This is a genomic window from Novosphingobium sp. BF6, assembly GCF_058273105.1.
In genome coordinates, this window is record NZ_CM177775.1 from 725525 (window position 1) to 1168359 (window position 442835).

At 65.3% G+C, this 442835-nt stretch carries 418 protein-coding genes, 7 tRNA genes, 2 pseudogenes and 1 riboswitch (2 of these 428 running past the window's edge); of the genes and pseudogenes, 241 read left to right on the plus strand and 186 right to left on the minus strand.

The window, feature by feature from the left end; all coding sequences use genetic code 11:
- The 5 genes from AC4D6D_RS03620 to tatC all read left to right on the plus strand — a co-directional run.
- Positions 1-279, plus strand: partial view of a segregation and condensation protein A gene (locus AC4D6D_RS03620; RefSeq protein ID WP_491326536.1) — the 3' portion only. It extends 534 nt beyond the left edge of the window; the window shows 279 of its 813 coding nt (coding positions 535-813); the start codon falls outside the window, past its left edge; its stop codon occupies positions 277-279.
- A 1-nt stretch (position 280) separates the two neighbouring features.
- Entirely contained in the window at positions 281-931 is a 651-nt protein-coding gene (scpB, locus tag AC4D6D_RS03625; RefSeq protein WP_491326537.1) for an SMC-Scp complex subunit ScpB, read from the plus strand.
- A gap of 107 nt (positions 932-1038) precedes the next feature.
- The gene (locus tag AC4D6D_RS03630; protein ID WP_491326538.1) at positions 1039-1278 is read left to right on the plus strand and encodes a twin-arginine translocase TatA/TatE family subunit; all 240 of its coding nucleotides are present in this window, start codon (positions 1039-1041) and stop codon (positions 1276-1278) included.
- 24 nt (positions 1279-1302) lie between these two features.
- Positions 1303-1713, plus strand: a complete 411-nt coding sequence (gene tatB, locus AC4D6D_RS03635) for a Sec-independent protein translocase protein TatB (RefSeq protein WP_491326539.1) — start codon at positions 1303-1305, stop codon at positions 1711-1713.
- 36 nt (positions 1714-1749) lie between these two features.
- Positions 1750-2568 carry a twin-arginine translocase subunit TatC gene (gene tatC, locus AC4D6D_RS03640; protein WP_491326540.1) on the plus strand — a complete coding sequence of 273 codons (819 nt, stop codon included), beginning with the start codon at positions 1750-1752 and terminating at the stop codon, positions 2566-2568.
- 182 nt (positions 2569-2750) lie between these two features.
- Here the strand turns inward: tatC and AC4D6D_RS03645 are convergent, their stop codons facing one another.
- From AC4D6D_RS03645 to AC4D6D_RS03655, 3 genes are all read right to left on the minus strand, one after another.
- Positions 2751-3170, minus strand: a complete 420-nt coding sequence (locus tag AC4D6D_RS03645; RefSeq protein ID WP_491326541.1) for a hypothetical protein — start codon at positions 3168-3170, stop codon at positions 2751-2753.
- Positions 3170-5566, minus strand: coding sequence for a DNA translocase FtsK (locus tag AC4D6D_RS03650; protein ID WP_491326542.1), 2397 nt, complete (start codon positions 5564-5566; stop codon positions 3170-3172). Before AC4D6D_RS03650 ends, AC4D6D_RS03645 begins: the two co-directional genes overlap by 1 nt.
- Positions 5567-5690: 124 nt before the next feature.
- Positions 5691-6251 (minus strand): thiamine phosphate synthase, encoded by a 561-nt coding sequence (locus AC4D6D_RS03655; protein ID WP_491326543.1) that lies wholly within the window; start codon positions 6249-6251, stop codon positions 5691-5693.
- Here AC4D6D_RS03655 and AC4D6D_RS03660 point away from each other — a divergent pair.
- Entirely contained in the window at positions 6250-6912 is a 663-nt protein-coding gene (locus tag AC4D6D_RS03660) for a YggS family pyridoxal phosphate-dependent enzyme (RefSeq protein ID WP_491326544.1), read from the plus strand. The two genes, AC4D6D_RS03655 and AC4D6D_RS03660, sit on opposite strands and share 2 nt — an antisense overlap.
- Before the next feature lie 335 nt (positions 6913-7247).
- On the opposite strand, the gene AC4D6D_RS03665 is transcribed toward AC4D6D_RS03660, so the two are convergent.
- Positions 7248-7814, minus strand: a complete 567-nt coding sequence (locus AC4D6D_RS03665; protein WP_491326545.1) for a hypothetical protein — start codon at positions 7812-7814, stop codon at positions 7248-7250.
- A gap of 262 nt (positions 7815-8076) precedes the next feature.
- Here AC4D6D_RS03665 and rplU point away from each other — a divergent pair, with 262 nt between their 5' ends.
- The 4 genes from rplU to AC4D6D_RS03685 all read left to right on the plus strand — a co-directional run bounded on the left by rplU (position 8077) and on the right by AC4D6D_RS03685 (position 10234).
- Positions 8077-8373 carry a 50S ribosomal protein L21 gene (rplU, locus tag AC4D6D_RS03670; RefSeq protein ID WP_021233963.1) on the plus strand — a complete coding sequence of 99 codons (297 nt, stop codon included), beginning with the start codon at positions 8077-8079 and terminating at the stop codon, positions 8371-8373.
- A 24-nt stretch (positions 8374-8397) separates the two neighbouring features.
- Positions 8398-8667, plus strand: a complete 270-nt coding sequence (gene rpmA, locus AC4D6D_RS03675; RefSeq protein WP_021233962.1) for a 50S ribosomal protein L27 — start codon at positions 8398-8400, stop codon at positions 8665-8667.
- 261 nt (positions 8668-8928) lie between these two features.
- Complete coding sequence (locus tag AC4D6D_RS03680) at positions 8929-9516, plus strand: GNAT family N-acetyltransferase (RefSeq protein WP_491326546.1); 588 nt, start codon at positions 8929-8931, stop codon at positions 9514-9516.
- Positions 9517-9682: 166 nt separating this feature from the next.
- The gene (locus tag AC4D6D_RS03685) at positions 9683-10234 is read left to right on the plus strand and encodes a GNAT family N-acetyltransferase (protein WP_491326547.1); all 552 of its coding nucleotides are present in this window, start codon (positions 9683-9685) and stop codon (positions 10232-10234) included.
- A 12-nt stretch (positions 10235-10246) separates the two neighbouring features.
- Here AC4D6D_RS03685 and ygfZ read toward each other — a convergent pair whose 3' ends face one another.
- The gene (gene ygfZ, locus AC4D6D_RS03690) at positions 10247-10993 is read right to left on the minus strand and encodes a CAF17-like 4Fe-4S cluster assembly/insertion protein YgfZ (RefSeq protein WP_491326548.1); all 747 of its coding nucleotides are present in this window, start codon (positions 10991-10993) and stop codon (positions 10247-10249) included.
- Between the two features lie 221 nt (positions 10994-11214).
- On the opposite strand from ygfZ, the gene AC4D6D_RS03695 reads away from it, so the two are divergent.
- Positions 11215-11793 carry a nitroreductase family protein gene (locus AC4D6D_RS03695; protein WP_491326549.1) on the plus strand — a complete coding sequence of 193 codons (579 nt, stop codon included), beginning with the start codon at positions 11215-11217 and terminating at the stop codon, positions 11791-11793.
- Between the two features lie 96 nt (positions 11794-11889).
- Here AC4D6D_RS03695 and AC4D6D_RS03700 read toward each other — a convergent pair whose 3' ends face one another.
- Entirely contained in the window at positions 11890-12222 is a 333-nt protein-coding gene (locus AC4D6D_RS03700; RefSeq protein ID WP_491326550.1) for a hypothetical protein, read from the minus strand.
- Positions 12223-12497: 275 nt separating this feature from the next.
- On the opposite strand from AC4D6D_RS03700, the gene AC4D6D_RS03705 reads away from it, so the two are divergent.
- On the plus strand, positions 12498-13100 hold the full coding sequence (locus tag AC4D6D_RS03705; RefSeq protein WP_491326551.1) for an HPP family protein: 603 nt from the start codon (positions 12498-12500) through the stop codon (positions 13098-13100).
- 7 nt (positions 13101-13107) lie between these two features.
- Here AC4D6D_RS03705 and rarD read toward each other — a convergent pair whose 3' ends face one another.
- Positions 13108-14007: an EamA family transporter RarD gene (gene rarD / locus AC4D6D_RS03710; protein ID WP_491326552.1), complete on the minus strand. Its 900-nt coding sequence runs from the start codon at positions 14005-14007 to the stop codon at positions 13108-13110.
- A gap of 206 nt (positions 14008-14213) precedes the next feature.
- On the opposite strand from rarD, the gene AC4D6D_RS03715 reads away from it, so the two are divergent.
- Complete coding sequence (locus AC4D6D_RS03715; RefSeq protein WP_491326553.1) at positions 14214-14624, plus strand: glycine zipper 2TM domain-containing protein; 411 nt, start codon at positions 14214-14216, stop codon at positions 14622-14624.
- A gap of 293 nt (positions 14625-14917) precedes the next feature.
- On the plus strand, positions 14918-15628 hold the full coding sequence (locus AC4D6D_RS03720; RefSeq protein WP_491326554.1) for a hypothetical protein: 711 nt from the start codon (positions 14918-14920) through the stop codon (positions 15626-15628).
- Between the two features lie 2 nt (positions 15629-15630).
- Here AC4D6D_RS03720 and AC4D6D_RS03725 read toward each other — a convergent pair whose 3' ends face one another.
- The gene (locus AC4D6D_RS03725) at positions 15631-17097 is read right to left on the minus strand and encodes a succinylglutamate-semialdehyde dehydrogenase (protein WP_491326555.1); all 1467 of its coding nucleotides are present in this window, start codon (positions 17095-17097) and stop codon (positions 15631-15633) included.
- Positions 17098-17192: 95 nt separating this feature from the next.
- The gene (locus tag AC4D6D_RS03730; protein WP_491326556.1) at positions 17193-18605 is read right to left on the minus strand and encodes a protein adenylyltransferase SelO family protein; all 1413 of its coding nucleotides are present in this window, start codon (positions 18603-18605) and stop codon (positions 17193-17195) included.
- A 67-nt stretch (positions 18606-18672) separates the two neighbouring features.
- On the opposite strand from AC4D6D_RS03730, the gene AC4D6D_RS03735 reads away from it, so the two are divergent.
- The 5 genes from AC4D6D_RS03735 (at position 18673) to AC4D6D_RS03755 (ending at position 24369) form a co-directional block, all read left to right on the plus strand.
- Entirely contained in the window at positions 18673-19533 is an 861-nt protein-coding gene (locus AC4D6D_RS03735; RefSeq protein WP_491326557.1) for an alpha/beta fold hydrolase, read from the plus strand.
- A gap of 11 nt (positions 19534-19544) precedes the next feature.
- Positions 19545-20672: a glycosyltransferase gene (locus tag AC4D6D_RS03740; protein ID WP_491326558.1), complete on the plus strand. Its 1128-nt coding sequence runs from the start codon at positions 19545-19547 to the stop codon at positions 20670-20672.
- A 126-nt stretch (positions 20673-20798) separates the two neighbouring features.
- Positions 20799-21593, plus strand: coding sequence for a tetratricopeptide repeat protein (locus AC4D6D_RS03745; RefSeq protein WP_491326559.1), 795 nt, complete (start codon positions 20799-20801; stop codon positions 21591-21593).
- Positions 21590-22942: an outer membrane protein assembly factor BamB family protein gene (locus AC4D6D_RS03750; protein ID WP_491326560.1), complete on the plus strand. Its 1353-nt coding sequence runs from the start codon at positions 21590-21592 to the stop codon at positions 22940-22942. The genes AC4D6D_RS03745 and AC4D6D_RS03750 overlap by 4 nt, the downstream gene beginning before the upstream one ends.
- 65 nt (positions 22943-23007) lie before the next feature.
- On the plus strand, positions 23008-24369 hold the full coding sequence (locus tag AC4D6D_RS03755) for a methyltransferase family protein (protein WP_491326561.1): 1362 nt from the start codon (positions 23008-23010) through the stop codon (positions 24367-24369).
- On the opposite strand, the gene AC4D6D_RS03760 is transcribed toward AC4D6D_RS03755, so the two are convergent.
- The 5 genes from AC4D6D_RS03760 to AC4D6D_RS03780 form a co-directional block, all read right to left on the minus strand.
- Positions 24366-25808 carry an ATP-binding protein gene (locus tag AC4D6D_RS03760; protein WP_491326562.1) on the minus strand — a complete coding sequence of 481 codons (1443 nt, stop codon included), beginning with the start codon at positions 25806-25808 and terminating at the stop codon, positions 24366-24368. The genes AC4D6D_RS03755 and AC4D6D_RS03760 overlap by 4 nt on opposite strands.
- Before the next feature lie 13 nt (positions 25809-25821).
- On the minus strand, positions 25822-26556 hold the full coding sequence (locus tag AC4D6D_RS03765; RefSeq protein WP_491326563.1) for a response regulator: 735 nt from the start codon (positions 26554-26556) through the stop codon (positions 25822-25824).
- A 36-nt stretch (positions 26557-26592) separates the two neighbouring features.
- Complete coding sequence (locus AC4D6D_RS03770; RefSeq protein ID WP_491326564.1) at positions 26593-27306, minus strand: EF-hand domain-containing protein; 714 nt, start codon at positions 27304-27306, stop codon at positions 26593-26595.
- 195 nt (positions 27307-27501) lie between these two features.
- The gene (locus AC4D6D_RS03775; RefSeq protein WP_491326565.1) at positions 27502-27903 is read right to left on the minus strand and encodes a cupin domain-containing protein; all 402 of its coding nucleotides are present in this window, start codon (positions 27901-27903) and stop codon (positions 27502-27504) included.
- Positions 27904-27970: 67 nt separating this feature from the next.
- Positions 27971-29791, minus strand: coding sequence for an aminopeptidase P family protein (locus AC4D6D_RS03780; RefSeq protein ID WP_491326566.1), 1821 nt, complete (start codon positions 29789-29791; stop codon positions 27971-27973).
- A 51-nt stretch (positions 29792-29842) separates the two neighbouring features.
- Here AC4D6D_RS03780 and AC4D6D_RS03785 point away from each other — a divergent pair, with 51 nt between their 5' ends.
- Positions 29843-31927: a S9 family peptidase gene (locus AC4D6D_RS03785; protein ID WP_491326567.1), complete on the plus strand. Its 2085-nt coding sequence runs from the start codon at positions 29843-29845 to the stop codon at positions 31925-31927.
- A gap of 50 nt (positions 31928-31977) precedes the next feature.
- Complete coding sequence (locus AC4D6D_RS03790; protein ID WP_491327192.1) at positions 31978-32328, plus strand: acyl-CoA thioesterase; 351 nt, start codon at positions 31978-31980, stop codon at positions 32326-32328.
- 56 nt (positions 32329-32384) lie between these two features.
- Here AC4D6D_RS03790 and ald read toward each other — a convergent pair whose 3' ends face one another.
- The gene (ald, locus tag AC4D6D_RS03795; protein ID WP_491326568.1) at positions 32385-33500 is read right to left on the minus strand and encodes an alanine dehydrogenase; all 1116 of its coding nucleotides are present in this window, start codon (positions 33498-33500) and stop codon (positions 32385-32387) included.
- A 135-nt stretch (positions 33501-33635) separates the two neighbouring features.
- On the opposite strand from ald, the gene AC4D6D_RS03800 reads away from it, so the two are divergent.
- Positions 33636-34091 (plus strand): Lrp/AsnC family transcriptional regulator, encoded by a 456-nt coding sequence (locus AC4D6D_RS03800; RefSeq protein WP_491326569.1) that lies wholly within the window; start codon positions 33636-33638, stop codon positions 34089-34091.
- Positions 34092-34097: 6 nt separating this feature from the next.
- Here the strand turns inward: AC4D6D_RS03800 and AC4D6D_RS03805 are convergent, their stop codons facing one another.
- From AC4D6D_RS03805 to AC4D6D_RS03815, 3 genes are all read right to left on the minus strand, one after another.
- Positions 34098-35852 (minus strand): cation:proton antiporter domain-containing protein, encoded by a 1755-nt coding sequence (locus AC4D6D_RS03805; RefSeq protein ID WP_491326570.1) that lies wholly within the window; start codon positions 35850-35852, stop codon positions 34098-34100.
- 111 nt (positions 35853-35963) lie between these two features.
- A complete protein-coding gene (locus AC4D6D_RS03810; protein WP_491326571.1) occupies positions 35964-37694 on the minus strand; it encodes an amidohydrolase in 1731 nt (576 codons plus the stop codon).
- On the minus strand, positions 37691-38587 hold the full coding sequence (locus AC4D6D_RS03815; protein ID WP_147216698.1) for an NAD(P)-dependent oxidoreductase: 897 nt from the start codon (positions 38585-38587) through the stop codon (positions 37691-37693). Before AC4D6D_RS03815 ends, AC4D6D_RS03810 begins: the two co-directional genes overlap by 4 nt.
- A gap of 209 nt (positions 38588-38796) precedes the next feature.
- Here AC4D6D_RS03815 and AC4D6D_RS03820 point away from each other — a divergent pair, with 209 nt between their 5' ends.
- Together AC4D6D_RS03820 and AC4D6D_RS03825 are read left to right on the plus strand one after the other, a co-directional pair.
- Positions 38797-40050, plus strand: a complete 1254-nt coding sequence (locus AC4D6D_RS03820; RefSeq protein ID WP_491326572.1) for a threonine ammonia-lyase — start codon at positions 38797-38799, stop codon at positions 40048-40050.
- A 342-nt stretch (positions 40051-40392) separates the two neighbouring features.
- Positions 40393-41232, plus strand: a complete 840-nt coding sequence (locus tag AC4D6D_RS03825) for an arginyltransferase (protein WP_491326573.1) — start codon at positions 40393-40395, stop codon at positions 41230-41232.
- A 13-nt stretch (positions 41233-41245) separates the two neighbouring features.
- Here AC4D6D_RS03825 and AC4D6D_RS03830 read toward each other — a convergent pair whose 3' ends face one another.
- From AC4D6D_RS03830 to AC4D6D_RS03840, 3 genes are all read right to left on the minus strand, one after another.
- On the minus strand, positions 41246-41842 hold the full coding sequence (locus AC4D6D_RS03830) for a lysozyme (RefSeq protein ID WP_491326574.1): 597 nt from the start codon (positions 41840-41842) through the stop codon (positions 41246-41248).
- A 100-nt stretch (positions 41843-41942) separates the two neighbouring features.
- Positions 41943-44492, minus strand: a complete 2550-nt coding sequence (gene gyrB, locus AC4D6D_RS03835; protein WP_491326575.1) for a DNA topoisomerase (ATP-hydrolyzing) subunit B — start codon at positions 44490-44492, stop codon at positions 41943-41945.
- 221 nt (positions 44493-44713) lie between these two features.
- Positions 44714-44839, minus strand: a complete 126-nt coding sequence (locus AC4D6D_RS03840; RefSeq protein ID WP_491326576.1) for a hypothetical protein — start codon at positions 44837-44839, stop codon at positions 44714-44716.
- A 175-nt stretch (positions 44840-45014) separates the two neighbouring features.
- Here AC4D6D_RS03840 and guaA point away from each other — a divergent pair, with 175 nt between their 5' ends.
- Complete coding sequence (gene guaA, locus AC4D6D_RS03845; protein WP_491326577.1) at positions 45015-46595, plus strand: glutamine-hydrolyzing GMP synthase; 1581 nt, start codon at positions 45015-45017, stop codon at positions 46593-46595.
- Positions 46596-46902: 307 nt separating this feature from the next.
- On the plus strand, positions 46903-48099 hold the full coding sequence (locus AC4D6D_RS03850; RefSeq protein WP_491326578.1) for a tyrosine-type recombinase/integrase: 1197 nt from the start codon (positions 46903-46905) through the stop codon (positions 48097-48099).
- A 22-nt stretch (positions 48100-48121) separates the two neighbouring features.
- Here AC4D6D_RS03850 and AC4D6D_RS03855 read toward each other — a convergent pair whose 3' ends face one another.
- On the minus strand, positions 48122-48958 hold the full coding sequence (locus tag AC4D6D_RS03855; protein ID WP_491326579.1) for a MarR family transcriptional regulator: 837 nt from the start codon (positions 48956-48958) through the stop codon (positions 48122-48124).
- A gap of 105 nt (positions 48959-49063) precedes the next feature.
- Here AC4D6D_RS03855 and AC4D6D_RS03860 point away from each other — a divergent pair, with 105 nt between their 5' ends.
- Both AC4D6D_RS03860 and AC4D6D_RS03865 read left to right on the plus strand, forming a co-directional pair.
- On the plus strand, positions 49064-49285 hold the full coding sequence (locus AC4D6D_RS03860) for a helix-turn-helix transcriptional regulator (RefSeq protein WP_491326580.1): 222 nt from the start codon (positions 49064-49066) through the stop codon (positions 49283-49285).
- Positions 49286-49330: 45 nt separating this feature from the next.
- Positions 49331-50350: a replication initiator protein A gene (locus AC4D6D_RS03865; RefSeq protein ID WP_491326581.1), complete on the plus strand. Its 1020-nt coding sequence runs from the start codon at positions 49331-49333 to the stop codon at positions 50348-50350.
- Between the two features lie 286 nt (positions 50351-50636).
- Here AC4D6D_RS03865 and AC4D6D_RS03870 read toward each other — a convergent pair whose 3' ends face one another.
- The 4 genes from AC4D6D_RS03870 to AC4D6D_RS03885 all read right to left on the minus strand — a co-directional run bounded on the left by AC4D6D_RS03870 (position 50637) and on the right by AC4D6D_RS03885 (position 53854).
- Complete coding sequence (locus AC4D6D_RS03870) at positions 50637-50846, minus strand: hypothetical protein (RefSeq protein WP_491326582.1); 210 nt, start codon at positions 50844-50846, stop codon at positions 50637-50639.
- Positions 50847-51920: 1074 nt separating this feature from the next.
- Positions 51921-52418 (minus strand): hypothetical protein, encoded by a 498-nt coding sequence (locus AC4D6D_RS03875; RefSeq protein WP_491326583.1) that lies wholly within the window; start codon positions 52416-52418, stop codon positions 51921-51923.
- Positions 52419-52427: 9 nt separating this feature from the next.
- On the minus strand, positions 52428-53558 hold the full coding sequence (locus tag AC4D6D_RS03880) for a HigA family addiction module antitoxin (RefSeq protein WP_491326584.1): 1131 nt from the start codon (positions 53556-53558) through the stop codon (positions 52428-52430).
- The gene (locus tag AC4D6D_RS03885) at positions 53558-53854 is read right to left on the minus strand and encodes a type II toxin-antitoxin system RelE/ParE family toxin (protein WP_491326585.1); all 297 of its coding nucleotides are present in this window, start codon (positions 53852-53854) and stop codon (positions 53558-53560) included. Before AC4D6D_RS03885 ends, AC4D6D_RS03880 begins: the two co-directional genes overlap by 1 nt.
- 109 nt (positions 53855-53963) lie before the next feature.
- Here AC4D6D_RS03885 and AC4D6D_RS03890 point away from each other — a divergent pair, with 109 nt between their 5' ends.
- Positions 53964-54686 carry a helix-turn-helix domain-containing protein gene (locus AC4D6D_RS03890; protein ID WP_491326586.1) on the plus strand — a complete coding sequence of 241 codons (723 nt, stop codon included), beginning with the start codon at positions 53964-53966 and terminating at the stop codon, positions 54684-54686.
- A gap of 173 nt (positions 54687-54859) precedes the next feature.
- Here the strand turns inward: AC4D6D_RS03890 and AC4D6D_RS03895 are convergent, their stop codons facing one another.
- The 3 genes from AC4D6D_RS03895 to AC4D6D_RS03905 form a co-directional block, all read right to left on the minus strand.
- A complete protein-coding gene (locus AC4D6D_RS03895; RefSeq protein WP_491326587.1) occupies positions 54860-55324 on the minus strand; it encodes a hypothetical protein in 465 nt (154 codons plus the stop codon).
- On the minus strand, positions 55321-56256 hold the full coding sequence (locus tag AC4D6D_RS03900) for a ParA family protein (RefSeq protein WP_491326588.1): 936 nt from the start codon (positions 56254-56256) through the stop codon (positions 55321-55323). Before AC4D6D_RS03900 ends, AC4D6D_RS03895 begins: the two co-directional genes overlap by 4 nt.
- A 367-nt stretch (positions 56257-56623) precedes the next feature.
- Positions 56624-57115: a methylated-DNA--[protein]-cysteine S-methyltransferase gene (locus tag AC4D6D_RS03905; protein ID WP_491326589.1), complete on the minus strand. Its 492-nt coding sequence runs from the start codon at positions 57113-57115 to the stop codon at positions 56624-56626.
- 156 nt (positions 57116-57271) lie between these two features.
- Between AC4D6D_RS03905 and AC4D6D_RS03910 the strand changes: the two genes are divergently transcribed.
- A complete protein-coding gene (locus AC4D6D_RS03910; RefSeq protein ID WP_491326590.1) occupies positions 57272-57427 on the plus strand; it encodes a hypothetical protein in 156 nt (51 codons plus the stop codon).
- Between the two features lie 61 nt (positions 57428-57488).
- Here AC4D6D_RS03910 and AC4D6D_RS03915 read toward each other — a convergent pair whose 3' ends face one another.
- From AC4D6D_RS03915 to AC4D6D_RS03930, 4 genes are all read right to left on the minus strand, one after another.
- Positions 57489-57905 carry a hypothetical protein gene (locus AC4D6D_RS03915; protein WP_491326591.1) on the minus strand — a complete coding sequence of 139 codons (417 nt, stop codon included), beginning with the start codon at positions 57903-57905 and terminating at the stop codon, positions 57489-57491.
- 249 nt (positions 57906-58154) lie between these two features.
- Positions 58155-58568: a hypothetical protein gene (locus AC4D6D_RS03920; RefSeq protein WP_491326592.1), complete on the minus strand. Its 414-nt coding sequence runs from the start codon at positions 58566-58568 to the stop codon at positions 58155-58157.
- Between the two features lie 116 nt (positions 58569-58684).
- On the minus strand, positions 58685-60103 hold the full coding sequence (gene tldD / locus AC4D6D_RS03925; RefSeq protein WP_491326593.1) for a metalloprotease TldD: 1419 nt from the start codon (positions 60101-60103) through the stop codon (positions 58685-58687).
- Positions 60104-60325: 222 nt separating this feature from the next.
- Positions 60326-61651, minus strand: coding sequence for a NupC/NupG family nucleoside CNT transporter (locus tag AC4D6D_RS03930; RefSeq protein ID WP_491327193.1), 1326 nt, complete (start codon positions 61649-61651; stop codon positions 60326-60328).
- Positions 61652-61754: 103 nt separating this feature from the next.
- Here AC4D6D_RS03930 and AC4D6D_RS03935 point away from each other — a divergent pair, with 103 nt between their 5' ends.
- From AC4D6D_RS03935 to AC4D6D_RS03970, 8 genes are all read left to right on the plus strand, one after another.
- Complete coding sequence (locus AC4D6D_RS03935) at positions 61755-62432, plus strand: queuosine precursor transporter (protein WP_491326594.1); 678 nt, start codon at positions 61755-61757, stop codon at positions 62430-62432.
- A 66-nt stretch (positions 62433-62498) separates the two neighbouring features.
- Positions 62499-63398, plus strand: coding sequence for an acetylglutamate kinase (gene argB / locus AC4D6D_RS03940; protein ID WP_491326595.1), 900 nt, complete (start codon positions 62499-62501; stop codon positions 63396-63398).
- A 47-nt stretch (positions 63399-63445) separates the two neighbouring features.
- Positions 63446-63997: a hypothetical protein gene (locus tag AC4D6D_RS03945; RefSeq protein WP_491326596.1), complete on the plus strand. Its 552-nt coding sequence runs from the start codon at positions 63446-63448 to the stop codon at positions 63995-63997.
- 148 nt (positions 63998-64145) lie between these two features.
- Positions 64146-64418, plus strand: coding sequence for a YggT family protein (locus AC4D6D_RS03950; protein ID WP_491326597.1), 273 nt, complete (start codon positions 64146-64148; stop codon positions 64416-64418).
- 1 nt (position 64419) lies between these two features.
- Entirely contained in the window at positions 64420-65331 is a 912-nt protein-coding gene (gene folD, locus AC4D6D_RS03955; RefSeq protein ID WP_491326598.1) for a bifunctional methylenetetrahydrofolate dehydrogenase/methenyltetrahydrofolate cyclohydrolase FolD, read from the plus strand.
- Complete coding sequence (locus tag AC4D6D_RS03960) at positions 65328-66062, plus strand: hypothetical protein (RefSeq protein ID WP_491326599.1); 735 nt, start codon at positions 65328-65330, stop codon at positions 66060-66062. The genes folD and AC4D6D_RS03960 overlap by 4 nt, the downstream gene beginning before the upstream one ends.
- Positions 66063-66086: 24 nt before the next feature.
- Positions 66087-66722, plus strand: coding sequence for a MarC family protein (locus tag AC4D6D_RS03965; protein WP_334181751.1), 636 nt, complete (start codon positions 66087-66089; stop codon positions 66720-66722).
- A 71-nt stretch (positions 66723-66793) separates the two neighbouring features.
- The gene (locus tag AC4D6D_RS03970) at positions 66794-67165 is read left to right on the plus strand and encodes a hypothetical protein (RefSeq protein ID WP_491326600.1); all 372 of its coding nucleotides are present in this window, start codon (positions 66794-66796) and stop codon (positions 67163-67165) included.
- 112 nt (positions 67166-67277) lie between these two features.
- Here the strand turns inward: AC4D6D_RS03970 and AC4D6D_RS03975 are convergent, their stop codons facing one another.
- Both AC4D6D_RS03975 and trxA read right to left on the minus strand, forming a co-directional pair.
- The gene (locus AC4D6D_RS03975; RefSeq protein ID WP_491326601.1) at positions 67278-67889 is read right to left on the minus strand and encodes an LON peptidase substrate-binding domain-containing protein; all 612 of its coding nucleotides are present in this window, start codon (positions 67887-67889) and stop codon (positions 67278-67280) included.
- Between the two features lies 1 nt (position 67890).
- Positions 67891-68793 (minus strand): thioredoxin, encoded by a 903-nt coding sequence (gene trxA / locus AC4D6D_RS03980; protein WP_491327194.1) that lies wholly within the window; start codon positions 68791-68793, stop codon positions 67891-67893.
- Between the two features lie 284 nt (positions 68794-69077).
- Here trxA and AC4D6D_RS03985 point away from each other — a divergent pair.
- The 3 genes from AC4D6D_RS03985 (at position 69078) to AC4D6D_RS03995 (ending at position 71629) form a co-directional block, all read left to right on the plus strand.
- Positions 69078-69152 (plus strand) — tRNA-Gly (locus tag AC4D6D_RS03985).
- Positions 69153-69199: 47 nt separating this feature from the next.
- Positions 69200-69274 (plus strand) — tRNA-Gly (locus AC4D6D_RS03990).
- Positions 69275-69403: 129 nt separating this feature from the next.
- On the plus strand, positions 69404-71629 hold the full coding sequence (locus AC4D6D_RS03995; RefSeq protein WP_491326602.1) for an O-linked N-acetylglucosamine transferase, SPINDLY family protein: 2226 nt from the start codon (positions 69404-69406) through the stop codon (positions 71627-71629).
- A 206-nt stretch (positions 71630-71835) separates the two neighbouring features.
- Here the strand turns inward: AC4D6D_RS03995 and AC4D6D_RS04000 are convergent, their stop codons facing one another.
- From AC4D6D_RS04000 to AC4D6D_RS04020, 5 genes are read right to left on the minus strand one after another with little or no spacing between them, the layout of a single operon-like run.
- Positions 71836-73089, minus strand: coding sequence for an adenosylmethionine--8-amino-7-oxononanoate transaminase (locus AC4D6D_RS04000; RefSeq protein WP_491326603.1), 1254 nt, complete (start codon positions 73087-73089; stop codon positions 71836-71838).
- On the minus strand, positions 73086-73727 hold the full coding sequence (bioD, locus tag AC4D6D_RS04005; RefSeq protein WP_491326604.1) for a dethiobiotin synthase: 642 nt from the start codon (positions 73725-73727) through the stop codon (positions 73086-73088). The genes AC4D6D_RS04000 and bioD overlap by 4 nt, the downstream gene beginning before the upstream one ends.
- Positions 73724-74473 carry a methyltransferase domain-containing protein gene (locus AC4D6D_RS04010; protein ID WP_491326605.1) on the minus strand — a complete coding sequence of 250 codons (750 nt, stop codon included), beginning with the start codon at positions 74471-74473 and terminating at the stop codon, positions 73724-73726. Before AC4D6D_RS04010 ends, bioD begins: the two co-directional genes overlap by 4 nt.
- Positions 74470-75090, minus strand: coding sequence for an alpha/beta fold hydrolase (locus AC4D6D_RS04015; RefSeq protein WP_491326606.1), 621 nt, complete (start codon positions 75088-75090; stop codon positions 74470-74472). The genes AC4D6D_RS04010 and AC4D6D_RS04015 overlap by 4 nt, the downstream gene beginning before the upstream one ends.
- Complete coding sequence (locus AC4D6D_RS04020; RefSeq protein WP_491326607.1) at positions 75087-76265, minus strand: aminotransferase class I/II-fold pyridoxal phosphate-dependent enzyme; 1179 nt, start codon at positions 76263-76265, stop codon at positions 75087-75089. Before AC4D6D_RS04020 ends, AC4D6D_RS04015 begins: the two co-directional genes overlap by 4 nt.
- 177 nt (positions 76266-76442) lie before the next feature.
- Between AC4D6D_RS04020 and AC4D6D_RS04025 the strand changes: the two genes are divergently transcribed.
- Together AC4D6D_RS04025 and AC4D6D_RS04030 are read left to right on the plus strand one after the other, a co-directional pair.
- Complete coding sequence (locus AC4D6D_RS04025) at positions 76443-77459, plus strand: L,D-transpeptidase family protein (protein WP_491327195.1); 1017 nt, start codon at positions 76443-76445, stop codon at positions 77457-77459.
- Between the two features lie 149 nt (positions 77460-77608).
- Complete coding sequence (locus AC4D6D_RS04030; protein ID WP_491326608.1) at positions 77609-78103, plus strand: hypothetical protein; 495 nt, start codon at positions 77609-77611, stop codon at positions 78101-78103.
- A gap of 16 nt (positions 78104-78119) precedes the next feature.
- Here the strand turns inward: AC4D6D_RS04030 and AC4D6D_RS04035 are convergent, their stop codons facing one another.
- The 3 genes from AC4D6D_RS04035 to AC4D6D_RS04045 are packed head-to-tail and all read right to left on the minus strand — an operon-like array spanning position 78120 to position 78820.
- Entirely contained in the window at positions 78120-78326 is a 207-nt protein-coding gene (locus tag AC4D6D_RS04035) for a hypothetical protein (protein ID WP_491326609.1), read from the minus strand.
- Positions 78326-78523: a DUF4169 family protein gene (locus tag AC4D6D_RS04040; protein WP_491326610.1), complete on the minus strand. Its 198-nt coding sequence runs from the start codon at positions 78521-78523 to the stop codon at positions 78326-78328. Before AC4D6D_RS04040 ends, AC4D6D_RS04035 begins: the two co-directional genes overlap by 1 nt.
- 51 nt (positions 78524-78574) lie before the next feature.
- Positions 78575-78820, minus strand: a complete 246-nt coding sequence (locus AC4D6D_RS04045) for a GlsB/YeaQ/YmgE family stress response membrane protein (protein WP_491326611.1) — start codon at positions 78818-78820, stop codon at positions 78575-78577.
- 965 nt (positions 78821-79785) lie between these two features.
- Between AC4D6D_RS04045 and AC4D6D_RS04050 the strand changes: the two genes are divergently transcribed.
- The 3 genes from AC4D6D_RS04050 to AC4D6D_RS04060 all read left to right on the plus strand — a co-directional run bounded on the left by AC4D6D_RS04050 (position 79786) and on the right by AC4D6D_RS04060 (position 83468).
- On the plus strand, positions 79786-81696 hold the full coding sequence (locus AC4D6D_RS04050; RefSeq protein ID WP_334181962.1) for a ribonucleoside-diphosphate reductase subunit alpha: 1911 nt from the start codon (positions 79786-79788) through the stop codon (positions 81694-81696).
- 148 nt (positions 81697-81844) lie between these two features.
- Positions 81845-82843: an oxygen-dependent tRNA uridine(34) hydroxylase TrhO gene (gene trhO, locus AC4D6D_RS04055; protein WP_491326612.1), complete on the plus strand. Its 999-nt coding sequence runs from the start codon at positions 81845-81847 to the stop codon at positions 82841-82843.
- Positions 82833-83468 (plus strand): glutathione S-transferase, encoded by a 636-nt coding sequence (locus AC4D6D_RS04060; protein ID WP_491326613.1) that lies wholly within the window; start codon positions 82833-82835, stop codon positions 83466-83468. The genes trhO and AC4D6D_RS04060 overlap by 11 nt, the downstream gene beginning before the upstream one ends.
- Positions 83469-83629: 161 nt before the next feature.
- Here the strand turns inward: AC4D6D_RS04060 and AC4D6D_RS04065 are convergent, their stop codons facing one another.
- The 6 genes from AC4D6D_RS04065 to AC4D6D_RS04090 all read right to left on the minus strand — a co-directional run bounded on the left by AC4D6D_RS04065 (position 83630) and on the right by AC4D6D_RS04090 (position 89425).
- Positions 83630-85651, minus strand: coding sequence for a DUF2075 domain-containing protein (locus AC4D6D_RS04065; RefSeq protein WP_491326614.1), 2022 nt, complete (start codon positions 85649-85651; stop codon positions 83630-83632).
- Between the two features lie 471 nt (positions 85652-86122).
- Positions 86123-86758: a hypothetical protein gene (locus tag AC4D6D_RS04070; RefSeq protein WP_491326615.1), complete on the minus strand. Its 636-nt coding sequence runs from the start codon at positions 86756-86758 to the stop codon at positions 86123-86125.
- Positions 86755-87105, minus strand: a complete 351-nt coding sequence (locus AC4D6D_RS04075; RefSeq protein ID WP_491326616.1) for a hypothetical protein — start codon at positions 87103-87105, stop codon at positions 86755-86757. Before AC4D6D_RS04075 ends, AC4D6D_RS04070 begins: the two co-directional genes overlap by 4 nt.
- Positions 87106-87107: 2 nt before the next feature.
- Positions 87108-87296 (minus strand): helix-turn-helix domain-containing protein, encoded by a 189-nt coding sequence (locus tag AC4D6D_RS04080; RefSeq protein WP_491326617.1) that lies wholly within the window; start codon positions 87294-87296, stop codon positions 87108-87110.
- A gap of 109 nt (positions 87297-87405) precedes the next feature.
- On the minus strand, positions 87406-87984 hold the full coding sequence (locus AC4D6D_RS04085; protein WP_491326618.1) for a hypothetical protein: 579 nt from the start codon (positions 87982-87984) through the stop codon (positions 87406-87408).
- 272 nt (positions 87985-88256) lie between these two features.
- A protein-coding gene (locus tag AC4D6D_RS04090) for an IS3 family transposase (protein WP_491327196.1) occupies positions 88257-89425 on the minus strand; the annotation gives its coding sequence in 2 pieces (ribosomal slippage) (positions 88257-89164 and positions 89164-89425; 1170 coding nt in all).
- A 226-nt stretch (positions 89426-89651) separates the two neighbouring features.
- Here AC4D6D_RS04090 and AC4D6D_RS04095 point away from each other — a divergent pair.
- A complete protein-coding gene (locus AC4D6D_RS04095) occupies positions 89652-90686 on the plus strand; it encodes a restriction endonuclease (RefSeq protein WP_491326619.1) in 1035 nt (344 codons plus the stop codon).
- A gap of 606 nt (positions 90687-91292) precedes the next feature.
- Here the strand turns inward: AC4D6D_RS04095 and AC4D6D_RS04100 are convergent.
- A complete protein-coding gene (locus tag AC4D6D_RS04100; protein WP_491326620.1) occupies positions 91293-92519 on the minus strand; it encodes a tyrosine-type recombinase/integrase in 1227 nt (408 codons plus the stop codon).
- 187 nt (positions 92520-92706) lie between these two features.
- A tRNA-Thr gene (locus AC4D6D_RS04105) sits at positions 92707-92782 on the minus strand.
- A gap of 495 nt (positions 92783-93277) precedes the next feature.
- Here AC4D6D_RS04105 and AC4D6D_RS04110 point away from each other — a divergent pair.
- The 3 genes from AC4D6D_RS04110 (at position 93278) to AC4D6D_RS04120 (ending at position 96484) form a co-directional block, all read left to right on the plus strand.
- Positions 93278-94030, plus strand: coding sequence for an SDR family oxidoreductase (locus AC4D6D_RS04110; RefSeq protein ID WP_491326621.1), 753 nt, complete (start codon positions 93278-93280; stop codon positions 94028-94030).
- Between the two features lie 11 nt (positions 94031-94041).
- A complete protein-coding gene (locus AC4D6D_RS04115) occupies positions 94042-94836 on the plus strand; it encodes an SDR family NAD(P)-dependent oxidoreductase (RefSeq protein WP_491326622.1) in 795 nt (264 codons plus the stop codon).
- A 478-nt stretch (positions 94837-95314) separates the two neighbouring features.
- Positions 95315-96484 carry an aminotransferase class I/II-fold pyridoxal phosphate-dependent enzyme gene (locus AC4D6D_RS04120; protein WP_491326623.1) on the plus strand — a complete coding sequence of 390 codons (1170 nt, stop codon included), beginning with the start codon at positions 95315-95317 and terminating at the stop codon, positions 96482-96484.
- A 3-nt stretch (positions 96485-96487) separates the two neighbouring features.
- Here the strand turns inward: AC4D6D_RS04120 and AC4D6D_RS04125 are convergent, their stop codons facing one another.
- The 3 genes from AC4D6D_RS04125 to AC4D6D_RS04135 all read right to left on the minus strand — a co-directional run bounded on the left by AC4D6D_RS04125 (position 96488) and on the right by AC4D6D_RS04135 (position 97352).
- Positions 96488-96694: a hypothetical protein gene (locus tag AC4D6D_RS04125; RefSeq protein ID WP_491326624.1), complete on the minus strand. Its 207-nt coding sequence runs from the start codon at positions 96692-96694 to the stop codon at positions 96488-96490.
- A gap of 61 nt (positions 96695-96755) precedes the next feature.
- Positions 96756-97160, minus strand: coding sequence for a hypothetical protein (locus tag AC4D6D_RS04130; RefSeq protein WP_491326625.1), 405 nt, complete (start codon positions 97158-97160; stop codon positions 96756-96758).
- 9 nt (positions 97161-97169) lie between these two features.
- Complete coding sequence (locus AC4D6D_RS04135) at positions 97170-97352, minus strand: hypothetical protein (protein ID WP_491326626.1); 183 nt, start codon at positions 97350-97352, stop codon at positions 97170-97172.
- Between the two features lie 264 nt (positions 97353-97616).
- On the opposite strand from AC4D6D_RS04135, the gene AC4D6D_RS04140 reads away from it, so the two are divergent.
- A complete protein-coding gene (locus AC4D6D_RS04140; RefSeq protein ID WP_491326627.1) occupies positions 97617-98060 on the plus strand; it encodes a hypothetical protein in 444 nt (147 codons plus the stop codon).
- Between the two features lie 257 nt (positions 98061-98317).
- On the opposite strand, the pseudogene AC4D6D_RS04145 reads toward AC4D6D_RS04140, so the two are convergent.
- Both AC4D6D_RS04145 and AC4D6D_RS04150 read right to left on the minus strand, forming a co-directional pair.
- Positions 98318-99325 (minus strand): annotated as a pseudogene (locus tag AC4D6D_RS04145) (IS110 family RNA-guided transposase).
- Positions 99326-99411: 86 nt separating this feature from the next.
- A pseudogene (locus AC4D6D_RS04150) lies at positions 99412-100170 on the minus strand (IS5 family transposase).
- A gap of 282 nt (positions 100171-100452) precedes the next feature.
- Here AC4D6D_RS04150 and AC4D6D_RS04155 point away from each other — a divergent pair.
- Entirely contained in the window at positions 100453-101139 is a 687-nt protein-coding gene (locus AC4D6D_RS04155; protein WP_491327197.1) for a DUF2490 domain-containing protein, read from the plus strand.
- A gap of 204 nt (positions 101140-101343) precedes the next feature.
- On the opposite strand, the gene ahpF is transcribed toward AC4D6D_RS04155, so the two are convergent.
- Both ahpF and ahpC read right to left on the minus strand, forming a co-directional pair.
- Positions 101344-102954, minus strand: a complete 1611-nt coding sequence (gene ahpF, locus AC4D6D_RS04160; protein ID WP_491326628.1) for an alkyl hydroperoxide reductase subunit F — start codon at positions 102952-102954, stop codon at positions 101344-101346.
- A gap of 135 nt (positions 102955-103089) precedes the next feature.
- Complete coding sequence (ahpC, locus tag AC4D6D_RS04165; protein ID WP_491326629.1) at positions 103090-103656, minus strand: alkyl hydroperoxide reductase subunit C; 567 nt, start codon at positions 103654-103656, stop codon at positions 103090-103092.
- A 197-nt stretch (positions 103657-103853) separates the two neighbouring features.
- Between ahpC and AC4D6D_RS04170 the strand changes: the two genes are divergently transcribed.
- Entirely contained in the window at positions 103854-104228 is a 375-nt protein-coding gene (locus AC4D6D_RS04170; RefSeq protein ID WP_491326630.1) for a hypothetical protein, read from the plus strand.
- 184 nt (positions 104229-104412) lie between these two features.
- Here AC4D6D_RS04170 and AC4D6D_RS04175 read toward each other — a convergent pair whose 3' ends face one another.
- From AC4D6D_RS04175 to AC4D6D_RS04185, 3 genes are all read right to left on the minus strand, one after another.
- Positions 104413-105267: an SMP-30/gluconolactonase/LRE family protein gene (locus AC4D6D_RS04175; protein WP_491326631.1), complete on the minus strand. Its 855-nt coding sequence runs from the start codon at positions 105265-105267 to the stop codon at positions 104413-104415.
- A gap of 129 nt (positions 105268-105396) precedes the next feature.
- Positions 105397-107196, minus strand: a complete 1800-nt coding sequence (locus AC4D6D_RS04180; protein WP_491326632.1) for an IlvD/Edd family dehydratase — start codon at positions 107194-107196, stop codon at positions 105397-105399.
- Positions 107197-107218: 22 nt separating this feature from the next.
- Positions 107219-108370 carry an aldose epimerase family protein gene (locus tag AC4D6D_RS04185; protein WP_491326633.1) on the minus strand — a complete coding sequence of 384 codons (1152 nt, stop codon included), beginning with the start codon at positions 108368-108370 and terminating at the stop codon, positions 107219-107221.
- Between the two features lie 176 nt (positions 108371-108546).
- On the opposite strand from AC4D6D_RS04185, the gene AC4D6D_RS04190 reads away from it, so the two are divergent.
- Positions 108547-109863, plus strand: coding sequence for a sugar MFS transporter (locus AC4D6D_RS04190; protein WP_147218255.1), 1317 nt, complete (start codon positions 108547-108549; stop codon positions 109861-109863).
- Positions 109864-109959: 96 nt separating this feature from the next.
- Here AC4D6D_RS04190 and AC4D6D_RS04195 read toward each other — a convergent pair whose 3' ends face one another.
- On the minus strand, positions 109960-110700 hold the full coding sequence (locus AC4D6D_RS04195; protein ID WP_147218257.1) for a FadR/GntR family transcriptional regulator: 741 nt from the start codon (positions 110698-110700) through the stop codon (positions 109960-109962).
- 130 nt (positions 110701-110830) lie between these two features.
- Between AC4D6D_RS04195 and AC4D6D_RS04200 the strand changes: the two genes are divergently transcribed.
- From AC4D6D_RS04200 to AC4D6D_RS04250, 11 genes are all read left to right on the plus strand, one after another.
- Positions 110831-112357 carry an aldehyde dehydrogenase (NADP(+)) gene (locus tag AC4D6D_RS04200; protein ID WP_491326634.1) on the plus strand — a complete coding sequence of 509 codons (1527 nt, stop codon included), beginning with the start codon at positions 110831-110833 and terminating at the stop codon, positions 112355-112357.
- 81 nt (positions 112358-112438) lie between these two features.
- Complete coding sequence (gene araD1, locus AC4D6D_RS04205; RefSeq protein ID WP_491326635.1) at positions 112439-113443, plus strand: AraD1 family protein; 1005 nt, start codon at positions 112439-112441, stop codon at positions 113441-113443.
- A gap of 3 nt (positions 113444-113446) precedes the next feature.
- Entirely contained in the window at positions 113447-114373 is a 927-nt protein-coding gene (locus tag AC4D6D_RS04210; protein WP_491326636.1) for a Gfo/Idh/MocA family protein, read from the plus strand.
- Positions 114374-114395: 22 nt separating this feature from the next.
- Positions 114396-115961: an alpha-N-arabinofuranosidase gene (locus AC4D6D_RS04215; RefSeq protein ID WP_491326637.1), complete on the plus strand. Its 1566-nt coding sequence runs from the start codon at positions 114396-114398 to the stop codon at positions 115959-115961.
- Entirely contained in the window at positions 115958-116842 is an 885-nt protein-coding gene (locus AC4D6D_RS04220) for a 2-dehydro-3-deoxygalactonokinase (protein WP_491326638.1), read from the plus strand. Before AC4D6D_RS04215 ends, AC4D6D_RS04220 begins: the two co-directional genes overlap by 4 nt.
- Positions 116839-117471: a 2-dehydro-3-deoxy-6-phosphogalactonate aldolase gene (locus AC4D6D_RS04225; protein ID WP_491326639.1), complete on the plus strand. Its 633-nt coding sequence runs from the start codon at positions 116839-116841 to the stop codon at positions 117469-117471. Before AC4D6D_RS04220 ends, AC4D6D_RS04225 begins: the two co-directional genes overlap by 4 nt.
- Positions 117472-117531: 60 nt before the next feature.
- A complete protein-coding gene (locus AC4D6D_RS04230; protein WP_491327198.1) occupies positions 117532-118518 on the plus strand; it encodes an arabinan endo-1,5-alpha-L-arabinosidase in 987 nt (328 codons plus the stop codon).
- Between the two features lie 101 nt (positions 118519-118619).
- Positions 118620-120044 (plus strand): glycoside hydrolase family 43 protein, encoded by a 1425-nt coding sequence (locus tag AC4D6D_RS04235; RefSeq protein ID WP_491326640.1) that lies wholly within the window; start codon positions 118620-118622, stop codon positions 120042-120044.
- 203 nt (positions 120045-120247) lie between these two features.
- On the plus strand, positions 120248-123148 hold the full coding sequence (locus AC4D6D_RS04240) for a TonB-dependent receptor (RefSeq protein ID WP_491326641.1): 2901 nt from the start codon (positions 120248-120250) through the stop codon (positions 123146-123148).
- Positions 123149-123306: 158 nt separating this feature from the next.
- The gene (locus AC4D6D_RS04245) at positions 123307-125367 is read left to right on the plus strand and encodes an MGH1-like glycoside hydrolase domain-containing protein (RefSeq protein ID WP_491326642.1); all 2061 of its coding nucleotides are present in this window, start codon (positions 123307-123309) and stop codon (positions 125365-125367) included.
- A 117-nt stretch (positions 125368-125484) separates the two neighbouring features.
- Positions 125485-125640, plus strand: a complete 156-nt coding sequence (locus tag AC4D6D_RS04250) for a hypothetical protein (RefSeq protein WP_491326643.1) — start codon at positions 125485-125487, stop codon at positions 125638-125640.
- Here AC4D6D_RS04250 and AC4D6D_RS04255 read toward each other — a convergent pair.
- Positions 125637-127661, minus strand: a complete 2025-nt coding sequence (locus AC4D6D_RS04255; protein WP_491326644.1) for a protein-disulfide reductase DsbD family protein — start codon at positions 127659-127661, stop codon at positions 125637-125639. The genes AC4D6D_RS04250 and AC4D6D_RS04255 overlap by 4 nt on opposite strands.
- A gap of 133 nt (positions 127662-127794) precedes the next feature.
- On the opposite strand from AC4D6D_RS04255, the gene AC4D6D_RS04260 reads away from it, so the two are divergent.
- Positions 127795-129471: an alkaline phosphatase family protein gene (locus AC4D6D_RS04260; RefSeq protein WP_491326645.1), complete on the plus strand. Its 1677-nt coding sequence runs from the start codon at positions 127795-127797 to the stop codon at positions 129469-129471.
- Positions 129468-130712 carry a UbiH/UbiF/VisC/COQ6 family ubiquinone biosynthesis hydroxylase gene (locus AC4D6D_RS04265; RefSeq protein WP_491326646.1) on the plus strand — a complete coding sequence of 415 codons (1245 nt, stop codon included), beginning with the start codon at positions 129468-129470 and terminating at the stop codon, positions 130710-130712. The genes AC4D6D_RS04260 and AC4D6D_RS04265 overlap by 4 nt, the downstream gene beginning before the upstream one ends.
- A 115-nt stretch (positions 130713-130827) precedes the next feature.
- Here the strand turns inward: AC4D6D_RS04265 and AC4D6D_RS04270 are convergent, their stop codons facing one another.
- The 3 genes from AC4D6D_RS04270 to hemC all read right to left on the minus strand — a co-directional run bounded on the left by AC4D6D_RS04270 (position 130828) and on the right by hemC (position 133398).
- Positions 130828-131724, minus strand: a complete 897-nt coding sequence (locus tag AC4D6D_RS04270; protein WP_491326647.1) for a hypothetical protein — start codon at positions 131722-131724, stop codon at positions 130828-130830.
- 91 nt (positions 131725-131815) lie between these two features.
- Entirely contained in the window at positions 131816-132511 is a 696-nt protein-coding gene (locus AC4D6D_RS04275; protein WP_491326648.1) for a uroporphyrinogen-III synthase, read from the minus strand.
- An 8-nt stretch (positions 132512-132519) separates the two neighbouring features.
- The gene (gene hemC / locus AC4D6D_RS04280) at positions 132520-133398 is read right to left on the minus strand and encodes a hydroxymethylbilane synthase (RefSeq protein ID WP_491327199.1); all 879 of its coding nucleotides are present in this window, start codon (positions 133396-133398) and stop codon (positions 132520-132522) included.
- Between the two features lie 126 nt (positions 133399-133524).
- Here hemC and tsaD point away from each other — a divergent pair, with 126 nt between their 5' ends.
- The 5 genes from tsaD to AC4D6D_RS04305 all read left to right on the plus strand — a co-directional run bounded on the left by tsaD (position 133525) and on the right by AC4D6D_RS04305 (position 138604).
- Positions 133525-134559: a tRNA (adenosine(37)-N6)-threonylcarbamoyltransferase complex transferase subunit TsaD gene (gene tsaD, locus AC4D6D_RS04285; RefSeq protein WP_491326649.1), complete on the plus strand. Its 1035-nt coding sequence runs from the start codon at positions 133525-133527 to the stop codon at positions 134557-134559.
- Complete coding sequence (locus AC4D6D_RS04290; RefSeq protein ID WP_491326650.1) at positions 134556-135560, plus strand: NAD(P)H-dependent glycerol-3-phosphate dehydrogenase; 1005 nt, start codon at positions 134556-134558, stop codon at positions 135558-135560. Before tsaD ends, AC4D6D_RS04290 begins: the two co-directional genes overlap by 4 nt.
- Positions 135557-137080: a lipopolysaccharide biosynthesis protein gene (locus tag AC4D6D_RS04295; RefSeq protein ID WP_491326651.1), complete on the plus strand. Its 1524-nt coding sequence runs from the start codon at positions 135557-135559 to the stop codon at positions 137078-137080. Before AC4D6D_RS04290 ends, AC4D6D_RS04295 begins: the two co-directional genes overlap by 4 nt.
- Before the next feature lie 54 nt (positions 137081-137134).
- A complete protein-coding gene (locus tag AC4D6D_RS04300) occupies positions 137135-137857 on the plus strand; it encodes an OmpA family protein (RefSeq protein ID WP_491326652.1) in 723 nt (240 codons plus the stop codon).
- A gap of 159 nt (positions 137858-138016) precedes the next feature.
- Entirely contained in the window at positions 138017-138604 is a 588-nt protein-coding gene (locus AC4D6D_RS04305; RefSeq protein ID WP_491327200.1) for a helix-hairpin-helix domain-containing protein, read from the plus strand.
- 79 nt (positions 138605-138683) lie between these two features.
- Here AC4D6D_RS04305 and AC4D6D_RS04310 read toward each other — a convergent pair whose 3' ends face one another.
- Positions 138684-139631 (minus strand): complex I NDUFA9 subunit family protein, encoded by a 948-nt coding sequence (locus AC4D6D_RS04310; protein ID WP_491326653.1) that lies wholly within the window; start codon positions 139629-139631, stop codon positions 138684-138686.
- 258 nt (positions 139632-139889) lie between these two features.
- Here AC4D6D_RS04310 and AC4D6D_RS04315 point away from each other — a divergent pair.
- From AC4D6D_RS04315 to AC4D6D_RS04325, 3 genes are all read left to right on the plus strand, one after another.
- Positions 139890-139976, plus strand: a tRNA-Leu gene (locus tag AC4D6D_RS04315).
- Positions 139977-140300: 324 nt separating this feature from the next.
- On the plus strand, positions 140301-141152 hold the full coding sequence (locus tag AC4D6D_RS04320) for a hypothetical protein (protein WP_491326654.1): 852 nt from the start codon (positions 140301-140303) through the stop codon (positions 141150-141152).
- 7 nt (positions 141153-141159) lie between these two features.
- On the plus strand, positions 141160-142635 hold the full coding sequence (locus tag AC4D6D_RS04325) for a lipopolysaccharide biosynthesis protein (protein ID WP_491326655.1): 1476 nt from the start codon (positions 141160-141162) through the stop codon (positions 142633-142635).
- Here the strand turns inward: AC4D6D_RS04325 and AC4D6D_RS04330 are convergent.
- Positions 142632-143561, minus strand: a complete 930-nt coding sequence (locus tag AC4D6D_RS04330; protein ID WP_491326656.1) for a glycosyltransferase family 2 protein — start codon at positions 143559-143561, stop codon at positions 142632-142634. The genes AC4D6D_RS04325 and AC4D6D_RS04330 overlap by 4 nt on opposite strands.
- Before the next feature lie 213 nt (positions 143562-143774).
- Here AC4D6D_RS04330 and AC4D6D_RS04335 point away from each other — a divergent pair, with 213 nt between their 5' ends.
- On the plus strand, positions 143775-146021 hold the full coding sequence (locus AC4D6D_RS04335) for an FdhF/YdeP family oxidoreductase (RefSeq protein ID WP_491326657.1): 2247 nt from the start codon (positions 143775-143777) through the stop codon (positions 146019-146021).
- Positions 146022-146045: 24 nt separating this feature from the next.
- Here the strand turns inward: AC4D6D_RS04335 and AC4D6D_RS04340 are convergent, their stop codons facing one another.
- Together AC4D6D_RS04340 and AC4D6D_RS04345 are read right to left on the minus strand one after the other, a co-directional pair.
- Positions 146046-146984: an autotransporter domain-containing protein gene (locus AC4D6D_RS04340; protein ID WP_491326658.1), complete on the minus strand. Its 939-nt coding sequence runs from the start codon at positions 146982-146984 to the stop codon at positions 146046-146048.
- The gene (locus AC4D6D_RS04345; protein ID WP_491326659.1) at positions 146984-149101 is read right to left on the minus strand and encodes an ATP-binding protein; all 2118 of its coding nucleotides are present in this window, start codon (positions 149099-149101) and stop codon (positions 146984-146986) included. The genes AC4D6D_RS04340 and AC4D6D_RS04345 overlap by 1 nt, the downstream gene beginning before the upstream one ends.
- A gap of 662 nt (positions 149102-149763) precedes the next feature.
- On the opposite strand from AC4D6D_RS04345, the gene AC4D6D_RS04350 reads away from it, so the two are divergent.
- The 3 genes from AC4D6D_RS04350 to AC4D6D_RS04360 all read left to right on the plus strand — a co-directional run bounded on the left by AC4D6D_RS04350 (position 149764) and on the right by AC4D6D_RS04360 (position 154923).
- Entirely contained in the window at positions 149764-150558 is a 795-nt protein-coding gene (locus AC4D6D_RS04350; RefSeq protein ID WP_491326660.1) for a response regulator, read from the plus strand.
- A gap of 154 nt (positions 150559-150712) precedes the next feature.
- Complete coding sequence (locus tag AC4D6D_RS04355; RefSeq protein WP_491326661.1) at positions 150713-151660, plus strand: dioxygenase family protein; 948 nt, start codon at positions 150713-150715, stop codon at positions 151658-151660.
- An 86-nt stretch (positions 151661-151746) separates the two neighbouring features.
- Complete coding sequence (locus AC4D6D_RS04360) at positions 151747-154923, plus strand: autotransporter domain-containing protein (RefSeq protein WP_491326662.1); 3177 nt, start codon at positions 151747-151749, stop codon at positions 154921-154923.
- A gap of 251 nt (positions 154924-155174) precedes the next feature.
- Here AC4D6D_RS04360 and galE read toward each other — a convergent pair whose 3' ends face one another.
- Positions 155175-156179, minus strand: coding sequence for a UDP-glucose 4-epimerase GalE (gene galE / locus AC4D6D_RS04365; RefSeq protein ID WP_491326663.1), 1005 nt, complete (start codon positions 156177-156179; stop codon positions 155175-155177).
- 576 nt (positions 156180-156755) lie between these two features.
- Here galE and AC4D6D_RS04370 point away from each other — a divergent pair.
- The 9 genes from AC4D6D_RS04370 (at position 156756) to AC4D6D_RS04410 (ending at position 166103) form a co-directional block, all read left to right on the plus strand.
- Positions 156756-157388, plus strand: coding sequence for a polysaccharide biosynthesis/export family protein (locus tag AC4D6D_RS04370; protein ID WP_491326664.1), 633 nt, complete (start codon positions 156756-156758; stop codon positions 157386-157388).
- An 88-nt stretch (positions 157389-157476) separates the two neighbouring features.
- Positions 157477-158595 (plus strand): glycosyltransferase family 4 protein, encoded by a 1119-nt coding sequence (locus AC4D6D_RS04375; protein ID WP_186829963.1) that lies wholly within the window; start codon positions 157477-157479, stop codon positions 158593-158595.
- Entirely contained in the window at positions 158592-159971 is a 1380-nt protein-coding gene (locus tag AC4D6D_RS04380; RefSeq protein ID WP_491326665.1) for a hypothetical protein, read from the plus strand. Before AC4D6D_RS04375 ends, AC4D6D_RS04380 begins: the two co-directional genes overlap by 4 nt.
- Positions 159972-160012: 41 nt before the next feature.
- Entirely contained in the window at positions 160013-161260 is a 1248-nt protein-coding gene (locus AC4D6D_RS04385; RefSeq protein ID WP_491326666.1) for a glycosyltransferase family 4 protein, read from the plus strand.
- Positions 161250-161783, plus strand: coding sequence for a serine O-acetyltransferase (locus AC4D6D_RS04390; RefSeq protein ID WP_491326667.1), 534 nt, complete (start codon positions 161250-161252; stop codon positions 161781-161783). Before AC4D6D_RS04385 ends, AC4D6D_RS04390 begins: the two co-directional genes overlap by 11 nt.
- A complete protein-coding gene (locus AC4D6D_RS04395; protein ID WP_491326668.1) occupies positions 161780-162250 on the plus strand; it encodes a serine O-acetyltransferase in 471 nt (156 codons plus the stop codon). Before AC4D6D_RS04390 ends, AC4D6D_RS04395 begins: the two co-directional genes overlap by 4 nt.
- Before the next feature lie 26 nt (positions 162251-162276).
- Positions 162277-163716: a lipopolysaccharide biosynthesis protein gene (locus tag AC4D6D_RS04400; protein WP_491326669.1), complete on the plus strand. Its 1440-nt coding sequence runs from the start codon at positions 162277-162279 to the stop codon at positions 163714-163716.
- Positions 163713-165077, plus strand: a complete 1365-nt coding sequence (locus tag AC4D6D_RS04405) for an O-antigen ligase family protein (protein WP_491326670.1) — start codon at positions 163713-163715, stop codon at positions 165075-165077. The genes AC4D6D_RS04400 and AC4D6D_RS04405 overlap by 4 nt, the downstream gene beginning before the upstream one ends.
- A gap of 18 nt (positions 165078-165095) precedes the next feature.
- Positions 165096-166103 carry an acyltransferase family protein gene (locus AC4D6D_RS04410; RefSeq protein ID WP_491326671.1) on the plus strand — a complete coding sequence of 336 codons (1008 nt, stop codon included), beginning with the start codon at positions 165096-165098 and terminating at the stop codon, positions 166101-166103.
- Between the two features lie 105 nt (positions 166104-166208).
- Here AC4D6D_RS04410 and AC4D6D_RS04415 read toward each other — a convergent pair whose 3' ends face one another.
- Positions 166209-167252, minus strand: a complete 1044-nt coding sequence (locus tag AC4D6D_RS04415; RefSeq protein WP_491326672.1) for an NAD-dependent epimerase — start codon at positions 167250-167252, stop codon at positions 166209-166211.
- 296 nt (positions 167253-167548) lie between these two features.
- Here AC4D6D_RS04415 and AC4D6D_RS04420 point away from each other — a divergent pair, with 296 nt between their 5' ends.
- The 7 genes from AC4D6D_RS04420 to AC4D6D_RS04450 all read left to right on the plus strand — a co-directional run bounded on the left by AC4D6D_RS04420 (position 167549) and on the right by AC4D6D_RS04450 (position 177438).
- Positions 167549-167866 carry a hypothetical protein gene (locus AC4D6D_RS04420; RefSeq protein ID WP_491326673.1) on the plus strand — a complete coding sequence of 106 codons (318 nt, stop codon included), beginning with the start codon at positions 167549-167551 and terminating at the stop codon, positions 167864-167866.
- Between the two features lie 109 nt (positions 167867-167975).
- On the plus strand, positions 167976-169142 hold the full coding sequence (locus AC4D6D_RS04425; protein ID WP_491326674.1) for a nucleotide sugar dehydrogenase: 1167 nt from the start codon (positions 167976-167978) through the stop codon (positions 169140-169142).
- Between the two features lie 235 nt (positions 169143-169377).
- Complete coding sequence (locus tag AC4D6D_RS04430) at positions 169378-170565, plus strand: glycosyltransferase (protein ID WP_491326675.1); 1188 nt, start codon at positions 169378-169380, stop codon at positions 170563-170565.
- Between the two features lie 528 nt (positions 170566-171093).
- Positions 171094-172491 (plus strand): O-antigen ligase family protein, encoded by a 1398-nt coding sequence (locus AC4D6D_RS04435; RefSeq protein ID WP_491326676.1) that lies wholly within the window; start codon positions 171094-171096, stop codon positions 172489-172491.
- 75 nt (positions 172492-172566) lie between these two features.
- Positions 172567-174771: a GumC family protein gene (locus AC4D6D_RS04440; protein ID WP_491326677.1), complete on the plus strand. Its 2205-nt coding sequence runs from the start codon at positions 172567-172569 to the stop codon at positions 174769-174771.
- Positions 174772-174776: 5 nt separating this feature from the next.
- The gene (locus tag AC4D6D_RS04445; protein ID WP_491326678.1) at positions 174777-175937 is read left to right on the plus strand and encodes a hypothetical protein; all 1161 of its coding nucleotides are present in this window, start codon (positions 174777-174779) and stop codon (positions 175935-175937) included.
- Positions 175938-176082: 145 nt separating this feature from the next.
- The gene (locus AC4D6D_RS04450) at positions 176083-177438 is read left to right on the plus strand and encodes a UDP-glucose dehydrogenase family protein (protein ID WP_491326679.1); all 1356 of its coding nucleotides are present in this window, start codon (positions 176083-176085) and stop codon (positions 177436-177438) included.
- 57 nt (positions 177439-177495) lie between these two features.
- Here the strand turns inward: AC4D6D_RS04450 and AC4D6D_RS04455 are convergent, their stop codons facing one another.
- The 4 genes from AC4D6D_RS04455 to otsB form a co-directional block, all read right to left on the minus strand.
- The gene (locus AC4D6D_RS04455) at positions 177496-177750 is read right to left on the minus strand and encodes a hypothetical protein (RefSeq protein WP_147218346.1); all 255 of its coding nucleotides are present in this window, start codon (positions 177748-177750) and stop codon (positions 177496-177498) included.
- 270 nt (positions 177751-178020) lie between these two features.
- Positions 178021-179439, minus strand: a complete 1419-nt coding sequence (gene otsA / locus AC4D6D_RS04460; RefSeq protein WP_147218348.1) for an alpha,alpha-trehalose-phosphate synthase (UDP-forming) — start codon at positions 179437-179439, stop codon at positions 178021-178023.
- A gap of 60 nt (positions 179440-179499) precedes the next feature.
- Entirely contained in the window at positions 179500-181314 is a 1815-nt protein-coding gene (locus AC4D6D_RS04465) for a glycoside hydrolase family 15 protein (RefSeq protein WP_491326680.1), read from the minus strand.
- Positions 181311-182132: a trehalose-phosphatase gene (otsB, locus tag AC4D6D_RS04470; protein ID WP_491326681.1), complete on the minus strand. Its 822-nt coding sequence runs from the start codon at positions 182130-182132 to the stop codon at positions 181311-181313. The genes AC4D6D_RS04465 and otsB overlap by 4 nt, the downstream gene beginning before the upstream one ends.
- Before the next feature lie 296 nt (positions 182133-182428).
- Here otsB and AC4D6D_RS04475 point away from each other — a divergent pair, with 296 nt between their 5' ends.
- The 7 genes from AC4D6D_RS04475 to AC4D6D_RS04505 all read left to right on the plus strand — a co-directional run bounded on the left by AC4D6D_RS04475 (position 182429) and on the right by AC4D6D_RS04505 (position 187459).
- The gene (locus AC4D6D_RS04475; protein WP_491326682.1) at positions 182429-183181 is read left to right on the plus strand and encodes an HAD-IIB family hydrolase; all 753 of its coding nucleotides are present in this window, start codon (positions 182429-182431) and stop codon (positions 183179-183181) included.
- 19 nt (positions 183182-183200) lie between these two features.
- Entirely contained in the window at positions 183201-183758 is a 558-nt protein-coding gene (locus AC4D6D_RS04480) for a TMEM165/GDT1 family protein (RefSeq protein WP_491326683.1), read from the plus strand.
- Positions 183759-183857: 99 nt separating this feature from the next.
- Positions 183858-184316, plus strand: coding sequence for a Dps family protein (locus AC4D6D_RS04485; RefSeq protein ID WP_147218359.1), 459 nt, complete (start codon positions 183858-183860; stop codon positions 184314-184316).
- A gap of 168 nt (positions 184317-184484) precedes the next feature.
- Positions 184485-185105 (plus strand): 6-phosphogluconolactonase, encoded by a 621-nt coding sequence (locus AC4D6D_RS04490; RefSeq protein WP_491326684.1) that lies wholly within the window; start codon positions 184485-184487, stop codon positions 185103-185105.
- Positions 185093-185593 carry an NUDIX domain-containing protein gene (locus tag AC4D6D_RS04495; protein ID WP_147218364.1) on the plus strand — a complete coding sequence of 167 codons (501 nt, stop codon included), beginning with the start codon at positions 185093-185095 and terminating at the stop codon, positions 185591-185593. The genes AC4D6D_RS04490 and AC4D6D_RS04495 overlap by 13 nt, the downstream gene beginning before the upstream one ends.
- Positions 185590-186111 (plus strand): GNAT family N-acetyltransferase, encoded by a 522-nt coding sequence (locus AC4D6D_RS04500; protein ID WP_147218366.1) that lies wholly within the window; start codon positions 185590-185592, stop codon positions 186109-186111. Before AC4D6D_RS04495 ends, AC4D6D_RS04500 begins: the two co-directional genes overlap by 4 nt.
- A gap of 88 nt (positions 186112-186199) precedes the next feature.
- Positions 186200-187459, plus strand: coding sequence for a multidrug effflux MFS transporter (locus AC4D6D_RS04505; RefSeq protein ID WP_147218368.1), 1260 nt, complete (start codon positions 186200-186202; stop codon positions 187457-187459).
- Between the two features lie 51 nt (positions 187460-187510).
- Here the strand turns inward: AC4D6D_RS04505 and AC4D6D_RS04510 are convergent, their stop codons facing one another.
- The 6 genes from AC4D6D_RS04510 to crtY form a co-directional block, all read right to left on the minus strand.
- Entirely contained in the window at positions 187511-187660 is a 150-nt protein-coding gene (locus AC4D6D_RS04510) for a lmo0937 family membrane protein (RefSeq protein ID WP_132268417.1), read from the minus strand.
- A gap of 329 nt (positions 187661-187989) precedes the next feature.
- Positions 187990-189000 carry a phytoene/squalene synthase family protein gene (locus AC4D6D_RS04515; RefSeq protein ID WP_147218370.1) on the minus strand — a complete coding sequence of 337 codons (1011 nt, stop codon included), beginning with the start codon at positions 188998-189000 and terminating at the stop codon, positions 187990-187992.
- A 9-nt stretch (positions 189001-189009) separates the two neighbouring features.
- Entirely contained in the window at positions 189010-189606 is a 597-nt protein-coding gene (locus AC4D6D_RS04520; RefSeq protein ID WP_147218372.1) for a TIGR00730 family Rossman fold protein, read from the minus strand.
- Positions 189606-190073, minus strand: coding sequence for a hypothetical protein (locus tag AC4D6D_RS04525; protein WP_491326685.1), 468 nt, complete (start codon positions 190071-190073; stop codon positions 189606-189608). Before AC4D6D_RS04525 ends, AC4D6D_RS04520 begins: the two co-directional genes overlap by 1 nt.
- Positions 190070-191548, minus strand: coding sequence for a phytoene desaturase (locus tag AC4D6D_RS04530; RefSeq protein ID WP_491326686.1), 1479 nt, complete (start codon positions 191546-191548; stop codon positions 190070-190072). Before AC4D6D_RS04530 ends, AC4D6D_RS04525 begins: the two co-directional genes overlap by 4 nt.
- On the minus strand, positions 191545-192744 hold the full coding sequence (gene crtY, locus AC4D6D_RS04535) for a lycopene beta-cyclase CrtY (protein ID WP_491326687.1): 1200 nt from the start codon (positions 192742-192744) through the stop codon (positions 191545-191547). The genes AC4D6D_RS04530 and crtY overlap by 4 nt, the downstream gene beginning before the upstream one ends.
- 74 nt (positions 192745-192818) lie before the next feature.
- Between crtY and AC4D6D_RS04540 the strand changes: the two genes are divergently transcribed.
- Positions 192819-193358: a GNAT family N-acetyltransferase gene (locus tag AC4D6D_RS04540; RefSeq protein ID WP_491326688.1), complete on the plus strand. Its 540-nt coding sequence runs from the start codon at positions 192819-192821 to the stop codon at positions 193356-193358.
- A gap of 3 nt (positions 193359-193361) precedes the next feature.
- Here the strand turns inward: AC4D6D_RS04540 and AC4D6D_RS04545 are convergent, their stop codons facing one another.
- Positions 193362-193961: a uracil-DNA glycosylase family protein gene (locus tag AC4D6D_RS04545; RefSeq protein WP_491326689.1), complete on the minus strand. Its 600-nt coding sequence runs from the start codon at positions 193959-193961 to the stop codon at positions 193362-193364.
- A gap of 170 nt (positions 193962-194131) precedes the next feature.
- On the opposite strand from AC4D6D_RS04545, the gene AC4D6D_RS04550 reads away from it, so the two are divergent.
- Entirely contained in the window at positions 194132-195496 is a 1365-nt protein-coding gene (locus AC4D6D_RS04550; RefSeq protein ID WP_491326690.1) for an FAD/NAD(P)-binding protein, read from the plus strand.
- Between the two features lie 197 nt (positions 195497-195693).
- Here AC4D6D_RS04550 and AC4D6D_RS04555 read toward each other — a convergent pair whose 3' ends face one another.
- The 4 genes from AC4D6D_RS04555 to AC4D6D_RS04570 form a co-directional block, all read right to left on the minus strand.
- Positions 195694-197979, minus strand: a complete 2286-nt coding sequence (locus tag AC4D6D_RS04555) for a TonB-dependent receptor (RefSeq protein WP_491326691.1) — start codon at positions 197977-197979, stop codon at positions 195694-195696.
- Positions 197980-198051: 72 nt separating this feature from the next.
- Positions 198052-199287, minus strand: coding sequence for an MFS transporter (locus tag AC4D6D_RS04560; RefSeq protein ID WP_491326692.1), 1236 nt, complete (start codon positions 199285-199287; stop codon positions 198052-198054).
- A gap of 281 nt (positions 199288-199568) precedes the next feature.
- Positions 199569-200630, minus strand: a complete 1062-nt coding sequence (locus AC4D6D_RS04565) for an LLM class flavin-dependent oxidoreductase (RefSeq protein ID WP_491327201.1) — start codon at positions 200628-200630, stop codon at positions 199569-199571.
- Positions 200631-200632: 2 nt separating this feature from the next.
- Entirely contained in the window at positions 200633-201553 is a 921-nt protein-coding gene (locus tag AC4D6D_RS04570; RefSeq protein ID WP_491326693.1) for an aldo/keto reductase, read from the minus strand.
- A gap of 30 nt (positions 201554-201583) precedes the next feature.
- Here AC4D6D_RS04570 and AC4D6D_RS04575 point away from each other — a divergent pair, with 30 nt between their 5' ends.
- Positions 201584-202672: a Gfo/Idh/MocA family protein gene (locus tag AC4D6D_RS04575; protein WP_491326694.1), complete on the plus strand. Its 1089-nt coding sequence runs from the start codon at positions 201584-201586 to the stop codon at positions 202670-202672.
- A gap of 115 nt (positions 202673-202787) precedes the next feature.
- Here the strand turns inward: AC4D6D_RS04575 and AC4D6D_RS04580 are convergent.
- Positions 202788-202861 (minus strand) — tRNA-Cys (locus tag AC4D6D_RS04580).
- A 73-nt stretch (positions 202862-202934) separates the two neighbouring features.
- Complete coding sequence (locus AC4D6D_RS04585) at positions 202935-204326, minus strand: RNB domain-containing ribonuclease (RefSeq protein WP_491326695.1); 1392 nt, start codon at positions 204324-204326, stop codon at positions 202935-202937.
- A 147-nt stretch (positions 204327-204473) separates the two neighbouring features.
- Between AC4D6D_RS04585 and mobA the strand changes: the two genes are divergently transcribed.
- Positions 204474-205025 (plus strand): molybdenum cofactor guanylyltransferase, encoded by a 552-nt coding sequence (gene mobA / locus AC4D6D_RS04590; protein ID WP_491326696.1) that lies wholly within the window; start codon positions 204474-204476, stop codon positions 205023-205025.
- A gap of 6 nt (positions 205026-205031) precedes the next feature.
- Here the strand turns inward: mobA and AC4D6D_RS04595 are convergent, their stop codons facing one another.
- The gene (locus AC4D6D_RS04595; protein ID WP_491326697.1) at positions 205032-205730 is read right to left on the minus strand and encodes a winged helix-turn-helix domain-containing protein; all 699 of its coding nucleotides are present in this window, start codon (positions 205728-205730) and stop codon (positions 205032-205034) included.
- 197 nt (positions 205731-205927) lie between these two features.
- Positions 205928-207127 carry an LL-diaminopimelate aminotransferase gene (locus AC4D6D_RS04600; protein WP_147218397.1) on the minus strand — a complete coding sequence of 400 codons (1200 nt, stop codon included), beginning with the start codon at positions 207125-207127 and terminating at the stop codon, positions 205928-205930.
- 216 nt (positions 207128-207343) lie between these two features.
- Between AC4D6D_RS04600 and AC4D6D_RS04605 the strand changes: the two genes are divergently transcribed.
- The 5 genes from AC4D6D_RS04605 to lptG all read left to right on the plus strand — a co-directional run bounded on the left by AC4D6D_RS04605 (position 207344) and on the right by lptG (position 214117).
- Positions 207344-209221, plus strand: a complete 1878-nt coding sequence (locus AC4D6D_RS04605) for a PHA/PHB synthase family protein (protein ID WP_491326698.1) — start codon at positions 207344-207346, stop codon at positions 209219-209221.
- A gap of 541 nt (positions 209222-209762) precedes the next feature.
- Positions 209763-210800, plus strand: a complete 1038-nt coding sequence (locus AC4D6D_RS04610) for a phasin family protein (RefSeq protein WP_491326699.1) — start codon at positions 209763-209765, stop codon at positions 210798-210800.
- Between the two features lie 232 nt (positions 210801-211032).
- The gene (clpS, locus tag AC4D6D_RS04615) at positions 211033-211401 is read left to right on the plus strand and encodes an ATP-dependent Clp protease adapter ClpS (protein WP_491327202.1); all 369 of its coding nucleotides are present in this window, start codon (positions 211033-211035) and stop codon (positions 211399-211401) included.
- Positions 211402-211791: 390 nt separating this feature from the next.
- Positions 211792-213018: an LPS export ABC transporter permease LptF gene (gene lptF, locus AC4D6D_RS04620; RefSeq protein WP_147218403.1), complete on the plus strand. Its 1227-nt coding sequence runs from the start codon at positions 211792-211794 to the stop codon at positions 213016-213018.
- Between the two features lies 1 nt (position 213019).
- On the plus strand, positions 213020-214117 hold the full coding sequence (lptG, locus tag AC4D6D_RS04625) for an LPS export ABC transporter permease LptG (RefSeq protein ID WP_147218405.1): 1098 nt from the start codon (positions 213020-213022) through the stop codon (positions 214115-214117).
- A 52-nt stretch (positions 214118-214169) separates the two neighbouring features.
- Here lptG and AC4D6D_RS04630 read toward each other — a convergent pair whose 3' ends face one another.
- Complete coding sequence (locus AC4D6D_RS04630) at positions 214170-215261, minus strand: fatty acid desaturase family protein (protein WP_491326700.1); 1092 nt, start codon at positions 215259-215261, stop codon at positions 214170-214172.
- Positions 215262-215408: 147 nt separating this feature from the next.
- Between AC4D6D_RS04630 and AC4D6D_RS04635 the strand changes: the two genes are divergently transcribed.
- The gene (locus AC4D6D_RS04635) at positions 215409-216575 is read left to right on the plus strand and encodes an N-acetyltransferase (RefSeq protein ID WP_491326701.1); all 1167 of its coding nucleotides are present in this window, start codon (positions 215409-215411) and stop codon (positions 216573-216575) included.
- Positions 216576-216599: 24 nt separating this feature from the next.
- Here AC4D6D_RS04635 and AC4D6D_RS04640 read toward each other — a convergent pair whose 3' ends face one another.
- Entirely contained in the window at positions 216600-216932 is a 333-nt protein-coding gene (locus AC4D6D_RS04640) for a hypothetical protein (protein WP_491326702.1), read from the minus strand.
- Complete coding sequence (gene lipB / locus AC4D6D_RS04645; RefSeq protein ID WP_491326703.1) at positions 216929-217624, minus strand: lipoyl(octanoyl) transferase LipB; 696 nt, start codon at positions 217622-217624, stop codon at positions 216929-216931. Before lipB ends, AC4D6D_RS04640 begins: the two co-directional genes overlap by 4 nt.
- Positions 217625-217706: 82 nt before the next feature.
- On the opposite strand from lipB, the gene AC4D6D_RS04650 reads away from it, so the two are divergent.
- Positions 217707-218519 carry a DUF7847 domain-containing protein gene (locus AC4D6D_RS04650; RefSeq protein WP_491326704.1) on the plus strand — a complete coding sequence of 271 codons (813 nt, stop codon included), beginning with the start codon at positions 217707-217709 and terminating at the stop codon, positions 218517-218519.
- A 70-nt stretch (positions 218520-218589) separates the two neighbouring features.
- Here the strand turns inward: AC4D6D_RS04650 and AC4D6D_RS04655 are convergent, their stop codons facing one another.
- From AC4D6D_RS04655 to AC4D6D_RS04675, 5 genes are all read right to left on the minus strand, one after another.
- On the minus strand, positions 218590-219222 hold the full coding sequence (locus AC4D6D_RS04655) for a methyltransferase domain-containing protein (protein ID WP_147218414.1): 633 nt from the start codon (positions 219220-219222) through the stop codon (positions 218590-218592).
- A gap of 102 nt (positions 219223-219324) precedes the next feature.
- Complete coding sequence (locus AC4D6D_RS04660) at positions 219325-219669, minus strand: arsenate reductase family protein (RefSeq protein ID WP_491326705.1); 345 nt, start codon at positions 219667-219669, stop codon at positions 219325-219327.
- Positions 219666-220238 (minus strand): (2Fe-2S)-binding protein, encoded by a 573-nt coding sequence (locus AC4D6D_RS04665; RefSeq protein ID WP_147218418.1) that lies wholly within the window; start codon positions 220236-220238, stop codon positions 219666-219668. Before AC4D6D_RS04665 ends, AC4D6D_RS04660 begins: the two co-directional genes overlap by 4 nt.
- A gap of 97 nt (positions 220239-220335) precedes the next feature.
- Positions 220336-222336: a TonB-dependent receptor plug domain-containing protein gene (locus tag AC4D6D_RS04670; protein WP_491327203.1), complete on the minus strand. Its 2001-nt coding sequence runs from the start codon at positions 222334-222336 to the stop codon at positions 220336-220338.
- A 7-nt stretch (positions 222337-222343) separates the two neighbouring features.
- Positions 222344-223036, minus strand: a complete 693-nt coding sequence (locus AC4D6D_RS04675) for a fumarylacetoacetate hydrolase family protein (RefSeq protein WP_491326706.1) — start codon at positions 223034-223036, stop codon at positions 222344-222346.
- Between the two features lie 155 nt (positions 223037-223191).
- Here AC4D6D_RS04675 and AC4D6D_RS04680 point away from each other — a divergent pair, with 155 nt between their 5' ends.
- Positions 223192-223701 (plus strand): YqgE/AlgH family protein, encoded by a 510-nt coding sequence (locus AC4D6D_RS04680; protein WP_186829975.1) that lies wholly within the window; start codon positions 223192-223194, stop codon positions 223699-223701.
- A 4-nt stretch (positions 223702-223705) separates the two neighbouring features.
- Here the strand turns inward: AC4D6D_RS04680 and AC4D6D_RS04685 are convergent, their stop codons facing one another.
- The 5 genes from AC4D6D_RS04685 to AC4D6D_RS04705 form a co-directional block, all read right to left on the minus strand.
- Complete coding sequence (locus AC4D6D_RS04685; RefSeq protein ID WP_491326707.1) at positions 223706-224293, minus strand: nucleotidyltransferase family protein; 588 nt, start codon at positions 224291-224293, stop codon at positions 223706-223708.
- The gene (locus AC4D6D_RS04690) at positions 224290-225279 is read right to left on the minus strand and encodes an XdhC family protein (protein WP_491326708.1); all 990 of its coding nucleotides are present in this window, start codon (positions 225277-225279) and stop codon (positions 224290-224292) included. The genes AC4D6D_RS04685 and AC4D6D_RS04690 overlap by 4 nt, the downstream gene beginning before the upstream one ends.
- Positions 225276-225884, minus strand: coding sequence for a TetR/AcrR family transcriptional regulator (locus AC4D6D_RS04695; protein WP_491326709.1), 609 nt, complete (start codon positions 225882-225884; stop codon positions 225276-225278). Before AC4D6D_RS04695 ends, AC4D6D_RS04690 begins: the two co-directional genes overlap by 4 nt.
- Positions 225885-225963: 79 nt before the next feature.
- Positions 225964-226662, minus strand: a complete 699-nt coding sequence (locus AC4D6D_RS04700) for a murein L,D-transpeptidase catalytic domain-containing protein (protein WP_491326710.1) — start codon at positions 226660-226662, stop codon at positions 225964-225966.
- Between the two features lie 185 nt (positions 226663-226847).
- A complete protein-coding gene (locus tag AC4D6D_RS04705) occupies positions 226848-228092 on the minus strand; it encodes a polyhydroxyalkanoate depolymerase (protein ID WP_491326711.1) in 1245 nt (414 codons plus the stop codon).
- 188 nt (positions 228093-228280) lie between these two features.
- Here AC4D6D_RS04705 and AC4D6D_RS04710 point away from each other — a divergent pair, with 188 nt between their 5' ends.
- The 8 genes from AC4D6D_RS04710 (at position 228281) to ribA (ending at position 237631) form a co-directional block, all read left to right on the plus strand.
- A complete protein-coding gene (locus AC4D6D_RS04710) occupies positions 228281-230170 on the plus strand; it encodes an ABC transporter transmembrane domain-containing protein (RefSeq protein ID WP_491326712.1) in 1890 nt (629 codons plus the stop codon).
- A 128-nt stretch (positions 230171-230298) separates the two neighbouring features.
- Positions 230299-232446: a M13 family metallopeptidase gene (locus AC4D6D_RS04715; RefSeq protein ID WP_491326713.1), complete on the plus strand. Its 2148-nt coding sequence runs from the start codon at positions 230299-230301 to the stop codon at positions 232444-232446.
- Positions 232447-232595: 149 nt separating this feature from the next.
- Complete coding sequence (locus AC4D6D_RS04720; protein WP_491326714.1) at positions 232596-233408, plus strand: undecaprenyl-diphosphate phosphatase; 813 nt, start codon at positions 232596-232598, stop codon at positions 233406-233408.
- 15 nt (positions 233409-233423) lie between these two features.
- On the plus strand, positions 233424-234218 hold the full coding sequence (gene ppk2 / locus AC4D6D_RS04725; RefSeq protein WP_491326715.1) for a polyphosphate kinase 2: 795 nt from the start codon (positions 233424-233426) through the stop codon (positions 234216-234218).
- Positions 234219-234362: 144 nt separating this feature from the next.
- The gene (rpmG, locus tag AC4D6D_RS04730; protein ID WP_021232219.1) at positions 234363-234530 is read left to right on the plus strand and encodes a 50S ribosomal protein L33; all 168 of its coding nucleotides are present in this window, start codon (positions 234363-234365) and stop codon (positions 234528-234530) included.
- Between the two features lie 63 nt (positions 234531-234593).
- A complete protein-coding gene (locus AC4D6D_RS04735) occupies positions 234594-235250 on the plus strand; it encodes an outer membrane lipoprotein carrier protein LolA (protein WP_147218438.1) in 657 nt (218 codons plus the stop codon).
- Positions 235251-235775: 525 nt separating this feature from the next.
- A complete protein-coding gene (gene xth / locus AC4D6D_RS04740; RefSeq protein ID WP_147218440.1) occupies positions 235776-236564 on the plus strand; it encodes an exodeoxyribonuclease III in 789 nt (262 codons plus the stop codon).
- On the plus strand, positions 236513-237631 hold the full coding sequence (ribA, locus tag AC4D6D_RS04745) for a GTP cyclohydrolase II (RefSeq protein WP_491327204.1): 1119 nt from the start codon (positions 236513-236515) through the stop codon (positions 237629-237631). Before xth ends, ribA begins: the two co-directional genes overlap by 52 nt.
- Before the next feature lie 104 nt (positions 237632-237735).
- Here the strand turns inward: ribA and AC4D6D_RS04750 are convergent, their stop codons facing one another.
- The 6 genes from AC4D6D_RS04750 to AC4D6D_RS04775 all read right to left on the minus strand — a co-directional run bounded on the left by AC4D6D_RS04750 (position 237736) and on the right by AC4D6D_RS04775 (position 241012).
- The gene (locus AC4D6D_RS04750; RefSeq protein WP_491326716.1) at positions 237736-238035 is read right to left on the minus strand and encodes a hypothetical protein; all 300 of its coding nucleotides are present in this window, start codon (positions 238033-238035) and stop codon (positions 237736-237738) included.
- 64 nt (positions 238036-238099) lie between these two features.
- Positions 238100-238471, minus strand: coding sequence for a hypothetical protein (locus AC4D6D_RS04755; protein ID WP_491326717.1), 372 nt, complete (start codon positions 238469-238471; stop codon positions 238100-238102).
- Between the two features lie 62 nt (positions 238472-238533).
- The gene (locus AC4D6D_RS04760) at positions 238534-239490 is read right to left on the minus strand and encodes a right-handed parallel beta-helix repeat-containing protein (protein WP_491326718.1); all 957 of its coding nucleotides are present in this window, start codon (positions 239488-239490) and stop codon (positions 238534-238536) included.
- A 77-nt stretch (positions 239491-239567) separates the two neighbouring features.
- Complete coding sequence (locus tag AC4D6D_RS04765) at positions 239568-239870, minus strand: hypothetical protein (protein WP_491326719.1); 303 nt, start codon at positions 239868-239870, stop codon at positions 239568-239570.
- The gene (locus AC4D6D_RS04770) at positions 239867-240088 is read right to left on the minus strand and encodes a type II toxin-antitoxin system antitoxin (protein ID WP_491326720.1); all 222 of its coding nucleotides are present in this window, start codon (positions 240086-240088) and stop codon (positions 239867-239869) included. The genes AC4D6D_RS04765 and AC4D6D_RS04770 overlap by 4 nt, the downstream gene beginning before the upstream one ends.
- Before the next feature lie 12 nt (positions 240089-240100).
- On the minus strand, positions 240101-241012 hold the full coding sequence (locus AC4D6D_RS04775) for an SPFH domain-containing protein (RefSeq protein WP_491326721.1): 912 nt from the start codon (positions 241010-241012) through the stop codon (positions 240101-240103).
- Between the two features lie 277 nt (positions 241013-241289).
- On the opposite strand from AC4D6D_RS04775, the gene AC4D6D_RS04780 reads away from it, so the two are divergent.
- The 5 genes from AC4D6D_RS04780 to AC4D6D_RS04800 all read left to right on the plus strand — a co-directional run bounded on the left by AC4D6D_RS04780 (position 241290) and on the right by AC4D6D_RS04800 (position 243761).
- Positions 241290-241475 (plus strand): DUF465 domain-containing protein, encoded by a 186-nt coding sequence (locus AC4D6D_RS04780; RefSeq protein ID WP_147218453.1) that lies wholly within the window; start codon positions 241290-241292, stop codon positions 241473-241475.
- A gap of 72 nt (positions 241476-241547) precedes the next feature.
- Positions 241548-242534, plus strand: coding sequence for a TerC family protein (locus AC4D6D_RS04785; RefSeq protein WP_491326722.1), 987 nt, complete (start codon positions 241548-241550; stop codon positions 242532-242534).
- Between the two features lie 45 nt (positions 242535-242579).
- Positions 242580-243128 (plus strand): pseudouridine synthase, encoded by a 549-nt coding sequence (locus AC4D6D_RS04790; protein ID WP_491326723.1) that lies wholly within the window; start codon positions 242580-242582, stop codon positions 243126-243128.
- A gap of 178 nt (positions 243129-243306) precedes the next feature.
- Entirely contained in the window at positions 243307-243576 is a 270-nt protein-coding gene (gene infA, locus AC4D6D_RS04795) for a translation initiation factor IF-1 (protein WP_334181947.1), read from the plus strand.
- 35 nt (positions 243577-243611) lie between these two features.
- Positions 243612-243761 (plus strand): hypothetical protein, encoded by a 150-nt coding sequence (locus tag AC4D6D_RS04800; protein ID WP_186829970.1) that lies wholly within the window; start codon positions 243612-243614, stop codon positions 243759-243761.
- 91 nt (positions 243762-243852) lie between these two features.
- On the opposite strand, the gene AC4D6D_RS04805 is transcribed toward AC4D6D_RS04800, so the two are convergent.
- From AC4D6D_RS04805 to AC4D6D_RS04830, 6 genes are all read right to left on the minus strand, one after another.
- The gene (locus tag AC4D6D_RS04805) at positions 243853-244023 is read right to left on the minus strand and encodes a hypothetical protein (RefSeq protein WP_186829971.1); all 171 of its coding nucleotides are present in this window, start codon (positions 244021-244023) and stop codon (positions 243853-243855) included.
- A gap of 62 nt (positions 244024-244085) precedes the next feature.
- Entirely contained in the window at positions 244086-244292 is a 207-nt protein-coding gene (locus tag AC4D6D_RS04810) for a cold-shock protein (protein WP_147218460.1), read from the minus strand.
- Between the two features lie 473 nt (positions 244293-244765).
- Complete coding sequence (gene nadA / locus AC4D6D_RS04815; RefSeq protein WP_491326724.1) at positions 244766-245752, minus strand: quinolinate synthase NadA; 987 nt, start codon at positions 245750-245752, stop codon at positions 244766-244768.
- A 108-nt stretch (positions 245753-245860) separates the two neighbouring features.
- Positions 245861-246748 (minus strand): MBL fold metallo-hydrolase, encoded by an 888-nt coding sequence (locus tag AC4D6D_RS04820; RefSeq protein WP_491326725.1) that lies wholly within the window; start codon positions 246746-246748, stop codon positions 245861-245863.
- Positions 246749-246790: 42 nt separating this feature from the next.
- Positions 246791-247243 carry a DUF1465 family protein gene (locus tag AC4D6D_RS04825; RefSeq protein WP_147218466.1) on the minus strand — a complete coding sequence of 151 codons (453 nt, stop codon included), beginning with the start codon at positions 247241-247243 and terminating at the stop codon, positions 246791-246793.
- A 149-nt stretch (positions 247244-247392) separates the two neighbouring features.
- Entirely contained in the window at positions 247393-247590 is a 198-nt protein-coding gene (locus tag AC4D6D_RS04830) for a DUF465 domain-containing protein (RefSeq protein ID WP_147218468.1), read from the minus strand.
- 224 nt (positions 247591-247814) lie between these two features.
- Here AC4D6D_RS04830 and AC4D6D_RS04835 point away from each other — a divergent pair, with 224 nt between their 5' ends.
- The 7 genes from AC4D6D_RS04835 to AC4D6D_RS04865 all read left to right on the plus strand — a co-directional run bounded on the left by AC4D6D_RS04835 (position 247815) and on the right by AC4D6D_RS04865 (position 256736).
- Positions 247815-247970 (plus strand): YdcH family protein, encoded by a 156-nt coding sequence (locus AC4D6D_RS04835; RefSeq protein ID WP_086490165.1) that lies wholly within the window; start codon positions 247815-247817, stop codon positions 247968-247970.
- A 166-nt stretch (positions 247971-248136) separates the two neighbouring features.
- Positions 248137-250413, plus strand: coding sequence for a phosphoenolpyruvate--protein phosphotransferase (gene ptsP / locus AC4D6D_RS04840; RefSeq protein ID WP_491326726.1), 2277 nt, complete (start codon positions 248137-248139; stop codon positions 250411-250413).
- A 377-nt stretch (positions 250414-250790) separates the two neighbouring features.
- Positions 250791-251651, plus strand: a complete 861-nt coding sequence (locus tag AC4D6D_RS04845; RefSeq protein WP_491326727.1) for a helix-turn-helix domain-containing protein — start codon at positions 250791-250793, stop codon at positions 251649-251651.
- Positions 251652-251795: 144 nt separating this feature from the next.
- Positions 251796-252734: a tetratricopeptide repeat protein gene (locus tag AC4D6D_RS04850; RefSeq protein ID WP_491326728.1), complete on the plus strand. Its 939-nt coding sequence runs from the start codon at positions 251796-251798 to the stop codon at positions 252732-252734.
- Positions 252715-253716 carry a tRNA lysidine(34) synthetase TilS gene (gene tilS, locus AC4D6D_RS04855; protein WP_491326729.1) on the plus strand — a complete coding sequence of 334 codons (1002 nt, stop codon included), beginning with the start codon at positions 252715-252717 and terminating at the stop codon, positions 253714-253716. Before AC4D6D_RS04850 ends, tilS begins: the two co-directional genes overlap by 20 nt.
- 82 nt (positions 253717-253798) lie before the next feature.
- A complete protein-coding gene (locus AC4D6D_RS04860) occupies positions 253799-255439 on the plus strand; it encodes an NAD(P)/FAD-dependent oxidoreductase (RefSeq protein ID WP_491326730.1) in 1641 nt (546 codons plus the stop codon).
- 121 nt (positions 255440-255560) lie between these two features.
- A complete protein-coding gene (locus AC4D6D_RS04865) occupies positions 255561-256736 on the plus strand; it encodes a BaiN/RdsA family NAD(P)/FAD-dependent oxidoreductase (protein WP_491326731.1) in 1176 nt (391 codons plus the stop codon).
- 4 nt (positions 256737-256740) lie between these two features.
- Here AC4D6D_RS04865 and AC4D6D_RS04870 read toward each other — a convergent pair whose 3' ends face one another.
- The 3 genes from AC4D6D_RS04870 to AC4D6D_RS04880 all read right to left on the minus strand — a co-directional run bounded on the left by AC4D6D_RS04870 (position 256741) and on the right by AC4D6D_RS04880 (position 261446).
- Positions 256741-258453 (minus strand): hypothetical protein, encoded by a 1713-nt coding sequence (locus tag AC4D6D_RS04870; RefSeq protein WP_491326732.1) that lies wholly within the window; start codon positions 258451-258453, stop codon positions 256741-256743.
- A complete protein-coding gene (locus AC4D6D_RS04875) occupies positions 258450-260171 on the minus strand; it encodes an Hsp70 family protein (protein ID WP_491326733.1) in 1722 nt (573 codons plus the stop codon). Before AC4D6D_RS04875 ends, AC4D6D_RS04870 begins: the two co-directional genes overlap by 4 nt.
- A 147-nt stretch (positions 260172-260318) precedes the next feature.
- Entirely contained in the window at positions 260319-261446 is a 1128-nt protein-coding gene (locus tag AC4D6D_RS04880) for a LacI family DNA-binding transcriptional regulator (RefSeq protein ID WP_491326734.1), read from the minus strand.
- A 521-nt stretch (positions 261447-261967) separates the two neighbouring features.
- Here AC4D6D_RS04880 and AC4D6D_RS04885 point away from each other — a divergent pair.
- A complete protein-coding gene (locus AC4D6D_RS04885) occupies positions 261968-266698 on the plus strand; it encodes an NAD-glutamate dehydrogenase domain-containing protein (protein ID WP_491326735.1) in 4731 nt (1576 codons plus the stop codon).
- A 159-nt stretch (positions 266699-266857) separates the two neighbouring features.
- Here AC4D6D_RS04885 and AC4D6D_RS04890 read toward each other — a convergent pair whose 3' ends face one another.
- Positions 266858-267319: an Lrp/AsnC family transcriptional regulator gene (locus AC4D6D_RS04890; RefSeq protein ID WP_491326736.1), complete on the minus strand. Its 462-nt coding sequence runs from the start codon at positions 267317-267319 to the stop codon at positions 266858-266860.
- A 107-nt stretch (positions 267320-267426) separates the two neighbouring features.
- Here AC4D6D_RS04890 and phhA point away from each other — a divergent pair, with 107 nt between their 5' ends.
- The 4 genes from phhA (at position 267427) to maiA (ending at position 270634) form a co-directional block, all read left to right on the plus strand.
- Positions 267427-268284, plus strand: a complete 858-nt coding sequence (gene phhA / locus AC4D6D_RS04895; RefSeq protein WP_491326737.1) for a phenylalanine 4-monooxygenase — start codon at positions 267427-267429, stop codon at positions 268282-268284.
- Positions 268281-269381, plus strand: a complete 1101-nt coding sequence (gene hppD, locus AC4D6D_RS04900) for a 4-hydroxyphenylpyruvate dioxygenase (RefSeq protein WP_491326738.1) — start codon at positions 268281-268283, stop codon at positions 269379-269381. The genes phhA and hppD overlap by 4 nt, the downstream gene beginning before the upstream one ends.
- Before the next feature lie 61 nt (positions 269382-269442).
- Positions 269443-269997, plus strand: a complete 555-nt coding sequence (locus AC4D6D_RS04905; RefSeq protein ID WP_147218493.1) for a VOC family protein — start codon at positions 269443-269445, stop codon at positions 269995-269997.
- A gap of 4 nt (positions 269998-270001) precedes the next feature.
- Complete coding sequence (gene maiA, locus AC4D6D_RS04910; RefSeq protein WP_147218495.1) at positions 270002-270634, plus strand: maleylacetoacetate isomerase; 633 nt, start codon at positions 270002-270004, stop codon at positions 270632-270634.
- A gap of 9 nt (positions 270635-270643) precedes the next feature.
- On the opposite strand, the gene AC4D6D_RS04915 is transcribed toward maiA, so the two are convergent.
- The 6 genes from AC4D6D_RS04915 to AC4D6D_RS04940 all read right to left on the minus strand — a co-directional run bounded on the left by AC4D6D_RS04915 (position 270644) and on the right by AC4D6D_RS04940 (position 276442).
- Positions 270644-270844: a hypothetical protein gene (locus AC4D6D_RS04915; RefSeq protein WP_147218497.1), complete on the minus strand. Its 201-nt coding sequence runs from the start codon at positions 270842-270844 to the stop codon at positions 270644-270646.
- Between the two features lie 88 nt (positions 270845-270932).
- Positions 270933-271634, minus strand: a complete 702-nt coding sequence (locus tag AC4D6D_RS04920) for an HAD family hydrolase (protein ID WP_491326739.1) — start codon at positions 271632-271634, stop codon at positions 270933-270935.
- Between the two features lie 69 nt (positions 271635-271703).
- Positions 271704-272723, minus strand: coding sequence for an arginine N-succinyltransferase (locus AC4D6D_RS04925; RefSeq protein ID WP_491326740.1), 1020 nt, complete (start codon positions 272721-272723; stop codon positions 271704-271706).
- 67 nt (positions 272724-272790) lie between these two features.
- Positions 272791-273984, minus strand: coding sequence for a hydrolase (locus AC4D6D_RS04930; RefSeq protein WP_491326741.1), 1194 nt, complete (start codon positions 273982-273984; stop codon positions 272791-272793).
- Positions 273981-275414, minus strand: a complete 1434-nt coding sequence (gene astD, locus AC4D6D_RS04935) for a succinylglutamate-semialdehyde dehydrogenase (protein WP_491326742.1) — start codon at positions 275412-275414, stop codon at positions 273981-273983. The genes AC4D6D_RS04930 and astD overlap by 4 nt, the downstream gene beginning before the upstream one ends.
- Entirely contained in the window at positions 275411-276442 is a 1032-nt protein-coding gene (locus AC4D6D_RS04940) for a 2-oxoadipate dioxygenase/decarboxylase family protein (RefSeq protein ID WP_491326743.1), read from the minus strand. The genes astD and AC4D6D_RS04940 overlap by 4 nt, the downstream gene beginning before the upstream one ends.
- Before the next feature lie 297 nt (positions 276443-276739).
- Between AC4D6D_RS04940 and AC4D6D_RS04945 the strand changes: the two genes are divergently transcribed.
- Together AC4D6D_RS04945 and AC4D6D_RS04950 are read left to right on the plus strand one after the other, a co-directional pair.
- Positions 276740-279118, plus strand: a complete 2379-nt coding sequence (locus AC4D6D_RS04945) for a glycosyltransferase family 4 protein (RefSeq protein ID WP_491326744.1) — start codon at positions 276740-276742, stop codon at positions 279116-279118.
- Positions 279090-280400 (plus strand): glycoside hydrolase family 130 protein, encoded by a 1311-nt coding sequence (locus AC4D6D_RS04950; RefSeq protein WP_491326745.1) that lies wholly within the window; start codon positions 279090-279092, stop codon positions 280398-280400. The genes AC4D6D_RS04945 and AC4D6D_RS04950 overlap by 29 nt, the downstream gene beginning before the upstream one ends.
- A gap of 278 nt (positions 280401-280678) precedes the next feature.
- Here the strand turns inward: AC4D6D_RS04950 and AC4D6D_RS04955 are convergent, their stop codons facing one another.
- The 5 genes from AC4D6D_RS04955 to zwf all read right to left on the minus strand — a co-directional run bounded on the left by AC4D6D_RS04955 (position 280679) and on the right by zwf (position 288508).
- Positions 280679-283489: a phosphoenolpyruvate carboxylase gene (locus AC4D6D_RS04955; RefSeq protein WP_491326746.1), complete on the minus strand. Its 2811-nt coding sequence runs from the start codon at positions 283487-283489 to the stop codon at positions 280679-280681.
- Positions 283486-284112 carry a bifunctional 4-hydroxy-2-oxoglutarate aldolase/2-dehydro-3-deoxy-phosphogluconate aldolase gene (gene eda, locus AC4D6D_RS04960; RefSeq protein WP_491326747.1) on the minus strand — a complete coding sequence of 209 codons (627 nt, stop codon included), beginning with the start codon at positions 284110-284112 and terminating at the stop codon, positions 283486-283488. The genes AC4D6D_RS04955 and eda overlap by 4 nt, the downstream gene beginning before the upstream one ends.
- Positions 284109-285098 carry a glucokinase gene (locus tag AC4D6D_RS04965; RefSeq protein ID WP_491326748.1) on the minus strand — a complete coding sequence of 330 codons (990 nt, stop codon included), beginning with the start codon at positions 285096-285098 and terminating at the stop codon, positions 284109-284111. The genes eda and AC4D6D_RS04965 overlap by 4 nt, the downstream gene beginning before the upstream one ends.
- On the minus strand, positions 285095-286909 hold the full coding sequence (edd, locus tag AC4D6D_RS04970) for a phosphogluconate dehydratase (RefSeq protein ID WP_491326749.1): 1815 nt from the start codon (positions 286907-286909) through the stop codon (positions 285095-285097). The genes AC4D6D_RS04965 and edd overlap by 4 nt, the downstream gene beginning before the upstream one ends.
- Positions 286910-287128: 219 nt before the next feature.
- Positions 287129-288508, minus strand: a complete 1380-nt coding sequence (gene zwf / locus AC4D6D_RS04975; RefSeq protein WP_491327205.1) for a glucose-6-phosphate dehydrogenase — start codon at positions 288506-288508, stop codon at positions 287129-287131.
- Positions 288509-289098: 590 nt separating this feature from the next.
- Between zwf and AC4D6D_RS04980 the strand changes: the two genes are divergently transcribed.
- Positions 289099-290097, plus strand: a complete 999-nt coding sequence (locus AC4D6D_RS04980) for a sensor histidine kinase (RefSeq protein WP_491326750.1) — start codon at positions 289099-289101, stop codon at positions 290095-290097.
- 23 nt (positions 290098-290120) lie between these two features.
- On the opposite strand, the gene AC4D6D_RS04985 is transcribed toward AC4D6D_RS04980, so the two are convergent.
- On the minus strand, positions 290121-291548 hold the full coding sequence (locus tag AC4D6D_RS04985; protein ID WP_491326751.1) for an OprO/OprP family phosphate-selective porin: 1428 nt from the start codon (positions 291546-291548) through the stop codon (positions 290121-290123).
- 625 nt (positions 291549-292173) lie between these two features.
- Here AC4D6D_RS04985 and AC4D6D_RS04990 point away from each other — a divergent pair.
- From AC4D6D_RS04990 to phoB, 6 genes are read left to right on the plus strand one after another with little or no spacing between them, the layout of a single operon-like run.
- Complete coding sequence (locus tag AC4D6D_RS04990) at positions 292174-293217, plus strand: substrate-binding domain-containing protein (protein ID WP_491326752.1); 1044 nt, start codon at positions 292174-292176, stop codon at positions 293215-293217.
- 37 nt (positions 293218-293254) lie between these two features.
- Entirely contained in the window at positions 293255-294628 is a 1374-nt protein-coding gene (gene pstC, locus AC4D6D_RS04995; RefSeq protein WP_491326753.1) for a phosphate ABC transporter permease subunit PstC, read from the plus strand.
- Positions 294621-295538, plus strand: a complete 918-nt coding sequence (gene pstA, locus AC4D6D_RS05000; RefSeq protein WP_491326754.1) for a phosphate ABC transporter permease PstA — start codon at positions 294621-294623, stop codon at positions 295536-295538. Before pstC ends, pstA begins: the two co-directional genes overlap by 8 nt.
- Before the next feature lie 4 nt (positions 295539-295542).
- On the plus strand, positions 295543-296304 hold the full coding sequence (gene pstB / locus AC4D6D_RS05005; protein WP_491326755.1) for a phosphate ABC transporter ATP-binding protein PstB: 762 nt from the start codon (positions 295543-295545) through the stop codon (positions 296302-296304).
- 49 nt (positions 296305-296353) lie between these two features.
- Positions 296354-297049 carry a phosphate signaling complex protein PhoU gene (gene phoU, locus AC4D6D_RS05010; RefSeq protein WP_147218534.1) on the plus strand — a complete coding sequence of 232 codons (696 nt, stop codon included), beginning with the start codon at positions 296354-296356 and terminating at the stop codon, positions 297047-297049.
- Entirely contained in the window at positions 297046-297732 is a 687-nt protein-coding gene (gene phoB / locus AC4D6D_RS05015) for a phosphate regulon transcriptional regulator PhoB (protein WP_147218536.1), read from the plus strand. Before phoU ends, phoB begins: the two co-directional genes overlap by 4 nt.
- 55 nt (positions 297733-297787) lie before the next feature.
- Here phoB and AC4D6D_RS05020 read toward each other — a convergent pair whose 3' ends face one another.
- Positions 297788-298267, minus strand: coding sequence for an outer membrane protein (locus AC4D6D_RS05020; RefSeq protein WP_491326756.1), 480 nt, complete (start codon positions 298265-298267; stop codon positions 297788-297790).
- A 161-nt stretch (positions 298268-298428) separates the two neighbouring features.
- Here AC4D6D_RS05020 and AC4D6D_RS05025 point away from each other — a divergent pair, with 161 nt between their 5' ends.
- Entirely contained in the window at positions 298429-299229 is an 801-nt protein-coding gene (locus AC4D6D_RS05025) for an IclR family transcriptional regulator (RefSeq protein ID WP_491326757.1), read from the plus strand.
- 16 nt (positions 299230-299245) lie between these two features.
- Here the strand turns inward: AC4D6D_RS05025 and AC4D6D_RS05030 are convergent, their stop codons facing one another.
- On the minus strand, positions 299246-300316 hold the full coding sequence (locus tag AC4D6D_RS05030; RefSeq protein ID WP_491326758.1) for a glycosyltransferase family 4 protein: 1071 nt from the start codon (positions 300314-300316) through the stop codon (positions 299246-299248).
- Entirely contained in the window at positions 300313-301233 is a 921-nt protein-coding gene (locus AC4D6D_RS05035; protein ID WP_491326759.1) for a UDP-2,3-diacylglucosamine diphosphatase, read from the minus strand. Before AC4D6D_RS05035 ends, AC4D6D_RS05030 begins: the two co-directional genes overlap by 4 nt.
- Before the next feature lie 234 nt (positions 301234-301467).
- Between AC4D6D_RS05035 and AC4D6D_RS05040 the strand changes: the two genes are divergently transcribed.
- Positions 301468-302142, plus strand: a complete 675-nt coding sequence (locus tag AC4D6D_RS05040) for a response regulator transcription factor (protein WP_334184121.1) — start codon at positions 301468-301470, stop codon at positions 302140-302142.
- A gap of 91 nt (positions 302143-302233) precedes the next feature.
- Entirely contained in the window at positions 302234-302485 is a 252-nt protein-coding gene (locus AC4D6D_RS05045; RefSeq protein WP_491326760.1) for a GIY-YIG nuclease family protein, read from the plus strand.
- Positions 302486-302803: 318 nt separating this feature from the next.
- Here the strand turns inward: AC4D6D_RS05045 and AC4D6D_RS05050 are convergent, their stop codons facing one another.
- The 3 genes from AC4D6D_RS05050 to AC4D6D_RS05060 form a co-directional block, all read right to left on the minus strand.
- Positions 302804-303379, minus strand: coding sequence for a TMEM165/GDT1 family protein (locus AC4D6D_RS05050; protein ID WP_491326761.1), 576 nt, complete (start codon positions 303377-303379; stop codon positions 302804-302806).
- A gap of 59 nt (positions 303380-303438) precedes the next feature.
- Positions 303439-303600, minus strand: a riboswitch (yybP-ykoY riboswitch).
- Positions 303601-303709: 109 nt separating this feature from the next.
- Positions 303710-306412: a TonB-dependent receptor domain-containing protein gene (locus tag AC4D6D_RS05055; protein ID WP_491326762.1), complete on the minus strand. Its 2703-nt coding sequence runs from the start codon at positions 306410-306412 to the stop codon at positions 303710-303712.
- Between the two features lie 124 nt (positions 306413-306536).
- Complete coding sequence (locus tag AC4D6D_RS05060) at positions 306537-308156, minus strand: beta-helix domain-containing protein (protein ID WP_491326763.1); 1620 nt, start codon at positions 308154-308156, stop codon at positions 306537-306539.
- 298 nt (positions 308157-308454) lie between these two features.
- Here AC4D6D_RS05060 and AC4D6D_RS05065 point away from each other — a divergent pair, with 298 nt between their 5' ends.
- The 8 genes from AC4D6D_RS05065 to virB11 all read left to right on the plus strand — a co-directional run bounded on the left by AC4D6D_RS05065 (position 308455) and on the right by virB11 (position 316473).
- Complete coding sequence (locus AC4D6D_RS05065; RefSeq protein WP_491326764.1) at positions 308455-308829, plus strand: hypothetical protein; 375 nt, start codon at positions 308455-308457, stop codon at positions 308827-308829.
- 300 nt (positions 308830-309129) lie between these two features.
- Positions 309130-309483: a TrbC/VirB2 family protein gene (locus tag AC4D6D_RS05070; RefSeq protein WP_491326765.1), complete on the plus strand. Its 354-nt coding sequence runs from the start codon at positions 309130-309132 to the stop codon at positions 309481-309483.
- Positions 309484-309486: 3 nt separating this feature from the next.
- The gene (locus AC4D6D_RS05075; protein ID WP_086490123.1) at positions 309487-309768 is read left to right on the plus strand and encodes a VirB3 family type IV secretion system protein; all 282 of its coding nucleotides are present in this window, start codon (positions 309487-309489) and stop codon (positions 309766-309768) included.
- Positions 309769-309793: 25 nt separating this feature from the next.
- Positions 309794-312211: a VirB4 family type IV secretion/conjugal transfer ATPase gene (locus AC4D6D_RS05080; RefSeq protein ID WP_491326766.1), complete on the plus strand. Its 2418-nt coding sequence runs from the start codon at positions 309794-309796 to the stop codon at positions 312209-312211.
- Between the two features lie 6 nt (positions 312212-312217).
- Positions 312218-313498, plus strand: a complete 1281-nt coding sequence (locus tag AC4D6D_RS05085) for a TrbL/VirB6 family protein (RefSeq protein WP_491326767.1) — start codon at positions 312218-312220, stop codon at positions 313496-313498.
- Positions 313495-314346: a TrbG/VirB9 family P-type conjugative transfer protein gene (locus AC4D6D_RS05090; protein ID WP_491326768.1), complete on the plus strand. Its 852-nt coding sequence runs from the start codon at positions 313495-313497 to the stop codon at positions 314344-314346. The genes AC4D6D_RS05085 and AC4D6D_RS05090 overlap by 4 nt, the downstream gene beginning before the upstream one ends.
- Before the next feature lie 3 nt (positions 314347-314349).
- A complete protein-coding gene (locus AC4D6D_RS05095; protein ID WP_491326769.1) occupies positions 314350-315435 on the plus strand; it encodes a TrbI/VirB10 family protein in 1086 nt (361 codons plus the stop codon).
- A gap of 6 nt (positions 315436-315441) precedes the next feature.
- Positions 315442-316473 carry a P-type DNA transfer ATPase VirB11 gene (gene virB11, locus AC4D6D_RS05100; protein WP_491326770.1) on the plus strand — a complete coding sequence of 344 codons (1032 nt, stop codon included), beginning with the start codon at positions 315442-315444 and terminating at the stop codon, positions 316471-316473.
- 300 nt (positions 316474-316773) lie between these two features.
- Here the strand turns inward: virB11 and AC4D6D_RS05105 are convergent, their stop codons facing one another.
- Positions 316774-318255: a Ppx/GppA family phosphatase gene (locus AC4D6D_RS05105; RefSeq protein ID WP_147218565.1), complete on the minus strand. Its 1482-nt coding sequence runs from the start codon at positions 318253-318255 to the stop codon at positions 316774-316776.
- 48 nt (positions 318256-318303) lie between these two features.
- On the minus strand, positions 318304-320487 hold the full coding sequence (locus AC4D6D_RS05110) for an RNA degradosome polyphosphate kinase (RefSeq protein WP_491327206.1): 2184 nt from the start codon (positions 320485-320487) through the stop codon (positions 318304-318306).
- A gap of 136 nt (positions 320488-320623) precedes the next feature.
- Here AC4D6D_RS05110 and AC4D6D_RS05115 point away from each other — a divergent pair, with 136 nt between their 5' ends.
- Positions 320624-320905, plus strand: a complete 282-nt coding sequence (locus AC4D6D_RS05115) for a DUF1294 domain-containing protein (RefSeq protein WP_491326771.1) — start codon at positions 320624-320626, stop codon at positions 320903-320905.
- Between the two features lie 3 nt (positions 320906-320908).
- On the opposite strand, the gene AC4D6D_RS05120 is transcribed toward AC4D6D_RS05115, so the two are convergent.
- From AC4D6D_RS05120 to AC4D6D_RS05140, 5 genes are all read right to left on the minus strand, one after another.
- Entirely contained in the window at positions 320909-322489 is a 1581-nt protein-coding gene (locus AC4D6D_RS05120) for a carboxylesterase/lipase family protein (RefSeq protein ID WP_491326772.1), read from the minus strand.
- A complete protein-coding gene (locus tag AC4D6D_RS05125) occupies positions 322452-323462 on the minus strand; it encodes a sugar kinase (protein ID WP_491326773.1) in 1011 nt (336 codons plus the stop codon). The genes AC4D6D_RS05120 and AC4D6D_RS05125 overlap by 38 nt, the downstream gene beginning before the upstream one ends.
- 10 nt (positions 323463-323472) lie before the next feature.
- Positions 323473-324228: a 2-dehydro-3-deoxy-D-gluconate 5-dehydrogenase KduD gene (gene kduD / locus AC4D6D_RS05130; RefSeq protein WP_491326774.1), complete on the minus strand. Its 756-nt coding sequence runs from the start codon at positions 324226-324228 to the stop codon at positions 323473-323475.
- 104 nt (positions 324229-324332) lie between these two features.
- Positions 324333-325169, minus strand: coding sequence for a 5-dehydro-4-deoxy-D-glucuronate isomerase (kduI, locus tag AC4D6D_RS05135; RefSeq protein WP_147218575.1), 837 nt, complete (start codon positions 325167-325169; stop codon positions 324333-324335).
- Positions 325170-325306: 137 nt separating this feature from the next.
- On the minus strand, positions 325307-326341 hold the full coding sequence (locus tag AC4D6D_RS05140) for a LacI family DNA-binding transcriptional regulator (protein ID WP_491326775.1): 1035 nt from the start codon (positions 326339-326341) through the stop codon (positions 325307-325309).
- 141 nt (positions 326342-326482) lie between these two features.
- Between AC4D6D_RS05140 and AC4D6D_RS05145 the strand changes: the two genes are divergently transcribed.
- From AC4D6D_RS05145 to AC4D6D_RS05165, 5 genes are all read left to right on the plus strand, one after another.
- Positions 326483-327985 (plus strand): UxaA family hydrolase, encoded by a 1503-nt coding sequence (locus tag AC4D6D_RS05145; RefSeq protein WP_491326776.1) that lies wholly within the window; start codon positions 326483-326485, stop codon positions 327983-327985.
- Between the two features lie 86 nt (positions 327986-328071).
- Positions 328072-328887 (plus strand): 2-keto-4-pentenoate hydratase, encoded by an 816-nt coding sequence (locus AC4D6D_RS05150; RefSeq protein WP_491326777.1) that lies wholly within the window; start codon positions 328072-328074, stop codon positions 328885-328887.
- Positions 328888-328990: 103 nt separating this feature from the next.
- Positions 328991-330271, plus strand: a complete 1281-nt coding sequence (locus AC4D6D_RS05155; protein ID WP_491327207.1) for an MFS transporter — start codon at positions 328991-328993, stop codon at positions 330269-330271.
- Between the two features lie 164 nt (positions 330272-330435).
- Entirely contained in the window at positions 330436-331704 is a 1269-nt protein-coding gene (locus AC4D6D_RS05160; protein ID WP_491326778.1) for an amidohydrolase family protein, read from the plus strand.
- A gap of 134 nt (positions 331705-331838) precedes the next feature.
- The gene (locus AC4D6D_RS05165; protein ID WP_491326779.1) at positions 331839-333437 is read left to right on the plus strand and encodes an outer membrane protein assembly factor BamB family protein; all 1599 of its coding nucleotides are present in this window, start codon (positions 331839-331841) and stop codon (positions 333435-333437) included.
- Between the two features lie 47 nt (positions 333438-333484).
- Here AC4D6D_RS05165 and AC4D6D_RS05170 read toward each other — a convergent pair whose 3' ends face one another.
- A complete protein-coding gene (locus tag AC4D6D_RS05170) occupies positions 333485-334174 on the minus strand; it encodes an extensin-like domain-containing protein (protein WP_491327208.1) in 690 nt (229 codons plus the stop codon).
- 271 nt (positions 334175-334445) lie between these two features.
- Here AC4D6D_RS05170 and AC4D6D_RS05175 point away from each other — a divergent pair, with 271 nt between their 5' ends.
- Both AC4D6D_RS05175 and serA read left to right on the plus strand, forming a co-directional pair.
- Positions 334446-335612, plus strand: a complete 1167-nt coding sequence (locus tag AC4D6D_RS05175) for a phosphoserine transaminase (protein ID WP_491326780.1) — start codon at positions 334446-334448, stop codon at positions 335610-335612.
- 106 nt (positions 335613-335718) lie between these two features.
- Positions 335719-337305 carry a phosphoglycerate dehydrogenase gene (gene serA / locus AC4D6D_RS05180; protein WP_491326781.1) on the plus strand — a complete coding sequence of 529 codons (1587 nt, stop codon included), beginning with the start codon at positions 335719-335721 and terminating at the stop codon, positions 337303-337305.
- Between the two features lie 253 nt (positions 337306-337558).
- Here the strand turns inward: serA and AC4D6D_RS05185 are convergent, their stop codons facing one another.
- Positions 337559-338296: an EF-hand domain-containing protein gene (locus AC4D6D_RS05185; protein ID WP_491326782.1), complete on the minus strand. Its 738-nt coding sequence runs from the start codon at positions 338294-338296 to the stop codon at positions 337559-337561.
- Between the two features lie 274 nt (positions 338297-338570).
- Between AC4D6D_RS05185 and AC4D6D_RS05190 the strand changes: the two genes are divergently transcribed.
- The 4 genes from AC4D6D_RS05190 (at position 338571) to AC4D6D_RS05205 (ending at position 342921) form a co-directional block, all read left to right on the plus strand.
- Entirely contained in the window at positions 338571-339695 is a 1125-nt protein-coding gene (locus AC4D6D_RS05190; RefSeq protein WP_491326783.1) for an ATP phosphoribosyltransferase regulatory subunit, read from the plus strand.
- Between the two features lie 189 nt (positions 339696-339884).
- Positions 339885-341174 carry an adenylosuccinate synthase gene (locus AC4D6D_RS05195; RefSeq protein WP_491326784.1) on the plus strand — a complete coding sequence of 430 codons (1290 nt, stop codon included), beginning with the start codon at positions 339885-339887 and terminating at the stop codon, positions 341172-341174.
- 4 nt (positions 341175-341178) lie between these two features.
- On the plus strand, positions 341179-341679 hold the full coding sequence (locus AC4D6D_RS05200) for a L,D-transpeptidase family protein (RefSeq protein ID WP_491326785.1): 501 nt from the start codon (positions 341179-341181) through the stop codon (positions 341677-341679).
- 258 nt (positions 341680-341937) lie between these two features.
- Entirely contained in the window at positions 341938-342921 is a 984-nt protein-coding gene (locus tag AC4D6D_RS05205; RefSeq protein WP_491326786.1) for a GGDEF domain-containing protein, read from the plus strand.
- Positions 342922-343121: 200 nt separating this feature from the next.
- Here AC4D6D_RS05205 and AC4D6D_RS05210 read toward each other — a convergent pair whose 3' ends face one another.
- Both AC4D6D_RS05210 and AC4D6D_RS05215 read right to left on the minus strand, forming a co-directional pair.
- Positions 343122-343910, minus strand: coding sequence for a DODA-type extradiol aromatic ring-opening family dioxygenase (locus AC4D6D_RS05210; protein WP_491326787.1), 789 nt, complete (start codon positions 343908-343910; stop codon positions 343122-343124).
- A 14-nt stretch (positions 343911-343924) separates the two neighbouring features.
- Entirely contained in the window at positions 343925-344344 is a 420-nt protein-coding gene (locus tag AC4D6D_RS05215; protein ID WP_491326788.1) for a DoxX family protein, read from the minus strand.
- A gap of 92 nt (positions 344345-344436) precedes the next feature.
- Between AC4D6D_RS05215 and AC4D6D_RS05220 the strand changes: the two genes are divergently transcribed.
- Positions 344437-345342 carry a LysR family transcriptional regulator gene (locus AC4D6D_RS05220; RefSeq protein ID WP_491326789.1) on the plus strand — a complete coding sequence of 302 codons (906 nt, stop codon included), beginning with the start codon at positions 344437-344439 and terminating at the stop codon, positions 345340-345342.
- Between the two features lie 21 nt (positions 345343-345363).
- On the opposite strand, the gene AC4D6D_RS05225 is transcribed toward AC4D6D_RS05220, so the two are convergent.
- Positions 345364-345540 carry a DUF1674 domain-containing protein gene (locus tag AC4D6D_RS05225; protein ID WP_147218611.1) on the minus strand — a complete coding sequence of 59 codons (177 nt, stop codon included), beginning with the start codon at positions 345538-345540 and terminating at the stop codon, positions 345364-345366.
- A 54-nt stretch (positions 345541-345594) separates the two neighbouring features.
- Between AC4D6D_RS05225 and AC4D6D_RS05230 the strand changes: the two genes are divergently transcribed.
- Positions 345595-346824, plus strand: coding sequence for an RsmB/NOP family class I SAM-dependent RNA methyltransferase (locus AC4D6D_RS05230; protein WP_491326790.1), 1230 nt, complete (start codon positions 345595-345597; stop codon positions 346822-346824).
- A gap of 198 nt (positions 346825-347022) precedes the next feature.
- Here AC4D6D_RS05230 and AC4D6D_RS05235 read toward each other — a convergent pair whose 3' ends face one another.
- Positions 347023-348093 (minus strand): choice-of-anchor A family protein, encoded by a 1071-nt coding sequence (locus AC4D6D_RS05235; RefSeq protein WP_491326791.1) that lies wholly within the window; start codon positions 348091-348093, stop codon positions 347023-347025.
- A 176-nt stretch (positions 348094-348269) separates the two neighbouring features.
- Positions 348270-348815 carry a peptide-methionine (S)-S-oxide reductase MsrA gene (gene msrA / locus AC4D6D_RS05240; protein ID WP_491326792.1) on the minus strand — a complete coding sequence of 182 codons (546 nt, stop codon included), beginning with the start codon at positions 348813-348815 and terminating at the stop codon, positions 348270-348272.
- A gap of 118 nt (positions 348816-348933) precedes the next feature.
- Between msrA and AC4D6D_RS05245 the strand changes: the two genes are divergently transcribed.
- From AC4D6D_RS05245 to AC4D6D_RS05260, 4 genes are all read left to right on the plus strand, one after another.
- On the plus strand, positions 348934-349794 hold the full coding sequence (locus AC4D6D_RS05245) for a class I SAM-dependent methyltransferase (protein WP_491326793.1): 861 nt from the start codon (positions 348934-348936) through the stop codon (positions 349792-349794).
- Positions 349795-349808: 14 nt separating this feature from the next.
- A complete protein-coding gene (gene aguB, locus AC4D6D_RS05250; protein WP_491326794.1) occupies positions 349809-350672 on the plus strand; it encodes an N-carbamoylputrescine amidase in 864 nt (287 codons plus the stop codon).
- Between the two features lie 42 nt (positions 350673-350714).
- Positions 350715-351224: a 2-amino-4-hydroxy-6-hydroxymethyldihydropteridine diphosphokinase gene (gene folK / locus AC4D6D_RS05255; protein WP_491326795.1), complete on the plus strand. Its 510-nt coding sequence runs from the start codon at positions 350715-350717 to the stop codon at positions 351222-351224.
- Positions 351225-351264: 40 nt separating this feature from the next.
- Positions 351265-351340 (plus strand) — tRNA-Lys (locus AC4D6D_RS05260).
- Between the two features lie 80 nt (positions 351341-351420).
- Here AC4D6D_RS05260 and AC4D6D_RS05265 read toward each other — a convergent pair.
- From AC4D6D_RS05265 to AC4D6D_RS05275, 3 genes are all read right to left on the minus strand, one after another.
- Positions 351421-351891, minus strand: a complete 471-nt coding sequence (locus AC4D6D_RS05265; RefSeq protein ID WP_491326796.1) for a hypothetical protein — start codon at positions 351889-351891, stop codon at positions 351421-351423.
- Positions 351892-352021: 130 nt separating this feature from the next.
- On the minus strand, positions 352022-352321 hold the full coding sequence (locus AC4D6D_RS05270; protein ID WP_491326797.1) for a YdaS family helix-turn-helix protein: 300 nt from the start codon (positions 352319-352321) through the stop codon (positions 352022-352024).
- 92 nt (positions 352322-352413) lie between these two features.
- On the minus strand, positions 352414-353298 hold the full coding sequence (locus tag AC4D6D_RS05275; RefSeq protein WP_491326798.1) for an EamA family transporter: 885 nt from the start codon (positions 353296-353298) through the stop codon (positions 352414-352416).
- A gap of 113 nt (positions 353299-353411) precedes the next feature.
- Here AC4D6D_RS05275 and AC4D6D_RS05280 point away from each other — a divergent pair, with 113 nt between their 5' ends.
- Complete coding sequence (locus AC4D6D_RS05280) at positions 353412-353870, plus strand: Lrp/AsnC family transcriptional regulator (protein WP_491326799.1); 459 nt, start codon at positions 353412-353414, stop codon at positions 353868-353870.
- A gap of 21 nt (positions 353871-353891) precedes the next feature.
- Here the strand turns inward: AC4D6D_RS05280 and map are convergent, their stop codons facing one another.
- The gene (gene map / locus AC4D6D_RS05285; protein WP_491326800.1) at positions 353892-354662 is read right to left on the minus strand and encodes a type I methionyl aminopeptidase; all 771 of its coding nucleotides are present in this window, start codon (positions 354660-354662) and stop codon (positions 353892-353894) included.
- Entirely contained in the window at positions 354659-354895 is a 237-nt protein-coding gene (locus tag AC4D6D_RS05290; RefSeq protein WP_491326801.1) for a ParD-like family protein, read from the minus strand. Before AC4D6D_RS05290 ends, map begins: the two co-directional genes overlap by 4 nt.
- A 125-nt stretch (positions 354896-355020) precedes the next feature.
- Here AC4D6D_RS05290 and AC4D6D_RS05295 point away from each other — a divergent pair, with 125 nt between their 5' ends.
- Positions 355021-355443 (plus strand): Rap1a/Tai family immunity protein, encoded by a 423-nt coding sequence (locus tag AC4D6D_RS05295; protein ID WP_491326802.1) that lies wholly within the window; start codon positions 355021-355023, stop codon positions 355441-355443.
- On the opposite strand, the gene AC4D6D_RS05300 is transcribed toward AC4D6D_RS05295, so the two are convergent.
- The 6 genes from AC4D6D_RS05300 to AC4D6D_RS05325 all read right to left on the minus strand — a co-directional run bounded on the left by AC4D6D_RS05300 (position 355440) and on the right by AC4D6D_RS05325 (position 363637).
- The gene (locus AC4D6D_RS05300) at positions 355440-356618 is read right to left on the minus strand and encodes an acyltransferase family protein (RefSeq protein WP_491326803.1); all 1179 of its coding nucleotides are present in this window, start codon (positions 356616-356618) and stop codon (positions 355440-355442) included. The two genes, AC4D6D_RS05295 and AC4D6D_RS05300, sit on opposite strands and share 4 nt — an antisense overlap.
- A 7-nt stretch (positions 356619-356625) precedes the next feature.
- A complete protein-coding gene (locus tag AC4D6D_RS05305) occupies positions 356626-357726 on the minus strand; it encodes a hypothetical protein (RefSeq protein WP_491326804.1) in 1101 nt (366 codons plus the stop codon).
- 199 nt (positions 357727-357925) lie between these two features.
- Positions 357926-358228: a hypothetical protein gene (locus AC4D6D_RS05310; protein WP_491326805.1), complete on the minus strand. Its 303-nt coding sequence runs from the start codon at positions 358226-358228 to the stop codon at positions 357926-357928.
- 180 nt (positions 358229-358408) lie between these two features.
- The gene (locus tag AC4D6D_RS05315; RefSeq protein ID WP_491326806.1) at positions 358409-359482 is read right to left on the minus strand and encodes an AI-2E family transporter; all 1074 of its coding nucleotides are present in this window, start codon (positions 359480-359482) and stop codon (positions 358409-358411) included.
- Positions 359483-359575: 93 nt separating this feature from the next.
- Entirely contained in the window at positions 359576-360211 is a 636-nt protein-coding gene (locus tag AC4D6D_RS05320; RefSeq protein WP_491326807.1) for a glutathione S-transferase family protein, read from the minus strand.
- A 240-nt stretch (positions 360212-360451) separates the two neighbouring features.
- Positions 360452-363637: an autotransporter domain-containing protein gene (locus tag AC4D6D_RS05325; protein WP_491326808.1), complete on the minus strand. Its 3186-nt coding sequence runs from the start codon at positions 363635-363637 to the stop codon at positions 360452-360454.
- A 552-nt stretch (positions 363638-364189) separates the two neighbouring features.
- Here AC4D6D_RS05325 and rpsL point away from each other — a divergent pair.
- The 4 genes from rpsL (at position 364190) to tuf (ending at position 368607) form a co-directional block, all read left to right on the plus strand.
- Entirely contained in the window at positions 364190-364561 is a 372-nt protein-coding gene (gene rpsL, locus AC4D6D_RS05330; protein WP_007011879.1) for a 30S ribosomal protein S12, read from the plus strand.
- A 92-nt stretch (positions 364562-364653) separates the two neighbouring features.
- Entirely contained in the window at positions 364654-365124 is a 471-nt protein-coding gene (gene rpsG, locus AC4D6D_RS05335; RefSeq protein ID WP_147219099.1) for a 30S ribosomal protein S7, read from the plus strand.
- 117 nt (positions 365125-365241) lie between these two features.
- Positions 365242-367326, plus strand: a complete 2085-nt coding sequence (fusA, locus tag AC4D6D_RS05340; protein ID WP_147219101.1) for an elongation factor G — start codon at positions 365242-365244, stop codon at positions 367324-367326.
- 90 nt (positions 367327-367416) lie between these two features.
- Positions 367417-368607: an elongation factor Tu gene (gene tuf / locus AC4D6D_RS05345; protein WP_147219103.1), complete on the plus strand. Its 1191-nt coding sequence runs from the start codon at positions 367417-367419 to the stop codon at positions 368605-368607.
- A gap of 100 nt (positions 368608-368707) precedes the next feature.
- On the opposite strand, the gene AC4D6D_RS05350 is transcribed toward tuf, so the two are convergent.
- Complete coding sequence (locus AC4D6D_RS05350) at positions 368708-369082, minus strand: hypothetical protein (protein WP_491326809.1); 375 nt, start codon at positions 369080-369082, stop codon at positions 368708-368710.
- A 277-nt stretch (positions 369083-369359) separates the two neighbouring features.
- Between AC4D6D_RS05350 and rpsJ the strand changes: the two genes are divergently transcribed.
- The 31 genes from rpsJ to AC4D6D_RS05505 all read left to right on the plus strand — a co-directional run bounded on the left by rpsJ (position 369360) and on the right by AC4D6D_RS05505 (position 389556).
- A complete protein-coding gene (gene rpsJ / locus AC4D6D_RS05355; protein ID WP_491326810.1) occupies positions 369360-369671 on the plus strand; it encodes a 30S ribosomal protein S10 in 312 nt (103 codons plus the stop codon).
- A 346-nt stretch (positions 369672-370017) separates the two neighbouring features.
- Positions 370018-370773, plus strand: coding sequence for a 50S ribosomal protein L3 (gene rplC / locus AC4D6D_RS05360; protein ID WP_142635117.1), 756 nt, complete (start codon positions 370018-370020; stop codon positions 370771-370773).
- A 2-nt stretch (positions 370774-370775) separates the two neighbouring features.
- Positions 370776-371402 carry a 50S ribosomal protein L4 gene (gene rplD / locus AC4D6D_RS05365; protein WP_021233445.1) on the plus strand — a complete coding sequence of 209 codons (627 nt, stop codon included), beginning with the start codon at positions 370776-370778 and terminating at the stop codon, positions 371400-371402.
- Positions 371395-371703, plus strand: coding sequence for a 50S ribosomal protein L23 (locus AC4D6D_RS05370; RefSeq protein ID WP_147219107.1), 309 nt, complete (start codon positions 371395-371397; stop codon positions 371701-371703). The genes rplD and AC4D6D_RS05370 overlap by 8 nt, the downstream gene beginning before the upstream one ends.
- Before the next feature lie 6 nt (positions 371704-371709).
- The gene (rplB, locus tag AC4D6D_RS05375; RefSeq protein ID WP_147219109.1) at positions 371710-372546 is read left to right on the plus strand and encodes a 50S ribosomal protein L2; all 837 of its coding nucleotides are present in this window, start codon (positions 371710-371712) and stop codon (positions 372544-372546) included.
- Between the two features lie 6 nt (positions 372547-372552).
- Complete coding sequence (gene rpsS / locus AC4D6D_RS05380; RefSeq protein WP_086490053.1) at positions 372553-372831, plus strand: 30S ribosomal protein S19; 279 nt, start codon at positions 372553-372555, stop codon at positions 372829-372831.
- Positions 372831-373208 (plus strand): 50S ribosomal protein L22, encoded by a 378-nt coding sequence (gene rplV / locus AC4D6D_RS05385; RefSeq protein ID WP_132386855.1) that lies wholly within the window; start codon positions 372831-372833, stop codon positions 373206-373208. The genes rpsS and rplV overlap by 1 nt, the downstream gene beginning before the upstream one ends.
- A gap of 3 nt (positions 373209-373211) precedes the next feature.
- Positions 373212-373922, plus strand: a complete 711-nt coding sequence (rpsC, locus tag AC4D6D_RS05390; RefSeq protein WP_147219111.1) for a 30S ribosomal protein S3 — start codon at positions 373212-373214, stop codon at positions 373920-373922.
- A gap of 5 nt (positions 373923-373927) precedes the next feature.
- A complete protein-coding gene (rplP, locus tag AC4D6D_RS05395; RefSeq protein ID WP_021233439.1) occupies positions 373928-374362 on the plus strand; it encodes a 50S ribosomal protein L16 in 435 nt (144 codons plus the stop codon).
- A gap of 12 nt (positions 374363-374374) precedes the next feature.
- Positions 374375-374575 carry a 50S ribosomal protein L29 gene (rpmC, locus tag AC4D6D_RS05400; protein ID WP_021233438.1) on the plus strand — a complete coding sequence of 67 codons (201 nt, stop codon included), beginning with the start codon at positions 374375-374377 and terminating at the stop codon, positions 374573-374575.
- Between the two features lie 12 nt (positions 374576-374587).
- Positions 374588-374857, plus strand: a complete 270-nt coding sequence (gene rpsQ / locus AC4D6D_RS05405; RefSeq protein ID WP_021233437.1) for a 30S ribosomal protein S17 — start codon at positions 374588-374590, stop codon at positions 374855-374857.
- Positions 374858-375060: 203 nt separating this feature from the next.
- Positions 375061-375429, plus strand: coding sequence for a 50S ribosomal protein L14 (gene rplN / locus AC4D6D_RS05410; RefSeq protein WP_086490050.1), 369 nt, complete (start codon positions 375061-375063; stop codon positions 375427-375429).
- Positions 375429-375746 (plus strand): 50S ribosomal protein L24, encoded by a 318-nt coding sequence (rplX, locus tag AC4D6D_RS05415; RefSeq protein ID WP_491326811.1) that lies wholly within the window; start codon positions 375429-375431, stop codon positions 375744-375746. The genes rplN and rplX overlap by 1 nt, the downstream gene beginning before the upstream one ends.
- Positions 375739-376320 (plus strand): 50S ribosomal protein L5, encoded by a 582-nt coding sequence (rplE, locus tag AC4D6D_RS05420; RefSeq protein ID WP_021233434.1) that lies wholly within the window; start codon positions 375739-375741, stop codon positions 376318-376320. The genes rplX and rplE overlap by 8 nt, the downstream gene beginning before the upstream one ends.
- 26 nt (positions 376321-376346) lie before the next feature.
- On the plus strand, positions 376347-376652 hold the full coding sequence (gene rpsN / locus AC4D6D_RS05425) for a 30S ribosomal protein S14 (RefSeq protein ID WP_054440327.1): 306 nt from the start codon (positions 376347-376349) through the stop codon (positions 376650-376652).
- A 12-nt stretch (positions 376653-376664) separates the two neighbouring features.
- A complete protein-coding gene (rpsH, locus tag AC4D6D_RS05430) occupies positions 376665-377060 on the plus strand; it encodes a 30S ribosomal protein S8 (RefSeq protein WP_147219115.1) in 396 nt (131 codons plus the stop codon).
- Positions 377060-377593: a 50S ribosomal protein L6 gene (gene rplF, locus AC4D6D_RS05435; RefSeq protein ID WP_132386843.1), complete on the plus strand. Its 534-nt coding sequence runs from the start codon at positions 377060-377062 to the stop codon at positions 377591-377593. The genes rpsH and rplF overlap by 1 nt, the downstream gene beginning before the upstream one ends.
- The gene (gene rplR, locus AC4D6D_RS05440) at positions 377593-377931 is read left to right on the plus strand and encodes a 50S ribosomal protein L18 (RefSeq protein ID WP_147219117.1); all 339 of its coding nucleotides are present in this window, start codon (positions 377593-377595) and stop codon (positions 377929-377931) included. Before rplF ends, rplR begins: the two co-directional genes overlap by 1 nt.
- A gap of 2 nt (positions 377932-377933) precedes the next feature.
- A complete protein-coding gene (gene rpsE / locus AC4D6D_RS05445) occupies positions 377934-378638 on the plus strand; it encodes a 30S ribosomal protein S5 (RefSeq protein ID WP_147219119.1) in 705 nt (234 codons plus the stop codon).
- A gap of 6 nt (positions 378639-378644) precedes the next feature.
- On the plus strand, positions 378645-378821 hold the full coding sequence (gene rpmD, locus AC4D6D_RS05450; RefSeq protein ID WP_132386837.1) for a 50S ribosomal protein L30: 177 nt from the start codon (positions 378645-378647) through the stop codon (positions 378819-378821).
- 189 nt (positions 378822-379010) lie between these two features.
- Positions 379011-380330, plus strand: coding sequence for an ankyrin repeat domain-containing protein (locus AC4D6D_RS05455; protein ID WP_491326812.1), 1320 nt, complete (start codon positions 379011-379013; stop codon positions 380328-380330).
- A 117-nt stretch (positions 380331-380447) separates the two neighbouring features.
- Positions 380448-380927: a 50S ribosomal protein L15 gene (gene rplO, locus AC4D6D_RS05460; RefSeq protein WP_021233426.1), complete on the plus strand. Its 480-nt coding sequence runs from the start codon at positions 380448-380450 to the stop codon at positions 380925-380927.
- A 226-nt stretch (positions 380928-381153) separates the two neighbouring features.
- The gene (secY, locus tag AC4D6D_RS05465) at positions 381154-382521 is read left to right on the plus strand and encodes a preprotein translocase subunit SecY (protein ID WP_147219125.1); all 1368 of its coding nucleotides are present in this window, start codon (positions 381154-381156) and stop codon (positions 382519-382521) included.
- Between the two features lie 32 nt (positions 382522-382553).
- Complete coding sequence (locus AC4D6D_RS05470) at positions 382554-383201, plus strand: adenylate kinase (RefSeq protein ID WP_147219127.1); 648 nt, start codon at positions 382554-382556, stop codon at positions 383199-383201.
- A 46-nt stretch (positions 383202-383247) separates the two neighbouring features.
- Positions 383248-383844: an SRPBCC family protein gene (locus AC4D6D_RS05475; RefSeq protein ID WP_491326813.1), complete on the plus strand. Its 597-nt coding sequence runs from the start codon at positions 383248-383250 to the stop codon at positions 383842-383844.
- A gap of 342 nt (positions 383845-384186) precedes the next feature.
- Positions 384187-384555 carry a 30S ribosomal protein S13 gene (gene rpsM / locus AC4D6D_RS05480; RefSeq protein ID WP_147219131.1) on the plus strand — a complete coding sequence of 123 codons (369 nt, stop codon included), beginning with the start codon at positions 384187-384189 and terminating at the stop codon, positions 384553-384555.
- Positions 384556-384621: 66 nt separating this feature from the next.
- On the plus strand, positions 384622-385011 hold the full coding sequence (gene rpsK, locus AC4D6D_RS05485) for a 30S ribosomal protein S11 (protein WP_007011846.1): 390 nt from the start codon (positions 384622-384624) through the stop codon (positions 385009-385011).
- Between the two features lie 105 nt (positions 385012-385116).
- The gene (locus tag AC4D6D_RS05490) at positions 385117-386184 is read left to right on the plus strand and encodes a DNA-directed RNA polymerase subunit alpha (RefSeq protein ID WP_334185177.1); all 1068 of its coding nucleotides are present in this window, start codon (positions 385117-385119) and stop codon (positions 386182-386184) included.
- A 100-nt stretch (positions 386185-386284) separates the two neighbouring features.
- Positions 386285-386725: a diacylglycerol kinase family protein gene (locus tag AC4D6D_RS05495; protein ID WP_491326814.1), complete on the plus strand. Its 441-nt coding sequence runs from the start codon at positions 386285-386287 to the stop codon at positions 386723-386725.
- 127 nt (positions 386726-386852) lie between these two features.
- Positions 386853-387275, plus strand: a complete 423-nt coding sequence (rplQ, locus tag AC4D6D_RS05500) for a 50S ribosomal protein L17 (protein WP_491326815.1) — start codon at positions 386853-386855, stop codon at positions 387273-387275.
- A 214-nt stretch (positions 387276-387489) separates the two neighbouring features.
- Positions 387490-389556 carry a prolyl oligopeptidase family serine peptidase gene (locus AC4D6D_RS05505; protein WP_491326816.1) on the plus strand — a complete coding sequence of 689 codons (2067 nt, stop codon included), beginning with the start codon at positions 387490-387492 and terminating at the stop codon, positions 389554-389556.
- 37 nt (positions 389557-389593) lie between these two features.
- On the opposite strand, the gene AC4D6D_RS05510 is transcribed toward AC4D6D_RS05505, so the two are convergent.
- A complete protein-coding gene (locus tag AC4D6D_RS05510; RefSeq protein ID WP_147219140.1) occupies positions 389594-390226 on the minus strand; it encodes a trimeric intracellular cation channel family protein in 633 nt (210 codons plus the stop codon).
- 122 nt (positions 390227-390348) lie between these two features.
- Between AC4D6D_RS05510 and AC4D6D_RS05515 the strand changes: the two genes are divergently transcribed.
- A complete protein-coding gene (locus tag AC4D6D_RS05515; protein WP_491326817.1) occupies positions 390349-391671 on the plus strand; it encodes a cytochrome P450 in 1323 nt (440 codons plus the stop codon).
- 48 nt (positions 391672-391719) lie between these two features.
- Positions 391720-393855, plus strand: a complete 2136-nt coding sequence (gene ligA / locus AC4D6D_RS05520) for an NAD-dependent DNA ligase LigA (RefSeq protein ID WP_491326818.1) — start codon at positions 391720-391722, stop codon at positions 393853-393855.
- A gap of 76 nt (positions 393856-393931) precedes the next feature.
- On the opposite strand, the gene sciP is transcribed toward ligA, so the two are convergent.
- The 3 genes from sciP to AC4D6D_RS05535 form a co-directional block, all read right to left on the minus strand.
- Positions 393932-394234 carry a CtrA inhibitor SciP gene (gene sciP / locus AC4D6D_RS05525; RefSeq protein WP_147219146.1) on the minus strand — a complete coding sequence of 101 codons (303 nt, stop codon included), beginning with the start codon at positions 394232-394234 and terminating at the stop codon, positions 393932-393934.
- A gap of 267 nt (positions 394235-394501) precedes the next feature.
- Positions 394502-395404, minus strand: coding sequence for a 50S ribosomal protein L11 methyltransferase (locus tag AC4D6D_RS05530; RefSeq protein ID WP_491326819.1), 903 nt, complete (start codon positions 395402-395404; stop codon positions 394502-394504).
- On the minus strand, positions 395401-395652 hold the full coding sequence (locus tag AC4D6D_RS05535) for a hypothetical protein (RefSeq protein WP_491326820.1): 252 nt from the start codon (positions 395650-395652) through the stop codon (positions 395401-395403). Before AC4D6D_RS05535 ends, AC4D6D_RS05530 begins: the two co-directional genes overlap by 4 nt.
- 109 nt (positions 395653-395761) lie before the next feature.
- Between AC4D6D_RS05535 and sdhC the strand changes: the two genes are divergently transcribed.
- The 6 genes from sdhC (at position 395762) to AC4D6D_RS05565 (ending at position 401438) form a co-directional block, all read left to right on the plus strand.
- Positions 395762-396157 carry a succinate dehydrogenase, cytochrome b556 subunit gene (gene sdhC, locus AC4D6D_RS05540; RefSeq protein WP_147219152.1) on the plus strand — a complete coding sequence of 132 codons (396 nt, stop codon included), beginning with the start codon at positions 395762-395764 and terminating at the stop codon, positions 396155-396157.
- Positions 396158-396169: 12 nt separating this feature from the next.
- Complete coding sequence (gene sdhD / locus AC4D6D_RS05545; RefSeq protein WP_147219154.1) at positions 396170-396556, plus strand: succinate dehydrogenase, hydrophobic membrane anchor protein; 387 nt, start codon at positions 396170-396172, stop codon at positions 396554-396556.
- Positions 396556-398364: a succinate dehydrogenase flavoprotein subunit gene (gene sdhA, locus AC4D6D_RS05550; RefSeq protein WP_147219156.1), complete on the plus strand. Its 1809-nt coding sequence runs from the start codon at positions 396556-396558 to the stop codon at positions 398362-398364. The genes sdhD and sdhA overlap by 1 nt, the downstream gene beginning before the upstream one ends.
- 355 nt (positions 398365-398719) lie before the next feature.
- Positions 398720-399313, plus strand: a complete 594-nt coding sequence (locus AC4D6D_RS05555; protein WP_491326821.1) for an HdeD family acid-resistance protein — start codon at positions 398720-398722, stop codon at positions 399311-399313.
- Positions 399314-399366: 53 nt separating this feature from the next.
- A complete protein-coding gene (locus AC4D6D_RS05560) occupies positions 399367-399780 on the plus strand; it encodes a BlaI/MecI/CopY family transcriptional regulator (protein WP_491326822.1) in 414 nt (137 codons plus the stop codon).
- Complete coding sequence (locus tag AC4D6D_RS05565) at positions 399777-401438, plus strand: M56 family metallopeptidase (RefSeq protein WP_491326823.1); 1662 nt, start codon at positions 399777-399779, stop codon at positions 401436-401438. The genes AC4D6D_RS05560 and AC4D6D_RS05565 overlap by 4 nt, the downstream gene beginning before the upstream one ends.
- Positions 401439-401497: 59 nt before the next feature.
- On the opposite strand, the gene AC4D6D_RS05570 is transcribed toward AC4D6D_RS05565, so the two are convergent.
- A complete protein-coding gene (locus AC4D6D_RS05570; RefSeq protein ID WP_491326824.1) occupies positions 401498-402154 on the minus strand; it encodes a hypothetical protein in 657 nt (218 codons plus the stop codon).
- A gap of 76 nt (positions 402155-402230) precedes the next feature.
- Positions 402231-403100 carry a KPN_02809 family neutral zinc metallopeptidase gene (gene ypfJ / locus AC4D6D_RS05575; protein WP_491326825.1) on the minus strand — a complete coding sequence of 290 codons (870 nt, stop codon included), beginning with the start codon at positions 403098-403100 and terminating at the stop codon, positions 402231-402233.
- Positions 403101-403308: 208 nt separating this feature from the next.
- Here ypfJ and AC4D6D_RS05580 point away from each other — a divergent pair, with 208 nt between their 5' ends.
- From AC4D6D_RS05580 to AC4D6D_RS05595, 4 genes are all read left to right on the plus strand, one after another.
- Positions 403309-404856 carry a M28 family peptidase gene (locus AC4D6D_RS05580; RefSeq protein WP_491326826.1) on the plus strand — a complete coding sequence of 516 codons (1548 nt, stop codon included), beginning with the start codon at positions 403309-403311 and terminating at the stop codon, positions 404854-404856.
- 111 nt (positions 404857-404967) lie between these two features.
- Positions 404968-406425: an IMP dehydrogenase gene (gene guaB / locus AC4D6D_RS05585; protein ID WP_491326827.1), complete on the plus strand. Its 1458-nt coding sequence runs from the start codon at positions 404968-404970 to the stop codon at positions 406423-406425.
- A 25-nt stretch (positions 406426-406450) separates the two neighbouring features.
- A complete protein-coding gene (locus AC4D6D_RS05590) occupies positions 406451-407623 on the plus strand; it encodes an RsmB/NOP family class I SAM-dependent RNA methyltransferase (protein ID WP_491326828.1) in 1173 nt (390 codons plus the stop codon).
- Positions 407624-407672: 49 nt separating this feature from the next.
- Positions 407673-408179, plus strand: coding sequence for a tetratricopeptide repeat protein (locus tag AC4D6D_RS05595; protein ID WP_491326829.1), 507 nt, complete (start codon positions 407673-407675; stop codon positions 408177-408179).
- Positions 408180-408263: 84 nt separating this feature from the next.
- Here AC4D6D_RS05595 and AC4D6D_RS05600 read toward each other — a convergent pair whose 3' ends face one another.
- Positions 408264-408746, minus strand: a complete 483-nt coding sequence (locus AC4D6D_RS05600; RefSeq protein WP_147219173.1) for an RNA pyrophosphohydrolase — start codon at positions 408744-408746, stop codon at positions 408264-408266.
- A gap of 278 nt (positions 408747-409024) precedes the next feature.
- Between AC4D6D_RS05600 and AC4D6D_RS05605 the strand changes: the two genes are divergently transcribed.
- Together AC4D6D_RS05605 and AC4D6D_RS05610 are read left to right on the plus strand one after the other, a co-directional pair.
- Positions 409025-410977 carry a 2-oxoacid:acceptor oxidoreductase subunit alpha gene (locus AC4D6D_RS05605; RefSeq protein WP_491326830.1) on the plus strand — a complete coding sequence of 651 codons (1953 nt, stop codon included), beginning with the start codon at positions 409025-409027 and terminating at the stop codon, positions 410975-410977.
- Between the two features lie 16 nt (positions 410978-410993).
- The gene (locus AC4D6D_RS05610; protein WP_491326831.1) at positions 410994-412007 is read left to right on the plus strand and encodes a 2-oxoacid:ferredoxin oxidoreductase subunit beta; all 1014 of its coding nucleotides are present in this window, start codon (positions 410994-410996) and stop codon (positions 412005-412007) included.
- Here AC4D6D_RS05610 and AC4D6D_RS05615 read toward each other — a convergent pair.
- Positions 412000-412722, minus strand: a complete 723-nt coding sequence (locus tag AC4D6D_RS05615; protein ID WP_491326832.1) for a phosphatase PAP2 family protein — start codon at positions 412720-412722, stop codon at positions 412000-412002. The two genes, AC4D6D_RS05610 and AC4D6D_RS05615, sit on opposite strands and share 8 nt — an antisense overlap.
- A 41-nt stretch (positions 412723-412763) precedes the next feature.
- On the opposite strand from AC4D6D_RS05615, the gene AC4D6D_RS05620 reads away from it, so the two are divergent.
- Both AC4D6D_RS05620 and AC4D6D_RS05625 read left to right on the plus strand, forming a co-directional pair.
- Positions 412764-414140 (plus strand): cryptochrome/photolyase family protein, encoded by a 1377-nt coding sequence (locus AC4D6D_RS05620; protein ID WP_491327209.1) that lies wholly within the window; start codon positions 412764-412766, stop codon positions 414138-414140.
- A 52-nt stretch (positions 414141-414192) separates the two neighbouring features.
- Positions 414193-415506 carry a class I SAM-dependent methyltransferase gene (locus tag AC4D6D_RS05625; protein WP_491326833.1) on the plus strand — a complete coding sequence of 438 codons (1314 nt, stop codon included), beginning with the start codon at positions 414193-414195 and terminating at the stop codon, positions 415504-415506.
- 2 nt (positions 415507-415508) lie between these two features.
- On the opposite strand, the gene AC4D6D_RS05630 is transcribed toward AC4D6D_RS05625, so the two are convergent.
- Genes AC4D6D_RS05630 through purF form a run of 3 tightly spaced genes read right to left on the minus strand, consistent with a single transcriptional unit; the run spans position 415509 to position 418127 of the window.
- Positions 415509-415892 carry a PilZ domain-containing protein gene (locus AC4D6D_RS05630; RefSeq protein ID WP_491326834.1) on the minus strand — a complete coding sequence of 128 codons (384 nt, stop codon included), beginning with the start codon at positions 415890-415892 and terminating at the stop codon, positions 415509-415511.
- A gap of 58 nt (positions 415893-415950) precedes the next feature.
- Positions 415951-416682: an SDR family NAD(P)-dependent oxidoreductase gene (locus AC4D6D_RS05635; RefSeq protein ID WP_491326835.1), complete on the minus strand. Its 732-nt coding sequence runs from the start codon at positions 416680-416682 to the stop codon at positions 415951-415953.
- Entirely contained in the window at positions 416679-418127 is a 1449-nt protein-coding gene (purF, locus tag AC4D6D_RS05640; RefSeq protein ID WP_491326836.1) for an amidophosphoribosyltransferase, read from the minus strand. Before purF ends, AC4D6D_RS05635 begins: the two co-directional genes overlap by 4 nt.
- Before the next feature lie 311 nt (positions 418128-418438).
- On the opposite strand from purF, the gene AC4D6D_RS05645 reads away from it, so the two are divergent.
- The 4 genes from AC4D6D_RS05645 (at position 418439) to AC4D6D_RS05660 (ending at position 421201) form a co-directional block, all read left to right on the plus strand.
- Entirely contained in the window at positions 418439-419680 is a 1242-nt protein-coding gene (locus AC4D6D_RS05645) for a lipoprotein-releasing ABC transporter permease subunit (RefSeq protein ID WP_147219189.1), read from the plus strand.
- Entirely contained in the window at positions 419673-420347 is a 675-nt protein-coding gene (locus tag AC4D6D_RS05650; protein ID WP_491326837.1) for an ABC transporter ATP-binding protein, read from the plus strand. The genes AC4D6D_RS05645 and AC4D6D_RS05650 overlap by 8 nt, the downstream gene beginning before the upstream one ends.
- A gap of 88 nt (positions 420348-420435) precedes the next feature.
- Positions 420436-420720, plus strand: a complete 285-nt coding sequence (locus AC4D6D_RS05655) for a hypothetical protein (RefSeq protein WP_147219193.1) — start codon at positions 420436-420438, stop codon at positions 420718-420720.
- The gene (locus AC4D6D_RS05660) at positions 420704-421201 is read left to right on the plus strand and encodes a glutathione peroxidase (RefSeq protein WP_491326838.1); all 498 of its coding nucleotides are present in this window, start codon (positions 420704-420706) and stop codon (positions 421199-421201) included. Before AC4D6D_RS05655 ends, AC4D6D_RS05660 begins: the two co-directional genes overlap by 17 nt.
- Positions 421202-421218: 17 nt before the next feature.
- Here the strand turns inward: AC4D6D_RS05660 and AC4D6D_RS05665 are convergent, their stop codons facing one another.
- Positions 421219-421452 (minus strand): RcnB family protein, encoded by a 234-nt coding sequence (locus AC4D6D_RS05665; protein WP_491326839.1) that lies wholly within the window; start codon positions 421450-421452, stop codon positions 421219-421221.
- A 737-nt stretch (positions 421453-422189) separates the two neighbouring features.
- Between AC4D6D_RS05665 and dnaE the strand changes: the two genes are divergently transcribed.
- A complete protein-coding gene (dnaE, locus tag AC4D6D_RS05670) occupies positions 422190-425789 on the plus strand; it encodes a DNA polymerase III subunit alpha (protein WP_491326840.1) in 3600 nt (1199 codons plus the stop codon).
- A gap of 14 nt (positions 425790-425803) precedes the next feature.
- Here the strand turns inward: dnaE and AC4D6D_RS05675 are convergent, their stop codons facing one another.
- Both AC4D6D_RS05675 and AC4D6D_RS05680 read right to left on the minus strand, forming a co-directional pair.
- Positions 425804-426094, minus strand: a complete 291-nt coding sequence (locus tag AC4D6D_RS05675; protein ID WP_147219198.1) for a hypothetical protein — start codon at positions 426092-426094, stop codon at positions 425804-425806.
- Between the two features lie 68 nt (positions 426095-426162).
- A complete protein-coding gene (locus AC4D6D_RS05680) occupies positions 426163-427233 on the minus strand; it encodes a PA0069 family radical SAM protein (RefSeq protein ID WP_491326841.1) in 1071 nt (356 codons plus the stop codon).
- 100 nt (positions 427234-427333) lie between these two features.
- On the opposite strand from AC4D6D_RS05680, the gene AC4D6D_RS05685 reads away from it, so the two are divergent.
- Complete coding sequence (locus tag AC4D6D_RS05685; RefSeq protein ID WP_491326842.1) at positions 427334-427915, plus strand: TetR/AcrR family transcriptional regulator; 582 nt, start codon at positions 427334-427336, stop codon at positions 427913-427915.
- Positions 427916-428038: 123 nt separating this feature from the next.
- Positions 428039-428884: a TauD/TfdA dioxygenase family protein gene (locus AC4D6D_RS05690; RefSeq protein WP_491326843.1), complete on the plus strand. Its 846-nt coding sequence runs from the start codon at positions 428039-428041 to the stop codon at positions 428882-428884.
- Positions 428885-429044: 160 nt separating this feature from the next.
- Here the strand turns inward: AC4D6D_RS05690 and AC4D6D_RS05695 are convergent, their stop codons facing one another.
- The 3 genes from AC4D6D_RS05695 to cpdR form a co-directional block, all read right to left on the minus strand.
- On the minus strand, positions 429045-430268 hold the full coding sequence (locus AC4D6D_RS05695; protein WP_147219207.1) for an NADP-dependent isocitrate dehydrogenase: 1224 nt from the start codon (positions 430266-430268) through the stop codon (positions 429045-429047).
- A 209-nt stretch (positions 430269-430477) separates the two neighbouring features.
- Positions 430478-430552 (minus strand) — tRNA-Val (locus tag AC4D6D_RS05700).
- 137 nt (positions 430553-430689) lie between these two features.
- Positions 430690-431064 (minus strand): cell cycle two-component system response regulator CpdR, encoded by a 375-nt coding sequence (gene cpdR, locus AC4D6D_RS05705; RefSeq protein ID WP_147219209.1) that lies wholly within the window; start codon positions 431062-431064, stop codon positions 430690-430692.
- A 165-nt stretch (positions 431065-431229) separates the two neighbouring features.
- On the opposite strand from cpdR, the gene AC4D6D_RS05710 reads away from it, so the two are divergent.
- Positions 431230-432183, plus strand: coding sequence for an N-formylglutamate amidohydrolase (locus tag AC4D6D_RS05710; RefSeq protein ID WP_491326844.1), 954 nt, complete (start codon positions 431230-431232; stop codon positions 432181-432183).
- A gap of 346 nt (positions 432184-432529) precedes the next feature.
- Here AC4D6D_RS05710 and AC4D6D_RS05715 read toward each other — a convergent pair whose 3' ends face one another.
- Together AC4D6D_RS05715 and AC4D6D_RS05720 are read right to left on the minus strand one after the other, a co-directional pair.
- On the minus strand, positions 432530-433309 hold the full coding sequence (locus tag AC4D6D_RS05715; protein WP_147219211.1) for a SapC family protein: 780 nt from the start codon (positions 433307-433309) through the stop codon (positions 432530-432532).
- 145 nt (positions 433310-433454) lie between these two features.
- Entirely contained in the window at positions 433455-434879 is a 1425-nt protein-coding gene (locus AC4D6D_RS05720) for an FAD-binding oxidoreductase (RefSeq protein WP_491326845.1), read from the minus strand.
- Positions 434880-435040: 161 nt separating this feature from the next.
- Here AC4D6D_RS05720 and AC4D6D_RS05725 point away from each other — a divergent pair, with 161 nt between their 5' ends.
- From AC4D6D_RS05725 to AC4D6D_RS05735, 3 genes are all read left to right on the plus strand, one after another.
- Positions 435041-435646 (plus strand): hypothetical protein, encoded by a 606-nt coding sequence (locus AC4D6D_RS05725; protein ID WP_491326846.1) that lies wholly within the window; start codon positions 435041-435043, stop codon positions 435644-435646.
- 206 nt (positions 435647-435852) lie between these two features.
- On the plus strand, positions 435853-437289 hold the full coding sequence (locus AC4D6D_RS05730; protein ID WP_147219217.1) for a DEAD/DEAH box helicase: 1437 nt from the start codon (positions 435853-435855) through the stop codon (positions 437287-437289).
- 92 nt (positions 437290-437381) lie between these two features.
- Positions 437382-438815 carry a carboxylesterase/lipase family protein gene (locus tag AC4D6D_RS05735; RefSeq protein WP_491326847.1) on the plus strand — a complete coding sequence of 478 codons (1434 nt, stop codon included), beginning with the start codon at positions 437382-437384 and terminating at the stop codon, positions 438813-438815.
- 6 nt (positions 438816-438821) lie between these two features.
- On the opposite strand, the gene AC4D6D_RS05740 is transcribed toward AC4D6D_RS05735, so the two are convergent.
- The 3 genes in view from AC4D6D_RS05740 to AC4D6D_RS05750 are tightly spaced (at most 49 nt apart) and all read right to left on the minus strand, a layout consistent with a single transcriptional unit that may run on beyond the window.
- Positions 438822-441119 (minus strand): ATP-dependent helicase, encoded by a 2298-nt coding sequence (locus AC4D6D_RS05740; RefSeq protein WP_491326848.1) that lies wholly within the window; start codon positions 441117-441119, stop codon positions 438822-438824.
- Positions 441120-441168: 49 nt separating this feature from the next.
- Positions 441169-441744 (minus strand): 16S rRNA (guanine(966)-N(2))-methyltransferase RsmD, encoded by a 576-nt coding sequence (gene rsmD, locus AC4D6D_RS05745; protein ID WP_491326849.1) that lies wholly within the window; start codon positions 441742-441744, stop codon positions 441169-441171.
- A 26-nt stretch (positions 441745-441770) separates the two neighbouring features.
- A protein-coding gene (locus tag AC4D6D_RS05750) for a pseudouridine synthase (protein WP_491326850.1) crosses the window boundary here: on the minus strand, positions 441771-442835 show its 3' portion. Its footprint extends 270 nt past the window's final position; only the last 1065 of its 1335 coding nucleotides appear in the window; the start codon falls outside the window, past its right edge; the stop codon is at positions 441771-441773.

Genomic DNA, 442835 nt, shown 5'->3' on the forward strand with positions numbered 1-442835 from the left:
GTGCGCAGCCAGCCGGTGGTCCACATGGTCCGCGAGCGCATGGTGATGACGCTCGACAGCGCCATCGCCCGTGTCTCCACCATGCTCGGGGTCTCGCTCGACTGGATGGATCTTCGCGATTTTCTCCCTCCCGCGAGCGACAGCTGGGCCAATCCGCAACTGCGGCGCTCGGCGCTGGCTTCCAGCTTCGTCGCCGCTCTCGAACTCGCGCGCACCGGCAAGGCCGAGATCGCGCAGGAGCAGACGTTCGGTCCGCTCCGCCTGAAGGCCTGCAAGTAATATGACGGAACCGATGGACGACCTTCTCCGCGCCGTGGAGGCGACGCTGTTCGCCGCCGAACAGCCGTTGACCGTCGAGCAGATTTCGAACCACCTTGGCCAGGCGGACGTGCGCCCGGCGCTCGCCCGGCTGCGGAAGGACTACGAAGGTCGCGGCGTGCTGCTGGTGGAGCGGGGCAAGCGCTGGCACTTCGAGACCGCGCCGGACCTTGCCCATCTGCTGCGCCGCGAGAAGGAAGACGTGCGCCGTCTTTCGCGCGCGGCGACCGAAGTGCTGGCGATCGTCGCCTATCACGAGCCGGTCAGCCGCGCCGAGATCGAGGCGATTCGCGGGGTCCAGACCGCCAAGGGCACGCTGGACGTGTTGATGGAGGCGGGCTGGGTGCGCGTCGCCGGACGCCGCGAGGTGCCGGGCCGTCCGGTGATCTACGCGACGACGCCCGATTTCCTGGCGCATTTCGGGTTGGGGTCGCTCAGGGAACTGCCGGGACTGGAGGAACTCCGCGCGGCGGGCCTGCTCGATCCTGTGGATGACGAGATGATCGAGACCGCGCTGCGCCCCGGTAAGGTGCCCGGAGAAGACGAGGAAGCTGAGGACGGGTCGGCGGAAGGGCTTGTCGATCCGGACCTCTTCCCGGAAGATGACCGCTAAGCGACCGGACTTGGTCATATCAATGACGGACTGGCAAGTTCGCGGTAAAATGCCTAGATGGGCTTTATGCGGTCGGAATCGGTCGCACGGTTTTTGGAGTTGAGGTTATGGGTAGCTTCTCGATCTGGCACTGGATGATCGTCCTGGTGATCGTACTCGTGCTGTTCGGACGCGGCCGCGTGTCGGAAATCATGGGTGATTTCGGCAAGGGCATCAAGAGCTTCAAGCAGGGCATGAACGAGGAAGAGAACAAGACCTCCTCGACCACTGCCCCGCAGATCACCGCCCAGCAGGGCGATGCTCCGGTTGCTCAGGCGAAGGCCGAGAACAAGACCGAGCAGTCTTAAGAACGCTCTGGACCCGCGCTCGCAATGTTCGACGTAGGTGCTTCAGAACTGCTTCTGATCGTCATAGTGGCGGTCGTCGTCATCGGGCCGAAGGATATGCCTTTGGCGATGCGGACGGCCGGGCGATGGATCGGCAAGATGCGCAAGGTCTCCGGCCATTTCCGCGCCGGCATCGACGCCATGGTGCGCGAGGCCGAACTGGAGGAAATGGAACGCAAGTGGCGTGAGCAGAACGAGGCCATCATGAAGGCCAATCCCGTTTTGCCCGACATGAACCAGATGCAGGCGCCGACCGGCTCGGAAACGCCTTCGCTTCCGCATCCGACTGAAAATGCGCCAGTTGCCGAGGGTGACGGGGTGGGTGAAGCTCAAGCCAAGCCCGCGCCGAAGCCTGCCGAGCAGGCCGAAATGCATCTTCCGCCGCCGCCGCCCTGATCTTTCAGACCAAGTTCCTCTTTTAGAAGCCGCACCATGCAGCCCTTCCGCATTTTAGACATAGACGATACGCAGGCGCCGCTGCTCGAACACCTGATCGAGCTGCGCACCCGGCTCCTGCGCGCCTTTCTGGCCTTCGCGGTGGCTTTCGGCGTCTGCTTCTATTTCTCCAGCGACATCTTCGCGTTCCTCGTCCGTCCACTGACGGAGGCGTTTCCGCCCGGACAGGGCAAGCTGATCTACACCAAGCTCTACGAGGCCTTCTTCGTGGAAGTGAAGATCGCGCTGTTCGCGGCGTTCTTCGTCAGCTTCCCGGTGATCGCCAACCAGATCTGGCAGTTCGTGGCCCCCGGTCTCTATGCCAAGGAAAAGAAGGCGTTCCTGCCGTTCCTGGTGGCGACGCCGATCCTTTTCACGATGGGCGCGGCTCTGGCCTATTACGTGGTGATGCCGACGGCCTTTCATTTCTTCCTGACCTTTGAGGGGCAGAAGGGTGGCCTCAAGCTCGAAGCGCTGCCCGGCACCGGCGACTATCTGGCGCTGGTCATGCAGTTCATCCTCGCCTTCGGCATCAGCTTCCTGCTGCCGGTGCTGCTGATGCTGCTCAACCGGGCCGGGATCATCACCCGCGCGCAGTGTGTCGGCGCGCGTCGTTATGCGATCGTCGGCATCTTCATCATCGCTGCTGTCGCGACGCCACCGGATGTGGTGTCGCAGCTCCTGCTCGCGATCCCGCTGCTGGCGCTCTACGAAGGCACGTTGCTGTTCATGTGGTTCACCGAAAAGCGCGATGCGCGCGAGAAGGCGACCGAGGAAGCGCAGGCACCTGCCGAGACCGGCACGCCGACAGCCTGACACGCGCGCGCAGTGCGATTGCTTTGCTAAGCTCGCAATGAACGAGGTGGAGGAGCCTGTTACCTGACGATGGCGCCGGGAGACCTACTCGCTGCCAGCGAGCGCACAACGAATAGGCAACGCGCAAGGTAGACATTCCGAGGGTCTGGGGGATCATCCTCCAGGACTTCTCTTCATTTGTCTTACCTCGGCAACCTGCCCGTACAGACATATTTGAGCACAAGCCCGTCCTCCCCGACCCACTGCACGGCTGAGACCGCAGGGCTGGCCTCGCTCCAATCCCGCAAGACGACCCCATCGGGCCGAACGATCTGCCAGTGGTAGGCGAGCGCGCGGCTTCCGGCGCAGTCCACCGCGCGGTCCATGTAGAGCAGGGTCCCGGCCGGATATCCCGCGTTGGGGCGGAGCAGGACCTGCATCTGCCGGAACTGCCGCCCGATCATGCCGGTGCGGGCGCTGGCCTTGTCGACATAGACGCGGCGGCCCATCAGGTTCTCGACCTGGGGCACGAAGAGGCGCTGCCACTGGGCTGCCGTGTCTGCGGCGACGGCGGGCGTCGCCAGCAGGCTTAGCAGCACCAGGCAGCGCCTGATCGGCGACATCAGAGCGGCGATCCGTTCTCGTCGCGGTAGATGTCGCGGCGGCCGACGTGGTTCGCCGGGCCGACGTAGCCGTCCTGCTCCATGCGCTCCACCCACTTGGCGGCGGTGTTGTATCCCACGCCCATCTGGCGCTGCAGCCAGGATACCGAGACCTTCTGGTTCTCGAACACCAGCTGGCAGACCTGACGGTACTTGCGCTCTTCCGGCTGGTCGGAGGCGGTGGCGTCGAGGTCGTCGAAGCCGAACGAGCCTTCTTCCGGCTCGTTGGTGACGGCATCGACGTAGTCGGGCTTGCCCTGTGCGCGCCAGTGATCGGCAACGTGTTCGACTTCCTCGTCCGAGACGAAGGGGCCGTGGACGCGCTTCACCGGGTCGGAGCTGGGCTTGTAGAGCATGTCGCCCTTGCCCAGCAGCTGCTCGGCGCCCTGTTCGCCCAGAATGGTGCGGCTGTCGATGCGGCTGGTGACGGCGAAGGACACGCGGGTCGGCAGGTTGGCCTTGATGACGCCGGTGATGACGTCGACCGAGGGGCGCTGCGTCGCCATGATCAGGTGGATGCCCGCCGCGCGGCTCTTTTGCGAGAGACGCTGGATCAGCACTTCGATTTCCTTGCCGACTGTGACCATGAGGTCGGCCAATTCGTCGACGATGAGGACGATCTGCGGCAGCGTCTCGTAATCGAGTTGGCGGTCCTCGTAGAGTTCCTCTCCCGTTTCGGGGTCGAAGCCGATCTGGATGCGGCGACCGAGCGGCTTGCCTTTGGCGGCGGCGGCGCGGACCTTCTCGTTGAAGCTGGCGAGGTTGCGGACGCTGATCTCGCTCATCTGGCGATAGCGGCGTTCCATCTCCTCCACCGCCCACTTCAGCGCGCGCACGGCCTTGGGCGGCTCGGTGACGACGGGCGAGAGCAAGTGCGGGATGTCGTCGTAGCTCTTGAGTTCCAGCACCTTGGGATCGACCAGGATCAGGCGGCACTGCGCCGGCGTCAGACGGTAGAGCAGCGAGAGCAGGATCGTGTTGAGACCCACCGACTTACCCGAACCGGTGGTACCGGCAACCAGCAAGTGCGGCATCGTTGCAAGGTCTGCGACCACCGGCTCACCGGCGATGTCCTTGCCGAGGATGATCGGCAGCATGCCCTTGTGCTCGGCGAAGGCCTCGGAGGCGACCATCTCCTTGAACGAGACCATCTGGCGGTCCGCGTTCGGCAGTTCGATGCCCATGACCGTGCGGCCGGGGATCGAGGACACGCGGGCCGAGATCGCGCTCATGTTGCGGGCGATGTCGTCGGCCAGGCCGATCACGCGGCTGGACTTGATGCCGGGCGCCGGTTCCAGTTCGTACATGGTGACGACCGGGCCGGTGCGCACGGCGGTGATCTCGCCCTTCACATTGAAATCGTCCAGCACGGTTTCGAGCAGGCGGGCGTTGCGTTCGAGGCTAAGCTTGTCGATCTTCGGCTGCGAGTTGGGCGGCGGATCCTTCAGCAGGTCGAGGCCCGGCAGAGCGAACTTGTCGAACATGTCCTTCTGGCGATTGCCGATGTTGAGCTGTGCGGGCGTGGCAGCGGCCTTGGGATCGCTGATCTCGGGCGCCTTGCGCGGCTTTTCCGCCGGGCCGTCGAAGGCGGCGGCGGGCGGAGCATCGATGCGGGGGGCGGCCTTGGGCTTGTCGGCTTCTTCGGTGCCCTCGCGCGGTTTGGTCTTTTCGGCGACGGCAGGCGAGGTCTCGCCTTCGCCGCGCAGGCGTCCGATCCGGCCGGGCAGCGTGAGCAGGCGGACCCAATCGACGGCAAAGACCCGCCCTGCCAACGCGACACCGGCCAGTGCGCAAAGCAGCGCCAGCACCAGCTTGATCCAGCCCTGCACGATTTCGGGCGCGAAAGCGGCGAGGCCGGTCACGGCCTTGGCGCCGAGCAGGCCGGTGATGCCGCCCATCGAAGCGGGTAGCACGCCGCCGGGCGCGGTGAAGACCAGCGACATGACCGTGGCGATCAAGGTCATCGCGATCGCCAGCACCGCCACCGGGCGCCACCAGCGCTGGTTGGAATGCTCGATCTCGTTGTCGTCCTCCTCGACCAGCAACCAGAGTTTGCGGGCGAAGACGTAGAGCAGGGGAACGAAAAGCGCCGAAACTGGGCCGAACAGCACAAGCGCGCGTTCCGCCACCCAGGCTCCGACCGCGCCCATCCAGTTCTGCGCCGGGCCGCCTGCGGCGGTCGAGGCAGAGGGGTCGGTCTGGTGATAGCTTGCCAGCGCGAGGGCGAGAAAGGTCATCGCCGCGAACAGCGTCAGCGCGCCGCTCAGTTCGGAGGCGCGGCGCAGCGAGCGCTTGAGAACGGCACGCCAGTTCGGCTTGGCGATACGCCGTCCGGGCGCGAGGGGCCGGGTGGCCATTAGGAATTCCCCCTGAAATCGGGCTCTGATCAGGCCCCGGATAATGCGCTCCGGCGGGACTCGCCGTCAAGAATGGATCGGGAACAGGCCTGTGGGCGACTCGTCCGCTGCCCGGGCGGGTTACTTAGGCAAGGCCCTGGATCGCCGCCCATGTCCGCGTCGGCAGATGGCGCGCGCGATGCCGGGTCATGCCGCCCAGGGCAATCACCGGAACGGCGGATCGTGCGGCGAGAAGGTGGAATCGCACCGGCCCGAGCGTTGCCGCGCCGGGATGGGAGCGGGTCGGGTAGACGGGCGAAAGCAGTACCGCATCGGCGCGGGCGCGTGTCGCACTGGCCAGTTCGCGCAGGGAATGGACGGTCACGAGCCGCAGTGTCGCGGGGCCTCGAGCCAGTTTTTCCGCCGCCCCATAAGCGCCGTCGGCCTTCCACGCCCGAGCCTGCCGCGGCGTGCCGGACAGGATCACGCGGTGCCCGAAGCGCCGGGCCACGCGGGCGAGGGCCTCGAACCGGGCGCGGCGTTCGGCCGGCGCGAGGTGGTAGTGCCGATAGATCAGCCCCGATCCACGCGGCAGGCGGGCGAGCGCACGCTCCAGCGCAGGGTCGTTGCGGGCATCGCTGATGAGCCAGATCTGGGGAAGAGGCGGGTGGCGGTTCGGCACGAAGCCGCTATAGCAGCGCGCCATGGATCAGCCAGCAACTCCTCTCGAAGACATCCGCACCCGTATCGCCCAGGCCGCCCGCATTGCCGGGCGCGAAGAGGCCTCGGTCGAACTCGTCGCCATTTCCAAGACCCACCCCCCCGAGGCGATCGCGCCCCTGATCGCTCAGGGCCAGTGCGTGTTCGGCGAGAACCGCGTGCAGGAAGCCGAGGCCAAGTGGCCCGCCCTGCTACAGGAAAACCCCGAGGTGCGGCTGCATCTCGTCGGCCAGCTGCAGTCGAACAAGGCCGAGGATGCGCTGGGTCTGTTCCACAGCATCCATTCGCTCGACCGGCCTTCGCTGGTCGCGGCGCTGGGCAAGGCGATGGACAAGACCGGCCGCCGCGTGCCCTGCTTCGTGCAGGTCAATATCGGCGCCGAAGACCAGAAGGGCGGCTGTGCGATCACGGACGTGCCCGCGCTGCTCGCCTCCGCGCGCGAGGCGCAGATTCCGGTCGCGGGCCTGATGTGCGTGCCGCCGCTCGGGATCGAGGCCGCGCCGTTCTTTGCGCTGCTGGCGAAGATCGCGGCGGACAACGGGATCTCGCAGCTCTCGATGGGCATGAGCGAGGACTTCGAGACCGCAGTGATGCTCGGTGCGACGCATGTGCGGGTCGGCAGCGCGCTGTTTGGTGCGCGGGGCTGAGGCTTTATCTTAGGTCGGGGCCTCGGCCGCGAAATTTTCTCCGTTTGATCGGCGTCAAATCTTTCGCTGCGAAACGGCGCCATGGGGTCGGCAGGAGATGGTAATCTCCCGCCGGTCTCGCGGCATCGAACTTTCGAGCGGAAGGCTGACTGTGGGCGAGGCCATTCAGGTCCTCGCTTCCCGTGCTGATCCCGGGTTGGGGATTGGCCGTCCCACTATCTTGGCCTTGAGGTGATTGCGCCTCTCGATTCGTATCTGAGCCGGGGGGCTTTCAGGTCGGCATCGAATCCGTTCGGACAACCCCTCCCTCGCAAGGTGGAGGGGTTTTTCGTATCTTAAGCCTTCAGGCGCGTGTCCAGCACGGAGATCACGTCATTCTGGCCGTTCACAAGGGCCTGCACTTGCTCGCGCGCGGTATCGATGGCCTTGGCGCTGGGCGATTCCTCCACGGGTTCGGCCTGGCGCGCATCGGCGTAGAGTGAATCGAGATCGGCAAGAGCTGCCACGGTCGTGTCGCGGCTGGCCTGGAGCGCCGAGACCGCGACTTGCGCCGAAATCCACGAATCGCTGGTGCGCGCCGCGCGGGCGGCGGCCGAAACCGCGCGGTCGGCGGCAGGGCGCTTGGCGGCGAATTGCTTGTCCGAGGCCTGTGCAGCGGCGACGAGGCCGCTGATTCGGGCGGTCAGGTCGGCGCTCGCCGGGGGGAACTGGACCGGCGGCGGTGCCGGTTCGGCGGCTGCTGGCATGGCAGTGCGCTCCACCGCGCGATAGGCCAGCGAAGGATAGCTTCGGGCCGTGGAACAGGCGCAGAGGCTGAGGGAAAGCGCGGAAACGAGCGCCAATGTCGGGAAATGGCCCCGGAAACGGGCAGGGAAACGGACTGGTGCGCGGGTCATGGGCATGCCATAGCATGGTCAGGGCCGATCGCGAGCGTCAATCCATGGCAGGCCATGGTCCAATAGCGTTTCCCGGCCTTTCCCCGGCCACTCGCTGGTTGACACGAATCGGTCGCTGGACTAACGGCACCATTCTTTCCGGAACCCCATGCAAATGGGGATGCCGGTGCGTCGCCCGCAAGGCTCCACGGTTCCTTCCTGGACCAGAGCGGCCGGGGCAAAGTTGTTTCGGCCTGTTTAGGGCTCATTGAGATTAGGTAAGGGCACCATGTTCGCAGTTGTGCGCACGGGCGGCAAGCAGTATCGGGTTGCCGCCGGAGACAAGATCGCGGTTGAAAAGCTGGCTGGTGAAGCCGGTGAGACCATCACGCTGGGCGACGTTCTGCTCGCCGGCAACGAAGGCGAAGTCGCCGACGCCTCGAAGATCACGGTTTCGGCCGAGATCATCGCTCAGGCCAAGAGCGAAAAGGTCGTGGTGTTCAAGAAGCGCCGCCGCCACAACTATCGTCGCAAGAACGGCCACCGCCAGCAGATGACCCTGCTGCGCATCGTGTCGGTCGCCTGAGCCAAAGATCGGAAGGACTGAGCAATGGCACATAAGAAAGCAGGCGGTTCGTCGCGCAACGGTCGCGACTCTGCGGGCCGCCGTCTTGGCGTTAAGAAGTTCGGCGGTCAGGAAGTGATCGGCGGCAACATTATCATCCGTCAGCGCGGCACCCGCGTGTACCCGGGCGTAAACGTCGGTATGGGCAAGGACCACACCCTCTTCGCGCTTGCCGAAGGTCGCGTGCGTTTCCACGACGGCAAACTCGGCCGCAAGTACGTGTCGGTTGACGCCATGGCAGAAGCCGCCGAATAATCGGATGGTCTATACCAGGGCCATCCTTACGGGATGGCCCCGCCGACCTTCAAGGGTCGGCTGAACGAGGGAGAAGGGCCAGCCCGTCTCCCTCTTTTCGTGTCTCCCTCACGCACGGCACAGCAGTTTCGCAGAGCGACCGATCCTTACATTTTCTTACGAATTTGCGCGGATATTTCAGGCTCTTCGGGCGTTGTGCGTAATCGCAATGTCACGCGCAAATCCTAGGGAAAGCGCGGGGCGGATGAGTGGAGATACTCTATGTTCGTTCGCAGCGAACGGCTGTTCCTGAGGCCCGGCTGGTCCGAGGATCAGGATGAACTGCTGGCCCTGATCGCCGACGAAGCCGTCGTGCGCAATCTGGCGCGCGCGCCCTGGCCTTATACCGACGAGGATGCCCGGCGTTTCCTCGAAGCGCCGCAGGACATGCTGCTGCCGCGCTTCCTGATCACCCAGCCTGGCGCCCACGGCACCCGCATCGTCGGCTGCATCGGTCTCTCGCTGCTCGATGGCGAAGTGAACCTCGGCTACTGGATCGCCCGCGAGCACTGGGGGCAGGGCTTCGCGAGCGAGGCGGCCCGCGCTGTTCTCTCGCTGGCGCGAGCGATCGGCCACAAGCGGATCATCGGCAGCCATTTCCTGGACAATCCCGCTTCCGGCCGCGTGCTGGAGAAGGTCGGCTTCCGGCCTACCGGCCGTGTCACCGAGCGGTTCAGCGAAGGACGGGGAACGCACGGTCTCTCGCGGGAGTATGCGGTCGAATTCGATTCGCCCGGCGATTGTGACGATGACTGTCCGAATTCCGGTTTCGGAAGCGGCCAGTCCGTTGCGGCCAGGCACGCGGCCTGAATCGCGCTCTCTATTAAGTGCCTAAGGAAAAAGCGCTCTTCGGTGGATGACGGGATCCATCGAAGAGTCCGTCGCGGCAATTTCCCAAGCCGTAGCAAAATCCGTGCAAAGCAACTGTCTTTGTGCATAGTATGGGACGCAAAATAATAAAAACGGAGAACTGCCCATGTTCGTCCGCACGGAGAGATTGTTCCTGAGGCCCGGCTGGCCGGAAGATGTCGACGATCTTGTCGAGGCCATTTCCGACGATGCTGGAGAGCGCAAGCTCGGCGCAGGCGAATTGCCGCGTTCGATGGGGGCCATGCGCGATTATCTGGCAAGACCGCGTGACCCGCGCCTGCCGCACTTCTTCATGTATCTGCGTTCACCCGGTGGACCCAAGCTGGTGGGCGGTATCGGTCTTGGACGGATCGAGGATGAGGTGGAACTCGGCTACTGGATCGCGCCGTGCCATCGCGGACGGGGTTTTGCCCGCGAAGCGGTGCGGGCAGTGCTGGCGCAGGCCCGGTCACTGGGGCATCGCCGCGTGGTCGTCAGCCATTTTGCGGACAATCCCGCCACGCGCGAAGTGCTGGAGGAAACCGGTTTCGCGGACAGCGGGGCCGAGTGCGAACGCTTCAGCCACGGCGAGCCAGTACGGGCCAGGATCTACGTCGCCAATCTGACGGAGCGGCCTTTCCGCCATGAAGCTGCGGTCGCAGGGGCGCTCCCGGCCTGAGAACCTGTCTTATCAGGCGGGAAATTCAAGCCACTTCGGCGCGAGCTTCGGGTCGATGTCCTCGACGCGCAGATGGTCCACTGCCAGCCCGAGTTCGGGATAGGCGGCGCGGCGGCGCTTCTCGTCCGAGCGGGCGAGGGGCACCACGATCAGGCGGCGGTTGACCTTCTGCCGCCAGTTCATGCGCGCGGTATTCTCCTGCCCGACATAGCAGCCCTTGGTAAAACTGACGCCGTTCAGTTCCACGGCATTGCATTCCAGCCAGAGCGTCTCGCCCTCGCCCAGTTCGGCGCGGCCTTCGGGCACGCCCATGGCCAGACGGTGGGCGCGCCAGGCGGCATCGGCGCTTTCGGCTTCGGAAGGGTCGGTGGGGTCGATCGGCGCGATCCAGCGTTCGCCGAGGCCGTGGTGGCGCGGATCGGAGGCGGCGCCGTCACCCGTATGGGCGCGCCAGTGGACGGCCAGCGAATCGTCGCGGGCAATGTCGATGGCGCGGCGCAGGCGGTACATCGACAGGCGCTTGACCAGCGCGTCGGCCACCTCGGTCTCGCAGTCGATCAGCAGGCTCTTGCCGCCGGGCCAGACGATGAAATCGAACAGCGCCTTGCCCTGCGGCGAGAGCAGCGCCGCCCAGGCGGGCAGCACTTTCGACACGTCGGCGGTGACGAGGCCCTGAAGGAACTGGACGACGTCTTCGTTTGAATCGGGGCGGGGGGAAAGCCGGATAAGGGCGCGGTCGAACAGGCGGCTGGCGGTCATGCCCGATAAGTGGGGCAGAGCGTGCCCATGCGCAAGGCGCTGGATTCGGCAAAAAAGCGCAACCCGCGGCGGCGAGGCCGTGGCAAGCGGGGCGCCCATGGCGAGATCGACGACTTTTCCAAAGAATGGAACAGTTCGGTTTAAATTATCTCGATTCCCCGATGCTCGTGCGCAGGCTATCCCCGCTCCCAGATTTCACCACCCTGCCAAGGATACCTGAGATGACCGGACGCACTGCCCATCCCAAAGTCGAAAAGCTGATCGTCGATCGCTGGTCGCCGCGCGCTTTCGACGGCAGCGAGATTCCGCAGGAAGACCTCGACGTGATCTTCGAAGCCGCCGGTTGGGCGCCTTCGGCCTACAACGTGCAGCCCTGGACTTTCCTCTACGCGAAGAAGGGCGATGCCAACTGGGACCTGCTGCTTTCGCAGCTGATCGAGTTCAACCAGGGCTGGGCCAAGGACGCCTCGGCGATCGTCTACGTCGTGTCCGATAGCCAGATGCGCTCGGACAAGGGCAATTCGAACAACCACAGCCATAGCTTCGACGCCGGTGCCGCCTGGGCGCTGGCCGCGCTTCAGGCGCAGGCACTGGGCTACCACACCCACGGCATGACCGGGCTGAAGTTCGGCGAGGCGGAAGCCGCCCTCGGCATTCCCGCCGATCATCGTCTGGAAGCTGCCTTCGCCATCGGTCGGATCGGCGACAAGAGCCAGCTTCCCGAATTCCTTCAGGAGCGCGAAGTCGCCTCGAACCGCAAGCCGGTGGCCCAGATCGCCAAGGCGGGCAAGTTCGCCTGATCGGATAGGGCGCTTCGGACCCTCCTCCCTCCTGTCATCGGGGCGCCTTGAGAAGCCCGGTCCGCCTTTCCCTAGGGCGGACCGGGCTTTTCCGTTTCAGAACTTGCGCTTTACCCCCACCATGAGCCGGTTGCTGACCATGCCGTTGGGAAAGCGTTCGGCCTGAAGATGGACGTCGGCGGTGGTGTTTTCGTCCAGCTTCATGTCGAGGCGGGGCGGACCTTCAGGAATGTCGTAGCCTTCGGGCAGGGGGCGCAGGCGCTCTTTCTCCGGATCGGGCGCGCAGACCACGATCTCGCCCGCGCGGCCTTCCGGGCAACGTGGGCGGATTACGCTGAAAGAAGCACCGGGAGTACTGCGCATCTGCCGGAGATCGAAAGCGTCCACCGTCTGTTCGGAGGCGAGAGGGGCGGCATCGATCGCAGGCATGGGAAGGGCTCCATCGGAAGCCCGCAGGCAATCATCCGAAGGTGGCCGATTTGCGGCACTGGCGGCGCCGTACCATGACGAACCCGGTTACAATTTGTCTATCGCCTGCCCTAGCACGACTCGGCTCGCCATCGCGCGGCGAGAGGTTCATAGGCCACCCGTTTGCTGATGATATTGCCAGGAGGTCTGGGCCGGTGGCGGCTGGATGGTTGAATAACGCTGGGCATGGAAGCCTGAAGACACGTCTTGCCTGGGCACGCGGTGCGTTCGGAGGGATGCTGGGGATTGCACTGGCGGGCGGCATTACCATGCTGCTCGAAATGAAGGGCGTGGAGATGGGCGGGCTTTCGACGCTCCCGTTCCTTGTCGCGCCGCTCGGCGCTTCGGCGGTGCTGGTGTTCTGCGTTCCCGCCAGCCCTCTGGCGCAGCCGTGGTCGGTGATCGGTGGGAACATGATCTCGGCGATCGTCGGCCTTTCCATGGGCCATCTGCTGGGCAACCCCTGGCTGGCCGCTTCGACCGGCGTGGGGCTGGCGATCGTGGCCATGTCGCTCACTCGCAGCCTCCATCCGCCGGGCGGAGCCTGCGCCTTGCTCTATGCGCTGGGAGCGACGGGGGAGCAGCACTGGGGTATCGGCTATCTGGTGCCGCTGGCGCTGAACCTGATCTTCCTGTTCCAGGTCGGCTGGCTCTACAACAACCTGACCGGTCATCCCTGGCCGCACCGTGCACCGAAAGTGCATCACAAGGCGCCGGAGCCTTACACCCGCGAGGATATCGAGGCGCTGCTGGGCGAGTGGGACGAAGTGCTCGACGTCGATATCGACGATATCGACGCTTTCGTGCAGGCGCTGCTGAAGCGGGGCCGCAAGGCCTGATCCGACCTCAGGCCGTCGCGGCCTTGCGCCTGCGGGACAGCAGGTCCCAGCAGAACACCGCGATGGCCGTCCAGATGAACAGGAAGCAGACGATCTGGATCGGCTTCAGCGGTTCGCCGAAGACGAAGAGGCCCATCAGGAACACACCTGTCGGCGTCACGAACTGAATGAAGCCGAGCAGGGAGAAGTCCAGCTTGCGTGCCGCTCCGGCAAAGAGCAGCAGCGGAATGCCGGTGACGATGCCCGCGCAGGCCAGCAGCAGACTGGTGGTGACCGATTGGCCCATGGCGAGGCCTGCCGGGCTCGTGCCCTGCCAGATCAGCATGCCCAGTGCGGGCACCAGCAGCACCAGAGTTTCCACCGTCAGGCCTGGCAGCGATTCGACCGGGGCCAGTTTGCGGACAAGGCCGTAGCCCGAAAAACTCAGCGCCAGCCCCATGCTGATCCACAGGGTATCGAGCGCCCCCCAGGACAGGATGGCGACGCCGATCGCGGCGAGGCTCACCGCCGTCCATTGCAGGCGCGACAGCCGCTCGCGCAGGAACAGCGTTCCGGCCAGCACATTGACCAGTGGGTTGATGTAATAGCCGAGGCTGGCGGCAAGGACATGGCCTTCCATGACCGCGATCACGTAGACCAGCCAGTTGGTGCCGATCAGCAGCCCGCTCAGCGCCAGCGCGCCTAGGATGCGCGGATTGCCCAGCGCCGCGCGCAGTTGCGTGCCCTGCCGCAGCACCGCCACCATCACCAGGCAGAACGGCAGGGTGAAAAGCAGGCGCCAGGCCACGACTTCGAACGGCGAAACCGCATGAAGCGCCGCAAAATAGAGCGGGAACAGGCACCAGATGAAATAGGCGCCGAAAGCCTGGGCTAAGCCGCCGGAGCGGCGCGAGGGTGTGGGCTGCATCGAAAATCCCGTGGATGGCCTGCTGCGATAGGTGTGAAAATGCCGGTTCGGCAAGCGGTTCGTCGCAACATGGTCCTCGCTTCATCGCTATTGCGAATTCTGACAGCCGTGTTGCGGATTGTTCAGCTTCGTTCGCTTAAAGATGAATGCGTACCGCGGATCGAGCCTCAAACGGCACCCTCCCGGCAATGACGAGGAGATTTGAGATGAACGCATTTTTCAAGGCTACCGCCCTCGCTGCCGCAACGGCCAGCCTGGCGACTGCTCTTCCCGCTTCGGCCGCCGTCAGCTTCGCGCCGACGCAGAGCTTCGAGGCCCCCGGCGAACAGAGCTATGGCCACTGGCGCGAACGCTATTCGCGTGAAGACCGTCGCCGCGGCTACGGCAACCGCGACCACTACTATCGCGGCGACCGTGGTTATCGGGGCGACCGTCGTTACTACGACTGCCGCCGCTCGGGCGGCACCACCGGCCTGCTGGTAGGCGGTGCGGCAGGTGCCCTTGCCGGCCGCGCCATCGACACCCGCGGCGATCGCGCCACCGGCACCGTGCTAGGCGCCGCCGCCGGTGCCCTGCTGGGCCGCGAAGTGGAGCGCGGCGGCTCGCGCTGCCGCTAAGCCTGACGAAATAGAAACTGGCTTCCCCGCGAGGACGGCGACTTGCGGGGGAGACCTCCCGAGCTCCATGAGTACGGGTGGGAGAGGGCGTCTGCGACCTTAGGGCCGCAGGCGCCTTCGACCTGTTTGGTCGGTTCCCGCTTCGTAAGGTCTTGCGCCTCGGTCATCCCATTTTGGAACGCGGGCCGCTTTAACCCTGTGCCGCGCTTGAATCTTCGCCGTTTACCGGGAAGGTTCGATCCCTACCGCCATGCTGAGGCGATCTCTTGGCCCGGCACAGGAAGGACGGGATTATGAAGGCTACCGCCACGAGGGTTACCGCTGCCGGTCTGGGGCTTCTCGCACTGGCGGGTGCGCTGGCGCTGGCGGGCTGCAATTCGAAGCAGAAGCCCGAGGCGGCGGAAAGCGATTCGGCCATGGGCGGCTCGCTCGGAGACCGGATCGTCGTCGATCCGGAGAAGGCGGGCGGGAGCACATCTGCTGCGATCAGCCTTCAACCCGCCGCCAGCACCCCCGAAGCCGTGGCTGCCGCGAAGAAATCCGCCGCCGATGCCGCCGGAGGTAAACTCCTGCCCGCGCCCGTGCCGCAGAAGGGCGGTGCCTCGGCCCTGGCGCAGAATGCCGCCTCGGCAGCGCAGATCAGCGATGCCGCGCGCAAGGCTAAGACCGATTGCGCAGGCAAAGTGCAATATTCCGAAGGCTGGGCGAAAAAGTTGCCCGCCGCCATTCCCGTCTATCCGCGCGGTGCGGTGCAGGAAGCGGCAGGAACCGATGCCGACGGCTGCGCGCTGCGCGTGGTCAACTACGCCACCCCGGTCTCGCCCGAGGATGTCATGAGCTTCTATTACTCGATGGCCCAGCGCGGTGGTTACAGCGCCGAGCATCGGATCGACGGCAGCGACCATGTGATCGGCGGCCGCAAGGGCGGACAGGCCTATGTCGTCTATGCCCGCAAGCTGGACGGCGGCGTTACCGAGGTCGATCTGGTCGCCAGCGGCAAGTAGCCTTATCGCAGCCCGACCCCGATCATCGCGCGGGGCTGTTCCATCTCGCCGGAGGCGACCGGATAGGCGCAGTAGTCCGCCGCATAGTAGCCGCTCGGATGGTGGTTTCCGGAAAGCCCGATCCCGCCCATCGGTGCGGCATGGCTCGGCCCGGTGGTCGCGCGGTTCCAGTTGACGATACCGGCGCGGACATTGGCCCAGAAGCGGTTGTAGTCTTGCGGAGAACCGCCGACCAGCGAGGCGGCCAGGCCGAAGCGGGTATTGTTGGCCTCGGCAATGGCCTCGTCGAAATCGTCGACGCGTATCACCTGGAGGATTGGGCCGAACAGTTCGACATCGGGGCGGTCCTTCATCGCCGTGGTGTCGATGATCGCCGGGCTGAGGAACGGCAGCGAATCGTCGCTGCGCACCAGATGCTTGATCGCCCTTCCGCCGTTGCTCAGCAGATAGAGGAAGCTTTCGGTCAGTCCATCCGCCGCCAGGTTGTCGATCACCGGCCCCATGAACGGGGCCGGTTCGTCGAACGGGGCGCCGACGATCACGCGGTCGGCCAGCGCTTTCACTTCCGCGATCGCGGCGTCGTAGAGCGAGTTTTTCACGATCAGCCGCCGCGCGGCGGTGCAGCGCTGCCCGGCCGAGGAAAAGGCGGACTGGACGATCAGCGCGGCGGCATCGGTCAGCTTCGGCGTATCCCACAGGACGATCGGATTGTTGCCGCCCATTTCCAGCGCCACCAGCTTGTCGGGCCGGGCGGAGAGGCGGCGGTTGATCGAGATGCCGGTATTGGCCGAGCCGGTGAACAGCACCCCGTCGATGCCGTCGTGCGCCACGAAGTCCTGCCCTTCGAGCGGCCCGCCCGCGGCGAACTGCATGACGGCGGCGGAAATCCCGGACCGGTGGAAGCAGCGTGCGAGCATCTCGCCGGTGGCGGGGGCCTTCTCGCTCGGCTTGAAGATCACTGCATTGCCCGCGAGCAGGGCGGGGACGATATGGGCGCTGGGCAAATGCGCGGGAAAGGCGAACGGCCCGAGCACGACCAGCACGCCATGCGGCTTGTGGCGCACCGCCATCGTGCCCTGAAGCGCCGAATCGAGCTTCCGCTGGCTGGTCCGCTCGGCATAGGCGCGGATCGAGATTTCGACTTTGGCGACCACGCTTTCCACTTCGGCGCGGGCCTCCCACAAGGGCTTGCCGACTTCGCGGGCGATCGTGGTGGCCAGCTTTTCGGCATCCTTGCGCACTTCGTTGGCGAAGCGGCGCAGCAGTTCTATGCGGGTGGCGAGCGGCTGCGCGGCCCAGGTCGGCCAGGCGCGCCGGGCGCGGCTGACCACCTCGTAGACGTCGCAAGGCTTGCCGCGCCAGATCTCCGCGCCCGTCGCCGGCTCGTAGGAGACGATGTCGGTCACGTTTCCGGCCTCGCTGGCGATGGAGGGTTGCCGGGTGCTGTATGCGCTCGCTGTCGCGCCCATGAAGATGCTGGTCCGCTCTGGATAACTCGCTGTCGGATAGGCTCTTGCACAGGTATTCCTACCGGGATGCTAACGGCGGATGTAATCCTTTGGGGTCAGCCTTCCGACAAGTGTCCGGCGGGCGTGGGCGCGGGGCCGAGCTGGCGGCCCAGTTCGCGGATTTCCGCGACGCGGGCGTGGAGCGCGGACCAGTCGTCATGCCGGTCGATTTCGCTCCAGATGCGTTCCACCTCGTCGATCAGCGTGCTCGGCGGGAGGGGCTGCTGCCAGAACGGGTCCGAGGCGTCGGCGGCGGGAGCGTAAGCGCGCAGAAGCTCTCCGAATCGGTCCTGCTCCGCGTTTCTCCCGCCTCGATGGTGGAAGAAGAACTGCTCGGGCGCCTCTCCGCTTGCGACCATGGCCTGTTCGGCGGCCTGGATCAGTGCCGAGTCCTGCTCCAGCCCTTGTGGCGTCACCCCGAGGCGCCAGGTGAAGCGGCGGCTCATCGCCTGCTGGTAGAGCGGCGCGAAGCGGTCGAGCGCGGCCACCAGCGGCTCGGTCGTCGTCAACATGCTGATAGCAATGGCCAGTTGGCCGCAGTTCCACAGCACCGCTTCCGGCTGGCGCCCGAAGGCATAGAGGCCGGAATGGTCAAAATAGGCGGCGGTGAAACGCGGGTCCCAGCGCGGCAGCCAGCGCCAGGGGCCATAGTCGAAGCTCTCGCCCGAAATGTTCATGTTGTCGGTGTTGAGCACGCCGTGGACGAAGCCCGCGACCATCCAGCTCGCCGCGAGATCGGCCATGCGCTCGACCACCTGATGGAGCAGGATCACGGCGGGTTCGTCGCGGCCCGGTGCGTTCTCGGGGGGCAGGTTGCCGGGGAAGGTTTCGAGGCAATAGGCCACGAGCGCTTCCATGTGGTCCTTCTCTTCCAGCGCGAGCAGGCGCTGGAACGTGCCGATGCGGATATGGCCGTGGCTGAGCCGGACCATCGCCGCCGAGCGCGTCGGCGAAGGCTCGTCGCCGCGCCAGAGTTCCTCGCCGGTCTCGATCACCGAGAAGGTCTTGCTGGTGTAGACGCCCAGCGCCTCCAGCATCTCGGTGGCGAGAATCTCGCGCACCGCGCCTTTCAGCGTCAGCCTGCCGTCGCCGTCGCGGCTGTAGGGCGTCTGGCCCGAGCCTTTGGTGCCGAAGTCGAGCACGCGGCCTTCCCCGTCCAGCAACTGGGCATGGAGGAAGCCGCGTCCGTCGCCGATATTGGGGTTGTAGTTGCGGAACTGGTGGCCGTGATAGCGCAGCGCCAGCGGTCGGGGCAGGTTGCCCGGCAGCGGCTCGAAGCGTCCGAAATGGGTGATCCAGTTCTCGTCGTCGAGCGCGTCCAGACCGACCGCAGCGGCCCAGCGGTCGTTGCGGAAGCGCAGGATATGCTTCGGAAAATCGGCAGGCGCCACCGGACTGGCGATCCAGTCGGCGATAGCCTCGATACGGGGGGCAGGGCGGTAGGCACTTGCTTGCGGTTCACTTCGCATCGGGCAATAGTGGCGATCCGATGCCCGTCGATCAAGCCGGGCCACAAGATGAGGTCGCGGCTTCGGCATGACGGTATTCGAGGATCGGTTCTGGTCGAGCCGGGATGGGTTGAAGCTGCACTTTCGGGATTATCCCGGTGAATCGGAGGAACGTCCGCCGATCGTCTGCCTCCATGGCCTGACCCGCAATGCCCGCGATTTCGATGTCCTGGCCGAGCGTCTCTCGCCGCGCTGGCGGGTAATCTGCCCGGACATGCGCGGTCGCGGCGACAGCGAATATGCCCGCGATTCGGCCAGTTACAACCCGGTCCAGTACGGCGAGGACCTGCTGGAACTGCTGGAGCAGGAAAAGATCGACCGCTTCATCGCCATCGGCACTTCGCTGGGCGGGCTGATGACGATGGGGCTGGCCACGATGATCCCGGACCGGATCGTGGCCGCGGTCATCAACGACGTCGGGCCGTTCCTCGAACCCGCCGGGGTGGAGCGGATCAAGGACTACGTGGGGCAGGGGCGCAGCTATCCCACCTGGGTCCATGCCGCCCGTGCGCTGGAGGACAACCAGAGCGAGGCCCATCCCGGCAAGCCGCTGGATTTCTGGATCGGCCGGGCCAAGCGCCTGATGACCGTTTCCAATGCCGGGCGCGTGGTCTTCGACTACGACATGAAGATCGCCGAGCCGTTCCTGGGCTACGACGTCGACGACCAGCCCGATCTCTGGCCTGCCTGGGAAGCGCTGGCGGGGCGGCCGGTGCTCGTGCTGCGCGGGGCGCTCTCCGACCTGCTTTCCGCCGCGACGCTGGACAAGATGCTGCGCCGCCTGCCCGGCGCCGAGGCAGTAACGTTGGACGATGTCGGCCATGCCCCGACGCTGGACGAACCCGAATCCGTCGCCGCGATCGAGCGGCTGCTGGCCCGCGCCGCCTGAGCACCACCGCCTTGCGCATTCTCCACCTCCATTCCAGTTTCGCGGCGGGCGGCAAGGAACTGCGCGCGGTGCGGCTGATGAACCTGTTCGGTCACCGGATTAGCCATGCAGTCGTCTCGGCCCAGCCCGGTGCCCATGGCGCTGCCGCGCTGCTCGATCCGGGGCTGCCGGTGGAATTTCCCGAGGACTTCCCCGGCCTTCAGGGACGGCCGACGCCCGGTCGGCTCTGGCGAATTGCCCAGGCCATGGCCGATTTCGACCTCGTGCTCACTTACAATTGGGGGGCGATGGACGCGGTCATGGCGCATGGCCTGTTCGGCGGGCTGCTCGGCCTGCCGCCGCTGGTCCATCACGAGGACGGCTTCAACGAGGACGAGGCCAAAGGCCTCAAGCCTGCGCGCAACCGCTTTCGCCGCATGGCGCTGCGGCGGGCCTCGGCGCTCGTCGTGCCCTCGCAGCGGCTGGAGGAGATCGCGCTCACCGCATGGCGACAGCCGCGCGAGCGGGTGCGGCTCATCACCAACGGCATCGATTGCAGCGCCTATCTCGACCGCCCCCGGCCGGACATGCTGCCGGGACTGGTCAAGCAGCCGGGGGAGCGCTGGGTCGGTACCCTGGCGGGCCTCAGGCCGGTGAAGAACCTGCCCCGGCTGGTGCGCGCCTTTGCGGGTTTGCCCGAGCCTTGGCGGCTGGTCATCCTCGGCGAAGGTCCGGAGCGGGCGGCCATCGCGGCAGCGGCGGCGGAGCACGGCGTGGCGGACCGCGTGCACTTGCCCGGATTCGTGGCCGACCCTTCCCACGCGGTCGGTCTGTTCGATGTTTTCGCGCTTTCGTCCGACAGCGAGCAGTTCCCGATCTCGGTGGTCGAGGCGATGGCGGCGGCCCTGCCGGTGGCCGCGCCTGCCGTGGGCGACGTGGCGCAGATGGTATCGGTGGAAAACCGGGCGCTTATCACCCCGCCCGGAGACGAGGCGGCACTGGCCGCGACGCTGGCGCGGCTGGCGGGCGACGACGGCCTTCGCGCGCGCCTGGGCGCCGCCAACCGGGCTTTCGCGCGCAGCCATTACGACGAGGGAGCGATGCTGGCCGCCTATAGCCGCACTTACGGCGAGGCATTGGGGCAAGAACGCCTGATTTGACACGCCGACATCATTCAGCAAGGCTTCACTACATGGGGTGCAGCGATCATCCCCGTTGAAAAGCCGTGGTCATTCGCTAAACACCCCGGCAACCATTTCCGATTTTCCGCAGAAAGCGCCCGAAACTTGGCTCTGCCTCCTTCCAACAGCAATCCGACCAATCCCAAGTCTGCCGAGCGACTCGCCGCGCAGCAGGACGTTTTCCTGCGCGAGGTGGACGACGCCCTGCGGCAGGACCAGATGGAAGGCTTCTTCACCCGCTACGGCAAGCCCGTGATCGCGGCCGTGGTTCTGGCGCTCGCGGCCTTCGGCGGCTGGCTCTACTGGAACCACCGCCAGAACGAGCAGCGCAATGCCGATGCCGAGGCTTACGTCCAGGCGATCGACAGCATGAAGGCGGGCAACCTCGATGCCGCCAAGGGCAAGCTCGAAGCGCTCGCCAAGGGCACAGGTGGCAGCCCGATCTCGGCCAAGCTGATGCTGGCGGGCATTGCCGCCGAGCAGAAGCGCGTGCCCGATGCGGTCAAGCTCTACGACGAAGTGGCGAACGACGCCAAAGCGCCGCAGCCGCTGCGCGATCTCGCCGCCGTGCGCGGTGTTGCCGCCAACTTCGACGCCATGAAGCCGGAAGACGTGGTTTCCCGCCTCAAGCCTTATGCCGCGCCGGGCAATCCCTGGTTCGGCGTGGCCGGTGAACTGGTCGGCATGGCCTATATCAAGATGAACAAGCAGGACCAGGCCGGTCCGCTGTTCGCCGCCATCGCCAAGGACGAGCAGGTCGAGGCGGGTCTGCGCAGCCGCGCCCGCCAGCTTGCCGCCGTGCTGGGCGTCGATGCGATCGACGACGTGGTGGACGAACGCGGCGAGCCGCTTGGTAAGGCCAAGGCCAGTGCGCAGCCCGCGCCTGCTGCCGGAGAATGAACGTGGTTGAGAAGAAACATATTTTCGGCCGTGCAGGCGTCGTTTCGCTGATCGCGCTGGCGCTTGTCGCCGGTCTTTCCGGCTGCAAGTCGAACAGCAAGGGCCCCAAGACTCCGACAGTGGGCGAGCGCGTGCCGATCCTTTCGCGCATCGAGAGCGGCGCCAAGGTCGATCCGACGCAGGAAGCCGTCTCGGTGATCCTGCCGCCGCAGCATGAGAACAGCGAGTGGGCACAGGCCGGCGGCAATGCTGCGAAGTCCTACGGCCACCTGGCGCTGGCCGATCACCCGAGCCGCGTCTGGACCGCGCAGATCGCCGGTTCCACCAACCGCGCCCGTCTTGCCGCCGCGCCGGTCGTAGCCGACGGCAAACTCTTCGTGATGGACACCGACGGCGTCGTCCACGCTTTCGACGCCAAGACCGGCGGTTCGCTCTGGACCAAGAATTTCTCGGTTTCGGGCAAGACCGAGAATTCGATTTTCGGCGGCGGTGTCAGCTACGACGGCGGCAACCTCTACGTCACCACCGGACTTGGCGAAGTCGCCGCGCTCAAGGCGGCGGACGGCAGCCAGATCTGGACCAAGAAGCCCGGCGGCCCGCTGCGCGGTTCGCCGACGATCGGCTTCAATTCCGTCTACGTGATGACGCAGGACAACCAGATCTTCGCGCTCAACGCCGCGGACGGCAACGTGCTGTGGAACGAATCGGCCTCGCTGTCGCAGGCGGGCGTGTTCGGCGTTGCCGCTCCGGCGGCCGGGCAGGGCACGGTCATCGCCGGTTATTCCTCGGGTGAACTCGTGGCCTATCGCTACGAGAACGGCCGTCAGGTCTGGTCGGACGCCCTGTCGCGCACCTCGATCTCGACCGAAGTGGGCAGCCTCACCGACGTCGACGCCGATCCCATCATCGACCAGGGCCGCGTCTATGCGCTGGGCCAGGGCGGCCGCATGGCGGCTTACGAACTGATCACCGGCCAGCGCATCTGGGAACTCAACCTCGCCGGCATCTCGACGCCGATGGTGGTGGGAGACTGGGTCTTCACGCTCGACGACCATGCCGAAATCCTCGCCATCGCCCGCAATACCGGCAAGGTCCGCTGGCTGACGCAGCTGGCGCGCTACCAGAACGCGAAGAAGCGCAAGGGTCCGATCTTCTGGGTCGGTCCGGTGCTCGCGGGCGGCAAGCTCTGGGTCGGCAATTCGCGCGGCGAACTGGGCACCGTCGATCCGGCCACCGGCACGCTGACGCCGTTCGTCGAAGTGAAGGATCCGATCTCGCTCGCACCGGTCGTGGCGAACCAGACGCTTTACCTGCTGGACGATTCGGGCCGGATTTCGGCGTTCCGCTGAGCCTTGTCCGTCGAGATACGCCAGTATTTCGGACCTCTTAACCAATTCCGGGTAGTTCGGGGCGCATGAGCAGCGCCCCGAATCCCGCGAAAATCCGGCCCGCCAGCGATGTCTCGGTGGGCGTCGGTCTTGCCGGACTTGCGGCACTGCTGGGCTGGTTGCTGCTCTGCCGCAACTGGGCCTCGATCTCCGAGGCCTTCGCGCTTCCCGGACCCCATGCGCCGATGAGCGGGCCTTACGCCTCGGTCGCCACGCTGTTCGTGACCGGCACGGCCATGGCGCTGTGGTCCGTCCTTGTGGACAAGGTCCACCTGCGGCCCTCCACCGGCATCGACTGGAGCCTGCGCCGTCCGTTTTCGGAAACGCTCGACCTCTCCATCACCAAGCTCGCGGGCCTCTGGGCGACCTGGGCGCTGATCGGGGCGTTCTACTGCATCGGTCGCTGGTACTGGGACGGCCAGTATCTGTTCGCGATGGAAGTGATCGGCGCGGCGGCGCTGCCGGTCTTCCTGCTGTCGATTCCCTATGTGTTCTGGCTGGACCGCAAACTGATCGAGCCGCGCGACCAAGCCTGGCACTTCGGTGCCCTGCTGATCGGCCGCGAGGCTTGGGACGCGGATGCGGTGAAGAAGCACGGCCGCGCCTGGACGATCAAGGCCTTCTTCGGCGCCTTCATGATCTCGATCCTGCCCGCCGGCTTCGCACAAGTGGTGGAGGCGAATTTCGGCGCGATGCTCCACGATCCGGTGCCGCTGGCCTCGACGGTGATCGCGCTGCTGTTCCTGATCGACGTGCAGATCGGCACCGTCGGCTATATCTTCACCTTCCGCCCGCTCGACGCCCATATCCGCAGCGGCAATCCCCTGCTGGCGGGCTGGGTGGCGGCGCTCATGTGTTATCCGCCCTTCGTCTGGGGGACGATGGGCCGCGCCGACGTGCTGGGCTACGAGGTCAATACGCCGGGCTGGTCCTACTGGCTGCAAGGCCACACGGCGCTGCTGTGGTTCTGGGCGGCGTTGATGGTGTTCCTCACCGCCGTCTATGCCTGGGCGACGTTCGCTTTCGGTCTGCGCTTTTCCAATCTCACCTATCGCGGGGTGCTGACGAACGGCCCCTACCGCTTCACCCGGCACCCGGCCTATCTGTCGAAGAACCTGTTCTGGTGGACCTCGACTTTGCCTTTCCTCGTCACCAGCCATGCGCTGACCGACATGGTGCGCAACACCGTGCTGCTGGGGGTGGTGAGCGCGATCTACTACTGGCGCGCGCGCACCGAGGAAGCGCACCTGCTCGCCGAAGATGCCAAGTACCGCGAGTATCATGCGTGGATGGCTGAGAACGCCCTCATCACCCGTTCGCTGGGGGGACTGGCATCGCGGCTACGTCCCAGCAATGGCGCTTCACGAACCGTGGAGCAGGAGGCTTAAGCGACCGGCAGTTCCAGACGCGCCGTCAGGCCCTCGACGGTGCCATCCGCCGAAGCCCGGTTGGACAGCACCAGCGCCCCGCCGTGCTGGTCGGCGATGGCGCGGGCAAGCGCGAGGCCCAGTCCGGCACCGCCCGTGGCGCTGTTGCGCGAGGGGTCGCCGCGGGTGAAGGGGTTCATCATCGCGTCGATCTCGTCGTCGGGAATGCCGGGACCGTCGTCCTCGATCAGGATGACCGCCTGTCCATCCTCGCGCGAGAGCGAGACGCGGGCGCGCTCGCCGTAGCGCAGGGCGTTGCCGATGAGGTTGCGCAAGGCGCGTCGTATCCAGGTCGGGCGCAGTTCGAGGGCGATGCGTTCGGTCTCGCCGACTTCGACCGGTTCGCCCATGTCCTCGTATTCCTCGATCACCGAGAACATCAGCGCGGAAAGCTCGGTGCGTTCGAGCGGATCGCTCGGACGGCCGACGCGGGCGAGCGAGAGGATGTCGTCGAGGGTATGGACGATATCCTCGATGGTCATGGCCATGCGGGCGCGTTCACCGTCGTCCGAGACCGATTCGATGCGGACGCGCAAGGCGGCGAGCGGGGTCTTGAGGTCGTGTCCGATAGCGCCGAGCATGACGTTCTTTTCGTCGAGCAGGGCGGCGATGCGGGCTTCCATGGCGTTGTGGGCCAGGATCAGGTGCTGCATGTCCTCGGGGCCGGAGGGTGCCAGCTGGCCTTCGATATCCTGCTTCGCGGCAAAGCGTTCGAGGCGGCGGGTCAGCGCGGCGAGCGGCCGGGTGATGCGGCGCAGGATCAGCGCGACGGCGGCCATGACCACGACGTAGATCAGCAGCGTCTGGACCACGATCGGGGTGAGTAGCACGTTTTCCGGACGCGGCGCGCGCACGCGCGAGATGATCCAGCTGCCGTTCTCGTCGGTGCGGACGCCGACGACGAGCAGGTTGGAGCGCATCAGCCGCTCGGTATCCTCGTGCGAGAGGCCGTAGTCGGCGGCGCGGTCGAGGGCATTGCGGCGGGCGACGCGGTCGCGCGCGACATCGCGGTGCACCACGACGATCTCGCGCACCGGGAACTCCTGGTCGGTGAGAATCTTGGTAAGGCCCGCTTCGGCCTCCCCGTCGCGGGTCTCGCCGGGGGCGGCGGGCGAACGGGTGCTGTATTCGAGGTGATAGCCCTTGGGCGGCGGCCCGGAGAGCGGCACGCGGGGGCCGTCGCGCTGTCCGTCCCGGTGGCGGCCCAGGGCGCGGGGGCCGCGCGTCTCCATGATGAGGCGGAAGGCCGAGGCATTGAGCATGCTCGCCTCGTAGCCCTCGCGCTGGGCGCGGTAGACGAAGAACGCGCCGAGGCCCTGCACGAGCATGAGCGCGACAGCCACCGCGAGCAGCATCTGGCCCATCAGGCTGTGGGGACGCGGCATCTTCAGGCTCGACATCGGGGCGTTCCGATCAGTCCGCTTCCAGCGGCACGCGCCGGACATCGGTGGCCAGCATGTAGCCGCCGCCCCAGACCGTCTGGATCAGCTGCGGATTGCGCGAATCGACTTCGATCTTGCGGCGCAGGCGGCTGACCTGGTTGTCCACCGCGCGGTCGAACAGATGCGCCTCGCGGCCCTGCACCATGTCGAGCAGGCGGTCGCGGTTGAGCACCTGACGGGGATGTTCGAGGAAGGCCATGAGCAGGCGGAACTCCACCGAGGAGATCGGCACGGTCGCGCCCTCGGCATCGGACAGGCGGCGCTTGAGCGGGTCGAGCAGCCAGCCCTCGAAGGCGAAGGCCTCGTTCTCGGGCGCCTGCGCGGGAACGCGATTGGCGCGGCGCAGCACCGAGCGGATGCGGGCGACCAGTTCACGCGGCTCGAAGGGCTTCACCACGTAGTCGTCGGCGCCGATCTCCAGGCCGACGATGCGGTCGGTCGCCTCGCCGCGCGCGGTCAGGAAGATCACCGGGATGTCCTGCGCTTCCACCAGATGGCGGCAGAGCGAGAGGCCGTCCTCGCCAGGCATCATGATGTCGAGCAGGACGAGGTCGGGCTTCTCGCCCTGCAGCTTGCTGCGGGCCTCGGCGGCGCTGTTGGCTGGGGTGACGGCAAACCCCTGGCGCGACAGATAGTCGGCCAGGGGCTCGCGGAGTGCAGCTTCGTCGTCGACCAGCAGGATGCGGGCGGGCGAGATGTCGTTCATTCGAGTCCTTTTCCGACCGCTTTCAAAGGCGTGCCGTCAGTTCTTTGCAGGTGGCTGTGCGTCAGGTCCACCCCGTTCACCCTTCCGGGCCTTCCATTCGGCGCGCATCTTCTCATGCGCGGCGCGGCGTTCCTCGGGCGTGACCTTGCCGTCCCTGTTGCCGTCCATCGCATCGAAGCGCTGGAGCGCGGCGGCGACGAATTCGGCCTTGGTGACGCTGCGATCACCATCGGCATCGGCCTTTCCGAAGCCCATCATCGGGCCTTTCATGCCGTGGCGGGGGCCGTGGCGTTCAGGGTGGTCGCGGCCCGGCTGGTCCATTTCGGGGCCACCGGGAGGCGGGGGCGGCATGGCGCCTTCCGCGCCCGGAGGCGGCGGGGGCATGTCGCCCGGACGATCACCGTCCGGCCCGTCACCATCAGGACGCGGGCCGCGATCGCCTTCGGGGCCGCGATTGGCCAAGAATTCGGCCTTGGAGATCGAGCCGTCCTTGTTGGTGTCGAGCCGGTCGAACAGGGCCTCGCGCATCTGCTGGCGGCGGGCTTCGCGGTCGGCACGGTCGAGCTTGCCGTCCCGGTTGACATCGAGGCGTGCGAACATCGCCTCGGCGCGGGCTTCTGCCTCGCCGCGGGTCTCGGTACGGTCGCGGTCGCGTTCGGGCGCCGCCGCGGGGCTTTGCGCGCAAGCCGCGCCGCCGATCGCCAGGGCGACGGCGGAAATGCCGATGGTTACCTTGCTGAAGCGGTTCATCCTCATGGCTCTCTTTTCTTGGCGAAATCGGCGAAAGCCGTGGGGCGGGGAAGGGAGGGGGAAGAAACGCCCCGCGGCTTTCTAATGCCCGGTCTAATCGCCGCTTGTCGCGCAGTTGTGCCGCCTTGCGGGTTTATTGTCGCCAATTGTCACAGCCCCGGTGATTCATTCAGCACGGGGCAAGTCTGTCTTAAATCATCGCGGGCGATGCTGGGTTCCCTCGCCCGCCGTAATGAACAGGGCGGTGACGGGGCCTTCGACATCGGCGGTGTGCCAGGCGCCGGGCGGATTGATCGCATATTCGCCGGGGCCGATGGTGACGGTGCGGGTGCTGCCGTCCGCGCGTTCCTGATGCAGCGTCATGGCGCCGGAGAGGCAGACGACAAGTTCGTCGCCCGCCGGGTGCATCTCCCAGCTGTCCCAGCTTTCCGCGAAATCGTACATCGAGACGAGGCGGCCTTCGGCGCCGTCTCCAGCGGTACGCGCGGAGTAGGCGGCGTACCATTCCATGCCGGTAAAGGCAGGCTGTGCCTCGGCCACCGCGCCGAGGCCAAGGTGGACCGGATGGGTCCTGAGATCGTGGACTGCCTGCGTCATCGCGCGACTCCTCCCGGCGGGCCTGCCGCCGGGAGGATGCTACGCCTGCGTTTGCAGGCTCACAATATCAGAGAGGGCGGCACTGCTCTTCGAGCCAACTCTTCACGTCGCCGTCGAGCTGCGGGCCGATCACATCAAGCACCTTGGCGTGATAGGCGTTCCACCACGTCACTTCGTCCCGCGTGAGCAGGCCGGTATCGACGAGGCGGCGTTCGATCGGCGCGAGGGTGAGGGTCTCGAAGCCGAAGTATTCGCCGTCCGCCCCCGCGAATGCGCGCGGTTCGACCAGCACGAGGTTCTCGATGCGGATGCCGTATTCGCCTGCCTTGTAGTAGCCCGGCTCGTCGCTGAGGATCATGCCCGCGAGCAGTTCCTGCGAGGTGCCCGACTGGCTGCCTGCGGGCTTGCCGATGCGCTGCGGCCCTTCGTGGACCGAGAGGAAGCTGCCTACGCCGTGGCCGGTGCCGTGGGCATAGTCTAGACCGACCTGCCACAGGAACTGGCGTGCCAGCACGTCGAGCTGGCCGCCGTTGGTGCCCTTGGGGAACACCGCGCGGTCGATGGCCATTGTGCCCTTGAGCACGCGGGTGAAGCGGTCCTTCACTTCGGCGAAGGGCTCTCCGTTGCCGATCCAGACGGTGCGGGTGATGTCGGTGGTGCCGTAAGGATACTGACCGCCGGAATCGAAGAGATAGACGCTCTCCGGTGCCAGGGTTAGGCTCGAATCCTCGCTGACGCTGTAGTGCGGGCTGGCGCCGTTGGGACCCGCGCCCGAGATCGTGTCGAACGAAAGGTCGCGCAAGTCGCCGCAAAGCTGGCGGAATTCGAGCAGCTTCGCCGCTGCGCTCAACTCGGTCACTTCGCCCTTGGGGCCTTCGAGCGAGAGCCAGTGGAGGAAGCGCGTCACTGCCACGCCGTCGATCGCCTGGGCCTTGCGCTGGCCCTGCTGCTCGACCGGGTTCTTCACCGCCTTGGGCAGGATCGTGGGATCGCGCTCCTCGACGATGGTGGCGCCCGCCGCGCGCAGGGTTTCGAACACCGCGGCCACGGCATTGTCGGGATCGACCGCGACGCGCTTGCCCGCCAGCTTGCCGAGGCCCGCGACGAAGGCATCGCGCGGCTGGATACGCACGGCATTGCCGAGGTGTTGGCGCAGCTCGGGGGTCACCTTCTCGTCGGCGATGTAGAAATCGGCGGTACCGTCGGCATGGGCGACGACGTAGGACAGGGTCACGGGCGTGCGCTTCACGTCGGTGCCGCGTACGTTGAGCAGCCAGGCGATCGAATCGAGCGCCGAGACCACCGTGGCGTCCAGTCCGCGCGCGGTCAGCCATTCGGAAACGGCGGCGCGCTTGGCCTTGCCGGTCTCGCCCGCGAGGGCATCGTCATGGACGAGCGCCGGGTCGGCCGAGGGTTCGGGCTGGTCGGCCCAGACCGCGTCGATCGGATTGCCGTCCACCGCGACGAGCGTGCCGCCATTGCGGGCGAGCGCGGCGCTTGCAGCCTCCGCCCACTTCGAGCCGTGGAGCCAGGCGTCGTAGCCGATCTTCGCTCCCTTGGGGGCGTTCTCGCCCAGCCAGAGCGCGGGGCTGGTCTGCGGCACGCTTTCGTAAGCGTAGAACTGGCCGTCCACCTGCTCGCGCACTTGCAGGGTATAGCGCCCGTCCACGAACATCGCGGCGGCGGGCGAGAGCGTGGGATCGGTCAGCACCACGGCGGTCCCGGCCGAGCCGCCGAAGCCGGTCAGCCAGGCCAGGCGCTGCGCATAGGCGCCGACATATTCGCTCATGTGCTCGTCCGAGATCGGAATCACGAAGCCGTCGAGGCCGCGCGATTTCAGTTCCTGGCGCAGGGCATCGAGGCGCGCTTCATGGGTATTCATCAACATGGGAAGGGTATCCGGCTTGCGGGGGTCATGTGCGCAACATAGATGGTGCTCATGGCAGATTCCACCCAGACCCTTTCCGGTCCTCCACAGGCAGCGAAGAAGTCGCACGCCTTCACCCACCACGGCATCACCGTCGAAGACGACTACGCCTGGCTGCGCGACGCCGGTTATCCCGAAGTCACCGACAAGGCCGTGCTGGATCACCTCGAAGCGGAAAACCGCTGGTTCGAGGCGCGCATGGCAGGGCAGAAGGCGCGGACCGACGCGCTGTTCACGGAAATGCGCGCGCGCATCAAGGAAGCCGACAAGTCGGTGCCGCAGAAGGACGGCGACTGGCTCTACTGGATCGAGTTCGAGGAAGGCGCCGAATACAAGAAGTGGTGGCGCAAGCCCGTCGCTGGCGGCCCTGACGAGCTGATCCTCGACGAAGTGGCGCTGGCCGAGGGCAAGGAATACTTCAACCTCGGCGCCATCGCGACCAGCAACGACGGCAAGCTGCTCGCCTATTCGGTGGACGACAACGGCTCCGAACGCTTCACCGTCCGCATCAAGGTGCTGGCGACCGGCGAGCTGCTGCCGGACGAGATTCCCGGCACGCTGTCCGGTCTGGTTTGGGTCGCAGGCGACAAGGGCCTCGTCTATTCGCTCGCCAACGAGCAGTGGCGCACCGACAATGCCCGCCTGCACTGGCTGGGGCAGCCGCTCGAAAACGACGTCGAACTCTATCACGAGGACGACGAGGGCTTCCGCGTCGGTTCCTCGCTCTCCTCCAACGAGAAGTGGCTGCTGATCGGCACCAGCGATCACGAGACCAGCGAATGCCGCATGGTCCTCGCCAGCGATCCGCTGGGCGAGCAGATTCTCGTGAAGGCACGCCAGAAGGGCGTGGAATATGATGTCGATGAGCGCGATGGCGTGCTCTACATCCACACCAACGACACCCACGAGAACTTCCGCTTCGCCACCGCCCCGCTGGACAACCCCGGCGCATGGACGACGCTGATCGCGGGGACCGACGCCTTCTATCTGACCGGCGCCGACCTGTTCCGTGACTTCTACGTGACCGAAGGCCGCAAGCTGGTGGGGCACGGCGCCGGGCTCGACCAGATCGAGGTGCGCTACTACGACGATCCCGCCCGCGTGGAGCCGATCACGTTCCCGGAAGCCAGCTATTCGGCGGGCCTTTCGAACAACCCCGAATGGCACATGGACGTGCTGCGCCTGACCTACGAATCGATGGTCAGCCCTTCGTCGGTCATCGACTACGACGTGGCGGCGCGCACGATGGAGGTGCTCAAGGTCCAGGAAATCCCCTCGGGCTACGATGCCACGCTCTATGCCAGCGAGCGGCTGGAAATCGCCGCGCGCGACGGCACCATGATCCCGGTCTCGATCGTCTATCGGCGCGACCGGGAGGGAGCGGGGCCGCTCCATCTCTATGCTTACGGCGCTTACGGCATTTCCATCGATCCCGGTTTCTCGACCACGCGGCTCAGCCTCGTCGATCGCGGTTTCGCTTATGCCATCGCCCATATCCGCGGCGGCGACGATCTGGGCCGCGCCTGGTACAAGGCGGGCAAGCTGGAGCAGCGGACCAATACCTTCAACGACTTCGTCGATGTCGCGAAGGGTCTGATCGAGCGCGGCTTCACCGAGGCGGGGAGGATCTCGATCTCGGGCGGCTCGGCGGGCGGCGAACTGATGGGCGCGGTGGTCAACTCCGATCCCGAACTGTTCGGCGCGGTCGTGGCGCATGTGCCCTTCGTGGACGTGCTCAGCACCATGCTCGACGACACGCTGCCGCTGACGCCGGGCGAATGGCCGGAGTGGGGCAATCCCATCGAGGACAAGGCCGCCTTCGAGCTGATCCAGAGCTATTCGCCTTACGATCAGGTCAAGGCCCAGGCCTATCCGCCGCTCATGGTGACGGCGGGGCTCAACGACCCGCGCGTGACGTATTGGGAGCCCGCCAAGTGGGTCGCCAAGCTGCGTGAGCTGAAGACCGACGACAACGAACTGATCCTCAAGACCAACATGGGCGCCGGTCACGGCGGCAAGTCGGGCCGGTTCGAGAGCCTGAAGGAAACGGCGGAGGAATTCGCCTTCATCCTCTGGCAACTCGGCGTCACCGAGTGAAACCGCCGTTTACCCTGACCTTCACGGCACAGGCCCATGACATCGACGTCATGGGCCACGTCAACAATGCGGTCTGGGTGCAATGGATGGAGGCCATGGCCACCGCGCATTGGGAAGCGGTGGCGCTCCCTGAGCATCAGGCGAAGTACGCCTGGGTCGTGACCCGCCACGAGATCGACTATCGCGGCAATATCCGCGAGGGCGAAAGCGTGACCGGGGCGACCTTCATTCCCGAAGGCCCGACCGGCGCGCGGTTCGTGCGCCGGGTGGATTTCCGCAATGCGGCGGGCAAGATTCTTGTTTCCGCAAAAACGACTTGGGCGATGGTCGAGATCGCCTCCCAGCGGCTGATGCGGGTACCGCCGGAGGTGGCCGCGCCCTTCTGGGACGGGGCCGAATAGCTATCCACAACGTCACCCTGAAACGAGTTCAGGGTGACGATCTTCTTCGCGAAAACTCAGCCCAGCACGTCGCTGACCGGCACGTAATCGTAGCCAAGCTCGGTGGCGACCGCCTCGTAAGTCAACTTTCCGGCATGGACGTTGAGGCCGTTCGAAAGGTGCGGGTCCGCCTTGAGCGCCGCCTTCCAGCCAAGGTTGGCGATTGCCAGCGCATGCGGCAGGGTCACGTTGTTCAGCGCATACGTGCTGGTGCGGGCCACCGCGCCGGGCATGTTGGCGACGCAGTAGTGGACGATGCCGTCGACCACGAAAGTCGGCTCGGCATGGGTGGTGGCATGGCTGGTTTCGAAGCAGCCGCCCTGGTCGATGGCGACGTCCACCAGGACCGCACCGGCCTTCATCGTGCCGAGCATCTCGCGTGTCACCAGCTTGGGCGCGGCGGCGCCGGGGATCAGCACCGCACCGATCACGAGGTCGGCCTCGGCCACGCTCTCGGCGAGGTTGGCGGTGCTGGAGAAGCGGGTCTTGGCGCGCGCCTCGAAATGGATGCCGAGGCGTTCGAGCACGTCGGGGCTGCGGTCGAGAATGGTCACGTCGGCGCCGAGGCCGACCGCCATCTGCGCGGCGTTGAAGCCGACCACGCCGCCGCCGATCACCGCGACTTTGCCCGGCATCACGCCGGGAACGCCGCCCAGCAGCACGCCGCGGCCGCCGTGGGCCTTCTCCAGCGCGGTGGCACCGGCCTGGATCGACATGCGGCCCGCGACCTGGCTCATCGGCTTGAGCAGCGGAAGCTGGCCGCCGGGGCCGGTCACGGTCTCATAGGCGATGGCGGTGACGCCCGATTTCACGAGGTCGGCGGTCTGCTCGGGATCGGGCGCGAGGTGCAGGTAAGTGTAGAGGATCTGGCCCTCGCGCAGCATGGCGCGTTCGCCGGTTTGCGGCTCCTTGACTTTCACCACCATCTCGCAGCCGTCGAACACGTCCTTCGCGGTGGCGACGATCTTGGCACCCTGGCGGGTATAGTCGGCATCGCTGGCGCCGATGCCGAGGCCCGCGCCGCTTTCCACCCAGACTTCGTGCCCATGCGCCACCAGTTCGCGGGCGCTCTCCGGCGTCAGGCCGACGCGGTATTCGTGGTTCTTGATTTCCCTGACCGTACCGACACGCATATTATCGACTCCGCAAAAACTTTTCTGCCGTTGAGATACACCCGCGCTCCTGCAAAGTTTCACCGAATTGGGGCTTGTCAGAAAGCGGAACAGGAATATTTCCCACTCTTGAAACAAACGACAAGAGAATTTTCCATGGACCGGGCGGACCGCGCACTTCTTGAAGCGTTGCAGGCAGACTCGTCGCGATCGATCGCTGACCTGGCCGCGCTGGTGAATCTCTCGCCGTCCGCCTGCCATCGCCGCATTCGGGCGCTGGAGGAGCAGGGCCTGATACTCGGCTATGCCGCAAGGGTGGATGCGAAGCGGCTGGGGCTCTCGGTGGAGGTCTTCGTGGAGATTACCCTGACCAGCCAGAGCCGCGAGGCCATGGAGCGCTTCGAACGCGCAGTGGGCGATTTCGACGATATCCTCGAATGCCACCTGATGTCGGGCGCGGCGGACTATCAGCTGCGCGTCGCGGCTTCCGACCTCGATCATTACGACCGCATCCACCGCGACTGCCTGGCGCGGCTGCCGGGGGTATCCTCGATGCGGACAAGTTTCTCGCTACGCCGGATCAAGCGGTTCGAGGGTTATTCGGTGCCTTGATCGTTTTTAATGCGCGTCGCGCAGGTCCTGCGTGAGGATGCGGTCGCGGGCGGCGCGCAGGTCGCCGGTCTCGTACTGGATCGACAGGCGTTCCTTGTCGCTGGAACGATAGGTGTTCTCGGCAATGTCGATCTGTTCGAGGGAGAGGCCGAGGACTTCCAGCGCCTCGCGGCCCATGACGACCGCCGATTCCATCACTTCGCGGACCATGAAAGTGACGGGCGCGTCCTTCAGGCGGATCATCGCGCGGCGGTCGTAGACGCGGGCGACGATCCGGGCGTCGGGGAAAGCCTCGTGGACGTTCCGGAGGAAGCTTTCGGAAAGCTGGTCGCCGTCGATGCAGAACACGATCATCTGCGCATGGCCCGCGCCCGCCTGTCGCAGCAGGTCGATGCGGGTGCCGTCGCCGAACCAGACTTTCGCGCCGAAGCCGCTGGCGACGTCGATCATCTCGATATCGGTGTCGATCAGGGTGACCTGAATCTCGGCGGCGATCAGCACTTGCGCCACGGTCTGGCCGAAGCGGCCGTAGCCGACAACCAGCGCGCTGGCGCCGTCCTTGCGCGGGCCTTCGCGGGTTTCCTTGCTCACCGGCATTTCGCGGATGCGCGCGGTGGCCATCATCAGGAACGGCGTGGTGACCATCGAGAGCGTGACGATGGCGCTGAACAGGCTGGCCGCCTGCGGCTCGATCAGCCAGGCGTTCTGGGCCTGGGCGAAGAGCACGAAGCCGAATTCGCCGCCCTGGCTCAGCAGCAGGCCGAGCGCCAGCGCGCTGCGCCAGTTCATCTTGAACAGCAGCCCGAGCCCGAAGATCACCGAGGCCTTCACGGCGATCAGCGCCAGCGCCATGGCGGCGACGAACAGCGGGCGCTCGGCGATGGCCGAGAGGTCCAGCATCATGCCGACCGACATGAAGAACAGGCCGAGCAGGATCGAACGGAACGGCTCGACGTCGGCCTCCAGTTCGTGGCGATAAGGGGTGTCGGCCAGCATGACCCCGGCGATGAAAGCGCCCAGCGCGGTCGAGAGGCCGAGCGACTGCATCAGCGCCGCCGAAGCGAGCACCGTGAACAGCGCCGCGAAGACGAACATCTCGCGCTCGCCCAGGTTGCCGATCAGGCGGAACAGCGGCCGGATCACGAAGCGCCCGGCCAGGATAAGCCCGGCGATGGCGGCGAGGGTCTCCAGCACCAGGATCCAGCCCGGAGGGCCTTCCGGCAAGTGCGGGTTGCGGTTCATCGCCGCGATGATCGTGATCAGTGGGATGATCGAGAGATCTTGGAACAGCAGGACCGCGAAGGAGCGCTCGCCGAACGGGGTGTTCAGGCGACCGGCGCTCTGGAGCATCGGCAGGACCTGCGCGGTCGAGGACAGGCCCAGCGGCAGGCCGAGCGCGAGCGAGGCGGCGACGCTGAAGCCGGTGGAATAAAAGATCACCGCCGAGACCGCGAGGCCGCAGAGCGTCACTTGCAGGAAGCCGAGGCCGAAGATCTCGCTGCGCATCCGCCACAGCCGCCGCGGCGCCAGTTCGAGGCCGACGATGAACAGCAGCAGGGTGATCCCCAGTTCCGCGATCCCCAACTTGTTCTCCGCATCGCCGACGAGGCCGAAGGCGTAAGGCCCGAGAATGGCGCCCGCGAGCAGGTAGCCCAGGGTGGCGCCAAGGCCGAGACGGCGAAACAGCAGGACGAAGGCAAGCGCCGTTCCGAGCAGCAGGAAGCCGTCGTTCAGCAGGAATGCCTGGGAATGATCTTCCATCGGAGCCTTTCGGGCGGGAAGCGAAAATACGGGGAGGCGAACCGCTTTCTTAGGGCGTTCCGCTCCGAGGCGTAACCCCTCGATCGGGTGATGGGCGGCAAAACAGCCGGATCAGCGACCCGCTGCGGTTGCGCCCGCGGGCACGTCCTTTGCCGGGATCACGCGGTCCTTGGCGGCCGACCAGGCCATCTGTCCGCCGATCCAAGTTTCGAGCACCCTGGTCGCCCGCAGCTTGTCGGGCGCGGCCAGCATCGGATCGGTATCGACGAAGAGGAAGTCCGCGCGGTAGCCCTTGGCGATGCGGCCGAGACGGTCCTCCGCGAACATCGCGTAGGCCGCGCCGGTGGTATAGGCGCTGAGTGCGGCTTCGCGGCTGATCGCTTCCTGCGGTTGCCAGCCGTTGAAGGGCTGGCCGTCCGCGCCCTGCCGGGTGATCGCCACGGCCACGCCGACGAAAGGCTGGGCCGGTTCGACCGGGGTGTCCGAACCGAAGGCCAGCGTTGCGCCGGTCGCCGCGATCGACTTCCAGGCATAGGCACCGGCGAGGCGGTTTGGTCCGAGACGGGCTTCGGCCATCGTCCGGTCCGAGGCTTCGTGCTGCGGCTGCATCGAGGCGATCGTGCCGAACTTGCCGAAGCGCGGAATATCCGCCGGATCGACGATCTGGGCATGTTCGATGCGCCAGCGCCGATCGCCCTTGTAGGTGGCGGAGAGGTCCTCGATCGAAGCGAGCACGGTGGCGTTGGCCTGATCGCCGATGGCGTGGACCGCGACCTGGAAGTTGTCCATCGCGGCGCGGCTCATGAGATTGCCGAGCTGGGTTTCGTTCATGCGCGACAGGCCTTTGGTGTCCGGTGCATCGGCGTAAGGCTGCTTGAGCCAAGCCCCGCGCGAGCCGAGGGCACCGTCGAGATAGAGCTTCACGCCGTTCATCTTGAGATGATCGTCGTAGAGCCACGGCGTCGGGCGGGGGCCGCCGATCAGCGTCATGTTGTCCACGCCGTCGGCATAAGTGACGATACGGATGCGCAACCGGCCGGCATCGGCGGCGCGGCGCATCGATTGCCAGTCCTCGATCGAGGTGCCCATGTCGGCGATCGCGGTGACGCCCTGCGCCAGCAGTGCGAGCTGCGCCTCGCCGAGCGCGGTGTCGCGATCCTCGGGGCGGGGCTTGGGCATCTTCGCCTCGATCAGCGCCATGGCGCCGTCCACGAAGACGCCGGAGGGCTGCTTCGTACCCGTGGCGCGCAGGATTTCGCCGCCGGGTGGGGGCGTGGTCGCCGCGGTGACTCCGGCGGCGGAGATCGCGGCGGAATTTGCCCAACCGGCATGGCCGTCGACGCGGGTAAGCCAGGCAGGCTTGCCGCCGGTCGCGCCGTCGAGTTCGGCGGCGGTCGGCATACGGTCCAGCCCCCACTGCACCTGATTCCAGCCGCTGCCGAGAATCCACGGCGCGTCGGGATGGGCGGCGGCCCATGCGGAAATGCGCGAGAGCGCTTCGTCGAGGGTCTTGGCCATCGACAGGTCGAGCGTCATCTTCGCGAAGCCGGTGCCCATGACGTGGCCGTGGGCGTCGATCATCCCCGGCACGACCGCGCGGCCCTTGCCGTCCACTTGGTAATCGACCTTCTTGGGCCGCTTGTCGCCGTGCCTGTAGACTTCGGCGATGCGCCCGTCGTTGCCGATCAGGAAGCCCTCGAAGCGTTCGACGCCGCCCTTGCCGTCCGCCGTTACGCCATCGACATTGTCCACGAGCACGTCGGCCAAGGCGTAAGGCGCCAGCGCGGGGCTGGCGGTGGCAGCGAGCAGCAGCGCGAAAGCTGCGCCTGTCCTGGAATTCACTTGATGCCCTTCTTGGGGAGACGCTTGATGATCGCACTGGTGTCGAGGCGACCGCCGCCCTGCGCCTGGATATCGGCGAAGAACTGGTCGATCAGCGCCGCGACCGGCAGCGAGACGCCAAGGCCTCGCCCTTCGTCGAGGCTGAGGCCAAGGTCCTTGCGCATCCAGTCGATCGCGAAGCCGAAGTCGAACTGGTCGTCGTTCATCGTCTGCCAGCGGTTGTCCATTTGCCAGGACTGGGCGGCGCCGCCGGAAATCGCCTCGTAGACCTTGTCCATGTCGAGGTGCGAGGCCTGGGCGAAGCGTACCGCTTCAGCCAGCGCGGCAACATTGCCGGCGATGCAGATCTGGTTGGCCATCTTGGCGATCTGGCCGGAGCCCGCCTTGCCGACGTGGACGATGCGGCTGGAATAGGCCTCCATCACCGGATGCGCAGCCTCGATCGCCTCGTCCCGGCCGCCGCACATCAGGGTGAGCGTGCCCTTTTCGGCGCCGATCTGCGATCCGGTCATCGGCGCATCGACGCAGTGGATGCGCAAGTCCCGCGCCTCGACCGAGATCTGGCGGGCGATGCGCGCCGAGACCGTCGTATGGTCGATGAAGACGCCACCCTTCTTGAGCATGCGGAACACGCCGTTGGGGCCGAGCACGACTTCGGAAAGGTCGTCGTCGTTGCCGACGCAAGTAATGACGACATCGGCGTCCTGCGCGGCGTGGGCGGGATTCGCGGCGATGCGGTGCGCAAGCCCCGGATTGTCCTGTGACCACTTGTGTGCCCGCTCCGGCGAGCGATTGAAGATAGTGAGTTCGTGACCGGCCAGCGCGATATGGCGCGCGATCGCGCCGCCCATGACACCCAGGCCGATGAAGGAAACCTTGCGTTTTTCGCTCATGGCAATCGTTCTAGCGCTTTTTGCACGAAAGCAAACCGCAAGAGGCAGGGAAATCTTTTCGTTCCGGCGCGGTCGGCGGCCAATTCGACGGCAAGAGCCGATTTCGCGGCGGCCAATTCAAACAATAATATTACAGCGTTAAACGGTGTCGGGAATTTTTCCTAACGCGCGGCTTTCCATTCGGCACGCTTTCCTTTAGGCGCGCCACCATGGAACAGCCATTGCTCAAGATCGCTGCGGAGCCCGAAGAGGCTACGCTGACTGCCGAAGACGTTCGTGCGGCGGCGGAGCGCATTATTGGCAAGATCGTCCGTACTCCGACGCTCCATTCCACCACGCTCAGCGCGATCACCGGCGCCGATATCTGGCTCAAGTTCGAAAACCTTCAGTTCACCGCCGCCTACAAGGAGCGCGGCGCGCTCAATGCCCTGTTGCTGCTCGACGAGGAGCGCAAGTCGCGCGGCGTGATCGCCGCTTCGGCCGGGAACCATGCGCAGGGCCTGTCGTACCACGGCACCCGTCTGGGCGTGCCGGTGACGATCGTGATGCCGCGCACCACGCCGACGGTGAAGGTGATGCAGACTGAGAGCGTCGGCGGCAAAGTCGTGCTGGAGGGCGAGAGCTTCGACGAGGCCTATGCCCATGCCCGCAAGCTCGAAACCGAACTGGGCCTGACCTTCATCCATCCCTTCGACCATCCGCATGTCGCGGCGGGGCAGGGCACCGTCGCGCTGGAAATGCTGGAGGACGTGCCTGATCTCGATACGCTGGTGCTGCCGATCGGCGGCGGCGGTCTCGCCACCGGCATGGGCACGGCGGCGCGGGCGATCAATCCGGAGATCCGCCTCGTCGGCGTCGAGGCGCAGCTCTACCCCTCGATGTACAACCTGCTGAAAGGCACCAGCCTGCCGATCGGCGGGGACACTCTGGCCGAGGGCATCGCCGTGTTCTCGCCGGGGCAGTTCACCTCCTCGGTGCTGCGCGAACTGCTCGACGAGTTCCTGCTGGTGAGCGAATCGGGCATCGAGAGCGCGCTCGCCCTGCTGCTCCAGATCGAGAAGACGCTGGTTGAGGGTGCTGGCGCCACCGGCCTCGCGGCGGTCATGGCGAATCGCGAGCTGTTCGCGGGGCGCAAGGTCGGCATCGTGCTGTCGGGCGGCAATATCGACACCCGCCTGTTGGCGAACGTGCTGCTGCGCGACCTTGCCCGCTCCGGCCGTCTCGCCCGCCTGCGGATCGGCCTTCAGGACCGCGCGGGCGCGCTGTTCAAGGTGGCCAAGGTGTTCCACGAGCACAACGTGAACATCATCGAGGTCTTCCACCAGCGCATCTTCACCCATCTTCCGGCCAAGGGCCTTGTCACCGAGATCGAGTGCGAGGCGCGCGACAAGGAGCAGCTCGACGCGCTCGTGGCGGCGCTGCGGCGCGAGGGTTACGAAGTGAAGCAGGTCGAGACCGAGTAGCATCTCCTGCGAATCGCGAAAATTCGTCTACAATAAGGCGGCGGGCGGCATCGGCTTCCCGCCGCCTTATTGCGAATCGGGGCGCATGGTGGGAAGGGGGAGGCACGTCCGGGCGTTAACTGCGCACGCGCAATCTGCTAACCTATGGACGCGAGAAAGAACCAATCCGGGACAACCGGGTGGATTCACCACCCAATTGGTCTCGATTCCGGGGCGGGTGGGGCAGGTTTCGTGGTTAAAACGCTTTCAACCGGCGCATCGGCTATGCATATTCAGGGCTAACAAGGAGGCATCGCCGGCGTCGCGGCGGACTTCCATCACGCTAGAGGATCAGTTTCGTCCGTGACGGCACCCGTTCGCTTTCCCCGGTTCTTCGTGACCAGCCCGGCTCCCTGCCCCTATCTGCCGGGTCGCAGCGAGCGGAAGGTCTTTACCGAGCTCAAGGGCCCTCACGCCGATTCGCTCAACGATGCGCTGGGCCGCATCGGCTTCCGCCGCAGCCAGACCGTCGCCTATCGCCCCTCCTGCCTCGACTGCAATGCCTGTGTCTCGGTTCGCGTCGTCGCCGATGAGTTCACGCCTTCCGGCACGCAGAAGCGCCTGCTGAAGCGCAACGGCGATCTCGTTGCCACGGTCTGCCGCCCCTGGTCCACCAGCGAGCAGTTCGAACTGCTTCAGAGCTATCTCTCCGTCCGCCATCCCGAAGGCGGGATGACTTCGATGGATGAAGTCGATTTCGCCGACATGGTCGAGCATACCCCCGTCACCAGCTACGTGATCGAATATCGCGAGCCTTCGGAAGACGGCGTGACTCCCGGTCGACTGGTCGGGGCCTGCCTCACCGACCGCCAGTGCGACGGACTGTCGATGATCTACAGCTTCTACGATCCCCATCACGAGGGGCGTCAGGGGCTGGGCACCTACATCATTCTCGACCACATCCGCCGCGCCACGGAAATGGAGCTGGCCTACGTCTATCTCGGCTATTGGGTCGAAGGCGCGCCGCGCATGCAGTACAAGGTGCGCTTCCGGCCGATGGAAAAGCTAGGCCGCGCGGGCTGGGAACGGATTACATCGGTCGAGCAGGATCGCCTGATCTCGGCTGCCGTCGCCAATCCGCGCAGCCGCGACGACGTGAACGAGGGCGCCCGCAAGGACGGCGTTCCCTCGATCACGCAGTAAGGCCTATTCGGGATTATCCGGTCGCGTAAAGTGCGGCCTCTTCAGCGCGCCGACGCTTCAGGCCCTCAAGCACTTTCCCGTCGTTGTAGATCCATTTGCCGAATTCGGCGGTGGCTTCGGTGAAGCGGCCTTGACGGTGCAGTTTCGTCAGCGTGGCCTTGGCGATGGCGCCGGTGTTGTAGTAGAATGAGACGAGCGCATCGAACTGGCCGGGTGAGGTGGCGGCATCGCCGATCGCGGCGATGACCTCGCGGACATAGCGGACGATCTCGCTATCGAAGCGGGCGTCGCACTGGGCCTGGGTCCAGACCGTTCCCGATCCGATGTCTGCCCCGGTGGAGCCCCAGCCGATCGTCCACGGTTTGCCATCCTTGCTGCCGGGGTCGGGATAGGCCTCGAAAAGCCCGTCGGCGCGGCGCCTGGCGCAGCCTTCCCATTTCCGGATCAGCGCCCGGCCTGCGGAACCGAGCGCGAAACCACCTTCGCTGGCGGGGCCGGTTGCGGCGAGCGCCGCATCGATCGCCCGGTCGAGTTTGGAGACTTCCTGCGCCGTGAAACCACGCCCGAGCAGCAGGCGTACTTCGTCGAAAATCGGCTTGCGATGGAACATCGGCCTCTCCTTGGTTGAGGGAAAAGGCCAATCAAGTAAGTCGGATGCCGGGCTGTAGGAAAACGGTTTCTTTTCGCGAAACCGTTTTCCGAAAGCTCCATCAGACGTCGAGGTTGGCGACGTTCAGCGCATTTTCCTGGATGAAGTCGCGGCGCGGTTCGACCACGTCGCCCATCAGGCGGGTGAAGATTTCGTCGGTGACATCGGCGTCCTCGACCTTCACTTGCAGCAGCGCGCGGTTTTCCGGGTCCAGCGTGGTTTCCCAGAGCTGGTCGGCATTCATTTCGCCCAGACCCTTGTAGCGCTGGATCGACAGGCCCTTGCGCCCCGTGGCGAGTACGGCGTTGAGCAGCTGTGAGGGGCGGCTGATCGTGTCGCCACCGGCCACCGGACGGGTTGCAGGCGTATCGTCGTCGCTCTCGGCGGCTTCGACTTCCACCGCCTCGGTTCCCGCGCGCACGAGGCGGGCGGCGCCGGAGTAGACGTCGGTGTTCTCGGACGCGAGGCGGGCGAGCTTGCGGGCTTCGGCGCTGGCGACGAACCCGGCCTCGATCTTGTGATGATCGGTGACGCCGCGCCACAGGCGCTCGACTTCAAGATTGCCTGCCTCGGTCAGGCGCGCGGTCCACTTCGCTTCCGGATCGCCGCGATCCAGCCATTCGGCCGCACGGTTCAGCGCCGCCATGCGGTCGGCGGGCGAGAGGTCGGCGGCGAGCGCACCGGCGATCGCCAGCGCTTCGATAATGACCGGATCGAAGCGGCGCGGCACGAAGGCCATGATGTTGCGCATGCGGATCGCATGTTCGACCAGCGCTTCGAGGTCGCTGCCCATGCGCGCGCCGCCCGCGGTTTCGAGCACGCGTCCGGCAAGACCGGCCTCGACCAGATAGCGGTCGAGCGCGGCATTGTCCTTCAGGTAGACTTCGCTGCGGCCCTTGGCGACCTTGTAGAGCGGCGGCTGGGCGATGAAGAGGTGCCCGGCACGGATTATGTCCGGCATCTGGCGGTGGAAGAACGTCAGCAGCAGGGTGCGGATATGCGCGCCGTCGACGTCGGCGTCGGTCATGATGACGATCTTGTGGTAGCGCAGCTTTTCCAGGTTGAAATCGTCGCGGATGCCCGTGCCCATGGCCTGGATCAGCGTGCCGACTTCCTTCGAGGAAATGATGCGGTCGAACCGTGCGCGTTCGACGTTGAGGATCTTGCCCTTGAGCGGCAGGATCGCCTGGATCTTGCGGTCGCGGCCCTGCTTGGCGGAGCCGCCTGCGGAGTCACCCTCGACCAGGAACAGTTCGCACTTGCTGGGATCGCGTTCCTGGCAGTCGGCCAGCTTGCCGGGCAGCGAGGCGATGTCCATCGCGCCCTTGCGGCGGGTCAGTTCGCGGGCGCGCTTGGCGGCTTCGCGCGCGGCGGCGGCGTCCACCACCTTCTGGATGATGGTCTTGGCGTGGCTGGGGTTTTCCTCCAGCCATTCGCTCATCTTGTCGGCCATCAGCGCTTCGAGCGGCTGGCGCACTTCCGAGGAGACCAGCTTGTCCTTGGTCTGCGATGAGAACTTGGGATCGGGCAGCTTGACCGAGACGATCGCGGTAAGCCCTTCGCGCATGTCCTCGCCCGAAAGCGAGACCTTTTCCTTCTTGAGCAGGCCCGAACGCTCGGCATAGCCGTTCAGCGTGCGGGTCAGCGCCGCGCGGAAAGCGGCGAGGTGGGTGCCGCCGTCACGCTGCGGGATGTTGTTGGTGAAGCACAGCACGTTCTCGTAATAGGAATCGTTCCATTCGAGCGCGACTTCCATGCCGATGCCATCCTTGTCCGCGCCGATCGCGATCGGTTCGGGCATGAGCGCCTGCTTGTTGCGGTCGAGATACTTCACGAAGGCGCCGATGCCGCCCTCGTAATAGAGGTCGTGCTCGAGGGCTTCCTCGTGGCGCTTGTCGCGCAGCTTGATGCGTACGCCCGAATTGAGGAACGCCAGTTCGCGGTAGCGGTGTTCCAGCTTGTCGAAATCGAACTCCGTGACGTTCTTGAACGTCTCGGTCGAGGCCAGGAAGGTCACGCGGGTGCCCTTCTTGAAACCGTTGTCGTCCGGGTTCTCGCTGACCTTCGGCGCTGCGCCGCGCACTTCCAGCGGGGCCACGGCATCGCCGTGGGCGAACTTCATCCAGTGTTCCTTGCCCTCGCGCCAGATCGTGAGTTCCAGCCATTCGGACAGGGCGTTGACCACCGAGACGCCCACGCCGTGGAGGCCGCCGGAGACCTTGTAGGCATTGTCGTCCGAAGTGTTCTCGAACTTCCCGCCCGCGTGGAGCTGGGTCATGATGACTTCGGCGGCGGAGACGCCTTCCTCGGCATGGATGCCGGTGGGAATGCCGCGGCCGTTGTCTTCCACCGAGACCGAGCCGTCGGCGTTGAGTTCGATCAGCACGAGGTCGCAGTGACCTGCCAGTGCCTCGTCGATGGCATTGTCGGAGACTTCGAAGACCATGTGGTGCAGGCCCGAACCGTCGTCGGTGTCGCCGATGTACATGCCGGGGCGCTTGCGGACCGCGTCCAGCCCCTTGAGGACCTTGATCGAGTCCGCGCCGTAGCTGTTCTGGTTCTTGCCGTTGTCGGACCCGGTGCCGGGCGTGCTGTCTTCGGTGCTTGCCATGCCGAGCATATAGGGTTTGGCGGCCGTAAACCCAAGCAAAACCGGGTATGGGCCGGTGCTTTTCCACAGAGTCTGATGGGATGTCGCCAGGTGGTTGTCGCGGAGCGGCCAGTTGCGCGCTCTGCACCACGGTGCGCGCGAAAACGGGCAGGCCGGTTGTTCCTGACGCAAAAAAGGCGGCCACTTGGGCCGCCCTTCTGTCTAGTCGGAATTGCCGACCCTCAGATGAGGGTGACGGCAAATGCCAGAGCGCTCACACCCAGCGCTGCGGCAAAACCGAACGTCTTTTCGACGATGGTCATTGAAATGCTCCTGCAAACATCTTGTTTTGTTTTTATCGCATGCATGGCTCTTCTCGGCGCGCATGCTGCAAGTGCGAGATAAGCTTCATTGGAATTTTCGCAACGTCAAAAGCAACAATCTTGCTTGCAAGAAATGCAATCAAGTCGGTGTTTCGGGTACGCGCCTGAAATCGGGCGCGCTGTACTGGACACCCACGCGAACCCGCTATAGTGGCCGGCCATGACTAATCCGACTCCTGACCAGACCACGCAGACGTCCGATTCCATCCTGATCGTCGATTTCGGCAGCCAGGTAACGCAGCTTATCGCGCGCCGCGTGCGCGAAGCCGGCGTCTATTCCGAAATCGCCCCGTTCAATGCCGCGAAGGAAGCCTTCGCCCGCATGAATCCGGCCGGCGTGATCCTGTCCGGATCGCCCGCCTCGGTGCTCGACGAGAACGGCCCGCGCATTCCAGAAGAAATCCTCGAAAGCGGGCTGCCGCTGCTCGGCATCTGCTATGGCCAGCAGTCGCTGATGCACCAACTCGGCGGCGAAGTGCTTTCCGGCGATTCGGGTGAATTCGGCCGTGCCTTCATCGAGATCGGTGACGATTGCGCGCTGTTCGACGGTCTCTGGGCCAAGGGCGAAAGCCACCAGGTGTGGATGAGCCACGGCGACAAGGTGACCAGCCTCGCCCCCGGCTTCCGTCCGGTGGCATCGAGCGCAGGCGCACCCTTCGCGGTGATCGCCAACGACGAGAAGCGCATCTACGCGATGCAGTTCCACCCCGAAGTCGTGCACACGCCCGACGGCGGCAAGCTGCTGAAGAATTTCGTCCGTCACGTCTGCGGCCTTGCCGGCGACTGGACCATGGCCGAGTTCCGCAAGACCAAGATCGAGGAAATCCGCGCGCAGGTCGGCGACAAGCGCGTGATCTGCGGGCTGTCGGGCGGCGTCGATTCGGCGGTGGCCGCGCTGCTGATCCACGAAGCGATCGGCGACCAGCTGACCTGCGTCTTCGTCGATGGCGGCGTTCTGCGCATGGGCGAGGCCGAGCAGGTCGTCAGCCTGTTCCGCGGCCACTACAATATCCCGCTGGTGCACGTCGACGCCTCGACGTTGTTCCTCAAGGGGCTTGAGGGCGTCACCGACCCGGAAGCCAAGCGCAAGTTCATCGGCAAGACCTTCATCGACGTCTTCGAGGACGAAGCGAAGAAGATCGGCGGCGCGCAGTTCCTGGCACAGGGCACGCTCTATCCGGACGTGATCGAATCAGTCTCGTTCACAGGCGGTCCTTCGGTGACGATCAAGAGCCACCACAACGTCGGCGGCCTGCCCGAGCGCATGAACATGCAGCTTGTCGAGCCGCTGCGCGAACTGTTCAAGGATGAAGTCCGCGTGCTCGGCCGCGAACTGGGTCTCCCCGAGATCTTCGTGGGCCGTCACCCGTTCCCCGGACCGGGCCTGGCGATCCGCATCCCCGGCGAAGTGACGCGCGAACGCTGCGACATCCTGCGCAAGGCGGATGCGATCTACCTTGAGGAAATCCGCAACGCGGGTCTCTACGACGCGATCTGGCAGGCCTTCGCGGTGCTGCTGCCGGTGAAGACCGTGGGTGTCATGGGCGATGGCCGCACTTACGACAGCGTCTGCGGCCTGCGCGCCGTCACCTCGACCGACGGCATGACTGCCGACATCTACCCGTTCGACGCCGCGTTCCTGTCGCGCGTCGCCACCCGTATCATCAACGAGGTCAAGGGCATCAACCGCGTGGTCTACGACTACACCTCGAAGCCGCCGGGCACGATCGAGTGGGAATGATTTGGCGTCTGGCACCGACTGGCAGCCAGTAGCACGAAAACGGAACTAAGCCCGCAGAGATGCGGGCTTTTTTCTGTTTGGGGCTGGCAATGTCTGGCAAGTTTCGGCATCGGTAAGCAGCGCTTTCCAATGGCATGCTGAATGGCATCGTTTTCTGGGCTGCGCGGTAACAGCGATCGATACCATAACGGCTCTTCAGCAGGTGCATGGTATCAAAATCCCGCAAGGCGCCTGTTTTGCTGGATTTTTAAGGGGAAATGGCAGCCTTGTTCAACATGGTATTTCTGCGGGTGAGCGAGGTATTGGCATGCTGACCGATACCAAGCTGCGCAATCTCAAGCCGCAGGACAAGCTGTACAAGGTCAACGATCGCGACGGCCTCTATGTGGCGGTCACACCCGCAGGCTCGATCTCTTTCCGCTACAACTATTCGATCAACGGCAGGCAGGAGACGCTTACGTTCGGTCGCTACGGCCTCGGCGGGATCACGCTGGCCGAGGCGCGCGAGCTTCTAGGGGCGGCCAAGAAGATGGTTGCGGCCGGAAAGTCGCCTGCCAAGGAGAAGGCTCGCGACAAAGCTCGCACGAAGGATGCCGAGACCTTCGGTGCCTGGGCCGAGAAATGGCTTCGCGGCTATCAGATGGCGGATTCGACCCGTGATATGCGGCGATCGGTCTTTGAGCGGGATTTGAAGGGCAAATTCGGCAACCAGAAGCTGGCTGAGATCACGCACGAGGACTTGCGAGCGCTGACGGACGCCATCGTTGCACGCAAAGCACCGGCAACGGCCGTGCACGCCCGAGAGATAGTCTTTCAGGTATACCGCTGGGCGATTGAGCGCGGGCAGAAGGTGGAAAATCCGGCCGAATTAGTTCGCCCGACGACCATTGCCAAGTTCGAGCCTCGCGATCGCGCTCTGACACCGGATGAAATCGGGCTGATGCACCATTACCTTGAGCGCATCGGGTCAGCCCCATCGGTACGTGCGGCAGCCAGACTCTTGCTGCTCACGATGGTTCGCAAAAGTGAGCTGACCAATGCTACATGGGATGAGATCAGCTTTAGCGACGCGCTTTGGACGATCCCCAAAGAGCGTATGAAGCGCCGAAATCCCCATTTGGTGTTCCTGTCTCGGCAGGCGCTCGACATTTTCGTGGCGCTGAAGACGTTCGCGGGCGGGTCAGACTTCGTCCTGCCATCGCGATACGATACCGATGTGCCAATGAGTGGAGCGACGCTCAATCAAGCGCTGACACTGACGTACAAGCTGGCGCAGCAAGAGGGGAGGCCCCTCGGCAAGTTCGGGCCGCACGATCTTCGGCGTACCGCCTCAACTTTGCTGCACGAGGCGGGGTACAATACCGACTGGATTGAAAAGTCCCTCGCGCACGAGCAGCGTGGTGTAAGGGCGGTTTACAATAAAGCGGAATATCGTGGGCAACGAACCGCAATGCTACAGGATTGGGCTGACATGATCGACGAATGGGCGCTGAAGCGCCCATAAGCGTGCGTAGAGGTGGCGATCATTAGATTATCGCCTGTTTACTAGTTCGCCGTTTGATAGCGGCGGAAACGGCTTGCCGCGACACGCCAAGTTTGCGCGCGATATCTGCTTGGCTCATCGTCTCATCAACGAGCAAATCCTCCATATGCCCCGTGCGAGATTTTCCATGCTGGATTAATTTATAAGCATGGCGTCGAATATCTGCGTGGAACTCAATATCCCATACGGGATAGTAACCTTTTCTCAAGCAATCAGAGCGCACAAGATCAATCAACAAGTAAAATTCTACTTTATAACGCCGATCTCTTTGATATGTTCGACGCGAATCTATGCTTCGTCGTGGATTGTGTTGACTGCAATATAGCTTGCTAGGCTTTGGTGCACCTTCAGGTTGACCGGGCAACTGTGCCGACCAGACCAGTTCGCCATGCCGAGCCCATTCTTTAATGAGCATTCTTCCTTCAACGTGATCCCGAAAGCCTTCGACCGATAGGTCGCCGCGCATCTCCTCTGGAATGCAATATCTGCTCCACATACGCCCAGCCTCATATGGGCCGAATTCTCCCTTACACGCACGTTCAAATCGCTGGACCAGAGCATCACTCTGTTTCTGCGCTAGAGTGCGCATGGCGGCCGTGAGTGGGACGATTTTGGCGTTTCCGCGCGCGAGGCGTTTCACGACTTTCGGTGCGGCTAGGACCGTAGAAAACTCGGTCGGACGCCAACAGAACTCACAGAAGCACCACTCATTGCGCATAGCCAGTTTGGCTTGGATCCGATCGGAAGACGTATCGCATTTCCTCACCAAGCGCTCCTCGTGAGGATCGAATGCGATTTGAGCGGTTTGGGATTTGTCCATCGCTTAGCTTTAACGTGATCGTCAACATTGTTCTAACTCTTTTCGCTCCTCTACCAGCACCAACCGGTATCGTCAGGCAACTGATTGATAGCGAGGGAATTTACGATGGAGATTAAGAGCAGAGTCCTGATCGACCGCAAGAAGCTTCACGCGATGATACCGCTGGCAGAGCGAACGATTTACAACATGGAGCAGCGCGGCGAGTTTCCTCGCCGCATCGCCCTCACGAGCCGGAACGTGGCATGGGATCTGAGCGAGATCGAAGATTGGATCGACGCGCTCAAGGTTTCCGGCGGGCAAGCCTTCCGACCGGGGACACGGCTTTAGATCGCCGCCTTTTTGAGCCTTATGTTGGTCTCGGGAAATTCGGTTGTGGCGATCGAGGAGCAGGCAGGCTTCGCCATCGATCAACCAGACTACGCGTTTGGTGGACGATGTGAGCGTCTAGCCTCCACTGGTCAAAACGCCGATCGGAAGGTGAACGATCAATTCGAACCGAGCTGCTTCCGGCAACGTAATTTCTTCATGGCGGACATTCTGGATCCAGCGCCGAAGGGCGATGTGGCCAGTATGGAGCACCCATTGTTTGCGTTGAAGGCCGGTGATCGGAGTGTCAGGACATATGAGCACAATGGTTGGACAGTGACGGTGAAGTCCACCCAAGACGGCTGTGCGACTATCCATGACAAGGATTTGTGGATCTTTTGTATCAGTCAGTTGGTCGAGGCTCGGAACCGGGGGCGGGAAATTTCCCGTGTCGTGCGCTTCGTCGCGCATGACTTCTTTCGTGCCACGTGTCGCGATACCAGCGGGCAGGCTTACAAGCGTCTCAGCGGTACGTTGGCGCGTCTTTCGGGAACTCGCATTGAAACGAACATCGAGACCGGCGGCCTGCGTGAGAGGCGCTTTTTCGGACTGATCGATGCGGCGAGGGTCATTGAGAGCGAAGCGGACAGGCGCATGGTCGCGGTCGAAGTGACACTCCCGGTCTGGTTATTCAGATCCATTGAAACCATGAAGGTTCTCACTCTCAGTCGGGATTATTTCCAACTGCGAAAGCCGCTGGACCGGCGCGTCTACGAACTCGCGCGGAAGCACTGTGGTTCGCAACGCCAATGGAGGGTCTCACTGGACGTTCTCCACCTTAAAAGCGGGTGCGGTTCAAGGGTGTCAAACTTTCGCGTAAAGGTGCGAGCGCTTGTCGCTTCCGGTGGGCTGCCTGACTATGCGATGGCTTACGACCAGGTGCGGGACATCGTCACGTTTCGTCCTGTCGGTGTAGCAGGCAAGATAGCCTGCGCCGGCAATCCGGCCGGACATTCACGCGTCCCATTGTTTCCACACGAGAAAAGCGGTGCGAGTACAAAGCGAAGACGCCGGAATCGCAGCTAAGGAACAATGGTCGGAGTGCTGTGGATAAAGGTGTGTCGCCTGTGAATTGGCACGTGCTTTTAGATGCATTGGCCTGTGGAAAGGCACGTGCTTTCAGGTGCATCGAGCTTCGTGCTTTCAGATGCACGGCCTCGCCGCAATGTGCTGATTAGAATTAATTTTTTCCGGATTTTGAGATGTGTAACGCGCGCGCGCGTTTTAACCCATTAAATATATAACTTATGGGCGTGGCCAAACGGCGTCCTGTCGGCATGACGGGTGGGGCCTCCGTTTCCCTTTTGGGCTCCTATTCTGGAGTGTGCTCATTTGCCCAGCGGGTACGAGCTCGTTCGATGGCACCCTCGGTATTCCGTAAGTGTGCTTCCCAATCTCCTTGGGAAGGGAATTCGCTCCAGCTCTCGTGGGCCGCTTCAAGCAGCGCGACTGCATCTTCCTCGGATTGCAGGAAGTCGGCGGCGTCGAACTGCTTCAGGCTTCGCTTGGAGAGTTTGGACAACGGCTATCTCCTAAATGGGATCCAAAAGGCTGGGGGCGTGATCTCGGTGTTTTGCGGAGACCCGCTGTAGCACGCTTGGCGCGCTTCATACTGTCGCAGCATACACCTTCGAGCCTTCAGGCGAGTAGGCAAGGTGTTGTACCAACTCGCCAACGGCGTACCGGTACAACGCACATCTTGCCTCGCATAATGATGAAAATCTCCGCAAAAGTATGCAAAACTCCGCAATTGCAGCGATTTTGCGAAGTTTTGCATACTCTTGCAGATACGTGCATAGTTTTGCGTCACTCAGGACGGCAAGATATGTAATGTAGGCCTACGCGCTTTGCGCTCCAGCCAACTTTACAGACCTTACTTGCCTTCGGCTCGACAGGGCTTGCTCTGCGAGGTGGACGGTCGCTACCGCAACTTAGAAAGGGAAGGAATGGCGATCGATGAATCGACAGTTGCTCCAAGAGGAGGTGAAACTCTCACCTGTTCCGTCCAATTCCGTTGCAATGCGTTGGGGCGCTCGGGCTCAGTCTGGCAAGGGATGATGTCACATGCTTCATCATCTTTTGAACTCAGTGATTGTCGATTCAGCTGTACTAAGCCTTCAATCTCATAGCAGCTGCGCTATATGATATGGCATGTCATCACGAGACCACTTTTCCGCTAAGCTCGTTTGCCCAGAGTGTGGACGAGAAGGTGTCGCGCGAATGTCGGAGAACGATGGTTACTCCTACGCATTCGGAGATAAGTCCACGACTGTGGAGTCGGTCACCGTCGGGTTTAGACAAGTTTCAGCGCCGAGCCGCATTCGAGATGACCTCGACTTTCAATGCGAGGACCATGCGGTTTCTGCGGTTAAGTGATGATCGCTAGAAAACCGCAGCGTCCGCGGGATGCTAATCAACTCGCCAAGATAGTTGTTGATCTAGCGACTGGTGCCGCGACTGAAATCGAAGAAGGTGCGCTGACAAAGCGCGCAAGACGGGCTGGCGCTGTGGGTGGTCCCGCGCGGGCGGCGGCACTCACCGCACAGCAACGTTCGGAGATCGCTACAATTGCTGCTCAAGGGCGGTGGAGAAAGCCTTAAGCGGCATCTTTTCCACGATCTCGCTCTGCCCGTTCGACGGCGCGAAGTTCGTCCACGTCATCTTGGAACTCAAGGTGAAAACGAAGTTGGGGATCGTCGGGAAAATTCTTGTTCATCCGCTCCACATCGCAATGTGCCCGATATACATCATGGGCGATTGCTTCACGACGCTGCCTGACCGATCGTTGGCGTTTTGTCGGCGTGCCGCCCGTGTCTGTATCGAAGTAATGCTTGGTTTCGACGCCGTTCTCGAAGAGCGTTACGCTTTGTTTGGCGCGATAAGTGAAGCCGCCTTCTTCATCGAAGCGCTTTGCTTGGCGCAACGCTTGCGTCACCTGCTTGCGTAGTGCTTGGCGAACATCCTGCGGTCTGGGGGCCAGTTTGCCGTGAGCTACGGCCCAATCGATGAAGTCGTTGGGATCGCCGGAATCGTGTCCGGTTTCAGAGGCCCATTCGTCCCAATGACGATTTACCTGCTCGTTGTAATCGGCCATCTTCCGCTCCTATAGACCGGTAGGGGAGAGGTGGCCCCAACCGTCTTTGTGCTTCCAGTCCAAAAGGTACTCGCGAACGCCAATCTGGTATTCGCGAAGCCAGTTCCATTTTTTCGTCCGATTTTGGATTTGCCCAACTACGACGCCGGGATGAATTTCCAGTCGCGCGGCAAAGGCTAGAACGTCCTCACGGGATATAAACGGACTCTTGCGAGCGATGAATGAGTCCATTTGTGCGCGCGGCACGCAAAATTCAGCGGCGGTGTCGTTGGCCACCTTCTCACAATCGATTGCGTCACCGGCGCCAGTATCGCTATCTACAGGTGCAAAGGAAAATTCCTTACCATCGCCGTTCAATACGTGCGTAATTTCATGCATCAATACAAAGCAAAAATTGTCGATCCTATCCAATCGAAGTGTCAAGCCGATAACAGGCTGACCATCCAACCAAACACAGACACCGTCAATCTTCGAGCCGGGGAGGGCCTCAACTACGACGAAACGCACGCCGCACTTGTGCAGAATTTCCGGGATATGCACTATATCGTCTTTGAGATGCATGTGCTCCCGGATTGATGGCAGGCTTTTACGAAGCATTTCTTCGGAATAAAGCGGGCACTCGATTTGCTCAGCCATCTTGCGTACGCGGTTAAGCCATACATACTGAAGTTCAGTGGTTCCTTCGTAATCCTGCTTTCTTGCAGCATGCGCTAAGAGCGGAGCATCGCTCACAAAGGGGATGTCGCTGATCCTGTTTTTACCGAAAAAACGAAGCATCTGGAGGTCGAGGAGGTCCGGCTCCGCGTCCTCAATCCATCCGCGTTTGATCATTTCCCGAATGGGGAATTTGGAGACCCAAGTGGCGCGCGCTTTTACGCCAGGATCGGCTTTCCGAGCCCTGTGAAGATCATAGAGCTTTTGCAAGTTCAGGAAAAATTCTGCGGGCATGTCGAATGCGTCGCCCAAGGCGACCGCGGTATCGGGGGTGATGGAAGTTGTGCCTTTTATCAGCTTGTTCAGCTGACTCACATCCATGTGAAGAATGTATGCAAGATCGGCCTGAGTCCAGTTGCGGGCCTCAAGCTCCTCTTCGATGAATGTGCCGGGCTGATCAACCGGCGGCGGTGTGGCGTGGGCCATCAGTGATAAACCTCGATCTCTAATATCGTGACGGTCTGCGGCTCGGTGTCTTCGTTCAACTCGAAAACTAGTCGATATTGGTCATTCAACCGAACGGACCGCTGACCCTCTCGATCCCCCCCCAATTTTTCGTAGCTCAGACTTTTCCAATTGCTGAGCGAGCGCTCATCGATCGCCGCTCGAAGGATCGTGAGCTTCCGCCGGGCCGACTTGATCACCGTGACCCCTAGTTGGGTAGTTCCCGCCTGGTCTGTCTCGATCAAAGCCAGCTCTGCATTGTTAAACGCGATCCTCATTAGGCGCCTTTTAGCACGTGTGGATTCCGAGCCGCAACATCAAATTGACGTTCCGTGCCAAACTGACCATTATGCTTGACTTGAGATTGTCGGAGCAGAGTGAAGCCCTATGAACAAGCTGGGTATCGAAGAGCGCTGCCGCATCCTTCGACTTCTGTCGGGTGGCGAGAGAATTCGTGCTGTCGCGCAGCTAACCGGAGTGAGTAAGAATACGGTCGCCAAGCTGCTGACAGATGCTGGACGGGTTTGTGCGGCATACCACGATGCCAATGTGCGGAACGTGGCGACTGAGCATGTGAAAGTGAGCAAAATTTGGTCATTCACTTCGGCGGGGCAAAAGACCACCGAGGGCGAGGGGGGGGAGGATCATGGCACCGGGGGTGTGTGGAGCTGGTTCGCTATTGATGCCGAGAGTGGAATGATCCTGTCCTATATGGTTGGGGGCTGCGGTGGCGAGTATGCGTTGGAGCTATCAAAAGATCTCGCTTTGCGCCTCGCTGGTCGCGCTGAGGTTGCGGCCAGTGGCGGGGTGTCCATCGAGTTTGCAGAAGATCAGCTTCAGGATCCGCGTGGCTCAGCCAGCTATGATGAGCGGGGCTACCTCTCCATTCGGGGGGGGTGCTCATCACACCTTTCATCAATGAAGGCGAGTATCCACGCTGAGGCGCTGGCGTTACACGTGATGCATCATAATTTTGTTCGCGAAAGTGATGCGCACAGCGTCACTCCCGCAATGGCCGTCAGTGTCATTGATCGGCCTTGGGAGGTTGTCGACATTGTGAGGCTGATTGAAAGCGAGGAATTTAAGGCCACAAAAAAGGGCGGCCTTTAGAATGCCTGGCTGGTCCAGTCTGGGCGTGTCAGGATGAAATCCAGATGCAGATGCTGGGGTGAGGGCGTAATTTTGAGGTATCGCGCTTTCTGTGTCGCATTTCCTCGGTGCGGAGCGTCCATGCTTTGGATCGCTCCGCTCGCTTGGCCTCAAGCGATGAAATGCAGCAAAGTTTAAGAGGTGCGCGGCGCGCGTTTGGCTTCTTCGGTGATGATCGACAAAGATTCTTCATGTTGGAGGGCTGCAGAAATCATACTTATAATTTCTTCCCGTGGAACTCTCGCCATCCGCGATCTTGCGATACCAAACCGCTCACTTCCGACAGTGGACAAATCGGACTTGGTTAAGTCCGACCTTTTTAGAATGGCCTTCACGTCCTCGAGGGGAAGGGTCTGAAAGTCGATTTCGTCTTCAAAATCAAAACGACTTTGCTCGGTGAAGTTCGACAGCGTCTTTGCTGCAGGTGCGGCTTTCGCAGCGATTAAAATCGCTGCGATTTCCTGCAATGCCTCGCTCATCGCCGGGTTTCCAGTAAGCGGGTCGCGATTGATGGCGGCTAACTGCTTTAGGTATCTGCCTACGTCAGCTGCTGTAATATGCTTCCGACGTGCCTTCGACAGGGAAAATGGTCGCTTCATAGAGCGTCAATCCTTGCTTTCAGAGCGGCCGTCAACTGCTCATACATCGTGTGGAAGCCACGACTCCCTACGTTCTGCGTGTTTGCGCGATCGTACACTGGGACACCCTCCGCAAGCGCTTGCGACACGCCGGTGCCTGCTTCGATATATGGTCTAATGAGATAAGATTTCCAGTACCTTTGCAGTGATGCAAGATGCTGAGTGTGGTCGTCGGTGTAGCCAGACGTCGCTGGCCCATGAGTCTGAATTCGTGTGATTGCAACGCCGACTATTTTGGTGTCGGGCACATGCATTGCGCGTGGCGTGCCCATCGCAGCCAGAGCATTTAGGCGCGTATCGATTCCTGACTTTACCATTTGATAAAGGTGGGGTGCTCCGCGCTCCATAACAGCTTCGGGGATGACGGGTATAATATAGCCATGGCTTGCTGCAATGGCATTTTGCGAAACTATTTTCGTCGCCGGAGGGCAATCAAATATAATGTAATCAAATTCATTGTCGATGCCAGATTCTTCAAGCCAGCGGCATATTAGAGTGCGTTTGTTCCATTCGGATTGAATGGCGTTGCCATGGTGTGAGGCGGTGAGCTCAATTTCAATATCATCAAGCTGAAGGCTTGCCGGGACAATTTTCAAATTCTTATAATGCGCCGAACTAAGGTTAGTACTTGAAATGATCTCAGCGCCGGGCATCAATGGAGATTGGCCGACGAAGGGTTTGAAAACCTCATTCACGGTTTCATTTGCGTTCACCTTGGCATTCCACGCAGCGGCACCAAGGCATAGGATTGAGAGGCTGCTCTGGTGGTCCATATCAACCACTAGGACTCGAGCAGGCTTGTGAAATCGAACAAGGCCAGCAGCAAGTTGGAAGGCTAGAGTTGTTTTGCCAACGCCACCCTTGAAGTTGATGATGCTTATACGCTTAGCCATGTTCGAATCCCCCGTTGGCATTGAATTGAAAGCGTTTAGCCAGCCCATTCGAATGACGGAAGGGCTACTATGATTCATCGGTGTTTGAGGGGGCGACGTCGACCGCTCTAAATTTGAGCATCGCAAACTGAACCAATTCCCGGTGAGTGATCGGGCGCGCAAATGTGGCGCAGACCACGGAGGGATTTCCCCAGATATGAGGCCCGGTTACATGGTATAATTCATGGCATATGGCTTAGGCCATGCTAAAAAATGTAGGAATTAAGCCAAATAACTGGCGATTTGATAATCGAGTGGGAATGATCCCTGCCGTATTTTAAATTTGCGAAAGAGCCGGTGTCCTCAACGGATACCGGCTCTTTTCGTTTCAGAGCAGGAGTTTCGGGCCCTCCAGCTTCAGCAAAAAGGCCTTGGCCTCCAATCCTCCGGCAAATCCGGTAAGTGAACTGCTGGCGCCGACTACCCGGTGGCAGGGGGCGATGATCGAGATCGGATTTCGACCGTTTGCGGCGCCGACCGCGCGGCTGGCGGTGGGGTTGCCGAGGTTTCGGGCGATCTCGCCGTAGCTGCGGGTCTCGCCGAAGGGGATGGCCAGAAGCTGCGCCCAGACGCTCTTCTGGAAATCAGTACCGCGAAAGTCGAGCGGGAGGTCGAACGAACGGCGCTCTCCGGCAAAGTATTCGGCCAATTGCGCGGCGGTGCGCGTGAGGACCGGATGGTCGGCTTCGTCCTGCACATCGGCGAGCCTGACACGCGTGGGATCGTCGTTTTCCCAGAGTACGGCGACAAGTCCGGTCTCGCTGGCGATCAGGGTCAGTTCGCCCACCGGCGAGGGCATCGTGCTGCGGGCGAGGGCCATGCGGGTTTCCTTGCTTGTGTTCGGCTCGGCCATGGCAGGTACACGGCGGGCTAAGCGCTGCAAGGAATTCCTTGATTTTCGCAAGGCGTCGCGGCTGGGTCTATTACCTTGCCGTGGCCGCAAGCTTGCCGCCGCCGGGAGATCGCGCGGTTTCTCATGAAGAGCGCCAAGCAATGGCTGGCGGCGCGGGGATGCTTGAAGGCGCAATTGATGGTGCGGGGCGAAAACGCCGGGGCTCCGGGGTCCTACGCTGCGCTTGGTTACCCGGTGCAGGACGTGTTCACTCCGGGGCGGCGGTTCGACGATTGGTGATACAGGTAAAAGCGGTCGTGGCTTTGCGCCCGACCGCTTTCCCGGAACTGTAGCGTTCGTCTTACCTCGAAGCCGTGGTCTTCGGTTTCGTATAAGGCACGAAGTCCTGCAAGCCCACGAACCCGTTCCACATGCTCGGCATCGTCCGGTCGCGAAGCTGGACGGTGTCGAGACGGCAGAGCTGGCTCGAATAGAGCTTCGTGACCAGGATATCGTCCGAATCCAGCGTATCGGCGTTGGTCGGGCGGTTCACGTAATAAGTGCTGCCGACCCGGTAGACGATCGCCGTCTTGTCGATGATCTGCGTGCTCTGCGCCTGATTGAGCGGGATGCAGGTCACTGGCTTGCCAGCCACGCGGCCATCGAGGATCTTGGCGAGTTGCTGCTCGCCGGTCAGTTTCTGTTTGGCGTACACGGTGGGCGCGGCGAGCAGGCTGGCCGCGATCAGCGTGGCGCCGACGACATGCTTCACTGACATGGTCTTTACCTCACTTTCCCAACCCTAGATCGACGGTATGACACGGTTCGTCTGAACCTACGCTGAAATTTACAAAGAAAGCTCGGTCGAATTTTGTCTGTTCCTGACAGCTCGGCTGTATCCTGCTTCCGAAATGTGTGCGAGCCGCTAGAGCAGTCTCCGATCCGATCGTATTGGACCAACAGTTCCATGTTTTTGGTTCACGCATTTTCCGAGTTATCGGGTGTTTCCGCCCGATTAGAAAATTCTCTAGTCCGCGGATGCTGCTGTAGGCCGGGTGTATGGCACGAATTCCTGAAACTCTCCCAGGTCCGTCCAAATTATTCCCCCGCGATCGTCGAACGACTTCACGATATCGCCTCGGCAGAATTTCGAGGTGGAGGCATTGGTGCTCTGGGTAAGAAAGGAATCCCGAGAATCCAGTTTTGCAGGATTACTCGTTCTATTAACGTAAATCGTGCTGCCTATGCGATAGATGATGGCCGTCTTGTCGATTACTTTACGATCACCAATACGAAGAATGCATTGAACAGGTGTGCCGGATTCACGACCTTCCAGCAATCGAGCCAGTTGCTCGTCGCCGTTAAGGTGAGACCTTGCTTCTGCGGCGATTGGAGCATTTAAAGGGGCAATCGCCAATGTGAAGGCAAGCACATGTTTCATAACTATGACCCTTCCAGTGATGGTATGCATCGTATCACCGGAAGGTATTCTGAACAACGGAAAGAACCTCTATTGTAAAAAGTAGAAACATTCAAAATAAAGTTAAATTCTACGGCTTACGCCGTCCCACCGACGGTGATGCCTTCGATCAGCAGGGTCGGTTGGCCGACCCCTGCGGGCACGCTCTGGCCGCCCTTGCCGCAGACTCCGACGCCGCGATCGAGTTCGAGGTCATTGCCGATGCCGGTCACGCGGGTCAGCACCGAGGGGCCGTCGCCGATCAGGGTGGCGCCCTTGATCGGGGCGCCGAGCCTGCCGTTCTCCACCTTGTAGGCCTCGTTGCACGAGAATACGAACTTGCCCGAGACGATGTCGACCTGTCCGCCGCCCATCGACTTCACGAAGATGCCGTTCTTCATGCGCGACAGCAGCTCGGCGGGATCGTCGTTTCCGGCCTTCATGAACGTGTTGGTCATGCGGACCTGCGGGGCGTGGGCGTAGTTCTCGCGGCGGCCGTTGCCGGTCGATTGCACGCCCATCAGGCGCGCGTTCATGCGGTCCTGCATGTAGCCCTTGAGGATGCCATCCTCGATCAGCACGGTTTCCTGCGTCGGCGTGCCCTCGTCGTCGATCGAGAGCGAGCCGCGGCGATCGGCGATCGAGCCGTCGTCGACGATGGTGACGCCGGGCGCGGCGACGCGCTCGCCGATGCGGCCGGAGAAGGCGGAAGTGCCCTTGCGGTTGAAGTCACCCTCGAGGCCGTGGCCGACGGCTTCGTGGAGGATGACGCCGGGCCAGCCGGGGGCGAGCAGCACGGTCATCTCGCCCGCCGGGGCGTCCACGCTTTCGAGATTGACGAGCGCCTGGTTCAGGGCGGTGTCGATCGCGCGGTTCCAGTTGGCCGGGTCGAACAGCGAATCGTAGAGATGGCGACCGCCCATGCCGAATGAGCCGGTCTCGCGGCGGCCGTTGCTTTCGGCGACGATCGAGACGCTGAGGCGCACCAGCGGGCGCACGTCGGTGGCGATGAAGCCGTCGGGTCGCACGATCTCGATCACCGACCACTGGCCGGTCAGGCTGGCGCTGACTTGCGAGACGCGCGGATCGCGGGCGCGGGCGGCGGCGTCGATCGTCTCCAGCAGCTTCACCTTCTCCTCGAAGGGCACGAGGTCGAGCGGGGAGACGTGGGTGTAGAGGTGGCGGTTGCTCTTCTGCGGCGCCGGGGCGCGGACCGCGCCTGCGGGATCGAGCAGTTGCAGGGTTTCGCCCGCGCGGCGGATGGCGGCGGGGGAAATCTCGTTGGCGTGGGCGAAGCCGGTCATCTCGCCGGTGACGCCGCGCAGGCCGAAACCGGCGTCGCGCGAATAGTCGGCGGTTTTCAGGCGGCCGTCATCGAAGCCGAAAGCCTCGGTGGCCATGAACTGCATGTAGAGTTCGCCGTCCTCGCAATTGCGCAAGGTCTCGGCGGCGAGCGCCTGGGCGTCCTCGGGCGAAAGCTGGCGATAGAGGAGCGAGCGCGGATCGGTCATGGTCATGCCCCCGATATAGGCTGCGCGGGGCAAGAGGCAATAAAGGGAGTGGGGTTGGGCTATCGAGCCGGTGCCTGTTCCTCAATCTTATACCAAACCCGTCATTCCCGCGAAGGCGGGGATCCAGCTTGTTCTTGCGGCGTGGCGGAACGAAGCGGGCCCCCCGCCTTCGCGGGGGCGCCGGATTGGTTTTTGGCTTGCCTAGTGGCCTGAGTGGCGAGCGGTGGTTCAGGCCAGCCCGAGGAACAGGCCTGCCAGCGCGGCGCTCATCAGGTTCGACAGGCTGCCCGCACAGAGCGCGCGGACGCCGAGACGGGCGATGATCGGGCGCTGGTTCGGTGCGAGGCTGCCGGTCACCGCCATCTGGATCGCAATCGAGGAGAAGTTGGCAAAGCCGCAGAGCGCAAAGGTGACGACGGCCACCGTGCGCGGGGACAGCGCGGTCATCTGGCCGAGGTCGATGAAAGCGACGAACTCGTTGAGCACGATCTTGCTGCCGAACAGGCTGCCGGCCTGCATCGCCTCGTGCCAGTCCGGCGTGGCAAGCAGGTAGAAGACCGGGGCGAAGATATAGCCGAGCAGGCCCTGGAAGGTCACGTCGGCAAAGCCGAACAGGCTGCCGATCCAGCCGACGAGGCCGTTGGCGAGCGCGATCAGCGCCACGAAGGCGAGCACCATCGCGCCGACCGCAACCGCCAGCTTCACGCCGGTCTGGGCGCCCTGCGAGGCGGCCATGATGATGTTGGCGGGCTTTTCCTCTTCATGCTCGACCGCTTCGGGTTCGTCGACATGGACGCCGGGCAGGTGGGTCACGTCGGCGCGGTTGAGCGCGGCGGCGGCGGCGCCTGCCGGGGGCAGGGTGCCCTCGTGGACGTCAAGCTCGTCACCCGCGACCGGACGCGGATCGGGCATGATCATCTTCGCCATGAAGATACCGCCCGGCGCCGACATGAAGGCGGCGGCCACGAGGTAGTCGATGCGAATGCCCATCGACGCATAGGCGGCCAGGATCGTGCCCGCCACGCCCGCCAGGCCCACGCTCATCACGCAGAACAGCTGCGAGGGATTGAGACCGGCGAGATAGGGGCGGATCACCAAGGGCGCCTCGCTCTGGCCGACGAAGATGTTCGAGGCGGCGCAAAGGCTCTCGACCTTGCTGATCCCGGTGATTTTTTCCAGCCCGCCGCCGATCCAGCGGACCACCAGCGGCATGATCTTGAGATAATAGAGAATCGAGATCAGCGAGGCGAAGAAGATGATCACCGGCAGGGCCGAGATCGCGAAGCTGCGACCGCCGATCTCCGGGCTGGCGAGCGGGCCGAACAGGAAGTTCACCCCGGCATGGGCATAACCGAGCAGGCTTTCCACGCCCGAAGCCGCGCCGCCGAGCAGGTCCTTGCCGAGGGGAACGTAGAGCACGAGCGCGGCCAGACCGGCCTGCAAGGCGAATGCTGCACCTACCACCCGCAGGCGGATAGCCCGGCGGTTGGAGGAAAGAAGAAAGGCGACGGCCATGATGAGAACGATGCCGAGCAGGCTGTAGGCGACGTGCATCGTGCCCATTTCTCCGAAAATACGTGCTGAATCTGTGCGCAAACCTAGAGGGGCGCATCCATGACGGCTAGTGCAATTGTTCCGCGCCCGTTAGAGCATCGTCATGGAACCGCAAGCCCCTGCAAGCGCGCAATCCCGCGCCATCACCATTCCCCGCTCCATGTTCGTGTTCTCCACGCTCTATGGCGGGCTGGTCGTTCTGGCGGGTGTTCTGGGTATCAAGATCGCCTCGCTCGGCCAGTGGCCGGTGCTGGGAGACCTCGCGGTCGAATCGGGAATCTTCGCGTTTCTGCTGCTCGTGGTGCTGTCCAGCGCGGTGGCGGAACTGCACGGCACAACGGTGGCCAACCGGCTGGTGCGGTTCGGCTTCATTCCGCTGATCGTCTCCATGAGCCTGCTGACGCTGGTGATCCACGTCGTCCCGCCTGCCCCGTTCTGGGACGACCAGGACGCCTATGCCCGCCTCCTCGGCCAGGGCGCGCGCATGCAGTTCGCCGGGCTGGTCTCCTATGGCGTATCGCAGACACTCAACGTCACGGTGTTCGCGCGGCTTTCCGCCGGAAGCGAAGGACGGATGCTGATGCTGCGCGCCTGGATCGCCAGCCTGCTGTCGCAAGTCGTGGATACGCTGATCTTCATCACGATCTCCTTCGCGGGCGTGCTGCCGATCTGGGATATCATGGGCGGACAGATCATCGCCAAGCTGGTGCTCTCGACGATCATGGTGCCGCCGTTCATCTGGCTCTTCGTGAAGCTCGGTCGGAAACTCGACGGAGCGTGAAATAATTTGGCGGTTTGGTGCGGGAAACTGACTTTAAATTCTGAGCAGGGGGTCTAATAGCGCCCCATGCCGATTCCGCACGATCCCGCCATGCTCTCGAAAGCCGAGACGCTCGTCGATGCGCTGCCTTACTTGCAGCGTTATGCCGGTCGCACGTTCGTCGTGAAGTACGGCGGTCATGCCATGGGCGATCCCGAACTGGCGCGAGATTTCGCCGAGGACGTGGTCCTGCTCAAGGCCGTGGGCATCAACCCCGTGGTCGTTCACGGCGGCGGCCCGCAGATCGGCGCCATGCTCAAGACCATGGGCGTCGAATCGCGCTTCATCGATGGCCTGCGCGTGACCGACAAGGAAACCGCCAAAGTCGCCGAAATGGTGCTCTCGGGCGTCATCAACAAGGAAATCGTCGGCTGGATCGCCGAAGCCGGTGGCAAGGCCATGGGGATTTCCGGCAAGGACGGCGGCCTCGTCACCGCGAGCAAGGTGCAGCGCACCGCCAAGGATCCGGACAGCAATATCGAGCGCGTCGTCGATCTCGGCTTCGTGGGCGAGCCTGCGAAGATCGACATCGGCGTGATCGAGACGATCTCGGCGGCGGGCATGATTCCGGTCATCGCCCCGATCGCGCCGGGCGAGGACGGCCAGACCTACAATATCAATGCCGACACGATGGCCGGTGCTGTCGCCGCGGCGCTGGGTGCCTCGCGCCTGTTCCTGCTCACCGACGTGCGCGGCGTGCTCGACAAGCAGGGCGAACTGCTGACCGACCTGACGCCGTCCGATATCGTCAAGCTCCAGCAGGACGGCACGATCACGGGCGGCATGATCCCCAAGCTCGAAACCTGCATCCATGCGGTAGAGGCGGGCTGCGAGGCGGCCGTCGTGCTTGACGGGCGGGTTTCCCATGCCATGTTGCTGGAAATATTCACGCAGGAAGGTGCAGGCACGCTGATCCGGGCGGGCTGAACCGATCTGCAAGAGGAACTATCCGGCTGAAAGGCGTTTCAAGCCCCATGCGTAATACCGTCGTCATCGCCAGCGCCGTTTCGGCCCTCGCTCTCCTGCTCGCCGCGTGCAACCGGGAACCGATAGCCGAGCCCAGCAGCGATGCGACGATGGCGGCGAGCGAGGCTATCGCCGCTTCGGAAGAACCCAGCGGAGACGCGTCCGAAGCCGCCCAGAGCGGTCTCGCGGCCCAGCTCGACCAGACCGCGCTGGGCGAGCGGCGCGATCCCGAGCGGGTTCTGCGCTACTACATCAATGCCCTGCGCATCGGCGATTGGGACGATGCGGCCAAGGCCTGGACCCTCGACGCACAGATGACGCCGAACCGCCTTGCCGAGGAATTCGGCGGCGATGCCGGTCCCCGGATCGCGCTCGGCCGGGGCGATACCAGCACGGCGGCCGGTTCGATCTATTACGAGGCGCCGGTCGTGCTCGACTTCGCCGACGGCCGCCCCTCGCGCCGGGGCAGCATCGTCCTGCGCCGCGTCAACGACGTGCCGGGCGCTAGCGAGCAGCAGCTCAACTGGCGTATCGAACGGATGTCCACCGTAACCCGGTGATGGTTTGGACGGCGGCTCTGTAACCGAGTGTTGCGGTAAAGGGCCGGAACCATCCGGACCCGTTCCCGCGCTTGCTCCACCCGCCTTGCCTCGGCTATCAGGCGCAGGCTTCATTCCTCAGAAAGGCCCCACGCCCATGCTCGGCGGTGTGATCAACGCCCTTATCTACCTCGTCCAGATCCTGACCACGCTCGTGCTCGTCCAGTTCGTGCTCAGCCTGCTGATCTCTTTCAACGTGGTGAACCTGCACAACCGCTTCGTCGAGGCGATCTGGCGCGCGCTCAATGCGCTGCTCGATCCGATCCTCGGCCCGATCCGGCGGATCATGCCCAATACCGGCGGGATCGACTTCTCGCCGATGGTGCTGATCATCAGCCTCAACGTGATCATCATGATCCTCCAGCCGATGGCCTATGCCTGACATGACCGCAGCGAACATCATCGACGGCCCCATTATTGATGGAAAGGCCTTTGCCGAAGGCCTGCGCACCCGCATCGCTACCGTCGCCGCCGATTTCGAGGCGAAGGCCGGTCGCAAGGCAGGCCTCGCGGTCGTGCTCGTGGGCGAGGATCCGGCCAGCCAGGTCTATGTCCGCAACAAGGGCAAGCAGACCGTGGCGGCGGGCATGGAGAGTTTCGAGCACAAGCTGCCCGTCGACACCTCGGAAGCGGACCTGCTGGCCGTTGTAGAGCAGCTCAACGCCGATCCGGCGGTGGACGGTATCCTCGTCCAGCTGCCGCTGCCTGCGCACATGAACGAGCAGAAGGTCATCGCAACGATCAATCCCGACAAGGACGTGGACGGTTTCCATGTCGTCAATGTCGGGCGTCTTGCCACCGGGTTGCCGGGCTTCGTGCCCTGCACGCCGCTCGGCTGCGTGATGCTGCTGAAGGACCGGCTGGGTTCGCTTTCGGGACTCGACGCGGTGGTGATCGGTCGTTCGAACATCGTCGGCAAGCCGATGGCGCAACTTCTGATCGCCGAAAGCTGCACCGTCACCGTCGCGCATAGCCGTACCAAGGACCTCCCCGAGGTCGTGCGCCGCGCGGATATCGTGGTGGCTGCGGTGGGCCGTCCGGAGATGGTCAAGGGCGACTGGCTGAAGCCGGGCGCGACCGTGATCGACGTGGGCATCAACCGCGTTCCGGCTGCCGAAGAGGGCAAGACCAGACTGGTGGGCGATGTCGATTTCGCCTCGGCTGCCGAAGTGGCGGGGGCGATCACGCCGGTTCCGGGCGGCGTCGGGCCGATGACGATCGCCGTGCTGCTGCGCAACACTGTCGTCGCGGCGCACCGCAATGCCGGTCTCTCGCTGGACGAGAGCGCGCTTTGAACCGGGCGCTGCGCCGGGCGTTGACGGCTGCGGCGGGCGGGGTCGCCCTGATGGCGATCTCTGCCGCCCCGGCCGATGCCCGGCGCAGGCCGGACTATGCGCCCGGCGTGGGCACCGCCAATCCCAGCGCGCTCGTCGCCGCCGAGATCGCCTTTGCGCGGGCGGCGCGCGAGAAGGGCCAGTGGAAGGCCTTCGACGAATTCGCCGACGATGATGCGGTCATGTTCGTGCCCGAGCCGGTCCGCGCCAGGACCTGGCTCAGCGGACGCAAGGAACCGGCCGCGCCCGTGCAGTGGCAGGCCTCGCAGGTCTGGATGAGCTGCGACGGCACCATGGGCGTCACCAAGGGCGGTTGGCAGCAACCGGACGGCTCGGTCGGCTATTTCACGACAATCTGGCAGAAGCGCAAGAAGGGCGACTATCGCTGGGTGCTGGACCAGGGCGACAGCCTCGCGCAGGCGCTGCCGAATTCGGACATGCTCTCCGCCTCGGTCGCGGATTGCGCACGCTCCGGCGACAGGCCGGAACCCGGCGATGCGCTGATCGTCGAGGGCAAAGTGCCGGATGCGGCGCCGGGCATGGACGGCAAGGGGCGTTCGAAGGACGGCACCCTGCGCTGGAGCTATCACGTCAACGCGGACCATTCGCGTTCGCTGTCGGTCTCGCTGCTGAAGAACGGAACGATAACCGAAGTGCTGCGCAGCGACGTAGCCGCGCCCAAGGCGCAATAACGGGGCCAAGGGGCAAAAACGCGCATGTATGAAATCTTCCTCAGCGCCTTCGTCACGCTGTTCGTGGTGATCGACCCGCCGGGCTGCGCACCGATCTATGCCGGGCTTTCCGCCGACGCGAGCCGCTCGCAGGCGATTTCCATGGCCGCGCGCGCCTGCATGATCGCGACCGCCATCCTCGTGGTCTTCGCGCTGTTCGGCGCGCGGCTGCTGGGCGCGCTCCATATCGAACTCAACGCCTTCCGCATCGCGGGCGGCATCATGCTGTTCATGATCGCCATCGACATGGTCTTCGAAAAGCGCACCCAGCGCCGCGAGGAACGGGCCGAGAAGATCATCGCCCACCATGCCGAGACGCCCGAAGTGGATGACGTCTCGGTGTTCCCGATGGCGATGCCGATGCTGGCTGGACCGGGCTCGATCGCGACGATCATGCTGCTGACCTCGCGCGCGCACGGGATGGAGCAGACGCTCGCCGTGCTGGCGGCGATGATCGCCGTGATGGCGCTGAGCTTCGCCGCGCTTGCCGCTGCCGGACCGCTGATGCGGGTGCTGGGCGACAAGGTGGAGGCCGTGATCACGCGCCTTCTCGGCGTGCTGCTGGCGGCGCTCGCCGCGCAATATGTGATCGACGGGGTGAAGACGGTGCTGCTGCAATAGCGGCGGAATTCATCGCCGGTTCAGCGGTTTGAGAGCCAGTCTCACCCTTCTCTGCCGCAGAGGAGGGTGCGATGCTCCGTTTGCTGTCTGCCTGTTCCGCCGCAATGCTGTTGCTGGTCGCAGCCGGTACGGAGGCGCATATCGTGGGACCTCCTGCGCCGCGGCCGAGCAGTCCGCCTTATCGTGACATCCAGCAAAAGGCCGAGGCAGAGCGTTATCGTCTCGACCTTCGCAACGTCGACAGAGCGATCCGCGAAGGCCGTGAGTCCGGTCGTCTTTCGAAGCAGGACGCCAAGGCGCTGCGCAAGGAACGGCAGCAGATCGATTCGCTGGCGGAGCGCTACGGCAGCGACGGCCTGTCGCCGCGAGAAACCCAGGAACTCTACATGCGCGAGAGGGTGCTGGAGAGCCGGTCGAGGCTGCCGGGTAGCGGCAAGCGTTGAGCTTTGCGGTTAAGCAGAACCTGCCCCAGCCCACCGCGTCATCCTGAAACAAGTTCAGGATGACGGAGTGTTTGATCGTTGGCTGAAGCAACTCCGGCGCAGCCAAAGCGGCTTATTGCATGGTCACGCCGTCGTCATCGTCGTCCGAATGGCGACCGAAGAACTGCATCAGCTGCACCAGCAGTTCGCAGCGCGCGGGCAGGCTCTCGGCTTCGAGCAGGGCCTGCTTGGCGGCGGCGTCGAACGGCGCGATCTGCGAGACGCCGTTGATCAGCGCCAAGTCGTCGAGCCGGCCGACCTGGTCCCAGTCCACCGCATAGCCCTGGGCATCGGCGAATCGCTTCGCCTCGCGTTCGAAGCTGGCGCGTTCGATCGGGGCGAGCACTTCATCCTCGCGTTCGGGCAGGAGTTCGGCCTCGACCTGCCGGAACGGCGTCGTCACGTCGAGTTCGCGGGTGATGCGAAAGCGCGATTCGCCGGTCAGCACGATATTGAAGCGTCCGTCCTCCAGCGCCTCGACGTCCCCGATCCGCCCGAGGCAGCCGATCGTGAACAGCGGCGCGCCCTCGACCGGACGCTGCGGCTGGATCATGCCGATGCGCCGGTCGCGGGCGAGGGCGTCGCTCACCATCGCCCGGTAGCGGGGCTCGAAGATGTGGAGCGGCAGTTGCAGCCCCGGATAGAGCACCGCGCCCGGAAGCGGAAAGATGGTGATTCGCGCCACGTCAGCCGAACAGGACGGTGGAGAGCTTGCGGCGGGTCGCCGAGACCCACGGATCCTCCAAGCCCGTCGCCTCGAAGATCTGGAGCAGCTTGGCGCGCGCGGCGCCCTCGTTCCATTCGCGGTCGGCCGCTACCATGCGCAGCAGCGTGTCGGCGGCGGCATCGCGCTCACCGGCGGCGAATGCGGCATTGGCGAAAGCGAGCTGGGCGTCCATGTCGGCCGGACGCTCGGCGGCGGCGGCGCGCAGGGCGGCGAGTTCGCTGTCCTCGGGCTTGTCCTTGGCGAGCGTCAGCGCCGAACGGGCGCGTTCTACCAGCAGATCGGCGGCAAGCGCCGGTTCGAGGCTGGCCAGCACCTGCTCGGCTTCCTCGATGCGTCCGGCCAGCACCAGCGCGCGCACGAATCCGGCAACGACTTCGGCGTTCTCCGGCGCCAGTTCGAGGATCTGCATGAAGACTGCGGTGGCGCGCTCGCCGTCGCCTTCGGACAGGGCTTCCTCGCCCATGGCGATCAGCGGGGCGAGGTCCTGCTGCGGCTCGGCGCCGCCCGGCTGGACCGGAAGCTGCGACAGCAGCTGGTCCAGAGTCTGCTTCAGCTGCGATTCGGTACGGGCACTGGTCAGGTCCGCCACCGGCTGCCCCTGGAAGATCGCATAGACCGTCGGGATCGAGCGCACCTGGAACTGCGACGCGATGAACTGCTCTTCATCGACATTGACCTTGGCGAGGACCACGCCCTTGTCGGCATATTCTGCGGCCACCTTTTCCAGCACCGGCGTCAGCGCCTTGCAGGGGCCGCACCATTCGGCCCAGAAATCGAGGATCACCAACTGCGTCATCGACGGTTCGGCCACCGTCTTGCGGAACCGGTCGACCGCCTTCTGTTCGTCGAGGTTGAGACCCATGCTGGCCAAGATACGTGCTCCCGTAAAAACGAATGGCGTGAAAAAGCGAATGGCACCCTAGATCGTCCTTCGGGAAGGATTTGTGAAGGGTCGTTGTCGGTTTAGGTTGGCGGGCGCCGAGAGGGGCAGTGCGACCCGCGTGGCACCGCTAACCCCGAAAATCGCGATATTACGGGATTTTGAAAATTCTTTCGATTTTCCTCTTGCAGGCCCCAAAAGGCACTGCTAGTGGCGCGCCTCCACCCCGGACCTGCCGGTTACTCCAGCAGGTCTCGAACGTCAGAGCGGGCGTAGCTCAGGGGTAGAGCACAACCTTGCCAAGGTTGGGGTCGAGGGTTCGAATCCCTTCGCCCGCTCCAGTTCACATAGGGATTTCCGGTCCGCCGGAAGTCTCCGAAACGCCAGAGCGGGCGTAGCTCAGGGGTAGAGCACAACCTTGCCAAGGTTGGGGTCGAGGGTTCGAATCCCTTCGCCCGCTCCAGTTTCCTTTCGTGGAAATCCAGACATCTTCACAGGCTGAAATTCGCGCTAAGCGAATTCCCTGATTCGCGCGTAGATGCGGCGTGAACCTCGTTCGCCTACTCCGGCCCCGGCATGCCGTGGAGGGAACGTGAGCGGGTTGGAAGCGCTGCTGATCAAGGCCAGAGGCGCAGCCCGGCGCGGCGAGACCGCTGCGGCGCGGGCGCTCTATCATGAGGCATTGACCCGCTTTCCCCGCAACGGCCGGGCGCGCGCGGCGCTGGAGACGCTCGACGGTGCGCAGGCCGATCCCGCCCCGGCGCAGTTGGAGGCGATGATTTCCGCCTACCGCGCAGGCCGCATGGCCGAGGCCGCACGCGAGGGCGAGAAGCTGGCCGCCGGGTTTCCGCAGAGCTTCACCGTCCACAACCTGCAAGGCGCCGCCTTCCTCGCACTGGGCGCGTTTCCCGCCGCCGAGGCCGCCTTCCGCCGGGCCGTCGAAGCCGATCCCGGCGCAGCAGCCTGCCGCAACAATCTGGCTATCGCGCTGCGCCGCCAGAATCGATTCGCCGAAGCAGAGGATATCTATCGCGAGGTGATCGCCCGCCATCCCGGCTATGCCGACGCGTGGTTCAATCTCGCAAACCTGCTGGACGTTAAGGAACGCCATGCCGAAGCGGAAGAAGGCTTCGCGCAAACCGTCGCTCTCGATCCCGGTTATACCGAGGCGCATTACAACCTCGGCAACCTGCTGGCCAAGCGCGGTGCGCGGCTGGACGCGGTTGCGGCCTATCGCCGTGCTCTGGCGCTGAAACCGGATCATGCGCTCGCCTGGAACAATCTGGGCGGCGAACTCCTGCTGCTGGACCGGCTGGATGACGCGCTGGCCGCCTACGCTCAGGCGCTGGAGGCCGATCCGCGCAATACCCAAGCCATCGTCAATCGCGGCAAGGCGCTCGTGCTCAAGGGTGAACTTCCCGAGGCTATCGCTGCTTTCCGCAAGGCCTATGCGCTCGATCCGGAGGACCGTTCGGCATTGCTACAGGCGCTGTTCGAGGAAGCGCATATCTGCGACTGGAGCCACCGCGCCGAGTTCACATGGACGGATGGCCCCGCCGCTGCCGCCGTCCAGCCCTTCGCGGCGCTGCCGTTCGTGGACGATCCGGCGCACCAGTATCGCCGCTCGCTGGCCTGCGCGGCCGTGAAGTTCGGCCCCCCGCCGCAAACCCTTCCCGATCCGGCGCCATCCGCCGATGGACGCATCCGCATCGGCTATTTCTCGGCCGACTTCCACGACCACGCGACGATGTACCTGATGAGCGGCCTGTTCCGCGAACACGACCGCACCCGCTTCGATATCCGTTTCTACAGTTACGGCCCGCGCTGCGATGGCGATGCCTCGCGGGTGGGGCTGCGCAGCCATGCCGATGCCTTCACCGAGATCGGCCACATGACCGATGCCGAAGCCGTCGCTCAGGCCAGAGCGGACGGCCTCGACATCGCCGTCGACCTCAAGGGCTATACGCGCGGCACCCGCACCGCGATGTTCGGACGAAGGCTCGCGCCCGTGCAGGTGAGCTACATGGGCTACCCCGGCACCGTCGGCCACGCCTGCATGGACTACTTCATCGCCGACGCCCTGGCCTTGCCACCGGGCGGCGAGGGCTGGTTCACCGAAAAGATCGTCCGACTGCCCCATTGCTACCAAGCCAACGACGACCGCCGCGCAATCATACCCGACACGCGCGGTCGCAAGGGCCGGGGCCTGCCAGAGCGCGGCTTCGTATTCTGCTGCTTCAACCACACCTACAAGATCGACCCCGAGGCGTTCGATATCTGGATGCGGCTGCTAAATCGGGTCGAAGGCAGCACACTCTGGCTTCTGCGCTCGAACCGCTGGGCGGAGGAAAACCTGCGGCGCGAAGCGGCTGCGCGGGGCGTCGATCCGGCGAGGCTGGTGTTCTCCCCCGGCGTTCCGCACGGCGAGCATCTCGGGCGCCTTATGCTGGCGGACCTGTTCCTCGATACCTTTGCCGTGAATGCGCATACGACCGCCAGCGACGCACTCTGGGCCGGATTGCCGGTGCTGACGATGCCGGGGCGCCAGTTCGCCGCACGGGTGGCGGCGAGCCTCGTCCACGCGGTGGGACTGCCGGAACTGGCAGTGCCGGACCGGGCCTCCTACGAAGCGACCGCACTTGAGCTGGCCCACGATCCGCGCGGGCTGCGCGATCTTCGCGAACGTCTCGCCGTCAATCGGTTGACTTCGCCGCTGTTCCGCACTGCCGACTATGCGCGGCGGGTGGAGGCGGCGTTTACGGAGATGCAGCGGCGGCGGTTGGCCGGGCTTTTGCCGGATCATTTCGAGATAGAATAGAAAAGAGGAAGTCCTGGGGGATGATCCCCCAGACCCTCGAAATGTCTACCTCGCGCACCGCCTATCCGTAGTGCGCTCCTTGCGGCGCAGCCAATATGTCTCCCGACGCAGCCATGGGCGCACGACGGATAATTCGCACCTGACCTCGACAGTAATGGGGTGCAGGGGTTTTGACCCCTGCTCTTCCCTTATTCTTAAAATCGTTCTTAAAACGAAATCACCGCTTCTCCGATAGCCTCCCAAACCTGCCCAAGCTGATCGTCGGAAATGCAGTAGGGCGGCATGACATAGACCGTGTTCCCCAGCGGTCGCAGCAGCACGTCCCGCTCGCGGAAGAACGCCATCAGGCGCGGTGCGAGGTCGCTCATGTAGCCGCTGGTGCCCGAGGTCCTGAGGTCGAGCGCGGCGATGGTGCCGATCGTGCGGGGATTGTCGAAGTGGCAGAACTGGCCGAGCTTCTCGATCCACGTCGCCTGTTTTCCGGCCAGTGCGGCGATACGCTCCAGCACCGGTTCCTCGCGCCAGATCGCCAGGTTGGCGGCGGCGGCTGCGCAGGCGATCGGGTTCGCGGTGTAGCTGGAGGAGTGGAAGAACATCCGCGCGCGGTCGGTGGAGTAGTGCGCTTCGAAGATCGCTTCGCTGGCCATCGTGACGGCGAGGGGGACGGCGCCGCCGGTCAGGCCCTTGGAGAGGCAGAGGATATCCGGGACCACGCCCGCCTGTTCGCAGGCGAGGAGGGTGCCGGTGCGGCCCCAGGCAGTCATCACTTCGTCGGCGATGAACAGCACGCCGTGGCGGGCGCAGATCGCCTGCATCGCCGCGAGTGTTTCGGGCGAATAGACCAGCATGCCGCCCGCGCCGAGAATCAGCGGCTCAACGATCAGCGCGGCGGTGTCCGGCTGGCGGCAAAGCGCTTTTAGTGCGTCCAGTGTGGCCTGTTCGGCTCCGGCGGCGGGGAAGGGGATGCGGCCCACGTCGAACAGCAGCGGTTCGTAGGGCTGGTTGAACACGCCGCGTTCGCCCACCGACATCGCGCCGATGGTGTCGCCGTGGTAGGAGTTTTCCATCACGACGATGCGGTGGCGGTTCTCGCCGCGCCAGTGCCAGTAGCCGAGCGCCATCTTCAGCGCGACTTCCACGCTGGTCGAACCCGAATCGGAGAAGAACACCCGCGTCAGGCTTTCCGGCATGATCGCGCGCAGGCCTGCGGCGACTTGCTCGGCGGGTTCGTGGGTCCATCCGGCGAAGATGATCTGGTCGAGATTCTGCGCCTGTTCGGCAATGGCCGCCTTGATGCGCGGGTGGGAGTGGCCGTGGGTCGTCACCCACCACGAGGACACCGCGTCCACCACCGCCTTGCCGTCAGCCGTGTGGAGCAGCGCGCCCTCGGCATGGGTGACGAGTGGGACCGGCTCCTGCAGGCCGTGCTGCGTGAAGGGGTGCCAGACCGATGATGTCATTGCGTGAAATCCCCCCTGAAGTCCTCGATGCGGAAGTTTTCGGCGAAGGCCTCGGCCAGCGTTTCCGGCTTCAGTGAGGCGAGGCGGGGCAGGCGGCCGAGGCGGCGGACCTGGCCCATCGCGCAGATCGTCGCCTCGCTGTCCTCCACCGGATCGCCGACGAAGGCCACGCCCAGCACCTCGACGCCGCGCGAGCGCAGCGCCTCGATCGATAGCAGCGAATGGTTGATCGTGCCGAGCATCGTGCGCGCCACCAGCACGACCGGGGCGTTCCACCGTGCGAACTGGTCGGCATAGGTCGTGGTGCGGGTGAGCGGGACCATTACGCCGCCAGCACCCTCGACCACCAGCGGGCCGTTCACTTGCGGCAGGGCGAGGCGCTCGGGATCGATTTCCACTCCGTCGATCTCGGCAGCGAGGTGCGGCGAGCAGGGGGTGGCGAGCCGATAGGCCTCGGGCAGGATGTGGTCGGCGGGCAGGCCGGAAAGGCGCGCCACGCGGTCGCCGTCGCCGCCGTCTTCCTCGAGGCCCGCCTGCACCGGCTTCCAGTAACGCGCGACCAATGCGCCTGCGAGTGCGGCGGCGAAGACGGTCTTGCCGATCTCGGTATCGGTTCCGGTGACGATAAGCGGTCTCATGAAAAGCTCTGTTCTCGGTGTAGGTGGCAGGTCACGACTTCGTAAGTCACGTTGCATCCGCTTTGGGCGAAACGTGCCATGACGCGGCGAAGCTGGCCGGGGGAAAGGGGGCGGTGTCCGGCCTCGGCGGTCTGGGCGCCGATGGCCTTTAGGGCGTGGAGGAAGGCCAGCGGATCGGCGTGATGCTCGACGGGGTACTCCACCGCGTGGACGAGATCGCCGAAAGCGGCGATGCTCGCGAAGCGGGGCGTTCCCGGTTCCAGCCCTTCCGCCTCATGCCCGGCGCGCCATTCGGCGAAGCTGCCGGGGCCGAGTGTCGTGACCATCAGGTGTCCGCCCGGCGCCAGCCAGCTTGCCATGCGTGCGAGGGCGGCCGGGGTATCGTCGAACCATTGCACGGCGAGGCTGGAGCAGATCAGGTCGAACGGGCCACCTTCCGGCATGCCGTATTCGCCGTCGAGCACGGCAAAGCGGTGCTGCTCGCTATCGCCCAATCGGTCGCGGCAGCGCTCCAGCATTTCGGGCGAGAGATCGGTGACGAGCCAGTCGCCACCAAGCGGCGCAAGCGCCTGCGTGAGAAAGCCGGTGCCGCAGCCGATCTCCAGCACGCGCGGGGTGCGCGGCAGGTCGAGCGCGACGATCCGGGCAGCGAGCGTCTGTGCGACCTCGCGCTGGATGCGGGCATGGCCGTCGTAGTCGGGCGCGGCGGCAAAGGCGCGGCTGATGCGCTCGCGGGGTGCGTTCATGCCAGGGCCTCGATCATGTCGCGCACCGCCTGTGCGCAGAATTCGGGTGCTTCGAGCGGGAGGAGGTGTCCGCCCGTCTCGCACTCGATCCGGCGCACGGCGGCGTTCCGGAAGGCTTGCGCGCGCATCGCTTCGGGCAGCAGCGGGTCGCGCGCGCTTTGAAGCGAGACGATGGGGACGGCGGGCAGGGAGGCTTCCTCGTCGCGCAGGCGCACGAGGTCGCCGTGCAACAGGGCGGCGTCGATTTCGCCGAACGCTGCTTCTGCGCCACATTGGCGACGGAAATCCGCAAGCACGGCGCGCGGGTTTTCGCCGAAGCGCCGCAGCATGCGGTCGAGCACGCGGATTGGGACGCCGGGATAGTCTGCGGATGCCGAAAAGCGCTCGAAACCGTTGATCGCGAGAATGCCGACGAGACTCCTGGGTGGGGCAGCGAGCAGGCGCATGGTGCCGAAGGAATGAGTCACGGCAAGGCAGGGACCGTCCATCGCGACGGCCTCGGGGCTGCCGAAGTAGCCGCGATCGTCGATTTCCAGCGGCAGGTCGGGCAGGAGATCGGCCAGCGGCGTCCAGAATGAGCGGTCGAAGCCCCAGCCATGGGCGAAGAGCAGCCTCACCGGCAGGCCTCGATCGCGTTCAGCAGGGCATCGATATCGCTCGCCGCATGGGTCGCGCGCAGCGCCAGGCGCAGGCGGCTGGTGCCGGGCGGCACCGTGGGCGGGCGGATCGCGGAAGCGAGCAGTCCGCGTTCCTCCAGCTTGCGGGAGAGGTCGAGGGCGGCGGCTTCCGCGCCGATCACGGCGGGGACGATCTGCGTGCTGGATGCACCGTGATCGATGCCGAGTGCGGCGAGACCGGAGCGCAGCCGCTGGCCCAGTGCGGCTAGATGAGCGCGCTCCGAGTCCATGCCCGGCACGAGATCGAGCGCGGCGTCGATGGCGCCCAGCACCGCGGGCGGCGGGGCGGTGGTGAAGATGAAGCCGCTCGCCGCGTTGACGAGGTAATCGATCATGACCTGCGACCCGGCGACATAAGCGCCGAAGCCGCCCAGCGCCTTGCTGAAGGTGCCCATGACGAGGTCGATCCCGCCGGGCACTTCCGCCGAGAGGCCCGCGCCGCCGGGGCCGAGCACGCCGGTTGCATGGGCTTCGTCCACGAACAGGAAGGCGTCGTGGCGGGCGGCGATCTCGGCCAGTCGGGCGATGTCGGCGCGGTCGCCGTCCATCGAGAACACGCTTTCGGTCAGGATCAGGCGCGCGGGGGCATCCGCGCCCTTGCTTGCCAGCAGGTCTTCCAGATGATCGAGGTCGTTGTGGCGAAAGCGGTGTTGGCGGGTGCCGGAGATCGCGAGGCCGGCGTGCATCGAGGCGTGGATCAGCCGATCGGTGAAGACTGCCGCGCCCTGCGAAGCCGAGTTGGGCACGGCGGCGAGCAGGGCGGGGATCACCGCGGCATTGGCCTGCCAGCCGCTGGCGAAGACCAGCGCGGCTTCGGCATGTTTGAATCGGGCGATACGGGTCTCGATCGCGAGATGCGCGGCGCTGGTCCCCGTCACCAGCCGCGAAGCGCCTGAGCCGGTGCCGTGGGCTTCCGTCCAGGCGCGGGCGCGCTCGATCAGCAGCGGGTGGCGGGCGAGGCCGAGATAGTCGTTGCTGGAGAAATCGATCAGTTCGTGTCCGTCGCGGCGAACACGGCCGCCCTTTTCGAGTGCGGCGGGGCGCAAGGTGCGGCGTTGTCCGGCGCGATCGATCCGGTCCAGCGCCGCTGCGAAGAAGGAATCGAGCCTGCTCATCGCCCCTGCCGGTATGGCAAGCGGGCGTCCGGCACAATGGCCGGTGGGCCGAAGAGGGCGTCGATTTCGCGACGGGAGGTGAAGCCGCGACCGCCTTCGTGCGTTGGAACGGCAAAGGAAAAACCGAAGGATGCCCGCCTGATGCGATCCCTGCCGCTCTCTCTTGCCGCCGTGCTCATGTTGTCTGCCTGTCATTCGAGTGAAAATTCCGGGGGCGGGCAGGGGGCTGCGAAACCCGCCGATCCTTTTGCTTTCGTGTCTGCCTCCAAGGATGGGAATGCCGGACAGGCCGACAATCCCGTGCTGCATACGCAAGTCGCGCTGGATCGGCTGGGCTTCTCGTCCGGCGTGATCGACGGGCGCGAGGGGGCTTCCTACGAACTGGCGCTGCGTGGTTTCCAGGAGGCGCGGGGCCTGCCGGTGAGCGGCAGGCTCGATCCGGCAACGCAGCAGGCGCTGGGCAACGAGCCGGGCACACGCCGCGTCGTTATTCCAGTCGCTTTCGCGCGCGGTCCTTTTGTACCCGACTTGCCCAAGGATATGGCCGGGCAGGCGAAGTTCGACCATCTCGGCTATCGCCGTTTGTCCGAGGCACTGGCAGAGCGGTTTCACACGACGCCGGACGTCCTGCTGGCGCTCAACGGTTCGGGGACGGTGCTCGGCGCCGGGCGCGAGATCCGCGTGCCGGACATTGCCGATACCCCGCTCGCGCAGCTTGCCGACGACAAGACCGGCTGGGCGAAGACGCTGCAGAGCCTTGGCGTTTCGGCCGATCAGCCCAAGGCCGATCATATCGTCGTCGACAAGTCGGACGGCGCCCTCCGGGCCTACGATGCGGCGGGCAAGCTGATCGCGCAGTTCCCTGTCACCACCGGTAGCGGGCACGATCCGCTGCCGCTCGGCACCTGGAAGATCGTCGGTGAAGCGCGCAATCCGGACTATCACTTCAACCCCGACCTGTTCTGGGATGCGAAGAAGAACGCGAAGGACAAGCTCCTGCCGCCGGGGCCGAACGGTCCGGTCGGCGTGGTCTGGCTCGATCTTTCCAAGGCGCACTACGGCATCCACGGCACGCCCGAGCCGCAGAATATCGGCAAGACCGAAAGTCACGGCTGCGTGCGCCTGACCAATTGGGACGCGGCGCGGCTGGCGCATATGGTTTCGGCGGGCACCAAGGTCGTGTTTCAGGCCTGATCCGCCGGTCTGGTTAACGCCGCGCCAAGGGTGGCGGGATGGACAGAGCCTGGGCCGGGACGGATCGAATCCGCCCGGCTTGCGCTCTACCCTGCGGGAATCCTAGGCCTCGCAAGGCAAAATCCGCTTTCTTATATCAAGGACCTGCCATGAAATTCCGCCCCTCGACTGCCCTTGCGCTCGTTGCCGTTCCTGCTGCTCTCTGTGCCGCTGCTGCACCGGCCGCTGCGCAAGTGACGGCCGAGGCCAATGTGGCGCGGGCGGAGGGAGACTGGGGCGGCGAGCTTGCGGTGGGGGTGCCGGTGATCTCGGACGGCGGCTTCAGCATCACGCCGGGCGCGGGCGTGTTCTTCCATCACCGCGACCACCCCGGCTACGTCAACCAGGACTCGCAGTGCTTCAGCAAGTCCAGCGGCGACCGCGTCTCGGACGGCAAGTGCGACAACTCGGGAACCAAGATCTTCGGCAAGGTCGAGGCGATGTACCGCCTGCCGACCGCGCTGGGCTTCGGCATCGGTGCGCGCCTGATCGGTGGCGATGTGCGGGCCTACGGCACCGTGTCGATGCCGCTGCTGCCCCGGATCGACGTGAAGGGCAATTTCGGGGACCACTATCTGGCTGCGGGTCTCCAGGCCCGGTTCTGAGCGTGAAGGCCGAGGGCTACCAGCCTTCGAGGAGATCGAGATAGGCCACCACATCGTTGTCGGTGGCGATGAACAGGCCGTCCTGCACCTCTTCGGGCTGACGGGCGGCCATATCCATCGCTTCCGACAGCGAGCCGTAGAACAGGGTGCTGGCCGCGCCGCCCTCGGGTCCGGAATCGAGGTGGTAGAGGCGCACGGTGGCGTTGAGGTAGGTGGTGCGCATCAGTCCGTGCTTTCCGCTTCGGGGCGCTGGCGTCTGGCACCCTCGACCGTGCGGGTAAGGCGCACGGCTTCGGCCTCGGCGGCGCCGCGCTCGGCCTTGGTGCGACCATGGCGCGCGCGGTTGGCGTCCGCCCGATGCTTGTCGGCGTCGCGCGCTTTGGCCTTGCGGGCCATGCGGAGGTTGATGATCTCGGCCATGACGGCCCTGTTACCGCTAGCGCCCGGCGAGGGGAAGGGCGCGGCGATCCGTTACATGCCGATGCCGAGAAGGCGCCCGATGAAGATCAGTACGATGGCGCCGATGATCGAGGCCAAGCACCCGGCGCGCTGGAAGTCCGCCTGTCCGCGCGTGGTGACGAGACCGGCCACCAGTGAACCGCCGATGCCGAGCAGGATCGTCGCGATCCATCCCATCTCGACCGCGCCGGGATAGAAGAAGCGCGCCAGGGCGCCAATGATGAGGCCGCTGATGATGGCGCTGATGATATTGATCATATCTCGTCGAAATCCCTAGTTTTGGCCGAAAGTCTGCCTGAAGCTGCGCGTCCTAAAGTCGCGAGCGGGGCGCGGGTTGCAATCGGATCTCGTCGGAAGGGGTATCGTGCTCGACGGGAAGCGCGGCGGGATTCGCCTGGGCGGGCATCGCTTCCCGAGAACGGAGGCAAAGCCGTTCAAGTGTCTCGACAGAGGGGAAATGTCGCCAAATCCGGCCACTCGTTTCGTCGCAAACGAGATTCGTCTCACCGCCGTTTTATGTGGAAAAATTTTTCGCCGGGGTCTCGAAATAGCCTCTTGCGCGAGAGCCGGATGACGGAGTTCCCGCGCGTCGCGAGCCGCTTCGCCTGTAAAGGGGCAAGACCTGCCGGGCGCTTCCATGGTGCCTGCCCCCTTGCGTCAATTTCCAGAACAGGCACTATGGGTTGTGGCGCGTCGATCGCGGGGCATCTAGACCTAGAGAATTCGTCCTTGGGCCGTCAGGGGTCCCGAAAGGCGGTTTTCCGGTGTCCGGAGCCTTTTGCGAGCAGCGCGCGCCAGGGTCGGTCAGGAATTTCGTGATCTGTTTTCAGCCGTCCGCGGTGCGTCGAGCGACGAATCGGGACAGGCTCGGAAATGGATGGGGCCGGACCTGGGGCAATGCTGAACGCGCTTTCTGGCGCTTCGATGACAGGACCCGGAAACGGGTCCTGATGAACGGGTGGCTTTGAGCGGATTTTGAGCAAGCGGGGGCGAAATTGGATTTCAGGAACGGAAGCGACGCTGACGTGAACAGCTCCGACACTATGCAGGCAGATATGATTCAGGATGATGGGCAGGTTGAAATGCCCGGTTTCGAGACTTCGCCGCGGGCTCCGGCCACGGTTGAAACGGTTACGCCTGAAAAGGTCACCGAAAAAGCCAAACCCGTGAAGAAGGCAGCGGCGAAAAAGGAAAAGGAGGCGGGTGAGAGCCCGGCGATCGCGATGGACAAGACCGATACCGCTACGGCCGCTCTTGTGGCCGACGCCATGCTGGCGGCCGTTACTGCCGCGCCCGAAGCGAAGGCGCGTCCCGATTCGAAGACGATCAATGCGCGCCGCTTCACCATCGTCACCGACGATTCGCGTGACGCGCTGCTGACCGATTTCGGCAAGGAAACGCTCGACGATCGCTACCTGCTGCCCGGCGAGAAGTACCAGGACCTCTTCGCCCGCGTGGCCGATGCCTATGCGGACGACCAGGAGCACGCCCAGCGTCTCTACGACTACATCTCGAAGCTTTGGTTCATGCCTGCCACTCCCGTTCTCTCGAACGGCGGCACCGGGCGCGGTCTTCCCATCTCGTGCTACCTGAACTCGGTGGACGACAGCCTCGAAGGCATCGTCTCCACCTGGAACGAGAACGTCTGGCTCGCCTCGCGCGGCGGCGGCATCGGCACCTACTGGGGCAACGTGCGCGGCATCGGCGAGCCGGTCGGCCTCAACGGCAAGACCAGCGGCATCATTCCCTTCGTGCGCGTGATGGATTCGCTGACTCTCGCGATCTCGCAGGGTTCGCTGCGTCGCGGTTCGGCGGCCTGCTACCTCGACGTCTCGCACCCCGAGATCGAGGAGTTCCTCGAAATTCGCAAGACTTCGGGCGACTTCAACCGCAAGGCGCTCAACCTGCACCACGGCGTGCTGCTGACCGACGAGTTCATGGAAGCCGTCCGCGACGGCAAGGACTTCGACCTCAAGAGCCCCAAGGACGGATCGGTGCGCGGCACCGTCCACGCCCGCTCGCTGTTCCAGAAGCTGGTCGAGGTCCGCCTCGCCACCGGTGAGCCTTACCTGGTGTTCTCCGACACCGTGAACCGCACGATGCCCAAGCATCATCGCGATCTCGGCCTCAAGGTATCGACCTCGAACCTTTGCTCGGAAATCACCCTGCCGACCGGCCGCGACCACCTTGGTAACGACCGTACCGCGGTATGCTGCCTCTCCTCGCTCAACCTGGAAACCTGGGAAGAGTGGAAGGGCGAGAAGCGCTTCGTCGAAGACGTGCTGCGCTTCCTCGACAACGTCCTCCAGGACTACATCGACCGTGCGCCGGACGAGATGGCCCGCGCCCGCTATTCCGCCGCGCGCGAGCGTTCGGTCGGCATGGGCGTCATGGGTTATCACTCGTACCTCCAGAAGCGCGGCATCGCCTTCGAGAGCGCGATGGCCAAGGCGCTGAACATGCAGATGTTCCAGCACATCGCCGCCAAGGCCGACGAGGCTTCGCTCATGCTCGCGCAGGAACGCGGTGCCTGCCCGGATGCGGCCGACATGGGCGTGATGCAGCGCTTCAGCTGCAAGATGGCGATCGCGCCCACCGCGTCGATCTCGATCATCTGCGGCGGCACGTCGGCCTGCATCGAGCCGATCCCGGCGAACATCTATACCCACAAGACGCTCTCGGGCAGCTTCGTGGTGAAGAACCCCTATCTGGAGAAGCTGCTTGCCTCGAAGAGCAAGGATTCCAACAACGTGTGGAATTCGATCCTGGAGCACGGCGGTTCGGTCCAGCACCTCGACTTCCTGACGCCGGACGAGAAGGCGGTCTACAAGACCAGCTTCGAGATCGACCAGCGCTGGCTGCTCGAATTCGCCGCCGATCGCACGCCCTATATCGACCAGGCGCAGTCGCTGAACCTGTTCATCCCTGCCGACGTCGACAAGTGGGACCTGATGATGCTGCACTTCCAGGCCTGGGAGAAGGGCATCAAGTCGCTCTACTACTTGCGCTCGAAGTCGGTGCAGCGCGCGGGCTTCGCGGGTGGCGGCGGCGTCGAGGCGGACAACACGCCCGAAGCGCCGAAGTTCGAGATCGGCGAGACGACCGACTACGACGAGTGCCTTGCTTGCCAATGATCGGCGCCTGCCAGTGATCTGATTGCACGGACGATTTTAGAGAAACCCCGGTGAGCCGAGCTTGCCGGGGTTTCTTCTTGCCTGCGCGCCATTCATTTTTCCGCGATTTCGCGCTAAGGGCCGCGCCATGCAGAATGGCTGTGCTCCCATGACCCCTTCCGGCGATAGCGTCGGCCGTGCTCCGATATGTGTCGCGGCGCTCTATCAGTTCACCCGCTTCGCGGATTTCGCCGCACTGCGCGCGCCGCTTCTGGCGCTCTGCGAGGAGGAGGGCATCAAGGGCACCTTGCTGCTCGCGGCCGAGGGCATCAACGGCACGGTCGCCGGCAGCCACGAAGGCATCTCGCGCCTGCTCGCCCATGTGCGGGCGCTGCCCGGCTGTGCGGACGTGGACGTGAAGCTTTCGGGCGCGGAGGAGATGCCGTTCCACCGCATGAAAGTCCGCCTCAAGCGCGAAATCGTGACGATGGGGCAGCCCGATATCGATCCGCTCTCGGTGGTCGGCACGTATGTCGAGCCGCAGGACTGGAACGCGCTGATCTCCGATCCCGACACGATCGTGATCGACACCCGCAACGACTACGAAGTGGCGGTCGGCACGTTTGCGGGCGCCATCGACCCGCAAACCGCGACATTCCGCGACTTCCCCGAGTGGTTCCGCACCGAGCGCGAGAAGCTGCTGGCGGCCGGGCGCGAAGGTGGAAAGCCGCCGAAAGTCGCGATGTTCTGCACCGGCGGCATTCGCTGCGAGAAGTCCACCGCGTTCCTCAAGCAGGAAGGCGTGGAGGAAGTCTTCCACCTCAAGGGCGGCATCCTCAAGTACCTGGAAACGGTGCCTGAGGAAGAGAGCCTGTGGCAGGGCGAGTGCTTCGTGTTCGACCAGCGCGTCACCATCGGCCACGGCCTGGTGCAGGGCAGCCATGCGCTGTGCCACGCCTGTCGCCGCCCCGTGAACGCCGAGGATCAGGCCTCGCCGCTCTACGAGGAAGGTGTCAGTTGCCCGGCCTGCCACCACGAGCGCAGCGACGAGCAGCGCGCCTCCTATCGCGAACGCCACCGCCAGGAAGCGCTCGCGGCGGCACGCGGAGAACTCCATGTCGGTGCAGCGCGCAGGCCGGAGAATGCCGCCGATACCGATGCCGATTGATCCCATCCTCTACAGCTTCCGCCGCTGCCCTTACGCGATGCGGGCGCGGCTGGCGCTGCTGGTAAGCGGTACGAGTTGCGAACTGCGCGAAGTGAAGCTTTCGGCCAAGCCGGCGGCGATGCTGGAAGCCTCGCCCAAGGGAACGGTGCCGGTTCTGGTGCTGCCGAATGGCACCGTGATAGACCAGAGCCTCGACATCATGCGCTGGGCATTGGAACGCGACGATCCCGAAGGCTGGCTTTCGCGCGACGAGTCAGCCCTGATCGCGGCCAACGACGGCCCGTTCAAGCGCGACCTCGATCGCTACAAATACCCCGAACGCCACGGTAGCGATGCCCTCGCGCACCGAGAGAACGGTCTCGCTTTTCTAAACGAACTCGATGCGCGCCTTGGGAAAAGTCCCCAGCTTTGCGGCACGACACGCGGAATAACCGATATGGCGATCATGCCTTTCGTCCGCCAGTTCGCCGCCACCGATCCCGACTGGTTCGCGGCACAACCGCTTGCTCACCTGCAAATCTGGTTACGCGATCATCTGGAGTCGAGGTTGTTCACAAACGCCATGCTCCGTGCGCGAACATGGCACCCTGGAGACGATCCGGTAAGCTTCGCCAGCGCGGGCTGAAACTCAAGAATGTGAGGAATGGTGCGCTTACGGGACTCTTATGTTGCGTGATTTTCCGCAATTGTCAGCCATTTTTTTCGAACGCACAATTAAGAATACCCCCATTTGTACCCCCAAACGATCTGATGGTGTATCGGTTTGAAGAGGATTGCCGCCACAGTTCACATCTCGACCACTTCGACAGGGGGCGTCAGCAAAGCCGGCTGAAGCTGAGCGCGCTGCTCGTTCATGGATGCTGGCTCATTCCCTAGAGGGTCGAATCCACATTCAATTAGAAAATCGTAGATCCCGGCGTATGCGGCTGGCTCTCGCGTTGCGTCTTCGTGCGAACCTTCAGGAACAAACACGACCATCCCTTGGCGGCCACGGGTAAGTAGGACGCGATAAGCATTAGCGACATAGGCCTTACGGGCTTCGTCGTTGACCGTCTGCCAGCGCGTGCCCTTGAACTGCAATGGCTGCCATACTTCTCCGACGCGCCGATAATTGGCGTCCCAGCACACGCATGTCCAATCCAGTTCCAGGCCCTGCACGTCGAATTCGGTTGCTGCGTCTTCTAGCGCGTCAGAAGATCGTACATCGTCGCCGGGAGCCAAGAACCATTTGGCCGGCTCAATCTTTGCCTTCACGAACACACCATGCGGCTTGAGGCGCGCAGCATTGGACGAAGCGAGCAAGCCCGTTCGCTCAGCGCCACGTCGTTTGGAGCGCAACCAACGCCGCGCCTGGTCTAAGTCGCGCGTGATGTAGAGTGGGAAATTGGTGAGTTCGCGTTTAACCTGACGAGCGGCTGGGGCATCGCCTGCAATCACATGACCCACAAAATCAGACAGGCGTTCCGCACGAAATGAGCGCAACGACGTAGCGAGATGCAGCGCCGGCGCCGATACCTCGTCAGCCAGCCGGCAATCGTGAGCCAAGCTCTCTGGGATATGCGCCTGCCAATGCGGGAAACTGCGCTGCAGCGCACGAAGCCATTCCTCGATGCCTGCTTCCCCAGTGTTGATCTCCTGGCCGCCGCCGACCAAGCAGATGATCGCGCACCAATCCTCGTGCCGGTCCATGACGGAGAGCAGGAACTCCGGCTCAGACATGGAAAAGCCGATCTGCCCTTTCTTCTGCTGCATGAACTTTGACGTCTGCTCGACATCCCAAGCGCGTTGCGCTTCATCGAACACGGCGACCTTTTCCACCGGAGCATCACTCGAGGCGAGCGCATCATCGCGAAAATGATGGATGTTTTGAATGAACGCCGCCGCGCCGCGATCTTCCTGGACCTTGGATGTTTTAACGCCCGCCTCACGTGCCCTTGCCACTGCATCTAGCGACAGCGCTTCACGCAAGACGTCCACCAAAGGGCCATTTCCCGAGAGGAAAACGGCGTGCTCGTCGCTGTGGGCGCGCTGCCGAGCCGTAGCCAAATTAAGGCCGGCTAGCGTCTTGCCGGAGCCAGGCACGCCGGTAACGAAGCAAATGATTTTGCGGCGGTCGCGCTTGGCCACCTCGATCGCATTGGCGACATAATTGGCCGTGTGGGTAAGGTTTTCTGCCCCAGCCTCAGAGCGCGATATTTCCTCAACCGCATGGCCGCGATAGAGCGCCTGCGCCGCCTCCACGATGGTGGGCGTCGGCCGATAGCGCCCTGCCTCCCAGGTCAACGCGTCATAGTCGGGGCCACCATATACTCTGCACATATGATGGATGGCAGGAAGCAGCCCTTCAGGGTTCACGCCCAGCGGCCGAGCCAGCCCGTCATCGTCCCATTGAACGGGGAGATCATGATTGTCCGGCGCGTGGGTGGCAACCAATATGGGAACAATGGTCCGGCCGTGGCTGGTCTCGTGAAAGTGTTTGAGATCGAGCCCATACCCATAGACTTGGTCAAGGCTGGAGCGGTCATATTGGCGCGCGCCGAGCTTGTATTCGATGACAAAGACAATGCCATCAACCAAGAGGATCAAGTCCGCCCGCCGGCCCATCCGCGGAATCAGGAATTCCATGAAGGCATGGGCCCTAGGCAGTTTTTGCGCCATTTTGCGCAGGTGCTGAATTTGGTATTCCCAAGCTGCCCGCTGCGTTGGCTCCAATGCGAAAGGCAACCGAGCGGCCAGCCGTCCGAACAGATCGGCATCACTGAAAGTTGCAATAGTTGCGACAGGCAAGGACAGATACGCGCGGTTCATTGCCCACCCTTGGCGCTGGAAGTAATGCACCGCAAGGGAACGCTAGGGTTTTCGCATCATATCGATGCAGCAAATATTTCGGTGCGCAGCGAGATCGCCGTGCACTGACTTACGAGCGGCACGTATCAACGTGATCGACGTTTTGGGCGGCGCCCGATCACAATGGGGCCAGAATGGCGATGTTGCGCGCCTCAAGCAGTGTTCCCGCAAACTCCGAAACGGAGCACCCTGATATTACTGGGCCTAAGAAAGAGGTGGTTCGAGACGCTGCCATCATACCGCCGTCCCAGACGAAGCTGGGCAATCTCGGGACAGGCCCCGAACCGTCGCAAAGCTATTGTACAAGATATTGGGCGTCAACGTTGGAGTGACGCATGGCCTTCGTAGAACAACGCGAGCCTTTACGTACGGTTACGTCGCACGACATCAACCAGCCGAAGCCAGATCATCACGCGGCGCAAGGTTGCGAAATCACGCCTGCCTATACCTTTGGCGCGCGGTAACGCCGATATTCTGCGATGTGCCTGCACGCTTACCGAGGATGGAACCCGGGGTGACGACCCGCGTGAGCCCAAACCGGCGGGTCGCGTGTTCATCAGCTTGCTTCACTACATAGCCGAGCAAAACAGTCAGGTTTTGTTGGTGTAGCGGTTCGCTGGTGACCTCGATCCCTAACCTGCCGCCAATGATCCGGCTTTTTATTGATCGGGACCGATAGGGGTGGCCTGTGATGGACCTGATCCAGCGCAGTTGGCGCCGGCTGGCATTTTCGACCATTGCCGCGGGTAGATGCATCAGGATGTGGCAATGCCAGCCCTCCTCGATGCCGTTCTCGTGAACGTATACCCACGCCGTATTTGTGCCATGACGTGCCAGCGCTTTGCTGACGATGTCGAGAAAACGACCAGTCGCCATCACCATGGCCTCCAGAGATATTCCAGCCGCCTTCCAGTGGACCGTGATGAAACGCGTGAACGGTAAACCGATGCGCAGGGCATGTTCGGACGATGCCAATATGTTCCCGACCTGATGTTCGGTCAGCGCAAAGCTTTCGCGGCTGGCGCTGTTGCGAGCTCCGCCGCGATTATCGCGCGTGCTTACGATCATTGCGCGCCCTCCAAACGAAGCGGCGGCAAATCATAATCGTCGAGCAATGTAGCCAGCCGACGCAGTTGAGGAGCGCTCGGCATGGCCGTTACGGAAACATGGCCACAAAACCCGGCGTCTCTACGCGAAAGCGTTGGGCGAGACACTGCCAGCGTCAGCGCTGCCTCGCGTGCGGTGGTGAAATAGACGCTATTGCGCTTTCGGCGTGACTTCAGCCCAATACCGGCGGCATCGCGAAGTTGATCCTGCTTGTCCCTTGAGATAGACGGTTGGTGCGGCCTGCACTGGTAAGAAGAGTCGCGCGAAGCCCCGGCCTGCACGCCGGGGTTTTGTATTTTTTGGCTCACGCTTATTCCCCTTCTGCCACCAACTGATGAAGGCCGTCTGCGGGAATGATGGTCCGACCGCCAACGCGCACAGCCTTCAAGCGGCCGGAATTGATCAGGGCATACAGTGTGGTTCGGCCTAGGCTACTAACCTCCACGGCTTGCCTGATGCTGTAGCCAAGCTTTGCAGGTTCACTCTTCACGTTCGTCATTGGATTTCCTCGGATGCGTTCGAAGTGATTCGAACTGAGGAGAACCAATTGAAGCGGAACCGAACGGCGAAATAGGGTGCAAAATATGTTGGTGCGGCGGTTTTCGCCTCTAACCTCGGCGTGAACGTGCCTTTGGCCGGCCACCCTCTTTGCGGATGGGAGGCGCTACGGCACCCCAAGCCCGAGATGCAGCGCGTCCAGAGAGCCCTTTGATCGCCGCACGTGCATCATTGATGAAATAGTCGCGCTTGTGTTCACAGTTTGGATCTGCCTCAAGAGCGCGAGCTATCCGAATTTCGGCCAGTCCTTGAGCGGCTGCACTGCTAGGTTCGGGAACAGGCTTATACAACTTGAAGAGCGACCGCCGTTTCACCTGAACGTCTTCAAAGCCATCCTGTTTGAGCAAATCGCTTTCGCAGAACTCGTCTAAAATGGTCCACGCGATGCCCCGGCCCCGACCAAGTGCTTCATCAGAGGGATCGAAACGCTGATAATTCGCCAGATCATGCGCCGCTAGCGTTTCAAAGTCGGCCGAAACCTCGCCGTCAGCATTGCGACGGCGACCTATCAATTCCAATTCTTCGTTCATGGCCGCGTCGAGCAATTCAATCAAAATTTCCGCATATTTGCGATCCCTTGCGTCAACATCGTGCTCAAACATGTCTGCGTCGACGAATTCTTGTCCCATCAACGTAATCCGGTTTCTCGCCCAGCTTAAGGCTCCCGTCATGGAAATGTAGGGTGCTTTGGGGACGTCCGATATTGCGTTTGCGGTAAGCGGTGGCCGCTATCGTGGGCGCGCGCAGGGGGAGGCGAGGCGAATGCTTCGATCGAAATTGATTGTAACCAGGCCCTCAGTTCACCGCGGTGAACCACACATTGCAATTCGCAATATTCAGGCCTCACAATTCTCCTTGGATCGATCGTGATCGGCCCCCACTGAGTGGTCCGTAGCGATTGTTAGTGCATTGTTGCCTCCGTTGCCATTGCCGCCTGGAGGTGGAGCGAAGCGGAACCGGAAGGCGGCAATGGCGGAGAAGCTGTTTCTGGTGCCGGCGGTCGGTAACCGAGGCTGCTGTGAGGACGGATTGTGTTGTAATGTCTCCGCCAGGCTTCGATCAGCACCTTCGCCTCGGCGAGGCTGTAGAAGATCTCGCCGTTGAGTAACTCGTCACGAAGCGAGCCGTTGAAGCTCTCGTTGTAGCCGTTCTCCCATGGTGACGCCGGGGTGATGTAGAGCGTCTTCACCCCGATCCGGCCCAGCCATGACTGGACTGCCGTCGCGATAAATTCGCTGCCATTATCGGACCTGATATTGGCAGGCGGACCGCGCTCGATGAACAGGTCGGCCAGAGCCGCCAGCACGTCTTCGTGTTTGAGTTGCCGCGCCACGATCAGGGCGAGGCATTCGCGGCTGGCTTCATCGATAATCGTCAGGATGCGGAACTTGCGGCCATCGTGGGTACGGCCCTCGACGAAGTCATAGGCCCAGACGTGTCCCGGATATTCGGGGCGCTGCCGGATACACGAACCATCGTTCAGCCATAGCCGCCCCCGCTTGGGTTGCTTCTGCGGCACCTTCAGGCCCTCGCGCCGCCAGATACGCTCGACGCGCTTGCGGTTCACCGCCCACCCCGCATCGCGCAGCAGCGCCGTCACCCGGCGATAGCCGTAGCGACCGTATTGCCGTGCCAAGGCCACGATATCGGCGGTCAGCGCTTCCTCGTCATCCGCCCCGCGCGGCATCTTGCGCTGCGTCGATCTATGCTGGCCAAGCACCCGGCATATCCTGCGCTCGGATACTGCCAAGGTGCCGCGTACATGATCAATGCACCGCCGTCGGCGCGCAGGGCTCAGAAGTTTCCCCGGGCCGCCTCCTGCAAGATCAGTTTATCGAGCGTCAGGTCAGAGATCGCCCGCCGTAGCCGCAGATTCTCCTTCTCCAGATCCTTCATGCGCCGTGCCTGGTCGGTCTTCAGGCCCCCATATTCCTTGCGCCAACGATAATAGGTCTGCTCGGTAACTGCGATCCGCCGACACGCGTCCGCGGTCGTCCCGCCCTGTGCCAACACGATCTCCGCCTCACGCAACTTGCCGATGATCTCTTCCGGTTTGTGCCTCTTGCCCATTTCCAAACTCCTCGATGGTCCAAAATAACAGAGATTTTGGACCACTCTGAAGGGGGCAGATCAAGCTCACTATAATTCAATTCCAGAGCCCCCCACCTCACGCGCCTTGCCAGCCAGATCGTCTTACCCGCGTGTCCACCCTGCACGCCCTCCTTGAACAATATGGCAACGCCGCAGCATTTTGTCTATCAGCGCAGGCAGTTGGTGCGTAGCATGAGAAGTGAGCATGTCTGAGAACACGATCTGGGGCATTCATATGCGACGCGATCACGGCCTTGCTCCGATTGAAGAGGGGTACATTGCGATCGGCTGGCGCGAGATGGGAGATTTGTCGCTCATCAGACCGACACGCGACGCATTTAAGGCGGCGTATGAGCGCGCATACCCTGACGCAGGGCCGGGCAAAGTTCGCACATCGGCGGGCGTGCCGTTTCGCTTCCTTGCTGAGATGAAACCCGGTGATCTCGTGATCTTCCCATCCAAGCCCGACCGGATGGTCAATATCGGCGTGATTGATGGCCCCTATGCCTATCAGGCGCAGGCGCCGTTCGATTGCCCGCATCGGCGCGCTGTCAAATGGCTGAAGCACATTCCGCGTCCCGACTTCACCCAAGGAGCACTGAATGAGATCGGTTCAGCTCTAACGCTATTCAAGGTGGCGACCAACGCCGACGAATTCTTGGCGGCGCTGGAAGGCCAGGCCTTCGAACCCGCCGACATTGATGAGGTCAGCGCGGAACGGGTGACCGAGCAAGTTGAGGAATCGACCGAGGATTTCATCATCAAGCGCCTGAAAACCTCGCAGACCCCCTATCAGTTCGAGCATTTCATCGCCCACCTTTTGAAGTGCATGGGCTACCATTCCCGCGTGACACAGGCGTCGGCGGACGGCGGCGTGGACATCATTGCGCACCGTGACGAACTCGGTTTCGAGCCGCCCATCATCAAGGTGCAATGCAAGCAAATCCTATCGACGATCGGACGCCCCGACGTACAAAAGCTGTTCGGCGCGATCGAGCGTGAGGAAAAGGGCCTTTTCGTGACACTCGGCTCATTTTCGGCGGATGCGCGAACATTTGAGCAGACCAAACCAAACTTGCGGCTGATTGACGGGTCAGCCTTGATCGAACTGATCTACGAGCACTATCACCAGTTCGAGCCTCGCTATCAGATGCTTTTGCCTTTAAAGCGGTCCTACATCCCCGGGCCGATCGCTACCGCACCGACTGACTCACCGTCCGGCTTCGATCGATCGACCTGATGTCAGCCGCAACCCGCCTTCAACCCGGCGATGCAGGTCGCTTCGTCGAGAACCTTTGATTGACCGCTTTCGGCTGAAGCAGCCATCCGGATCGTGCTTCCCGAACGACTTAGATTGGTTGACACCCGCCGGATTAGCGGGCGGTCTGCAGGTGGGACGCGAAATTTGGGCGCGGAGCGGCCGGAAAGGGTCGCTATTTGCAAAGGGTCGGCATTTCACCCAAGGCTCGGAAGCATCGACCTCCGCGCGCGGAATAAAAGCCAGCCGGCCATAACCCCACATTTTTACGGTTCCACAATCATTTAATGACCGTCCAGGCGCACGTCGATGGCGTGGCACGGTCGGGGATCGGTACACGAATTTTAAGCATTGTTACAATTCGCAAGAATCCGACCGAGATTCTTAATCAAGTATATGAAAAAACTAACTTTTTATTTTTCCACTGACCGGAAATGTGAACAAGAATAACGCGTCAACGTGCGTTTCTGGGCGGTCCCATTGGCAGAAATGCGAAGTGAAGGTTCTCCAATTTTCTCGGGCTCCTCGCGTCATCTAAGGGGGGGGGGAACACTCCAGCCGACTGAGGCAGCGTGGAGTAAAAATGCCCTATCTGGCGACCCTATCCCGAAATGGTACGACCTCGGCTCCAGTACGGAGGACATCCAGATAGTCACTCCACCATTGGGCCATTTGAACTCGCTCATCCCAGTGCTGGCCGCGCGCATATGTACCACGAACTGCATTGCTATGGCCGTGGGCGAGCGCCCTTTCGATCGCGTCCATATGCCACTTGCCGCTCTCGTTCAAAAGGGTGGACGCCGTAGATCGGAGGCCGTGTGTTGTCACTTCGTCGGCTGACCAGCCCATGCGCCGGAATGCCTGGTTCAACGTATTCTCACTGAAAGGCTTCAAATGAGAGCGCTGCCCTGGAAACATGAGATCAAAATTCCCTGTTGTCCGGCGTAATTCCGTAAACAAGGCCAGGGATTGCCGTGAGAGCGGCACACTATGTGGACGACGCAACTTGGTGCGTACGGCTGGCACATGCCAGACAGCATTGTCCCAGTCGATTTCCTCCCAGCGCCCCTTTCGCAGTTCGCTGGGCCTCGTGAATGTGTGAGGAGCCAGAAGCATTGCGATCTTTACAGTGATTGAGCCGCCATATGCGTCAAGGTCCCTGAGGAACTCTCCGAGCTTCGCTGGTTCTAGAATGGCCGCGCGGGGCGTCACGATGGGCGCGGCAAGTGCACCTCCTAAAAGGGCGGCTGGATCAGATCGGCACAATGTATGGGCAACACCATGGCGGAAAATTCGGCTGGCCAACGCACGAGTTCGGCGTGCCGTTTCGCGGTGGCCTTTTCTTTCTAGTACCTTCAGCACTGCAAGCAGCTCAGCCGGCTCAATTTCTGAAATTGGACGGCTACCAAGGGCCGGAGTGAGGTGGGATAGATACCACCGCGCCTTTTCAATCGTGGCATCGGCCTTGTTTTCGGCGACTAATTTTACTGCAATGAAATCTTCGGCCACCGATTGAAAGGTATTTCCTGCACTGATCTTGGCAGCAATCTTAGCCATTTTGTGCTCATGGGCAGGATCTGTGCCTGTCGCCAATTTAGCCTTTGCATCATCACGCGCTTTTCGCGCGTCAGCCAAGCTAATTCTCGGATAGTCGCCGAGCGAGAGTAGTTTTTCCTTTCCTGCTACTCGAAACTTGAGGCGCCACAGCTTTCCGCCTGCCGGGCTTACAAACAGAAACAGCCCGCCACTGTCTGCCAACTTGTAGGCTTTTTCGCGCGGCTTGGCATTTCGGACGGCAACATCGGTAAGCGCCATTGGAATCCCCCGATTCATGGTTCTGGGGGTATCCATTGAGAGGTCTGAACGAGATACCCCCAATGATACCCCATGTTGGGGGTATCTGACAGCGAACGCGGACGAACGCAGGCAAACACTGCCATCTAAATATCGCTGATTTTCTGGGGGTTCAAGGGACGTTGGCGAACGTCTGTGAACAGGGAAATGGTGCCGCTTACGTGACTCGAACACGTGACCCCATCATTACGAATGATGTGCTCTACCAACTGAGCTAAAGCGGCTTGCCTTGATCGGACCGAACAATCCGGTTCCGAGGCAGGGGGCGCCTTTACCGGGGAGTGAGGCTGCGTGCAAGGGGCTTTCTCATCCATATTTCGATGGCATGGCATTCTCTGGCGAATCTCTGGATTTCAAAGCGCAGCTGATTGATCGCGCGAGAGCTTTGGCGATCATGTCCGGACGCTTTCCGATCCGCTCGATGAATAGGCGGGACGTCTGACGGCTGCCGCAAAAGGACAAACAAAGTTCTGGGGGACAATCCCCTAAACCCTCGCAATGTCGGCGTCGAGCGGGGTCCTCTCGGCGGCGCCATGGGGGCATCTGGTGGATAGGGCTTTGCTTTCCTCCTCTCCCTTTGCGCGTTGGGTATGTCTCAAACACCTTGCAGTGAAATATTGAACATGCGTTCAGCATTTTTCATTGACTTCGCTCTCGCCACCCTCCAGCCAATGGATACGAAAGCGGGCGCAAGGGCCTGCGCGGGGAGTAGAGAAGGCATGTCGGGTCAGCTTGCAGGAAAGGTTGCACTCGTTACCGGCGCCTCGTCGGGGATCGGGGAGGCGGCGGCCTTGTGTCTTGCCGAAGCAGGGGCGACGGTCGTCGTCTGCGCGCGACGGGCGGAGCGGCTTTCGGAGCTTGTGGAGCAGATGGAGACGGCGGGTGGCAAGGCGCTGGCGATCCCGGGGGACATGACAGTGGAGGAAGATGCGCGCGGAGCCGTGGCGAAGACCATCGCGGCGTTCGGGCGGATCGACATTCTGATCAACTCGGCCGGGATCATGGAAGTGGGCGGGATCGAGAACTGCGATACCGCGATCTATCGCCGGGTGATCGACATCAACCTGATAGGCACCGTCTACACCAGCGCAGCCGCCGTGCCGCACATGCTGGAGCAGGGCGGCGGCGACATCATCACCATCTCCTCGCTCGCCGGGCGCAAGGGCGGGCCGATGACGAGCGCCTATTCGGCCAGCAAGCACGCGGTCAACATGATGACCGACGGGATGCGGCAGGAACTGGGCGGCAGGAACATCCGCGTCACCACGCTGATGCCGGGCGCGACCGAGACCGAGGTGGCGGATTCGATTTCCGACCCGCAGTGGCGCACCGCGATCAAGGCGCATGTCGGCAAGGAAGGCGCCGTCAAGCCGCGCGATATCGGGGAGGCTATCGTCTTCATCCTCGCCATGCCGCGCCGGACGAACATTTCCGAGATTTCGATCCGTCCGACGATCGACACGAGCGCTTGAGGGGAACGGCCGTGGGAAGGCTTCAGGATAAAGTCTGCATCGTCACCGGTGCGGGTTCAGGCATGGGCCGGGCCATGGCCGAACTGTTCCATGCCGAAGGAGCCCGGCTGGTGCTCGCCGATATCTCGGGCAAGCAGGACGACGTGGCGGCATCGCTCGGCGGTGACACGGTGAGTGTGCAATGTGATGTCTCCGACGAGGCGCAAGTGCAGGCAATGACCCTCGCCGCCGAGGATCGCTTCGGGCGGCTCGACGTGCTGTGCAACAATGCCGGGTTCGGCGGGCCGATGGCGCCGTTGCACACGCAATCGCTGGAGACGTGGGATCGCGTTCACGCGACCAACCTGCGCGGCGCGTTTCTGGGCATGAAGTATGGTGTGATCTCCATGCTGAAGACCGGTGGCGGAGCGATCGTGAACACGACTTCGGCCTCGGGCGTGGTCGGCTGGAAGCACCATTCCGTCTACGGGGCGGCCAAGGCCGGGGTTAACCAGCTGACCAAGGTGGCGGCTCTCGATTACTCGGATCAGGGAATTCGCGTAAATGCCGTCGCGCCGGGCACGATGTGGACGGGGCTGGTCGAAGCTTCCCGCACCCATGCCGAGCCGCCGGCGGACTTCCCGATGCTCGCAGGCATTCCGATGGGACGCTGGGGGCTGGCTAAGGATATAGCGCAGGCCGCGCTCTATCTGGCCAGCGACGAGGCGGCCTATGTGACCGGCGTGATCCTGCCGGTCGATGGCGGCTATTCGGTCGGTTTTTCGGGCATGGGGGCGGAGCGTCCCGGCATTGCCAGCGCCTGTTGAATCGCCGGGCCTGTTGAGAGGCGCGGTGCCGGTTCACGAAGATCGCCAGACCTCGGTGAGGAGGTCACCCCCTTGGCGATAATTTCCCCCCCGGGATTATCGCGTTCTGGGCGAACGTGAACCGGCACCGCGATCCGGTCGCAGCCGGATTGGAAACCGTACAAAGTCGCGGCAGTCTCCAGACGAACTGGCTCCAGAAGGGACTGGTGCGGCCGATACCGGCCAGACTGCCGCCAGGTTATGCGAAAATCGCCTGCCGAAAGGGACTTGCCGTGGGGTCGCATCACGGGTCGGCCGGTTCTCGGCAGTGTCCGCGCCGGATGCGTTGCCGCCTCCGATTCGAACAAGGCGGTTATGGCAGGTTCGTCCGGAGGGGGCTGTGAGACAGATCACGCTCCGTCGAGGCGGCGACACAAAATGCGGTCATGCGCGACAAGAGCGTTTCCACCGCGCCGCAAAACACTCTAGCACCGCCGGCATGACAGCCTCCAAGATCGCGCAAGTAGACCCGTTCCACGCCATGGCCATCGGCCGCCTCGCCTATGAACTGGCGGCACAGGGGCGCGACGTGATCCACATGGAATACGGCCAGCCCTCCACCGGTGCCCCTGCGGCGGCGATCGCCGCCGCGCACCGCGTGCTGGACAGCGATCCGGGCGGCTACTGGGAAAGCACCGCGCTGCTGGAGCGCATCGCCCGGCATTACCACGCGGCCTATGGCGTCGAGATCGACCGCGAGCAGGTAATCCTCACTTGCGGTGCTTCGCCCGCTTTCGTGCTGGCGCTTTCCAGCCTTTTCGTACCCGGCGCGCGGGTGGCGCTGGCCCGGCCGGGGTACGTGGCCTATCGCAATACGCTGAAGACGCTGTACCTCGAACCCGTGGAGATGGCCTGCGGCCCGGCGGAGCGCTACCAGGTTACTGCCGCCGCGCTCGATGCGCTCGATCCCGCGCCCGACGGGTTGATCCTTGCCAGCCCCGCCAATCCCACCGGCACCGTGATCGCGCCCGAGGAACTCGCGGCGATTGCCGAAGTCTGCCGCCGCAAGAATATCCGCGTGGTTTCGGACGAGATCTATCACGGCCTGACATATGACGGCACGGCCCAGTCCACCTTGCAGCATCTGCCCGAGGCCGTGGTGGTGAACAGCTTCTCGAAGTACTACTCGATGGCCGGTTGGCGGCTTGGCTGGCTGGTGGTGCCCCGCGACCTCGTCGTCCCGGCGCGGGCGCGGATGAGCAACCTTTTCCTGACACCCTCGGTGCTCGCCCAGCATGCAGGCCTGATCGCGATAGACGAGACGGCCGAACTGGAAGGCCATGTCGAGAACTATGCCCGTAACCGCGAACTGCTGCTGGCCGCGCTGCCGAGCCTCGGGCTCGATCGGATCGCGCCGCCGGACGGTGCCTTCTACATCTATGCCGATATCGGCCACCTGACCGAAGACAGCCTTGGCTTCTGCCGGCAATTGTTGCGCGACACCGGCGTTGCCACGGCGCCGGGGATCGATTTCGATCCGGTCGACGGGCATCGCTTCATCCGTTTCAGTTTCGCGGTTTCGACCGCGCTGGTGGAAGAGGCGATCGCGCGCATGGAGCCGTGGTTCGCGGCGCGCAAGGCAAGCGGGAAGGTCGAATCGGGCGCGTGACACTCAGGTTGGACAGTCGCCGATCCGCATGCCGGTGATGCGTCTGCGATAGCGGGTCTTGGTGAAACTGCTTTCGCCGATTATCGACAGGGCGGTGTCCATCGTCTCGCCGTTCACCTTGCCGTGGAGATCGTAGCTGAGAGATCCGAAGTTGTAGCTACAGGTCTTGCCGCCGGTCACCTTGCCGCTTCTTATGCGGATGGTCGACATCGTGCAGAGGCCATCGTTCGACGGACCGATCACGGCGGAGAGGAGTTTTTCCAGCGCCGTGTCACGATTCTCGGGGGCAATGCAGACGGTATAGATCCTCCCCGGGGACGGCTGGAATTTGGGATGGGGGGGTCTCGCTGAAGGTCGAGGACTGGTTGATTCGCCAAAGACCCGGCGTGACATATGGCCTTCCGCCCGTCACGACGATCTCCGCGTCGGATGGTTTTTCCGACAATACCGGAGAGGGCATGGCAACGGAGTGCGACGGCACGATACCTGCCGGTTTGTTCTCCGCAGGGTTCCATCGCGGCGGTCGGTAAGCGACCGAAGCGATCCGTTCGTCCAGGCAGGCCTTGGCCGAAATCGCATCGCGAAACCCGTCTTTGATGCAGGCATTCAGGACTGTACAGACGAACCTGTCGATGTGCTCGTCTCCGCTGGAAAGCTCGACATCGCACCGTTTCATGTGCGGTCCCTAAAGGGCGTAGTTCAGCCTGACCTTGCGCATCTTGCGGCCGATCACGACGATGTCTTCGTTCTCGGCTGACGGTGTCTGCGTCTGCATCCGAGTCGGTGCCAGGGCGAAAGAGACGGCGGAAGGCAGCGCCACGGCGAGCGTTCCGGCCATCAAAAAGCGGGCGGCGGTGCCTCTTGCCATCCTGGCTCCCATGCCCGGGAGGATATGCGAATTGGGCCGGGTGGCAAGGATAGCGATGTTGCGTTTGACGGGACCTTTCAGGGTTTTAATCGGAACGAGCGGCTTTTTCCGGCGGGAATCTTGCCGGTGCCGGGCGTTTCATCAAGTCCGGCGGGGGTGTCGCAAGGCGGGACGCGGTACGAGTCACGCGGTCCGTGCGGATTGACAGTCCGCCGAGCTTGGGGACTTTGGCGGATGTCAATCAATGAGACGGTGGCGAGTCCCGTGGATCAGGTCGTTTTCGATATTGCTGCATGGACCGCGCAATTGCGGGATTTCCTGGACGATTGTGCGGGCAGCGCGCCTTGCGAGGAAATCGATCGCGTTCGCGAGGCGATGCATCTGTTCCGACCCGACGCAGCCAGATCGGCGCGGGACGGTTTCGATCCTGCCGGCATCGATGCCATGCTCGCTTGCGGTGCAACCGAGAGTGCGGTGCTCGCCCTGATCGGCGAGGACGAGGTTTTCATCTGGTCTCGCGGTCTGGGCGGGAATTGCCTTGCCACACTGGTCATGCCGGATGGATCGGAAGAGCTGATGTGCGAGGCTGCGACGCTTTCTCTGGCCCTGCTTTCGGCCTATGTGACGAAGCTGCTGATCCGGCTGGAGCGCAGGGAGCAGCAGGACGCGGCGCAGCCGGCATCGGCTTTGGGCATTCGGCTGCACTGAGCGACGTGTTGATCTGTAATTGCAGAGCTTGGCGGTGCCGATCCCTTGAGGGTTTCATGGATCTGTCCGCACTGGCCTGACCGGAGCCTGGTCGTACTGTATCGGGTCTCACAGAGGCGGACGTTGCATTGACTCGATGCGGGCTTTGCAGCCCATCTGACTACCTTCGCAGATCGTTCGTCCCTGCGTTCCCTCGCGGGACACCGCCGTCGGATCAGCTTTGCGCATCACCGCTGGCAAACAGGTTCTACTCTACCTCATGCTTGGAACAAAGTGCCGTCGCGCAGCATCGCATGCATGATGACAGCGAGGCGGCGGGCAAGGGCGACGCGAGCCTTCTTCAGGCCGCGACGCTTGGCGATCTTCATGGCCCACGTCTTGAGCGCGAAGGTTTCTCGGCTTCGGGTCAGGATCGAGTTGCCAGCTTCATACAACAATTTGCGAACGGCCCCGTCGCCTTGCTTGGTGATCCGGCCCGCCCAGTCGAGTTCGCCCGATTGATGGCGTCTGGGTACCAAGCCGAAGTAGGCGCCGGCATTGCGTGATTGTCGGAATCTCCCCGCCTCATCGACCGCAGCTGCGAAGGCGGCCGATGTTTGGACGCCAACGCCCGGGATGGTCATCAGGATTTTGCAGGCCTGTGACTGACTGGCGATAACCCGCAACCGGCAGTCCATTTCCTTGATCTGCTCCATCAGCTCGGCACGCACCGACAACAAAGAGGCGATGGCATCACCCAGACCAGGAATGTGGGCAGCCTGCATGATCCGTTCGAGGAAGGCCTTCCCTTGACCTGCGCCGGGCCGATAGCCGAACGTCGCGCAAAGACCGCGGATCGTGTTGTCGAGCCGAACGCGCGCCTCGACCAGATGACTGCGCGCAGTGATGACGCTGCGCACACCATGGGCTGCCGGGGATTTGACGTGCACCATCTTGTAGAAACCGGTGCGTGCGAGCTGCGCGAGCCCAGCAGCATCGTGCGGATCAGTCTTTGTTCGCCTTCATTGCCTTCAGACTCTGGTGCGCCTGCCGGGCATCGATGCACACCACCGGGACACCCAGTTGACGCAGACCAAGGCAGATCGCCGGTGACATGTGCCCAGTTTCGATCACGGCGCGCTCGATAGGACCATATCCCTCCAGCATCATGGCGATCGCTTCGGGGAACTCTCTACTTTCTCCGAGACCAGCTTCCGACCATTCTCGTCAACGATGCAGACCTGCGTGGATTCCATCGACAGGTCCAATCCGGCATAGTGCTTCATGGCTGCTTCCTTCCTTCAGGATTCGACAACCAGAAGTGTGCGCCGCAACCGAGGTCTGAGGGAAGCAGCCGCAATTACACGATGACTCATTGCCCGTTGCACCACAGTCGTATGCAGATGAGTTTGATGGCTGCAAGATAGTTGTCGGTTTCCTTGTCGTATCGGTGGCGATGCCGCGGAACTGCTTGATCCGGTTGAAGAAGCGCTCGACGAGATTGCGCTGTTGGTAGAGCTAGAGCGAAAATCCGAAGCGCTGTTTGCGGTTGGAACGGTTGGGAATATTCGCCCGGATGTTCCTGGTCGCTGCGGGTTCGCGGATAGCGGTACTGTCGTAACATTTATCGCCCAAAACTGTGCGCCCTCGGGAATGACTTCGATCAACGCTTCGGCCTCACAGGCATCGTAGACCTGCCTGCCCGTCAGTCGCAAGTCGACAGGACGTTCATCAGCGTCGACAAGAGCGTGGAGTTTGGTCGTAAGACCGCCCCAGGAAAGTCTCATGCCATGATCTCGGCTCCCCCTTTTTTCGTCGCACCTTGCTGGTGAACGCGCATACAAGTGGAATCAATCATCACCAACTCGCCGTTGAAGCCGGCAGACACAACAGCCAACAACCGGTCCCACACACCAGCCTTTTACCAGCGGACGAACCGGTTGTAGCAGGTCGTCGATGGCCCATACCGTTCCGGGATTTCCGCCCACGGCGCACCGGAACGAAAACGCCAGCGAATGGCGTTCGACACCCGGCGATCATCCACTCGGGGCACGCCGCGCGGTTTGTTGGGCAGCAACGGCTCGATGAAGAGCCATTCCTGATCCGTCAATTCATACCGCCGCCGCGCCATACACCCTCCATTCCGAAGGACGCCTGAATCACGACATGGCTGACTACTCAACTCAATTTATGAGTTTACGCCCTAAATCGAGCCAAGGCAAGCTGCTGAGTTGAATGGCATTGACGAAGCGCGGGGAAGTCGTTCGCCGCAAAACCCGCGGGCCTCCCCCGAAGCGTCGGGTCGTTTTTGCCTGTACCGGGCGATCTCGGCCACCAGAGGATACCTTGTGGACACGGATGGGAAACGGTTAGTTCATAAAGGAACATGTCCGTTTTCTCATTCTGGATTTCCATGCGCCGCGCTCTTGCCTGCTGTCTTGCTTTCGCTTCGTCTTTTACCGCCTCCACGGTCTCAGCAGAAACCCGCGAGGACGAGCAGGTCTGGGTCAACCTCACGGCAATGGGACCGATCGCCGGGGATGTCGTCTATTTCGCCGAACTGCAGCCGCGCATGGGCGACGGCGTCTCGCGGCTCGACCAGCTTCTGCTGCGCGGGGCAGTGGGCCTGAAGCTCTCTCCCGCCGTTACCCTCTATCAGGGCTATGCCCATGTCGTGGTGCCGGTGGACGGCGGCCGGGACGTGAACGAGGAACGCAGTTTCCAGCAGCTCAACTGGTTCATGGGAAAGCCCTGGGGCGGGGAACTGACCTCTCGTACACGTCTCGAACAGCGCTGGCGTTCGGACGGCGGCGATACCGGCTGGCGACTGCGCGAGATGCTGCGTTACGAAAAGCCGCTGAAGCCCGGCAGCAATGCGGTAAACGCGCTGGTCTATGCGGAGGGGTTCCTGGCGCTCAACGATACCGACTGGGGCGCGCGCGGCGGGTTCGACCAGTTGCGCTCCTTCGTCGGCGTGGAACTGGGTGTGAAGGAGGCGACGACGGTTGAGCTGGGTTATCTCAACCAGGTGATCGACCAGACGCGCGGGCGGACGCGGGTGAACCACGTCGCTTCGGTCTCGCTGTTCTTCCGGCACTGAGGGCGGAGCTTTCTGCTGCGGGGCCTTCGACAGGCTCAGGCTGAGCGGGAACGCAGCGATGCGGCAGAGAAGGAAAACTTTCGCCCCGGCCCGCTCAGCCTGAGCCTGTCGAAGGGCCCGCAGGTGGGCGCCAGTTTCCAAGGTAAGACAAAGGGCGGCAAGTCTTGCGACTGCCGCCCTCTTTTCCATTTTAAACCATCGAGATCAGGCCGCTTCGGCCGCCTCGAGGATCTCTTCCGGTGCTTCGTTGCGGATCAGGTAGTCGAAGGCCGACAGCGCCGCCTTCGAGCCTTCGCCCATGGCGATGATGATCTGCTTGTAAGGCACCGTGGTCACGTCGCCTGCCGCGAAAATGCCGGGCAGGTTGGTGGCGGCCTTGTCGTCGATCACGATCTCGCCGCGAGCCGTGAGTTCCACGCCGGAACCCTTCAGCCATTCGGTGTTGGGCACCAGGCCGATCTGGACGAACACGCCTTCCAGCTCGACCTTGTGTTCCCGGCCCGTCTCGCGGTTCTTGTAGACGAGGCCGTTCACCTTGTCGCCGTCGCCCTCGACTTCGGTGGTCTGGGCATTGGTGAGGATCACCACGTTCTTCATCGAGGCCAGCTTGTCGACCAGCACCTGGTCGGCGCGCAGCTTGCTGTCGAATTCGATCAGGGTGACGTGGCCGACGATGTTGGCAAGGTCGATCGCCGCTTCGACGCCGGAGTTGCCGCCGCCGATCACCGCCACGCGCTTGCCCTTGAACAGCGGGCCGTCGCAGTGCGGGCAATAGGCCACGCCCTTGTTCTTGTACTCGGCTTCACCCGGCACGCCAAGGTTCCGCCAGCGGGCACCGGTGGTCAGCACGAGGCTGCGCGCCTTGAGCGAAGCGCCGTTGGCGAAGACGACCTCGTGATAACCGCCTAGTTCCTCCGCGGGGATCAGCTTTTCGGCGCGCTGGAGGTTCATCACGTCGATGTCGTATTCGGCGACGTGCGATTCCAGCGCGGCCGCCAGCTTGGGACCTTCGGTATAGGGAACCGAGATGAAGTTCTCGATGCCCATGGTGTCCTGCACCTGGCCGCCGAAACGTTCGGCGACCACGCCGGTCGAGAAGCCCTTGCGCGCGGTGTAGATCGCGGCCGAGGCTCCGGCGGGACCGCCGCCGACGACGAGCACTTCGAAAGGCTTCTTGCCCGCCAGCACGGCGGCGGCCTTGGCATCGGCACCGGTGTCGAGCTTGGCGAGGATTTCCTCGATGCTCATCTTGCCCGAACCCCACATCTTTCCGTTCAGGAAGACGGCGGGAACGGCCATGACGCCGCGTTCCTCGACTTCCGCCTGGAACGTGCCGCCTTCGATCAGGGTGGCGTTCACATGCGGATTGTTGAGCGCGAGCAGGGTCAGCGCCTGCACCACATCGGGGCAGTTGTGGCAGGAGAGCGAGAAGTACATCTCGAATTCGTGCTCGCCCTCGATGGCGCGGGCGATTTCGAGCGCCTCGTCGGAAACCTTGGGCGGATGACCGCCGGCCCAGAGCAGGGCGAGGACCAGCGAGGTGAATTCATGACCGAGCGGCAGACCGGCGAAGCGCACCCAGGCGCTGGCGTCGCTCGCGCGGCGGATGATGAAACTGGGGCGGCGGCCGCCGCTCATGGCGTCGTCGCCGTCGAAAGAGGCGGTGATCTTGTCCGAAAGCGAGGCGATGGTTTCGAGCAGCTCGCGAGTCTCGGTCGACTTCTGCCCGTCGTCCAGCGAGGCGACGAGCTCGATCGGCTCGCGCAGCATGCCGAGATATTGCGAGAGCTGCTGCTTCAGGTTGGCGTCGAGCATGGTCTGGGGTCCTTTGGAATTTCGTTGGTAAAGGGGCGGCCGGGGATTTCTTTTCCGCGTGAGGGCGCGGCTCGGGACGAGGGAAATCCCCGAGCCGCGCACCTTCAGCACGCGACCCGGAAGATCGCGATGGTCTTAGAGCTTGCCGACGAGTTCGAGCGAGGGCGCGAGGGTCTCTTCGCCTTCTTCCCACTTGGCCGGGCAGACCTGGCCGGGGTGCTCGCGCCAGTACTTGGCGGCCTTGATCTTGCGGACGAGTTCGGCAGCGTTGCGGCCCACGCCCTCGGGGGTGATTTCAACCAGCTGGATCACGCCGTCCGGATCGACCACGAAGGTGGCGCGGTCGGCGAGGCCAACGCCTTCGCGCAGAACGCCGAAGTTGTTGGTCAGGGCGTGGTTCTGGTCGCCGAGGAACGCGTACTTGATCTTGCCGATCTTGTCCGAGGTGTCATGCCAGGCCTTGTGGCTGAAGTGCGTGTCGGTCGAAACGCCGTAGACTTCGACGCCGAGGCCCTGAAGGGTTGCGTACTGCTCACCGAGGTCTTCGAGTTCGGTGGGGCAGACGAAAGTGAAGTCGGCGGGGTAGAAGAAGAACACGGCCCACTTGCCGGCGATGTCCGCTTCGGTGACATCGAAGAAGTTCTTGCCTGCCTGGAAAGCGGTGTTCTTGAACGGCTTGATCTGGCTGCCGACGATACCCATGGATGTAAGCTCCCTCGTTGGGTGTTGAAGTTCGAGGAGGGAGATAGGGCCCTCGTGTGACGATGTGTAGGGCGTTGATCCGATTGACTTGATCGGATTGGCCGATCAGTCGCGGTGGACTGAACGTTTCTGTCGATAAAATGCTCGCAGATGCGAAAAGCCGTGCGGTGACGCGGTGAATCAGGCAACAGCAGGGCATGAAGACGATACGATTTGCGCTGCTGCTGGCGGGTCTTGCCTCGCTCGCGGGATGCAACGGCTGGCCCACCTCGCTGGACAATCGCGCCTCGGGCGATGTGCGGTTCCGCTATCATCATCGCCTCTACGACGAATGGTCGGTCTGGGCGCCGGTGAAGCAGGGGAAGGCGGTGCTTTTCGCCCATGAGCACCGGGTTCGGGACATGTCCGGGCTGGAAATTACCCAAGGGACGCTGACGTATCGCTATGGCACCCGTGCATTGGCGCCGGTGCAGCGATTCTGCGCAGGCAGTTCGAGCTGTGCGCTCGTCTATCGCGGCGAGGGGCGGCTGGAAGCGCGCACCTCGGCGCTTCCCGACGCGACGGAGCGGTAGGGGAGGGGCTGCGACGAAGCTAAATATTTTGATAGGAAACCCTGCGATCCTACCGGGTGGAGTGCATCTGGGCCTTTCTGATGTTCTAAGTCAAAGAAGATGCCCCCCTTTGGGTGGAGAGAGGATTTTCCGGCTTACGCGGATGGCGGGGTAGTAGGGGAAAGGTATCCACCCCGCCGCTCCATTATCCCAGATAGATTCCGGCAGGATTGCCGGTAACGCCGGATTCGACTTCGAACAGGGCGCCGTCGAATTCGGATTCGGGCAGGCCCGTCGCGGCCGAAGTCACGAACATGCGGTCCAGCTTTTCGCCTGCGAAAGCGATGTTGGTGATGCGCTTGGCGGGCAGCTCGATGGAGCGTTCGCGGGTGCCGTCGGGGGCGAAGCGGCTGATCTTGCCGCCGTCCCAGTGGGCGGTCCAGAGGTAGCCCTCGGCGTCGGTGGTCATGCCGTCGGGATAGCCGTCTTCCTCGGAGAAGCGGATGAATTCCTCGCGGTCGTGCGCGCCGGTTTCGTCCACGGCGAAGCGATAGATCACGCGGCGGCCCGAGTCGGCGTGGTACATCCAGTTGCCGCAAGGCGAGAAGGCCGGGCCGTTGGGCACCGTGTAGTCGGTGTCGATTACCTGCCATTCGCCGGTGGGCGAGAGGCGGTAGAGCGAGCCGGTCACTTCCTCCTCGGCCATGTCCATCGTGCCGCACCAGATCGCGCCGTGGCGGTCGGCCTTGCCGTCGTTCATGCGGTTGCCGGGCAGGTGCGGCTCGGGATCGTTGCGCTCGGAAATCGTCAGCGGATCGAGAGTGATGTTCGCCACGCCGTCCTGGAAGCCGCCGATCAGGCCGCCTTCCGCGCGCGGGGCGACCCAGCCGAGGCGGGCGGGCATGTCCCAGCGGGTCACGGTATTGTCGGCCAGGCTGAGGCGATTGAGCGCGGGTGCGAGGATGTCGACCCAGTAGAAGGCATTATCGCGCGCGCTCCAGAGCGCGCCTTCGCCGAGTGTATCGCGCACGTTGCGATCGATCTTGCGCCAAAGGGTCATTGTAACTCTCCCGTGGAAATGGATCGGCCCCCGCCCCATCCTTTCCCTTAAGGGGACAGGAGGGACGAGGGCCGAAAGGTCATCCGACGGCTAGGTCGGACAGGATATGGAACTCAGTGATTATCGCCCTTAGTGGTTGTCCCTGGGCAGACCCATGGTCTGGGCGATGCGCTGATACTTCTCGGCGCCTTCGAGGATCGCGCCGGTGTCCATCTGGCCGACGACCGAGCGCTGGATTTCCTGCCACGGCGTCTGCGAGGCCGGGAAGGCGTAGCCGCCCTTGGCTTCGAGAGCGGCACGGCGAGCGGCCAGTTCCTCGTCGGAGATCAGCACGTCCACGCGGCCCTTCTTGAGGTCCATGCGCACGCGGTCACCCGATTCGAGCAGGGCGAGGCCGCCCATGGCTGCGGCTTCCGGCGAGGCGTTGAGGATCGAGGGGCTGCCCGAAGTACCCGACTGGCGACCGTCGCCGATGCACGGCAGCGAGTGCACGCCTTCGGTGATGAGGTACGAAGGCGGACGCATGTTGACGACTTCCGCCGCGCCCGGATAGCCGATCGGACCGGCGCCGCGCATGAACAGCAGGGTATCGGGGGTGATGCCGGTGGCCGGATCGTCGATGCGGTGGTGATAGTCTTCCGGACCGTCGAACACCACGGCATTGCCTTCGAAGGCATCCGGGTCTGCGGGGTTCGACAGGTAACGGTCGCGGAACTCCTTGGAGATCACGCTGGTCTTCATGATCGCGGCGTCGAACAGGTTGCCCGACAGGACCAGGAAGCCGGCTTCCTCGACCAACGGCTGGTCGAAGGGCTTGATGACCTTCTCGTCCTCGATCGTGGCGTCGCGGCAGTTGTCGCCCATGGTCTGGCCGTTCACCGTCATCGCGCCCTCATGGATGAGGCCCTGCTTGATGAGCTGCGCGACCACGGCGGGGACGCCGCCGGCACGGTAGTAGTCTTCGCCGAGGTATTCGCCGGCGGGCTGGAGGTTAACCAGCAGCGGGATCTTGTGGCCGATGCGTTCCCAGTCCTTCAGCGGCAGATCGACGCCGATGTGGCGGGCGATCGCAGCAAGGTGGATCGGGGCATTGGTCGAACCGCCGATGGCGGCGTTGACGGCGATGGCGTTATGGAAGGCGTCGAGCGTCAGGATGTCCGAGGGCTTGAGGTCCTCGTGCACCATGTCGACGATGCGCTTGCCGGTGCGCCATGCGCATTCCTGGCGGTCACGGTAAGGCGCGGGGATCGCGGCCGAGCCGGGCAGCATCATGCCGAGCGCTTCGGCGAGCGAGTTCATCGTAGTCGCCGTGCCCATGGTGTTGCAGTAGCCGGTCGACGGGGCCGACGAGGCGACGAGCTTGATGAAGCCTTCGGCGTCGAGTTCGCCCGCGGCCATCATCTCGCGGCCCTTCCAGACGATCGTCCCCGAACCGGTACGCTCGCCCTTGTGCCAGCCGTTGAGCATCGGGCCGACCGACAGGGCGATCGCCGGGATGTTCACGGTCGCGGCGGCCATCAGCAGCGCCGGGGTGGTCTTGTCGCAGCCGGTGGTCAGCACCACGCCGTCGAGCGGGTAGCCGTAGATCGCTTCGACGAGGCCGAGGTAGGCCAGGTTGCGGTCGAGACCGGCGGTCGGGCGCTTGCCGGTTTCCTGGATCGGGTGGACCGGGAATTCCAGCGCAATGCCGCCCGCTTCGCGAATGCCCTCGCGGATGCGCTCGGCCAGCACGATGTGGTGGCGGTTGCAGGGCGACAGGTCGCTGCCGGTCTGGGCGATACCGATGATCGGCTTGCCCGAGCGAAGCTCTTCAAGGCTGATGCCGAAGTTCAGGTAACGCTCCAGGTAGAGCGAGGTCATGTCGATGTTGTCGGGATTGTCGAACCAGGCGCGCGAGCGCAGCTTCGGTGCAGTCTTGTTGTCGGTCATGGGCGATCGTTTCTTTTCGAGGTCAGCGCGAAGAAGTGGAAACGCGGTAGATCATGACATGCTTGTAGGGCTTGCCGGGATCGACGCGGGTGGACGGGAAATTCGGGTGGTTCGGCGAGTCCGGGAACTTCTGCGGTTCCAGCGCGATCCCGTCGCCCATGCGGTAGAGATGGCCGTTCTTGCCGATGAAGGTGCCGTCCAGGAAGTTGCCCGCGTAGAACTGCACGCCCGGTTCGGTCGTCAGCAGTTCGAGCACGCGGCCCGAAACGGGGTCTTCCAGGCGGGCAGCCAGTTCGGGGGTCTTGGTCACGCCCTTGTCGAGCGCGAAGTTGTGGTCATAGCCGCGGCCCATGACGATCTGCTCGTCCTTGCCGTCGCGAATGCCTTCGCCGACCAGGCGGGGCTTGCGGAAGTCGAACACGGTGCCGGTCACGTCGCGCAGTTCCCCGGTGGGGATCAGCTTGTCGTTGACGGGGGTGTAGTGGCCCGCCGGGATCGTCAGCAGTTCCTGCATGGCGTCGCGGGGCGAGCCTTCACCGGCCATGTTGAAGATGGCGTGGTTGGTCAGGTTGAGAACGGTCGGCTTGTCGGTGGTCGCCTCGAACACAACCTGGAGGTTGCCCTTCTCGTCCAGCGAGTAGGTGACCTTGGCCTTCACCGTGCCGGGATAGCCCGAATCGCCGTCGGGGCTGACCAGCGAGAACACCGCCGTCGCCACCGGGCCGGACTTGACCTGCTCGACCTTCCAGTTCTGCACGTCCCAGCCCTTGCCGCCGCCGTGCAGCGACTGGCCGTGGTCGTTCTGGGGAAGCTGGTAGCTCTTGCCGTCGAGCGTGAACTTGCCGTCGGCGATGCGGTTGCCGTAGCGACCGATGGTGGCGCCCCAGTAGTTCGGGCGCTTCTCGTAGCTGGCGACGTCGTCGTAGCCGAGCAGGATGTCGGCCGATTTGCCGTCCCGATCCGGGGCCATCATCTTCCACAGCGTGGCGCCGTAAGTCAGGATCGTCGCCGAAACGCCGTTGGCGGCCTTCAGCGTGACCGCGCCTACCGGCGTGCCGTCGGCAAGCGTGCCTGCCGGGGCCTGCGAGGCATCGGCGGCGAGTGCGGGATTGGAAAGAGCCAAGGCCGGGGCGGATATCGCCATTGCCATCAACGCCTTGCGCAGTTTCCTCATTATCCTGGCTCCCATATCTGTCCTGTAAGTCGTTTCCGCATCGTGTTACCGGACGCTGTCAGACGACGACGCCCATTGACGATATTGCTTCCCGCATATAGTCCGACAAATAGAAAGAGCGCAAGCCGGTTTGCCGCAGGGCACGGCAGCGGTTCTCTGGTTTAGAGAGGATAGTCATGCCCCCAGTGGTTTCATCTGGAGATGCCCCGGTGCTTCACGCGCAGCCAGCGGGCGTCCGCTACGGCCCGGCGCTGACGCTGCTTGCCAGCCTGTTTTTCATGTGGGGCTTCATCACCGTCATCAACAACACGCTGCTGCCGCACCTGCGCAGCGTGTTCGACCTGAGCTACACCCAGACGACGCTGATCGAATCGGTGTGGTTCATCGCCTATTTCGTCGCCTCGATTCCCTCGGCCAAGCTGATCGAGCGAATCGGTTATCAGAAGTCGCTGGTCACCGGGCTGCTGATCATGGCGGCGGGCGCGCTCGGCATGATGCTGGCCGCCAGCATTCCGTCCTACGGCGTGACGCTGGTCATGCTCTTCGTGATCGCCAGCGGCATCACTCTGCTGCAGGTGGCGGCGAATCCCTATGTCGCCGTCGTCGGCAAGCCTGAGACGGCCTCCTCGCGCCTCAATCTGGTGCAGGCGCTCAACTCGGCGGGTACGATGCTGGCTCCGCTCTTCGGCGCCTATCTGATCCTCGGTCGTTCCAAGAGCGGCACTTCGGTCGCCGGAACCGTGCTGACCGACGCCGAGCGTCTGGCCGACGCCCACTCGGTGATCCTGCCCTATGCGCTCGTCGCGGTGGTGCTGGTGATTCTCGCCGTGGTGATCGCCAAGTTCCCGCTGCCTTCGATGGGGTCGGCGAACTCGCGCCTCGCCAAGGAGCAGCGCAAGCACCTCTCGCTGTGGAACCACCGCAACCTCGTGTTCGGCATTCCCGCGATCTTCATCTACCTGATCGCCGAGATCGGCGTGGCGAACCTCTTCGTGAACTTCGTCAGCCAGCCCGACATCGCCAACCTGACGCATGAGCAGGCAGGCAAGTACCTCACGTTCCTGTGGGGCGGCATGATGGTCGGCCGCTTCGCCGGTTCCGCGATCATGCAGCGCTTCGACGCGGGCAAGGTCCTGGCGTTCTTCTCGGTCGGCGCCTTCGCGGTGATGGTCGTGACGATCTTCGCCCATGGCCCGGTCGCCATGTGGTCGCTGATCCTCGTCGGCCTGTTCCATTCGATCATGTTCCCGACGATCTTCACGCTCGGCATCAAGGGCCTCGGCCCGCTGACCGAGGAAGGCTCGGGCCTGCTGGTCATGGCCATCGCGGGTGGTGCGCTGGTGATCGTGCAGGGCTGGCTGGCCGACAACTTCGGCCTCCAGAACTCTTTCATCCTGACGGCTGTTTGCGAACTCTACGTGCTGTTCTACGCCCTGTGGGGCAGCAAGGTGACCAACGCCGAGCCGGACCTCGTTCCGGAGCCCGCCGAGTAACATCGAGCAGTTCAGCGTTCACGAAAAAGGCCCCGGCGAGCGATCGCCGGGGCCTTTTCTTTTTGGAATATCGTCATCCCGGACGACGGTTCGGTTCTACTTCTTCTCCATCGCGCTGCGGGTATCTTCCAGCGCCAGATCGACCAGCACGTTCATTGCTTCGGCTGCCCCTGCCGAATCGCCCGCAGCGATCGCGTCGTAGACGCGCACATGATCGGGAATCGGATTGCGGGGCAGGGCGCGGGCGCGCTGCTTGAACTGGGTGGTCCAGTTCACCGCCGCGCCGATCGAGGCGCTGAGCACCAGCAGCGCGTCGTTGCGGGTGGCCTGGAGAATCGCATTGTGGAAATCGCGGTCCGCCGCGCGTCCGGCCTCGGTGGTGAGGGTATGGCGCCGCATGGCTGCCAGCGCGTCCTTCATCGCCTTGAGGTCGTTCTTGTCCCGGCGCTGGGCGGCAAGGCGCGCGGCGGCGGGTTCGACGATGGCGCGCAGTTCGAACAGGCTGCGCACGAATTCGATGTCCGGCTCTCCGGCGAAGGCCCAGCCGAGCACTTCGGGGTCCAGCAGGTTCCAGCGATCGCGTGGCAGCACCCGCGTCCCGGCCTTCGGGCGACTGGCGACCAGACCTTTCGCACTCAGGACTTGAATGGCCTCACGGTAGGCGCTGCGCGAGACTTGCAGCTCCTCCGCGAAAGCGACTTCGCCAGAAAGAATGTCTCCGGGCGCATATTTGCCGGACAAGATGGCCGTTCCCAGTTTATGGGCGATGGCGCCGTGCAGGCGTCGTCCGGGGCCCCGGGCCTCGTCGGCGGGCCTCGCACTATCTTCTTCGTTCACAAAATTGGCTTCTGACACTGTTATTGGCACCTCTCCGATGGAACCTAACAGTCCTTCTCACGCGAAGGAACGACAAACATTGCGTTTCTGATGCGCTGGGAATATGTCGGAGTAAATAGGGAGACCCCAAATGACCGAATTCCGTTCCATCGTGGCCGCAACCGGCGAACCTCAGGGCGAACCGCTGGCCGTGAACGGCACTGCCGATGTCGCCGCCGCCTGCGCCGCGGCCGCCGCAGCCTTCGATACCTACCGTGCCACCGACCGCGAAACCCGCGCTTCGTTCCTGGAGCGAATCGCTGACGAGATCCTCGCCATCGGTGAGCCGCTGATCGAAGCCTACATGGCCGAGAGCGGTCTGCCGCGCGGTCGCGGTGAAGGCGAGCGTGGCCGCACCATGGGCCAGCTGCGCCTGTTCGCCGATGTCGTCCGCAAGGGTCAGTGGCAGCAGCTGCGCATCGATCCGGCCCTGCCGGATCGCGCTCCGCTGCCCCGTCCCGACCTGCGCCTGCGCATGATCCCGGTCGGTCCGGTCGCCGTGTTCGGCGCCTCGAACTTCCCGCTCGCCTTCTCGACTGCCGGTGGTGACACCGCGTCGGCGCTCGCCGCCGGTTGCCCGGTCGTGGTCAAGGGCCACCCGGCCCACCCGATCACCGGCAGCCTGATTGCCGCCGCGATCGCCAAGGCAGTCAAGGACGCCGGCCTTCCCGAAGGCGTGTTCCAGCACCTCGTCGGTCCGTCGAACGAACTCGGCGCCGCGCTGGTCCAGGATCCGCGTATCGCCGCTGTCGGCTTCACCGGCTCGCGCGGTGGCGGTCTCGCCCTCGCCAAGCTGGCTGCGGCCCGCGAAGTGCCGATCCCGGTCTATGCCGAAATGTCGAGCATCAACCCGGTCCTGCTGCTTCCCGAAGCGCTCAAGGCGCGCGGCGAAGCGCTCGGCACCGCTTTCGTCGGTTCGCTGACGATGGGCGCCGGCCAGTTCTGCACCAACCCCGGCCTGATCCTGGCCGTCGAGGGTGAAGGTCTGGACGCCTTCGTCGCTGCCGCCACCGGCGGTGTTGCCGAAGCCAAGCCGCAGACCATGCTGACCACCGGCATCGCCGCCGCTTATGCCAAGGGCGTGGAAGCGCTCGAAGGCAATGCCGGCGTCGAAACCATCGCCAAGGGCGAAGAAGGCAGCAAGACCACCGGCGGTGCGATCCTGTTCCAGACCACGGCTGCGCAGTTCCTGGCGGACAAGGCCATCGGCCACGAAGTGTTCGGCGCTGCCTCGATCGTCGTGCGCTGCAAGGATGAAGCCGAACTCGCCAGCCTGCTCGAAGGCCTGGAAGGCCAGCTGACCGCTACCCTGCACATGGACGAAGCCGACGAAGCCGCCGCTTCGCGCCTGCTGCCGGTGCTGGAACGCAAGGTCGGCCGCATTCTCGTCAACGGTTGGCCGACCGGCGTCGAAGTGTGCCACGCGATGGTCCACGGCGGCCCGTTCCCCTCGACCTCCGACCCGCGCACCACGTCGGTCGGCAGCCTGGCGATCGACCGCTTCCTGCGTCCGGTCAGCTACCAGAACTTCGCGCAGGGCCTGCTTCCGGCAGAACTGCGCGACGCAGCCTACGGTGACGGCGCTCCCCGCCTGATCGACGGCACGCTTACCCTCTAACCAGTCCAACACCATGCCCGCGGCGCGCTCCATCAAGAGAGTGCGTCGCGGACAGGGCCAAGTCCCTCTCGGGAGAGATCCATGACCTACCTTCGCCTGCTCCAGCACCGTGCGCCCGACAGCGTGCGCTCCGTCATCCTTGCCGAGGGCGATGCCGCCCACTTCCTTCAGGGCGTCACCACCACCCGTGAGCTTGCCCAGCGTGCCATCGCCGAAGGCGTGACGCTGGCCGAAGCCGCCAAGGCTGCCGGGCAGGGCGAAGCGGTCGACATCAAGGCCGAATTCGCGGCGGGCAACCTGCTGGCCCCGATCGACCACGACGACTCCGCCCACCTGCTGATGACCGGCACCGGCCTGACGCACCTTGGTTCGGCCGAAGGCCGCAACAAGATGCACGCTGCTGCCGCCTCGGGTGAGCACGTCACCGATTCCATGCGCATGTTCCTGGAAGGCCTCGAAGGCGGCAAGCCCGCTGCCGGCACCGAAGGCCAGCAGCCGGAATGGTTCTACAAGGGCGACGGCCAGCTGCTCGTCGGTCCCGGCGAAGCGCTGACCATGCCTGCTTTCGCCAAGGACGGCGGCGAAGAGCCCGAACTGGCCGGCATCTACCTGATCGGCGAAGACGGCACCGCCTATCGCCTCGGCCTCGCACTCGCCAATGAGTTTTCGGACCATGTGACCGAGCGTCACAACTACCTCTGGCTTGCCCACTCGAAGCTGCGCCAGGCCGCGCTTGGCCCGGAACTGCTGCTTGGCACCCCGCCGGAGAAGATCGAAGGCACCAGCAAGATCGTCCGCGGTGGCGAAACGATCTGGGAAAAGCCCTTCCTCTCGGGCGAGGCGAACATGTCGCACACGTTTGCCAACCTTGAGCACCACCACTTCAAGTACGACCTCTTCCGCCGCGCCGGCGACGTGCACGTCCACTTCTTCGGCACCGCCACGCTTTCGTTCAGCGACGGCGTGACGACGCAGGAAGGCGACGTGTTCGAGATCGAAGCCGCGCCGTTCACCCTGCCGGTTTCGAACCCGCTCGCCCGCGCCGCCGCTTCGGCAGAGGCGACGACGACCGTAAAGGCGCTCTGAACCATGGATTCGATCCGTATCGCCATCGTCGGCGTGGGCAAGATCGCCCGCGACCAGCACATCCCCGCGATCGAGGGCAACCCGAACTTCAGCATCGGCGCCACGGTCAGCCCGAATCATCGCGGCCCTGAAGGCATCCCGCACTTCAGCAGCCTTGAAGAACTGATCGAGAGCGGCCCGGCGATCGACGCGGTGGCGCTCTGCACTCCGCCGCAGGTCCGCTACGACCTCGCCGCGCTGGCGCTGTCGAAGGGCATGCACGTGTTCCTCGAAAAGCCGCCGGGCGCCACCCTCGCCGAAGTCGCCGCGCTGGAAAGCCGCGCTGAGAAGGTGGGTGTCACGCTGTTCGCCTCGTGGCACTCGCGCTACGCCGCCGGTGTCGCTCCGGCGCGTGCCTGGCTGGCCGAGCGCCAGATCAAGAGCGCGAAGATCGTCTGGCGCGAGGACGTGCGCGTCTGGCATCCGGGTCAGGACTGGATCTGGGAGCCGGGCGGCCTCGGCGTGTTCGATCCGGGCATCAACGCCCTCTCGATCGCCACCCACATCATGCCGCGCCCGTTCTTCCTGAAGGACGCGACGCTCAGCCTGCCCGCCAACCGCGCCGCGCCGATCGCCGCCGATATCGAGTTCCGCGACACCGCCGGAGCCGAAATCCACATGGACCTCGACTGGCGCCAGACCGGCCCGCAGTCGTGGGACATCATTGTCGAGACCGATGCGGGAACGCTGAAGCTTGCCAATGGCGGCGCCGTGCTCACCCTGCCCACCGGCACCGAGCACAATGAAGACCTCGAATATCCGGGTCTCTATGCGCGCTTCGCCAACCTGATCCGTGGCGGCCGCAGCGATGTGGACATCGCGCCGCTGCGTCTCGTTGCCGACGCGTTCCTGCGCGGCAAGCGCGAACTCGTCGAAGAATTCCACGACTGATTTCCCAGGGAGGGGACTGACAATGCTGAAGGCGCTTCGCCTTACCACTGCTGCCGTCCTGCTGAGCGCCACCGCGCTCGCAGGCGCGGCACATGCAGACACCGACGGCCAGCCGACCACGGCGACGATCGACGCCGCCAAGCCCGGCCCGGTCTATCACAAGGAAATGTTCACCCAGTTCGCCGAGCACCTCGGCACGGGCATCTACGGCGGCCTCTGGGTCGGCAAGAACAGCAAGATTCCGAACACTAACGGCTTCCGCAATGACGTCGTCAGCGCGCTCAAGGATCTTGCGGTCCCGGTGATCCGCTGGCCCGGCGGTTGCTTCGCCGACGAATACAACTGGCGTGAGGGCATCGGCCCGCAGAACACCCGTCCGGTCAAGGTCAACACCCATTGGGGCGGCGTGACCGAGCCGAACACCGTCGGCACCCACGAGTTCTTCGAGCTGATCCGTCAGGTCGGCGCGGAAGCCTATATCGCCGGCAACGTCGGTGACGGCACTCCGCGCGAAATGGCCGAATGGGTCGAATACATGACCGCGCCTGCCGGTTCGCTCGCCCAGCTGCGCGCCAAGAACGGCCACAAGGAGCCTTGGAAGGTCGCCTACTTCGGCGTCGGCAACGAGCTTTGGGGTTGCGGCGGCAACATGCGTCCCGAATTCGCGGCGGACGAGACCCGTCGCTATGCCACTTTCGTCAAGGCACCTGCGGGCACCAAGATCCTGAAGGTCGCCGCGGGCGCCAATGTCGACGACTACAACTGGACCGAGACGATGATGCGCGTCGCGGCGCCGCAGCTCGACGGCGTTTCGCTGCACTACTACGTCCATCCTGCCGGTGGCTGGCCGCCGCGTGCGCCTGCCGTCGATTTCGACGAGAACGGCTGGGCCGACGCGCTGAACGGCGCGCGCAAGATGGATGAGCTGATCACCAAGCACTCGGCGATCATGGACAAGTACGACCCCGAAAAGCGGGTCTTCCTGGCCGTGGACGAATGGGGCTCGTGGTACGCCCAGGATCCGGGTACGCATCCGGGCTTCCTGCGCCAGCAGAACACCCTGCGTGACGCGCTGATCGCCTCGATTCATCTGGATATCTTCGCCAAGCACGCCGACCGCGTGCGCATGACCGCCATTGCCCAGATGGTGAACGTGCTCCAGGCGATGATCTTCACCGAAGGCAACAAGATGGTGCTCACGCCCACCTATCATGTCTTCGAGATGTACAAGCCGTGGCAGGACGCGACCGTGCTGCCGATCGACATCAAGACGCCCTGGTACAACAAGGGCCAGTACACGATGCCCGCGGTGAGCGGCTCGGCGGTGAAGGCGAAGGACGGCAAGATCCATGTCGGCCTGTCCAACCTCGATCCGAACCAGTCGAACACGGTGACGATCAAGCTTGAAGGCGTGAGCGCTTCGGCGGTTACCGGCCGTATCCTGACGGCACCGGCGATCAATTCGCACAACACGTTCGACACCCCGAACGCGGTCAAGCCCGAGGCCTTCTCCGGTGCGACCGTGCAGGGCGGCAACCTCGTCGTCACCCTGCCGGCCAAGTCGGTCGTGGTGCTCGAACTGCAATGAGCGTGAACCACGTCCTCGGTGATTGGGGTACGACCCGGCTTCGGCTGTTCCGCCTCGACGGCGAGGACGTGGTCGCCCGGCTCAACGGGCCGGGCGCGCTCGAAGGCAATGCCGAAGCGGCTCTGGCCGAGAGGCTGGAGCTCTGGAAGGTCGAAGGGCCGCTTTCCGAAGTCGTGCTTTGCGGCATGGCGGGGGCGCCCGGAGCGCTCGTCGCGGCAGGCTATGCGGCCTGCCCGGCGGACGCTGCCAAATGGTTGTCCTCGCGTGCGCGGCTCGAAGTTTCCGGCATCCCGGTTTCGGTTCTGCCGGGGCTGAGCTGCAAGGATTCCGAAGGTGTGCCCGAAGTGATGCGGGGCGAGGAGGCGCAAGTCTTCGGCGCCCTCGCGCTTCACCCCGAACTTGGTTCGGGCGAGCACCTGATCGCGCTGCCGGGTACTCACTGCAAGTGGGTCTCGGTGGTGAACGGCACCATCGTCGGTTTCCGCACTCATCCGACCGGGGAACTGTTTGCGCTGCTGGCAGGCCAGTCGACGCTGACCGGACCGGATACGCCGGGCGAAGGCACGTTCGACGAAGGTTTCGCGCGCGGTCTCGACCGCTGCGAGGAACCGCTGACCGGCGCCCTGTTCGAAGCCCGCGCCGCGCGCATGCTCGATGGACGCTCGAAAGACTGGTCGCGCGGCTATATCTCGGGCCTGCTGATCGGCGGCGAAGTTGCCGCGCAAGTGCCGAACGGAATTTCCGTGGTGTTGATCGGCGACCCGGCGCTTTCCGCGCTCTATGATCGCGTGCTGGCAGCCCGCGGCTGCACCTCGCGCAAGATCGACGGCGATGCGGCGGTGCTCGCCGGACTCGCCATCGCGAAAGGACAGAAGGCATGAAGATCGAAGACGTTCTGGCCGCAGGCCATGCACCCGTTGTGGCGATCCTGCGCGGGATCCAGACCCATGAGGCGGTGGAGATCGGCGAGGCGCTGGTCGAGGCCGGCGTGCGCATCATCGAGGTTCCGTTCAACTCGCCCGATCCGGCCGGTTCGATCGGCGCCATGGCGGAAGCGCTGGGCGACCGTGCGGCCATCGGTGGCGGCACCGTGATCGGCACCGATCTGGCCGAGACGCTCGCGAGCGTCGGCGGCACTTTCATGGTCTCGCCCAATGTCGATCCGGCCGTCATCAAGCGCTCGATCGAACTCGGCATGGATGTGCTTCCCGGTTTCCTGACCCCGACCGAGGCTTTCGCTGCCGTGGCTGCGGGCGCCAGCGACCTCAAGCTGTTCCCCGGCTCGGTGCTGGGCAGCAGCTACATCAAGGCGATCCGCGAAGTCCTGCCCAAGCACAGCCGCGTCTGGGCGGTGGGCGGCGTCGGCGCCGCCAATGTCGCGGAATACCGCGCAGCGGGCGTCTACGGCATCGGCGTAGGCGGCAGCCTCTACAAGCCCGGCTTCGATGCCGCGACGGTCGGCGCCAAGGCGGCCGAGATAGTCGCCGCGTGGAATGCCTGCGCATCATAAGACGAAGTTTGGAGAGTTAACGTGTTCAGGAAATTCCTTGGCGTCGCCAGCCTTGCGGTCATGGCGATAGCCGGTGTGGCCGATGCGCAAGTCCAGGTGGGTGAGAAGGGGGCGGGCACGCTCAATTCCCAGCTTACGGGCGACCTCACGGTGCACGATCCGGTCATCATCCGGGAAGGCGATACCTACTACGTCTTCAGCACCGTGGGCCGTTACATTGGCATCAAGACCTCGAAGGACCTGAAGACCTGGAAGGACGCCGGTTCGGTCTTCGCCGAGATCCCGGCTTGGGCCAAGCAGGCGATCCCCGGCACCGAAGGCATCTGGGCGCCGGACATTTCCTATGTGAACGGCGAATACCGGCTCTACTATTCGGTCTCGACGTTCGGCTCGAACCGCTCCGCCATCGGCCTTGCCACCAGCAAGACGCTCGACCCCAAGGCCAAGGGCTACGGCTGGAAGGACCAGGGCCTCGTCGTCATGTCCACCCATGACGACGACTTCAACGCCATCGACCCCAATTTCGTCGAGGATGCGCAGGGCCGCCAGTGGCTCTCGCTCGGCAGCTTCTGGACCGGCCTGAAGCTGTTCCCGCTCGATGCCAAGACCGGCAAGGTCGCGCCCGGCACGGAGCCTTATTCGATCGCCCGCCGCCTCGCGCCTGCAGGCGGCCCGGCGCCGGTCGAAGCGCCGTTCATCATTCCGCACGGCGGCTACTACTATCTGCTCGCCAGCTATGACTATTGCTGCAAGGGCGTGAACAGCACCTATTACACCGTGGTCGGCCGCTCGAAGAAGATCACCGGGCCCTACCTTGGCAAGGACGGCAGTTCGATGATGGAAGGGCGCGGCACGATCTTCCTGCGCGCCGACCTCGAAGAGCAGCAGCGCTTCCGCGGCCCCGGCCATGCGGGCGCCTTCACCGACAAGGACGGCACCACCTATGTCGTCTACCACGCTTACGACAAGCAGGCGAACGGTGCGCCGACGCTGCGCATCGCCCCGATCCGCTGGGATGCGGACGGCTGGCCCGTCGCCGAATACTGAACCCACCTGACGGCACCCCGGTCCCCCGACCGGGGTGCCCTTTTTTCCTACCGCCGGACAGAACTCCGGCGCCACGAATCAAGAATCTCGGAGAGGATGACATGAACTTTTCCCTTTCGCGCCGCGCCTTCGCCGCCAGCGCCGCCCTGCTGCCCATCGCCTGCTCCAAGGCCGGAGACGCCGTTTCGGAGTCCGGCAAAGACAGCGCCGCCACCGCGCCAACCCCGATCAACCCGCTGGTGAAGCAGCGCGCGGACCCTTACGTCGTGCGGGCCGAGGATGGCTGGTACTACATGACCGGCTCGGTGCCCGAGTACGATCGCCTCGTCCTGCGCCGCTCGAAGACCATCGCCGGTCTTGCCGATGCCGAGGAGCGGGTGCTCTGGCGCCATGAGAAGAGCGGCCCGATGTCCGGCTACCTCTGGGCGCCCGAGCTGCACCATGTCGACGGCCGCTGGACCATCTACTTCGCCGCAGGCCCGAGCGGCGGCGGTGCCGACGTCTTCCGCATCCGTACCTATGCCGTGGTCTGCGACGGGCAGGACCCGATGGCGGGCAAGTGGTCCGTGCTTGGCGAACTGAAGACGCCGTGGGACAGCTTCAACCTCGATTCGACCTCGTTCCACCACAAGGGCGTGCGCTATATGGCCTGGGCGCAGCGCGAACCGGGGATCGAGACCAATTCGAACCTCTATCTCGCACCGATGAAGGACGCGCTGACCCCGGCGGCCAAGGCGATCCGCCTGACGGTGCCGACGCTCGACTGGGAAATCCAGCAGTACAAGGTGGCTGAAGGTCCCTCGGTGATCGTGCGCAACGGGCAGGTGCTGATGACCTATTCGGCCAGCGGCACCGGCGCAGTCTATTGCATGGGCCTGCTCAGCGCGGCCGACGGCGCCGACCTCATGGACCCGCGCGCCTGGACCAAGTCGCAGAAGCCGGTCTTCACCACGTGCGTCGAAACCTCGGTCTACGGTCCGGGCCACAATAGCTTCACGGTGGACGAGAAGGGCCGCGACCTGCTGGTCTACCATGGCCGCGACTACGAGAAGATCGAAGGCGACCCGCTGCTCAACCCGGATCGCCACGCCCGCGTGCAGCGCCTCTATTACGATGCGCAGGGCCGTCCCGACTTCGGCGTCCCGGTCGGTAACGGCGCGCTGCCCGAGCGTTTCAGCCCGGCCGTGCGCCGCGACGTGATGCTCGGCCATGACGGCACGAAGCTGACCCTCGCGAAGGGCACGCCGCTGCCGCAGACCCAGTTCCGCCAGATCGCCGGAGCCGACGGCGCGGTGCAGCTTTCGCCGATTCTCCAGCGCGACCATGGCTTCAAGGTGGGCCCGGATGGCGCCGTCGCGCTTGCGGCCCTCGGCAGCGCCGATCTGTTCCTGCGCGAGGCGGGCGAGGCCAGGGACACCGTGCGCTTCGTTTCGAAAGCCGATTCGTCGAAGGCGCTGGCCTTCTCGGGCGATGCGATCAAGCTGGCCGACAAGAGCGATCCGGCGACCAGTTGGCTGGCCGACTGATCGGCAACAAGTCAGACAAGAATCTTCACAGACCGGCCGGAAAGCGCGCTTTCCGGCCGGTTCTGCGACCATTCTGCCACACCTGTTTCAGCTTTTTGACAGCCCTCCAGCTTTTCCACTTGCAACGCATTAGTCAGACTAATAATTAGTCCGAGTAATCGAAGGGGCATGGTATGGGCCAGCCCCAATGGGAGGGTTGATCCATGGCGCTTAAGCCATTCGCTTTCTGCACCGCATCTATTTTCGCTCTGAGCCTCGCCACTGTCGCGCAGGCGCAGGAAGTCGCTCCGCAGTCGGCAGACGATAGCGAGGCGACCGCCGAAGACATCATCGTTACCGGCGTCCGCGCGTCGATCGTCGGCGCTATCAACAGCCGCAAGGACAACATCCAGATCGTCGATTCGATCGTGGCTGAAGATGTCGGCAAGCTGCCCGACAACAACGTGGTCGAAGCGCTCCAGCGCGTCACCGGCATCCAGGTGACCGACCGTGCCGGCGGCGAAGCGGCGACGATCACCATTCGCGGCCTGACCGACCCGCTCACCACGCTGAACGGCCGCAACATCTTCACTGCGGCGGGCACTTCGTTCGCGCTTCAGGACATCTCGGCCAACCTCGTCAAGAAGGTCGACGTCTACAAGACCCGCTCGGCCGATCAGCTCGAAACCGGCCTCGCGGGCCAGATCGACGTGCAGACCCGCCGTCCGCTCGACTTCGACGGCTTCACGATCTCCGGCCTCGCCCGCGGCGTCTATTCGGAACTGCGCGACAAGGCGAATCCGAACGTCGCCCTGCTCGTGGCGGACAAGTGGGACACCGGCATTGGCGAGATCGGCTTCCTCGTAAACGCCAGCTATACCCGCGCCGAATACCGCAACCAGAACCTTCAGTCCGGCGCCATGGTGCCGTTCCTGACCGTTGACGGTGCGCGTCCTGCGGTGACGACCAGCAATATGATCGGTGCATGTCCCGGTGGCCCTGCCTTCGGTGCTCTGGAACGCCTGTTCACCACCGACTGCCGGGCGGTGACGCCTTCGAATCCGCAGGGCAACCTGTGGACGCCCGGCCTCGACGCCGGCCTTCCGACCGCAGCGGGTTCGACGCTCAACATCAACGGCGTTGAAGTTCCCTATTATCTCTCGCGCGATGCGGTCATCGCTTCCGACCTTTATGGCAAGCGCACGCGTCCTTCGGTCAATGCCGCGCTTCAGTGGGCGCCCAACGACCGCTCGGTCTACACTGCCGAAGTGTTCTACAGCGGCTTCCGCGGCAAGACCTTCAACAGCCTGAACTTCAGCTTCGTCGACTGGTGGGGCAACCTCCCGGCTGACGCGGCGAACAGCTTCGAGCTGTATGACGGCACCAATATCATCAAGTCGCGTCAGGTCGGCGCGGTCTCGGGCTTCAACAGCGGCGACTATTCGACCAACAAGACCGACAGCTACGTCTACGCCTTCAATGCGAAGTGGGATGTGGCCGATCGCGGCAAGATCGTGGCGGACGTCGCCTATCAGGACAGCAAGAACGAGACCTCGTTCTTCGCCATGCGCACCGATCGCGCCCCGCAGGACATTTCGGTGGACTTCAACGCCGGCGGCGGCCTGCCTTCGTACCACTTTGCCAACGAGGCATTCCTGACCGACGCCTCGCAGTGGACCGTTGGCAATCTGTTCGACAGCGGCACGAAGAATACCGGTAGCGCGTTCACCGCGATGCTCGACGGTGAGTACGAATGGGACAGCGGCTTCCTGCGCCGCATCAAGGCGGGCTTCCGCTACGACAACCGCAAGGCCGACAGTTACGTGCGTGACCAGGGCGCTCGCGGTCTGGGCATTACCCTCGACCAGCTTGGTGAGGGGACGCCGTTCACGAACAGCGGCTTCTTCGATGGCAAGGCCGATATTCCGACCAGCTGGGTCCTCGCCGATCCGCGTAGCATGAACAAGGATGCGATCCGCAAGCTCTACCAGGCTGCCGATCCCGCCGCGAACCTGCTGTTGTCCAACCAGCTGACGTTCGGTCATGTCTTCGGCATCAACGAGATCAATACCGCCGCCTACATCATGGCGGATGGCGAGATCGAGCTGTTCGGTCGCCCGCTCCAAGTTCAGGGCGGTGTTCGCTTCGTTGCGATCGATACCGACTACGACTACTTCGATCGCGGTAATAACTTCGCCCGCACGTCGGTTTCGACCGGCTCGTCGAAGTTCCTGCCTTCGTTCACCCTGCGTTACGGCATCACCGACAAGCTGCGTGTTCGCTTCAACTACGGTGAGACTCTGCGTCGTCCGGATTTCAGGGATCTTAACCCGAACGTTACTCTGACAGGCGATCTGTCGCGGATCGGCTTCGGCACCGGGAGCGCAGGCAACGCTGACCTCCGCGCGACCCATTCGAAGAACTTCGACCTTGCTCTGGAATGGTACTTCGAGCGCAACAGCGCGATCTATGCGACGGCCTTCCGCCGCGAGATCAGCGGGCTGGTCGTGCCGCTCGTTGCGCGCGAAATCATCCCGAACAACTACCTGCCGCGTAACGAACAGTACACTGAGACGTTCAACATCACCCGTCCGGTCAATGCCTCGGACGGTGTGCTGAAGGGCATCGAACTGGGCCTGACCTACTTCCCGACCTACCTGCCCGGCCCGCTCAACGGTCTCGGCTTCGTCGGCAGTGCCACGATCCTCGACTCCTCGCAGACCATTCCGGTCGTGAACACCGAGGGCCAGATCACCGGCAGCACCAAGTCGGCGTTCTTCGGCGTGTCGAAGCTCTCGTACAACGCCACGCTGGCTTACGACAACGGCCCGATCGGCGCCCGCCTGTCGTACATCTGGCGCAAGGGCTTCCTCCAGAGCAACGAGGGCCGTTCCTTCGCGAACCCGATCGGCTTCTGGCGCGCTCCTGAAAAGAGCCTCGACCTCCAGCTGACCTGGAACGTGAACGACGATATCGGCGTAACCTTCGACGCGGTGAACCTCACCAAGGCGAAGCAGCAGAACTACTACAAGTTCGGCGACGTCGGTAATCCGACCCAGTTCAACTCCAGCACGCTGCTGATCGACCGTACTTTCGCAGTCGGCGTTCGCTTCAAGTTCGACTGATACCTTACAAGGCAGGCCGCGACACACGCCATTCCGTGTCGCGGCCTGCCATGGGCGGCCGTTCCTTGCCGGGTTCCTCTCCCAACACAGGCCCGGCAAGGACGGCCGCCTCTTTATTTTTCTGCTACTGACGCTCGCCAGACCATGAAGGGGTAACGATGCGCGGAAACATCCGGACGATCCTCGCCACCGCGGCTCTTCTTGCGAGCGGGGCCAGCCTGCCGCCCGCCGCGTCATCCAAGACTTCAGCCTCTGCTGCCGCCCCGGCGTCCCCGAGGCTCGACACGGCCGCCATCGCCAAGGCCCGCTTCGGCAACGATGCCGCCTGGTACGAACAGCGCATTCCCTTCTTCGAGAGCGCCGATCCGAAGATCAATGCGGTCTACTACTACCGCTGGGGCCTGTTCCGCGCACACCAGCGCGACCTGGGCGCGCAAGGCTACATCACCACCGAATTCGCCGACGATGTTGGCTGGCAGCGCGATCCTTTCGCCAGCCTCAACGACGCCAGCGGCTTCCATATCGCCGAGGGACGCTGGCTGAACGACCGCCGCTTCACCGGCGACTACATCGATTTCATGTACGAAGGCGGCAACGACCGTCACTTCACCGACCACATGGCGGACTCGGTCTGGGGCCGCTACCTCGTCGACGGCGACCGCGAGGCGGTGCTCGCACACCTCAAGACGATGCGCCACGTCTACCGTCTGTGGGACGAGAAGTTCGACTTCACCAAGGGTCTCTACTTCGTCGAGCCACTGCTCGACGCCACCGAGTACACCGTCTCCTCGATCGACGCCTCGGGCGGCAAGGACGGGTTCCGGGGCGGCGATTCCTTCCGGCCTTCGGTCAACAGCTATATGTTCGCCAATGCCCGCGCACTTTCGCGCATGGCTGAAATGGCGGGCGACACCGCCATGGCCAGGGAATACGCGGACCGCGCCGAGGCCCTGCGCACGCGGGTGCTGGAAGACCTGTGGAGCCCGAAGCTCGGCCACTTCGTCGACCGCTATCAGGTCACCAACGAGCATGTGAAGTACTGGGACCAGATCCGTAACCGCGAACTCGTCGGCTACCTGCCGTGGATGTTCGACCTCGTGCCGGATGACGCGAAATACTCCAGCGCATGGGCGCACCTGCTCGATCCGAATTCGCTCGCGGGCAAGGCGGGCATGCGAACGGTCGAGCAGGGCTACGAATACTACATGCGCCAGTACCGCTACCTCGGCACCGCGCCCGAGTGCCAATGGAACGGTCCGATCTGGCCTTATCAGACCACGCAGGTCCTGACCGGGATGGCCAACCTGCTCGATCACTACGGCCAGAAGGGGCCGGTGACGCGCAGCGACTACATGCGCCTGCTGCGCCAGTATACGCAGCTCCACTATCAGGGTGACCGGCTCGACCTTGAAGAGGATTACCACCCCGAGACCGGCAAGCCGATCGTCGGGCTGGACCGCAGCCATCACTACTTCCACTCGGGCTATCTCGACCTGATCCTGACCGGCCTCGTCGGCATCCGCCCGCGCGCGGACGACGTGCTGGAAGTGAACCCGCTGCTCCCGGCGGCGGGCGATGCGCAGGCGCTGGGCTGGTTCCATATCGAGCGCGTGCCCTATCATGGCCATGAGGTCTCGGTGACCTGGGATGCAGACGGCAAGCGCTACGGCCGCAAGGGGCTGACGATCGCGGTGGACGGCAGCGAAGTCGCGCACCGCGACGAGCTTGGCCGGATCGAAGTGCCGCTGGCCCGCAAGGCCAATGCCCCCGTCGTGCGCGAGACCAATCTCGCCGTGCAACTGGTGCGCGGCAATTTCCCCAAGGCCAGTGCCTCTTCGGGCGCCGATGCAGAAAAGCTCCACGACGGCATCGATGGCCGCACCTGGTTCTATCCGGAACTGCCGAACGGCTGGGATTCCGCGCCGGGCGGCGGCGAGCAGTGGTATGCGGTGGACTTCGGCAAGACGGTCGCGCTCGGGTCCGCCGAACTCGCGTTCTTCGCGGATGGCGGCACGTTCGCAGCGCCGCGCAAGGTTCGTGTCGAGGCTTGGCGCGATGGCCGCTGGCAGGCGGTGGCGACGCCCGCCGCCGCGCCGCTGGCGAACGGCGTGACCCGGCTGACCTGGGCGCCGGTCAAGGCCGAGCGGATCCGCGTGGTGATGACACCGGCCGGGAAGAAAGCGATCCGGCTGGCCGAACTCAAGGCCTTCGCGCGCTGATCGGGTTTCCGGCGGATCGTGCAAGCCATGGAAGTCCGCCGGAAATTTCTGTTCTTAACGCAAAAGAAACTGTCTCGTGAAATCCGGAATTAACCGCGAGACCGGCTCTCTACGGGCATGTCTCACGGCTATCCTTTCGCTTCGCTGGCCTCTGCCGCTTCGTCTTATCTCGGTCTTTCGGCGATGATGCCGGGGTGGCTTGCTGGCATAGCAGCCGCGCATATTGCCTGCGCGGTGCTGTTCATGGGCCTGTTCCGGCACGAGACCAGCTAGGCTCCGGCCTTTCCGGCAAGCAGTTCGGGCGTGAGCACTTGTGGAAGCTGCTCGGCCTTGCCTGACCCGCCCGCATACCACACGTAGAGCGGCACACCGGCGGCGCCTTGGGCGGTGAGGTACCGCGTGATCTCCGGATCGCGCCGGGTCCAGTCGCCGCGCAGCACCACGACGCCTGCCTTCTCGAAAGCGGCGCGGGTATCTTCGCGTTCGATGGCGACCTGTTCGTTGACCTTGCAGGTCAGGCACCAGTCGGCGGTCATCCACACGAAGACCGGCTTGCCCGAGGTGCGGGCTTCGGCGAGGGCCTTCTCGCTGAAGGGCTTGGCCGCCAGCAGCGATTCCGAAGCTGCCGAAGAAGGCGCGGGCTGCGGTAGCAGGAAGAGCGCGAGCGCGGCGAGTGCCACGGCGACCAGCGCGGCGGACTTTGCCGACTTGCCCCGGCGCTGTGCCTTGCCTGCCACGAAGAGCGCGACGAGGATCAGCAGCAGACCGCCGAGCGCCGCCAGCGCGAAGCCGGTTCCGCCGACTTTCCACGTCAGCCAGGCGAGGGCGAGGAAGGTCAGGCCCATGGGCAGCGCCATCCAGTATCGGAAGGTGACCATCCAGCGGCCCGGCCTGGGCAGGCGCCTGCGCAGCGCGGGAACGAAAGCGACCGCCAGGAACGGCAGGGCGATGCCGAGGCCGAGCGCGGCGAACAGGCTCATCGCGGGCAGAACCGGCAGCAGCAGCGCGGCCCCCATGGCGCTGGCCATGAACGGGCCGGTGCAAGGGGTGGCGACGAAAGCGGCCAGCAGCCCCGTAGCGAAGGCACCGCGCGTGAAGCTCGATGGCGAACCGCCCGAGGCAAATCCCGGCACGGTGAACTCGAACAGGCCCAGCAGGTTGGCAGTGATCGCCGCCGCCAGGAACAGCAGGCCGACGACGACCAGCGGCTCCTGCAACTGGAAGGCCCAGCCGACTTGCTCGCCGCCTGCCCGCAGCGCCAGCAGCAGGGCACCGAGGCCGAGGCAGGCGAGGATCACGCCCGCCGCATAGGCGAGTCCCTCGATCCGGGCATGGGCCTCGCTCTCGCCCGCGCGGGCGAGGCTGAGCGCCTTGAGGCTGAGGATCGGGAAGACGCAGGGCATCACGTTGAGCAGCAGCCCGCCCGCCAGCGCGGCCAGCAGCAGCAGCGGCAGCGAGGGCAGTTCGGGCGCGGCGGTATTGTCCGCGATCGGCGTTCCTCCGGCGGGAACCGTGCCGGGGCGGGCGGTGAAGGCGATGCCATCTCCGGCGCCGTTGAGGCGCAGCACCCCGGTCAGCATGTCCGATCCGCGCGGGTCGAGTTTGACTCGGGGCAGGGTGACGATCAGCCTGTCGCCCTTCCAGGCGAACTGTTGCGCACCCGCATAATCGATCAGCTTGTCCTCGCCTACGAAGACATGGGGGCTTTCCAGCGGCGTCGCGGCGGGCAGGGGAATGGCGAGGCGCACATGGCTATTGTCGAGGCTGAAGGTGCCCGCTGCATCGAGCGGGGCGGGCAGGCGGCGCTGCCACTCGGCGAAGCGCGGGTCGGATTCGGTGCTTACCTTGGCGGCGATCGGCACTTCCACGGCGAGGTCGGCCTGCTCGGGCACGCAGATCTGCTCGGTACAGGCCAGCCACTGCGCGCGCAGGTGGACCGGAATCCGGCTTCCCGGCACCGCGTTTGCGGGCACCGTGAAGGGCACCAGCACCGCGTAGTCGCTTTCGTAGACGTGGTTCATCAGCCCGGAGACCACCAGCGTCTGCGGCACCGGATAGCGCGGGCTTCCGGCCTTGGCGCCGTCCGGCAGGGTCCAGTCGAGCTGCATGCCGAGGCCCGCATCGCCGGGATTGGACCAGTAGCCGTGCCAGCCCTTTTCGGGTGTCATGTGGATGGCGATGGTCGTTTCGCCGCCCGGCGCGCTGGCGGGACCGGCTACCAGTTCGGCAGCGATATGCGCAGGCGCGGCCTGTGCCGCGATCGGCATGAGCAGGAGCGCCAGAAATTGACACATGAGTGCCATAAACAGGCGGTAGCGGCGCTTTTCCATGAGACTCCCGTGCGTTGGGTGGCGCTTGCGTCGCTCGCGCATTCCAGACATCGCTGCATCTGCGCCGATTGTACCCAGATTTCAAGGAAGACCCCCGATGCGTCCGCTCTCCCTGTCGCTTGCCCCGCTGGCGCTTGCCGCCGCTCTCGCTGCCCCGGCCCCAGCCATGGCGCAGGAAGCGCCTTCCGCAGCGGCTCCCGCAACCGCACCTCAGGGCGAGCCGAAGCTGATCGTGGCGATCTCGGTGGACCAGTTCTCCGCCGATCTCTTCGCGCAGTACCGCGAGCACTTCACCAAGGGCTTCACCCGTTTGCTGCAGGGCGCGATCTTCCCTTCGGGCTTCCAGTCGCACGCCGCCACCGAGACCTGCCCCGGCCACTCCACGCTGCTGACCGGCGTGCACCCCTCGCGCACCGGCATCACCGCGAACTCGTGGTATCAGCCCGGCATCGCCCGCGCCGAAAAGGAAGTCTACTGCGTCGAGGACGAGACCAATCCCAAGTCCACGCCGGACAACCCGGTGGTCAGCCCTGCGCATCTCAAGGCGCCGACGCTGGGCGACCTCATGAAGAAGCGCAATCCCAAGACTATCAACGCCGCCGTTTCCGCGAAGGATCGCGCCGCCGTGATGATGAGCGGGCATGATACCGACGCGGTCTACTGGATCGGCGCCAAGGGCTTCACCACCTTCGAGAACCGCCGGATCGGCAAGGCGGTCGAGGCCCAGAACGCGGTCATGGCCAAGCGCGTCGCCGCCGGTGACGGCGCGCTGCCGGTGCCGGGCTGGTGCGGCAATGTCGACCGGGCGACGCCGATCAGGGACTTCACCATCGGCACCTACCGCTTCCCGCAGGCCGCAGGTGACTTCAAGTCCTACGCGAACGGTCCGCGCATCGACACCGCCACGGCCGAGATGGCCGTGCGCATGGTGGACGAACTGGGCATGGGCAAGGATGCCGTGCCCGACGTGCTCTCGGTCAGCTTCTCGGCGACCGACAAGGTCGGCCATGCCTTCGGCACAGAGGGCGTGGAAATGTGCATCCAGATGAACGTGCTCGACGAAGCGCTGGCGACCCTGTTCGACGGCCTCGACGCGCGCGGGATCGACTATGAGGTCGTGCTCAGCGCCGACCATGGCGGCTTCGATGCGCCCGAGCGCCAGAAGCTGCGCGGCAATCCCGATGCCAAGCGCATCGACCCGGCGCTCTCGGCGGAGAAGCTCGCCGCCGCCGTCTCGCAGGACACCGGCGTCACCGTGAAGAACGGCCCGCTGTTCTACGGCGCGGGCGAGGCGGGCAGCGTCTGGTTCTCGGCCGAACTGACGGCGGAGCAGAAGCAGAAGGTCATGGCCGCGCTCGTCGCCCGCCTGAAGGCCAATCCGCAGATCGCGGCCGTCTACACCCAGGACCAGATCATGCAGTGGCCCGAACCCAAGGGGAACCCGCAGGACTGGAGCATGGAGCAGAAAGTCCGCGCCTCCTTCGTGCCGGGTCGCTCGGGTGAAGTGCAGATGCTGACCGTGCGCGGCGTCGTGCCCGGCGAGGCCAAGCCGTTCAAGGTCGCCTCGCACGGCAGCCCCTGGGACTACGACCGCCGCGTGCCGATGCTGTTCTGGCGCAAGGGCATGACCGGCTTCGAGCAGCCGACCCCGGTGGAGACGGTGGACATCGCCCCGACCCTTGCCGCGACGGTGGGACTGACCGCGCCTGCGGGCACCTGGGACGGAAGGTGTCTCGACATCGACGCCGGAGAGGCCGATAGCTGCGGTCGATGAACGACTCTGTAGCGAAGCACGACCAAAAGGCGGAATACCGCGACCTGATCATTCTGGGCGGCGGCCTCGTCGGCATGACGCTGGCGCTCGCCGCCGCCCGGGCAGGTATCACCAGCCACGTCATCGACCGGGCCGACCCGGCCGACCTGACCGCCGAGGGCGCGGACGGCCGCGCCTCGGCGATCTCGACCGCGAGCTGGAATCTCTTCACCAACATCGGCCTCGCGCCTGCGCTCAAGAACCTCGGCTGCCCGATCGATTCGATCGCCGTCACCGATTCGATGAAGCCGGGCCGGATCGACTTCACGCCCAAGCCCGAGGAAGGCTCGCTGGGCCGCATGTTCGCCAACCGCGACTTGCGCCTCGCCCTCTTCGCCGCCGCGCGGGAGGAGCAGAACATCGCCTGGCACGTCCGCACCGAGGCGGTGCGCCGGGATCGCGGGCCGCACGGGGTGGAGGTCGAACTGTCCGATGGACGCGTGCTCCGGTCGAGCCTGCTGATCGCCGCCGAGGGCCGCCAGTCGCCGACGCGCGACGAGGCCGGGTTCTCGCTGGCCAAGTGGGACTATCACCACCGGGCGATGGTGACCGGATTGTTCCACGAGAAACCCCACGCGAACACTGCCTGGGAAATCTTCTACCCGGCCGGCCCCTTCGCGCTGCTGCCGCTGCTTGACGACGACCAGGGCCGCCACCGCAGCGCGCTCGTCTGGACCGTGGCGGAAAAGGACGCGGCGGGCATCATCGCCATGCCGGACGCGATGTTCCTGCACGAAGTGGAAAGCCGCATGCACGGCGTGCTCGGCAGGATCACGCTTTCCGCCCCGCGCATGAGCTATCCGCTGCGCTTCCACCATGCCGGGCATGTGATCGACGAGCGTCTCGCGGTGATCGGCGATGCCGCCCACGGCATGCACCCGATTGCCGGGCAGGGCCTCAACCTCGGCCTGCGCGACGTGGGGGCACTGGTGGACGTGCTGACCGAAGGCATGCGGCTTGGCCTCGAACCGGGCGATGCGCAGTTGCTGGCGCGCTATGAGAAGTGGCGCAGCCTCGATACGTTCATGGTCATGTCGGTGACGGACGGGCTGACCCGCCTGTTCGGCATTCCCGGCCGCCTGCCCAGCGCCGCGCGCCGTCTCGGCATGGGCGCAGTCCAGCGTCTGCCCAGCCTCAAGCGCTTCTTCATGGACGAGGCGCGTGGCATGTCGGGCAAGCTGCCCGAGCTTTTGCAGGGGTAGAAAATCCGGACGTCAGGATGACGCGGGTGTGTGCGCGCGCAACGAAGCGTGCCGGGCACCCCGCCAGACGGTTCCCGGAGCGCGAGGGTGTTAACCCTCGCATTCCCCCTTGTTCTTATTCAGACGGAACGCTTTCCGAAGCATCCGCCGAGGGCAGGTCGGTCGGCAGCACGCCGGGCGTCGCCAGCGGGCTGGGCTGGTCGACGGCGTGGCCTTCGGCATCCGTCAACCGGCGCGGTTCCAGCATGGCGGTGGTTTCGAGCAGGTTGAGCGCGTCCTGCACGTCCTGAAAACGGCGGGCGTCGGCGATCCAGGTCTGCGCGGCCTGGGCGTTGGGCAGGCGTTCGACTTCGCTGATGGCATTGCCCATGCGGCGCGCGGTCAGCATCAGGCGGGCGCGGTCGATGCGGGCGGTGGGGGTCAGCAGCGTTGAGGATTCGCGGCGCACCACGAAGAGGTTGGAGAGTTCGCGGCGGGCTTTCTGCCACAGGCTCTCGTTGCTCTGGTTCTCGCTGAGTTCGGGCGAGAGCGCTTCGAGGCGGGCGGAGAGTTCGTCGATAGTGACGGGATTCTTGGAGAACTCGATCACCGTTTGCACCGCGCGCGGCTGGGCATTGGTGAAGCGCAGGCGCAGCTGGTCGGCGACGTAGCTGAGCGGCTCGCCGCGATCGACCATGCGGCGCGCGGCGAATGCGATCAGCAGGCCCTCGGCACGGGCGGCATTGCCGGAGGCGGCGTCGGTCTGGAAATCGATCCGCGAGAGACGGTCTTCCAGCAGCGCGAGCCTTCCCTCGACAGAACTGAGCGAGGAAAGCTGCTCGGGAGAAGCAGGTGCGGTGGCCGCAGGAAGCGCGCGGGCCGGTGCCGCGGCAGGCTCCTCTGCCGGTTGCTCCTGATTCTGGACCTGTTCGTCGACACGCTGGGGCAGCAATTTATTCAGCAACCCGTCCTGCGCCGCCCAGACGACGAGGGCGCCGCCCAGCAGGAAAGCGATGAAGGCGACGAAGAACACTCCCCCGCGTGAACGAGAGCCGTTAGCCGAAATGGGGGCCGAAGGATTTTGCGGCGAGGTGAAGTCCTGCATCAAGTCTGGTTCTGTCAGTTTACGATCCCGAGGGGAAGTCTTTGCACATCTCGGCGGCCAAGGCCAGCAGCGCGGCATCGTCGGGCGTTTCGGCGCTGCGCGTGGAAATCCAATGATTTCCGGCCCGCTCGGCCACGCGCGGGCCGATGCAGGCGAGGGCGATCCGGCGCCGGTCGACCGAGAGCCGCGTGCATTCGGCGGCGAAATGGGCGGCGGCCTCGCCCGAATGGAGCAGCACGACCGCCGGTTGTTCCAGCAGCGCCGTCAATTCGGCGGGCATGGCCAGCGGCATGCTGGCATAGACCTCGCGGGTCATCATCGTGTGGCTGTCGGGCATGGCAAGTTCGACCCGCTCGCGCCCGGCGAGGCGCAGCAGGCGGCGGTGTTCGGGCGCGAGGTGGGCCATGACTGATTGCAGGCCTCCATGAGCGATCCTCGCGACCTCCAGCCCCGCTTCGCGCGCGGCCTCGGCGGTCTTCGCACCGACCACATAGGCCGGAAGGCCGCGATAGCGGGCGATTTCCGCGCTGCCATGGCGCAGGGCATTGGCGCTGCCGAGCAGCACCGCGTCCACCTCTTCGCGCGCAACCGGCTCCCATGGCAGCGGCGTCACCGCGAACAGGGGAAAGCCGTGAGCCTGAAGCCCCAGTTTCTCCGCTGCCGCCACCGTTGCCGCAGTCCCCGGTTCGGGACGGATGACGATGACCGGCGGCATGACCGGCCTCAGGCGGCGCCGCTGAAATGCACCGCGATGGCGGGAACCGCGCGGGCGAGCAGGTCGGCGGCGAGGCGGGCCGGGCCTGCGGGATCGTTAATCGCGAAGCTGGCCTCGCCCACGACCTTTTCCGCGCCGTCCGGGCTGTAGAGCGCCGCGCGCATGGTCAGCGCTTCGCCGTCGTGGTGGGTGAGGACGGCGATCGGGCTGTGGCAATTGCCGCCGAGGCCCGCCAGCAGCGCGCGTTCGGCAAGCACCGAGGCGCGGCTTTCCGCGTGATCAACGGCAGCGAGAAAGGCGAGGGTGCGCGCATCGTCGGCGCGGCATTCGACCATGATCGCGGCCTGGGCCGGGGCGGGGAGCCAGTCCTGCGCGTCCAGCGGATGGCCGGTTCCGGTCTCGCCAAGGCGTTTCAGCCCGGCAGCGGCGAGGAACGTGGCATCGGCTTCCCCGGCGGCCAGCTTGGCGAGGCGGGTGGCGACATTGCCCCGGAACGTCACGACCTTGCAGTCCGGTCGGGCATAGAGCAGCTGCGCGGCGCGGCGCGGGGCGCTGGTGCCGACGACGGCGCCCTGCGGCAGTGCACGGATGCTCTCGGCGCCGACCAGCACGTCGCGCACGTCCTCACGCGGGAGAATCGCACCGATTGCAAACGCTTCAGGGCGAATCGTCTCGACATCCTTGGCGGAATGGACCGCGAAATCGATTTCACCGCTCGCCAGCCAAGCGTCCAGTTCCTTCGTCCACAGCGCCTTTCCACCGATTTCCGCCAATGCGCGGTCCTGAATGCGATCGCCGCTGGCGGTGACGGCCACGATCTCTATATGCGCGGGATCGATTCCGTGTGCGGCGGCCAGCCGGTCGCGCGTTTCCTCGGCCTGAGCCATCGCCAGCGGCGAACGGCGGGTGCCGAGGCGGAAGTTTTGTTTTTGCGTGTCTGTTTGCGTCGTCATCGGCGGGTTGTGCTACCCGGCAATGTCGTCCAGTGGAAGGGTCGTTCAGGGAAAGTTGGAATGCGGACGGTACTGGGCATCGAAAGCTCGTGCGACGAGACGGCAGCGGCGCTGGTCACCAGTGACCGCACGATCCTCGCCCAGCGCATCGCTTCGCAGGACGAGGCGCACCGGCCTTATGGCGGCGTCGTGCCTGAAATCGCTGCGCGCGCGCATTCCGAGAAGATCGCGCCGCTGATCGAGGCGACCCTGGCCGATGCCGGGATGACGCTCGATGATGTGGACGCCATCGCCGCCACTGCCGGTCCCGGCCTGATCGGCGGGGTCATGGTCGGCCTTGTCACCGCCAAGGCGCTGGCCATGGCGACCGGCAAGCCGCTGATCGCGGTGAATCACCTCGAAGGTCACGCGCTGTCGCCGCGCCTTGCCGATGGCGATCTGCAATATCCCTATCTTCTGCTGCTGGTTTCCGGCGGGCACTGCCAGATCCTGCTGGTGGAAGGCGTCGGCAAGTTTCGCCGTCTCGCCACGACCATCGACGATGCGCTGGGCGAGGCTTTCGACAAGTCCGCCAAGCTGCTGGGTCTCGGCTATCCGGGCGGTCCGGCGATGGAGCGGCTGGCGCTGGAGGGCAACCCCAAGGCCGTGCCGCTGCCGCGCCCGCTGAAAGGCTCGGACGAGCCGCATTTCTCCTTCGCGGGCCTCAAGAGCGCGGTCATGCGCGCCAAGCAGTCCGGCGAATACGCCGATGCCGATATTGCCGCTTCGTTCCAGCAGGCCGCGATCGACTGCCTGATCGACCGGGCGCGTCGCGCGCTCGATTCGGTCGGTAAAGTGAATGCCCTGGTCGTCGCCGGCGGGGTTGCCGCCAACAAGGCGATTCGCGGCGCGCTCGAAGCGCTGGCAACCGACTACGACCTCGATTTCGTGGCCCCGCCGCTCGGCCTCTGCACCGACAATGCGGCGATGATCGCCTGGGCGGGCGTGGAGCGCTTCGCCATGGGCCAGTCCGACCCGCTCGACGTTGCCGCGCGCCCGCGCTGGCCGCTCGATCCCGATGCCGAGACCGTGCGCGGCGCGGGGGTGAAGGCATGACGGTTCAGATCGGCGTGATCGGCGCCGGTGCCTGGGGCACCGCGCTGGCGCAGTCGCTGGCGGGCGACGGCAGCGAAGTCCTGCTCTGGGCGCGCGAGCCGGAGCTGGTGGAGCGCATCAATGCCGAGCGGCGCAATGCGACCTATCTGCCGAGCGCCGCACTGGCCGCGACAGTGCGGGCGACGAGCGACCTTGCCGAACTGGCGGCGCTGCCGGTGCTGCTGGCAGTGGTTCCCGCGCAGTTCCTCGGCGGCGTGCTGGCGCAGCTTCCGGCGCTCGGTTTCACGGGCGATCTGGTGCTCTGCGCCAAGGGCATCGAGGCGGGCAGCGGGCGGCTCATGGCCGAAGTCGCGGCCAGCGCCGTGCCGACTGCCGAGATCGCGGTGCTGTCCGGCCCGACGTTCGCCCATGAAGTGGCTGCCGGGCTGCCGACTGCCGTGACGCTCGCCTGTTCGGGCGGCGAGGCGCAGTGGCGGCGCCTCTCGCCGGTCATCGCGCGGCCTGCGCTGCGGCCCTACTATTCCGACGACGTGATCGGGGCCGAAATCGGCGGCGCGGTGAAGAACGTGCTCGCCATCGCCTGCGGTGTCGTCGACGGCCTCAAGCTCGGCCAGAATGCCCGCGCGGCGCTGATCGCGCGCGGCTATGCCGAGATGCTGCGTTTCGGCCTGGCGCGGGGCGCTCGTGCGGAAACGCTTTCAGGCCTCTGCGGCCTTGGAGACCTCGTTCTGACCTGTTCCTCTACGTCCAGCCGCAATTTCTCGCTCGGCCTCGCGCTCGGGCAGGGGCTGACCGCCGCCGAAGCGCTTTCGGGCAAGAATTCCGTGGCCGAAGGCGCCGCGACCGCACCGGTTCTCGCCGAAATCGCCCGCCGCGATGCTATCGAGATGCCGATCGCCGAGGCCGTCTGCCGCCTGCTGGAAGGCAAGGCCCCGGCCGGAGAGGTCGTCGCCCAGATCCTCGCCCGCCCGCTGCGCGCCGAGCAGGAGCCGCTTTCTTGACCGACGCCGTCGTCAGCCGCACCGCAGCGGAGCAGGCCAAGAAGGAACACGACGATATCGCGGCGCTCGCCAAGGGCGGCCGCACCAATCTCTTCGGGTTCTTCCTGCGCCTCGCCGCGCGCATTCCCTTCCTGTTCATCGCCGGTCGCGCTTCGGTCTACGGCCCGGCGGCGCTTGGCCGCTTCGCCTCGGCGCTGGTGGTGATCGAACTGACCTCGATGATCTGCACGATGGGCGAGAAGCGCGGCCTCGCGCAGCGCCTGTCGGACAGCGAGGGACAGGCCCATCCGGCCAATGTGATCGCTGACGGCATGATCATTGCCGTGATCGCATCGAGCGTGGCGGCGCTGTTCTTCTGGCTGGTACCCGCGCCGATGTTCCCCGGCGGGCACTATACCCAGATCGACCGGCTGATGGTGATCGCCATCCTGCCGCTGACGATGACCGAGATCTGGCTGGCGGCGCTGGCCTACCGGCTGCGGGTGACGCCCACGGTCTGGTCGCGTGCGATCGTCGAGCCGTGGACGATCTCGATCCTTGCCGGAGCGATGATCTGGATCGCGCCCGAGAGCGGACTTTCGATCGCTTACATCGGTTCGGTCTGCGCGGCGGCGATCACTGCCTTCATCCCGTTCTTCCGCGAGTACGGTCTCCCGCAGGGCTGGCGCCCACGTCCGCGCGATATGCGCAGACTTGCCTGGCGCTCGACCCCGATCGCGCTGGCCGATACGATCGAATGGGCGACCCGCCGCGTCGACATCTTCCTGCTTGGCTTCCTCGCGCCGTCCTCGGCGGTCGGCGTCTACTATGCCGCGCAGCAGGTCGCGAGCCTGCCGCAGAAGCTCAAGACCAGCTTCGAGCCGGTGCTTGGCCCGGTCATCACCCGCAATCTCAAGCAGAAGGACTATGCGGCGATCGCGCGGCAGGTCTGTCAGGTGGGCTTCTGGATCACCGCCGCGCAGGCAGGCATCGCGCTGGCGCTGGGCATTCCGGGCGAGGGCGTGATGGGTCTCGTCGGCCGCGAGTTCGTGGGCGGCACCGGAGCGCTGGCCTTCCTGCTCGCCGCCGAAGTGGTGGCGGCCACGGCGGTCGTCAGCGAGGCGGCGCTCGTCTACGTGGCCCGCATGCGCAACCTCGTGGTCTCGGTGGTGACGATCGCGCTTCAGGCGGTGCTGACGCTGGGCGGCATTCTGGCGATGCAGAAGCTGGGCTATAATCCGCTGTTCCAGGCGGCCACGGCTGCCGCCGCGCTGATGGTCTCGCTCGGTTTCGCCTCGCTGGTGAAGTCGAAGATGCTGGCCAGCTACCTCAAGGAGCCGATCAACAACTGGCGCTGGGCGCTGGTCTGGGCGGCGGCGCCTGCGGTGGTGCTGGGCTATCTCGCCACCCGGTTCCTGCCGGAATGGGCGGCGCTGGCCTTCGGCATTCCGGCAATCCTCGGCGCCTATTTCCTGGTGATCTGGAAGAAGGCCTTCGGTCCCGAAGACCGCAAGCTGTTCCAGAAGACCAAAACCGCGTGATTTCCGCCTCTCAGGTGGTTTCGCAGCGGAGAGCCTTGCTCTAGGTTCCCCGGCATGAATCCCCGCCGCGCTTCCATCGTTGCCGCCGGTGCCGCTTTTTGTCTGGCACTTTCCTTTGTCTCGACCCGCATGCAAGGCCCGGTTTTCATCGGCCGCCTCCAGCACGATGCCGAGGCGGCGCGCGACCGCGCCGGGGGCAAGGGCGTCACTCTCGCCTTTCGCGACCGCTACGGCTGGCTGACCCGCCATCCGGTGCTGTCGGGCGGCAAGGACCTCGATGCCGAGACGCGCACGCGGGTCGCTGCCGCAGTGGACGACGTGGCCGGGATCGGCGGCATCCGCTGGACCCGCGACGGCGAGGGCCAAGTGGCGAAGCTGCGCTGCCAGAACGATGTCGAGGCCATCCTCGCCTCGCGCACGATCCGCTTTACCGAGGCCAGCGCCCGGATCGATCCGGTCAGCGAGCGCCTGCTCGACGAAGTGGCCAAGGCCCTGCGTCCCTGCCTTGGCAGCATCATCGCCGTGACCGGCCATACCGATGCCACCGGCAATCCGGAGGCGAACAAGGCGCTCTCGCTGGCGCGGGCCGAATCGGTGCGCTGGGCCTTGATCGGGCGCGGCATTCCCGCCGATGGTCTGCGCGCCTCCGGGATAGGGTCCAAAACGCCTATCGAAGGACTCGATCCGCTCGACCCCGCCAATCGCCGCATCGAGTTCTCGGTGATCGCCTCGGCGCCGATCAAGCCGACGCCGATCGATACGCCCGGCGCGGAATGAGGACGTGCGGAGTGAAGGGCGGGCAAATGCAAATTACGATGAAAGGAGCCGCCGATGCCGTTATGGCTTGAGATGGCCGTTTCGGTGCTGCTGACCTATATGGCGGGCTTCGGCATCGGCTGGGTCGTGTGGAACCGGAAGGGATAAGTTGTGGTGGAAATGATTTCGGCCAATTGGCTGATATTCGTCGTTGCGTTGCTGGTCGGCATCGCGATTGCCTATTGGCTGTTCGCGCGCGCCTCCAAGCCTGCGCCGCGCCAGCACCGTCCCGACGTGCTGGACGAAGGCGCCGCCCCGGCGCAGCGCAACCAGGCGCTGATAGACGATGCTCCGCCCGCCGCGCAGTTCACCGCCCCGGTCCACATCGATCCCCCGGCCATGGCGGGAACGATGGCCGGTATCGGCGAAGTGATCGCGGTGGCCGCGCAGGAGGAAGTGGACGCGGCCCAGACGCCGCCCCAGACGATTGCGGCGGAGCCGGAAGCGGCGCCTGTCGCTGCGACCCCCGAGGGCGATGACTTGCGCAAGATCAAGGGTCTCGGCCCCAAGATGCTGACCTTGCTCCATTCGCTGGGTATCACCCGCTTCGAACAGATCGCGGCCTGGAGCGATGCCGATCTCGATGAACTCGACGGCAAGCTTGGCGCCTTTGCCGGCCGTCCCCGCCGCGACAGCTGGGTGGAACAGGCAAGCCTGCTCGCAGGCGGCGATACCGGCGCCTACGAAGGCAAGTTCGGCAAGCTCTGAACTAGAAATCCGAGCGCCAACGAAAAGGGGCGGGAAGTTCGAACTTCCCGCCCCTTTTTCATTTCCCGCCAGGGGAGGTTCAGGCTGCGGCCTTGGTACCGAAGCGGCCGTGATTGCGGAACGGCGTCATCCAGCGGTCGAGGAACAGTTCCAGCGGACGCGGCGCGATGCCGAGGTCGGCAAGACCGGGAAGGGTGCCGCTGGCGACATTGCCTGCCTTGAGCAGCTTGAGCTGGTCGCCGCTGATCGGCGTGCCCGGCAGCGCGGCGATCAGGCCGGAGATGCCGTCGGACAGTTCCACGAAGCTGCGGTCGCGCTGGGCGGCTGCGGCGATGCGCTTGTTGAGGTCGATCATCGAGATCACTTCCGGACCGGCGATCTCGAAGGTCTTGCCGCCATGCACCTCCGGCGCACACAGCGTTTCCGCCACGGCGAGCGCCACGTCGTCCACGAAGATCGGCTGGAGCCGTGCCTGCGGAGCGAAGACCGGCAGGACCGGCAGGCGCGAGACGAGGTTGCCGAACATCATCAGGAAGTTGTCGTCCGGGCCGAACATGACCGAGGGGCGCAGGATCGTCGCGGCAGGGAAAGCGGCCAGCACGGCCTTTTCGCCTTCGGCCTTGGTACGGGCATAGGGAACGCTGGACGAAGCGTCTGCGCCGATCGCCGAGATGTGCACGAAGGCGGTCGCCCCGGCGGCCTTGGCGGCAGCGGCGATGCGGCCCGCGCCTTCACCCTGCACGGCGTCGAGATTGCCGGAGAAGGCACCCACGAGGTTCACCACGGCGTCCGATCCGGCCAGCACGTCGGCCAGCGATTCGGGCTTGGTCACGTCGACGCCCGCGAACTGCACCTGGCCGAGGTTGCCGAGGGGCTTCAGGGCATAGGACTTCTTGGGGTTGCGGCTGGCGATGCGCAGGCGTGCGCCGCGGGCGAGCAGTTCCTGGGCAACGTGCTTGCCGACGAAGCCGCTGCCGCCCAGCAGCGTGACGATCTTGCCGTAGAGAGGGTCGGTGGCTTGGCTCATGATCAGAACGGGTCCTTCAGCGTGGCGCAGGCGCGGCTGAAGGAGAAAATAGCCGCCTGCGCCGGTTTCACGCATGATAAGCGCCCTTGGCACAAGCCCGGTTCCCGAGCAACCGGCGGCAGGCGCTGGACCGGGATTTTGCCTTTTTTCGCGTGATTTGAAAAAAGTTGCGGGAGGGCCGTTGACACGAATCGAGGACCCGCTTAGAGGCGCCCTCCTACCCGGCGAGGACGGCACCAACGGCCCCCTCGCTTCCGTGCCCAGATGGCGGAATTGGTAGACGCACCAGCTTCAGGTGCTGGCGCTCGCAAGGGCGTGGAGGTTCGAGTCCTCTTCTGGGCACCATTTCTCAGGCAGCTGAGAAACGGCAGGGGCCGCCGCAAGGCGGCCCCTAGTCGTATGTGCCTTTGGCATTTTCCGAAGAAATCTCCGGCGAGGTAGTCCTATCGGGGTATTCGCCATCCTTTGGGATTATCGCTAACCCGCACGCCATGCCGATAAAGCCATGATATTCCGGAACCTTGGACCATTGGGATGATGGTGCCTCTCCGGCAGCGTGGCTAGTCTGTGGCTGTCGGCAGATCTCTGCCGCCGTGAAAGCAGCTTCGAAAGGTCGCGCGCTTGAAGGCATGGGCTAAGCAGTGGATCACGGCCGCCTTGCCTCGACCCATGGCGGTGCGGCTCTGGAGCGGGCGGCAGTATCGCCGCCGCTCGCAGGACTTTCCGCAGGGAACGCCGCGCGCGCATGGATTGCCCGGCGAACTCGTCGTTTCGCTGACCTCCTATCCACCGCGCTATCCCACGCTGCATCTGACGCTGCTGGGACTGTTGCGCCAGGATACTGCCGCCGACCGCATCGTCCTGTGGCTGGCGCGCGGCGATGAAGCGGCCTTACCGAAGGCGGTTCGCCGAGTGCTCGGAGACAAGGTGGAGCTTCGCCTTGTCGAGGATCTGCGCAGCTACAAGAAGCTGGTCTTCGCGCTGGCGGAGTTTCCCGATGCCTGGGTGGCGACGGCGGACGACGATGTCTTCTACAAGCCGGACTGGCTGACCTGCCTCGTCGAAGGGCAGGGCGGCGAGCACGATTCCATTACCTGCCATCGCGCGCATCGCCTGACGCAGGACGCGCAGGGCCGGATCGCGCCCTATCGCGACTGGATCTGGGACGTGGAGGACGCGGCCTCGCGGCGGCCAAGCGTGGACGTGATGCCCACCGGCGTCGGCGGTATTCTCTATCCCCCCGGCGCGCTGCACCCCGATGTCGCCCGGCGCGACCTGTTTGAGCGCTACGCGCCGTCGGCGGACGATCTCTGGTTCTACTGGTGCGCGCGGCGGGCAGGGACGACCTATCGCAAGGTCGGTCCCCCATTCGTCCAGATGGGCTGGTGGTCGTCGCAGAAGGTGCGGCTGTTCGACGACAATATCGTGCAGAACGATGCGCAGATCGCCATGCTGGCGGAGCAGTTCGGCAACCCCCTTGCAATGCCCTGCCGGACCGGTCCGGCCGCATCGGGAGACTAAGGCGGAGATGGCCAAGACCGAGGATATGGGCCGCCGCGCCACCCGAGGCGTGGCCTCGACTGCCGTCGCGCAGCTTGTGAAGGTCTTCACCACGATGGGGACGACGATCGTGGTCGCGCGCATTCTCTCGCCCTCGGACTACGGCGTGGCGGCGATGGTGGCGCCGCTGACCGGGCTTATCATGACCTTCCAGAACCTCGGCTTCGCGCAAGCCGTGGTGCAGGCCCGCGAACTCGACCCGGAGCATTCCAACGCGCTGTTCTGGCTCAACGTGCTCGTCTCGACCGTGGCGGCGCTGATCATGGTGGCAATGGCGCCCGCAGTGGGCGCGTTCTACGGCGATGCGCGCGCCGGATACGTCACGGCGGCGACCGGGCTGACGATCCTGATCACCGGTCTCAAGCTGCAACACCAGGCCCTGCTCAATCGCGAGATGCGTTTCCATGCGCTGAGCGTGAACGACGTGGTCGTCGCCATCGGTACTTTCGTGCTGACTGCCGCGGCGGCGCTGGCGCTGAAGAGTTACTGGGCGATCTGGCTGGGCACGCTGCTCAATGCCGCGATCAGCACGGCGATGATGTGGCGGGCCTGTCGGTGGCGCCCCCGGCTCGGCGCTTCCTTTTCCGGAGTGCGCAAGCTGGTGGTGTTCGGCGCCAACCTGACCGGCTTCAACCTCGTCAACTTCTTCGCCCGCAACCTCGACAATGTCATTATCGCCAAGGCCGAGGGCGCGGATGCGGTGGGCCTCTACGACCGCAGCTACAAGCTCATGCTGTTCCCCTTGCAGAACATCAACCAGCCGCTGAGCCGGGTCATGCTGCCGGTGCTGAGCCGGGTGCGCGACGAGCCGGAGCGCTATCGCCGCGTCTACGAACTGTGCCTGCGCGCTTTGGCGCTGATCGCGATGCCGGGGATCCTCGCGGCTGCGATTTGCAGCGAGCGGCTCGTGCCCTTCCTGCTTGGCGAGCGCTGGGCGGCGGCGAGTCCGATCTTCTTCTGGCTGAGCCTGACCGCGATCGTGCAATGCGTGCCGAACACCACCGGCTGGCTCTATATCAGCAGCGGGAACACCCGGCGGATGATGTACTGGGGCATCTTTTCCAGCGCGGTGTCGATCGCCAGCTTCTTCATCGGGGTGCACTGGGGGGCGGTGGGCGTGGCCTGCGCCTACTTCATCGGCCAGCTCGCCTCGCTGCCGCCGCTCTATCATTTCGCGACGCGGGATACGCCGATCTCGCAGGGCTTCATGTACTTCGTGCAGCTGCCCTCGCTGCTCGGCGGGCTGTTCGCCTGGGGGATCGTCGCGGCGGTGGGCGAGGAGCTGCCGACCGTGGGGCTGCTCGCGCTTGCCGTCGCTTCCAGTTACATCGGTGCGGTGGCGGCGCAGGCGGTGACGCCGGGCGGGCGGCAGGCCATGGCCGAGATGCTGCGCCTTGCCGGGAATCTCCTGCCCGACCGGTTGCGGCGAAAGGCTGCGGCTTAGGGTTTCGTCGCCCAGGAGACGGCGCGGCGATAGTTCTCCAGCCCCAGCACGGCGGCGCCCAGCCGGGGCAGGGGCGACCCCATGTGCAGCGAACCGCCCAGTTCCACCGCACGTTGCCGGGCGCGGCGGCCCTGTTCGCGGTCGCCGCGGCGGAAGGCACTATCGGCCAGCCAGTAGAAGTAGTCGCCCAGGATCTTGCGCCGCCGGCCCTCCTCGACGGCCTCGGTCGGCTGCGCCAGCAAGTCTTCGGCCACCGCGATCAGGTCGCCGAAAGTGGAGCGGGCCTGCGAGATCCGGTGCGGCGAATCGTGCTGGACATAGACCCCGCAGCCGCGCTGCGAATGTCCCGGCCGGGCACCCGCGAGCAAGGCGCGGCAGACCACTTCGCCGTCCTGATTGCGGCGGACGCTTTCCTTCCAGCCGCCGATCCCGCGCAGGAACGCCGTGCGCCAGAGCACCGCGCAGGGCGGCGTCCATTGCCGCCGCACCAGCCAGCGGTCGAGCAGGTCGGCGGCGTCGGCATAGTGTTCCTGATGCCGTTCGGCCCGGCCACGATCTTCGTCGAGCCGCAGCCAGGGACCGAAGGCGACATCGGCGCCCTGTTCCAGTGCCTGGACGAGGCCCGGCAGCAGGTCGCCCATGACGAAATCGTCGCTGTCGAGGAACATCACCCAGTCGCTGGTCGCGGCGGCGAGGCCACGATTCCGGCTTTTCTGGGCGCCCAGGTTGCCGGGGTTGGTCAGGACCGTCAGCCGCTCGTCGTCGAGCGCGGCGAGGGCGGCTTCGGTCGAGCCTTCCTCGTCGTCTACCACGACGATCACCCGGCAGACGACGCCGGGCTGCGCGAAGACCGACAGCACCGCCCGCTCGATGGATTCGGCGGCGCGATAGGCGGGGATCACGACCGTCACCAGTTCCTGCGGCATCGTGATGGCTCCTGCCCTCGGGAAGGCGAGGGTTCCGCTTCTGGTATCCGAGCGCGGGCCGCACATGAAGCTGAACTTGAGGGGTAATCAATGAGGCAGGTCGTCGTGCCCGCATCGCCGTCTTGCGATTTTCGCAGGAGCACTTGAGCGCAGCCCTGCTGTTTTTCGTGCGTTCCATCGGCTATGCCGGGAGCGGAAAAAGGAACCAGGGTCATGGCCGAAAATCACACTGCGGACGGCAATCTCGAAGGCATCGGCGATTACAACGGCCCGGCGGGCGGCTGGGGCGCGCTGGGCGCGGTCGCACGCACCGTGCGCGAGCAGATGAAGGCCAGTCCGGATACCCGCGCGCTCCTGCAGATGAACCAGCCCGACGGGTTCGACTGTCCGGGCTGCGCCTGGCCCGACCCCAAGCACACGTCCTCGTTCGAATTCTGCGAGAACGGGGCCAAGGCCGTGACATGGGAAGCGACCGTCAAGCGTGTCGATCCCGAATTTTTCGCCAAGTACAGCGTCAGCGAGCTGTGGAGCTGGAGCGACCACAAGCTGGAAGATGCCGGGCGCCTCACCGAGCCGCTGCGCTACGATCCCGAGACCGACCATTTCGTGCCGATAAGCTGGGACGAGGCCTTCGCCCGCGCCGGTGCGGTGCTGCGCGAACTGGACGATCCGCATGCCTGCGAATTCTACTGCTCGGGCCGTGCTTCGAACGAGGCGGCGTTCCTCTATCAGCTCTTCGCGCGCGAGTTCGGCACCAACAATTTCCCCGACTGCTCCAACATGTGCCACGAGGCGACGAGCGTGGGGCTGCCCAAGTCGATCGGCATCGGCAAGGGCACGGTGACGCTGGAAGATTTCGATCATGCCGACGCGATCTTCTGTATCGGCCACAACCCCGGCACCAACCACCCGCGCATGCTCTCCACGCTGGCCGCCGCGTCCAAGCGGGGCGTGCCGATCGTGGTCGCCAATCCCATGCGCGAGCGCGGGCTGGAGCGCTTCAAGTCGCCGCAGCATCCCACCGAGATGCTGTCCACCCACGCGACGCCGCTGGCCTCGGCCTATCACCAGGTGCGCATCGGCGGCGACATGGCGATGCTCAAGGGGATGATGAAGCTGGTGATCGAGGCCGATGCGCTCGACCATGCCTTCATCGCCGAGCACACCGAGGGGATCGACGCACTCCGGGCCGATCTCGAAGCGACTTCGTGGGACTGGATCGAGACCACCTCCGGCCTGACGCGCGATGCCATCGAGTCGATGGCCAAAGTCTATATCAATGCCGAACGGGTGATCGTCTGCTACGGCATGGGCATCACCCAGCACCGCCACGGCACCCAGAACGTGCAGTCGATCGCCAACCTGCTGTTGCTGCGCGGCATGTTCGGCAAGGCGGGGGCGGGGATCTGCCCGCTGCGCGGCCACAGCAACGTGCAGGGCGACCGCACCGTGGGCATTACCGAGATTCCCGCCGAGGCGATGCTCGAACGGCTCGACGCGACTTACGGCATCACGTCGCCGCGCGAGCACGGGCACAACGCGGTCGAGGCGCTGGAGGCCATGCGCGACGGACGTTCTAAGGCGCTGATCGGTCTCGGCGGCAATCTCGCCGTCGCCATGCCGGATCCGGAGGCGTGCTTCGCCGCCGTGCGCAAGCTCGATCTTTCGGTCAGCATCCTCACCAAGTTCAACCGCACCTGCCTGCTCACCGCCAGGGAAACGCTGGTGCTCCCCTGCCTCGGGCGTACCGAGCTGGACGAGCAGGCGACGGGGGCGCAGTTCGTGACCGTGGAGGACAGCATGTCGATGGTCCACGCCTCGCGCGGAAAGCTGAAGGCGCCGGGGCCGCTGGTGCGTTCGGAACCGGCGATCGTCGCGGGTCTCGCCAAGGAGGCGATGCCGCGCAGCCTGGTCGACTGGGATGCGCTCGTGGCCGACTACGACCGCATTCGCGAGGGGATCGAGCAGGTCTATCCCGACTTCCACGATTTCAACCGCCGCGTCCGCGAGCCGGGCGGTTTCCGCCTGACCATCGCGCCGGATCACCGCGTCTGGAACACGCCCAGCGGCAAGGCGCAGTTCCTTGCCCACCGGGTCGAGGTGGAGGAAGGCGCGCGGCCGCTGCTGCTCACCACCATCCGCAGCCACGACCAGTACAACACCACGATCTACAGCCTCGACGATCGCTACCGCGGCGTGACCGGTCGCCGCGACGTGATCTTCGCCAATGAGGTCGATCTCGACATGCTGGGCCTTGCACATGGCGATCTGGTCGATGTGACCACGACGGCGGGGCGCGTGCTCAAGGGCTTCACGGTCATCAAGCACGCCATCGCGCGCGGTTCGCTGGCGGCCTATTATCCCGAGGCGAACTGCCTGGTGCCGCTGGAGGATTTCGATCCGGTCAGCGGAACCCCGGCCTACAAGTCGATCCCCGTGGCGATTGCCCGAGCGGCCTGACCCGCCCCCGCCGGGGGCGGAATGTCAGAACGATTTGCGCAGGGAAATGCCGGCAGAAGTCGTGTTTCCCGCCAGCGCATCGAAGCTGCGCGAGGCATAGAGATCGAGGTGGAGGCGGTCCGTCAGCTTCATGTTGGCGCTCACGCCCACTTCCCACCAGGCGTCCGAATAGTGCTGCGAATCGAGCAGGCCGGAGCGGGGAATGTCGTTCAGGTCCTGGAACTGGCCGCCGGTGACTTGCGAGACGGCATTGCTGGTCCAATTGCGCGAAACCGAGAGACCGGCATAGTGATCGGCGTTCCGGCCGAAGGCATGGTCGATGCGCACGCTGCTGCCGAGCGTCCAGGTCGGCTCGCGGGTTTCGAGATCGACGAGGCCGGTGAAGTCCGGGGCCGGGCGCAGCAGGCGGCCCAGCGCATAGGAGCCGACGACGGTCGGCGTCACGAACCAGCGCGGTGAGAGCGGGAATATCCGCCCGAAATCGCCGCCCACCGCGTAGTAGGCGCTGCTGCGGGCACCGGTGCTCTCGCGGCGCGTGCCCCAATCGTTGGTGATCCGGCCATAGTCCTGACGGCCGTAGCTGGCCCAGCCGTCCACCACCCAGTTGTCGAAGTTGCCGCCTGCGCCGAGCGTGCCGACGTAGTAGTCCGAGGGCAGGGCCGTATAGGCCTGGATCAGCGTGCCGTGGTAGCGCATCAACCCGCCGCGCACATAGCCGCGCCCGACCTGCCGCGTCAGCGAGAGTGCCTGCCACGACCCGTCGGGGCCGTCGTCGCGATTGCTCACGCCTGCGGAGGCGGTGGCGGTCCAAGGGGTGGGGTTCGGTGCTTCGGGTGCCGTATCGTCCGTGCTTTCGGTTTCCGTTACGGTTTCGGCGGCGGTGTCCTGCGCCAGAGCGGCGGGAGCGACGGGCAGGGCGGTCATGCCCGCCGCGAGCAGGCATGCCGGTAGCAGACGCGGCATCAGGCGGCCTTTCGCAGGGTCGGGTCGAAGGCGGCCGGAACCGTCACGCGTGCCGCGAAACCGTCTCCGCCATGCACGAAGTTGACGTCACCGCCATGGGCGCGGGCGATCGAGCGACAGACCGCGAGGCCCAGTCCGGTGCCCTTCTGGCCCGACTTGCGCGCGGTTTCGGAGCGGTAGAACGGCTCGAAGGCGCGGTCGAACTCGTCCTCGGGAATGCCGGGACCGGCATCGACGATCTCGGCCACGGCCTCGCCGTCCAGCAGGCTGACGCGGACCCTGGCGCTTTCGCCGTACTTGATGGCGTTCTCCAGCAGGTTGCCGAGCAGGCGGCGGATGCCGACCGGGTCCACCTCGACGGGGATGTGGACGTTATGCTCGATGGTAACTTTGCCGCCCACGAGCTGGGCATCGGCGACGCTGCCGGCGATGAGATCGGCGAAGTCCACGCGCTTGCGCGGTCCCGGCGTGGAGGCGTCGCGGATGAAGGCGATGACCTGGCTGATCATCGCTTCCATCTCGCTCACTTCCTTCAGCAGCCCTTCGCGCTGGTCGTCGGGCACGTCCTCGATGCGGAAGCGCAGGCGGGTGAGCGGGGTGCGCAAGTCGTGGCTGATGGCGCCGACCATCGCCGTGCGGTCGTCCACGAAGGCGCGCAGGCGGAAGCGCATCTGGTTGAAGGCATTGGCGGCGCGGCCGATTTCGGCGGGGCCGGACAGCGGCAGGATCGTCGCCGAAGGGTCGCGCCCGAGCTGTTCGGCGGCCTGCGCGAAGTCTTTGAGCGGCACGACGATGCGGCGCGCGAAGAGCCAGGCGAACGGGCTGATGATCGCCAGTGACAGCGCGAACCACAGCATCACCCGCTTCTGCCAGGCATTGGGGAAAGGTTCGGCACGCGGGGCGACGGCCAGCCACTGCCCGTCCGGCTGGCGGGTCGCGGCGACGAAATCGCCCTCGATGAACGGCGGCGAGGTCAGCGCGAAGAAGTTGCCGCCCGAATGGCGGAAGGGAATCGGCTGCGGCTTGCCGGGGACTGCGGGCTGCGGCGTGGCGGCATTGGCTGCGGTGCCGCTCGCTACGCGGGGAGCGATGGCGGTGGGAGCGACCGTTGGCGAGGCGAGCGTGACCGGCGGCAAGGGAATCGAGACCGTGACCGGGCGGCTGCTCAGCGTGGGTCTGGCGATCGGCTCCGGCGTTGCGCTGGGCAGGGCGGCGCGCGGGATGTCGGTCATGCTCGGCATGACCGGCGCCAGCATGCCGGAGCCGATGGCACCGCCGCCGATAGGACCGAGCATCCCGCCGGGACGCATGCCGGGGGCCACGATCCGTCCCGGCTGGCCGTCCTGGTTCGGCACACCGCCGGAGGGCGCTCCCGCCTGTCCTCCCATCCCTTGGCTGGGGCCGGGTCTCTGAGCACCCGGTTGACCGCCTGGGCGTCCGCTGCCCGGCGTTGCGGTCGGAGACCCCGGAACTTTGCCGCCGGGCATGGCGGCATTCGGAACGTGACCGCCGGGGCGACCGCCGCCAGGCATGGATGGATGCGGCATCGAGGGCACGCGCGGCATCGTTCCGCCCGGAGGCATTCCACCAGGAAAATGGCCGCCGGGGAAGTGTCCGCCGGGGAGGCCGCCGGGACCTGCCGCGCCGCCCGGCGGGGGGCCACCGGGAATCGACTGGGCATCGGCAGAACCGACCAGCAGCGAGGAGACCTCGGTGGTGCGGGCACCTTTGCTTTTCAGGATCGCCAACGGCGAGCGGGCATTGCTGGGCACCGCGACGCCGCCGACCGGAAGCTGGGTATAGAACGCCAGCACCACGTCCCGGCGATCCCGCCCGAGCCGCTCTGCAAGGGCATCGCGCGAGGATTCGGAGACCAGCCAGCCCTGTCCGCTGACGTCGGGCGGGCCGACCATGGGCTTGCGTTCGAGCCGGTTGGGCAGGTCGCGGGTCGTCAGCGCGCTGGCCACTTCGTCGATGTTCCAGCGCGCGGTCGGGCTGGGCGGCAGGACCACGGTAAGGCCCAGCGTCACCAGCTGCGCGCCGATCAGCGCGCAGACGAGGATGACGATCATCTGCATCGCCAGCGGCATACCGAGTCGGCCGGTAAGACGGGGCATGATGGGGCGGGGCAGGCTCATGTTCCGGCCATTGCCACGAATCCGCCGCCATTTCGAGCCGTGAGCAAGGGCAAGAGGTTTTGCGGCGCGGGCTCGGAAGAGAGGGACACGTCCCTTCCGAACCCGCTCCGCGCCCGCGCCCGGTATGTCGGGCGAGGACGGTCACCTCGGGACCTGTCCGGCAACCGTGTTCCCTGCGGTGCCGGAAGGTAATCTCTGTCGTACCGGCCGGGGCCGGTGGGTCGCCCAGTGGGTCGCTGCGCCGGGTAGCACCGATATATGTCAGTATCGGGTACGGTTTTTGCCAGTCCGGCTGAGAATATAGTTCCGGGGCCGTCGCAGGACAGGGCGGGTGCGACTACGTGACCTGTCGCTGCGACGGACCCGGCGCCGTCCGGCGCCTTGGCGGTGGCTAACCGAACGGCGGTTCCGGCCGTTCCGGGTGAATGCAGCAAGGCGGCGAAAGCGACGGGGGATGTCGCTCGATGCGCGCTGCAGTCCATCCAGGACGGAACCTGACGAACTCGAATGTCCATGGCGCTGCTTGTTGGGCCGCGAGTTTGCTTGCGGATTTCACTCAGATTGCAATCGGACCGCGATCTTGTCGCAAGCTGTATCCGGGCTGAAATCTGGCTGGAACACGGGGTTCCTATCGGCGCACAATGATCCTAGAACGCGCACCGATGGACCTCGAAACCCGTATCCTCATCGTCGACGACGATGACGGCATCCGCTCGCTCATCAGCGAGTTTCTGGGCAAGCACGGCTATGCCACCGAAACCGCCGCCGATCCGACCGAAATGCGCGACCATCTCGCGCGCGGGCATTTCGATCTCATCGTGCTGGACGTGATGATGCCGCGCGAGGACGGGCTTACCGCCTTGCGGGGGCTCGGCCCTGATGCCCCGCCGGTCATCATGCTCTCCGCCGTGGGCAGCGATGTCGATCGGATCGTCGGGCTGGAGATGGGGGCGGACGACTATCTGGCCAAGCCCTGCAATCCGCGCGAACTGCTCGCCCGCATCCGCACCGTGCTGCGCCGCCGCGCCAACATGGGGCCGGTGGAGCGGATCGTCGCGCCTGCCGCCGTTCCCGAGCAGCGCCCGGTCAACGACATCCATTCCGGCGAGTGCCTCCATTTCGCCGGTTGGCGAATGGACCTCGGCCTCCGCCTGCTGTTCGATCCGGCCAACCGGGTGATCTCGCTGTCGGACGGCGAGTTTCGCCTGCTCAAGGCCTTCGCCGAGCATCCGCGCCGGGTGCTCACCCGCGACCAGCTGCTCGACTGGTCGCGCGGCGAGGACAGCGATCACTACGATCGCGCGATCGACGTGCAGCTTTCCCGCCTGCGCCGCAAGCTGTCCGAAGGCGACGGCGGCGGCGACATCATCCGCACCGTGCGCAACGAGGGCTATCTTTTCGTCCCCTCTGTATCCGGAGACATTTCACCTGCGTGACAGGCGCGCACGGGCGGTGAGCCGTGGCGCGACAGAGGTGAAATGCCTCTGAAATCCGATCGCAAAGGCGTGCTTCCACTTCTCGTCGTGACCTGATCCGCGATGCCGGCCTCCCGGCCCGTCGCGCGAAATGCGACACGAGGGGAGATTGCAGATGGAAGACCATGACCATCGCCATGACCATGATGGCGGCCTGGCCCACGACCTGAAGACGATCGGCAGGAACCTGATAGGACGCCGCCGCGCGCTGGGCATCCTGGCCGGTGCGGGTGGTTTCGCCGCCGTGACGGCCTGCGGAGGCGACGACGGCTCGTCTTCTTCCGGTTCCGGCAGCTCGACCGGCTTGACGAGTTCCTCCGGCACGTCGAGCACCAGTTCGACGAGCACGTCCTCGACCAGTTCGTCCACGACGACTTCGAGCGGAACCTCCTCCAGCAGTTGCATCGCCGATCCGACCGAGACCAACGGCCCCTATCCGGCCGACGGCACCAACAGCGCCAGCGGATCGACCTCCAACGTGCTCACCGTCAGCGGCGTGGTCCGTTCGGACATCCGCTCCAGCTTCATCAATTCCACCACCACGGCGGACGGCGTCCAGCTGGAACTGACCTTGCAACTGGTGGACGTGAACAACGGCTGCGCCGCCATCGCGGGCGCGGCGATCTATATCTGGCAGTGCGATGCGGCGGGTAAATACTCGCTCTATTCCAGCGGCGTCACCACCGAGAGCTACCTGCGCGGCGTGCAGGTGACCGATGCCGAGGGCAAGGTCACGTTCAAGACGATCTATCCGGCTTGCTACTCCGGACGCTGGCCGCACATCCACTTCGAGATATTCACCGGTGGCCTGACATCTGCGAGCACCGGGCGCACCGCCAGCCTGATTTCGCAGCTTGCGATGCCGGCGGCGACCAATACCGCCGTCTTCACCGGCGACACGCGCTACACCGCCAGCATCGCCAACTACAATGCGGTCTCGCTCTCTTCGGACAATGTCTTCGGAGACAACAGCTCGGCCCAGATCGCGCAGATGACGCCGACGCTGAGCGGCAGCCTGACCGCCGGATATACCGGGACCGCGCTTATCGGCATCGCCGCCTGAGGGCGGCCACTGGCACCATCGCCTGAGGCGGCCAACTGACATCGCCGCCTGCCTGAAGCCCTGCGCTCACCAAGAGACCCATCATCATGAACTCGCTGCATACGTCTTCCAGCATCGGCGCGCTCGTTCTCGCGCTTTCCGCCGCGCCTTTGTTCGCCGCTACCACCGTCTCCACGTCCACGACCAAGGCGCTCGTCACATCCAGTGCGGGTGACGTGACCGTGACCGACGACGGCACGATCACGTTGCCCAGCGGCAGCGCGATCACCGTCGACAGCAATAATGCCGTCGATGTGGAAGGCACGCTCGTCCTCGACGATGCCAATGGCGCCACCGGCATTACCGTCAATGCCGGCACCACTTCGACCATCACCGTGGGCGAGGACGCCACGCTCACCGTGACCGAGGACTTCGTTCCCGCGGACACCGATTCCAACGGCATTGCCGATGGCGCGATCGCCTCGGCCAGCAACCGCTACGGCATCCATGTCCTGTCCGGCGCAACCACCAGCGGCTCGATTCTCAACAAGGGTACGATCACGGTCGAAGGCCTGAACTCGGGCGGCATCGTCGTCGATTCGGACTATGTGGGCGACATCAGGAACACCGGCACGATCAACGTCATCGGCGACAACTCCGTCGGCATCTCGACCAGGAACGTCGATGGCGACGTGACGGTGGAAGGCACCGTCTATGCCACCGGCGCGGGCGCCCAGGGGCTGGTCGTGAACGGCGACGTCAGCGGCACCGTGACGATCCAGGGCACCGTCTCGCAGCGGGCCTCCTATACCGATGACGACAGCGCAACGATGGTCCTTTCGCGCGCCGCCCTGCGTTCGGCCGCGGCGGCGGTGGAGATCACCGGCAACGTTGCTGGCGGCATCTATGTAGCGGCGCCCCCGGTCGACAACGACAGTACCAACGACGACGAGGACGGCGACGGGGTCGACGATGACGAGGAGGGCACCGGCTCGGTCGTGGCCTATGGCAACGGCCCGGCGATCCAGGTCGGCGGCACCGGCGACATCACCGTGGGCGGGGTTTCGAGCAATTCGGGCACTTATTCGATCGCCATCGACGGATCGGTCAGTTCCAACGCCTATTACAGCAACACCGATGCCTATGGCCTGGTGATCGGCGGGCAGGGCGGCAACGTCACTCTGACGAACGGTATCGGCGTGACCGGCACCGTCAGCGCCACGACTTACGATTCGGCCGCGACCGCGCTGCTCATCAATGCCGGCAGCACCGTGACCAGCCTTTACAACAGCGGCTCGATCACGGCCTCGATCACCTCGCAGGGCGAAGGTTCCTCGACCGCGATCCGCGACCTTTCGGGCACGCTGACGACGATCGACAACACCGGCTACATCGCCGCAAGCGGATCGAGCACCGACACCCGCACCGCGATCGACCTTTCCGCCAACACCACCGGCGTCACCATCAACCAGTACCTCAACGACGCCGATGCCGAGACCAGCGCCGACTATCTCGACGACAACGATACCGACACCGATCCGACCGTCTACACCGCGATCACCGGCAATATCCTGCTGGGTTCGGGGAACGACACGATCAATGCCTCGTCGGGCACGATCACCGGCAATACCCTGTTCGGGGACGGCGACGATACGCTGAACCTCTCCGGCAACACGGTCTATACCGGCGATGTCTACTTCGGCAGCGGGACCGGCACGGCGACGCTGGCGGGAACCTCCCGCTTCGTCGGGACGATGGATTTCGACGGAAACCTCGGCACGCTGACCCTGTCCGGCAGTTCGGTCTATTCGGGCAACTTCGGCAATGCCGACAACCTGACGGTCACGGTGGGCAGCGGCGCCAAGCTGACCGCCAGCGATTCCGACACCATCGGCTTCGGCAGCCTGATCGTGCAGTCCGGCGGTTCGCTGGGCGTCTATGTCGATACGGCGGAAGGCACGACGTCGCTCTATTCCGTGGCCAATGCCACGCTGGAGGACGGCGCCAAGATCACCGCCACCGTCACCGACCTCGGCGATGCCGAAGGCACCTACACGGTGCTCACCGCCAGCAGCCTCGACGTGCAGGGTACGCTGAACGCCACCGACACCGACCTGCCGTTCATCTACAACGGCGAAGTCTCGACCGATGCCAACAGCATCTACCTCACCATCGCGCGCAAGACGACCGATGAGCTGGGCCTCACCCGCAGCGAGGCCTCGGCCTGGGATGCGATCTATGCGACGGCCCAGAACGACGACAGCCTGACCTCCAGCCTGCTCCAGGTCGAGGACTCGGCCACGCTCCAGAGCCAGGTCGCCGGCCTGCTGCCCGACCATTCGGGCGGCGTCTTCGATGCCGTGACCCACGGCGACCGCATGGCCGCGCGCCATCTCTCGGACGAGACTTCGCTGTTCACCATTTCCGACGTGGGCGGCTGGTTCGAGCCGGTCTACTGGCGCACCGCCAAGGATGCCGGTTCGACGGCGGGCTACAAGGCGAACGGCTGGGGCCTCTCCGCCGGTGTCGAGCGCCGGACGAACCTCGGCTACGTCGGCGTGTCCTATGCCTGGCTCCACGGCACCGTGACCGATAACGGCGGCACCGGCGATCTCGGCGTCGGCCAGCACGACCTCGGCCTGTTCTGGCGCACCGGCAAGGGACCGTTCATGGCCTGGGCGCGCATCGGGGCCTCGAAGATCTCGGTGGATTCGACCCGCACGTTCACAGATACGATCGACGATAGCGACTTCACTTACTCGGCCGACGGCAAGTGGAGCGGCTGGATGTTCTCCGGCCTTGCCGGGGCGTCCTACCGCTTCCAGATGTCGCGCCGCTTCAACCTGAAGCCCAAGGTCGAACTCGAACAGTTCTGGCTGAAGGAAAACGGCTACAGCGAAACGGCGGACAGCGACGCGGTCGCCCTCAGCGTGGCCAGCCGCACCAGCAAGATGACCACGGTGACGCCGACGCTGTCCGCGTCCTATTCGCTGGGCACGATCTCGCCCGACTGGCGCCCGCTGACCTTCCAGGTGGAAGCCGGTCGCCGTGAAGTGGTTTCGGGCAAGCGGGGCAGCACGACGGCCTGGTTCAACGGCGGCGACACGTACGATGCGGGCGAGGTTTTCACCATCACGCCCGAAAGCCTGAAGGGTGCCTGGGTCAGCGAAGTCTCGATGCTGGCGGGTGGCTACGACTTCACCTGGAAGATCACCGCCCGTGCCGAGCGGACTCAGGATGCCACCGACTTTTCGACCCGCGCCTCGCTGAGCGTGGCGTTCTGAGGGAGGCGCTCAGGTGCTAGGCTCTCAACCGCACTCAGGCCGAGAGCATTGCAGCCGTTATCGATTTCATCCGGAATCGATAACGGCACCTCCCCATGATCTCCGCCCCTACCCGTCATCCCCGCGAAGGCGGGGATCCCGCTTTTCTTGCGGCACGGCGATAGGTTGCAGAAAGAAAGCGGGGCGCCCGCATTCGCGAGGGCGACGAAGGGATTTTGGCAATGGGAGCGCCACGAACGCTCCCTAACCGCCTACTCGGGTCGCAATTCGGTCAACCGGCGCTCCCAGGCGAGAGCATGTTCGACGATCGTGCCGAGATCGGCATATTTCGGCTGCCAGGGCAGCGTCGCCTTGATGCGGCGATTGTCCGAGATCAGCGAGTCGGGATCGCCAGCCCGGCGGCCCTGCAGGCGGCGGTCGATCGTGCGGTTGGTCACGCGGTCCACCGCGTCCAGCACGTCGAGCACCGAAAAGCCCTGGCCATAGCCGCAGTTCATCGTCAGTGATTCCCCCGGTGCGGCGATCAGTGCCTCCAAGGCCAGGACGTGGGCATTGGCGAGATCCGAGACGTGGATATAGTCGCGTACGCCGGTGCCGTCCGGCGTATCGAAGTCGGTGCCGAACACGCCGACATGCTCGCGCTTGCCCAGCGCCGCTTCCACCGCCACCTTGATGAGATGCGTGGCACCCGCCGTCGATTGCCCGGTGCGCGCCTGGGGATCGGCTCCGGCGACATTGAAGTAGCGCAGCGCGCAGTAGTTGAAGGCATGCGCCCGCGAAACGTCGCCCAGCATGATCTCGGTCATCAGCTTGGACATGCCGTAGGGGTTGATCGGCAGCTTCGGGCTGTCCTCGGTCACAGGCGAAACTTCCGGAATGCCGTAAGTCGCTGCCGTCGAGCTGAAGATGAAGTGCGGCACGCCTGCCGAGACCGCCGCATCGATCAGGGCGCGGCTCTTGGCGGTGTTGTTGTGATAGTATTTCAGCGGGTTCTCGACCGATTCCGGCACGATGATCGAACCGGCGAAATGCATCACCGCCTTGATTCCCTGTTCCTCGAATATCCGCGCGAGCAGTGCCGCATCCTCGATATCGCCTTCGTAGAGCGGCACGCCTTCGGGAATGGCGAAGCGGAAGCCGGTGGTCAGGTTGTCGATCACCGCGACCGGCCAGCCGGCATCCTTGAGGGCGAGAACGGCGTGGCTGCCGATATAACCGGCACCGCCGGTGACGAGGACGGGAATCTTGGCGCTCATGGTCTCGCTCTGCTGCATGGCAACCGGGTTGCCGAGGTCTTTCGATATCCTGTTGGACGGCCGGTTCTCTCCGCGCAAGAGGGCAGAAGGGGGCGGTCTCATCAACCGGGTTCAAGGAATAGGCCGTCGTGCTGCGGTGCGTCAAATCGAACCGTCTCCATCGCGGCGCTATCCTTTCGCAAGTGCTAACCAATCAAGGGCGCTCTCTCCGGAGAAATACTGAGATTTCACTGATATCACGCTTCCCGGATCAGTTGAACGCCACATGAACGACCGTTGATGCGGTTGCCATCGATTGTAACGGCACCGCGGATTCGCCGCCGAATGGCTGTTACTGCCCCTCGCACCCGGATCGATTTCGCACTTGCGGAAGAGTTTTGCGACGTGCCGTTTTAGGAGTGGGTCTCGCCGTTTTTGAACAGGGCTCAAGCACTTGCGCCCTTATGTGCCGCCGATTACCCGAATAGGTGATTGACTTAGGCCTTATGGAGACGACCGTAAGTGCACGGCACAAGAACGCTTCTCGGGCTCGCTGTCCTTTTTTCCGGCACGCTTCTGGCGGGTTGTACGTCGACGATGACACGCAACCCGAATGTTCCGGTCGGCGAGGCTGCTTATAGGACCATTCCGGCGACGATTCCGGCGCCGACCGTCTATGCGATCGCGCCGAAGGACGTTCTTCAGGTGCGTGTCTTCGGCGAACCCGATCTCTCGGTAGAGAAGGCGCGCGTGGACGAGGCCGGTTTCATCCAGCTTCCCTTCGCCGGGCAGGTCAAGGCGGCCGGTCGCAGCGCGCCAGAGCTGAAGGAAGAGATCACCGGCATTCTCGCGCGCAAGTACCTGAAAGACCCGCAAGTCGCCGTCGCGGTGGACGAGGCCGCACCGCGCTTCGTGACCGTCGAGGGCGAGGTCAAGGTCCCCGGCTCCTTCGAACTGAGCGGCAATACGACGCTGCTGGGCGCGCTGGCAAAGGCGCAGAGTCCGTCACCCACGGCGAAGCTCGACCAAGTGGTGATCTTCCGGACCATCGACGGGCAGCGCATGGTCGCGCGCTTCGACGTGAAGGATATTCGCGGCGGTGTCAGTCCCGATCCTATCATCATGGACGGCGATCTCGTCGTGGTCGGCAATTCGAAGATCAAGACACTTTGGCAGGACTTCCTGAAAACGGCGCCGCTCTTCAACGCCTTCGCGGTGATGGCGCGCTGACGGCGGCGGCTTCCTTGCGCCGCTCGGCCATGGCTGTGCGGCGCAAGGACAAGCGATGTTGTATCCTGAAAACGACGGGACTGATCCTATGAACTATCGAGTCGCCTTCCTGTCCCCCGTGCCCTTCTTCAAGGGCGGGGCGGAGCGATCGCTGTTCGACCTGATGGCGAACCCCCATGTGGACCCGCTGCTCGTCGTACCCGCGCGGGGCCCGGTGTCCGAACAGGCGGCGAGCCGGGGCATTCCGGTGGAAGTCGTGGACTTCGGGCAGGTCGCCGCGATCCGGCGGCCGGTGCGGCCCTCCAGCGTCGGCGCGGCGGTGGGCGACTGGATCGGCGCCGCGCGCAGGCTCAAGGATGTGACCAGGCGGCACGGCGCGCAGATCGTCCACAGCAACGGGCTGAAGGCGCACTGCATCGCGGGTCTGGCGCGCAAGCTGGGTGGCGAGGCCTGCGTGTTCCACGTCCGCGACATCGCGGTGCGCGGGTCCGAGCGGCTGATCTGGAAGAGTCTGGCGCGCAGCTCCGACCACACCGTGCTGGTCAGCCGCGCCTGCTGGCCGGGCGAGGCACTGCCGCAGAATGTCTCGGTGGTGTTCAACGGCGTCAAGCGCGACGATGTGCCCCAATCCTTCCATGCCCGCGCTGCGGAAAGCGGACTTGTCGTCGGCATTTGCGGGCGCATCCATCCGTTCAAGGGCCACCATGTCGCACTCGACTGGCTCGGCGCCGCGCATCGGCGCGGACAGCGCATCACCCTGCTGGTGCGCGGCGAGGCGGAAGAGGAAGACCGGCCCTATCTCGAAAGCCTGAAGCGTCAGGCCGAGGCGCTCGGCCTCAAGGACTTCGTCCGTTTCGAGGGCCGCTTCGAAGGGCTGGCGGCGATCTACAACGGCCTCGATGCCGTGCTCGTCCCTTCCGAGACGCCCGATCCGCTGCCGCGTTCGGTGATGGAGGCGATGTCGATGGGCCTGCCGGTGGTCGGCTATCCGGCGGGCGGCATCGTTGAGATGATCGACCACCGCGAGAACGGCTGGCTGGCGGGCGATGCGGAGGCGTTCTGCACGGCGATGGAGGAAATCTCCAGCCTCGGTCCGATGCTGGTCGAACTCCAGAAGCGCGCCGCGCGCACGGTGGCAGAGCGCTTCGGGATGGAGCGCATGCACCGGCAGGTGAATGATGTCTATTCGACGGTGCTTGGCAGGTGATCCGCTGGTGGCAGGATAGCGGTGGCCTCGGCTCGGCACGTCGCCGCGCCCGGCGCGCGCGCCTGCGCAACGGCGTGCTGGCGGGCGTGCTGCTGCTCAGCCCCGGTGCCTTACTGGCCGCTGCCCTGCTGCTCCAGCCTGCAGCCGTCCGTTCCGAGCGCCATGTCTCCGCGCCTGTCGGGCAAGTGGTGGGCATTGCGGGCAACAACCTGACCCCGGCCGATCTCGACCGCGTGGCGTCGCTGGGGCTGCGCTATGTGCGCAGCGATTTCAGCTGGGCGGGGACCGAGCGCAAGCCCGGCACTTACGATTTCGGCGCCTATCTGGAATTTGCGCGCGAGGTTCATGCACGCGGGATGCGCCCGTTGTTCATCCTCGACTACGGCAACCCGGTCCACACGCCTTTCACCAAGATCCAGTGGCGCGGGCGTGACGAGCGGCGCACCTCGCCGCCGGTCGCCCCGGACCAGATCAAGGCCTACAGCGACTGGGCCGCCGCCGCTGCCAGGGCTTTCGCGGCCTACGATCCGATCTGGGAAGTCTGGAACGAGCCTGACCACCCCCGGTTCTGGCCGCCCAAGCCGGACGCCGCCGCCTATGGCCGCATGGCGCTCGCCGCCTGTCAGGCGATCCGCGGTGCCGACGGTTCCGCCGAAGTCTACGGTCCCGCCGCCTCGAAGTGGGTGGACGGTGCGTTTCTCACGGCCTTGGCCGGTTCCAAAGCGGTGACCTGCTTCAGCCGGATCAGCGTTCACCCCTACCAGATGACCGGCGACGTCACCCGCGACGCGGCGCTCTGGGACGGCCTGCGCCGCCGGATCGCGGCGGGCGGGCAAGTGAAGGCCCCGAAGATTGCCAATTCCGAATGGGGCCGCCCGATCATCGGCCGCGTCGATGGCGACTCCCAGGCGCGCTACCTCGTTCGCACGCTGGTCTCCGCGCTGGCGGCGGATGTGGCGCCGAACGTCTGGTATTCGTGGAAGGACGCGGGCAGCAATCCCGATTACGACCAGCACAATTTCGGCCTGCTGCAGGCGAACGGCTCGCCCAAGCCTTCCTATTTCGCTTTGCAGACGCTGCTGAAGGAACTCGGCGCGATGCGCTATGCCTGCCCGGTCCAGCGCGCCGGAGTGGAAGGCGCGATCTTTTCGAGCGGTAGCGGGGCGGAGGCACTGGTCTGGGCCAAGGCCGGCGCGGCCCTGCTGGAACCGGCGAAGCTGGTGCCTTCCGGCTGGAAGCTCGCGGGCCTTGTGGACATGACCGGCAAGCCTGTCCCCACCGGCGAGCAGCGGCTGAGCAATGCCCCCGTCTACTTGCGCCTGCGCCCCGCCGCCAGCGGCGCGCGCCCGGCGCTGAACTGCCCGCAGAACCCATGAGCGATATGAGCACTGCACCTCGCAACGGAGACAGCACGTCCATGACGTCCCGACGAATTCTCTTCATCATCCGCTCCTACCGGCCCGATCAGGTGGGCGGTGGCGCCAAGTCCGTGCAGACGCTGGCCGAGGGCCTCGTCGAGCGTGGCCACGACGTCCACATCCTGCGCCTCGCCCCGCGCGGCGAGGAGGCCGCGACCTTGCGCGCGGGCATGGAGGCTGGAGTGACCGGGCCGGGCAAGCCGACGCTCCACGTCCTGCCGATCCGCAATATCTACTGGCCTTACGACAAGCGCCGCCGTTCCCCGGCGATGAAGGCGGTCTGGCACACGCTGGACCTCTGGAACTTCCGCGCCGCGCGCGACGTCCGGCAGATGCTGGACGTGATCCGCCCCGACGTGGTCAACACCAGCATCATCGACGGTTTCTCCACCGCGATCCTGCGCGAGGCCAAGCGCAGTGGCGCGCGGCTGATCCACACGATGCGCGATTACTACCTGATCTGCAGCCGCTCGGGCATGTACCGCGCGGGCGAGAACTGCACCTCGCTTTGCTCGGGCTGCAAGGTGGTGGCCGGCGTCAATCGCCGCCAGACGCGCAATGTCGACATGTTCCTGTCCAACAGCGCCTTCGTGGCCGAGACCCATCGCCGCCACGGCGCCTTCGGGGACGACAAGCCCTGCGCGGTGCAGTGGAACGTCAACGACCGCCCGCTCGTGCCCGAGCCGAGGGCAATGGCCGACGGCGCGCCGATGGTGTTCGGCTATATCGGCCGCCTCGCCCCGACCAAGGGCGTGGAGAAGCTGATCGAGGCGGTCCGCCAGCTTCCCCAGGGCGGTCGCCCGTGGTCGCTGGTGATCGCAGGCGACGGCGAACCCGGCTACGTCGATGGGCTGAAGGCGCAGGCGGCAGGCGATCCGCGCGTGAAGTTCCTCGGCTGGCAGGCAGCGGAGGACTTCTACGGCGCGGTCGACGTGGTGATCTGCCCCTCGGTCTACAACGAGCCGCTGCCCCGCGTGATCTACGAGGCCTATGGCTTCGCGCTGCCGGTCGTGGCCTCGCGGGTCGGCGGCAATCCCGAAGTCGTGACCCCCGGCGAGACCGGCGAGCTTTACGAGGGCGAGGACGCGGCCGAACTGGCCGAGAAGATCCAGCACTTCCGCACGCTCCCGGCCGAGACTTACGCACATTACAGCGCGGGCGCGCTCGACATGGGCGGCGTCTTCACCTCGGGCGCGGTGATCGATCGCTACGAGAGCCATCTGGAGAAGCTGTTCGATGCGGCCTGAGCGCGAGATGGCCGTGACCTTCGGGGAAGCGCCGCCGCTGCTTCCCGTGCCGACGCGCCTGCCGGTGGGGCGGATGAGCCCCAGCAGCGGCGTGCTGCGTGCCTGGCAGCGGATGAGCGCGCTCTGGGCCTCGGGACCGGCGGGGCGTCTGCTTGCGCGGGCGATCCGGGGGCATATCCGCCGCGCCTACGGCTGCTACATCGCGCCGACGACGAAAGTGGGCGAGGCGGTATACCTGCCGCATCCCGTGGGCGTCGTGATCGGCGACAATGTCGTGATCGCCGACGGCGTGACGATTTATCAGAACGTCACCATCGGTCAGGACGGTACAGCCGGGCGCTGCCCGCGCGTCGGCGCCGGGGCGACGATCTTCGCGGGCGCCACCGTGATCGGCGATATCGAGATCGGCGCGGGCGCGGTGATCGGCGCCAATGCCGTGGTCAAGACTTCGGTTCCGGCGGGGCACATCGCCGTGGGCGTTCCCGCGCGCGTCCTGCCGCCTAGCTCGCAGGTGCTGCGATGAGCGGTGCGCGCGCGATGGAAGGCGCAGGCCTCGTCTCGTTGTGGCAGCGCATGTGCCACCTGCACGCGCGCGGCGGCATGAGCCGGGTTATGGCGACCACGATCCGGCGCTACATCCACTGGCGCTACGCCTGCCACATCTCTCCGCTCTCGCGCCCGGCGGGCTGGATCAACCTGCCCCATCCGGTGGGCATCGTGGTCGGCCACAATGTCGAGATCGGCGAGAACGCCACGATCTACCAGAACGTCACGCTCGGCCAGTCGGGGCGCGGGGAAGGCTATCCGGTGATCGGCGCGGATGCGGTGATCTATGCCGGAGCCGTGGTCGTTGGGCCGCTGCGCATCGGCCGGGGAAGCCGGATCGGCGCCAATTCCGTGGTCCTCAGCGATGTGCCGGAAGGCGCGACCTCGGTCGGCGCCCCGGCGCGGATCGTGACGCCGAAGCGCAAGGACCTTTCGGCTGCATGAAGGCCCGGCTCATGAAATTGGGGCGCATGAAACTTTCCAAAGGCGCGATCACCACGGCGGCGCTCGGCATTTCCAGCGGGCTGAACTTCCTCTCGCTGATCGTCTGGACGCACCTGCTCAGCCCCGCCGAGTTCGGGACTTACGCGCTCGTCTCGGCGACGGTGCTGTTCCTCAATGCCGCGATCTTCGAGTGGCTGCGCCTCACCGCCTCGCGCCTGCTCTACGATCCCGCCGCCGAGCACCAGCTCAACCCGGACATCGCCAATGCGGTCTCCATGGTCTGCCTTGGGCTGATCCTGCTGCTGCTGCCGGTGGCGCTCTCGCTGCGCGCGTTCCAGATCCACTTCCTGGGCGTCGCGCCGGACTGGTGGCCCGCCATGTGGCTCTGGCTGTTCTCGGAAATGCTCTTCGCGATCAGCACCGTCACCGCGCGCCTGCGCCTGCTGAGCTGGCGCTTCTTCGCGATGATGACGCTGCGCTCTTCGCTCTCGCTGGCGGTGGGCGCGTTGCTCGTGTGGTTCTTCGACATGGGCGCGCTGGGCGTGGCTATCGGCATCCTCGGAGCGCAAATCGGCTGCGCGGTGCTCGGTAACGTGACCGACGCCGCCTGGCGGGAACTTCGTCCCTTCCGCGCCCGCCGCGCCGATCTCAAGGAAATCATGCGTTACGGCGCGCCGCTGATCGTCAGCTCCGGCCTCGGCTATGCCAGCGCCGTGGCGGACCGCTACATCGTATCCTCCACGCTCGGCAAGGCGGCGGTCGGGCAATACTCGGTCTCGGTGGACCTCATGCAGAAGACCGTCATCTTCCTGATGCTGGCGGTCAACCTCTCGGCCTATCCAGCCATCGTCCGCGCCTTCGAGAAGGACGGGCGCGAGGCGGGCGAGAAGATCCTGGCCGAGAACTTCATCGTCTACCTGATGATCGGCGCGCCGGCGGCGGCGATCCTGGCGGCGCTCTCGCCCGGCGTGGCGCGGCTTTTCGTCGGGCCCTCCTTCCGCGACACCGTGGCGATGCTGCTGCCTTACGTGGCGATCGCGGCGATCCTGAAGGCGCTGACGACCTTCCATCTCTCGGTCGCGCTGCAACTCGTCAAGAAGACCAAGCTTCTCATCATCTCGCCCGCCGTCAATCTGGCGCTGCTGGTGCCGAGCGGGATCATCGGCGTGAAGCTGGCGGGCCTCACCGGCATGGCGATCGGCATCGCCATCTCGCAGATCGGCAGCTTCGCGCTGTTCTATCTGGTGGTGAGCCGCCACGTCCGCACCCCGCTGCTGACGCGCGCCTCGCTCTTCGTGGTCGTGCTCTCGCTGGCGCTCGGCGCGGCGCTGGTGCCGCTCCGGGGCTTCAGCGAGCCGGTCGCCTGCCTCGGCCTGCTCGGCGCGGCGGGGGGCGTCTATTGCCTGGTGATCTGGCGCGGTCGCGGCTGGATCATGCGCAATAGTCAGAGCTGGAGCCCGGCGTGAAGGCGGACGCCCATCCTCGGCCTATTCCGCCAAGACCCGCTCCTGCTCCGCGCCGGTCCGAAAAGCGCAGCTTCGCCGCGCTCCTGACCGTGCTGACCGGCGGCGCCGTGCTGCTGATCATGGCGCGCGAGGTCTTCGGCGGGGCGGCGCGCTATTACTTCGACCGTTTCGGGCTTGGCCCGCTCTGGTTCGTTCCCGATCTCGCGGTGATCGCGGTAGTGCTGATGCGGCTGCTGCTCGCCGCCGTGACCCTGCGCCTGCCGACGCCGCTGATCTGGCTCTTCGCCGCGACCGTCGTGCAGATGGCGGTTGGCGTGGTGGTCTATCAAAATCCGGTCGCGGTGTTCTCCGGCTTCAAGCTGCTCTGCCCGGTGATCGCGGTGCTCATGCTGCCGCCCGGTTACATCAATGCGAAATGGTGGCGCACGGTCTGCCTCGTGCTGCTGGTCATGGGCATTGCCGGAGTCGCCGCCGATACCCGCATGACGATGCCCTGGACCGGCTATTCGGTCTCGCAGTTCGGTGTCGAGCGCGAGGCGGGCCGCGAATGGTGGATTCACGGTCAAGAGCGCATCGCCGGTCTCGGCGCCGCCAGCAGCGCCTCGGCCAGCATCCTGCTGCTGCTGGCGCTGATCGTCCTGCGACAGGCCCGTAACTGGCAGGTGCGCCTGCTGATCTACGTCGCGACGCTCTGGGCGCTGAACACCACGACCTCGCGCACCAACCTCATCGCGCTGGCCGTGGCGATGCTGGTGGATTTCTGGCCCTGGCACTGGTTCCAGAACCTCGGGCCGGGCCGTAAGTCGCTCGGCGCGCTGCTCTCGATCTGCTTCTTCCTGCCCGCGCTCGCCGGGCTGTGGCTGCTGGCGATCGACGGTGTCGGCGAGATCTCCGTGGGTATGAGCAGTACCGTCGTGCGCCTCCATGTCACCTGGCCGGGAGTCTGGGAGATGATCGTGGACGGCGGCCCCGCCACCGCGCTGCTCGGCCACGGCTTCGGTTCGGTCGGCCCGGCGGCGTTCTACACCGGGGTCTATGTCTCGCCGTTCAGCGCGGTGGACAACCTGTTCCTCTACATCCTCTACCAGTTCGGCCTGTTCGGGGTTCTGATGGGGGTGGAACTGATCCGCAGGCTCGTGCGCATTCCCCGGCCCGACCGCCACATCGGCTTCGTGATCGCGATCCTGTCGGCCACGATCAACTGCCAGGGCGCCGCGCCGCTGGTACTGATCGGCCTCGCCGCCTCGCTGGGCGCCTATCCGGCGCTGGCGAACACCGCGCGGCATGCGGGGCGCAAGGCGATCCACATGCTCCCCAAGCCGGGTTCAATGCCGGGCGCATGGCAGCCCCGAACACTCTGATGACGTACCGAGGAACCCATGAGAATTAAGGGCCTGGACGCCGCGCGCGGTGCGGCCATCGTCTTCGTCGTGTTCGGCCATGTCTGGCGCGGGCTGGACGGGCAGGGGCTGGTCGAGCCGCGCCTGTTCGAGACGATCGACCGCGCGGTCTACCTCTTCCACATGCCGGTGTTCTTCCTGATCTCCGGCATGCTGTTCAAGGCACCGGAGACGCTGCGGAACGGCCTTTCGCGCAGCGCCCTGAACCTGCTTTGGCCGATGTGCCTCTGGGCCTGGGCAGAGGGCTGCGTCCATCTCGTGACCGGCGCGGGCAACAAGGGTCGGATTTCGCCTTTCGAAGTGCTGACCTACCCGTTCCCGCCCAAGAGCGTGTTCTGGTTCCTGCTGGCGCTGTTCCTGTTCCAGGCGGCGGCGATGGTCCTGCGCGGCCGTATCGCGGCGACGGCCATCGCGGCGGGCAGCATCGCGGTGGTCGTTCTGGCGCAGCCGCAGGGGCTGACCGGCCAGATCGTCCAGCATGCGCCGTTCTTCTTCGTCGGTCTGCTGGCGGGTACGCGCTGGCTGGAAAAGGGCCTGCCGCTTGCCGCTTGCATCGCCGCATTCGTGGTGGCGGAAGTGGTGGCCTATACGCTCACAGTTACCCCTTTCGAGACCGTTCCCGCCTACCTCTGCGGCTTCGTGGCCTGCGCGGGTTTCCTCGGCTTCTGCCTGAGCGGCCCCGCTCTCGTGCGCAAGCTCGGCGAGCGGACGATGCCGATCTACCTTACCCACATCATCTTCGCGGCAGGCATGCGCGTGGTGCTGACGCGGCTCGGGCTGCGGGACGTCGCGACGGTGGTGCTGGTCTCCACCGCGGCGGGTGTGGTTCTGCCGCTGATCCTCTTCGAGATTTCGCGGCGCCTCGGCATGGCGGGCATTTTGGGCTTCGAACCACTGCGAAAGCGCCATGCCGTCATCAAGACCATTACCCCGAACTCCGCTCAGCCTGAGCTTGTCGAAGGCCCCTCGGCAGGGCACAGCGCCTGATCCTTCGACAGGCTCAGGATGAGCGAGTGTAGCGCTGGTGGTGCAAGCAATAAAAAAGGGGCCGCGTCAGCGACGCAGCCCCTCTCTCCCGCAAGGCCTGACAGATCAGACCTGATAGTAATCCCGATACCAGTCCACGAAGTTCGCAACGCCTTCCTTCACCGAAGTCGTCGGACGGTAGCCGGTAAGCTGCTGGAGCAGTGAAGCGTCGGCCCAGGTCGCGGGCACGTCGCCCGGCTGCATCGGCATCATGTTGATCTCGGCCTTCACGCCGGTCGCCGTCTCGATGGCGCGGACGAAGTCCATCAGCTGCACCGAATCCGAATTGCCGATGTTGACCGCGCGCCAGGGCGCCACCGGCGAGAGGCTGTCGTGCTCGGCAATGTCCTCGGCGCTTTCGGGGCGGACCGGGGCGCTGTCGATCAGGAGGCGGATGCCCTGCACGAGGTCTTCCACATACGTGAAGTCGCGCTTCATGTCGCCGTGGTTGTAGACGTCGATCGGCTTGCCGGCGAGGATGTTCTTGGTGAACTTGAACAGCGCCATGTCCGGACGGCCCCAGGGGCCGTAGACCGTGAAGAAGCGGAACATCGTGATCGGCAGGCCGTAGAGATGGGCATAGGAATGCGCCATCGCTTCATTGGCCTTCTTCGTCGCCGCATAGAACGACATCTGCGTATCGACCTTGTGAGTCTCCGCATAAGGCATCTCGGTATTGGCGCCGTAGACCGAGGAGGTTGACGCCATCAGCATGTGCTGCGGCGGATGGGCGCGCGCGGCTTCCAGCAGTTCGAAGACGCCGATCAGGTTCGCCTCGACATAGGCGCGCGGATTGTCGATCGAGTAGCGCACGCCCGCCTGCGCGGCGAGATTGACGACGATGTCCGGCTTCTCTTCGGCGAAAAGCTGCATCAGCCGGTCGGGATCTTCCAGCTTGCCCTTGATGAAGCGGAAGTGCTCGTTCTGGCTGAGCATCGCCAGGCGGCGCTCCTTCAGGGCGACTTCGTAGTAATCGTTGAGGCTGTCGAGGCCGATCACGCGAAAACCGTCATCCAGCAGTCTGCGACAGAGGTAGTACCCAATAAAACCCGCGGCACCCGTAATCAAAGCCGTGCGGGGGGCTGCCTTGCCGACGACGTCATCAGTCATGCTAAAGTCCAGATTTTGTGGAGATGTCCGCACTTTGTGCAGGTGCGGTGAAGTCTTGGCAAGTGACCTTTAGGGGCAGGCGTCCGAAGTGGGGAACGGGTGGCCGACAGTTTGCATCCGGTTGTCGGCAGTAGAACCGCTTTCGATGCGCGGTGCCATCCTACAAATTCGGGGGTTCGATGTGCCGTCCGAACGTGCCGATGCTTTTGCGGTGCAGCAATCTGCAGATCGGGCCGACCGTGCTCCTCGGCATGTCGACAGCGGCCGCCTTACAAGGGGGGCGATAAGGTGCGGCATTGGTAAATGACGTTGAAACTATTATTTTCTATCAACAAGATGTCTGCAAGATGAACGGGTCTGGCGAGGTGGTCGGGGAGTGCTCCGTCCGAATCGGCTATGCACATCATGAAGACGATGCTCCATTTTCGATCCCCGATATCGGCGTTGTTGGGGCGATGTTGGGTGCGGCGCAGCATCGTGATGCCGTGTCTGCAAAGGTCAATTTGCGGCTGCAAATGGATTCCGTCGCGTTACTGCACCCGATTATCCCATATTTTTGCGAAGCGCTTGAACCGTCAGGCGATCCTCGGCAGAGCATGCCTGCCCATTGGTAGCAGTTTCAGCGGCCGGAACTTTCCGATATGCCCCCCTTCGGAAGTTCCGGTCGTTGTTACCGGCGCTAAATTGCCGAACCTGCCCGCCGGGCCGGTCATAGGAGCGAAAATGAAGATCGCTGTTGCAGGCGTTGGTTATGTCGGTCTGTCGAATGCGCTGCTGCTGGCGCAGAACCACGAAGTCGTGGCGAAGGACGTCGTGCCTGCCAAAGTGGACATGATAAATGCCGGTCGCTCGCCGATCGTCGATGCCGAGTGCGAGGAATTCCTCCGCCGCGACGATCTGAATCTGCGCGCGACGCTCGATCCGGTCGAGGCCTATACCGGTGCAGACTACGTGATCATCGCCGCGCCGACCAACTACGACGAAGTGACCAATCGCTTCGACACGACGCTGGTCGAGGCCGTGATCCGCGAAGTCATGGAACACGCGCCCGATGCGGTCATGGTCATCAAGTCGACCATTCCCGTCGGCTTCACTACTGCGACCGCGCAGGCGATGGGTACGCGAAACCTGATCTTCAGTCCGGAGTTCCTGCGCGAGGGCAGGGCGCTTCACGACAATCTCCATCCCAGTCGAATCGTGGTCGGCGAGCAGTCGGAGCGGGCGAAAGTCTTCGCTGAACTGCTGCTGGAAGGCGCGATCAAGACGGATGTGCCGGTACTCTTCACCGATCCTTCCGAAGCCGAAGCGATCAAGCTATTTGCGAATACCTATCTCGCGATGCGTGTCGCCTACTTCAACGAGCTGGACAGCTATGCCCTGTCGCGTGGACTGGAAGCGCGGCAGATCATCGAAGGCATCGGCCTCGACCCGCGTATCGGCTCGCATTACAACAACCCGTCCTTCGGCTACGGCGGATACTGCCTGCCCAAGGATACCAAGCAGTTGCTGGCCAATTACCACGACGTGCCGCAGACCATCATCGGCGCCATCGTCGAGGCCAACCGCACCCGCAAGGACTTCATTTCCGATGCAGTCCTGGCGCGCAAGCCGAAGGTGGTCGGCTTCTACCGCCTGGTGATGAAGGCCGGTTCCGACAACTTCCGCCAGAGTTCGATCCAGGGCATCATGAAGCGGATCAAGGCCAAGGGCATCGAGACCGTGCTCTACGAGCCGAGCTATCCCGAGGCGAGCTTCTTCAACACCCCGGTCGAATCCGATCTGGAAACCTTCAAGCGGCGGGCCGACGTGATCGTCACCAACCGCATTCTACCCGAACTCGACGACGTGAGGGACAAGGTCTTCTCGCGCGACCTGTTCGGGTCCGACTAGCCTTTCGGCGCCACCGAAAACGGTTCGGCGCCGGCATGCAGGAGGCAAGAAATATGTCTATGTTTCAAGGCTTCCGATGCCGGCGTTGGACCATTTCGGTGGAGTCCCAAAGGGACGTCCGACCGGCCTTTCTCTATAAACGATGCGGCGCAAAGGCGGCAGGGGTGCTCCCTCCTGACGGGAGTGCTGCTGCGCGCTGATCGCGTCACGATCCTATTCGAAGGACCACTTGCCGATGAAACACAGTGTTCCTGTCGCCGAGACTCCAGCAGCAGGCTCACAGGCCCTGATCCGCGGCGAACGCATCGCTCTCGTCCATGACTGGCTTCCGGTAGTCGCCGGGGGCGAGCGGGTGCTCCAGCAGATGGCGCGCTGCACGCCGGGAAGCGATATCTACACGCTGTTCAACTTCCTGCCGGAGGAAGTGACGCGGGACGTCTTCGGTGCCGATCACCGGATCCATACGTCGGGATTGAACGATCTTCCGCTTGTCGAGCAGTATTACCGCTTCCTTCTTCTGCAATCGACCCGCGCGATCGAGGGTTTCGACTTGTCGGAACATGACGTCGTACTCAGTTCCTCGGCGGCGCTGGCCAAGGGGGTGATTACCGGGCCGGGACAGTTGCATGTCAGTTACGTGCACAGTCCTGCGCGCTATGCCTGGGATCTCACCCACGAATACATTGCCACGGTCGGCGGGAAACTGGGCGGGCTGAAGCGTGCGGTCGCGCGCGAGATGATGCACCGCTTCCGCCTCTGGGACATGCGCACGGCGCAGAGCGTCGATCATTACCTCGCGAATTCGCAGTTCATCGCCCGGCGTATCTGGAAGATCTACCGCCGTGAGGCGCAAGTGATCTATCCGCCGGTCAATACCGGCAACTTCGTGCCCGGCGAGGCTGCGCGCGGCAATCACTTCGTCACCGCCTCGCGCCTCGTGCCCTACAAGCGGGTAGAAATGATCGTCGAGGCCTTCAATCGCCGCCCGGACCTGCGCCTTCGTGTGATTGGCGACGGGCCGGACATGAAGAAGGTCCGCCAGATTGCGGGTCCGAATATCGAGGTTCTGGGGCACATTCCGTTCGAGCAACTGATCGCGGAATTCCAGACCGCGCGGGCCTTCGTCTTCGCGGCGCTGGAGGATTTCGGCATCGTTCCGGTCGAGGCGCAGGCCTGCGGAACGCCGGTGATCTGCCTCGGCAAGGGCGGCACGGCGGAAACCGTGCGGCCGCTCGGCGGCAGCGCGGCAACCGGCGTCTGGTTCGAGGAGCAGACGCCCGAGAGCCTGGTCGAGGCGATCGACCGCTTCGTGGAGGGCGAGGGAGACATTCGGCCGGAGGATTGCATCGCCAATGCCGCCAGCTTCGGCGAGGAACGGTTCCGTGAGCAGTATTCGGACTGTGTGAATAGTCTTATTAGCTGATGTACTTTACTTTCTGCATGGGAATCTGTGCGGGCGATCGATGCAATCGGTTTAATCGCCGCTGCAATTCGGATCGCTCCCTCTGCGGCATGGATGGAAGAGTTTGAAAGTACGACGAGAGGGGGCAGATCGCGGATCAACGCCCCCGCGCGGATTTGCCCTTCATTGTGCAGCGCGGTATAGTCAAGGCCAGACGATTGACCTGTATAGCGCAGTTCCAGGAGGACTCATGAAGCAGAGAAACGTGCCGGTTTCGGCGATCGCCATCAGCGCCCCTTTCGCTCCGGTCGCCGTTCGTTAGGCCTCCTGTACGACAGTATTTCTTTATCGAATACTGGAACAGGTCTGAATTAGTCCTGCCATGGCGAGCAGCGATATGCTCAGGAGTTCTGTCCGTTCAAACGGATAGGCCGAGAAGTTTCCGACACCTGCCGAACGAAACGATCGAGGGCAGGGTCTTGCATCCCGAACTGCAATCATAAGGAAAAAGCTCTGTCTGGGTCGTTAGCTGAGAAACGCGGCGTTATCGTGCCGAAAATCCGACCGGGCAATCCTGCGGTGCAGGCCGGATTCCTGATGCTGGTCGCGCTGCTTTTCGGTGGCGGCGGATCGGCGATGGGCCTTGCCAATCTCGTGGTGCAACTGGCGGGATTTGCCGTGCTGGCCTTCAACGGCCCGGCCGTCTTCGCCTTCTTCCGCACCGCACCGCGCGCGCTTGTCGTTCTGGTCGTGGCTACGCTGCTGCTGCCGCTCTTGCAGATCATGCCCTTGCCACCCGCGATCTGGCAGGTGCTGCCGGGCCGCGAGTTCGCGGTGCAATCGCTTGAACTGACCGGCGGCAGTCAGGTCTGGAAGCCTTTCTCGCTCGACCCCAACCGCACCGCGATCGCCTTCTTCGCCCTCGTTCCGGCGCTGGCGATTCTCGTGACGGCCTGGCAGCTTTCGCGCGAGGACAAACGCGGGCTGCTGATTCTGGTCGTCGGATGTGGACTGGCGGTCGTTCTGCTGGGGGCCCAGCAACTGGCGACCGGCAACCGCCATCTCGTTTTCTATGCGCAGACTTACGGTTCGCCCGACCTTCAGGGCACGTTCGCCAACCGCAATACCGGCGGGCTGATGCTGAATGTCGCGCTGGTGACGCTGGTCGCGGTGTTCCCCTTGCGGCAGATCCGCGCGATCTGGACTCTGGGCGGTGCGGCCACGGCGTTGTTGCTGGTCGTCGGCGTGGTGCTCACCCGTTCGCGGTCCAGCATGGCGCTTTTGCTCGTGCCCGCCGCGCTCGCGCTGTGGCGCTGGCTGCGCTGGCGCCGTCCGGCGCTCAACCGGCGCACCGTCATGCTGGCAGGCGCGCTGGTGCTGGTACTGGCGGGCGGTGCGAGCCTCCTCGCGAGCAACCAGCGGGTGCAAAGCGCTTTCGGCCGCTTCGATGCGGTGGAGGACGAGCAGCGCCCGCTGATCTGGAAGGATACCGTGGTCGCCGCCGGGCGCTATTGGCCGGTCGGCAGCGGCATCGGCTCGTTCGACGACGTGTTCCAACCCGACGAGGCGCTCGAAAACCTCAGCTATGGCCGTGCCCAGCGCGCGCATGACGATTTCCTCGAAGCGACGCTGGAATCCGGTGTGGTCGGGATCGCGCTGGTGCTGGGCTGGGCGGTCCTGCTCGTCCGCTTCGGCGTGCAGGCGCTTCGCCGCGGCGGCACAAGCCTTGCTGGGGCCGGAACTTTCGCGCTGGTCGCGCTTCAGTCGATTACCGACTATCCGCTGCGCAGCCAGACCATGCTCTGCCTTTTCGCGCTCATGCTGGCGCTGTTGGCCGATGCGGACCGGGAGGAACCCGAGAGCCGCCGTGCGCCACGCAGCGAAGCCCCCCGCAAGGCACGGCGACAGGGACAGAAGGACGGTCACCGTCCTTCCGCCCATCTTTAGGGATTCCCTGAACTTATGAACGAACTTCGGGTCAATCACCGCTCGCGTGGAAACAACAGGATGGCGGGACATATCTTGAACGATGCTTTTCTCGATCGGGTCGAACTGGAGCGCCCCACTCAGGGTGATCCCTATGGCGAGGAGTCCGGCCCGGACCTGACGGCGCTGCTCAAGACCATCATGGGCATGGTGCGCCGCAATCTGGCGCTGATCGCGGCCATCGTCGCGGCGACGCTGGTGCTCGGCGTGATCGCCACCCTGCTGATCGCCCCGCGCTACAGCGCGCAGGTGCGCGTCATGATCGAAGACCAGACGGACCAGATCATCGAGGGCAGCGAACTTCAGAAAGCCACCAATGTCCAGGACGCCGAGCGCTTCCTGCAGACCCAGCTCGGCATCATCCAGAGCCGCTCGCTGGCGGAAAGCGTGGTCGAGAGCGGCCGTCTCGACCGTGATCCCGCCTTCTACGAAGCGATGGGCAAGGACATGCCGACGCAGGAGGACGTGCTCAAGTCCGGCGGCACCAAGAAGCTCGACCAGATCCGGAAGGAAGCCGCGATCGAGGCGCTGCTCGGCAATCTCACCGTGGCGCTGCCGCCGGACAGCCGCATCGCCAGCATCAGCATGAGCAGCCGCAGCGCGGTCTATTCCGCCAAGCTGGCCCAGCTTTACGGCGAGCGCTACATCGAGCGGAACCTCAACCAGAAGTACGACAGTTCCTCTTACGCCCGTCGCTTCCTCGCCGACCAGCTCGACGAGGCGCGCGCCAAGGTCACCCAGTCCGAGCGCGATCTCAACCAGTACGCCAGCGCCGCCGGGCTGATCCGCGTGACCAGCCAGGGGCAGGACGGCAACCAGGAATCGGTCCTTTCCGTCACCAACAACAGCCTCGTCCAGCTCAACGACGCGGCGTCCAAGGCGACGGCGGACCGGATCGCCACGCAGGATCGCTGGCTGACTCTGGCAAAGGCCGCGCCGCTGGCCATTCCCGAGGTCAATGCCAATCCGGCGGTGTCGAACCTGCTGGCCGAAAAGGCCAAGGTCGAGGCCAGCCTGGCGGAAGAACGCACCCGCCACCTCGACGACTTCGCCACGGTGAAGTCGAAGCAGGCCGAGATCGCCGAATACGACAGCCGCATCGCCGCCATCTCGGATTCGATCAAGAAATCGGCCTATCTCGAATATCAGGCGGCGATGGAGCGCGAGAAGTCGTTCACCGGACAAGTGAACTCGCTGCGCGGCGAGGCGCTGAAGGAGCAGGATCGCGGCGTCCAGCTGGCAGTGCTCAAGCGCATCGCCGATACCAACAAGACGCTTTACGACACGCTGCTCTCGCGCTTCAACCAGCTCAACGCGACGGCGGGTGCCTCGTCGAACAACCTGACCCTGGTGGACCGCGCGGAAGTGCCGGCCAAGCCCTATTCGCCGCGCCTTCTGGTCAATATCGTCGCCTCGCTGGTGCTGGGCCTGGTCCTTGCCGCCGGGGCCGTGCTGCTGCGCGAAATCTTCGACGACGCGATCCGCTCGCCCGAGGATGTCGAGCGCAAGCTGGGCATGCCGCTGCTGGGTCTGATTCCGCTGGAGAAGGGCGGCGATGTGTCGAACCAGTTCGACGACCGCCGCTCGCGGGTCAGCGAGGCCTATCGCTCGCTTGTCACCAACTTGCGCTATTCGACCGCCAGCGGCCTGCCGGACGTGCTGATGGTCACCAGTTCGCGTCAGTCCGAGGGCAAGTCGACCACTGCCCGCGCCGTCGCCCACGACATCGCCGTACTCGGCAAGCGGGTGCTGCTGGTGGATGCCGACTTGCGGCGGCCGACGCTGCACAACTTCATGAGCGACCGCCAGGCGACCGGGCTGACCGACGTGCTGACCGGCGAGAAGACGCTTGAGGCCGCGCTCCAGCCCAGCGAGGTCGCGACGCTCAGCTACATGTCGGCGCTGCCCACGCCGCCCGATCCGGCGCTGATTCTCTCCGGCGAAGGGGTGGGCCACTTCATCGAGGAGGCGCGCCACAAGTTCGACGTGGTGGTGATCGATGCGCCGCCGCTGTTGGGTCTTTCGGACGCGGCGCTGCTGGCCAACCATGCCGACGGAGTGCTGTTCATGGTCGATGCCTCCAACTTCCATCGCGGCGCGGTGAAGTCGGCGCTGCGCCGTCTGGCTCTTATCAAGGCCAACATGCTGGGCGTCGTGCTCAACCGCTTCGCACCGAAAGTCGGCAGCGAGGACTACGACTACTACGCGGCCAATTATTACAGCTACGGCGAAAAGGACTGAGCGGGATGACCTCGCTCTTCGGCCGCGTGGCGTGGTTCGCGATCCTGGCTCTGGCCGCCGTTCTGGCGATCGGCGTCGAACTGGACCGCGAAGGGCGCCGCAATCCGAGCGCCGCGCTGCTGGTGCCCCCGCCGCTCCTTTCCTCCTCGCTGCAACCGCTGGCGCAGGCGGCTTACGGCGGCAAGCATGTCGATCAGGGGCTGGCGTTTGCCCAGGCAATGGTGCGCCGCCGCCCGGTGCCTGCCGAAGGGCTGGGGCTGCTCGCCTATGGCCAGCTCCAGAAGGGCGACAAGGACGCGGCGCTGCGATCGCTGATCCTGTCCGGAGACCGGGGCTGGCGCGACCGCTTCACGCAGGAGATGCTGGTGATGCTGGCGCTCCAGGCGGGCAAGTGGGATGTCGCGGCGCAGCGCACGGTCGCGCTCTGGCGGATCGGCATCAGCGACGACCGGCTCCGGGCCATGACCGCCGAACTGCTCTCGCGGCCTCAGGGCGCGGACGCCTTCGCGGCGCAAGTGGGCCGGGAGAAATACTGGGCCAATGCCTTCCTGCCCTGGTCCGGCCTGGCGATCGGGCCTGAGGCCTTGCGGAAAGTGGCCGGTTCCATGGCCCGCAAGGGCGCGCGGGTGGACTGCGCGGCACTGTCGCCGCGCACGCTGGCCCTCGTTCGCATGGGCCGTGCCGAAGCCGCGTCGATCCTCTGGCGGGACCTCTGCGCGAACGGGCGCTTCACGGAACCGACCGCCTTGGCCTTCCGCGAGGACCTGGGCGACGACGCGCCGATCGGCCCGTTCGACTGGCAATATCCCGAGGAGCCGGGGCTGGAGCGGACCTTTACCCAGGCCAAGAGCGGCACCGTGGTGCACTATCGCAACCGAGAACCGCTGCGCAGCGTCGTCGCCAAGCGCAACGCCTTGCTCAAGCCGGGCAACTACGTGGCCCATCTCGACGGTGCCGGGCGTGCCGAGGCGGGTATCCGGCCCATCGTGTTCCAGGTCATCTGCTACGCCAAGGACGGCAGCGGGCGGCGGCTGGGCAACGGGGAAATGAACGCCGACGGCACCCCCTTCTTCATCCCGGACACGCTCTGCGAAAGCCAGGAACTGATGTTCCTTTCCGGTCGGGGCGAAGGCGAGATCGGCAACCTGCAGATCGTGCCGCGTTAAGAGAGGACCTCCGATGCGCCGCTCCGGCTGGAGCGAGAGAGAATTAGGCTAAGTTGCTGCCCGAATGGCTGACTTGCCGAGCGGGCGGGGGACAGGGATACCTTTCCTCCGTTCATCTCCCCCGTTCGGAAGGACTGGAAGCGCCATGAAGATTGCGATGGTAGGATCGGGCTATGTCGGCCTCGTCTCGGGTGCCTGTTTCGCCGATTTCGGCCACGAGGTCGTCTGCATAGACAAGGACGAGGGCAAGATCCGGCGGCTGCTCCACGGCATGATGCCGATCTACGAGCCGGGGCTGGCCGAACTGGTGGAATCCAACGTCGCGGCAAAGCGCCTCTCCTTCACTACCGACCTTGCCGCGGGCATTGCGGGAGCGCAGGCGATCTTCATCGCCGTGGGCACGCCCTCGCGGCGCGGGGATGGCCATGCCGACTTGTCATATGTCCACGCCGTGGCGCAGGAAGTGGGCGAGCATCTGGCGAACGACGCGGTCGTCGTCACCAAGTCGACCGTGCCGGTTGGCACCGGCGACGCGGTGGAGCGGATCATCCGCGCCTGCCGTCCGGCGCACCGGGTCTCGGTCGTCTCCAACCCGGAATTCCTGCGCGAGGGCGCGGCGATCGGTGACTTCAAGCGGCCTGATCGCATCGTCATCGGCGCCGAGGACGACTTCGGCCGTGAGGTCATGCGCGAGGTCTATCGCCCGCTGTTCCTCAACGAATCGCCGATCCTCTTCGTCAGCCGCCGCTCCTCGGAACTGACGAAGTATGCGGCCAATGCCTTCCTCGCGGTGAAGATCACTTTCATCAACGAGATGGCCGACCTCTGCGAGAAAGTAGGCGGCAACGTGCAGGATGTCGCGCGCGGGATCGGCCTCGACAACCGCATCGGTTCGAAGTTCCTTCATGCCGGGCCGGGCTATGGCGGCTCCTGCTTCCCCAAGGATACCCTGGCCCTGCTCAAGACGGCGGAGGACTATGACAGCCCGGTCCGCATCGTCGAGGCGGTGGTCAAGGTCAACGACGCCCGCAAGCGTGCCATGGGCCGCAAGGTCGTCGATGCCCTCGGCGGAGTGGAGGCGGCGCGCGGCAAGCGGGTCGCCATGCTGGGGCTGACCTTCAAACCGAACACCGACGACATGCGCGATTCGCCTGCGATCGCGATCGCCCAGACCCTCGCCGATGCCGGGGTGAGGGTCGCTGCCTACGACCCCGAAGGCATGGAACAGGCCCGCCCGCTCATGCCCGAGGTGGAGATGAAGCCAGATACCTACGCCGCGATCGAGGGCGCCGATGCGGTCGTCCTCGTGACCGAGTGGGACGCTTTCCGGGCGCTCGATCTCGCCCGCATCAAGGCTATCGCCAAGGCGCCGGTGCTCATCGATCTGCGCAACGTCTATAAGCCGGAGCATCTGCGCGAGGCCGGCTTCACCTATCTCTCGGTGGGGCGCGGCACATCGGCGAAGGACAGGGTGCAGGATGCCGGGCCGATCCCGGCCTGAGGCGTTACCGACTGGAACCTGGATTGGAAGGCCCGCCCATCGGCGGGCCTTTCTTCATTATGCGAGCGAGAAATGCTGGACGATCTGGGTGTCCAGCGGTTCGGTGAAGCGGACGGAGAGGCGGCGCGCACCGTTGCGGATCGCGGTCGCCGCGAAAGGGCCGACGGCGCCGATCCACAAGGTCAGGTCGCCTTCGATCGCCGTAGCGGGCGCATCGGTCTCCACCGCGCAGCCGAGGCTGGCAAGGTCGGAAATGCGGACCGCGGTTGATCCGCCTGCACTCACGCATTCGCCATAGAGGGTCGTGCTCATAATCTTCCAAAAGCCTGTTCTTGCAGGCCCGGTTTGCCCGGACCCTGCCTGGTCATCCTGCGGCCCGCGGCTTTGCCGCGTGACCTTGCGGGAGTGTCAACTACCGCATTTCCCTTCTTAGCGACGTTAGAGGTCAGATTGGTGGCAGGCGAGTGACGTTTTGCAAATAACAGCGGTTTTCATGGGATTTTCCTGATGAATTCATACTCTTCCGGGGTAGCCCGAGAGAGAGCTGCCGGGAATCCGGAGATATCCTCTCCGGAGAATCACTCAGGCCGCTTCGTTGTGCTTTGCGGTGCCCGCTTTCTGGGGCTTCTGGCCTTCGAGTGCCTTCACGAAGTCCTCGCGCCAGCGCTGCACATCGTTCTCGCGCACCGAGGCCAGCAGGCTGGCATGACGCTTGCGGCGTTCGGCCAGCGGCATGTCGAGCGCCTTGCGGATATTCTCGGCAACATGCTCGATCGAATGCGGATTGACCTGGAGCGCATCCTTGAGCTGGTGCGCCGCGCCTGCGAACTGCGAGAGGATCAGCACCCCGGGATTTTCCGGGTCTTGCGCGGCGACATATTCCTTGGCGACGAGGTTCATGCCGTCGCGCAACGGGGTTATGAGGCCGATGTCGGCCGCGCGGTAGAAGCCCGCAAGCTGCGCCCGGGGATAGCCGCGGTTGACGTAGCGGATCGGCACGAAGGCAACATCGGCATGGGCGCCGTTGATATGGCCGGTCTTGCGCTCCAGGTCCTCGCGGATCTGCTGGTAGCTGGCAACGTCCCCGCGCGAGGGCGGGGCGATCTGGAGCAGCACTGCCTTGCCCGAATCTTCGGGATTGTCGGCCAGGAAGCGTCCGAAGGCCTCGAAGCGCTCGCCGAGGCCCTTGGAATAGTCGAGCCGGTCCACGCCGATCAGGATCTTGCGGCCGCGCACGCTGGACTTGAGGCGGTCGTGCGCTTCCTTGGCTTCGGGTCCTTGCGCGGATTCGGTGAATTCCGCGAAGTCGATGCCGATCGGGAAGGCGCGGGCGATCACCTTGCGGCCCTTGTATTCGATCGAATTGTCGAGGCCGACCTTCAGCCCCATTTCCTTCTGCACATAGTGCAGGAAGCTCTCCAGCCACTCGGTGTTCTGGAAGCCGATCACGTCGTATTCCAGCATCGAGGCGACGAGCCGCTCGTGGAACGGCAGCGAGACCAGCAGGCGCGTCGGCGGCCAGGGCGTGTGCAGGAACAGGCCCATGCGGTTCTTCACGCCCTTTTCGCGCAGCTGCGAACCGAGCGGGAGCAGGTGATAGTCGTGGACCCAGACGAGGTCCTCGGGCTCGATCAGCGGCAGTACCGAATCGGCGAAGCGGGCATTGACCCGCTCGTAGCCCTCGCCGAAATTGCGGTCGTATTCGGTCAGGTCGATGCGATAGTGGAACAGCGGCCAGAGCGTGCGGTTGGCGTAACCGTTGTAGTATTCCTCGATATCCTGCGGTTCGAGGTCGATCGTTGCCGTGGTGATCCCGTCGTTGCGTTGCATGTCGAGGTGGCCGGTGAACTCCTCGGTCTCCTGTCCCGACCAGCCGAACCAGATGCCGCCATGCTCGCGCAGCGCCGAGTTCAGCGCCACGGCAAGCCCACCCTGCGCTCCGGCTGCCCCGGCCGCCTTGGGAACCGAGACCCGGTTCGAGACGACGATCAATCTACCCATTGCAAATCCCCTGTGGCGTGTCTTGAAGAGATGGTGGCGGACACGCTTTGCGGGACCGGCTCAGCGCCAGTCCCGCCACGACCGGGAAAGTTGCCCGGCACAATTGATGATACCTACTAGCGAATAGGTCTGCGGAAAGTTCCCCCATAGCTCGCCGGTCTCGAAATCCATGTCCTCGGAAAGCAGCCCGGACTGGGTGCGGTGGTCGAGCATGGCTTCGAACAGGCGGCGCGCTTCCTCGTCCTGGCCGCTGCGGTGGAGCGCCTCGATCAGCCAGAAGGTGCAGATGTTGAAGGCGGTCTCGGGCAGGCCGAAATCGTCCTCGCTGTCGTAGCGCAGCATGTGTTCACCCCTGCGCAGCGCCTTCTGCACCGCCTGGAGCGTGGCGCGGAAGCGCGGATCGTCGGCCTCGACATAGCGCAGCTCCACCATCTGGAGCAGGCTGGCATCGAGCTGCGACCCGCCGAAGCTGGCGGCATAGTGGCCGCCCGCGCCGCCGTCGTCGAAGTCCGGCCCTTCCACTTCATGCCAGGCGTGCTGGTCGATGTTCTTGCGCACCGTCCCGGCCCGCTCGCGCCAGACGGCGGCGCGGTCGTCGAGGCCGAGGAACTCGGCGGCATTGGCCAGACGGTCGCAGGCGGCCCAGCTCATCACGCTGGAGTAAGTATGGACCGCCGTGCGCGTGCGCAGTTCCCAGAGGCCCGCGTCGGGCTGGTCGTGGGTCTTCCACGCCATCTCGCCGACCTGCTCCAGGCTGGCGAAGTCCTCCTTCGTTGCGATCCGCAACAGGCGCCGGTCGGAGAAAGCCTGGATCGCGGGCAGGACGATCTGGCCATAGCAGTCGTTCTGGACCTGATAATAGGCGGCATTGCCGATCCGCACCGGCCCCATGCCGCGATAGCCGGCAAGGTCCGGGGCCTCCCACTCGATGATCTCGCGCGCGCCGCTTACCGCATAGAGCGGCTGGATCGCGCCGCCCTCGGCATCGTCGACGATGTTGCGCAAGTATGCGAGGTACTTCTCCAGCACGTCCAGCGCGCCGAGGTGGTTGAGTGCCTGCACCGTGTAATAGGCGTCGCGGATCCAGCAGTAGCGATAGTCCCAGTTGCGCTGGCTGCCCGGCGCCTCGGGGATGGAGGTGGTGAGCGCGGCGACGATCGCGCCGGTCTCCTCGTGCTGACAGAGCTTGAGCGTGATCGCGGCGCGGATCACCGCGTCCTGCCAGTCGAGCGGGGTGGCGAGGCCGCGCACCCAGAGCCGCCAGTAGTCGCCGGTATGGCGCAGCATCGATTCCAGTTCGTGCTCGATATCGCCGGTGAACGGCTCGTCGGGGCCGAGGAAGAAGTGCTGGGCGCTTTCCAACCGGTAGTAGCGCTCGTCCAGCACATACCCGACCGGGGCATTGGTGGTGAGCCGCAGGGTGTTGCGCTCGACGAGGTAGCGGATGTGGTTGGAGCCGCGCGTGGTCGGCGCCAGCTGGGCGCCGTAGCCGCTCATCGGCGTCAGCACCGTGCGGATGCGCGGCGAACCGCTGACCGGGCGGACGATGCGGGCATAGGCGACCGGGCGGTAGGTGCGGCTGGAGCGTTCGAAGCGTGGGCAGAAGTCGATCACTTCCACCGCGCCGCCCGTCGTATCCTCCAGCCGGGTCACGAGGATCGGGGTGTTGCGCGAATAGCGCTGGGTTACGGAAGTCTGGTTCTCCAGTTCGAAGCGCCAGGTCCCGGCGTCCTGTCCTTCGGGGCCGCGCAGCAGGGCGCAGAACGTGGGGTCGCCGTCGACGCGGGGCACGCAGCCCCAGACGAGGGCGCCATGGGTGTCGATCAGGCCGGAGACCTGACAATTGCCGATGGGCCAGAGTTCGAGCGCGCTCATGCGGGGCTGTTCTCCTTGGGTGAATTCGTGTCTGCGATTGCCGCGAGCCAGCGATGGACCTCGGCGACGCTGCCGAGCCGCCATGCGGCGTGGGTCCGGCGCATGGGACCGACGAGTATTCCGCCGCCGCCGAGTGTCGAGACGGCGGCGAAGGCGTCCTCGTCGGTCACGTCGTCGCCGACGAACAGCGGGGTCGCGCCGGCGAAAGGCGGCATGGCCATGAAGCGGCGAACCGCGCTGCCCTTGTCGGAGCCGGGCATGGCCAGTTCGATCACCTGCTTGCCGTGCTTGAGCTTCAGCGCGAAAGCCGCCGCAGTTTCTTCGGCGCAGGCGAGCAGGGCGGGGAGCGCCTTGGGGTGGCGGCGATAGTGCACGGCGATGCTGAACGGCTTGGGTTCGACCAGCAGTCCGCCATGGGCCTCGGCGAAAGCGGAAAGGCGGGCGGTCACGTCATCGGGAAGCGGCTGCGCCAGCGCCTCGACATCGCGGCTGCCCGCCGGACGGAATTCGCCGCCGTGGGAGCCTGCCACCGCCACATCGAGCGGGCCGAGCAGGGTTTCCAGCGCGTCCAGCGAGCGGCCCGTCACGACCGCGAAACGACCGTCGAGGCGCTCGGCAAGGCGGGCGATCAGCGCGGGCAGGTCGGGCGGCACGGTGACGCCATCGGGATGGTCGGCGATCTCGACGAGGGTGCCGTCGAAGTCGAGGAACAGCGCTACAGGCTCCGCCGCCGGGGCAGCGAGGAACGGAGGAGGCGGCAGATCGCGGGGAAATGCTGCATGTTCCGCCAGCGAGGGGGTTTCGCGTGGATCGGTCATTGCGGTCAGTCTTGCACCTTCGCAGGAGGATGGCCACCCCTGTCACGGCGAAACGCGCGCCGGGCGGGCCGGATACCGCAGTGCAACGAACAGTTCCGCGCCCGGTTCCAGCGCCAGCGGCACCTGTGTTTCAGGGCGAGGGGAAATATCCCCGCTTTCGAGGCAAAGCGTTGCAGTCCATGGAATTTCCGGCACGTTTCGCGGAATTTGTCATCGTATTGGCGCAGGAACACGATTTCCTTCCTGTGCCGATGGTGGCAGGGCCAACTCCACACGCAAATGCGAAAAGGCAGGGAATGAAGCAGATCGTAGCGTTCGACCTCGACGGCACTCTGGCGCTGAGCAAGCAGCCGCTGACCGACGAGATGGCGCAGCTCATGGCCGCGCTGCTGGAAGTGGCGCAAGTCGCCGTGATTTCCGGCGGCGACTGGCCGCAGTTCGACAAGCAGGTGGCCAGCCGTCTGCCCGCCCAAGCCGACCGTTCGCGGCTCTGGCTGATGCCGACCAGCGGCGCCAAGCTCTATGTTCACAAGGATGAATCCTGGGCCCCGGTCTATGCCGAACTGTTCACCGACGAACAGAAGCGCGAGATCCTGGAGGCCTTCGACGCCTCGCTGGCGGCCACCGGCTTCACCCCGGAAGAGACCTGGGGCGAGCGGATCGAGGATCGCGGCAGCCAGATCACCTTCTCGGCGCTCGGCCAGCAGGCCCCGCTCGAAGCCAAGGAAGTCTGGGACCCGGACTTCGCCAAGCGCAAGGTGATCCAGGCCGATCTGGTGAAGCGCCTGCCCGGCGTCTCGGTGAACCTCGGCGGCGCGACGTCGGTCGACGTCACCCAGCCGGGCGTGGACAAGGCCTGGGGCCTGAAGCGCCTTGCCGAGCACAGCGGCGTGGCCGAGGCGGACATGCTGTTCATCGGCGACGCCATCTTCCCCGGCGGCAACGACTATCCGGCCAAGGCCATGGGTCTCGACACGATCTGCGTGCGCGATCCGGCGGATACCGCGAACGTCATCGCGGCCATCGTCGCCTGCCAGAAGGCGGGCTGATTACGACAGCGCGGCGCCGGTGCCCGCGTTCTACCTCACCCTCATTGCGGTCCTGCTCGCTGGTTTCGGCGCGCGGGACCAGATGACCATCGCCGGTCTCTCCACACGTCAGGGCCAGCGCCCCGGCGTCCTGCTGGTGGCTCTGCTGAGTGCGGGGCTGACCGCCGGGCTCGCCGCCTGGGTAGCGGGGACCGTGCTGGCCCAGCTGCCGCCGCCCGCACGGGCGATCTTCGCGGCCATTGCGCTGGGGCTGGCAGGCCTCGAATCGCTGATCCTCGTGCCGCGCCGCCGTCCCGCCGAGCCGACCAATTCGCTCGGCGCGCTGCTGCTGGTGCTGCTGGCGAGCCAGATCACCGATGCGCCGCGTTTCCTGATCTTCGGCATGGGCGTCGGCATGGCCGCTCCGTTCGCCTCGGGCGCGGCCGGGGGCTTGGGCGGTGCCGTTCTGGCCGCCATGGCCTGGGCCTTTCCGCAGATTCTCGACAATCCCGCAGCGCGCTGGGTGCGGCGGATCGTCGGCCTTGCGCTGGTCGCGGCGGCGCTGGTGCTGTTCCTGCGGGAATTTTCGATACTCTGATCGGAAATAGATCGCGAACCGGGGGTTCATTTCCGCGTTCACCCTTCTACATAAGTCACCAGACAGACACATCAGCCAGTAATCAGGGGAACCATCGTCATGACTTCCAAGGACAATTCCAAGGCCGCTCTGATCGACAGCCTGAACGGGCTGCTTGCGGACACTTTCGCGCTCTATGTGAAGACCAAGAACTTCCACTGGCACGTCCGCGGTCCGCAGTTCCATGACCTGCACCTGCTGTTCGACGCCCAGGCGACCGAAGTGTTCGGCTTGACCGACCTGATCGCCGAGCGCGTTCGCAAGCTGGGCGGCACCACGCTGACCTCGATCGGTGCGATCGGTGCCAAGACCTCGATCAAGGACGAGGACAACACCGGTCTCGACGCGCAGGCCATGGTCAAGGAACTGTTCCAGGACAACACCGCCTATGTCGCCACGCTGAAGGCGACCAAGGAACTGGCCGGCGAAGCGGGCGACAATGCCACCGACGGCATCATCGACGACTGGACCGACCAGGCCGAACAGCGCGCCTGGTTCCTGCGCGAGATCCTTGCCTGAGGGCCACTAAGCACTTTCCACCGGAGCGGAGGCGCTGTCCCTTTGCGGGTTCCGTTCCGGTACAGGAGGGCGTCGTTTCCATGCGGAGGCGGCGCCGTTCCTTTTTTAGCAGAGCGCCGCTGACGCTTCCTCTCGCGCAATCGGCAAAACCGGCCTAAGCATCTGGATATGCCGAAACTCGAATTGATCGAAGGCGCCGACGACGGCGTCATTGCCGAATGGTTCGCCGAGCGCCTCAAGGCCGCGCTGGCGACCAGCCCCGACGACATCGCCGTGACCGTGCCGGGCGGCTCCACGCCGTTTCCGATCTTCGACCGGCTGGCGGCGATGGATCTGCCGTGGCACCGCATCGCGGTCTGGCCGGGTGACGACCGCATCGTCGATGAGGATCACCCCGCCAGCAATGTCGGCAAGATTCGCGCTCGGCTGGAACCCGTGGGTGCCCGGATCGTGCCGCTCACCGAAGACGCGCAGCCGCCGCACTTCGCCATCGCCTGGCTCGGCATGGGCGGGGACGGGCACATTGCCTCGCTGTTCCCCAACACCGATCCGCAAGTGGACGATCCTCACCCGATCCGCCGCCTGACACCCGATCCGCTGCCGCCCGAGGCGCCGTTCGACCGGCTCAGCCTGACCATTCCGGCCCTGACCGACAGCGACGAGATCGTCTTCGTGATCCGCGGCGCCGACAAGCGCGCGGTGTTCGATGCCGCCGTGAAGGGCGAGCACGACCTCCCGGTCGCCCGCCTGCTGCGCACGGCCCGGCACAAGGTCACGTGCTTCTGCTGAGCGCCCTGCTCCATCTCCTGCCCGCGCCGCTGCACCGCAGGCTCTACCGGCTCGCCCATTGGGCGCGCAAGCAGGTCTGGCGGGTGTGGCGGCCCAGTCTCGACGGGGTGCGGGTGCTCGCCCTCGATGGCGAGGGGCGGGTGCTGCTGGTGCGGCACTCCTACGGTTCGGACAAGTGGATGCCGCCGGGCGGCGGTCTGAGCCGCGGGGAAGAGCCGGTTTCGGCAGCGCGGCGCGAACTGCTGGAGGAAACCGGCTGCGACCTTTCCGAGGCGCGCCTGCTGACGGTGGCGACCGAGGATCTCGTCGGCGCCAGCAACCATGTCCATGTCGTGGCTGGGCGAACCGACGGCCAGCCGCGCGTCGATGGGCGCGAGATAGTGGAAGCGCGGTTCTTCGCGCTCGATGCCTTGCCGGAACGAATGGCGGCGCGGCTTCCCGCCGAATTGCGGCAATGGGTGGCTGATTATCGTGAGTGCCGGGCATGACTGTCGGCCCGCTGCTGGAAACGGATCGCCTCTCGCTCCGCCCGCCGGTCGCTGCGGATTTCGAGCCGATGCGACAGATGTTCTGCGATCCGCAGGTCGTTGCCCATATCGGCGGCAGTCCGCTCCCGCGCGCCGATGCCTGGGGCCGCTTCCAGCGCGACGTCGGCCACTGGACGCTGGAGGGCTTCGGCCAGTTCACGGTGCTGGAGAAGGCGTCCGGTCGCTACGTCGGCAAGCTCGGTCATGCCCGTTTCCTGCGCGATCTTGGGCCGAAGGCGCAGGCGGAGATCGAGATGACCTGGACGCTCGCCTCGGGCTTTCACGGGCAAGGCTACGGGACGGAAGCGGGCCGCGCAGCGCTGGACTGGTTCGATGTCCGGGGAAGCCGCCGCACCGCCTGCATCATTGCCGAGGCTAACCTGCCCTCGCTCCGGCTGGCAGGGAAACTCGGCTATCGGGAAGTGGACCGGCTTGCGGGCGAGGGCGGTTCGAGAATCGTGCTGGTGCGCGAGGCCTGACCGGCCCGCAAAGGCGTCCGGTCCGCCAAAGCGCCGCCCGTACGCGAAAATGCTGGCCAGTGCGGCCCAAGTGCTGCATGCGCCGCGCATGACCTCCGACAAAGCGAATCCCGCGCCGTTTCCGATGCGGGGGGTCGAGTTCGTCGTCCTCATGGCCGCGCTTCAGGCCCTTCAGGCGCTCTCGATCGATATCATGTTGCCCGCCCTTGGCGAGATCAGCCGCGACCTTTCGGTCAGCGATCCCAACCAGCGTCAGCTGATCGTCGGGGTGTTCCTGATCTGCACGGGGCTCGGCTCGCTGTTCCCGGGTGCCATTGCCGATCGCTACGGACGGCGACCGGTTCTGCTCTTCGCGATCGCCGCCTATGTCCTGAGCGCGCTGGCCTGCGCGCTGGTGACGAGCTTCCCGATGATGCTGGCCGCCCGCGCGGTGGCGGGCCTGTGTACTTCGGCGCTGATGGTCATGCCGATGACGGTCATCCGCGACCGTTTCGAAGGCGACAAGATGGCGAGCACGCAATCGCTGGTCTCGATGACCTTCATGGTCGTGCCGATGATCGCGCCGATGGTCGGTCAGGGCGTGATGCTGGTGGCAGGCTGGCGCTGGATCTTCGGCCTCATCGCCGTGCTGGGCACCTGCGTCTGCGTCTGGACCGCCATGCGCCTGCCGGAGACGCTGCATCCCGACTACCGCCAGGAAATCCGCCCCCGGGTCATCGCCGCCAACATGGCGCTGACTTTGCGCACGCGCGAGGCGGTGGGTTACCTGTTCGGCGTGGCTTTCGTGCAGGGCGCGATGTTCGGCTATATCAACAGCGCCCAGCAGCTGGTGGGCGAGCACTTCGGCGCCGGCTTCTTCTTCCCGGCGGTGTTCGGCGGCATGGCGCTGGTCATGGCCTCGACCAACTTCGTCAATGCGCGGATCGTGCAACGGTTCGGTGCGAGGCGAGTCTCGCAGACGGCGCTGTTCGGCTACATCGCCAGTTCTGTACTGCACTTCGTGCTCGCACTGAACGGCGAGACGCTCTGGGTCTTCATCCCGCTGATGACCTTCTCGATGTGCATGATGAGCTTCATCGGCTCGAACTTCCAGTCGATCGCGATCCAGCCTTTCGCGCGTACGGCAGGGGCTGCGGCCTCGATCATGTCGTTCGTGCGGATGGTCATGGGGTCGGTGCTCGGCGCGCTGATCGGGCAGGCCTATGATGGCACCCCGCGCCCGATCCTGGCCTCGATGATGGCGGCGGGGCTGACCGCGCTGATCTTCGTGCTCTATTCGGAGCGTGGGAAACTGTTCCGGCGCCTCAATTATCCTCCGGGCTATTACGCGCCCGGCAAGCGTCCCTGAAGGACGAGAGGGCCTGAACGAAGAAGGGGGGCTGCGAGCCCCCCTTTGCGGCTAGACCGCCCGGCCGCCCCGGAACAGCTGGACGAGGCCGACGACGATCGCGATCACCAGCAGGACGTGGATCAGCGCGCTCGAAACGTGGAACACGACGAAGCCGAGAAGCCAGAGGACCAGCAGGATGGCGGCGATGGTGAAGAGCATGGCGGTTCTCCCTTATTGTTACGAAGTGTAAACGCCCGGAGGCGCGGGAGGCTCCCATCCTTTTCCTGTCAGCCGCGAAATGGGGCGGGCGGAACGGCTCGTCTCAGGTGCGGCGCGGGCGGTGGATTGCGGCGTTTCGGCAGGTTGTCGGGCCAGGGGAGCCGAGGCATGGTCGCCACGCGACCGCGAATCGCCCTTGGGCGCATTTCGCCGCGAGTTTTTCGGGTCCACCGCACTTTCGTCGCGGAGTCGTAAACACGGCCGCGACGTTTTGAGGGCTGGAATTATTCCGGCTTGTTCCTAAACGCCGTCAACGCTTTTTTGGTGGCTCAGGCCTGCGCCAGCGCGCGCAATTCCCGGCGAGACAGCCGGGGCCGGGGGGCTTCGCCTGCCGGTTCGCCCGCCGCACGGGCCTCTTCCAGCGCCGACCAGACATGGCCCAGCTTCTCGCTGCGGGTCGTGCCGACGCGGTGGTCCCAGGCATGGGGGCCGAGCCGCTCGACCTCGCGGGCGATGCCGCCGTAGATGTTCGCCGCCGAGAGCACCGCCCAGCGCTGGCGGAAGGCCAGCCGCGTCGCGCCGATGCGGGCCGAGGCCTCGTAGTCCCGCGCGAGGGCGCAGGCGCGCGCGACCATCGGCACCAGGGCGTGGCGGTAGTGCGGCTTGGTGACTTCGCCCGGCGGGATGTCTGCTTCCACCAGCCATTCGACCGGCAGGTAGCAGCGTCCGTTGGCGTCGTCCTCCCAGACGTCGCGGACGATATTGGCGATCTGGAAGGCGATGCCGAGGTCGCAGGCGCGGTCGAGCGTGTCGTCGTCCTCGGGGGATACCCCCATGACCGCCGCCATCATCACCCCCACCGCTCCGGCGACGTGGTAGCAGTAGCGCAGCATGTCGGCCTCGGAGCGCGGGCGCCAGTCGGCGGCATCGAGCGCGAAACCGGCAAGCACGTCCTCCACCATCTGCGCCGTCAGCGGCACTTCGCGCATCAGCTGGCCGAGCGCGTCGAAGGCCGGGGTGCCGGTGCTCTCCCCCGCCATGGCCAGTTCGGTCAGCGTGCGGATCGTCGCCAGCCGGTCCTCCGGCGAGAGGCGGGTGCCGAGCCGGACCGGGCCGATGGCGTGGCCGTGGTCCTGCTCGTCGGCAATGTCGTCGCAGGCGCGGCACCAGGCGTAGAGTAGCCAGACCCGTTCGCGGGTCTCGCGGTCGAACAGGCGGCTGGCGGCGGAAAAACTCTTCGATCCCTTGCGGATGGAGCGGTGTGCTTCCTTCACGAGGCGGGCGCGGTTCGCCGCACCCGCATCGCGAACGAGGGATTCGAGGAGGTTTTCAGTCGCCACCCGCAAGCCTCACAGCGTGCTGGGGTCCATGCTGACGATCGGCACGATCGGCTCGTGTGCGGCCATGCGGTCGAGCAGGAGGTCGAGTTCGGTCTCGGCAAGGATGATGCCCTGATGCGCCGGACGCACGAAGCCGACTTCGGCCATGTGGCGGTTGAAGGCGAGCAGGCCGTCGTAGAAGCCGAAAGAGTTGAGCACGCCGACCGGCTTGTCGTGATAGCCGAGCTGCGCCCAGCTCACCGCTTCCCACAGTTCGTCCATCGTGCCGACGCCGCCGGGCAGGACCAGGAAGCCGTCCGACAGGCGGGTGAACTCGGCCTTGCGTTCGTGCATGGTCTTGACGACGTAAAGCTCGGTGCAGTCGTGGTTGGCGACTTCGCCGCCCTTGCCGCCCTTGCCCGTCAGTGCCTCGGGGATCACCCCGATCACTTCGCCGCCCTGTTCGAGCGCCCCTGCGGCGACGGCGCCCATCAGGCCGAGGCGGCCGCCGCCATAGACGACGCCCACGCCGCGCGCGGCAAGGGCGGCGCCGACGTCGCGGGCCAGCTGGACGTAGCGGGGATCGGCGGGGGTGGCGGAGCCGCAGTAGACGGCGATACGTTTCATCACTCGATAACCTTCACTTGAACCTGGGCGCCGTCCGGTAGATCGTGGACCTGCCGGGCGAGATCGCCCGTCAGGTAGATCAGCTCGACGAGGCTGATCCTCACCAGATGCTCGTGTCCGTAGTCGCCGGACAGCAGCGCGGAAACCGTGCGGCTATAGACTTCGCCCATCGCGGTAAAGCCCAGCCGCTCCGTGGCGGCATCGACGAGTGCGTCGGCGCGCCAGATCAGCTTCGTCTCGTCCTGCGCCATATGCGCCCGCGCGGCCGCTTCGCCTCCCAGCGCAGTGAGGTTCAGCAGGTCGGGATCGAGGTAATGATAGGTGCCCGCGCAGTCGATCACCAGCAGGTGGCCCATCAGGCTCTGCCCGACGATCTCCGCGAAATCCACATGGGTCCAGCCCCAGGCCTGCCGGAGCGCATGGAGCGCGCGGGCCGGTTCGGCCACGACGGTCCCGCCGAACGTCACTTGAAGCCTTCCAGCATGAGCTTGGCGGTCGCCTTGGCCGAACCGACCACGCCGGGAATGCCCGCGCCGGGATGGCAACCGGCACCGACGAGGTAGAAGTTCTTCAGCTTGTCGTCGCGGTTATGGCCGCGGAACCAGGCGCTCTGGGTCAGCAGCGGTTCGAGGCTGAAGCCATTGCCGTTGTAGGCACCGAGGTCTGCCTCGAAGTCCGGCGGGGCGTAGTGGAACTTTGTCACGATGCGGTCGTCGATGTCCGGGATCAGGCGGCGGCCGACTTCGGCGAGCACGCGCTGTTCGAGGATCGGGCCGACTTCCGCCCAGTCGATCGGCAGCTTGCCCATGTTGGCCACGGGCACGAGCGCGTAGAACGTGCTCTTGCCCGCCGGGGCCATCGAGGGATCGGTGACGGTCGGGTGGTGGAGATAGATCGAGAAGTCGCGCGGTAGCACGCCGTGCTCGAAGATATCGTCGAGCAGGCCCTTGTACCGCGGACCGAACAGGATCGTGTGGTGCGGGATGCCGGGCCAGGTGCCTTCGAGGCCGAAATGGACCACGAAGAGACTGGGCGAGAAGCGCTTCTTCTTGAGCTTGTGCGCCATGTCCTGCCCGCGCTGGTTGCCGGAAAGCAGGTCGCGGTAGGTGTGCATGATGTCGCCGTTGCTGGCGATCGCGTCGAAGCGCTGCTTCCAGCCGCTCTCCGTCTCCACTTCGGTGACCTGGTCGCCGAGCGTGTGGATCTGCACGACTTTCTCGCCGAGGCGCAGCGTGCCGCCGAGCCGCTCGAACAGGCGGGCCATGCCCTGCGCCAGCTTGTTGGTGCCGCCGCGTGCCCACCAGACGCCGCCGTCCTTCTCCAGCTTGTGGATCAGGGCATAGATCGCGCTGGTTGTCATCGGATTGCCGCCGACCAGCAGGCTGTGGAACGAGAGCGCCTGCCGCAGGTGCTCGTCCTTCACGTAGTGGCTGACCATGGAATAGACCGAACGCCAGGCCTGGTAGCGGGCGAGCGCCGGGGCGGCCTTTATCATGCTGGAGAAGTCGAGGAACGCCTCGTGACCCAGTTTGACGTAGCCTTCCTGATAGACCCCGGCGGCATAGCGCAGGAATTCGTCGTAACCGGCAAGGTCGCGCGGGGCGACGCGGTCGATCTCGCGGCGCAGCGAGGCCTCGTCGTTCGAATAGTCGAACGTGACGCCGTCGGTCCAATTGAGGCGGTAGAACGGCATGACCGGCATAAGGTCGACGTCGTCGGCGATGTCCTGCGAGGACAGCGTCCACAATTCGCGCAGGGCATCCGGGTCGGTGATGACGGTGGGACCGGCATCGAACGTGAAGCCGTCGCGCTCCCAGGCGTAGGCGCGGCCGCCCACCTTGTCGCGCGCCTCGACCACCGTGGTCTCGATCCCGGCGCTTTGCAGGCGGATGGCGAGGGCGAGGCCGCCGAAACCGGCGCCGATGACGCAAGCCTTCTTCATCGCATGCCGCCCGTGGGGGCAAGGTCGCTCAGCGGATAGCCGCGCCCCGCAAGACTGGCGATCGCCGCGCCCACCGGCACCGGCGGCTTGCCGGAAAGCACCCGCGCCATGTCGGCCACCCGCGGATTACCGGCATAGAAGCGTTCGATCAGCCCCTCGGGCAGGGTGTAGAACCGTTCCAGCACGGCTCGGCGTTCCTCGGGCCGTGCGGCCCCGAACAGCATGCGCGTCAACATTCGGTAGAAGCGCCCCCCGCGCCAATGATTTGCGGCCCATGCATGACTGGTCCTTCCTAGGCTGACGCCGGAGAGATTGTCGAGAGTGGTCAGGTGCATGGCAAATCTTACAGCATCGGGAAAGGAATAGGATGTCATCGGGTTGACGAGCGCGGCCCGCGTTCCGGCACGGGCAACGCCGGAGTCCGGCGCGGAGTTCCAGAACTTTTCGAAGTCGCCGCCCGCGATCACCGGCAGCACGCCGGTTTCCTCATACGTGACGGAATCGATGTGCCAACCCATGGTTGCGGCGTAATCCCCGACGCGCTGGCGCAGGAGCGGCACGTCGAGGCCAGGATCGCTCGAATAATAGGTATCCTCGACGAAGACCTCGCGCTCGGAAAAGGGCAGGCAATAGACGAAGCGGTAGCCGTCGTGTTGCTCGACGCGGGCGTCCATGACGACCGGGCGTTCCAGCCCGTGCGGCACGGTGAGGCGCAGCATCTGCCCAAGAAATTTCTGCCAGCCGCCGGACAGGTACGGCAGCCCTTGGGCGCCGCGTGCGTCGATCACGGCATCGGCGGCGATGCTCCGCCCGTCGGCGAGCAGGACCGCCTGTGGGCTTGCTTCGGCCACGGATACGCCGGTCAGCAGGGATTCCGCCCCCAGCGTGGCGCGAACCAGTGCGTCCAGCCGCTGGCTGGTGACGCTGGCGTAAGGCGTCGAGAGCAGCCGCGCGTGGCCGGGGAAATGGACCTCGTAGCCGCTCCAGCGGCGGGCGATCAGCGGTTCCACGAGGTCGCGGTGGGCGGGGGCGACATCGGTTTCGAAGAACGACCAGACATGATCGCCGCCGATCCGCTCGCCCTGTTCGACCAGCAGCACGCGCACGTCTGGGCGCTGCCGCGCCATCGCCAGCGCGATCAGCGATCCCGCGAGACCGCCGCCCAGAATGGCCAGATTGGAGGAAAATGTCGCCATGACCGTACCGTGTAGGGAGAGCTTCCACTTGCCGCAACTTGGCAGAGCAGACGCTTTGCGGCATTGTCATGACAATGACCGAGGAATTGATCATCTGCGACGCTTCGCTCGAAGACGCCGCGGACATTGCCGCAATCTACACGCATTATGTGCTCGAAAGCACGGCGACTTTCGAAACCGAGCCGCCTGACCTCACAGAAACGGCGCGCCGCATCCGCGATATTGTCGATTCGGGCTATCCGTTTCTCGTCGTACGGGACGGTGAGCGGGGGCGCGTGGTCGGTTTCTGTTTCGCCCATCGCTACGGCCCGCGCGCAGGCTATCGCTATAGCGTGGAGACAACGGTCCATGTTGCGCCGGACTGCGTGGGGCGCGGGATCGGCGGGCGTCTGCTCGAGGCTTTGCTGGCGGAATGCGAAAAGCGCGGTTTCCGGCAGGCTTTCGCGGTCATCGCCGAAAGCGAGCCGATCTCGGTGGTGCTCCATGCCCGCGCCGGTTTCCGCCCGGTCGGCACGCTCGACGGAGCAGGCTGGAAGCATGGCAAATGGCTCGACGTCTTCGTGATGCAGCGCCAGTTGGGCGAGGGGAAACAGAGCCTGCCCGAGACGGAATAGCGGCTACTTGGCGTTCGGAGCTTCCAGCGCTCCGCGAATTCGCGCCCGCAAGTCGGGCAGGACTTCGGCCTCGAACCAGGGGTAGCGGGTCATCCACAAGCGGCTGCGCCAGGCGGGATGGGGCAGGGGGAACAAGCCTTCCGGCGCTTTTTGCCAGTTCCGCACCGCCTCGGTCAGGTTCGGAGCGAAGCCGCGCGGCAGGTAGAGCTTCTGCGCATATTGGCCGACCAGCAAGGTCAGACGGACTTGCGGCAGGGCCGCGCGCAGTCGCGGATGCCAGAGCGGGGCGCATTCCGGGCGCGGCGGCAGGTCGCCGCCTTTTGCCTTGCCGGGATAGCAGAAGCCGCTGGGCATGTGTGCGACCTGCTCGGGATCGTAGAAGGTGACGGGATCGAGGCCGGTCCATGCGTGCAGGCGGTCGCCGCTGTCGTCGTCCCAGGCCCGGCCGCTGGCGTGGACCTTGCTTCCCGGCGCCTGCCCGATCACGAGAATGCGTGCGCCTGCGCCTGCCTGCACCACCGGACGCGGTTCATGCGGCAAGCGACCTTCGCAGACGCGGCAGGCGTGGATGGTCCGGAGCAGGTCGGGAAGCAGTTCGATCACATGGGGCAGATGGCGGGGCCTTGGCCTTCGTGCAAGGACTGCTAAGCTGCCCGCATCAGCGGCTCGTCTGTCGCTTCAACCGCCATGTCATATTCTCAACCAATTTAGTTGATAATGATCGCAAGCCTTCGCTAAAGGCTTGGCCCTGAATACGCCACGGACCATGCCCCTTGAACAGTCAGAATGGAAACGGCGCGCTTCCCGTTGCGATCGTCGGTGCGGGGTTCAGCGGAACCCTGATGGCGATCAACCTCCTGCGCAACGGCGTCCGCGTCGTCCTGATCGAGCGCAAGGACGCGCAACTCGCCAAGGGTCTCGCCTTCGGCACCCGCTGGCCCGAGCACCTGCTGAACGTCCGCGCTGCCAACATGAGCGCCTTCCCGGACGACCAGGCCAATTTCCTGCGCTGGATCGGCCATAGCGGCGACGAACAGGCCAACCGCTTCGTGCCCCGCCTGTCCTACGGGCTCTACTTGCGCGAATTGCTGATCCGGGCGCTGGCCGAAGCCGGGCAGAACGCACTGATCGTCAATGCCGAAGCCTGCTCCACCCGTTACGAGGATGGCCGCGTCGTCGTCGAGATGGCGGACGGTGACGAGATCGAGGCCCGTGCGCTGGTGCTTGCGCTCGGCAATTTCCCGCCTTCGCCCCATCCGGTGCTGGCCGCGATCCCCGAGGACCGCCGCTTCACCGATCCCTGGCAGCCGGGCACGCTGGAAAAGCTGGGCGAGATCGACCACGTTCTGCTGATCGGCACCGGCCTCACCGCCGCCGACATGGTGCTCTCGCTCGACAAGGCCGGGTTCAAAGGCAAGATAACCGCGCTCTCGCGCCGAGGTCTCAAGCCGCTCGCCCATGGGGAAAGCGGTCCCTCGGTGGACTACGTGCCCGCCCCCGAAGAGCGCGGCTCGCACCTCGTGCGCCGGGTGCGCCGTCGCGCCGCCGAGATCGGCTGGCGCGCCGCCGTCGACGAACTGCGCCCGCATACCCAGAACCTGTGGCGCCGCCATGACGAGGCCGGACAGCGGCGCTTCCTCCACCACTTGCGCCCCTACTGGGACGTCCATCGCCACCGCCTCGCGCCCGACGTGGCGAAGCGCATTGCCGAGATCGAGGCGGAAGGACGACTGGAGTTCGTCGCGGGCAAGCTCGTCAGCGCCGAGCCGACCGGACAGGGCGTTTCGGTGGCCTGGCGCCCGCGCGGCAAGGATGGTCTCGTGCGGCTGGAAGTCTCGCGCACGATCAACTGCACCGGACCCGAGGGCGACCTGATGCGCAGCGGCGCACCGCTGGTGAAGGACCTGCTCGGGCAAGGCAAGGTGCGGTCGGACGCACATCGGCTGGGGCTGGATGTCGACCACCTCGGCCGGGTGCGCGACGCCGAGGGCGCGCCGCAGGACACGCTCTTCGCGGTCGGGCCGGTGACCAAGGGCGAGGCCTGGGAGATCGTCGCGGTGCCCGATATCCGGCGGCAGGTGTGGAACCTCGCGCGCTATCTGGCGGATGCACATTGGGTTGGGGGTGAGGGGCTTTAAGTAAGAGAAGACCCGGGGGATGATCCCCCGGACCCTCGGAATGTCGACCTTGCGCGCTACCTATCCGGTGTGCGCTCCCTGCGGCGCAGCCATTAAGTCTCCCGACGCCACCATGAGCGCACAACGGAGTTGATTCGCGTGACCTAGACGGTAATGGGGGTGCAGGGGGTGTTGACCCCCTGCTTTTCCATTTTTCCTCAAAAGTCCTTGCGCAACATGATCCCGGCATAACGCTTGTCGTCGCGCGGCACGTAGCGGACGATCCCGGCGAGCGTGCCGTTGGCGAGGAAGTTCGAGTAGCTCTGGTTCGTGATGTTCTTCACGAAGCCGCGCAGCTGCCAGTCGCCGGTCGTGCCGATCAGCGCCACGCTGGCGTTCCAGATGTAGTAGCCCGGCTGGATCGTGCCCGGCGTCTGGGTCAGCTGGTATTGGGTGCGGCTCTTGAGCGTGATGTCCGACTGCACTTCGAGGTCGAGCGAATTCGACAGCGCGAAGCGGTAGGCGGCGTTGCTGTAGAGTTTCCACTTCGGTGCGAAGGGCAGGACTTCGCCGTTGATGTTGCAGCTCGACGGGGCGCCTTCGGGGCAGATGAAGTTCAGCACCTTGGCGTCGGTATAGGCCACCGAGGTATCGAGCGAGAGGCCCGGGATCGGGCGCAGGCCGAAGTCGAGTTCCACGCCCTTGGTCTGCACCGTGCCCGCGTTGATGAGGCGGGTGACCTGTGCGCCGCCGACCACATCGTTGTAGTTGGCCTGGTAGTTGTGGAACTTGGTCGAGTAGACGGCCAGGGCATAAGTGATCTGGTGGTTCAGGGCCGAGCCCTTGATGCCGCCTTCGAACGAGTCCGAGGTTTCCGGCTTCAGCGCAATTTCATCCAGCGGCGTCGTGGCATTCAGCGAACGCATGTTGAAATAGGCGTTGTAGGCCGGACCCTTGTAGCCGCGCGAGTAGGTGAAATAGGCCTGGTTGCCCGGCAGGAAGTCCGCCTGGAGGCCGCCGCGATAGGAATCGCCGCGGGTCGAGGTGGAGCCGGCCGAATTGTGGTAGGCGCGGATGCCTGCGACATCGAGCGCGGCCGATCCCGAGTTCGTCGGGTCGTTGGTCGACGTGCGGACGTGGTAGTAGCCGAGGTCGTCCCAAGTCGAACGATAGCCCGCGATCGCGCGCAGCCAGGGGGTGAAGTTGAGGTTGGCTTCACCGAACAGCGCGTAGTTGTCGCTCTTCACGCCGTAGTTCGCCACACCGGTCACTGTGTTCTCCGCGCCGGAGATCAGGCGGGTGAGCGAGCGGGTGTAGACTTCGTCGGTCTTGGCGTGGAGGTAATAGGCGCCCACCACGTAGTCGATGAACTTGCCCTTGGGCGAGGTCAGGCGCAGTTCCTGCGAGAACTGATGGTTGTTCACGATGCCGTAGTCGTCGCCTTCGGGGAAGGTGGCCGACAGCTGCGACAGCGCGTCGTAGTCCTGATGCTGGCGGTTCTTCCATTCGCGATAGGCGGTGATCGAGGTGATCGTGTAGTCGCCCAGGCCCCACTCGGCGGTCAGCGAGCCGCCGTAGTTCTTGTCGCGCACATCGGTGTCGAAGTCGGTGCTGACTTCGCGGTTTTCCGGGCCTGCGATGATGCCCTTGCTGGCGAGGAACGCGGCCAGCGCCGGGGAATTGGTGACGGCGCCGGTGGGATAGGCGATCTGGCTGGTGCGCGCGTAGACGCCGCTCGGCGTGGTGTCGTGCGAATAGAGATAGTCGCCCGAGAGGGTGAGCTTCAGGGTGTCGGTCGGCGTCGCCTCGATCTTGGCGCGGGCGCCGTAGCGCTCGTAACCGTTGACCTCGTTGCCGGTGGTGACGTTGCGCACGTTGCCGTCGTAGTTGGCGTAGAGGCCGTCGATCCGGGCCGCGACGTTCGGGGCGATGCCGCCGGTGACGCCTGCCTTGATGCGATATTCCTCGTCCGTCGTGGCCGAACCTTCGGCATAGGCATGGAACTGCTGCGAAGGCGCGGCGGTGACGACGCTGATGACGCCTGCCGAGGCGTTCTTGCCGAACAGCGTGCCCTGCGGACCGCGCAGCACTTCGATGCGCGAGACTTCGCCGACATCGAGCGTGGCCTGGCCGGGACGGGTCAGCACGACGCCGTCAAGCACGGTCGAGACCGAGGATTCGACGCCCGGCGAGGTGCTGATCGTGCCGACGCCGCGCACGAAGACGGTGCGGTCTTTGTTGGACGCGCCGTTGCGAAAGTCGACCGAGGGCACTGTGGCGCTGAGGTCCTGAAGGTTGTGGATCGCGCGGTCGTTCAGCGATTCGCCGCTGACGGCGGTGATCGCGATCGGCACCTGCTGGAGCGATTCGTCGCGATAGCGCGCGGTCACGACGATCTCGCCGGAGGTGCTTTCGGGCGCTTCGTCGGCATAGGCAGCCGCCGGGAAAATAACCGCGGAGGCCAGCAGCAGGGTGCGGGCGGCGCGGAGCGGGGTCATGGTCATCGAAATCTCCCTGTGTCGCGCGGCGCTAACTCAACTGTTTAGGTTGAGAAAGATAGTTTTCCTTTAGTCGCCTTATGCGCGAGATGAATCGGCGTCCTCTGCCGGGACGATTTTGGGCATGGTGATCTGAATCCAGCCGAGTGCAAGCAAGTAGGAAACGGCGGCGAAAGCGAACAGCGGGCCATAACCCAGCCCGGCTGCCAGCACGAGACCGGCGATCTTGCTGATCGCGGTGCCGCCGAGATTGCCGCAGAAGGCGCCGAAGCCGGTGACGCGCCCGACCTTGTGGCGCGGTGTCACGTCGGCGATCAGGCCGAACAGGTTGGTTGAAAAGCCCTGATGTCCGGCCAGTGTCAGCGCCATCAGGCCGACGGCGGGCCAGTAGCCATCGACGTAAAGCGCCAGCGGCACCGGCACCACGCAGAGCGCGGAAATCAGCATCAGCGTCTTGCGCGTGCGATTGGCGCTCCAGCTGCTCGACAGCAGACGGTTCGCCGCGAAGCCGGAGATCAGCGACCCCGCCGCCGAGCCGCAATAGGCCAGCGCCAGCGGCGGGCCGAGGTCGGTGCCGGAAAGGCCGAACTGCCGGTTGAAGTAGTCCGGCATCCAGAACAGCATCAGCCACCAGGTCGCGTCCGACAGCACTTTGGCCAGCGCGATCGTCCAGGTGCGGCCTTCCTTGAGGAACAGCTTGTCGCCCGAGATCAGGTTGCCCGATCCCGCAGGCTGGCGGTCGCCGAAGTCCACGCCCCGCGAAGCCAGCAGCCAAGCTCCGACCCAGAACAGGCCGATCACGCCCGCCAGCACGAAAGCCGCGCGCCAGCCCCAGACTGCCGCCACCAGCGGGATCGCCAGCGGCGCCAGGATTGCGCCGAGGCTGTTCATCGCATTCGACAGCCCGAAGCCCAGCGACCGCAAGTTCGGCGGGAAGATCGTCGCGATGGTCTTCACCCCCGCAGGCGTCCCCATCGATTCCGTCGCGCCGAGACCGATGCGGCAGAGCACGAACTGGCTGAAGCTATGCGCCCAGCCATGTGTCATCGCCGCCAGCGACCACGCCGCCACGCCCGCCGCATTGGCCCACTTCGCCCCCAGCCGGTCGACGATCCAGCCCGCTGCAAGGAACCCGAACGCCGCGCCCGCTTGGAACCACGCGGCCAGGGTGCCGTAATCGTCGTCGCTCCAGCCGAGGTCGGCGGCGATCGTTGGCTTGAGCACCGAGATGATCTGGCGGTCGACGAGATTGAGTATACCCGCCGTCAGCGCGAGAGCGAAGAGCAGCCAGCGGCGGCGCGGGGAAAGGGTCATGCGCGGCGCGTCCGGGGCTTGGGGAATTTCTGCATCGCGGATCGTCTAGCGATAGCGGGGGGCAGGGGCGAACAAGAAATTCTAGGGAGAGAAGTCCTGGGGGATGATCCCCCAGACCCTCGGAATGTCGACCTTGCGCGACACCTATCGGTCCCGCGCTCCTTGCGGCGCAGCCAGTAAGTCTCCCGACGCGGCCATGGGCGCACGACGCTGTTGGTCTGCGTGACCTAGACGGTATTGGGGGTGCAGGGGGGCTATGCTCCCCTGCTTTTCCCTTGTTCTTAAAACGCCAGCGGCCCGTGATCGATCCGGGGCAGCACATGCCGTGCGAAGAGGTCCGCTTCCGCTGCATGGGGATAGCCGGAGAGGATGAAGGCATCGATCCCGGCCTCGCGATAGGCCTGCAATTTCGCCAGGACCTGATCCGGATCGCCGACGATCGCTGCGCCGCAGCCCGAGCGGGCGCGGCCGATGCCGGTCCAGAGGTTGTCCTCTGCATAGCCGTCATCGCTGGCGGTTTCGCGAAGGGCGGCCTGAGCCTGCACGCCGACCGACTGGGAATCGAGCGAGCGAGCACGGATCGCCGCACCCTCTGCCGCGTCGAGGCGCGAGAGCAGGCGATCGGCCGCGAGGCGCGCATCGGCTTCGGTCTCGCGCACGATCACGTGGACGCGGTAGCCGAAGCGCAAGGTGCGGCCGTACTTGGCGGCGCGGGCACGCATGTCGGCGATGGTTTCCTTCACCGCTTCCATGCGGTCCGGCCACATGAGGTAGACGTCGCAGCCCTTGGCGGCGACTTCGCGGGCGGGTTCGGAGAGGCCGCCGAAGTAGAGCGGCGGGCACTTGGAGCCGGGCGCGATCATGCGCGGGGCGTCCAGCTTGAGGTTCCAGAAGCGGCCCTGATGGTCGAGCGGCTGGCCCGAGAGCAGGGTGCGCAGGATCTCGATGGCCTCGGTCGTGCGCTCGTAGCGGGCGCCGCCGTCGAGGGTTTCGCCCGGCATCTCGCTGGAGATCACGTTGATATTCAAACGGCCACCAAGAATCTGGTCGATGGTGGCGATCTGGCGGGCGAGCTGGGCGGGCCACATCTCGCCGATGCGCACCGCCATCAGCAGCTTGATGCGGCGGACCTGGGTGGCGATGGCGGCGGCGAAAGCGGTGGTGTCGATGCCGAGCGCATAGCCCGAGGGCAGCAGCACGTTGTCGAAACCGCCTTCCTCGGCGCTGGTCACGATATTGCGGCAGTGTTCCCAGCTGGAGCGCAGCATGGGGTCCGGCTGGCCGAGGAACTCGTAGTCATCGTCGCAGAGCGCCGAAAACCAGCTGATCTCGCAAGGGGCCAGTGTCACGGCAGGCGTGCTCCCATCGATGCTTCGAGCACGGCATACCATTCCGCAGCGGTCCATTCGACCTTGAGTGCATCGCGCGAGGCAAGGATGCGCTCGGGGGTCTGCGAACCGACGATGGGGATCGCGCGCGAGGGATGGGCCATGATCCACGACAGCGCGGCGGCGGCGGCATCGGTGCCGTAGCGCTCGCCCTGTGCGGCCACCAGCTTGGCCACCGGGTCTTCCGAACCGGCGGCAAGGCGCCCACCGCCGAGCGGCGACCAGGCCAGCACCGCCACGTCGCGGGCCATCGCCTGGTCGAGCGTGCCGTCATAGAGCGGCGCATAGCGCGCGGCGGAGAATTCGGGCTGGGTCGAGACGATCGGGAAGGGCAGGTAAGCCTGAAGCGCATCGAATTCGGCGGGGCTGTAGTTGGAAACGCCCACAGCCTTGACCTTGCCGCTCTCGACCATGGCGGCGAGGGTTTCTGCCACATCGCGCGGATGGGCGAGGAAGTCGCGGCGGTGGATCTGGTAGAGTTCGACCGAGGGCAGGCCGAGGCGTTCGAGCGAGGCTTCGAGCGCCCTGTTCAGATAGTCCGGGCTCGAATCGTAGGGAACGCCGAGCACGATGCCACCCTTGGTGGCGATCACCATGCGTTCGCGCAGGTCCGGACGGGCGGCGAGCGCCCTGCCCAGCAGCAGCTCCGCGCCGCCGAAGCCGAGCGCGGCATCGCAGCCGTAGATGTCGGCGGTGTCGAACAGGGTGATCCCCGCTTCAAGCGCCGCCTCGATGCGGGCGACGATGGCGCCGATATCGTCGTCGCCGTCGGGTCGGGCAAGCCGCCACATGCCCCAGGCAATCGGAAAAACGGAAATTCCGCTCTTGCCGAGCGGGACGGGTTGGGCTGATAGGCGCAGCGTCATGGGCGTGGTCATGGACCGCCACATGACACATGGAGTCGTGAAATGGTAGAGACGCTGCGTTACGGAATTGTCGGCACCGGGATGATGGGTGTCGAGCACATCCACAACCTCAAGATCCTCGAAGGCGCCGAAGTGGTCGCCATCGCCGATCCCGAGCCGACCTCGCTCGGCTGGGCGAAGGATGCGCTGGGCGATAAGGCCGAGGGCGTGGCCGAATATGCCGACAGCGCCAGCATGATCGCCAATGCGGGGCTGGACGCCGTAGTGGTCGTCTCGCCGAACTTTACCCACCGCGACGTGCTGGAGCCGCTGTTGGACAGCGACGTGGCGATCCTCTGCGAGAAGCCGCTCTGCACCACGATGGACGATGCGCGCTGGGTGGTAGAGCGCGCCGAGGCGCGCAAAGCCGTGTTCTGGACCGGCATGGAATATCGCTTCATGCCGCCCGCCAAGGCCTTCATCGACGAGATTCACGGCGGCAAGGTCGGCCGGCTGCAAATGCTCTCGATCCGCGAGCATCGCTTCCCGTTCCTCGTCAAGGTGCGCGACTGGAACCGTTTCTCGGTCAATACCGGCGGGACCATGGTGGAGAAGTGCTGCCACTTCTTCGACCTGATGCGGCTTATCACCCGCTCGGAGCCGGTGCGGGTCTATTGCTCGGGCGCGATGGACGTGAACCATCTCGACGAGCGCTATGACGGCCGCCAGCCGGACATCATCGACAACAGCTTCACCACCGTCGATTTCGCCGACGGCAGCCGCGCGCTGCTCGACCTCTGCATGTTTGCGGAAGGCGCCGAGCATCAGGAAGAGATGAGCGCGACCGGCGACAAGGGCCGTCTCGACGTGCTGATCCCGCCGGGCGATCTCGTCTGGTCGCCGCGCGTGCCGTGGCCGGGGCCGAAGTCGGTCGAGCGCTGGCACGTCGCGGTGGACGAGGCGGCGATGGACGCCGGTTCGCACCACGGCGCGACGTTCTATCAGCATGAGGCCTTCGCCCGCGCGGTGCGCGGTGAGGGCGAGGTTCAGGTGACGGCGCGCGACGGATTGATGGCGGTCGCCATTGGCGCTGCGGCGGAACTCAGCGCGCGTGAAAAGCGCGTGGTGGAGATGGCGGAACTGCTGGGCTGAGGCCGGTTACAGGACGTCGCCCCGGACTTCGTTTCGGGGCGACGGTCCGATCCCGCCGGGCGCATGCGCCTTCGCGGTGCAGACATGTCTGCAAATAACTGAAATGTAAGGAAAATGGAGGCCCGAGCCGGAATCGAACCGGCGTGCAAGGATTTGCAGTCCTCTGCGTCACCACTCCGCCATCGGGCCATCCGTGTGGAGAGACGCGCCCCTAACAACGGATCGCGGCTTGCGCAACGCCCATTTTCCAGAATCGCAGATTTTAATCGACAGGTTCGAACGACAGCGTGCCCTCCACCGGATCGGCACGGACGAGGCGGAGCGTCAGCGCCGATCCGGGAAAGGCGCCGGGGGCTGTGGTGGTCGCGACGATCGGCAGGTCCTTGAGCTGCACTTGCACCTTGCTCTCCCGCACGTCGGTCACCACGGCGGAAAACATGCTGCCCTCGCGGCCGTGGAGCATCGTCGCTTCGGCGAGGTCGATCACCGAGCGGTCGATCTGGGCATCCCGCGAGGCGGCACGGGCCATGACCGGCGGGAGTTCGGGCAGCGCCGCAAGGACCGGTTGCGGAATCGCTTCGCCCTTCGCCAGGGCGAGGACGCTGCGCAGGACGTAGCGGTCTGCCAGCCGCCGGAGCGGCGCGGTGGCATGGGCATAAGGCGCGGCCACGGCGGCGTGCCAGGGTAGTTCCGCAGGATCGTAGACCTTGTAGCTCGCGCCCGAACCCGAGCGGCGGATGGCGAGCATGAAGGCCGCCTCGGCAGCCTTGCCGGGGGCCAGTCGGCGCTGGAACTGGGCGAGCGGCATCGCCGCAGGCCAGTTCAGCCGCAAGGCCTGTGCCGTGGTCCGCAGGCGTTCCTCGGCTCGGGTATCGGGCGAGGCCATGACGCGGAACAGGCCCGTCCCGGCCTCGATCATGGCCTGGGCGACGGCGAGGTTGGTCGCCAGCGAGAGTGCCGCATTCCAGCGCTCGGAGGGCAATTGCGGCCGGAAGCCCAGCGCGAAGGTGCCGTTGCCGTTGCTCTCCACGACCTGTTCGGGCGGATCGACGCGCTGTGCCCCGCGCCGGTCCTCTGCGCGGGCGATGCGCCGGGCGATCTCGTGGAAGCCGGGCGGCAGGTCGTCGTCCGTCACCGTATCGTAGGCGAGCTTCGCGCGGCTGCGGATCACGCCGCGCTCCACGTTGTCGAGCTGAGGCTGGCCTTCGGGATCGATGCGGACGGTGAGAATGACGGCCGGGCGCTCGACGTCGGGGAGCAGGCTAGCCCCGCCTTCGCTGAGCAGGGGCGGATAGAGGCTGGCCTTGCCGTCCGGCAGATAAGTGGTCGTGCCGCGCTGCCAGGCTTCCCGGTCGAGGGCATCGCCGTCCTCGACGAACCAGGCGACATCGGCGATGGCATAGTGCAGCAGCCAGTCCGCCCCGCTGGCCTCGATCGCGAAGGCCTGGTCGAGGTCGGTCGAACTGGCGGGATCCAGCGTCATGAAGGGCAGGGCGGTGCGGTCGGCATGGGACCGGGCATCTGTGCGTTTCTGCGCGGCGCGTTCGGCAGCTTCGAGGACCTCGGGCGGAAAGGCGCCGGGGATCGTGAAACGGGTGCGGAGGCGGGCAAGGCCCTGGTCCAGCAGGCGGCCGGGATCGACAAGCGTCTTCATCAAGCGAATTGGACGGCAGCTTGCCCGCAATTGCAAGCGTGCTCGGAAATGCGAAAGAGAGGGTTGCCCGGCGCCGCGGGAACGCGCCTAACAGGCGTTTGTTATCAGGTTCAGGGCCATGGAAGGACATATCATGAGGCTGGGTCGATGATTTTGGGCGCGGTTCTCGCAGGCGGGATGTCGAGCCGATTCGGCACGGACAAGGCCTTGGCCGAATTCGAGGGGCATACGCTGATCGCGCTCGCGGTGGACGCGCTGTCCGGCTGGTGCGAGAAAGTCGTGGTGGTCGGCCGCGAAACCGCCCCGGCTCCGACGCTGCCGGACTGGCCGAGGCCGGGCATGGGGCCGCTCGGCGGATTGGCCGCTGCGCTCCATGCCGCGCAGGACGAGGATTACGAGACGGTGCTGACCTGCGGGGTTGATGCCGTACTCCTGCCTGAGGATCTGCCCAGGCTGCTCGGACCGGCGCCCGCCTGCCTGGCCCAGCAGCCGGTGATCGGCATCTGGCCGAGCGCGGCGGCGACAACGCTGGAGGCCCTGCTGCACAGCGAGGAGCGCCACTCGATGAAGCGTTTCGCCGAGCTTGTCGGCGCGCGGCTGGTCGAAATTCCGGTGCAGTTGGCCAACGTCAATACGCCCGAAGACCTTGCGGCTCTTCAGGCGCCTGTCCCGGTTCACAACCCGCGCGAACCGGGATGACAGGGCTCAGTGCGCGAGCGAGGCGGTCTTCGCTTCGCGGCGCGCGCTCAGGACTTCCATTCCCGTAAGCCCGCGATCGGCCGTGCGATCGGGTTGGGGCGCTTCCTCCGGCATGCGCAGGCGATAGCCGCCGCTTGGCGACGTCTCGATGATCCCGGCGAAACCGACGAAGGCCAACTTGCGGCGCAGCCGCGACATGTGCACCGCCACGCTGTTGGTTTCGGGCACGAAGCCCATCCGCCACACGTCGTAGATCAACGCCTGCTTGCTGACGAACTGATCGACCGAATCGGCCAGGCGCCAGATCAGTGCGAATTCGCGTGGGTTGAGATTGAGCGGCTTGCCGTCGCCGAAAGCCTCGCGCGCCAGCAGGTCCAGCGTCAGGCGGCCGACGCGCCGGGTACGGGGCAACCATTCATTGAATTGCGCCAGGCGCGTGGCACGGGCGCCGAGTTCCTCGATCTCGATCCGCTCGGTTACGACATCGCCGAAACCGATCTGGAAGAGCGAGGTGCGGTCGTGCGATTCGCTTACCCCGGCCACGAGGACGCAGCGCCGCGCTTCCGGAATGAGCGATGAGAGGACCTGCATCCAGCCGACGCTGTCGAGATCGGCGGCGTCGATCAGGCCGACGCAGTTGGTGGCCGGTACACCCTCGGGATCGAGGATCCAGCCACAGCGTTGCAAGTCCAGTCGTTCGGGCATCGTATCGGGTGCCAGCCAGCGAAACCGCGGCGCATGGCACTCACTCTTTCCCAGATAGGTCATTCCCCCCCCAATCTGTTCAGCCAATGGTGAAAACATGGCCTATATACTGGGATAAATCCCCATGGGAACAACACCTAAATTCTTACAGGCGGGCTATGAACAATCTGTAATCGCCCGCCTGTAAGCCTGAAAAATCAAGATGCTGGCGTATTTACACCCTTAGATGCGAGGAAGCGCTTGATGTTGCGCGCGGCCTGGCGGAGGCGCTGTTCGTTCTCGACCATGGCGATGCGCACGAAGCCCTCGCCGTCCTCACCGTAGCCCACGCCCGGTGCCACCGCGACTTCCGCCTGGGTGAGCAGCTGTTTCGAGAATTCGAGGCTGCCCATCTCTTTCAAGGCGGGAGGCAAGGGGGCCCAGGCGAACATCGACGCCTTGGGGCTGGGAATGTCCCAACCGGCGCGGCCGAACGCCTCGACCATCACGTCGCGACGCTTCTGGTAGAGGTTGCGGTTCTTCTCGACGATATCCTGCGGGCCGTTGAGCGCGGCACAGGCGGCCGCCTGGATCGGCGTGAAGGCGCCGTAGTCGAGGTACGACTTCACGCGCTTCAGCGCCGCGATCAGCTTCGGATTGCCCACCGCGAAGCCGACGCGCCAGCCCGCCATCGAAAAGGTCTTCGACATCGAGGTGAACTCCACCGCCACGTCCTTGGCGCCCGGCACCTCCAGGATCGAGCGGGTCGGGTTGCCGTCGAAATAGAGTTCCGAATAGGCGAGGTCGGAGAGGATCCAGACCTTGTTCTCCTTCGCCCAGGCGACGAGGCGCTCGTAGAAGGCGAGGTCCACCGTCTCGGCCGTGGGGTTCGAGGGGTAGTTGACGATCAGGATCGAGGGGCGCGGCACCGTGAAGGCCATCGCCCGGTCCAGCGATTCCCAATAACGCTCGTCCGGCGTGGTCGGCACCGAGCGGATCGTCGCCCCGGCGATGATGAAGCCGAACGTGTGGATCGGATAGCTGGGGTTGGGCGCCAGCACGACGTCGCCCGGCGCGGTGATCGCGGTGGCGAGGCTGGCAAGGCCTTCCTTCGAACCCATCGTCATCACCACTTCGGTCTCGGGGTCGAGATCGACGTTGAAGCGGCGGCCGTAGTAGTTGGCCTGGGCCTTGCGGATGCCGGGAATGCCCGAGGAGGCCGAATAGCCGTGCGCGTCTTCCTTGCGGGCCACTTCGCAGAGCTTGTCGATCACGTGGGCGGGCGGCGGCAGGTCCGGGTTGCCCATGCCGAGGTCGATGATGTCCTTACCCGCCTGGCGGGCCGCATGACGCATCGCGTTGACTTCGGCGATAACGTAGGGCGGCAGTCGCTTGATGCGGTAGAACTCGTCTTCCATGACCTCTGAGAATCCATAAAACACACGGCGAAAGTGCCGCGCGGGTTCCTGTAGGGGAATAAAGCCCGAGCGCAAATGGCCGATGCGCAATAGTGAGAGTCGCAAACGGTGGATTGCGCAACTTTTGTCCGGTTGGCGATTGCGCGGGCAGTCGATAGGTACAGCAGGAGAGGGGATTCGCCGGATCCCCCGATCTGCACCGGAGTTGCACCGCTTATGGCGACCGATGCCACCGAACTGTTCACTGAAATGGTCCGCAACCAGTCTCAACAGATCGCCCAGCAGATCACCGGCCTGTTCGGCCAGCTGGCTCCCGCCGAGGGCTCGTCCGAGGCCGAAAACGCGGTGCAATGGGCGCAGGTCGCTGGTCGCCTGCAAACGATCTGGACCGAGTATCAGGTCGAGCAGTTCGGCAAGGCGAAGGACAGTCCGCCGCACTATGCCGATCCGGTGAAGTGGATCGCCACGGGAGAAAGCGTGCTGCGGCAATTGCCGCTGGCCAGCCCCGAAGTGCAGCAGCGGCTGTGGAACGGGGTATCCATGCTCATCAATGCCGTGCTGGCGCAGTACGGTCTCGGCCCGGATGCAGGCGGGCAGGCGCGTGAGGGCGAGCCGGAACTGCCGCTGCGCGATCGCCGCTTCGCCGATCCCGAGTGGCGTCGCCAGCCGTTCTTCGCGGTCCTCCACCAGGTCTACCTGCTGCTCTCGGCGGAGCTGCTGGGTCTGGCGGAAGCGACCGAAGGGCTGGAGCCTGCGAAGAAGGCGCAGCTGCTCTTCGCCACGCGGGCGATCGTCGATGCACTGAGCCCGGCGAACTTCCCGCTGACCAACCCGGTCGCGCTGGAGGCGGCGAGCCGCACCAAGGGCGAAAGCCTGGTGCGCGGGTTCGAGAACATGCTCGACGATTTGCGCAAGGGCCAGCTCACCCACACCCGCCCCGGCGCTTTCGTGCTGGGCGAGAACATCGCGGTGACGCCCGGCAAGGTCGTGTTCGAGACGCCGCTCTACCAGCTGATCCAGTACACCCCCACCACCGACAAGGTGCTCAAGACGCCGCTGCTGATCTTCCCGCCGTGGATCAACCGCTTCTACATCCTCGATCTCAATGCCAAGAAAAGCTTCGTGCGCTGGGCGGTGGAACAGGGGATCACCGTGTTCATGGTCTCGTGGAAGTCGGCCGACGCCTCGCTGGCGGACATCCTGTGGGACGATTACATCGCCGCGCAGATCGAGGCGATCGACGCCGTGCGCGGCCGACTGGGCGTGCCTGCGGTCCACACGATCGGCTACTGCGTGGCCGGGACCACCCTGGCCGCCACCCTGGCCGTGCTCGCCCGCAAGGGCGAGGCGGACAAAGTGGCAAGCGCCACTTTCTTCACCGCGCAAGTCGATTTCGAGGATGCGGGCGACCTCAAGAACTTCGTGGACGATGCGCAGATCGAGACGCTCGGTAAGCTTTCGCCCGAGGGCTATCTCGACGGACGCTACCTTGCGGCGACGTTCAACGTCCTGCGCGGCAACGACCTGATCTGGAGCTACGTCGAGAAGAACTATCTCAAGGGCGAGGACTATCCCGCCTTCGACCTGCTGCACTGGAACGGCGACCTCACCAACCTGCCCGCCCGCTGGCACCGCGACTACTTGCGCGATCTCTACCGCGATAACCGGCTGGTCGTGGCGGATTCGATGCAGGCCCTCGGCGTGCCGATCGACCTCCACCGCATCGCCACGCCGGTCTATGTCCAGTCCGGCCGCGAGGACCACATCGCGCCGCCGGAGAGCGTCTGGAAGCTGACCCATTATCTGGCCGGACCATGGACGTTCGTGTTGGCGGGATCGGGCCACATCGCGGGCGTGGTCAATCCGCCCAGTTCGAACAAATATCAGTATTGGGTCAACGAGAGCCGACCCGATACGCTCGAAGAGTTCGTTGACGGGGCGCAGGAGCATCCGGGAAGCTGGTGGCCGCACTGGGCCGAATGGCTTCGCGGTCTGGACGACGGCGAAGTCGCCGCGCGCGGCAAGCGGCGTCCGGGCGGTCGCGGCGACAAGGTCATCGAGGATGCGCCGGGCCGTTACGTGACTTTGCGCTGAGGCGGCGAAAAGGAGCGCCGAGCCGGAGCCTTGAACCGCGCCTTAATCGCAGCGACGAGCCGGGCGTGCAATGCGGCGGGGCGCTTGCGGAAATCATCTCCGGATCGGCGGTTTCTTTTTTGCAATCCGGAGGTAATCCGTTTGCGCACGGTCGCTCCTGGCGCACTTCGATAGGTTCCGCAGGCATCGGCGGTTGCCGCCAGAAACTTTTACAGACTCCATATTTTCACGTATTTTCAGCGACTTTTGTAACGGCTATATCGCTTCCGGGTTGGATACGCTTTCCCTGGAAAGCCATTTTGCAGCTCGTGTGGAGGCCTGGATTTTAAGCGATCGATGGGCTTGTTCCCGAATGCTGCACTGCAACATAACTCGATTGACTTCGCTTCGGCAAAACCATATTGTGCATCGCAGCAAAGAGATTTTCCGAATCGCAGTCGGGAGAGGTTGGTCTGAACGCGGATGTCGATCCGCCCTTCCAGCTGCCCGGTCCGCGATCCGCCCGAGACCAGATTGCCAGCAGTAAAGCAGGAAGTGTCACATGGCCGGCCAGGAAGAGAAGAAAGACGATGCGCTTGCTGAAAAGGCTTATGAAGCCGCAGCGGCGAAGACTCCGATTACACCGCCCAAATCGCCTTCTCCCCAGTCGGTGCCTGCCTCGAAGCCGGAGAGCGTGAAGCCGGTGGAGGCCAAGTCCGCCACGGTTGCGGCTTCGGCCCCGGTTTCCACGTCCTCGACGCCGCTTCCCGGACTTCCGCAGCCGGTCGCCGGCAAAGCCGCGACCGCTCCGGCCAAGCCGGTTCCCGTCAAGGCTCCGGCTACCCCGGTCACCAAGGCTCCCGCAGCCGCTGCGTCTAAGCCGGCACCTGCCGTGAAGGCGCCGCCGGCAGTCAAGACAGAGGCAGTCAAGGCAAAGAAAGTTCCGGCCAAGCCCGTGAAGGCGGCCGCCGTGAAACCTCCGGTCGCAAAGGCCCCGGCAGCGAAGACGCCGGTCGTCGCCAAGCCGGTCATCGATGTTGCCAAGGAAACACCCGCTTCGGCGCCGGTGCCTTCCGCAGCAGCAAGCAAGGCGGCGAAGACCGCCGAATCCAAGACCAGTACGTTTGCAGGATTGTTTACCCCCTTTATCCTTGAGGAAAAAACGATGGACATTAGCGCTAACTTCGCCGGTTTCCAGGACGCCGTGACCGAAGCCCAGGCCAAGGCCAAGGCTGCGTTCGAAAAGAGCTCTGTCGCTTTTGGCGAAGCCGGCGATTTCGCCAAGGGCAACGTCGAAGCCGTTATCGAATCGGGCAAGATCTTCGCCGACGGCCTCCAGGGCTTCGGTTCGGAGCTGGTGGCTGAAAGCCGCACTGCCTTCGAAACCTTCACCGGCGACATCAAGGAACTCGCGGCCGCCAAGTCGCCGACCGACTTCTTCAAGCTTCAGGGCGACATCCTGCGCAAGAACTTCGACAGCGCCGTGGCTTACGGTTCGAAGAACAGCGAAGCCGCGCTCAAGCTGTTCAGCGACACCATCGCGCCGATCTCCGGCCGCGTCAGCGTCGCTGTCGAGAAGGCCCGCCACGTCGCGGCCTGAGCCGCGCCGAGCGACTTCTCGTTAGTCGTCGGGATAATTTGACGAACGGCCGGATGGGGCTTCCATCCGGCCGTTCTGTCGTTATCGAAACCGATCTGACTCGCTAATTCCGCCCCGCATCTTGTTTCCGGGGGCCTCGATACGATATTCTCTCATCATGCTATCCCTTGTTGCCGATTCCAGATTGTCCGTTCCCGTGCCTGCGCGCGCTGACGAGAGCTGCGCCCTGTCCATTCGTGAAGCGTCTGAAACCGCTTCCGATGAGCGGGACGCGGATCACGGCCAGGATGGCAACGATGACGGCGACGACCAGCTCGGCGTTGCCACCAAGACTCGCGCCAAGCCGAAGAAGCCAAGTCAGTTCAAGGTCTTGATGCTCAATGACGACTACACGCCGATGGAGTTCGTGGTCATGGTGCTCAAGCGCTTCTTCCATATGGACCTGGAGCAGGCGACGCGCGTGATGTTGCATGTCCACCAGAAGGGCGTCGGTGTCTGCGGGATATTCCCCTACGAGATCGCGGAAACCAAGGTGAACCAGGTGATGGACTTCGCCCGGCAGAACCAGCATCCGCTCCAGTGCACGCTGGAGAAGGCCTGAGCCGCTCAGCTCGCGGCGGCTTGCGGCTCGGCAACGAATGCAGGGCCGTTTTCCTTATCCGACCTGACCAGCGTTTAGGAATTGGCCGCGCGTTGCTGTGAGGGCACTCTGGGCGAAGCGACGAGGTGCCGGGCGATCGGCTTTCGCCATGAGAGCATGGGCGCCGCGAATGCAATCGCCGGGCGGGGCATATAACTGTGACATGGCGTGAAACGGCCATTTCCATCCGCCGCGCTTCGGCGCTGGCGCGTTCCGCTCTGTCGCTTTGCCGGGGACGGGAACCGGGGAAGACGGAACGCCGCGAGACAATTCGCTTTGCCCCTAGGCGCCAAGCCGTTAAGGGCTTGGGGTGCACGGTTTTATAACGACACCTCCGGTGAAACTTTCAGCGTGAAATTTCTCAGCGCCATCGATCGCTACATCTTTCGCCTCGTGCTGATGCCGATGCTCGGCATCTTCCTGCTCGCGGCGTCCCTGCTCGTGCTCGACAAGATGCTACGGCTGTTCGACTTCGTGGCAACGGAGGGCGGCCCGATCGGCGTCGTCTTCAAGATGCTGGCGAATCTCCTGCCGGAATATGCCAGCCTGGCGATTCCGCTGGGCCTGATGCTGGGCATCCTGCTCGCCTTCCGCAAGCTGGCGACGTCGAGTGAACTCGACGTGATGCGCGCGGTCGGGCTGAGCTATACCCGGCTGCTGCGCGTGCCTTATATGCTGGCTATCCTGCTGGCGGCGCTGAATTTCGCGATCGTCGGCTATCTCCAGCCGCTGTCCCGCTACTACTACGAAGAGCTGAACTACGAGCTGAAGTCGGGCGCGCTCGGCGCCTCGATCAAGGTCGGCGAGTTCAATGCGCTCAAGGACCGTATCGCACTGCGCGTGGACGAGAGCCGGGACAATGGCCGCCGACTGATCGGCATCTTCGCGCGCGTGGTCGACAAGAAGGGACAGGTCCTGGCGATCTCCGCCCGTCAGGGGCAGTTCCTGGCGCTGAAGGGCGCTCCGGACACGATCATCCTGCGTCTGGACCAGGGCCAGATCATCCAGGACATTCCCGGCAAGGAGCCGCGCGTGCTCTCGTTCACGCGCCACGACCTGCCGATCGAGCTGCCGCAGATCGAGAAGTTCCGCAAGCGCGGCGGTTCCGACCGCGAATACCTGCTGCCCGAACTCGCCCACCTCGGCTGGGACAAGGATCTTCCCAAGGAAGAGCGGATTTCCAGCCAGGCGAACTTCAATTACCGCATGGTCGAAGTGATCATGATGCTGCTGCTGCCGCTGCTGGCGGTGGCGCTCGCCATTCCCCCCAAGCGCTCGACGTCGGCGCTGGGCCTGTTCGTCTCGATCGTCATGGTCGTCGCCTATCACAAGGTGAACCAGTATGCGGCCGATGTCGCCTCGCTGGGCAAGATGAACCCGATCCTCGGCCTCTGGGGGCCGTTCTTCGTCTTCGCCGCGCTGATTCTGTGGATGTATTGGCGCGTCGCCTATGTTCCCGGCGGGCAGGCGATCGGCTGGCTCGAAAAGGGGGCAGAGATCGTCGTCAAGCGGCTCAAGTCCCTGATGAAGCGCACCAAGCGCGGCCCCATCCTGCCCGAACCTGCGGAAGCTTCCTGAGATGCAGATGGAATTCTTCCCTTCGCGCACGCTGACCTGGTATCTGGCGCGCCTGTTCGTGACGCGCATCTTGGCGGTGCTGTTCATGCTGGTGCTGGTGCTCCAGATGCTCGACCTGCTGGGCGAGAGCGGCGATATCCTCGCCTATCCCGGCAACGGACAGGAGCAGCTGCTCTATTACGTCTCGCTGCGCGTTCCGCAGCTGATCGCCCGGTTCCTGCCCTATTCTGTGCTGCTGGCGACGATCATCACGCTCGCCACGCTGAACCAGAACAGCGAGGTCATCTCGATGAAGGCAGCAGGGCTTTCGGCGCACCAGGTGCTGGCGCCGCTGATCCTGACGGCGCTGGTGATCTCGACGGGCAGCCTGGCCTTCAACGAGCGTGTCGTCACCCGTTCCACCGCGACGCTCAATGCCTGGCAATCGGTGAACTACGGGCCGATTCCCAAGGACCCCGGCGTCAAGGCGAACCTCTATCTGGCCGACGGCCGGGACCTGCTGATGGCATCGAGCCTCGAAGGGCAGGGCACCGGCATGGTCCTGCACGGGGTGACCTTTTATCGCCGCGATGCCAACGATATCATCGTCGAGCAGTATCGCAGCGACCGCGCGGCTTTTGCCAATCCCGGCTGGCGTTTCGAGAATCCGAACCGTTTCGTGGTGGCGACGACCACCGCAACCAGGCTTGGCCCCACGGTCCTTGCCCCCGGCATCACGCCGGAGAAGATCATGATCTCCAAGGTCGATGCCGATTCGGAGGACCTGTTCCAGCTTTCCTCCTCGATCGAGGCGATGAAAGTGGCCGGGCGCCGGACCAGCGAACTGGAGGCGGCCTGGTGGCACAAGCTCTCCGGGCCGTTTTCCTCGGTGCTGATGCCGCTGCTGGGCGCTGTCGCTGCCTTCGGTCTGGCCCGTTCGGGGCAGCTGCTGATCCGCGCGGTGATCGGCATGGCGCTGGGCTTTGCCTATTTCGTGCTCGACAATGCGGCGCTGGCCATGGGGAACTTCGGCGGTTATCCGCCGCTGATCGCAGCCTGGGCGCCGTTCGTGCTCTTCGCCCTGATCGGCGAGACGGTGCTGATCCGGACCGAAGAGTAAGCCCCCAACAAAAAAAGCCCCGCATCCACGCGGGGCTTTTTCGTTTCTTTTTTCAGCGCGCGCCCATCGTGCTTTTCGCGAGGCGGCCGAGCAGCGGCATCAGCCCCGGATAGTTTGCCTTCGAATATGTCGAACCCGAGCCGAACTGCGCGGCAAGGCGGCGGTGGGCCTCGGCCAGCGAGTGATAGGGCATCGAGGGCAGCAGGTGGTGCAGCGCGTGATAGCGCAGGCCGACCGGCGCCCAGAGTTCGGAGAACTTCGCGGGCGGCGGCACGTTCACCGAATCGAGATACTGCGCGGTCACCGTCATGGCGTCGCCGTCGTTCTCCCAGAGGTGGGCGACGAGGGTGCGGACCTGGTTGAGGAAAGCCGTCAGCGAGACCACGCAGAGCGCGATCAGCAGCGGACGCCAGCCATAGGCATAGCTCGCCGCGAGCACGGCGATCGCCCAGACCGAGCAACCCAGTTCCTGCCAGAACACCATACGCGCGAAGGCGCCCTCTGCCGGGCGACGACCGAACTGCGGGTTGATGGCGAGCGCCGAGGCGCGTTCCCACACGAGCTTGCGCAGCGGCGGGATCACGGCGCCCAGCGGCACCAGCACGGCGGAGCGGATCAGCAGGGCCACCGGCAGCAGGATCGCGGTGAGTGCGAAGACCGGCAGGCTCCACGGCTTCATCAGCGCCAGCGGCAGGTATTCCGGGTCCTCCACGGTGCCGTAGCGGGTGCGCGTGTGGTGGATCGTGTGGACGCCCTCGTACATCAGCGAAGGGATCAGCATCGGAATGCCGACCAGCAGGTTCCACGTAAACCGGAAGCCGGGCAGGGCGTCGCGGTGGATATGGGTCAGCTCGTGGATGAACAGCAGCGCCCGGTAGAGCGCGAGCGCCGAGACGAGGCCTAGCACGACCGCTGCCCAGACATTGCCGACCAGGATGGCGCCTGCCAGCGCGGCATAGCCGACCGTGGCCGAGACCAGCATGTCGGGCCAGTAGATTCCGGGGCGGGCGACCGCGATGTCACGGGTCAGTTCGACGGCGGCGCGCAGCATCGCCTTGTCGTCGGGAATCTCCGACGAGCGCGGGCGAGAGACCGCTTCACGCGGCGCCGGTGGCGACAGATCGATAGCTTCCTGGGCAATCATACAATTCTAGTCCAAAGTCTCCGGGCATAACCGGCCCGGTGCGTGTTTTGCGGGCGGTCCTGCCGGTCGTCCCGCTTGACAACATGCCGGGACCGACCGCAGGTCGCGATCCAAGCAATTCCCATAAGGCGGAACAAAGGCAGGATCGTGGCCAAAGCCGAACTAGTCATCACACCCGTTTCCAGCAAGGCCGACAGGATCGCCTTTGTCGATTACGCTTATCGGCACAATGCTACAGATCAAAACTGGGTGCCGAACTTGCGCTCGGAGGAAATCTCCAAGTTCACGCCGGGCAAGAATCCGTTCTGGGACCATGCCCACGGGCAGCTTTTCCTGGCCAGGCGCGGCGACGAGGTCGTCGGGCGCATATCGGCGCATATCGATGAACTGGCGCTGAAACAGCCTGCGGAACAGGGCATGGGCCCCGGTACCGGCAACTGGGGCGCGATCGAGGCCGAGGACGAGGACGCCGCCCGCGCGCTGATCGCCGCCGCCGAACAGTGGCTGCGCGAGGAGGGCATGACCCGCGTTCTGGCGCCGATGAACCTGTCCGTCTGGGAAGAGCCGGGCCTGCAGGTCCTCGGGCACGATCACGCGCCGATGGTGATGATGGCGCACCACGATCCGGCCTACCGTCCCTGGATCGAGGGGGCCGGTTACGAGCGGGTGAAGACGCTCTACACCTATGATCTCGACGTGACGAAGCAGTTCCCGCCGCTGGTCCAGCGCATCGTCGCTTCGGGCGAGAAGAACGCCAAGATCCGCATTCGCGAGGTCGATCCCAAGCGATTCGACGAGGAAGCGGCGCTGATCTGCGACATCCTCAACGATGCCTGGTCGGACAACTGGGGCTTCGTGCCCTTCACCGAAAAGGAAATCGAATATACCGGCAAGGCGCTGAAGCCGCTGGTCCATCCCGAACTCATCCGCATCGCCGAATACGAAGGCGAGGCGGTGGCCTTCATGATGACCTGGCCGGACCTCAACCAGGCGCAGAAGCGCTTCAACGGTCCCAAGGGCAAGCCGGGCATCTTCGGGCTCATCAAGCTGCTGCTCTGGCTGCGGAGGCCCAACCCGGCGGATATGCGCGTGCCGCTGATGGGCGTGCGCAAGAAGCTGCAGTCCTCGCGACTCGCCAGCCAGCTGGCTTTCATGATGATCGAGTACATCCGCCGCGCCGCCACCTCCAAATTCGGTGCGAAGCGTGCCGAGATCGGTTGGGTGCTCGACGACAACCAGGGCATGGTCGCCATCGCAGGCGCCATCGACAGCAAGGTGAACCGCGAATACGCCGTCTACGAAAAGGCGCTGTGATGAGCGCCTGATCGTTTCCGGTCCTTACTGAACAGGCCCTGCGGCCGCGGCTTCCACATCGGCGGCTGCGGCCGCAGCCGCATTGGCGGCATTGTCTTCCGGCGCGGCGGCTTCGCTGGCGGTCGCGCGCGGCGAAGTGGCAGAACTGTGCGGACCCGACTCGGGAGCGGCGGGCGCGGACTGCGAGCGCACCGTGTCGTAGGGCAGCATGTCGTCGCCCACCGAGCGGGGCAGGATCTTCGCCCCGGCTGCCGCGTTCTGCGCCGGGCTTTCTTCCTTCTTGCAGGCGCCGAGCGCGAGGCAGGTGGTGGCCGTCAGCAGGAGGGCCAGCACCTTGGCGTTCCGGGGATAGGTCATGCGGGCGTCTCCGGAGGACAGGGGCGATCGAGAGCGGCGAGGAAAGCGGGCGCGCGGGCGATCAGCGCCTCGTCCCAGGTGGCGAACTCAACTTCCTTCCCCAGTCGCGAGAGGCTGGTGACGCCGAATTCCTCGATCCCGCAAGGCACGATGCCGGTGAAGTGGGCAAGGTCCGGGCGGATGTTCACCGCGAAGCCGTGCATCGTCACCCACTTGCGGATGCGCACGCCGATCGCGCCGATCTTGGCCTCGCGCCCGTCGATGTCCTGGGTCCAGATGCCGATGCGGCCTTCGCTGCGGAAGCTTTCCACTCCGAAGTCCTTCAGCGTCTCGATCACCCAGCCTTCGAGTCCGTGGACGAAGCCGCGCGCGTCGCGGGCGCGCTTCCTGAGGTCCAGCAGGACATAGGCGACCCGCTGGCCGGGACCGTGATAGGTATAGCGCCCGCCGCGCCCGGCTTCGACGACTTCGAAACGCGGGTCGAGCAGTTCGGTGCGGTCGGCGCTGGTGCCGGCGGTATAGACCGGCGGGTGTTCGAGCAGCCAGATCAGTTCGCGCGCCTCTCCGGCGGCGATCTGCGCGTTGCGCTCGGTCATTTCCTCAAGCGCGGCGCGGTAGGGCACGGGCTCGGCGCTCACGCGCAGTTCGATATCACCGGGAAGCGTGTCGGGAAGCGTGGACGGAAAAGTCATGCCGCGTTGCGTGGCGTCATTCCCTGCGGTTATCAAGTCACTTTGAAAGGCCGGCTCTCATCTGGCGGCATCAGGAGCAGTTATGAAGTTCGACAGCAACAGGGCCTGGACCCGGGCATCCCAAGCGGTTTCCGCCAACCGGGAGGTTGTCCTGGCGCTGGCTGGCGTGTTCTTCCTGGTGCCGCAACTCGCTTTCGCGATCTTCTTCCCCCAGCCCGAGATGGGCAGCGGGATGAACGAGCAGCAGGTCATGACGGCGGTAAAGGCCTATTACGGCTCGATCCTGCCGGTGATGATTCCGCTCGCGCTGTTTCAGGCGCTGGGCACGCTCTCGCTGCTCTGCCTGCTCGACACCGAGCGCCGCCCGACCGTGGGCGAGGCGATTCGCGCCGGTGTGAAGGGGCTGGTGCCCTATCTGGTGGCGCAGATCCTGCTCGGCATGGGGCTTGGCGCGGTGGTCCTGGTGATCGCCGGGGTGCTCGGCGCCGTGGGCGGGAGTGTGGGCGCGGTGATCGGGCTGGCGATTGCGCTGGCTTTTGCGGTCGCGGTGTTCGTACGCTTTTCGGTGACGGCGCCGGTCGTCGCGGTAGAGAAGACGCTCAACCCGATCGTGGCGCTCGGGCGGTCGTGGACGCTCACCAAGGGCAATACCGCGCGCCTGCTGGGGTTCTATGCCCTGCTGGGCCTTGCCATGGTGGTGCTGATGATCTTCGGCAATATCCTGACCCTGCCGGTGACGCTGCTGGCGCCCGGTGAAGCGGTCCGGATCACGGCGGCAGTGGTCGAATCGATCATGGCGACGATCATGGCGCTCTACTTCGTTGCAGTGATCGCGCAGGTGCACCGCCAGCTTGCGGGGCCGAGCGAGGAGCAGGTGACGCAGACCTTCGAGTAAAACGAAAAAGGCCGGTGCGAGGAGCACCGGCCTTTTTGGTATCGGGTAGTTCGAAAACGGGCCGTCCGGCTCAGTCTTCGTCCTTCCAGCCCCAGAACAGGAAGCAGGGCGGGACATTGATCGGCTCCATGCCGTTGTCGATCCGCTTGAAGTGGCGGGCCATGAATTCGCGCGCCTTGGGCGTGAACTGGTAGACCAGGAAAGCGCCGCCCTTGCGGATGACGCGGTAGGTGGCGGAAGCGATCGCCGGACCCACGCCGTCGGGCAGGGTCGAGAACGGCAGGCCGGACAGCACGTAGTCCGCCTTGTCATGGCCGTGCGCGCGCACGATGTCCTCGACGTCCGCCGCCGAGCCGAGCACCGGGATGAACCGGCTGTCGGTGATGGTGCGGCGCAGATAGTCGATGAACAGCGGATTGGTGTCGATGACGATCAGCTGTCCGTCGCGACCGAGACGGTCGAGCACCGGGCGGCAGAACGTGCCGACTCCGGGGCCGTACTCGACGAAAAGCTTGCAGTTGGCCCAGTCCACCGGGGCCAGCATGCGATTGATCGTGAAGCGCGAGGACGGAACGATCGAACCGACCATCACGGGATTGCGCAGGAAGCCTTCGATGAACACGCCCCAAGGTCCAAGGCTGTGTTTGATCTTCCGCTTGATCCGCTGGGGCAGCGCCTCTCGGGCAAGCTCGGTACTGGTCATGCTTGAGGAAGCTCTCGCGTTTGTTGTCGTCCGGCGAAGGGCGATTCGGTGACAGATCGGGGCCGACTTTGCAAGCAAGCGTCGGCCAATGTTACGTGGAGGTTACAGAATCTCGTGGACCTTTTCCTGCGGACGGCACAGCCGCACGCCCTTTTCGGTCTCCACGAGGGGGCGTTCGATCAGCGCCGGTTCGGCCGCCATCGCCGCCAGAACGGTGGCGTCGTCGGCCTCGGGCAGGCCGCGCTCGGCGGCGTCGGTGCCGCGTTGGCGCAGGCCCTGCTGCGGGGTGATGTCGGCATCGCGGTAGAGCTGGGCGAGCTTTTCGGCCGAGGGCGCGGTCTTGAGATATTCGATCACTTCGACCTCGACGCCCGGAGTTTCCTCCAGGATCGCCAGGGTCTTGCGCGAAGTGCCGCATTTCGGGTTGTGCCAGATGGTCGCCTTCACGGGCGTTGCTCCTGTCGTTCGGGTGATGTCGTTTTCAGAGGTGCCAGGGCCGGCACTTTGCGCGCGGCGTCGCGGGGAGCGATTCCCGGCGCGGGCGCGGCGCTGATGGTTTCCTCGCGGCGCAGGACCCTACCGGCGCGCTGCACGGCGGCGATCAGGCGCGGATAGACGCCGCAGCGGCAGAGATTGGGGAGCGCCTCGCGGATTTCCGCCTCGCTCGGATTCGCATTGCGGGCGAGCAGGGCAGCGCCGCCGATGACGATGCCGGGCGTGCAGAAGCCGCACTGGATCGCCTGCTCGGCGACCATCGCCTGTTGCATCGGGTGCGAGCGGTCTGCCGACAGCCCCTCGATGGTGGTGACGAAGCGGCCCTCGCACTCGCCCAGCGTGACGAGGCAGGCGCGCAGGGCGCCGCCGTCGACCAGCACCGTGCAGGCGCCGCAGTCGCCTACGCCGCAGCCATACTTGGTTCCGGTGAGATTCGCGCCGTCGCGCAGCGCCCAGAGCAAGGGCACCTGCGGGTCCATGGCGATTTCGACCGGATGATCGTTGACGGTCAGGCGCGGCATCGCGCTTCCTTATGCGCGCCGCCGGCATTGCGCCAGAGCACGGCCTGCGACGGAGCGGTGCTCATGCACGGCCTGTCGTGCTCTGGACCGCCGTGCATCAGCGCAGGGCGACCCGGATACCGGCCCAGAAGGTGCGCGGTGTGCCGAGATCGATCGAGCCGTTCTGATTGCGGGTGACGATGTCCTCGTCGGTCAGGTTCTCGGCGCGGAGGATCAGCGACACCGGACCCGTCACCGGAACCTGCATGTAGCCGTCCAGCGTCGTCGCAGCGGGCAGCACGTAAGTCTCTAGATCGTCCTCGTACTGGGCGCCGACATGGCGCAGGGTCGCCGCGAAACGCCAGCCCTCCGCCGGGAGCCAGGCGAGCGTGGCACTGGCGGCGAACTTCGGCGTCTGCGAGGGGCGAAGACCGTCGAGGTCCGGATCATCCGCGCGAACCTTGGCGTCGGTCCAGGCCAGCGCGCCGTCGAAGCGGACTTTGCCGAGGTCGAGTGCGGCGGCGGCTTCCAGCCCGCGCGCATGCACCGCGTTTACGTTCTGCCGTTCGCGGGTCGTGCCGTTCAGCGTTACGTTGGCCACCGCATCCTTCACCTTGTTGTCGAAGGCGGTCAGCGAGAGGGTCAGGGCCTCCAGCGGATGCAGGTCGATCCCCGCCTCGTAGCCGCGCAGGCGTTCGGGCTTGAGGTTCGGATTGGCCTCGGTCGTGATCGGGAAGACGACGAAGGGGCGGTAGAGTTCGTTGAGCGTCGGCAGGCGCATGCCGCTATAGGCGGCGGCGCGCAGGCTCACGGCCTTGCCGGCGTGCCACACCAGACCGGCGCGACCGTTGCCCATCCAGCCCGAGCGGTTCGCATAGGCATCGTCCTTAAGCACGGCACCGGCGGGACTGACCGAGCGATAGAAGCCGTTGCGGATGGTCCAGCGGTCGGCGCGGCCACCGGCGGTGAGCACGAGGTCGCCCAGAGTCCAGTCGTCTTCGGCATAGAAGCCGAGGTCGGACTGGTTGCCGCCCGCGCGGCGGACATCCTGCTGACCGGTGTAGGAAAGTTCCAGCAGGCGCCCGTCACTCAGGCGCAAGTCCGCGCCGATGCGCAGGACATGGTTCTCGCCCACCGGCGGGCGCAGTTCGGCCTTGCCGCCGATCGCGGTGGTCGGGGTGCGGTGCTGGTCCAGCGTCTTTTTGAAAGTGCTCGAACTGATCACGATGTTCGAGAAGTCCTGCGCCTGTACATAGCCGAGCACGTCGAACTGCCAGTCGCCCCGACCGACCAGTCGCAGCGAGGCCTGCTGGCCTTCCGAGGTCGAATCGGCGCCCTTGAAGCGCAAGGTGCGCTGGTCGCCATAGGCGAGCACGGAGGCCTGGAGTTCCACGTCCCCGCTCAGCGGCGCGACGGCGCGCAGCGAGGCCGACCAGCTGTCATAGGCGGCGCGGGCGGAAGCCGGAACGCGCTGGTCCCTCGGCGTGGTCCAGAAGCCTTCGCCCCGGTCCCACTGCACGCTGGCGACGAGGAAGCCCGCGCCCAGCTTCGGCGCGATGGTGGCCGAGGTCTGGGTCTCGCCGCGATCGTTGACGAGGGCACTGCCTTGCAGGGCGCCGATCTGGTCGGGCCCGGCGCTGGTCATCTCGATGGTGCCCGCCACCGCGCCCGAGCCGAAGGCGCCCGAACCGCCGCCGCGCGTCACCCGGATCGACGAAAGCCGCTCCGGTGCGATGGCGCTGTAGGGGATATAGCCGAAGAATGGGTTCGCCACCGGCACCCCGTCGAGCAGGACCAGCGTGCGGCTCGACGCATTGCCGCCCAGCGCGCGCAAGGTTGCGCCCTGTGAGGAAGGATTGGCCGAGCGGCTGTCCGAGCGGCGGAACTGGGAAAAGCCCGCCACCGAATTCAGCACGTCCTCGATCCGGCCCGAGGCGCTGGCGATCACCGCGTCGCGCTCGATGGTCTCGACATCATAGGCCGGGGTGGCCGGTCCCGATTCGAGGCCGTGGCCGGTTACGATGATCGGGGCGCCGGGCTGCGCGGTCTCTTCGGCCAGAACCGGCGCCGAAGAAAGCGCGGCACAGCCTGCCAGCAGGGCGGCTCGGTAGCGGAGCATGTTCACGTCAGGCCGGATCGATCGTGAGGACGACGGGCTCAAGACCTTCGACGCGGCCTTCCAGCCGGTCCCCCGGTGCGACCGGGCCTACGCCCGCAGGCGTGCCGGTATAGATCAGGTCGCCGGGTGCAAGGTGGTAGAGGCGCGAAAGGTCGGCGATCAGTTCGGGCAGGCTCCAGATCATCTCGGAGAGCGGCGCGTCCTGCCGGGGCTCGCCGTTCTGGGTGAGGGTGATGCGCTGCTCGCCCGGCGTGCCGAACGCCTCGGCGCGGGTGATGGCGCCTATCACGGCGCCGTTCTCGAAGTCCTTGCCCATGTCCCAGGGATAGCCCTTGGCCTTGGCGGCGTTTTGGAGGTCGCGCCGGGTCATGTCGAGCCCGCAGGCATAGCCGTAGACGAGGTCCATGGCCTGTTCCGCTGCGACTTCGAAGCCGTGGCCGCCCAGCGCGACGACGAGTTCCATCTCGTAATGGCAGTCCTGCGTGCCGGGCGGATAGGCGATTGCGCCGCCCGAATGGCAGAGCGCGGCGGGGGCCTTGGTGAACCAGATCGGCGCCTCGCGGTCGACCGCATTGCCGAGTTCGCGCGCATGGGCTGCGTAGTTGCGCCCGACGCAGAAAATCCGGCGCACGGGGTAGCGGGCATCCTCGCCCAGGACGGAGACGGCGGGGGCTTCGGGCAGTTCGAACAGCAGGCTCACTCGCAATTTCCCTTCCTTGCTTGGCGGGAGCCATAAAGCGCGATCTCCGCCGGGAAAAGCGCAACCCGCTTGCCGTCCCCTGCGAAGGGCTTACATTTGCCGATGTGACCGAGAAACAATATTTATCCGGACGGCTCCTGCTGGCGATGCCGGGCATGTTCGATCCCCGCTTCGACCACAGCGTGAGCGTGCTTTGCGTCCATGACGAGAACGGCGCGCTGGGCATCGGCATCGGCCGGCTGCGCGAAGGCGTGCGCTTCCACGAGATTCTCGAAGAACTGGGCATCGACCCCGGCGTCGCGCCGGACTGCGAGGTCCACGAAGGCGGTCCGGTCGAGCCGGGGCGCGGCTTCGTGCTCCATTCGCCCGACTGGGGCGGCAGCGACACGGTCGAGGTTCATCCGCTCTGTTCGCTTTCCGCCTCGATGGATGTGCTGCGGGCGATTGCCGAAGGGCGCGGGCCGAAGCGCTGGCTGATGTCGCTGGGCTATGCGGGCTGGGCGCCGGGGCAGCTCGAAGGCGAGATGCGGCAGCATGGCTGGTACGCGGCGGATCCGCATCCGGAAATCCTGTTCGACACGGCGGTCGCCGATCGATGGACCGCGACCTGGCGGGCCGAGGGGATCGATCCGGCGCTGCTGTCGAGCCAGACCGGCAGCGCCTGACGGGTCAGCGCGGCGTATCGGCTGCGCGCAGCAAGGCAAGATCCTGCGGGCGATCGATGTCGAGATGGACCGCCGGATCTTCGGTCTCGACGAAGATGACATCCCCGCGGCCGCGCAGCAGGCGTCCCGCGCCCTCGTCGCCGGAGAGCCGCGCGATCTCGGGGTAGAGGCGGGCGGACAGCAGTACCGGATGGCCCGGCCTGCCGTCGCGGCGGGGCAGTGCGGCGCTGCCGTCCCCGATCCCGCTCCCGATCCCGGCGGCGAGGCGCGCGGCCATGTCATGGGGCACGCGGGGCATGTCGCCGAGGAACACGAAGACGCCGTTCGTATCGTGCAGGGCCGCGATCCCGGCCTTGAGCGATTCCGACAGCGCGTCGCTGGTGATGCGGAGCACTTCGACCGGCGGGTTTTCCGGCCATGTTCCGCAGTCGAGGCCGTCCCGCGCCACCACGAGCACGCGAGAGACCGGCGCGGCGCGGGCGGCGCGGACGGCGTGGAACAGCAGCGGTTCGCCATCGAGCAGGGCGGAGAGCTTGTCGCCGCCGAACCGCCGCGAGGCTCCCGCTGCCAGTACGAGCGCGGCGAAAGTCATGCCCGCTCGCGCGCCGGGTTCAGCGCCTGCATGATCTCGGCGATGATCCCCGTGGCGACTTCCCAGGGCGACTTGCCGAGTCCGGCCACGCCCGGCGAAAGATGGAGCCGGGCCAGTTGTTCCGGCGTCGCTCCGGCATTTTCGAGTGCACCGCGCCGCGCCGCCGCGCGCGACTTCGCGCCGATCATGCCGACATAGCCCGCCCCGCCGCGCAGCGCGGCGAGGCAGCCGCCGAGATCGTGGTGATCCTCGTGCGTGGCGCCGAGATAGGCGGTCCAGCGGTCCACTCCCAACTCTGCCAGCGCCGTCGCGGGATCGCTGCGCATGTAACGGGAGACGGGGAAGGGCGGCGCCGCCGTGGGGCCGTCGGGACGCAGCAGGATCGTCTCGAACTGCGAGAGGGCGGCAAGCCGGGCTGCTGCCAAGGCCCCCGGATCGCCGCCGGAAACGATCAGGCGGCGGGGCGGGTCATAGCGACGGGCGAGCGAGAACGGCGTTTCGGAGAGGTCGAGCAGCGGTCCCGCATCGGCGGTTACGTGCTGTGCGGTGCCGTCGCTGTGCCAGCGGCAGGCGCGGCGGGCCGCGCCGTGGCGCAGCAACTCGGCCGCCGCCGCACTGTCGGCGGCGATGCGCTCGACCAGGACATGCAGGGCGCCGCCGCAGCGCAGGCGGATGTCGATCCACGGACTGCCGTTGCCGTAGTGGAGGCGGCGCGGGAGACCGTCGGCGAGGACCTGCATGGCATGGCCGGCCACGTCGCCTTCGATACAGTCTCCGGAAAAATAGCCGCTGGCATCGATGTCGGCCCTATCGTCGGGCGCGACGAACAGCATCTGCGCGCCGGGGCCGCGCGGCGCGCTGCCTTCGACCCGGTAGAGCGTGGCGAGCGCGGCAGGGTGGCCGCCGTCTCGCGCGCGTGCCAGGGGGTGTCGAATGTCGTCGACCCAGCCGAACAGCGGCCAGTCGGCGTTTTCCAGTCCGCTCATTCCCGGTGGCGCGCCTGATCGAGGACTGCCAGGCCGTCGCCCACCAGTGGTGCGATGACCAGTCGATGAAGGATGCGCGCGGTGTCCTCGGCGCTCTGGTCCTGTCCCTTGGCCAGCCACCAGCCGAGAATGTCGATCGTGGCGCCGGTGCCGTGCACCACACCGAGATCCCGGGGCAGCCACTCGGCCGGATCGGCGAGGCCCTCGATCAGGCCGCGCGCCTGCCGGATGAACTCTTCCCGCACGATCCCGGCGGCACCGCCTGCCAGCAGGGCGGACCAGAGCGTCCGATGCTCGCCGACGTAGGTGCACAGCGCCAGCGTGGATTCGTAGCTGTTGGCGTGGAGGATGGGAATGGTCAGGGCCAGCAGCCCGGCTATCTCTTCCGAGGCGACATCTCCCAGCAGCGCTTCCTTCGTCGAATAGTGGCGGAAGAAGGTGGCATAGCCGGTGCCCGCCCGCGCCGAGATCTCGCGAATGGTGATCTGGTCGAAGGTCTTTTCCTCAAGCAGGGACAGCATGGCGGCGTTCAGCACCTTGCGGGAACGCACCTGCCGCGCGTCGGTAGGCGCGTCCTTCCTGAATTCCGCGAGATTTCCGTTCATGGCTGATCCGTAACACCCCGGAGAAAGGGTGTCTAACGCGGCGCTACAGCGGATCGCTGCATGACGTGATGAACGGGATTCAGTATTCCCCGATGCGGTCGGCGAACAGCAGGCGTCCGCCCGAAAGGTGCCAGAGCGCTTCGTTGAAGTCGGTGTTGCTCATCGCGAAGCAGCCTTCGCTGCGGCCGAGCTTGCCCCACTTCTGGATCATCGCCGCATCGACGTACCACGCCGGGTGCATCACGATGGCCCGTTCGAGCGCCATCGAATTGTCGTTGTCCAGGCCCTTGAGGCGGATCGAGGTGCCGTACTTGCCCGAGTACCACTCGCAAGTCAGGAAGGCCCCGCGCGAGGTGGCTTCCGATCCGGGCAGGTTGGAAAAGCTCTGCAGCCAGCCGCTGTGCGCCGGGTCCGAGCCGCGCCCGTGGGCGAGCAGGAAGGAGCGGACCGTGCCCGCCTCGATATTGGCGAAGTGCAGGCGCGGCTTCCACGAGGGCTGTGCGAAATCGGCGATGCCGACGAGGTCGGTCCGCCAGATCTGCGAGCGCACGCGCTGCACCTGCCGCGAGGCGACATCGAGGATGCGGCGCTGATAGGGGGTGAGGGCGCTCGGTACAGCGTCCAGCGTGCTGATGCCGCCACCGAGAGAGGGCAGCCCGGCAGGACCGATCTGTCCCGTCGCTGTTCCTGCCGTGTTTTCTGCTGCCAGCACGCGCGACGGCAATGCCAGGCTTGCGCCCGCCGCCAGTCCGCCCATGAGGACAGCACGTCGACCCAACGTCTGTTCCATACCGGTAAGTTAACCTAAACGCAGGGGACTTTCCAGTCCCATCGACGCCCGGTTCCCACGTGCAAGGCGGGCTACCGCAAGGGTTAACCGGTTTGCCGACCTCGGCGGCGCGGCAGCGATTCGCAAGCTCGGCCCGGCGGAGGCAAAGCGCGTCCACCGGGCAAATGGAATCGTCAGGCGGCGACTTCCAGCGGCTTGCGGGCGTGCTGGCGGATCCAGTCCTCCAGCACCGGAGCGATGCGGGTGCGCCACTTGTTGCCGTTGAAAATGCCGTAATGGCCGACGTTCTCGGCAAGCAGGTACTTCTTCCTGCTGTCCGGCAGATGGGTGGCAAGCTTGAGCGCGGCCTTGGTCTGGCCGATGCCGGAGATGTCGTCCCGCTCACCCTCGACCGCGAGAAGGGCGGTGTCGAGAATCGCGGAAGGGTCGATGCGTTCGCCGCGATGGACGAATTCGCCCTTGGGTAGCGAGTGCTTCTGGAACACGTGCTCGATGGTCTGGAGATAGTAGTCGGCGGTCATGTCGCAGACCGAGCGGTATTCGTCGTAGAAGGCCTTGGTGGCCGCCGCGCCTTCGCCGTCGCCGGTGACGAGGTGCTTGAACATGCCATAGTGGCTCATCATGTGGTTGCCGAGGTTCATCGCCATGAAGCCCGCGAGCTGGAGGAAGCCCGGATAGACCTTGCGACCGGCGCCCGGATAAGTGAGCGGAACGGTGGCGATGACGTTGTTCTCGAACCACGAGAGCGGCTGCTGCATCGCCACGTCGTTGACGCTGGTCGGGGCCTCGCGGGTATCGACCGGGCCGCCCATCATGGTCAGCGTGGCCGGGCGGCAGGGGTGCTGCTGCTTGCCCATGATCGCGGCGGCGGCGAAAGCCGGGACCGAGGGCTGGCAGACGGCCAGCATGTGGGCGCCGGGTCCGATGTGTTCGAGGAAGCCGATCAGGTAGTCGATATAGTCGTCTAGGTCGAAACGGCCCGCATCCGAGGGCACCAGCTTCGCGTCGGCCCAGTCGGTGATGTAGACTTCGCAGCTTTCCAGCATGCGGGCGACGGTGCCGCGCAGCAGGGTGGCGAAGTGGCCGCTCATCGGCGCCACGACCAGCAGCTTGGGCGCGTCCTTGGGCAGGCCGGCGTGGGTGAAGCGGATCAGGTCGCCGAAGGGGCGGCGCAGCACGATCGATTCGGTGATGTCGTAAGTCTTGCCGCCGGTGGTGACGGTCTCGATGTCGAAGGCGGGCTTGCCGCGCGGCGCGGCGGCATGGGCGAAGACGTCAAGGGCCGAGGCCATGACCGGGCCGAAGCCGAAGTAACCCATGGGAAGGGCGGGATTGCTGAGAAGTTCGGAGCTTACCGAAGCCCAGGCGGCGGCGCCGCTCAGCATGGTGCGCTGCAATTCGTAAGCGTTGTAAAGCAAGATGGATCTCCCGAACGGCAATGCGACCAGGCCGTCCCTGCTAGGTATAAAGGCCATTTGGGACCGAATCGTTGCCTGCGCAATGCGGTAAACCCGATTGCAGCCATCGACGGATGCGAAGGCTTTGATCGTAAAGGCGCTTTTCATATATCTTTTCCTCGGGCCGGGGACAGGATAAGGCCGCGCCTATGGACGCCAACGCGGGGCAGGACGGGCTGCCCAAGAACGAGAACGCCACCGTCACCGGGCGTGGCACCGAAGCCGGGGCTCCGCGCCGCAAGGGAGGGCGTGGGGGCGGCCGGGGGAATCTGGGCGCGCTCCGCATGGTCTGGCGCGAACTGTTCAATTATCCCGGACGCATGGCGATCGCCGGTCTCGCGCTGCTGACGACGGCGACGTCCACTCTCGCGATCCCCTACGGTTTCCGCCAGATCGTCGATCAGGGCTTCGCGCAGGGTGCCGATCCCGCGGCGATCCGCTGGTGGTTCGTCATGCTGCTGGGCGTCGTCACCGTGCTTTCGGTGGCGACGGCGATCCGCTTCTACAGCGTCTCGTGGCTGGGCGAGCGCGTCGTTGCCGACGTGCGCCTGCGTGTGCAGCGGCACCTGCTGACGTTGTCGCCCAGCTTCTTCGAGGAGAACAGCCCCAAGGAAATCGCCTCGCGGATGACGGCGGACACCGCCATCATCGAGACGGTGGTGGGCACCACGGTCTCGGTGGCGCTGCGCAATGCGATCATGGCGGTAGGCGGGGTGGCCTATCTCTTCGTGCTGGCGCCGACCCTGACGCTGGGTCTCGTCGTCGCGATTCCGGTGGTGATCCTGCCGATCGCCGCCTTCGGGCGCCGATTGCGCGCCGTCGCCCGGCAGAGCCAGGACCGGGTGGCGGACATCGGCGCGACCACCAGCGAGGTCTTCGGCGCCCTGCGCGTGGTCCAGGCCTTCAACCAGGAAGGCCGCGAGCTGGAGCGCTTCTCCGGCGCGGTCGAGCGGACTTTCGAGACCGGGAGACACCGCATCGCCTTGCGCGCGGTGATGACCGCGACAATCATGTTCCTGATCTTCGCCTCGATCACCGTCATCATGTGGCGCGGCGCGATCGGCGTGGCCGAGGGGACGATCACCGGCGGCACGATAGCCGCTTTCGTGGTGACGGCGGGCATCGTCGCGGGCGCTTTCGGCTCGCTCACCGAAGTCTACGGCGATCTCGTGCGCGGTGCGGGTGCTGCCAGCCGCCTCGCCGAACTGCTCAGCGAGCATCCGACGATCACCGCTCCGGCGCGCCCGCTGGCGCTGCCTTCGCCGGGGCGCGGCAAGCTCGCCTTCGAGCGCGTGACGTTCCGCTATCCCTCGCGCCCGGAACTGGCGGCACTTCACGATTTCAGCCTCTCGATCGAGCCGGGCGAGACGGTGGCGATCGTCGGGCCTTCGGGCGCGGGCAAGTCCACGCTGTTCCAGTTGGCCGAGCGTTTCTACGATCCCCAGAGCGGCGCTATCAAGATCGACGGTGTGCCGCTGACGTCCGCCGATCCCTCCGAAGTGCGCCAGCGCATCGCGCTCGTGCCGCAGGAAGGCGTGCTCTTCGCCGCTTCCGCGCGCGACAACTTGCGCTACGGCAACCAGCAGGCGGACGACGAGGCGATTTGGCAGGCTGCCCGCGCCGCCAATGCCGAAGGTTTCCTGCGCGAATTGCCGCAGGGCCTCGACACTTTCCTCGGCGAGGACGGCGCGCGCCTGTCCGGCGGTCAGCGCCAGCGCATCGCCATCGCCCGCGCCCTGCTGCGCGACGCGCCGATCCTGCTGCTGGACGAAGCGACCAGCGCGCTCGACGCCGAAAGCGAGCGGCTGGTGCAGGACGCGCTGGAGCACCTGATGGAGAACCGCACGACCCTGGTGATCGCGCATCGCCTTGCCACCGTGCGCAAGGCGGACCGGATCGTGGTGATGGACGGCGGCCGCATCGCCGAACAGGGCACGCACGAGAGCCTGAGCCGGGCGGGCGGCCTCTATGCGCGGCTGGCCTCGCTCCAGTTCGATGCGGACTCGGTTGCCGCCTTCGCCCGTTCGACGAACGCCTGATCGGGGCCGACAAACGACATTTCGGGACTGGCGTTGCCGAATATGGCAATTATGTTGCGCTGCTATCGACGGGCCGTTCCGGCTTGTCGCCAGACCGTTCGTGTCATGCAAATCAGAAAGGTGGGACCATGACCCGCATTCTCGGCCGGGTGCTCGCTTCGACAGCGCTCGCTACCGCACTCAGCTTTTCCGCCGTTCCGGCGCTGGCCGAAACGCCCGCGTCTTCGGACCCGATGCAGATCGACCCGGCGAAGATGGACTGGGGCAAGTCCGGCATCCAGACCCAGTGGCAGGACAAGGCCGCCAAGCCCGGCGCCGACTTCGACAAGTTCGTGAACGGCAAGTGGGAAGCCGCTGTCGTGCTCCCCGCCGACCGCACCAACTGGGGTTCGTTCACCGCGCTGCGCGACCTTTCGGAACAGCGCGTCCACGCCATCATGGACGAACTGATCGCCTCCAAGCCCGCACCCGGTAGCGATGCCGCCCGCGTCGAGGCGGCCTATGCGGCCTTCATGGACGTCGATGCGATCAACAAGGCCGGTCTGGCCCCGGCGCAGCCTTACCTTGAGCGCATCTTCGCCGCCAAGACGCCCGACGACCTGATGAAGATCTTCGCCTCGCCCGGCTTCTCCTCGCCGCTCGGCGCCTATGTCGGCCCCGACGAGAAGCAGAGCGACATCAACGCCTTCCAGGTGGGCGTCGGCGGTCTCGGCCTGCCCGACCGCGACTACTACCTGAAGAACGACCAGCGTTCGCAGGACCTGCGCGCCAAGTACACCGACTACCTTACCTTCCTGCTCGGCAAGGCGGGTTATGCCGATCCGGCGACTGCCGCCAAGTCGGTCGTGGCGCTGGAAACCCGCATCGCCCAGGCCGACTGGGACCGTGCCGCCAGCCGCGACCCGGACCTTACCTACAACAAGCTGACCCTGGCCGAATTCGAAGGCCTCGGCGCCCCCGGCCTGATGCGCACCTTCATGGACACGATGGGCGCGGGCAAGGCGGGCTACGTGCTCGCCACAGAAATGCCGCCGACGCCGGAAGAGCTGAAGGCTGCGCGCATCGATCCCGCCAAGGCGCAGACCCTGTTCGGCGGCGGCGTTCCCGCCGTGGCCAAGCTGGTCTCGGACGTGCCGGTCGCCACCTGGCAGGCCTGGCTCGCGGCGCACTTCCTGCGCAGCAACGCCGCCGTGCTGCCCAGCGACATCGACGATGCCAACTTCGCCTTCTACGGCAAGGTCATGAGCGGCCAGCCCGAGCAGCGCGCCCGCTGGAAGCGCGGCGTCGCCGCGGTCGAGGGCATGGCCGGTGAACTCGTCGGCAAGATCTATGCCGAAAAGTACTATCCGCCCGAAGCCAAGGCGGCGATGACCGACCTCGTCGCCAACTTGCGCAAGGCCATGGCGGTCAACCTCAAGGACCTGGCCTGGATGGGCCCGGAAACCCGCAAGGAGGCCCAGGCCAAGCTCGATGCCTTCAATCCCAAGATCGGCGCCCCGGCGAAGTACAAGGAATACGAAGGCCTGACCTTCTCGGCCACCGATCCGCTCGGCAACGCGATTGCCGCCGGTTCGTGGGAGAACGACGACCAGATGAAGCGCATCGGCCAGCCGGTCGACAAGACCGAATGGTTCATGCTGCCCGAGACGGTCAACGCCTACTACAACCCGCCGTTCAACGAGATCGTGTTCCCGGCCGCCATCCTCCAGCCGCCGTTCTTCAACGTCTCGGCTGACCCGGCGGTCAACTACGGCGGCATCGGCGCGGTGATCGGCCACGAGATGGGCCATGGTTTCGACGACCAGGGCGCCAAGTCCGACGGCACCGGCAACTTGCGCGACTGGTGGAGCGCGGCGGACAAGGCCAACTTCCAGAAGCTCCAGGACCGTCTGGAAGCCCAGTACAACAGCTTCTGCCCGTTCGACGACGGCAAGACCTGCGTCAACGGCAAGCTGACCATGGGCGAGAACATCGGCGACCTCGGCGGCCTCAGCCTGGCCTACCGCGCCTACAAGCTCTCGCTGAACGGCAAGGAAGCCCCGGTGATCGACGGCCTGACCGGCGACCAGCGCTTCTTCATGGCCTGGGCGCAAGTCTGGCGCAGCAAGTACCGCGAGGAATCGGTGCGCCAGCAGCTCATCACCGATCCGCACTCGCCCGCGCATTACCGCATCAACGGCATCGTCCGTAACTTCGACGAATGGTACAAGGCCTTCGGCGTGAAGCCTGGCGACGCCCTCTACCTGCCGCCCGCCCAGCGCGTGCGGATCTGGTAAGGAAACTGTAAGGAAACGGGGCTCGGTTCGACATGGACCGGGCCCCGAACTTCAAAACGCGGCCAACCGTATTTTCTGAACGACTATAGGGACTAGAGCGCCGTCCAGCGGGTTGACTTGACCGATACGTCCGGCATGACCTCGACCCCATGAGCTTGACCCTTACCGCGATACTCCTCGGCATTGTCGAGGGCCTCACCGAATTCCTGCCCGTCTCCTCGACCGGCCACCTGATTTTGGCCACACGGCTGTTCGGGTACGATTCGAGCCAGTGGGCCACTTTCAACATCGTCATCCAGCTGGGCGCGATCCTGGCGGTGATCGTGCAGTTCTGGCGCACGTTCTGGGCGGTGGGCATAGGGCTGCTCAAGCTCAATCCCAACTCGATCCGTTTCGTGCGCAACGTGCTGCTGGCGTTCATTCCCTCGGCGGTGCTGGGCCTGCTGTTCAACAACTATATCGAAGGCCTGCTGGGCGAACCCGCCGTGGTCGCCTGGGCGCTGATCATCGGCGGCATCGCCATTCTCGGGATCGAGAAAGTGGCGAAGCCCGGTCCGCTGACCGGCGTTTCCGAGCTGCCCGCCGTCAAGTGCATCGGCGTCGGCTTTGCGCAGTGCCTGGCGATGGTTCCGGGCGTCAGCCGTTCGGGCGCGACGATCATGGGCGCGCTGTCGATGGGGATCGAGCGCCGGACGGCGGCCGAGTTCAGCTTCTTCCTGGCCGTGCCGACGATGATCGGCGCGACGACGCTGGAACTGCTCAAGCATCACAAGGAACTGATGGCGGGCACCGGCGCGGTGGGCTGGGGCGAGATCGGGATCGGCTTCGCCGTTTCCTTCGTGGTGGCGCTGGTCGTCATCAAGGCCTTCATGGCCTTCGTCAGCCGCTCGGGCTTTGCACCGTTCGCCTGGTATCGTATCGTCGCCGGCGCACTTGCACTTTTCCTGCTTTCGCGGGTCTGATCAGGGATTTGAACCATGGCCGAGAACGATCACAAGAAGCTCGGCCGTAACGACTACGAGAAGCTGCTGGAGCCGATGCAGGAGGAGCTGGTGGGCATGGCCCGCTGGGCTTCCTCCACCGGCGCCCGCATCGTCGTCCTGTTCGAAGGACGGGACACGGCGGGCAAGGGCGGGGCGATCAAGGCCGTGGGCGGCCAGCTCAATCCCCGCCAGTGCCGCACCGTCGCGCTCACCGCGCCCAGCGAGCGCGAGCAGGGCCAGTGGTACTTCCAGCGCTATGCCGAGCACCTGCCGACCCGCGGCGAGATCGTGCTGTTCGACCGCAGCTGGTACAACCGGGCCGGGGTCGAGAAAGTCATGGGCTTCGCGACCGGCTCGGAAGTGAAGCGCTTCCTCCAGCAGGCCCCGGTGTTCGAGCGCATGCTCGTCGACGACGGCATCCTGCTGTTCAAGTACTGGCTCGCCTGCGACCAGGACAAGCAGGAGGAGCGCCTCCACGAGCGACTCGACGATCCGCTCAAGCGCTGGAAGCTCTCGCCGATCGACGTCGCCGCGCGTGAACGCTACGACGACTATACCAAGGCGCGCGAGGTCATGCTCAAGGCCACGCACAAGAAACATGCGCCGTGGACGGTGGTTGACTTCAACGACCAGCGAATCGGTCGGCTCACGCTGGTGCGCGACCTGCTGGACCGCCTGCCGGATACCAAGGTCGAGCCGCAGACGATCAAGATGCCGAAGCTGAATCACGCGCCCTACAACGAGAAATTCGGCGTTCTGAAGCCGATCGACTCCTTCGATACGGAGTGAATCAAGCCTCCTGCGCTTGACTTTGGGCTGTCACTATCGCATGGGCCGCAACCTTGAGGGGCGGCGCTCGATTGCCGCCCTGAAATTTTTCAACGGAACGCCGGCCGGCCAGGGCGGCTGAAACGAGAGATACAGGAAACCGCCATGGCGAAGCCCGCAACCGTCAAGATCCGTCTTGTCTCGACCGCCGACACCGGCTTCTTCTACGTCACGAAGAAGAACCCGCGCAACACGACCGAGAAGATGACCTTCCGCAAGTACGACCCCGTCGTGCGCAAGCACGTCGACTTCAAGGAAGCCAAGATCAAGTAAGGTTTCCTTCGGGAACTTTGCGATTAAGGGGCGGTTCAAGCCTGCAAACCCAATGGGAGCATCATGAACCGCACCTTCAAGATCTTTCGCTCTTGCGTAAGCGCGGCCAGTTTGGCCGCGCTTTGCGTTCCTGCCCTCCTTCCGGCGGCGCCCGCGCTTGCGGCCCCGTCTGCCGACGCTGCGCAGCTTAACCAGGCCGTCGAGGCGCTGCGCGCGATCTCGACGATGAAGGCCGATTTCGTCCAGACGGACCGCAACGGCCAGAGTCTGACCGGTGAACTGACGCTGATGCGTCCCGGCAAAATCCGCTTCCAGTACGAGAAGAGCGCCCAGATGCTGATCGTCAGCGACGGCAAGGCGCTGACCATGATCGACTATTCGGTGCGGCAGGTGCAGCGCTGGCCGATCAGCAACAGCCCGCTCGGCGCACTGCTCGACCCAAAGCGTGACGTGGCGAAGTTCGGCACGGTCAAGCAGACCGGCAATCCCAACGTCGTCAGCATCGAGGTCCGCGATCGCTCGCATCCCGAGTACGGCGTCATCACCCTGATCTTCACCCGCAAGGCCTCGGCACCGGGCGGGCTGGAACTCAGCTACTGGGTCGCGCTCGATTCGCAGAACAAGCGCACGACGATCGCGCTATCGAATCAACGCTACGGCGTCCCAGTGACGGACAACGATTTCCGTTGGAATGATCCGCGCCCCAGGACTCGTCGATAAAGGGCAACGCTTGGTCGCGAGTTGCCCGCTGACTGCGACGGAATGCGACACTTTTCTGAATTCCGTTCACTTGCCAGCAAGCCAAGAGCACCTACATTGAAATGGTCAGAGCGGCTCGAGGCGGGTTTCCCCCCTGTTGCCCACGCCTCCACAAGGGTCCTCTGATTTAGCGTGACGAACGCTTACATGAACCCTCGGTCCTCTGCCCCCGGACCGAGGGTTTTTGTTTTTTCTGGCTGCCTTTTCCGCCCGGCGGGGCTGCGAACGCTACCGCTCTGCGCTTCCGGTGCTCACGGCCATTCAGGCCGCTCCGCTCCGGTTCTCGATCGGCAGCATTCTCGCTCCCGCCGGACGAAAAAATCAGCCAGAAAAAATGCGCCTGTGTTTCGGTTGCACGTCGCCCCCGCCCTTCGGCTGGCGGTAGGCCGGCCGCTCAGGATGAACTGCCCGTAGGGCAGGCGGGGGTCCCGCTTTCTTGCGGCGTGGCTCTGGAAATTCGCAAAGGGCATCCCTATTGCCTGCGGCATGAAGATCGCCACCTGGAACATCAATTCTGTCCGCCTTCGCATCGACCAGGTCGAGCGTTTCCTGACCGAGCAGTCGCCCGACGTGCTCTGCCTCCAGGAAATCAAGGTCGCCGAGCACCTCTTCCCGCACGATATGTTCGAGCGACTCGGCTATACCCATCGCGCGATCCACGGGCAGAAGGGCTATCACGGCGTCGCCACCGTCAGCCGCGTGCCGTTCACCGAGTTCAGCCGCCATGACTGGCAGGACAACGGCGAGGCCCGCCACATCGGCGTGGAACTGCAAGGCGCCGGGCAGGGCATGATCCTGGAGAACGTCTACATTCCCGCCGGCGGCGATATCGCCGATCGCGAGGTGAACCTGAAGTTCGGCCAGAAGCTGGACTTCCTCGAACGCATGACGCGCTGGGCCGACAAGATCGACCGGCCCACCCTGATCGTCGGCGACTTCAACATCGCCCCGCTCGAATCGGACGTCTATAACCACAAGGCGCTGCTCAAGGTCGTCAGCCACACGCCGATCGAAGTGGAGACGCTGGGCCGCTTCCGCGACGCGCACGGCTGGGTCGATCTTGGCCGCGAGTTCATTCCCGCGCCCGAGCGCAACTATTCCTGGTGGTCCTACCGCAGCTACTGGCGCCAGAAGGACCAGGGCCGCCGCCTTGACCACATGTGGGCCTCGCCCGACCTTGCGAAGCAGGCGCGCGCGCACAGCTTCGTCGAGGAGACCCGCCGCTGGGAACAGCCGAGCGATCACGTTCCGCTCGTCACGGAGTTCGAACTCTGAGCACCGAGTTGCCCTCCGCCGGGTCGCGCCGGGTCGCGCTGGCGCTGGACGCGCTGCGCCATGGTTGGCCGGTGCGGATGGGCGAAGGTCATGTCCTGCTCCCGGCCGAGACCGGCTTCGCGCCCGGCGTCACGGCGCCGCGGATGCTGATCTCGGCGGCGCGGGCGGTGACGCTCAAGCTCGCCAACCAGCGCGAGGCTGCCGTTCCCGAGGCGCCCGTGCTGATTCGCGCGGCCGAGCCGTTCGATCTGGAGACCGCCCGCGCCGTGGCGGACCCGGCGCTCGACCTTGCTCACCCGATGAAAGGCCCGTTCGCGGCGGAGCATATCGAGGATATCGATCTCGCCCGCACCGCCATGGAACTGGCGCGGCTCGCCGGTATCTTGCCTGCCTTCCTCGTTGCGCCGGACATCGAAGGCGAGGCGCAGTCCGTTTCGCCTGAGGATCTTGCGGAATGGAAGGATACGGGCCGCCTCGTCATCGCCTCGCGCGCGCGCCTGCCGGTGGCGGCCTGCGAGGAGGCGGAGATCGTCGCGTTCCGTTCGCTGGATGACCTTCGCGAACATGTCGCGCTGGTGATCGGCGAGCAGGACGGCGACCGGGCGCCGCTGGTGCGGCTCCACTCGGAATGCCTGACCGGCGATATCCTCGGCAGCCTGAAATGCGACTGCGGCCCGCAACTCGATGCGGCGCTGCGGGCCATGGCCGACGAGGCCAGGGACGGGGGCTGGGGCGTGCTGCTCTACCTTCGGCAGGAAGGGCGCGGTATCGGTCTCGTGAACAAGCTGCGGGCCTATAGCCTTCAGGATCTCGGCTACGACACGGTGGATGCCAACAACCGCCTGGGCCTGCCGACCGAAGCGCGGGACTTCCCGGTGGCGGCGCGGATGCTCGACCTGCTCGGGGTCGGGGCGATCCGGCTGATGACCAACAATCCGGCCAAAGTCGCCGCGCTCGAAGGTGTGGGCGTCGAGGTGGTCGAGCGGGTGCCACACCAGTTGCCGCCTAACCCGCACAATGCGCGCTATCTCGAAACCAAGCGGGACCGCACCGGGCATATATTGTAGTTTGTCCGGACTGAAGTCCGGGCAAGAACAGGCGTTGACCTGTGCAGCAAAAAGCCCGGAGCGCGAACGAGGGTATGAGGGGGGCCGCGCTCCGGGACCGTCGGTCAGGGGATCATGAGAACGATCGATCCGACGACGGCTGCAACCGCGCCTATGAACAGCGCCGCCTTGCCGATGTCGCTCGGCTTGAAGCGGTCGTGATGCTGGGCGCGGTATTCCTGGAACTGTTCGGCGATTTCTGGCGTGGCGGCGAGCAGGCCGAGGTCGAGCGAGGTCGCGCGCCGGTTGAACCAGGCGTGGATTTCTTCGAGTTCGGCTTCCGTCAGCGCAGGATAGCGGACGAAGAGGGATGCCATGCGCGTGCGGTCGGCGGTGCGCAGGGCCTCGATATTTTCTGAAGACATGGTGGCGGTCCTGATCTGCATTCGGAGACGGCGCGCGCGAGAAAGCGGCGCCGGGCGAGGCGGATCAGGCGAGCGGCGGTGCGGTGCTGTCGGGAAGCCGCGCGGGGTGACCGCGCGGCGGCGGGCCGCGTACCTCGGGTCGCAAGTGCGGGGGCGTGGTCGTGGGCAGGAGGGCGAGGCGCGGGGTTGCGAGGGCAGTCGGCGCGATCGTCGGGAGCGCGGTCGTGGGCAGGGCCTGCGCCTTGCCGGTCTCGACCCGGCGTCCGGTTGCCAGCGCCAGATCGGCGGTGGCCGCGCTGAAAGCCGAGCCCTGTGTCCGCTCCAGCGGCGCGCGAATCGGCTCGGCTGCCTGAAGGCCGATCGCGGCCAGCAGCAGCAGCGCCCAGATTCGGAGACGCGTGAAGGAGGCCAGTATCTGTTGCGGGCCGCTCGGCATCCTCGAAAGCTAGGATCAACCGGCAGTCGAGACAAGCCCGACAGAGGGGTTAGAGCGCGCGCTCAGCGTTTCTCGAAAGAGGTCAATCCGGTGCCAAGCGCATTGTCGCCGAGCTTCAGCGGCTCGCCGGACCAGTCGGCCACGAAGGCGCTGTGGCGGTCGATGCCGGGGGCGAAGCGGGCATTGTTGTTCTCCACCGTCAGACCCGCCGAAGGATGGCTGCGGTGCTCGGCGGCGACGGCGATGAAGGCGGAGTAGTTCTCCTTGTCGCGGCCCTGCACGAACCAGTTGCCGGCGATGCGCCCGGTGGCGCCTTCGGGCAGGTCGATCATGTAGTTGGTGCCGCGCCCGGCCGAATCGTCGAAGCTGGAGCCGGTTAGCTCCACCCGCGCCGCACGGCTCTTCACGTAGTGGCCGCCGGTGCCTGCTTCGAAGCGGCTGCGCGTCACCGTCAGCGAGCCGTAGTTGCCGATGTAGAGCGAATGGGCGCAGCCCGATCCCTCGCACGTGCCGAGGCGGGTGAAAGTGGACTTGTCGATCAGGATCGTGCCTTGTGGGTCCTCGCCGCTGAGCAGGCCCTGCTCGCTGTCGCGGAACCAGGCCTGCGAGACCGAGAGGTTGCCGTGCTCCAGCCGCACGCCCGCGCCGTTCTTGTCGGGCACGCGGATATTGGCGAAGACCAGCCCCTCGATCCGGGCGCCGCGCCCGCGCAGGACCAGCGCGGCCTTGTCCTCGCAGGCCTTGCCGTCGAGCACCGACTGGCCGGGGACCTGCGCCTGATACGTGATCTCGCCCTTGCTCTGCACCGCGCAGTCGGAGAAGCGCAGCGAGGCGAAGCGGATCGTGCCGTTGCCATCGCCGATGGCGTCGACCGCGTCCTGAAGGCGGGTGAAGCTGCGCCCGGTCTCGACCACGGTATAGGGCGCGGCGTTCTCCGTCTGGCCGAACGAGGTGGCGGCGGGAACGGCGGCGAGCAGCGGAAGGCCGCAGGCGAGAGCGAGTCGGGTCGAGCGGTTCATGGCACCGGTCTAGCGCCTGCGGAGCGGAACGCTGCACCGCCTTTTGCCGCGTCCCACGGCGGGACAGAGCTTCAGCGCTATCGGCGGTCCTTCCGGCGGCGTTCCGGCTTAAGCTCTGTCTTGAGGTCTACCATCTCGCTGTGGCTGACGATCCATATCATCATGACGGCGGTCCACACCGCCACGATCAGCGTAAAGGCAACGACGATGGCCGGCACGTTTTCGGGAAAGCGCAGCAGCAGCCATGCCAGCCCGAGGCTCAAGGGCAGGAATGGAAGCGTCCAGCCCGCAAGGGCCAGCCATCCGGCGCGGCCGCGCGGCTGGCAATTGAACTGCCAACCCTTCCGATAGCAGACGAACAGGGTATCTTCCTGACTCATGCCTTATCCTCCTGGCTGTCCGGCGCGGCAGGCGGGCGGCCCCGGCGGGCTGGCTCGCTGACTTCCACTTTCATCCCGCGCCGGGCGAGCGCCTCGCGCAGCAGCACTTCGACCTGGGCATTGACCGAGCGGAAGTCGGCCGCGGCGCAGCGTTCCAGCGCTTCGTGCAGCGCCGGGTCCAGCCGCAGGGCAAAGGCCTTCTTGCTCGGACTCGCCATCCGTCCGCGATCCTACTGGTAGAGCGTGCCGGTATTGACGACCGGCTGGGTGTCGCGCTCGCCGCAGAGGACGACCATCAGGTTCGAGACCATCGCCGCGCGGCGCTCGTCGTCGAGTTCGACCACATTCTTTTCCGAGAGCTGCGCCAGCGCCATCTCGACCATCGAGACGGCGCCTTCGACCAGCTTGCGGCGGGCGGCGATCACCGCTTCGGCCTGCTGGCGGCGCAGCATCGCCCCGGCGATCTCCGGCGCATAGGCGAGGTGGGTGAGGCCGCATTCGTCGACGGTGATGCCCGCCACGCGCAGGCGCTCGATCAGTTCGGTGCGCAGTTCGGCGTTCACCTGCTCGTGGCTGCCGCGCAGGGTGATCTCGGCATCCTCCACATCGTCATAGGCATAGCGTGAGCCGATCGAGCGCACGGCGCCCTCTATCTGGACATTCACGAACGCCTTGTAGTCGTCGACGTCGTAAAGCGCCTGCGCGGTATCGGCGACGCGCCAGACGACATTGGTGGCGATCTCGATCGGATTGCCGCGCAAGTCGTTAACCTTGAGCTTCTCCGACACGACGTTGTTGGCGCGCACCGAGATCTTGCGTTTGGCCATCCACGGCCAGACCCAGCGCAGCCCGGCCGCGCGGTCAGTGCCGCGATAGGAGCCGAACAGCGTCACCGCTGCCGCCTGATTGGGCTGGATCATGTAGAAGCCCGAGGCGATCAGCACCTCGGCGATCAGGGCGGGGACGATGAAGACGAGGAAGCCCAGCACGGCAGAAGGGGAAGGATCGCCGCTGGCCAGCGTCACCACGCCCATGACGATGGCGGCGAGCACGCCGAGGAAGACCAGCAGCATGAGGTAGCCGCTCATGCTGGAGGCTCTGGTCTCACGACTGGAATTGATCGGAAGATGCGTATCGGCCATCGCGTGTTTCCCCTCTTAAAGTGATATCACATTAATATCATAAGTGAACATTTGGTCAAGCGGGGTTGAAAAACGCGAGCACGATGGCTAATTGGGCGTTGCGGGCCGGGCCCCTCTGGCGCGGCGTTTCCCTGGGAAGCGCCTCGTGATGTCGGACCGCATCGGGTGAAACCGATGCAGGTTCCGGGGACCCATCCAGCCCCGCACAGCTCAGGCAACAGGAACCTTGCTTCGGGTCATCCGATCGAACCAACAACCGTTCGATAGGGATTTGACTATGACCGACAAGATGTTCCGCCTGCTGGAGCGAAACCAGAAGCTCGACACCCTGCTGCGCCTCGCGCAGGGTAGACGCTTTGCCGATCCCCTCGAGATCGCAAGGCTGAAGAGACTGAAACAGGAGTTCAGGGGCAGACTCGCGCGGTTGCTACTCCCCCCAGCGACCGTTGCAACCGGTCTGTAACCCTCGCGCCGGCGCGTTCCCCCCCATTTTCGCGTCGGCGCTTCCTGTTTACCCAGTTTCGGGAGCAACCCCGTGGATTTCCTTTTCACTGACCTGCTGGGCACACCCGCATGGTTCTGGCTGGCCTTCGCCGTCCTCGTCTTCGTTCTGACCGCCTTCGACCTCGGCTTCCTGCACAAGGAGGACCGGGAGATGGGTATTGCCGAATCGCTAAAGCTCTCGGTGTTCTACATCGCCGTGGCCATGGCCTTCGGCGGCTGGGTCTGGTGGGCCAAGGGTTCGGAAGACGGCATCGCCTATTTCACCGGCTACTTCATCGAGAAGGCGCTCTCGATCGACAACGTCTTCGTGATTTCGATGATCTTCGGCTTCTTCGCGATTGCGCCCAAGTACCAGTACCGCGCCCTGCTCTGGGGCATCATGGCGGTGATCGTGCTGCGCGGGCTGATGATCGCGGGCGGCGTGGCGCTGGTGTCGCAGGCGCACTGGGTCATGTATATCTTCGCCGCCTTCCTGGTGTTCACCGGCGTGAAGATGCTCTTCGCCAAGGAGCAGGACCCGGATATCGGCAACAACCCGGCGATCCGCTGGATCTCGCGCCACATGCGCGTGACCAAGGCACATTACGGCGAACACTTCTTCGTGCGCGAGCGCAACGACGCGGGCAGGCTGGTCTGGGCGGCGACCCCGCTGTTCCTGGCGCTGGTGATCATCAACCTGGCCGATCTGGTCTTCGCGGTGGACTCGGTCCCGGCGATCTTCTCGATCACCACCGACACCTTCATCGTCTATACCTCGAACATCATGGCGATCCTCGGCCTGCGGGCGCTTTACTTCGCGCTGGCGGCGATGGTGCATCGCTTCCATTACCTGAAGTATGCGCTGGCGCTGGTCCTGGTGTTCATCGGCGCGAAGATCCTGGTGGCCGACCTCGTGCTGGGCGGCGCGAAGTTCCCGCCGCTCGTCAGTCTCGGCGTGACCCTGGCGCTGATCGCGGGCGGAGTGGGCTGGTCCTTATGGAAGACGCGGGACGAGGAAATGCCACAGACCGGCCACTGACCCCTCCGGCTATGAACGGACGAGGCGCGCTGCTAGGGCGGGCGGATGGCGCGCCTCATCCTGTTCAACAAGCCCTACGACGTCCTCTCGCAGTTCACCGACGCGCGCTCGCCCACGCCGCGCGCGACGCTCTCGGACTTCATCGACCTGCCGGGCGTCTATCCGGCGGGGCGACTCGATCGCGACAGCGAAGGGCTGCTGCTGCTCACCGACGACGGCCGCCTCCAGTCGCGGATTTCCGACCCGCGCTTCAAGACCGCCAAGACCTATCTCGCGCAAGTGGAAGGCGAGCCGGACGAGGCGGCGCTCGAAGCGCTGCGCGGGGGCGTCGTGCTGAGCGACGGGCCGACTCGCCCGGCTTCGGCACGGCGGATCGAGGACCCGCTGCTCTGGCCGCGCAATCCGCCGGTGCGGTTCCGCAAGACCGTGGCGGATTGCTGGATCGAACTGACCATTGCCGAAGGACGCAATCGTCAGGTTCGCCGCATGACCGCCGCGGTCGGCCATCCGACCCTGCGCCTCGTGCGGCAGAGGATCGGGGACTGGTCGCTCGGCGATCTGGCGCCCGGAGAATGGCGGGCGATTTCGGTTTGATCGCGATACTTGCATTTTTCGCGATAGAGGCTATATAGGCAGGGCTACGTCGCCTGCGACGGGAACCGTGGCTGCAAACCGGCAGCCTCTTCTCCCCATTTCAGCTGCCTGGCCCTCAAGGCCGAAGCGCGCTTTGTGCGCGGCAGCACTGGGGCAACCCTATTTCGGACTGGATGCTTTGGCCAAGGAAGAACTGCTGACCATGGAGGGTTTCATCGAAGAAATCCTTCCCGACGGACGTTTCGCTGTCGTGCTCGACAACGAGCACAGGATCATCGCCTATACCGCGGGCAAGATGCGCAAGTTCCGCATCCGCTCGGTGGTGGGTGACCGTGTGCACGTCGAAATGACGCCTTACGATCTGACGAAGGGTCGGATCGTCTTCCGCGAACGCACCCCCGGACAGACGGGCGGTCCGCCCAAGCGGCGCAGCAATTTTAGAAGATAAGAGGATGCGGCCTTCGAGCCGCCTATAAGGAAAATATGAAGTACCAACGACCGGATGCCTTCAAGCGCATCCATGCAGTATCCCATTCGCTTCCGCTCGTTCCCGCCGCCTTCCGGCGCGAGATCGAGCCGGGCACGCTCTCCGGCCAGGACCTGCGGCGTCTCGTCGCAGCGATGGTCGACTGACCGTCCGGCCCAGGAGCCATGAAAAAACCCCCGTCGGCCAAGGCCTGCGGGGGTTTTTCGTATCTGTCATCGAACTTCGGGCCCGATTCGATCAGACCTTGGGCCTGCGCCCTTCCTCGATCCGTCGGATCTGGTCGGACATGGCGCGCCAGGCGGCTTCCGATCGAAGTTCCCGGTCACGCACATTGGCGAGTTTCGCAAGGGAGGCGGCATCCGCCGCTTCCTGGGCACGAGCCTCGCAGAAGTCACGGGTAAAGGCCATCTGCAAACTCGCCTTGGGGAGGGGGAGGGGACGAGCCGCAGCGGCCCGCCCCTCCCGGAAAATCAGGCCGACTTCAGGTTGACGGCCGAAGCCTTGCCGTTGCGGCCGACTTCGACGTCGTAGGACAGGCGCTGCTCCTTTTCGAGCGTTTGCATGCCGGCGTTCTGGACGGCCGAGATGTGGACGAAGCTGTCCTGGCCGCCGTCTTCCGGTGCGATGAAGCCATAGCCCTTGTCGGTGTTGAAGAATTTCACGGTGCCGATCGGCATTTTTGTTTCCTTTCAAGAAACGGAGTGCGAACCCGGTAGAATTGCCGGGCCCGGTCGTGCATCAGTGCGTCAATTGAAAGGAAATCGTACCAGCCTTTACTTGCCCGGAAAAATTTCCGAAGCCCGAACGAGAACTGGCGATGCCCGTCGCAAATTCGACATCAGCGGGGCCTTATATAACATGATCCCGCCCGAATACCTAACGACAACGGGGAAGGGTCTGAAATGGCGAGATTCAGGCGTTTCGAACGCGGCCGAGTGGACTGCAATCGTTGCTCAAGGTCCGCCATGGCCGTCCCGCGAGCCACTCGGTCGCGGCAGATCGGACGCAGGTCTTCCCCACTTCTCGTCATCTCCGCGAAGGCGGGAGTCCGGCTTGCCTTGCGCGGGCGAGAGGGCGGAAAAGGCCGCGGGCGCGACGGCAGGAGGACGGACAGGAGAACCGATAGCTCTCCCGCCCCGTAATGTCCTTCTCAGCGCGTGCCGAGATCGCCCTTGCCGACGGTGCCGCTGGCCATGTCCAGCATCCGGTCGAGGCTCTTCTTGGCATCGAGGCGAAGCTGTTCGTCGATCTCGATGCGCGGCTCCAGGTCGCGCAGGGCCACGTAGAGCTTCTCCAGCGTGTTGAGCGCCATGTAGGGGCAGATGTTGCAGTTGCAGTTGCCGTCCGCACCCGGCGCGCCGATGAAGGTCTTGTTCGGGATCGCCAGCTGCATCTGGTGGATGATGTGCGGCTCGGTGGCGACGATCAGCGTGTCGGCATCGGTGGTCTTGGCGTACTGGAGAATGCCGCTGGTCGAGCCGACGTAGTCCGCGTGATCGACGATGTGCGGCGGGCATTCCGGATGCGCGGCGATCGGCGCGGTCGGGTGCTGGGCCTTGAGCTTGAGCAACTCGGTCTCGCTGAACGCCTCGTGGACGATGCACACGCCCGGCCAGAGCAGCATTTCGCGGCCGAACTTGCGACTGAGATAGCCGCCGAGGTGGCGGTCCGGCCCGAAGATGATCTTCTGGTCGGCGGGGATCTGCTGGAGGATCGTCTCGGCGCTGGAGCTGGTGACGATGATGTCGGACAGCGCCTTCACCTCGGTCGAGCAGTTGATGTAGGTCAGCGCGATGTGATCGGGATGGGCTTCGCGGAAGGCCTTGAACTTCTCCGGCGGGCAGGAGTCCTCAAGGCTGCACCCGGCTTCGAGGTCGGGGAGCACCACGATCTTGTTCGGCGAGAGAATCTTGGCGGTCTCGGCCATGAACTTTACGCCGCAGAAGGCGATCACGTCCGCATCGGTCTCGGCGGCCTTGCGGCTGAGTTCAAGGCTGTCGCCAACGAAGTCGGCCAGGTCCTGAAGCTCGGGGCGCTGGTAGTAGTGCGCCAGGATGACCGCGTTGCGTTCCTTGCGCAGCCGCTCGATTTCGGCGCGCACGTCGATACCGGAAAGGTCGGCGGGCATTACGGTCATGGTATCCCTCTGTCTGGTCGCTCCGGCGTTTTACCGATCTTTCGGTTGCCGGGATTTGGCGCCTATCTAGGGATGCTTGCGGCGAGACCCAAGGAAAATATGGCGCGATCAGGCATCGGCTGCGCACAGCGACCAGATGTCGTCCTGGCGGGTCACGAGGCGGCGCCGTTCCAGATCGAGGAGGTGGGCCAGCACCGAGCGTCCGGCGGCAGGCCAGAGGCGCTCGTCGACGCCCTTGTACATCAGCGGCACCATCGCCGCGACCGTGTGATTACCTTCTTCTATCTGCCGGAGAATCTGCCGTTCGCGCTGGCGGCGATGGCCGATCATCCCGCGCACCAGCTGGCGCGGCTTCTCCACCGCCGGGCCGTGGGCGGGGAAATAGACGGTGTCCTGCTCGCGCTCGTAGAGCTTCTGGAGGCTGGCGAGATAGTCGGTCATGTCCCCGTCCGGCGGGGAGACGACGCTGGTGGACCAGCCCATGACGTGATCGCCGGTGAACATCGCGCCGGTCTCGGCAAGGGCGAAGCAGACGTGGTTGGACGTGTGGCCCGGCGTGGTGACGGCCTCCAGGGTCCAGCCCTGACCGGAGATCGTCTCGCCGTCGGCCAACACGCGGTCGGGGCGGTAGTCGGGGTCGAAGGCGGCATCGGCGCGGGGGCCGTCGTCGTCGAGCGTCAGGGGAGCGCAACCGACGATCGGCGCGCCGGTCAGCGCTTTCAGCGGCGCGGCGGCGGGCGAGTGGTCGCGGTGGGTATGGGTGCAGCAGATCGCCACGACTTTCGCCTCGCCGACCGCTGCCAGCATCGCGCCCAGATGTTCGGGGTCGGCCGGGCCGGGATCGATCACCGCGACTTCGGCGCCGTCGCCGACGATATAGGTCTGGGTGCCGGTGAAGGTGAAAGGCGAGGGGTTGCGCGCCAGCACGCGGCGTACGAGCGGGGCGATCCGCTCGGCTTCGGCATAGGGTCTTGCGATATCGTTCAGCGCGTCCATGCCGCCGATATGGGCATTGGCGGGGAGCCTGTCGAGCGTCGCTTAACTGGCGAGGCGCCGTTCCAGACGCTCCCGGAGGCGCTCGATCGCGCTCGGCTGGACTTCGCCGAACAGACGCCAGCGACCGTCGAGCCGCAGCAGCCGGTCGTAGAAGCGCTGGGTGGCTTCGACCAGATCGACGATCTCCGGCCGCAGCCGGGCCAGTTCTCCTGCGTTCGAATGGCGCAGGTCGGGCGAGAGGCGGCCGTTGCGGCGCAGCTGGAAATGGCTGATCTCGCCCATGAAATAGGCACGGTGGTTCAGCAGCCAGCCGATCGCATGCATCATCCGCGTGGTCGTGCGCAGGCCTTCGCTCGACAGCGCCAGGCGCAGCGGCTCGTCGTTGCCCGCGTGATCCGGCGGGGCGAACACATGGCGCACTTCATCCGCCAGCAGCAGCGCCTCGCAATAGAGCGCCTCGACGATGCGCGGATTTATGGTCGCGGAGTTCGGCATGTGCGGCTGGTATTTCCGAACAAGGAGTCCGGAGCAACTGCCCGAACGGCATTTTCCGAGACGAATCCGGCCCTTGTCTCCAATCGGTACGGTTTTGTCGGGTGCGCTCGTCACATCCGTGACGGGCTTGGGCAGGTGCTGCACAAAAACTAAGCGATGATATCCGGAATCAGGAAGTCCTCGATCACCGCGATCTGGTCCTTCAGCCGCAGCTTGCGCTTTTTCAGGCGGGCGATCTGCAGCTGGTCGCCCGCGCCGGGCGTCGTCAGGGCATCGATCGCCGCGTCGAGATCGCGATGCTCGATCTTGAGGATTTCTAGGCGTTTACGCATTTCCTCTTCGGTCACGCCGGGATTTCCTATTCTCGAATGGCAGTCTGCGGATGCGAAATTTCCATGCCCTGCTCGACGCAGCAGACACGCGATTCACCGATATGAAGCATTAGCGGTCTTCGCAAGATGGGCCGGATGTGGTTCCATCCGTTTTGCGCCGGATTGCTCATGCCGAGTCGCCAAGAGAGGTCGCAGGCATGGGGGCCGGCCCACCCCCCGAAAATAGAGGAGAACCGTCCATGGATAGTTCGCACGTCAGCGCTCTGCAGCTCAAGCATGCCGGAATCGAAAGACAGATTCATGACGAGATGAGCCGCCCGATACCTGACGCAGCCATGATTCAGGCCCTCAAGAAGCGTAAGCTCAGGATCAAGGAAGAGATTTCTCGCCATTAAGCACTCATAGCGATTGCCAGGCGCTCCCGGTGCGGCTCCTCCTCGGAAGAGCGCATTGGGGGCAGCCAGGTGCGAGAGTGCAAGGGCAAACTTCCCTTTTCCCGCTAACACATCTTTTAACCGGCACCGCGTTTCCAAAGCGCTCGCTTTGGGTTACTCGGGTTTCATGACCAGCGGCGCCGTAGAAGCAGCACGAAACATCCTCACCCGCCTCCACGAGGTCATGGCGTCGCGCAATCACGCCCAGGCCAAGCTGAATACCGTGGTCGAAGTGATCGGCGAATGCCTCAACAGCGAGGTCTGCTCGATCTACCTCCTGCGCGAAGGCATGCTGGAACTGTTCGCGACGCGCGGGCTGGCGCAGGAAGCCGTCCACGTCACCCGCATGGCCGTGGGTGAAGGCCTTGTCGGCACGATCGCCGACCGGATCGAGACGCTGAACCTTGCCGAAGCCGCTGCGCATCCGGACTTTTCCTATCGCCCCGAAACCGGCGAGGATCGTTACCATTCCTTCGCAGGCGTGCCGATCGTGCGCCGTGAGCGGGCCGCGGGCGTGCTCTGCGTCCAGCATGTCGAACCGCGCCGCTACGAGGAAGTCGAGATCGAGGCGCTCCAGACGGTCGCCATGGTCCTGTCCGAACTCATCACCAATGCCGACCTGATCGACGAAGTGGATGTTCACGGGCCGGGCGCGGCGCAGACCGGGCCGGAGCAGCTGCGCGGGCTGACTTTGGTGAAGGGCCTCGCTTCCGGACAGGCGGTCTATCACCAGCCGCGCGTCACGATCGAGCACGTCGTCGCCGAGGATACCGAGGCCGAGCGCCAGCGCGTGATCCATGCCTTCGACAAGATGCGCGAGCAGATCGACCGCATGGCCAGCCAGGCCGAATTCGGCATGGGCGGCGAGCATGACGAAGTGCTCGATACCTACCGCATGTTCGCCTACGACGAAGGCTGGACGCGGCGGATCAATGAAGCGATCGATTCCGGCCTCACCGCCGAAGCTGCGATCGAGCGCGTGCAGCAGCGCACCCGCATGCGCATGCGCCAGATCGACGATCCCCTGCTGGCGGACCGCATGCACGATCTGGAGGATCTGGCGAACCGACTCTTGCGGATCGTCTCGGGCCAGATCGGCACCGCCGCCTCGCTGGGCCTGCGCAACGACGCGATCCTGATCGCCCGCAACCTCGGCCCGGCCGAACTGCTCGAATACGACAAGCGCCGCCTCAAGGGCGTGATCCTGGAGGAAGGCTCGCTCACCAGCCACGTCGTGATCGTGGCGCGGGCCATGGGCATTCCGGTGCTCGGACGCGTCCGCGGCCTGCGCGGCGTGGTGCGCGAAGGCGACCAGCTCCTGCTCGATGCCGATCAGGCGACGGCGATGGTCCGCCCCCCGGCCGGAGTGATCGAGGCGTTCGAGGCGCGCTTCGCCAAGAGCCGCCAGCGCCAGGCCGCTTATGCCGCCTTGCGCGAAGTGCAGCCGACCACGCGCGACGGCACCCGCATCCAGGTGATGATCAATGCGGGCCTGCGCGACGATATCGCCAATCTCAGCCAGACCGGCGCCGACGGTATCGGCCTGTTCCGCACCGAGTTCCAGTTCCTCGTCTCGGCCACGCTGCCCTCGCGCGAGCGGCAGACGCGGCTCTATCGCGACGTGATGGAGGCTGCCGGGGACAAGCCGGTGAAGTTCCGCACCGTCGATATCGGCGGCGACAAGACCCTGCCGTACCTCCGCCACGACGACGGCGAGGGTGAGGAGAACCCGGCGATGGGCTGGCGCGCGCTGCGCGTCGCGCTCGAACGCGAGGGGCTGCTCAAGGTGCAGGCCCGCGCCCTGCTCGAAGCGGCAGGCGGGCGCACGCTCCATGTCATGTTCCCGCTCGTTGCCGAGCCGTGGGAATTCGACCAGGCCAAGGCGGTCTTCGAAAAGCAGCTGGCTTTCCTGCGTAGCCAGAAGAAACTGCTTCCCGAGGCGATCCATTACGGGATCATGCTGGAAGTCCCGGCGCTGGCCGAGCAGCTCGACCTGCTGGCACCGAAGATCTCGTTCCTGTCGATCGGCACCAATGATCTCACCCAGTTCCTGTTCGCCGCCGACCGCGCCAACCCCAAGCTGGCCGAGCGCTACGATTGGGTAAGCCCGGCGATCCTGCGCTTCCTGCGCCGGGTGGTCCGCAGCGTCGAAGGCCACAATGTCGAGATCGCGGTCTGCGGCGAAATGGGCGGTCGCCGTCTGGAGGCGCTGGCGCTGCTGGGCCTCGGTATCCGCCGCCTGTCGATCACCCCGGCTTCGGTCGGGCCGATCAAGGACCTGGTCGGTCAGATCGATCTCCGTGAGATCGAGGCGGCCATGGAGCAGTGGCTGGCCCATCCGCCGCAGGACATGCGCGCGGCGCTCACTGCATGGGCTACCGAACGCGATATCTCGGTGGATTAAGGTTTCGCGTTCGGGCGGTTTACGCCATCGGACGACTTCCGTCGCCGCTCAAGCGATCCGGTCCCCTCCGTTGCCTGCCGGAGGCGGAGGCGGGGGCGGCAAAGGGCGAGATGGGGAAATGTCGAGTTTTCTCCGGATTTCCCCCGATTCACACCTTGAGCGAGAATTGACATAAAGCGGACTTGCGAGGATGTTATTCGCCGAGCACGGGGTCGCATCCGCCGCAAAACGATCGAGTTATCCGCTGTGTCGTGATTGACTTTGGATTCTCGCGCGGTTTGGTGGATTCCCGTCAGGTTCAGATCTACCATCCCTTCGGGAGCGGAATGGAAAACGTTGAAAATCAAGGGCCGGGAAACCAGGGACCCTCCGAAGGTTTGGGCAGTGCCGGGAACGGTGGTTCTTCGTCCACGGTCGGTGCCACCTTGCGCAAGGCGCGCGAAGCGGCGGGCCTGACCCTCGCGCAGATCGCCGTCAAGACACGGATTGCCGAACGCCACCTCTCCGCCATCGAGGAAGACCGGCTGGGCGACCTTGCCGCGCGCACTTACGCCGTCGGCTTCTCGCGTACTTATGCCCGTGCGCTGGGGCTGGATGACAAGGCGATTGCCGAACAGGTCCGTATCCAGCTCGATGCCGAAGGCGTGCGCGAGCCGGTGGTGGTGCCGCATTTCGAGCCGGGCGATCCGGCCCGTGTGCCTTCCCTGCGCCTCGCCTGGGTTGCCGCTGCCGGTGCGGTGGTGGTGATCGCGCTGCTGCTGGTGTTCTGGAGCAGCTATCTCTCGCCTGAGGGGCAGCTCCCCGATCTCACGTCCGACGCACCGAAACCCGCCGCCACGGTCGCCGCGACGCAGGCTCCGGCGCCCGCGCCGCAGCCGACGAACGGCCCGGTCGTGCTCACGGCCACGGTCGACGGCGTCTGGCTGCGGGTGACCGACAAGACCGGCAAGCTGCTGGAAAAGACCCTGAAGCAGGGCGAAAGCTGGACCGTGCCGCAAGGCGCGCAGGCGCCGCAGCTGCGGCTCGGCCGCCCTGACGGTCTTGCGATCACGGTCGGCGGCAAGGCGCTCGCGCCGCTGGCGACCAAGCCCACGGTGATGTCCGGCGTCTCGCTGCTTCCCGCCGACCTGCTGGCGCGGGGACAGGCCACGGCTCCGGTCTCGGCACCGACTCCGGCGGCCGCGGTTCCCACCGCGGGCGCTTCGGTTCCGGCACCGCTTTCCACCACTTCCAACTGAGCCTGCCTCGACAAGAGGGCGGCGCTTGCGGCAATTCGGCCCGCAAGGCATTTCTGGTTAACGAGCGGTTCCGTTTCTCCTGTCCATGGCGTCGCGGAACCCGATAGGGCGCGCGGGGCGCCCTGACACGGAGTAGACTTGGCGATGAACCGTTTTTCCATGGACCTGCGCCGTATGCGCCTCGCTGCGACGAGCGTGGTTGCGCTCGTGCTGGTGGGTGCAAGCCTGCCCGCCCAGGCGCAGGACAACACCAACGCCCGCCTGAACAAGGTGGAATCCGAAGTGCGCGCCCTTCAGCGCAAGGTGTTTCCGGGCGGCGACGGCAAGTTCTTCGAGCCGCAGATCACGCCCGCCACGCCGACCCCCACGCCGATGCCGGGCCAGCCCGCCTCGACGCCGATCGCCGACGTGCTCGTCCGCATCGACGCGGTGGAAGGCCAGCTGCGCCAGCTGACCGCGCAGGTCGAGCAGAACACCAACCGCATCAACCAGCTTGAGGCGCGCCTTGCCGCCGGTGCCGCCGCCGCGCCGGAACCGGGCGCGCTGTCGCCCGCGCCGATCCAGCAGCAGCCCGCTTCCGGCCTGTCGCCCGCACCTGCGCCGACTCCGGTTGCCAGCGCTCCTTCGCGCCCGGCCGCGCCGTCGAGTTCGCGGATCGAAGCGGTTCGCGCGATCGTCAAGCCGCAGACCGGCGATGCCGCCGACGACGAGTACAGCTACGGCTTCCGTCTCTGGGAAGCGAAGTTCTATCCCGAGGCCCAGCAGCAGCTGAAGCTCTATCTCGAAAAGTATCCCAAGCACGCGCGCGCCAGCTGGGGTCGTAACCTGCTCGGCCGCGCCTATCTCGACGACGGCAACGCGATGGAAGGCGCGAAGTGGTTCGTCCAGAACTACCAGACCGACAAGCGCGGCGACCGTGCGCCGGACAGCCTGCTCTACCTGGCCGTCTCGATGAAGCAGCTCAAGGACAGCAAGCGCGCCTGCATTGCACTGGCTGAATTCAGCGAGACTTATGCGGCAGAGGCCGCCGGTCGCCTCAAGAGCACCTACGATTCCACGCGCAATGGACTCAAGTGCGCCTGATCCGGTGCTGACGCCCGCTCTGGCGCCCGAGACTGTTCAGCGGTTTCGGGCGGGGCTGGCGGCGGTCTGGCCGGAGATCGGGAGTGACGCCCGGCTTGCCGTGGCCGTTTCCGGCGGGCCGGACAGCACCGCGCTCCTGCTGCTGGCCGATGCCGCCCTGCCGGGACGGGTGGAAGCCGCGACCGTCGACCACGGGCTTCGCCCCGAGAGTGCCGAAGAGGCTGCCGGAGTCGCGGCGCTCTGCGCAAGGCTCGGGCTGGCCCATGAAGCCCTGAAGGTCGATGTCGCGCCGGGCAATGTCCAGGCCGAGGCCCGCGCGGCGCGCTATGCGGCGATGGCGGCGTGGATCGAGCGCAGGGGCCTTGCCGCGCTGGCCACGGCGCACCATGCCGACGACCAGGCCGAGACCCTGCTCATGCGCCTCAACCGCGCCAGCGGCGTCGCCGGTCTGGCCGGCGCGCGCGGGCGCGGGGTAGTGCCCGGAACCGCGATTCCGCTGCTGCGGCCGGTGCTCGACTGGCGCCGCGCGGAGCTTGGCGCGGTGGTAGGGCAAGCCGGTGTCGAGACTGTGCAGGACCCCAGCAATACGAACGACCGTTTCGACCGGGTGCGTATCCGCAAGGCGCTTGCCGGGGCGGACTGGCTGGACGTGGCGGCCATCGCCCGCAGCGCCGAGCATCTCGCCGAAGCCGATGCCGCGCTGGACTGGATGGCGGCGCTGGAATGGCGCTCCTGCGTGAGCAGGGAGCCGATGGGCCTGCGCTATCGCCCGCAGGCGCCGCGCGCAGTGGTGCTGCGGGTACTGGCGCGCTGCGTCACCGAACTCGGCGGCGAGGAGCCGCGCGGCAGCGCCGTGGCGCGCCTGCTGGAGAGCCTGCGCGAAGGGCGCCCGGCTTCGATCGGCGACTTGGTGGCGCGGCCCAATGCGGGTGGCTGGAGCTTCGCCCGTGCGCCGGTCCGCGCGGCGCGGAAGAAGACATAGCGGCGGGTTTTCCGGCAGCGGGAATCCCGCCCGCCCCGCAAATCCGTGGCGTCGCGGACCGAACGGGTATAAGGGCGCGCGGATGTTACGCTTGTCCGACCTTACCCTGCCGCTCGACCATGCTCCCGAGGACCTCGACGCCGCCGTCTGCGCGCGGCTGGGAATCGCCTCGGACGAACTGGAGCGCGTCGTCATGGTGCGCCGGGGCAACGACGCGCGGCGCAAGAACGCGATCAAGCTGGTCTACACGCTCGATCTCGTGGTGAAGGACGAGGCGAAAGTGCTGGCCGCCCACCACGGCGACCAGCATGTGCGCCCGACGCCCGATACCTCTTACAAGTTCGTCACCCACGCGCCCGCCGATTACGACGGCCCGCGCCCGGTGGTGATCGGCGCCGGTCCCTGCGGGCTGCTGGCGGCGCTGGTCCTGGCGCAGATGGGCTTCCGGCCGATCATCGTCGAGCGCGGCAAGGCCGTGCGCGAGCGGACCAAGGACACCTGGGGCCTGTGGCGCCGCTCGGTGCTCGACACGGAAAGCAATGTCCAGTTCGGCGAGGGCGGCGCGGGCACGTTCTCCGACGGCAAGCTCTACAGCCGCATCAAGGACAGCCGCCATCTCGGCCGCAAGGTCCTGACCGAATTCGTCAAGGCCGGAGCGCCCGACGACATCCTTACCGAGGCGCACCCGCATATCGGCACCTTCCGTCTGGTGACGATGGTGATGTCGATGCGCGAGACGATCGAGCAGCTCGGCGGCGAGTACCGCTTCGGCACCCGCGTCGACGACTTCGAGATCGAGGAAAACGCGGACGGCGAGCGCCGGATCACCGGCCTGCACCTGTCGAACGGCGAGTACCTGCCCGCCAGCCACGTCATCATGGCGGTCGGCCACTCGGCGCGCGATACTTTCGAGGTGCTGCACGAACGCGGCGTCTATATCGAGGCCAAGCCCTTCGCGATCGGCGTGCGCATCGAGCATCCCCAGAGCTGGATCGACACCGCCCGCTACGGCGACAATGCGGGCAACAAGATCCTCGGCGCGGCGGCCTATTCGATCGCGCACAAGGCCTCCAACGGGCGTACCGTCTACAGCTTCTGCATGTGCCCCGGCGGCCGCGTGGTGGCGGCGGCGAGCGAGCCGGGCCGCGTCGTCACCAACGGCATGAGCCAGTATTCGCGCGCCGAGTTCAACGCCAATTCCGGCCTCGTCGTCGATATCGATCCGGACAAGGACTACCCCGGCGATCCGCTGGCGGGCGTGGCCTTCCAGCGCAAGTTCGAGGAACTGGCCTACAAGGCGGGCGGCGAGAACTACAAGGCGCCGGGCCAGAAGCTGGGCGACTTCCTGGCCGACCGGCCCTCGACCGAGTTCGGCGAAGTGATCCCCAGCTATCAGCCGGGCGTCCACCTGACCGAACTCAAGCAGTGCCTGCCCGACTTCGTGGTCGATGCCATCCGCGAGGCGCTGCCGGTGTTCGGCCGCCAGGTGCCGGGCTACGATCACCCCGACGTGGTGATGACGGGCGTGGAGACGCGCACGTCCTCGCCGATACGGATCACCCGCGGCCGGGACCTGCAGAGCCTCAACACGCGCGGTCTCTACCCGGCGGGCGAGGGCGCTGGCTATGCGGGCGGCATCCTTTCGGCGGCGGTGGACGGCATCCGCGTGGCCGAGGCGCTGGCGCTGGAACTGGCTCCGGCTGAGGGTCAGTCCGAGCGGTGATGCTTCGACAAGCTCAGCATGAGCGGGAGGTTTCGGCACCTCTCGCATCCCCGGTCGTTTGTTTCAGACGCGCTCTTCTTGCCCACGTCGCTCGTCCTGAGCCAGTCGAAGGACGGAAGCCTTGAGCGAGACTTACGACGCCATCGTCCTCGGCGCAGGCGCAGCCGGGCTGTTCTGTGCGGCCACGGCCGGGCAGCGCGGCAAGCGCGTGCTGCTGCTCGACCATGCCGACCAGCCGGGCAAGAAGATCCTGATTTCGGGCGGCGGGCGCTGCAACTTCACCAATATCCACACGGCACCCGATCGCTACCTCTCGGGCAATGCCCATTTCGCCAAGTCGGCGCTGAGCCGCTACACGGCCGCCGATTTCATTGCGATGGTGGATGCTTACGGTATCGCCTGGCACGAGAAGACGCTGGGCCAGCTGTTCTGCGACGGCTCGGCGAAGCAGATCGTCGCCATGCTGCTGGAAGAGTGCGCCAAGGGCGGTGTCGAGGTGAACTGCGGCGATGCCCTTGGCGAGATCGGGCATGGCGACGGTCTCTACCGCGTGGCGTTCGGCACGCGGGTCGCCACGGCGCCGGCGCTGGTGATCGCCACCGGCGGGCCGTCGATCCCCAAGATGGGCGCGACCGGGGTGGCCTATGACCTTGCGCGCAAGTTCGGCCTCAAGGTCGTTCAGCCGCGTCCGGCACTGGTGCCGCTGACGCTGGCGGGTGACGAGGCGTTGTTCCGCGATCTTTCCGGCGTCTCCACCGAAGTGGTGACCCGGTGCGGCAAGGCGGCGTTCCGCGAGGCGGCGCTGTTCACCCACCGGGGGCTGTCCGGCCCGGCGATCCTCCAGATTTCGAGCTACTGGCAGCGCGGCCAGACGGTGACGACGCAGTTCCTGCCGGACCGCACCGAAGGTTGGCTCAAGGACGCCAAGCGCGACCGTCCCCGCACCAGCCTGCGCAAGGTGCTGGGCGAGCGGCTGCCCGACCGATTGGCGGAAGTGCTCTGCGAAAAGCTCGGCCTGCCAGGCGAACTCGGCGCGATGTCCGACAAGGCGCTGGCCGCCGCCGAAGCAAAGTTGGCGCGCTGGCCTTTCGTGCCGGACGGCTCGGAAGGCTTCGCCAAGGCCGAAGTGACGGCGGGCGGGATCGATACCGCCGGTCTGTCGTCGAAGACCATGGAAGCGCGCAAGGTTCCGGGTCTCTACGTGATCGGCGAGGCGGCGGACGTGACCGGCTGGCTCGGCGGCTACAACTTCCAGTGGGCCTGGGCGAGCGCGCGGGCGGCAGGGCTGGCGCTCTGACGCTTTACAGCGTCATCAGGATCTCGCGCCGGTTCTCGCCTTGCCAGGCCAGCGTGCGGTCCAGCAGGGCGATCGTCACCGCACAACCGGCGGCATCGTCGCGCTTGCCCGACATCGCCTGTTTCACGGTATCGCGGCTGAGCCGGGTGGCGGCGACGACCTGATCGATCAGCCTGCCCGGCACCATGGCCGAACGCTCGCCATGGCCCTTGGGACGGCCCAGCTTGCCGGTTTCCGCGAGATGCGCCGCGAAGGCGCGTTCCTGTCCGCGCAGGTCCTCCGGAAGCGGGATCGCGCCGTGGAGTACGCCGGTATTGCGCACATCGATACAGGCGGCGACGCTGCGGTTCTGTGCCGCCCTGAGCTGGGCGAGGCGTAAATGCATCGCGGTGTCGAGGTCGCCGCCCGCCAGTTCGCGGCCGTTAAGGAAGCTGCGCCCGCGCACGATCTCCACCACCTTGTCCACGACCGCTGCCTCGCTGTCGCCGTTTTCGAGGAGGGTGCGGGCCTGGGCGTTGAGCAGACCGGCGAGTTCCGGCTGCTTGTCCCACAGCCAGGACGGATCGTGGCCCTCTCCGAAGGCCTCGGAAACGGCGGCTTGCATCGCCTGCAAAGTGTCGCGCTCCAGCGATCCACGACTGGAGGAGCCGTTGGCCAAGGCGATGACGATGCCGAGCGCGATCACCCCGAAGAAGATCAGCAGGCCCGAGGCGAAAGGATTGCCGCCTTCCCACGAAGCGACTCGCTCCGGCGCGAAATGGGTTTCCAGTTCGGGGAAGTTCTGCCGCACGCCGCGCAGCAGGCTGTCCACTTCGCCCTGCGCCGGGCCGCGCAACATGCGAAAGCGGCTGGCCCGGCCGGGGCGGACGAGTTCGTTCCAGGCCTTGTGATAGCGGTGGCCGGGCTGGAGCACGCTCTGCTGGAAGCGATAGCCGCGCAGGCGGGCGCCGAGGAAGGCGACACCGGCGCGCGCATCGTGGGCGGCCCATTCGCGCTCCCAGCCGAAAGCGGCATTGGCGTCTTCGAGCAGCGGTGCCGAGCGCGGCCAGCCGCGTGCGAGCACTTCGGCCAGCCAGTCCTCGATCTGCTGGGCGCGGGTGATCTGCGCCTGGGCGGCATCGTCGAGGATCTTGCGCAAGGCGCGGGTCGCCTGCCGGGCTTCTGCCTCGGTGAGGGGGGCGCTGGCGGTCTCGCGCTCGGGATCGAGCAGGATCGCCAGCCGTTCCGCCGGGGTCTCGCCGGGGCGCAGGCCCAGCGTGTCGTCGGCGGCATGGTTGCCATGCAGCAACGGGGCGGTGAAGGGATCGATCGTGGTGAGCGGAATGCCTGCGCCGCTCACGCCCTCGCGCACGGCGGCGGCGGCCCAGGCCATGCGGCCGAGCATCGTCGTGTCGTCCGGCTCGCCGGGGCGGGAGGCAAGGTCGGCGTGGCTCCAGTCGCCGGAGAGCTGCGGCGCGGCGTAAGTCCAGCGCGGCGGGGCATCGGGGGAGGGGCCGAATTCGGGTTCACGGCCCGGTTCGGAGGGCTCCTCCGGCAGGGCGGCGGCAAGGTTACGCGCCAGCCGCAAGGCGTGGTCGCGGGCCTGGCGCAGCTGCGCGAAGCCCTCGACATCCTCGTCCACGTCCATAGCTTTCAGCCGCTCGGCATAGGCCTTGCGGATCGCGGCGGCGTCGGCGGTCCTGCCGATGCCGAGGATGGACCAGGGCGCCTGGCTCATAGCGGTGTCACGCTTTCCACTTCGTCGAGCCGGGCGACCAGCATCGCGCGGGCATCGGCGATGCGGCGCGGGTCCTGCGTGTCGAGCGCGCCTGCGAACAGGGTGATCCAGTGGCCGATCGCCTGCCGGACATCGCCGATATGGTCTTCGTAACATCGCTCGGCGCGGGTCATGACCGCGACGTTCCCGGCGTCCTCGCGCGGGTGGAACTTGAGCTTCGCCAGCGCGGCGCGGCGGCTGTCGAGTTCCTTGCGGCCGGGGCGGTCCTCTTCGTCGACGATCACGAGATTGCGCTCCACGCCGCTCGCCGGGACATGGACGTCGATCTCCAGCAGGCCGGAACTGTCGTAGGAGAAGCGCACTTCCGCCGAGACCTCGCCCGCGGCACGCGGAGGCACCGGAATGGCGATATGGCCGAGCTTCACATTGCCGCGCACTTCGCGGGCCTCGCCCTGATAGATGCCGAATTCCAGCGTCTTCTGGTTGTCGCCCAGGGTGGAATAGGTGTTCATCCGCGAGACCGGGACCGGCGTGTTGCGCTCGATTACCGGCGAGAACAGCCCGCGCTGAAGGCCGCCGTGGCCGTCCTGTTCGGCCACTTCCACGCCGAGGGTAAAGGGGCAGACGTCGGTGATGCGGATCTCGTCGAGCGCCGCGTCGCGCCCGACCAGCGCCGCCTGCATCGCCGCGCCCAGCGCCACCGCATGGTCGGGGTGAACCGAGGCGTTGGGGAAGCGGCCGAACAGGCGGGTGATCGCGCGGCGGACTACCGGCATGCGGGTGGCGCCGCCGACGAGCACGATCTCGGAGAGTTCCGAGGCGTCGATCGCGCAGTCGCGCAGGGCGCGCACCACGGGTTCGCGCAGGCGCCGCAAGAGCGGCTCGCAGGCGCTTTCGAATTCGGCTTCGGTGATGACGGTGGCAAGGCGTTCCTCGCCGAGGACCAGGGCGAACTCCGCCTCGCTGGCGGTGCTGAGTGCGCGGCGGCACGTCTCGGCGGCGCGCTTGAGCAGGGCCTCGCGCTGGGCTGCGGCTAGGGCGTCCAGCCGGTGGGCGGGATCGATGCGGGGCTTGGCCATGGCCGCCAGCGCATGGTCGAAGTCGTCGCCGCCCAATCGGTTATCGCCCGCAGAGGCGCGGACTTCGACCACGCCGTCGAACATCTCGACCACGGAAACGTCGAAAGTGCCGCCGCCGAGGTCGAAGACCAGGAACGGCTCGCGGTCGCCCTTGTCCTGGAGACCGAAGGCGAGCGCGGCGGCGGTCGGCTCGTTGATGAGGCGGCGGACGGTCAGGCCCGCCAGCTCGCCCGCACGGCGCGTGGCCTTGCGCTGGCGGTCGTTGAAATAGGCGGGCACGGTGACGACCGCTTCGGTTGGCCGCTCGCCGGTCAATGCCTCGACATCGGCGGCCAGCGCGCCGAGCACGAGGGCGGAGAGGTCTTCGGCCTTGTAGTCCCCGGCCTTATAGTCCTTGCCGCCGAGGCGCGTGGTACTGGCCGTGCCCATCAGGCGCTTGAAGCTGGTGGCGGTGTCCTGCGGGTGGGTGGCCAGACGGTCCAGCGCGGGGCGGCCGATCCAGGCCTGCCCGTCCCGTGCGATCGAGACGGCGGAAGGGGTGAGGAAATCGCCGAGGGCATTGGGAACGAGAACGGCCTCGCCGTCGCGCCATATCGCCACGGCACTGTTCGTAGTGCCCAGATCGATACCGATCAGCATGGCGCCGCCCCGCCCAGGTCCCCGAACACCGAAAACTTCCCCTCATCTTCGTCTTAACCGCCGGTTCTGCCTAGCGGCTCCGCCCGGCTATCGAAAGCGCGAAGTAGAGAGGAAGGCGCGGTTTGCAAGCCCGCGCCGGGGGTTTGCTCAGCCTTGGGTCGTCTGGCGCACGACGAGGCGGGGGGGCATGACCAGGCTCTGCACCGGCTGCCCGTCGCTTTGGCCCTCGATCCGGGCCTTGAGCTTCTCGACCAGCGCGCGGGCGCCCTCGGCGATTTCCTGGCGGATCGTGGTGAGCGGCGGCGTCGTCTGCGCGGCGAGCGGCAGGTCGTCGAAACCGACGACGCGGACATCGCCGGGCACCGCGCGGCCCCTGTCATGCAGCACGCGCAGGGCCGACATGGCGATGAGATCGGACGCGGCGACGATTCCGTCGATGGCCAGATCGGTTCCGGCAAGCGCCTGTTCGATCTGCGGCCCCATCGATTCGCCGGCGAGATCCACCGGCAGATGGGCGAAAGGCGCACCGGCGGCTTCGGCGGCCATCGCCGCGCCGCGATAGCGGATCGCGATCTCGATGCCGCGGGTCTGCCCCAGGAAGGCAAGGTTGCGCGCGCCCGAGGCCAGCAGGTGCTCCACCGCGATCCGGCCGCCTGCCTCGTTGTCGGTTCCCACCGCGCAATGGGTCTGGCCATGGCGGTACTGGCCCCAGGCAACCATCGGCCGATAGCCCTGGGCCACGCTTTCGATGACGTGGAACTGGTCGGATTGGCCGATGACGATGATCCCGTCGACCATGCCGGATCCGGCGATCCGCTCCAGCCAGTCGGCCGATCCGTCCGGCAGGGCACGGCTCAGCATCATGTCGTAGCCGCTCTCTGTCAGTTCGTCGGCGAGGCGGCCGAGCAGGGTGAGAAAGAACGGATCGGAAATCTGCTGGCGCTTTTCGTGGCCGAGCGGGATCACCACGCCGATCACCCCGGTACGGCCGGTGCGCAGCTTGCTGGCCATCTGGTTCGGCTTGAACCCGTGGTGGCGGGCGAGAGCCTGGATACGGTCGCGCGTCTCGGCATTGACGAGGGCCTTGCCCGCCAGCGCGCGAGAAACCGTTCCGGCCGAGACTCCGGCAAGGCGGGCAAGATCGGCGAGGGTGCGGACATGACGATTGGTCGAGCCGGACGATGCCCGATCTTCGGCGCCTTCCGCGCTTGCACCCGGCTGTGCTTTATCCCCTGACTGTGCCTTATCCAGCGTCTCGTCGTCGTTCCCCGCCATCCCTGCTTCCCTTTTTTTGGCCAACGGATGACGTGAGGAATCAGGCCGGGACCAGCACCTTTCCGCCGATCCGAAGTCGGTGGCGTCTTATAGATCAAGGAGATCGCCAGCGTCTCGATCAACCTGCCGGCAGCGATTAAAATATTGAAAACAGCGCACTTGGCTATGGGATGGTATTGAAGTGGGGAGGTTGCGAACGATACCCTTGTCCATGCTTTCCCGGCATGGCACCTCTCACGGTGCAAATTAATCAATTTCGCGCGGTTAAACGAATGTTGCGCGGCAGGGAAATCCCGTTACAACCTTGCCCCACACCGAAAGGACCGACCGGTCGCTTCGGGCCGGTTGCCCTGAATCGTGCGGCATCATGCGTGTCGCCGAGAAGACACACTGCTTCTTTTCACAGATTGTGACGGAGCGGTGGGTGCCGGATCGCTCGACCGGTCCTATATTCGACGTGTGGCAGCAGGCGCCCTGCGACGTCGACGCTGCCGCATGCCGTTGATTTGCGGGAGAATACAATGAGCGCAGATGATCTGATCGCCGCCCTTGGGAATCGTATCAAGCCGGGCGGGAAGACCTCTGCCCTCCAGCCCGCGATTGCCCGGCGCATTCGCGATTCGCTGCTGCCGGGCGATCTGTCCGGCGACAGCGCCTGGATCGAGGAAGCCGCGCAGGTCCTGCTCGCTGCCGCGGCCCGCCGCGAAGCCGGTGTGCCGGCGATCGACATCACCTCGGAGAATGGCGAGCGCCGCTACTTGCGCATTGCCGTCGTCAACGACGACATGCCGTTCCTCGTCGACTCGGTGGCGGCGGTTGTCGCCGAAGCCGGTCTGGTGATCGACCGGCTCGCGCACCCCGTGCTTCCCGTCGAGCGTGACGGCGAGGGGGCTATCGTCGGCATTCCCGAAGCCGCCGGTGAAAACACCCGCCGCGAATCGATGATCTACATCGAGACCGACCGCGCCGACGCCCGGCAGCGCCGCGATCTTCAGGCCGCGCTCGAAACCGCGCTGGCCGACGTGCGCGTCGCCGTGGTCGACTGGCCGAAGATGGTCGCGGCCATGGATGCCGATGCCGACCGCACCGACGATGCCGAAGGCGCCGAACTCCTGCGCTGGTTCGCGGGCGGCATGCTGACCCAGCTTGGCCATGTTACCCGCCGCCGCGACGGCAGCCAGACGGACGAACTCGGCATCTGCTCGCGCGACGCCCGCGGGCTCTTGTCCGACTCCAGCTACGAGCGCGCCTTCGAGGCCTTCGACGCGCAGCTTGCCGCAGGCGAAGTGCGCGCGCCGATGGTCATCAAGGCCAATGTCATCGCCCGCGTCCACCGCCGCGTCCCGCTTGACCTGTTCCTCGTGCCCGTGATCGAGGGCGGAAAAGTCACGGCGCTCTCGGTCCATGCCGGCATGTGGACGAGCGCCGCGCTCGCCGTCGCGCCCGATCGCGTGCCGCGCCTGCGGCGCCTGCTCGCGGGTCTCGGCAGCAAGCTCGGCTTCGATCCGGGCGGGCACACCGGCAAGGCGCTGGCCCATGCCATGACCAGCCTGCCGCACGACCTGGTGCTCGGCTTCGGCGAGGCCGACGTCGAGCGTCTGGCAACGACGATGACCGCGCTGGTCGACCGTCCGCGCCCGCGTCTGGTGGTTACCGCCTCGCCGCTCTCGCGCCACTTGTTCGCCTTCGTGTGGATCGCCCGCGACACCCTGTCCACCCAGATGCGCAAGCGTATCCAGGCGATGATCGAGGAAGCCGCGCAGGCCCCCACGCTCGATTGGTCGCTCAGCGTCGAGGCGGGCAATCTCGCCATGCTGCGCTACACCCTCGATATCCGCGAGGGCGAACACGCGCTCGACGAGGCCGCGCTCGACCACAGCCTCCAGGTCATGCTGCGCGGCTGGGGTGAGGCCGTGGAAGCCGGTCTGGCCCAGACCCTGGAACCGGGCCGCGCCGCCGCCATCGCCGCGCGCTATGCCGAGGCTTTCCCGATCTCCTACCGCAGCGACTACGGCCCGGCCGAAGCCGCGATCGACATATCCCACATGCGCAGCCTCGTCGTCGGCGATGCCGGAACCGACCTGCGCGGCAGCCGCGGCGTGCGCCTCTACCGGCACGAGAACGGCGAGGCGCCGCAACTGCGCCTGAAGATCTATCAGGCGGAAGGCAGCCTGCCGCTGTCCGACGCCGTGCCCGCGCTGGAGAACTTCGGCTTCCGCGTGCTCGCGGAAATGCCGACCCCGCTCGACAAGGGCCGCATCGGCACGATCCACGACTTCACGCTTGCCTTGCCGGCCGGCCGCGACGCGGGCGAAGTGCTGGGGCTCGCGCCGATGATCGAGGATGCCTTGGCGGGCGTGCTCAACAACCTCGGCGAGAACGATCCGTTCAACCGCCTCGTCCCCGGCCTCGGCCTGTCCAAGCGCGAGGCCGACTGGCTGCGCGCCTGGTATCGTTATCTGCGCCAGGCGGGCATGCACTTCGGCATCGGCACCGTGGTCGATGCGCTGCTCGGTGCCCCGTCCGTGACCCTGGGTATCATCGACCTGTTCCGCGCCATCCACGATCCCGCGTTCAAGGGCGACCGCGCGGCGGCCAAGGGGCAGGCGCAGGAAGCGATCCGCGCCGGTCTCGCCAATGTCAGCGCGATCAACGACGACCGCGTGCTGCGCGCCTTCCGCGATGTCGTGGCGGCGATGCTGCGCACCAATGCCTTCGCCCCCGCCGGGCAGACGGCGCTGGCCTTCAAGTTCGATTCCGCGCTGGTTCCCGGCCTGCCCAAGCCGTTGCCCTGGCGCGAGATCTTCGTCTATTCGCGCCGGGTCGAGGGCATTCACTTGCGCGCCGGACCCGTCGCGCGCGGCGGCCTGCGCTGGTCCGACCGCCGCGACGACTATCGCACCGAGATCCTCGGCCTGATGAAGGCGCAGCGCGTGAAGAACGCGGTGATCGTGCCGACCGGCGCCAAGGGCGGCTTCTATCCCAAGCAGCTTCCCGACCCCGCGCTTGACCGCGCCGGTTGGGCCGCCGAAGGGCAGGCGAGCTACGAGGTCTTCATCGGCACCCTGCTGTCGATCACCGACAACATCGTGGCGGACAAGGTCGTCCACCCCGAGGCGGTGGTGATCCTCGACGGTGAGGACCCCTATTTCGTCGTCGCCGCCGACAAGGGCACCGCCAAGTTCTCCGACGTCGCCAACGGCATCGCCGAATCGCGCGACTTCTGGCTGGACGACGCTTTCGCCAGCGGCGGATCCAACGGCTACGACCACAAGGCCATGGGCATCACCGCCAAGGGCGCCTGGCTCTCGGTGCAGCGCCACTTCCTCGAAATGGGCGTCGACGTGCAGAGCGACCCGGTCCGCGTGATCGGCTGCGGTGACATGTCCGGCGACGTCTTCGGCAACGGCATGCTGCTGTCGCAGTCGCTGAAGCTGGTGGCTGCCTTCGATCACCGCCACATCTTCCTCGATCCCGATCCCGACGCGGCGAAGAGCTGGGCCGAGCGCAGGCGCATGTTCGACCTGCCGCATTCGAGCTGGGACGATTACGACAAGGCGCTGATCTCCAAGGGCGGCGGCGTCTTCTCGCGCAAGTCCAAGTCGATCCCGCTGACCGACGAAGTGCGCGCGGCCCTCGGCATCGAGGCGACCGAACTCGATCCGGAATCGCTGATCTCGGCGATCCTCTGGGCGCCGGTTGACCTGCTGTGGTTCGGCGGCATCGGTACGTACGTGAAGTCGTCGGGCGAGAACAACGCCACTGTCGGCGATCCGGCCAACGACGCCCTGCGCGTCAGCGCCAACGAACTGCGTGTCCGCGTGATCGGGGAGGGCGCCAATCTCGGCGTCACCCAGGCCGCGCGCATCGAGTTCGCCTCACGCGGCGGGCGCATCAACACCGACTTCATCGACAATTCGGCGGGCGTCGATTGCTCGGATAACGAGGTCAACATCAAGATCGCGCTGGCCGCCGCCAAGCGGGCCGACAAGCTCACCGAGGAAGAGCGCGTAGAACTGCTGCGCGAAATGACCGACGAAGTGGCCGAGCTGGTACTGGAGGACAACCGCCTCCAGGCCCTCGCGCTCTCCATCGCCGAGCGCGGCGGGGCGACGGCCATGCCTTCGCACATCCGCCTGATCGAGACGTTGGAGGAAGGCGGCAACCTCGACCGCAAGACCGAGGGCCTTGCCGACAACGAGTCGCTGGGCCGCCGCGCGCAGGACGGTCGCGGGCTGACCCGCCCCGAAATCGCGGTGCTGCTTTCCAGCGGCAAGCTTGTGCTGCAGGCCGCAATCGAGGCCTCCGACCTCGCCGCCGACGCCACGCTCCAGCCGATGCTGCTCGCCGCCTTCCCGCAGCCGATGCAGGCGAAGTACGCACGCTTCATCGAAGGCCACCGTCTGGCGGGCGAGATCATCGCCACCAAGCTGGCGAACCGCATCGTCAACCGCCTCGGCATCGTCCATCCCTTCGAACTGGCCGAGGAAGAGGGCGCGGACCTCTCGCAAGTCGCCGCCGCCTTCGCGCTGGCGGTGCAGCTCTTCGATCTCGATGCGCTCTGGGAGCGGCTCGAAGTGGCGCCGATGACCGAGGACGCGCGCATCGCCCTGTTCGACCGCACCGCAGGCGTCGTGCGCGGCCACATGGCCGACCTCCTGCGCGCAGGCGCCGGACAGGCGGCGCCTGCCGAAGTGCTCGCCCGGATCGGCAAGCCGGTCGCCGCGCTTTCGGTGGACACCCATGAACTGCTCGGCGAACGCATCGCCGCGCACTCGCGCAAGCTGCGCAGCGGGTTGCTCGAACTCGGCGCGCCCGAGGCGGAGGCCGCCATGGTCGCCAACCTCTACGACCTCGACGGCGCCGTCGGCATCGCCGCACTCGCCGCCGATACCGGGATCGATCCGCGCCAGCTGGTCGGGGCCTTCACCCGCATCGGCGCCGGCCTCGGCCTCGACTGGGCACAGGCCAGCGCGACGATCATGAACCCCTCCGATCCGTGGGAACGCCTGCTCGTTGCCGGCCTCGCGCGGGACTTCCAGCAGATGCGCCTCGACTTCCTGCGGCGCCTCGCGGGAACGAAATCGGGCAAGTCCGACCCGGCTGCCGCCGCCGAGGAATGGGGCCGCGCGCATATCGCCGCGATCCAGACCTTCCGCGCGATGGTCCAGCGCGCGGAGAACACCGTGCCGCTCAGTCCGGCCATGCTGGCGCAGATTGCCAGCCAGGCGCGGAACCTGCTCGGGCGGTAAGAAGGGAAGGGGAAAGGCAGGGGTTTACCACCCCTGCACCCCGTGTACTGGCGATCTTGTGCGTGCCGGACGCCTCGGGCGCTCCTAGCGGGGTGTTTGAGGTCTCCCGGCGCTACCCTTGGTGCAATGCGCAAAAAACGGCGGTTGCGCAACCGACCCTCACTCGAGCGGCAAGGCGCGCGGCTCCTTGATCGCTTCCAGCACGATGCTGGACTTCACATCCCGCACGCCGGGAATCCGCACCAGCGTCTTCAGCGTGATCTGCGAAAGGTGCTCCACATCCCGCGCGATGATGTGGACGATGTAGTCCATGTCCCCCGTCACTGCATGACAAGCGATCACATAGGGATTGTCGCGGATCGCCTGCTCGAACCGGTTGATGTTCTCGTCGATATGGGCGTTGAGGTTGATGAGGACATAGGCCTCCAGTTCGAAGCCCAGCTTGCGCGGATCGAGCACCGGGGCATAGCCCAGGATCACCCCGTCATCCTCCAGCCGCTTGATCCGGCGGCTGACCGGAGTTGCGGAAAGCGCGGTGCGTTCCGCCACTTGCGCCACCGGCATTCGCGCATCCTCCTGCAACGACGCGATGATCTTGCGGTCGAATAGATCCAGCTGCATGAATCGCCTGCCTTGACCATGGTTTATGGTGGAAACCACTCTTATAGCGTATCACGGCGCGCGCAAATGCATGAATCTGGCGCAGGTCTTGTGATAATCTCGCGGGAATGAAGAAGCCCTCGACCGAAACATCATCGAGCGAGCTTCGGGGAGAGTACGAACAGGCCGCCGACGATTATACCGTCGGACAGGACTGGCAGGCCTATACCCCGGAGATGCACGAGCGCTGGCGCCGCCTCCACGCGCGGCAATCGGCGCTGGTGGAGACTCATGCCTGCGCGGCCTTCCGCGACGGTCTTGCCCGGCTCGACTGCGCCGAGGGCATTCCGCGTTTCGAGCACGCCAACGCGATCCTCGGCCCCGCGACCGGCTGGCGGCTTGTCGCGGTGCCGGGCTTCATCCCCGATGCGGTGTTCTTCGACCACCTCGCCCACCGCCGCTTCCCTGTGACGCGTTGGCTGCGCGAGGAGCATGAGCTGGACTATCTCGTCGAGCCGGACGTGTTCCACGACTTCTTCGGCCATGTGCCGATGCTGCTGGACCCGACGATCGCCGATTTCCTGGAGCTTTACGGCAAGGCCGGGGCGCGGGCCATGGCGATGGATGCGCTCGACATGCTGGCGCGGATCTACTGGTACACCATCGAGTTCGGTCTGGTGCGGGAAGACGGTGGCCTCAAGGTCTTCGGGGCCGGGATCATCTCCTCCTCGGGCGAGACGCGGTTCTCGCTGGAAGACTCCGAGGTCCTGCGCCTGCCCTTCGAGGCCGTCCGCGTCATGCGCACCGGTTACATGATCGATGCCTTCCAGAAGACCTACTTCGTCCTCGAAAGCCTGCCCCAACTGATCGAGGACCTCGTCTCGCTGGACTTCGGCCCGGTCTACGAATCCTGGCGCGCGGCGCCGCCCATTCCCGCCGGAGACCTGCTTCCCGGCGAAATCCCCTTCGGAGAACTGACTTCATGACCGACATCTTCGACAATCCCATCGGCCTCGACGGTTTCGAATTCGTCGAATTCTCGGCGCCGGAAAAGGGCGTGCTGGAACCGGTGTTCGAAGCCATGGGCTTCACGAAGATCGCCCGCCACCGCTCGAAGGACGTGGAACTCTGGCGGCAGGGCGGGATCAACTTCATCACCAATTACGAGCCGCACAGCCCGGCCTGGTTCTTCAGCCGCGAGCATGGCCCCTCGGCCTGCGGCATGGGTTTCCGGGTAAGGGACGCGCGCGCGGCCTATGCCGAACTGCTCGCCCGCTCGGCGGAGCCGGTACAGGTCGCGACCGGCCCGATGGAACTTCACCTTCCGGGCATTCGCGGCATCGGCAATTCGATCATCTACCTGATCGACCGCTACGAGCGGAACGGGGATGGTGCCCTGTCGATCTACGATATCGATTTCGACTATCTGCCCGGCGTCGATCGCCATCCGGTAGGCGCGGGCTTCGACCTGATCGACCACCTGACCCATAACGTCTACGGCGGCCGCATGGCCTATTGGGCGGATTACTACGAGAAGCTCTTCAACTTCCGCGAGATCCGCTACTTCGACATCAAGGGCGAATATACCGGCCTCACTTCCAAGGCGCTCACCGCGCCGGACGGCAAGATCCGCATTCCGCTGAACGAAGAGGCCGAGGGCGGCAAGGGCCAGATCGACGAATTCCTGCGCGCCTTCAACGGCGAGGGCATCCAGCATATCGCCCTCATCTGCGACGATCTCATCGGTGCCTGGGACCGGCTGAAGTCGCTCGGGGTGCCGTTCATGACCGCGCCTCCGGAAACCTACTACGAGATGCTCGACGAACGCCTGCCCGGACACGGCGAACCCGCCGAGGAACTCAAGATGCGCGGCATCCTGCTCGACGGCACGACGGACGGGGGACAACCGCGCCTGCTGCTCCAAATCTTTGCCGAAGCCCGCGTCGGGCCGGTGTTCTTCGAATTCATCCAGCGCAAGGGCGACGACGGCTTCGGTAACGGAAACTTCAAGGCCTTGTTCGAAAGCATGGAGCGTGACCAGATTCGCCGCGGTGTGTTGAAGATCGAGGAACCCGCAGCCTGACGAAGTTGGGAGAGAGGGGCAGGCCCACGCAGGTCTGCCCCCAATTCCCGGGAGAATGAAGATGACTGAAAAGACCCCCGTTCTGGGTGGAATCCACCATGTCGCCTACCGCTGCCGCGACGCCAAGGAGACCGTGGAATTCTACCGTGATGTGATGGGCATGGATTTCATGCTCGCCATCGCCGAGGATAAGGTGCCTTCCACCGGCGCGCCCGATCCCTACATGCATGTCTTCCTCGACTGCGGCGGCGGCAATGTGCTGGCCTTCTTCGAGCTGCCCAATGCGCCGGAAATGGGGCGCGACGAGGCGACCCCGGCCTGGGTCCAGCACATCGCCTTCAAGGTCGAGAGCGAGGAAGGCCTGCTCGCGGCGAAGGAACGTGCCGAGGCGCGGGGACTGTCGGTAGTAGGTCCTGTGCACCACGGCGTGTTCAAGTCGATCTACTTCTTCGACCCCAACGGCCACCGTCTGGAACTGGCCTGGCAGTTCGGCACCGCCGGCCAGATGGCCCAGCTCAAGGCCGTGGCCGAGGACATGCTGGAGGAATGGTCGCGCACCAAGAAGGCCCCGCGCCACGCCGCCTGGCTGCACGAGAAGATCGCGGCGGAGACCTGAGAGCGTGAAGCTCTACGGCTACTGGCGCAGCTCCACGAGTTACCGCCTGCGCATCGCGCTGGGTCTCAAAGGGCTTGAATACGAGCAGGTTGCGATCAACCTGCTCGACGGGGAGCAGCGCTCCGCGGAATATCGCCGCCTAAACCCCTACGGCGGTGTTCCGGCGCTGGAGATCGACGGGCGTATCCATGCGCAGTCGATGGCGATCCTGGAATGGCTCGACGAGAGCTTTCCCGATCGGCCGCTGCTCCCCCGCGATGTCGAGGACCGCTTCGCCTCGCGCGAACTGGCGATGGCGATCGCCACCGAACTCCACGCGCCGCTGAACCTGCCGGTGCTGAAGTATCTGAAGCACGATCTCGGTCATGGGCAGGAGGAGGTCGATGCCTGGTATCGCCACTGGATCGCCCGCACGTTCGAGGGCGTCGAGGCGCGGCTTGCTCAGCGGCGCGCCGGAGATTTCCTGTTCGACGCGCCGGGATTGTTCGAATGCGTGGCTGTGCCGCAGCTCTACAATGCGCGGCGGTTTTCCTGCGATCTCGGCGCTTACCCTCACCTGACCCGGATCGAGGCGGCCTGCCGGGAGCATCCGGCGTTCATCGCCGCGCATCCCGACCGGCAGCCGGACAAGAGGTGAGGTCGGCGGTCAGTCCTTCGGGGTGACCCAGACTTCTACGGGTGCCACGAACTTGCCCGGCGCGGGCTTGCCGACATGGACGCGGTCGGCGGTGACCAATTCGCCGCTGGCGAGGTTGAAGCTGGCCCAGGGCTTGGGCATGCGGCCGAAGGTCATCTTCTGGATGGGCTGGCCGGTGGTCGAATTCATGATCGTGGCGATGATGCTCATCCGCCCGCCCGTAGCGAGATCGGAGAGATTCGGTCCAGCGGGTAGGCCGAGCTATGCCCCGTCCAATTCCTTGGCGCCCAACAAATCCTCAGCCTTCGGCAGGCGCCAGCAACAGGTCCCGCAGCGCGTGGAGGCTCGGCAGGATTTCCGCGCAGAGCAAGGTCTGTTCCTCGGTGGCGGGCAGCAGGTCGGGCACCATGACCGTGGCGATTCCGGCCGAAGTGGCCGAGCGGACACCCGCCGGGCTGTCCTCGATGGCGACGCAGTGCGCCGGATCGACGCCAAGGCGGCTGGCGGCAAGCAGGTAAGGCTCCGGATGCGGCTTGGCCTGAGTCACGTCGTTGCGGGTGACGACGACATCGAAGTAGTGCAGCAGCCCCGCCTTCTCCAGCCGCTGCTGCGCATAAGGCGCTTCCGAGGAGGTGGCGATCGCCATCGGTATGCCCGCCCTGGCGAAATGTTCGAGAATAACCTCGGCGCCGGGCCGTAGCGGGATTCCGGCATCGAGCATGGCCGTGAAAGCCATGTCGCTTTCGTCGAAGAAGCGGTCGAGCGGGAAGTCCGGACCCATGTGATCGGCCACGAGGCGGCGCGAACCGTCGCGGTGAATGCCGACCATCGAATTTTGCAGCTCCGCCGAGAGCGGATAGCCCATCGCCTTGCCGGTCACCGCGAAAGCCTTGCCGTGCAGGGCTTCGGTGTCGAGCAGGGTCCCGTCCATGTCGAAGATCGCCGCGCGGATCGGGTCGGGCAGCACGGCGGAGTGAATCGTATCGGGAAGGGAAGCCATGCCTTCAATATGACCTCTGACGATGTCGAGACCATTGCAAAACGGGAACGGGCAGTTGCGTAAAGCGCTTCATGCGTTGACGTAAGTCACCGTATCTCCCGGCCCGACGCCCAGCAGCGCGGCGGCGGCGGCATCCAGCGTCACGCCGCCGTCGGCCGCGTCGATCTTGCCAAGGCAGGCGCGGAACTCGGCGAGGCGGCCGGTGGCGACGAGGTGGCTGGCTTCGGCATCGTCCGCATCGGCGATCACGGTGATCGCGGCGCTGCGCGCTTCCTGCACGGTGCGGATCTGGTCCGTCTTGGCGATCATCGTCGGGCCGCCGTCGAAGATATCGACATAGTTCTGGAACGCGAAGTTCTCGTTTTCCAGCATGCGCATGGCGGGCCGCCCGGAATAGTGCGGCTGGCCCATCACCTGCCGCGCCGCTTCGGAGAGCAGGGCGCAGTAGATCGGGTGCTTGGGCATAAGGTCGGCGATGAACTGGTTGCCGTGCTTGGCGTTGAACTCGTCGGCATCGCGGAAGCTCATGTCGAAGAAGCGCCCGGCAAGGCCGTCCCAGAACGGCGAGTTGCCGGCATCGTCGATGGCGCCGCGCAGCTCGGCCAAAGTGGTATCGCCGAAGCGCGAGCGGTGCGCCTTGATGAACAGGTAGCGGCTGCGCGCCAGCAGCTTGCCGACGCCTGCCGAACGCTCGGTGGCGTCGAGGTAGAGGCCGCCGACTTCGCTCGCCCCGTCGAGGTCGGTGCAGAGCGTCAGCATCTCGGCGCGGAAGGTACGGTCCAGTTCCTTGGAGTGCTGGGTGATCCGGCCGAGGCGATAGGAGTAGAACGGAAACTCGGTGCCGACTTGCGAGAAGGCCTGGCAGGTGCCGCGCACTTTGCCGGTCTCGGTGTCTTCGAGGATGAAGACGAACAGGTCGTTGGCGATCTCATCGCTGTCGCGGGCGAAGCTCTTGGCGGTGCGCTTCAGCTTCGCGTCCAGAGTCGGCTTGTCGGGCGGCAGGTTGGTGAAGCCGCCGCCGGTGCCCTTGGCCATGCGGTAAAGGGCTTCCAGGTCCTTTTCCTGTGCGGTGCGCAGGAGGAATGTCATGCGGGCAGAACTCCGTGGCGGGCGTTGATTTTACGCATTTTCCGAGTCGTCATGTGAAGGCACATGACTAGAAAATGCTTAGGCGATGAAGGACGAGGGCGGTGAGGCGGGCGCGGGCGTCGAGCGAATCGGCCAGCAGGTATTCGTCCGGCGAATGGATCGATCCGCCCAGCGCGCCCATGGTATCGAGCACCGGCACCCCGCAGGCGGCGATATTGTTGCCGTCGCAGACGCCGCCGGTGTCCTTCCAGCTCATCGGCTGGCCGAGGTCGGCGGCGGCCTTGCTGACGAGGCCATAGAGCGCTTCGGTCTTCTCCGAGATCGCCTTGGGCGGGCGCGAGACATGGCCGTGGATGTGCATGTGCACTTCGTGCGCGGCCGAGACTTCGGCGACGGCGGCCTTGATAAAGACCTGCGCCTCGGCGGCGAGTTCGGGCGTGGCCGGGCGCATGTTGAAGTGCAGGATCGCAAGGTCCGGCACGGTGTTGTTGGGCGCGCCGCCTTCGATCTTGGCGGGGTTCACCGAAAGGCCGGGGCGGCGCATCGCGGCAAGCCGCAGGGCAAGGTCGCTGGCGGCGAGGATAGCGTTGCGGCCTTCCTCGGGGTTCCGTCCGGCATGGGCGGAGCGGCCATGGACGGCGACGGCGTAATTGCCCGAGCCGGGCCGCGCGCGCGCCATCTGGCCGCCGGGGAGCGCCGGTTCGTACGTCAGTGCGGCCAGTTTGCCTTGCGCCAGTTCCGCGATCAGCGGGGCGGAGGAGAGCGAGCCGGTTTCCTCGTCGCTGTTGATGAGGACATCGTAGCCGAGCGTCGGACCGGCGCGCTCGTAAGCGGCGAGGCCCGCCAGCATGATGGCGAGGCCGCCCTTCATGTCGGCCGTGCCGGGGCCGTGGAGCGTGTTTGCGTCCAACCAGTCGCAGGTCTGGAAGGGGTGATCGGCGGGGTAGACGGTGTCCATATGGCCGGTGAGGATCACCCGCCGCTCCGCCTCGGGGCGCACCGAGAGCACGAGGTGGCGTCCGTGGACGACCTCGCGCGTCTGGCCCCGGCTATCCACTTTCTCGACCGGGGCGGGATCGACCAGCCTGACCTCGCCCGGCAGCGCGGCGAAGGCATCGGCAAGGCGGCTCGCCATTGCGGCCAGTCCGTCAAGGTTTCCGGTGCCGCTGTTGATCGTCGCCCAGTCGAGCGTGTGGGCAAGGATCGGGGCCCGCTCCACCGGAGCGAGCAGGTCCTGTTCGGCTCCGGTCAGGTCCGTCATCCGCTGAGCTTGCCGGCCAAGAGTTTACCAACCAGCGCGCCGCTGTTGCCGCCCACGTTCGCCGCCTCGAAACTGGCGACCGGATAGGCGCAGTAGTCGGCGGCGTAGTAGGCGCTGGGGCGGTGGTTGCCGCTCTCGCCGAGGCCGCCGAACGGCATCGATCCGGCGGCGCCGGTGGTCGGGCGGTTGCGGTTGACCACGCCCGCGCGGCTTTCCAGCACGAAGCGGTCCCACAAGGCGTCGTCCGCGCTGACGAGGCCCGCCGAAAGGCCGAAGCGCGTGGCATTGGCGGCGGCAATGGCGGCATCGAAATCGGGTACGCGGGTGACTTGGACGATAGGGGCGAAGATCTCCTCGTCGGGCACGTCCACGCCGGTCACGTCGAGAATGCCGGGGGTGACGAAGGCGCCGCTGCGGCCTTCCACGCCTTCGAAGGCGCGGAGCACGGTAGCGCCGCGCTCGACGAGTTCGGCGAAGCGTGCCTTGGCAGCCTCGGCGGCCTCAGCCGAGATCAGCGGGCCGAACCATGGCTCGGGCGTCTCGTGCCATTCGCCGATGGTGACGCGATCCGCCAGCGCGGCGACGGCATCGACCAGCGCAGAGCCGAAGCCGTTGTCCGGCACGATCAACCGGCGCGCGCAGGAGCAGCGCTGACCGGTGGTGATGAAGCTCGATTGCACGACGACCGAGGCGGCCTCGTCCACGTCGCCGTCCCACGCGACCAAGGGGTTGTTGCCGCCGAGTTCGAGGGCGAGGATCACGTCGGGCCGGTCCGCGAAGATGCGCCGGAAATGCGCGCCCGCGCCGGCCGAGCCGGTGAACAGCAGTCCGTCGATATGGCCGGCCACCAGTGCCTCTCCGGTGGCGCGGGCGCCTTGGACGATCTGGAACACGCCGTCCGGAAGGCCCGCTTCGGCCCATGCGTCGGCCATGGCCTGCCCGGTGGCCGGGGTCATTTCGGAGGGCTTGAAAACAACCGTGTTGCCCGCCAGGAGGGCGGGGACGATATGGCCGTTGGGCAGATGGCCGGGGAAGTTGAACGGCCCGAGCACCGCCATCACCCCGTGCGGGCGGTGGCGCAATACGGCGGCGCCGAAGGGCATATCCTGCCGCTTCTCACCCGCCCGTTCGGCCTGCGCGGTAATCGACAGGCCGACCTTGCCGATCATCGAGGCGAGTTCGGTGCGCGTTTCCCAGAGCGGCTTGCCGGTCTCGCGGGAGATCACCTCGGCAATCGCGTCCTTGCGGGCTTCCAGCACGGCCTTGTAGCGCAAGACCGCCTCGACCCGCGCGGCGACGGGCAGGGCGGCCCAGGCCGGAAACGCTGCGTGGGCACGCTCCAGCGCGGCATCGACGGCGGCGGCATCGGCCACTTCGCCTTCCCAGACCAGCGCGCCGCTGGCCGGATCGAACGAGCGGAGCAGGCTCATGCGCCTCTCGTCACCGCGAAGATGCCGGTGGCATTGCCGGAATCGAACGTAAGATCGAGCTTGCCGGTCTCCGGATCGATGTCGCGGGTGATGAATTCGTAGAACGAGCCTGGCACCGGCAGCGGCACTTCGCTGCCGTCGGCCTCGCGGAACGGGCGCACCACCTTGTCGGCGAGGATCGCGGTCTGACGTACGCGGCCGTTCTGCGAAATCTCGACCGAAGGCTTCATCGGATAGCCGTCTTCCCTGAGTTCCTCGGCCAGCGCCGCGACATTGGCGGTGCGGGTGGTTGCATGGTTGAAGGCATTGCCCTCGGTGGCGATCCAGGCGCCTTCCTTGGTTTCGGGCAGCAGCACTTCGTAGTCGGCCAGCGTGGGCGGCTCGTGCTGGCGCTCGAAGCAGGCCAGCGCGCCCTTCAGCGCGACGACGGCCTGGTCGAACGGGCAGCTGCCTTGCGCGGCGAGCGCATCGAGCGCGGACCATTCGGCCTCGCCCAGCGGGTCTGCCGACGTGCCGAAGACGTTGGCGCAGGCCGCCTGCGCGACTTCGGAAAGCTGATCGACATGGAGTTCGGACACGAAGAACTGCGGGATCGTCTCCGGCAGGTCGCGCTGGACATAGGCGCGGCCGGTCATGCGCAGCTTGGGCAGCGGATAGAGTCCGCCCACTTCGTAGCCCAGCGGCACGAGGAAGCGGGCGAAGGCCTCCTGACCGCGCGGCAGGGCGCCGGTCTCGCCGTCGATCGTGCGCAGGGCACCGTGGTCGAAGACGATCGTCTCGCCCGCCTCGCGCACCGACTGTACATAGCGCGCGGCGGTCGGCACACGATCCAGCAGGTCGGCGAAGAGCGCGGCGTTGAGCGCCATCGCGACTTGCGCACGGCTGACGGTTTCGCCGCTGCCCGAGAGCGCGGGGTCGATGGTGAGGACGGTCAGGGCCGAACTCGCGGCATCGGCGCCGATCGCCGCCGAAACGAGGCGGAAGAGCGTCTGATCCTGATCGGCGAAAAGGCTGGAGGCGGAGGGCATCGTATTCCCGTCGTTTCTCTGTTGCGCGTAGATCGGACATAGGAAAGCCCCATGGCCAAGTCCATGCCGCGCAGAAGCGGGCCGCGCTTTTTTGTCTATACTTTTAGGCGCGAGCCAATGGCGCAGAGATGCGATTCGCAACTGCACAAATGTGAACGCAACGGAATTCCGCGCTCCGCATGGCTTTGAGGGCGGGCGGCCTGTCGCTTTATGACGAATATTTTGCAGTGCAGCGGGAAACTCATGGCACTCTCAGGCTTTCATTGAGCATTCTCCTCCCATCAATGCGGGGTGCGCATGAGCCTGATGCCTCGTGAACAAGAGTCCGGCCGGAAATCGGACTCCGACAAAGTTCGTTCGATCTTCGAAGCGATCCCTGCTGACACCGATCCGGTGGAGCGGACGCCGCGTCGGCCGCTCCATATCGCTCTGGTCGGCAATTTCGCGCCGCGAAAGTGCGGCATCGCCACGTTTACCACCGACATCTTCGAGAAACTGGGCGAATTCCATCCCCAGACGACGATCGACGTCTATGCGCTCGACGATCCCCTGCAGCGGTTGGAATATGGCAGGCTGGCCGGGAAGATCGCCAGCAACGACCCCGAGGACTATGCCCGCGCCGCCCGCCGGATCAACGAGGCGGGAGTCGATGCGGTCTGGCTCCAGCACGAATACGGCATCTTCGGCGGTCCCGACGGCGAAATGGTGCTGGACTTCGTGGACCGTCTCGCGGCGCCACTGGTGCTGACGCTGCACACCGTGCTCTCCGCCCCTTCCGAGCGCCAGCGTGCGATCCTGCGCCACCTGATAGCCCGCGCCTCGCGGATCATGGTCATGTCCCGCCACTCGCGCGACCTCTTGGAAAGCGACTACGGCGCGCCTGCGCGCGTGCTCGAAGTGATCGAGCACGGCGCCCCCGACCGCCCCTTCGGCCGCCACGACGAGTTCAAGGAAAAGCTCGGGCTGGAAGGCCGCAAGGTCTTGATGACCTTCGGACTGCTCAGCCGGGGCAAGGGGCTGGAACATGCGATCCGCGCGCTGCCCGCGATCGTCGCTCGCCATCCCGAGGCGGTCTACCGCATCGTCGGCGCGACGCATCCCAACCTCGTGGCGCACGAGGGCGAGGCCTACCGCGAGGAATTGCAGGCGCTGGCCGAAGACCTCGGTGTCTCCGCGCATATCGCCTGGGAAAACCGCTTTCTGGAAACCGACGAACTGCTCGATCAGCTCGAAGCCTGCGACATCTATCTCACGCCCTATCTCGGTCTGCAGCAGTCGACCTCGGGCACGCTGAGCTATGCGGTGGCGCTGGGCAAGGCGGTGGTCTCGACGCCCTATGTCCATGCCCGCGAACTTCTGGGCGAGGATATCGGCCGCCTGATCGCGCCGGGTTCGAGCGAGGCGATTGCCGAGGCGGTGAACGCCTTGTTCGACCGCCCGGCGGACCTCTCCGCCATGCAGCACCGTGCCTGGGCGCGGGGGCGCGAGATGATCTGGCCGCGCTTTGCCGATGCCGGGCTGCGCCTCGTTACCCGTGCCTGTGCTCCCGAACCGGCAATGCCGCCGATCACCGCGACGCCCGGTCTCGCCGCCGTACTGGCGATGAGCGACGGAACCGGCATGCTCCAGCACGGGGTCGGCGTCGTGCCGGACCGGCGCCACGGCTATTGCCTCGACGACAATGCCCGCGCGCTCATGCTGATGAACGTGGCACGCGGCCTGCCGGTGGCCGAGCGGATGAAGTGGAGCCTCGTCTATGCCGCCTTCGTGCAGTCGGCCTGGAACCCGGAGCTTGGCCGCTTCCGCAATTTCATGCGCTTCGACCGCAGCTGGTGCGAGGACGAGGGATCGGAGGACTCCAACGGCCGCGCCATCTGGGCGCTGGGCCAGACTTGCGAGCGGGCGCCCGACCAGAGCCTGTCGGACTGGGCGCTCCAGCTTTTCGAGGACGTGCTACCGACCCTCGCCCTGATCGAATCGCCACGCGCGCGGGCCTTTGCAATGCTCGGCGCCTGCGCGGTGTTGCGCCGCGATCCGCGCCACGCAGCGGCGCTCGACTGCGTGCGGCAGGGCGGCGACTTCCTGATGCGCCTGCTCGGCCATGGCCGCCGTCCCGACTGGGCCTGGTTCGAGGCGGTGCTCGGCTACGACAACCCCCGCCTGCCGCAGGCGCTGATCGAGGCCGGACTGGCGCTCGGCGAGGAGAGCTGGATCGGTGCCGGGCTGGAGACGCTGGAATGGATCTGCATGCAGCAGATCTCCGCGCGCGGGCAGTTCCGGCCAATCGGCTCGGAAACATTCGGCAAGCCCCATGCCTACCTGCCCTTCGACCAGCAGCCGCTGGAGGCGCAGGCCGCCATCGAGGCCGCGTGCAGTGCCTGGACCGCGACGCACAGTGCGGTCTGGGGCGAACATGCGCTGACCGCGTGGCACTGGTTCTTCGGCGGCAACGATCGCGGGGTAGTGCTCGCCGATATTGCGACGGGCCGTTGCCGCGATGGGGTCACACCGAGGGGCGCCAATGCCAATTGCGGTGCGGAATCCATTCTCGCCTTCCAACTTTCGCATTATGCTCTGGCCGAGCTTGCCGTTTCGGCGCCGCTGGGACGCGGCGGCGGACTGGGGGGCGGATTCGGAGGAGGATTGCTTGAATCGGCCCGAGAACGTCTGGTCTGAACCGCTCCACATCTTCGAGACTCGCCTCTACGCCGATCCGGCGCGAGTCGTGCTGCGGCCCTTCCACCTCGGCTGGCAGGGCAAGAACGCGCCCGGCGACCGCGCAAGCAGGCTCGTCGAGGACGTCGCCAGCCTCAGCGAGGAGCAGGTGGCGAGCGAGTACGAGCGCGTCCTGCGCGACTTCAAGGAGCGCCACTGGCAGACCGAGAACATCTTCGCCGAGCGCTTCGACGAAGTGGCGAAGAACCTGGAACTCGATCCCGCCCAGTTCTCCGAGACCCGCCAGCGGCTGATCGGCGCCTATTTCTGCCATGAGTATACTTTCGCGGCGGCGGCGCTGATGAACCCCTCGATCGTTCCGGCGCCCGACCAGTCGGGGATGCAGGGCGATTCGGTGCGCTTCATCATGAGCCTGCGCGCCGTGGGGGAAGGGCACATCAGCTCGATCGCCTTCCGCGAGGGCATTGCCGATGCGGACGGCACGTTCTGCCTCTGGCCCCAGGCCTCCTTCGCGACCTCGGTGGAACTGGACAGGGAGGAAGAGGTCGATTGCGAGGAGACCGTCTGGGTCCATCGCCACGCCGAATCGAACCTGTCGAACACGGTGATCTTCCCGATCACCGAGCAGCAGCGCGGCGGGCTGGAGGACTTGCGGCTCGTGCGCTTCGACCACGGCGGCGGCGATTACGAATGGGTGGGAACCTACACCGCCTATTCCGGCAGTTCGATCCGCTCCGAACTGCTGCGCACGCGCGATTTCCGTCGCTTCGAACTGGAGCCGATCCGGGGGCGGGCCGGGCGCAACAAGGGCATGGCGTTGTTTCCCGAGAAGATCGACGGCCGTTTCACGATGGTCGGGCGGCAGGACGGCAAGAACCTGTTCCTGCTGCGCTCCGACGCGCTCGACACCTGGGACGACGACGGCGTGCTGCTGATGGAGCCGAAGTACCCCTGGGAATTCATCCAGATCGGCAATTGCGGCAGCCCGATCCCGACCGAGCACGGCTGGCTGCTGTTCACCCACGGCGTCGGCGCGATGCGCAAGTATGCGCTGGGCTGCGCGCTGCTCGACCTCAAGGACCCGTCCAAGGTGCTCGCCCGCACGGTGGAGCCGGTGCTGACGGCGGAAAACGCCGACCGCTCCGGCTATGTGCCGAACGTGGTCTATACTTGCGGCGCGCTGAAAGTGGGGGAGCGGTTGCTACTGCCTTACGGCATTTCCGATAGCACCGTTGGTTTTGCGACCTGCGAGATCGAGAATCTGCTCAAGCTGATGAGTTAAGACGCTTCGAAACAGACCCATTCTTGTCGTCACCCTGAACTTGCTTAGCTTCGCTGGCCTTCGGCTCAGGGTCCATCGGGTCGCATGCGCAGTCTTGTGATCGGCTAGCCGACGACGCGGCTTGCTTACGAGGCTGCGGGATGGGCTGCGGAATGGATCCTGAAACAAGTTCAGGATGACGAAGTGGGTGGGGGCAGGGTCGTGCTAAATCCCGCACCCGTCTGTAGGTCTGCGACGGGGCGGCGGCCGATTTTGGCGGCCGCCCCGCACCAAGCCCGTCAGCCGTGGGCGCCGAATTCGTTCGCCAGCGCCGTGGTGATGCGCAAGGACAGCGCATAGCACCTTGCGATCGGATCGATGAATTCACGGTGGATCTGCGCATAGCCGGTCGCGCTCGAATCCGGGTAGTCGCTGGGCTTGTCCACGGTGAAGTCGTCGATCGAGGGGAAGCTCGTCGGGAACGCCCGGCGTAGCTGCCCCAGGCCGTCCTCGACACGCAGGGTGAAGAACATCTCCAGCACGTCGTCGCGGCTGATGTCGTTCGCGCGGCTGAACTGCGGGACCATGACGGCGCGCAGGAACATGTGCTTGAACAAGGCGATGCGCAGGCTTTGCAGCACGCCGAGACTGCGGCGGGTATGCTCGCGGTCCGGCAGCGGGGCTTCGCCCGGCAGCTGGTCGAGCAGGAAGTGCAGCTTCATTGCATCGACGCGCAGGCGCGAGGCGAGGCGGCGATAGACGCCCGCGCGGTCGTCCTTGGTCAGGTATTCCGCCAGCTTGAGGCAGGCCTCGGCAATGTGCCGTTCGTCGCCGCGATAGGGGCGGCTGGCCCAGTAGGCCGAGTTGAACAGCTCGCCATAGGCCGCCACCGTCTTGATCGATGCCAGCGCATTGGCGTGCCGGGCAAGGCGCATCAACTGCTGCCCGCGCTCGCTCTCGCGCAGCAGGGCGGCCACTTCCTCGCGGTTGCCATCGGAGGCGGTGCCGATGCCCGCGATCACGTTCACCGGATAGCCGAGCTGCTGGAGGATCGCGTTGTGCGGGATCGCACGGATCTGGCGCAGGCTCATCGAGCGGTCCGACGCAAGGTCCGACTGGCGGCGCGACTTGCGGCTGCCGGTATCGTTGAGCAGGCCCAGCCCGAAGGCGGTGATCGCCCGGCTGTAGGTGGCCGATTCCAGATGCTCGTGTTGCACGCCGCGGATCGCGCGGTAGAAGTCGAGGCTAAGGTCGGTGCGGCGATAGAACAAGTCGGTCGGCGCATCGGCGTCGGCGCCCCACAGCGGCATTTCGGCCATGCGGGTAAGCGTGGCGAAGGCCAGTTCGTCCGAGCCGAACCAGAGGTAGCCGTCGCCGCCCTGGAACGAGACTTCCGGCTCCAGCCGGATGCCCGCGCGCAGGAAACGGCGGCGCGCCCAGGGGCTCATCGGCCACTGGAAGCGGTCCTTGAGGCTGGAGGGATGCGCGCCGCGGCCCATCGATTCGCCGTGAGTGTTGAAGATCAGCGCCGAAACGTCGGTGAGGCCATTTGCGACCATCGCTTCGGAAAGGCGGCCCTGCAGACGCTCGATGGCGAGCGCGGCGGGAATCTGCCCGACGAAGCGGCCCGCGTCGGAAAAGCCGGTCTGGATCGAGACGCGGCCGCGCTTGTGGGCGTAGTCGCGGTAGGCAGGCTCAGCCAAGACAGCGTCGAGGAAACGGCCGCCGTGTTCGAGCGCCGTCTCGGTCTCGAACAGGGGCGAGACGTCGACCTTCTCGTCGATCCCGAACATCCGCGCGAAGTAGAGCGCGGCGAGGATCGTCGTCGGCTCCTCGCACTCGGCCACCAGCATGCGGATCGGCGCATCGGCGTCGATATGGCCGAGGATCTGCGCCATCGCCAGGAACTGGCGGATAGCGGTGGAATTCTCGATGGCGAGTGCGGCGAAGTTGGATTTCAGCGGGGTGACTTCGGCCAGCAACTCGCGCATGCGGACCAGCGCGGCCTGGCTGGCGAGGTTCAGCTTGCCTTCCGGATCGATGCGCAGGCGGATCGCGTTCTGCAGCTGCGAGGCGTTCACGCGGAAGTGGATCCAGCCCATGCCGAGGCCGTCCGCGCGCATGGCGGCAGCGGCCACGAGGAGCGTGCGGGCCTGGTCCTGATCGGCGTGGCGGGCCTCTTCCTCCAGCCGGGCGATCACGCCTTCGAGGCTGACGAGGCGGTCGGGATGCTCGGCGGTCAGGGCATTGGCGGCCTCCGACAGCGCTTCGGGCGAGGACAGGTCGGCGGCGAAGCGGCGGACCATGTCCTGCGTCAGCTTGGCGGCGCGGGCAAGCTGCTGCGAAATCTCCGGCGCGGCTTGCGCGAGGCTTTCCGCATAGCGGCCAAGGCGCTCTGCCTTCTCTTCAAGCCGGTAGCGGATCGAGGTGGACCAGCCGATATCGGTGCGGCCGTCCATGTCGTAGCCGACCCACGAGGCGAAGCGCGCGGGCATCGGATTAAGGCCCTTCCAGCGCTTGGGCCAGCGGGCGGCGGCCAAGTCGAACAGCCGTTCGTTGATGCGGTCGCGGGCCTTCTGGCCGCGGGCGATCGCTTCCATGGCCTTGCCGTGCTCGTAGTCGAGGGTGATCGTGTCGCGGTCGGGAGAGGCGGCGCAGACGGTGGCTTCGCTGTGGTCGCCGGTGGAGGCGGCGTGAGTCACGGCCTCGGTCTGGGCGGTGGACAGCAGGAACGTCGGGTGCCCGGTGAAGACGACATGGGCGGCGGGACGCTGCCAGCGCACGGCGAAGGCGGTGAAATCGTCCCCCGCTGCCGTGGCGTCGGCGGCGGCGTCCAGCCGCTTCTCGTTCTCGACCGGGGCGATGGGGGCGAGCAGGCGGTCAAGCCGCGCAGCGCGGGCGCGCAGCCCCTCGCACTCCATCTCGGCGACGAGGGCCTCGATCTGGTCGAGGCCCATCTCGCCGTTTTCCAGCTGGCGCGACAGTTCGAGCCCCAGCTGGAAAACCGGATTGTAGAGCGGCGTCTGGGCGGTCAGGACATGGAGTTCCTGAAGCCGGCGGTCGAGATCGTCGACCGTGGTCAGCGGCGTTCCCGCCTCAGGCCCGCTCACCGTGGAAGCCCCGCGGCGAGGCGGGCCGCCGCCTCGATCTTGGCCACATCGGGCTTGCCCTTGGGGACCATCCAGCTGCCGCCGACGCAGAGCACGGCATCGAGACCGAGCCATTCCGGCGCATTCTCCGGGGTGACGCCGCCGGTCGGGCAGAACTTCGCCTTGAACAGCGGCGCGGCGATGGCCTTCAGTGCCGGAGGACCGCCCGCCGCCATGGCCGGGAAGAACTTCAGGCGGTCGAACCCGCATTCCAGCGCGAACATCACGTCGCTGGCATTGGCGGTGCCGGGCAGGAACGGGATCTGCGACTTGTAGGCGGCTTCGGCCAGCATCGGGGTGAGGCCGGGCGAGACGATGAATTCGGCGCCCGCATCGATCGAGCGCTTGAGGTCGTCGGGCGACAGCACGGTGCCCGCGCCGACTACGGCGCCGGGAACCTGCTTCATCACCTTGATCGCCTCGATCGCGCATTCGGTGCGCAGCGTGACTTCGAGGGCGGGCAGGCCCCCTGCGACGAGCGCTTCGGCGATCGGCAGGGCATGTTCGATATCCTCGATCACCAGCACCGGGATCACCGGGGCGAGACGCATGACCTTTTCGACGGCTTCGGACGGGCTGCTCATTGGACGTGCTCCCTGATATAGGCGGCAGCCGCGCCGAACAGGCCGGGCTGCGGATGGGTGATAAGCTTGACCGGCATCTGCGCCATCATGCCGGCAAAGCGGCCCTTGGCACAGAATCGCTCGGCAAAGCCCGAGGACAGAATGGTTTCGCGGATACGGTAGCCGAGGCCCCCGGCGATCACGACGCCGCCCGCACCGTGGGACAGCGCGCAGTCGCCCGCCGCGCTGCCGAGGGCGAGGCAGAAGCGGTCCACCGCGGCGGCGGCCAGCGGGTCGGAGTGATTGGTCCCGGCGGTCCAGATCTCGACGTCGGTCAACTCGTGCACCGCGCGGTTCTCCATGGCGGCGAGCGTCTGGTAGATGTCGACGATGGCGGGGCCGGAGACGACGCGCTCGGTGGAGACGCGGTTGTGGCGCTTGCGCAGGCGGGCGAGGATCGCATCCTCGATCAGGTCGAGCGGGGCATAGTCGGTATGGCCGCCCTCGGTCGCCTGGACATGGTAGAAGCCGCCCTTGCCGTGGGGCAGGCCGTTACGCCACAAGTGCGCAACGCCCAGCCCGGTGCCCGGGCCGAGTACGCTGAGCGTGCCCGATGCGGGCAGCGGCACGTCCGGTCCGGCGAGGTGCAGGAACTGGTCTTCCGGGGCGAGCGCGACGGCATAGGCGACCGCTGCGAAGTCGTTGACCACGGTGTAGTGTTCCACGCCCAGCTTTTCCTGGATCAGGCCGGGGCGGATGATCCAGGGGTTGTTGGTGAAGCGGATCACTTCGCCGCCGACCGGCCCGGCGATCGCGATCGAGACGGCAGGGGGCAGGGTGCCGCCCATGCGTTCGCGGAAAGCCTGCCAGGCGAGCTGGAAGCTGCCGTGCTCGCTGGTGTGGAGGGTGACGGGTTCGCCCAGCGTGATCTGCCCCTCGGCGCTGACCGAGGCCAGCGCGAAGCGGGCGTGGGTGCCGCCGATGTCTACGGCAACGAGCTGCGTCATAGGCCGGCGACCTCCAGCATCGACGAGCCGCCCTGTTCGGCGCCGCCCGCATTGATGCGGAACATCGCGAAGAGTTCGCGGCCCATGCCTTCGGCAGGCGCGGGCAGCGGGGCGGGGGTGCGGCCGGAGAGATCGGCGGTGGTCGAAAGCGTGCCGTCTTCTGCCGAGAGGCGCACGATGTCGCCGTCCTGGAGATAGGCGATCGGGCCGTTTGCCAGCGCTTCCGGGGTGACGTGGATCGCCGCAGGCACCTTGCCCGAAGCGCCCGACATGCGGCCATCGGTGACCAGCGCGACCTTGAAGCCGCGATCCTGAAGGACGCCCAGCGGCGGGGTCAGCTTGTGCAGTTCCGGCATGCCGTTGGCGCGCGGCCCCTGATGGCGCACGACCACCACCACATCGCGGTCCAGCTCGCCCGCCTTGAAGGCATTGATGACGGCTTCCTGCGTCTCGAACACGCGGCACGGCGCCTCGATGGTCCAGCGTTCCTGATCGACCGCGCTGGTCTTGAAGGTGGCGCGGCCGACGTTGCCGGAGACGAGGCGCATGCCGCCGTCGGGCAGGAAGGGCTTGGCCACCGTGCTTAGCATGGTGTCGTCGCCGCTGACGGCAGGCGCGGGCTTCCACTTGAGTTCGCCGTCATCCAGCGTCGGCTCGGTCGCATAGTCGCGCATGCCGCCCTTCGAGACGGTGAGGATGTCCTCATGGGCAAGGCCCGCATCGAGCAGTTCGCGCACCACCCAGCCCATGCCGCCGGCGGCGTGGAAGTGGTTCACGTCGCCCGAACCGTTGGGATAGACGCGGGTGATGAGCGGGACGGCGGCGGACAGTTCGTCGAAGTCCTGCCAGTCGATATGGATACCGGCGCAGCGGGCCATGGCGGGCAGGTGGATCGCGTGATTGGTCGAGCCGCCGGTGGCCAGCAGGCCGACGATGGCGTTGACGATCGCCTTCTCGTCCACGACATGGCCCATCGGGCGGAAGTCGTCGCCCTTGCGGGTCATCTCGGTCACGCGGTGGACGGCGGCGCGGGTCACGGCCTGACGCAGCGAGGTGCCGGGCGGCACGAAAGCGGCGCCGGGCATGTGCAGGCCCATCATCTCCATCATCATCTGGTTGGAGTTGGCGGTGCCATAGAACGTGCAGGTGCCCGCCGAGTGATAGGAGGCGCTTTCGCTGGCCAGCAGTTCCTCACGCCCCACCTTGCCCTCGGCATAGAGCTGGCGGACCTTCTGCTTCTCCTTGTTGGAAATGCCGCTGGGCATCGGGCCGGAGGGGATGAACACGGCAGGCAGGTGGCCGAAGCGCAGCGCGCCCATGACGAGGCCGGGCACGATCTTGTCGCAGATGCCCAGCAGGGTCATGCCGTCGTACATCGCGTGACTCAGTGAGACGGCCGTGGAGAGGGCGATGGTGTCGCGGCTGAACAGCGAAAGTTCCATGCCGTCGAAGCCTTGGGTCACGCCGTCGCACATGGCGGGCACGCCGCCTGCGACTTGCGCCGTCGCGCCCACTTCGCGGGCATAGAGCTTCATCTGCTCGGGATAGCGGCCATAGGGCTGATGCGCCGAGAGCATATCGTTGTAGGCAGTGACGATGCCGACGTTGATCGCCTTGCCGGTGGCAATGGCGGGCTTGTCCTCGCCGCTGGCGGCGAAACCGTGCGCGAGGTTCGAGCACGAAAGGAACGAGCGGTCGGAATGACGGCCGGCTTCACGCTCGACCATGGCGAGATAACGTTCGCGGGTGGGCTTCGACCGCTCGATGATGCGATCGGTGACGCGGGCGACCACCGGGCTGAGATTGCTCATGGGGTTACTCCTGCACTTTCCGTCTGTCGTTTTTGTCTCAGCCTTCCGAAGCCGCCGCCACGGGATCTCCCGAGCGAGGCTTGAAGGCGTTCAGGTAACCGGTGTCAACATCTATCTTCCACCGGTTTGCGGGGAATTTCGCGCGGCCGGGCATGAGGGGGCGCCCACGCACCCAAGTCATATAGGGTGCGTGTCAGGTTCATGCCCGCGCCGGCCTGCTTATTCGTGCCACGTGACGCCGTCGCGCTCGGCGAGGGCGATGGCGGCAGAGGGACCCCAGCTTCCGGCGGTGTAGGTCTTCGGCTCCTGCGCCTGTTCCTCCCACTCGGCCCGGATCGCGTCGATCCAGTCCCACTGCGCTTCCACTTCGTCGCGGCGGACGAACAGCGTCTGCTCGCCCTCGATCAGGTCCAGCAGCAGGCGTTCGTAGGCGATGCGGCGCTGCGGACCGGCGAAAGCGTCGGGCATGGCGATGTCGAGCGGGATCGAGCGCAGGCCGAAGCCGTTGCGGTCCAGCCCCGGCACCTTGGCCATGAGCGAAAGGGTGATGTTCTCGCTCGGCTGGATGCCGATGACGAGGCGGTTGGGCACCGTGCGGGCGCCGCGACCGTGGAAGATCGAGTGCGGCACGTCGCGGAACTGGACGACGATCTCGGTCGTGCGCCTGGGCAGGCGCTTGCCGGTGCGGAGGTAGAAGGGCACGCCCTGCCAGCGCCAGTTGTCGATATGCGCCTTGATCGCAACGAACGTCTCGGTGTTGGAATCCTTGCCGAGTTCGTCGTCGTAGCCCGGCACCGCCTGGCCGCCGATGGCCCCGGCGCGGTACTGGCCCGTCACCGTCTCGTTGGCGGCGACCTTGCGCAGGCTGCGCAGGATCTTCACCTTCTCGTCGCGCACGCTGGTGGCGTCGTAGCTGACCGGCGGCTCCATCGCGACGAGCGCGAGCAGCTGGAGCATGTGGTTCTGCACCATGTCCCGCAGCGCGCCCGAATCGTCGTAATAGGCGACGCGCGATTCGAGGCCCACGGTCTCGGCCACGGTGATCTGCACATGGTCGATATGCGCCGCGTTCCACAGCGGTTCGAACATCAGGTTGGCAAAGCGCAGCGCCAGCAGGTTCTGGACGGTTTCCTTGCCCAGATAGTGATCGATGCGATAGATCCGGTCTTCCGGGAAGGCGCGGGCGACGGCGTCGTTGATGACCTTGCTGGAGGCAAGATCCACGCCGAGCGGCTTTTCCAAGCCGATGCGGACGTTATCGCCTGCAAGGCCGCTGGCCTGGAGGCCGCGAATGGTCGGCTCGAACAGGCTGGGCGCGGTGGAGAGGAAGATCGACAGGCCGTCCTTCGGCTCGCCCACTTTGGCCGCCAGCGCGTTGAAGCCTTCCATCTGGTTGGCGTCGAGCGTCTGGTACGACAGGCGGTTGAGGAAGCGGGCCATGCCGCCGCGCCGTTCGGCGGGCAGGAACTGTTCGAGCGAGGCGCGTGCGAAATTGCGGAACTCGGCATCGTCATGCTCGGAGCGGGCGGTTCCGACGATCTCGATCTTGGGATCGAGCAGGCCTTCGGCATCCAGCGCGCAGAGCGAGGGGAGGAGCATGCGGCGCGAAAGATCGCCGGTGGCGCCGAACAGGAGCAGGCGGTCGGACGTGAATGGGGCCGAAATCGAATTGGTCACTGGGCGCAGTCCACCTTCTGGGGGTTATCCACCTATATGGTCATTTTCCGCCGGGGATCGGCGGGCTCCTCCTCCTGTGCACCCCTGTCATGAGCCCCGCGAGGAATAGATACCTCTTCGCGGTTGCAGCATGACACGAACTGCGTGGGTCGTGCTAGGCGAGAGTGCGCGAAACCTCAACCTCGTTTGCACGGATTGAACGGGAGAAGTGCCTGCATACGTATTTAAAGATTGTTTGAAAAATGCCCGAAAGGCATTTTCTTGCGGCACCGGCCCACGCCCCCACCCGACCTCCCAACGATAGTACCCTATGGGAGGTCGGGTGGGGGCGTGGGCCGGTGCCGCCAAAATCCGCCTGCGGCGGATTTTCAAACGGGCTCTTTAGAACCGTAGAGAATGCGATTTTCCGCAAGTTCGTTGCGGCGGCGTCTTTGTCCTGTCGTCAGGTGAAGGCATGGAGAACGATCAGCATCCCGGAAAATGGATGCGATGAAGGATAGAAGGCGAAGATCATGGCCGGAGACGGCGTCCACCTCCTCGAACATCTCCAGACTCCCGCGATGATGGTCTCGCGCGGGCAGGTGCGCTTCGCCAACGGCGCGGCGCGGGCGCTGCTGGGCGCGCATATCGTCGGCCAGGACGTGCGCATCGCCATCCGTGAGCCGCGCGCCGTCGCCGCGATCCTCAGCGATGAGGGCGGGATCGCCCGCGTCACCGGGCTGTCGACCGGCGGCAGCGTTTGGGAAGTCGATTGCCGGGTGGTCTCGCCGACCGACCGGCTGGTCAGTCTCTACGACCTGTCGGAGCGGGTCAGCGTCGCGAAATCGCATGCCGATTTCGTCGCCAATGCCAGCCACGAACTGCGCACGCCGCTGGCCAACGTGCTCGGCTATGTCGAGACCCTGCACAACCCCAAGGCGGGCGGTGACGAGAGCGTGCGCACGCGCTTCCTCGACACGATCCGGCATGAGGCGCAGCGGATGCAGGCGCTGATTTCCGACCTCATGTCGCTTTCGCGCATCGAGGCCGTGAAGCACGAAGTGCCCTCCGAGCGGGTCGAGATGGTGGCGCTGGCGCGGGAAATCGCGGGCGAGGCGCGCGGCGACGCGCAGATCGAGGTCCAGTCCAACAGCGCCCAGGCGGTGGTGACCGGCGATCGCGGCCAGCTGGCGCAAGTGCTGCGCAACCTCATCGACAACTCGCTGAAGTATGGCAAGCAGGGCGGGCCGGTGGATGTCAGTCTGGAATCGACGCCGACCGGCTGGGTCTTGGTGACGGTGCGCGACCACGGCGAGGGCATCGCGCCGGAACACCTGCCGCGCGTGACCGAGCGCTTCTACCGCGCCGACACCAGCCGCAGCCGCATGGTCGGCGGCACCGGGCTGGGGCTGTCGATCGTCAAGCACATCGTCGAGCGGCACCGGGGCCGTTTCGATATCGACAGTCGGCCCGGGCAGGGCACCACCGCCTCGCTAATGCTGCCGCTGCGCAAGGAAGAGGCGGCGGGCTGAGGGAGGGCGCGTTTCGCGCGCCCTCAGAAGTCCAGCTCGAAACGCGTGCCCACCACCTGAGCGCTGTAGTCGGTCTTGCCCGAGGGCAGGGCCTTGGCGCCGGTGTAGTCCATCAGTGCATAGTTCACGTTGAAGCGCAGGTTCTGGATCGGCTCCCACACGAGCGCGGCGATATAGCCGTTCTGGGTGCCGCCGCGAATGTCGCGGTCGTTTAGGTCCAGCCAGTCGTAGCGCAAGGTGAAGAGCAGCGAGCCCATGCCGCCCTCGCCCATCGGATGGGCAGGCTTCTCGACGCGGAAGATGCCTTCCTTGTAGCCGCGATGGTCGCCCTTGGTGAGGAAGATGCCGGTTTCGGCATAGGCACCCTGGAAGGTGACGGTGGAGGCATCGACCCGGTTGGCGGTGAGCGCGTGGTATTCCGCCGCCGCATGCCAGCGGCCGCGAATGGCGGCGAACTCGACGCCGTAGTGATCCTCCTCCGACACGTTCATCACCGGCGTGCCGATCAAGCGGGTATTGGTCGAATGGACGTAGGGGCGCTGGCGATAGCGGGTGTCGCTTTCCGCGAGGCGGCCGAGGCGGCGCCAGTGGGCCGAACCGCCGAAGTGAAGCTGGAGATCGCCGAGCTTCGGGGCGAAGACGAGGCGCCCGTCGAGGCCGTAGCTGTTGTTCTCGTCGCCGCCGTCCACGCCGTCGCTGTCGTTGGCGAGGGCGCCGATATCGTCGGTGAACACGCCCGCCTGCGCCAGCCACGGTCCCTTGCCGTACTGGAAGGCGAGGCCAAGGCGGCGCTCGAAGTTGAAGGCATCGGTGAAGGCGGCGCGCTCCATCACGCTGCCGCTGGTGTCGCCGGTGAGTTCGTCGAGCGACTGGAACGAGTTCTGGTTGCCCAGCCGGACCTGCCACGGGCCGTTATGGTAGCCGACGTAAGTATCGACGAGATCGACCGCGTTGTCGGAGAGTTCGAGTTCCAGCTTGTAGTCGAACCCGGCGCCCAGCGCGCCTTCAGCACCGAGGCGGATACGGCGCATCTCGTTCGAGAAGCCGAGGCCTTTGTCGTTCAGGCTGCCCGGACCCTTCACGTAGTTGGCGTCGGCCTGGATGCGGCCCTTGACCTTGAACAGGCGGTCGCCCTGCGCGAATTGCGGGCTGCCTTTCCACTCGATGCCGGTCTCGTCCTTGGCCTTCGGCTTGGTGGCGGGAGCGGCGGTCCCGGCGGCAAGGGCGGGCGTTCCGGCCGGGGCGGCGTTCTGCGTCGAGGCGGCAGCCGCAGCCGCATCCGCATCCGGAGCGGCGGCGTTGAGCCGGGCTTCCATCGCCTCCATCTGCGCCTTCATCGTGCGGATTTGCGCGCGCAGGGCCTCCGCTTCCTCAGCCGAGATGGCCTGGGCCTGGGCGGCGGAGGCGGAAAGAACGACGGCGACGGTTGCACAGGCCATGACGAGACGCATTCGGGCATTCTCCAGCGCGCGGCACCGATATGCCGATCGCGTCGAGGGCCGACTATTGCCGTCCAATGACACTTTGATGACTAATGTGACTGCCGATGTGACAAATATGACGACGGGCATGCGCGCATCGGCGGGGCGTTTACGGCCCGGATCGGGGCGCGTGGATCGCTCGCAGCGGGCGCGGCGGGGCTGGCTATGAGGGCACGTGTTCCTGGCGGCCATGCGTAAGCCTTTCTGACATCACGGAAACGGCCATGGCGCTGAGCCGGACGTCTGCGCGGCATCGAAGGGACGTGCTCCCGCCACGACGACGGGAAGCACAGTCCGGCAGACCCGCAGATGCTTTTTTAAGGCGCGACATGCGGGTATCTGTTCGCGACAGAATGCAGACGTAATGTTGCTGTCAGAAGACTCGTCGAATGGAGACGGGGAATCGCCGCGCGCGATTCGCTATTGTCGTATCATCGTCATACTTTCGCACCGCGAGGCCCTTTGCGTCAGGGGCGGGCATCGCCGAAATCCCAGCATTTGCGCGGGTTGGCGAGTTATGTCACTTCATTGTCATGGAAGTGTCATCCTACCCCAATAGGGGCGTCGCAGAGAGAAAACCCAAGGGGTTAAAACCATGCGTTCGACCAAGACCATCATCTTTGCTGCCGTATCCGTCCTCGCTCTGAGCGCCTGCGGCGGCTCGGGCGGTTCGAGCGCGGGTTCGCGCGATTTCGTGCGGGCCGTCGGCTCCTCCACCGTCTATCCCTTCGCCACCGCCGTCGCCGAGCAGACCGCGAAGGCGGGCGGCAAGTCGCCCGTCATCGAATCGACCGGCACGGGCGCGGGCATGAAGCTGTTCTGCGCGGGCGTCGGCGCCCAGCACCCGGACATCGAGGATGCCTCGCGCCGGATGAAGAAGTCCGAATACGACGAGTGCGTGAAGAACGGCGTGACCGAGATCGTCGAGATCCAGGTGGGCATCGACGGTATCGCCTTCGCCGAGGGCAAGAACGGCCCCAACATGAAGCTGACGCCGCTCGACATCTACAAGGCGCTGGCCGCCAATCCCTTCGGCAAGCCCAACACCGCCAAGACCTGGAAGGACGTCAACCCGTCGCTCCCGGCCGAACCGATTCTCGTCTACGGCCCGCCCTCGACTTCGGGCACGCGCGACGCGCTGAAGGAACTGATCCTTGAAGCCGGTTGCAAGACCGACGCCGCCACCAAGGCGCTGAAGGACAGCGACAAGGACAAGTACGAGGCGATCTGCCACGATATCCGCGAGGACGGCCCCTATGTGGACGCCGGCGAGAACGACAACCTGATCGTCCAGAAGATCTCGCAGAACCCCAAGGCGATCGGCATCTTCGGCTACTCGTTCCTCGAATCGAACGCGGGCACGATCAAGGGCATCCCGATGTCCGGCATCGCGCCGACTTACGCCTCGATCTCGGACTTCTCGTACCCCGGCGCCCGCCCGCTCTACATCTACGTGAAGAAGCAGCACCTCGCGCCGATCAAGGGCCTCCAGGCCTATGTCGCCGAATGGGCCAAGTCGTGGGGTCCGGACGGATATCTCAAGGCCAAGGGCATGGTCATCTCGCCCGATGACGTCCGCGCCAAGAGCGCCGACATCGTCGCCAAGATGACCCCGCTCGATCCCTCGGTTCTGAAGTAAGCCCCCGAGGGGGCAGGGACGCGAAGGGCGGCCATACATGATTCTTACCGGAGTTCTTCTGGCCGTCCTCGGCCTCGGTCTCGTCGGCTGGTTTGCCGCACGGGGCCGGGCCCGGCTGCTCCATACCGGCCGCGGCACGATGCATTCGATGCCGGGCTATCACGCCTGGCACGTCGCGCTGTGGATCGTCTTCCCGGCACTGATCGCCTGGGGCGCGTGGCAGGCGGCGATGCCGGGTCTCGTCGACGGGGCGGTCATGGCCGACCCCGTGGCGGCGCAGCTTCCCGCCGACGCCATGAGCCGCGCGGCCATCCTCGCCGAAGCCAAGACCATTGCCGAGACCCCCGACGCGGTCGCCTTCAACCCGCTGGCGAACACGCTGGCCGGCCCGGTGCGCGATGCCCATGGCCGCTTCGGTCTGATCGGCGCGCTGCTGGTGGCGGTCGTGGGACTCGCGGGCGGCGGCTGGGCCTTCACCCGCATCCGCGCGAACTACCCGGCGCGCACCCGCGTCGAGCGCGGCGTGCTGGGCCTGCTGCTGGCCGCCTCGCTGATGGCGATCCTGACAACCTTCGGCATCGTCGCCTCGCTGCTGTTCGAGGCGGGGATGTTCTTCAAGGACGTCTCGCCGATCGATTTCCTGCTCGGCACCCACTGGTCGCCCGGCTCGGCGCGCGGCGATAATCTGGGCGAGAGCTTCGGCGCGGTGCCGCTGTTCTGGGGCACGATCTACATCGGCGCGATCATCGCCATGATCGTGGCGATCCCGCTCGGCCTGATGAGCGCGGTCTACCTCACCCAATATGCCACGCCGACGATCCGCAAGTGGCTGAAGCCGATGCTGGAGATCCTCGCGGGCATTCCCACGGTGGTCTACGGCTACTTCGCCGCCCTGACCGTGGCGCCGATCTTCCGTGACTTCGCCGCCTCGCTCGGCATGGCCAATCCCTCGACCGAGAGCGCGCTGGCCGCCGGTGTCGTCATGGGCGTGATGATCATTCCCTTCGTCTCCTCGATGGCCGACGACGCGCTGGCCGCCGTGCCTCGCGCGATGAGCGACGGTTCGCTGGCGCTGGGTGCCACCAAGTCGGAGACCATCAAGAAGGTCCTGCTGCCCGCCGCGCTGCCCGGCATCGTCGCGGGCGTGATGCTGGCGATCAGCCGCGCCATCGGCGAGACCATGATCGTGGTCATGGCCGCCGGCGCTGCCGCCAACCTTTCGGCGAATCCCTTCGCCTCGATGACTACCGTCACCTATCAGATCGTCCAGATGCTGACCGGCGACCAGGAGTTCAACAGCCCCAAGACGCTCTCCGCCTTCGCGCTGGGTCTGGTGCTGTTCATCGTCACCCTCATCCTCAACATCATCGCCCTTCGCGTGGTGAAGCGCTTCCGGGAAGCTTATGAGTAACGCATCTCTCAGTAATGCGCGCGCAGGGCACGCACGGTGGCAAACGCCGGAGGCCCTGCGCCGGATTTCCCGCCGCAACGCCGCCGAACGCCGCTTCAAGCTGATCGGCCTCGGCGCGATCGTCCTCAGCCTCGCCTTCCTGGCGCTGCTGCTGGTCATCATGCTGAAGAACGGCCTCTCCGGGCTGGACTGGTCTTTCCTGACCGGCTCGGACTCGACCGATCCCGACCTCGCGGGCGTCTGGGGCGCGACCAAGGGCTCGCTGCTGACGATGCTCGTCACCCTGCTGCTCTCGTTCCCGATGGGCGTGCTGGCGGCGATCTACCTTGAGGAGTTCGCTCCCAAGGCGCGCTGGATCGAATGGGTCGAAGTCTCGATCAACAACCTTGCCGCAGTGCCCTCGATCATCTTCGGCCTGCTCGGCCTGGCGGTGTTCATCAATACGCTCGGCATGCCGCGCAGCTCGCCGCTGGTCGGCGGGTTGACGCTGGCGCTGATGACGATGCCGGTCATCGTCATCTCGGGCCGCAATGCGATCAAGGCAGTGCCGCCCTCGATCCGCGACGCCGCGCTGGCGATCGGCGCGAGCAAGATGCAGACCGTGTTCCACCACGTCCTGCCGCTCGCGCTGCCGGGCATCCTCACCGGCACGATCATCGGCATGGCCCGCGCGCTGGGCGAGACCGCGCCGCTGCTGATGATCGGCATGCGCGCCTTCGTCGTCACTCCGCCGGGCGGGATCACCGACCCGTCGAGCGTGCTGCCGATGCAGATCTTCCTGTGGTCCGACGAGATCAATTCCGGTTTCGTGCAGAACACTTCCGCCGCCATCATCGTGCTGCTGGTCTTCCTGCTGGCGATGAACGGCCTTGCAATCTACCTTCGAAACAAGTTCGAAGTGCGCTGGTAGGACTATGACAAACGCCAAACTAACCGCCCGCAACGTCGACGTTTTCTACGGCGCGAAGAAGGCCATCAACGATGTCTCGATCGAGATCGACAACGGCATCGTCACCGCCTTCATCGGCCCGTCGGGCTGCGGCAAGTCGACCTTCCTGCGGTCGCTGAACCGCATGAACGACACGATCGCCGACGCCCGCGTCGCCGGCGAAATCCTGCTCGACGGCGAGAACATCTACTCGCCCGACATGGATCCGGTGGCCTTGCGCGCCCGCGTCGGCATGGTGTTCCAGAAGCCGAACCCGTTCCCCAAGTCGATCTACGAGAACATCGCCTATGGCCCGCGCATCCACGGCCTGGCGCCGTCGAAGGCGGACATGGACGGGATCATCGAAAGCTCGCTGACCAAGGCGGGCCTGTGGGATGAAGTGAAGGATCGCCTGAACGAGCCCGGCACCGCACTGTCGGGCGGCCAGCAGCAGCGCCTGTGCATCGCCCGCGCCATTGCCGTCAGCCCCGAAGTCATCCTGATGGACGAGCCGTGCTCCGCGCTCGACCCGATCGCCACCGCGCGCATCGAGGAACTGATCGACGAGCTGAAGGAAAGCTTCGCCATCGTCATCGTCACCCACTCGATGCAGCAGGCCGCGCGCGTCTCGCAGCGCACCGCCTTCTTCCACCTCGGCAACCTGGTGGAATACGGCGACACCAGCCAGATCTTCACCACCCCGCGCGAGGAAAAGACCAAGGACTATATCACCGGCCGCTACGGATGATCCGTAGGCAGAAGGTGCTATAGAACAGGGAAATTCAGGGAAGACACAAATGGTCGATCATACAGTCAAGGCCTTCGACAGCGAGATCGGGCAGCTTCGCGGCCTCGTCGCCGAAATGGGCGGTCTCGCCGAAGTGGCGATCCGCGACGCCATCGTCGCGCTGACCCAGCATGACGAGGAACTCGCCGCGCAAGTGGTGGCCGCCGATGCGCGTCTCGATGCGCTGGAAGCCGAAGTGGACCGCCTTGCGGTCCGCACCATCGCCCTGCGCGCGCCGATGGCCGACGATCTGCGCGACGTGATCGCCGCGCTCAAGATTTCCGGCGTGATCGAGCGCATCGGCGACTATGCGAAGAACATCGCCAAGCGCGTCAATGCCCTCGAAAACCGGCTCAAGATCGAGCCGCTCGAACTCGTGCCGATGATGGCCGAGATCGCGGAAGGCATGGTGCGCGACGTGCTCAACGCCTATGGTTCGCGCGATGCCGCGCTGGCGCAGGAAGTGATCCGCCGCGACGAGAAGCTGGACCAGTTCTACAACACGCTGTTCCGTTCGCTGTTGACCCATATGATGGAGAACCCGGCGACGATCTCCAGCGCGGCGCAGCTGCTGTTCATCGCCCGCAATCTCGAACGCATCGGCGACCACGCCACCAATGTCGCGGAAATGGTCTACTATGCGGCGACCGGCGAATACCATGCCGAGCGCGACAGCCAGACCGACGATACGAGGAACCTGCCGTGAACCCATCCGTCCTCGTCGTCGAAGACGACCGCGCGCTCTGCGAACTGCTGACCTGGAACCTCAGCGCCGAAGGCTACAACGTGCGCAGCACCAGCGACGGCGAGGAAGCCCTGCTGATGGTGCAGGAGCAGGCGCCCGACGCCATCATTCTCGACTGGATGATCGAGCATGTCCCCGGCATCGAAGTCTGCCGCCAGCTCCGCAAGGACAAGGACACGGCGCAGATTCCGATCCTGATGTTGACGGCACGCGGCGAGGAGGAGGACCGCATCCGCGGCCTCAAGACCGGCGCCGACGACTATGTGACGAAGCCGTTCTCCCCGCGCGAACTGCTGGCCCGCATCGAGGCGCTGCTGCGCCGTGCGCGGCCTTCGCTGGCGGGCAACGTGCTCCAGTGGGGCGATATCGAGCTGGACGCCACCAGCCACCGCGTCCGCCGTTCGGGCGAGGCGCTGCACCTCGGCCCTACCGAGTTCCGCCTGCTGCGCTATTTCATGGAGCGCCCGAACCGCGTGGTCTCGCGCCAGCAGATCCTCGACGGGGTCTGGGGCATGGACTCCGACATCGACGAGCGCACCGTGGACGTCCACATCCGGCGCCTGCGCAAGGCGATCAACCGCGACGGCGACACCGACCCCATCCGCACCGTCCGCGCGGCGGGCTATGCGATGGATGTAACCTGATCGGACCGGACCGGGGAAGGCGATCGACCGCCTTCCCCGGCCGCACCTCATATCTTCAGAACTTGTAGCCGAGGCCGACCGCGACGATATCGGAGTCCGGTTCGCCGTTGCTGACCAGAACGTGCTTGTACTCCAGCTTGGCGTAGACGTTCTCGTTGAGGTCCTGCTCCCAGCCGGTGCTGAGGCCGACCGCGTCGCTGCACTCGCGGCAATCCTTCGACTGCCAGTTCGCGGCGGCGTAAAGCTTGGCGCCCGGCAGCACGCGTGCGCCCGCACGGCCACCCAAGCCCCAGACGACACGCGTATCGTCCGCCAGCACCTTTTCCGCGATGCCTTCCACGCCCACGAAGAAACGCTCGTTCAGATCGACGTCGTGACCGACCGTCACGGCGGCGACGGCGTTGGTCTCGCGGTGGTTCCAGATCACGCCGCCGGTGCCTTCGATATAGGTTTCGTCGGCCAATGCGGGCGTCGCGGCGGAAACGAGAGCGGCGGAAGCCAGAACTACGGGCAGCAGGGTGGGAAGGTAACGCATGGTTTTCCTCGGGTGGGACGATGGCGCCGCCATAGGCCTCGCGATTGTGATATAACATTGCCGATACTTGGCTGAAGATTGCAGTTTTCCGAACCGGGCTTCCGGCGGAGCACTTCCTTGCCTATGCCCGGTTCATGGATGAGGCAGGCTTGAGTAGGGCGATGGATCAGGAGACGACGGTTCAGGAAAGCGGGGCGCGCGCGGCGGCGCCGCAGTCGGTGACAAGGGTGATCCGACTGCTGGAAGCGCTCTGCACGAGCGGCGAACCGCTCTCGCTGGCCGATCTCAGCCGCCGTCTCGCCACACCCAAGAGCAGCCTTGCGGCGCTGCTGCGCGGTCTGGCCGAGGAAGACTTCGTGATCGGGTCGGAAGGCGTATGGCGGCTCGGCCCCGGCGCATTCGGGCTGGGCAGCGCCCTGACGCAGGCACGGCGGCGCCTGCAAAGCTCGGACCTGATCCGCGACGGCATGCGCCGCCTCTGCACGGCGACGGGGGAGACCGTGCTCTTCGCGGTCGGAGATGCCGAAGGCGATCAGCTGACCTATGTGGACATGGTCGAGAGCCGCAATGTCGTGCGCTATTCGGTCAGCGTCGGCGACCGGCGGCCGCTCTATGCCACCGCCGGCGGCCGGGCGCTGCTGGCGGCTTCACCGCCGGAAGCGGCGGAGAGCTACTTGCGCTGCCTGAAAGCGCAGGCTTTCACCCCGGCGACGCTGGTCGATCGCCAGTCCCTGGCGGCCGCCGTTGCCGCCGCGCGCGATCGGGGCGTGGCCCAGACCGTCGATCAGGCCGCCGAAGGCGTGACCGGCACCGCGGCGACGATCCGCGATGCCGCCGGTCTGGTGCTGGGCGCACTGGTGGTCGCGGCCCCCAGTTCCCGCGCGCAGGGCAGGCTGGAAGCACTGGCCGAACTGGTCCGCCAGGAAGCTGCCGACACCTCCCGCAGCCTGGGTTTTCGCTAGATCAGGTGGCGCTAGATCAGGCGGCGGCGCGGGCCGGGCGTTCGCAGGCTTCCAGTGCCATCCCGATCGTCGTCAGGAACTGGTCGGTGGCGCGCTGCCAGGAAAAGCGGGCGCCGAGCCGCCCCGCATCCTCGCGCCGCACGGCAAGCGCCGCGGCGATGGCGCGTTCGAGCACCCGGTCCACCGCGCCCGCCGGAGCGTCCAGCCCTTCCTCAACCCCGCACCCGTCGGGGCCGAGAATGTCGATGGGACCCGTCACCGGATAGGCCGCGACCGGAGTGCCGCAGGCCAGTGCCTCGATCACGACGAGGCCGAACGTGTCGGTGAGGCTGGGGAACACGAAGCAGTCGGCGGCGCGATAGGCGCTGGCGAGCTCCTCGCCGGAGAGCGCGCCGAGGAACAGCACTTCCGGATAGCGTCGCTTCAGGCCTTCCAGCGCGGGGCCGTCGCCGACGACGACCTTGCTGCCCGGCACCTTGGCGTCGAGGAAGGCTTCGAGGTTCTTCTCCGGCGCCACCCGACCGACGTTGAGCAGCACCGGGCCGGGCAGGGCAGCCATCGCCGGATGACGCGGGCCTTCGGGCCTGAACTGGGCATGGTCGATACCCCGGCTCCAGCGGCGGGTATGGGCGATGCCGCGCCCGGCGAGTTCCTCCGCAAGGCTGTCGGTGGAGACCAGCACGGCCTGGCTCGGGGCATGGAAACGCTGCATGATCGGCCAGAAGCGCTCGGCGCTGAGGCCGGTGCGCACGGCGGCATATTCGGGAAAGCGCGTGTGGAAGGCCGAGGTGAAGGGCACCCCGCGCGAGAGGCACCAGCCGCGCGCGGCCCAGCCGATGGGGCCTTCGGTGGCGATATGGACGATCTCCGGCCGTGCCTTGTCGAGCATCCGCCGCACCCCGAAGCGCGGCGCCATGGCCAGCCGGATCGAGGCATAGCCCGGCATCGGCACGGTAAAGAAGCGGTCGGGGGTGAGCGTTTCCACCTCGTGCCCGCGCCGGGTCAGCTCGTCGAGCGTGGCCGAGAGCGAGCGGACGACACCGTTCACCTGGGGCAGCCAGGCGTCGGTCGCCAGGGTAAGCCTCACTCCGCAGGCTCTCTTTGGGCTGCCTCGGCGTGATGGGCAGGAACCCCTTCCGCCGTATGGCCGCCGGTTTCCGCGATCCAGTCGATGATCGCGATATGACCCTGAAGGTCCTCGACCAGCGCGGTGCAGCTCTCCACCCAGTCGCCGTCGTTGTAGTAGGTGATGCCGCCGAACTGGCGGATCTCGGCGCAGTGGATATGGCCGCAGACGACCCCGTCGTAGCCGCGCGAGATGGCCTCGTTGGCAACGGCCTCCTCGTAGCTGCACACGTACTGGACGGCGTTCTTGACCTTCTTCTTCATATAGGCCGAGAGCGACCAGTAGGGCATCTTCAGCTTGCGCCGCACCGCGTTGAACACGATGTTGGCCCGCAGCAGCGCGCCGTAGGCCTTGTCGCCGAGGAAGGCGAGCCACCTGGCGTAGAGCACGACCCCGTCGAAGGCATCGCCGTGCGTCACCAGCAGGCGGCGGCCGTCGAGCGTCTCGTGCACCGCTTCCAGCACCAGTTCAACGCCGCCGAAAGTCAGCCCGGCATAGTCGCGCAGCATCTCGTCATGGTTGCCCGCCACGAAGACCACGCGGGTGCCCCGGTGCGCCATCTTGAGGATGCGGCGGATCACTTCGTTGTGGGCGTCGGGCCAGTACCAGCCCTTGCGCAGGCGCCAGCCGTCGACGATGTCGCCGACGAGATAGAGCGTCTTGCATTCCACCGAGCGCAGGAAATCCACCAGCATCTCGGCATTGCAGCCGCGCGTGCCGAGGTGGACGTCGGAAATCCAGATCGTCTCGTACTTGCGCTTGGGGCGGAAGCCCTTGGGGTCGGGCAAGTCGAGCCAGGCGGGAATGTTGGTCCCGGCAAATCCGGCGTGATTACCGCCGGTGGTCCGTTCGAGAAGGGTGTCCACGTCTTTACGCATCGTTGCGCCCCCGTTCCAGTTATGGCCCGTTCCAGTTTCCCGGAGAATCGCATTTTCGCGTTGCGCGCCCGTGACGGTTGCGGGTCACTTCGATGACAGGAGGGGATGGAATTGAAGCGGTTTTTCTTTGCGCGATCTTTTCACCCGCAAGTCATCGATATGTCACTTGTTCGTCACACTGGCGCGGCAAGTAGCCGCGCGTAGGCCCGATCATGGGCAATCGCGCAGGGGGCCATGCGACGTATCGATATCCTGCTGGCTAGCGAGCTTTCCGGCGGCCTTGCGGCCTTCCGGCACGACGATTTCGACGTGGTGCTCCATCGCTGGACCGACTTTGCCGAACTGCCGCTGATCGAAGGCGCGCTCTGGGTCTTCATCGACTGGGTGCTGCCCGAGATGTCCGGTCTCGAACTCTGCCGTCGCCTGCGCGCCGACAGCCTGACCAGCCATGCCCATGTCACGATCGTTCTCGAAGAGGACAATATCGACGACCGCAAGCGGGCGCTGCGCATGGGCGCGGACGATTACATGGTCGGCCCGCTGACCCGCTCGGCCCTACTGGACCGGGTGCTCGGCGCCAATATCAGCGAGCAGGACGTCGCCAACGGCCGTCTTCTGGCTCAGGGCGACCTCTCGGTGGATGTTGCCGCGTTCCAGGCGCGCTGGCAGGGACGGCCGATCTCGCTGATGCCGAACGAGCTGCGCCTGCTGCGCTATTTCATCGAGCATCCGGGCCGAGTCTTCACCCGCACCCAGCTGATCGCGGCGCTCGGCAAGCAGGAACCGGCGGTGGACGAGCGCACCGTGGACGTCTGGATCGGCCGTCTGCGCCGCGCGCTCAAGGGCGTGGGCGCGGGCAACCCGCTCCGCACCGTGCGCTCGCTGGGCTACGTGTTCGACGCGATCTGAGCGGGCGCCGTTCAGGCTTGCCGCGTTTTAACCCAACCCCGCTCAGGCTGAGCTTGTCGAAGCCCGCCCGCAACGCCAGACTTTCAACCCGATGGCGTTCCACGCCTACATCCTGCGTTGCCGCGACGGGACGTACTACGTCGGCCATACCGATGACCTCGAACGTCGTATTGTCGAGCACCAGAGCGGGGCTCTCCTAGGTTACACGTCCCGGCGTCTGCCCGTGATCTTCCGGTGGGCACAGGATTTCCAGACCCGCGATGAGGCCTTTGCGATAGAACGCAAACTCAAGGGCTGGAGCCGTGCCAAGAAGGAAGCGATGATGGCCGGGGATTGCTGGTAAGCGAATTGGTCCACAGGGTTACGCCGCGGGGGGCTTCGACAGGCTCAGCCTGAGCGGGTGGAGAGGGTGGCCATGGGGTGGCGGTTGCTCCGCTTTAGCGGATGATATGGCTGCTAAGCAGGCGAATCCGGAAAGAGCGCTTTTCCGTTTTCCTACACACCCGCAGTACGGATAAATCCGCTCCCATGACCGCGCCCATCCGCCCATCCGCTTCGCACAGACGTCCGCGTGGTCCCGACCGCAAGGTGACACTTTTTTTCCTCTCAGGACCGTGTCAACTGTGTCAACCTGAGTGTCACCTTGCGGGCGGTGTCCGGGTCAGCCCAGCCAGCCTGCGGTCTGGGCAAGCAGCCAGAGGCCGATCACCAGGAACAGCAGTGCGGCGACGGTGCGGACTACGCTGAGCGGCACGCGCTTGATGAGTTCGTTGCCGAGGAAAACGGCGGGTACGTTGGCGAGCATCATGCCGATGGTAGTGCCCGCCATGACCGGGAGCACGCTCTGGAAGCGGGCGCCCAGCGCGATCGTGGCGAGCTGCGTCTTGTCGCCCATCTCGACCAGGAAGAAGGCGATGGCGGTGGCGACGAAGGGACCGAAGCGGCTGGGCTTGGGCTCGTCGTCCTCGTCGAACTTGTCGGGGATCAGAGTCCAGGCGGCCATGGCGATGAAGCTGGCGGCGATGAGGTAGCGGAACCACAGGCCGTCGAGGAAGGCCGAGGCCTGCTCGCCCACCAGCGCGGCGAGGAAGTGGTTGGCGAGCGTCGCCACGAAGATGCCGCCGACGATCGGCCAGGGCCGCTTGAAGCGGGTGGCGAGGACGATGGCAAGGAGCTGGGTCTTGTCGCCGATCTCGGCGAGCGCCACCACGGCAGTGGAGGTGAGCAGGGCTTCCAAATGAATTCTCCGGGGCCGGGCGACAGACAAGACAATAGCGCGGCAGAACCCGCCCGGCCGGACGGAACTGCAACGCCATTGGTCTCGCCCGGACGGTCTTTTCCGTCCTCCTGTGCGCCATGGTCTCTCGACCAAGTATGTTGACGACAGGTCCTGCTGGTCTTCCCGGACGAACCGGCCGGAAAGGGGGCGCAGGCGGCTACTCCCCAGATGACCCGGCGCCTTTAGCGCGGACGGGACGGGATGGCAAAGACAAAAAAAGGCCGGTCGCATCGCTGCGACCGGCCGTGAGTTGCCGTCGGGAGGGCAGGCGCCTCCCTGGTGAGATCGTCAGAACTTGGCCGTTGCGGAGAGCGAGAAGACGCGGCCAAGGTCGTACGTGTTGAACTCGATACGGCCGTCTTCCAGCTTCTGGTATTCCTCGTGCTTGCGTGCCGTGAGATTGCGGCCTTCGAACTTCAGCTCGATCTGCTTGTCGCCGCCCAGTTCGATGCCCTGTCGGATCACGAGGTCGAGCGTGAAGCCGGGATTCTCGATGACGTCCGGCTGGCGGGTGACGCCGATAAAGCCGCGGCTGACCGCCCGCGTGCTGGCGTAGTTGAGCAGCAGCGTCTGCTGCGAAAGGTGCTCCTTGTCCTCCAGGCCGATCTGCACGTTGGCGAGGTGCTTCGATTGACCGGTCAGCGGCGCGCCGTCCTGGAAGTAGTCGCTGGCGCGCTGCGTGGTGCTGGCGCCGTAGATCTGGACGGTGTCCGTGTCCTTCACGTTCAGCTCGGATTTGGTGAAGGTATAATTGGCCGAGAGCAGCAGGCGGCGCGTGTCGAAGAACGAGCCCATGCTGTCGAGCGGGACATACTTCACGGCTTCGATCTCGGCGCCGTAGAGGTCGGCGGCGGGAGCGTTGGCGTAAGAGGTGATGAACGCCTCGGTGCCGGTCAGGTACGATTCGATCGGATTCTTCAGGTGCTTGAAGAAGGCGCCGATCGAGAAGCGCTGTTCAGGGGCGAAGTAGTATTCAAAGCGCGCTTCCGCGTTGTAGAGCTGGCTGTCCTGAAGCAGCGGGTTGCCTTGATACGTGCGGTTGCTGTCCGGATCGTAGAAGGCTTGGTAGACCAGCTCGCGGAACTGCGGGCGGGCGATGGTCTTCGATCCGTTGACGCGCACCTGCATGCCGGGCTCGATCTCATACGTGAGGGTGAGCGCCGGCAGGAAGTATTCGTTTTCCAGGCTCGTAGCGGTCTGGGCCGCGCCGCCGACCGGCAGCAGCACCGACGATTCCTTGGCATATTCCCAGCGGGTGCCGAGGTCGAAGGTCAGGCCCGGCGCCAGCTCGCCTTCGACCTTGCCGTAGAAAGCATGGTTGAGCAGGCGCGATTCGAAGTTGCCAATGTTATAGGTGAGGTCGCGGAGTTCCAGATTGTAGTTCGGGCCGGCCTGGTTGAGATACCACATCCCCGGCTGCAGGAGCACGTCGGGACGCAACAGGCCCAGGCTCTGGATCAGCGTCGAGTCACCCGAAGCGTAGACGCCGAACTGGCGATATTCGTTGCTGCGGCTGTTGATCTGATAGGCATAGCCCACCGTACCGGTCCAGCCCGGTGCGAAGCGGTGCGAGACGTCGGCGCTGGCCGACCACACGTCCTCGTCCAGCTTGGAGAAGCTGATGGTCGTCGGATTGACCGACCCGGTGCCCAACGTATTCACGAAGTTGCTGCCGTAGACGCCGGGTCCATTGGTGCGGACGTATTCGGCATCGATCTCGAACGGCGCGTCGCGCTTCGAATTGGCGTAGCCGGCGCGGATATCGATCTCGGTATCGTCGGCCGGCTTCAGTTCGGCGGCGAACTGGGTATTGATCAGCTGCCGCTCGTACCACGCGGTCTTCTGCTTCATGAAGTCCGCAGTGGTGGCGCCGTTGCGCTGGCCCAGCTTGAGGCTGGTGAACTTGTCGGTGTCGTGGATGTAGACGTTGGTCCAGCGGGCCTTGTTGGCCCCCCATTCAAGCCCAAGGCCGAACAGGCCGTTGGTGATGATGCGGTTGCTGGTCTGCACCGCCTTGAAGTTCTCGTAGAGCTGATCGGGCTGCGCGCTCGAACCCTGGGCCAGCTGCTGCACCGCATCGCGGGTGCGGGTGGTGTTCGAATAACCGGCCGAAGCGATTACGCCCAGCGTGGCGCCGCCGAGATCGAACGAGGTGCCGCCGTTGACTTGCGCCGAGAAGTTCGGCTGCGTCTTGTTTTCTTTCTGCACCACCGAATTGCGGCTGGTGAACAGCACGGAGCCGATTTCCTTGGCCTGTTCGCTCGTCGAGACCAGCGGGACATTGCCCTTGAGATACGACTTGAGCGATGCTGGAATATCGCGATTGCCGTTGTCGTAGCCGGTCCAGTCGGTTTTGCTGCCGTAATAGGTGTAGCTGAGCTTGTTGGTGCTTTCCGTATCCCAGCCGATGCCGCCGCCGATTTCGAGATAGCTCTCGGCCGGGACGGCCTTGGTGGTGAGGTTGATAACGCCGCCGCCGAACTCGCCGGGGAAGTTGGCCGAATAGCTCTTCTGCACGAGCGAGGAGGCGATGATGCTGGTCGGGAACAGGTCCATCGGGACGACGCGCTTGAGCGGTTCGGGGCTGGGCAGGGGCGAGCCGTTGAGCAGGGCCAGCGAATAGCGATCGCCGAGGCCGCGCACGTAGACGTAGCCGTTGCCGACCACCGAAAGACCGGTCACGCGGCTGAGTGCGCCGGCGATATCGCCTTCACCCGTGCGCTCGATTTCCTCGTTCGAGAGGACCGAGACGACCTGGGGCGAAGTGCGCACGATGTTGCGGTTGCGATTGCCGGTAACGATGATCGCGCCGCCGGGGATCGAAACGTCGGGAGCGGCGGCTTCCGTGTCGTCCGCTTCGGCAGCGGACTGGTCGTCGGGTGCGGGGGCGCTCTCGCCCGAAGTGGCAGTGCTGTCCTGCGCCCAAGCCGCTGCCGGCGAGAGGAGCGAGGTGGAAAGCAGCAGCAGAGAAAGAAGCCGCGGCTTGGTCATGGTGAGTCCCCCTGGAACACGGAAAGGTCGTTCTTGCGTGGTGAGGCGCCGCAACACGGGCGTCTCGGTCGCGACAAGAGGGGGCGGCGCGATGGCCGCCCCCTCGATGTCACGGGCGGCCGGATCAGGTGGTCGGCAGCGTGGTGCAGGCGGCGTTCGAACCGAAGTTCGCGGTCGCGTTGTCGCAGGTCCAGCCGCGATACCAGGTATCTGAGGCGTCCTTCACCGCGCCGATGTAGGAAACCTGGTCGAAGAAGTTGGAGATCGAGGCGATGGTGGCATAACCGGGCACGCCGCTCTCGTTTCCGCCGTTGACGAAAGTGCTCGTCAGCGTGGACGTGAAGGTGGCGTTGTTGTTGTTGCTGCCCGATCCGAACTGGCTGGCTGTAGCGGCGGCGTTATAGCTGCCCGAGCCGAGGAAGGGGTCGTTGGCGGCGCAGGTCAGAACCGTCGAAAACGCCTTGAGCGTGGCCGGGGCCGAACCGTTGGTGCTGCTGCCATTGAGGCGGATGCACTGGTTGGTAGGGGTGCTGATGACGTTGTTGACCAGCGTCACGTCCGAGTTGCCGCGGATCAGGATCGCAGCCAGGTCGTTGGCTTCGTTGTTGGTCGTGCTCAGCGCCGGCTGATAGGCGGTGAAGTTGGCGATATTGATTACCGAACGCGGCGCGTTGTCTTCATTGCCGTTCGAATCGAATTCGTAGAAGGCGTCGCCGTTGCCGCTGCGCTGCAGGATCAGACCGTACTGGAAATTGGCCACAACGCCGGTGTCGAGGTCAAGGCTGTCATCGTCGGCATTGACGGCGATGTAGTGCTTGAAATTGACGGCGCCGCCGAAGAACTCGGAGCCATCGTCGGAACTGTTGACCGACTGGAAATATTCAAGGGTGGTGCCGGTGCCGAGGCCGCCGCCGGTCAGGGACTGAAGTTCCTTATCCTTGGCTAGCGAGTAACCCGAATATCGGATCTGGACGTACTTCATGGTGCCGGCGTTGTAGGTGTTCTCGCTGCCGCCGAAACGGGCGAGAGTGGCCGATCCTTCGGTATCGCGTTCGCAGTTGCCGCCGGTAGTCGTGCCGGCATTGCAGTCCGTCACGATACCGCGGCCGAGCAGCACAACGCCGCCCCACTGGCCCTGGTCAGTGTCGGTGGCGGCACCGACAACGTTGGCTCGGCTGGTGAAGATGATCGGCTTCGCGACGGTGCCAACAGCGTTGATCTTGTTGCCACGGTTGACAACAAGCCAGGCTGGCTCTGCACCGTTTTCACCGTAGATAATGACGCCGGGATCGATCGTCAGGGTGACGTCGGTGTCTTTGGTCAGCGTCGGGGTTTTGCAGCTTACGGTCAAGGTCGAGGACGTGATCGGTGCCGCAGTAGTTGGTGTTTTAAAGCCGCCGTCACAGCCAACGTCGACGCGTCCATTCATGCGATAGATGACGCCAGCGACTTTTGGGAGACTGGAGCTCTTGTCCACGTTGGCGGGCAGGGTGCAGACGCGCCAAGTGCCCTGCGCGGTCGGCAGAACGCCGCTGTCCGTGAGGCCATCGGTGGCGTCGATAGTGGGGCAACTGGCTGCCGCGACCACAGTGCCGGGCGTAGGGGTCGGTGCTGGAGTCGGAGCCGGCGTCGGTGCCGGGACGTTGACGCCGCCGGCACCCGGCGAAGCGATGTCGTCGGCGCCGCAGCCGGCGAGAGCGAGAGCACTGCAACCGATCAGTAGCGCGCCATGAATGGTCTTCACGTGAATTCCCCCGTTGTCAGGTCGAGCCGAGGCGGAGAGTCCGCCGTCGCTGAACGCGGGGTCTAGGATGACGTGGTGACAGTTTGTTGGCGTTATCGTGACACTAATCTGCGGATATACGACGAAGATACGACAAAATCGGTCGCTCCCCGTAAGAATGCTTAACCGACTCGTATGATTTGCGCTGCTTCAGACTGAGATTGCAGTTTTATGACACTCACGTCATTTTCTTGTCCGGGCCGAATTTTGGGGGGATGTTGCATTTTGCCAACGCATAAAAAACGAACGGGAGACTGCCATGTCCGTCACTGCCCTTGCCGCCACTCTCCTGCTCGCTCAGGCCGCCGTTACGGCCGCCCCGGCAACGCCGCTGAACGACCGGATCGATGTGGCCTACAGTGAACTTTCGACCGGGAATGCCGATGCCGCGGTTCGCAAGCTTGAAGCGAAGGGCGCCGCGAAGTCGGAAGATCCTGCCACCCTGATCAATCTCGGCGCCGCCTATGCCGCCAGCGGCCAGACCGAAAAGGCGCTTGCCAGCTACCGGGCGGCTGTGGCCAGCGGAGACCGCTACGACCTTCAACTGGCGGACGGATCGTGGGTCGATTCGCGCGCCGCCGCTCGTCTTGCACTGAACAACCTGCTGCGCACGACGGCCCATGCCTCGCGCTAAGAGTCTGTAGGAAAGCCGTCGTCCGGGCATTTTCAAACAGAGCCTGAGGTGCTTGGCCGCGTTCCATGTCCATATATGCCGGAAGCGGCGTTTTCCTCTTCGTCACAATCAAGCGCACTGGCCTTTCGGGATGCATCTGAACTATAAGATGCTTGCACAAAAGAGTGCGATGAGGGTTGCGGCGCCCTTTCCAGGATGACCTGAATTCTTGTGGCGGACTGCAACAAGACTGCCAGATTGGCCGTCTTGTCGTCACATTGCTGTCATCCGGATGGAGCACTGCGCCCTCATACGGAGGGCATGGTGATTCGGTATACTCAGCTTCAGACCCGCAAGGTACGGGGATATTTATCTCATTTCGCGGCCTTGGTTGCCGCTGCGTCCGGCCTTGTGCCCGGCATCGCCCAGGCACAGCAGGCCACCCGTGCCGATCCGGCGGGTTCCGGTCCGATCGTTGCGGCGCTCGGCTGGCTTCAGGGCACGCTGCTCGGCAATGTCGCCACGGCGGTCGCGGTGATGGCAGTGGCGGCGGTGGGCTTCATGATGCTGACCGGCCGCATGAACTGGCGCTTCGGTGCGACGGTCATCATCGGCTGCTTCGTGCTGTTCGGTGCCGGGGCGATCGTATCCGGCATCCAGTCGGCGGCGGGCTGAACCATGAGCCTTGCGCGCTTCCCCGTTCACCGCGCGCTCACCCGCCCGCAGATGTTCGCGGGGGTGACCTATAGCTTCTTCATCATCAACGCGGCGGTGACGACGGAGATCTTCCTCATCACCAAGAGCTTCTGGGCGCTGCCAGCAGCGCTCGCGATCCACGGCGCCGGATACCTCGCATGTCTTCGCGAACCCCGGGTGTTCGACCTGTGGATCGCCAAGGTCAGCAAATGCCCCCGTGTGCCGAACTGGCAGCGCTGGGGCTGCAACAGCTACGCGCCCTGATTTGCGGGGCGCGGGGGAAACGAAGATGGCGAAGAACGGAAAATCGGTCCTGAAGGGCTGGAGCGCCAAGGAAACGCTGGTCGGCGACCGACTGCCCTATCAGGCTTTGGTGGACGAGAACGTCGTGCTGCTGCGCGACGGATCGGTCATGCTGTCGCTGATGGTGCCGGGCCTTGCCTTCGAGACGGCGGACAGCGAGGAACTCAACGCCCACGTTGCCACGCGCGAAGTGCTGCTGCGTTCCGCGCTCGATGCGCGTTTCGTGCTCTACCACCATGTGATCCGCCGCCGCGTGCAGATCGCCATGGAAGGCCGGTTCGAGGACCCAGTCGCCGCCCATATCGATGCCCGCTGGCGCGCACGCACCGGCTCGGGTGCGCTCTTCGTCAACGACCAGTTCATTACCCTGGTGCGCCGCCCGGCGCGCGGCAAGGCAGGCTGGCCGGACAAGCTCTCGCGCTTGCTGCGTAATAAGGGCCATGCCCCCGCCGAGGCCGACCCTGCCGATGTCCGCGCCCTGCGCGCCGCCGCTTCGGCCATGGTCGCCTCGCTCGGCGCCTATGGCGCGCGGCTTTTGGGCGACTACGAAGGGCAGGCGGGCCAGTGCTCGGAAGTGCTGGAACTGCTCTCGGCGCTCTACAACGGTGAGATGCGCCCGGTGCGCCGCCCCGTCGAAGGCACCGACCTCGGCCACATGCTGCCCTATCGCCGCATCAACTTCGGCATGGATGCGCTCGAACTGCGCGGTGCGGCAGGGGCCACGTTCGGCTCGGTGGTCAGCCTCAAGGACTATCCCGACAGCACCGCACCGGGCCTCACCGACGCCCTGCTGCGCCTGCCCTGCGAACTGGTGCTGACCGAGAGCTACGCGCCCTCGGACCGCCAGATCGCACGCGAGCGCATCGACCTCGCCATTCGCCGCCTGCGTTCGGCAGACGAGGAAGCCATGGCCGAGCGCCGCGAGATGTCCGCCGCGCGCGATTCGCTCGGTACCGGTGCGGTCGGTTTCGGTGACCACCATCTCTCGGTGCTGGTGCGCGCCGATACCCTCGACGCGCTTGACGACGTGACTGCGATGTGCGCGGCCTCGCTGGCCGATGCCGGTGCGGTGGCCGTGCGCGAGGACGTCAACATGGAGCCGGCCTTCTGGGGCCAGCTTCCCGGCAACGAGGCCTTCATCGTCCGCCGCGCGCTGATTTCCAGCGCCAATATGGCCTGCTTCGGCTCGCTCCACGGCTTTGCGATGGGACAGGCGGGTGGCAACCACTGGGGCGACGCCGTGACGCTGCTCTCGACCACCAGCTCAACGCCGTTCTTCTTCAACTTCCATCAGGGCGATCTCGGCAATTTCACCGTCATCGGCCCGTCGGGTTCCGGCAAGACCGTGGTCATGAACTTCCTCGCCGCCCAGGCGCAGAAGTTCAGCCCCCGCACCGTGCTGTTCGACAAGGATCGCGGTGCCGAGGTGTTCCTGCGCGGCATCGGCGGAACTTACAGCCGCGTCGCGGCAGGACACCCGACCGGCTTCAACCCGCTCTCGCTGCCCGACACCGCCGCAAACCGTGCCTTCCTGCGCGACTGGCTGGGGGTGCTGCTGGAAGCCAAGGGGCCTGAGGAACTGGCGACGATCGCCGGTGCGGTCGATGCGGCCTATCACAACGATCCCTCGCTGCGCCGCCTCTCGCATTTCCGTGAACTGCTGGCGGGTGCGCGTCGCCCCGAACCCGGCGACCTCGCTTCGCGGCTCGATGCCTGGATTCAGGGGGGCGAGCATGGCTGGCTGTTCGACAACCAGCACGACCGACTCGACCTTTCGGCCCGCGTGCTCGGCTTCGACATGACCGCGCTGCTGGAAAGCCCGCGCCTGCGCACGCCGGTCATGATGTACCTGTTCCACCGCATCGACGAGCGTCTCGACGGCGAGCCGACGATGATCCTCATCGACGAGGGCTGGAAGGCGCTGGACGACGAAGTCTTCGCCGCGCGCATCCGGGATTGGCTCAAGACCTTGCGCAAGCGCAATGCGCTGGTCGGTTTCGCCACCCAGTCGGCGCGCGATGCCCTGGACAGCAAGATCGCCACCGCTCTGGTCGAGCAGACCGCGACGATGGTGTTCATGCCCAACGCCCGCGCCCGCTATGAGGATTACTGCGAGGGCTTCGGCCTTTCGCAGCACGAACTTGACGTCATCAAGACCCTGCCCGCGCAGTCGCGTTGCTTCCTGGTCCGCCAGTCCGATGCCTCGGCCGTCGTAAGGCTCGACCTTTCCGGCATGCCCGAAGTTCTGACCGTGCTGTCCGGTCGCGAGAGCACCGTGCGCAAGCTCGACCAGCTGCGCGAGCGCTACGGCGACGATCCCTCCGCCTGGTATCCGGTGCTGACCGGCTTCCAGTGGCCGGGAGAGGGTGACGAAGACGCCGCCTGGATCGAGGCGGCGGAGTAAGCCGCCATGAGCAGCGCCTGCGAACAGCTTACCGAAGTCGCCAGCGCCGGGGTCTCTCCGGCACTGCGCGCGGTCGATTGCGTGGCCAACGAGATGGCCTCCGCCGCTTTCGGCCGCCTGTTCGGCGCCGAGGGAGCGATGGCCCCGGTGCTGACCATCCTGCTCACGCTCTATATCGCCTTCTTCGCGATTTCGTTGCTGACCGGGCGCTCCAGCCTCGGCATCTCGGCACTGACGCCGCGCATGTTGACGCTCGGCCTTGTGCTCACGTTTGCAACGAGCTGGATCGCCTATCAGGGCGTGGTCTGGAACCTCGCGGTGGGCGGACCGGACTGGATCGCCTCGCAATTGATGGGGGCGAAAGGATCGGCCACGCAGATCTTCGGCGACCGCATCGATGTCGTTTTCAACGCCATTGCCGAAGCCTCGCAGAATGCGGGGCAGGGCGGCGGGGAAGCGGCGCAAGCAGCTACCGAGGGCGCTGCGCCCGCCAAGGCTGCGGCAGCAGGCGGCGGCGCTGCGGGGCTGTTCTCCCCCGACAGCGTCATGTGGATGGGTGCGCTGATGCTGCTGCTCGGCACCGTGGGCGTGCTGCTGACGGCACGCATTGCGCTTGCCATCCTGCTTGCGCTCGGTCCGATCTTCGTGGTCATGGCGCTGTTCGGCGGCACGCGTGGGCTGACCGCAGGGTGGCTGCGCGGCGTCGTGCTGACCGCGACGACACCGCTCTTCGTCGTGCTCGGCGGCGGTATCACGCTCGAACTGCTGGTGCCGATCGTTTCGGCGCTGGTGCAGGGCGCGCAGCTGGGCGAGATCGACGGACGCGCCGCAATGGCGCTGTTCGTGGTCGCGGCGGTTCATCTTGCGCTGATGGGCATGGTGCTCAAGGTTGCCGGTACGCTGGTGTCCGGCTGGCAGGTCTTCGGTCTTGCCCGCAGCGAGACTTCGCGCGGCGGGCGCGACAACGTGGCGCCTCCAGCTCAGGCCATGGCCGCCAGCGGACAGGTCCAGCCTTTCGTGCCCGCCGCCACGGCATCGCGGACCCCGGCGGTATCGGCCGCCAGCGCCGCTGCCATGACTGCCGCGTCCGTATCCGAACAGGGCGCCGCCGCATCGACGGGCGACCGCCGGACCGTCATCACCCAGGTCTCGGGCGGCGGGATCGAGCCGCTTGGCGCGAGCCAGAGCTCCCGCGCACGCGGTATCGGTAGCCGCTTCCGCGCCTCCAACGACGTGGCTTCAAAAAATCATATGGGCCGTGCTGCGGCCAAGGAGACGTTCAAATGATTCGCGCCCTGGCCGCGACGGCCGGTCTGGCCCTGAGCCTTGCGGCGGCTCCCGCCCTGGCCGACGAGCGCCTCGTCCAGCACGCCTATGCCGAGAACGAAGTCGTGCGGATCGACGGCCGCACCGGTGTTCAGGCGACCATCGCTTTCGGCAAGAACGAAGCGATCGAGAATGTCGCGGTCGGCGATTCGCAGACCTGGCAGATCACCCCGAACAAGCGCGCGGACCTGCTCTTCGTGAAGCCACTGGCCGCCGGTGCGCGCACGAACATGACGGTCGTGACCAACCGCCACACCTATTTCTTCGACCTCGTCGCTTCGCCCAAGTCGCGCCCGCTCTACATGCTGCGCTTCACCTACAAGGACGAACCGGCGGAAGCGGCACCCGGCGCCCCGCAGACCGCAAGCCTCGATCCGGACGAACAGGCGCTGGCCGCCGGCGATCCCGCCGCGCTGCCGACCGATCCGGCGGCACTCAACTTCGAATGGAAGCGCGTCGGCGCCGCGAAGCTGCTGCCCGCCCGCATCTATGACGACGGCAATTCGACCTACCTGCTCTGGCCCGAGAAATCCTCGGTCCCGGCGATCCTCGTGACCAACGAGAAGGGCGACGAAGGCCCGGTGAACTATGCCGTGCGCGGAGCCATGATCGTGCTCGACGAAGTGCCGGACAATATCATCCTGCGTTCGGGCAAGGCCAGCGCCGAACTGGTCAACGCCCGCCCCGTGGCCTCACGCCCTGCCGTGACCCCGGCACCTGCCGCAAGCAGCACGCCGAACGCCGGAATGACCGCCGTCGCCACCGCCGCGCCTGCTTCGGTCGGCGCAACGAACTCTCAGGGGAACTGATCCATGGCGCCCAATTCCACTCTGAACGAAAGGTTCGACAAGGCCGCCGCCACCGATCCGCGTGACGGCGAGGGCGCGCAGGTCATCGATCTGGCCACGCGCAACGTCATGCCCCAGGTCAGCCAGCGCAAGAAGGCCGATGGCCTCGGTCTTGCTGCCGGTGTGCTGATCGTCGCGGCGCTGGGCGGCCTGACGCTCTGGTCGATGGATTCGGTGCGCAATGGACCGGCCGCGCAGTCGCAGCCCGCCGCCCCGGCACCGGTCGTGCCCGCTCCCGCTGCGCCTGCGACGGTCGCCGCCGTGCCCCAGCCCGAAGCGACGCCCGCCGCGCTGCCCGCTCCGGCCCCGGCTCCGGTCCTTGCCGCCGCCCCCGGCGCGGCGCCTGCACCCGAAGCCAATCCTTTCGCCAATCCCACCGTCGTCTTCGACGCGGGCGGCAATGCCGTGACAATCCCTGCGGTGGGTCCGGCGGGCGAGGCCAAGGGCGGTAATGCCAACGACGATTTCGCCGCTCGCATCGGCGGCACCGGTAGCACCGCCGCCGCCTCGCGCACTTTCGACCCCGCGACTACGGTGACTCAGGGCACCCTGATCCCCGCCGTGCTGGAAACCGCGATCGATACCGACGTGCCCGGCTACGTCCGCGCCATCGTCTCGACCGACGTGCGCAGTTTCGACGGCAAGCGCACGCTGATCCCGCGCTCCTCGCGCCTGATCGGCCAGTACAAGAGCGGCCTTACCGCCGGGCAGAAGCGCGCCTACGTGATCTGGAGCCGCCTGATCCGTCCGGACGGCGTTTCGGTGAACCTCGGCTCGCCCGCCATCGCCTTCGGCGGCGAGACCGGCCTTCCCGGCAAGGTCAACACCCACTTCTTCGAGCGCTTCGGCTCGGCCATGCTGCTATCCGTCGTCGGCGGACTTTCGACCCTCGCCACCAGCGGCTCCAGCGTCGTGATCGGCGGCGGTCAGTCGGCGGCGGCGGCGGCGGTCCAGCAGAGCGGCACCGTCGGCCCGACGATCCGCGTCCGCCAGGGTGAGCCGATCCGGGTCTTCACCGCCAAGGACCTCGATTTCAGCCAGGCCCAGTGACGCACGATGGCCGATATCCTGACCCTGCAAGGAACCGCGCCGGTGCCTGAGGCTCAGCCGCCTCAGACCGCAGCCCGTTCGGTCTATCTCGACGCCTACCTCGCGCCGCTGCGGCCGTGGCTGGACCGCGAGACCGTAACCGAAATCCTCGTCAACCGGCCCGGCGAGATCTGGGTGGAAGACGCCGCACACCCCGGCATGCAGCACATCACCTTGCCGGAAATGGACAACCGCCTGCTCCAGCGCCTCGCCGAACAGGTCGCGCGGATCAGCCACCAGGGCATCAACCGCGAGCACCCGCTGCTCTCCGCCACGCTGCCCGGCTACGGCAACCAGAGCGGCGCCCGCATCCAGCTCGTCGGCCCGCCCGCGACCCGCGCCAACTGGGCCATGGCGATCCGCCGCCACCGCCTGCTCGAACTGCCGCTCGACGCTTACGACCGCGGCCCGATCGCCGCGCCGGTCGAAGCGCCGACGCCGGACCCCATGGCAGAGCCCATCGCCTTCCTGCGCGACGCCATCCGCCGCCGCCGGACGATCCTGATCTCCGGCGGCACTTCGACCGGCAAGACCACCTTCCTCAACGCCATGCTCTCGGAAATTCCGCAGCACGAGCGCGTCGTCCTCGTAGAGGATACCGCCGAACTGCGCCTGCCGGGCGCCAACGGCGTCGGCCTGATCGCGGTAAAAGGCGAACTCGGCGAGGCCAAGGTCTCGGCCAACGACCTGCTCCAGGCAGCCCTGCGCCTGCGCCCCGACCGCATCGTGCTGGGCGAACTGCGCGGCAGCGAAACCGTCTCGTTCCTGCGGGCGATCAATACCGGGCACCCCGGTTCGTTCTCGACCGTCCACGCGAACACCCCGCGCGGCGCGCTGGAACAGATCGCGCTGATGTCGATGCAGACGGGGATTGGGCTTACGCGGGCGGAGACGCTGGAATATGCGGCTTCGGTGATCGATATCGTCGTGCAACTCGACCGGCAGGGGGGGAAGCGGGGCATTTCCGCTATTGCCGAGAGTGCGAGTCTAGTGGGGTAAGAAAAGGGAAGAGCAGGGGCCATCGCCCCTGCACCCCGTTACTGTCGACGTTCGGCCTCGCCTAGCGGTATTGCGCTCCTTGCCGGGTTTTCAGGTCTCCCGGCGCGAATGAGGCGAATGGACTGGCTCTTGTGTCGGGCTCACCGTTTGTGGAGATAAGGCGCTCGGCCACGTTCCGACGCACCCTCTCGCCGGTAGACCTGAAAACCCGGCAATGCGCCCACCACCGATAGACGAGGCACAAGCTAGCCAGTACCGGGGGTGCAGGGGGCGATGGCCCCCTGCCTTCACTTCACTTCTTCAATCGACTAGAGCCATCCCACTGGGATCGCGCACCTCGCACTCCAGCCCGAGCCAGTCGGCCAGAGCCTTGTGGTCCTTGGCCACGCCCGGACTGTAGAGCGGGCGCATCGAGGGATCGAGTGTGAGGATCAGCTTGCCATCCTCGCCCCGGACCGAGCTGCGGGCGAGGCCGTGCGCGGTACATCCGGTCAGGCGGCGGCACAGGCGCACCGCGAGGCCCCATCCGATCGCGCGGTCGAGGTCTTCCTGCGAGGCGAGGCGGGTGAACTGTTCGGGCACTTCGGTCTGGCCGGAGTTGGCGAAGACGGTCATCGCCATCATCCCGCGTCCGTGCATGTCGAGGCCGATCCAGCGCTTGCGCAGCGCCCAGGTCATGGCTTCCTCGGTGCGCAGGTTCGGTTCGGTGCGCATCGCGGCGAGGGCGAGCAGGCCTGAGGCCTGGCGAAGCTGGCGGTCCTGCGGTTCCTCGCGGCAGACCGGGGCGGTCCAGCGGGCGAGGGCCATGGCGTCCTCGGCAGTGACACGGGCCGAGGCGGAGAACCCGGCGACGCTGGCCAGCATCGGGTCCTGCGCCTGGATTTCGGTGGGAAGCTGGGCGTGGAGCAGGCCTTCGCGCAGGCCCCAGGAGGAGAACACCAGCTTGGAAGGCTTGAGCCGGGCTATCACTTCCACCATCAGCGCGGCGGCATCGGGCAGGGTGGCGAGGCGGCTTGCGGAGATGCGCGGGTCGACGTCGTTGAGCTTGCCCTTGGCGAAGATTCGCGCGAGGCGCAGCGCTTCGGAGGCGGGCAGTTCGAAGCCGTGGGGATCGTCCACCGGGAAGTCGAGCGCGCGCATGGCTTGCAGCGCGAGCGCGCGCCAGGAGCCGCCGACGATGTAGAGCGGTTGGCCGAGGCGTCGATCCCAGCCTGCCTTTTCGAGGCCCTTCCTGACGGTTTCAGAGAATTTTTCTTCGCCCGCCGCGCGCAGGTCCGGCAGGCGCAGGGTGCCGAGCGGCAGGGTGATGCCGCCGGTGCTGCGCCCGTCCGCGATTTCGACGAGTTCGAGGCTGCCGCCGCCGAGGTCCGCCGCTACGCCATGCGCGCCGGGGAAGGCCGCGATCACGCCGGTGGCACTGGCGCGGGCCTCTTCCTCGCCCGAGAGCAGGCGGGGCGAGAGGCCGAACTCGCGCACGGCATCGAGAAAGACCTTGCCGTTGGAGGCATCGCGCGCGGCGGCGGTGGCCACGCACTCCACGTCCTTGACGTCGAGCAGGCGCAGCAGTCCCGCGAAGCGGGAAAGCGCCACCAGCGCGGTCTTCATCGACTTCTCGTTGATCGCTCCGGTCTTGCCCAGATCGCGGCCGAGCCGAGCATTGACCTTCTCGTTCAGGATGACGACCGGGGCACGTTGCGGTCCGTTATATACGACCATGCGCACGGTATTCGAACCGATGTCGATGATTGCGCGCTTTTCGCAGCTTTGGCTAATGCCGATCATTCCGTGTCAGACGAATCGCCCAGGAGCGGGCAGCCTGCGCTCCCTATGTCAGATGTTGCCGCGTCTTAGCGAGAGCTTTGGCACCTTTCGTCCACTGGCAAGCGATGCACCGCGCCCCGAAAGCGACGGGTTGGTCATGAAATAGCGGTGGAGATTGAACGGGTTGTCGCTTTCTCCCACGCGCTCGGAAGTGCCGTCCGGATGAAGAATCCACGATTGTTCGGTGTCGAGCAGGTTGGCCAGCATGACCTGGTCGAGCACCTGATCGTGCACGGTCTTGTTGGTGATCGGCACCATGACCTCGACGCGGCGGTCGAGATTGCGGCTCATGCCGTCGGCCGAAGTGATGAACACACGGGCGCGGCGATTGGGCATTTCCTCGCCATTGGCGAAAGCCCAGATGCGGCAGTGTTCGAGGAAGCGGCCGATCACGGACTTCACCGCGATATTCTCTGACAGGCCCTCGATCCCCGGACGCAGGCAGCAGATGCCGCGCACCACCAGATCGATGTCCACCCCGGCTTTGCTGGCGGCGTAGAGGCGGTCGATCAGGTCGGGGTCGGTCAACGAGTTGAGCTTGGCCCAGATTACCGCCGGTTTGCCGCTTTGGGCATTCGCGATCTCGGCGTCGATGCAGTCGTTTAGCGTGGCGCGCAGCGAGATCGGCGAGATCGACAGGCACTCGGTGACTTTGGGTTCGACGTAGCCGGTGATGAAGTTGAACAGGCGGCCGACATCGCGTCCGATCGCCGGGTCGGCGGTGAAATAGGACAAGTCGGTATAGATGCGTGCGGTGATCGGGTGGTAGTTGCCGGTGCCGAAGTGGCAATAAGTGCGATAGCCGCCGCCGTTGCTCATGTCGCCTTCGCGGCGCACGATCATCGAGGTCTTGGCGTGGGTCTTCCAGTCCACGAAGCCGTAGATCACCTGGACGCCCGCGCGTTCGAGCTGGCTGGCCCAGAGCAGGTTCTGCTCCTCGTCGAAGCGGGCCTTCAGCTCGACCACGGCGGTCACCGACTTGCCCTGCTCGGCGGCATAGATCAGCGCCGAGATGATCGCGGATTGCTTGCCGGCGCGGTAGAGCGTCTGCTTGATCGCGACCACGTCCGGGTCGCGCGCGGCCTGGCGCAGGAAGTCGATCACCACCTCGAAGCTCTCGTAGGGGTGCTGGACTACGATGTCCTTCTCGCGGATGGCGGCGAAGATATCGCCGTCATGTTCGAGAATGCGTTCGGGATAACGCGGGGAATAGGGCTCGAATTTCAGCTCCGGCCGATCCTCGTCGCAGATCGCGGAAAGGCCGGAGAAGCCAATCAACCCCTCGGTCTTCATGATGAGGGCCTTGTCGAGGCCGAGCTGGTTGCGCAGCAGTTCCTCTGCCGAAGGGTCGAAGGCGCCCTGAAGCTGGAGCACGATGACGATGCCGCGGCGGCGGCGCTGGATCGCGGTGCGGTAGTAGCGCACCAGATCCTCGGCATCTTCCTCGATCTCGATGTCGCTGTCGCGCAGGATGCGGAACACGCCGTGGCCGTTCACCCCGAAGCCGGGGAACAGTTCGCCGGCATTGCGGCAGATCAGGTCCTCGATCGAGATCCACGCCGCTTCCTCGCCCGGAATGCGCACGAAGCGGGGCAGGGGCGCGGGGATCAGGACCATTTCCATGACCGGCGCATCGTCGGCCAGGCGGGTCAGGGCGAACATCACACCGATGCCCTGGTTGGCGACGAAGGGGAAGGGGTGGGCCGGGTCGATCGCCTGGGGGGTGATGACCGGCATGACCTGCCCGAGGAAGTAGCTGCGCAGCCAGGCTTCGCGGTCCGCGTCGAGGCGTTCGTCGCCGATCACGCGGATACCGGCTTCGGCCAGTTGCAGCTTGAGGCCCGCCCAGGTGTCCTGCTGGATCTGTTCGAGTTCGAGCACTTTCTCGTGCGTGGAGGCGAGCGCCTGCGAGGGGGTGAGGCCGTCGGTCGAGATTTCCTCGATCTGGCGGCGTACCTGCCCGGCGAGACCGGCGACACGGACCATCAGGAATTCGTCGATATTGCTGCCGGAAATCGACAGGAAGCGCAGCCGTTCGAGCAGAGGATAGTTCGGATTGGTGGCTTCCGCGAGAACGCGCTCGTTGAACGCGAGCCAGCTTTTCTCGCGGTTGAAGAACCGCGCGGGCTGGGTGGAAAGATCTTCGGCCGCGCCGCTTTCCTGTTCTTCGATGGTTTCGCGAATTTCGAGCATATCCTGGGTCTTCACATCTGCTCCGTAACAGCGATTGCCCCTTGCATGCCATGATGACAGTTTGGGGGCAATCCGGCCAGTCTTGCGAATACCTTTGGGCTGGACGCCGCGGCGCCGGGCTGGAAAGGCGTGGGTCATGACCATGAATGCGCTGCTTGCGGGCTATCTCGGCCTGGTGAACCTGACCGCCTTCTTCGCCTTCGCTTTCGACAAGGGTCGGGCAATAGCGGGTGGGCGACGTGTGCCCGAGCGGCGGTTGCTGACACTTGCCGCGCTTGGCGGTTCGCCCGGCGCGCTGCTGGCGCGGCATGTCCTGCGGCACAAGACGCGCAAACAACCTTTCGTCGATCGCCTGTCGGCCATCGTGACGGTGCAGGTAGGCGTCGTGGCCGGGTTGCTCTGGGCCGCGTTCGCCTGATCGTCAGGTGCCCGGCTGCACGTAGGGCGCCCTGGCCCAGAGTTCGCGCTGCCAGCCGCGCGGGTCGTCTTCCATGCGGACCCTGTCCCCGAAGACCATCGTCGCGCGGGAAGGCAGGGCGTAGTTCGTCCAGTCCGCCAGGCCCGGCCGTCCGGTCTTGGCGAGGCCCGTGAAAGCGCCCATCATCGCCTTGCTCAGCGCCTGCGCCTTGGCATCCGTCCCCGAAAAGCTGCCCGGCGCGTCGAGCGTGCCGAAGACATAGGGAATGTCGTCGGTATGCGCCGCGCCGCGCAGGGGATCGACGGGGGAGGGGCGTTCGAGTTGATAGACCCATGTGGCCCGCGCGCCTGCCCTGGCGCGTTCGTCGGCTTCGATCACCTGCCCGGGCCAGGAGCGGCCTGCCGTGGTCGCGGCATAGAACACTTGCTCCACGCTCCAGCCCGGCTCGCGGGCGCGGTATTGGTCGATCACCCATTGCGGGTCGAGGTCGACCTTCACCTCGCGGCCCATGCGCTCGGCCACGTTGCTCCAGTCGAGACCTTTCAGTTTGGCTCCGCGCGGATCGAAGAAGGCGCGGGTCTCCTCGTGCGTGTTGCCGAGGATCATCGGTACCGAGAGTGACTGCGGAGCGGCATCGGGCCAGAACGGATGGCGCGGCAGGTTGGTCATGTCGAGCACCGGGCCGAAGTAGACCGGGCCGCTGCCCATCACCGGATCGGTGGCGGTCAGGCCCTCGATCAGCTGTTCGATGGGCATGGTGCGCAGTCTCTCGACATCGCCGGGCGCGAGCTTGAGCGCCGTCATCAGCGCCTGCGTGCGCGCCCAGGCGTGCATCGGCCCGCTGGCCTGTACTTGCTGTCCGCTCATCGTCGCGGCGGAGTGGAACAGGCCCTTGGCGGCGGGCATGGCCATGAGCGTGGCGATCTTGGCGCCGCCGCCGGACTGGCCGAACACCATGACCCGCGCCGGATCGCCGCCGAACGCGGCGATATGCGCGCGCACCCATTGCAGAGCGAGGATCAGGTCGAGCTGGCCGAGATTGCCGCTGTCCGCGTACTGGGCGCCGAAGGGCTTGAGCCAGGCATAGCCCAGCGCATTGAGGCGGTGGTTGACGGTGACGGCCACCACGTCGCCCCCGGCGGCCAGCTTCGCACCGTGTGTTAGCGGATCTGTGACCGAGCCGGTGGTGTAGGCGCCGCCGTGGAAATAGACCATGACGGCGCGCTTCGCGGCAGGGTTCGCCTCGGGCGTCCAGACGTTGAGGAACAGGCAGTCTTCGGATTGCGGCTGGTCGTCCAGCCCACGCTGCGGGCAGATTGGGCCGAAGACTTGCGCATCGATCCTCGGGCCGTCCCAAGGCTCGGCCACGGCGCGGGTGAAGCGCGCCGCGCGGCCATAGCGGATGCCCCGGAAGGCGAGCACGCCCTGCTGTTCCACTCCGACATAGCGGCCGACCAGAGGTCGAGTCGGAGATCGGGCAAGGGCAGGGACGGCCCCGGCGGCGAGCGCGACAGCTCCGCCTGCCAGCACGGCACGCCGCGTGGTTTCAGCGCCTGACGTCGCCTCCCGAAGCGGAAAAGGCATCGAGTTCTCCCTGTCCGATCAGGCACATGTCTCCGGGCAGCGAGTGCTTCAGCACCGTATAGGCCAGCCCGGCCTGTGCCATTTTCTGAATATCCGCGCCATTCAGCCAGCCATGCAGCACACCCGCCGCAAAGGCGTCTCCGGTGCCGATGCGGTCGACGATCTGCGTCACTTCGACCTCGTCGGTCTGGTATCCGCCCTCGCGCGCGTCGATCCGCGCGGCGATGCGGTGATGCGCCGCGTTGACGACATGGCGCGCGGTGGAGGCGATGATCTGGAGGTTGGGGAAGGCGGCGAAGGCAGCCTCGGCAGCCTCACGGCGGCGGTCCTCGCCATCGCCGGAGAACGTCTTGCCCAGCAGCAGCGAGATGTCGCGGTGGTTGCCGATCATTATCGTGGCGGCGGAGACCAGCTCGGTCAGCACTTCGCGCGGGTTGCTGTCCCAGCTTTCCCAGAGCAAGGCACGGTAATTGCCATCGAAGCAGATCGGCACGCCGGCTTCCTGCGCCGCGCGCACCGCCGCCTTGGCCAGCGTAACGCCGCCTGGGCCGAGCGCCGGGGTGATGCCGGAAAGGTGCAGCAGCCGCGCGCCGTCCAGCGCAGCGGCAAAGTCGAAGTCCTGCGGCGCACTCTCGGCAAAAGTGCTGCCCGCGCGGTCGTAAGTGATCGCGGAAGGACGCAGGCCTGCGCCGCTTTCGAGGAAGTACAGTCCCATGCGGCCTGTGCCGCCGGTGACGTGGCGCGTATCCACGCCCGCCGCGCCCAGTGCGGAACGGGCCTTTTCGCCCAGTGGACTGGAGGGCAGGCGCGTGACCATGCGCACTGCATGGCCCAGCGAGGCGAGGCCGGAGGCGACGTTCGCTTCCGCCCCCCCGACTACCATGTCGAGCGAATCACACTGCACCATCAGGCGGTGCGCGGGCGTGGCGAAGCGCAGCAGGACTTCGCCGAAGCAGGTCACATGTCCGGTCATGGGATCGGTCTTAGCGAGCCAGCCAGCCGCCGTCGACGGCTAGAATGTGACCGCTAACATAATCCGAAGCCGGGGAAGCCAGGAACACGGCAGCACCGGCAATATCCTTGGGGTCGCCCCAGCGTCCGGTCGGGATGCGTTCCAGGATCTGGCGGTTGCGGGTCTCGTCGCCTTGCAGGGCTGCGGTGTTGTTGGTGGAGATGTAGCCCGGCGCGATGGCGTTCACCTGCACGCCCTTGGCGGCAAGCTCGTTGGCCATGGCCTTGGTCACGCCGCCCACGCCCGACTTCGCCGCCGCATAGCTGGGCACGCGGATGCCGCCCTGGAAGGTGAGCAGCGAGGCGATGTTGACGATCTTTCCGGCGCCCCTTTCGACCATGCCCTTCGCCGCGGCCTGGCTGAGAAAGAACAGGGTCTTGAGGTTGGTGTCGATCACCGCGTCCCAGTCCGCTTCGGAGAACTGGAGCAGGTCGTCGCGGCGGATGATTCCGGCATTGTTGACGAGGATGTCCACTTTGCCAAGGCCTGCCACCGCCTCGTCGATCACCCGGCCGACGGGTTCGATCGAGGAGAGGTCGGCCTTGATGTTCACCGCCTTGCGTCCGGTTGCCGCGATCAGGGCGAGAGTCTCGGTCGGTTCGCTGCGGCCCGCTAGGGCGACGTCGGCACCTGCTTCGGCAAGCGCCACGGCAATGGCCTGCCCGATCCCGGTATTGGCGCCCGTCACGAGCGCGGCCTTGCCTTCGAGGCTGAAGGAAATCGCCATTAGTTCCGTCCTGTCCCAAATCTCGTCATTGCGAGCGTGGCGAAGCCGTCTGCAGACCGCTTCGCCCACGCGCTCCCCGTGCTGTCGGGAAGCAGGGCCAGCCCTTACTGAAGCTGGCAGATGTCCAGCACGTTGAGGTCGGTATAGTCGAGGTTTTCGCCGCCCATGGCCCAAATGAAGGCGTACTTCTTGGTGCCCGAGCCCATGTGGATCGACCAGGGCGGGCTGATGACCGCTTCCTCGTTGGCGATCACGATGTGGCGCATCTGGTCCGGCTCGCCCATGTAGTGGAAGATGCGGTCGTTCTCTTCGGGCAGGTCGAAGTAGAGGTAGATTTCGCTGCGGCGGTCGTGGAGATGCGGCGGCATGGTGTTCCAGACCGAGCCTTCCTCCAGGACGGTGAGGCCGAGCAACAGCTGCGCGCTCTCGCAGACGCCGGGGATGACGAGCTGGTAGATCGTGCGCTGGTTCGAATTGGCGAGGTCGCCACGGGCCAGCGGGTTGGCCTGCTCCAGCGTGATGTGCTTGATCGGGCAGGCCTTGTGGGCGGGAACCGAGGCGATGTAGTAGCGCGCGGTCTCGCCTTCGAAGATCACCTCGTCGGTGCCCATCGGCAAGTAGAGGCATTCCTTGTTCTGCATCTCGAAGCGCTGGCCGTCGACCGTGATCGCACCGGGGCCGCCGATGTTGATGATCCCCGCTTCACGGCGTTCGAGGAAGGGATGGCCCTCGGCGCTCTTGGGTTCGGTCTGCGCGGGCAGCTTGAGCGGACCCTGCGAGGGCACCGCGCCGCCGATCACGAAGCGTTCGTTGTGCGAGTAATTGAGGTTGACCTTGCCGTCCTCGAACATGCCGCCGACGAGGTAGCGATCACGCAGTTCCTCGTTGGAGACGCACTCCATCATGTCGGGATGGGTGGCGTGGTAGGTCTTGCAGAACACGGGGTATCTCTCCCTTGTGGAATTCAGTTCCGTATGGTGGGACGCTATTGCGCTTCAGGTCAAGTCTTATCCGGTCATGGTAACCGGTGTCAATGATTGGTCAAGCGCGTTTGTCCCCATGTCCCCCCGGCAGGCGATCAGGATGCGCGTTCGGGCGGCGCCACGGATGCGCGGCGCACGAGGTCCGACAGGAACAGCGAGGGCTGCTCGGAAGCGCCGCCGGGATCGATCAGCTTGTGCGCGGCGGCGGTCGCCATCGGCAGGATCGGCCAGCGCACGGTGGTCAGCGGCGGCCAGATATGCGCGGCAATGGCGGTATCGTCGAAACCGATGATCGAGAGTTGCTCGGGCACGGAAATGCCCTTGGCGCGGGCGGCGTGAAGCACGCCGGCCGCCATCTCGTCGTTGCTGGAAAAGATCGCGGTGGGACGCGGCTCGGCGGAGAGCAGGCGTTCCCCGGCGGCAAGGCCCGATTCGAAGCGGTAGTTCCCGCGTTCGGACAGGGCGGGGTCGCGCTTGAGGCCCGCCGAGGCGAGACCGTCGATGAAGCCCAACTCGCGCTCGTGGGCGGAGCGGAAGCCCTCCGGGCCGGCGATGAAGCCGATGCGGCGATGGCCGAGGCTGGTCAGCCAGGACACCGCTTCCTTCACGGCATGGCGGTCGTTCGAGGCGACGAGGTGGTTATCGTCATCGAGCCGGGCCGAACCCATGCGCACCAGAGTGCAGCCCAGATCGCGGCAGACTTCGGCCAGTCCATCGTTCTCGGAAATCGGCGGCAGCAGCAGCACGCCGTAGAGCTGCTGCTGCTCGATGAAGCGGCGGATATCGTCGAGCATCGTCGGCGAATGGCGGTCGACCGGGCGCACGACGAGGGCGAACTCGGTGTCGCGAATGGCATCCAGGATACCCTCCTGCACGCCGAGCACCATCTGTGCGTTCGGGTTGTCGTGGATCAGCCCGATCAGGAAATTGCGGCGCAGGGCAAGCGCACGGGCCTGCGGATTGGGCACGTAGCCGATCTCCGCGATCACCGCCTCGACCTTCTCGCGCGTGGCCTGGCCGAGCAGGGGCGACTTGTTGATGACGCGGCTGACGGTCTTCTTGGACACGCCGGAAAGGCGCGCGACATCGTTGATGGTCGGCTTGGTGTCGCGTTTGGTTTCGTCCGGCATCCTTGCCCCTTTTGACGGCCCCGCCACGCGGTTTCGCCTGATATGTTCTGAGCCGCTTGCCTTCCTGCGTGCGGAAAGGCAAGATGACACCGGTTTCCATATGATGGAAGTCCTCAATTTCGCGCTAGCTCCGGTCAGACGATGCCCTTTGAAATTCCCGCTTCGATTCGTATCCACCCCCGCGACACCGTGGCCGTCGCCTTGCGTCCGCTCGTTGTCGGCGAGATCGCCGAGGGCGTGAGCCTGCGGGACGAAGTGGGGCAAGGGCACAAGTTCGCGCTCGCCGATATTGCCGAGGGGGATACGGTGGTGAAGTACGGCCAGCCGATCGGCCGCGCGACCCGCGCGATCCCGGCGGGAAGCCATGTCCATACCCACAATGTCGCGACCGCGCTGGCGGGCGAACTCGCCTATTCGCCGCATCTGGGCGAAGGTGCGGGTCATGCCGCAAGGCCGGATACCGACCTGACCTGGCGCGGCTATCTGCGGGCCGATGGCCGTGCGGCGACTCGCAACGAGATCTGGATACTGCCCACGGTCGGATGTGTCGGCATGACCGCCGAACAGGTCGCGCGCGAGGCGCAGGGGCGCCACGGCGGCCTGATCGCGGCGGGAAAGATCGACGGCATCCATGCCTTCGCCCATCCGCACGGTTGCTCGCAACTTGGCGACGATCTCGACGGCACCCGCGCGCTGCTCGCGGGTCTGGCGGCCAGTCCCAATGCGGCGGGCGTGCTGCTGCTGGGCCTCGGCTGCGAATCGAACCAGCTGGACGCTCTGGTAGCGGCGGTGCCGGTCTGGGCGCGCTCCAAGCTGCGGATGCTTTCCAGCCAGTCGGCGGGCAACGAGATCGAGGAAGCGGGCGTGCTCGTCGACGAACTCGTGGCGGAAGCGGCGAAGGTCGAACGCAGCGAACTGCCGCTCTCGGCGCTCACCATCGGCCTCAAGTGCGGCGGTTCGGACGGGTTTTCGGGGCTCACCGCGAACCCCCTGCTCGGGCGCCTGTCGGAAGCGATGGCGGAGGCGGGGGGCAAGGCCATCCTCACCGAAATTCCCGAAATTTTCGGTGCCGAACAGGCTTTGCTCGACCGCGCGACCTCGCGCGAGGTGTTCGAGGCGGCGGCAGGGCTGGTGAACCGTTTCAAACGCTATTACCTCGATCAGGGCCTGCCGGTTTCGGAAAACCCCTCGCCAGGCAATCTTGCGGGCGGGATCACTACGCTGGAGGAAAAGTCGCTCGGCGCGGTGCAGAAGGCGGGCACGGCGCCGCTGGCCGATGTCATCGACTATGGCGGGCAGGCAAGCGTTCCCGGCGTCACCTTGCTGGAAGCGCCGGGCAACGATGCGGTGTCCTCCACCGCACTGGCGGCCTCGGGCGCGACGCTCGTGCTGTTCACTACCGGGCGGGGCACGCCGCTGGGCTTTCCGGTGCCGACCGTGAAAGTCGCTTCCAACCGCCGCCTGTCCGAGGCCAAGCCGCACTGGATCGACTTCGACGCCTCGATCGCGCTGGAGGAAGGGCAGGAGGTGGCCGACGCTGCGTTCCTCCGGAAGATCTGCGCGATCGCCAGCGGTGAACCGACCGCTTCGGAGCGCGGCGGCCAGCGCGCCATCGCCGTCTGGAAGCGAGGCGTAACGCTCTGATAACGCTGGATGATAAGCGATTAGACCGCTTTTGATTTGCCAATGACACCGGTTTCCTTTAACCACACGACAAGAACAACGAAGGGATGGGGATGAACTCCAACGAACAGGCGTTTCACGAAAAGGCGCGCACGGTTGCGGGTGCCTTCGTGGCGGCGCGGCGCGAAAAACGCGCCCTGATCACGTACCCCGGCGAAGCGCCTGCGGACCTTGCTGCAGCCTATACCATCCAGGATCTGGCCATCGGGATCGACGGGCGTACGATCGCGGGTTGGAAAGTGGGCAGGATCAACGCGCCCGAAGATGCCCGGCTCGGTGCCGATCGCCTGTCCGGCCCTATCTTCACGGACAGCGTGGTCACTGCAGCGGCGGGCGAGGCGCCGGAAATGCCGGTCTTCGCCAGGGGCTTCGCGGCGGCGGAAGCGGAATTCCTCCTCCATGTCGCGCCCGGCTGGGACGGCGTGATCCCGGCCGACGATGCAGCGACCCGCAAGGTGCTGGATGCCGTGCACATCGGTATCGAGGTTGCCAGTTCGCCTTATCCCGGCATCAATGCCGACGGGCCGCCGGTGACCGTTTCCGACTTCGGCAACAATGCCGGTCTGGTGGTCGGTCCGGTGCTGGAGGGCTGGGAAAGCGCCGCCTTCGAGACCATCACTGTCCGCTTCGAAATCGAGGGCGTGGAGATCGCCTCGGCGACGACCGCGACCATGCTGGACGGTCCGCTGGGAGCAGTGCGCTTCCTGCTGGCGAACCTTTCCGCTCGCGGCATCGATTGCAGCGGCGGCACCTGGGTTTCGACCGGCGCAGTCACCGGAGTCCATCCGGTGGTACCGGGGCAGGAAGTGCTGGCCCATTTCGAAGGGCATGGCAGCCTGGGTTGCAGGATCGTGGCGGCGTAGACCGCCTGGGAGAGATCGATCGGCAGGCCCGAAAACGGTGCCGCCGAAAAGGGAGCAGGATCAGATGAACGCAGGTGCCGGGGAAATCACCGAAAGCCCTCCGATTGAAACGGCGGTAACCCACGCGACCGCCATTCATCCCACCGTCGGGCGCTATCGCTGGGTGATCGTCGCGTTGCTCTTTGCGGCGACGGCGATCAACTACGTCGACCGGCAGATGATCGGCGTGCTCAAGCCCACGCTGGAAGCCGAGTTTCACTGGACCGAATCCGACTTCGCGGGGATCGTCTTCTGGTTCCAGCTCGCTTACGCCATCGGCTACCTCTCATTCGGCAAAGTGGTGGACGTGCTGGGCGCGCGGGTGGGCTATGCCATTGCGCTGGTGATCTGGACCATCAGCCACATGGCGCACGGTTTCGCCAGCGGCGTGACCTCGTTCGCGATGGCTCGCTTCGGTCTGGGCATCGGCGAATCGGGCAACTTCCCCGCCGGTATCCGCGCGGTGACCGACTGGTTCCCGCAGAAGGAACGCGCCTTCGCGATCGGCCTGTTCAACGCGGGTGCCAATGTCGGCGCGATCCTGACACCGCTGATCGTGCCGCTGCTGGTGCTCTGGTTCGATTGGCGCATGGCGTTCTTCGTCACCGGCATTTTCGGCATCGTCTGGCTGGTCGCCTGGTGGGCGATGTACCGCCATCCGACCGAGCACGGCCGCGTCACGCGCGGCGAACTCGCCTGGATTCAGCAGGACCCGGCCGACCCGGTGGAGAAGATCGGCTGGATGCAACTGCTCACGGTCAAGGAAACCTGGGCCTTTGCCCTCGGCAAGTTCCTGATCGATCCGATCTGGTGGTTCTTCCTGTTCTGGCTGCCGGGTTACCTGTTCGAGCGCTACGATCTCGACCTCAAGACTTTCGGCCTGCCGCTTGCGGGAATCTACCTGATCTCCGACCTCGGCAGCGTGGGTGGCGGCTGGCTATCCTCGAAGCTTATCAAGGCCGGCAGGACCCCCAACTTCGCCCGCAAGATCACGATGCTGATCTGCGCATTCTGCGTCCTGCCGATCTGGTTTGCGCAGAGCATCGACAGCGTCTGGTCGGCCGTGCTCGTCATCGGTCTCGCCACGGCGGCGCACCAGGCGTTTTCGGCCAATCTCTACACACTGCCCTCGGACGTGTTTCCGCGCGGCGCGGTTGGCTCGGTCGTCGGAATCGGCGGTACGGTCGGCGCTTTCGGCGGCATGGGCATGGCGCTCTTCGCAGGCTACATCCTCGATGCGACGCATAGCTACGAAGTGCTCTTCGCGATTTGTGCGAGTGCCTATCTGGTGGCGCTGGCCGTGGTGCATGTGTTGAGCCCGAAGCTCGCTCCGGCCAAGGTCTGACGACGAAAAGGAAGTTCCGGGGGATGATCCCCCGGAACTCTGCCCTGCGCGCGACCTTTCCGTCGTGTGCTTCTGCCATTCATCGCTTCGGCGTTGGCCTCTTCGATTGATTGCGCCCCCATAGGTTGCGACATGAGTCCCAATCGTTATTTGGGAGACAGGCCATGGCAGATGGCGACACCAGGGAAATGAAGGACTCGGCGCGCAAGTACTGGTCCGCCGAGGGATACACCAAGGGCGGCGTGATCCGCGAGGTGGACTATGCGACCCAGTCGGGCGGGCTCGACCCGTCGCTGGAAGGCATCAAGATCGTCGATACCGACACCCATATCGTCGAACCGCCGAGGCTCTTCACCGACCGCGCTCCGGCCGGGATGAAGGACAGGATGCCCTATGTGAAGCGCGATGGCGACGGGGTGGACCGCTGGTACATCGGCGATCGCAACTGTGGCACGCTGGGCGGCAACGTCATCCGCAAGGACAACAACAAGTTGCTCGGCCGCCTCGCCTTCCCGACGCTGGAAGAGGCCCACGCGGGCGGCCACGAAATCGCCCCGCGCCTTCAGGCGATGGACGACATGGGCATCTACGCCCAGATCTGCTTCCAGAACTCCGGCATCACCCAGGCAGGCATGCTGATGACGCTGGGTGACAACGATCTCGCCGTGCAGATCATGAAGATCTACAACGATTTCAATGCGGACTGGCAGCGAGAATCGGGCGAGCGCCTGTTCCCGATGGCGCACCTACCGTTCTGGGACAAAGCGGAACTGGAGAAGGAGGCCCGCCGCTGCATCGACATGGGCCTGCGCGGCTTCGTACTGCCCGACACGCCGGAGCGCGTGGGCGTGCCCAGCTTCAACCATGATTACTGGACGCCGTTCCTCGAGATGATCGATGCGGAAGGCATCCCGCTCAACTTCCACCTCAACGCCGCGATCGACCCGAACACGCTGACCTGGGAGGGCTTCGGCTTCGAACAGACACTGTCGGTCGTCGCGACGATGTTCTCGATCGGCAACGCGGCGACGCTGGGCAACTGGATGGTATCGGGCCGTCTGGATCGGCACCCGAACCTCAAGATCGGCCTGATCGAAAGCGGCATGGGCTGGGTGCCCTTCGCGGTCGAGGCGCTGGAGCACCAGTTCCAGGAAATGCTGCCCAGCAAGCGGGGGGTGCTGAAGAAGCAGCCCTGGGATTACTTCCGCGATCACTTCATGTGCACCTTCTGGTTCGAGAAGGTGGCGCCCAAGCTGCTGCTGGAAACCATCGGCGTGGACAATGTGATGTTCGAAACCGATTTCCCGCACCCCACTTCGCTTTATCCGGGCGTGCAGGAGCACATCAAGAACGTGCTGGGGGGCTATGACTATGCGGTGCAGAAGAAGGTGCTTCAGGACAACGCGGTGCGGTTCTACAAATTGCCGTTTTAAGCAGATCGAAACTCGCGACAAGGGCTGGGTCGGGGCGAGTGATCGCTTCGACCTTTCATTACTCAAGGGAATGGCACGTCTATCGTATTAGAATATAATGAGAATGCCCTAATTAAACAGTTGCAACCAAAGCGTTGGATCGCCATGCCGTTACGGCATCGCCGTTCTCGGCGGTTGTAACGGGGGTTTCAATGAAGTTTGCGCATCTGGGCGCCGTGGTGTTCGGCGCGCTTACGCTGGCTGCGTGTGGCGGCGATGATAACAGTTCCGGCTCTACGCCTACGATTTCCACTTTGAATGTAACGCTTTCAGCTCCTTCCGTGGACGTCATCGTCCAAGAAGGCGGTAGTGCGACTTTCAGCGTTACTGCCAATTATACCGGAACACCGTCGGGCACGGTCTTTGCGGATGTACAGTTTAAGGATCGACGGTTTGCACTCGCAGGCAATCCGGCGGGTAATGGGTCTAGCTACGGTGTAGACTTCAAGACCGTAGATCTTCCGGCCGGCGGCAAGACCGCGACCGAGGTGACGTTCCGGCTGTGCACCGATGCGAATTGCACGGGGGTTTATCCGGGATCGACCAAGACATTCACCGTCAATCTCGATGTCCGTCTCGAAGATTGGGGGACTTTCCAGCGAAACGGTGCTCATACCGGCTATGTCGCTGCGAATTACGATGTCGCAAACTTTACCAAAGTCTGGGAGGTCACAGGCAACCGGTTGTTTCCGCCTGCTGCCACTGCCGACACAGTACTTGTGACGATGGTGGAACAGCAGGGTACGTCGTACCCGACCTTGGTACGCGCTTTGAGTACCGCAGATGGTACGGAAAAGTGGAAATATGACCTTGGTTCACAGTCATATGTGAGCGGCCCGGCAGTTGCTGGCGGGTTGGTTCATGTCACGTCCATGGAGAGTTCAAGCGGATCGAATCCGCAATGGGTGTTCGATCTCGCGACCGGTGCATTCAAACAACAGATGCATTTTGCTTCTCAGTGGTCGTCATTCAATCAGCCTGTCCCATTTTCCCATTCGGTTTATCTAGCCTCGGGTTATTACGGTAACGTAGTATATGCTTTCGACCCTATAGCTGGCGCTAAACGATGGGACGTCAATGGTAGTGGTGGGAAAATCTGGGATGGTCAATCTCCAGCCGTGGATGGTCAATTTGTTTATTACTATTCTGGAACGGCGCTTGATGTAATCGATCGCAACACTGGAGTAATCGTACGCAGTATTGCCGATCCAGATTGGTCATGGGGAGGATACTCTTGGCAAAGTGCACCGGTGCTTGACGGTAAGGGCAAGGTCTTCCTGTTTTCCTCTGATCGCGGATTTGCAACTCCGAGTAATATTATGTCCTTTGACACGACTGCAGGAACGGTGGGGTGGAAGAGCACGGCCCAATACAATACTGCTTTCGCTTATGCGAATGGCACTATCTATGCAGTACGCAGCGATGCACACGTTTTATCCGCAATTGATGCCGAAAGCGGCTCGATAAAATGGTCAACGCCACTGCCGACCTCTGATGCCTTTACGGGCAATGTCGTTGTTGCTGGTAGACATGCTTTCGTATCCACGGATGGCCAGACTTGGGCTATCGACCTTAAAAGCGATGGCCATAAAGTCGTCTGGTCTGCTCCCACGGGTGGAAAGTTGGCGATTACGCCTGGAAATCTGCTTCTGACCGTCCAGAATACGAAAATGACCGCTTATAAATTGTTCTGAACCGTTGCCAATTCTGCCGGTCGGGAAGACATTGTATGAATGTTTTTCTACCGGCAGAAACTCGAACCGCTTGCTTCCAAGTGCAAGTGGTTCCGGTGGGCTTCGTTGTAGTCGGGGCCGAGCGTTGTGCCGAAGCGTTTGCAGGCGCTTTCGTGGATGACGCGCAGGAAGCGGCGTTCGGCGGGGGTGCCATTGCTCCAATCGTTCAGGACACTGATGCGGCGCCCGTCGGCCAGCACGAAGCCGGAAACGTCGATGGCATTGGCGGTGGCATGGCCCGAGCGCCGCGTGGAGCCTGCGATGTTGCGGCAATTGTAGCTGCCGTAAGTCTCGATGGATAGAATGCGGCTGCCGAGGATCTGCTGCGCCGCACGGTCCACGCCGTAGCGCGCCCAGGCGGCGAAGGGCGTCGCCGTCGTGCAGGTCACCGGGCCGAGGTTGGTGACGGATACCGTGGCACGGTCGGTATTGAGCGCCGAGAGCTTCACCGTGCCCAGCGTGGAGCAGCCGTTTCCGTAGTACTTGTCCGCTACCGGCGTGAACACGGCGTTCTGCGCATCGAGCGTCGCCATGCACTGGCGCAAGTCGCGTGATACCGGCGGTGCGGCGGGGCGCGACTGGGCGGAGGGCCGGGAGCCGCGTCCGCGTGAAGGCTCCGAACGATCGATGCAACCGCTCAGAATGGCGACGAACGGCAGGGTGAACAGCAGTCTGTGCAGGCGGGGGCGGAGTTTCATCATCCGGCTCAAGCATCCGGGCCTTGGGTGAACCGGACCTTACCCATGGCAGGGCTAAGCTGGAATCGCGCGAGCGCAGTTTTCCACCGGATATCGAACGTGCGGATTTCCGGGCGATTTGCGCAGCGAGCGGCTGCGAAACGACGAAATCGGGAAACGATCTGTCGCAAGGGGTCGGAGAATCGTTTGACAAATTTCCCGGCCTCTTTAGATGCGGCTCCGGGCCACGCGGTCCCAACGCCGCGCGTGCTCTCTGTAAGGAGAGTCAGAAATGACTGATGGTATTACGCTTCCCCAAGGCGCGGAAGCGCCTGTTGCTCTTCCGACCCGCAAGCCTGCGCGTCCGCACTTCTCGTCCGGTCCCTGCGCCAAGCCGCCCGGATATGCCCCCGAAAAACTGAACACCGAAGCACTCGGCCGCTCGCACCGCGCCAAGATCGGCAAGACGCGCCTTGCGTATTGCATCGATCTGATGCGCGAAGTTCTGCAGCTGCCCGACACGCATCGCATCGGTATCGTCCCCGGTTCGGACACCGGCGCCTTCGAGATGGCCATGTGGACCATGCTCGGCGCCCGCGGCGTGACCGCGCTGGCCTGGGAAAGCTTCGGTGAGGGCTGGGTTACCGACGCCGTCAAGCAGCTCAAGCTGGAACCCACCGTGTTCCGCGCCGACTACGGCCAGCTGCCCGACCTCGACAAGATCGACTGGTCCGACGACGTGCTCTTCACCTGGAACGGCACCACTTCGGGCGTGCGCGTTCCGGACGCCAACTGGATTCCGGCCGACCGTGAAGGCCTGTCCTTCGCAGACGCCACTTCGGCGGTCTTCGCCTACGACATCGACTGGTCCAAGATCGACGTTGCCACCTTCTCCTGGCAGAAGGTTCTGGGCGGCGAGGGCGGCCACGGCGTCCTGATCCTCGGCCCCCGTGCGGTCGAGCGTCTTGAGAACTACACCCCCAGCTGGCCGCTTCCCAAGGTGTTCCGCCTTGTCTCGAAGGGCAAGCTGGCAGAGGGCGTGTTCAAGGGCGAAACCATCAACACCCCCTCGATGCTTGCGGTCGAAGACGCGATTTTCGCTCTGGAATGGGCCAAGGGTCTGGGCGGTCTCGAAGGGCTGAAGGCCCGCTCGAACGCCAATGCCCACGCGCTGGACAAGATCGTAGCCGACCGTGACTGGCTTTCGCATCTGGCAATCGACAGCGGCACCCGCTCCAAGACCTCGGTTTGCCTCTCGGTCGAGGGCGCCGATGCCGACTTCATCAAGAAGTTTGCAGCGCTCCTCGAAAAGGAAGGCGCCGCCTACGACGTCGCCGGATACCGCGATGCCCCTCCGGGCCTGCGCATCTGGTGCGGCGCGACCGTCGACACCGCCGACGTCGAGGCGCTGGGACCGTGGCTCGACTGGGCCTACGCGACCGTCAAGGCTGCCGCCTGATTTTCAACGTCGTCCCAGCGAAAGCTGGGACCGCTTTCAACCGAGCGCCGCGCTTGCGGCCTGCGATCCCAGCGTGCGCTGGGATGACGAGTGAAGGAATAATTCCATGACCAAGCCCCGCGTCCTCATTTCGGACAAGATGGACCCCAACGCCGCCCGTATCTTCGAGATTCGTGGCTGCGACGTAGACGTCATCACCGGCGAGACCCCCGAGCAGCTGATCGCCCGCATCGGCGATTATGACGGCCTCGCGATCCGTTCGTCGACCAAGGTCACCAAGGAAATCCTCGCCGCCGCGAAGAACCTGAAGGTGATCGGCCGCGCCGGTATCGGCGTCGACAACGTCGATATCCCGGCCGCTTCGGCCCAGGGCGTCGTCGTGATGAACACGCCGTTCGGCAACTCGATCACCACCGCCGAACACGCCATCGCGATGATCTTCGCGCTGGCCCGCCAGATCCCCGAAGCCAATGCCCAGACCCAGCAGGGCCTGTGGCCGAAGAACGGCTTCATGGGCGTTGAAGTCACCGGCAAGACACTCGGCCTGATCGGCGCCGGCAACATCGGCTCGATCGTCGCCAGCCGCGCGCTGGGCCTGAAGATGAAGGTCGTCGCGTTCGACCCGTTCCTCACCCCGGAACGCGCCGTAGAAATGGGCGTGGAGAAGGCCGATCTCGACACCTTGCTCGACAAGGCGGACTTCATCACCCTGCACACGCCGCTGACCGACCAGACCCGCAACATCCTCTCGGCCGAGAACCTGGCCAAGACCAAGAAGGGCGTCCGCATCGTCAACTGCGCGCGTGGCGGGTTGATCGACGAAGCCGCGCTGAAGACCATGCTCGACAACGGCCATGTCGCCGGTGCCGCGCTCGACGTGTTCCAGACCGAGCCCGCCAAGGACTCGCCGCTGTTCGGCACGCCGAACTTCATCTGCACCCCGCACCTTGGCGCATCGACCACCGAAGCGCAGGTCAACGTGGCGCTTCAGGTTGCCGAGCAGCTGGCCGACTTCCTGGTCAACGGCGGCGTTACCAACGCGCTCAACATGCCCTCGCTTTCGGCTGAAGAAGCCCCGAAGCTGAAGCCCTACATGAAGCTCGCCGAAATGCTGGGCTCGATGGTCGGCCAGCTGACCCGCGATTCGGTTCCCCGCATCTCGATCCACGTCGAGGGCGCTGCTGCCGAACTGAACCAGAAGCCGATCACCGCCGCCGTGCTGGCCGGTTTCATGCGCGTCCAGTCGGACACCGTGAACATGGTCAATGCGCCGTTCCTCGCCAAGGAACGCGGCCTTGAAGTGCGCGAAGTGAAGACCGAGCGCGAGGGCGACTACCACACGCTGATCCGCGTCTCGGTGAAGACCGAAGCGGGCGAGCGTTCGGTGGCGGGCACGCTGTTCAACAACCGCGAGCCGCGTCTGGTCGAGATGTTCGGCATCAAGGTCGAAGCGGAACTCGCCGGCGACATGATGTACATCGTCAACGAGGACGCGCCGGGCTTCATCGGCCGCATCGGCACCCTGCTGGGCGAGAACGCGATCAACATCGGCACCTTCAACCTGGGTCGCCGCGACACCGGCGGTGAAGCCGTGCTGCTGCTCTCGGTCGACAATGCCGTGTCGGAAGACGTGCTCAAGGCGGCCAATTCGCTTCCGGGCGTGAAGACGGTCAAGGCGCTCAAGTTCGTCTGATCTGACGGATTACAGCTCCCAACGGAAGGGGCCGGTGCCTTCGGGTGCCGGCCCCTTTTCCGTTCTGGGGAGACGCCTTTGACAAGCTCAGGCTGAGCGAGGTTGGGTTTGGCTTTATCAATCAAGGCCCATGTTCAGCTTGCACCTGCCAACTCCGCTCAGCCTGAGCTTGTCGAAGGCCCCGCGGGCGAGGCGCTTGGTCAGCATCCTTCGACAGGCTCAGGATGAGCGGAGTGAGGTGGCGCGAAGCTTCCTACTGCCCCGAAGGAGGCGGTCCCATCGGGCGCATCCCGCCGCGACCGGGCATTCCCTCGCGTCCGCCGTCCTTCGGGCGCTGTTCCTGCATCGAGAGGTAGCCGTCCTTGTCCGTATCGGCGGCATCGAACTTCGCGCCTTCGTAGGCGAGCAGTTCCTCCAGCGAGACACCGGCGTCGTAGTTAATATTGGCCTTGGCGATGAGCGTACCGGAGATGGGTTCGATCAGGTCGGCCAACATGCGGTCGTCGTCATCCTTGCCGAAATCGGGCGCGACCACTTCGAGCACTTGCCCGGCGCGATCGCCCAGCGCACCGCGCTCGTCGATGGCGACCGAGCCCATCTGCTGCTGCCAGGCGATGAACTCCGCGATCGAGATCGAGCCGTCGCCATTGGCGTCGACTTTGGCGAAGCGCGCCTTGATCGCCGCATCGCGCCGGGCGCTCACGAGGGCGTGGAATTCCTCCAGCGTCACCAGTCCGTCACGGTTGGTGTCGGCATCGCGGAACATGGCGGTGACGATCTTGTCGTAGTGTGCGCGGGAGATCGGCTTGGGCATGCGGGGCTTGCCGCCACCGCCCGGCCCGCCGGGAGGACCGCCGCCACCGGGACGGCTCATGCCCCCGCCGCTGCCCATTCCTCCGCCTCCCATTCCGCCCATGTCGTCACCCATCTGGGCATGGACGGGCGTCTGGAGCAGCAACAGGGGCAGGAGAAGCAGGGAAATCTTGCGCATGGACCTCGACCGTTGTTCGCAGGGCTGGGCGCAAGGCGGCCACGCGCTTCGAGCGCGACGCATGCCTGGCGGGTCCGGCCCATGCAGGAAATGGGCTGTAACTGGTTGTCTCGTCCCGCCAGACGATCAGGGCGGGATAGCCTGATGACCGATGGTTGTTGACAGGAAATTTCACGCAAATTGTCGCAGGCTTTCGCTTTCGAGCGGCGCAAGCCCGGATAGCCGCAGGTGGCGTTCGACATTTGCCGCCCGTGCGGTTAAGGGCGCCACCATCATGCAGGACAACGACCGCGATCTCTTGCCCGAAGGACTGGGCGACCGTCTTCCTCAGCAGGCCTCGGCCTCGCAACAGGTGCGCCGCATGGCGCATGACGTGCTGGCGAGCCATGGCTATGAGCGCGTCGAAACGCCGCTGATCGAATTCGAGAAGGCGCTCGCGCATCGCATGGCGGGCGTACAGGTGCGGCGCATGTTCCGCTTCGTCGATCCCGTTTCCATGCGGATGCTGGCGCTGCGCTCGGACATGACCGCGCAAATCGCCCGTATCGCGGCTACCGGCCTGGCCGAAGCGCCGCGTCCGCTGCGGTTGTCCTATTCGGGGCAGGTTTGCACCATCAAGGGTGACGGCCTCGATCCGCGCCGCGAACGCCTCCAGCTCGGCGCCGAGCTGATCGGCACCGATTCGGTCGCCGCCGCCGCCGAGATCGTCGAACTGGCGATCGAGGCGCTGCGTGCCGCCGGGGCGACCGGGATTTCGGTGGACTTCACCATGCCCGATCTCGTCGATACGCTCTCGGAAGAGGCGCTGCCGCTCCCGGAAGGGAGGATCGAGGCCGTGCGCCAGATGCTCGACGCCAAGGATGCGGGCGGTCTGGTGGACGTGGGCGGCGAGCTTTATCTGCCGTTGCTCTACGCCGTCGGCCCCTTTGCCAGCGCTATCGAGCGTCTTGCCGCCTTCGACGTTGGCGGCGCGCTCGCCAGCCGTATCGCGGGCTTGCGCGAGATCGCCGCGCGCGTGGGCGACAAGGCCCGCATCACCCTCGACCCCTCCGAACGCCACGGCTTCGAATACCAGTCGTGGTTCGGCTTCACGATCTATGCCGAGGGCATCTCGGGCAGCCTCGGGCGCGGCGGCACTTATCGCATTCTCGGCCAGACCGGGCACCATCCGGAATCGGCGACGGGCTTCTCGCTCTATCCCGATCCGCTCGTGGACCTGCTGGCGGCCGAGCCGCAGGCGCAGCGCAAGCTGTTCCTGCCGCTGGGCCACGACCCGCGCGTGGCCGGACAGCAGCGCGCGATCGGCTGGACCACCGTGGCCGCGCTTTCCGAAAGCGACGATCCGGTCGCGCTCGGGTGCTCGCACAAGCTGGTGGACGGCGAGGCCGTCGCGCTCTGATAATCCATTTGCGTCGTCCCGGCTGCGATCCGGGGCGACGGAGTGGGTCTACCCTTGACGAGCCATGCGCCTTGCCACTAGGGCGCGGGCGAAAAGCCGGGGCACTTCTGCCCCAACGCAAATCCATATCGCCGAGTCCTGTCGAAGGGCGTTATTGGATCCACCGTGGCAGGGTGGAGGAGTATATCCATGGCCAACGTAACCGTGATCGGTGCCCAGTGGGGCGATGAGGGCAAGGGCAAGATCGTCGACTGGCTCGCCAGCCGCGCCGATGCCGTCGTCCGTTTCCAGGGCGGCCACAATGCCGGCCACACGCTGGTCGTCGGCGACCAGGTCTACAAGCTGAGCCTGCTGCCTTCGGGCATCGTCACCGGCACGCTGTCGATCGTCGGCAACGGTGTCGTGCTCGATCCCTGGCACCTCAAGTCCGAAGTCGAGAAGCTTCGCGGCCAGGGCGTCGAGATCAATCCCGACAACTTCGCGATTGCCGACAACTGCCCGCTGATCCTGCCGCTCCACCGCGACCTCGACGGCCTGCGCGAATCGGCTGCCGGTTCGGGCAAGATCGGCACCACCGGCCGCGGCATCGGCCCGGCTTATGAAGACAAGGTCGGCCGCCGCGCCATCCGCGTCTGCGATCTGGCGCATCTCGATGCGCTGGAGGCCCAGCTCGACCGTCTCTGCGCCCACCATGACGCGCTGCGTGCCGGTTTCGGCCAGCCGCCGGTCGACCGCGAGGCACTGATCGAGGAACTGCGCGAGATCGCGCCGTTCGTGCTCCAGTTCGCCCAGCCCGTGTGGAAGCGCCTGAACAAGGTTCGCAAGGCCGGCGCCCGCATCCTGTTCGAAGGCGCGCAGGGCGTGCTGCTCGATGTCGATCACGGTACTTATCCGTTCGTCACCAGCTCGAACACGGTTTCGGGCACGGCGGCTTCGGGTTCGGGCCTCGGCCCCGCCGCGACGGGCTTCGTGCTCGGTATCGTCAAGGCCTACACCACCCGCGTCGGTTCCGGGCCGTTCCCGACCGAGCTGGAGGACGAGACCGGCCAGCGCCTCGGCGAGCGTGGTCATGAATTCGGCACCGTCACCGGCCGCAAGCGCCGCTGCGGCTGGTTCGACGCGGTGCTCACCCGCCAATCCTGCGCGATCTCGGGTGTGACCGGCATTGCGCTGACCAAGCTCGACGTGCTCGACGGCTTCGAGAAGGTCCGGATCTGCACCGGCTACCGTCTGAACGGCAAGGTGCTGGACTACTTCCCCAGCCACGCCGCCGACCAGGCGAAGGTAGAGCCGATCTACGAGGAAATGGACGGCTGGCAGGGCACCACCGCAGGCGCCCGTTCCTGGGCCGATCTGCCCGCCCAGGCGATCAAGTACATCCAGCGCGTGCAGGAACTGATCGAAACCCCGGTGGCGCTGGTTTCGACCAGCCCCGAGCGCGAGGACACCATCCTCGTGCGCGATCCTTTCCAGGATTGAGCGAATGCGGCGCGGGACATTTCTCGCGCCGCTTCTGCTTTTGCTGGGGGTGGGTGCCGCACAGGCGGAACCGCCCCTCAAGCTTCCCCAGATCGACCTGATCCGCGTGCAGAAGGCGGCGCGGACGATGGAACTCTGGTCGGACGATCGGCTCGTCCATGTCATCCCGCATATCCAGCTGGGCGACGAGCCTACCGGCCCCAAACGCTTTGAAGGCGATGAGCGTACGCCCGAAGGTCGCTACGAGATCGATTGGGGCAATCCGAAAAGCGCCTATCACCTCTCGCTCCATATCTCCTATCCCAATGCCGAAGACCGCGCCTATGCGCAGGCGCGTGGGCGCGCTGCAGGCGGGATGATCATGATCCACGGCCAGCCCAACGCCTTGCCGATAGGTCGTGTCCCCGGCGATTGGACGGACGGCTGCATCGCCGTTTCCAACGTGGAAATCGAGGCGCTTTACGGGGCGGTGCCGGACGGTACGCCGATCGAGATAAATCCCTGAAAATCCAGCGGGGCGCCGTTAGACTTCTCTAAAATTGATGCAGATTGCATTCCACGAGAGACGACGGGCGTATTCAGGAATTTAATCCTGCTCTAGGGATGTATACGTGGATAGGAAGCCGCAGCCGGGAATCGGCATGATCGCCTTGTGCGCGGCTCACGCTCGAGATCGGAGCACCGGTGGGGTCGATCGCCGGGACTCGGTCAGTGGATCAACTTTGCCGCACCTTTACGGGTGCGCCGCGGTCGGAAGGGCTCGATGCTCCCCCAAACCATCCTCAACGACGAGCAAGGCCGCCTTGCCGCGCTGCGCAACCTCGAAGTGCTGGACACCGAGCCGGAGCAAGCGTTCGAGCACGTCGTCTCGCTGGTCCGCGCCGTGCTGGGCGTGCCGATGGCGGCAGTCACTCTGGTCGATGCCGACCGGCAATGGTTCAAGGCCCGCAGCGGGCTGGACGTGGCAGAGACCCCGCGCAACGTCTCCTTCTGCACTCACGCCATCCAGCAGACCGCGCCGTTCCTCATTTCCGATGCGCGGCTCGACGCCCGCTTCGCGAACAACCCTTTCGTCGTTACCGACCCCGGCGTGCGCAGCTACGCTGGCATCCCGTTGCTGACGCCCGAGGGCTACAACGTCGGCGTGCTCTGCGCGATCGACGACAAGGTGCGTGATTTCAACGAGGCCGAAGTCGCCATCCTCGGCAATTTCGCGCGCATCGTCATGAACGAACTGGAACTGCGCCGCATAGCCGAGCGCGACCAGCTGACCGGAGCACTCACCCGGCGCGGCTTCGTGGACAAGGCGAGGCAGGAAATGGACCGCTTCCGCCGCTACGGTCGCCCGAGCTGCCTGGTGCTGATCGACCTCGATCACTTCAAGAAGGTGAACGACACGCATGGCCACCCGGCCGGGGACGCGGTGCTGCGGGAGATGGCGGCCACCGTCGTCGGCTCGACCCGCCCGGTCGACTTCCTCGGCAGGCTGGGCGGAGAGGAGTTCGCCGTGCTGCTGCCGGAGACCGAACCTTCGGACGCTCTCGTGGCGGTGGAACGCTTCCGCGCGACATTGGCGGAGCACGATATTGCACTTCCCGGAGGTACGAGCATTCGCGTGACGGCCAGCTTCGGGATCGCGCCGTTGCACGAAGGGCTTGCGACGGTTGAGGACTGGCTGGCCGCGGCGGATGGTCCGCTTTACGCTGCCAAGCGGGGTGGGCGGAATCGGTGTGAATTGTTGCATTGAAGGTGAACAGAGAAGTCCTGGGGGATGATCCCCCAGACCCTCAGAATGTCGACCTTGCGCGCTACTTCCCCGTAGTGCGCTCCTTGCGGCGCAGCCAGTAAGTCTCCCGACGCAGCCATGGGCGCACGACGGCTAGGTAGCGCCTGACCTCGACAGTACCGGGGTGCAGGGGCGATGGCCCCTGCTTTCCCCTTTGTTCTTCAATCGAACCGAAACGCCGAAATCGCCGTCTTGAGCACGAGGTCCGAATAGACCTTCTCTCCCGCCCCCTGCGCGGTCCCCGCCACCACCATCAGCGGCAGCAGGTGTTCCTCGCGCGGGTGGGAGAAGCGGCCGCCGGGGGCCTCGGCCCATTGCGCCAGCGCTTCGGCGCGGGCTTCGGCATCGGCTTCGGCGGCCTCTGTGAGCCACGCGTCGAAGACCAGCGAGGGTTCGGTCGAAGCCGGATTGCCGTAGCCGCGCATGTTGTGGAAGCTCATGCCCGACCCCAGGATCAGCACGCCTTCGTCGCGCAGCGGGGCAAGGGCCTGTCCGGCGGCGCGGTGCAGGTCCGGATCGAGCGAGCGGTCGAGCGACATCTCCACCACCGGCACATCTGCCTCGGGCCAGGCGACCTTGAGCGGAACGAACACCCCGTGGTCGTAGCCGCGCTGCGGGTCCGGCGCGGCGGCGAAGCCCGCCTCGCGCAGGAGCTGGCTGGCGCGCGCCGCCAGCGCAGGCGAGCCGGGAGCATCGAAGCGCAGCTCGTAGGTATGCTGCGGGAAGCCGTAGTAATCGAACAGCAGGTCCGGGCGGTCGGCGCCGGTGAAAGCGAAGCCTTCGGTTTCCCAGTGGCCCGAGACCACGAGGATCGCCTTGGGCGGTTCGGGCAGGCGCTCGGGCAGGCTGCGCAGGAACTCGGCCATCGAAGTCCAGTTGCCTTGCGGGTCCGGCATGAAGAAGCAGGGACCGCCGCCGTGGGGGATGAAGAAGCTGGGTTGGCGGGTCATGGTGTGTTTTTCCTTCAATTGCGCCGGGTCGGGACGAGTGCGTGGGCACCGTCGCCGATCAGGGCCAGGACGAGGAGGGCGATCGACCAGAAGGCAGGATATTCCCAGCCGCCGCCCTTGGAATCGAAGAAGAAGCCGTTGGTCCCGTGGACCATGACGATGGTGCCGAGCAGCAGCGGGATCAAGGCCAGCGCGACGGCGCGGGCATAGATGCCGAGGATCAGCGCGAGGCCGCCAAGCAGTTCCGCCGCCATCGTCACATAGGCCAGCGCCGGGGGCAGACCGAGACTGCCGAAGAAACCGGCCGCTCCGGCAGGCGTGAAGACGAACAGCTTGAGCGCGAAATGGGCGAGGAACAGCACGCCCAGCGCGACGCGCAAGATGAGGGCGCCATAGGGAGCGGTGGGGGCAGTGCTTGAAGTCTTCGAGGTCATTGGGAGGCTTCCTTTCGAAAACCGATCTAGACCTTCGCCTTATCGGTGATAATCATGCCTCTCGTTGAATAACTTCATACCAGAGGTGTTGAATGGACCGGCTCAAGGGCATCGAGATTTTCGTGAAGGCGATCCGGCTCGGCGGGCTTTCGGCGGCGGCGCGCGATCTTTCGATGTCGCCGGCCATGGCGGCCAAGCACCTCAATGCGCTGGAGCAGCGTCTGGGCGCGACCTTGGTGAATCGCACGACGCGGCGGCTGGCGCTGACCGAAGTGGGCGCGGCCTATCTCGACAAGGCCGAGCGCGTGCTGGCTGAACTGGAGGACGCCGATGCCGAGGCCATGGCCCAGTCTGCGGCGGTGGAGGGTCTGCTGCGCGTCTCCGGTCCGGCGGCTTTCGGCGGCGCCTATCTCGTCGATCTGGTGACCGAGTTCCACGCGCGCCATCCCGCCGTGACGGTCGAACTCGGCCTCAACGACCGAGTGGTCGATCTGCTGGAAGAGCGCTGGGACGTGGCCGTGAGGATCGGCAGGCTGGCGGACAGCAACCTCGTCGCGCGCAAGCTGGCTCCGGTGCGCATGGCGGTTTGCGCCTCGCCGGACTACCTCGCCCGGCGCGGCACACCGCGTTCCATCGACGATCTGGGACAGCACGATTGCCTCGGCTATACGCTGGGCAACGAGACCGGGGCAACGCGTTGGGGTTTCGGCCGCGACGGTAGCCGGGCGGTGACGGTGCGCGGCGCGCTCCATGCCAACAACGGTCAGGTTCTGGCGCAGGCGGCGGTTGCGGGGATGGGCCTCGCCTACGGCCCGCGCTTCTTCGTGGACCGGGCGATCGCGGACGGGCGGCTGGTGGAACTCGATCTCGGCGCTGAATTGCTCGATCTCGGCGCGATCCATGCGGTAACCCACCGAACGCGGCGACCTGCCGCCAAGACGAGGGCGTGGATCGACTTTCTCGTCCAGCGCCTGCCGGCCATGGCGCGGGACTGGTAGTTCCTCCCCGCTGGGAGAGGATCAGAAGTCGATGGCGATGCCGTTGCGGACCCAGTCGCCATAACGGGTGGGTGAGATGCCGTCCGGGTCCTGCTCATCCTGCTCGGCCGGGGCCGTCTTGGCCTCGGGCGCGGGATCGTTGGTCCAGTGGGTGGGCTTGGTGAAGCCTTCGGGCCGCTTGGTGGCGCGCTGTGTCATGGAGCCCATGTGGTGGAGGTGGCGTCAAAACGCAATCCGCTATAGGGGCGGGGCATGGACATTCCCGGCCTTCCCGCGCGCCGTGCCGCGCTCAACCTTATCGATGCCGTACTGCGGCGGGGCGAAACGCTTGATCAGGCGGGCGGCTCCGCCCTCGCGCGGGTCGGTGGAGACGCCGACCGGGCGCTCGCCCGCGCCATTGCCGGTGAAGTGCTGCGCTGGCGCACCGACCTTGACGAACTGATCGACAGCGCCACCCGCCTGCCGCTCGCACCCGATGCCAAGGCGCGCGCAGTGCTCCAGATCATGCTCGCGCAGGTCCTGCGGCTGGAAACCCCCGCGCACGCGGTGATCGCCACCGGCCTGCCGCTGTTGATGGGCGGCCCGCGCCGCCTCGCGCACGGGGTTTTCTCCACCCTGACCAAGCGCGAAATCGCGCTTCCCGAAGCGCCCAGCCTGCCCGAGGACGTGGCGGGCCGCTGGGGCGCCCGTGCCGAGGCGATCGCCGCCGGTCTCGCCGAACCGCCGCCGCTGGACCTTGCCCTGCGCGATCCGGCGCAGACCGCCGAATGGGCCGAGCGCCTCGGCGGCACTTCGCTGATGGCGGGCCATGTCCGCCTTTCGCGCGGTACGGCGGTCGAGCACCTCGAAGGTTTCCGCGACGGAGCCTGGTGGGTGCAGGACCTTGCCGCCAGCCTTCCGGCGCGTCTCTTGGGCGCGGGCGAGGGCAAGCGCGTGCTCGACCTCTGCGCCGCCCCCGGCGGCAAGACGCTGCAACTGGCGGCGGCCGGCTGGCAGGTGACGGCGCTCGACAACTCCAAGCGCCGCCTCGAACGCCTGCGGGAGAATCTCAAGCGCATCGGTCTCGAAGCCGAGGTCGTGCAAGCCGATGCCCTGACCTGGGAGCCGGAGAACGCGTTCGATGCGATCCTGCTCGACGCGCCCTGCACCGCCACCGGCACCGCGCGCCGCCACCCCGACGTGCTGCACCGCATCGGCCCACGCCAGATCGAGGACATGACCGCGATCCAGGAGAAGATGCTGGAACGCGCCTCGGGCTGGCTCAAGCCGGGCGGGCAGCTGGTCTACGCGGTCTGCTCGCTGGAAGTGGAAGAGGGCGAGGAACAGGCGGACAAGGTCTCGCTGACGCCAGTGCCGGTCGCGGCTTCGGAACTGCCGGAGGGGCTAGCTCCCACGGCGGAAGGCTGGCTGCGGACCGATCCGGGGATGCTGGCCGAAGTCGGCGGGCTCGACGGGTTCTTTGTCGGGCGGTGGCAGAAGTAAAGGGGGAAGACCCGGGGGATGATCCCCCGGACCCTCGAAATGTCGATCTTGCGCGCCACCTATCCGGAGTGCGCTCCTTGCGGCGCAGCCAATAAGTCTCCCGACGCTGCCATGAGCGCACAACGGCGTTGGCCCGCGTGACCTGAACGGTATTGGGGGTGCAGGGGGGCTATGCTCCCCTGCTTTCTCCCTTGTCCTTTAAACCGCGACAGCGCGCCGACGACGCCAGAACATCAGCGCGCCAAGTCCTAGCGCGAAGAGGCCGACCATGCCCGGTTCCGGAACGTTGGTCGGGCCGCCCGAGGAGTTGCCGGAGCTGGTCGAGCTGCCCGGATCGCCCGGCGTATAGCCGCCGGTGTAGGTGCCGACGTGCATCTCGCCGTTCTGGACGAGATTGCCGAACACCGCCGAACCCTGGATGTAGTTCGAGGTCTTCGCATCGGCGCCCGGTGCGAGGACCGAGCCGCCCCAGGCCGTGCTCAGCGAGAGGTCTTCGGCCTCGTGGAAGTTCCAGACGACGTGTTCGCCGAGGTTGGCCGTGCCGCCAAGGAAGTTGTCGTCCAGCTTGATCGACTTGCCCGAGACGTTGACGATCGCCGTATCCGCGCCGTTGAGGTTGAACTGGATCTCGCCGATCTTGTCGAGGTCGGCGGCGGAGATGTTGAACACCGCCACGCCGTTCGCGTCGGGCTGGGCGTTGAAGGTGCCGCGGTTGCCGCTGATGGTCAGCTGGCTGTTGGCGGTCTCGGTGCTCATCGCGTGGCTGAGGCCTTCCATCGAGGTTTCGATGAGGCTTTTCTGCTGCGCGAGGTTCTGCGCGAACTGCGGGTTGCTGGCTGCCAGACCCGAGGTCACGGTGTTGTTGTTGACGTTGGTATTGCTGATCGTCCCGCCGACCTGCACCGTTTGCGCCGCGCCGTTGAGGTTGAGGCCGCTGTTGACGTTGCCGCCGACGATCGCGCCCGAGCCGTTGTTGAGGTTCTTGTGGCCGCCGTTGACGTCGCCCACCACGGTCAGCCCTGGCGTTCCGGTGCTGGAGGCAGGCAGGGCGGTGATCTGATAGTTCGAGGAATTGCCGTCGAGATTTCCGCCCACGAACGTGCGGCCCTCGACTTCGGACGATGAGGTCAGGTCGCCCAGCACCACGAGGTTCCAGGTCTTCAGCACGTCGATTCCGGCGATCATGCCCGAGGATGCAAGCACGGGGCTGGCCGCGAAGGCAACGGCGGCGACAGCGACGGAAAGCGACAGCTTGCGGAGAGGGGACATGGAAGGGACTCGCCAAAGGAACGGATCGATAGGCGAGCTAAGTACTTGTCCCTGTGCGTTTGGATATGGCCCGTTTCGCCGTGTCTCATGGTGAGACACGGCGAAAGCGAATGCCTTACGCGGAGTTAACGGCGCGACTTTGCACCTTCATCCACCGCGTGAGGCGGGTTTTCAGGTCAGGCCTTGACCTTGTTCTGGAAGCTCTTGCGCAGCTTCATCAGCTTGGGCGGGATAACTGCCAGACAATAGGGGTTCCGTTGGCCTTCACCGTCCCAGTATTCCTGGTGATAGTCTTCGGCCGGATACCATTCGTCGTTCTGCTTGCCGTCGGCGAAGCCCTCGATCGTGGTGACGACCTTGCCGCCGTTGTCCTCGTTCGAGCGGGCGAGGGCAGCTTCGGCCTCGGCGGCCTGGGCATCGTCCAGCGGGAAGATCGCCGAGCGGTACTGGGTGCCCACGTCGTTGCCCTGGCGGTTGAGCTGCGTCGGGTCATGGGTGCCCATGAACACGTCGAGCAGGTCGCCGTAGGAGAGCACCGAAGGGTCGTAGTTGACCCGGATCGCCTCGGCATGGCCGGTGTCGCCGCCGCAGACCTGCTTGTAGGTGGGGCTGGGCACAGTGCCGCCGATATAGCCGCTTTCCACGGAGTCCACGCCGATGACGTCGCGGAACACCGCTTCGGTGCACCAGAAGCACCCGCCTGCAACGATTGCCGTTTCCATTGTCTCAGTAGTCCTCATGAGGGGGATTTTGTCGCTAGATAGGTACACTTGAGCGGCTTGTCATTGGGCGGGCGCAAACTAGGTTCACTCCCGAAGAAAGTTCCACGGGAGAATCGATATGCGCCGCGCCCTGATCGCCCTTTCGTCCCTGCTTGGCGTGATCGCCATGCCCGCCGCCGCGACGGTTGCGGAGGAGACCACCGAAGCAGAAGCCTGCAAGGGCTGCGAGGCGCTGCTTGAACTGGCGGCGTCCAATCCCTCGCGCAAGGAAGACCGCGCGCGCGACCAGTATCGCCATCCGGTGGAGACCCTGAGCTTCTTCCGCGTCGCCCCGACCATGAAAGTCGGCGAATATGCACCGGGCGGCGAGTGGTACTCGCGCCTGCTCGGCCTCTATCTCGGCCAGCAGGGGCATCTCGTCGGGCTTTACTTCAATCCCGAGGCGCCCGCCTTCAAGCCCGAGACGAAGGACGGCATCCGCAAGGGTGCGGCCAGCTATCCGGCGGACGTCGCCAAGTTCACCGGCCTGCCCGCCGACAGGTTCGCCGCCTATACGCTGGGCGCAATTCCCGAAGGCGAGAAAGCCACTTTCGACGTCATCATCGTCCCCCGCATGATGCACAACCTGCTGCGCTGGAACATCGCGGGCAGCGAGTTCGCCGCGATGCGGGATCTCCTGAAGCCCGGCGGCTATATCGGCATCGAGCAGCACCGCGCCCGTCCGGACGCTCCCGCCGACTATGCCGACGGTTCGAAAGGCTACTTGCGCGAGGCCGACGTGATCCGCTTCATGAAGGATAACGGCTTCGATCTCGTCGCCCAGTCCGAGATCAGCGCCAATCCCAAGGACACCGCGAACTGGCCGGACGGCGTCTGGACCCTGCCGCCCACCCTGGCGCTCAAGGACAAGGACCGCGAGAAGTACCTCACGATCGGCGAGAGCGACCGGATGACCCTTCTGTTCCGCAAGCGAGGCTGATAGAGGCCCGCCGCATGACCGAAATCACCGTTGCCGCACTCCAGCTCGCCCTCAACTCCGCCGACGAGCGCGAAAACATCGCCGCCGTCGCCTCGCTGGTGGAGGATGCTGCTGCCAAAGGCGCGCAGATCGTCCTGCCGCCCGAGCTGTTCTCCGGTCCCTACTTCTGCAAGACCGAGGAAGAGGAACTCTTCGCGATCGCCCGCCCGACCGCCGAGCACCCCTCGGTGATCGCGATGAAGGCACTGGCGAAGGCGCTGAAGATCGTCATCCCCACCAGCTTCTTCGAGCGCGACGGTCACCACTACTACAACACGCTGGCCATGATCGGCGCTGACGGCGAGATCATCGGCACCTACCGCAAGAGCCACATCCCCGACGGCCCCGGCTACGAGGAGAAGTACTACTTCCGCCCCGGCAACGACGGTTTCAAGGTCTGGGACGTGCTCGGCACCAAGGTCGGCATCGGGGTGTGCTGGGATCAGTGGTATCCCGAATGCGCGCGCGTGATGGCGCTGATGGGCGCGGAACTGTTGTTCTACCCGACCGCCATCGGATCCGAGCCTTATGACGCCACGCTCGACACCAGTCGCATGTGGCGCCGCGCGATGGTGGGACACTCGGTGTCGAACTGCATGCCGGTGATCGCCGCCAACCGCATCGGCGTCGAATCGGAATGCGGCACCGAGCAGACCTTCTACGGCCATTCGTTCATCACCGACGAATGGGGCGATTATGTCGCCGAGTTCGGCCGGGACGAGACCGGCGTGCTGGTCTCCACGCTCGACCTCGCGCGTGCGGCGAAGCACCGCGCGGGCATGGGCTTCTTCCGTGATCGCCGCCCGCAACTCTACACGCGCATCGCCCAGGATATCTGATACAAGCCCCGGTAGTTACGGCATAATCGGGGGGCAGTGGTCTTGGCCAAGCATCAGTATCTCGTCGCGCTCGGCTCCAACATGCGCCACCCGCGCCATGGCGGCCCCCGCAAGGTGCTCGCCGCGGCGCTGCGGGCGCTCGACAGCGGCAAGTACGAAGTTCTGGCCGTCTCGCCGGTGATCGAAAGCGCTCCGCTCGGCCCGTCGCGCCGCCGCTACGCCAACGGCGTTGCACTGGTCCGCTGCAAGCGCGAGCCCGACGAGATGCTGCACAAGCTGCACAAGGTCGAACACAAGTTCGGCCGCAGGCGCCTGGGCCAGGCCTGGGGATCGCGGGTGCTGGACCTCGATCTCGTGCTGTGGAGCGGCGGCCCCTGGGCAGGCGGCGAGGGCGAGGAAAGCTTGATCCTGCCACACCCCTCGTTTCGCGAAAGGGATTTCGTACTTGGCCCTGCGCGCCGGATCGCGGGACCTTGGCGCGATCCTCTGACAGGTCTTACGATAAATCAGCTTCATGCCCGCTTGACCAAGCCGCGCCCTGCCCCTAGGTGACGCCTTCCGCAGCCGCTTCGCCGGCTGATCCCGGCAACGGGGGCCCTTAGCTCAGTCGGTAGAGCAACTGACTTTTAATCAGTAGGTCGCTGGTTCGAACCCAGCAGGGCTCACCACCTTTCTTGTGGTCTATCGTAATCGCTTGGTGCGATGCCTCATATAGGCGGCCGGAGGAACGTGCGGCCGCCTGGCATTGTCAGGAGTAAGGGATCGGTTCGGCCGTGAAGATCGAGACTTCCTGACCCGGCAGCATCACTGCGGATTTGCCGCTGATCCAGATCGAACCCAGCAGAGCGCCGACGGTGTTGCCTCGGCCTTCCTGGCGATGGACGCCGCGCACGGCATAGTCCTTGCCGCCGACATTGACCGAATTGAACGTCACCTCGAACTTGCCGGATTTGCCACCGATCGCCCGCCCTGTTTTCCAGGTCACGGTCCCGGTGACGGTGGATCCGCGTGGGATGACCACGAAATCACCTTCCTTGACGTCGCCGATTGTCGAGAAGGTGAACTTCTGCCCTTCCTCGACGTGCTTCGACGATATTTCTGCCTGCGGCGTCACCGTCATCGACGTGCTGGCCGGCATGAATTTCTGCGTATTTTGCTGAATTTCCTGCGCCATTACCGGCGCAGCGCAAGACGCGAGGTCAAAGGCCATCGCGATCATGAAATGCTTCATGATTTCCCCCTCGTAAACATATGTTCCCCGAGGGCGGATTAGCGCGCTAGCAGGCGGCTCGGAAGTGAAAGAATGTCCAACGGGCTTCAGTGACTTCGCGAGGCCAAGCTCTTCGGCCTCAGTCTGCGCTGGGACGTTTGCCTTCCGGGGTGCCAAGGCCTTCGAGCTGCGCTTCCGTCAGGTTTTCGCTGAAGGCGGGCGAGAGCTTGCGTTCGAGGCGGCGGCACATGTCCGAATGGGTGATAAGCGCCCGCGCGGTCTCGCGCAGGGTGGCGTAGTCGAGCGAGACATCGCCCGAGATCCAGTCGCGCACCTCGCGTTCGGCAATGCCGAGGTGCCGGGCCAGCGCACGCTGACCGCCAAGGGCGTCTACGGCCTGAGAGAAGATGGCGAGCTGGATGTCGGAGGCTTGCGGCATCTGGGACGCATGGGCGCAATCGCCTCAGGGCGCAAGCCGGGCAGGCGGGATCAAGGCTCGCTAACTACAGGTTTCGTACTGGTCCTGCCTATTTAGGCGCTTTTGTCCAAGCGCCGGGCGGTGAGCGTCGTGCCGATCGTCGCGCCGACGATCGCGGCGATGCCGAGCCATTTGGCGAGCGGTAGCATCTCGCCCAGCAGCAGCGCGCCCGCCAGCGCGCCGACCGCCGGTTCACCGCTGGTGAGGATGCCGAAGCTCTTGGTCGGCAGGCGGCGCAGTGCGAACATCTCCAGCGAATAGGGGATCGCGCTGGAAAAGATCGCGACGACCAGGGCCACGGCCAGTATATGCGGCTGCAGCAGTGTCGTTCCCGCCTGCGCCACGCCGAAGGGCAGCGCGACGAATGCGGCGACGGTCATGCCATAGGCGGGCGCGGCGGCGCCCAGGGTCTCGCCCGCCCGTTTGCCGAGCAGGATATAGGCCCCCCAGAACACGCCAGCTCCCAGTGCCAGCAACACACCCACCGGATCGACCGTGTCGCGGGAGATGTCGATCGGGAGGAGCAGCGAAAGTCCCGCCACCGCCAGCGCGATCCAGGCGAGGTCCACGCGGCGGCGCGAGGCGAACGTCGCTACCGCCAGCGGTCCGGTGAACTCGACCGCGAGTGCGATGCCGAGCGGAATGCGCTGGATCGCGAAGTAGAACAGCAGGTTCATGCTTCCGAGCGCCAAGCCATAAGGCAGCGCCGCGCGGAGCATGCGTCGGTCGAACGGCTTCTGCCACACGCGGAAGACGCCGCAGAGAATGGCTGCGGCCAGTGACAGGCGCAGTGCAGTGGTGCCTGCCGGGCCGATCACCGGAAACAGCGTCTTAGCCACCGATGCACCCCAGCAGATCGACACCATGGCGGCGCCGACCGCGGCGAGCGGTGCGAAATCGCTGGATGTGGAGCGTGCGGCGATGCGGTGGAAGACCATGGAACCCTCGGTTGGAAGCGCCGCAGCTTTTATCGCCGGACCGCGATAAAGGTGTTCTATGATTGCCGTGTGGCGATAATATTTATCGCCTGATCCAACGAAAGATCGTTCCGATGCCCGATGCATTCGACTTGCGCATTCTGACCGAGCTCCAGCGTGACGCGCGGATTTCGATGCCGGACTTGTCCGAGATCGTCGGGCTGTCGGCCCCGGCCTGCTACCGGCGTGTCAGGGCCTTGCGCGAGCAGGGGGCGATCGAGCGCGAGATGGCTCTCGTGGCACCCCGGACCATGGGCTGGCTGGTGACTATGATGGTGCTGGTCTCGCTGGATACCGACAAGGGCCGGGTGGTCGACGGACTCGTCGCGCGGTTGCGGGAGGCGCGGGAGGTGATCGACGTCTGGTACGTCACCGGCGATCACGACCTGGTGCTACAGGTCGCGGCGCAGGACATGGAGCATTACGACGCGTTTTCCCGCCGAGTTCTCCACGGCGAGGAGCATGTCCGCGCGTTCAAGACGCTGGTAGTGATGCAGCATCCCAAGCGCTCGGCGGCCCTGCCTCCTGCCTGAGGAGCTCCCTGCCTGAGAGGGTCAGGTGCGGGCGGCCTTTTCTTCCGGGCGAAGGGTCAGCACGCGAAATCCATCCGCCGTGACTGCGACGGTATGTTCGAACTGGGCCGAGAGCTTGCCGTCGGTGGTGACGACGGTCCAGCCGTCGTCCTCGGTGCGGACGGTCCGTCGGCCCTGGTTCAGCATGGGTTCGATGGTGAAGACCATGCCCTCGCGCAGCGGCAGGCCGGTGCCGGGGCGCCCAAAATGCAGGACTTCGGGCTTCTCGTGCATTTCCCGGCCGATGCCGTGGCCGCAATAGTCGTGCACCACGGAATAGCCGGCCCGCTTGGCGTGGCGTTCGACGGCGTGGCCGATGTCGCCCAGCCGGGCGCCGGGGCGCACTGCGCGGATGCCCTTCCACATGGCCTCGTAGGTGGTCTGCACCAGACGCCGGGCGGCGGGAGGAACGTCGCCGATCAGGTAGGTCTTGCTGGAGTCGGCTATAAAGCCGTTCTTCTCCAGGGTGATGTCGAAATTGACGATGTCGCCGTCTTTCAGCACGTCCTCGGTGGAGGGGACGCCGTGGCAGACGACCTCGTTGCGCGAGCAGTTCAGCACGAAGCCGTAGCCGTACTGGCCCTTGCTGGCGGGCCGCGCGGCGAGATCGCCGACGATGAACGCCTCGACGAGGTCGTTGATCTCCATCGTCGTTCGTCCGGCGAGCGGCTGGCCGTCCAGCCAGGTGAACACGGAGGCGAGCAGGCGGCCGGATTCGGCCATGAGTTCGACTTCGGCAGGCGACTTGATCATTGCGTGGCGGCTCCGGTCTCGACCGGCCTCCTGCCGGGTTCGTTTCCGGGATCGACCCCCGCCTCGCGCAGTTCGCGCACGACGATTTCCTGGAACGTCAGTCCGGGATTCATTTCGCAGAGCATGCCGATCCGGATCCAGAACGCCGCCTGGGCATTGATCGACCGGTACGACGCCTTGCTGGCCTTGCGCAGCTGCTCGTGGAGGTCATCCTCGATGTTGACGATACCCATTGAACCATCCTGACTATACGAATCGCATATGATTCATATAGTCATTGCGACGATCCCGCAAGCGCTGCGATTGACGGAGGGCGGTTTTGCCCCAAGGGTCCCGCCCCGATTGGAGAGATTCGACTATGAAATCCGGAAAGCTGGCCTGCATCGCGCTGATCGTTCCGCTCGGGCTGATGCCCGTGGCGGCGGAGGCCGGATTCTATACCGGGGATGAGCTTTACGCGATCTGCACCACCGAGCGCGGCAGCAAGGACTATGTCGAGAAGACCTATGAATGCATCGCCTATATCACCGGCGCGGTGGATGCCTTCAACACCACGCGCAAAGTCAACAAGCTGGACAGCTGCATTCCCGCCGACGTGACGATCAGCCAGCTCAAGACCACGACGGTCGACTACCTGAGCAACAATCCGAAGGACCGGCAGGGCCCCGCGTCCGAGCAGGTCTTCGCCGCCACCCGCAAGGCCTGGCCCTGCGCCGCGCCAAAGGCCTCTCAGAAAAAGGTGCCCGCGAAGAAGAAGAGTGCTCCCAGGAAGAGGCGCTAGGCCTTTCCTTCTGCCGCGAGGCGGTGGAAGATCCGCTCGTGGAAATACCACTGGTAGGGGTAGCGTTCCAGCAGGCGGTAGACGATCCGGGTGAAGCCCAAGGTTACCGGAATGACCACGGCCAGGAACAATGGCAGCGACAGCGGCCAGTCGGGACGGAACAGGCCCAGGCTCACGAAGAGATGCCGGGTGACGAAATAGGTATAGGGGTGGGCCAGGTAGAGGCTGTAGCTCACCGTGCCGAGATAGAGCACGGCAGGCCGGTCGAGCAGATGTCCGGTCAGGCTGTTGGGGGCGATCGCCAGGAAGAAATAGGCCGAGGTAAAGGCCAGCACCGCATAGGCGTTCGGATTGCCCATGTTCTTCAGCATGAAATCGTAGTGCTGGATCGAACCGAAATAGAGACAGCCGCCGAAGGCCAGGATTTCCAGCACGGCGCTCCATGCGCGGGGCGGATGCAGTCCGCGCTCGTCTAGCAGACGCGCGCCGATGCCTGCGAGGAAGAAGAGCATGGCCGGGAAGCGGTAGACGAGCCAGGCGGAGGCGAGCGTCAGCAGCATCGTCAGCAGGCGGTTTTTCCGACGCAGCGCGGCGTGGGCCGTCAGGCAGGCCATCGCATAGAACAGCACCTCGTAACTGAGGCTCCAGGCATTGGGGGTCAGCTGCTCGGTATGGGTCAGCAGGTTGATCAGGAGCAGCGCCGGCACGATCGAGTCGAGGTCGTTCAGGTCGGGAAAGGTCTTGCTGTAGGCATTCACCGCGATGAACAGCAGCGAGAAGGCCAGAAACAGCGGATAGAGCCGGAAGAAGCGGCGCAGCGCGAACTCGCGCGGGGAATAGCGCCGGACACTGGGCAGGATCACGTAGCCGCTGATCACGAAGAACAGCCAGACGCCCCAGCGGCCGAAGTTCCAGGGCGCCTCGAACACGGTGAAGTAGCTGGAATCGTGCGGGTATACGTTGAGGCCGACCCCGCCGAGGACGTGGGCAAGAAACACCATGGTCGCCGCCACGCCGCGCAGGGCATGGACGGTGGGATTGAAGGCGCCGTTTCCGCGCCGTGCCCCGATTGTCTCGGTATTCGCTTTCTTCCGGGGCGTTTCACCGGGCGCGGTTTCTGCCGCGCCGACCGTTTCGAGGTCAAGCGGCCGGGCCGAGGCCGTATTTTCGGTCATGACCGGCTCATGCCACGTGGTTCGGCGTGCGCAGGGTGGGGCGAGCGTGTTTCGGTGCAGGGATGGCGGAACCGGAATTCGCCGGTTCGCCGAGCGAGGCCGCCCGGCTGGGCAGGCTGTAGCCGAGGCGGCGCAGATCGTAGCCGGTCATGCGCTGGAGCTGCTGGTTGCTCTCGGCATAGCGTTCGCCGACCGCGCGCTCGATCTGGCCCATCAGGCGGCGACGCAGCGGTCCGTCGAACACGCCGGTGACGGCGAAGAGCGGACGCAGCTTGCGATAGTAGCGGTCGAACCATGGGAACAGGATCGGCGCTTCGGGCGAAAGCTGGTTGCGGTTGAACAGCGCATTGAGCGGACGGCGCAGCGCCTGCATCAGGATCGGCATGCCCTCGTTGGCGGGGGTGCCGAAGATGTCATGCGGGATCAGCGAGGGATCCTGCCTGCAGAACTGGGCAATCTCGCGGGCGATGCGGCAGGCGTCGCTGCGCAGGGCTTCGTAGGGCAGTACCAACACGTTGTCCTCGCCGAAGAGTCGGCGATAGTATTCGATGCACTGGACATAGGCGAAGGAGCGGAAGTCGAATTCCGGCTTGCGGGAAAGCGTCCATTGCAGCGGCGTGGTCAGGCGGCGGAACGAGAGCGAGCCGCCATCGCTGATATATTGCAGGTAGTAGGAGAAGATCATCGAGCGCTGCTCGCGCACGAAGATCAGGATGCGGGCGTCGGGCAGGCAGTTCTTGATGCGGTCGGCGATCAGTTTGGCGTCGTATCCGCCCGAGGCGGGGTAGCCCGAGAGCCGTTCGTGCGAAACGACCAGCGTATTGCCGCGTGTCTGGGCCTCACGGTTGCGGCGGCGATAGCTCTGGATTCGTCCGGGCGAAAGGTCGTCGAATGGACCTTGTTTCACGAAGTCGACCTGGACGTGATAGCGGTCGTTCTCAAGCCGCTCGAAGCCCAGGTCGCTCCGCGCGAACAGCGCGCTCTGCAAGAGCGTGGAGGCGGTCTTGTGGAATCCGATATGGACAAGTGGTCTTGTACCCGGCTCCTGCACGTCGCACTCCCTTGCTGCTGCGCGCGCATGCCGGGAAAGGTCAGGCGGCGCCAACATCGTTTGTCCTGTTCAGGGCAAGACCTTGAACACAAACGAGAGACCATGGCGGACGGGCATGGGTCAATTGCCATGAATCGCCCGGCACATCCCCCGAAAGTCTAGGCATGAGGGCGTCAGGAGTGTGGGGAGGGAAAATTCGTGTGGAAGGGGTATCCGAAGCGAGGCGGCCCCGGCGCTCGGCCGGGGCCGCGAGGCATCAGCGGCACACCCGGATGCGGCGATGATGGCGCCATTCCGTCCAGCAACGGCGCGGATTCCTGTAGGCGTGGTGGCGGCGGGCCTCGTGGCGGCGCCACTCGTGGCGACGGTGATCGTCGTAGCGGCGGCGGTCGTAACGGGGACGATCGTATCGGCGGTGATCGCGGCGATAGTCATCGCGGTGCGCCAGGCGTTCCACATGGTCGTGGCGGCCGTCGTAGGGATGGGCGTCGGCCGTCGCGGTCAGTCCCAGGCTGCCCGCCATCAAGGCGAGTGCAGCGGAAATTTTAAGAATGTTCATGGGCTTCTCCTGAGCGAAGGAAGGAGAGAAGTCGGGCCTGAGCCGGACTTTCTCCATGGACTTCGGCATAGGCTGCCGCGCTGAACATCGGCTGACATTTGCGGGCGCCGCAGCCCGAGGCGGCAGGATGTGCCCTCAGTCGGTTGAATCGCTTGCGACGGGAGTTGTCCAACCGATCCCTTATTCCGCGTCAGGGGACGGATCGAGGCGCTGCTCGGTCATGATCGTCCAGCCGGTCATGAACAGCGCACCCGCCAGCGGGCCGAGGACGATGCCGCTGAGGCCGACGAGTTCGATCCCGCCCAGCGTCGTCACCAGCACCAGCCAGTCGGGAATACCGGTGTCGCGGCCGACCAGTATCGGGCGCAGGACGTTGTCGGCAAGGCCGATGACCAGTACGCCCGATCCGATCACCACGGCGCCCTGCCAGATCGCGCCGGTCGCCAGCAGGTAGACCGCGACCGGTGCCCAGACGATGGCCGGGCCGATGGCGGGCAGCAGCGCGGCGATGGCCATGAGCAGGCCCCAGAGCAGTGCGGCTGGCACCCCGACGATCGTGAACGTAATCGCGCCCAGCGCACCCTGGGCCAGCGCCACGAGTCCGGACCCCTTGATCGTCGCCCGCACGACGGTGACGAAGCGCTCGGCCAGCCGCCGCGCCACGCTTTCTTCCAGAGGCAGCGCGCGCACGACGGCGGGGCCGATCCGCTCGCCGTCGCGCAGCAGGAAGAAGGTGACGTAGAGGGCGACGCCGAAGGCCAGGATGAAGGAGGCCGCATTGGCGCCGATGGCGAGGGCGCGGCTGGCGATCACGCTGACGCTGTTGCTCACTGCCTCGCTGATGCGGGCCTGGGCGCGTTCGAAGCTGTTGAAGCCGAAGGAGTCGAGCTGGGTCTGGACGCGCAGGGGCAGGGCGTCATGAACCCTCTGGAAGTATTCCGCGAAGTTGATCTGGCCGTCGCGCATCTGGGCATAGACCCCGGCGGCCTGCTCGACGACGAGGCTGGTGATGACGAGGGCCGGGATCACCACCGCGACCGAGATCACCAGCAGGGCGACGGCGGCGGCGAGGTTGCGGCGCTCCGGCCAGCGCGCCAGAAGCCGCTGGAACAGCGGCTGGAACAGCAGCGCGGCGAGCGCGGCCCAGAGCAGCGCGCCGATGAAACTCGATACCACGAGGGTGAGGGCAACGGTGATTGCGGCGAGGAAGAGGATCAGCCCTCCATTTTCCACGCGCGCCCGGTTCATGGTCATGTCTGCAATTGCCCCCTCGGAAATGGTCATGCGGCGAAACGCACAGGCCCGCGCTTTGCTCCGCGGCATGGCGGGGTGTCAATTCCCGTGGTTTCAGGCGTACTTGTAAGGTCCGCCGCTGGCGAGCGCGGCCTGATAGGCAGGCCTTGCGTGAATCCTGCCCAGCCAGGCCAAGGTCGCGGGCCGAGAGCCGCCGAGACCGGCGCGGTTGCGGGCGGCTTCGAGCGGAAAGCTCATCATCACGTCGGCGGCGGTGAAGGTCTGGCCCGCGAACCAGTCGCGGCTGGCCAGTTCCTGTTCGACGAAATCGAGGTGGACGTCGATCATGGGCTGGATGCGCTTCTGGGCGAGAGGACCGAGGAGGGGAATGCGGCCGAGCACCAGCTTGAGCAGCAGCGGCGGCATCAGCGAGCCTTCCGCATAGTGCAGGAAGTGGCGGTAACGCAGGGCATCCTCGCGGGTAGGCGGAGGTCCAAGCCTGCCTCCCGCCTTTTCCGTGAGGTATTCGACGATGGCGCCGGTCTCCGCGATCGTGAGCGGGGCATCGCCCGCATCGTCGACGATCACCGGGGACTTGCCGAGCGGATGGACCGCACGGAGTTGGGGCGGGGCGAGCATGGTCTTCTCATCCCGCTCATATCGCCGCAATCCGTAGGGCAGGCCCAGCTCCTCCAGCAGCCAGAGGACACGCTGGGAGCGTGAGTTTTCAAGGTGGTGGACGACGATCATGCGGAACGGAACGCAGGAGCCGCCGGGAAGGTCCAAAGGAAATACACAGGGCAAAAAGGGTCCGGCCCCGGTCGCTTTCGGGACGACCGGGGCCGGAGGCCGGGTGAGGGATGCGCCGAGCGCCTGAAAGGCGCGGGGTTGGGGTGGGGGAGGCGCTTCCCTCGCGGCCACTGGTCCGGCTGGGGCGCCGGACCAGTGGCCGTTCCAGCCTTGCTCTGGGAGGGGATCAGGACCGGACGATCACCAGCCGATGGTAACCGAACCGCGCAGGGCAAGGTCGACGCGGCCGTGGCGATCCTCGGCGGCGAGTTCGCCGCCCATCGTCAGGCCCAGGGTGCCGCCGACGGCGCGCAGGCGGGCGAACCAGCCGCTCGTCGCCTCGTCGCCGTCCAGCGTGAAGTTCTGGCCGCCCGCGAAGTGTGCGGTGGTCGAACCGATGCCGCCGCTGACGATCTCGCGCCAGCCGCCTTCGGTCTCGACGCGGAACCAGTTCTCGTCGCGGCGCTGCATGCCCATGAAGTCGATGCCCAGCGTCATGCCGCCGTTAACGCCCAGCTCGTCGCTGGTGCGCGAGGCGACCGTGAGGTCGAGCGCCTTGCCGCCGCCGTTCTCGGTATAGCCGTCTTCCTTCAGGCGAACGTAGTCGACCGTGACTGCCGGGCGGTAGAAGAAGTGGCTGCCGCCGCCCTCATAGGAGGCGCCGCCCGAGGCGGTGACGAAGTTGCCGTTCCACTTGCCCTTGATCGTGCGGCTGACGTTCTCGGTGCCGATCGCGCCGATGAACTGGCGCTCGCTGTCGTAGCTGGAGCGGCCGACCGAGGCGCGGCCGTAGCCCTGCACCGCGCCGAACTGGCCGCGCCAGTGACCGGCGAGTTCGAACGAGTTCGACTTGATCTCGCTGCTGCCGCCGCTCGTGTGGCGGTTCCACAGATAGGAGAACGTGCCGCCGAACCGGCCGATTCCGGTCAGGTACTCGGCGCCGAGCGACATGGCGTAGCCGCCGAGGTTGTAGGCGGCATTGGCACCGGCCTTCTTGTCGCTGCCCCAGAACGAGAGGTTCAGCGTCGTGCTGAAGCGCCCTTCGCCCCAGACCGGGTTGATCGGGTCCATCAGCTGGCGGGCGACGGTGCGGGTGCCGAGGCTGATGCCCTCGAACGAGCCGCCCGCGTGGTCGGGCAGCATCTGGCCCACGGCCTGTCGGAACTGGTCGCCGTTGGTGATGCCGAGGAACACGTCCTCCACCTTCTCGTCCTTGCCGAGCGCGGCGAAGATCGCGTTGTAGGCGGTCGCCTGCGAGCGGTTGAGGCCGAGTTCGGCCACCGTGCGGCGGGCGACATCGACGACCACGGTGTTCGCGGCGGCCTTGTCGTCCAGCGTGGCCTTGAACATGAAGGGCACGAGGTCGGTGGCGGCCTTGAGATTGTCGCGGCCCTGGATCGTGCCTGCGGTCAGCACCTGATAGCTGCCCTCGGCGGTCGAAACGTCGGCGAGCTTGATCGCGAGCTTGGATCCCGCCGCGAAGGAGGCGGTGCCGGCAACGTTATAGGCCGAGCCCTGGCCCGCCGCCTTGTTCAGCGTCACGGCCACGACGCCGTCCTTGCCGACATCGAGCGAGCCGATCGCGGTGGGCTTGTTCACGTCGAGCATGCCGCCCGTGAGCTTGACCGCGAGGTTTCCGGCATTCGCCAGCGCGCCGGAGAAGACCGAGGTGCCGGTGAGGGTCAGCGTATCGGCGCCGCCGCCGAAGTCCGCCGTGCCGACGAAGCGTGAGGTGCCCGCCAGCGTCATCGTGTCCGAACCGGCGCCGAAAGTGACGTTGCCGGTCTGCACGGCCTTGCCGGAAAGGGCGAGGGTGTTGTTGCCGCCGCCGAAGGCGACATTGCCGGTCACCGTGCCGTCGGCGATATCGACGACGTCGTTCCCGCCGCCGAGCAGGATGTCGCCGACGATCGCAGGGGCGGCGAAGCCCGCGCCGACCTGGGTCTGCTTCACGGTGACGCTGCCGGTCGCCTTGGAAAGGTCGATGGCGATGTTCTTGCCCGCACCGGCCTTGGCGCCGGTGGCGGAGATCGTGCCGCTGTTCTCGACGAGGTTCAGCGTGCCGCTGGCATCGCCGATCGCGGTGGCCGCGCCGTTCTCGTTGACGGCGGCGGCCTTGATCGTGCCGGAGTTGCGCAAGGTGGGCAGGCTGGCGCCCGCATCGATGCGCACCGCGACGGCCTGCGCGCCCGAGGCGCTGATCGTGCCCGCGTTCTGGATCAGCGGCGTGCTGGCGCCCGCGCCGAGGCGCAGGGCCGTGGCGGCCGCGTCCTTGGAGGTTGCGGCGATTCCGCCGGTGATGCCGATTCCATTGGCGATCGTCACTTTGCCGCCGAGGCCGCCGATGGTCACGCCGTTGCCGTCGACACCGGCGTAGAGGCCGTGGCCTTCCACGGTGCCGTCGATCTGGAGACCGTACTTGCTGGCCGTGCTGGCGACCGGGCCGATGGCGATGTCCTTGGTGGCCGAGCCAATCACGATCGCCGGGGCCTTGCCGTAAGTGGCGACCTTGGCGGCGCCCTCAGTGGCGTCGGGAATGCCGTCGCCGTCCTCGTCGGGATTGTTGGGGTCGGTGTCCTTGGGCGCGACGGCCAGGACGATGCCGCCGGTCACATTGCCTTCGACGACGATCGCCGAGCCGCCCTGGAGCAGATCGTCGGCGTCAAGCTTCGAGGGGTCGGCGGGCGGGGTGGGATAGCGGTAGCCGGTCGAAACGATCTGGCCCTGCACGACCATGGCGCCGTTGACGTCGCCGCCGAACTGCGCGCCGATCGCGTTCTTGCCTTGTGCCTGCACCGAACCGGCGAGGCGGACGTTGCCGTCGATCTGGCCGGTCTTCACGCCGATGGCATTGTCGCCCAGCACATTGGTCTTGCCGTCATGGGTGAAATTGCCGGTGAGCTTGCCGCCCAGCGAGATACCGGCGGAATCGTTGCCCTTGATGGTGATCGTGCCGCTCTGGGTGATCTTGCCGGTGTGGTCGCCCTCGGTGCGGATGCCGATCTTGTTCGAGCCGAGCGCGAAGGGACCGTCGAGATCGCCGTCCTTGTCGTCGTCGGTCGGGGTATAGGGTTCGTCGAGCGTGATCGTGCCGGTGTTGACGATGTCGCCGGTGGTCCCGGCCTTGGCGACGATGCCGCGCACGCCGTTGGCATTGGTGATCGTGATCGCACCCGCATTGGCGACGTTGTTGTTGCTGTCCATTGTCACGGCCGTGCCGGACGTCAGCACGACGGAGCCGTCCTTGGTGATGTTGATCGCGTCGGCGGCGCCGTTCTTGATCGTCGAGGTGAGGAGCGGCGTGGTCTTCTTGGTGGTCACGTCCTCGGCATGAGCGGCGGTCGCCATGGCGAGAAGCGCGGTGGAGGCAAGCAGGTAGCGAGGCATCTTCGTCCCTTCAGATCGATATCGAGAGCTGAGACGGAGACCTTCGCGGGGCGCCTTGAAAAATATTCGCGGGCCGGAGATTGCGATCCGGCGGGGTCCGGCATGCCGCCGGTAAATCTTGACCCTTGGACGCCAATCTCGTAAGGGCGCCCATCTCCTGCGGGTATTCCCGAAGGAAACGACATAGAGCTGAACATTGCCATGTCAGCATTTCCGGGCCTTTCGGCGCAGTCCTGCGATCGAAAAGCGGCAAGGTTACCGCGAATCGCGGACCTTCCGGCGGAACGGCGCATGGCAAAGTAATCCGGTGCATTGGCCGGGTGGAGTGTTTTTCGGCTCACGTGTTGCGGTTGCCCGGCTGATGGCCGGGGCAAGGACGATAGCGGTCCCAGCTTTCGCTGGGATGACGATGTGGTTCTTGGAATTACCGTTACGCGTGATCTCACTCTTCCCTTTCAGATGTACCGGCCCGGAACCTTCCGGGGTGCGACGGGTCGATGCCGATGGTTTCGGCGGCGATCCATCGCACTCCCATTTGAAAGAAGAGTATAGATGCCCACTATCAACCAGCTGGTCCGCAAGGGCCGCGAGCCGCAGAAGGCCAAGTCGAAGGTTCCTGCCATGGAGCAGAACCCTCAGAAGCGCGGCGTCTGCACCCGCGTTTACACCACGACCCCGAAGAAGCCGAACTCGGCTCTCCGCAAGGTCGCCAAGGTCCGTCTGACCAACAGCCGCGAAGTCATTTCGTACATCCCCGGTGAAGGCCACAACCTTCAGGAGCACTCGGTCGTGCTCATCCGTGGCGGCCGCGTTCGCGACCTTCCCGGCGTGCGCTACCACATCCTGCGCGGCGTGCTCGACACGCAGGGCGTCAAGGATCGCAAGCAGTCGCGCTCGAAGTACGGCGCCAAGCGTCCGAAGTAAGCTGGTTTGCGGGGCCTATCGCCTCGCACGGTACACGATTTACCGGCCGGTGATGCTCACGCTCCCGCCCGAAAGAACAAGGAATACCAACGATGTCACGTCGTCGTCGTCCCGAGAAGCGGGAAATCCTGCCTGATCCGAAGTTCGGTGATCAGGTCCTGTCGAAGTTCATGAACAACCTCATGCTCGACGGCAAGAAGTCGGTCGCCGAATCGATCGTCTACGGTGCCATGGAAACCATGGAAACCCGCGCCAAGTCGGACCCGGTCCAGCTGTTCCACGATGCCCTGAACAACGTGAAGCCGCAGATCGAAGTCCGCAGCCGCCGCGTCGGTGGTGCGACCTACCAGGTTCCGGTCGAAGTCCGTCCGGAGCGTGCCCAGGCACTCGCCATCCGCTGGCTGATCACCGCGGCGCGCAACCGCCCGGAAACCACCATGGCGGCGCGTCTGTCGGGTGAGCTGCTCGATGCTGCCAACAACCGCGGCAACGCCGTGAAGAAGCGCGAAGACACGCACCGCATGGCGGACGCGAACCGCGCCTTCTCGCACTACCGCTGGTAATGTGAGCGTGTGGCCCCGGATGACTGGTCATCCGGGCGTCACACTTTTAATTCAGGGGGCGAGGTCTTATCTGAAGGCCGCCTCGCTCCCGAAACACTCCTGCTAAGGATTCCCACCATGGCACGCAGCCATCCGCTCAATATGTACCGTAACATCGGTATTATGGCGCACATCGACGCCGGTAAGACCACCACGACCGAGCGTATCCTCTACTACACCGGCAAGTCCTACAAGATCGGCGAAGTCCACGACGGCGCTGCTACCATGGACTGGATGGAGCAGGAGCAGGAACGCGGCATCACCATCACCTCGGCTGCGACCACCTGCTTCTGGACGTCCGAGGGCCAGGAATACCGCATCAACATCATCGACACCCCCGGGCACGTCGACTTCACCATCGAAGTCGAACGCTCGCTGCGCGTGCTCGACGGTGCGGTCGCGTGCTTCGACGGCGTTGCCGGCGTTGAGCCGCAGTCGGAAACCGTGTGGCGCCAGGCTGACAAGTACGGCGTTCCGCGCATGTGCTTCATCAACAAGCTCGACCGTACCGGTGCGAACTTCAAGTACTGCGTGCAGTCGATCATCGACCGCCTCGGTGCGACGCCTGCCGTGCTCTACATTCCGATCGGCCTCGAAGCCGACCTGAAGGGCCTGGTGGACCTGGTTCACAACCGCGCGATCGTCTGGAAGGACGAATCGCTCGGCGCCGAATTCTTCTACGAAGAAATCCCGGCCGAACTGGCTGACGAAGCCGCCGAGTACCGCACCAAGCTCATCGAACTCGCCGTCGAGCAGGACGACGAGGCGATGGAAGCCTACCTCGAAGGCAACGAGCCGGATGTCGCCACGCTCAAGAAGCTGATCCGCAAGGGCACGCTGGGTCACGCGTTCGTGCCGGTCGTCTGCGGCTCGGCGTTCAAGAACAAGGGCGTTCAGCCCCTGCTCGACGCCGTCGTCGACTACCTGCCTTCGCCGCTCGACATCGAAGACGTCCAGGGCGTCAAGGTCGACAGCGACGAACCCGACAGCCGTCCGCCGGAAGACAACGCACCGTTCTCGGCGCTCGCCTTCAAGGTCATGAACGATCCCTTCGTGGGCTCGCTCACCTTCATCCGCATCTACTCGGGTACGCTCTCGAAGGGCTCGTACCTGAACTCGGTGAAGGGCAAGAAGGAAAAGGTCGGCCGCATTCTCGAAATGCACGCCAACGACCGTAAGGACATCGAAGAAGCCTTCGCGGGCGACATCGTTGCTCTTGCCGGCATGAAGGAAACCACCACGGGCGACACGCTCTGCGCGGAAAAGGCGCCGATCGTTCTCGAACGCATGGAATTCCCCGAGCCGGTCATCGAGCTGTCGGTGGAACCGAAGACCAAGGCTGACCAGGAGAAGATGGGCGTCGCGCTCAACCGTCTCTCGGCCGAGGATCCCTCGTTCCGCGTCACCACCGACCACGAGTCGGGCCAGACGATCATCAAGGGCATGGGCGAACTTCACCTGGACATCATCGTCGACCGCATGCGTCGCGAGTTCAAGGTCGAAGCCAACGTCGGCGCTCCGCAGGTCGCCTATCGCGAATACCTCGCCAAGGCTGTCGATGTGGACTACACCCACAAGAAGCAGTCGGGCGGTACCGGTCAGTTCGGTCGCGTGAAGATCAAGGTTACGCCGGGCGAGCGCGGTGCGGGCATCACCTTCAAGGACGAGATCAAGGGCGGTAACATTCCGAAGGAATATATCCCCGCGATCGAAAAGGGCATGCGCGAAACCGCTGCCTCGGGCTCGCTGGTCGGCTTCCCGATCATCGACTTCGACATCGTCCTCTACGACGGTGCCTACCACGACGTCGACTCGTCGGCCCTGGCCTTCGAAATCGCCGGTCGCGGTGCTATGCGTGAAGTCGCCCAGAAGGCCGGCATCAAGCTGCTCGAGCCGATCATGAAGGTCGAAGTCGTCACCCCCGAGGAATACCTCGGCGACGTCATCGGCGACATGAACAGCCGTCGTGGCCAGATCCAGGGCACCGACAGCCGCGGCAATGCCCAGGTTGTCGAGTCCATGGTTCCGCTCGCGAACATGTTCGGCTACGTGAACCAGCTCCGCTCGTTCACCCAGGGCCGTGCAAACTACTCGATGTTCTTCTCCCATTACGACGAGGTCCCGGCGAACGTCGCGGCCGAGGTCAAGGAGAAGCTTGCCTAATCGGCAAGATCATTCTAGGGGCGGCGCCTGTTTCGGCGGGCGCTGCCTCACATTCCCGCAGATTACAATTCAAGCAAAGAAGGTTTGAAAATGGCGAAGGCAAAATTCGAGCGGAACAAGCCGCACTGCAACATCGGCACCATCGGTCACGTTGACCACGGCAAGACCACCCTGACGGCCGCCATCACGAAGGTGATGTCGGAAACCTTCGGCGGTGAAGCCGTTGACTTCGCGAACATCGACAAGGCTCCGGAAGAGCGCGAGCGCGGCATCACGATCTCGACCGCTCACGTTGAGTACGAGACCGAAGCACGTCACTACGCGCACGTCGACTGCCCGGGTCACGCTGACTACGTGAAGAACATGATCACCGGTGCTGCCCAGATGGACGGCGCTATCCTCGTTGTGAACGCTGCTGACGGCCCGATGCCGCAGACCCGCGAACACATCCTGCTCGCTCGCCAGGTCGGCGTGCCGCAGCTGGTCGTGTACATGAACAAGGTCGACCAGGTCGACGACGCCGAGCTGCTCGAGCTCGTCGAACTCGAAGTTCGCGAACTGCTCTCGTCGTACGACTTCGACGGCGACAACATCCCCGTCATCAAGGGTTCGGCTCTGGCCGCTCTCGAAGGCCGTGACGACGAAATCGGCAAGAGCTCGATCCTCGAACTCATGAAGGCTGTCGACGACTTCATCCCGCAGCCCCCGCGTCCCACCGACAAGGCATTCCTGATGCCCGTCGAAGACGTGTTCTCGATCTCGGGTCGTGGTACGGTTGTGACCGGCCGCGTCGAAACCGGCATCGTCAAGGTTGGTGAAGAAGTCGAAGTCGTCGGTATCCGCGACACGCAGAAGACCACCGTCACCGGCGTCGAAATGTTCCGCAAGCTGCTCGACCAGGGTGAAGCCGGCGACAACATCGGCGCGCTGGTTCGTGGCCTGAAGCGCGACGACGTTGAGCGTGGCCAGGTTCTCGCCAAGCCGGGCACCGTGACCCCGCACACCGAGTTCTCGGCTGAAGTCTACGTCCTGTCGAAGGACGAAGGCGGCCGTCACACACCGTTCTTCGCGAACTACCGTCCGCAGTTCTACTTCCGCACCACCGACGTGACCGGCGAAGTGATCCTTCCCGAGGGCACCGAGATGGTTATGCCTGGCGACAACGTTTCGCTGTCGATCAAGCTGATCGCTCCGATCGCCATGGACGAAGGTCTCCGCTTCGCAATCCGCGAAGGCGGCCGCACCGTCGGTTCGGGCGTCGTTGCCACGATCACGAAGTAATTCGTCGATCTAGCAGCTACGGCTAAAGTGATTGGCCCGGCGTCTCGAAAGAGACGCCGGGCTTTTCGCGTTGATGGGCTCGAATTCTTGACCGGCGCCTTTATCGCGCACGCAATTCGCCTTGCCCGATCTTCCAGGCATCCGAGCCCTTGGGGGCTTCGGGGATGGACTTGAGGTCGATGTAGTAGACCGGTTCCGGCACGCGGCCGAACGGTATGGTGATGCAGGGGCCGAGGCAGCCGGGCAGGTCCCAGAGGTCCGGCGGGTAGGCCGCGCCGGTGCGTGTGCTTTCGTCCAGCGACTTCGAGGCCGGAACCCGCTGGTTGGTGCCGTCGCCGCCGTGGGAGCAGACGACGATCGTGCCGTCGTTGCCGCCATTGCTGGCGCGGGCGGCTTCGCGGCAGGCATCGTCCACCGGCGCGCCCGTGGTATCGGGCATGGAGGCGTGGGCGGTGAGCACGTCGGCGCCTGGCATGCAAGGGTCAGCGCGGCAAGCGCACTGGAAATTGTCGTGGAGATGGGGGACATGGAAAGCGGCTTCTGTTAGGCGTCGCCCGGCCAAGGTAGGATGCGGACAGGGCGCAGGGAAGGGCGGATGCGACGAACCGCGTCGGCGGCCTTCATGAATTGGCCGAAAACCTGCCGGACTTCTTGAAATCAGGGGTTGCCCGACTCGTCTTCACCGTGTAGGGGCGCGGTTCGAATTTGACGGGACTTCTGGTCCTATGGCTCTTTCTCATCGGTAGTAGGTAATGGAAGCTCAGAACATCCGTATCCGCCTGAAGGCGTTTGACCATCGCGTGCTCGACCAGGCCACTGGCGAAATCGCCGACACGGCCCGCCGCACCGGCGCTCTGATTCGTGGGCCCATTCCTCTGCCGGCCAAGATCGAGAAGTTCACGGTCAACCGTGGTCCGCACATCGACAAGAAGTCGCGTGAGCAGTTCGAAGTCCGCACCTACAAGCGCCTGCTTGACATCGTGCAGCCGAACGCAGCTACCGTCGACGCTCTGATGAAGCTCGACCTGGCTGCCGGCGTGAACGTCGAGATCAAGCTGGCCTGAGCCGGTTTTTCGGGGTGACCTTCAAGGTTGCCCCGACAGTCTTTTGATCGGACTTGAAACGATCGGTGAATTTCGGATCCTCGGATCCAGATTACCTTGTCGGCCATGAGGCCGGCTTTGCGAACAGAAGTTCGCAGAGACAGCGCCCCTAAGGGAAACCGAGGGGACACAAGGGATACCTCCGCCGTCTCCTTCGGGAAGCGTCGGGAATGCGTCCCCCGTCTCGTTTCCGCAGTCCATAGTGGGCTTGCAGGGAACACCTGACCCGGGCGGGGTTCGTATCATAACAGGGTTGGACACGCGTACGAGGGATGGTCCTGCGTACGCCTCTGTAAGGAGAAAGGTCATGCGTACAGGCGTGATCGCCAAGAAAGTCGGGATGACCCGCCTGTTCCAGGAGGACGGTCGCCACGTGCCCGTCACTGTCCTGGCACTTGAAGACTGTCAGGTGGTTTCGGTTCGTACTGCTGATCGTGACGGCTACGTCGCGGTTCAGCTGGGTGCGGGCGAAGCAAAGCAGAAGAACGTTGCCAAGCCGCAGCGTGAGCACTTCGCTAAGGCTCAGGTTCCCCTCAAGATGCGCGTCGCGGAATTCCGCGTCGCCGACGACGCCCTTCTGGAAGTCGGCGCCACCATCGCTGCCTCGCACTTCGTGCCCGGCCAGCTGGTCGACGTAGGCGGCCACACCCAGGGTAAGGGCTTCCAGGGCGCCATGAAGCGCTGGGGCTTCGGCGGTATGCGCGCCACCCACGGTGTTTCGATCTCGCACCGTGCGCACGGTTCGACGGGTAACCGTCAGGATCCGGGCAAGGTGTTCAAGAACAAGAAGATGGCCGGCCACATGGGCGACCGTCAGCGCACCCAGCAGAACCTCGAAGTCGTCCGCGTGGACGACGAGCGTGGCCTGATCTTCGTCAAGGGCTCGGTTCCCGGTTCGAAGAACGCCTGGCTCACCGTTTCGGACGCCGTCAAGGTCGACCGTCACGCCGAGGCTCCGTACCCCGCCGGCATCAAGTCGGTTGCCAATACCAATGATACGGCCGCTGCCGTGACCCCGGCCGAAGCCGCGGCTCCCGAAGCGACCGAAGGCCAGGAGGGCTAATCATGAAGGTTCAGGTCCTCAACATCGACGGTTCGGCCGCCAACGCCGACATCGAACTGTCGGACGACGTGTTCGGTCTCGAACCGCGCGCGGACATCCTGCACCGCGTCGTCACCTGGCAGCTCGAAAACCGTCGCGGCATCGCCCGTGCGACCCGCGAGCGTTCGGACGTTGCCCGTACCGGCAAGAAGTTCGGCCGCCAGAAGGGTGGCGGTACTGCCCGTCACGGCGACCGTGCCGCTCCCGTCTTCATCGGCGGTGGTAAGGCTCACGGTGCCCGTCGCCGCGAGTTCAACATCTCGCTGAACAAGAAGATCCGTGCACTCGGTCTGAAGATGGCTCTTTCGGCCAAGGCTCAGAACGGTCTCGTGATCGTCGACTCGCTCGACGTTTCCGACGCCAAGACCAAGGCGCTCGCCGGTCAGCTCGCCAAGGCGAACTTCGGCAAGAAGGTTCTCGTCATGGACGGTGAGCAGGTCAACGAGGGCTTCGCCCTGGCTGCCCGCAACATCGTCGGCGTGAACGTGCTCCCGGCTGTCGGCGCGAACGTCTACGACATCCTGAAGCATGATACGCTGGTGTTGACGCGCGCCGCTGTCGAAAAGCTGGAGGCGCGTTTCAATGGCTAAGACCGTGGACATCCGTCACTACGACGTGATCCTCTCGCCGCACATCACCGAGAAGTCGACCCTGCTTTCCGAGCAGAACGCCGTCGTCTTCAAGGTTGCTGACAAGGCGACCAAGCCCGAGATCAAGGCCGCCGTCGAAGCTCTCTTCGACGTCAAGGTCACCGGCGTGAACACGCTGGTCGTCAAGGGCAAGACCAAGCGCTGGCGCGGTAAGGCTTACCGTCGCAGCGACGTGAAGAAGGCGATTGTCACGCTGGCCGAAGGCCAGTCGATCGACATCACCGAAGGCGCGCGGGGTTAATTTCCGATGGCACTCAAGCATTACAACCCGACCAGCCCCGCACGCCGCGGCCTGGTCCTCGTCGACAAGTCGTCGCTCTGGAAGGGCAAGCCCCTCAAGGCGCTGACCGAAGGCAAGAGCAAGACCGGCGGCCGCAACAACAAGGGTCACGTGACCTCGCGCGGCATCGCTGGCGGCCACAAGCAGAAGTACCGCTTCATCGACTTCAAGCGTCGTAAGTGGGACATGGAAGCGACCGTGGAGCGTATCGAATACGATCCCAACCGCACCGCTTTCATCGCGCTCGTGAAGTACACCGACGGTGAACTGACCTACATCATCGCGCCGCAGCGCCTCGCCGTCGGCGACGTGGTGATCGCCGGTGAGAAGACCGACGTGAAGCCCGGCAACGCCATGCTTCTGTCGCAGATGCCGGTCGGCACGATCTGCCACAACGTCGAGATGAAGCCCGGCAAGGGCGGTCAGATCGCACGTTCGGCAGGCACCTACGTCCAGGTCGTCGGTCGTGACCGCGGCATGGTCATCGTTCGCCTCAACTCGGGTGAGCAGCGCTACCTGCGTGGCGACTGCATGGGCACCGTTGGCGCCGTGTCGAACCCCGACAACGCCAACCAGACCCTCGCCAAGGCCGGTCGCGGCCGTTGGCTGGGCCGTCGCCCGCTGACCCGCGGTGTTGCCAAGAACCCGGTCGACCACCCGCACGGTGGTGGTGAAGGCCGTACCTCGGGCGGCCGTCACCCGGTCACTCCGTGGGGCAAGCCGACCAAGGGCGCTCGTACCCGCAACAACAAGCAGACGGACAAGATGATCATCCGTTCGCGCCACGCCAAGAAGAAGAGGTAAGACACGATGGCACGTTCCGTCTGGAAAGGCCCCTTCGTCGACCTGTACCTTCTCAAGAAGGCCGAGGTCGCGCAGGATGCCGGTGCAAAGGCTGCTCCGATCAAGACCTGGTCGCGTCGCTCCACCATCCTTCCGCAGTTCGTTGGCCTGACCTTCCAGGTCTACAACGGACACAAGTTCATCCCGGTCTCGGTCAACGAGGACATGGTCGGCCACAAGCTTGGTGAATTCGCGCCCACGCGCACGTTCCCCGGCCACGCTGCCGACAAGAAGGGCAAGCGCTAATGAGCAAGCAGGCAGCACCCCGCCGCGTCGGCGAGAAGGAAGCTCTTGCGGTCGGCACCACCATCCGTGGTTCCGCCCAGAAGCTCAACCTCGTCGCCGCCCTGATCCGCGGCCGCAAGGTCGAAGACGCGATGAACATCCTGGCCTTCTCCAAGAAGGCGATGGCCCAGGACGCGCGCAAGATCCTCGCTTCGGCGATCGCGAATGCGGAAAACAACCACAACCTCGACGTCGACGCTCTCGTCGTCGCCGAGGCGTCGGTCGGCAAGTCGATCACCATGAAGCGTTTCCACGCTCGTGGTCGCGGCAAGTCCACCCGTATCCTCAAGCCGTTTTCGCGCCTGCGGATCGTCGTTCGCGAAGTCGAGGAGGCCTGATCCATGGGTCATAAGAGCAATCCGATCGGTCTGCGTCTGCAGATCAACCGTACCTGGGACAGCCGCTGGTTCGCGGAAGGCCGGGACTACGGCAAGCTGCTTGAGGAAGACCTCAAGATCCGCAAGTTCATCGTCGCGAAGCTGCCCCAGGCCGCTATCTCGAAGGTGGTGATCGAGCGTCCGGCCAAGCTGTGCCGCATCTCGATCTATGCAGCCCGTCCCGGTGTGATCATCGGCAAGAAGGGTGCGGACATCGAGAAGCTCCGCAAGGAGCTGGCGAAGATCACCAGCAGCGAAGTGAAGCTGAACATCGTCGAAATCCGCAAGCCGGAAGTCGATTCGAAGCTCGTCGCCCAGGGTATCGCCGATCAGCTGATCCGCCGCGTTGCGTTCCGCCGTGCGATGAAGCGCGCCGTTCAGTCGGCCCTTCGTCTCGGCGCTGAAGGCATCAAGATCACCTGCGGTGGTCGCCTTGGCGGTGCGGAAATCGCGCGTACCGAATGGTACCGTGAAGGCCGCGTGCCGCTTCACACCCTGCGTGCAAACATCGACTATGCCGAAGCCGAGGCGCTGACCGCCTATGGCATCATCGGCATCAAGGTCTGGATCTTCAAGGGCGAAATCCTTGGCCACGACCCGATGGCGCAGGACCGCCTGATGATGGAGGCACAGACCTCCGGCGTGCGTCCGGCACGCGATGACCGCAGGAACTAAGAGTCATGCTGCAACCGAAGAAGACCAAGTTCCGCAAGGCCTTCAAGGGCCGGATCAAGGGTGATGCCAAGGGCGGCACCGACCTGAACTTCGGCTCGTATGGCCTCAAGGCTCTCGAGCCCGAGCGGATCACCGCCCGCCAGATCGAAGCGGCTCGCCGCGCGATCACGCGTCACATCAAGCGCCAGGGCCGTCTCTGGATCCGCGTTTTCCCCGACGTGCCGGTTTCGAAGAAGCCTGCTGAAGTCCGTCAGGGTAAGGGCAAGGGTTCGGTCGAATACTGGGCTGCCCGCGTCAAGCCGGGCCGCATCCTGTTCGAACTGGACGGCGTCGCTGGCCCCCTCGCAGCCGAGGCTTTCAGCCGCGCTGCGATGAAGCTGCCGATCAAGACCAAGGTCGTGGCTCGCCTCGGCGACACCTCGCACCTTGGCGGCGAGTAAGGAAGTCGAATCATGGCTAACAAGATCGAAGACCTTCGCGCCAAGACCGACGACCAGCTCACCGCTGACCTCGTCGAGCTGAAGCGCGAGCAGTTCAACCTGCGGTTCCAGGCCGCGACCAGCCAGCTTGAGGCGCCCGCGCGCATCAAGCAGGTGCGTCGTGACATCGCCCGCATCAAGACGCTCCAGGCCGAGCGTGCGGCGCAGGCCTAAGGAGGAAACACGATGCCCAAGCGTATTCTGATCGGGACCGTCGTTTCCGACAAGACCGACAAGACCGTGACCGTGCTGGTCGAGCGCAAGGTGAAGCACCCCCTTTACGGGAAGATCATCCGTCGCTCGAAGAAGTACCACGCTCACGACGAAGACAACGCCTTCAAGACCGGCGAACGCGTCCGGATCGAGGAGACGAAGCCCTTCTCGAAGACCAAGACCTGGAAGGTTCTTGACCGTCTTCAGGCGAGCAAGGGTACCGCGCTCGAAGCCGAGGTATAAGATTTGGACCGGCCATGTCCCTGAAGACATGGCCGGTTTGATCTGCCTCGGCCTCAGGGCCGGACAAGAGTGTTGACCTGGACGGACGAATGCGTCAAATGCGCGCACTTCGCCCGTCGGGGCGACTCGGGCCCCTCGTGGGCCTGTCTTTTTAGGAACTGCCGGACTTGTTCCGGCAAGCCAGTTGAGAAGGACTCGGATCGATGATCCAGATGCAATCCAATCTCGACGTCGCGGACAACAGCGGCGCAAAGCGCGTTCAGTGCATCAAGGTGCTGGGCGGGTCTAAGCGTCGTTTCGCAGGCGTCGGCGACATCATCGTGGTGTCGGTGAAGGAGGCGCAGCCCCGCGCTCGCGTCAAGAAGGGCGACGTTCACCGTGCGGTGATCGTGCGTACCCGCAAGGACGTCCGTCGTACCGACGGCAGCGTTATCCGCTTCGACAGCAACGCAGCGGTGCTCATCAACAAGAACGAGGAGCCGATCGGCACCCGTATCTTTGGCCCCGTCGTGCGCGAGCTTCGCGGCAAGGGCTTCATGAAGATCATCTCGCTTGCTCCGGAGGTGCTGTAATGGCTGCCGCGAAGATCAAGAAGGGTGACTCCGTCGTCGTCCTGTCCGGCAAGGACAAGGGCCGCACCGGCACCGTGCTTCAGGTTATCCCGAAGGACGCCAAGGTCGTGGTCGAGGGCGTGAACGTTGCTACCAAGCACCGCAAGCCGATCCAGCAGAACCCGCAGGGCGGCATCGAGCGTACGCCGGCTCCGATGGCGATCTGCAAGGTTGCCGTTGCCGACAAGGACGGCAAGCCGACCCGCGTTCGCTTCGAAACCAAGGACGGCAAGAAGGTCCGTGTGGCCGTGAAGTCCGGGGAGACCATCGATGGCTGAGAAGTACACTCCGCGTCTGCGCTCGAAGTACGACGCTGAAATCGCGAAGGCGATGACCGAGAAGTTCGGTTACAAGAACGTGATGGAAGTGCCGAAGATCGAGAAGATCACGCTCAACATGGGCGTCGGCGAAGCGAGCCAGGACAAGAAGAAGGTCCAGACCGCTGCTGCCGAGATGGAAGCCATCGCCGGTCAGAAGCCCGTCGTGACCAAGGCCCGCAAGTCGATCGCCCAGTTCAAGCTGCGCGAAGGCATGCCGATCGGCTGCAAGGTGACGCTCCGTCGTGAGCGCATGTACGAGTTCCTCGATCGTCTCGTCACCATCGCGATGCCCCGCATCCGCGACTTCCGTGGCCTGAACCCGAAGTCGTTCGACGGTCGCGGCAACTACGCGATGGGTCTCAAGGAGCAGATCATCTTCCCGGAGATCAGCTACGACAAGATCGAGAAGGTGCGTGGCATGGACATCATCGTCACCACCACCGCGAAGACCGACGAGGAAGCACGCGAACTGCTTCGTCTGTTCGGTTTCCCGTTCCCGGCTGAAGAGTCGGAACAGAAGGAAGCGGCGTGAGCCGCTGAGGAAGAGAGCTTAAGTCCATGGCGAAACTGAGTTCCGTGAACAAGAACGAGCGCCGCAAGCAGCTCGTTAAGAAGTATGCAGGCAAGTACGCGCGCCTGAAGGCAGTTGCCGATGACGAATCGCTCGATGAAACCGAGCGCCTCATCGCCCGCCTGAAGCTGGCCGAAATCCCGCGCAACGGTAACCCGACCCGGGTTCGCAACCGTTGTGCGACGACCGGCCGTCCGCGCGGTTACTACCGCAAGTTTGGTCTCTGCCGCATCGAGCTGCGCGATCTTGCCAATAAGGGCATGATCCCCGGCGTGACCAAGTCGAGCTGGTAAGGGTACGAAGCAATGGCTATGACCGATCCCCTGGGTGATATGCTCACCCGCATCCGCAACGGACAGCAGGCGAAGAAGGACACCGTCCTGTCGCCCGCTTCCAAGCTTCGTGCTCGCGTGCTCGAAGTGCTTCAGCGCGAAGGCTACATCCGTGGCTTCAGCGATGACGCCACCGGCGCGCACCCGCAGCTTCGCATCGAGCTGAAGTACTTCGAAGGCGAACCCGCCATCAAGCACATCGCTCGCGTCTCCAAGCCTGGCCGCCGCGTCTACTCGGGTTCGAAGGAACTCCCGGTCGTACGCAACGGTCTCGGCATCACCATCGTCTCGACGCCCCGCGGCGTGCTTTCGGATGCCGAAGCCCGCTCGCAGAACGTTGGTGGCGAAGTGCTGGCGGAGGTGTTCTAATGAGCCGCATCGGCAAGAAGCCGGTCGTGATCCCTGGCGGGGTCACTGCCGCCATCGACAACGGCGTGCTCAGCGTGAAGGGTCCCAAGGGTACCCTGACGCTGGGTCTGTCGGACCTCGTGACCTACTCGGTCGAAGAAGGTTCGATCGCCGTTCAGCCCGCCAACCAGACCAAGGCTGCCCGCAGCCACTGGGGCATGCAGCGCACCCTCGTTTCGAACCTCGTTGAAGGCGTGACCAACGGCTTCTCCAAGGTCCTCGAAATCAAGGGCGTCGGCTACCGCGCCGCGGCTCAGGGCAAGAACCTGAAGCTCCAGCTCGGCTATTCGCACGACGTGGACATCGCTGTGCCGGAAGGCATCGAGATCAAGACCCCGGATAACACCACGGTCGAAATCTCGGGTATCGACAAGCAGAAGGTCGGCCAACTCGCGGCCGAGATCCGTCGCTGGCGCAAGCCCGAACCCTACAAGGGCAAGGGCATCAAGTACCGCGGCGAATTCATCTTCCGCAAGGAAGGGAAGAAGAAGTAATGGCCAAGCTTTCCCTTTTCGAGCGCCGTCGCCGGCGCGTCCGCACGGCTCTCAAGGCCCGTGCGGGTGGTCGTCCCCGTCTGTCGGTGCACCGCACCGGCCGTCACATCTATGCGCAGATCATCGACGATGCGCAGGGCCACACCGTAGCTGCCGCCAACACGCTTGGCGCCAAGGGCACCGATACCGATGCCGCAGTTCGCGTTGGCAAGGAACTCGCCGAGGCCGCCAAGAAGGCGGGCGTTACCTCGGTTGTGTTCGACCGTGGCGGTTTCCTCTTCCATGGCCGCGTCAAGGCGCTGGCCGAAGCCGCCCGTGAAGGCGGGCTGGAGTTCTGATCATGGCTGACGAAAACACCGAAATCCAGACCGACGTCCCGGCCGCTGAAGGCCAGGAAGTCCGTGAAGGTCGCGGTCGCGGTCGCGGCCGTGGCGAACGCGGCGAGCGTGGCGGCCGTGGCCGTCGCGACGACCGCCGTGGCGGCCGTGGCAACAACGAGGAAGAACAGGGCGAGGAGCTCATCGAGAAGCTCGTCCACATCAACCGCGTTTCGAAGACCGTGAAGGGCGGCAAGCGCTTCGGTTTCGCAGCTCTCGTCGTCGTTGGCGACGGCAAGGGCCGCGTCGGCTTCGGCCATGCCAAGGCTCGCGAAGTTCCCGAGGCGATCACCAAGGCCACTGCTTCTGCCAAGAAGAAGATGGTCCGCGTGGCGCTCAAGGAAGGCCGCACGCTTCACCACGACGGCAAGGGCCACTTCGGCGCCGGCAAGGTGAATGTGCGTTCGGCTCCGGCCGGTACCGGCATCATCGCCGGTGGCCCGATGCGCGCCGTGTTCGAAAGCCTCGGCGTCGCTGACGTCGTGACCAAGTCGGTCGGCACCTCGAACCCGTACAACATGATCCGCGCCACCTTCGACGCCCTCGTCAACCAGACTTCGCCAAAGTCGGTTGCCCAGCGTCGCGGCAAGAAGGTCGCCGACCTGCTGGGTCGCGGCGGCGCAAGCGAAGCAGAGGCGGAAGCCGCTGCTGAAGCCATCGCGGAGTAATCAGTCATGGCGAAGATCAAGATCAAGCAGATCGGTTCGCCGATCCGTCGCCCCGAAAGCCAGAAGAAGATCCTCATCGGTCTTGGCCTCGGCAAGATGCACAAGGTCGTCGAGCGCGAAGACACCCCGGAAGTCCGTGGTGCGATCGCCAAGCTGCCGCACATGGTTGTGGTGGTCGACTGATCGACCTGCTTCAGGCAACAGTGAAAAGGTCCCGGCGGAAACGTCGGGGCCTTTTCTCGTTTCGGGCCTTTCGTTTACGCTGGGCTTATCGGGGCGGCGCAAAATCGTTCATTGGTTGCGTCTCTGCCTCCCCTAACCGCCCGGACTTGTGCTAAGCGCGGCCAGATTTGGATTTCCCTGGGGGATACATTGCTTCGCAGGACCATCGCGGCCTCATCCTTGTGCCTGGCCGCTCTTGCCCTTTCCGCGTGCGACGGCAGCGAGCCGAGCGATAATGGCGAGACTTACGTGCAGGAAAGTCCGGCTGCTGAGCCGGCCTGCAACGATCCACTTGCGGATCCCGCCACGCTGGAGCGGGATCGCCTTGCGGACAAGGCGCTGAAGGCGCTGCTGGCGGGCGGTAAGGCCGATCCGGTGGCGGAAGCACACAAGGCCGCTGCGGCCGGTGATTTCCGCCTTGTCGCGGCGGTGACGCAGGACGGTATCGATACCGCCGAGTTCGGTGCGCAATGTGTGCTGCGAGGCGGACTCTCGCCGCGCATGGCCCGCGTTGTGACCTATTTTGGCGAGGATGCCGAGCCGACGCCAGCGCCCAGTGAGGCGCCCGGCGCTCCGGGCGAGGACAAGCTCGGGACCTTCGCCCGCACGTTCAACCAGACGCTGATCGCCGATCCGGCCTATCCCTATCGCGATGTCTGCCGCGCCGTTGCGGTTCCGGACGAGGTTGAGGGCGACGAGGGGCCTGAGAAAGCCGCAAAACCGACGGACAAGAGCCCCCCTAAGGCCAAGCCTGCCGTCAAGACCGCTACAAAGGGGGAGACGCGGACTTACGGTTATGCCGACCTCGGGCCGATGCCAGAGAACCCTACGCTGGCGGACGCCGCGCGCCGGGGCAATGTCGCGGTGCTGCGCCACCTCCTCGACGAGGAGCCTTCGGCCGAGGCGACCGGCGATGCGCTGGATGCTCCGACCACGATCGATTCGCCCGACCTCTTCGGCATGACGCCGCTAGCCTGGGCCATGGCCTATCGCCGTGATGCCGCTGTGCGTTTCCTGCTTTCGCGCGATGCCAGCCCGTCCGGGGCGCAGTGCCAGGCGCTGGTCGATCGCGATTCGCCGATGCAGATCGCGCGCGCGCAGCTGTGGCTGGCCATGGTGCAGCGCATGAAGACCCTCGTGCCTGAGCAGGACTATGCGGGTCTCGCCGAGGATCCGGCGCTGCTGGACGGCAGCAAGGCGGCGTTCAACGCCGAACTCGCCAAGCTGGGCGAGCGGTACGGCACGATCTTCAACAAGGATTCGATGACGCGCCACGAACTGAAATTCACCGTAGACCCCAAGGGCGCGGTCAAATCCTGCACCTTCGAGCCGAAGACGGTCTCGTCGGAATTCGATGCGGATATCTGCAAGCTGGGCCGGGAACAGCTGAAGTGGACGCCCGCGCGCGATCCCGAAGGACGCGTGGTGTCCGGTGACGCCAAGCTCATGATCCGCCTGCGCGGGAGCTGAGGCCCGCTTTCGGATTCCGATTGCGATTGTGATTCTTGGGGGGTGACAACAAGGCGTGCTTCGCTTATGGGCGCGCCTTCCCATTAGCGCGACTAAAAGCGAAAGCGAGTGCAGACTATGAAACTGAATGATATCCGCGACAATGCTGGCGCCCGTCACCGTCGTATCCGCGTCGGTCGCGGCATCGGCTCGGGCAAGGGCAAGACCGCTGGCCGCGGCCAGAAGGGTGCCAAGGCACGTTCGGGCGTCTCGATCAACGGCTTCGAAGGCGGCCAGATGCCGCTTCACATGCGTCTTCCGAAGCGCGGCTTCTCGAACAAGAAGTTCGCCAAGGACTACGCAGAAGTGAACCTCGGCATGATCCAGAAGGCGATCGAATCGGGCAAGCTCGACATCTCGGGCGTCGTCGATCACGCCGTTCTCCAGGCTGCCGGCCTGGCCCGTGGCGGCAAGGACGGCGTCCGCCTCCTCGCCAAGGGTGAACTGACCGAGAAGGTCGAGTTCAACGTTGCCGGTGCTTCGAAGAGCGCCGTCGCCGCGGTTGAGAAGGCCGGTGGTTCGGTGATCCTTCCTGCCAAGGAAGCCGCCGAGGCCTGAGGCATCGCGAACGCGATATGCTCATAGGGAGAGGGCGGGCGCCATGCGCTTCGCCCTCTCTTCATTCAGACTTCCCGCAAGTGCCCTTCCCGGGCAGGTCTTTCAGACAAGGCCTTTCAGGCACGGCGCGAATGTCTATATGAGCGGACCAGAACCGGGGTTCGACAAGCCTTCTTGCAGTCGCTAAGGCAGACCCGAACCGACTATCGAGGCTTTACAAATCGTCATGGCTTCCCGCGCCGACAATATCGCCAGCACACTGAGCCTGGCCAACTTCTCGAAGGCGACCGAGCTCAAGAACCGAATCTGGTTCACCATCGGCGCCCTGATCGTTTTCCGCTTCCTCAGCTTCGTACCGCTGCCCGGCGTGAATCCTCTGATTCTGTCGCAGCTCTACAGCAAGACCCAGGGCGGTATTCTCGATCTCTTCAACACTTTCTCGGGCGGTTCGCTTTCGCGCATGAGCCTGATCGCGCTGGGTGTGATGCCTTACATCACCAGCTCGATCGTCGTGCAGCTTGCGGCCTCGCTTCATCCCGCGCTCGTCGCGCTGAAGAAGGAAGGCGAGGCCGGTCGCAAGAAGCTGAACCAGTACACGCGCTACGGCGCCGTACTGCTCTGCGCGATCCAGGGCTGGTTCCTGGCGGTGAGCCTCGAAGCCTACGGTGCGTCCAGCGGTCTCCAGGCCGTGGTCGACCCGGGCATGGTGTTCCGAATCGGTGCGGTGATCTCGCTGGTCGGCGGCACGATGTTCCTGCTGTGGCTGGGTGAGCAGATCACCTCGCGCGGTATCGGTAACGGCGTTTCGCTGATCATCATGGCCGGTATCGTCGCGCAGATGCCGACGTTCGCCAGCAATGTCGGCCAGGCCTACAGCGCCGGTGACACCGGTTCGATCCTCATCATCTCGCTGATCGTCCTGATCGTGGCGATGATCCTGATGATCTGCTTTGCCGAGCGCGCGCAGCGCCGCCTGCTGATCCAGTATCCCAAGCGCGCGACCCAGCGCGGCATGATGCAGGCCGATCGCAGCCACCTGCCGCTGAAGATCAACACCGCGGGCGTGATCCCGCCGATCTTCGCCAGCTCGCTGCTGCTGCTGCCGCTTACGATCACCCAGTTTGCGGGCAAGTCGCTCAATCCCGAATCGACCGGCGGCAAGATCGTGATCGCGCTCAACCAGTACCTCGGTCACGGCAAGCCGCTCTACATGCTGCTCTATGCAGCCGGCATCATCTTCTTCTCGTTCTTCTACACCGCCGTCGTCTTCAATCCCGAGGAAACGGCCGAGAACCTGAAGAAGAACGGCGGCTTCATCCCCGGTATCCGTCCGGGCAAGAACACCGCGAACTATCTCGATTACGTGCTGACCCGCGTGACCGTGATCGGCGCGATCTACCTGACCATCGTCTGCACCGTTCCCGAGTACTTCCTCTCGATGACCGGTCTGCCGCTGCTGTTCATGGGTGGGACGAGCCTGCTGATCGTCGTCAACGTCACCGTCGATACGATCACCCAGATCCAGTCGCACCTGCTGGCGCACCAGTACGGCGACCTGATCAAGAAGGCGAAACTGAAGGGCCGCATGCGCTGAGGGCGCATTCAGGGACAGATGAGGGGTAAGACGTGAATATCATCCTGTTGGGCCCGCCGGGGGCGGGCAAGGGGACCCAGGCGCAGCGTCTGGTCGAGCGCCACGGCATGCGCCAGCTCTCGACCGGCGACATGCTGCGCGCCGCCGTCAAGGCGGGTACGCCCACGGGCCTCGAAGCCAAGGCGGTGATGGAGCGGGGCGAGCTTGTTTCCGACTCCATCGTCTCGGCGCTGATCGGCGACGAGCTCGATGCGATGGGTGCCGACACCGGCGCTATCTTCGACGGCTATCCGCGCACGGCCGCCCAGGCCGAATCGCTGGACGCGATCCTGGCGCAGCGGGGTCGCAAGCTCGATCACGTCGTCGAGCTGGAAGTGAACGAGGATGCACTGGTCGAGCGCATCACCGGCCGCTTCACTTGCGCCACGTGCGGCAAAGGCTACCACGACAAGTTCGAACAGCCGAAGGTTCCGGGTGTCTGCGACAAGTGCGGCGGCACCGAGTTCAAGCGCCGTCCCGACGACAATGCGGAGACGGTCCGTACCCGTCTGGCCGAATACCGCGCCAAGACTGCGCCGATCCTGCCGATCTACGAGGCGCGCGGGATCGTCGCCAAGGTGGACGGCATGGCGGACATGGATCACGTTTCCGCAGCGATTGAAGCTGTTTTCAAGTCCTGACATAACCGGCCGGGCCTTCGGTTCGGCCGGTAACAGGGGACTTGCAATGGGAAGCGCCGGTTTTCGTCTCGTTGCCGTTCTGGCGGCAGGTGCTTTCTTAGGGCCATCCGCCCAGGCGCGGGTCGCCGAGACCTCGGATCAGGGCATCGTGCTGCGCTATGTCGCCACGGTGCCCGGTTCTCCCGAACAGGCATGGAATGTTCTGGTTACCCCCGCATCGTGGTGGGACGGCGCGCACAGCTATTCCGGTGACACTGCCAATCTGACTATCGATCCGCGCGCGGGCGGCTGCTTCTGCGAAAGGCTTCCGGCGAGCGAAGGAGAGGGCGCAGGTGCGGGCGATCGCGGCAGTGTCGAGCACATGCGCGTGATCCATGCCGACAAAGGCAGGCTGCTGCGCATGAGCGGGGCGCTTGGTCCGCTCCAGGCCGATGCGGTGCAGGGCACGATGACCTTCAGTCTCTCGCCGATCCAAGGCAATGGGCAAGGCGGCACGCGGGTTGTCGTCGAATATGTCGTGGGCGGCTATTTGCGGGCCGGGCTTTCCCGAGTCGCGCCGGCCGTCGATTCCGTGCTGGGTTCGCAGATCGAGCGTCTAACCCGCAAGCTTGGCGGCCGGATCGAGCCGGAGGCGGCGCAGTAAGGCGGCGGTAACGGCGCCTCGGAGCCCGCGAGGCAGCGCATCGTCTTGCAACACTTGCCGATTCTTTGACTAAACTTCGCGGATACGGTACACGGTTTGTGCGCAGTCGCTCTCTCGGGTTCGATGACGGGCCGGGATCGAGCGACCACAACTCGCAAGGATTGACTTGCCTTGCGAATCGTTTTATGCGCGCCCTTCACTCAAAAGGTTTCGGCTGGTCCGGATGGCGTTGGCATCGTGTGTGCTGCCTGACGGACTTTTGTCATTTACGCCTGGCGGGTGAATAAGCGTTGAGATAGGGCTCGTCCCTTAGGGCGCTCCCTGTGGAGCATGGAGAATTAAGTGGCTCGTATTGCCGGGGTAAACCTCCCCACCAACAAGCGCGTTATCATCGCGCTCACCTACATCCATGGTATCGGTCGTACCAAGGCTCTCGAAATCGCCGACAAGCTCGGCATCGATCACAGCCGCCGCGTACAGGACCTGTCGGACGCCGAAGTCCTGCAGATCCGCGAAACCATCGACGCCGACCACACGGTCGAAGGTGACCTTCGTCGCGAAACCGCGATGAACATCAAGCGTCTCATGGACCTCGCTTGCTACCGTGGCCTGCGTCACCGCAAGGGTCTGCCGGTTCGTGGCCAGCGCACGCACACCAATGCGCGCACCCGCAAGGGCAAGGCCAAGCCGATCGCCGGCAAGAAGAAGTAAGCCGCTGGGGCCGAGCGATCGGCCCAGTCGGTTTCCCTCAGCGATTTTTCGACAGGATATACGGATATGGCACGCGAACCTCAGCGCATTAAGCGCCGCGAGCGCAAGAACATCACGAGCGGCATCGCGCACGTGAATGCAAGCTTCAACAACACCATGGTGACCATCACCGACGCCCAGGGCAACGCAATCTCGTGGTCCTCGGCCGGCATGATGGGCTTCAAGGGCAGCCGCAAGTCGACTCCCTATGCCGCCCAGGTTGCTGCCGACGATGCCGGCAAGAAGGCCGCCGAGCACGGCGTCCGCACTCTCGAAGTCGAAGTCAAGGGTCCGGGTTCGGGCCGTGAGAGCGCCCTGCGCGCCCTCCAGGCTGTCGGCTTCACCATTACCTCGATCCGCGATGTGACGCCGATCCCGCACAATGGCGTGCGTCCTTCCAAGCGTCGCCGCGTCTGATCGAGCTAATCCGGACGGCGAACCGGTCGCTGTCCGGCTTCGGAACGTCCCAGGCCCCTCCACCGGGCCTCGGGGCGTAACCGCCATCACTCCCAGGGGAAGTCCATGACTGTCAACATCAAGAACTGGCAGGAACTCAAGAAGCCGAACAGCCTTGAGATCAAGCCGGGACCCGACCCCAAACTGAAGGCGACGTTCGTTGCCGAACCGCTGGAGCGTGGCTTCGGTCTGACGCTCGGCAATGCGCTGCGCCGCGTGCTGCTCTCCTCGCTTCAGGGCGCCGCGATCACCTCGATCAAGATCGAGAACGTGCTGCACGAATTCTCGTCGCTTGCCGGTGTGCGCGAGGACGTCACGGACATCGTCCTGAACGTCAAGCAGATCGCTCTCAAGATGCAGGGTGAAGGCCCGAAGCGTCTCCAGCTCTCGGCCACGGGTCCGGCGGCTGTGAAGGCCGGCGACATCGCCGTCTCGGGTGACATCGAGGTCATGAACAAGGACCTCGTGATCTGCCACCTCGACGAAGGTGCGACGCTCAACATGGAACTGACCGCCGACACCGGCAAGGGCTACGTCCCCGCCGTGTCGAACCGTCCGGTTGACGCGCCGATCGGTCTGATCCCGGTCGACTCGCTCTACTCGCCGGTCCGCCAGGTCAGCTACAAGGTCGAGAACGCCCGTATCGGCCAGGAGCTCGACTTCGACAAGCTGAGCCTCACCGTCGAGACCGACGGCACCGTTGCTCCGGAAGACGCCGTGGCTTATGCCGCGCGCATCCTCCAGGACCAGCTGGCGCTGTTCGTCCACTTCGAGGACATCGCTCCGGTTGGTCAGTCGCCGATGATCGGCATGGCTGCTGGCGGTGCTGCCGCTTCGGAAGAGAGCGACACCAATCAGCTCAACCGCTACCTTCTCAAGAAGGTGGACGAGCTGGAACTGTCGGTCCGTTCGGCCAACTGCCTCAAGAACGACAACATCATCTACATCGGCGATCTGGTCCAGAAGACCGAAGCCGAGATGCTGCGCACGCCGAACTTCGGCCGCAAGTCGCTCAACGAGATCAAGGAAGTCCTTTCGTCGATGGGCCTGCGCCTCGGCATGGACATCCCGGGCTGGCCGCCCGAGAACATCGAAGAGATGGCCAAGAAGCTGGAGCAGGAACTGCTCGGCTGATCGGCACTCCCGATACCGAATTGAAGAGGGCCTCGCGGGAAACCGCGGGGCCTTTTCTTTAGGCTGGCGGAAGCTCGTGACCGCGGTTTAGGGTCCGAGCATGGCCGAACCTTCCGATGTGATCCCCGCCGAAGTGCTTGCTGCGCAGAATCGCTTCAGTATTGCCGCTCGGCTGAGGAGTTTCGTCTATGCCTGGCGCGGTTTGCGCAGGCTCGTCTACGGCGAGCACAATGCCCGTTTGCACCTGGCTGCCTCGATCGCAGTTGCGGGGACGGGGCTGTTCCTGAAGGTTTCGGCAAGCGACTGGCGCTGGCTGGTTCTGGCAATGGCGCTCGTCTGGCTGGCCGAGGCGTTCAACACGGCCATCGAGGACCTGTGCGACCGGGTCGAACCCGGCTTCGACAAGGCAATCGGTGGTATCAAGGACATGGCGGCCGGAGCGGTCCTCATCGCGTCGGTAGCGGCTGCAGGGATCGGGCTGCTTACGCTCGGGCCGCCGGTTCTGGCGCTATTGGGGGCAGGATCAGGCCTCCAGCCTTGACTCTTCCGCCGTTTTCGTATTGAGGGCGCCCTTCACACGCAAGTGAACCGGCTCTGGGCGGTGGCCGTACCACATCGCCCGGCAGGCAGTACCTGAAACGGCTGCCTGACAAACAGGAAGACAAGACATGCGTCACAAATATGGCCAGCGCAAGCTTCAGCGCACCTCGGGTCACCGCGCCGCCCTGCTGCGCAACATGGCCGCTGCTCTCATCAAGCACGAGCAGATCCAGACCACGACGCCGAAGGCGAAGGAACTGCGTCCTTACCTCGAAAAGCTCATCACCCTTGCCAAGCACGGTGGTCTTTCGAACCGTCGTCTGGCCCACGCTCGTCTGATGGACGAAGCGCAGGAAAAGAAGCTCTTCGAAGTTCTCGCCGAGCGTTACGCCGGTCGCAGCGGCGGTTACACCCGCATCATCAAGGCCGGCATCCGCGCTTCGGACGCCGCCCCGATCGCGATCATCGAACTCGTCGACCGCGACACCTCGGAAAAGGGCAAGGACTCGGGTCCGGTCCTGACCGAGGAAAACGAATACGCCGAAGCCTGATAGGCTGACGCAGGCCCGCTTTCCACAGGGAGGCGGACCGGAGATTGCAAGGGCGGTCGCGAGTGCTAGGCTCGCGGCCGCTTTTGTTTTTTGGTTTCAGGGGAATGGAATGCCTTGGAAGGGTGGGCTCGGCGGGGCCCGAGGTGCAATCGCGTGCGTAACCACGTTGAGTTTGCTTGCAGCCATGCCGGTATCGGCCGAGACGGTGACGACTATGAACTACCCGGAAACCCGCCGCGACGACGTGGCAGAAACCCTGTTCGGGGAGCGCATCGCCGATCCCTACCGCTGGCTTGAGGCCGACGTTCGGCATGATGCCAAGGTTGCCGACTGGGTGGACCGCGAATCCCGCTTCACCGAAGCCTACCTCGAAAAGCTGCCCCAGCGTGACTGGTTCAAGCAGTGGGTCAGTTCGCTGATGAATTTCGAGCGCTTCGGCCTCCCGGTGAAGGCGGGGAAGCGCTATTTTTACACGCGTAATACCGGCCTTCAGAACCAGTCGCAGCTTTTCGTCCGCGAGGCGCTTCACGGTGCGCCGCGCTTGTTGCTCGATCCCAATGCCTGGGCCAAGGACGGGGCGACCGCGCTCGACGCCTGGGAACCCTCGCAGCAGGGCCGTTACCTGCTATACAGCGTGCAGGACGGCGGCAGCGACTGGCGTGTGCTCCATGTGATGGATGTCGCCAGCGGCAAGGTCCTGGAAGACGAGCTGCGCTGGGTGAAGTTCAGCGCCCTTGCCTGGATCGGTGACGAGGGCTTCCTCTATTCGCGCTTCCCGGCGCCGGAGGAAGGCGCGGCGTTCCAGAGCCTCAATTACAACCAGTCGATCTACTTCCACCGCCTCGGCACGCCGCAGAGCGCGGACGAACTCGTCTATGCGACTCCGGACCATCCTGACTACGGCCACTCGGCGGAAGTCACGCAGGACGGGCGGCTTGCCGTCATCACCTCTCACATCGGCACCGATTCGCGCTACGACGTGCGGGTGATCGACCTGTCGAAGCGGGCGAAGAACGGTTGGGCCGCGCATCCGATCGTCACCGGCTTCAAGGACGACTGGCGGCTCGTCGAGGGGGCCGGGCAGAAGCTCTGGTTCGTCACCAATGAAAACGCGCCGCGCTACCGTCTGGTGAGCTTCGATCTTTCGGCGCGCGATCCCGCTTTCACCGAAGTCGTGCCGCAGCGCGAGGACATTCTGGAAAAGGCGGGCATCGTCGGCCGCCAGCTCGTGCTCAACTACATGCGCGATGCCGCCAGCCATGCCGAGATCGTCGGGTTGGACGGCAAGCCGGCGCGGGCGCTGGCGCTGAACGGTATCGGCACGGCCTCTGGCTTCCGAGGCAAGCCGGGCGATCCGGAGACGTTCTACTCGTTCACCAGCTTCAATCGCCCGGCGTCGATTTTCCGGATGAACCTCGACACCGGCGCTTCGGAGCCTTTCGCCGAGCCGGCGATGGACTTCGATCCGGCCGACGTGCAGGTCGAGCAGCGCTTCTATGTCTCGAAGGACGGCACGCGGGTGCCGATGTTCCTAGTGCGCCGCAAGGACGTGGCCAAGGCGGGCAAGCCGGTGCCGACCCTGCTCTATGGCTACGGCGGTTTCGACATCTCGCTGACGCCGGGCTTCTCCGCGAGCCGCATGGCCTGGGTGCAGGCGGGCGGCGCGTTCGCGATGGCGAACTTGCGCGGCGGCGGCGAGTACGGCCGCGAATGGCACGATGCCGGTCGCCGGGCCAACAAGCAGAACGTCTTCGACGACTTCATCGCTGCGGGCGAATACCTGAAGGCGGAAGGGATCGCTGCGAAGGACGGTCTTGCGGTGCAGGGCGGATCGAACGGCGGCCTGCTGGTCGGGGCGGTGCTCAACCAGCGGCCCGATCTCTTCGCGGCGGGCGTTCCGCAGGTCGGGGTGATGGACATGCTGCGCTTCGACCGCTTCACGGCGGGCCGCTACTGGGTGGACGACTACGGCTATCCCGACCGCGAGGCCGACTTCAAGGTGCTGCGCGCCTATTCGCCCTATCACAACATCAAGGCGGGCGAGGCCTATCCGGCGATCCTGGTGACGACGGCGGATACCGATGACCGCGTGGTGCCCGGCCACTCGTTCAAGTACGCCGCCGCGCTCCAGGCCGCGCCCTTGGGCGACAAGCCGCACCTGATCCGCATCGAGACGCGCGCCGGGCATGGCTCCGGCAAGCCGACCGACAAGGTGATCGAGGAAAGCGCCGACGTGCTCTCGTTCGTCGCGCAATGGACCGGGCTACAAGTGCCCAAGTAAGCAGAGGCCGAGGACCGGGCGACTGTTCGCCCGGTCTTCAGTCTGCGCCTTCGTGGGCGGGCAGGCCGAGCGACCAGTGGATCGCCGCGCCGCGCAAGGCGAAACCGGCGCTCGCGGCGATCGCCCATGTCAGTGTCGGCGCGAAGCCCAGGGCGAGACCCGCCGCTGCCGTCGCTGCGGTAAGCGCGCCTGCCGTCACGTAGAGTTCCGGGCGCATCAGGATCGAGGGCTGCCCGGCCACCACGTCGCGCACGATGCCGCCGACGCAGCCGGTGACGACGCCCATGACGATCGCCGGGATCGGCGGGACGCCCCAAGCCATCGCCTTGATCGTGCCGAAACCGGAATAGACCGTGAGGCCGATCGCGTCGGCCCATTCGAGCAGTCGCCCCTGCCACCAGCGCACCGGGGTGAACCAGGCGATGACTGCTACGGTCAGGCAAGCCGGGACCACGAAGGGATCGCGCACCCAGAACACCGGGGCGCCGATCAGCAGGTCGCGCAAGGTGCCGCCGCCGACCCCGGTCATGAAGGCGAAGAACGCCATCGTCACGAAAGTCTGCCGCATCTGCGCGGCCGAAAGCGCGCCGGTCAGCGCGAAGACGGCAATGCCGAGAATATCGAAGGCGGCCGGGAGGGCAGGGGTCACGGGCGGAATGATCGTCGGCATCGCCAAGCCATAGCCGCGCCATCGTCAAAGCGGGAGTGAAAGCTTTCCGCCGTCAGGCCGGTGAGTTGACCACCCGTTCAATTATGATACAGTGAGGATCATAAATATGGGAGGGCAGGTTCTTGGCTTATCCGGCGTCCTATGAAACCGCGGACTGGTACAGCGATGTCGCGCTGGTCGATGATCCCCACGCCTACTTCGATTTTCTGCGTGCCAAAGGGCCGGTAGCGCGTCTGCCTTACCGCAATGCCGTGGCCGTGACCGGATACGAGGAAACGGTGCAGGTCATGCTCGATACCGAGCATTTCTCCTCGATCAATGCCGTGACCGGGCCGGTGGCGGACCTGCCGTTCACGCCGGAAGGAGACGATATCGCAGCGCAGCTCGAAGCGCATCGGGGCGATATCCCCTTCGCCGACCAGATCGTCACCGAAAACAACGCACGACATGCAGACTTGCGCTCGATCCTCGCGCGCCTTTTCACGCCGAGCCGGTTGAAGGATCTCCAGCCCAAGCTGCTGGCGACGGCGGAAGGCCTGATCGACGAGTTCCATGCCGACGGCAGGGTCGATCTCGTGCGCCAGTACGGCGGACCTTACGGCACATTGGTGATCTCCGATCTGCTCGGCCTGTCCGAAAGCACGCGCGCCCGGTTTCGCGGACTGCTGGAAGGGGCGATCCCGGTCCCGATGGATGCGCGCGAGGAGGATATGCTCAGGAACCCGCTGGTCGGGGTGGGCAAGGGCCTGTTCGGCCTGATCGCGCAGCGGCGGCTTGCCGCTCATCCGCTGATGCGGCCCCTGCGGGCGCTTCTGGCGCGTGAGGATATTCTGGATGAACTGGCGAAGGCCAGCTATCCGGACGGCAGTCGACCGTCGCTGGTCGACCTGACGAGCCTGGCGGCCTTCCTGTTCGGGGCGGGGCAGGACACGACGAATCGCCTGCTTGCCAATGCCTTCCGGATCATCGCGACCCGGCCGGACATCCAGCAACAGCTCCGCGACGATCCGGCGCGCATCCCCGCTTTCGTCGAGGAAGTCCTGCGTTTCGACGGCTCGGTGAAAAGCGGCGGGCGGATGTGCCAGAAGACGACCGTGCTGGGCGGGGTGGAGATCAAGGCCGGTACGGCGATCCTGCTTTCGCACATGGCGGCGAACCGCGATCCCGCCCGCTTCCCGGAGCCGGATCGTTTCGACATGGACCGGCCCAGGATCAAGGAGCACCTCGCCTTCGGACGCGGCGCGCATACCTGCATCGGCGCACCGCTCGCCCGACGGGAGGTCGTGACGAGCATCGAGCGCCTGCTCGCGCGCATGGGCCACATTCGCCTGTCGGCTCGCCACCTCCGGCCGGACGGCACGCTGCACTTCGATTATGAGCCGACCTATATCCTGCGCGCGCTGGCCAGCCTCCATCTGGAATTCGATCCGATCGAAGGGGATTAACCGCGAAGAGGAATTCCCAGCCGCTGCACTCTGGCCTATCCCGGCGCCATGACCAGTCCCGCAAGCAACGAAGCCGAAGCCGCCAACGAATTGATGCGCCTGGCGCGCCAGATCAACCGCGCCAACCGCCTCTATCATGCCGACGATGCGCCGGAGATATCGGACGCCGAATACGACGCGCTCGTCCGCCGCAATGCCGAACTGGAGGCGGCTTTCCCGAATCTGGTCCGCCCGGACAGCCCGACGAACAAGGTCGGCCACGAAGTCGCTGCCTCGCCGCTGTCCAAGGTGACGCACGAGGTCCGCATGATGAGCCTCGACAATGCCTTCACCGACGAAGAGGTCGCCGATTTCGTCGGCCGGGTGCGGCGGTTCCTGTCGCTTCCGGCGGAAGAGACGGTGCTGGTGACGGCGGAAGACAAGATCGATGGGCTGTCCTGCTCGCTGCGTTACGAGCACGGCAGGCTGGTCCGCGCCGCGACGCGCGGGGACGGGCAGGTCGGCGAGGACGTGACCGCCAATGTCGCCCATATCGCCGACGTGGTGCAGGAACTGAAGGGCGAGGATATTCCCGAGGTCTTCGAGGTGCGCGGCGAAGTCTACATGGAGAAGGGCGCCTTCCTCGCGCTCAACGAGACGCTGATGGCCGAAGCCCGCGCGCTGGCGGAGAGCAGGGGCGAGGCCTTCGACGAGAGCAAGGTCCGCCAATTTGCAAACCCGCGCAATGCCGCCGCCGGATCGCTGCGCCAGAAGGACGCCAGCGTTACGGCAAAGCGCCCGCTCCGCTTCTGGGCGCATGGCTGGGGTGCGGTGAGCCGCGTGCCCGGCACCAGCCAGCACGACGTGATCCGCCGGATCGAATCCTGGGGGCTGCCGGTCTCCCCGCAGTTCCGGCTCTGCGGGTCGCTGGAAGAGATGCTGACCACCTATCGCGCCATTCGCGACGGACGCGCGGGCCTGCCCTTCGAGATCGACGGCGTGGTCTACAAGGTAGATAGACTCGACTGGCAGCAGCGCCTCGGCTTCGTGGCCAAGGCGCCGCGCTGGGCCATGGCTCACAAGTTCCCGGCGGAGCGGGCCGAGACCACGCTCGAATCGATCGATATCCAGGTCGGCCGCACCGGCAAGCTCACGCCGGTCGGGCGGCTCAGGCCGGTGCTGGTCGGCGGCGTCACCGTCACCAATGTCACGCTGCACAATCGCGACGAGATCGGGCGCCTCGGGGTTCGTCCGGGGGATACCGTGGTGCTCCAGCGTGCGGGTGACGTGATCCCGCAGGTCGTCGACAACCTTACCCGCGAGGTGGAGCGCCCCGCATTCGATTTCCCCGATCACTGCCCGGAATGCGGCAGCGAAGCGGTTGCCGCCGAAGGCGAGGTCGATGTGCGCTGCACCGGCGGACTGATCTGCCCGGCGCAGCGGACCGAGCGGCTCAAGCATTTCGTCAGCCGCGCCGCGCTCGATATCGAAGGGCTGGGCGAAAAGACCATCGACGAGTTCTTCGCCAAGGGCTGGCTCGAAAGCCCCGCCGATATCTTCCGCCTGCGCAAGCGCCGCGAAGAGATTCTCGCGCTCGACGGGTGGAAGGACAAGTCGGTGGACAACCTGTTGGCAGCTGTGGAAAGCAAGCGCAGCCCCGATGCCGCGCGGCTGCTGTTCGGCCTCGGCATCCGCCATGTCGGTGCCGTAACCGCGCGCGATCTGCTCAAGCGCTTCGAGACGCTTCCGGCCCTGCGGGAAATCGCCGAGGCCTCTCACGTCAAGGAAGGCGAGGAAGCCGCGGCGGCGGGGAGCGAGGCCTATTCGGAACTGGTCTCGATCGACGGCATCGGCCCGGCGGTGGTCGAGGCGCTGGGCGACTTCTTCCACGAGGAGCACAACCGCGCGGTTTGGGACGACCTTCTCTCCGAAGTCTCGCCGCCCGCCTATGTCGTGGCGACGGTGGACAGCGAAGTCGCGGGCAAGACCGTGGTCTTCACCGGCAAGCTGGAGACGATGAGCCGCGACGAGGCGAAAGCCCAGGCCGAGCGGCTCGGCGCCAAGGCGGCGGGGTCGATCTCGGCCAAGACCGACATTCTGGTGGCGGGGCCGGGGGCGGGTTCGAAGCTGAAGAAGGCCGCCGATCTCGGCATCCGCGTGATCGACGAGGCGGAATGGGCGCGGATCGTGCAGGCGGCGGGCTGATAGACCCGTTCAACCAGCGCAAACGAGAAGGGCCGCCGGTGCGATACCGGCGGCCCTTGTTGTCCGGAACGACCTGTCAGGCGCGGCGCGATTGCCGCTCGTGCAGGTGCCGATAATGTTGAACCCGGGTGGCGCGCAGTCCTGCCATGCCCTCGCGCTCGACGGCGCGTTGCCAGGATGCCAGTTCCTCAAGCGTGAGGTCGTAGCGGTCGCAAGCCTCGGCAATCGTCAGCAGGCCGCCGTTCACCGCCGCCACGACTTCCGCCTTGCGGCGAACGACCCAGCGAGAAGTGCCGCGCGGCGGCAGGCTGCTCTTGTCGAGAGCTTCACCCAGGGGTCCGACGACCAGCCGGGGCCGGTCGAGATCAGATTGAAGCATGTTGGCCTCTTGAGCTGTTGTTACCAGCCCCCCTTGGCCTTAATTCTTGGTGGAAACCCTTAATTCGAAGTTAATTCGATGGGTTAACGGGCAGCCGCCTTATCCTGCTTAGCCCTATGAATTAAAAGGATAAAGCTTTGGCGAAGTTCCTGCCGATACTTATGCGCCGCGTTTATAAGTCTTAACGTGCATAGGCTGCGCCGAATGGAGTAGCGCGCCGCGCGGGGATGCGAAACCGGCCGGTCCCGCATCCGTCTCCATCTGCGCCTACTTGCGGCGCGCCCGCATCCACAGGATCGACCAGTCGCCGTTCACCAGCCTGGCCGCAAGGCGCAGACCGGCACGGCGACAGGCGCGGCGGACGGCTTCTTCCTGGGTTTCCAGCAGGCCCGCCAGGATGAGGCTGCCGCCCGGTGCCAGCGAGCGCGCAAAGTCCGGCGCGAGCGAGACCAGCGGCCCGGCCAGGATATTCGCCATGATGAGGTCGTAAGGCCCGCGCGCCGCGATCAGTGGGTGGTCCATGCCGTCGGCCACGGTCATGACCAGTTCGCCGCCGCGCGGCCCCATCTTCACGCCGTTGGCGGCGGCATTGTCTTCCACCACGCCGACGCAGACCTGGTCGATGTCGCTGGCGGTCGCGAGCGCGCGAGGCCAGAGCGCCATCGCCGCGAAGGCGAGCAGGCCGGTGCCGGTGCCGATGTCGGCATGGTTGCGGAAGATCAGCCCCTGCGCCTTCATGTGGGTGAGCATGGCGAGGCATCCGGCGGTCGTCGCGTGCTGGCCGGTGCCGAAGGCCTGGCTGGCAGGGATCGCGAAATCGATCACGCCGGGTTCCTGGCTGGCCGGGTGATCCGGGGTATGCACGTAGAAACGCCCGGCGCGGATCGGTTCGAGACCCTGCTGGCTCGTCACCAGCCAGTCGGTTTCCGGGAGTTCCTCGACGATGAAGTCTGGCACGTCGCCGGGGAAGAGGGCGGCGATGGCCTGCTTCTCCGTGTCGCCCGGTTCGTCCGCGAACCAGGCTTCGAGCTGCCAGTCGTCGGGCTTGTCCTCGGCGATCTCGCTGCCGGACAGGACGATGCCCTCGTCCCAGTCGAAAGCGTCTTCATGGGCGACGAGGGCGGCCTCGATGGTGGCGCGCGGGGCGAAGGCGGTGATTTTCCAACTCACGAACGGATCTCCTGGGCTTCGAACCTGGCCTTCTCGCAGGGAAGGGGGCTGTCGAAGCGGACATGGGCATCGGCCGTCTGGCGGCGGCCGGAAAGGATACGACCGAAAGCCGCGCGATTCGCGCACGGGCTTTCGCGGACGATATGTTTTGTCGGCGCTTTAATTCCCCTGCGCTTCTCTGACCAGTGGGCCACATCGCGATGAACCGGCAGTTGACTGATCGTCGGGGACGCTTGTGCGGGATGCATCTGCGATGTGCTTCGCGGAACTTGCGCCAAGCCGTGATTTGTCTAAGGGGACTTTCGACAGGGGCAGCCTCGAGGCTGCTGCATAAGGCAAAAGGGATTCGAAAGAGCCATGGCCAAAGACGGCACCAGGAACCGTCCGCTTTCGCCCCATCTCCAGATCTGGCGTTGGGGCCCTCACATGTTCGTCTCGATTCTGCACCGCGTGACGGGCGATGGCATGGCATTCGCCGGCCTCGCTCTGCTGCTGTGGTGGCTCGGGGCGCTGGCTGGCGGACCCGAAGCTTACGCACTGCTCACCAAGTGCATGACCTCGCCGCTCGGCTATGTCGTGCTCGTGGGCATTTCCTGGGCGTTCTTCACCCACATGATGAGCGGCCTTCGCCACTTCGTGCTCGATGTCGGCGCGGGCTTCGAACTCAAGACGAACAAGACCTGGTCGATCGTCTGCCCGATCCTGGGCGTGCTCGCCACCGTCGCCTTCTGGGCGATCCTGCTGCTTCGCTGAGGAACGGGAAACATGGGTAACGGAACTTCCATCGGCCGCGTGCGCGGCCTCGGCTCGGCAAAGACCGGCGTTCACCACTGGCTGCTCCAGCGCTTCACCGCGATCGGCAACCTGCTTTCGGTCCTGTTCCTGGCCGTCTCGATCCTGCTTCTGCCCGATCTGAGCTATGCCACCGTGGTCGAATGGATCGCCCGCCCGGTTCCGGCCGTGGTGATGATCCTGCTCGTCGTCACGACGTTCTGGCACGCGCGCATCGGCCTCCAGGTCCTGGTCGAAGACTATGTCCACGATCACGCCAACAAGTTCGCCTGCATTGCCGCGCTGAACCTTGCCGCCTGCAGCGGCATCGCCTTCGGCGCCTTCTGCGTCATTCGTCTCGCGCTGGGAGCACATGCATAATGTCCGCGCCTGCTTATAAAATCATCGACCACGTCTATGACACCGTCGTCGTCGGCGCCGGTGGCTCGGGTCTGCGCGCAACGATGGGCTCGGCCGAAGCCGGCCTGAAGACCGCGTGCATCACCAAGGTCTTCCCCACCCGTTCGCACACCGTCGCGGCGCAGGGCGGCATTGCCGCCTCGCTCTGCAACAACACGCCGGACCACTGGACCTGGCACATGTACGACACCGTCAAGGGGTCGGACTGGCTGGGTGACCAGGACGCCATCGAATACATGGTGCGCGAAGCCCCGGCTGCGGTCTACGAGTTGGAGCACGCGGGCGTGCCCTTCAGCCGCAATGCCGACGGCACGATCTACCAGCGCCCCTTCGGCGGCCACATGCAGAACATGGGCGAAGGCCCGCCGGTGCAGCGCACTTGCGCCGCTGCGGACCGTACCGGCCACGCCATGCTGCACGCGCTCTACCAGCAGTCGCTGAAGTACGACGCGGACTTCTTCATCGAATACTTCGCCATCGACCTGATCATGGACGGCGGCAAGTGCGTCGGCGTGATCGCGCTCTGCATGGATGACGGTTCGATCCATCGCTTCCGTTCGCAAGCCGTCGTGCTGGCGACCGGCGGCTACGGCCGCAGCTACTTCACCGCCACTTCGGCCCATACCTGCACCGGCGACGGCGGCGGCATGGTGCTGCGTGCTGGCCTGCCGCTCCAGGACATGGAATTCGTGCAGTTCCACCCGACCGGCATCTACGGCGCGGGCGTGCTCATCACCGAAGGCGCGCGCGGCGAAGGCGGCTACCTCACGAATTCCGAGGGCGAGCGCTTCATGGAGCGTTACGCGCCTTCCGCGAAGGACCTCGCCTCGCGCGACGTCGTCTCGCGCTCGATGGCGATGGAAATCCGCGAAGGCCGCGGCGTGGGCCCGCACAAGGACCACATCTACCTGCACCTCGATCACATCGATCCCAAGGTGCTGGGCGAGCGTCTGCCGGGCATCACCGAAAGCGGAAAGATCTTCGCGGGCGTGGACCTTACACGCCAGCCGCTGCCGGTCGTCCCGACCGTGCACTACAACATGGGCGGCATTCCCTGTAACTACCACGGCGAAGTCGTCACCATCGGCCCGGACGGCAATCCGGACACCGTGGTGCCGGGCCTCTTCGCAGTGGGTGAGGCGGCCTGCGTCTCGGTCCACGGCGCCAACCGCCTGGGTTCGAACTCGCTTATCGACCTCGTGGTCTTCGGCCGCGCCACCGGCCACCGTCTCAAGGAAATCGTCAAGGCAGGTGCCAACCAGCCCGAGCTTCCCAAGGATTCGGCGGACCTCGCGCTCACCCGCCTGGACCACTTCCGCAATGCCAACGGCGGTTCGTCGACGGCGGAAGTCCGCACCGAGATGCAGCGCACGATGTCGGGCCACGCGGCGGTGTTCCGCACCGACGAGCTCATGGTCGAGGGCAAGGAAAAGCTTGCCGCGACCTATCAGCGCATGAACGACATCAAGGTCACCGATCGCGGCCTGATCTGGAACTCGGACCTGGTGGAAACGCTGGAACTCGACAACCTGATTTCGCAGGCCTCGGTTACGCTGCACGGCGCCCAGGCGCGCAAGGAAAGCCGCGGCGCCCACGCGCACGAGGACTTCCCGAACCGCGACGACGCAAACTGGATGAAGCATACCGTGGGCTGGTTCGACGGCTGGGGCGGCAAGGGCGGCGAAATCCGCCTCGATTACCGCCCGGTCCACGAATATACGCTCACCGATGACGTTCAGTACATCAAGCCGAAGGCCCGCGTGTACTGATTCGATTTGCCGGACAGAGTTCGAAAAGGCGGCGTACCGGAAGGTGCGCCGCTTTTTTATTGCGGTTTTTCATTCGAGCAAGTGAAGTGAAAGGGAGAAGTCCTGGGGGATGATCCCCCAGACCCTCGGAATTGGCGACGTTGTGCGCCGCCTATCCGTTGTGCGCTCCCTGCGGCGCAGCCATTATGTTTTCCGACGCAGCCATGAGCGCGGGGCGGATAGTGCAGGGCGTGACCCTGACAGTAACGGGGGGCAGGGGCGATGGCCCCCGCTTTTGGATGCAATTTCCTTCGCAACCTGATGGCATTTCGTGCATTTTTCAGCACGGACATCTGGCCGCGCAGGAGGCAGGCGCATGAATCCCACGGATATGGACCCGCTACTCGAACCCCGCATCGAGAACGACCCGCTGGTGCAATCGCTGGCGCAGGCTTCCGGCAAGGCCTGGGGCTGGGTTCTGGCTTACGGCATTCTGCTCCTGCTGATCGCGCTGGTGGTGATCGCCAATCCGCTGGTGGCTGGTGTCGCGACCGGGCTGCTGATCGGCGTCGTGCTGGTGATCTACGGCATTGCCGCCATCGCTGCCGGATGGACATCCCTGTCGCAGCGGGCGCGCTGGGTGGAAGTGCTGCTGGGCCTGCTTGCGCTCGTCGCCGGGATCTTCGCGATCCTTAATCCGGTCGCAGGAGCGCTCTCGCTGGTCTGGGCGATCGGGGCCTGGCTGACCGTCTCGGGTGGCTTCCAGATCGCCTTCGCTCTCAAGGCGCGCCATGACCGGGGCTGGCGGCTGTTTCTCGGCGTTCTCGACGTCGTGCTCGGCCTGATCCTGTTGTTTTCAAATCCGGCGACGGGACTGGCTTTCCTGGCCGTCATCATCATGATCAGCCTGGTGGTGCGCGGCGTATTCCTGATCCTTCTGGCCAATACGCTGCGTAAGCTCATTCGGTAATTTATTCATCGGGCATTCATGTTTACAAGCGTAGTCGATTACGCATGTAAACGATGGAGGTCATGGTGTCCGAGTCTGCCCAACTCCAATCCGGCGACCAGCCCGAGCGTATCTCGGATGCCGAACATGCGGTGATGGAGGTGCTCTGGCAGCGCAGCCCGCTGACCGCCGCCGAAGTCTGCGAACAGGTCTGCGAACCGCGCGGCTGGAGCCTTGCCACCGTCAAGACCTTGCTCTCGCGCCTCGTGACCAAGCAGGCGCTCGCCACTGAGCCGGACGGCAAGCGCTTCCTCTACTCTCCTCGGGTCGCCCGCGAGGCCTATGTCGGCAGCGAAAGCCGCCGCCTCGTCGATCGCCTGTTCGGCGGCCGGGCCGCGCCGCTCTTCGCGCATCTTGCGGAATCCGACGCGCTGACGGAAGATGACATCGCCGAGATCGAAGCCCTCCTGAAGGAGCTGAAGTCATGATCGAATGGCTTACCGATACGCTCGTGATGACCGGCGTGCTGATGGCGCTGGTCCTGCTGGTTCGCCGCCCGGTGTCGCGCTGGTTTGGTCCGGCCGCGGCTTATGCGCTATGGGCCTTGCCGGTCCTGCGTCTGGTGCTGCCGCCGCTGGCCCTGCCGAAAGGGCTGTTCGCCCGTCCGCAGATTGCCGTGGAGCCGATCACCGCGACCGCGCAAGCGGTGCTGCCGCCCGCCGCTTCGCCGTCGGTCGTGGATACCGTGGTCACAGCGTCGCCTTCCGTCACGGTCCCGGTACAGGCTGCGGTTCCGGTAGAACCGGGCCTGCTTGCGCAAATTCCGTGGTTTTCTGTGCTGATCACCGTCTGGCTGGTCGGAGCGGCGATCTTTCTCTTCCAACGCCTGCGCAATTACCGGCTGATGCGCGCGGAGCTGATGGCCGACGCCCGGCTCGTGGCCCATTCGGGCGATATCCGCATCGTCGAGACATCGGCCGCCGCTTCGCCGTTGGCGTTCGGCGTCCGCGACCGGGTGGTCGCCCTGCCGCAGGGCTTTCTCGCGACGGTGGACTCGGAAAGCTCGGACTTCGCGATCGCCCACGAACTGGAGCATCACGCGGGCAACGACTTGCTCGCGCTGATCGTTCTCCAGCCGCTGTTCGCGCTCCACTGGTTCAATCCGATCGGCTGGGCTGCCTGGCGCGCCTTGCGCGCCGATCAGGAGGCCGCCTGCGATGCGCGCGTCATGACCGGCTGCACCCGCGAGACGCGTGCCCGCTACGGCCGCGTGATCGCCTCCTTCGCCGCAGGCAGCCGCCTGACTCTCGCGGCTCCGATTGCCGGTGCGCTGGCGGGCGAGAAGCCGATCATCCAGCGCCTCAAGGCGCTCGCGACACTCGAAGTCTCGCCCGCAAGGCGGGTGATGGCGCGCAGCCTGTTCGCTTTCGCCGTCGTTGCGGTGCCCTGCACGGCAACGGTCACTTATGCGGCCATCGAGGAGCCGGACGTGCCCGAAGCCCCGGCGGCCCCGCAGGCAGCCGCTGCTCCCGTCGCTCCGGCGGCCCCGGCAGCCCCGTCGCTTTCGCGCTGGCAAGACGCGCCGGAGCCACCCGTAGCACCGCAACCGGCCCATGCGGTCGTCGCTCCCGAAGCGCCTTGGGCGCCGACACCGCCTCCGCCACCCGCGCGCGTGAGTGAGGTGGACGTGCCGCCTGCACCCCCGGCTCCTCCCATGCCGCCCGTTGACCTGTCGCACGCCCGTGCCGTTGCGGATCGCGCAGCTGCGCGCGCCATGGCCGAAGTGGGGCGCAACATGCCGCAAGTGGAACAGTCGACTTCCTCGAACGGCAAGGTTCAGACAATCCGTATCACCCGCAAGGACGGCGAGGGCGGGACGAAGATTCAGCAGACGATCACGATCGACAGCACTTGCCCGGCGGATCGTTCAGGCGGGAACCACGGTAATCGTTCCGCTTCGACGACTTACGTCTGTACCGGTGTCCCCCGCGAAGCACTGAACGCTGCGGCTCGGGCGATTTCCTCGGCCAAGGCTACGATTGCGGCCAATCACGGGCTGGATGCCATGATCCGGAACCAGATACTTGCGGAACTCGACAAGGAACTGGCGGATGCCCGTGCGGAAATGCAGGGCGAGGCGAACTAGGGCGAAACGAACGGACGATGGCCGGACTTGCCGATAGAGGCAGTCCGGCCATCGACCTGTCAGGGAACCTTCTGAACGACGGGCTGCGAGGTATAGGCGACGCCGTCCTGCCCGGTACTGCGCTCGCCCTTCGATGATTTCTGTTCGGCCTTGGCGTCGCTCTTCTTGCCGTTCTTCGCATCTTCTTCGTGCTGCTGGAGCGCCTTGGCCTGGATGATCGCCGGTGTCGCGGGGGAGGCGGGATAGGCGCAGCCGCGCTGGGCACCGACGCCCTTGAGGAAACCGCGCCGGGCGACGCCGGCCTGGATCGCCGCCAGAACTGCGCGTTCCTGTGCATTGGCGCCGGAAATCTCGCGGATCAGGCCGCGGAAGGGAATGAACGAGCCGACCACCCACTTCGCGACCTTGCCGGTGCTGACCCGGTCGCGCGCTTCCTGCGGCAGGTCGAGATCGTCGCCGAGAATGCCGTCCAGCTCCTGCACCGCCGCGCTCAGTTGGCGGCATGAGCGCAAGGACGTGAGATCGTAGGGCTTCTTGGTGGCGGCGATCAGGACCGGCGGAATCTCGGTCTTGTCGAGATTGAGGTCGGTCACCGGCGTCTTGGCCACATCCATCGCATCGGGTTCGTTGTCAGTGATCGGCTTGTCCTGCCGCGCCTCGGCCGATGTGGCGGCCAGCGTTCCGGCCATGGCCGCAAGAATCAAGAAATGGCGCATCGTTTCCTCCTGATTGCCCCCGTGGGCGGCGCAGTCGCACCCACGGGGAAGGAGGGAAGCGCCGCCTCTGAACGAGTTACTGCTGGTTGAACGTGTCGCAGGCGTCCTCGTTCCCTGTTTCGACACCGCGCCGCAGCCATGCCATGCGCTGGGCGCTGGAGCCGTGGGTGAAGCTCTCCGGGCTGACGCGCTGCCCGGCGTTTTTCATCAGGGTGTCATCGCCGATGGCGCTGGCGGCGGTGAGGCCTTCCTCCATGTCGCCGGGTTCGATGCGGTCCTTGTTGCGCCCGGCCCAGACCCCGGCATAGCAGTCCGCCTGAAGCTCCATGCTGACCTGCAGTGCATTGGCCTGCTGCGGGTTCTGCCGCTGGGCGCGGCGGACCTGACCGTCCAGCCCGAGCAGGTGCTGGATATGATGGCCGTACTCGTGCGCGACGACGTAATAGCGCGCGAAATCGCCCTTGGCACCGAGCTTGCGGTCCAGTTCGTCGTAGAAGCTGGTGTCGATATAGATGCCCTGGTCGGCGGGGCAGTAGAACGGTCCCATCGCACTTTGCGCGGCGCCGCAGCCGGACTGGTCGGAGCCGTTGTAGAAATGCAGGTTCGGCTGCTCGAAAGCGATGTTCGCCTTCTGGAACAGCGGCTGCCAGGTCGTGTTGAGCGAGGACACGGCGTTGCAGGATTCCAGCGCATAGGCGTTCTGCCGACAGATCGAGGCGGTATCCTTCGGCTGGCCGGGACGCTGGGCCGGTGCAGGCGCCTGCTGTTGCTGGACGTTCTCCAGCGTGCCCAGCATCTGTCCCGGATCGACCCCGAAGACGAGCGCGCCGATCAGCACGATCACCAGCGACCCGCAGCCCAGCTTGCCGCCCGAGCCGCCGGGGAAACTGCGCCCGCCGCCCTGGCTGACGCGGATGTTGTCGGGATTGAAATCGTCGAGCCGCATCGCGTCTGATCCCTTTCAAAGGCTGCCGGAGGCTGGCACGGCGAGACTAGCCGTAGCCCGGAGGCTAGTTCAATCGAATTTGGCGGGGTCTTGTTCCGGCCGCTTCCGGCTGGTCCGTTGCCTCACAGCCACAAATGCGACCGCCCGTTCGCAATTTAGCGAGAAATTGTAACAGCCCAGCGAAATCCGTCGTATAGGCTGAGGCACGATGCACAGGGGATTCACGGTAGGACTGGCACGCGCGGTCGGCGCGGTGACGCTCGGCGCGCTGCTCGTCAGCGGCCATCCTTTGTTCTCGGCGATCTCCCGCGCCGACCAGGAACTGGCCTCGCGCCTGCGTGCGCATATCGAAGTGCTGGCCAGCGACGATTTCGACGGGCGGGAGCCGGGCACCGCCGGCGAGGCGAAGACCCTGCGCTACCTCGGCAAGCAGTGGTTCGACATCGGACTGGTTTCCGGCACCAACGACCCCGGCCACGAATGGTTCGCCCCGGTTACGCTCGTCGCGCGCGAGCCCGATTCCTCGGCGGCGCGGTTCCTGCGCAAGGGCGCGCGCTCGACGGTCTCGCCCGCAGGCGTTCTGGTACTGACTTCGGGCAAGCGCAGCCTCGTGCGCAACGTGCCCATGCTGTTCCTCGGCAAGGGCCGGGGGCGCGACTATACCCGCACCGAACTGGCGGGCCGGGTCGCAGTCGTGCTCGACGGCGATAAGCCCGACGGGGAGCGTCAGAACGATCTTCTTGCGCTGGGCGCCTCGGCGGTGCTGACGGTGCTTGACGGGGATCGCAGCCTCGATCAGGTCGCGGCGCGGCGCAAGCGCACCGGCTATGCGCTTTCGGACGATACCCTGGGCGGCGATCTCGAAGCCTTCATCACCCGCGATGCGATGGCGGCGCTGCTCAAGGGCACCTCGCGCTCGCTCGACAGTCTCGAAACCGCGGCGGCCAAGCCCGATTTCGTGCCGCTGGTGCTCGACGTGACGGCTTCGCTCGAAGCGACCACGCGCGAGACGACGATCCGCACCCACAACCTGATCGGCAAGCTGCCGGGGCGTCGTTCGGAATCGGGTGCGGTGCTGTTCCTGGCCCATTGGGACCACTTCGGCGAATGCGGCGAGGCGCCCGCCGAGGACGTCATCTGCAATGGCGCGATCGACAATGCCAGCGGCGTCGCGGCGCTGACCGAAGTGGCGCGGCGTCTCGCGCGCGGGCCGCAGCTCGACCGCGACGTCTATTTCCTGGCGACCACGGGCGAGGAACTCGGCCTGCTGGGCGCCCATGCCTTCGCGGAAAATCCGCCGCTGCCGCCGGGGCAGATCGTCGCTGCCTTCAATATCGATTCCATCGCGATCGCCCCCAGGGGCACGCCCTTCGCCATCGTCGGACGCGGCATGACCGCGCTCGACGGGGAGATCGCCAAAGTCGCCAAGGCCGAGCGCTTCAAGCTGCGGGCGAACGACGACGCCAACGAATATCTGCGGCGGCAGGACGGCTGGGCGCTGATTCAGCACGATATTCCCGCCGTCATGGTGACGACCGCCTATGGCGACATCGACCGTATGCGCGCCTTCTTCGACGGCGACTATCACCGCCCGAGCGACGATCTGGCGCACATGGCCCATCCGCTCGAACTGGGCGGCGCGGTGGACGACGTGAAGATGCTTACCGCGCTCGGTCGCTGGTTCGGGGACTTGCGGCGAGTGCCGAGCAATCCGGTCCAGCCTGCGGCACCGGCGACGGGCAGGAAGACGAAGTAAGGGGCCTCTCGGCGCCGTTTCGGCCCGGTACGAAAAGGCTCTAGCCCTGACGCCCCCGTTTGATTACATGGGCCGCCACGATTCTCCCCGGTAAAGGTTATGGTGGCGCTCATGGATATCCAGCTCGGACTTACTTTCGACGACGTACTGCTTCGTCCCGCGAAGTCCGACATCGTCCCCACCCAGGCCGATACCCGCAGCCGCCTGACGCGCGGCATCTCGCTCAACATCCCGGTGATTTCCTCGGCGATGGACACCGTGACCGAAGCGGACATGGCGATCGTCATGGCCCAGCTCGGCGGCATCGGCGTGCTGCACCGCAACCTCACGATCGAGGAACAGTGCGCGGCGGTCCGCGCCGTGAAGCGCTTCGAGAGCGGCATGGTCGTCAACCCGATCACGATCTCGCCCGACGCCACGCTTGGGGAAGCGCAGGCGATCATGCTGGCGAACAAGATCAGCGGCATTCCGGTCGTGGAGAATTCGGGCAAGCTGGTCGGCATCCTCACCAACCGCGACGTGCGCTTCGCCGCGAACCCGGCACAGCCGGTGCGCGAGTTGATGACGCATGAGAACCTCGCCACCGTCAAGGTCGGTGTGGACCAGGACGAGGCGCGCCGCCTGTTGCACGCTCGCCGCATCGAGAAGCTGCTGGTGGTCGACAACGACTTCCGCTGCGTCGGCCTCATCACCGTCAAGGACATCGAGAAGGCCGTCACCTACCCCGACGCCACCAAGGATGCCGCCGGTCGCCTGCGCGTCGCCGCCGCAACCACCGTGGGCGACAAGGGCTTCGCCCGCACCGAGGCGCTGCTCGCCGCCGAGTGCGACGTCGTCGTCATCGACACTGCCCACGGCCATAACAAGGACGTGGCGCTTGCGGTCGAGCGCGTGAAGAAGCTGTCGAACTCGGCGCAGGTCATTGCCGGCAACATCGCCACCGCCGAAGCGGCGCGTGCGCTGATCGACGCCGGTGCGGACTGCGTGAAGGTGGGCATCGGGCCCGGCTCGATCTGCACCACGCGCATCGTCGCCGGTGTCGGCGTGCCGCAGCTGACCGCGATCATGGATGCCGCCGAAGAGGCCGACAAGGCAGGCGTGCCGGTGATCGCCGACGGCGGTCTGCGCACTTCGGGTGACGCCGCCAAGGCGCTGGCCGCCGGTGCCTCGACCATCATGGTCGGCTCGATGCTCGCGGGCACCGAGGAAGCGCCGGGCGAGACGTTCCTCTATCAGGGCCGCGCCTACAAGTCGTATCGCGGCATGGGTTCGGTGGGCGCGATGGGCCGTGGTTCGGCCGACCGCTACTTCCAGGGCGACATCAAGGACCAGATGAAGCTGGTTCCCGAAGGCATCGAAGGCCAGGTCGCCTACAAGGGCCCGGCCAAGGACGTCATCCACCAGCTGGTGGGCGGCGTGAAGGCGGCCATGGGCTATACCGGCTCGGCCACCATCGAGGATCTGCGCAAGAACGCCCAGTTCGTGCGCATCACCAATGCCGGTCTGCGCGAGAGCCACGTCCATGACGTGACCATCACCCGCGAAGCACCGAACTACCCGACGCGCTGATTTCCGCAGCGTCGAGGGCAGGGCAATGACGCCGGGTGCGCGCGTTCAGGCAGCGATCGAGGTTCTCGACCTCGTGATCGCGGGGGCGCGCGCCAATGGCGCACCTGCCGACCGGCTGATCGGAGACTGGTTCCGCACCCGCCGCTTCGCGGGCAGCAAGGACCGTCGCGCGATCCGCGAACTCACGTACCGGGCGATCCGGGCCTGCGGTGAAGTGCCCGAGACGGGCCGCGCGGCCATGCTGCGCGTCGCCGTCGAAGATCCGGAACTGGCGGCGCTGTTCGACGGTAACGGCCATGCGCCCGCCAAGATCGTTCCGGGCGAGCCGGTCGCCGAAGCGGGCCTTGCGCCGCGCTGGCTGGTCGAGCGCTTTGCCAGGAGCGATGTCGCCGAAGCCGATGCCATGGCGCTGCTCGACCGCGCGCCGCTCGACATTCGCGTCAACACCTTGCGCGGCGGGCGCATCGAACTGCCCGAAGGCGGCGAGCGTTCGCTGGCCGCGCATGGCTGGCGCTATCCGCCGGAAACCAGCATCGAGCAGTCCGATGCCTATGTTCACGGCGCCGTCGAGGTGCAGGACACCGGCTCGCAGCTGACCTGCGAGGCCGTTGCCGCCAAGCCCGGTGAGACGCTGATCGATCTTTGCGCCGGGGCCGGGGGCAAGACGCTCGCGCTGGCCGCGGCGATGGAGAACAGCGGCACGCTGGTCGCCTGCGACGTGGACCGCACGCGCCTGTCCCGACTCGCCCCTCGTGCCGAACGGGCCGGGGCGACGGGCATCGAGACCGTCCTGCTCGATCCGAACAAGGAAGTGCAGGCGCTCCAGCGCTTTGCCGGTGCCGCCGATGCCGTGCTGGTCGATGCACCCTGTTCGGGAACGGGCACCTGGCGCCGCAATCCCGAGGCACGCTGGCGGCTCACCGAGGCGCAGCTCGTTCGTTATGTGACGGTGCAGGCGCGCTTGCTCGATATCGCCGCCGGTCTGGTGAAAACGGGCGGACGGCTGGTCTTCGTAACCTGTTCGCTGCTCGATGAGGAAGGCGCGAACCAGGCGGAAGGCTTCCTGAAGCGGAACCGTGGCTGGCAGGCGGTCACGCCGCTGGTGCCCGCCGGAACCCTGCGCGGCCCCGGTCTGAGGCTCTCGCCGTGGCAGGACGGGACCGACGGCTTTTTCGTCGCGCGCTTCGAACGGCTGTGATAGCGTTCGTGTCATGATGAGGACGAAGCCCTCGGCCAAGGACATTTTGATGCGTTACACGCCTGTCGCGATTGCTCTTTCCCTTGTGGTCGCCGTTTCCTCCAGCGCTATCCTTTCCGCGCCGACCGCTGCACTCGATCCGCGCGCGGCGACGCTGATGACCGAAGGACATGCCGCGATCGGCGCGGGGAACGTCAATGGCGCGATCGATGCTTTCGAGGCTGCGCTGACGGTAGAGCCGGGCAATGTCACCGTGCTGTTGGCGCTGGCGGATGCGACGCGGCAGCAGGGCCTTCAGGGCAAGGCGCTGCGCTATTATCGCGTGGCGCTGGTCAGCGATCCGCGCAATGTGGCGGCGCTGGCCGGTGAAGGCATGGCGCTGGCGGAAAAGGGTGCGAAGGACAAGGCCAGCCGTAATCTCGCGCGGCTCCAGACGCTCTGCGGCAAGGACTGCGCGGAAACCGAGGAGCTGGCTGCTGCCATCGCCAAGGTTCCGGCGACCCGCGTCATGACCGCCGAGGCCTCGGCGCCCAAGCCGGTGGTTTCCGAAAACTGAGGTTTGTGGCTGGGCTTCGACAAGCTCAGCTGAGCGGGAGTGGGTGTTTTCCCCTGACCCGCTCATCCTGAGCCTGTCGAAGGATCAGATCAATGCGCGGAATTCTTCCAGCACGGTGCGGTAGACGCGCTTCTTGAACGGCACGATCAGCTCCGGCAGCAGTTCCGGATCGACCCACTTCCACTCGCAGAATTCGGCAGGCTTGTGGGCTTCCAGATCGATGTCGCCATCCTTGCCTTCGAAGCGGGCGAGATACCAGGTCTGGCGCTGACCACGATACTTGCCTTTCCAGAGCTTGCCGATCAGTTCTTCCGGCAGGTCGTAGAGCAGCTCTTCCTTCGTGTGGGAGAGGATCGTGACATGCGATTCGGTGGCGCCGGTCTCTTCCCAGAGTTCGCGCAGCGCCGCAGCCTTCAGGTCTTCGCCGTCGTCGACGCCGCCCTGGGGCATCTGCCACCAGTCGCCTTCCTTGGTGTCGATCCGCTTGCCGACGAAGACCTTGCCGTCGGAATTGACGAGCATGACGCCGACGCAGGGGCGGTAGGGGAGGGACGCGAAGTCTTTCATCGGTGAACGGGATTCCATGTTCGTTGGGAAAAGCGTGTGTTCGGACGATCTGAGACGATGACCGGAGCGCATGCCGGTAGAATGACCCAAGCCCGGACGCAATGCCAGCGCCATTTATGGTTCCCCGTTTGCTAACCGAAGACAGCCCCGGGTTGGAAGTGAGGCGCGGTTTGCCGCGTCATGCGTTTTTCCATTTTGCAGCGGCAGATAGCGGGCCTAGTCTGCGCGAAGGGAAACAAGCTTCGTCGGCGCAAGACCGGCTTTCCCTGGAGAGGACGATGATGGCGACAATCTCATCGGAACATGACGTATCGAGTCCCGACGAACGGGCCGTGGAAGCTGTCGTCGTGCGGTTCGCGGGCGACTCGGGCGACGGCATGCAGCTTACCGGGGGGCAGTTCACGCTCTCCACCGCGCTCGCCGGGAATGATCTGGCAACGTTCCCGGACTTTCCCGCCGAGATCCGTGCGCCGCAGGGCACTCTGTTCGGGGTCTCGGCCTTCCAGATCAACTTCGGATCCAGCGAGATCACCACGGCAGGCGACGCGCCGGACGTGCTCGTGGCGATGAACCCGGCGGCGCTGAAGACCAATATCCATGCGCTGAAGCCCGGCGGCATGGTCATCGTCGACACCGGCGAGTTCGGGAAGCGCAATCTCGAAAAGGCGAAGTACGCGGAGAACCCTCTGGAAGACGGCAGCCTCGCCAAGTGGGACGTGCTCGCCTTCGATATTTCCGCGCTGACGCTGGAGGCGGTGAAGCCGTTCGGCCTCGGCAACAAGGAGGCGCTGCGCTGCAAGAACATGTGGACGCTGGGTTTGGCGCTCTGGATGTTCGACCGCGACCGGCAGCCGCTGGTCGATTGGTTGAAGGCCAAGTTCGCAAAGAACCCGGTGCTGGCCGAGGCCAATATCGCCGCGCTCAATGCGGGACATGCCTATGGCGATACGGCGGAACTGTCCGGTCCGCTGCGCAAGCAGCACATCGATCCGGTTCCCAGCGAGCCGGGGTTGTACCGGACGGTGACGGGCGCCGAGGCGATTGCGCTGGGACTGGTTGCCGGGTGCCGGTTGGCCGGGCTGCCGATGTTCTTCGGCGGCTATCCGATCACTCCGGCTTCGGCGATCCTCCACCATCTGGTGAAGATGAAGGAATTCGGCGTCACCACCTTCCAGGCCGAGGACGAGATCGCCGCGATCTGCTCGGCTATCGGGGCGAGCTATGCCGGGCAGCTGGGCGTCACGTCCTCCTCCGGCCCCGGCATCGCGCTCAAGGGCGAGGGCATGGGGCTGGCGGTGATGACCGAACTGCCGCTGGTGATCGTCAATTCGCAGCGCGGGGGGCCTTCGACCGGCCTGCCGACCAAGACCGAGCAATCGGACCTCTATCAGGCGGTCTACGGCCGCAACGGTGATGCCCCGCTGCCGGTGATCGCCGCGCGTTCCCCTGCCGATGCCTTCGAATGCGCGATCGAGGCCTGCCGCCTCGCCACGCAGTACATGACGCCGGTGATCCTGCTGACCGACGGCTATATCGGCAATGCCTCGGAGCCGTGGAAGGTCCCCGATCCGGAGACTTTCGAGCCGTTTCCCGTCCCGTTTCTGGAGGAGAAGAACGGCGGGGACCGCGTGCTGCCCTACAAGCGCGACGCGCGCGGGGTGCGGCCCTGGATCCGGCCCGGCACGCCCGGTCTGATGCACCGGATCGGCGGGATCGAGAAGGCGGTGGACAGTGGCAATATCGACTATGCGCCCGACGTCCATCAGCTCCAGACCGACGCCCGCAAGGCCCGGATCGACGGAATCGCCATGACCATTCCGCCGCAGGAAGTCTGCCTTGGCGAGGCGCGGGGCACGCTGGTCGTGGTCGGCTGGGGTTCGACTTACGGGCCGATCCATCAGGCCGTGCGCCGTGCCCGGCGGCGGGGGCTCGCGGTGAGCCATGTCCATGTTCGCCATGTCTGGCCGCTGCCGGGCAATCTCGGCGAAGTGCTGGCCGGTTTCGACCATGTACTCGTGCCGGAGATGAACACCGGGCAGTTCAAGACCGTGCTGCGCGACCGCTTCCTGATCGATGCGGTGCCGCTGAACAAGACCAGCGGCCAGCCTTTCGCGATCGCCGAACTGGAGGAGGCGATCGGCCGGTTCTTCGACCGGATCCCCGGCAACGAAGGCGGCGAGGTGGCGGTCAACGAGACCCAGCTTCCCGCGCCCGAAATCGAGCAGCCCTGAGGCGGGAGAGCGCATCATGAACGACATGACCCCGATCGAGACCACGCTCAAGGACTGGGAAACCGACCAGGAAGTGCGCTGGTGCCCCGGCTGCGGCGACTACGCGATCCTGAAGGCGGTGCAGCGCACCCTGCCGATGCTGGGGGCGGACCCGAAGAACACCGTCTTCGTCTCCGGCATCGGCTGTTCGAGCCGGTTTCCCTACTATGTCGAAAGCTATGGCTTCCACTCGATCCACGGCCGCGCACCCGCAGTGGCGACCGGCATCAAGCTGGCCAATCCGCAACTCGACGTCTGGCTGGTGACGGGCGACGGCGACGGCATGTCGATCGGCGGCAACCACACGATGCATGTGCTGCGGCGCAATCTCGATTGCCAGATCATGCTGTTCAACAACGAGATCTACGGCCTGACAAAGGGGCAGTACTCTCCGACCAGCCGCACCGGCACGCCTTCACCGACCTCTCCCGCCGGATCGGTCGACCGCCCCGCCAGCCCCTGCGCTTTCGCATTGGGTTCTGGCGCGCGGTTCGTGGCGCGCGGCTACGACGTGTCCAAGGACCTGCCGGAGGTGCTGAAAGCCGCCTACCTCCACAAGGGGGCGGCCTTCATCGAAATCTTCCAGAACTGTATCGTCTACAACAAGGACCGCTTCGACGACTTTACCGACAAGGCCGTGGCGGCAGATCGGCAGGTCCAGTGCCGCGACGGCGAGCCGCTGCTCTTCGCCAAGGGCACCAGGGGACTCGCACTCGATATCGAGACGCTCTCGCTGAAGGTGGTGGATGTCGTCGAGGGAGACTGGCAGGCGGCGGGGGTGCTGGTGCACAATGTCCGCAATCGCGCGCTGGCGCATATGCTGGTGGAGATGCCCTTCGGTCCGTTCCCGATGGCGCTGGGGGTGATCCATGACGATCCGGCGCCGACTTTCGAAAGCGCCGTTATCGCCGAGCGGGAAGGGCTGATCGCGGGCAAGAGCGCCGATCTCGGCAAGCTGCTGGCGCGGGGCCAGACCTGGACGGTCAGTTGACCTTTTCCGGAGCGGTGAGTTCGTCGGCGGCGTGGACCACGGTTGCGGCGGGGCGGTAGAGCAGGGCGCTGGCGAGGAAGGCCCATCCGGCGCCGCCCAGCCACCCGGCCATGACATCGCTCGGCCAGTGGACGCCCAGCCAGACGCGGCTCCAGGCGATGGCGAGGCTCAGCAGCATGGCCGCCGCGACCAGCGTATGCCGCACCGAGGCGCGCGGGCTGAGCGCGGCGAAGGCGAGCGCGAAGGCGATGTAGGACGAGGCGGCGTTGAAGCTGTGGCCGCTGGGAAAGCTGGCCCCTCCGGCCTCGGTGAGGTGCGGCACGATCTCCGGGCGGGGGCGGCCGAACATGGCCTTGAAGGCGACGTTGACGAGGCTGGCGCTCAGCACCGTCAGCGCCAGCAGCACGCCCTCGCGGCGGCAGCGCAGCCAGAACAGCGCGACTACCGCGAAGATCGTATAGAGCTTGAGTTGCAGGAACCCGCCCATGGCGGTGAGGTCGCGGACCCATTCGAGCAGCCAGGGTGGGCCGAGGGGACGCAAGTCGTGGGCGCGCCAGAACAGCAGGCCCAGCCGGTCGAACTGGGCGGTCCTGCCCGCAGGCATGGCCCAGGCGAAAGCCGCGAAGCCGGTCCAGCAGGCGAGCGCGGCGATCAGGGCCTTGCGCGGATCGATGCGATGACGCGGCTTGCGGGGGCTTTCGGGAAAGGCAGGCATTAGCTTAGGGAACGAGCATGAGTGAAAAGCGTTCCGGCAGCATGAATTCCCCTGTCATCGTCTGGCTGCGGCGCGACTTGCGCCTGTCGGACCAGCCTGCCATCGTCGAAGCCGCCCGCCAAGGCCCTGTCGTGCCGGTTTATGTGCTCGACGACGAGACCCCCAAACATCGCCGGATGGGCGGGGCTTCGCGCTGGTGGCTGCACCATTCGCTGCAATGCCTCGATGCGGCGCTGCGGGAGAAGGGCTCGCGCCTGATCCTGCGGAAGGGGCGCAGCGAGGACGTGCTGAAGGCCGTGGCAGAGGAAGTGGGTGCGCGCTCGGTCCATGCCTTGCATCACTATGAGCCGTGGTGGCGCAATGCCGAGAAGGCGGTCGGCAAAGTGCTCGACCTGCACCTCCATCACGGCAATTACCTCGCGCCGCCGGGATCGGTTCTGAATGGATCCGGACGGCCTTACAAGATCTACACGCCGTTCTGGCGGGCGCTGCACGAGCGGCTCCCGCCTGTCGAACCACACCCGCGTCCGCACCGGTTCGAGGCGCCTGCCAGCTGGCCCACCTCGGACGATCTGGCCGGCTGGAACCTGCTCCCCACCAAGCCCGACTGGGCGGGCGGCATGCGCGACATGTGGGAGCCGGGCGAGGAAGGCGCAAAGAAGCGCCTCCACGCCTTCGTCGACGAAGCCTCGGCCTATGAAGCGCAGCGCAACCTGCCGTCGGTCGAGGGCACTTCGTTTCTCTCGCCGCATCTGCACTTCGGCGAGATCTCTCCTTCGCAGGTCTGGCATGCCGTCGCCGACGCGGGCGGTTCGGTGGAGACTTTCCTCGGCGAACTGGGCTGGCGAGACTATGCGCAAAACGTGATCTTGCAATTGCCGGAGTACGGCGCGCGTTCCGCCAAGGAGGACTTCGCACACCTGCACTGGCGCTCCGGGCAGCAGGCCGAGTCGGACCTGAAGGCGTGGCAGCGGGGGCGCACCGGATATCCCATCGTCGATGCCGGGATGCGCCAGCTCTGGCACACCGGCTGGATGCACAATCGCGTGCGGATGATCGCCGCCAGTTTCCTCATCAAGCACCTGCTGATCGACTGGCGCGAGGGCGAGCAGTGGTTCTGGGATACCCTGGTCGATGCCGACTACGGCTCCAATGCGGTGAACTGGCAGTGGTCGGCGGGATCGGGCGTGGACGCGCAGATGTTCGTACGGATCATGGCGCCGCTCACCCAGTCGGAGAAGTTCGACGCTGCTGCCTATATCCGCGAATGGGTGCCGGAACTCGCCGATGTGAGCGACGCGGAGATACACGATCCCTCGCCGGGGCACCGGCCGCGTGGCTACCCCGCCCGGCTGGTCGAACACCGCGCCGGAAGGGAGCGGGCACTGGCCGCCTGGGCTAAGACCAAAGTCAAATGAGCTGCCCGCCTAAGCGATTGCCCGGGGACGATTTACGGATAATATTCGGGGCATGAACGCAGAGGCGCCAGGCAGGGGAGAGGAGCTGGTCGAAGGCGGCCGCTCCATTGGCGTTGGCCCGCAGTGGCTGGCGAAGTTCTGGTCCGGCGGCGTGTCGCGGGTGCTGGGTCGCATCGATGCGGGGCTCGACCGTGGCTCGATCGAGACAATATTGCCCGATGGCGAGACCCGGCTGCTCGGCGGACGGGCGCCCGGTTTTGCGGCCACCGTGCATATCCGTAGTTGGCGCGCACTGCTCCGGCTGGCGACGGCGGGTTCGGTCGGCTGGTATCAGGCCTGGGAAGCGGGCGAGTGGGACAGCCCGGACCCGGTGCCGATCTTCGCCCTGTTCATGGAAAACGCCATGAGCCTCGGCAATGTCGGCCGCGCGCAAGGCCCGTGGCGGGCAATCGCGCGGTTCCTGCACTGGCTGCATCGCAATACGCGCTCGGGTTCCTTGCGAAACATCCATGCCCACTACGACCTCGGCAACGATTTCTACGAGCAGTGGCTGGGCGAGACGATGCTCTATTCCAGCGGTATCTTCCCGCGCCCCGACGGCGGCCCCAATGCGCTCAGCCAGTTCGTGACCGAACTCGACGTGGCCCAGTCCAACAAGATCGGCGCCATTGCGCATCGGCTCGCCCTGCCGGAAGCGGGACGTGTGCTGGAGATCGGTTGTGGCTGGGGTACGCTCTCGGCGTTTCTGGCCGAGACCGAAGGCGCGCGGGTCGATGCCATCAGCCTGTCCGACGAACAGCTCGCCTATGCCCGCCACCGCTGGAACGGGCGGGTGGAAGGCGCAGGAGGACGCGTCGATTTCCTCAAGCAGGACTACCGCGATGTCGGCGGCGCCTACGACGCACCCTATGACGCCATCGTCTCGGTGGAGATGGTGGAAGCGGTCGGCCGCCGGTTCTGGCCCGACTTCCTCGACTGCGTGGCCCGCAATCTCAAGTCCGGCGGCCGGGCGGCGATCCAGTATATCGCCATGCGCAGCGAGATCTTCGAGGCCTATGCCCGGAGCGCGGACTTCATCCAGACTTTCATCTTCCCCGGCGGCCTGCTGATCCACGAGCCGGAATTCCGCCGTCTGGCCGAGGAACGGGGCCTCTCGTGGGAAGATCGGCACGGATTCGGGCAGGACTATGCCCGCACGCTCCACGTATGGCGCCGCAATTTCGACGCGGCGGTCAAGGAAGGGCGGCTGCCCGCCGGATTCGACGAGCGCTTCGTGCGCCTATGGCGCTTCTACCTGATGTACTGCGAGGGCGGCTTCATGGGCGGCGGAATCGACGTCGCCCAGGTCACGCTGGTGAAGGCGTAAGCTCAGGCTTTCCGGTCGCGCAGTTCGCGGCGCCATTGCTCCAGCACAGTGTCAAGGATGATCGGGTTCAGCAATTGCTCGAAGGCGCAGCCGACAAGGCCGTCTTCCCACCAGACTACGCGGGCGGGCAGGGCTTCCATGCTGGGCAGGGTCAGCCAGCAGTAAGTGCCCGGATGGATACGGCTGATCGCCGTAGCCGAGAAGCCGGAAAGCGAGAGATCGCGCACCGCCGTCTGGAATCCCTTGGTTCCGGAAGCCCGGAAACCGGCGGGAATCGAGATGCGCTGGCGAATCGCGCTGCGGTCTTCCTGCGCGGCGAGTTCGTAGATGTCCCGCGGGGCTTTCGTCATCATCGTCCCGAGACCCCCATTTTTGAAGCCTTCCATGGAAGGGGCGACAGATGCCCCGACCATGGCAGGAAATCAGGAATGGGTTACCACAGGGTTAAAATGGGGAGCCAACGGTTTCGCGGTGCCGGGTTTCGAACGGCTCGCCCAGCAGGGCGACCAGACGCTCGGCCACGACTTCGGGCGGCTTGACCGAGGCAGGAGCCTCGCCCGGATAGGCGCGGGCGCGCATGGCGGTGCGGGTGGCGCCGGGATTGACCACGGCGACGCGCACTTTCGCGGTGTTGCGGGTTTCCTCGGCATAGCAGTCCAGCAACGTGTCGCTGGCGGCCTTGGTAGCGGCATAGGCGCCCCAGAACGCGCGGGGCTTTTCCGCGACGCTGCTGCTGAGGCCGATCACCCGGGCATCGTCGCTCTTGCGCAGGAGACCGTCGAAATTGGCGATCAAGGCCTGCGTCGCGAGGACGTTGGTGGTGAGCGCCTTGTTGAAGGCGCGCTGGTCGATATCGGCCACGCTCGTCAGTTCGGGCAGGACCGCCGCGTTGACGACGAGAATGTCCAGCCTGCCCCAGCGCTGCGAGACGGCGGTGGCGAGGCGGGCGATGCCGTCCGGCTCGACCAGATCGACCGGCGCGATCGTCGCCGAGCCGCCCGACTGGTAGATCCGGTCCTCGATCGTCTCGAGCGCCTTGGTGTCACGCCCCGTCAGCAGGACATGCGCCCCGGCTGCCGCGAGCGCGACGGCGGTGGCCGCACCGATGCCCCGGCTGGAGCCGGTTACGAGTGCGACCTGACCTTCGAACGGCTTTCCGCCTGCACTATCGCTCACGCCGCGTTACGCTCCCCGGCGAAGCGGTCGGTGAAGTCCGTCAGCTTGGTGGGGTATTCGCCCGAGAAGCAGGCATCGCAGAACTGCGGGCGCTTCTTGTTGCGCTTGTCCTCGCCGACCGCGCGGTAGAGACCGTCGATCGAGACGAAGGCGAGGCTGTCGGCCTTGATGAAGTCCGCCATGGCGGCGATGTCCATGTTGGCGGCGAGCAGCTTCGAGCGCTCGGGCGTGTCGACGCCGTAGAAGCACGAATGCTCGGTCGGCGGGCTGGCGATGCGCATGTGCACTTCGGCGGCGCCAGCGTCGCGCATCATCTCGACGATCTTCATCGAGGTGGTGCCGCGCACGATCGAATCGTCGATCAGGATGATGCGCTTGCCTTCGACGATGGCGCGGTTGGCGTTGTGCTTGCGCTTCACGTCCGCGTGGCGGGCCGCGTCACCCGGCTGGATGAAGGTGCGGCCGACATAGTGCGAGCGGATGATGCCGAGTTCGAAGGGAATGCCCGACTGCTGGGCATAGCCGATGGCGGCAGGCACGCCGCTGTCCGGAACCGGGATAACGACGTCGGCGAGGGCCGGCGCTTCCTTGGCCAGTTCCATGCCGATCTGCTTGCGCACGCCGTAGACCGAAAGGCCGTCCATCACCGAATCGGGTCGGCTGAAGTAGACGTGCTCGAAGATGCAGGGGCGCGGGGCCGGATTGCCGAAGGGGCGGTGGCTGGAGATCGTGCCCTTGTGATCGACTTGGACCAGTTCGCCCGGCTCGATCGAGCGGATGAACTCGGCGCCGATCACGTCGAAGGCCACGGTTTCCGAAGCGAAGACGGTGGCATCGCCGATGCGGCCCATGACCAGCGGGCGGATGCCCAGCGGATCGCGGCAGGCGATCATGCCTTCCGCGGTCATGCAGATCAGCGAATAGGCGCCTTCCACCATGCGCAGCGCATCGACGAAACGGTCGAGCAGCGTGGGGTAGCGGCTGGTGGCGACGAGGTGGATGATCACCTCGGTGTCGGAGGTCGACTGGAAGATCGAACCCTTCGACACGAGATCGCGCTTCAGCGTCATCGCGTTGGAAATATTGCCGTTATGGGCGATCGAGAAGCCGCCCGCAGCGAGATCGGCGAAGAGCGGCTGCACATTGCGCAGACCCGATCCGCCGGTCGTCGCATAGCGGACGTGGCCCGAGGCCATGGTGCCCGGCAGGGTGTCCAGCTCACGCTGGGAGAACACCTGCGCCACATGGCCGAGGCCGCGATGGGAGTGGAACTCCTCGCCGCTGAAGCTGGTGATGCCCACGGCCTCCTGGCCGCGATGCTGAAGGGAATGAAGCCCGGCCGCAGCGATGTTCGCCGCGTCCTTGGAGCCGATTACGCCGAAAACGCCGCACTCTTCGCGCAGCTTGTCCCCGTCGGCGTCTCGAAAGGGATGTGTCATGTTCATGGATGTCGTCCGGGCTGCCGTCGCGCCAAATCGCCCGCGCATTTGGAGCGTGTTGGCTTCAAATGCAAGGCCCAGCAGCGAAACGCCCGAGAGTCCGTGACGGCGGAGGCTTTGAGCGTCCTTGATGACGGCCTGATGACGAAGCGAAGGGAGCCGAATCGCGCGCCGAGCGTTTGCGGTGCTTCTGTATGCGTCCATTCCGGACACTCCTGTTCATCCTGCCGACACGCGTGTTACCCCATCAGCTTGCCAGCTTTCCGACATGTGCTTAATGCCGGGCTTACCTGCCCGATCTCAGACGGACCCGTCGCTTGATCCTATCCCCTTTCGAATGGACCATCGCCAAGCGCTACATGCTGCCCGGAAAGGGCGAGCGCTTCATCGCCCTCGTCGCCGGCATCAGCCTGGTCGCGGTCATGCTGGGCGTCGCCGCGCTGGTGATCGTGATGAGCGTGATGAACGGCTTCCGCGCCGAACTGTTCGACAAGATCGTCGGGCTCAACGGCCACGCCATCATCCAGGCCTATGGCGGTCGTCTCGACGACTGGCAGGACGTGTTGAAGGATGTTCGCGCGACGCCGGGCGTCACCCATGCCTCGCCGCTGATAGAACAGCCGCTGGTGACGACCTTCAACGGCCGCGTCGAGGGTGTCCTTGTCCGGGGCAATACCGATGACGACCTCGCGCGCCTGCGCGAGAAGGTGAAGGCGGGCAATCTCGGCGAACTCAAGCCGGGCAGCGACAACGTCGCAATCGGGTCGCAGCTCGCTCAGAACCTCGGCGCGCAAGTGGGCGATACGATCACGGTGATGAACCCGCTCGGTCGCTCGACTCCTTTCGGCACGGTTCCGCGCCAGATCGCCTATCGCGTCGCCGCCATCTTCGAGATCGGCATCTACGACTACGACAAGGCCTATGTGGTCATGCCGCTGAAGGACGCGCAGACGCTCATGCTGACCGGCGACACCATCGGCATGATCGAAGTGACCACCAATAATCCCGACAAGGTCGGCGAAATCCTCGCGCCACTCGAACGCCAGCTCAAGGGCCGGGCGATCGTCACCGACTGGAAGACCATCAACGCCTCGCTGTTCGAGGCTCTGGCGGTCGAGCGCGTGGCGATGTTCGTGGTGCTCTCTATCATCGTGCTGGTGGCGGTGTTCAACATCCTGTCCTCGCTGATCATGCTGGTGCGCGCCAAGACCCGCGACATCGCGATCCTGCGGACGATGGGCGCGACCCGGCGCTCGCTGCTCAAGGTCTTCGTGACGACCGGCTTCTGCATCGGCGCGCTCGGCACCGTGGCGGGCGTGCTGCTGGGCATGGTGTTCCTCTATTTCCGCCAGCCCATCGTCCATTTCGTGGAGATCGTGACCGGCCAGAACCTCTGGGACCCTTCGATCCGCTTCTTGACCGAGCTGCCCTCGCGGCCCGATCCGGTGGAGATCGCGGTGATCTGCGTGATGGCCCTGATCTTCAGCTTCCTCGCCACGCTCTACCCCGCCTTCAAGGCGGCGAGCACCGATCCCGTGCAGGTGCTGCGCTATGAATGATCCAGTAGTTCGCCTCGACAAGCTGACCCGCAGTTTCGAGCAGGGCGGTGTCCGCATCGACGTGCTGCGCGGCGTCGATCTCAATGTCCAGCCCGGAGAGATCGTTGCGCTGCTGGGGCCTTCGGGTTCGGGCAAGTCGACGATGCTCCAGGCCATCGGTCTTCTCGAAGGCGGCTTCGGCGGTCGGATCGAGATCGCCGGGATCGACGCCTCGAAGCTCGGCAAGGATCGCCGCGCGGCGGTGCGGCGCGACCATATCGGCTTCGTCTATCAGTTCCACCACCTCCTGCCCGACTTCAACGCGATCGAGAACGTGGTCCTGCCGCAGCTCATCACCGGCAAGTCGCGCGAGGAATGCGAGGCGCGGGCGACCGAGCTGCTCGGCGCGCTCGGCCTCGGCCAGCGGCTCGACCATCGCCCGAGCAAGCTCTCCGGCGGCGAGCAACAGCGCGTGGCGGTGGCCCGCGCTCTGGCCAACAAGCCGCGGCTGGTGCTGGCCGACGAACCGACCGGCAATCTCGATGAGAAAACCGCCGACAAGGTCTTCGCCCAGTTCCTCGAACTGGTGCGCGGGCAGGGCAGCGCTGCGCTCGTTGCTACCCATAACGAGCGTCTGGCTGCGGCGATGGACCGCGTGGTAAGACTGCACGACGGACTGCTGACCTGACGTTCATCGCCTGTCGTTCATCGGGGGAACATCGTCGATGGTCTAAGCGTTTTGGCTATAGAGGCAAGACGCGCGAAAGGAGCGTTTTATGAGCGACTTTCCCACTACCATCCAAGGCCATCCGGCGGGCGAAGGCCCCGGCTGGAACGACAGTGCCGAACTGCACAAGACGGCCGACGGTGGGGGTGTATTCAATGTGTTCAAGGCCATTCGCAGAGATACGGTGGCCAACCTGATCCGCTACGTCATGCATTTGCCCGAAGCGGACCAGGGCAACTATTCCGTCCAGAAGGACGGTGACAGGCTATTGGAAATCGGGGATATACGCCGTCTTTATCGAAGGACGGATTTCCCCCATGGCGTCACCGGCTGACCCTCGCACGATCGCGGATTTCGAAGCGCAATTGCCGGGCGGAGAGACGGTAAGTCTCGCCGAGCGGCTCGGCAAAGTCCTCCTGATCGTCAATACCGCCAGCAAGTGCGGGTTTACGCCGCAATATGCCGGGCTGGAGGCGCTATGGCGCCGGTATCGTGACCGCGGCTTCGAGGTCATCGCTTTCCCCTGCAACCAGTTCGGCGCGCAGGAGCCCAGTTCCGCCGACGAGATCGCCTCGTTCTGCGAGGTGAATTTCGGCCTCTCGTTTCCGCTCATGGGCAAGATCGACGTGAACGGGAATGATGCCGCGCCGCTCTGGACCTGGCTCAAGCGCGAGGCGCCCGGCCTGCTCGGCAGCAAGTCGATCAAGTGGAACTTCACCAAGTTCCTGATCGGCCGCGACGGCAAGGTCGTGCGCCGTTATGCCCCGACCGACAAGCCGGAGCGGCTGGAAAAGGATATCGAGGCGCTGCTTTAAGGCAGCGCCTCGCCCTTTCAGTAGAACGCGCCGTAGATCGCGTCGACGACGCGGCGGCTGCGGCGGTTCACCAGCAGGAGATCGGGACCGTAACGGACCCAGTAATAACCTGCGGGCGGCGGGCCGACGCCGATCATCCCGTAATCCTGGAACAGGTAGGACGACGACAGGAAGATCGCCGGCAGCATCATGTTGATCGACCAGCGGCGATAGCTGTAGCCGCGAGGGTAGCGATACGCCGGAGCTCGCATCGGCCGGAATGTGTTCGGTCGGCCTGCGCCGGGACGATGCGGACGGTTGACGACAGGCGGGCGCTGATGACCTGGCTGGTCCGGACGATTGGCCCCCGGTTGACCGGGGCGGTAGCCGCCCTGCGGAGGTCTGTGGTCATTGCCTGCGCCGGGGCGGCCCGGCTGGCCGTGATTGCCGCCGGGTCGCGTGGGTTGCGGCTGGGGAACCGGCTGCGGCGCGGGCTGGGGCCGATGGCTGCCATCCCCCGGATGGGTTGGTCTTCCTCCGCCCGGTTGACCGGGACGATTGGCGCCGCTGCTGCCTCCGCCACCGGGCGGTCTCGCGCTCTGTCCGTGCGACCCATCGGGCCGGTTTTGCTGCGCCATGGCTGCGAACTCCAAGGGCAGGATGCCTTCGGGTGCCAGCAGGAGAGGGACGAAAGCGAGATAGGCGAACTTCATTCACGCGTCTCCGGAAATGCCATCTGGGCAAAAGACGAAAGCGCCGGAATCGGCGCGGCATGTGCATGAATTCCAAGAGTTCTTGAAGAAGCCGGAACGGAATGTCCGGCAAGGACAGGAACGGGAGGGACCATGAGCCGATTTCCCGTCGGTATCAAGGCGCTCTTTGGGGGAGGGCATGGCGGAGGTGTGGCGACCTCGATCTGCGCCATTTTGGAGGCACCAGTTGCCCTATCCCCCGGCTTATCCCCAGACCCGCCTTGATCGGGCATGGGGGCAATGCCTAAATTCCGCCGATGGCCCACGCACCTTTCGTACCGCTCCGCATCTTCTCCAGTTTCACGATGCTGGACGGCGCGATCGACCCCAAGGCCGCCGCCAAGCTCGCCAAGGAGCGCAATTTTCCCGCCGCCGCCATTTGCGACCGCAACGGTCTCTACGGCGCGCCGACATATGCCCAGGCCTGCAAGGGTGCCGGGGTGCAGCCGATCGTCGGCACTTTCCTTGCAGTCGCGCGTCCCGGTGCGGCGAAGCAGGGGCAGGATCGCCCGATCGACTGGCTGGCGCTCTTCGCCCAGAACGAGGCGGGCTGGCTCAACCTGTGCGATCTCGTCAGCCGCGCACACCTTGACCGACCGCTGCATCTCGAAGCCCATGTCGAACTGGACGACTTGCGCGGCCACACCGACGGTCTGATCTGCCTGACCGGCGGCGGCGAGGGAGCGCTCGCCCGGCTCTACGCGGCGGACCGGGTGGAAGCCGCGGAAAGCTATTGCGACAGCTTGCAGGCGCTGTTCGGCAACCGCCTCTACATCGAGATCGCGCGCACCGGCGACGCGGCGGAGGACGGCAGCGAGGAAGACCTCATCGCGCTCGCCTATGCCCGCGACATTCCGCTCGTCGGCACCAATCCCGCGCAATATGCCGAGGCGAAGTTCCACGCCGCGCATGACGCCATGCTCTGCATCGCCAATTCGACCCAGGTCGATGCCGCCGACCGCCCGCGTTCCTCGCCAGAACGCTGGGTCAAGCCGGTCGAGACGATGCAGGAAATGTTCGCGGACCTGCCCGAGGCGCTGGCCAATACGCTCGTCGTCGCGCAGCGCTGCGCCTATATGCCGCCGCGCCGCAAGCCGCTGCTGCCCAGCCTCGCTGGCGACCTCGAAGGCGAGGCGCGGATGCTGGCGGACAATTCGCGTGCCGGTCTGGCCCAACGGCTGGCGCCCTACTGGCCGGACGTCACCGAAGCCGAACTCGACGCCGCCATGGCGCTACAGGGCGAGGCGCGTGAGGCGGCCTACCGGGAACTCGCCGAACGCGGCGTCACCGAGGATTTCCTCGACTATGCCAAGCGCCTCGATTTCGAGGTGCAGATCATCGTCGGCATGGGCTTCCCCGGCTACTTCCTGATCGTGGCCGACTTCATCAAGTGGGCCAAGGACAACGACATTCCGGTGGGGCCGGGCCGTGGTTCGGGCGCAGGTTCGCTGGTCGCCTGGGCGCTGACCGTGACCGACCTCGACCCGCTCAAGCTGGGCCTGCTGTTCGAACGCTTCCTGAACCCGGAACGCGTCTCGATGCCAGACTTCGACATCGACTTCTGCGAAACCCGGCGCGGCGAGGTGATCCGCTACGTCCAGAGCAAGTACGGGCACGATCACGTCGCCCAGATCATCACCTTCGGCAAGATGAAGGCCCGCGCGGTGCTGCGCGACTGCGGCCGCATCCTGCAGATGAGCTATGGCCGGGTCGACAGCCTCTGCAAGATGGTGCCCAACCATCCGACCGACCCCTGGACCCTGACCGAGGCCCTCCATGGGCGCAAGCAGCACGGCGTGACCAAGGACCCGCCGGTCGCCGAATTCCGCCGCGAATACGATGTCGACCACGAGGTGAAGCGCCTCGTGGACCTTGCCGTGCAACTGGAAGGCCTGCCGCGCAACTCGTCCACCCACGCGGCGGGCGTGGTCATCGGCGATCGTCCGCTGGCGCAGCTGGTGCCGCTCTACCGCGATCCGCGCTCCGACATGCCGGTTACGCAGTTCGACATGAAGTCGGTGGAAGACACCGGCCTCGTGAAGTTCGACTTCCTCGGCCTGAAGACGCTCTCGGTGCTGAAGAAGGCCTGCGACCTGCTGGAGCGGCGCGGTATCTCGATCAACCTCTCGACCCTCGCCTGGGACGATGCGGCGGTCTACGAACTGCTGAAACGCGGCGATACGGTCGGCGTGTTCCAGCTCGAATCGGAAGGCATGCGCCGCACGCTGGCGGCAGTGAAGCCGACCAATTTCGGCGACATCATCGCGCTCGTCTCGCTCTACCGACCGGGTCCGATGGACAATATCCCGCTGTTCGGTCGCCGCAAGAACGGGCTGGAATCGATCGAATACCCGCACGAGAAACTCTCGGGCATCCTGAGCGAGACTTACGGGATCTTCGTCTATCAGGAACAGGTCATGCAGGCCGCGCAGATCCTGGCGGGCTACTCGCTGGGTGACGCTGACCTTCTGCGCCGCGCCATGGGCAAGAAGGTCCAGGCGGAAATGGACAAGCAGCGCCAGCGCTTCGTCGACGGTTGCAAGGACGTTTCGAACATCGAGGCGGCCAAGGCCAACGAACTGTTCGACTTGATCGACAAGTTCGCGGGCTACGGCTTCAACAAGTCGCACGCTGCAGCCTACGCCCTGCTCGCCTATCACACGGCGTGGTTCAAGGCGCATTACCCGCACGAATTCTACGCTGCCTCGATGTGCTTCGACATGCACCAGTCGGAAAAACTGGCGATCTTCGTGGACGACGCCCGCCGCAACGGCATCCAGCTCGCTGCGCCCGACATCAACATGTCTGAAGCCGAATTCTGCGTCGAGGAAACGCCGGACAGCCATGCGGTGCGCTATGCGCTGGCGGGCATCCGCAATGTCGGCGAAAAGGCAATGGACGCGCTTGTCGCCGAGCGCGAGGCGAACGGCAAGTTCGTCAGCCTTGACGACGTGTTCCGGCGTGCCCCGGCCGGATCGATGAACCGCCGCCAGCTCGAAAGCCTGGCCGCGGCAGGTGGCTTCGACGGGCTGGAGCCGAACCGCGCCAAAGTCCTCGCCAATGCCGACACGCTACTGGCCGAGGCCGACCGTTCCTCGCGCGAGCGCAATTCGGACCAGAACAGCCTGTTCGGCGGCGACGACCATGTCGAGCAGGGCCTGCGCCTCGTCGAGGCCGAACCCTGGAACCGCACCGACCAGATGGCCAAGGAGCGCGAAACTTTCGGCTTCTACTTCGCCGCCCACCCGGTCGAGCAGTATCGCGCGGTGGCTTCGGCGAACGGCGCGCGGACTTATTCCAGCCTCATGACCGGCGGCGGGGCCGGGCGCACCGGCGGGGTGATGGCGGCCATGGTCGAGAGCGTCCAGAAGCGGAAGACGAAGCGCGGCAAGGACTTCGTCATGGCGGACTTTTCCGACCAGTCGGGCAACTTCTCGGCCTCCTGTTTCGAGGAGAGTCTGGTCGAGAACTTCGTGCGCTGGTCGAAGGAAGGGGCCTGCGTGCTCCTCACAGTCGAACTGGACAGCCCCAGTCCCGACGAGCCGCCCCGCGTGACGGTGCGCGGGGCAAGGCCGCTGAACGAAGTGAAGGCCGATGCGCGGATGCTGCTGACGCTCGATATCGATCGCGTCGATGCGGTGCAGGAACTGGCGATGCTAATGCGTGCCGGAGCGCCGGGCTGCGGCGAAGTGGTGGCAACGCTCGATCTCGGGGAAGGGCGCAAGCAGAAAGTCCGGCTGGGCCGGGACTTCGCGCTCGACGGCGATTTCGCGGAGCATCTGGCCAGCGTGGCGGGAATATCCAACGTGTCGCTGATTGCGCGGCGCGGTCCCGAAGGCTTGCGCCGCGCCGCCTGATCGGGTGGAACGCCTTAGTTGCCTTGATCGTCCTTGAGATTGTTCGAGGCGTCCTGCGCGGCGTCGCCTACTTTGTCGGCTGCATTGCCGACGCTCTGGGCGGCTCCGGCAATGGCGTCGTCCTTTGCCGTCTCGCTCTTCGTGCCCTGACTGAACAGATAGATCCCGCCTGCTACCAGGATCAGCAGGATCAGCGCCATGATCATTCCGGTCGCCCCGCTCGATGATCCGCGCTCACGAATGATCGTGGTCGTCGTCGTGGGGGCTTCCGGGGCGCGCTCTACTTTCGCGGGTTCATCGGTCATGCCGTCCTCCTGTCCTGTTTTCGTCGTTGGGCAGGGAAACGCCTGAGCGGGCGTTCGGTTTCTGGCAGCTATAGCAGCGAGAGTTGGCCATCCAGCGAGGGCCTGCGGAAACCGGAGCTATCGAGCACATGGGCGGGACGGGAAAATCCCATGCGCGTCATGGCCAGCCGGAAGCGGTGCCGGAACAGGTCCGCCCAGACACCTTGCGGGCGCATACGGGTGAAGAAGTTCGGATCGTTGTCCTTGCCCCCGCGCATCGACTGGATCGTCGCCATGACCTTGCCCGCGCGGTCGGGGAAGTGGGCCTCCAGCCATTCGCGGAACAGCGGCGCGACTTCGTGGGGCAGGCGGATCATGATCCAGGTCGCATGATGAATGCTCTGGTCCAGCGCGGCCTTTAGTATTTCCTCCAGATACTGGTCGGTGATCGAGGGAATGACCGGCGCGATCGAGACATGGGCCGGTACGCCTGCCGCTGCCAGCCTGCCGAGCGCCGCGATGCGCTTGGCCGGCGCCGCCGCGCGCGGTTCCAGCAGGCGTGAAAGCGCCGGGTCCATGCTCGTCACCGATACGGCCACGGATATGAGGCGGAACCGGGCCATTTCCGCGATCAGGTCAAGGTCGTGCAGTACCCGGTCGGACTTCGTGGTAATCGAGACCGGGTGACGCGTTTCCAGGCAGAGTTCCAGCACGCTGCGAGTGATTCGATAGCGTCCCTCGATCGGCTGGTAGGGGTCGGTATTTGTGCCCATGGCGATGGGGGCAGGACGATAGCTAGGTTTGGCGAGCGCCGCGCGAAGCAGCCGCGCCGCATCGGGCTTGGCGAAGAGCTTCGTCTCGAAATCGAGGCCGGGCGAGAGGTCGTGATAGGCATGGGTAGGCCGTGCGAAACAATAGATGCAGCCGTGCTCGCAGCCGCGATAGGCGTTGATCGAGCGATCGAAGGGAATGTCGGGGGATTTGTTGAACGACAGGATCGAGCGCGGATGTTCCTCGGTAACCGTAGTGGCGGGGTGGCGGGCAGGACCGTCGATGTCTTCCATCGCATCCAGCCAGTCGCCGTCCGCCTCCCGCTGGGGGAGGTTGAAGCGCTTGCTCGCCTGGCCGCTGACGGCGCCTCTTCCCTTGTGGATTCGCATCCCGCAAGAATGAACAAAAAGAGAACAAATGGCAAGGCGGTCCGCCTTGGTTGATCTTGGAAGCGGCAGGTCTTAGGCAGACGCGCGAAAAGGAGATCCGATGGCAGGCGCAGCACGCAGGATAGGGGCCGAGACATCCGCGACGCGGGCGCGCATCGTCGAGGCGACCGTCGAACTCATTCGGGACGAAGGCTATGCGGCCGCCAGCACGCGGCGCGTCGCCGCACGGGCAGGTCTCAAGCCTTCGCTGGTGCACTACTATTTCCCGACAACCGACGATCTGCTCCTCGAAGTGTGCCGCCAGGGTGCGGCGGACAGCGACCGGATGATCGAGGAGGCGCTGGCCTCGCCCGATCCCGTCCGGGCGCTCTGGGGCTTCTTCGTCGATACGAGCCGCACGGCGATGTCGCTGGAATTCATGGCACTGGCCAACCATCGTCCCGCCGTTCGCGAGAAGATGGCCGAGCACAGCGTCGCCATGCGCAAGCGGCAGGTCGAGATTCTCGAACGCCTGCTGGGAGATCGCATGAAGGCAGTGGAAGGCTTCGATCCGGCTGCGCTCGCGGTGGTCCTGGCTGGAATCGGCCGCTGCATCGTCATGGAGAAAGGCCTCGGCGTCGAAACCGGGCATGAGCAGGCACGCGCCCTCGTCGAGGGCTGGCTCGACCGTCTCAAGCTCTGACTCCGCGGCAGCGATTGATCGCGGCCCTTTTGCCTGCGCCTCTTTGAACAGGCGTTCAGTCCGTGGTATCGTCTCCCGTGAGCCGCTTATCCAGCGGCCGAACCTGACGGGAGAGTTGGAGACATGTCGGTCGAGACCCAGACCAGGCTGAAGGCCGAAGAGATCAAGCCGAAAATCGGCAGCCGCGTGCTGAATACGAAAGAAGAACTGCTCGGCGGAGAGATCGCCACGGAAATCCGCGAGCTGCTGGAAGCGCGCGGGGTGCTGGTATTCCCGCAAGTGAACTTCACCGATGAAGAGCAGGTCGCCTTCACCAAGACGCTCGGCATTTTCGCGCCCGAGCGCAAGGGGGGCGAGGAAGTGATCTCGAAGATCACGCTCGACGCCAGGGAAAACCCGATGGCGGCCGAGTACCTCAAGGGTTCGCTCTACTGGCACATCGACGGCACCCGCAACGACGTGCCGATCCTGGCCTCGCTGCTGTCGTGCCGGGTGCCGAGCCCGCGTGGCACCGGCAATACCGGTTTCGCCAATACGTATGCGGCTTTCGAGGACCTTCCGGGCGACAGGCAGGCCGAGTACGAGCAGTACCGCGTGGTTCACGGCCCCTGGGCCAGCCTCTTCTACTACGAGCCGGAACCCAGCCTCGCCAAGTTGCAGGGCTATGCCCAGATCGGGGAGCAGGAACTGCCGCTCGTGTGGAAGCACAAGTCCGGGCGCAAGAGCCTGGTGATCGGGTGCACCGCAGCACAGGTGGTCGGCAAGTCCGCTCTGGAAAGCGCGATGATCATCCATGGTCTGCGTGAATGGGCGACCGGCCCGGAATTCACGTACAGCCACGAATGGGAAGTCGGCGATCTCGTCATGTGGGACAACACCGGCACGATGCACCGCGCCGAGGCCTATGACCCGACTTGCGGGCGCATGATGCACCGCACCAAGCTCGAGGGCGAAGAGCCTTTCGAGTAAGCGGACGAGGTTCGGGCGCAGGGGGCGCCGTCAGTGAATCTTACAGGCTCGCCGAACTTCGTTTCGGCGGGCCTTTTTCATGGTGGCATTTGGCCAAAGAAAAACCCCCCGCCTTGCGGCGGAGGGTCTTCTTCGAACTCGGTTCCAATCAGGCGGAGGCTCAGCCCCAGCTTGCCATCTTGGTTTCGAGGTTCTTGACGATTTCCTCGAAGAACTGCTCGGTGGTCATCCAGTTCTGGTCCGGACCGATCAGCAGTGCGAGGTCCTTGGTCATCTTGCCGCTTTCGACGGTTTCGATGCAGACCTGTTCCAGCGTCTCGGCGAACTTCACCACTTCCGGGGTCTCGTCGAACTTGCCGCGATAGGCGATGCCGCGCGTCCAGGCGAAGATCGAGGCGATCGGGTTGGTCGAGGTCGCCTTGCCCTGCTGGTGCTGGCGGTAGTGACGGGTCACGGTGCCGTGAGCGGCTTCCGCTTCGACGGTCTTGCCGTCAGGCGAGAGCAGGACCGAGGTCATCAGGCCCAGCGAGCCGAAGCCCTGGGCAACGGTGTCCGACTGCACGTCGCCGTCGTAGTTCTTGCAGGCCCAGACGAACTTGCCCGACCACTTGAGCGCCGAGGCGACCATGTCGTCGATCAGGCGGTGTTCGTAGACGATCTTGGCTTCAGCGAACTTTTCCTTGAAGCCTTCGGTGTCGAACACTTCCTGGAACAGATCCTTGAAGCGGCCGTCATAGGCCTTGAGGATCGTGTTCTTGGTCGAGAGGTAGACCGGCCAGCCGAGATTGAGGCCGTAGTTGAACGAAGCGCGTGCGAAGTCGCGGATCGATTCGTCGAGGTTGTACATCGCCATGGCGACGCCCGGAGCCGGGAAGTCGAACACGTCGAGGTCGATCTTCTCGCCGCTCTCGCCGTCCCACACCAGGCGCAGCTTGCCGGGGCCGGGGATCAGGGTGTCGGTGGCCTTGTACTGGTCGCCGAAAGCGTGGCGGCCGACGACGATCGGGTCGGTCCAGCCCGGAACCAGGCGGGGCACGTTCGAGATCACGATCGGCTCGCGGAAGACGACGCCGCCGAGGATGTTGCGGATCGTGCCGTTGGGCGACTTCCACATCTTCTTGAGGTCGAATTCGGTGACGCGGGCTTCGTCGGGGGTGATCGTCGCGCACTTCACGGCAACGCCGTGTTCCTTGGTGGCGTTGGCGGCGTCGACAGTGATCTGGTCGCCGGTCTCGTCGCGCTTCTGGACCGAGAGGTCGTAGTACTTGAGATCGATGTCGAGGTAGGGGAGGATCAGCCGTTCACGGATCCATTCCCAGATGATCCGCGTCATTTCATCGCCGTCCATCTCGACGATGGGATTCTTGACCTTGATTTTTGCCATTCCGGAAAACTCCCCTGGAGATGAGAATTGGGGGTCTCTTAGGCAGGCGGGGGGCGGCTGGCAAGGCGGGTTGCGGCCCGGCCGCCCGCTTTGCGCGGCGGCGGAGTTGCACCGCTTGCATGGTCGGGAGCGATCACGGCGGCGATGGAAAATCGCGCCGGCCGGAAAGAGAAAGCCCCGCTAAGTCAAAGACTTGCGGGGCTCTCGAATGGTGGGCGTAGCAAGGATTGAACTTGCGACCCCTACGATGTCAACATAGTGCTCTACCACTGAGCTATACGCCCGCACCATTCGGTCAGTCCGTTGCGGCTCCGTAGTGCCGCTCGGTGGAGTGGGCCTCTAACGGTGAGGCCGGAGGTTGGCAACCGGTTTTTTCAAAAAAGTTTCACGAGCCTGTGGGTAGCTCTGTGGATAGCCGGAATTACAGCCGGACATGCTCGGAAAGGCCGAAGAGGCGCTGAACTTCCATAACGATATCACGCAGATGGAAGGGCTTGGACAATACCTTGGCATGCGGAGCCTCGCGGCCCGCGCGCAGCGATACGGCGGCGAAACCGGTGATGAACATGACTTTCGTCATCGGGGAAATTTCGGCGCAGCGCTGCGCCAGCTCGATTCCATCCATCTCGGGCATGACGATGTCCGAGAGCAGGAGGTCGAAATGTTCGTTCTGGAGATAAGGCAGGGCTTCGGTTCCCCGGTCCACCGCCAGCACTTCGTAGCCGGCGTTCTCCAGGGCGCGGGCCAGATAGGTGCGCATGGCCTGGTCGTCTTCGGCAAGCAGGATGCGGATCATCGCGTTTTCATGTCCAAATTCGTTGATGGCGTGTCGTACGCTGGTACGGGCGCTCCTATGAGCCAAGACATATACCTTGTCCGGTTAAAATTCTTGTTCGGAATGTTTACCTGACCGGGAACGGGACGCTTTGACAGGGGCATGCGAAAGGGCCAGCTTGAAGATATGATCGATCCTTCGGGCGATAATGATTCGCAACAAGGTTCCGGCGGGCGTATTCCCGATGCCCCCGGCATTCCCGCCTTCGTTCTGTCCGGGCAGGAGCCTTCCCCCATACCCGTGCTGATTGCGGTGCCTCATGCAGGCAGGGCCTATCCTGCGCGGTTGCTGGACGGAATGCGCAAGCCCGGTGCGGTCTGCGTCAGGCTGGAGGACCGCTTCGTCGATCGGGTCGCCCGAGGAGTGGCGAGGGCAACCGGCGCGCCTCTGCTGCTCGCCCAAGCGCCGCGCGCCATGATCGACCTGAATCGCGCGCCGGACGATATCGACTGGGAGATGGTGAAGCGGGCTTCCCCCACCGAAGGGCGTCGCCCGCTGCCCAGTCGCCGCGTGCGGAGCGGCCTGGGCCTCATTCCGCGCCGTCTTTCCGGTTTCGGCGAGATATGGCGGGGGCGCCTTGAAGAAGCCGATCTGCGCGCGCGTATCGACCTTGTCCACGAGCCTTATCATGCGGCGCTGTCGCGCGCGCTGGCCGGGCTGTGCGATCGGTGGGGAGCGGCCTTGCTGCTCGACCTTCATTCGATGCCGCCGCTCGTGCCGCGTCCGGGTGGCGAGCCTGCCCGGTTTGTCGTCGGGGACCGGTTCGGGGCGAGTTGCCACGGCAGTCTTGTCAGCACCGCCTTCTCGCACTTCGCGGCTGAAGGCTGGGAGGCGGCGCACAATCGCCCTTATGCCGGAGGTTATGTGCTGGACCGACACGGCGCACCCGGCGAATCGATCCATGCCATGCAGCTGGAAATCGACCGCAGCTGCTATCTCGATTCGCAGCTTCTGGATCCAGGGGCGGGGATGGAACCGATGATCGATCTGGTGTCGGGCCTGGTTCGGCGACTGGCTGCTACCGTCTGCGAACTCGCGCAGGGGTCGGGTGGCAAGCGCTGGGCGCAGGCGGCGGAATAGTCGTGGGGCAGGATGCCAACGCGTCCTGCCGAAGCCTCGAGGACACTGATATCGCGGGGAATGCCTGCCTGTGCGGCGGGCATTAAAAAACCACCTCGCGCGATGCGCGAGGTGGCCAAGGTTCAGGGAGGAGGTGCACGATGTGCACCAGCCTGACCGGGCCATGAGGGTAGCGCCGATCAGGTAGCCCTAACATAGCAACCCTGATGGCACATTCAACCCCTAGAATGAAGCAGGCGACATATGTTTTGCAAGCGCGTGTTTGAAGAGCGTCGCATAATGGCGCGGGGGTGTGACAAAATTGTCATAAACCCCCGCCCCGAACATGTTCGCCTGCCTTATTCCATCAAACGGCGGCCTGAACCTGCGGGCCCTTGCCCTGCGAGACCTGGCGGCCGAAGATTTCACGCACGAGATCGAGCGAGAACAGGTGGGCGTAGATCAGCGGCAACATGCCGTTCTGGTTCCACTGGCGCAGCACGTCACCGCGCACTTCGCGCAGCTTGGTCTCGTCGACCATCTGGAAGCCGCGATAGGTGAAGGGCTGACCGGTGCCGATGTCGATGTTCAGCTCGCCGTCCATCAGCAGGTTGTGCTTGGCCAGTTCCGCCATGAAGTTGGCGGTCTTGGTGCCGGCGATCTCGAAGTTCTCGCAGAACTGGAGCATGTTCTTGGTGGTGTCGGTCGGCTCGGCCGGATCGGCGTCGGTGAACAGGGCTTCACCGTCGTCGCCTTCGCCCACCAGGTCGCTGGTCGGGTCGACGCAGAGCGACAGCTCTTCGGCATCCGGACGCAGGCGGGCCAGCATGAAGGGATAGCGGCGCGCATAGGCCGGGATGTAGACCGGCGTGTTCACGGTGCCGTCTTCATCGACGTAGACGTTCACGCCTTCGTTCATGCCCATCAGGATCAGCGGCACCGGGTTTTCGCCCGCGGTGAAGATGATCGGGAAGTGACGCTGGGCCTGCGGGAATTCCTCGACCGTCAGCGGGATCGAGTTCACGCCGACGAGCCAGGTCGCCTTGTCGGTCGAGCGGGTCTTCCAGGTGGCGTGCTGCTGCGAATTGAGCGGCACGAGGTCCTTGTAGAACAGGGGCAGGGCAGGATTCTGCGGCACGGTGGCCATTGCGTTACTCTCCGCAAGACAGGGAAATTTTTGAAGGCGACGCTTTAGAAGCTGGACGGGTCCCGCGCAAGCGCGCTGACCCGTCGGAACGAGGATATTGCGCGAGTCGGGCCAGAGGTTGTCCGATGCCCGCGAATCCTTCCGCTCAGATCAGCTTTCCGGGGTTGAACAGGCCCTTGGGATCGAGCGCCTGCTTGACCGCGCGCAGCATCGACAGCGCCACCGGATCGCCGAGGCGCGCCAGTTCGTCCCGCTTGAGCTGGCCGATGCCGTGCTCGGCGGAAATCGAGCCGCCCCATTCGGTGACGAGATCGTGGACGTAGCGGCTGATCGTCTTGCCCTCGTTCGCCTGCCAGGCCGGGCCGTCGGTCACGTTGGGGGCGATGACGTGGTAGTGGACGTTGCCATCGCCGAGGTGCCCGAAGGCGATCGCCTCGGTGCCGGGCCATTTCGCCTCGATCATCGGGATCGTGGTTTCCACGAAGTCCGGCATCTTCTCGACCGGAACCGAGATGTCGTGCTGCACGGCGGGGCCGCGGGCGCGCTCGGCAGGGGAGATCGATTCGCGGATCAGCCACATGGCCTCGGCCTGGGCCTCGCTGGCGGACATCGCTGCGTCTTCCACGAGTTCCGCCTCGAAGGCATCCGCCATCATCGCCTCGCAGCGGTCGCGCAAGGTGGCGGCGGACGAGCGGTCGGCGACGACTTCGATCAACACATGCCAGGCATGGGCCTCGGCCAGAGGCGCGCGGGCATCGGGCAGATGATCGAGAACGGCTTCGAGACAGGCCTGCGGAAGGACCTCGAAGCCCTCCAGCGCCTCGCCTACCGCTGTCTCGCAATGGAGCAGCAGCTTGCGCGCGATCCCGAGCGAGGGAACGCCGGCCCAGATCACCACGCGCTCCGCCACGGCGGGCAGGAGTTGCAGGGTCGCGGCGGTTACCACGCCCATCGTGCCTTCGGAACCGATCAGCAGCTGCTTGAGGTCGAACCCGCGATTGTCCTTCTTGAGCGGGGTCAGCATCGAGAAGATCTGCCCATCCGGCAGCACTGCCTCAAGTCCCAGCACCAGCGCGCGCATCGAGCCGTGGCGCAGGACCTGGGTGCCCCCGGCATTGGTGGAGATCAATCCGCCGACCGTCGCCGACCCCTTGCCGCCGAGCGACAGGGGGAAGCGCAAGTCCTGCGCCTCGGCCGCCTCGTGCAGGGTCTGGAGCACGACACCGGCCTCGCAGGTGACTTGCCGGGCCTCGGTGTCGAGCGCGCGAATCGCGTTCATCCGCCGCAGCGACAGGATTAGCGCGGCGCCGGAGGCATCGGGCGTGGCGCCTCCCGACATGCCGCTGTTGCCGCCTTGCGGAACGATCGGAACGCCGTACCGGGCGCAGAGCCGCACCAGCCCCGCCACTTCCTGCGCATTGGCGGGGGAGGCGAGGGCGAGCGTCTTGCCGGTATAGCGCCCGCGCCAGTCGGTGAGCCAGGGCGTCAGCAGGTCGGCATCGGTCGTCAGTCCGCGCGGACCGAGGAGGTCGAGAGCTTCGGCGAGGAAGTCGGCATTGTTCGTCGTCATGAGAGCGCTATGACACAGGCGCGAAAGGGTTTCATCCCAGCAGTTTGCGGGATATCGCCTTCCACGTGCGTTGTGCCGAGTTAAGCGCTGGTTCAAGCTCTTGGTTTAACGCCAGGTGATCGTGGGCTAGCTGAACCTGCATCCGGGGACCGTTTCTTTTCATGAATCTCGCTTCCGTCCTGCTCTATCCCTTTGCGCTGCTGCTGCCTGCAGTCGGCCTGGGCGGTGCGCGCACGAAGCATGACGATCGCCGGGAAGTCACGGCCGCGCCCGCAGTGCCGGAACAGCAGGGCTATGTCTGGCCCGAGGAATTGCCCGATTCGCCAAGCGCCCTGCCTTTTGCGGTAGAGGCCTTCACGCATGTCGAGCCCGACAGCGCATGGCAGGTGCGAATCGAGCAGCGCATGACGATTCGCATCACCCCGCGCGCGCAGATGCCTTCGCCGCCGGATATGCTGATGGGCATGCCGGGGCGGGGCGATGCGCCGCGCTATTCGGAGCGAAAGATCGGCAAGTGCCTGCCGATGTCGGGCATCGCCGGGGTTCAGCCCGACGGTCAGAGCCGCCTCCTGCTGTTCATGCGTGATCGCCGGGTGGTCGGCGCGGAGCTTGAGCGCGGCTGCCGGGCGGGGGCATTCTACTCGGGCTTTCTTCTCTCGCGCACGTCGGATGGGCAGCTTTGCGTCGATCGCGACGAATTGCTGTCGCGCAGCGGAACGACCTGCAAGCTGACGCGCATCCGCCAATTGGTGGTGGCCGGTCGCTGAGAGGAGATAACGCCGGTTTGTCAGGCCGAATCGCCATGTATGCGCGGATTTCCTTGACTTCTGCGGGATTTTCCGCATAGGCGGCGCGCAGGTGTACGATTGGCATGCGCGTGGATCGATTGATTCGTGGCTCGCTGCCGCGCCGCGACATTTTCGAAGTACCCCGTATTTCTCGCAAGACTCCTGCCAATGAGACCTGTCTGTCTATGAACTTTGCCGATCTCGGCCTTTCCGACGAATTGCTGCAAGCGGTGGAAACCGCGGGCTACAGCGAACCGACTCCGATCCAGGCGCAGGCGATTCCGCCGGTCCTGATGATGAAGGACCTGATCGGTATCGCCCAGACCGGCACCGGCAAGACGGCCAGCTTCGTGCTGCCGATGATCGACATTCTCGCCCACGGCCGCCGCCGCGCGCTGATGCCGCGCTCGCTCATTCTTGAGCCGACGCGCGAACTGGCCGCCCAGGTTGCCGAGAATTTCGAGAAGTACGGCAAGAACCACGACCTCAAGATGGCGCTGCTGATCGGCGGGGTGCAGATGGGCGACCAGCTCAAGGCCCTGTCTGCCGGCGTCGACGTGCTCATCGCCACGCCGGGCCGCCTGATGGACCTGTTCGAGCGCGGCAAGATCATGCTGACCGGCTGCGAGCTGCTCGTCATCGACGAGGCGGACCGCATGCTCGACATGGGCTTCATTCCCGATATCGAGACGATCTGCTCGAAGCTGCCGACCAACCGGCAGACCTTGCTGTTCTCGGCGACGATGCCGCCGGTCATCAAGAAGCTGGCGGATCGCTTCCTGTCGAACCCCAAATATATCGAAGTCGCCCGCCCGGCATCGACGAACACGAATATCGTCCAGCACAAGGTGGCCGTGCAGACGCGCAAGAAGCGCGAAGTCCTGCGCCACCTGCTGCGCAACGACAACGTCTCGACCGCGATCATCTTCGCCAACCGCAAGACCACCGTGCGGGAACTGGCCAAGAGCCTCAAGGGCCACGGTTTTGCCGCGGGCGAGATCCATGGCGACATGGACCAGCCGGCACGTCTGGCCGAACTCCAGCGCTTCAAGGACGGCACAGTCAACATTCTCGTCGCTTCCGACGTCGCCGCGCGCGGTCTCGACGTGAAGGGCGTGAGCCACGTCTTCAACTTCGACACACCCTGGCACCCCGACGACTATGTGCACCGCATCGGTCGTACCGGCCGCGGTGGCGCTTCGGGCCGGGCCTTCACGTTCGTGTCGCCGGAAGATGCCGAAGCGATCGAGAATGTCGAGAAGCTGACCGGCGGCAAGATTCCGGTCTACGAAATGCCCGCCGCCGAAGCGGCCGAGGCACCTAAGGCCCGCATTCGCGAGGAAAAGCCCAGCATTCGTGAGGAAAAACCTCGCCGCGAGAAGCGCGAGCGTGCACCGGTTCGCGAGGAACGTTCCGCACCGCGCGAGGAACGTCAGGAATCTCGCGAGGAACGTCCTGTCTTCCGCGAAGAGCGCGCACCGCGCCGCGAAAGCCGGGGCGACGAGCAGCGCCGCGAGCGCCGCGCGGACGGCAACCGTTCGCGCCGCCGCGAGGAAGAGCCTGCGGATGACGGCTGGAACGGCCCGATCCCCGAATTCCTGAGCGTTTCGGCTCTGGCCTGAGGCCTGTTCAGGGACCGCATACGCGGTCCCTTGCCTGCCACCGAGAACCCGTGCCAGACTGTCCTCATCGCAGGGCAGTGGGAACGGATTCGATGAAGATCAGGCATTTGCTGGCATTTTCCGGGGCGCTTTCCGCCTCCTGCGCGGCATCGACCGATCCGAAAACCGAAGTGCGTGTCGAACAGGGCAGGCTTTCCGGCAGCGTCGAGGACGGCGTGGCGAGCTGGAAGGGCATTCCCTTTGCCGCACCGCCGGTCGGCCCCTTGCGCTGGCGCGCGCCGCAGCCTGCCGCGCCGTGGCAGGATGTCCGGGCCGCGACCGCCTACGGTCACGATTGCATGCAGAAGCCCTTCGACGGCGACGCGGCCCCCTTGGGCACCCCGCCCGCCGAGGATTGCCTCTACGCCAATGTCTGGCGACCCGCCGCGTTCAAGGGCAAGCTGCCGGTCGTCGTGTGGATCTACGGCGGCGGCTTCGTTAACGGCGGCGCTTCGCCGCCGACATATGCAGGCGCGCAGCTGGCCCGGCAGGGCGTCCTGTTCTTCAGCTTCAACTACCGCGTCGGCCGCTTCGGCACGTTCGCGCATCCCGCGCTCGTCAAAGCCGGTGAAGACGGCGGGCAAGTCGGCAACTACGGCTTCATGGACCAGATCGCCGCGCTGCGCTGGGTGAAACGGAACATCGCGGCCTTCGGCGGCGATCCGGACAATGTGACGATCATCGGCGAGAGTGCGGGCGGCATGTCGGTGCACAATCTCGTGACGTCGCCCGAGGCGGACGGCCTGTTCGCCAAGGCCGTGGTGATGTCCGGCGGCAACGGCACCAGCCTGGCCGAGACCAATCTTTCCGCCGTGGAGGCGGTCGGCGAGCGATTCGCGAGAGGCAAAGGCATCGAATCCGACGATCCGCAGGCTCTGGTGAAACTGCGCGCGCTTTCTGCGGAGCAGGTGACGGACGGGCTCAATCTCATGGCGCTGTTCGCCCCGGCAGGCGGACCGCGCACTTTCGCGAGTCCCTTCGTCGATGGCCGTATCGCGGTTGACCAGCGCAAGGCTTATGAAGAGCAGCGCTTCCACCGGGTTCCGATGATGATCGGCGCCACGAGCGACGATATCGGCGGGGTGACGGGCGGCATGGTCGCCGGGGCTCGGCAGCTTTCCGGCCTCGTCGCCAAGGCCGGTGTCCCGGTCTACGAATATCGCTTTTCCTATGTCGCCTCCTCGGCTGAAACGCCGGGGAAAGGCGCAGGGCACGCCACCGACATCCCCTTCTTCTTCGATACCCAGACCGTGAAATACGGGAGCAAGACCAGCGCGCGCGACAACGGTTTAGGCCGCACGATCAGTGCCTATCTCGTGAACTTCGCCCGCACCGGCAATCCCAACGGCGGCTCGTTGCCGAAATGGGCGCCCCGCAGCGGGGAAGGCACGGCGATTCTCGACTTTGCGCCCGATGGAACCGCAAAGTTCGGCACCGACCCGTGGATGGCGCAGATCAACGCAGCCCCGGCCAAGGCCGGACTCTGAACCCGATCAGGCCGGCTTCACGAAGCTGTCGAGTACGCGCTTGGCACCGGCCTGCTCGAAATCGATCTCCAGCTTGTTGCCTTCCTGTGCGGTGACTTTGCCGTAGCCGAACTTCTCGTGGAAGACGCGGCTGCCGATGGCGACATCGGTGCGCGGCTTGGCCGCGAAGCTGGCGGCGCTGCGGGTCGATTCGGCGATCTTGCGCGGGGCGGCATCGAATTCACGCGCGGCGGCGCGCTGCCAGCCGGGACCGCGTGTGACGGTGCGGGCAGGCTGGGCGCGGGCGACTTCGGCGAAAGGATCGTTGTGCTCGCTCCACTGCGCCCGCCAGAGCGAGGCGCCGCCCGACAGTGTGGTCTCGCTGTCGACATGATCGTCGGGGAGTTCGGCAATGAAGCGCGAGGGGATCGAGCTGGTCCACTGGCCGTAGATACGGCGATTGGCGGCGTGGAGGATCGTGCACTTGCGCCGCGCCCGCGTGATCGCGACGTAGGCGAGGCGGCGCTCCTCCTCCAGGCTGGCAAGCCCGCCTTCGTCCATGGCCCGCTGCGAGGGGAACACGCCTTCCTCCCAGCCGGGCAGGAACACGTTGTCGAACTCAAGCCCCTTGGCGGCGTGCATGGTCATGATCGTGACCTTTTCCTCGTCCGAGGCCGCCTCGTTGTCCATCACGAGGCTGACGTGTTCGAGGAAATCGCCAAGGCTTTCGTATTCCTCCATGGCGCGGGCGAGTTCGACGAGGTTTTCGAGGCGACCGCTCGCCTCGGGCGTCTTCTCGGCCTGTAGCGCGTCCGTATAGCCGCTCTCGTCGAGCACGGTGCGCAGGAGGTCCGCCGGATTTTCGGTGCCCGAAAGATCACGCCAGCGTGCGAAATCGCGCATCAGGGCGAGGAAGGTGTTGCGCGCGCGGGCGGGAAGCTCGTCGGTATCGGCGATCTCGATCGCAGCCATAGCGAGGGGGATACCCCGGCGTCGGGCGAGCGTGTGCAGCGCCTCCAGCGCCTTGGCGCCGAGGCCGCGCTTGGGGGCGTTGTAGATGCGCTCGAAGGCGAGGTCGTCGGCAGGCTGGGCGATGACGCGCAAGTAGGCGAGGGCGTCGCGGATTTCGGCGCGCTCGTAGAAGCGGAAGCCGCCGACGATGCGGTACTTCATGCCGATCGAGATGAAGCGGTCTTCGAACTCGCGGGTCTGGTATTGCGCGCGCACGAGAATGGCGATCTGGTCGAGCGGGGCGCCTTCGCGCTCCAGCCGCTCGATCTCGTCACCCACGCGGCGGGCTTCCTCGGGCGCATCCCAGACGCCGATGACGCGCACCTTGTCGCCCGCGTGGCGCTCGGTCCACAGGGTCTTGCCGAGGCGCTGGGTATTCTCGCCGATCAGCCCCGAGGCGGCGGCGAGGATCTGCGGGGTGGAGCGATAGTTCTGCTCCAGCCGGATCACCTTGGCGCCGGGAAAGTCCTTCTCGAACTTGAGGATATTGGCCACTTCCGCGCCGCGCCAGGAGTAGATCGACTGGTCGTCGTCGCCCACCACGCAGATGTTCTTGCGGACCTGCGCGATCAGGCGGAGCCAGAGGTACTGGACCTGGTTGGTGTCCTGATATTCGTCCACCATCACGTATTTGAAGCGCTGCTGGTATTGCTCCAGCACTTCGCGGTTGGTGCGCAGGATGTTCAGCATGTGCAGCAGCAGGTCGCCGAAATCGCAGGCGTTCACGGCTTTCAGGCGGTCCTGGTAGAGCTGGTAGAACTTCTGCCCGCGCCCATTGGCATAGGCCTCGTTCTCCGCCGCATCGAGATCGCCGGGATTGAGGCCGCGATTCTTCCAGCGGTCGATGCATCCGGCGAGCTGCCGCGCGGGCCAGCGCTTCTCGTCCAGCCCTTCGGCCTGGATCAGCTGCTTGAGCAGGCGGAGCTGATCGTCGGTATCGATGATCGTGTAGTTCGGTTGCAGGCCGACGAGTTCGGCATGGCGGCGCAGCATCTTGGCGGCGATGGCGTGGAAGGTGCCGAGCCAGGGCATGCCCTCCACTGCCGGGCCGACCAGATGGCCGACGCGCTCGCGCATCTCGCGCGCGGCCTTGTTGGTGAAGGTGACGCAGAGAATCTCGCTCGGCCAGGCCAGACGACTGCGCACGAGATAGGCGAGCCTGCGCGTCAGCGCCGCCGTCTTGCCGGTGCCCGCGCCCGCCAGCATCAGCACCGGGCCTTCGGTGGTGAGGACCGCTTCGCGCTGGGGCGGATTGAGCCCCTCGATCAGCGGGTCGGAGGAAGGCTCGGGCAGGGGGGATTGCAGATCGTTCACCCGCGAACATCTAGAGAACGGGGGTGAGCGGCGCAAGGCCGCTTCGCGGTCAGTCCTCGTTGCGGCGCAGGATATGCAGGCGGGCCTTGCCGACATCGCGCGTGGCTTCCACCGCGAAGCCGCGAATGGAAACCGATTCCGCCTTGCCGGTTTCGAGGCAGAGCCAGGTTTGCTCGCCGATCCAGCCGAGCCGGTTGAGCTTGTCGATCGCGACGCTGCCCGCCCCGGTCTCGTAAGGCGGATCGAGCAGCACGAGGTCGAGCGTCTCCTTGGCAGCGCCGAGCGACATTACCGAACTGGCCCGCACGTCGCTCTTGGCCTGCGCGTGCAAGTTGGCGATATTGCCGCGGATCGCGCGGATCGCCGCCGGGTCCTGATCGACGAAGAGGCAGTGCGCGGCCCCGCGCGAGAGAGCTTCGAGGCCGAGGGCCCCCGATCCCGCGAAGAGATCGGCGACCTTCAGCCCCTCGAACGTGCCGAGTCGGCTCGCCAGCATCGAGAACAGCGTCTCGCGCGTGCGGTCCGAAGTCGGGCGCGTGGTGTCGCCTTCGGGCGTGGCGAGCTTGCGGCCACGCCATTCCCCGGCGACGATCCGCAGCCCGGTCTTTACAGCGCCACCTTTCATGCCCGCACCTTTCATGCCCGCACCTTTCATACCTTGCTGCCCGGAAGCGAGCGGCGGAAGTTTTCGAGGTCGCGCGGGGAAATCTCGATGGCCATGCCCTTGGGCAGGTCGAGCAGGCGGAACGGGCCGTAGGAGGTGCGGATCAGGCGGCTGACCTGAAGGCCGAGATGCTCCAGCACGCGGCGCACTTCGCGGTTCTTGCCTTCGGTCAGGGTCATTTCGATCCACTGGTTGCGCCCGGTGCGGCGCTCCATGTTGGCGTCGATCTTGCCGTAGACGACGCCTTCGATCTCGATGCCCTCGATCAGGTCTTCGAGCTGCGCCTGCGAGATGTCTCCGAAAGTACGCGCGCGGTAAGTGCGCGGTACGCCGGTGGCGGGCAGTTCCAGCTCGCGCTTGAACGCGCCGTCGTTGGTCAGGAGCAGCAGGCCCTCGGTGTTGAGATCGAGGCGGCCGATCGGCATCACCCGGCCGCTGCCTTCGGGCAGGGCATTGCGCAGTGCGGTGTAGATCGTCGGACGACCGGCGGGGTCGCGCTCGGCGGTGAGCAGGCCGGCGGGCTTGTGGAAGGCGAAGAGGCGGGTTTCTTCCGCATCCTGCACCGGATTGCCGTCCACGGTGATGCCACGCAGGCTGGTGAGCACGGTCGAGGGAGTCTCGATGACATCGTCGCCCAGCTTGACGCGGCCCTCGATGATCAGGCGCTCGACCTCGCGGCGGCTGGCGACACCGGCGCGCGCGAGCAGCTTGGCGATGCGTTCGCCTTCGCGCACGGGCATTCCGGGCGTCTTCGGCGTGGGCGCGGCAGCCTGCGGAGCGGCACGGGGCGGCTTGCGGCGGGGGCGCTCGGCGTCCGAATAACGAGTATCGGCGGAACGGGGACCGCCGCGTGCGGCATAGGCGCCGCCGCGCGGGGTGAATTCGCCGGAGCAGCCGCCGGGGCCTCGGCGCGGTGCACCGTCACGGGCAGGGCGCTCGCCGCGCGCAGGGCCTTCGTCGCGGAATGGCCGTTCGCCGCGCGCCGGTCGTTCCGTGCGGCTCGGACGCTCGTCTCGCGAGCGGCGTTCGTCGCGGACGGGGCGTTCGTTGCG

What these genes read in the sequence shown, in the direction of transcription:
- scpB (WP_491326537.1), top strand. Translation starts at nt 281, where the DNA reads ATGACGGAACCGATGGACGACCTTCTCCGCGCCGTGGAGGCGACGCTG.
- AC4D6D_RS03630 (WP_491326538.1), top strand. Translation starts at nt 1,039, where the DNA reads ATGGGTAGCTTCTCGATCTGGCACTGGATGATCGTCCTGGTGATCGTA.
- tatB (WP_491326539.1), top strand. Translation starts at nt 1,303, where the DNA reads ATGTTCGACGTAGGTGCTTCAGAACTGCTTCTGATCGTCATAGTGGCG.
- tatC (WP_491326540.1), top strand. Translation starts at nt 1,750, where the DNA reads ATGCAGCCCTTCCGCATTTTAGACATAGACGATACGCAGGCGCCGCTG.
- AC4D6D_RS03645 (WP_491326541.1), bottom strand. Translation starts at nt 3,170, where the DNA reads ATGTCGCCGATCAGGCGCTGCCTGGTGCTGCTAAGCCTGCTGGCGACG.
- AC4D6D_RS03650 (WP_491326542.1), bottom strand. Translation starts at nt 5,566, where the DNA reads ATGGCCACCCGGCCCCTCGCGCCCGGACGGCGTATCGCCAAGCCGAAC.
- AC4D6D_RS03660 (WP_491326544.1), top strand. Translation starts at nt 6,250, where the DNA reads ATGGATCAGCCAGCAACTCCTCTCGAAGACATCCGCACCCGTATCGCC.
- AC4D6D_RS03655 (WP_491326543.1), bottom strand. Translation starts at nt 6,251, where the DNA reads ATGGCGCGCTGCTATAGCGGCTTCGTGCCGAACCGCCACCCGCCTCTT.
- AC4D6D_RS03665 (WP_491326545.1), bottom strand. Translation starts at nt 7,814, where the DNA reads ATGCCCATGACCCGCGCACCAGTCCGTTTCCCTGCCCGTTTCCGGGGC.
- rplU (WP_021233963.1), top strand. Translation starts at nt 8,077, where the DNA reads ATGTTCGCAGTTGTGCGCACGGGCGGCAAGCAGTATCGGGTTGCCGCC.
- rpmA (WP_021233962.1), top strand. Translation starts at nt 8,398, where the DNA reads ATGGCACATAAGAAAGCAGGCGGTTCGTCGCGCAACGGTCGCGACTCT.
- AC4D6D_RS03680 (WP_491326546.1), top strand. Translation starts at nt 8,929, where the DNA reads ATGTTCGTTCGCAGCGAACGGCTGTTCCTGAGGCCCGGCTGGTCCGAG.
- AC4D6D_RS03685 (WP_491326547.1), top strand. Translation starts at nt 9,683, where the DNA reads ATGTTCGTCCGCACGGAGAGATTGTTCCTGAGGCCCGGCTGGCCGGAA.
- ygfZ (WP_491326548.1), bottom strand. Translation starts at nt 10,993, where the DNA reads ATGACCGCCAGCCGCCTGTTCGACCGCGCCCTTATCCGGCTTTCCCCC.
- AC4D6D_RS03695 (WP_491326549.1), top strand. Translation starts at nt 11,215, where the DNA reads ATGACCGGACGCACTGCCCATCCCAAAGTCGAAAAGCTGATCGTCGAT.
- AC4D6D_RS03700 (WP_491326550.1), bottom strand. Translation starts at nt 12,222, where the DNA reads ATGCCTGCGATCGATGCCGCCCCTCTCGCCTCCGAACAGACGGTGGAC.
- AC4D6D_RS03705 (WP_491326551.1), top strand. Translation starts at nt 12,498, where the DNA reads ATGCTGGGGATTGCACTGGCGGGCGGCATTACCATGCTGCTCGAAATG.
- rarD (WP_491326552.1), bottom strand. Translation starts at nt 14,007, where the DNA reads ATGCAGCCCACACCCTCGCGCCGCTCCGGCGGCTTAGCCCAGGCTTTC.
- AC4D6D_RS03715 (WP_491326553.1), top strand. Translation starts at nt 14,214, where the DNA reads ATGAACGCATTTTTCAAGGCTACCGCCCTCGCTGCCGCAACGGCCAGC.
- AC4D6D_RS03720 (WP_491326554.1), top strand. Translation starts at nt 14,918, where the DNA reads ATGAAGGCTACCGCCACGAGGGTTACCGCTGCCGGTCTGGGGCTTCTC.
- AC4D6D_RS03725 (WP_491326555.1), bottom strand. Translation starts at nt 17,097, where the DNA reads ATGGGCGCGACAGCGAGCGCATACAGCACCCGGCAACCCTCCATCGCC.
- AC4D6D_RS03730 (WP_491326556.1), bottom strand. Translation starts at nt 18,605, where the DNA reads ATGCGAAGTGAACCGCAAGCAAGTGCCTACCGCCCTGCCCCCCGTATC.
- AC4D6D_RS03735 (WP_491326557.1), top strand. Translation starts at nt 18,673, where the DNA reads ATGACGGTATTCGAGGATCGGTTCTGGTCGAGCCGGGATGGGTTGAAG.
- AC4D6D_RS03750 (WP_491326560.1), top strand. Translation starts at nt 21,590, where the DNA reads ATGAACGTGGTTGAGAAGAAACATATTTTCGGCCGTGCAGGCGTCGTT.
- AC4D6D_RS03755 (WP_491326561.1), top strand. Translation starts at nt 23,008, where the DNA reads ATGAGCAGCGCCCCGAATCCCGCGAAAATCCGGCCCGCCAGCGATGTC.
- AC4D6D_RS03760 (WP_491326562.1), bottom strand. Translation starts at nt 25,808, where the DNA reads ATGTCGAGCCTGAAGATGCCGCGTCCCCACAGCCTGATGGGCCAGATG.
- AC4D6D_RS03765 (WP_491326563.1), bottom strand. Translation starts at nt 26,556, where the DNA reads ATGAACGACATCTCGCCCGCCCGCATCCTGCTGGTCGACGACGAAGCT.
- AC4D6D_RS03770 (WP_491326564.1), bottom strand. Translation starts at nt 27,306, where the DNA reads ATGAACCGCTTCAGCAAGGTAACCATCGGCATTTCCGCCGTCGCCCTG.
- AC4D6D_RS03775 (WP_491326565.1), bottom strand. Translation starts at nt 27,903, where the DNA reads ATGACGCAGGCAGTCCACGATCTCAGGACCCATCCGGTCCACCTTGGC.
- AC4D6D_RS03780 (WP_491326566.1), bottom strand. Translation starts at nt 29,791, where the DNA reads ATGTTGATGAATACCCATGAAGCGCGCCTCGATGCCCTGCGCCAGGAA.
- AC4D6D_RS03785 (WP_491326567.1), top strand. Translation starts at nt 29,843, where the DNA reads ATGGCAGATTCCACCCAGACCCTTTCCGGTCCTCCACAGGCAGCGAAG.
- AC4D6D_RS03790 (WP_491327192.1), top strand. Translation starts at nt 31,978, where the DNA reads ATGGGCCACGTCAACAATGCGGTCTGGGTGCAATGGATGGAGGCCATG.
- ald (WP_491326568.1), bottom strand. Translation starts at nt 33,500, where the DNA reads ATGCGTGTCGGTACGGTCAGGGAAATCAAGAACCACGAATACCGCGTC.
- AC4D6D_RS03800 (WP_491326569.1), top strand. Translation starts at nt 33,636, where the DNA reads ATGGACCGGGCGGACCGCGCACTTCTTGAAGCGTTGCAGGCAGACTCG.
- AC4D6D_RS03805 (WP_491326570.1), bottom strand. Translation starts at nt 35,852, where the DNA reads ATGGAAGATCATTCCCAGGCATTCCTGCTGAACGACGGCTTCCTGCTG.
- AC4D6D_RS03815 (WP_147216698.1), bottom strand. Translation starts at nt 38,587, where the DNA reads ATGAGCGAAAAACGCAAGGTTTCCTTCATCGGCCTGGGTGTCATGGGC.
- AC4D6D_RS03820 (WP_491326572.1), top strand. Translation starts at nt 38,797, where the DNA reads ATGGAACAGCCATTGCTCAAGATCGCTGCGGAGCCCGAAGAGGCTACG.
- AC4D6D_RS03830 (WP_491326574.1), bottom strand. Translation starts at nt 41,842, where the DNA reads ATGTTCCATCGCAAGCCGATTTTCGACGAAGTACGCCTGCTGCTCGGG.
- gyrB (WP_491326575.1), bottom strand. Translation starts at nt 44,492, where the DNA reads ATGGCAAGCACCGAAGACAGCACGCCCGGCACCGGGTCCGACAACGGC.
- AC4D6D_RS03840 (WP_491326576.1), bottom strand. Translation starts at nt 44,839, where the DNA reads ATGCATGCGATAAAAACAAAACAAGATGTTTGCAGGAGCATTTCAATG.
- guaA (WP_491326577.1), top strand. Translation starts at nt 45,015, where the DNA reads ATGACTAATCCGACTCCTGACCAGACCACGCAGACGTCCGATTCCATC.
- AC4D6D_RS03850 (WP_491326578.1), top strand. Translation starts at nt 46,903, where the DNA reads ATGCTGACCGATACCAAGCTGCGCAATCTCAAGCCGCAGGACAAGCTG.
- AC4D6D_RS03855 (WP_491326579.1), bottom strand. Translation starts at nt 48,958, where the DNA reads ATGGACAAATCCCAAACCGCTCAAATCGCATTCGATCCTCACGAGGAG.
- AC4D6D_RS03860 (WP_491326580.1), top strand. Translation starts at nt 49,064, where the DNA reads ATGGAGATTAAGAGCAGAGTCCTGATCGACCGCAAGAAGCTTCACGCG.
- AC4D6D_RS03875 (WP_491326583.1), bottom strand. Translation starts at nt 52,418, where the DNA reads ATGGCCGATTACAACGAGCAGGTAAATCGTCATTGGGACGAATGGGCC.
- AC4D6D_RS03880 (WP_491326584.1), bottom strand. Translation starts at nt 53,558, where the DNA reads ATGGCCCACGCCACACCGCCGCCGGTTGATCAGCCCGGCACATTCATC.
- AC4D6D_RS03885 (WP_491326585.1), bottom strand. Translation starts at nt 53,854, where the DNA reads ATGAGGATCGCGTTTAACAATGCAGAGCTGGCTTTGATCGAGACAGAC.
- AC4D6D_RS03890 (WP_491326586.1), top strand. Translation starts at nt 53,964, where the DNA reads ATGAACAAGCTGGGTATCGAAGAGCGCTGCCGCATCCTTCGACTTCTG.
- AC4D6D_RS03895 (WP_491326587.1), bottom strand. Translation starts at nt 55,324, where the DNA reads ATGAAGCGACCATTTTCCCTGTCGAAGGCACGTCGGAAGCATATTACA.
- AC4D6D_RS03900 (WP_491326588.1), bottom strand. Translation starts at nt 56,256, where the DNA reads ATGGCTAAGCGTATAAGCATCATCAACTTCAAGGGTGGCGTTGGCAAA.
- AC4D6D_RS03905 (WP_491326589.1), bottom strand. Translation starts at nt 57,115, where the DNA reads ATGGCCCTCGCCCGCAGCACGATGCCCTCGCCGGTGGGCGAACTGACC.
- AC4D6D_RS03910 (WP_491326590.1), top strand. Translation starts at nt 57,272, where the DNA reads ATGAAGAGCGCCAAGCAATGGCTGGCGGCGCGGGGATGCTTGAAGGCG.
- AC4D6D_RS03915 (WP_491326591.1), bottom strand. Translation starts at nt 57,905, where the DNA reads ATGTCAGTGAAGCATGTCGTCGGCGCCACGCTGATCGCGGCCAGCCTG.
- AC4D6D_RS03920 (WP_491326592.1), bottom strand. Translation starts at nt 58,568, where the DNA reads ATGAAACATGTGCTTGCCTTCACATTGGCGATTGCCCCTTTAAATGCT.
- tldD (WP_491326593.1), bottom strand. Translation starts at nt 60,103, where the DNA reads ATGACCATGACCGATCCGCGCTCGCTCCTCTATCGCCAGCTTTCGCCC.
- AC4D6D_RS03930 (WP_491327193.1), bottom strand. Translation starts at nt 61,651, where the DNA reads ATGCACGTCGCCTACAGCCTGCTCGGCATCGTTCTCATCATGGCCGTC.
- AC4D6D_RS03935 (WP_491326594.1), top strand. Translation starts at nt 61,755, where the DNA reads ATGGAACCGCAAGCCCCTGCAAGCGCGCAATCCCGCGCCATCACCATT.
- argB (WP_491326595.1), top strand. Translation starts at nt 62,499, where the DNA reads ATGCCGATTCCGCACGATCCCGCCATGCTCTCGAAAGCCGAGACGCTC.
- AC4D6D_RS03945 (WP_491326596.1), top strand. Translation starts at nt 63,446, where the DNA reads ATGCGTAATACCGTCGTCATCGCCAGCGCCGTTTCGGCCCTCGCTCTC.
- folD (WP_491326598.1), top strand. Translation starts at nt 64,420, where the DNA reads ATGACCGCAGCGAACATCATCGACGGCCCCATTATTGATGGAAAGGCC.
- AC4D6D_RS03965 (WP_334181751.1), top strand. Translation starts at nt 66,087, where the DNA reads ATGTATGAAATCTTCCTCAGCGCCTTCGTCACGCTGTTCGTGGTGATC.
- AC4D6D_RS03970 (WP_491326600.1), top strand. Translation starts at nt 66,794, where the DNA reads ATGCTCCGTTTGCTGTCTGCCTGTTCCGCCGCAATGCTGTTGCTGGTC.
- trxA (WP_491327194.1), bottom strand. Translation starts at nt 68,793, where the DNA reads ATGGGTCTCAACCTCGACGAACAGAAGGCGGTCGACCGGTTCCGCAAG.
- AC4D6D_RS04000 (WP_491326603.1), bottom strand. Translation starts at nt 73,089, where the DNA reads ATGACATCATCGGTCTGGCACCCCTTCACGCAGCACGGCCTGCAGGAG.
- bioD (WP_491326604.1), bottom strand. Translation starts at nt 73,727, where the DNA reads ATGAGACCGCTTATCGTCACCGGAACCGATACCGAGATCGGCAAGACC.
- AC4D6D_RS04010 (WP_491326605.1), bottom strand. Translation starts at nt 74,473, where the DNA reads ATGAACGCACCCCGCGAGCGCATCAGCCGCGCCTTTGCCGCCGCGCCC.
- AC4D6D_RS04020 (WP_491326607.1), bottom strand. Translation starts at nt 76,265, where the DNA reads ATGAGCAGGCTCGATTCCTTCTTCGCAGCGGCGCTGGACCGGATCGAT.
- AC4D6D_RS04025 (WP_491327195.1), top strand. Translation starts at nt 76,443, where the DNA reads ATGTTGTCTGCCTGTCATTCGAGTGAAAATTCCGGGGGCGGGCAGGGG.
- AC4D6D_RS04030 (WP_491326608.1), top strand. Translation starts at nt 77,609, where the DNA reads ATGAAATTCCGCCCCTCGACTGCCCTTGCGCTCGTTGCCGTTCCTGCT.
- AC4D6D_RS04035 (WP_491326609.1), bottom strand. Translation starts at nt 78,326, where the DNA reads ATGCGCACCACCTACCTCAACGCCACCGTGCGCCTCTACCACCTCGAT.
- AC4D6D_RS04040 (WP_491326610.1), bottom strand. Translation starts at nt 78,523, where the DNA reads ATGGCCGAGATCATCAACCTCCGCATGGCCCGCAAGGCCAAAGCGCGC.
- AC4D6D_RS04045 (WP_491326611.1), bottom strand. Translation starts at nt 78,820, where the DNA reads ATGATCAATATCATCAGCGCCATCATCAGCGGCCTCATCATTGGCGCC.
- AC4D6D_RS04050 (WP_334181962.1), top strand. Translation starts at nt 79,786, where the DNA reads ATGGACAAGACCGATACCGCTACGGCCGCTCTTGTGGCCGACGCCATG.
- trhO (WP_491326612.1), top strand. Translation starts at nt 81,845, where the DNA reads ATGACCCCTTCCGGCGATAGCGTCGGCCGTGCTCCGATATGTGTCGCG.
- AC4D6D_RS04060 (WP_491326613.1), top strand. Translation starts at nt 82,833, where the DNA reads ATGCCGATTGATCCCATCCTCTACAGCTTCCGCCGCTGCCCTTACGCG.
- AC4D6D_RS04065 (WP_491326614.1), bottom strand. Translation starts at nt 85,651, where the DNA reads ATGAACCGCGCGTATCTGTCCTTGCCTGTCGCAACTATTGCAACTTTC.
- AC4D6D_RS04070 (WP_491326615.1), bottom strand. Translation starts at nt 86,758, where the DNA reads ATGATCGTAAGCACGCGCGATAATCGCGGCGGAGCTCGCAACAGCGCC.
- AC4D6D_RS04080 (WP_491326617.1), bottom strand. Translation starts at nt 87,296, where the DNA reads ATGACGAACGTGAAGAGTGAACCTGCAAAGCTTGGCTACAGCATCAGG.
- AC4D6D_RS04085 (WP_491326618.1), bottom strand. Translation starts at nt 87,984, where the DNA reads ATGGGACAAGAATTCGTCGACGCAGACATGTTTGAGCACGATGTTGAC.
- AC4D6D_RS04095 (WP_491326619.1), top strand. Translation starts at nt 89,652, where the DNA reads ATGTCTGAGAACACGATCTGGGGCATTCATATGCGACGCGATCACGGC.
- AC4D6D_RS04100 (WP_491326620.1), bottom strand. Translation starts at nt 92,519, where the DNA reads ATGGCGCTTACCGATGTTGCCGTCCGAAATGCCAAGCCGCGCGAAAAA.
- AC4D6D_RS04110 (WP_491326621.1), top strand. Translation starts at nt 93,278, where the DNA reads ATGTCGGGTCAGCTTGCAGGAAAGGTTGCACTCGTTACCGGCGCCTCG.
- AC4D6D_RS04120 (WP_491326623.1), top strand. Translation starts at nt 95,315, where the DNA reads ATGACAGCCTCCAAGATCGCGCAAGTAGACCCGTTCCACGCCATGGCC.
- AC4D6D_RS04125 (WP_491326624.1), bottom strand. Translation starts at nt 96,694, where the DNA reads ATGTCGACCATCCGCATAAGAAGCGGCAAGGTGACCGGCGGCAAGACC.
- AC4D6D_RS04130 (WP_491326625.1), bottom strand. Translation starts at nt 97,160, where the DNA reads ATGAAACGGTGCGATGTCGAGCTTTCCAGCGGAGACGAGCACATCGAC.
- AC4D6D_RS04135 (WP_491326626.1), bottom strand. Translation starts at nt 97,352, where the DNA reads ATGGCAAGAGGCACCGCCGCCCGCTTTTTGATGGCCGGAACGCTCGCC.
- AC4D6D_RS04155 (WP_491327197.1), top strand. Translation starts at nt 100,453, where the DNA reads ATGCGCCGCGCTCTTGCCTGCTGTCTTGCTTTCGCTTCGTCTTTTACC.
- ahpF (WP_491326628.1), bottom strand. Translation starts at nt 102,954, where the DNA reads ATGCTCGACGCCAACCTGAAGCAGCAGCTCTCGCAATATCTCGGCATG.
- ahpC (WP_491326629.1), bottom strand. Translation starts at nt 103,656, where the DNA reads ATGGGTATCGTCGGCAGCCAGATCAAGCCGTTCAAGAACACCGCTTTC.
- AC4D6D_RS04170 (WP_491326630.1), top strand. Translation starts at nt 103,854, where the DNA reads ATGAAGACGATACGATTTGCGCTGCTGCTGGCGGGTCTTGCCTCGCTC.
- AC4D6D_RS04175 (WP_491326631.1), bottom strand. Translation starts at nt 105,267, where the DNA reads ATGACCCTTTGGCGCAAGATCGATCGCAACGTGCGCGATACACTCGGC.
- AC4D6D_RS04180 (WP_491326632.1), bottom strand. Translation starts at nt 107,196, where the DNA reads ATGACCGACAACAAGACTGCACCGAAGCTGCGCTCGCGCGCCTGGTTC.
- AC4D6D_RS04185 (WP_491326633.1), bottom strand. Translation starts at nt 108,370, where the DNA reads ATGAGGAAACTGCGCAAGGCGTTGATGGCAATGGCGATATCCGCCCCG.
- AC4D6D_RS04190 (WP_147218255.1), top strand. Translation starts at nt 108,547, where the DNA reads ATGCCCCCAGTGGTTTCATCTGGAGATGCCCCGGTGCTTCACGCGCAG.
- AC4D6D_RS04200 (WP_491326634.1), top strand. Translation starts at nt 110,831, where the DNA reads ATGACCGAATTCCGTTCCATCGTGGCCGCAACCGGCGAACCTCAGGGC.
- araD1 (WP_491326635.1), top strand. Translation starts at nt 112,439, where the DNA reads ATGACCTACCTTCGCCTGCTCCAGCACCGTGCGCCCGACAGCGTGCGC.
- AC4D6D_RS04210 (WP_491326636.1), top strand. Translation starts at nt 113,447, where the DNA reads ATGGATTCGATCCGTATCGCCATCGTCGGCGTGGGCAAGATCGCCCGC.
- AC4D6D_RS04215 (WP_491326637.1), top strand. Translation starts at nt 114,396, where the DNA reads ATGCTGAAGGCGCTTCGCCTTACCACTGCTGCCGTCCTGCTGAGCGCC.
- AC4D6D_RS04220 (WP_491326638.1), top strand. Translation starts at nt 115,958, where the DNA reads ATGAGCGTGAACCACGTCCTCGGTGATTGGGGTACGACCCGGCTTCGG.
- AC4D6D_RS04225 (WP_491326639.1), top strand. Translation starts at nt 116,839, where the DNA reads ATGAAGATCGAAGACGTTCTGGCCGCAGGCCATGCACCCGTTGTGGCG.
- AC4D6D_RS04230 (WP_491327198.1), top strand. Translation starts at nt 117,532, where the DNA reads ATGGCGATAGCCGGTGTGGCCGATGCGCAAGTCCAGGTGGGTGAGAAG.
- AC4D6D_RS04235 (WP_491326640.1), top strand. Translation starts at nt 118,620, where the DNA reads ATGAACTTTTCCCTTTCGCGCCGCGCCTTCGCCGCCAGCGCCGCCCTG.
- AC4D6D_RS04240 (WP_491326641.1), top strand. Translation starts at nt 120,248, where the DNA reads ATGGCGCTTAAGCCATTCGCTTTCTGCACCGCATCTATTTTCGCTCTG.
- AC4D6D_RS04245 (WP_491326642.1), top strand. Translation starts at nt 123,307, where the DNA reads ATGCGCGGAAACATCCGGACGATCCTCGCCACCGCGGCTCTTCTTGCG.
- AC4D6D_RS04250 (WP_491326643.1), top strand. Translation starts at nt 125,485, where the DNA reads ATGTCTCACGGCTATCCTTTCGCTTCGCTGGCCTCTGCCGCTTCGTCT.
- AC4D6D_RS04255 (WP_491326644.1), bottom strand. Translation starts at nt 127,661, where the DNA reads ATGTGTCAATTTCTGGCGCTCCTGCTCATGCCGATCGCGGCACAGGCC.
- AC4D6D_RS04260 (WP_491326645.1), top strand. Translation starts at nt 127,795, where the DNA reads ATGCGTCCGCTCTCCCTGTCGCTTGCCCCGCTGGCGCTTGCCGCCGCT.
- AC4D6D_RS04265 (WP_491326646.1), top strand. Translation starts at nt 129,468, where the DNA reads ATGAACGACTCTGTAGCGAAGCACGACCAAAAGGCGGAATACCGCGAC.
- AC4D6D_RS04275 (WP_491326648.1), bottom strand. Translation starts at nt 132,511, where the DNA reads ATGCCGCCGGTCATCGTCATCCGTCCCGAACCGGGGACTGCGGCAACG.
- hemC (WP_491327199.1), bottom strand. Translation starts at nt 133,398, where the DNA reads ATGGCTCAGGCCGAGGAAACGCGCGACCGGCTGGCCGCCGCACACGGA.
- tsaD (WP_491326649.1), top strand. Translation starts at nt 133,525, where the DNA reads ATGCGGACGGTACTGGGCATCGAAAGCTCGTGCGACGAGACGGCAGCG.
- AC4D6D_RS04290 (WP_491326650.1), top strand. Translation starts at nt 134,556, where the DNA reads ATGACGGTTCAGATCGGCGTGATCGGCGCCGGTGCCTGGGGCACCGCG.
- AC4D6D_RS04300 (WP_491326652.1), top strand. Translation starts at nt 137,135, where the DNA reads ATGAATCCCCGCCGCGCTTCCATCGTTGCCGCCGGTGCCGCTTTTTGT.
- AC4D6D_RS04305 (WP_491327200.1), top strand. Translation starts at nt 138,017, where the DNA reads ATGATTTCGGCCAATTGGCTGATATTCGTCGTTGCGTTGCTGGTCGGC.
- AC4D6D_RS04310 (WP_491326653.1), bottom strand. Translation starts at nt 139,631, where the DNA reads ATGAGCCAAGCCACCGACCCTCTCTACGGCAAGATCGTCACGCTGCTG.
- AC4D6D_RS04320 (WP_491326654.1), top strand. Translation starts at nt 140,301, where the DNA reads ATGGCGGTGCGGCTCTGGAGCGGGCGGCAGTATCGCCGCCGCTCGCAG.
- AC4D6D_RS04325 (WP_491326655.1), top strand. Translation starts at nt 141,160, where the DNA reads ATGGCCAAGACCGAGGATATGGGCCGCCGCGCCACCCGAGGCGTGGCC.
- AC4D6D_RS04330 (WP_491326656.1), bottom strand. Translation starts at nt 143,561, where the DNA reads ATGCCGCAGGAACTGGTGACGGTCGTGATCCCCGCCTATCGCGCCGCC.
- AC4D6D_RS04335 (WP_491326657.1), top strand. Translation starts at nt 143,775, where the DNA reads ATGGCCGAAAATCACACTGCGGACGGCAATCTCGAAGGCATCGGCGAT.
- AC4D6D_RS04340 (WP_491326658.1), bottom strand. Translation starts at nt 146,984, where the DNA reads ATGCCGCGTCTGCTACCGGCATGCCTGCTCGCGGCGGGCATGACCGCC.
- AC4D6D_RS04345 (WP_491326659.1), bottom strand. Translation starts at nt 149,101, where the DNA reads ATGCCCCGTCTTACCGGCCGACTCGGTATGCCGCTGGCGATGCAGATG.
- AC4D6D_RS04350 (WP_491326660.1), top strand. Translation starts at nt 149,764, where the DNA reads ATGATCCTAGAACGCGCACCGATGGACCTCGAAACCCGTATCCTCATC.
- AC4D6D_RS04355 (WP_491326661.1), top strand. Translation starts at nt 150,713, where the DNA reads ATGGAAGACCATGACCATCGCCATGACCATGATGGCGGCCTGGCCCAC.
- AC4D6D_RS04360 (WP_491326662.1), top strand. Translation starts at nt 151,747, where the DNA reads ATGAACTCGCTGCATACGTCTTCCAGCATCGGCGCGCTCGTTCTCGCG.
- galE (WP_491326663.1), bottom strand. Translation starts at nt 156,179, where the DNA reads ATGAGCGCCAAGATTCCCGTCCTCGTCACCGGCGGTGCCGGTTATATC.
- AC4D6D_RS04370 (WP_491326664.1), top strand. Translation starts at nt 156,756, where the DNA reads ATGACACGCAACCCGAATGTTCCGGTCGGCGAGGCTGCTTATAGGACC.
- AC4D6D_RS04375 (WP_186829963.1), top strand. Translation starts at nt 157,477, where the DNA reads ATGAACTATCGAGTCGCCTTCCTGTCCCCCGTGCCCTTCTTCAAGGGC.
- AC4D6D_RS04385 (WP_491326666.1), top strand. Translation starts at nt 160,013, where the DNA reads ATGACGTCCCGACGAATTCTCTTCATCATCCGCTCCTACCGGCCCGAT.
- AC4D6D_RS04390 (WP_491326667.1), top strand. Translation starts at nt 161,250, where the DNA reads ATGCGGCCTGAGCGCGAGATGGCCGTGACCTTCGGGGAAGCGCCGCCG.
- AC4D6D_RS04395 (WP_491326668.1), top strand. Translation starts at nt 161,780, where the DNA reads ATGAGCGGTGCGCGCGCGATGGAAGGCGCAGGCCTCGTCTCGTTGTGG.
- AC4D6D_RS04400 (WP_491326669.1), top strand. Translation starts at nt 162,277, where the DNA reads ATGAAACTTTCCAAAGGCGCGATCACCACGGCGGCGCTCGGCATTTCC.
- AC4D6D_RS04410 (WP_491326671.1), top strand. Translation starts at nt 165,096, where the DNA reads ATGAGAATTAAGGGCCTGGACGCCGCGCGCGGTGCGGCCATCGTCTTC.
- AC4D6D_RS04415 (WP_491326672.1), bottom strand. Translation starts at nt 167,252, where the DNA reads ATGACTGATGACGTCGTCGGCAAGGCAGCCCCCCGCACGGCTTTGATT.
- AC4D6D_RS04425 (WP_491326674.1), top strand. Translation starts at nt 167,976, where the DNA reads ATGAAGATCGCTGTTGCAGGCGTTGGTTATGTCGGTCTGTCGAATGCG.
- AC4D6D_RS04430 (WP_491326675.1), top strand. Translation starts at nt 169,378, where the DNA reads ATGAAACACAGTGTTCCTGTCGCCGAGACTCCAGCAGCAGGCTCACAG.
- AC4D6D_RS04445 (WP_491326678.1), top strand. Translation starts at nt 174,777, where the DNA reads ATGACCTCGCTCTTCGGCCGCGTGGCGTGGTTCGCGATCCTGGCTCTG.
- AC4D6D_RS04450 (WP_491326679.1), top strand. Translation starts at nt 176,083, where the DNA reads ATGAAGATTGCGATGGTAGGATCGGGCTATGTCGGCCTCGTCTCGGGT.
- AC4D6D_RS04455 (WP_147218346.1), bottom strand. Translation starts at nt 177,750, where the DNA reads ATGAGCACGACCCTCTATGGCGAATGCGTGAGTGCAGGCGGATCAACC.
- otsA (WP_147218348.1), bottom strand. Translation starts at nt 179,439, where the DNA reads ATGGGTAGATTGATCGTCGTCTCGAACCGGGTCTCGGTTCCCAAGGCG.
- AC4D6D_RS04465 (WP_491326680.1), bottom strand. Translation starts at nt 181,314, where the DNA reads ATGAGCGCGCTCGAACTCTGGCCCATCGGCAATTGTCAGGTCTCCGGC.
- otsB (WP_491326681.1), bottom strand. Translation starts at nt 182,132, where the DNA reads ATGACCGATCCACGCGAAACCCCCTCGCTGGCGGAACATGCAGCATTT.
- AC4D6D_RS04475 (WP_491326682.1), top strand. Translation starts at nt 182,429, where the DNA reads ATGAAGCAGATCGTAGCGTTCGACCTCGACGGCACTCTGGCGCTGAGC.
- AC4D6D_RS04485 (WP_147218359.1), top strand. Translation starts at nt 183,858, where the DNA reads ATGACTTCCAAGGACAATTCCAAGGCCGCTCTGATCGACAGCCTGAAC.
- AC4D6D_RS04490 (WP_491326684.1), top strand. Translation starts at nt 184,485, where the DNA reads ATGCCGAAACTCGAATTGATCGAAGGCGCCGACGACGGCGTCATTGCC.
- AC4D6D_RS04500 (WP_147218366.1), top strand. Translation starts at nt 185,590, where the DNA reads ATGACTGTCGGCCCGCTGCTGGAAACGGATCGCCTCTCGCTCCGCCCG.
- AC4D6D_RS04505 (WP_147218368.1), top strand. Translation starts at nt 186,200, where the DNA reads ATGACCTCCGACAAAGCGAATCCCGCGCCGTTTCCGATGCGGGGGGTC.
- AC4D6D_RS04510 (WP_132268417.1), bottom strand. Translation starts at nt 187,660, where the DNA reads ATGCTCTTCACCATCGCCGCCATCCTGCTGGTCCTCTGGCTTCTCGGC.
- AC4D6D_RS04520 (WP_147218372.1), bottom strand. Translation starts at nt 189,606, where the DNA reads ATGAAACGTATCGCCGTCTACTGCGGCTCCGCCACCCCCGCCGATCCC.
- AC4D6D_RS04530 (WP_491326686.1), bottom strand. Translation starts at nt 191,548, where the DNA reads ATGAAGAAGGCTTGCGTCATCGGCGCCGGTTTCGGCGGCCTCGCCCTC.
- crtY (WP_491326687.1), bottom strand. Translation starts at nt 192,744, where the DNA reads ATGGCGACATTTTCCTCCAATCTGGCCATTCTGGGCGGCGGTCTCGCG.
- AC4D6D_RS04540 (WP_491326688.1), top strand. Translation starts at nt 192,819, where the DNA reads ATGACCGAGGAATTGATCATCTGCGACGCTTCGCTCGAAGACGCCGCG.
- AC4D6D_RS04555 (WP_491326691.1), bottom strand. Translation starts at nt 197,979, where the DNA reads ATGACCATGACCCCGCTCCGCGCCGCCCGCACCCTGCTGCTGGCCTCC.
- AC4D6D_RS04560 (WP_491326692.1), bottom strand. Translation starts at nt 199,287, where the DNA reads ATGACCCTTTCCCCGCGCCGCCGCTGGCTGCTCTTCGCTCTCGCGCTG.
- AC4D6D_RS04570 (WP_491326693.1), bottom strand. Translation starts at nt 201,553, where the DNA reads ATGACCACGCCCATGACGCTGCGCCTATCAGCCCAACCCGTCCCGCTC.
- AC4D6D_RS04575 (WP_491326694.1), top strand. Translation starts at nt 201,584, where the DNA reads ATGGTAGAGACGCTGCGTTACGGAATTGTCGGCACCGGGATGATGGGT.
- AC4D6D_RS04585 (WP_491326695.1), bottom strand. Translation starts at nt 204,326, where the DNA reads ATGAAGACGCTTGTCGATCCCGGCCGCCTGCTGGACCAGGGCCTTGCC.
- mobA (WP_491326696.1), top strand. Translation starts at nt 204,474, where the DNA reads ATGATTTTGGGCGCGGTTCTCGCAGGCGGGATGTCGAGCCGATTCGGC.
- AC4D6D_RS04595 (WP_491326697.1), bottom strand. Translation starts at nt 205,730, where the DNA reads ATGCCCGAACGACTGGACTTGCAACGCTGTGGCTGGATCCTCGATCCC.
- AC4D6D_RS04600 (WP_147218397.1), bottom strand. Translation starts at nt 207,127, where the DNA reads ATGGAAGACGAGTTCTACCGCATCAAGCGACTGCCGCCCTACGTTATC.
- AC4D6D_RS04605 (WP_491326698.1), top strand. Translation starts at nt 207,344, where the DNA reads ATGGCGACCGATGCCACCGAACTGTTCACTGAAATGGTCCGCAACCAG.
- AC4D6D_RS04610 (WP_491326699.1), top strand. Translation starts at nt 209,763, where the DNA reads ATGGCCGGCCAGGAAGAGAAGAAAGACGATGCGCTTGCTGAAAAGGCT.
- lptG (WP_147218405.1), top strand. Translation starts at nt 213,020, where the DNA reads ATGCAGATGGAATTCTTCCCTTCGCGCACGCTGACCTGGTATCTGGCG.
- AC4D6D_RS04630 (WP_491326700.1), bottom strand. Translation starts at nt 215,261, where the DNA reads ATGATTGCCCAGGAAGCTATCGATCTGTCGCCACCGGCGCCGCGTGAA.
- AC4D6D_RS04640 (WP_491326702.1), bottom strand. Translation starts at nt 216,932, where the DNA reads ATGACCTATCCCCGGAACGCCAAGGTGCTGGCCCTCCTGCTGACGGCC.
- lipB (WP_491326703.1), bottom strand. Translation starts at nt 217,624, where the DNA reads ATGACTTTTCCGTCCACGCTTCCCGACACGCTTCCCGGTGATATCGAA.
- AC4D6D_RS04650 (WP_491326704.1), top strand. Translation starts at nt 217,707, where the DNA reads ATGAAGTTCGACAGCAACAGGGCCTGGACCCGGGCATCCCAAGCGGTT.
- AC4D6D_RS04655 (WP_147218414.1), bottom strand. Translation starts at nt 219,222, where the DNA reads ATGACCAGTACCGAGCTTGCCCGAGAGGCGCTGCCCCAGCGGATCAAG.
- AC4D6D_RS04665 (WP_147218418.1), bottom strand. Translation starts at nt 220,238, where the DNA reads ATGCCGCGCCTGACCGTCAACGATCATCCGGTCGAAATCGCCATGGAC.
- AC4D6D_RS04670 (WP_491327203.1), bottom strand. Translation starts at nt 222,336, where the DNA reads ATGCTCCGCTACCGAGCCGCCCTGCTGGCAGGCTGTGCCGCGCTTTCT.
- AC4D6D_RS04680 (WP_186829975.1), top strand. Translation starts at nt 223,192, where the DNA reads ATGTTCGATCCCCGCTTCGACCACAGCGTGAGCGTGCTTTGCGTCCAT.
- AC4D6D_RS04685 (WP_491326707.1), bottom strand. Translation starts at nt 224,293, where the DNA reads ATGACTTTCGCCGCGCTCGTACTGGCAGCGGGAGCCTCGCGGCGGTTC.
- AC4D6D_RS04690 (WP_491326708.1), bottom strand. Translation starts at nt 225,279, where the DNA reads ATGAGCGGACTGGAAAACGCCGACTGGCCGCTGTTCGGCTGGGTCGAC.
- AC4D6D_RS04695 (WP_491326709.1), bottom strand. Translation starts at nt 225,884, where the DNA reads ATGAACGGAAATCTCGCGGAATTCAGGAAGGACGCGCCTACCGACGCG.
- AC4D6D_RS04710 (WP_491326712.1), top strand. Translation starts at nt 228,281, where the DNA reads ATGGACGCCAACGCGGGGCAGGACGGGCTGCCCAAGAACGAGAACGCC.
- AC4D6D_RS04715 (WP_491326713.1), top strand. Translation starts at nt 230,299, where the DNA reads ATGACCCGCATTCTCGGCCGGGTGCTCGCTTCGACAGCGCTCGCTACC.
- AC4D6D_RS04720 (WP_491326714.1), top strand. Translation starts at nt 232,596, where the DNA reads ATGAGCTTGACCCTTACCGCGATACTCCTCGGCATTGTCGAGGGCCTC.
- ppk2 (WP_491326715.1), top strand. Translation starts at nt 233,424, where the DNA reads ATGGCCGAGAACGATCACAAGAAGCTCGGCCGTAACGACTACGAGAAG.
- rpmG (WP_021232219.1), top strand. Translation starts at nt 234,363, where the DNA reads ATGGCGAAGCCCGCAACCGTCAAGATCCGTCTTGTCTCGACCGCCGAC.
- AC4D6D_RS04735 (WP_147218438.1), top strand. Translation starts at nt 234,594, where the DNA reads ATGAACCGCACCTTCAAGATCTTTCGCTCTTGCGTAAGCGCGGCCAGT.
- xth (WP_147218440.1), top strand. Translation starts at nt 235,776, where the DNA reads ATGAAGATCGCCACCTGGAACATCAATTCTGTCCGCCTTCGCATCGAC.
- AC4D6D_RS04750 (WP_491326716.1), bottom strand. Translation starts at nt 238,035, where the DNA reads ATGTCTTCAGAAAATATCGAGGCCCTGCGCACCGCCGACCGCACGCGC.
- AC4D6D_RS04755 (WP_491326717.1), bottom strand. Translation starts at nt 238,471, where the DNA reads ATGCCGAGCGGCCCGCAACAGATACTGGCCTCCTTCACGCGTCTCCGA.
- AC4D6D_RS04760 (WP_491326718.1), bottom strand. Translation starts at nt 239,490, where the DNA reads ATGAACCGCTCGACCCGACTCGCTCTCGCCTGCGGCCTTCCGCTGCTC.
- AC4D6D_RS04765 (WP_491326719.1), bottom strand. Translation starts at nt 239,870, where the DNA reads ATGAGTCAGGAAGATACCCTGTTCGTCTGCTATCGGAAGGGTTGGCAG.
- AC4D6D_RS04770 (WP_491326720.1), bottom strand. Translation starts at nt 240,088, where the DNA reads ATGGCGAGTCCGAGCAAGAAGGCCTTTGCCCTGCGGCTGGACCCGGCG.
- AC4D6D_RS04775 (WP_491326721.1), bottom strand. Translation starts at nt 241,012, where the DNA reads ATGGCCGATACGCATCTTCCGATCAATTCCAGTCGTGAGACCAGAGCC.
- AC4D6D_RS04780 (WP_147218453.1), top strand. Translation starts at nt 241,290, where the DNA reads ATGACCGACAAGATGTTCCGCCTGCTGGAGCGAAACCAGAAGCTCGAC.
- AC4D6D_RS04790 (WP_491326723.1), top strand. Translation starts at nt 242,580, where the DNA reads ATGGCGCGCCTCATCCTGTTCAACAAGCCCTACGACGTCCTCTCGCAG.
- AC4D6D_RS04800 (WP_186829970.1), top strand. Translation starts at nt 243,612, where the DNA reads ATGAAGTACCAACGACCGGATGCCTTCAAGCGCATCCATGCAGTATCC.
- AC4D6D_RS04805 (WP_186829971.1), bottom strand. Translation starts at nt 244,023, where the DNA reads ATGGCCTTTACCCGTGACTTCTGCGAGGCTCGTGCCCAGGAAGCGGCG.
- AC4D6D_RS04810 (WP_147218460.1), bottom strand. Translation starts at nt 244,292, where the DNA reads ATGCCGATCGGCACCGTGAAATTCTTCAACACCGACAAGGGCTATGGC.
- nadA (WP_491326724.1), bottom strand. Translation starts at nt 245,752, where the DNA reads ATGACCGTAATGCCCGCCGACCTTTCCGGTATCGACGTGCGCGCCGAA.
- AC4D6D_RS04820 (WP_491326725.1), bottom strand. Translation starts at nt 246,748, where the DNA reads ATGGACGCGCTGAACGATATCGCAAGACCCTATGCCGAAGCCGAGCGG.
- AC4D6D_RS04825 (WP_147218466.1), bottom strand. Translation starts at nt 247,243, where the DNA reads ATGCCGAACTCCGCGACCATAAATCCGCGCATCGTCGAGGCGCTCTAT.
- AC4D6D_RS04835 (WP_086490165.1), top strand. Translation starts at nt 247,815, where the DNA reads ATGGATAGTTCGCACGTCAGCGCTCTGCAGCTCAAGCATGCCGGAATC.
- ptsP (WP_491326726.1), top strand. Translation starts at nt 248,137, where the DNA reads ATGACCAGCGGCGCCGTAGAAGCAGCACGAAACATCCTCACCCGCCTC.
- AC4D6D_RS04850 (WP_491326728.1), top strand. Translation starts at nt 251,796, where the DNA reads ATGAACCGTTTTTCCATGGACCTGCGCCGTATGCGCCTCGCTGCGACG.
- tilS (WP_491326729.1), top strand. Translation starts at nt 252,715, where the DNA reads ATGGACTCAAGTGCGCCTGATCCGGTGCTGACGCCCGCTCTGGCGCCC.
- AC4D6D_RS04860 (WP_491326730.1), top strand. Translation starts at nt 253,799, where the DNA reads ATGTTACGCTTGTCCGACCTTACCCTGCCGCTCGACCATGCTCCCGAG.
- AC4D6D_RS04870 (WP_491326732.1), bottom strand. Translation starts at nt 258,453, where the DNA reads ATGAGCCAGGCGCCCTGGTCCATCCTCGGCATCGGCAGGACCGCCGAC.
- AC4D6D_RS04875 (WP_491326733.1), bottom strand. Translation starts at nt 260,171, where the DNA reads ATGCTGATCGGTATCGATCTGGGCACTACGAACAGTGCCGTGGCGATA.
- AC4D6D_RS04880 (WP_491326734.1), bottom strand. Translation starts at nt 261,446, where the DNA reads ATGGCGGGGAACGACGACGAGACGCTGGATAAGGCACAGTCAGGGGAT.
- AC4D6D_RS04885 (WP_491326735.1), top strand. Translation starts at nt 261,968, where the DNA reads ATGAGCGCAGATGATCTGATCGCCGCCCTTGGGAATCGTATCAAGCCG.
- AC4D6D_RS04890 (WP_491326736.1), bottom strand. Translation starts at nt 267,319, where the DNA reads ATGCAGCTGGATCTATTCGACCGCAAGATCATCGCGTCGTTGCAGGAG.
- phhA (WP_491326737.1), top strand. Translation starts at nt 267,427, where the DNA reads ATGAAGAAGCCCTCGACCGAAACATCATCGAGCGAGCTTCGGGGAGAG.
- hppD (WP_491326738.1), top strand. Translation starts at nt 268,281, where the DNA reads ATGACCGACATCTTCGACAATCCCATCGGCCTCGACGGTTTCGAATTC.
- AC4D6D_RS04905 (WP_147218493.1), top strand. Translation starts at nt 269,443, where the DNA reads ATGACTGAAAAGACCCCCGTTCTGGGTGGAATCCACCATGTCGCCTAC.
- AC4D6D_RS04915 (WP_147218497.1), bottom strand. Translation starts at nt 270,844, where the DNA reads ATGAGCATCATCGCCACGATCATGAATTCGACCACCGGCCAGCCCATC.
- AC4D6D_RS04920 (WP_491326739.1), bottom strand. Translation starts at nt 271,634, where the DNA reads ATGGCTTCCCTTCCCGATACGATTCACTCCGCCGTGCTGCCCGACCCG.
- AC4D6D_RS04925 (WP_491326740.1), bottom strand. Translation starts at nt 272,723, where the DNA reads ATGACATTCCTCCTGCGCACCGCACAGGAAAAGGACCTGGAAGCCCTT.
- AC4D6D_RS04930 (WP_491326741.1), bottom strand. Translation starts at nt 273,984, where the DNA reads ATGACGGACCTGACCGGAGCCGAACAGGACCTGCTCGCTCCGGTGGAG.
- astD (WP_491326742.1), bottom strand. Translation starts at nt 275,414, where the DNA reads ATGAGCCTGCTCCGCTCGTTCGATCCGGCCAGCGGCGCGCTGGTCTGG.
- AC4D6D_RS04940 (WP_491326743.1), bottom strand. Translation starts at nt 276,442, where the DNA reads ATGCCCTCCGCCTCCAGCCTTTTCGCCGATCAGGATCAGACGCTCTTC.
- AC4D6D_RS04945 (WP_491326744.1), top strand. Translation starts at nt 276,740, where the DNA reads ATGAGCCTGATGCCTCGTGAACAAGAGTCCGGCCGGAAATCGGACTCC.
- eda (WP_491326747.1), bottom strand. Translation starts at nt 284,112, where the DNA reads ATGAGCAGCCCGTCCGAAGCCGTCGAAAAGGTCATGCGTCTCGCCCCG.
- AC4D6D_RS04965 (WP_491326748.1), bottom strand. Translation starts at nt 285,098, where the DNA reads ATGACGCAGCTCGTTGCCGTAGACATCGGCGGCACCCACGCCCGCTTC.
- edd (WP_491326749.1), bottom strand. Translation starts at nt 286,909, where the DNA reads ATGAGCAATCTCAGCCCGGTGGTCGCCCGCGTCACCGATCGCATCATC.
- zwf (WP_491327205.1), bottom strand. Translation starts at nt 288,508, where the DNA reads ATGCTCCTCCCCTCGCTCTGCGCGCTGGATGCCGAAGGCCTGCTCGAT.
- AC4D6D_RS04980 (WP_491326750.1), top strand. Translation starts at nt 289,099, where the DNA reads ATGGCCGGAGACGGCGTCCACCTCCTCGAACATCTCCAGACTCCCGCG.
- AC4D6D_RS04985 (WP_491326751.1), bottom strand. Translation starts at nt 291,548, where the DNA reads ATGCGTCTCGTCATGGCCTGTGCAACCGTCGCCGTCGTTCTTTCCGCC.
- AC4D6D_RS04990 (WP_491326752.1), top strand. Translation starts at nt 292,174, where the DNA reads ATGCGTTCGACCAAGACCATCATCTTTGCTGCCGTATCCGTCCTCGCT.
- pstC (WP_491326753.1), top strand. Translation starts at nt 293,255, where the DNA reads ATGATTCTTACCGGAGTTCTTCTGGCCGTCCTCGGCCTCGGTCTCGTC.
- pstA (WP_491326754.1), top strand. Translation starts at nt 294,621, where the DNA reads ATGAGTAACGCATCTCTCAGTAATGCGCGCGCAGGGCACGCACGGTGG.
- pstB (WP_491326755.1), top strand. Translation starts at nt 295,543, where the DNA reads ATGACAAACGCCAAACTAACCGCCCGCAACGTCGACGTTTTCTACGGC.
- phoU (WP_147218534.1), top strand. Translation starts at nt 296,354, where the DNA reads ATGGTCGATCATACAGTCAAGGCCTTCGACAGCGAGATCGGGCAGCTT.
- AC4D6D_RS05020 (WP_491326756.1), bottom strand. Translation starts at nt 298,267, where the DNA reads ATGCGTTACCTTCCCACCCTGCTGCCCGTAGTTCTGGCTTCCGCCGCT.
- AC4D6D_RS05025 (WP_491326757.1), top strand. Translation starts at nt 298,429, where the DNA reads ATGGATCAGGAGACGACGGTTCAGGAAAGCGGGGCGCGCGCGGCGGCG.
- AC4D6D_RS05035 (WP_491326759.1), bottom strand. Translation starts at nt 301,233, where the DNA reads ATGCGTAAAGACGTGGACACCCTTCTCGAACGGACCACCGGCGGTAAT.
- AC4D6D_RS05040 (WP_334184121.1), top strand. Translation starts at nt 301,468, where the DNA reads ATGCGACGTATCGATATCCTGCTGGCTAGCGAGCTTTCCGGCGGCCTT.
- AC4D6D_RS05045 (WP_491326760.1), top strand. Translation starts at nt 302,234, where the DNA reads ATGGCGTTCCACGCCTACATCCTGCGTTGCCGCGACGGGACGTACTAC.
- AC4D6D_RS05055 (WP_491326762.1), bottom strand. Translation starts at nt 306,412, where the DNA reads ATGACCAAGCCGCGGCTTCTTTCTCTGCTGCTGCTTTCCACCTCGCTC.
- AC4D6D_RS05065 (WP_491326764.1), top strand. Translation starts at nt 308,455, where the DNA reads ATGTCCGTCACTGCCCTTGCCGCCACTCTCCTGCTCGCTCAGGCCGCC.
- AC4D6D_RS05070 (WP_491326765.1), top strand. Translation starts at nt 309,130, where the DNA reads ATGGTGATTCGGTATACTCAGCTTCAGACCCGCAAGGTACGGGGATAT.
- AC4D6D_RS05075 (WP_086490123.1), top strand. Translation starts at nt 309,487, where the DNA reads ATGAGCCTTGCGCGCTTCCCCGTTCACCGCGCGCTCACCCGCCCGCAG.
- AC4D6D_RS05080 (WP_491326766.1), top strand. Translation starts at nt 309,794, where the DNA reads ATGGCGAAGAACGGAAAATCGGTCCTGAAGGGCTGGAGCGCCAAGGAA.
- AC4D6D_RS05085 (WP_491326767.1), top strand. Translation starts at nt 312,218, where the DNA reads ATGAGCAGCGCCTGCGAACAGCTTACCGAAGTCGCCAGCGCCGGGGTC.
- AC4D6D_RS05090 (WP_491326768.1), top strand. Translation starts at nt 313,495, where the DNA reads ATGATTCGCGCCCTGGCCGCGACGGCCGGTCTGGCCCTGAGCCTTGCG.
- AC4D6D_RS05095 (WP_491326769.1), top strand. Translation starts at nt 314,350, where the DNA reads ATGGCGCCCAATTCCACTCTGAACGAAAGGTTCGACAAGGCCGCCGCC.
- virB11 (WP_491326770.1), top strand. Translation starts at nt 315,442, where the DNA reads ATGGCCGATATCCTGACCCTGCAAGGAACCGCGCCGGTGCCTGAGGCT.
- AC4D6D_RS05105 (WP_147218565.1), bottom strand. Translation starts at nt 318,255, where the DNA reads ATGATCGGCATTAGCCAAAGCTGCGAAAAGCGCGCAATCATCGACATC.
- AC4D6D_RS05110 (WP_491327206.1), bottom strand. Translation starts at nt 320,487, where the DNA reads ATGCTCGAAATTCGCGAAACCATCGAAGAACAGGAAAGCGGCGCGGCC.
- AC4D6D_RS05115 (WP_491326771.1), top strand. Translation starts at nt 320,624, where the DNA reads ATGACCATGAATGCGCTGCTTGCGGGCTATCTCGGCCTGGTGAACCTG.
- AC4D6D_RS05120 (WP_491326772.1), bottom strand. Translation starts at nt 322,489, where the DNA reads ATGCCTTTTCCGCTTCGGGAGGCGACGTCAGGCGCTGAAACCACGCGG.
- AC4D6D_RS05125 (WP_491326773.1), bottom strand. Translation starts at nt 323,462, where the DNA reads ATGACCGGACATGTGACCTGCTTCGGCGAAGTCCTGCTGCGCTTCGCC.
- kduD (WP_491326774.1), bottom strand. Translation starts at nt 324,228, where the DNA reads ATGGCGATTTCCTTCAGCCTCGAAGGCAAGGCCGCGCTCGTGACGGGC.
- AC4D6D_RS05140 (WP_491326775.1), bottom strand. Translation starts at nt 326,341, where the DNA reads ATGCCGGACGAAACCAAACGCGACACCAAGCCGACCATCAACGATGTC.
- AC4D6D_RS05145 (WP_491326776.1), top strand. Translation starts at nt 326,483, where the DNA reads ATGCCCTTTGAAATTCCCGCTTCGATTCGTATCCACCCCCGCGACACC.
- AC4D6D_RS05150 (WP_491326777.1), top strand. Translation starts at nt 328,072, where the DNA reads ATGGGGATGAACTCCAACGAACAGGCGTTTCACGAAAAGGCGCGCACG.
- AC4D6D_RS05160 (WP_491326778.1), top strand. Translation starts at nt 330,436, where the DNA reads ATGGCAGATGGCGACACCAGGGAAATGAAGGACTCGGCGCGCAAGTAC.
- AC4D6D_RS05170 (WP_491327208.1), bottom strand. Translation starts at nt 334,174, where the DNA reads ATGAAACTCCGCCCCCGCCTGCACAGACTGCTGTTCACCCTGCCGTTC.
- AC4D6D_RS05175 (WP_491326780.1), top strand. Translation starts at nt 334,446, where the DNA reads ATGACTGATGGTATTACGCTTCCCCAAGGCGCGGAAGCGCCTGTTGCT.
- serA (WP_491326781.1), top strand. Translation starts at nt 335,719, where the DNA reads ATGACCAAGCCCCGCGTCCTCATTTCGGACAAGATGGACCCCAACGCC.
- AC4D6D_RS05185 (WP_491326782.1), bottom strand. Translation starts at nt 338,296, where the DNA reads ATGCGCAAGATTTCCCTGCTTCTCCTGCCCCTGTTGCTGCTCCAGACG.
- AC4D6D_RS05190 (WP_491326783.1), top strand. Translation starts at nt 338,571, where the DNA reads ATGCAGGACAACGACCGCGATCTCTTGCCCGAAGGACTGGGCGACCGT.
- AC4D6D_RS05195 (WP_491326784.1), top strand. Translation starts at nt 339,885, where the DNA reads ATGGCCAACGTAACCGTGATCGGTGCCCAGTGGGGCGATGAGGGCAAG.
- AC4D6D_RS05200 (WP_491326785.1), top strand. Translation starts at nt 341,179, where the DNA reads ATGCGGCGCGGGACATTTCTCGCGCCGCTTCTGCTTTTGCTGGGGGTG.
- AC4D6D_RS05205 (WP_491326786.1), top strand. Translation starts at nt 341,938, where the DNA reads ATGCTCCCCCAAACCATCCTCAACGACGAGCAAGGCCGCCTTGCCGCG.
- AC4D6D_RS05210 (WP_491326787.1), bottom strand. Translation starts at nt 343,910, where the DNA reads ATGACCCGCCAACCCAGCTTCTTCATCCCCCACGGCGGCGGTCCCTGC.
- AC4D6D_RS05215 (WP_491326788.1), bottom strand. Translation starts at nt 344,344, where the DNA reads ATGACCTCGAAGACTTCAAGCACTGCCCCCACCGCTCCCTATGGCGCC.
- AC4D6D_RS05220 (WP_491326789.1), top strand. Translation starts at nt 344,437, where the DNA reads ATGGACCGGCTCAAGGGCATCGAGATTTTCGTGAAGGCGATCCGGCTC.
- AC4D6D_RS05225 (WP_147218611.1), bottom strand. Translation starts at nt 345,540, where the DNA reads ATGACACAGCGCGCCACCAAGCGGCCCGAAGGCTTCACCAAGCCCACC.
- AC4D6D_RS05230 (WP_491326790.1), top strand. Translation starts at nt 345,595, where the DNA reads ATGGACATTCCCGGCCTTCCCGCGCGCCGTGCCGCGCTCAACCTTATC.
- AC4D6D_RS05235 (WP_491326791.1), bottom strand. Translation starts at nt 348,093, where the DNA reads ATGTCCCCTCTCCGCAAGCTGTCGCTTTCCGTCGCTGTCGCCGCCGTT.
- msrA (WP_491326792.1), bottom strand. Translation starts at nt 348,815, where the DNA reads ATGGAAACGGCAATCGTTGCAGGCGGGTGCTTCTGGTGCACCGAAGCG.
- AC4D6D_RS05245 (WP_491326793.1), top strand. Translation starts at nt 348,934, where the DNA reads ATGCGCCGCGCCCTGATCGCCCTTTCGTCCCTGCTTGGCGTGATCGCC.
- aguB (WP_491326794.1), top strand. Translation starts at nt 349,809, where the DNA reads ATGACCGAAATCACCGTTGCCGCACTCCAGCTCGCCCTCAACTCCGCC.
- AC4D6D_RS05265 (WP_491326796.1), bottom strand. Translation starts at nt 351,891, where the DNA reads ATGATCGCGATGGCCTTTGACCTCGCGTCTTGCGCTGCGCCGGTAATG.
- AC4D6D_RS05270 (WP_491326797.1), bottom strand. Translation starts at nt 352,321, where the DNA reads ATGCCGCAAGCCTCCGACATCCAGCTCGCCATCTTCTCTCAGGCCGTA.
- AC4D6D_RS05275 (WP_491326798.1), bottom strand. Translation starts at nt 353,298, where the DNA reads ATGGTCTTCCACCGCATCGCCGCACGCTCCACATCCAGCGATTTCGCA.
- AC4D6D_RS05280 (WP_491326799.1), top strand. Translation starts at nt 353,412, where the DNA reads ATGCCCGATGCATTCGACTTGCGCATTCTGACCGAGCTCCAGCGTGAC.
- map (WP_491326800.1), bottom strand. Translation starts at nt 354,662, where the DNA reads ATGATCAAGTCGCCTGCCGAAGTCGAACTCATGGCCGAATCCGGCCGC.
- AC4D6D_RS05290 (WP_491326801.1), bottom strand. Translation starts at nt 354,895, where the DNA reads ATGGGTATCGTCAACATCGAGGATGACCTCCACGAGCAGCTGCGCAAG.
- AC4D6D_RS05295 (WP_491326802.1), top strand. Translation starts at nt 355,021, where the DNA reads ATGAAATCCGGAAAGCTGGCCTGCATCGCGCTGATCGTTCCGCTCGGG.
- AC4D6D_RS05300 (WP_491326803.1), bottom strand. Translation starts at nt 356,618, where the DNA reads ATGACCGAAAATACGGCCTCGGCCCGGCCGCTTGACCTCGAAACGGTC.
- AC4D6D_RS05305 (WP_491326804.1), bottom strand. Translation starts at nt 357,726, where the DNA reads ATGTTGGCGCCGCCTGACCTTTCCCGGCATGCGCGCGCAGCAGCAAGG.
- AC4D6D_RS05310 (WP_491326805.1), bottom strand. Translation starts at nt 358,228, where the DNA reads ATGAACATTCTTAAAATTTCCGCTGCACTCGCCTTGATGGCGGGCAGC.
- AC4D6D_RS05315 (WP_491326806.1), bottom strand. Translation starts at nt 359,482, where the DNA reads ATGACCATGAACCGGGCGCGCGTGGAAAATGGAGGGCTGATCCTCTTC.
- AC4D6D_RS05320 (WP_491326807.1), bottom strand. Translation starts at nt 360,211, where the DNA reads ATGATCGTCGTCCACCACCTTGAAAACTCACGCTCCCAGCGTGTCCTC.
- AC4D6D_RS05325 (WP_491326808.1), bottom strand. Translation starts at nt 363,637, where the DNA reads ATGCCTCGCTACCTGCTTGCCTCCACCGCGCTTCTCGCCATGGCGACC.
- rpsL (WP_007011879.1), top strand. Translation starts at nt 364,190, where the DNA reads ATGCCCACTATCAACCAGCTGGTCCGCAAGGGCCGCGAGCCGCAGAAG.
- rpsG (WP_147219099.1), top strand. Translation starts at nt 364,654, where the DNA reads ATGTCACGTCGTCGTCGTCCCGAGAAGCGGGAAATCCTGCCTGATCCG.
- fusA (WP_147219101.1), top strand. Translation starts at nt 365,242, where the DNA reads ATGGCACGCAGCCATCCGCTCAATATGTACCGTAACATCGGTATTATG.
- tuf (WP_147219103.1), top strand. Translation starts at nt 367,417, where the DNA reads ATGGCGAAGGCAAAATTCGAGCGGAACAAGCCGCACTGCAACATCGGC.
- AC4D6D_RS05350 (WP_491326809.1), bottom strand. Translation starts at nt 369,082, where the DNA reads ATGCCAGGCGCCGACGTGCTCACCGCCCACGCCTCCATGCCCGATACC.
- rpsJ (WP_491326810.1), top strand. Translation starts at nt 369,360, where the DNA reads ATGGAAGCTCAGAACATCCGTATCCGCCTGAAGGCGTTTGACCATCGC.
- rplC (WP_142635117.1), top strand. Translation starts at nt 370,018, where the DNA reads ATGCGTACAGGCGTGATCGCCAAGAAAGTCGGGATGACCCGCCTGTTC.
- rplD (WP_021233445.1), top strand. Translation starts at nt 370,776, where the DNA reads ATGAAGGTTCAGGTCCTCAACATCGACGGTTCGGCCGCCAACGCCGAC.
- AC4D6D_RS05370 (WP_147219107.1), top strand. Translation starts at nt 371,395, where the DNA reads ATGGCTAAGACCGTGGACATCCGTCACTACGACGTGATCCTCTCGCCG.
- rplB (WP_147219109.1), top strand. Translation starts at nt 371,710, where the DNA reads ATGGCACTCAAGCATTACAACCCGACCAGCCCCGCACGCCGCGGCCTG.
- rpsS (WP_086490053.1), top strand. Translation starts at nt 372,553, where the DNA reads ATGGCACGTTCCGTCTGGAAAGGCCCCTTCGTCGACCTGTACCTTCTC.
- rplV (WP_132386855.1), top strand. Translation starts at nt 372,831, where the DNA reads ATGAGCAAGCAGGCAGCACCCCGCCGCGTCGGCGAGAAGGAAGCTCTT.
- rpsC (WP_147219111.1), top strand. Translation starts at nt 373,212, where the DNA reads ATGGGTCATAAGAGCAATCCGATCGGTCTGCGTCTGCAGATCAACCGT.
- rplP (WP_021233439.1), top strand. Translation starts at nt 373,928, where the DNA reads ATGCTGCAACCGAAGAAGACCAAGTTCCGCAAGGCCTTCAAGGGCCGG.
- rpmC (WP_021233438.1), top strand. Translation starts at nt 374,375, where the DNA reads ATGGCTAACAAGATCGAAGACCTTCGCGCCAAGACCGACGACCAGCTC.
- rpsQ (WP_021233437.1), top strand. Translation starts at nt 374,588, where the DNA reads ATGCCCAAGCGTATTCTGATCGGGACCGTCGTTTCCGACAAGACCGAC.
- rplN (WP_086490050.1), top strand. Translation starts at nt 375,061, where the DNA reads ATGATCCAGATGCAATCCAATCTCGACGTCGCGGACAACAGCGGCGCA.
- rplX (WP_491326811.1), top strand. Translation starts at nt 375,429, where the DNA reads ATGGCTGCCGCGAAGATCAAGAAGGGTGACTCCGTCGTCGTCCTGTCC.
- rplE (WP_021233434.1), top strand. Translation starts at nt 375,739, where the DNA reads ATGGCTGAGAAGTACACTCCGCGTCTGCGCTCGAAGTACGACGCTGAA.
- rpsN (WP_054440327.1), top strand. Translation starts at nt 376,347, where the DNA reads ATGGCGAAACTGAGTTCCGTGAACAAGAACGAGCGCCGCAAGCAGCTC.
- rpsH (WP_147219115.1), top strand. Translation starts at nt 376,665, where the DNA reads ATGGCTATGACCGATCCCCTGGGTGATATGCTCACCCGCATCCGCAAC.
- rplF (WP_132386843.1), top strand. Translation starts at nt 377,060, where the DNA reads ATGAGCCGCATCGGCAAGAAGCCGGTCGTGATCCCTGGCGGGGTCACT.
- rplR (WP_147219117.1), top strand. Translation starts at nt 377,593, where the DNA reads ATGGCCAAGCTTTCCCTTTTCGAGCGCCGTCGCCGGCGCGTCCGCACG.
- rpsE (WP_147219119.1), top strand. Translation starts at nt 377,934, where the DNA reads ATGGCTGACGAAAACACCGAAATCCAGACCGACGTCCCGGCCGCTGAA.
- rpmD (WP_132386837.1), top strand. Translation starts at nt 378,645, where the DNA reads ATGGCGAAGATCAAGATCAAGCAGATCGGTTCGCCGATCCGTCGCCCC.
- rplO (WP_021233426.1), top strand. Translation starts at nt 380,448, where the DNA reads ATGAAACTGAATGATATCCGCGACAATGCTGGCGCCCGTCACCGTCGT.
- secY (WP_147219125.1), top strand. Translation starts at nt 381,154, where the DNA reads ATGGCTTCCCGCGCCGACAATATCGCCAGCACACTGAGCCTGGCCAAC.
- AC4D6D_RS05475 (WP_491326813.1), top strand. Translation starts at nt 383,248, where the DNA reads ATGGGAAGCGCCGGTTTTCGTCTCGTTGCCGTTCTGGCGGCAGGTGCT.
- rpsK (WP_007011846.1), top strand. Translation starts at nt 384,622, where the DNA reads ATGGCACGCGAACCTCAGCGCATTAAGCGCCGCGAGCGCAAGAACATC.
- AC4D6D_RS05490 (WP_334185177.1), top strand. Translation starts at nt 385,117, where the DNA reads ATGACTGTCAACATCAAGAACTGGCAGGAACTCAAGAAGCCGAACAGC.
- AC4D6D_RS05495 (WP_491326814.1), top strand. Translation starts at nt 386,285, where the DNA reads ATGGCCGAACCTTCCGATGTGATCCCCGCCGAAGTGCTTGCTGCGCAG.
- rplQ (WP_491326815.1), top strand. Translation starts at nt 386,853, where the DNA reads ATGCGTCACAAATATGGCCAGCGCAAGCTTCAGCGCACCTCGGGTCAC.
- AC4D6D_RS05505 (WP_491326816.1), top strand. Translation starts at nt 387,490, where the DNA reads ATGAACTACCCGGAAACCCGCCGCGACGACGTGGCAGAAACCCTGTTC.
- AC4D6D_RS05510 (WP_147219140.1), bottom strand. Translation starts at nt 390,226, where the DNA reads ATGCCGACGATCATTCCGCCCGTGACCCCTGCCCTCCCGGCCGCCTTC.
- ligA (WP_491326818.1), top strand. Translation starts at nt 391,720, where the DNA reads ATGACCAGTCCCGCAAGCAACGAAGCCGAAGCCGCCAACGAATTGATG.
- sciP (WP_147219146.1), bottom strand. Translation starts at nt 394,234, where the DNA reads ATGCTTCAATCTGATCTCGACCGGCCCCGGCTGGTCGTCGGACCCCTG.
- AC4D6D_RS05535 (WP_491326820.1), bottom strand. Translation starts at nt 395,652, where the DNA reads ATGCATCCCGCACAAGCGTCCCCGACGATCAGTCAACTGCCGGTTCAT.
- sdhC (WP_147219152.1), top strand. Translation starts at nt 395,762, where the DNA reads ATGGCCAAAGACGGCACCAGGAACCGTCCGCTTTCGCCCCATCTCCAG.
- sdhD (WP_147219154.1), top strand. Translation starts at nt 396,170, where the DNA reads ATGGGTAACGGAACTTCCATCGGCCGCGTGCGCGGCCTCGGCTCGGCA.
- sdhA (WP_147219156.1), top strand. Translation starts at nt 396,556, where the DNA reads ATGTCCGCGCCTGCTTATAAAATCATCGACCACGTCTATGACACCGTC.
- AC4D6D_RS05555 (WP_491326821.1), top strand. Translation starts at nt 398,720, where the DNA reads ATGAATCCCACGGATATGGACCCGCTACTCGAACCCCGCATCGAGAAC.
- AC4D6D_RS05560 (WP_491326822.1), top strand. Translation starts at nt 399,367, where the DNA reads ATGGAGGTCATGGTGTCCGAGTCTGCCCAACTCCAATCCGGCGACCAG.
- AC4D6D_RS05565 (WP_491326823.1), top strand. Translation starts at nt 399,777, where the DNA reads ATGATCGAATGGCTTACCGATACGCTCGTGATGACCGGCGTGCTGATG.
- AC4D6D_RS05570 (WP_491326824.1), bottom strand. Translation starts at nt 402,154, where the DNA reads ATGCGCCATTTCTTGATTCTTGCGGCCATGGCCGGAACGCTGGCCGCC.
- ypfJ (WP_491326825.1), bottom strand. Translation starts at nt 403,100, where the DNA reads ATGCGGCTCGACGATTTCAATCCCGACAACATCCGCGTCAGCCAGGGC.
- AC4D6D_RS05580 (WP_491326826.1), top strand. Translation starts at nt 403,309, where the DNA reads ATGCACAGGGGATTCACGGTAGGACTGGCACGCGCGGTCGGCGCGGTG.
- guaB (WP_491326827.1), top strand. Translation starts at nt 404,968, where the DNA reads ATGGATATCCAGCTCGGACTTACTTTCGACGACGTACTGCTTCGTCCC.
- AC4D6D_RS05590 (WP_491326828.1), top strand. Translation starts at nt 406,451, where the DNA reads ATGACGCCGGGTGCGCGCGTTCAGGCAGCGATCGAGGTTCTCGACCTC.
- AC4D6D_RS05595 (WP_491326829.1), top strand. Translation starts at nt 407,673, where the DNA reads ATGCGTTACACGCCTGTCGCGATTGCTCTTTCCCTTGTGGTCGCCGTT.
- AC4D6D_RS05600 (WP_147219173.1), bottom strand. Translation starts at nt 408,746, where the DNA reads ATGAAAGACTTCGCGTCCCTCCCCTACCGCCCCTGCGTCGGCGTCATG.
- AC4D6D_RS05605 (WP_491326830.1), top strand. Translation starts at nt 409,025, where the DNA reads ATGATGGCGACAATCTCATCGGAACATGACGTATCGAGTCCCGACGAA.
- AC4D6D_RS05610 (WP_491326831.1), top strand. Translation starts at nt 410,994, where the DNA reads ATGAACGACATGACCCCGATCGAGACCACGCTCAAGGACTGGGAAACC.
- AC4D6D_RS05615 (WP_491326832.1), bottom strand. Translation starts at nt 412,722, where the DNA reads ATGCCTGCCTTTCCCGAAAGCCCCCGCAAGCCGCGTCATCGCATCGAT.
- AC4D6D_RS05620 (WP_491327209.1), top strand. Translation starts at nt 412,764, where the DNA reads ATGAATTCCCCTGTCATCGTCTGGCTGCGGCGCGACTTGCGCCTGTCG.
- AC4D6D_RS05625 (WP_491326833.1), top strand. Translation starts at nt 414,193, where the DNA reads ATGAACGCAGAGGCGCCAGGCAGGGGAGAGGAGCTGGTCGAAGGCGGC.
- AC4D6D_RS05630 (WP_491326834.1), bottom strand. Translation starts at nt 415,892, where the DNA reads ATGGAAGGCTTCAAAAATGGGGGTCTCGGGACGATGATGACGAAAGCC.
- purF (WP_491326836.1), bottom strand. Translation starts at nt 418,127, where the DNA reads ATGAACATGACACATCCCTTTCGAGACGCCGACGGGGACAAGCTGCGC.
- AC4D6D_RS05650 (WP_491326837.1), top strand. Translation starts at nt 419,673, where the DNA reads ATGAATGATCCAGTAGTTCGCCTCGACAAGCTGACCCGCAGTTTCGAG.
- AC4D6D_RS05655 (WP_147219193.1), top strand. Translation starts at nt 420,436, where the DNA reads ATGAGCGACTTTCCCACTACCATCCAAGGCCATCCGGCGGGCGAAGGC.
- AC4D6D_RS05660 (WP_491326838.1), top strand. Translation starts at nt 420,704, where the DNA reads ATGGCGTCACCGGCTGACCCTCGCACGATCGCGGATTTCGAAGCGCAA.
- AC4D6D_RS05665 (WP_491326839.1), bottom strand. Translation starts at nt 421,452, where the DNA reads ATGCGAGCTCCGGCGTATCGCTACCCTCGCGGCTACAGCTATCGCCGC.
- dnaE (WP_491326840.1), top strand. Translation starts at nt 422,190, where the DNA reads ATGGCCCACGCACCTTTCGTACCGCTCCGCATCTTCTCCAGTTTCACG.
- AC4D6D_RS05675 (WP_147219198.1), bottom strand. Translation starts at nt 426,094, where the DNA reads ATGACCGATGAACCCGCGAAAGTAGAGCGCGCCCCGGAAGCCCCCACG.
- AC4D6D_RS05680 (WP_491326841.1), bottom strand. Translation starts at nt 427,233, where the DNA reads ATGCGAATCCACAAGGGAAGAGGCGCCGTCAGCGGCCAGGCGAGCAAG.
- AC4D6D_RS05685 (WP_491326842.1), top strand. Translation starts at nt 427,334, where the DNA reads ATGGCAGGCGCAGCACGCAGGATAGGGGCCGAGACATCCGCGACGCGG.
- AC4D6D_RS05690 (WP_491326843.1), top strand. Translation starts at nt 428,039, where the DNA reads ATGTCGGTCGAGACCCAGACCAGGCTGAAGGCCGAAGAGATCAAGCCG.
- AC4D6D_RS05695 (WP_147219207.1), bottom strand. Translation starts at nt 430,268, where the DNA reads ATGGCAAAAATCAAGGTCAAGAATCCCATCGTCGAGATGGACGGCGAT.
- cpdR (WP_147219209.1), bottom strand. Translation starts at nt 431,064, where the DNA reads ATGATCCGCATCCTGCTTGCCGAAGACGACCAGGCCATGCGCACCTAT.
- AC4D6D_RS05710 (WP_491326844.1), top strand. Translation starts at nt 431,230, where the DNA reads ATGATCGATCCTTCGGGCGATAATGATTCGCAACAAGGTTCCGGCGGG.
- AC4D6D_RS05715 (WP_147219211.1), bottom strand. Translation starts at nt 433,309, where the DNA reads ATGGCCACCGTGCCGCAGAATCCTGCCCTGCCCCTGTTCTACAAGGAC.
- AC4D6D_RS05720 (WP_491326845.1), bottom strand. Translation starts at nt 434,879, where the DNA reads ATGACGACGAACAATGCCGACTTCCTCGCCGAAGCTCTCGACCTCCTC.
- AC4D6D_RS05725 (WP_491326846.1), top strand. Translation starts at nt 435,041, where the DNA reads ATGAATCTCGCTTCCGTCCTGCTCTATCCCTTTGCGCTGCTGCTGCCT.
- AC4D6D_RS05730 (WP_147219217.1), top strand. Translation starts at nt 435,853, where the DNA reads ATGAACTTTGCCGATCTCGGCCTTTCCGACGAATTGCTGCAAGCGGTG.
- AC4D6D_RS05735 (WP_491326847.1), top strand. Translation starts at nt 437,382, where the DNA reads ATGAAGATCAGGCATTTGCTGGCATTTTCCGGGGCGCTTTCCGCCTCC.
- rsmD (WP_491326849.1), bottom strand. Translation starts at nt 441,744, where the DNA reads ATGAAAGGTGGCGCTGTAAAGACCGGGCTGCGGATCGTCGCCGGGGAA.